The sequence below is a fragment of the Longimonas haloalkaliphila genome (genome assembly GCF_055379825.1).
The window spans coordinates 3,193,757-3,655,129 of sequence record NZ_AP043948.1 but is presented as its reverse complement, the minus strand read 5'-3'; the positions used below and the strand labels follow the sequence as shown (position 1 = coordinate 3,655,129).

The 461,373-nt window shown below is 58.1% G+C and carries 372 protein-coding genes, 6 tRNA genes, 6 pseudogenes and 3 riboswitches (1 of these 387 running past the window's edge); of the genes and pseudogenes, 239 read left to right on the top strand and 145 right to left on the bottom strand.

Going from position 1 to position 461,373, the window contains the following annotated elements; genetic code table 11:
- Nucleotides 1–2,423, top strand: the 3' portion of a protein-coding gene (locus ACZ48V_RS14360; protein WP_464540240.1) for a SusC/RagA family TonB-linked outer membrane protein. It extends 580 nt beyond the left edge of the window; 2,423 of the gene's 3,003 nt are visible here — the last part of the coding sequence; its start codon lies beyond the left edge, outside the window; its stop codon occupies nt 2,421–2,423.
- A gap of 63 nt (nt 2,424–2,486) precedes the next feature.
- Nucleotides 2,487–3,842, top strand: a complete 1,356-nt coding sequence (locus ACZ48V_RS14355; RefSeq protein WP_464540238.1) for a RagB/SusD family nutrient uptake outer membrane protein — start codon at nt 2,487–2,489, stop codon at nt 3,840–3,842.
- Nucleotides 3,843–3,994: 152 nt separating this feature from the next.
- Here the strand turns inward: ACZ48V_RS14355 and ACZ48V_RS14350 are convergent, their stop codons facing one another.
- From ACZ48V_RS14350 to ACZ48V_RS14330, 5 genes are all read right to left on the bottom strand, one after another.
- Nucleotides 3,995–4,648, bottom strand: coding sequence for a hypothetical protein (locus ACZ48V_RS14350; protein ID WP_464540236.1), 654 nt, complete (start codon nt 4,646–4,648; stop codon nt 3,995–3,997).
- 73 nt (nt 4,649–4,721) lie between these two features.
- Nucleotides 4,722–5,396, bottom strand: coding sequence for a hypothetical protein (locus tag ACZ48V_RS14345; RefSeq protein ID WP_464540234.1), 675 nt, complete (start codon nt 5,394–5,396; stop codon nt 4,722–4,724).
- Nucleotides 5,393–6,451, bottom strand: coding sequence for a VWA domain-containing protein (locus ACZ48V_RS14340; RefSeq protein WP_464540232.1), 1,059 nt, complete (start codon nt 6,449–6,451; stop codon nt 5,393–5,395). The genes ACZ48V_RS14345 and ACZ48V_RS14340 overlap by 4 nt, the downstream gene beginning before the upstream one ends.
- Before the next feature lies 1 nt (nt 6,452).
- On the bottom strand, nt 6,453–7,286 hold the full coding sequence (locus ACZ48V_RS14335; protein WP_464540230.1) for an NAD-dependent protein deacetylase: 834 nt from the start codon (nt 7,284–7,286) through the stop codon (nt 6,453–6,455).
- A 144-nt stretch (nt 7,287–7,430) separates the two neighbouring features.
- Nucleotides 7,431–7,859, bottom strand: coding sequence for a hypothetical protein (locus ACZ48V_RS14330; protein WP_464540228.1), 429 nt, complete (start codon nt 7,857–7,859; stop codon nt 7,431–7,433).
- A 225-nt stretch (nt 7,860–8,084) separates the two neighbouring features.
- On the opposite strand from ACZ48V_RS14330, the gene ACZ48V_RS14325 reads away from it, so the two are divergent.
- The 7 genes from ACZ48V_RS14325 to holA all read left to right on the top strand — a co-directional run bounded on the left by ACZ48V_RS14325 (nt 8,085) and on the right by holA (nt 14,647).
- The gene (locus tag ACZ48V_RS14325; RefSeq protein ID WP_464540226.1) at nt 8,085–8,360 is read left to right on the top strand and encodes a metal-sensitive transcriptional regulator; all 276 of its coding nucleotides are present in this window, start codon (nt 8,085–8,087) and stop codon (nt 8,358–8,360) included.
- A gap of 16 nt (nt 8,361–8,376) precedes the next feature.
- A complete protein-coding gene (locus tag ACZ48V_RS14320) occupies nt 8,377–8,598 on the top strand; it encodes a heavy-metal-associated domain-containing protein (protein ID WP_464540224.1) in 222 nt (73 codons plus the stop codon).
- A gap of 54 nt (nt 8,599–8,652) precedes the next feature.
- Entirely contained in the window at nt 8,653–11,178 is a 2,526-nt protein-coding gene (locus ACZ48V_RS14315) for a heavy metal translocating P-type ATPase (protein ID WP_464540222.1), read from the top strand.
- A 185-nt stretch (nt 11,179–11,363) separates the two neighbouring features.
- Nucleotides 11,364–11,930, top strand: coding sequence for a YqgE/AlgH family protein (locus tag ACZ48V_RS14310; protein ID WP_464540220.1), 567 nt, complete (start codon nt 11,364–11,366; stop codon nt 11,928–11,930).
- A 159-nt stretch (nt 11,931–12,089) separates the two neighbouring features.
- Nucleotides 12,090–12,809, top strand: coding sequence for a NuoI/complex I 23 kDa subunit family protein (locus tag ACZ48V_RS14305; RefSeq protein ID WP_464540218.1), 720 nt, complete (start codon nt 12,090–12,092; stop codon nt 12,807–12,809).
- Nucleotides 12,810–13,048: 239 nt separating this feature from the next.
- Nucleotides 13,049–13,576, top strand: a complete 528-nt coding sequence (locus ACZ48V_RS14300; protein ID WP_464540216.1) for a hypothetical protein — start codon at nt 13,049–13,051, stop codon at nt 13,574–13,576.
- A gap of 33 nt (nt 13,577–13,609) precedes the next feature.
- Nucleotides 13,610–14,647 carry a DNA polymerase III subunit delta gene (gene holA / locus ACZ48V_RS14295; protein WP_464540214.1) on the top strand — a complete coding sequence of 346 codons (1,038 nt, stop codon included), beginning with the start codon at nt 13,610–13,612 and terminating at the stop codon, nt 14,645–14,647.
- Between the two features lie 20 nt (nt 14,648–14,667).
- Here holA and ACZ48V_RS14290 read toward each other — a convergent pair whose 3' ends face one another.
- The 7 genes from ACZ48V_RS14290 to ACZ48V_RS14260 form a co-directional block, all read right to left on the bottom strand.
- Nucleotides 14,668–15,126 carry a DUF4385 family protein gene (locus ACZ48V_RS14290; protein WP_464540212.1) on the bottom strand — a complete coding sequence of 153 codons (459 nt, stop codon included), beginning with the start codon at nt 15,124–15,126 and terminating at the stop codon, nt 14,668–14,670.
- Complete coding sequence (locus ACZ48V_RS14285; protein ID WP_464540210.1) at nt 15,123–15,758, bottom strand: Uma2 family endonuclease; 636 nt, start codon at nt 15,756–15,758, stop codon at nt 15,123–15,125. The genes ACZ48V_RS14290 and ACZ48V_RS14285 overlap by 4 nt, the downstream gene beginning before the upstream one ends.
- Before the next feature lie 92 nt (nt 15,759–15,850).
- A complete protein-coding gene (locus tag ACZ48V_RS14280; protein ID WP_464540208.1) occupies nt 15,851–16,333 on the bottom strand; it encodes a HEPN domain-containing protein in 483 nt (160 codons plus the stop codon).
- Nucleotides 16,330–16,629, bottom strand: a complete 300-nt coding sequence (locus ACZ48V_RS14275) for a hypothetical protein (RefSeq protein ID WP_464540206.1) — start codon at nt 16,627–16,629, stop codon at nt 16,330–16,332. Before ACZ48V_RS14275 ends, ACZ48V_RS14280 begins: the two co-directional genes overlap by 4 nt.
- A 647-nt stretch (nt 16,630–17,276) precedes the next feature.
- Nucleotides 17,277–18,317 carry a 6-bladed beta-propeller gene (locus ACZ48V_RS14270; RefSeq protein WP_464540204.1) on the bottom strand — a complete coding sequence of 347 codons (1,041 nt, stop codon included), beginning with the start codon at nt 18,315–18,317 and terminating at the stop codon, nt 17,277–17,279.
- Nucleotides 18,318–19,084: 767 nt separating this feature from the next.
- A complete protein-coding gene (locus ACZ48V_RS14265) occupies nt 19,085–19,276 on the bottom strand; it encodes a hypothetical protein (protein ID WP_464540202.1) in 192 nt (63 codons plus the stop codon).
- Nucleotides 19,277–19,308: 32 nt separating this feature from the next.
- A complete protein-coding gene (locus tag ACZ48V_RS14260) occupies nt 19,309–20,409 on the bottom strand; it encodes a 6-bladed beta-propeller (RefSeq protein ID WP_464540201.1) in 1,101 nt (366 codons plus the stop codon).
- Between the two features lie 144 nt (nt 20,410–20,553).
- Between ACZ48V_RS14260 and ACZ48V_RS14255 the strand changes: the two genes are divergently transcribed.
- Nucleotides 20,554–21,087, top strand: a complete 534-nt coding sequence (locus ACZ48V_RS14255; RefSeq protein ID WP_464538271.1) for a transposase — start codon at nt 20,554–20,556, stop codon at nt 21,085–21,087.
- Nucleotides 21,047–21,556 carry a transposase gene (locus ACZ48V_RS14250; protein ID WP_464538270.1) on the top strand — a complete coding sequence of 170 codons (510 nt, stop codon included), beginning with the start codon at nt 21,047–21,049 and terminating at the stop codon, nt 21,554–21,556. The genes ACZ48V_RS14255 and ACZ48V_RS14250 overlap by 41 nt, the downstream gene beginning before the upstream one ends.
- Before the next feature lie 208 nt (nt 21,557–21,764).
- Here ACZ48V_RS14250 and ACZ48V_RS14245 read toward each other — a convergent pair whose 3' ends face one another.
- The 3 genes and pseudogenes from ACZ48V_RS14245 to ACZ48V_RS14235 all read right to left on the bottom strand — a co-directional run bounded on the left by ACZ48V_RS14245 (nt 21,765) and on the right by ACZ48V_RS14235 (nt 24,548).
- Nucleotides 21,765–22,124 carry a hypothetical protein gene (locus ACZ48V_RS14245; RefSeq protein ID WP_464540199.1) on the bottom strand — a complete coding sequence of 120 codons (360 nt, stop codon included), beginning with the start codon at nt 22,122–22,124 and terminating at the stop codon, nt 21,765–21,767.
- Nucleotides 22,125–22,143: 19 nt separating this feature from the next.
- Nucleotides 22,144–22,931: pseudogene (locus tag ACZ48V_RS14240) on the bottom strand (IS5 family transposase).
- A 243-nt stretch (nt 22,932–23,174) separates the two neighbouring features.
- On the bottom strand, nt 23,175–24,548 hold the full coding sequence (locus tag ACZ48V_RS14235; protein WP_464540197.1) for an AAA family ATPase: 1,374 nt from the start codon (nt 24,546–24,548) through the stop codon (nt 23,175–23,177).
- Between the two features lie 262 nt (nt 24,549–24,810).
- On the opposite strand from ACZ48V_RS14235, the gene ACZ48V_RS14230 reads away from it, so the two are divergent.
- Together ACZ48V_RS14230 and ACZ48V_RS14225 are read left to right on the top strand one after the other, a co-directional pair.
- Complete coding sequence (locus tag ACZ48V_RS14230) at nt 24,811–25,875, top strand: trypsin-like serine peptidase (RefSeq protein ID WP_464540195.1); 1,065 nt, start codon at nt 24,811–24,813, stop codon at nt 25,873–25,875.
- A 295-nt stretch (nt 25,876–26,170) separates the two neighbouring features.
- Nucleotides 26,171–26,842 (top strand): peptidylprolyl isomerase, encoded by a 672-nt coding sequence (locus ACZ48V_RS14225; RefSeq protein ID WP_464540193.1) that lies wholly within the window; start codon nt 26,171–26,173, stop codon nt 26,840–26,842.
- A gap of 40 nt (nt 26,843–26,882) precedes the next feature.
- Here ACZ48V_RS14225 and ACZ48V_RS14220 read toward each other — a convergent pair whose 3' ends face one another.
- The 7 genes from ACZ48V_RS14220 to ACZ48V_RS14190 all read right to left on the bottom strand — a co-directional run bounded on the left by ACZ48V_RS14220 (nt 26,883) and on the right by ACZ48V_RS14190 (nt 35,471).
- Nucleotides 26,883–27,422 (bottom strand): DUF1648 domain-containing protein, encoded by a 540-nt coding sequence (locus ACZ48V_RS14220; protein ID WP_464540191.1) that lies wholly within the window; start codon nt 27,420–27,422, stop codon nt 26,883–26,885.
- Between the two features lie 63 nt (nt 27,423–27,485).
- Nucleotides 27,486–28,454: an ATP-grasp domain-containing protein gene (locus ACZ48V_RS14215; protein WP_464540189.1), complete on the bottom strand. Its 969-nt coding sequence runs from the start codon at nt 28,452–28,454 to the stop codon at nt 27,486–27,488.
- A gap of 182 nt (nt 28,455–28,636) precedes the next feature.
- On the bottom strand, nt 28,637–30,640 hold the full coding sequence (locus ACZ48V_RS14210) for an alpha-ketoacid dehydrogenase subunit alpha/beta (protein WP_464540187.1): 2,004 nt from the start codon (nt 30,638–30,640) through the stop codon (nt 28,637–28,639).
- A gap of 54 nt (nt 30,641–30,694) precedes the next feature.
- Nucleotides 30,695–31,438, bottom strand: coding sequence for an energy transducer TonB family protein (locus ACZ48V_RS14205; RefSeq protein ID WP_464540185.1), 744 nt, complete (start codon nt 31,436–31,438; stop codon nt 30,695–30,697).
- Between the two features lie 348 nt (nt 31,439–31,786).
- A complete protein-coding gene (locus ACZ48V_RS14200) occupies nt 31,787–32,725 on the bottom strand; it encodes a universal stress protein (RefSeq protein WP_464540183.1) in 939 nt (312 codons plus the stop codon).
- 96 nt (nt 32,726–32,821) lie between these two features.
- Nucleotides 32,822–33,475 (bottom strand): response regulator, encoded by a 654-nt coding sequence (locus ACZ48V_RS14195; RefSeq protein WP_464540181.1) that lies wholly within the window; start codon nt 33,473–33,475, stop codon nt 32,822–32,824.
- Between the two features lie 85 nt (nt 33,476–33,560).
- Nucleotides 33,561–35,471, bottom strand: coding sequence for a PAS domain S-box protein (locus ACZ48V_RS14190; protein ID WP_464540179.1), 1,911 nt, complete (start codon nt 35,469–35,471; stop codon nt 33,561–33,563).
- A gap of 922 nt (nt 35,472–36,393) precedes the next feature.
- Between ACZ48V_RS14190 and ACZ48V_RS14185 the strand changes: the two genes are divergently transcribed.
- The 11 genes and pseudogenes from ACZ48V_RS14185 to ACZ48V_RS14135 all read left to right on the top strand — a co-directional run bounded on the left by ACZ48V_RS14185 (nt 36,394) and on the right by ACZ48V_RS14135 (nt 48,073).
- Nucleotides 36,394–37,314 (top strand): universal stress protein, encoded by a 921-nt coding sequence (locus ACZ48V_RS14185; RefSeq protein ID WP_464540177.1) that lies wholly within the window; start codon nt 36,394–36,396, stop codon nt 37,312–37,314.
- Nucleotides 37,315–37,620: 306 nt separating this feature from the next.
- Nucleotides 37,621–39,087: pseudogene (ccoN, locus tag ACZ48V_RS14180) on the top strand (cytochrome-c oxidase, cbb3-type subunit I); the annotation flags it as partial.
- A gap of 243 nt (nt 39,088–39,330) precedes the next feature.
- Nucleotides 39,331–40,086: a cytochrome-c oxidase, cbb3-type subunit II gene (gene ccoO, locus ACZ48V_RS14175; RefSeq protein ID WP_464540175.1), complete on the top strand. Its 756-nt coding sequence runs from the start codon at nt 39,331–39,333 to the stop codon at nt 40,084–40,086.
- Nucleotides 40,087–40,341: 255 nt separating this feature from the next.
- Complete coding sequence (locus tag ACZ48V_RS14170; RefSeq protein WP_464540173.1) at nt 40,342–40,557, top strand: cbb3-type cytochrome c oxidase subunit 3; 216 nt, start codon at nt 40,342–40,344, stop codon at nt 40,555–40,557.
- Nucleotides 40,554–41,204, top strand: a complete 651-nt coding sequence (locus ACZ48V_RS14165) for a cbb3-type cytochrome c oxidase N-terminal domain-containing protein (protein ID WP_464540171.1) — start codon at nt 40,554–40,556, stop codon at nt 41,202–41,204. Before ACZ48V_RS14170 ends, ACZ48V_RS14165 begins: the two co-directional genes overlap by 4 nt.
- Before the next feature lie 89 nt (nt 41,205–41,293).
- Nucleotides 41,294–42,763, top strand: coding sequence for a cytochrome c oxidase accessory protein CcoG (ccoG, locus tag ACZ48V_RS14160; RefSeq protein ID WP_464540169.1), 1,470 nt, complete (start codon nt 41,294–41,296; stop codon nt 42,761–42,763).
- 47 nt (nt 42,764–42,810) lie between these two features.
- A complete protein-coding gene (locus ACZ48V_RS14155) occupies nt 42,811–43,284 on the top strand; it encodes a FixH family protein (RefSeq protein ID WP_464540167.1) in 474 nt (157 codons plus the stop codon).
- Nucleotides 43,285–43,292: 8 nt separating this feature from the next.
- Nucleotides 43,293–45,941 carry a heavy metal translocating P-type ATPase gene (locus tag ACZ48V_RS14150; protein WP_464540165.1) on the top strand — a complete coding sequence of 883 codons (2,649 nt, stop codon included), beginning with the start codon at nt 43,293–43,295 and terminating at the stop codon, nt 45,939–45,941.
- Nucleotides 45,942–45,976: 35 nt separating this feature from the next.
- On the top strand, nt 45,977–46,168 hold the full coding sequence (gene ccoS, locus ACZ48V_RS14145) for a cbb3-type cytochrome oxidase assembly protein CcoS (RefSeq protein WP_464540163.1): 192 nt from the start codon (nt 45,977–45,979) through the stop codon (nt 46,166–46,168).
- Between the two features lie 113 nt (nt 46,169–46,281).
- Nucleotides 46,282–46,845 carry a hypothetical protein gene (locus ACZ48V_RS14140; RefSeq protein WP_464540161.1) on the top strand — a complete coding sequence of 188 codons (564 nt, stop codon included), beginning with the start codon at nt 46,282–46,284 and terminating at the stop codon, nt 46,843–46,845.
- Nucleotides 46,846–47,128: 283 nt separating this feature from the next.
- On the top strand, nt 47,129–48,073 hold the full coding sequence (locus ACZ48V_RS14135; protein ID WP_464540159.1) for an L-lactate dehydrogenase: 945 nt from the start codon (nt 47,129–47,131) through the stop codon (nt 48,071–48,073).
- 134 nt (nt 48,074–48,207) lie between these two features.
- Here the strand turns inward: ACZ48V_RS14135 and ACZ48V_RS14130 are convergent, their stop codons facing one another.
- Nucleotides 48,208–49,230, bottom strand: coding sequence for a rhomboid family intramembrane serine protease (locus ACZ48V_RS14130; protein ID WP_464540157.1), 1,023 nt, complete (start codon nt 49,228–49,230; stop codon nt 48,208–48,210).
- Nucleotides 49,231–49,414: 184 nt separating this feature from the next.
- Entirely contained in the window at nt 49,415–50,116 is a 702-nt protein-coding gene (locus tag ACZ48V_RS14125; protein ID WP_464540155.1) for a rhomboid family intramembrane serine protease, read from the bottom strand.
- Between the two features lie 157 nt (nt 50,117–50,273).
- Here ACZ48V_RS14125 and ACZ48V_RS14120 point away from each other — a divergent pair, with 157 nt between their 5' ends.
- The 4 genes from ACZ48V_RS14120 (at nt 50,274) to ACZ48V_RS14105 (ending at nt 56,593) form a co-directional block, all read left to right on the top strand.
- Nucleotides 50,274–51,050, top strand: coding sequence for a UDP-2,3-diacylglucosamine diphosphatase (locus ACZ48V_RS14120; RefSeq protein WP_464540153.1), 777 nt, complete (start codon nt 50,274–50,276; stop codon nt 51,048–51,050).
- 365 nt (nt 51,051–51,415) lie between these two features.
- Complete coding sequence (locus tag ACZ48V_RS14115) at nt 51,416–53,827, top strand: penicillin-binding protein 1A (RefSeq protein ID WP_464540151.1); 2,412 nt, start codon at nt 51,416–51,418, stop codon at nt 53,825–53,827.
- An 869-nt stretch (nt 53,828–54,696) separates the two neighbouring features.
- Nucleotides 54,697–55,242 carry a hypothetical protein gene (locus ACZ48V_RS14110; protein ID WP_464540149.1) on the top strand — a complete coding sequence of 182 codons (546 nt, stop codon included), beginning with the start codon at nt 54,697–54,699 and terminating at the stop codon, nt 55,240–55,242.
- A 250-nt stretch (nt 55,243–55,492) separates the two neighbouring features.
- On the top strand, nt 55,493–56,593 hold the full coding sequence (locus ACZ48V_RS14105; protein WP_464540147.1) for a glycosyltransferase family 4 protein: 1,101 nt from the start codon (nt 55,493–55,495) through the stop codon (nt 56,591–56,593).
- Between the two features lie 99 nt (nt 56,594–56,692).
- Here the strand turns inward: ACZ48V_RS14105 and ACZ48V_RS14100 are convergent, their stop codons facing one another.
- Nucleotides 56,693–58,126: a carotenoid oxygenase family protein gene (locus ACZ48V_RS14100; protein ID WP_464540145.1), complete on the bottom strand. Its 1,434-nt coding sequence runs from the start codon at nt 58,124–58,126 to the stop codon at nt 56,693–56,695.
- Nucleotides 58,127–58,365: 239 nt separating this feature from the next.
- Complete coding sequence (gene lgt / locus ACZ48V_RS14095) at nt 58,366–59,193, bottom strand: prolipoprotein diacylglyceryl transferase (protein WP_464540143.1); 828 nt, start codon at nt 59,191–59,193, stop codon at nt 58,366–58,368.
- A 473-nt stretch (nt 59,194–59,666) separates the two neighbouring features.
- On the opposite strand from lgt, the gene tig reads away from it, so the two are divergent.
- Nucleotides 59,667–61,055 (top strand): trigger factor, encoded by a 1,389-nt coding sequence (gene tig, locus ACZ48V_RS14090; RefSeq protein ID WP_464540141.1) that lies wholly within the window; start codon nt 59,667–59,669, stop codon nt 61,053–61,055.
- A 309-nt stretch (nt 61,056–61,364) separates the two neighbouring features.
- Nucleotides 61,365–62,111, top strand: coding sequence for an ATP-dependent Clp protease proteolytic subunit (locus tag ACZ48V_RS14085; protein ID WP_464540139.1), 747 nt, complete (start codon nt 61,365–61,367; stop codon nt 62,109–62,111).
- A gap of 137 nt (nt 62,112–62,248) precedes the next feature.
- Here ACZ48V_RS14085 and ACZ48V_RS14080 read toward each other — a convergent pair whose 3' ends face one another.
- From ACZ48V_RS14080 to ACZ48V_RS14050, 7 genes are all read right to left on the bottom strand, one after another.
- A complete protein-coding gene (locus tag ACZ48V_RS14080; protein ID WP_464540137.1) occupies nt 62,249–62,755 on the bottom strand; it encodes an HhH-GDP family DNA glycosylase in 507 nt (168 codons plus the stop codon).
- 76 nt (nt 62,756–62,831) lie between these two features.
- On the bottom strand, nt 62,832–63,830 hold the full coding sequence (hemB, locus tag ACZ48V_RS14075; protein WP_464540135.1) for a porphobilinogen synthase: 999 nt from the start codon (nt 63,828–63,830) through the stop codon (nt 62,832–62,834).
- Between the two features lie 193 nt (nt 63,831–64,023).
- Nucleotides 64,024–65,532 (bottom strand): cysteine--tRNA ligase, encoded by a 1,509-nt coding sequence (gene cysS, locus ACZ48V_RS14070; RefSeq protein ID WP_464540133.1) that lies wholly within the window; start codon nt 65,530–65,532, stop codon nt 64,024–64,026.
- A gap of 150 nt (nt 65,533–65,682) precedes the next feature.
- Nucleotides 65,683–66,339: a hypothetical protein gene (locus tag ACZ48V_RS14065; RefSeq protein WP_464540131.1), complete on the bottom strand. Its 657-nt coding sequence runs from the start codon at nt 66,337–66,339 to the stop codon at nt 65,683–65,685.
- Nucleotides 66,340–66,488: 149 nt separating this feature from the next.
- Nucleotides 66,489–66,878: a membrane protein insertion efficiency factor YidD gene (gene yidD, locus ACZ48V_RS14060; protein WP_464540129.1), complete on the bottom strand. Its 390-nt coding sequence runs from the start codon at nt 66,876–66,878 to the stop codon at nt 66,489–66,491.
- Between the two features lie 134 nt (nt 66,879–67,012).
- Complete coding sequence (locus tag ACZ48V_RS14055; RefSeq protein ID WP_464540127.1) at nt 67,013–68,584, bottom strand: DEAD/DEAH box helicase; 1,572 nt, start codon at nt 68,582–68,584, stop codon at nt 67,013–67,015.
- Between the two features lie 299 nt (nt 68,585–68,883).
- Nucleotides 68,884–69,903, bottom strand: coding sequence for a matrixin family metalloprotease (locus ACZ48V_RS14050; protein ID WP_464540125.1), 1,020 nt, complete (start codon nt 69,901–69,903; stop codon nt 68,884–68,886).
- A 250-nt stretch (nt 69,904–70,153) separates the two neighbouring features.
- Between ACZ48V_RS14050 and hisI the strand changes: the two genes are divergently transcribed.
- Genes hisI through ACZ48V_RS14035 form a run of 3 tightly spaced genes read left to right on the top strand, consistent with a single transcriptional unit; the run spans nt 70,154 to nt 71,928 of the window.
- Nucleotides 70,154–70,543: a phosphoribosyl-AMP cyclohydrolase gene (gene hisI / locus ACZ48V_RS14045; protein WP_464540123.1), complete on the top strand. Its 390-nt coding sequence runs from the start codon at nt 70,154–70,156 to the stop codon at nt 70,541–70,543.
- 53 nt (nt 70,544–70,596) lie between these two features.
- Nucleotides 70,597–71,091, top strand: coding sequence for a TspO/MBR family protein (locus ACZ48V_RS14040; protein ID WP_464540121.1), 495 nt, complete (start codon nt 70,597–70,599; stop codon nt 71,089–71,091).
- A 45-nt stretch (nt 71,092–71,136) separates the two neighbouring features.
- Nucleotides 71,137–71,928 carry an alpha/beta fold hydrolase gene (locus tag ACZ48V_RS14035; RefSeq protein ID WP_464540119.1) on the top strand — a complete coding sequence of 264 codons (792 nt, stop codon included), beginning with the start codon at nt 71,137–71,139 and terminating at the stop codon, nt 71,926–71,928.
- 31 nt (nt 71,929–71,959) lie between these two features.
- On the opposite strand, the gene ACZ48V_RS14030 is transcribed toward ACZ48V_RS14035, so the two are convergent.
- On the bottom strand, nt 71,960–73,450 hold the full coding sequence (locus ACZ48V_RS14030; protein WP_464540117.1) for an SDR family oxidoreductase: 1,491 nt from the start codon (nt 73,448–73,450) through the stop codon (nt 71,960–71,962).
- A 270-nt stretch (nt 73,451–73,720) separates the two neighbouring features.
- Here ACZ48V_RS14030 and ACZ48V_RS14025 point away from each other — a divergent pair, with 270 nt between their 5' ends.
- Together ACZ48V_RS14025 and ACZ48V_RS14020 are read left to right on the top strand one after the other, a co-directional pair.
- Nucleotides 73,721–73,924, top strand: a complete 204-nt coding sequence (locus ACZ48V_RS14025) for a hypothetical protein (protein ID WP_353563786.1) — start codon at nt 73,721–73,723, stop codon at nt 73,922–73,924.
- Between the two features lie 52 nt (nt 73,925–73,976).
- Nucleotides 73,977–74,399 (top strand): hypothetical protein, encoded by a 423-nt coding sequence (locus tag ACZ48V_RS14020; protein ID WP_464540115.1) that lies wholly within the window; start codon nt 73,977–73,979, stop codon nt 74,397–74,399.
- A gap of 135 nt (nt 74,400–74,534) precedes the next feature.
- Here ACZ48V_RS14020 and ACZ48V_RS14015 read toward each other — a convergent pair whose 3' ends face one another.
- Entirely contained in the window at nt 74,535–75,929 is a 1,395-nt protein-coding gene (locus tag ACZ48V_RS14015; protein ID WP_464540113.1) for an Lnb N-terminal periplasmic domain-containing protein, read from the bottom strand.
- Nucleotides 75,930–76,049: 120 nt separating this feature from the next.
- Between ACZ48V_RS14015 and nth the strand changes: the two genes are divergently transcribed.
- Both nth and gpmI read left to right on the top strand, forming a co-directional pair.
- Nucleotides 76,050–76,898 carry an endonuclease III gene (gene nth / locus ACZ48V_RS14010; protein ID WP_464540111.1) on the top strand — a complete coding sequence of 283 codons (849 nt, stop codon included), beginning with the start codon at nt 76,050–76,052 and terminating at the stop codon, nt 76,896–76,898.
- Nucleotides 76,899–77,010: 112 nt separating this feature from the next.
- The gene (gpmI, locus tag ACZ48V_RS14005; RefSeq protein WP_464540109.1) at nt 77,011–78,540 is read left to right on the top strand and encodes a 2,3-bisphosphoglycerate-independent phosphoglycerate mutase; all 1,530 of its coding nucleotides are present in this window, start codon (nt 77,011–77,013) and stop codon (nt 78,538–78,540) included.
- Between the two features lie 148 nt (nt 78,541–78,688).
- On the opposite strand, the gene sppA is transcribed toward gpmI, so the two are convergent.
- Complete coding sequence (sppA, locus tag ACZ48V_RS14000) at nt 78,689–80,488, bottom strand: signal peptide peptidase SppA (RefSeq protein WP_464540107.1); 1,800 nt, start codon at nt 80,486–80,488, stop codon at nt 78,689–78,691.
- 628 nt (nt 80,489–81,116) lie between these two features.
- Here sppA and hrcA point away from each other — a divergent pair.
- From hrcA to ACZ48V_RS13980, 4 genes are all read left to right on the top strand, one after another.
- Nucleotides 81,117–82,226, top strand: a complete 1,110-nt coding sequence (gene hrcA / locus ACZ48V_RS13995; RefSeq protein ID WP_464540105.1) for a heat-inducible transcriptional repressor HrcA — start codon at nt 81,117–81,119, stop codon at nt 82,224–82,226.
- Between the two features lie 163 nt (nt 82,227–82,389).
- Entirely contained in the window at nt 82,390–83,061 is a 672-nt protein-coding gene (locus ACZ48V_RS13990) for a nucleotide exchange factor GrpE (protein WP_464540103.1), read from the top strand.
- A 221-nt stretch (nt 83,062–83,282) separates the two neighbouring features.
- Nucleotides 83,283–84,434 carry a molecular chaperone DnaJ gene (gene dnaJ, locus ACZ48V_RS13985; RefSeq protein WP_464540101.1) on the top strand — a complete coding sequence of 384 codons (1,152 nt, stop codon included), beginning with the start codon at nt 83,283–83,285 and terminating at the stop codon, nt 84,432–84,434.
- A 45-nt stretch (nt 84,435–84,479) separates the two neighbouring features.
- Nucleotides 84,480–85,025, top strand: a complete 546-nt coding sequence (locus tag ACZ48V_RS13980; RefSeq protein ID WP_464540099.1) for a flavin reductase family protein — start codon at nt 84,480–84,482, stop codon at nt 85,023–85,025.
- Here ACZ48V_RS13980 and ACZ48V_RS13975 read toward each other — a convergent pair.
- Entirely contained in the window at nt 84,953–85,795 is an 843-nt protein-coding gene (locus ACZ48V_RS13975; RefSeq protein ID WP_464540097.1) for a TIGR02757 family protein, read from the bottom strand. The two genes, ACZ48V_RS13980 and ACZ48V_RS13975, sit on opposite strands and share 73 nt — an antisense overlap.
- A gap of 74 nt (nt 85,796–85,869) precedes the next feature.
- Nucleotides 85,870–86,838 carry a threo-3-hydroxy-L-aspartate ammonia-lyase gene (locus ACZ48V_RS13970; protein ID WP_464540095.1) on the bottom strand — a complete coding sequence of 323 codons (969 nt, stop codon included), beginning with the start codon at nt 86,836–86,838 and terminating at the stop codon, nt 85,870–85,872.
- Nucleotides 86,839–86,971: 133 nt separating this feature from the next.
- Here ACZ48V_RS13970 and ACZ48V_RS13965 point away from each other — a divergent pair, with 133 nt between their 5' ends.
- Entirely contained in the window at nt 86,972–87,772 is an 801-nt protein-coding gene (locus ACZ48V_RS13965; protein ID WP_464540093.1) for a sugar phosphate isomerase/epimerase family protein, read from the top strand.
- A 151-nt stretch (nt 87,773–87,923) separates the two neighbouring features.
- On the opposite strand, the gene ACZ48V_RS13960 is transcribed toward ACZ48V_RS13965, so the two are convergent.
- Nucleotides 87,924–89,762 (bottom strand): fasciclin domain-containing protein, encoded by a 1,839-nt coding sequence (locus ACZ48V_RS13960; RefSeq protein ID WP_464540091.1) that lies wholly within the window; start codon nt 89,760–89,762, stop codon nt 87,924–87,926.
- A gap of 678 nt (nt 89,763–90,440) precedes the next feature.
- A tRNA-Met gene (locus ACZ48V_RS13955) sits at nt 90,441–90,514 on the bottom strand.
- A 170-nt stretch (nt 90,515–90,684) separates the two neighbouring features.
- Between ACZ48V_RS13955 and holB the strand changes: the two genes are divergently transcribed.
- The 6 genes from holB (at nt 90,685) to ACZ48V_RS13925 (ending at nt 97,853) form a co-directional block, all read left to right on the top strand.
- Nucleotides 90,685–91,872 carry a DNA polymerase III subunit delta' gene (gene holB, locus ACZ48V_RS13950; RefSeq protein ID WP_464540089.1) on the top strand — a complete coding sequence of 396 codons (1,188 nt, stop codon included), beginning with the start codon at nt 90,685–90,687 and terminating at the stop codon, nt 91,870–91,872.
- A 180-nt stretch (nt 91,873–92,052) separates the two neighbouring features.
- Nucleotides 92,053–92,333, top strand: a riboswitch (cobalamin riboswitch).
- A 168-nt stretch (nt 92,334–92,501) separates the two neighbouring features.
- Entirely contained in the window at nt 92,502–94,445 is a 1,944-nt protein-coding gene (locus ACZ48V_RS13945; protein WP_464540087.1) for a TonB-dependent receptor plug domain-containing protein, read from the top strand.
- A 111-nt stretch (nt 94,446–94,556) separates the two neighbouring features.
- A complete protein-coding gene (locus ACZ48V_RS13940; protein ID WP_464540086.1) occupies nt 94,557–95,684 on the top strand; it encodes a YncE family protein in 1,128 nt (375 codons plus the stop codon).
- A gap of 86 nt (nt 95,685–95,770) precedes the next feature.
- Nucleotides 95,771–96,001 (top strand): (2Fe-2S)-binding protein, encoded by a 231-nt coding sequence (locus tag ACZ48V_RS13935; protein WP_464540084.1) that lies wholly within the window; start codon nt 95,771–95,773, stop codon nt 95,999–96,001.
- Nucleotides 96,002–96,073: 72 nt separating this feature from the next.
- A complete protein-coding gene (locus tag ACZ48V_RS13930; protein WP_464540082.1) occupies nt 96,074–96,811 on the top strand; it encodes a PIG-L deacetylase family protein in 738 nt (245 codons plus the stop codon).
- A 13-nt stretch (nt 96,812–96,824) separates the two neighbouring features.
- Nucleotides 96,825–97,853 carry a sensor histidine kinase gene (locus ACZ48V_RS13925; protein WP_464540080.1) on the top strand — a complete coding sequence of 343 codons (1,029 nt, stop codon included), beginning with the start codon at nt 96,825–96,827 and terminating at the stop codon, nt 97,851–97,853.
- Here ACZ48V_RS13925 and ACZ48V_RS13920 read toward each other — a convergent pair.
- The 4 genes from ACZ48V_RS13920 to ACZ48V_RS13905 all read right to left on the bottom strand — a co-directional run bounded on the left by ACZ48V_RS13920 (nt 97,839) and on the right by ACZ48V_RS13905 (nt 101,255).
- Complete coding sequence (locus tag ACZ48V_RS13920; protein WP_464540078.1) at nt 97,839–98,255, bottom strand: hypothetical protein; 417 nt, start codon at nt 98,253–98,255, stop codon at nt 97,839–97,841. The genes ACZ48V_RS13925 and ACZ48V_RS13920 overlap by 15 nt on opposite strands.
- 107 nt (nt 98,256–98,362) lie before the next feature.
- Nucleotides 98,363–99,589, bottom strand: coding sequence for a glycogen synthase (gene glgA, locus ACZ48V_RS13915; protein WP_464540076.1), 1,227 nt, complete (start codon nt 99,587–99,589; stop codon nt 98,363–98,365).
- A 118-nt stretch (nt 99,590–99,707) separates the two neighbouring features.
- Nucleotides 99,708–100,985 (bottom strand): glucose-1-phosphate adenylyltransferase, encoded by a 1,278-nt coding sequence (locus ACZ48V_RS13910; RefSeq protein ID WP_464540075.1) that lies wholly within the window; start codon nt 100,983–100,985, stop codon nt 99,708–99,710.
- A 39-nt stretch (nt 100,986–101,024) separates the two neighbouring features.
- Nucleotides 101,025–101,255: a DUF2905 domain-containing protein gene (locus ACZ48V_RS13905; protein ID WP_464540073.1), complete on the bottom strand. Its 231-nt coding sequence runs from the start codon at nt 101,253–101,255 to the stop codon at nt 101,025–101,027.
- Nucleotides 101,256–101,375: 120 nt separating this feature from the next.
- Here ACZ48V_RS13905 and ACZ48V_RS13900 point away from each other — a divergent pair, with 120 nt between their 5' ends.
- Nucleotides 101,376–101,852: a hypothetical protein gene (locus ACZ48V_RS13900; RefSeq protein WP_464540071.1), complete on the top strand. Its 477-nt coding sequence runs from the start codon at nt 101,376–101,378 to the stop codon at nt 101,850–101,852.
- Nucleotides 101,853–101,919: 67 nt separating this feature from the next.
- On the opposite strand, the gene ACZ48V_RS13895 is transcribed toward ACZ48V_RS13900, so the two are convergent.
- Nucleotides 101,920–102,288, bottom strand: coding sequence for an SPOR domain-containing protein (locus ACZ48V_RS13895; RefSeq protein WP_464540069.1), 369 nt, complete (start codon nt 102,286–102,288; stop codon nt 101,920–101,922).
- Between the two features lie 443 nt (nt 102,289–102,731).
- Between ACZ48V_RS13895 and ACZ48V_RS13890 the strand changes: the two genes are divergently transcribed.
- A complete protein-coding gene (locus ACZ48V_RS13890; protein ID WP_464540067.1) occupies nt 102,732–103,310 on the top strand; it encodes a DUF2911 domain-containing protein in 579 nt (192 codons plus the stop codon).
- 44 nt (nt 103,311–103,354) lie between these two features.
- Nucleotides 103,355–104,146: a DUF6503 family protein gene (locus tag ACZ48V_RS13885; RefSeq protein WP_464540065.1), complete on the top strand. Its 792-nt coding sequence runs from the start codon at nt 103,355–103,357 to the stop codon at nt 104,144–104,146.
- Nucleotides 104,147–104,425: 279 nt separating this feature from the next.
- On the opposite strand, the gene ACZ48V_RS13880 is transcribed toward ACZ48V_RS13885, so the two are convergent.
- Nucleotides 104,426–104,857, bottom strand: coding sequence for a hypothetical protein (locus tag ACZ48V_RS13880; protein WP_464540063.1), 432 nt, complete (start codon nt 104,855–104,857; stop codon nt 104,426–104,428).
- Between the two features lie 576 nt (nt 104,858–105,433).
- Here ACZ48V_RS13880 and ACZ48V_RS13875 point away from each other — a divergent pair.
- From ACZ48V_RS13875 to ACZ48V_RS13860, 4 genes are all read left to right on the top strand, one after another.
- Nucleotides 105,434–107,710 carry a hypothetical protein gene (locus ACZ48V_RS13875; protein ID WP_464540061.1) on the top strand — a complete coding sequence of 759 codons (2,277 nt, stop codon included), beginning with the start codon at nt 105,434–105,436 and terminating at the stop codon, nt 107,708–107,710.
- A gap of 54 nt (nt 107,711–107,764) precedes the next feature.
- Nucleotides 107,765–108,382: a PAS domain-containing protein gene (locus ACZ48V_RS13870; RefSeq protein ID WP_464540060.1), complete on the top strand. Its 618-nt coding sequence runs from the start codon at nt 107,765–107,767 to the stop codon at nt 108,380–108,382.
- A 133-nt stretch (nt 108,383–108,515) separates the two neighbouring features.
- Entirely contained in the window at nt 108,516–109,724 is a 1,209-nt protein-coding gene (locus ACZ48V_RS13865) for an FAD-dependent oxidoreductase (RefSeq protein ID WP_464540058.1), read from the top strand.
- A 528-nt stretch (nt 109,725–110,252) separates the two neighbouring features.
- Complete coding sequence (locus ACZ48V_RS13860) at nt 110,253–110,654, top strand: co-chaperone GroES (protein WP_464540057.1); 402 nt, start codon at nt 110,253–110,255, stop codon at nt 110,652–110,654.
- A gap of 195 nt (nt 110,655–110,849) precedes the next feature.
- Here the strand turns inward: ACZ48V_RS13860 and ACZ48V_RS13855 are convergent, their stop codons facing one another.
- From ACZ48V_RS13855 to ACZ48V_RS13820, 8 genes are all read right to left on the bottom strand, one after another.
- The gene (locus ACZ48V_RS13855) at nt 110,850–112,697 is read right to left on the bottom strand and encodes a BUD32 family EKC/KEOPS complex subunit (protein WP_464540055.1); all 1,848 of its coding nucleotides are present in this window, start codon (nt 112,695–112,697) and stop codon (nt 110,850–110,852) included.
- A gap of 44 nt (nt 112,698–112,741) precedes the next feature.
- Nucleotides 112,742–113,437: a protein phosphatase 2C domain-containing protein gene (locus tag ACZ48V_RS13850; RefSeq protein ID WP_464540053.1), complete on the bottom strand. Its 696-nt coding sequence runs from the start codon at nt 113,435–113,437 to the stop codon at nt 112,742–112,744.
- A gap of 269 nt (nt 113,438–113,706) precedes the next feature.
- On the bottom strand, nt 113,707–114,573 hold the full coding sequence (locus ACZ48V_RS13845) for a vWA domain-containing protein (RefSeq protein ID WP_464540051.1): 867 nt from the start codon (nt 114,571–114,573) through the stop codon (nt 113,707–113,709).
- A 68-nt stretch (nt 114,574–114,641) separates the two neighbouring features.
- Complete coding sequence (locus ACZ48V_RS13840) at nt 114,642–115,442, bottom strand: tetratricopeptide repeat protein (protein ID WP_464540049.1); 801 nt, start codon at nt 115,440–115,442, stop codon at nt 114,642–114,644.
- A gap of 27 nt (nt 115,443–115,469) precedes the next feature.
- A complete protein-coding gene (locus ACZ48V_RS13835; protein ID WP_464540047.1) occupies nt 115,470–115,832 on the bottom strand; it encodes a hypothetical protein in 363 nt (120 codons plus the stop codon).
- A gap of 297 nt (nt 115,833–116,129) precedes the next feature.
- On the bottom strand, nt 116,130–116,501 hold the full coding sequence (locus ACZ48V_RS13830; RefSeq protein WP_464540045.1) for a hypothetical protein: 372 nt from the start codon (nt 116,499–116,501) through the stop codon (nt 116,130–116,132).
- A gap of 251 nt (nt 116,502–116,752) precedes the next feature.
- Nucleotides 116,753–117,181 carry a hypothetical protein gene (locus tag ACZ48V_RS13825; RefSeq protein ID WP_464540044.1) on the bottom strand — a complete coding sequence of 143 codons (429 nt, stop codon included), beginning with the start codon at nt 117,179–117,181 and terminating at the stop codon, nt 116,753–116,755.
- Between the two features lie 272 nt (nt 117,182–117,453).
- Nucleotides 117,454–119,925, bottom strand: a complete 2,472-nt coding sequence (locus ACZ48V_RS13820) for a zinc-dependent metalloprotease (protein WP_464540042.1) — start codon at nt 119,923–119,925, stop codon at nt 117,454–117,456.
- A 245-nt stretch (nt 119,926–120,170) separates the two neighbouring features.
- Here ACZ48V_RS13820 and ACZ48V_RS13815 point away from each other — a divergent pair, with 245 nt between their 5' ends.
- The 3 genes from ACZ48V_RS13815 (at nt 120,171) to ACZ48V_RS13805 (ending at nt 123,194) form a co-directional block, all read left to right on the top strand.
- On the top strand, nt 120,171–121,286 hold the full coding sequence (locus tag ACZ48V_RS13815; RefSeq protein ID WP_464540040.1) for a PorV/PorQ family protein: 1,116 nt from the start codon (nt 120,171–120,173) through the stop codon (nt 121,284–121,286).
- A 209-nt stretch (nt 121,287–121,495) separates the two neighbouring features.
- The gene (gene serC / locus ACZ48V_RS13810; protein ID WP_464540038.1) at nt 121,496–122,608 is read left to right on the top strand and encodes a 3-phosphoserine/phosphohydroxythreonine transaminase; all 1,113 of its coding nucleotides are present in this window, start codon (nt 121,496–121,498) and stop codon (nt 122,606–122,608) included.
- Nucleotides 122,601–123,194 (top strand): DJ-1/PfpI family protein, encoded by a 594-nt coding sequence (locus ACZ48V_RS13805; RefSeq protein WP_464540036.1) that lies wholly within the window; start codon nt 122,601–122,603, stop codon nt 123,192–123,194. The genes serC and ACZ48V_RS13805 overlap by 8 nt, the downstream gene beginning before the upstream one ends.
- A 21-nt stretch (nt 123,195–123,215) precedes the next feature.
- Here ACZ48V_RS13805 and ACZ48V_RS13800 read toward each other — a convergent pair whose 3' ends face one another.
- The gene (locus ACZ48V_RS13800; protein ID WP_464540034.1) at nt 123,216–124,751 is read right to left on the bottom strand and encodes a hypothetical protein; all 1,536 of its coding nucleotides are present in this window, start codon (nt 124,749–124,751) and stop codon (nt 123,216–123,218) included.
- A gap of 546 nt (nt 124,752–125,297) precedes the next feature.
- Between ACZ48V_RS13800 and ACZ48V_RS13795 the strand changes: the two genes are divergently transcribed.
- The 5 genes from ACZ48V_RS13795 (at nt 125,298) to ACZ48V_RS13775 (ending at nt 134,470) form a co-directional block, all read left to right on the top strand.
- The gene (locus ACZ48V_RS13795; RefSeq protein WP_464540032.1) at nt 125,298–125,981 is read left to right on the top strand and encodes a TetR/AcrR family transcriptional regulator; all 684 of its coding nucleotides are present in this window, start codon (nt 125,298–125,300) and stop codon (nt 125,979–125,981) included.
- A 97-nt stretch (nt 125,982–126,078) separates the two neighbouring features.
- Complete coding sequence (locus ACZ48V_RS13790) at nt 126,079–127,758, top strand: TolC family protein (RefSeq protein ID WP_464540031.1); 1,680 nt, start codon at nt 126,079–126,081, stop codon at nt 127,756–127,758.
- A gap of 94 nt (nt 127,759–127,852) precedes the next feature.
- The gene (locus ACZ48V_RS13785; protein WP_464540029.1) at nt 127,853–129,004 is read left to right on the top strand and encodes an efflux RND transporter periplasmic adaptor subunit; all 1,152 of its coding nucleotides are present in this window, start codon (nt 127,853–127,855) and stop codon (nt 129,002–129,004) included.
- A gap of 66 nt (nt 129,005–129,070) precedes the next feature.
- On the top strand, nt 129,071–132,904 hold the full coding sequence (locus ACZ48V_RS13780; RefSeq protein ID WP_464540027.1) for an efflux RND transporter permease subunit: 3,834 nt from the start codon (nt 129,071–129,073) through the stop codon (nt 132,902–132,904).
- 189 nt (nt 132,905–133,093) lie between these two features.
- A complete protein-coding gene (locus ACZ48V_RS13775) occupies nt 133,094–134,470 on the top strand; it encodes a YfcC family protein (RefSeq protein ID WP_464540025.1) in 1,377 nt (458 codons plus the stop codon).
- Nucleotides 134,471–134,600: 130 nt separating this feature from the next.
- Here the strand turns inward: ACZ48V_RS13775 and ACZ48V_RS13770 are convergent, their stop codons facing one another.
- The 4 genes from ACZ48V_RS13770 to ACZ48V_RS13755 all read right to left on the bottom strand — a co-directional run bounded on the left by ACZ48V_RS13770 (nt 134,601) and on the right by ACZ48V_RS13755 (nt 141,852).
- Nucleotides 134,601–137,375: a carboxypeptidase-like regulatory domain-containing protein gene (locus tag ACZ48V_RS13770; RefSeq protein WP_464540023.1), complete on the bottom strand. Its 2,775-nt coding sequence runs from the start codon at nt 137,373–137,375 to the stop codon at nt 134,601–134,603.
- A 113-nt stretch (nt 137,376–137,488) separates the two neighbouring features.
- Nucleotides 137,489–138,595, bottom strand: a complete 1,107-nt coding sequence (locus ACZ48V_RS13765; protein ID WP_464540021.1) for a FecR family protein — start codon at nt 138,593–138,595, stop codon at nt 137,489–137,491.
- Between the two features lie 96 nt (nt 138,596–138,691).
- Nucleotides 138,692–139,381 (bottom strand): RNA polymerase sigma factor, encoded by a 690-nt coding sequence (locus ACZ48V_RS13760; protein ID WP_464540019.1) that lies wholly within the window; start codon nt 139,379–139,381, stop codon nt 138,692–138,694.
- A gap of 290 nt (nt 139,382–139,671) precedes the next feature.
- Entirely contained in the window at nt 139,672–141,852 is a 2,181-nt protein-coding gene (locus ACZ48V_RS13755; RefSeq protein WP_464540017.1) for a fasciclin domain-containing protein, read from the bottom strand.
- A gap of 423 nt (nt 141,853–142,275) precedes the next feature.
- Between ACZ48V_RS13755 and dut the strand changes: the two genes are divergently transcribed.
- Entirely contained in the window at nt 142,276–142,734 is a 459-nt protein-coding gene (gene dut, locus ACZ48V_RS13750; protein WP_464540015.1) for a dUTP diphosphatase, read from the top strand.
- A gap of 123 nt (nt 142,735–142,857) precedes the next feature.
- Here dut and ACZ48V_RS13745 read toward each other — a convergent pair whose 3' ends face one another.
- The 3 genes from ACZ48V_RS13745 to ACZ48V_RS13735 all read right to left on the bottom strand — a co-directional run bounded on the left by ACZ48V_RS13745 (nt 142,858) and on the right by ACZ48V_RS13735 (nt 147,912).
- Nucleotides 142,858–143,484, bottom strand: a complete 627-nt coding sequence (locus tag ACZ48V_RS13745) for a thymidine kinase (RefSeq protein WP_464540013.1) — start codon at nt 143,482–143,484, stop codon at nt 142,858–142,860.
- 147 nt (nt 143,485–143,631) lie between these two features.
- Entirely contained in the window at nt 143,632–147,189 is a 3,558-nt protein-coding gene (gene smc, locus ACZ48V_RS13740; RefSeq protein ID WP_464540011.1) for a chromosome segregation protein SMC, read from the bottom strand.
- A gap of 78 nt (nt 147,190–147,267) precedes the next feature.
- Nucleotides 147,268–147,912 carry a porin family protein gene (locus ACZ48V_RS13735; protein ID WP_464540009.1) on the bottom strand — a complete coding sequence of 215 codons (645 nt, stop codon included), beginning with the start codon at nt 147,910–147,912 and terminating at the stop codon, nt 147,268–147,270.
- 658 nt (nt 147,913–148,570) lie between these two features.
- Here ACZ48V_RS13735 and ACZ48V_RS13730 point away from each other — a divergent pair.
- Nucleotides 148,571–149,128 (top strand): sigma-70 family RNA polymerase sigma factor, encoded by a 558-nt coding sequence (locus ACZ48V_RS13730; RefSeq protein WP_464540007.1) that lies wholly within the window; start codon nt 148,571–148,573, stop codon nt 149,126–149,128.
- A gap of 227 nt (nt 149,129–149,355) precedes the next feature.
- Complete coding sequence (locus ACZ48V_RS13725) at nt 149,356–151,761, top strand: protein kinase domain-containing protein (RefSeq protein WP_464540005.1); 2,406 nt, start codon at nt 149,356–149,358, stop codon at nt 151,759–151,761.
- 159 nt (nt 151,762–151,920) lie between these two features.
- Here the strand turns inward: ACZ48V_RS13725 and ACZ48V_RS13720 are convergent, their stop codons facing one another.
- Complete coding sequence (locus tag ACZ48V_RS13720) at nt 151,921–153,372, bottom strand: Glu/Leu/Phe/Val family dehydrogenase (protein WP_464540003.1); 1,452 nt, start codon at nt 153,370–153,372, stop codon at nt 151,921–151,923.
- 229 nt (nt 153,373–153,601) lie between these two features.
- Between ACZ48V_RS13720 and ACZ48V_RS13715 the strand changes: the two genes are divergently transcribed.
- The 4 genes from ACZ48V_RS13715 to ACZ48V_RS13700 all read left to right on the top strand — a co-directional run bounded on the left by ACZ48V_RS13715 (nt 153,602) and on the right by ACZ48V_RS13700 (nt 158,459).
- The gene (locus tag ACZ48V_RS13715) at nt 153,602–155,542 is read left to right on the top strand and encodes a cation:proton antiporter (RefSeq protein WP_464540002.1); all 1,941 of its coding nucleotides are present in this window, start codon (nt 153,602–153,604) and stop codon (nt 155,540–155,542) included.
- A gap of 220 nt (nt 155,543–155,762) precedes the next feature.
- Nucleotides 155,763–156,662 (top strand): shikimate dehydrogenase, encoded by a 900-nt coding sequence (locus ACZ48V_RS13710; RefSeq protein WP_464540000.1) that lies wholly within the window; start codon nt 155,763–155,765, stop codon nt 156,660–156,662.
- A gap of 57 nt (nt 156,663–156,719) precedes the next feature.
- Nucleotides 156,720–157,475, top strand: a complete 756-nt coding sequence (pgeF, locus tag ACZ48V_RS13705; protein ID WP_464539999.1) for a peptidoglycan editing factor PgeF — start codon at nt 156,720–156,722, stop codon at nt 157,473–157,475.
- Between the two features lie 12 nt (nt 157,476–157,487).
- Nucleotides 157,488–158,459 carry a YheT family hydrolase gene (locus ACZ48V_RS13700; RefSeq protein WP_464539998.1) on the top strand — a complete coding sequence of 324 codons (972 nt, stop codon included), beginning with the start codon at nt 157,488–157,490 and terminating at the stop codon, nt 158,457–158,459.
- A gap of 162 nt (nt 158,460–158,621) precedes the next feature.
- Here the strand turns inward: ACZ48V_RS13700 and ACZ48V_RS13695 are convergent, their stop codons facing one another.
- Nucleotides 158,622–159,401 carry an SDR family NAD(P)-dependent oxidoreductase gene (locus ACZ48V_RS13695; RefSeq protein WP_464539996.1) on the bottom strand — a complete coding sequence of 260 codons (780 nt, stop codon included), beginning with the start codon at nt 159,399–159,401 and terminating at the stop codon, nt 158,622–158,624.
- Between the two features lie 174 nt (nt 159,402–159,575).
- On the opposite strand from ACZ48V_RS13695, the gene xseB reads away from it, so the two are divergent.
- Nucleotides 159,576–159,833 carry an exodeoxyribonuclease VII small subunit gene (gene xseB / locus ACZ48V_RS13690; RefSeq protein WP_464539994.1) on the top strand — a complete coding sequence of 86 codons (258 nt, stop codon included), beginning with the start codon at nt 159,576–159,578 and terminating at the stop codon, nt 159,831–159,833.
- 321 nt (nt 159,834–160,154) lie between these two features.
- Here xseB and ACZ48V_RS13685 read toward each other — a convergent pair whose 3' ends face one another.
- Nucleotides 160,155–160,907: a DoxX family protein gene (locus ACZ48V_RS13685; RefSeq protein WP_464539992.1), complete on the bottom strand. Its 753-nt coding sequence runs from the start codon at nt 160,905–160,907 to the stop codon at nt 160,155–160,157.
- Between the two features lie 315 nt (nt 160,908–161,222).
- Here ACZ48V_RS13685 and ACZ48V_RS13680 point away from each other — a divergent pair, with 315 nt between their 5' ends.
- Complete coding sequence (locus ACZ48V_RS13680; protein WP_464539990.1) at nt 161,223–161,741, top strand: hypothetical protein; 519 nt, start codon at nt 161,223–161,225, stop codon at nt 161,739–161,741.
- 9 nt (nt 161,742–161,750) lie between these two features.
- Nucleotides 161,751–162,701, top strand: coding sequence for a L,D-transpeptidase (locus ACZ48V_RS13675; RefSeq protein ID WP_464539988.1), 951 nt, complete (start codon nt 161,751–161,753; stop codon nt 162,699–162,701).
- Between the two features lie 311 nt (nt 162,702–163,012).
- Here the strand turns inward: ACZ48V_RS13675 and glgP are convergent, their stop codons facing one another.
- The 6 genes from glgP to ACZ48V_RS13645 form a co-directional block, all read right to left on the bottom strand.
- Nucleotides 163,013–165,079 (bottom strand): alpha-glucan family phosphorylase, encoded by a 2,067-nt coding sequence (gene glgP / locus ACZ48V_RS13670; protein WP_464539986.1) that lies wholly within the window; start codon nt 165,077–165,079, stop codon nt 163,013–163,015.
- Nucleotides 165,080–165,123: 44 nt separating this feature from the next.
- On the bottom strand, nt 165,124–165,810 hold the full coding sequence (locus ACZ48V_RS13665) for an SDR family oxidoreductase (RefSeq protein ID WP_464539984.1): 687 nt from the start codon (nt 165,808–165,810) through the stop codon (nt 165,124–165,126).
- 51 nt (nt 165,811–165,861) lie between these two features.
- Nucleotides 165,862–167,316, bottom strand: a complete 1,455-nt coding sequence (locus ACZ48V_RS13660) for a glycoside hydrolase family 13 protein (RefSeq protein WP_464539982.1) — start codon at nt 167,314–167,316, stop codon at nt 165,862–165,864.
- Nucleotides 167,317–167,399: 83 nt separating this feature from the next.
- Entirely contained in the window at nt 167,400–168,416 is a 1,017-nt protein-coding gene (locus tag ACZ48V_RS13655) for a VOC family protein (RefSeq protein ID WP_464539980.1), read from the bottom strand.
- Between the two features lie 194 nt (nt 168,417–168,610).
- Nucleotides 168,611–169,060 carry a PaaI family thioesterase gene (locus ACZ48V_RS13650; protein WP_464539978.1) on the bottom strand — a complete coding sequence of 150 codons (450 nt, stop codon included), beginning with the start codon at nt 169,058–169,060 and terminating at the stop codon, nt 168,611–168,613.
- A gap of 305 nt (nt 169,061–169,365) precedes the next feature.
- Nucleotides 169,366–169,899 carry a hypothetical protein gene (locus ACZ48V_RS13645; RefSeq protein ID WP_464539977.1) on the bottom strand — a complete coding sequence of 178 codons (534 nt, stop codon included), beginning with the start codon at nt 169,897–169,899 and terminating at the stop codon, nt 169,366–169,368.
- Nucleotides 169,900–170,219: 320 nt separating this feature from the next.
- Here ACZ48V_RS13645 and ACZ48V_RS13640 point away from each other — a divergent pair, with 320 nt between their 5' ends.
- The 3 genes from ACZ48V_RS13640 (at nt 170,220) to ACZ48V_RS13630 (ending at nt 171,932) form a co-directional block, all read left to right on the top strand.
- On the top strand, nt 170,220–170,537 hold the full coding sequence (locus ACZ48V_RS13640; RefSeq protein ID WP_464539975.1) for a hypothetical protein: 318 nt from the start codon (nt 170,220–170,222) through the stop codon (nt 170,535–170,537).
- Nucleotides 170,538–170,646: 109 nt separating this feature from the next.
- Entirely contained in the window at nt 170,647–171,453 is an 807-nt protein-coding gene (gene lipB, locus ACZ48V_RS13635) for a lipoyl(octanoyl) transferase LipB (RefSeq protein WP_464539973.1), read from the top strand.
- Between the two features lie 122 nt (nt 171,454–171,575).
- Nucleotides 171,576–171,932, top strand: coding sequence for a hypothetical protein (locus ACZ48V_RS13630; protein ID WP_464539971.1), 357 nt, complete (start codon nt 171,576–171,578; stop codon nt 171,930–171,932).
- A 150-nt stretch (nt 171,933–172,082) separates the two neighbouring features.
- Here the strand turns inward: ACZ48V_RS13630 and ACZ48V_RS13625 are convergent, their stop codons facing one another.
- Nucleotides 172,083–172,781, bottom strand: a complete 699-nt coding sequence (locus tag ACZ48V_RS13625) for a type 1 glutamine amidotransferase domain-containing protein (RefSeq protein WP_464539969.1) — start codon at nt 172,779–172,781, stop codon at nt 172,083–172,085.
- Between the two features lie 327 nt (nt 172,782–173,108).
- Between ACZ48V_RS13625 and ACZ48V_RS13620 the strand changes: the two genes are divergently transcribed.
- Together ACZ48V_RS13620 and ACZ48V_RS13615 are read left to right on the top strand one after the other, a co-directional pair.
- Nucleotides 173,109–176,135, top strand: a complete 3,027-nt coding sequence (locus tag ACZ48V_RS13620) for a SusC/RagA family TonB-linked outer membrane protein (RefSeq protein ID WP_464539967.1) — start codon at nt 173,109–173,111, stop codon at nt 176,133–176,135.
- Nucleotides 176,136–176,189: 54 nt separating this feature from the next.
- Complete coding sequence (locus ACZ48V_RS13615) at nt 176,190–177,506, top strand: RagB/SusD family nutrient uptake outer membrane protein (RefSeq protein WP_464539965.1); 1,317 nt, start codon at nt 176,190–176,192, stop codon at nt 177,504–177,506.
- 1,457 nt (nt 177,507–178,963) lie between these two features.
- Here ACZ48V_RS13615 and ACZ48V_RS13610 read toward each other — a convergent pair.
- The 5 genes from ACZ48V_RS13610 to ACZ48V_RS13590 all read right to left on the bottom strand — a co-directional run bounded on the left by ACZ48V_RS13610 (nt 178,964) and on the right by ACZ48V_RS13590 (nt 184,432).
- Nucleotides 178,964–179,920, bottom strand: a complete 957-nt coding sequence (locus tag ACZ48V_RS13610) for an NAD-dependent epimerase/dehydratase family protein (RefSeq protein WP_464539963.1) — start codon at nt 179,918–179,920, stop codon at nt 178,964–178,966.
- 216 nt (nt 179,921–180,136) lie between these two features.
- Complete coding sequence (locus tag ACZ48V_RS13605; protein ID WP_464539961.1) at nt 180,137–180,538, bottom strand: HEPN domain-containing protein; 402 nt, start codon at nt 180,536–180,538, stop codon at nt 180,137–180,139.
- Nucleotides 180,539–180,575: 37 nt separating this feature from the next.
- Nucleotides 180,576–181,652, bottom strand: coding sequence for an ABC transporter ATP-binding protein (locus tag ACZ48V_RS13600; protein WP_464539959.1), 1,077 nt, complete (start codon nt 181,650–181,652; stop codon nt 180,576–180,578).
- Between the two features lie 78 nt (nt 181,653–181,730).
- Nucleotides 181,731–183,269: an ABC transporter permease gene (locus tag ACZ48V_RS13595; RefSeq protein WP_464543141.1), complete on the bottom strand. Its 1,539-nt coding sequence runs from the start codon at nt 183,267–183,269 to the stop codon at nt 181,731–181,733.
- A gap of 119 nt (nt 183,270–183,388) precedes the next feature.
- Nucleotides 183,389–184,432: an iron ABC transporter substrate-binding protein gene (locus tag ACZ48V_RS13590; RefSeq protein WP_464539957.1), complete on the bottom strand. Its 1,044-nt coding sequence runs from the start codon at nt 184,430–184,432 to the stop codon at nt 183,389–183,391.
- 812 nt (nt 184,433–185,244) lie between these two features.
- Between ACZ48V_RS13590 and uvrB the strand changes: the two genes are divergently transcribed.
- The gene (uvrB, locus tag ACZ48V_RS13585; protein WP_464539955.1) at nt 185,245–187,383 is read left to right on the top strand and encodes an excinuclease ABC subunit UvrB; all 2,139 of its coding nucleotides are present in this window, start codon (nt 185,245–185,247) and stop codon (nt 187,381–187,383) included.
- Nucleotides 187,384–187,746: 363 nt separating this feature from the next.
- On the opposite strand, the pseudogene ACZ48V_RS13580 reads toward uvrB, so the two are convergent.
- Nucleotides 187,747–188,488 (bottom strand): annotated as a pseudogene (locus ACZ48V_RS13580) (IS1 family transposase).
- A gap of 196 nt (nt 188,489–188,684) precedes the next feature.
- On the opposite strand from ACZ48V_RS13580, the gene ACZ48V_RS13575 reads away from it, so the two are divergent.
- On the top strand, nt 188,685–189,005 hold the full coding sequence (locus tag ACZ48V_RS13575) for an endonuclease domain-containing protein (protein ID WP_464539954.1): 321 nt from the start codon (nt 188,685–188,687) through the stop codon (nt 189,003–189,005).
- Between the two features lie 1,168 nt (nt 189,006–190,173).
- On the opposite strand, the gene ACZ48V_RS13570 is transcribed toward ACZ48V_RS13575, so the two are convergent.
- A complete protein-coding gene (locus ACZ48V_RS13570) occupies nt 190,174–191,484 on the bottom strand; it encodes an RsmB/NOP family class I SAM-dependent RNA methyltransferase (protein WP_464539952.1) in 1,311 nt (436 codons plus the stop codon).
- 259 nt (nt 191,485–191,743) lie between these two features.
- On the opposite strand from ACZ48V_RS13570, the gene ACZ48V_RS13565 reads away from it, so the two are divergent.
- The 39 genes and pseudogenes from ACZ48V_RS13565 (at nt 191,744) to ACZ48V_RS13375 (ending at nt 231,748) form a co-directional block, all read left to right on the top strand.
- Nucleotides 191,744–192,394: a uracil-DNA glycosylase gene (locus tag ACZ48V_RS13565; protein WP_464539950.1), complete on the top strand. Its 651-nt coding sequence runs from the start codon at nt 191,744–191,746 to the stop codon at nt 192,392–192,394.
- 1,302 nt (nt 192,395–193,696) lie between these two features.
- The gene (locus ACZ48V_RS13560; RefSeq protein ID WP_464539949.1) at nt 193,697–195,496 is read left to right on the top strand and encodes an ABC transporter ATP-binding protein; all 1,800 of its coding nucleotides are present in this window, start codon (nt 193,697–193,699) and stop codon (nt 195,494–195,496) included.
- Nucleotides 195,497–196,135: 639 nt separating this feature from the next.
- The gene (gene rfbB, locus ACZ48V_RS13555) at nt 196,136–197,206 is read left to right on the top strand and encodes a dTDP-glucose 4,6-dehydratase (RefSeq protein WP_464539947.1); all 1,071 of its coding nucleotides are present in this window, start codon (nt 196,136–196,138) and stop codon (nt 197,204–197,206) included.
- 156 nt (nt 197,207–197,362) lie between these two features.
- Entirely contained in the window at nt 197,363–197,719 is a 357-nt protein-coding gene (locus ACZ48V_RS13550; protein ID WP_464539945.1) for an endonuclease domain-containing protein, read from the top strand.
- 220 nt (nt 197,720–197,939) lie between these two features.
- Nucleotides 197,940–198,803: a glucose-1-phosphate thymidylyltransferase RfbA gene (rfbA, locus tag ACZ48V_RS13545; protein ID WP_464539943.1), complete on the top strand. Its 864-nt coding sequence runs from the start codon at nt 197,940–197,942 to the stop codon at nt 198,801–198,803.
- Between the two features lie 35 nt (nt 198,804–198,838).
- Nucleotides 198,839–199,261: a sulfotransferase gene (locus tag ACZ48V_RS13540; protein ID WP_464539941.1), complete on the top strand. Its 423-nt coding sequence runs from the start codon at nt 198,839–198,841 to the stop codon at nt 199,259–199,261.
- 76 nt (nt 199,262–199,337) lie between these two features.
- Nucleotides 199,338–199,559 carry a sulfotransferase gene (locus ACZ48V_RS13535; protein WP_464543140.1) on the top strand — a complete coding sequence of 74 codons (222 nt, stop codon included), beginning with the start codon at nt 199,338–199,340 and terminating at the stop codon, nt 199,557–199,559.
- Nucleotides 199,556–200,662, top strand: coding sequence for a DegT/DnrJ/EryC1/StrS family aminotransferase (locus ACZ48V_RS13530; protein WP_464539939.1), 1,107 nt, complete (start codon nt 199,556–199,558; stop codon nt 200,660–200,662). The genes ACZ48V_RS13535 and ACZ48V_RS13530 overlap by 4 nt, the downstream gene beginning before the upstream one ends.
- A 34-nt stretch (nt 200,663–200,696) precedes the next feature.
- A complete protein-coding gene (locus ACZ48V_RS13525) occupies nt 200,697–201,575 on the top strand; it encodes a sulfotransferase family protein (RefSeq protein ID WP_464539937.1) in 879 nt (292 codons plus the stop codon).
- A 77-nt stretch (nt 201,576–201,652) separates the two neighbouring features.
- Nucleotides 201,653–202,711 (top strand): glycosyltransferase, encoded by a 1,059-nt coding sequence (locus ACZ48V_RS13520; protein ID WP_464539935.1) that lies wholly within the window; start codon nt 201,653–201,655, stop codon nt 202,709–202,711.
- 94 nt (nt 202,712–202,805) lie between these two features.
- Nucleotides 202,806–203,672, top strand: a complete 867-nt coding sequence (rfbA, locus tag ACZ48V_RS13515) for a glucose-1-phosphate thymidylyltransferase RfbA (protein WP_464539933.1) — start codon at nt 202,806–202,808, stop codon at nt 203,670–203,672.
- Between the two features lie 5 nt (nt 203,673–203,677).
- Nucleotides 203,678–204,082 (top strand): sugar 3,4-ketoisomerase, encoded by a 405-nt coding sequence (locus tag ACZ48V_RS13510; RefSeq protein ID WP_464539931.1) that lies wholly within the window; start codon nt 203,678–203,680, stop codon nt 204,080–204,082.
- Nucleotides 204,079–204,498: a sugar 3,4-ketoisomerase gene (locus ACZ48V_RS13505; RefSeq protein ID WP_464539929.1), complete on the top strand. Its 420-nt coding sequence runs from the start codon at nt 204,079–204,081 to the stop codon at nt 204,496–204,498. Before ACZ48V_RS13510 ends, ACZ48V_RS13505 begins: the two co-directional genes overlap by 4 nt.
- Nucleotides 204,495–205,040, top strand: coding sequence for an acyltransferase (locus tag ACZ48V_RS13500; protein ID WP_464539927.1), 546 nt, complete (start codon nt 204,495–204,497; stop codon nt 205,038–205,040). The genes ACZ48V_RS13505 and ACZ48V_RS13500 overlap by 4 nt, the downstream gene beginning before the upstream one ends.
- A 68-nt stretch (nt 205,041–205,108) precedes the next feature.
- Entirely contained in the window at nt 205,109–206,227 is a 1,119-nt protein-coding gene (locus ACZ48V_RS13495; RefSeq protein ID WP_464539925.1) for a glycosyltransferase family protein, read from the top strand.
- Nucleotides 206,228–206,344: 117 nt separating this feature from the next.
- Entirely contained in the window at nt 206,345–207,514 is a 1,170-nt protein-coding gene (locus tag ACZ48V_RS13490) for a DegT/DnrJ/EryC1/StrS family aminotransferase (RefSeq protein ID WP_464539923.1), read from the top strand.
- A gap of 536 nt (nt 207,515–208,050) precedes the next feature.
- A pseudogene (locus ACZ48V_RS13485) lies at nt 208,051–208,904 on the top strand (IS5 family transposase).
- Nucleotides 208,813–209,565 carry a sulfotransferase domain-containing protein gene (locus tag ACZ48V_RS13480; RefSeq protein ID WP_464539922.1) on the top strand — a complete coding sequence of 251 codons (753 nt, stop codon included), beginning with the start codon at nt 208,813–208,815 and terminating at the stop codon, nt 209,563–209,565. Before ACZ48V_RS13485 ends, ACZ48V_RS13480 begins: the two are co-directional and overlap by 92 nt.
- A gap of 76 nt (nt 209,566–209,641) precedes the next feature.
- A complete protein-coding gene (locus ACZ48V_RS13475; RefSeq protein WP_464539920.1) occupies nt 209,642–210,703 on the top strand; it encodes a glycosyltransferase family 2 protein in 1,062 nt (353 codons plus the stop codon).
- Between the two features lie 758 nt (nt 210,704–211,461).
- Nucleotides 211,462–211,731 (top strand): transposase, encoded by a 270-nt coding sequence (locus tag ACZ48V_RS13470; protein WP_464543139.1) that lies wholly within the window; start codon nt 211,462–211,464, stop codon nt 211,729–211,731.
- Nucleotides 211,674–212,642: pseudogene (locus ACZ48V_RS13465) on the top strand (IS3 family transposase); the annotation flags it as partial. The gene ACZ48V_RS13470 and the pseudogene ACZ48V_RS13465, both read left to right, overlap by 58 nt.
- A 111-nt stretch (nt 212,643–212,753) precedes the next feature.
- Nucleotides 212,754–213,269, top strand: a complete 516-nt coding sequence (locus ACZ48V_RS13460; RefSeq protein ID WP_464539918.1) for a sulfotransferase family protein — start codon at nt 212,754–212,756, stop codon at nt 213,267–213,269.
- A 58-nt stretch (nt 213,270–213,327) separates the two neighbouring features.
- Nucleotides 213,328–214,332, top strand: coding sequence for a sulfotransferase (locus tag ACZ48V_RS13455; RefSeq protein ID WP_464539917.1), 1,005 nt, complete (start codon nt 213,328–213,330; stop codon nt 214,330–214,332).
- Between the two features lie 50 nt (nt 214,333–214,382).
- Complete coding sequence (locus tag ACZ48V_RS13450) at nt 214,383–215,192, top strand: O-fucosyltransferase family protein (RefSeq protein ID WP_464539915.1); 810 nt, start codon at nt 214,383–214,385, stop codon at nt 215,190–215,192.
- Nucleotides 215,193–215,288: 96 nt separating this feature from the next.
- Nucleotides 215,289–216,299: a hypothetical protein gene (locus tag ACZ48V_RS13445; RefSeq protein WP_464539914.1), complete on the top strand. Its 1,011-nt coding sequence runs from the start codon at nt 215,289–215,291 to the stop codon at nt 216,297–216,299.
- 35 nt (nt 216,300–216,334) lie between these two features.
- On the top strand, nt 216,335–217,291 hold the full coding sequence (locus ACZ48V_RS13440) for a glycosyltransferase family 2 protein (protein WP_464539912.1): 957 nt from the start codon (nt 216,335–216,337) through the stop codon (nt 217,289–217,291).
- 151 nt (nt 217,292–217,442) lie between these two features.
- Nucleotides 217,443–218,261 (top strand): sulfotransferase domain-containing protein, encoded by an 819-nt coding sequence (locus ACZ48V_RS13435; RefSeq protein WP_464539910.1) that lies wholly within the window; start codon nt 217,443–217,445, stop codon nt 218,259–218,261.
- The gene (locus tag ACZ48V_RS13430; RefSeq protein ID WP_464539908.1) at nt 218,261–219,088 is read left to right on the top strand and encodes an FkbM family methyltransferase; all 828 of its coding nucleotides are present in this window, start codon (nt 218,261–218,263) and stop codon (nt 219,086–219,088) included. Before ACZ48V_RS13435 ends, ACZ48V_RS13430 begins: the two co-directional genes overlap by 1 nt.
- 4 nt (nt 219,089–219,092) lie before the next feature.
- Nucleotides 219,093–220,181, top strand: a complete 1,089-nt coding sequence (locus tag ACZ48V_RS13425) for a glycosyltransferase family protein (RefSeq protein WP_464539906.1) — start codon at nt 219,093–219,095, stop codon at nt 220,179–220,181.
- Between the two features lie 204 nt (nt 220,182–220,385).
- A complete protein-coding gene (locus ACZ48V_RS13420; RefSeq protein ID WP_464539905.1) occupies nt 220,386–221,330 on the top strand; it encodes a glycosyltransferase family 4 protein in 945 nt (314 codons plus the stop codon).
- Nucleotides 221,327–222,445: a glycosyltransferase family protein gene (locus ACZ48V_RS13415; protein ID WP_464539904.1), complete on the top strand. Its 1,119-nt coding sequence runs from the start codon at nt 221,327–221,329 to the stop codon at nt 222,443–222,445. The genes ACZ48V_RS13420 and ACZ48V_RS13415 overlap by 4 nt, the downstream gene beginning before the upstream one ends.
- Nucleotides 222,435–223,334, top strand: coding sequence for a sulfotransferase family protein (locus ACZ48V_RS13410; protein WP_464539903.1), 900 nt, complete (start codon nt 222,435–222,437; stop codon nt 223,332–223,334). Before ACZ48V_RS13415 ends, ACZ48V_RS13410 begins: the two co-directional genes overlap by 11 nt.
- Before the next feature lie 5 nt (nt 223,335–223,339).
- Nucleotides 223,340–224,332, top strand: a complete 993-nt coding sequence (locus ACZ48V_RS13405) for a glycosyltransferase family 4 protein (RefSeq protein WP_464539901.1) — start codon at nt 223,340–223,342, stop codon at nt 224,330–224,332.
- 427 nt (nt 224,333–224,759) lie between these two features.
- The gene (locus ACZ48V_RS13400) at nt 224,760–225,119 is read left to right on the top strand and encodes an endonuclease domain-containing protein (protein ID WP_464543137.1); all 360 of its coding nucleotides are present in this window, start codon (nt 224,760–224,762) and stop codon (nt 225,117–225,119) included.
- Between the two features lie 674 nt (nt 225,120–225,793).
- Complete coding sequence (locus ACZ48V_RS13395; RefSeq protein ID WP_464539900.1) at nt 225,794–227,092, top strand: hypothetical protein; 1,299 nt, start codon at nt 225,794–225,796, stop codon at nt 227,090–227,092.
- On the top strand, nt 227,093–228,292 hold the full coding sequence (locus ACZ48V_RS13390) for a glycosyltransferase family 4 protein (protein ID WP_464539898.1): 1,200 nt from the start codon (nt 227,093–227,095) through the stop codon (nt 228,290–228,292).
- Between the two features lie 1,169 nt (nt 228,293–229,461).
- Entirely contained in the window at nt 229,462–230,592 is a 1,131-nt protein-coding gene (locus ACZ48V_RS13385; protein ID WP_464539897.1) for a glycosyltransferase, read from the top strand.
- A gap of 468 nt (nt 230,593–231,060) precedes the next feature.
- Nucleotides 231,061–231,315: a hypothetical protein gene (locus ACZ48V_RS13380; protein WP_464539895.1), complete on the top strand. Its 255-nt coding sequence runs from the start codon at nt 231,061–231,063 to the stop codon at nt 231,313–231,315.
- A gap of 58 nt (nt 231,316–231,373) precedes the next feature.
- Complete coding sequence (locus ACZ48V_RS13375) at nt 231,374–231,748, top strand: hypothetical protein (RefSeq protein ID WP_464539894.1); 375 nt, start codon at nt 231,374–231,376, stop codon at nt 231,746–231,748.
- Nucleotides 231,749–232,311: 563 nt separating this feature from the next.
- Here ACZ48V_RS13375 and ACZ48V_RS13370 read toward each other — a convergent pair.
- Nucleotides 232,312–233,427, bottom strand: coding sequence for a glycosyltransferase family 4 protein (locus ACZ48V_RS13370; RefSeq protein ID WP_464539892.1), 1,116 nt, complete (start codon nt 233,425–233,427; stop codon nt 232,312–232,314).
- 234 nt (nt 233,428–233,661) lie between these two features.
- Here ACZ48V_RS13370 and ACZ48V_RS13365 point away from each other — a divergent pair, with 234 nt between their 5' ends.
- Together ACZ48V_RS13365 and ACZ48V_RS13360 are read left to right on the top strand one after the other, a co-directional pair.
- Nucleotides 233,662–234,420 (top strand): hypothetical protein, encoded by a 759-nt coding sequence (locus tag ACZ48V_RS13365; RefSeq protein WP_464539891.1) that lies wholly within the window; start codon nt 233,662–233,664, stop codon nt 234,418–234,420.
- A 5-nt stretch (nt 234,421–234,425) separates the two neighbouring features.
- Entirely contained in the window at nt 234,426–235,058 is a 633-nt protein-coding gene (locus ACZ48V_RS13360) for an acyltransferase (protein ID WP_464539889.1), read from the top strand.
- 656 nt (nt 235,059–235,714) lie between these two features.
- On the opposite strand, the gene ACZ48V_RS13355 is transcribed toward ACZ48V_RS13360, so the two are convergent.
- The 8 genes from ACZ48V_RS13355 to ACZ48V_RS13320 form a co-directional block, all read right to left on the bottom strand.
- A complete protein-coding gene (locus ACZ48V_RS13355) occupies nt 235,715–236,071 on the bottom strand; it encodes a type II toxin-antitoxin system PemK/MazF family toxin (protein ID WP_464539888.1) in 357 nt (118 codons plus the stop codon).
- Nucleotides 236,044–236,274: a hypothetical protein gene (locus ACZ48V_RS13350; RefSeq protein WP_464539886.1), complete on the bottom strand. Its 231-nt coding sequence runs from the start codon at nt 236,272–236,274 to the stop codon at nt 236,044–236,046. The genes ACZ48V_RS13355 and ACZ48V_RS13350 overlap by 28 nt, the downstream gene beginning before the upstream one ends.
- 278 nt (nt 236,275–236,552) lie before the next feature.
- Nucleotides 236,553–236,786: a hypothetical protein gene (locus ACZ48V_RS13345; protein ID WP_464539885.1), complete on the bottom strand. Its 234-nt coding sequence runs from the start codon at nt 236,784–236,786 to the stop codon at nt 236,553–236,555.
- A gap of 1,273 nt (nt 236,787–238,059) precedes the next feature.
- A complete protein-coding gene (locus tag ACZ48V_RS13340; RefSeq protein ID WP_464539883.1) occupies nt 238,060–238,371 on the bottom strand; it encodes a GIY-YIG nuclease family protein in 312 nt (103 codons plus the stop codon).
- Nucleotides 238,372–239,270: 899 nt separating this feature from the next.
- On the bottom strand, nt 239,271–240,971 hold the full coding sequence (locus tag ACZ48V_RS13335) for a hypothetical protein (RefSeq protein ID WP_464539882.1): 1,701 nt from the start codon (nt 240,969–240,971) through the stop codon (nt 239,271–239,273).
- A 557-nt stretch (nt 240,972–241,528) separates the two neighbouring features.
- On the bottom strand, nt 241,529–241,984 hold the full coding sequence (locus tag ACZ48V_RS13330) for a DUF2335 domain-containing protein (RefSeq protein WP_464539880.1): 456 nt from the start codon (nt 241,982–241,984) through the stop codon (nt 241,529–241,531).
- Between the two features lie 972 nt (nt 241,985–242,956).
- Nucleotides 242,957–244,144: a glycine C-acetyltransferase gene (gene kbl / locus ACZ48V_RS13325; protein ID WP_464539879.1), complete on the bottom strand. Its 1,188-nt coding sequence runs from the start codon at nt 244,142–244,144 to the stop codon at nt 242,957–242,959.
- A gap of 1,133 nt (nt 244,145–245,277) precedes the next feature.
- A complete protein-coding gene (locus ACZ48V_RS13320; RefSeq protein ID WP_464539877.1) occupies nt 245,278–245,940 on the bottom strand; it encodes a hypothetical protein in 663 nt (220 codons plus the stop codon).
- 331 nt (nt 245,941–246,271) lie between these two features.
- On the opposite strand from ACZ48V_RS13320, the gene ACZ48V_RS13315 reads away from it, so the two are divergent.
- From ACZ48V_RS13315 to ACZ48V_RS13290, 6 genes are all read left to right on the top strand, one after another.
- The gene (locus ACZ48V_RS13315) at nt 246,272–247,459 is read left to right on the top strand and encodes a 4-phosphoerythronate dehydrogenase (RefSeq protein ID WP_464539876.1); all 1,188 of its coding nucleotides are present in this window, start codon (nt 246,272–246,274) and stop codon (nt 247,457–247,459) included.
- Nucleotides 247,460–247,598: 139 nt separating this feature from the next.
- Nucleotides 247,599–247,853: a hypothetical protein gene (locus ACZ48V_RS13310; protein WP_464539874.1), complete on the top strand. Its 255-nt coding sequence runs from the start codon at nt 247,599–247,601 to the stop codon at nt 247,851–247,853.
- Between the two features lie 78 nt (nt 247,854–247,931).
- Nucleotides 247,932–249,296: an alpha,alpha-trehalose-phosphate synthase (UDP-forming) gene (locus tag ACZ48V_RS13305; RefSeq protein WP_464539872.1), complete on the top strand. Its 1,365-nt coding sequence runs from the start codon at nt 247,932–247,934 to the stop codon at nt 249,294–249,296.
- Between the two features lie 69 nt (nt 249,297–249,365).
- Nucleotides 249,366–250,067, top strand: coding sequence for a trehalose-phosphatase (otsB, locus tag ACZ48V_RS13300; RefSeq protein WP_464539870.1), 702 nt, complete (start codon nt 249,366–249,368; stop codon nt 250,065–250,067).
- A 279-nt stretch (nt 250,068–250,346) separates the two neighbouring features.
- Nucleotides 250,347–251,225: a sulfurtransferase gene (locus ACZ48V_RS13295; RefSeq protein WP_464539868.1), complete on the top strand. Its 879-nt coding sequence runs from the start codon at nt 250,347–250,349 to the stop codon at nt 251,223–251,225.
- Between the two features lie 76 nt (nt 251,226–251,301).
- On the top strand, nt 251,302–251,763 hold the full coding sequence (locus tag ACZ48V_RS13290; RefSeq protein ID WP_464539866.1) for a SufE family protein: 462 nt from the start codon (nt 251,302–251,304) through the stop codon (nt 251,761–251,763).
- A gap of 82 nt (nt 251,764–251,845) precedes the next feature.
- Here the strand turns inward: ACZ48V_RS13290 and ACZ48V_RS13285 are convergent, their stop codons facing one another.
- The 4 genes from ACZ48V_RS13285 to ACZ48V_RS13270 all read right to left on the bottom strand — a co-directional run bounded on the left by ACZ48V_RS13285 (nt 251,846) and on the right by ACZ48V_RS13270 (nt 256,231).
- Nucleotides 251,846–252,499, bottom strand: coding sequence for an NUDIX hydrolase (locus tag ACZ48V_RS13285; protein WP_464539864.1), 654 nt, complete (start codon nt 252,497–252,499; stop codon nt 251,846–251,848).
- A 565-nt stretch (nt 252,500–253,064) separates the two neighbouring features.
- Nucleotides 253,065–253,514: an Hsp20/alpha crystallin family protein gene (locus ACZ48V_RS13280; protein ID WP_464539862.1), complete on the bottom strand. Its 450-nt coding sequence runs from the start codon at nt 253,512–253,514 to the stop codon at nt 253,065–253,067.
- A 331-nt stretch (nt 253,515–253,845) separates the two neighbouring features.
- Nucleotides 253,846–255,144: a fumarylacetoacetase gene (gene fahA / locus ACZ48V_RS13275; RefSeq protein ID WP_464539860.1), complete on the bottom strand. Its 1,299-nt coding sequence runs from the start codon at nt 255,142–255,144 to the stop codon at nt 253,846–253,848.
- Nucleotides 255,145–255,220: 76 nt separating this feature from the next.
- Nucleotides 255,221–256,231 (bottom strand): hypothetical protein, encoded by a 1,011-nt coding sequence (locus ACZ48V_RS13270; protein WP_464539858.1) that lies wholly within the window; start codon nt 256,229–256,231, stop codon nt 255,221–255,223.
- 434 nt (nt 256,232–256,665) lie between these two features.
- On the opposite strand from ACZ48V_RS13270, the gene ACZ48V_RS13265 reads away from it, so the two are divergent.
- Entirely contained in the window at nt 256,666–257,916 is a 1,251-nt protein-coding gene (locus ACZ48V_RS13265; RefSeq protein WP_464539856.1) for a tetratricopeptide repeat protein, read from the top strand.
- A gap of 303 nt (nt 257,917–258,219) precedes the next feature.
- Nucleotides 258,220–259,386: a cystathionine gamma-synthase gene (locus ACZ48V_RS13260; RefSeq protein WP_464539854.1), complete on the top strand. Its 1,167-nt coding sequence runs from the start codon at nt 258,220–258,222 to the stop codon at nt 259,384–259,386.
- A 103-nt stretch (nt 259,387–259,489) separates the two neighbouring features.
- Here ACZ48V_RS13260 and ACZ48V_RS13255 read toward each other — a convergent pair whose 3' ends face one another.
- The 4 genes from ACZ48V_RS13255 to ACZ48V_RS13240 form a co-directional block, all read right to left on the bottom strand.
- Nucleotides 259,490–259,981 carry a DUF427 domain-containing protein gene (locus tag ACZ48V_RS13255; RefSeq protein ID WP_464539852.1) on the bottom strand — a complete coding sequence of 164 codons (492 nt, stop codon included), beginning with the start codon at nt 259,979–259,981 and terminating at the stop codon, nt 259,490–259,492.
- Nucleotides 259,974–261,506: an HAL/PAL/TAL family ammonia-lyase gene (locus ACZ48V_RS13250; protein ID WP_464539850.1), complete on the bottom strand. Its 1,533-nt coding sequence runs from the start codon at nt 261,504–261,506 to the stop codon at nt 259,974–259,976. Before ACZ48V_RS13250 ends, ACZ48V_RS13255 begins: the two co-directional genes overlap by 8 nt.
- The gene (locus tag ACZ48V_RS13245) at nt 261,503–262,987 is read right to left on the bottom strand and encodes an AMP-binding protein (protein ID WP_464539848.1); all 1,485 of its coding nucleotides are present in this window, start codon (nt 262,985–262,987) and stop codon (nt 261,503–261,505) included. The genes ACZ48V_RS13250 and ACZ48V_RS13245 overlap by 4 nt, the downstream gene beginning before the upstream one ends.
- Nucleotides 262,988–263,352: 365 nt before the next feature.
- Nucleotides 263,353–263,820 carry a PAS domain-containing protein gene (locus ACZ48V_RS13240; RefSeq protein WP_464539846.1) on the bottom strand — a complete coding sequence of 156 codons (468 nt, stop codon included), beginning with the start codon at nt 263,818–263,820 and terminating at the stop codon, nt 263,353–263,355.
- 689 nt (nt 263,821–264,509) lie between these two features.
- Between ACZ48V_RS13240 and ACZ48V_RS13235 the strand changes: the two genes are divergently transcribed.
- From ACZ48V_RS13235 to ruvX, 41 genes and pseudogenes are all read left to right on the top strand, one after another.
- A complete protein-coding gene (locus tag ACZ48V_RS13235) occupies nt 264,510–265,646 on the top strand; it encodes a site-2 protease family protein (RefSeq protein WP_464539844.1) in 1,137 nt (378 codons plus the stop codon).
- A gap of 197 nt (nt 265,647–265,843) precedes the next feature.
- Nucleotides 265,844–267,277, top strand: a complete 1,434-nt coding sequence (pyk, locus tag ACZ48V_RS13230) for a pyruvate kinase (protein WP_464539842.1) — start codon at nt 265,844–265,846, stop codon at nt 267,275–267,277.
- Between the two features lie 306 nt (nt 267,278–267,583).
- Nucleotides 267,584–270,199 (top strand): tetratricopeptide repeat protein, encoded by a 2,616-nt coding sequence (locus tag ACZ48V_RS13225; protein WP_464539840.1) that lies wholly within the window; start codon nt 267,584–267,586, stop codon nt 270,197–270,199.
- A 460-nt stretch (nt 270,200–270,659) separates the two neighbouring features.
- The gene (gene ftsH, locus ACZ48V_RS13220; protein WP_464539838.1) at nt 270,660–272,771 is read left to right on the top strand and encodes an ATP-dependent zinc metalloprotease FtsH; all 2,112 of its coding nucleotides are present in this window, start codon (nt 270,660–270,662) and stop codon (nt 272,769–272,771) included.
- Nucleotides 272,772–273,454: 683 nt separating this feature from the next.
- Nucleotides 273,455–273,829, top strand: a complete 375-nt coding sequence (gene rpsL, locus ACZ48V_RS13215) for a 30S ribosomal protein S12 (protein WP_353563736.1) — start codon at nt 273,455–273,457, stop codon at nt 273,827–273,829.
- Nucleotides 273,830–273,898: 69 nt separating this feature from the next.
- Entirely contained in the window at nt 273,899–274,369 is a 471-nt protein-coding gene (rpsG, locus tag ACZ48V_RS13210; protein ID WP_353563735.1) for a 30S ribosomal protein S7, read from the top strand.
- A gap of 101 nt (nt 274,370–274,470) precedes the next feature.
- The gene (fusA, locus tag ACZ48V_RS13205) at nt 274,471–276,576 is read left to right on the top strand and encodes an elongation factor G (RefSeq protein WP_464539836.1); all 2,106 of its coding nucleotides are present in this window, start codon (nt 274,471–274,473) and stop codon (nt 276,574–276,576) included.
- A gap of 44 nt (nt 276,577–276,620) precedes the next feature.
- On the top strand, nt 276,621–277,811 hold the full coding sequence (gene tuf, locus ACZ48V_RS13200; protein WP_464539465.1) for an elongation factor Tu: 1,191 nt from the start codon (nt 276,621–276,623) through the stop codon (nt 277,809–277,811).
- Between the two features lie 85 nt (nt 277,812–277,896).
- On the top strand, nt 277,897–278,208 hold the full coding sequence (rpsJ, locus tag ACZ48V_RS13195; RefSeq protein ID WP_098063350.1) for a 30S ribosomal protein S10: 312 nt from the start codon (nt 277,897–277,899) through the stop codon (nt 278,206–278,208).
- A 58-nt stretch (nt 278,209–278,266) separates the two neighbouring features.
- Nucleotides 278,267–278,725 (top strand): hypothetical protein, encoded by a 459-nt coding sequence (locus tag ACZ48V_RS13190; RefSeq protein WP_464539834.1) that lies wholly within the window; start codon nt 278,267–278,269, stop codon nt 278,723–278,725.
- 70 nt (nt 278,726–278,795) lie between these two features.
- Nucleotides 278,796–279,425 carry a 50S ribosomal protein L3 gene (gene rplC / locus ACZ48V_RS13185; protein ID WP_353561485.1) on the top strand — a complete coding sequence of 210 codons (630 nt, stop codon included), beginning with the start codon at nt 278,796–278,798 and terminating at the stop codon, nt 279,423–279,425.
- Nucleotides 279,426–279,501: 76 nt separating this feature from the next.
- Nucleotides 279,502–280,146, top strand: a complete 645-nt coding sequence (gene rplD, locus ACZ48V_RS13180; protein ID WP_464539832.1) for a 50S ribosomal protein L4 — start codon at nt 279,502–279,504, stop codon at nt 280,144–280,146.
- Nucleotides 280,147–280,191: 45 nt separating this feature from the next.
- Complete coding sequence (locus tag ACZ48V_RS13175) at nt 280,192–280,491, top strand: 50S ribosomal protein L23 (protein WP_464539830.1); 300 nt, start codon at nt 280,192–280,194, stop codon at nt 280,489–280,491.
- 78 nt (nt 280,492–280,569) lie between these two features.
- Nucleotides 280,570–281,409 (top strand): 50S ribosomal protein L2, encoded by an 840-nt coding sequence (rplB, locus tag ACZ48V_RS13170; protein ID WP_464539828.1) that lies wholly within the window; start codon nt 280,570–280,572, stop codon nt 281,407–281,409.
- 48 nt (nt 281,410–281,457) lie between these two features.
- The gene (gene rpsS, locus ACZ48V_RS13165) at nt 281,458–281,745 is read left to right on the top strand and encodes a 30S ribosomal protein S19 (protein WP_353564264.1); all 288 of its coding nucleotides are present in this window, start codon (nt 281,458–281,460) and stop codon (nt 281,743–281,745) included.
- Nucleotides 281,746–281,802: 57 nt separating this feature from the next.
- A complete protein-coding gene (gene rplV, locus ACZ48V_RS13160; protein WP_464539826.1) occupies nt 281,803–282,159 on the top strand; it encodes a 50S ribosomal protein L22 in 357 nt (118 codons plus the stop codon).
- Nucleotides 282,160–282,232: 73 nt separating this feature from the next.
- Nucleotides 282,233–282,949: a 30S ribosomal protein S3 gene (gene rpsC, locus ACZ48V_RS13155; RefSeq protein ID WP_464539824.1), complete on the top strand. Its 717-nt coding sequence runs from the start codon at nt 282,233–282,235 to the stop codon at nt 282,947–282,949.
- Nucleotides 282,950–283,077: 128 nt separating this feature from the next.
- The gene (rplP, locus tag ACZ48V_RS13150; protein ID WP_464539822.1) at nt 283,078–283,518 is read left to right on the top strand and encodes a 50S ribosomal protein L16; all 441 of its coding nucleotides are present in this window, start codon (nt 283,078–283,080) and stop codon (nt 283,516–283,518) included.
- 54 nt (nt 283,519–283,572) lie between these two features.
- On the top strand, nt 283,573–283,776 hold the full coding sequence (gene rpmC / locus ACZ48V_RS13145; protein ID WP_353564260.1) for a 50S ribosomal protein L29: 204 nt from the start codon (nt 283,573–283,575) through the stop codon (nt 283,774–283,776).
- A gap of 43 nt (nt 283,777–283,819) precedes the next feature.
- Complete coding sequence (gene rpsQ / locus ACZ48V_RS13140) at nt 283,820–284,137, top strand: 30S ribosomal protein S17 (protein ID WP_464539820.1); 318 nt, start codon at nt 283,820–283,822, stop codon at nt 284,135–284,137.
- A gap of 170 nt (nt 284,138–284,307) precedes the next feature.
- Entirely contained in the window at nt 284,308–284,676 is a 369-nt protein-coding gene (gene rplN / locus ACZ48V_RS13135) for a 50S ribosomal protein L14 (protein ID WP_353564258.1), read from the top strand.
- A gap of 199 nt (nt 284,677–284,875) precedes the next feature.
- Nucleotides 284,876–285,262, top strand: coding sequence for a 50S ribosomal protein L24 (gene rplX, locus ACZ48V_RS13130; RefSeq protein ID WP_464539818.1), 387 nt, complete (start codon nt 284,876–284,878; stop codon nt 285,260–285,262).
- Nucleotides 285,263–285,384: 122 nt separating this feature from the next.
- Entirely contained in the window at nt 285,385–285,960 is a 576-nt protein-coding gene (rplE, locus tag ACZ48V_RS13125) for a 50S ribosomal protein L5 (RefSeq protein ID WP_464539816.1), read from the top strand.
- A 137-nt stretch (nt 285,961–286,097) separates the two neighbouring features.
- Nucleotides 286,098–286,367, top strand: a complete 270-nt coding sequence (rpsN, locus tag ACZ48V_RS13120) for a 30S ribosomal protein S14 (protein WP_464539814.1) — start codon at nt 286,098–286,100, stop codon at nt 286,365–286,367.
- A 101-nt stretch (nt 286,368–286,468) separates the two neighbouring features.
- Nucleotides 286,469–286,870, top strand: coding sequence for a 30S ribosomal protein S8 (gene rpsH, locus ACZ48V_RS13115; protein WP_353564254.1), 402 nt, complete (start codon nt 286,469–286,471; stop codon nt 286,868–286,870).
- A 53-nt stretch (nt 286,871–286,923) separates the two neighbouring features.
- Nucleotides 286,924–287,478: a 50S ribosomal protein L6 gene (gene rplF / locus ACZ48V_RS13110; RefSeq protein WP_464539812.1), complete on the top strand. Its 555-nt coding sequence runs from the start codon at nt 286,924–286,926 to the stop codon at nt 287,476–287,478.
- Nucleotides 287,479–287,637: 159 nt separating this feature from the next.
- A complete protein-coding gene (gene rplR / locus ACZ48V_RS13105) occupies nt 287,638–287,997 on the top strand; it encodes a 50S ribosomal protein L18 (protein ID WP_464539810.1) in 360 nt (119 codons plus the stop codon).
- Between the two features lie 42 nt (nt 287,998–288,039).
- A complete protein-coding gene (gene rpsE / locus ACZ48V_RS13100) occupies nt 288,040–288,570 on the top strand; it encodes a 30S ribosomal protein S5 (protein ID WP_353564251.1) in 531 nt (176 codons plus the stop codon).
- A 45-nt stretch (nt 288,571–288,615) separates the two neighbouring features.
- The gene (gene rpmD, locus ACZ48V_RS13095; protein WP_464539808.1) at nt 288,616–288,804 is read left to right on the top strand and encodes a 50S ribosomal protein L30; all 189 of its coding nucleotides are present in this window, start codon (nt 288,616–288,618) and stop codon (nt 288,802–288,804) included.
- A 130-nt stretch (nt 288,805–288,934) separates the two neighbouring features.
- Nucleotides 288,935–289,399 carry a 50S ribosomal protein L15 gene (gene rplO, locus ACZ48V_RS13090; RefSeq protein WP_464539806.1) on the top strand — a complete coding sequence of 155 codons (465 nt, stop codon included), beginning with the start codon at nt 288,935–288,937 and terminating at the stop codon, nt 289,397–289,399.
- Between the two features lie 68 nt (nt 289,400–289,467).
- Nucleotides 289,468–290,784, top strand: a complete 1,317-nt coding sequence (secY, locus tag ACZ48V_RS13085) for a preprotein translocase subunit SecY (protein WP_464539804.1) — start codon at nt 289,468–289,470, stop codon at nt 290,782–290,784.
- Between the two features lie 43 nt (nt 290,785–290,827).
- Complete coding sequence (map, locus tag ACZ48V_RS13080) at nt 290,828–291,637, top strand: type I methionyl aminopeptidase (protein ID WP_464539802.1); 810 nt, start codon at nt 290,828–290,830, stop codon at nt 291,635–291,637.
- A 3-nt stretch (nt 291,638–291,640) separates the two neighbouring features.
- Nucleotides 291,641–291,859, top strand: a complete 219-nt coding sequence (gene infA / locus ACZ48V_RS13075; RefSeq protein ID WP_098063378.1) for a translation initiation factor IF-1 — start codon at nt 291,641–291,643, stop codon at nt 291,857–291,859.
- 159 nt (nt 291,860–292,018) lie between these two features.
- Entirely contained in the window at nt 292,019–292,399 is a 381-nt protein-coding gene (gene rpsM, locus ACZ48V_RS13070) for a 30S ribosomal protein S13 (protein ID WP_464539800.1), read from the top strand.
- A gap of 112 nt (nt 292,400–292,511) precedes the next feature.
- The gene (rpsK, locus tag ACZ48V_RS13065) at nt 292,512–292,922 is read left to right on the top strand and encodes a 30S ribosomal protein S11 (RefSeq protein ID WP_464539798.1); all 411 of its coding nucleotides are present in this window, start codon (nt 292,512–292,514) and stop codon (nt 292,920–292,922) included.
- 176 nt (nt 292,923–293,098) lie between these two features.
- On the top strand, nt 293,099–293,701 hold the full coding sequence (gene rpsD, locus ACZ48V_RS13060) for a 30S ribosomal protein S4 (RefSeq protein WP_464539797.1): 603 nt from the start codon (nt 293,099–293,101) through the stop codon (nt 293,699–293,701).
- 111 nt (nt 293,702–293,812) lie between these two features.
- Entirely contained in the window at nt 293,813–294,799 is a 987-nt protein-coding gene (locus ACZ48V_RS13055) for a DNA-directed RNA polymerase subunit alpha (RefSeq protein ID WP_353564243.1), read from the top strand.
- Nucleotides 294,800–294,875: 76 nt separating this feature from the next.
- Nucleotides 294,876–295,322, top strand: a pseudogene (gene rplQ, locus ACZ48V_RS13050) (50S ribosomal protein L17); the annotation flags it as partial.
- A 276-nt stretch (nt 295,323–295,598) separates the two neighbouring features.
- The gene (locus ACZ48V_RS13045; protein ID WP_464539795.1) at nt 295,599–297,839 is read left to right on the top strand and encodes a RelA/SpoT family protein; all 2,241 of its coding nucleotides are present in this window, start codon (nt 295,599–295,601) and stop codon (nt 297,837–297,839) included.
- 100 nt (nt 297,840–297,939) lie between these two features.
- Complete coding sequence (locus tag ACZ48V_RS13040) at nt 297,940–298,317, top strand: HU family DNA-binding protein (RefSeq protein WP_464539793.1); 378 nt, start codon at nt 297,940–297,942, stop codon at nt 298,315–298,317.
- 245 nt (nt 298,318–298,562) lie between these two features.
- Nucleotides 298,563–298,991: a Holliday junction resolvase RuvX gene (gene ruvX, locus ACZ48V_RS13035; RefSeq protein ID WP_464539791.1), complete on the top strand. Its 429-nt coding sequence runs from the start codon at nt 298,563–298,565 to the stop codon at nt 298,989–298,991.
- Between the two features lie 66 nt (nt 298,992–299,057).
- Here the strand turns inward: ruvX and ACZ48V_RS13030 are convergent, their stop codons facing one another.
- Nucleotides 299,058–300,104: a DUF72 domain-containing protein gene (locus tag ACZ48V_RS13030; RefSeq protein ID WP_464539789.1), complete on the bottom strand. Its 1,047-nt coding sequence runs from the start codon at nt 300,102–300,104 to the stop codon at nt 299,058–299,060.
- A gap of 70 nt (nt 300,105–300,174) precedes the next feature.
- Nucleotides 300,175–300,684 (bottom strand): HIT family protein, encoded by a 510-nt coding sequence (locus tag ACZ48V_RS13025; RefSeq protein WP_464539787.1) that lies wholly within the window; start codon nt 300,682–300,684, stop codon nt 300,175–300,177.
- A 111-nt stretch (nt 300,685–300,795) separates the two neighbouring features.
- On the opposite strand from ACZ48V_RS13025, the gene ACZ48V_RS13020 reads away from it, so the two are divergent.
- From ACZ48V_RS13020 to ACZ48V_RS12930, 19 genes are all read left to right on the top strand, one after another.
- Entirely contained in the window at nt 300,796–301,614 is an 819-nt protein-coding gene (locus ACZ48V_RS13020; RefSeq protein ID WP_464539786.1) for a PHP domain-containing protein, read from the top strand.
- Nucleotides 301,615–301,653: 39 nt separating this feature from the next.
- Nucleotides 301,654–302,127 carry a 6,7-dimethyl-8-ribityllumazine synthase gene (ribH, locus tag ACZ48V_RS13015; protein ID WP_353564235.1) on the top strand — a complete coding sequence of 158 codons (474 nt, stop codon included), beginning with the start codon at nt 301,654–301,656 and terminating at the stop codon, nt 302,125–302,127.
- Nucleotides 302,128–302,340: 213 nt separating this feature from the next.
- Nucleotides 302,341–302,414: transfer RNA gene (locus ACZ48V_RS13010), tRNA-His, on the top strand.
- A 15-nt stretch (nt 302,415–302,429) separates the two neighbouring features.
- Nucleotides 302,430–302,507, top strand: a tRNA-Glu gene (locus ACZ48V_RS13005).
- A 453-nt stretch (nt 302,508–302,960) separates the two neighbouring features.
- A complete protein-coding gene (locus ACZ48V_RS13000; RefSeq protein ID WP_464539784.1) occupies nt 302,961–305,378 on the top strand; it encodes a TonB family protein in 2,418 nt (805 codons plus the stop codon).
- Between the two features lie 293 nt (nt 305,379–305,671).
- Nucleotides 305,672–306,784 (top strand): vWA domain-containing protein, encoded by a 1,113-nt coding sequence (locus ACZ48V_RS12995; protein WP_353564484.1) that lies wholly within the window; start codon nt 305,672–305,674, stop codon nt 306,782–306,784.
- A gap of 92 nt (nt 306,785–306,876) precedes the next feature.
- Entirely contained in the window at nt 306,877–307,698 is an 822-nt protein-coding gene (gene rsmA, locus ACZ48V_RS12990; RefSeq protein ID WP_464539782.1) for a 16S rRNA (adenine(1518)-N(6)/adenine(1519)-N(6))-dimethyltransferase RsmA, read from the top strand.
- Between the two features lie 14 nt (nt 307,699–307,712).
- Nucleotides 307,713–309,107: a magnesium transporter gene (gene mgtE / locus ACZ48V_RS12985; protein ID WP_464539780.1), complete on the top strand. Its 1,395-nt coding sequence runs from the start codon at nt 307,713–307,715 to the stop codon at nt 309,105–309,107.
- Nucleotides 309,108–309,720: 613 nt separating this feature from the next.
- Nucleotides 309,721–312,759, top strand: coding sequence for a SusC/RagA family TonB-linked outer membrane protein (locus ACZ48V_RS12980; RefSeq protein WP_464539779.1), 3,039 nt, complete (start codon nt 309,721–309,723; stop codon nt 312,757–312,759).
- A gap of 158 nt (nt 312,760–312,917) precedes the next feature.
- Entirely contained in the window at nt 312,918–314,366 is a 1,449-nt protein-coding gene (locus tag ACZ48V_RS12975; RefSeq protein WP_464539777.1) for a RagB/SusD family nutrient uptake outer membrane protein, read from the top strand.
- Between the two features lie 113 nt (nt 314,367–314,479).
- Nucleotides 314,480–315,661, top strand: a complete 1,182-nt coding sequence (locus ACZ48V_RS12970; RefSeq protein WP_464539775.1) for a choice-of-anchor D domain-containing protein — start codon at nt 314,480–314,482, stop codon at nt 315,659–315,661.
- Nucleotides 315,662–315,938: 277 nt separating this feature from the next.
- Entirely contained in the window at nt 315,939–318,110 is a 2,172-nt protein-coding gene (locus ACZ48V_RS12965; RefSeq protein ID WP_464539774.1) for a GWxTD domain-containing protein, read from the top strand.
- Nucleotides 318,111–318,583: 473 nt separating this feature from the next.
- Nucleotides 318,584–321,595 (top strand): TonB-dependent receptor domain-containing protein, encoded by a 3,012-nt coding sequence (locus ACZ48V_RS12960; RefSeq protein WP_464539772.1) that lies wholly within the window; start codon nt 318,584–318,586, stop codon nt 321,593–321,595.
- A 95-nt stretch (nt 321,596–321,690) separates the two neighbouring features.
- Nucleotides 321,691–323,022 carry a RagB/SusD family nutrient uptake outer membrane protein gene (locus tag ACZ48V_RS12955; RefSeq protein ID WP_464539770.1) on the top strand — a complete coding sequence of 444 codons (1,332 nt, stop codon included), beginning with the start codon at nt 321,691–321,693 and terminating at the stop codon, nt 323,020–323,022.
- Between the two features lie 880 nt (nt 323,023–323,902).
- Nucleotides 323,903–326,770 (top strand): carboxypeptidase-like regulatory domain-containing protein, encoded by a 2,868-nt coding sequence (locus ACZ48V_RS12950; RefSeq protein ID WP_464539768.1) that lies wholly within the window; start codon nt 323,903–323,905, stop codon nt 326,768–326,770.
- A gap of 114 nt (nt 326,771–326,884) precedes the next feature.
- Nucleotides 326,885–328,333, top strand: coding sequence for a RagB/SusD family nutrient uptake outer membrane protein (locus ACZ48V_RS12945; RefSeq protein ID WP_464539767.1), 1,449 nt, complete (start codon nt 326,885–326,887; stop codon nt 328,331–328,333).
- A 692-nt stretch (nt 328,334–329,025) separates the two neighbouring features.
- On the top strand, nt 329,026–331,137 hold the full coding sequence (locus ACZ48V_RS12940; protein ID WP_464539765.1) for a GWxTD domain-containing protein: 2,112 nt from the start codon (nt 329,026–329,028) through the stop codon (nt 331,135–331,137).
- Nucleotides 331,138–331,322: 185 nt separating this feature from the next.
- The gene (locus ACZ48V_RS12935; protein WP_464539763.1) at nt 331,323–332,477 is read left to right on the top strand and encodes an efflux RND transporter periplasmic adaptor subunit; all 1,155 of its coding nucleotides are present in this window, start codon (nt 331,323–331,325) and stop codon (nt 332,475–332,477) included.
- Nucleotides 332,478–332,494: 17 nt separating this feature from the next.
- On the top strand, nt 332,495–335,773 hold the full coding sequence (locus tag ACZ48V_RS12930; RefSeq protein WP_464539761.1) for an efflux RND transporter permease subunit: 3,279 nt from the start codon (nt 332,495–332,497) through the stop codon (nt 335,771–335,773).
- Between the two features lie 52 nt (nt 335,774–335,825).
- On the opposite strand, the gene ACZ48V_RS12925 is transcribed toward ACZ48V_RS12930, so the two are convergent.
- Complete coding sequence (locus tag ACZ48V_RS12925) at nt 335,826–336,284, bottom strand: CCDC90 family protein (RefSeq protein WP_464539759.1); 459 nt, start codon at nt 336,282–336,284, stop codon at nt 335,826–335,828.
- Between the two features lie 205 nt (nt 336,285–336,489).
- On the opposite strand from ACZ48V_RS12925, the gene ACZ48V_RS12920 reads away from it, so the two are divergent.
- From ACZ48V_RS12920 to ACZ48V_RS12910, 3 genes are all read left to right on the top strand, one after another.
- Entirely contained in the window at nt 336,490–337,383 is an 894-nt protein-coding gene (locus tag ACZ48V_RS12920; protein ID WP_464539758.1) for a class II glutamine amidotransferase, read from the top strand.
- An 82-nt stretch (nt 337,384–337,465) separates the two neighbouring features.
- Nucleotides 337,466–338,224: a flavodoxin family protein gene (locus ACZ48V_RS12915; protein WP_464539756.1), complete on the top strand. Its 759-nt coding sequence runs from the start codon at nt 337,466–337,468 to the stop codon at nt 338,222–338,224.
- A 336-nt stretch (nt 338,225–338,560) separates the two neighbouring features.
- Complete coding sequence (locus ACZ48V_RS12910) at nt 338,561–341,065, top strand: cation:proton antiporter domain-containing protein (protein ID WP_464539754.1); 2,505 nt, start codon at nt 338,561–338,563, stop codon at nt 341,063–341,065.
- A 58-nt stretch (nt 341,066–341,123) separates the two neighbouring features.
- On the opposite strand, the gene ACZ48V_RS12905 is transcribed toward ACZ48V_RS12910, so the two are convergent.
- The 3 genes from ACZ48V_RS12905 to ACZ48V_RS12895 all read right to left on the bottom strand — a co-directional run bounded on the left by ACZ48V_RS12905 (nt 341,124) and on the right by ACZ48V_RS12895 (nt 344,773).
- Nucleotides 341,124–342,224: a homoserine dehydrogenase family protein gene (locus ACZ48V_RS12905; protein ID WP_464539752.1), complete on the bottom strand. Its 1,101-nt coding sequence runs from the start codon at nt 342,222–342,224 to the stop codon at nt 341,124–341,126.
- 31 nt (nt 342,225–342,255) lie between these two features.
- Nucleotides 342,256–343,323, bottom strand: a complete 1,068-nt coding sequence (gene metX / locus ACZ48V_RS12900) for a homoserine O-acetyltransferase MetX (protein WP_464539750.1) — start codon at nt 343,321–343,323, stop codon at nt 342,256–342,258.
- An 88-nt stretch (nt 343,324–343,411) separates the two neighbouring features.
- Nucleotides 343,412–344,773 (bottom strand): O-acetylhomoserine aminocarboxypropyltransferase/cysteine synthase family protein, encoded by a 1,362-nt coding sequence (locus tag ACZ48V_RS12895; RefSeq protein WP_464539749.1) that lies wholly within the window; start codon nt 344,771–344,773, stop codon nt 343,412–343,414.
- Nucleotides 344,774–344,954: 181 nt separating this feature from the next.
- A riboswitch (SAM riboswitch) is annotated at nt 344,955–345,068 on the bottom strand.
- 261 nt (nt 345,069–345,329) lie between these two features.
- Here ACZ48V_RS12895 and ACZ48V_RS12890 point away from each other — a divergent pair.
- Nucleotides 345,330–345,402, top strand: a tRNA-Gln gene (locus ACZ48V_RS12890).
- A gap of 209 nt (nt 345,403–345,611) precedes the next feature.
- On the opposite strand, the gene ACZ48V_RS12885 is transcribed toward ACZ48V_RS12890, so the two are convergent.
- Entirely contained in the window at nt 345,612–347,897 is a 2,286-nt protein-coding gene (locus tag ACZ48V_RS12885; protein ID WP_464539747.1) for a patatin-like phospholipase family protein, read from the bottom strand.
- Nucleotides 347,898–347,994: 97 nt separating this feature from the next.
- Nucleotides 347,995–350,529, bottom strand: a complete 2,535-nt coding sequence (locus tag ACZ48V_RS12880) for a TonB-dependent receptor domain-containing protein (RefSeq protein ID WP_464539745.1) — start codon at nt 350,527–350,529, stop codon at nt 347,995–347,997.
- Nucleotides 350,530–350,802: 273 nt separating this feature from the next.
- Here ACZ48V_RS12880 and ACZ48V_RS12875 point away from each other — a divergent pair, with 273 nt between their 5' ends.
- Nucleotides 350,803–351,306 carry a GNAT family N-acetyltransferase gene (locus tag ACZ48V_RS12875; protein ID WP_464539744.1) on the top strand — a complete coding sequence of 168 codons (504 nt, stop codon included), beginning with the start codon at nt 350,803–350,805 and terminating at the stop codon, nt 351,304–351,306.
- A gap of 56 nt (nt 351,307–351,362) precedes the next feature.
- Here the strand turns inward: ACZ48V_RS12875 and ACZ48V_RS12870 are convergent, their stop codons facing one another.
- The 3 genes from ACZ48V_RS12870 to ACZ48V_RS12860 form a co-directional block, all read right to left on the bottom strand.
- Nucleotides 351,363–352,412, bottom strand: a complete 1,050-nt coding sequence (locus tag ACZ48V_RS12870) for a peptidylprolyl isomerase (protein WP_464539742.1) — start codon at nt 352,410–352,412, stop codon at nt 351,363–351,365.
- Between the two features lie 375 nt (nt 352,413–352,787).
- On the bottom strand, nt 352,788–354,002 hold the full coding sequence (locus ACZ48V_RS12865; RefSeq protein WP_464539740.1) for an FG-GAP repeat protein: 1,215 nt from the start codon (nt 354,000–354,002) through the stop codon (nt 352,788–352,790).
- Nucleotides 354,003–354,024: 22 nt separating this feature from the next.
- Nucleotides 354,025–356,031: an ABC-F family ATP-binding cassette domain-containing protein gene (locus ACZ48V_RS12860; protein WP_464539739.1), complete on the bottom strand. Its 2,007-nt coding sequence runs from the start codon at nt 356,029–356,031 to the stop codon at nt 354,025–354,027.
- A 570-nt stretch (nt 356,032–356,601) separates the two neighbouring features.
- Here ACZ48V_RS12860 and ACZ48V_RS12855 point away from each other — a divergent pair.
- Entirely contained in the window at nt 356,602–357,489 is an 888-nt protein-coding gene (locus tag ACZ48V_RS12855; RefSeq protein WP_464539737.1) for a M50 family metallopeptidase, read from the top strand.
- Nucleotides 357,490–357,671: 182 nt separating this feature from the next.
- On the opposite strand, the gene tenA is transcribed toward ACZ48V_RS12855, so the two are convergent.
- The 8 genes from tenA to ACZ48V_RS12815 all read right to left on the bottom strand — a co-directional run bounded on the left by tenA (nt 357,672) and on the right by ACZ48V_RS12815 (nt 368,907).
- Nucleotides 357,672–358,403: a thiaminase II gene (tenA, locus tag ACZ48V_RS12850; protein WP_464539735.1), complete on the bottom strand. Its 732-nt coding sequence runs from the start codon at nt 358,401–358,403 to the stop codon at nt 357,672–357,674.
- A gap of 76 nt (nt 358,404–358,479) precedes the next feature.
- Nucleotides 358,480–358,613, bottom strand: a riboswitch (TPP riboswitch).
- A gap of 1,145 nt (nt 358,614–359,758) precedes the next feature.
- Entirely contained in the window at nt 359,759–362,227 is a 2,469-nt protein-coding gene (locus ACZ48V_RS12845; protein ID WP_464539733.1) for a S49 family peptidase, read from the bottom strand.
- Nucleotides 362,228–362,525: 298 nt separating this feature from the next.
- Nucleotides 362,526–364,115 (bottom strand): hypothetical protein, encoded by a 1,590-nt coding sequence (locus ACZ48V_RS12840; protein ID WP_464539731.1) that lies wholly within the window; start codon nt 364,113–364,115, stop codon nt 362,526–362,528.
- Between the two features lie 355 nt (nt 364,116–364,470).
- Nucleotides 364,471–365,604, bottom strand: coding sequence for an acetoin utilization protein AcuC (locus tag ACZ48V_RS12835; RefSeq protein WP_464539729.1), 1,134 nt, complete (start codon nt 365,602–365,604; stop codon nt 364,471–364,473).
- 52 nt (nt 365,605–365,656) lie between these two features.
- Nucleotides 365,657–366,307 (bottom strand): CBS and ACT domain-containing protein, encoded by a 651-nt coding sequence (locus tag ACZ48V_RS12830; protein WP_464539727.1) that lies wholly within the window; start codon nt 366,305–366,307, stop codon nt 365,657–365,659.
- A gap of 164 nt (nt 366,308–366,471) precedes the next feature.
- Entirely contained in the window at nt 366,472–367,368 is an 897-nt protein-coding gene (nadC, locus tag ACZ48V_RS12825) for a carboxylating nicotinate-nucleotide diphosphorylase (protein ID WP_464539725.1), read from the bottom strand.
- Nucleotides 367,369–367,410: 42 nt separating this feature from the next.
- On the bottom strand, nt 367,411–367,836 hold the full coding sequence (locus ACZ48V_RS12820) for an acyl-CoA thioesterase (RefSeq protein WP_464539723.1): 426 nt from the start codon (nt 367,834–367,836) through the stop codon (nt 367,411–367,413).
- Between the two features lie 48 nt (nt 367,837–367,884).
- The gene (locus ACZ48V_RS12815; protein ID WP_464539721.1) at nt 367,885–368,907 is read right to left on the bottom strand and encodes an acetyl-CoA carboxylase carboxyltransferase subunit alpha; all 1,023 of its coding nucleotides are present in this window, start codon (nt 368,905–368,907) and stop codon (nt 367,885–367,887) included.
- A 472-nt stretch (nt 368,908–369,379) separates the two neighbouring features.
- Here ACZ48V_RS12815 and ACZ48V_RS12810 point away from each other — a divergent pair, with 472 nt between their 5' ends.
- The 16 genes from ACZ48V_RS12810 to metF all read left to right on the top strand — a co-directional run bounded on the left by ACZ48V_RS12810 (nt 369,380) and on the right by metF (nt 388,999).
- Nucleotides 369,380–370,771, top strand: coding sequence for an MATE family efflux transporter (locus ACZ48V_RS12810; protein WP_464539719.1), 1,392 nt, complete (start codon nt 369,380–369,382; stop codon nt 370,769–370,771).
- Nucleotides 370,772–371,090: 319 nt separating this feature from the next.
- Nucleotides 371,091–372,317: an FHA domain-containing protein gene (locus tag ACZ48V_RS12805; RefSeq protein WP_464539717.1), complete on the top strand. Its 1,227-nt coding sequence runs from the start codon at nt 371,091–371,093 to the stop codon at nt 372,315–372,317.
- A gap of 393 nt (nt 372,318–372,710) precedes the next feature.
- The gene (locus ACZ48V_RS12800) at nt 372,711–373,358 is read left to right on the top strand and encodes a cytochrome c3 family protein (protein WP_464539715.1); all 648 of its coding nucleotides are present in this window, start codon (nt 372,711–372,713) and stop codon (nt 373,356–373,358) included.
- 143 nt (nt 373,359–373,501) lie between these two features.
- Nucleotides 373,502–376,657, top strand: a complete 3,156-nt coding sequence (locus tag ACZ48V_RS12795) for a 4Fe-4S dicluster domain-containing protein (protein WP_464539713.1) — start codon at nt 373,502–373,504, stop codon at nt 376,655–376,657.
- Nucleotides 376,658–376,810: 153 nt separating this feature from the next.
- The gene (nrfD, locus tag ACZ48V_RS12790) at nt 376,811–378,241 is read left to right on the top strand and encodes an NrfD/PsrC family molybdoenzyme membrane anchor subunit (RefSeq protein WP_464543135.1); all 1,431 of its coding nucleotides are present in this window, start codon (nt 376,811–376,813) and stop codon (nt 378,239–378,241) included.
- Nucleotides 378,242–378,295: 54 nt separating this feature from the next.
- Nucleotides 378,296–378,895 carry a DUF3341 domain-containing protein gene (locus tag ACZ48V_RS12785; protein WP_353562443.1) on the top strand — a complete coding sequence of 200 codons (600 nt, stop codon included), beginning with the start codon at nt 378,296–378,298 and terminating at the stop codon, nt 378,893–378,895.
- 55 nt (nt 378,896–378,950) lie between these two features.
- Nucleotides 378,951–379,589: a c-type cytochrome gene (locus tag ACZ48V_RS12780; RefSeq protein ID WP_464539711.1), complete on the top strand. Its 639-nt coding sequence runs from the start codon at nt 378,951–378,953 to the stop codon at nt 379,587–379,589.
- A 77-nt stretch (nt 379,590–379,666) separates the two neighbouring features.
- Nucleotides 379,667–380,929: a hypothetical protein gene (locus ACZ48V_RS12775; RefSeq protein ID WP_464539709.1), complete on the top strand. Its 1,263-nt coding sequence runs from the start codon at nt 379,667–379,669 to the stop codon at nt 380,927–380,929.
- A gap of 137 nt (nt 380,930–381,066) precedes the next feature.
- The gene (locus tag ACZ48V_RS12770; protein ID WP_464539707.1) at nt 381,067–381,822 is read left to right on the top strand and encodes a hypothetical protein; all 756 of its coding nucleotides are present in this window, start codon (nt 381,067–381,069) and stop codon (nt 381,820–381,822) included.
- A 435-nt stretch (nt 381,823–382,257) separates the two neighbouring features.
- On the top strand, nt 382,258–383,130 hold the full coding sequence (locus tag ACZ48V_RS12765) for an SCO family protein (protein WP_464539705.1): 873 nt from the start codon (nt 382,258–382,260) through the stop codon (nt 383,128–383,130).
- A gap of 66 nt (nt 383,131–383,196) precedes the next feature.
- A complete protein-coding gene (gene coxB, locus ACZ48V_RS12760) occupies nt 383,197–384,150 on the top strand; it encodes a cytochrome c oxidase subunit II (RefSeq protein WP_464539703.1) in 954 nt (317 codons plus the stop codon).
- 62 nt (nt 384,151–384,212) lie between these two features.
- Nucleotides 384,213–385,949, top strand: a complete 1,737-nt coding sequence (gene ctaD, locus ACZ48V_RS12755) for a cytochrome c oxidase subunit I (protein WP_464539701.1) — start codon at nt 384,213–384,215, stop codon at nt 385,947–385,949.
- A gap of 79 nt (nt 385,950–386,028) precedes the next feature.
- Complete coding sequence (locus ACZ48V_RS12750; RefSeq protein ID WP_464539699.1) at nt 386,029–386,724, top strand: cytochrome c oxidase subunit 3 family protein; 696 nt, start codon at nt 386,029–386,031, stop codon at nt 386,722–386,724.
- Nucleotides 386,725–386,834: 110 nt separating this feature from the next.
- The gene (locus tag ACZ48V_RS12745; protein ID WP_464539698.1) at nt 386,835–387,248 is read left to right on the top strand and encodes a cytochrome C oxidase subunit IV family protein; all 414 of its coding nucleotides are present in this window, start codon (nt 386,835–386,837) and stop codon (nt 387,246–387,248) included.
- Between the two features lie 411 nt (nt 387,249–387,659).
- Nucleotides 387,660–387,965: a hypothetical protein gene (locus ACZ48V_RS12740; protein WP_464539696.1), complete on the top strand. Its 306-nt coding sequence runs from the start codon at nt 387,660–387,662 to the stop codon at nt 387,963–387,965.
- Nucleotides 387,966–388,039: 74 nt separating this feature from the next.
- Complete coding sequence (metF, locus tag ACZ48V_RS12735) at nt 388,040–388,999, top strand: methylenetetrahydrofolate reductase [NAD(P)H] (RefSeq protein ID WP_464539694.1); 960 nt, start codon at nt 388,040–388,042, stop codon at nt 388,997–388,999.
- 175 nt (nt 389,000–389,174) lie between these two features.
- Here the strand turns inward: metF and hpf are convergent, their stop codons facing one another.
- The 7 genes from hpf to ACZ48V_RS12700 all read right to left on the bottom strand — a co-directional run bounded on the left by hpf (nt 389,175) and on the right by ACZ48V_RS12700 (nt 396,820).
- On the bottom strand, nt 389,175–389,489 hold the full coding sequence (hpf, locus tag ACZ48V_RS12730) for a ribosome hibernation-promoting factor, HPF/YfiA family (RefSeq protein ID WP_464539692.1): 315 nt from the start codon (nt 389,487–389,489) through the stop codon (nt 389,175–389,177).
- Nucleotides 389,490–389,853: 364 nt separating this feature from the next.
- Nucleotides 389,854–390,282 carry an rRNA maturation RNase YbeY gene (ybeY, locus tag ACZ48V_RS12725; protein WP_464539690.1) on the bottom strand — a complete coding sequence of 143 codons (429 nt, stop codon included), beginning with the start codon at nt 390,280–390,282 and terminating at the stop codon, nt 389,854–389,856.
- A gap of 231 nt (nt 390,283–390,513) precedes the next feature.
- Nucleotides 390,514–390,828 (bottom strand): cold-shock protein, encoded by a 315-nt coding sequence (locus ACZ48V_RS12720; RefSeq protein WP_464539688.1) that lies wholly within the window; start codon nt 390,826–390,828, stop codon nt 390,514–390,516.
- A gap of 306 nt (nt 390,829–391,134) precedes the next feature.
- Nucleotides 391,135–394,053 (bottom strand): glycosyltransferase family 117 protein, encoded by a 2,919-nt coding sequence (locus tag ACZ48V_RS12715; RefSeq protein WP_464539686.1) that lies wholly within the window; start codon nt 394,051–394,053, stop codon nt 391,135–391,137.
- Between the two features lie 418 nt (nt 394,054–394,471).
- Nucleotides 394,472–395,140: a 16S rRNA (cytidine(1402)-2'-O)-methyltransferase gene (rsmI, locus tag ACZ48V_RS12710; RefSeq protein WP_464539684.1), complete on the bottom strand. Its 669-nt coding sequence runs from the start codon at nt 395,138–395,140 to the stop codon at nt 394,472–394,474.
- A gap of 92 nt (nt 395,141–395,232) precedes the next feature.
- Entirely contained in the window at nt 395,233–395,733 is a 501-nt protein-coding gene (locus ACZ48V_RS12705; protein WP_353562755.1) for a hypothetical protein, read from the bottom strand.
- A 409-nt stretch (nt 395,734–396,142) separates the two neighbouring features.
- Nucleotides 396,143–396,820 carry a hypothetical protein gene (locus ACZ48V_RS12700; protein WP_464539682.1) on the bottom strand — a complete coding sequence of 226 codons (678 nt, stop codon included), beginning with the start codon at nt 396,818–396,820 and terminating at the stop codon, nt 396,143–396,145.
- Nucleotides 396,821–397,105: 285 nt separating this feature from the next.
- Between ACZ48V_RS12700 and ACZ48V_RS12695 the strand changes: the two genes are divergently transcribed.
- The 6 genes from ACZ48V_RS12695 to ACZ48V_RS12670 all read left to right on the top strand — a co-directional run bounded on the left by ACZ48V_RS12695 (nt 397,106) and on the right by ACZ48V_RS12670 (nt 402,915).
- Nucleotides 397,106–397,693 carry a DUF3177 family protein gene (locus tag ACZ48V_RS12695; RefSeq protein ID WP_464539680.1) on the top strand — a complete coding sequence of 196 codons (588 nt, stop codon included), beginning with the start codon at nt 397,106–397,108 and terminating at the stop codon, nt 397,691–397,693.
- A gap of 496 nt (nt 397,694–398,189) precedes the next feature.
- Nucleotides 398,190–400,658, top strand: coding sequence for a heme lyase CcmF/NrfE family subunit (locus ACZ48V_RS12690; protein WP_464539678.1), 2,469 nt, complete (start codon nt 398,190–398,192; stop codon nt 400,656–400,658).
- A 400-nt stretch (nt 400,659–401,058) separates the two neighbouring features.
- A complete protein-coding gene (locus ACZ48V_RS12685) occupies nt 401,059–401,790 on the top strand; it encodes a cytochrome c biogenesis protein (protein WP_464539676.1) in 732 nt (243 codons plus the stop codon).
- A 42-nt stretch (nt 401,791–401,832) separates the two neighbouring features.
- Complete coding sequence (locus ACZ48V_RS12680) at nt 401,833–402,081, top strand: CcmD family protein (protein WP_464539674.1); 249 nt, start codon at nt 401,833–401,835, stop codon at nt 402,079–402,081.
- A 42-nt stretch (nt 402,082–402,123) separates the two neighbouring features.
- Nucleotides 402,124–402,528 carry a cytochrome c maturation protein CcmE domain-containing protein gene (locus tag ACZ48V_RS12675; RefSeq protein WP_464539672.1) on the top strand — a complete coding sequence of 135 codons (405 nt, stop codon included), beginning with the start codon at nt 402,124–402,126 and terminating at the stop codon, nt 402,526–402,528.
- Between the two features lie 48 nt (nt 402,529–402,576).
- Nucleotides 402,577–402,915, top strand: coding sequence for a DUF1499 domain-containing protein (locus tag ACZ48V_RS12670; RefSeq protein ID WP_464539670.1), 339 nt, complete (start codon nt 402,577–402,579; stop codon nt 402,913–402,915).
- A 173-nt stretch (nt 402,916–403,088) separates the two neighbouring features.
- On the opposite strand, the gene ACZ48V_RS12665 is transcribed toward ACZ48V_RS12670, so the two are convergent.
- On the bottom strand, nt 403,089–403,508 hold the full coding sequence (locus tag ACZ48V_RS12665) for a phage integrase N-terminal SAM-like domain-containing protein (protein ID WP_464539668.1): 420 nt from the start codon (nt 403,506–403,508) through the stop codon (nt 403,089–403,091).
- A 208-nt stretch (nt 403,509–403,716) separates the two neighbouring features.
- Here ACZ48V_RS12665 and ACZ48V_RS12660 point away from each other — a divergent pair, with 208 nt between their 5' ends.
- Entirely contained in the window at nt 403,717–404,640 is a 924-nt protein-coding gene (locus ACZ48V_RS12660) for a ribonuclease Z (protein WP_464539666.1), read from the top strand.
- Nucleotides 404,641–404,860: 220 nt separating this feature from the next.
- Complete coding sequence (locus ACZ48V_RS12655; protein ID WP_464539664.1) at nt 404,861–406,876, top strand: ABC transporter ATP-binding protein; 2,016 nt, start codon at nt 404,861–404,863, stop codon at nt 406,874–406,876.
- Nucleotides 406,877–407,054: 178 nt separating this feature from the next.
- Here the strand turns inward: ACZ48V_RS12655 and ACZ48V_RS12650 are convergent, their stop codons facing one another.
- The 4 genes from ACZ48V_RS12650 to ACZ48V_RS12635 form a co-directional block, all read right to left on the bottom strand.
- On the bottom strand, nt 407,055–408,179 hold the full coding sequence (locus ACZ48V_RS12650; protein ID WP_464539662.1) for a Y-family DNA polymerase: 1,125 nt from the start codon (nt 408,177–408,179) through the stop codon (nt 407,055–407,057).
- Nucleotides 408,180–408,240: 61 nt separating this feature from the next.
- Nucleotides 408,241–408,873 carry a transcriptional repressor LexA gene (gene lexA / locus ACZ48V_RS12645; RefSeq protein WP_464539661.1) on the bottom strand — a complete coding sequence of 211 codons (633 nt, stop codon included), beginning with the start codon at nt 408,871–408,873 and terminating at the stop codon, nt 408,241–408,243.
- 274 nt (nt 408,874–409,147) lie between these two features.
- Entirely contained in the window at nt 409,148–409,582 is a 435-nt protein-coding gene (locus ACZ48V_RS12640; RefSeq protein ID WP_464539659.1) for an acyl-CoA thioesterase, read from the bottom strand.
- Between the two features lie 115 nt (nt 409,583–409,697).
- A complete protein-coding gene (locus ACZ48V_RS12635; RefSeq protein WP_464539658.1) occupies nt 409,698–410,501 on the bottom strand; it encodes a tetratricopeptide repeat protein in 804 nt (267 codons plus the stop codon).
- A 221-nt stretch (nt 410,502–410,722) separates the two neighbouring features.
- On the opposite strand from ACZ48V_RS12635, the gene ACZ48V_RS12630 reads away from it, so the two are divergent.
- The 4 genes from ACZ48V_RS12630 to ACZ48V_RS12615 all read left to right on the top strand — a co-directional run bounded on the left by ACZ48V_RS12630 (nt 410,723) and on the right by ACZ48V_RS12615 (nt 414,974).
- A complete protein-coding gene (locus ACZ48V_RS12630; protein WP_464539656.1) occupies nt 410,723–411,010 on the top strand; it encodes a DUF2470 domain-containing protein in 288 nt (95 codons plus the stop codon).
- A gap of 268 nt (nt 411,011–411,278) precedes the next feature.
- Nucleotides 411,279–411,722, top strand: coding sequence for a hypothetical protein (locus tag ACZ48V_RS12625; RefSeq protein ID WP_464539654.1), 444 nt, complete (start codon nt 411,279–411,281; stop codon nt 411,720–411,722).
- 53 nt (nt 411,723–411,775) lie between these two features.
- Nucleotides 411,776–412,180 (top strand): hypothetical protein, encoded by a 405-nt coding sequence (locus ACZ48V_RS12620; RefSeq protein ID WP_464539652.1) that lies wholly within the window; start codon nt 411,776–411,778, stop codon nt 412,178–412,180.
- A 433-nt stretch (nt 412,181–412,613) separates the two neighbouring features.
- A complete protein-coding gene (locus ACZ48V_RS12615) occupies nt 412,614–414,974 on the top strand; it encodes a S9 family peptidase (protein WP_464539650.1) in 2,361 nt (786 codons plus the stop codon).
- 159 nt (nt 414,975–415,133) lie between these two features.
- Here ACZ48V_RS12615 and ACZ48V_RS12610 read toward each other — a convergent pair whose 3' ends face one another.
- From ACZ48V_RS12610 to ACZ48V_RS12575, 8 genes are all read right to left on the bottom strand, one after another.
- Nucleotides 415,134–415,964, bottom strand: coding sequence for an undecaprenyl-diphosphate phosphatase (locus ACZ48V_RS12610; protein ID WP_464539648.1), 831 nt, complete (start codon nt 415,962–415,964; stop codon nt 415,134–415,136).
- A 360-nt stretch (nt 415,965–416,324) separates the two neighbouring features.
- Nucleotides 416,325–418,991 carry an ATP-dependent Clp protease ATP-binding subunit gene (locus tag ACZ48V_RS12605; RefSeq protein ID WP_464539646.1) on the bottom strand — a complete coding sequence of 889 codons (2,667 nt, stop codon included), beginning with the start codon at nt 418,989–418,991 and terminating at the stop codon, nt 416,325–416,327.
- A gap of 672 nt (nt 418,992–419,663) precedes the next feature.
- Nucleotides 419,664–420,008 carry a HesB/IscA family protein gene (locus tag ACZ48V_RS12600; protein WP_464539644.1) on the bottom strand — a complete coding sequence of 115 codons (345 nt, stop codon included), beginning with the start codon at nt 420,006–420,008 and terminating at the stop codon, nt 419,664–419,666.
- Between the two features lie 205 nt (nt 420,009–420,213).
- Nucleotides 420,214–421,944, bottom strand: coding sequence for a lamin tail domain-containing protein (locus tag ACZ48V_RS12595; protein WP_464539642.1), 1,731 nt, complete (start codon nt 421,942–421,944; stop codon nt 420,214–420,216).
- 210 nt (nt 421,945–422,154) lie between these two features.
- Nucleotides 422,155–423,432: an amidohydrolase gene (locus ACZ48V_RS12590; RefSeq protein ID WP_464539640.1), complete on the bottom strand. Its 1,278-nt coding sequence runs from the start codon at nt 423,430–423,432 to the stop codon at nt 422,155–422,157.
- Between the two features lie 264 nt (nt 423,433–423,696).
- Nucleotides 423,697–425,805: a hypothetical protein gene (locus ACZ48V_RS12585; RefSeq protein WP_464539639.1), complete on the bottom strand. Its 2,109-nt coding sequence runs from the start codon at nt 425,803–425,805 to the stop codon at nt 423,697–423,699.
- Between the two features lie 125 nt (nt 425,806–425,930).
- Nucleotides 425,931–426,896, bottom strand: a complete 966-nt coding sequence (locus ACZ48V_RS12580) for a calcium/sodium antiporter (RefSeq protein ID WP_464539637.1) — start codon at nt 426,894–426,896, stop codon at nt 425,931–425,933.
- 38 nt (nt 426,897–426,934) lie between these two features.
- Entirely contained in the window at nt 426,935–427,732 is a 798-nt protein-coding gene (locus ACZ48V_RS12575) for a cytidine deaminase (RefSeq protein WP_464539635.1), read from the bottom strand.
- Between the two features lie 734 nt (nt 427,733–428,466).
- Here ACZ48V_RS12575 and ACZ48V_RS12570 point away from each other — a divergent pair.
- The 4 genes from ACZ48V_RS12570 to ACZ48V_RS12555 all read left to right on the top strand — a co-directional run bounded on the left by ACZ48V_RS12570 (nt 428,467) and on the right by ACZ48V_RS12555 (nt 434,505).
- A complete protein-coding gene (locus ACZ48V_RS12570) occupies nt 428,467–430,563 on the top strand; it encodes a thioredoxin domain-containing protein (protein WP_464539633.1) in 2,097 nt (698 codons plus the stop codon).
- A gap of 244 nt (nt 430,564–430,807) precedes the next feature.
- Nucleotides 430,808–431,836, top strand: coding sequence for a dipeptidase (locus ACZ48V_RS12565; RefSeq protein ID WP_464539631.1), 1,029 nt, complete (start codon nt 430,808–430,810; stop codon nt 431,834–431,836).
- Nucleotides 431,837–431,909: 73 nt separating this feature from the next.
- A complete protein-coding gene (locus ACZ48V_RS12560) occupies nt 431,910–433,121 on the top strand; it encodes an ATP-grasp domain-containing protein (protein WP_464539629.1) in 1,212 nt (403 codons plus the stop codon).
- A 193-nt stretch (nt 433,122–433,314) separates the two neighbouring features.
- The gene (locus ACZ48V_RS12555; RefSeq protein ID WP_464539627.1) at nt 433,315–434,505 is read left to right on the top strand and encodes a thiolase family protein; all 1,191 of its coding nucleotides are present in this window, start codon (nt 433,315–433,317) and stop codon (nt 434,503–434,505) included.
- A 132-nt stretch (nt 434,506–434,637) separates the two neighbouring features.
- On the opposite strand, the gene ACZ48V_RS12550 is transcribed toward ACZ48V_RS12555, so the two are convergent.
- The gene (locus ACZ48V_RS12550; RefSeq protein WP_464539625.1) at nt 434,638–435,549 is read right to left on the bottom strand and encodes a DUF4097 family beta strand repeat-containing protein; all 912 of its coding nucleotides are present in this window, start codon (nt 435,547–435,549) and stop codon (nt 434,638–434,640) included.
- Nucleotides 435,550–435,770: 221 nt separating this feature from the next.
- Between ACZ48V_RS12550 and ACZ48V_RS12545 the strand changes: the two genes are divergently transcribed.
- Entirely contained in the window at nt 435,771–436,385 is a 615-nt protein-coding gene (locus ACZ48V_RS12545) for a DNA-3-methyladenine glycosylase (protein WP_464539623.1), read from the top strand.
- A gap of 35 nt (nt 436,386–436,420) precedes the next feature.
- Here the strand turns inward: ACZ48V_RS12545 and ACZ48V_RS12540 are convergent, their stop codons facing one another.
- From ACZ48V_RS12540 to ACZ48V_RS12515, 6 genes are all read right to left on the bottom strand, one after another.
- Nucleotides 436,421–436,849: a secondary thiamine-phosphate synthase enzyme YjbQ gene (locus ACZ48V_RS12540; protein WP_464539621.1), complete on the bottom strand. Its 429-nt coding sequence runs from the start codon at nt 436,847–436,849 to the stop codon at nt 436,421–436,423.
- Nucleotides 436,850–436,930: 81 nt separating this feature from the next.
- On the bottom strand, nt 436,931–438,172 hold the full coding sequence (locus tag ACZ48V_RS12535) for an endonuclease/exonuclease/phosphatase family protein (protein ID WP_464539619.1): 1,242 nt from the start codon (nt 438,170–438,172) through the stop codon (nt 436,931–436,933).
- A 159-nt stretch (nt 438,173–438,331) separates the two neighbouring features.
- The gene (hisS, locus tag ACZ48V_RS12530) at nt 438,332–439,636 is read right to left on the bottom strand and encodes a histidine--tRNA ligase (RefSeq protein WP_464539617.1); all 1,305 of its coding nucleotides are present in this window, start codon (nt 439,634–439,636) and stop codon (nt 438,332–438,334) included.
- Nucleotides 439,637–439,882: 246 nt separating this feature from the next.
- Entirely contained in the window at nt 439,883–440,359 is a 477-nt protein-coding gene (locus ACZ48V_RS12525; RefSeq protein WP_464539615.1) for a PTS sugar transporter subunit IIA, read from the bottom strand.
- A 139-nt stretch (nt 440,360–440,498) separates the two neighbouring features.
- Nucleotides 440,499–441,299, bottom strand: a complete 801-nt coding sequence (locus tag ACZ48V_RS12520) for an aspartate/glutamate racemase family protein (protein ID WP_464539613.1) — start codon at nt 441,297–441,299, stop codon at nt 440,499–440,501.
- Nucleotides 441,300–441,605: 306 nt separating this feature from the next.
- Nucleotides 441,606–442,247 carry a hypothetical protein gene (locus ACZ48V_RS12515; RefSeq protein ID WP_464539611.1) on the bottom strand — a complete coding sequence of 214 codons (642 nt, stop codon included), beginning with the start codon at nt 442,245–442,247 and terminating at the stop codon, nt 441,606–441,608.
- Nucleotides 442,248–442,808: 561 nt separating this feature from the next.
- On the opposite strand from ACZ48V_RS12515, the gene ACZ48V_RS12510 reads away from it, so the two are divergent.
- The 6 genes from ACZ48V_RS12510 to ACZ48V_RS12485 all read left to right on the top strand — a co-directional run bounded on the left by ACZ48V_RS12510 (nt 442,809) and on the right by ACZ48V_RS12485 (nt 449,101).
- Nucleotides 442,809–442,879: transfer RNA gene (locus ACZ48V_RS12510), tRNA-Gln, on the top strand.
- A 137-nt stretch (nt 442,880–443,016) separates the two neighbouring features.
- The gene (locus tag ACZ48V_RS12505; RefSeq protein WP_464539609.1) at nt 443,017–443,964 is read left to right on the top strand and encodes a ribose-phosphate diphosphokinase; all 948 of its coding nucleotides are present in this window, start codon (nt 443,017–443,019) and stop codon (nt 443,962–443,964) included.
- Nucleotides 443,965–444,177: 213 nt separating this feature from the next.
- On the top strand, nt 444,178–444,843 hold the full coding sequence (locus ACZ48V_RS12500; RefSeq protein ID WP_464539607.1) for a 50S ribosomal protein L25: 666 nt from the start codon (nt 444,178–444,180) through the stop codon (nt 444,841–444,843).
- A gap of 278 nt (nt 444,844–445,121) precedes the next feature.
- Nucleotides 445,122–445,700: an aminoacyl-tRNA hydrolase gene (gene pth, locus ACZ48V_RS12495; RefSeq protein WP_464539605.1), complete on the top strand. Its 579-nt coding sequence runs from the start codon at nt 445,122–445,124 to the stop codon at nt 445,698–445,700.
- Between the two features lie 324 nt (nt 445,701–446,024).
- Nucleotides 446,025–447,890: a 2-oxoglutarate dehydrogenase, E2 component, dihydrolipoamide succinyltransferase gene (gene sucB / locus ACZ48V_RS12490; RefSeq protein ID WP_464539603.1), complete on the top strand. Its 1,866-nt coding sequence runs from the start codon at nt 446,025–446,027 to the stop codon at nt 447,888–447,890.
- A 266-nt stretch (nt 447,891–448,156) separates the two neighbouring features.
- A complete protein-coding gene (locus ACZ48V_RS12485; RefSeq protein ID WP_464539601.1) occupies nt 448,157–449,101 on the top strand; it encodes a tyrosine-type recombinase/integrase in 945 nt (314 codons plus the stop codon).
- Between the two features lie 241 nt (nt 449,102–449,342).
- On the opposite strand, the gene porQ is transcribed toward ACZ48V_RS12485, so the two are convergent.
- Complete coding sequence (gene porQ, locus ACZ48V_RS12480) at nt 449,343–450,338, bottom strand: type IX secretion system protein PorQ (protein ID WP_464539599.1); 996 nt, start codon at nt 450,336–450,338, stop codon at nt 449,343–449,345.
- Between the two features lie 467 nt (nt 450,339–450,805).
- On the opposite strand from porQ, the gene secA reads away from it, so the two are divergent.
- The 3 genes from secA to ACZ48V_RS12465 all read left to right on the top strand — a co-directional run bounded on the left by secA (nt 450,806) and on the right by ACZ48V_RS12465 (nt 458,209).
- The gene (gene secA / locus ACZ48V_RS12475; protein ID WP_464539597.1) at nt 450,806–454,309 is read left to right on the top strand and encodes a preprotein translocase subunit SecA; all 3,504 of its coding nucleotides are present in this window, start codon (nt 450,806–450,808) and stop codon (nt 454,307–454,309) included.
- Between the two features lie 263 nt (nt 454,310–454,572).
- The gene (recN, locus tag ACZ48V_RS12470) at nt 454,573–456,282 is read left to right on the top strand and encodes a DNA repair protein RecN (protein ID WP_464539595.1); all 1,710 of its coding nucleotides are present in this window, start codon (nt 454,573–454,575) and stop codon (nt 456,280–456,282) included.
- A gap of 499 nt (nt 456,283–456,781) precedes the next feature.
- Nucleotides 456,782–458,209 carry a phosphoglucomutase/phosphomannomutase family protein gene (locus tag ACZ48V_RS12465; protein ID WP_464539593.1) on the top strand — a complete coding sequence of 476 codons (1,428 nt, stop codon included), beginning with the start codon at nt 456,782–456,784 and terminating at the stop codon, nt 458,207–458,209.
- A gap of 81 nt (nt 458,210–458,290) precedes the next feature.
- Here the strand turns inward: ACZ48V_RS12465 and ACZ48V_RS12460 are convergent, their stop codons facing one another.
- Complete coding sequence (locus tag ACZ48V_RS12460) at nt 458,291–458,911, bottom strand: DinB family protein (RefSeq protein ID WP_464539592.1); 621 nt, start codon at nt 458,909–458,911, stop codon at nt 458,291–458,293.
- Nucleotides 458,912–459,153: 242 nt separating this feature from the next.
- Here ACZ48V_RS12460 and ACZ48V_RS12455 point away from each other — a divergent pair, with 242 nt between their 5' ends.
- Complete coding sequence (locus tag ACZ48V_RS12455; protein ID WP_464539590.1) at nt 459,154–459,360, top strand: hypothetical protein; 207 nt, start codon at nt 459,154–459,156, stop codon at nt 459,358–459,360.
- Between the two features lie 255 nt (nt 459,361–459,615).
- Here ACZ48V_RS12455 and ACZ48V_RS12450 read toward each other — a convergent pair.
- Nucleotides 459,616–459,689, bottom strand: a tRNA-Met gene (locus ACZ48V_RS12450).
- 210 nt (nt 459,690–459,899) lie between these two features.
- Between ACZ48V_RS12450 and ACZ48V_RS12445 the strand changes: the two genes are divergently transcribed.
- Nucleotides 459,900–461,108, top strand: a complete 1,209-nt coding sequence (locus tag ACZ48V_RS12445) for a DUF1015 domain-containing protein (RefSeq protein WP_464539588.1) — start codon at nt 459,900–459,902, stop codon at nt 461,106–461,108.
- Nucleotides 461,109–461,373: the final 265 nt, after the last annotated feature.

Sequence of the window (461,373 nt, the reverse complement as noted above, 5' to 3'; positions counted from 1 at the left end):
GCGTGATTGTTAACAACTCGGCAATCCCAAGTAACGTGAATGCTGTAACACAGGCCGCAGCCGGAGGGAGCCGGAGCAACCAGGACAACCCGGTGAATCGCATCGCCGACCTGAATCCGCAAGATATCGAGTCGATCGAGATCCTGAAAGGGCCTTCAGCGGCGGCGATTTATGGCGGACGTGCAGCGAACGGGGTGGTTATCATCAACACAAGGAGCGGAGCAAGCGATGCCACACGGGTCGATTTCTCCCAGACGCTGGGCGCAACGACGATTCGCAAGAAGCTCGGCACACGTCAGTTTACGGCCGAAACGGCTGAGGTTGCGTTCGGCTCAGAGGGACGCGCGCTGTTCTTGGAGGCTCAGAATGAGGGGCGTTTCATCGATTACGAAGATGAGCTCTTTGGTAACACGGGGCTGCTGAGTACAACCAGTCTGTCGATCTCAGGCGGAAACGAGGACACGCGGTTCTTCCTTTCAGGGCTGTTCCAAAATGACGATGGCATCGTTGAGCGTACCGGATACGATAAGCGCTCGGTGCGCCTGAACCTGGATCACGACCTGTCAGATCGATTCCAACTCTCCGGAACGGTAAACTACGTAAACGCAAACACGCGACGGGGACTCACCGGCAACGATAACTCAGGAACAACATTTGGCGTTGCACTCACAGCAACACCGAACTTCATCGACATCCGTCCAGACGAAGACGGCAACTATCCTGACCATCCGTTTAACGCCTCGAATCCGCTACAGACGCGCGATCTCTTCACAAACCAGGAAGTTGTAAATCGTACGATCACAAGTGCGCAGGTTGAGTATACGGCCTTCAACACAGAGCAGCAGTCGCTGCGTATTATTGGCCAGGCAGGAGCGGACTTTTTCTCATTAGAGTCGGAGGCACTTTTTCCGGAAACCCTGCAGTTTGAGCGCACGAGCCCTGAGCCGGGCACGTCTATTCTGGGCGAAACGACTTCGATCAACACAAATGTACGCCTGCTCGGGGTGCACTCATATACGCTTTCGGATTCGGACGTGACGTTTACCACACAGGCAGGCGTAACCGGAGTGCGTATTGATCAGATGAACAGCAACTTCGTGGCGCGTGGCCTCATCCCAGGGCAGCAGAATCTGGATCAGGCTACATCGCTGAGTCCGAGTCAGGTGCGCGAGGTGCAGAACGATCGTAGCTTCTTCGCGCAAGAGGAGGTAAACATTGCCAATCAGGTCATTGCCACGGTTGGTGTACGAGGAGACCGGAGCACGCTGAACGGCGATGTAGACCGGTTCTACCTCTATCCGAAGGCATCGGCGGCTCTCAACATACATAACTTTGCATTCTGGTCGGCCGACGCTGTGAATCAGCTCAAGCTGCGTGCTGCTTTCGGGCAGACCGGTAACATCGCAGGGTTTGGAACCAAGTTTACCTCGTTTGAGGCCGTGTCTATCGGCGGAGTTGCAGGCACGCTCATCAATCCGCAGCGTGGATCGGCTGACGTAGAGCCGGAGCGCCAGACTGAGATTGAGGCAGGCATTGACCTTGGGCTCTGGGATAACCGGGCCAACCTGGCGCTTACGGTCTACCGCAAAGAGATCACGGATCAGCTGCTGCAGCGTGAGGTGCCGGCTTCCACCGGCTTCCGGTTGGAGACGTTCAACGGCGGCACGCTGCTGAACCGGGGCGTTGAAGCAACGCTTGCACTGGTGCCGGTAGAGAGAGACCGGTTCAGCTGGAACTCGCGCACGAGCTTCTGGGCAAACGACGCCGAGGTCACGTCGCTTCCTGTACCCGCGTTTCGGGCACTCGGTGGAGGCTTCGGAGCCACGCTCGGCGAAATTCGGATCGAAGAAGGCAAGAGCCCCACACAGATCGTCGGTATCGATGATCGAAATGGCGACGGAACCTCCGATGGGGTTTTCCAGCTGGGCGACGTAGCGCCCGACTTTCAGATGTCGTTTACAAACGACTTCACCTTCTACGAAAATCTAACGCTCTCCGTGCTGGCCCATTGGAAGAAAGGTGGCGATAACCTGAACCTCTCGGAGCTGCTCTTTGACCTCAGTCAGACGTCGCCCGACTTTGACGAGGATAGCAACAACAGTGGCGTTCCCGATGGCGCCGAACGGGTTGGCAACGTGGGCGTGTCGGCAGCACAGTTCGTTCAGGATGCGTCGTACTTCCGCATCCGCGAAATTGGGCTGTTCTACGACCTGCCGACCGGTCTGCTCGATCGTACATTCAACGGGTCGCTCCGCAGCGTCCGAATCGGCGCATCCGCCCGAAATTGGTTCACCATCACGCCGTATAAGAGCTACGATCCAGAGGTGAATAACTTTGGCACGCAGCCTGTCTCAAACGGGGTAGAGGTAACCCCCTTCCCGCAGTCGAAAGAGCTCTTCTTCCATCTGCGGATCGGGCTGTAAGCCTGCACTCGGTTTCTGACCAGCACATACGTCTCTGCGATCGCTAACCAAGCCTTTGTTTCTATGTACACCTCATTACCACTGCGCGCCGTCTTTGCTACCTCTGCTCTTGTCCTCCTGCTCATGTTGAGCGGATGCGACCTGATGGAGCTCAGCGACGACCCGGATCCGAACGAACCCAGTCTCGAAGACATCCTTCAAGACCCAACCCCCGCAAAGGTGGCCAACCTGGCTGTAGGTATTGAAGCGGGCATGCGCACCGACATCAATCTGTACCTGACCAATGTAAGCATGATCGGGCGTGAGGCGTATCGCTTCAGCGCCTCCGATCCGCGCTTCACAGCCGACCTGCTCGGGCGGGGCTCCTCGGTCCTCGACAACAACACGTTCTACATCACGCGTCCATGGGCCGAGCGCTACCGTGTGGTGCGAAACGCCGAGATTATGCTTGAGGCAATTGACAATGCAGGCGGTACGCTCTTCAGCGACGCACAGCGGTCTGGGTTTGAGGGCTATGCTGAAACGATTATCGCCTATCAGCTGCTGCTAAACGCAAACCTGACCTTCGAAAACGGCATCCGCATTGATGTCTCGGCCAACGATGTCGGCCCGGTCGTCGGATATGACGAAGCACTGCAGAACATCGCAAGCCGGCTCGACTCTGCGTTTGGACGTCTGCAAGCCGCGGGCGATGCGTTCGAGTTTCCGCTCTCCGAAGGATTTGAAGGCTTCGATACGCCCACCGGTTTTGCTGCTTTCAATCGTGCTATCGCTGCACGTGTGGCTGTCTACCAGGGCAACTACGCACGGGCCCTCACGCTGCTTGAAGACAGCTTTATAGATGACGAGGCCCCGCTTGCTCAGGGCATCTACCATGTATTCTCAACCGCGCCCGGCGACATTGTGAACCCCTGGTTCTTCCCCCCGCAGCAGTCCGGTAACTTGCTAGCAGCGCACCCGAGCTACGTCGAAGGCATCGCACGCGACGCCAACGACGAGATCATCGATAGCCGCTTTGATAAAGTCGTGGAGCGCGACGACGCGTTTGCCGCCGATGGCCTCTCCTCAAACTGGGGCTTTTTCGTGTACAAGACCCAGGTTGATCCGATTCCGGTTACGCGCAACGCTGAACTGCTGCTCATCCGCGCCGAAGCCAACATCTGGGAGGGGAACCTCAGCGACGCCGTTGACGATCTCAATGTGATTCGTAACGCGGCCGGACTTGCCGACTACGACGGCGAAGAAACCCAAGAGGCGCTCTTAGATGAGATGCTGGAGCAGCGCCGCTATGAGCTCTATGGCGAGGGGCACCGCTGGATCGACGTGCGCCGCTACGACCGCCTCGATGAGCTGCCCATCGACCGCGAGGATGACACGGTCTGGACGCAGTTCCCGATTCCGGCGAGCGAGAATCTGTAGCTGCATCCTGGCGCGCAGCCGCCGCGCGCTTCTGCAGACTTACCGCTTCTACAAACTAAAACGCCCCGCAGGGAAGGCGCCCTGCGGGGCGTTTCGTTGTCTTTCTTCGTTGTCTTTCGCTGTTTAGCAGCAGCGCGTGCCCAGGCAGGCGTTTATGCTTCGCCGTGGGTCGGGGCGGTGTCTTCGTAGCCCCACGGTGCGGGAGGCGGATCGACGGGTTCGGTGAGGTCGAACCGAATCTCATAGCGTGCGCCGGTCTCTTCACGCACCAGGATGTACGTGTAAGCTTCATCGGTCACCTCCACCGTCCACACGTTTGATGCGGCTGCAGGAAGCAGGTCGGCCGTGAACTGATCAGCAGGAAAGGACTGGCGGTTGGCTGTGCCTTCCTCTTCGGTGTCGCCTCCGTACTGCGTGATCTCTTCCTCTGAGCCATCTTCGTTACGGTGGTCGTGCTTCAGGCGCAGGCCATCATCGGTCGGGCTGATAATCCAGGTGCGCGAGTGGTTGTCGCTTACGTGGAAGGGGATGCGGATCTCGTCGTCAAAGCACTGACGTACGTGCATCACCAGCTCTTCGTTGTGGAATGTGTTGTCGCCTTCCGGCGCGTCGAGTGCTTCACCGGCAAACGCCTGTCCGCAGAGCGACTCAAGTCGGCTCCAGAAAAGATCTTGCGGGGCATCGTCTGTAGCTTCGGTCGTGGCAGGAGCCTCAGCTCCGGCCTCCTCCATGTCGGCGGGCTCTTCTGCCCCGCATCCAGCAAGTACTGCCGCGCCAATAAAAAGAATCCAAATGTATCGTAGCATAAGGGGTGGGGTATTAAAAAACAGTGTGTGAATATCGTAACATAGCCATGCGCCGCACACAATGCCAATAGCGCTATAGACGGTCGAGCTGAACTCCGTTTTCGGCATTCCGGTCGATCGCGGTAATGGTGTTCAGGCGGCCCATGAAGTCCTGGTAGGCGGCTACGGTGGAGTCTTGCGCGAGCCCTTCCTGCATGAGCATAAGCGCGGCGCTGTAGTCGCGCTGCGCGGCCAGCGCCTCGGCACGTCGCTTCAAGCGCTGCGCATAGTCAGAGGGATCCACGTCTGGCGTATCAGCCTGTCCAGGTGCCGGCGGCTGCTGACGCATCAGCACCTCGTAGTTGTGGCGCGCGTCGTCGTGCGACGGGTCGAGGCGCAGCGTGATGCGATAGTGGCGGAGCGCGGCCTCTCGATTGCCGGCACGCGCTGCATTGGTGGCCTGGTTATAATGGATGCGAACGCGCGCATCGGCATCGGTGGCATAGTCGCGTGCGTTCTGGAAGGTCTCATCCGCCTCCGCATGTCTGCCCTGCTGATAGAGGGCGGCCCCCAGGTTATGATAGAGCGCCGCGTTTCGGGTGCTATCGCCCGCATCCACCCGGATGAGCCCCTCGCGATAGGCCTGTTCGGCTTCGGCAAAGGCGCCGCGTTCGTACAGCGTATTGCCCCGGCGTCCGTCGGCCTCGCCACCGTGCGATAGCAGGCCGCCGAACAGGAGCGGAATAAGAAGCCAGCGCGCAATATTCATCCGTCGTGTACGGGTAGGTGCGAAGGGACCGAGGAGGAAGCATGCGCGGGCATGCGCACAGAGAGCATCGTGTCGAGCAGCAGGAGGCCGAGTGCCAGCGCCAGCGGGAGCACAAACCACTCGTAGTAGGCATCAAACCGTTCCATGCCAATGAGCGAGCGCTCCAGCGGACGCAGGTCGTCGACAAACGAATCGAGCGATCCGGATGCGGGGCCGAGTTCGTAGTAGGTGCCAGGGCCTGTGATGAGGCGCTGCAGTGCGTCGCGGTGCAACTGCGTGGTGATGGGCGCGCCGGTGTCGCTCCGCATCCAGCCGGTACGGTCGCCCCCGTCGTCGTACTGTGGAATGCGCCCACCGGCCGGGGTACCAACTCCTGCAGGGAACACAGCGATGTCGCGTGTCTGCTCAGTAGCCTGCGCCACATGCGTGTCGCGGAAGTCGCCATCAGAAAGAAGGAGGAGCGCGCGTGCACGAGGGGGTGCGTCGGGGCGGCCGGAGGAAGGGTTCTGCGGGGCATTCTCCAGGGCGTGCCGGGCGGCCTGCAGGGCCCCGTCGAGGTTTGTACCCGGCGCCGGCATATCATCGGGGTGCACGGTTCCAAGAACAGCCCGCACTGCGGCGTAGTCGGTCGTGAGCGGCACCTGCACGATACCCGTTCCGGCAAACACGACCAGCGCCACGCGGTCGCCAGCAAGCTGGTCGAGCACGCGCCGAATTTCATTGCGAGCGCGTGCCAGGCGCGAGGGCGCAACGTCTTCGGCAAGCATCGAGTGCGACAGGTCGAGGGCAACGACCAGGTCGAGACCGCGTTGCTCCACTTCGCGCTCGGCCCCTCCTACACGAGGGCGGGCCAGCGCAAGCACGATCAACCCCGTAGCAAGCACTACAGCGACAGCCTTGATGAGGCGCCGCCGTGTCATGTCCTGCTGCACAGCATGGGGTATCTGAAAGTAAGCTTGTAGCTGGCTGCGCTGTTGGCGTGCCCGGTAGAAGAGCGCTGCCACGGCAGGTAACGCCAACAGCAGCCAGAAATAGAGAGGGCTGTGCCATTCCATGCTACGTCACCAGCAGGTCAGAGAGTTGGGGGAGCAGCGTACCGGTACGGCCTTCCAGGCGAAGGCGAGCGTGCGCATCACCGCGTGTGGGTCCGAGGTTCACGATGCCGACCGGGCGCGATTCGCTGGCAGCGCGGCGCACGAAGCGAAAGCCAGAATAGACCGCGAGCGAAGACCCGACGACCAGCAGCATATCAGTATTGTCAAAGAGATGCCAGGCCGCGTCGACCCGGCTACGGGGCACCGATTCGCCGAAAAACACGACATCAGGCTTCAACACCCCACCGCAGCGCGGACAGCCGGGCACAGCAAACGAGCGGGTTTGGGCATCGGGAAGCACCGCGTCGCCATCGGGGGCAAGGGTGGCAGCGGGCGGAGGCCAGTCTGGGTTTTCCTGTAGCAGGCGCCGCTGGTGGGCGGTCCGCTTGAGGCGCAGGTTACAGCGCAGGCAGCGCACATCGGCGAGGGCGCCGTGCAGCTCTACAACAGCCCGGCTGCCGGCCTGGTGGTGGAGCCGGTCTACGTTCTGCGTGATCACGCCACTGACGTACCCGGCCGACTCCAACCGGGCCAGTGCTCTGTGTCCGGCATTGGGCTCTGCTCTGGTAAAGCGGGGCCACCCTACGCTGCTACGGGCCCAGTAGCGCTGGCGGGCGTGTCCATCCCCCACAAACTCCTGATACGAGATGGGCGCGCGCTCGCGGTGCGGTGAGTCGGGCCCCCGGTAGTCGGGAATGCCCGACTCGGTGCTGATACCTGCACCGCTGAGCACTACCGTACGGCGAGTGCGCATGAGAGCGGCGAGGGCGCGCAAGGAGGCGGGCAAGGTAGACATATGCGCAAGGGATGGGAGCATAGATGCACACTACAGTAACCCGCACGGCGAATTGAGCGTTCCTGCCCGCATCGATATGATTGTGGCGCGCGACATGATCGCTGCAATCATATCGAGTGGACGTGCCGTGCCTTACTGCGCTGCCTAATCGTCCTTGAAGAGCAGTCCGATACCCAAGGCCAAGAAGCCCAGAAAGAATCCTGCAAATCCGGCAACGAGCGATCCGAAGCCGCCGCCTACGAGCGTGCGTTTGGTGGCCATTACAAGGCCCGTAGCGTCCGCATCAATCGATAGAAAACCCAGCATGTAGAGCGTGATGGAGAGCGGCAGGGAAAGCAGAAAGGGAGCGGATAGCAGCACGAGCTGGCGCCAGGCGCCTTTCCCAGAGCGTGCTTGCAGCGCGAGCGATACGCTGATGCCCCAGAGCAACACAAACCCGGCCCCGGCTGCATAGGTTACAAACGACGTGGGCAGCCCCGCCAGTGCTGCAACGATAGCAGCAGATCCTACAATGGCAATCAGCGCTCCTCCCAGCCCTGCCGCAAGCGCCTGTGATACTACAGAACGTGCCATACCGGTTACCATCAACTGCGAGTGAATACGAGATCAGCAAATCAGCATCAATCTATCTGTCGGATCGCGCTAATGCAACCCCACACGTAGCGGTGACCGAGTGCAAGACGTAAAGATCAATCCACGATGCTTTCCACGATGCCTCGTGTCATACAAGAAACATACCCTACCGGGGTAGGGTAAACAGCACGTCATCATACGCACAAGGTACCCGACGTTATGCAGATGGACGACGAAAAACGCGAGGCTATTTTGCAGCGTCTGCGCCGCATTGAGGGGCAGATGCGCGGCCTGCAGCGCATGGTTGAGGACGACCGCTACTGCGGCGACATCCTCAACCAGATCAGCTCGGTGCAGAAATCGCTGCGCGCCACGGGCAAAGTCATCACACGCAACCATTTGGAGACATGCGTTACCGACGCACTGCGCTCGGGCGACACCGATGCTGCAGAGCGTACCTACGACGAGGTGATGGACCTTCTCTATAAACAAATTCAGTAACCACTCGCACCTACCCATGGCACAGCATACCAGTACACTCATAATCGACGGCATGAGCTGCAACCACTGCGTTCAAGCGGCTACCGATGCGCTAACGGCGCTCGACGGTGTGGCCGTAGACGACGTGCGCATCGGCGAGGCCCGCGTGCAGTACGATGACAGCGAGGTAGCCCACGACGAGCTCTTCGCCGCTATCGACGACGCCGGCTTCGAACTGGTCTCCATTGAGATGACCTGACCTGAAGCACCTGCCCGGTCGGTTTTTTTTCCTCGACTTCGCTCCGTAGCTGCTATGTCCACTAAAACCAACGTGCGTACCATTGAACTCCCCGTGCATGGCATGACCTGCGCTGCCTGCGTGCAGCGCGTAGAGGATGCCGTGCGTGATCTCGACGGCGTGCACGAGGCCAAGGTGAACCTGGCGACCAATCGTGCTACGATACATGCAGGCAGCGACATCAATACCGCATCGCTCGTCGATGCGATTGAAGGGGCCGGGTACGAGGTGCCCACCACTACGTCTACGCTCACGGTCGAAGGCATGACCTGCGCTACCTGTGTGGGACGTGTTGAAGACGCGCTGCGTGCCGTGCCGGGCGTTGTCGAGGCCGAGGTGAACCTGGCAACCAGCCGCGCCACCGTTACGCATCCCCCGGGAAGTGTAGACCGCAATGCGTTGCGCAGCGCCGTTGAAGATGCCGGCTACGACATCATCGAGACCTCCGAAGGGCAGAGCCGGGCGGATGCGGAGCGCGATGCCCGTGCTCAGGAGCGCACTGCGTTAAAGCGAGCGCTTGCCATCGCCGCAGCGGCTACAATCCCGCTGTTCATCCTGGACATGGGCACAATGTGGATTCCGCCGTTTGAGGAGTGGGTCATGGAATTGATGTCGGAGCAGACGCTCTACGTGATCTTCTTTGCGCTGGCGTCGGTTGTGCAGTTCGGGCCGGGCCTGCGCTTTTACAAGAAAGGCTGGCCGGCCCTCCGCGCAGCTGCCCCCGACATGAACACCCTGGTGATGCTCGGAACCTCAGCGGCGTATGGCTACTCGGTGGTTGCTACGTTCGTGCCAAACCTCCTTCCAGAGGGCACGGCCCACGTATACTTCGAGGCAGCGGCCGTCATCATTACGCTGATCCTGGTCGGGAAGTACCTGGAGGCTGTTGCTAAAGGTCGCACAAGCGCCGCCATGAAGCAGCTGATGGAGCTGCAGGCACGCACTGCGCGGGTGGTACGCAACGGCATCGAAGACGAGATTCCGGTTGAGGATGTGATGCCCGGCGACACCGTGATCGTGCGCCCCGGCGAGAAGATTCCGGTGGATGGCACGATTATTCAGGGCGCCTCGTACGTTGACGAATCCATGATCAGCGGCGAGCCCGTGCCCGCAGAAAAGTCGGAGGGCGACGAGGTGGTGGGCGGCACGATCAACAAAACGGGGAGCTTTCGCTTTGAGGCAACCCGTGTGGGGGCCGATACCGTGCTGTCGCAGATCATCGAGATGGTAGAGGCTGCGCAGGCGTCGAAGGTGCCGATTCAGGACCTGGCCGATCGCGTGGTGCGCTACTTCGTGCCAGCGGTGATGACCGTCGCAGCACTTACATTCGTGACGTGGCTTATCGTGGGTCCCGCCCCGGCGCTTTCGATGGCCCTGGTCGCGGCGGTCTCCGTGCTCATTATTGCATGCCCCTGCGCGATGGGGCTGGCCACGCCCACCTCCATCATGGTCGGCTCTGGCAAGGGCGCGCAGATGGGCGTACTCTTTCGTGAGGGGAAGGCCCTGCAGCAGATGCAAGAGGTGACCACCGTTGCACTCGACAAGACCGGTACGCTCACCAAGGGGATGCCCGAGCTAACGGATATCGACGTGCAGGGAGGCATCGACAAGCGCGAGGTGCTGCGCTTCATCGCCTCCCTCGAACAGGCGTCTGAGCATCCGATTGCGGAAGCCATCGTGCGCGCCGCGAAAGAAGACGGCCTGTCGCTCACCGAGCCGTCTAATTTCGAGGCCGAGCCGGGGATGGGCGTATCGGGCACGGTAGACGGGCATGCGGTGCACGTGGGCGCCGACCGCTACATGGCATCGCTCGACCTTTCGGTGGATGCGCTGGCAGGTGCTGCCTCCACATGGGCCGACGCAGGCAAAACCCCGCTCTTTGCCGCTCTCGACGGTCAGCTTGTTGCCACGCTGGCCGTTGCCGACACGATTAAGCCCTCCACGCCCGAAGCCATTGACGCGCTGCATGAGCGCGGGCTGCGCGTGGCGATGATCACCGGCGACAACCGTCACACAGCACAGGCCATTGCCGACGAGCTCGGCATCGACACGGTGCATGCTGAGGTTATGCCCGATGAAAAGGTGGATGCGATAACGCGTCTGCAGAAAGAAGGGATGGTCGCGTTTGTTGGCGACGGCATCAACGACGCGCCCGCGCTGGCCCAGGCCGACGTCGGTCTGGCGATTGGCACCGGCACCGACATTGCGATGGAGAGCGCCGACATCATTCTCGTGAGCGGCGATGTGCGAGGCGTGGCCAATGCCCATGCACTGAGCACCGCCACGCTACGCAACATCAAGCAGAATCTGTTCTGGGCATTCATCTACAATACGCTGCTCATCCCTGTAGCAGCGGGGGCGCTCTACCCCGTGTTTGGCGTTCTGCTGAATCCGATGTTCGCCGCCGCCGCGATGGGGCTGTCGAGCCTCTTTGTGCTGGGCAACGCGCTGCGGTTGCGCGGATTTACGCCGCCGCTTGACGTAGGCACAGAGGTAGACCTCCCCGACGTTGCTGAGAGGCCCGAGCTGGCTGCAGCGTGACAGGTGCAATGTAGGGAAGACAGAGGGGTACAGAGTAGACGGAAAGATACAGTGGGGCAGCACATGCTTCGTGGGGGCTTACGGTGTTGAGCCTGCTCGAATATGAGCCGTTCGGTGGAAACGTACGCACGATTATGCGTATGGCACAATCTATTCGTTCTTTTCCGACCGCGCCACTCATCTATATGTCCGACGCTTCGTCTACGCTGACCCCCGGAACGCTTCTGGTTTCAGCGCCCGTGATGCAAGACCCCAACTTCCGTCGTACCGTGGTGCTGCTCTGCGACCACACGCCGGAGGGAAGCTTTGGACTGGTCTTGAACCAGCCCACTGATTTGCATCTGGGCGATGTAATGGATAACTACTTTGTGCACGACCCGCAGCTGTTTCTTGGGGGGCCTGTGCAGCGCGAAACCTTGCATTTCGTGCATCGCTACGCCGATGCCATCCCCGAAAGCATCTCAGTACTTCCGGGGGTGCAATGGGGCGGCAGCTACGACTCGGTTGAAGCGCTCGTGCAAAACGAGAAGCCCGATACCGACGCCCTCCGTTTCTTTCTGGGCTACACCGGATGGTCGCCCGGGCAGCTCGCCCGCGAGGTAGAAGAAGACGATGGCTGGATACTCACAGAAGGGCGCGCCGAGTGGGTTTTCCAGACCAACCCGGAAATGCTCTGGTCGCGGGTGATGCGGGCGATGGGCGGCGAGTATGCGCTGCTCTCCACGTTTCCCGATGACCCGCGCATGAACTGATCACGTTTCGCGCTGGCTGGTTCGTGCTAAATCTCTGAGCAAGTCCGGCACTGTACGGCGCGTGCTGGAAACCCACGTGCCGCGCTTCTCGTCAAATCAACGTGCGGTAGTGCCGCGCTATAGCCCCCGCTGTTTCACCGATCAACCTGTTACGCTGCCATGGCTGGCCCGTCTTCGAACGAACCGCGCGATGAGCGCACCCTCAACTTCTGGGAGAATCTGTACATCCCTGAGCTCTTTAAGGGGCTCGGCTTCTCGTTGCGCAAGATTACGCATGAGGATACGTATACGATCGAGTATCCTGAAGAGCAGTGGTACCCACCGGACAGCTACCGCGGGCGCCCCGTGCTCGTAGAAGAAAATGGCCGTCCGCGCTGCGTGTCGTGTAACCTCTGCGCGCGGGCCTGCCCGCCCATGGCGATCTCGATGCAGTCGAAAGAGGTCGACAACGTGAAGGAGCGCGAGCCCGAGTGGTTCGAGATCAACATGCTCCGCTGCATCTACTGCGGCTTCTGCGAGGAGGTGTGCCCCGAAGAGGCCATCATCATGTCGAAAGAGTACGACATGACGTTCCAGAGCCGCGACGAGGCGATCTTCGACCTGACGCGCCTGCTCAAGCCCAAAGAGCAGATGGAAGACCGACTGGAGTACCTCGACCAGTACAAGGATCCGCAGTTCGGGCAGCAGTGGTCGTTTCAGGCGGATAACAACCTGCACAGCGTAAAAGACCAGCATTTCCTGGACTGGCTGGCTGATGAGGGCATGGACGGGTTGGACACGACCCATCTGCGCGAAGATGCCCGCGTGACTGACGACGACAAAGACTGGGCCCCGCGCGACCGTAAAGGCCCACCGGCGTCGGATCATGCCCCGGCGTAGTGCTCTGTCACACCTGATTCTGTCACACCTTATTGTTTAGGTCGTTTGAACACACGGAATCCCTCCCCCTAAATCCCCCTCCTCTGAGGGGGACTTCATGGGAGCGTCCTATGGTTCCTTCCTCCCTGGGGAGGAAGGGTAGAATGGAGGGGAAAACACGTATCTGAACCCAATCATTCAAGTGTGACACAGCAGTAGTCTTCTCGAACGCATGTTTTTCTGGGCCTGCCTGATTTTCCATGGCTGATACCGACCAAGCGCAATCACTCCGACAGTCGCTGCTCGACCAGCTGGCGATGCTTGTGGAGGAAGTCGAGGGGATGCGCATGTATGCCGATCGCATTCCGGTGCAGCTGCTGATTGAGCGTCCGACGCCCGACACGCTCGCGATCATTGAAGTGTATGCATTCATCGCTCATCTCGACGAGCGCGTGCGGCGCCCAGCGGCCGAGATGGTACAGTCCGGCGCGTTCCCGCGCATCCGTTCGCGGGAGGCGCTCGACGTGGCTAACGAGCACAGCTGGGCCGAGGGTGCGTTTGAAGACACGCTCGACCGCGTGAAACAGGCCCGCGAGCAGCTGGTCGAGAGCCTGCGCGCGGGCGACCTCGACACGTGGGGGCGCAACGTGGAGGTGGATAGCGATGAAATGACCGTCTTTGACTGGACGCACCGCATCCTCCAGAACGATACGGAACGCCTGCGCACGGTAGCACAGCGCTTGCACCATGCCCACCTCTCCGACCGCGAGGAAGACCTGCCGAAGTAAGCGCGCTGCTTTTCACCTGCTGCTATATATCTAATGGCGAAGAACACGGGTCCGTCGTTTAACGAGTTGGCGACGAAGTTTCGGCATCAGAACTTCGATTCGCTCTACTTCTTCTTTGGCGAGGAGGGGTTTCTGATGGATGAGCTGCAGGAGCTCCTTATTGAGCATGCCCTGCCGCCGGAGCAGCACGATTTTAACCTCGACCTGATCTATGGCTCGGAGGCCGAGGCGTCGCAGGTCGTCAACATCTGCCAGGGCTACCCGGTGATGGCGGAGCGGCGCGTGGTGATCGTGCGCGAGTTTGAGCAGCTGGAGAACAACCGCATGTTTAAAAGCTATGCCAAGCAGCCGAATCCGCAGGCGGTAGTGCTGCTCTTGTGCACCACAAAGCCGAACCTGAGCGCGCATCCGTACCGGGCGCTGAAGCGCAATGCGACATGGTCGCACTTCAAGCCGCTCTACGACAACCAGATTCCGGGGTGGATCAAGAGCCATGTGGAGGGGCGCGGGCTGCGTATTGACGGACGCGCAGTGCAGATGCTGGCCGAGTACGTGGGTACGGATCTGCAGACGGCGGTCAGCGAGATCGACAAGCTGGAGACGTTCATCGGGGAGCGCGACGAGATTACGACCGATGATGTGCTGCGCGCCAGCGGGCAGACGCGCGAGTTCAATGTGTTCGAGCTGCAGAGCGCCATCGGCGAGGGGCGCCATGCTGATGCGATGCGTATTGCCGATCGCCTCTTGCAGCAGGCCAACAACCCGCGTGGCGAGGCGATCATGATTGTGGCGATTCTGAACGCGTACGTTGACAAACTCTGGAAGCTGCAGTCGGCTGAAACGCAGCGCAAGTCGAACCGCCAGCTGGCGGGCGTGATCGGGGTGTCGCCGTACTTTGTGTCCGAGTACGTGCAGAGCGCCAAGCGCTACACCCGCCCCCGTTTGGCGCAGGCGTATCAGGCCCTGGTGGCGGCGGATTACGAGCTCAAAGGCGGCAGCCAGCGCGGCCCGATGCTAATCTTGACACTGCTGTTGCGCCAGTTGATGCCGAACCGGCAGGCGGCGCGGTAGCGCGTGCTATGCCACACGTACTATGCCATAGGGCTGGCGTCTGCGTTGTAGACGTGGTCAGTGTGGTACGTTTTCATCTCTTGGTACGTGTCGTCGTCAAGCACCGCCTGCCATGCCTCCCGAAATACAACCGCGGCGCGGCGTTTCTCGGCATCGGCCCACTGCTTCGGGTCGCGCTCAGTGCCGTCGTCATGGTACTTCTGTCCACCCGGATACTTGGCGTAGCGCATCGCCCGCGTAAAGCCCATGCGCAGGTACTTGCGTACCATGTCCATGCCGACCATATCTTGCCGGCGACGATAGACCGCATACCGCGCGCAGAGCGCCTTGACGGATGCCTGTGCTGCTGCTTCGTTCTTGAACTGCCAGTGCCCGAGCAGCGCGCTTTTGTATGGCTCCACCTTGAACACGCCCTTCTCGTTCGGCTGGATGCGGTACGCCTCGGGATGCGCCGAAAAGTCGATGTCGTACGTGCTCATGCGGGATCGGCGTCGGTCGTGCGGTTGGGGGATGCGCTGGCCGCGTCTTCAGGCGGCAGTATATCGCGAACCGCCAGCGGCTTCATATCGGGCAGGGTAGCCAGATCTACCGTTTCAGAGGCGTCGCGTAGCAGACGGAGCGTATAGTCTGTACCCTTTGGCCGCCGGTACACCTCCACCTGACGCGCCTCCAGGTTCACGATCCACACCTCGGGAATGCCCGCTTCAGCATAGAGCGGGAGCTTGGTGTCGCGGTCGTAGTCGAGCGTCGTATCCGAGACTTCGACGGTGAGAAGCGTCGTTTCGGGCGTGGCAGCACCCCCTCGTTGTTTCTTTACGACGATATCGGGCTCGGGCGCATTATGTGCGTCGATACGTAGCGGGCTTTGAACACTGACCCTCATCGAGTCTGTAGAACCAGCTGGCAGCCTTTCGATGAGTAGATGGGTGAGTTCATCGACACAGGAAATATGTGGATCTCCAACTGGACTCATAGGGATAAGCTGTCCGTCGATGAGTTCGACATGTTCGTGCTCCGGTAGCATACCTGCTTCGGCCATACGCAGCACCTCCTCGTACGTGAAGCGATACGGACGCAGCGTGGTGCGCGGTGGATCAACCGAGGTAATCATGAGGGATACGGGGGTTTCTGCTCATGAAGGAAGCGTGAGGCTAACGGGCCAGGGCGGAATCGGGTTCAGCAGGAGCGTCGGGGCGAAGGATGCTATTGTACAATCGCCTGCGAGGCTTCGATAAAAGATCGGGCTTCTCGCACCCTCCGTTCGACATAAGCTCGTGGATAAGATACCAGTTCGTAATCACAGCGTGCACGCTCGGTCTGCAGTTGTGCAGGAAGTCGTGTGTTAAGTAGGCCCACAAAAGAATCTTCGAGTCTGTCACTGCGAGGAGCGTCAGCGCCGCGTTGGTCGCGGGCTTCCTCCTCGCGATGACAAGGTGTAAACGTACTTTCGCGGACTTGCTTAAGATGATTCCGGTAGGTAGCAAATCGGCCTACGTTTCCTACAACCGAGCTATGCGTTTTGTAATCATAACCTCGGTTAAGCAGTAACGCTTTACAGGCATAAAATAAGGCGAAGTACACGTTTGAGAGAGCTGTTCCTGGACGGTCATTTGCAAGTAACAGTCGAGCATCGTCCAGACGGTGATCGGGGCTATCAAGCCACCGAGTTACGGGGATCGAACTCACAGTTGGATGCCTTTGCTCTGTGCTGTAGTTGCGAGTTGGTTATGCGGTTGCCCAATGTGGTACACAAGAAGCGGATTGAACCCCAGAGCGATATTTGCTTCCTCGATGGCAGCTGCAATGGCAGGCTGCGCAGCATTTAGGGTGTCATCATCTACAGGAGCGATGACAGCGACATGAAGATTTTCGTCGTCGCTTTCGTAGGGGTGTGCATCAAGCAGATAGGCCTCGGCGGGTAAGACCTGCTGCACGCGGTCCACGAACCGGTCAAGCGCGTCGGAACGCGTTGTTATATCCATACCGGAAGCGGGATATAATTACCATGAAAGGGTAGCAGGAAGATGTTAAGTGATTGACATGTGGTTTACATCATCGCAACCCGCTCAAACCCCCTCTGTCTTCGAGCTTCGCCGCAGGTGTGATCCTGTGGACATCTCCCCCTTGGCTAAGGGGGAGAAACCCGTAGGGAGAGGGGGTTCGAACAACACAAAACTGCGGTGCTTGATCACCCTATCATTTAGCGTTTATTCACTACCCATAAAAGAAGTGTGACGCTAACGAGTGGGGGCAGACTCGGGTTCAGGAGTGTCATCCGATTGCGCGCGGCATGTGATACATGGACTGGAGCCGCCCAGCGTGCAGGTTTTGGTGCGAGAGAATCCGGTGAGATCTAACGAGAGCGATTCGGTTACTTTCCACACCGGGCAGCAGTGTGGATTGACCGGGCACGTACATCCTGAGGTTACATCGGACATATTTGCCGACGTGTACAACGTGGGTGCTGTGCAGCGGGTCTCTGCGGACGGTGAAGGAGGATCCGTAAACGATTGGTTTAGCACCACGAAGAATACGACAGCCAGAATAGCCCCTGCTGCAACGAGTACGGCGGCTATGATTCCGATGGTTTTGAGCAGTTGCTTGACCATGGAACGGTGAGGGGACACGGTTACTGAGGTAGCATATATTCGGTGAGCACGTACTCCACATCGGCATCCGTTTCACGGATTGTGCGATAAAGAAAGCCACTGGTCGTGGGGCCAATAATGACGTGGTCGTTTTGCGACTGCTCAATGTCTATATCAATGCGCTGACACCGCGTGGCCTCGCCGTCGTGCGTCATTTGATGCACATGTAGGTAGCGATCATACGACTCCATGCGGGCGTCAGGATTGGGCCTTCCATCATTTGTGAAGAGGGGAGCATCGTATGTGATCTTGCCGTGTTGCAGCACCCCCAAAAGAGCTGATTCGGTAGCAGTTACATGATAGCTCCGGCTACTGGACATACCGAAGTCCACCACTCTATCAAACATCGAATTAAGTTCTCGAATGCTTGACGCCTCCAGCGGCTTCATTGTAAATGCCGTGTCGTTGATAGGATAGCGTACTACATCACCATCCGCTACATCAAACTTCCGTACCGAAGACTCAGCAGGGTTGAGAGCGTATATGCTACCATCATGCAAAGCGAGGCTGCCTGTCCCCTGCATCTGGGCAAGGGCCGCGCGCTCGACCGATTCCTCATCATCGTATTCGGCAATCATCTCCTCGGCTTCCGGATCCCAGATGCGCAAGTATGGTGCATCCACGCTGCTGTAATACGAATAGAACACACCGTCGTGAATGGCAAAGTCTGCTACGGACCAGGTGAGACCCGTCCACTCGTTTACGGTCTCACCTTTGTGATTATAAATGATGACTTTATTGTTTCCAGCGTCCCAGATGGCAATGTCGGAGCCGTAGCTACGTACAAGATTCGGATTCTGATACTCAAACGGTCCTTGTCCCAGCTGGCCCAGTTGACGGATAAATGAACCATCGGATTCGAAAAGAAAGACGCCTGGATTGTCGGTGCTTACGACAATCCGGTCGTTCGGAAGCCGGGTGGCGCTCTGTAACTGACCCAATAGCTGCTCTGACTGGTCTAACGTGATTTCGCGGGTGTCGAGGAAAGTATCAGTGCATTGTGCATCAGCATGTAGGGGCAAGGTCAATATGGCGAGAAAAAATACAAATGATGGAAAGCTGGACTTCATTTATGAGAAGAGTTTTGTTCAAAATAAGCCCCCGCTCTATTCGAGCGGGGGCGAAGTTTGGATAGGATACGTATTTAACGCGGTGTGCAAGTTTTCCATTATCCTTTCGGGCGGATATCCCCCTTTGTGGCTACGCGACATTTCCCCCTTCGCGAAGGGGAAATCCCGAACAGCGTGAGGGAATGGGGGATGTGAGGACCGCGCATTCTGCGACAAGGCGGCGATCAACAAAGGAGGAAGGAAACCTGCACATGCCGTTATTTAAGAGATAAGGTTAAAACCAGTCGCGTATCCTTTGTATTCCGTCTCCGATGGCGTCGGCGGCATCACAGGCAGACTGTGGAGAACACGTGCTTGAGCCATCCTCGGAGCAAGAGTATTCTACGCCACTTGGAAAACCGACCGACCATGTCCGGGTCCAAGACTCTGAACACCAACCTCCACCCAAGGTAGCGACTTGGACTCCCTGCTTATCGATGGAAAACACGTTTACAGTACACGAGGTGTTATCATCAGTGCCGGAGATAATGTCACCGTTGGAAGCAGTGGCTTGAGCAGGAAAAAACGATAACAGAAGCAGGAGTGTCATTAAACCTCCTGAAAGTTGACGATATGACATAACGATTAGTTTTGATAAGTTAGTAGACGTATTTACTACACGTTTACGATACCCCCCCGAACAAATGCAACCCGTTCACTCAAACGCAACATTTTTTGAGTCAAAGACCCTGCCTCGTATCCTCCCGCACTTCATCAGCATACCGCTCCGCCCGTTTGACCACATCCTCGTCGAAGTCGCGCTCGCGGAAGGCCTGCAGGCGGTGCGCCACCGTCTCCTCGTAGCCCTGCTCGCTGGGCGCATAGAAGTAGGTGCCCTGTATGGCATCAGGCAGGTACTGCTGTGGGATCACCGAAGCGGGGTGTGAGCTATTTTGTGAGTTCTTTATTGCGGTAGTGAGTACTCGGTGAGAACATACTCAATATCCGAATCCGTAGACCGAGATGTGTAGCGAAAGAACCCACGCTGTGAAGGGCCAACAATCTCCTCACCAAAATGATAAGACTCTTGGTTTACGTCGATGGGAATGCGTTCACAGCGTTCAATTCCGCTGTCCGAATCATACCAATGAATGTCAAACTTGAGGTCACTTTCGAGCATCTCACCGGTATCGACTGTTCCGGCGCGGCTTATAGCAAAAGAGCGATCTGTTACATAGCGCCCATTCTGGATCAGTGACAGGATATGCTCATCAAACCCATTTAGTCCAAGAAACCGGCTGCTCTGCATAGCCTGTTCAATAGCGCCTGCCATGTCAGCGTTAATGGCGGAGACCTCGGCGTATTGGGCCACGGAGCTGGTGCTGAATGACGGAGCATTCAGCGGGATCTGGTCAACAGATTGATCGCGCAGATTCATGCTGTGAACAGTAGGAGCGGCAACAGACGCGTACAAAAGCCGATTCTGCTCTTCATTAAGTGCAATTGGAGCAGCTCCTGTAAGTAAGTTGAGAGGGCGGTGCTCCTGGGGGGCTTCGCCTGTTGAAAAGATAGGCTCTTGTTGGTTTTCGTATGTATACGCAGCAACGTATCCGTCAATCAGGCTTCCGCTGTGGTACGTGTAAAGTGTATCACCTTGTAAGGCAAAGTCTGTAACTGTCCGAGCCATACGCGTCCACTCTCGCATCACCCTTCCGTTTTGGTCGTAGCTGATAAGCTTGTTGTTACCTCGATCCCAGACTGCAAAGCCACCTGTTTCAGTAGCACGTACTACAGACGGATCTTGATACTCAGAAGGACCCCGTCCCGCGTTTCCAAGCTGTCGTATGTATGTACCGTCGACCTCAAATAAGAAGATTCCTGGGTCTTCGGTCGTGACGACGAGACGACCATCATGTAGTGAAGCAACGCTTTGGACGTTAGCAAAAAGTTGAGTATCCTGATCGAGAGTCACGTTTCGAGTCTCCAGAAAAGAATCAGCGCATTCAGGTGGATGAGGGCTAGTCGCGAAAATATAAGTGAAGAGTAAAAAAAGTATGTATACCATATCATATCAAATAAAAGTTAGAGGCTCATGATAGCTCGCGGCTGAACAATTTTGGCTTAGATTTTTGCAAGGCTATAGCCAACGTGTTTTCATCGATGTGTTTTCATCGATGTGTTTCCAAGAACAAGCGCTTTGCCCGCTGCAATGATTGGCTTCCCGATTGATGAGCTTCTGAGCGAGGACGAGTGTTATCAGTATCTGAAGCGGTCGCTTCACCCGGAGGGCCTGTCCTGTCCGAACGGACATGCCCTGCCTGACGACCAGGCTCCCCACGATCGCCGTCGGGCCCCGGTGTTGGACTACCGGTGCCGAGAATGTGGGTCGGTGTTCAACATTTTCACCGGTACGGTCTGGTCAAAGACCCAGTACGACTGCGCTACCATTGTGATGCTTCTTCGAGGATTTGCAAAGGGCATTCCGACCAAATGGTTGACCGATGAGATGGATTTGGCCTACCCGTCCGTGCTGAAGCGACGTCACCGGATTCAAGAGGCGGTTCAGAACGGAGAACGCGTCGGGCTTCCTGAAAGACGTCCTCAAGGGCTTCCTGAAAATCGTCCAGAAGGGCCAGAAGAGGATTCAGAAGAGGGGGCTGAACCCTCGGATCAGGAAGTTGAAGTCGATGAGATGTATCAACATGCGGGGGAAAAAAGGAGATCCGCATCGCGATCCCAATGATCCCCCGCGACAGCGAGCGAACAAGCAGCGCGGACGAGGAACGTATGCCAATGACTGCGTACCGATTGTCGGGCTGGTCGGTCGTGAGACTGGATCGGCCCGCTTCCAAGTCTGCCCCGACACAACAACCGCAACGCTCCAGGAGGTCGTTACTGAAGAAACTGGTGAAGAGGCGCTCATTTACACCGATGAAAATCGTTCGTACCTATGGCTTGAAGATGAGGAGGAACCGCGAGAACGGATGGCGATCAACCACTCCACCGGTTGGGCGGCCGACCGGGATGGAGATGGAATTCGGGAGGTGCACGTGAATACGATCGAAGGCATCTGGACCGGCTTACGGAACCGACTGCGGCTGTTTCGAGGCGTACACAAAGACTACCTATCCGGGTATGTCGCGATGTTTGAGTTAGCCTTCAACCACGACCATGTGAGTCCTGATATCCTACAGCGGATGTGTGGACTGTAAGCTTCATCACAGACTTAACATGAGCCAAGTCGCATAAGTTCAAATAGTAATCTTATGCATTTTCATCTAGTACGTAATCATGTCAGATAAAAACGCATAAAAATCACTGTCGTAGTATTTTCTCGCTGCACTCAAAGGACTAAGCTTCCCAGCAGTAGGCGGAATTTCATGTAATCAGAACTCCGATGAGATAATTTACTTCATGTGCTTAATAAATCTCATCAAGAAGCTCATCAACTGCCTCTATCAATTCACAAAACGGTGCATGAGACGGACAATGATAGTCTGCATTCTCTCCTTCCGTTGTGCACTCTACTGTGATTTCGACCCCACAATCCATTCCGGCGCAGCCTGAGGTCGAAACGTTCCATACGGAATCACAAAGCGGATTTGCCGAGTCGTAAAAGCTGGTGTTGACGTGGTCAAACACGTTGCTTATCTGAACGAGCTCGCTTTGTGCAGCGCACAGATTATCTGACGGTTCGTCGGAAGCACTGGCTTGAGCAGGAAAAAACGATAACAGAAGCAGGAGTGTCATTAAACCTCCTGAAAGTTGACGATATGACATAACGATTAGTTTTGATAAGTTAGGCAGTGTTTGAAAACTCGAGTTTTCGAAAGCAGCGTCGGGTGAACGCCAGTTTGACCATGGCCAAGTAGCACCGAGCATACTTCTCATAGCGGGTGGCGAGCCGGCGACACTCTTTGAGCCAGCCGATCAGTCGCTCAATCACGTTTCGCTTTGCGTACATCCCCTTGTCAAATACCGGAGGTCGTCCCTTTCGGCGCCGCTTGCGCCCTCTTCCGGGGCGCCGTTCCGGGATCATCGCTTGGATCCCACGCCGCCGCAGATAGTGCCGGATGTGCTGGGCATCGTATCCCCGGTCGGCAACCAGCATGTCGGGACGTGTGCGCGGGCGGCCCGGCTGGCGACGCGGAATGCGTACCGTGTTCATCAGCGGCTTCAGATGAGGCCCGTCGTGGCGCTGGCCCGCAGAGAGACAGGCAGTTAGCGGCACCCCGCCTGAGTCACACACAAGGTGGATTTTGGTGGTCAAACCGCCTCGCGAGCGTCCAAGGGCCTCGCACGAGCCCCTTTTTTCTTGGGCGCTCCCGCAGCAGCTCGGCTGGCTCGAACGGAGGTCGAGTCAACCATCCAAGTCGCGTAGTCGATCAATCCGTGTTCGTCGAGTTCAATCTGCAGCCGGTCAAGGATCCGGTCGAACAAGCCAATCGCTTCCCACCGACGAAAGCGCGAATAAACCGTCTGCCACTTGCCGTACCGCTCGGGCAGGTCGCGCCACGCCGCCCCGGAGCAAAGAATCCACAGAATGCCATTGAACAGCCTACGATCGTCGAGGCGAGGCCGCCCCATGGTCTGCTCGGGAAACAGATCCTCGATCAGGTCCCACTGTGTGTCGGTGAGTTCGTAGCGGCGCATCGGAAAACAGAAGTTGGTGATCAGAAACTGGTACGGCAGTCGTTAAGATACCCAATCCAAGACTTTTCAAACAGAGCCTAGTAGACGTATTTACTACACGTTTACGATACCCCCCCGAACAAATGCAATCCGTTCACTCAAACGTAACATTTTGTAGGGCCAAAGGCTCTACTCTGCCTACTCCCGCACTTCATCAGCATAGCGCTCGGCGCGTTTGACCACATCCTCGTCGAAGTCGCGCTCGCGGAACGCCTCCAGGCGCTGCGCCACCGTCTGCTCGTAGCCCTGTTCGCTGGGCGCGTAGAAGTAGGTGCCCTGCATGGCATCAGGCAGGTACTGCTGCGGGGTGTAGTGCTGGCGGTAGGCGTGCGGATACTTGTAGCCCTCGCCGTGGCCGAGGCCCTCCTTATCGCGGCTCGGGTCTTTGAGATGCGTAGGCACATCGCCGGTCTGCTCGTCGCGCACAAACGAGAGCGCATCGAAGTACGCAAACGACGTGTTGCTCTTCGGCGCGGTGGCCAGGTAGAGGCAGCACTCCGCCAGTAAGAACTGCCCCTCCGGCATCCCCACATAGCCAAACGCCCGCGATGCACTTTCGGCCAACATGAGCGCCCGCGGATCCGCCAACCCCACATCTTCAGCAGCAAAAATAATCATGCGTCGCAAGATGAAGCGCGGATCTTCGCCCGCATACACCATGCGCGCCAGCCAGTAGAGCGCGGCGTCGGGGTCGGAGCCGCGCAGGCTCTTGATGAACGCGCTGATCGTGTCGAAATGCGCATCGCCCTCCTTGTCGTAGAGCACCGCGCGCTGCTGGATGCTCTCCTCAGCCACATTCAGCGTGATGCGAATCACGCCGTCATCGTCCGGTGGGGTGGTTTCCACCGCCAACTCCAACGCGTTGAGCACCGATCGGGCGTCTCCATTCGCAGTGTCCACGAGATGCGCACGGGCCTCTTGGGTCAGATGCACATCGCGGTCTCCGTAGCCGCGCTCCGCATCCGACAAGACCATGTCAGCGATGCGAGTCAATGCATCCTCACCCAGCGGATGCAGCTCAAACACCCGCGAGCGACTCACGAGCGCATTGTTGACCTCGAAGTACGGGTTCTCGGTTGTCGCTCCCACCAGGACCACCGTGCCATTTTCCACATGCGGAAGCAGCGCATCCTGCTGCGATTTGTTGAAGCGATGGACTTCATCAATAAACAAAATCGTGCGCTGCTGATGGTGCCGCAGCCGGTTCTTCGCTTTCTGGATCGCCTCGCGGATGTCCTTCACCCCCGACAGCACCGCGTTCATCGACGTAAAGTGCGCCTTGGTCGTGTTCGCGATGATGCGCGCCAGCGTGGTCTTGCCCGTGCCGGGCGGCCCGTAGAACAGTACCGATGTCACCCGGTCGGCCTCGATGGCGCGGCGCAGCAGCTTGCCTTCGCCCAGAATGTGATCTTGCCCCACAAACTCATCCAGCGTACGCGGACGCATGCGGTCGGCGAGTGGGGCATTGGCTTCGCGGGCGGCATCGGCTTGGGCGTCGAAGAGGTCGGACATCAGTGGGGGAGCGGCGAGTCAGTAATCTAAAAACGAATAGGTGCTTTGTATGCCGGATGTAGGCTGGAGTTGGATACAAGCGACGCACTGCCACTTTTTGCTCGGGAATGCGCCTGTTCGTAAGAGGGTGCTATGACCAGACGTCGAGATCGATGTCCTCTATATTGATTCGCCTGCGCTTCACCAAGTACAGCAAATACCCACCCAAGACCAGGTGATAGGCATGATTCAAACCAGATACAGGACCATCCTTACATTTGTAATGCTGCTTGTAGCAGCACTTGCGCTGACGGCGTGTGATGACCTCGTAACAGCCGACGATGAGGAGGACGAGCAGGTTCGTGAAGAAGACCCCCAGGCTGAGATTACAACGCGGGAGTTTTCAGACGATGAGGTTGCAGCTACATTAGCATATTGGACACGAGAACGCATGGCGGAAGCTATTCCGGTAAAGGATATCGGCATTGCTGGCGATCCGCCGCCGCCCGAATCTCCCGTTATCCCTAATCCAGATGCACCCGAAGTAACACGCTCCGGAGATATCCCGGCAATAGAACGGGGTCTTCTTCCGCCAGACGGGTCGAATAGTCTGACGGACCAGAGTGCTCCGAACAATGCCGTAGAAGTGACCACGCTTCCGGCGTATCCGCATCGGGCCATAGGCAAGGTGTTCTTTACTAAACCCGACGAGGGAAATTTCGTGTGCAGCGGAGGCGTCATTGCTTCGGATAACCGGAGCGTGGTCTGGACCGCCGGGCACTGCCTCGCCGAAGGAGGAGGGGAGACATGGTATGAGAACTTCATGTTCGTCCCGGCCTACTCGGATGGGAACGAACCCGCCGAACGCTGGGCCGCACGCAATCTGGCTACGTTTGTGGGGTGGTACTCCAACGAAAACTTTAACTATGACCTGGGGGCTGCGGTGATGGAGCGGCGTGACGGGCGAACCATAGTCGATGTGACAGGATCACTTGGTTGGATGTTTAACGCATCCCACGACACAGACACCTCCCAGTTTGGATATCCGGGCGAAGGCACGATATTCAATGGGCAGCGCATGTGGACGTGCGATGAGCCGTATACGGGAGCTACAAATCAGGGGAACTCAGGCCCCTCCATGCAGACAAATGACTGCGACTACACGGCTGGTGCGAGTGGAGGGCCCTGGGTGGTTAACATTGGCGAATGCCCGAACTGCTACATCAACTCGGTCAATAGCCTGTGGTGGTTCTTTACACCTCGACCAGCCGATCTGGGTAACCAATGGGCCGGACCGTATCAGGGTAGTGCCGCTCGCAATCTGTTGGAAGTGGCAGAAGGGCTGTAAGCAGGGCGCTTTTCTCGGATAAAAAGCATAAAGAACCGCTGGGGGGCGCTTCATGGCCGCCAGCGGTTTTTTGTGGCGTGATCAATCGTTGGAGCACATCGCGATCTTTCGTATCCCGCCCGGCATATCCCTTCTTGTATTCTCGCGAGGTTGCTGAAGAGGGCTTTCGCTTGATTCATGGATAGTACAGGGCGTGCATCTCACACATAAAAGCCCCCGTGTTGCATTTGCGGTATCCGCATTCGTTCTTATCGAAGCAAGCCCGCATCCCCCTTACGCGCCCTCTGCTTCGATTATGCCGACAGTCTTTCGTGAAGGCATCGCGCTCCTGCTTGTTGCCTCGTTTTTGCTTCTGGGGCCTGTCCATGTGGGCGTCGCACATGAGGATGCGTCTCCGCCGTGTCCGCCCGAGCACACGCCTGCAGCCCCCGACTCGTTTGCCGTGGCGCTGGAAACCACCACCGGTCCGGTCCTGCTCCGCCTCTACCGCGAGTGGTCGCCCTATGGCGTAGACCGCGTGCATTGCCTGGTGCAGCAGGGCCATTTCGACGGGCTGCCGGTCTTTCGCGTGGTTGAGGACTTCGTGGCACAGTTTGGGCTGACGGGCGACCCGTATACCGATTCGCTCTGGGCGGAGGCAGGCATCCCCGACGAGCCGGTGCGTGCCTCCAACGAACGGGGCACGCTGGCCTTTGCACGCAACGACCCCGACACGCGATCGTCGCAGCTATTCATCAACCTGAGCGACAATCCCCGGCTCGACACCCTCACGTATAACAACGTCGAAGGCTTCCCACCGCTCGGGCGCGTCACCAGCGGGATGGATGCGGTGGACGCCTGGCATAACGAATACGGCGGGGCACCTGATCAAGACTCCATCCGCACAGCCGGACGTGCGTATCTCGATCGCCGCTTTCCCGAACTGGATGTGATTGAGCAGGCGCGCGTCGTAGCCCCTGCGGAGTAGCAGGGCGCTGTGTGCACGAAGAAAGTGTCGCTATGCTGTGCTACTCCCCCATCTGCTCGCGGTACAGTTGCTGCGTGGTATCGTGCAGCAGCCAGACCACGACGGGGCCGATGAGTATGAGAAGCGGGAGGCTGACCCAGAGCACTACGCGGGTGTAGATTGGCAATAGGTCGGCGCCGTTCAGCGCTACGCTGTAGATACCGAGCTGCAGCACAGCAAGCATGAGTAGCAGAAGGGCTGTGATGCCATAAAGAACGTCTTTCGTAAGCTGAATAACAACAGCCTTGCGACCGGGGGTGAGCTGCTCAAAAGCATCCGGGTCAGGCATATTCATGTGCTCGGGGAAACGCGCCATAAGAGCCGCAATCCCGTACATGGTCCCTGCCAGGAACAGAGCGACTGCAGGTAGCATGAACCATCGAAGGGCCGTGGTCTCGGTATAATACGAGACCTGCCCGAGCAGCCCAAAATGGCCAGGCATGGTATCGGGCAGCGCGCCATACACCCATGCACTTCCAACCCACGTAAGAAGCAGCAGCGCCGCGTTTTTGGCATGAAAGAGTCCCGTCGAGAGGCGCATATGCAGAGCCGTAGAGCCTGAGGGTACGTGGAGTACAGGGGCAGGGGGATGCGCAGCCAGGGGCTACGCAACGGGGGCCTCGGGCTGCGTAGCTGGCTTAGACGAGGCAGACCGGGCGGACGCCAGGCAGCGCTGAACCAGGTCGGCTACGGCGGCCATGCCGCTCAGTCCATGCTTCTTCTCCACATCAGGGGAGTAGTTCGAGGTGCCGTTCACGTCGTACGTCCAGCAGTGGCCTTCGGCATCTTCAATAAACTCGATGCCCGCTACGTCGATCTGTTCGCGTTCGAGAAACGTCTTATACGCCTCGATAAGTGCCGGGGGAACGTCCTCGCGCAGTGCAAAGAGTGAGTCAGGCTCCTCGTTGGTGGTTGCGGGCTCGGTGCGGCACGCTTCAGCAGGGCAGAGCTGAAAGCCCTCGGAGGTGTCGGAGGTGATGGCATAGACCAGTTCGCCATCTACAAACTCACAGCGCGTGATAAACGGCTCGGCGGCCTGGATGTACTGCTGCAGCAGCATCACCTGGTCGGGCGGCGGGGCAATGGCGTCGTTGTGCACAGCCGCCTCCAGCTCTGCATACGACTCGAAGAGCTGCACGCCGAGTCCCTTGCCGCCGCGGTTGTGCTTGGTGATGAACGGCGTCGGCATGTCGCGTGCCGCCTCAAGCAGGGCATCGGAGCCGCCCACCACCGCGCGCGTGGCTGGCGTGCGAATCCCGGCCTGCTCCAGGGCCGCGTGCTGCTGCACCTTGCTGATCTCCAGCTCAAACGGATGGAGCCCGTTGACCACGCGGCGCCCGTGGCGCTCCAGCCAGGCCAGCATCTGACGCGTGTGCTCTACGCCTGCGGTGTGGCCGCGCGTGTGCGAAGAGGCGCTCATCCGATTGATAAACACACCCTTGGGCGGCGCACTCGTTACGTCGAAGTGACCTTCGTTGATGAACCACTCCTCATAGGGAATGCTGGCATCGTCGAGCGCTGTGCGCAGTGGGGGCATCCAGTCTTCGTTTTCGTAGATGATGTACGCCTTCATGGGAGATACAGGAATCAGGTGGACTCAGAGGAATTTATGTGGCCAGATACGGCATAGCCCGGGCAAAAGTTGACGGTTTGGAGCTCGGACGCGCAACAATGCCCTCGATATAACAGCGTAGATACGTCTCCCACCTGTAGATGCCGACTACAGATGGGGTCAAGTACGGTCTAATATACCATCTAATACGCCATCAGCCGCCCGATCGCATCGCGCAGATCGCGCTTTGCAGAGAAGGTCGTCTCTTCGAGCTCTTTCGTGGCGGGGATGGGGGTGTCGGCTCCGGCCACGCGAATCGGTGGCGCATCCAACAGTTCAAAATGATCTTCGGTGATCTCGGCGGCCAGCTCGGCGCCGAATCCGGCGGTGCGGGTGGCCTCGTGCAGCACCAGCACACGGCTGGTCTCTTCAAGGGATGCGCGAACGGTCGCCTTGTCCCACGGCACCAGTGTGCGCAGGTCGATTACGGCGATCGAGCAGTCGTGCGCCTCAGCCCAGTGCGCCGCCTCGTCGAGTGCCCAGTGCACGCCGAGTCCGTAGGTGACGATGGTAGCGTCGGTGCCGCCTCGGGCCACACGCGCCTTGCCCAGCGGAATGCGGTAGGGCGTAGAGGGCACCGGGCCCCGAACAGAGCGGTAGAGCTTTTTCTGTTCAAAGAAGAGGGTTGGGTTCGGGTCGTGCAGTGCGCTGTGCAGCAGGCCCTTCGCGTCGTGCGGGGTGGCGGGCATCACGACTTTGAGTCCGGGCACATGAGCAAACCACGCTTCGGGCGACTGCGAGTGAAACGGTCCGGCGCCAATCCCGCCGCCATGGGGCGCGCGAATCGTGACGTTGACGGGCTGCCCCCAGCGGTAGTGGGTCTTGGCGAGGTTGTTTACAATCTGGTTGAAGCCGCACGAGATGAAGTCGGCGTACTGCATCTCGATAACCGGACGCAGGCCTTCGATCGCCAGGCCCAGTCCGGCGCCAATTGCCCCGCTTTCGATAATCGGTGTGTTGCGGATGCGCTCGGGGCCGTAATGGTCCACGAAACCGTCTGTAACCTTGAAGACCCCCCCGTACTCGGCGATGTCTTGCCCCATCATGAGCAGGTCGTCATCGGCGGCGAAGGCTTCGTCGAGAGCGTCGGTGATGGCGTCGATGTAGCGGCGCTCGGCGGTGGCGGTGCCGTCTTCGAGCGATGTAGCAAGGGGCGGCGCTTCGTCGAGTGAGGGGGCCGCGTAGACGGCATCGGCCTCCTCGTTGGGCGTGCTTTCAATGGAGGGCTGGTCGAGCGCCCACTCGACGGCGTCGTCGACGGTAGCGGCCATCTCTTCGCGGACCTGCTCGATGTCGCTTTCCGACCAGCCGCCTGCTATGCGCAGATATTCTTCGAACCGGGCAACCGGGTCGCGATCGGCCCAGACATCCATCTTCTCGTCGGGGACGTATGCCGTGCCCGAGGCTTCCTCGTGGCCGCGCATCCGAAACGTGCGCATCTCCAGAAGCACCGGACCCCGCCGCAGGGCGGTTTCGCGGGCGTTGTTTACTGCTTCGATCACGCCAAAGATGTCGTTGCCATCTACGGAGCGCCCCGGCATGTTGTAGCCGGAGGCCATCGAGACGATCTCGGTTTCGGCGAGCGCCTCGTATGTGGGGGTAGAAAGGCCGTATCCGTTGTTCTCGACAAGAAAGACAACCGGCAGATTCCACACCGCAGCCAGGTTCATGGCCTCGTGGAAGTCGCCCTCGCGGGTGCCTCCATCCCCACAGAAGGCAAGGGCCACCGCATCCTCCTGCTTGTACTGCAGCGCCTGGCCAATGCCACAGGCCACCGGCAGCATGGCCGCCATGTGCGAGATCATGCCGATGATGCGCCGTTCGGGCAGGCCAAAGTGAAACGTGCGGTCGCGCCCCTTCGTGAAGGCGCCCTCGCGGCCAAACAGCTGGCAGAGAAGCCGGCGTAGGGGCACCTTGCGGGTCGTCCACACCCCCAGGTTGCGGTGCATCGGCAAGATGTAGTCCTGCTCCTGAAGGGCCCATGCGGTGCCTACGGCGATCGCCTCCTGCCCGTATCCGCTAAACCACTTGCTGATGCGCCCTTGGCGAATGAGCCGGAGCATTTTTTCCTCGATGGCACGCGGGGTGAGGAGGGCACGGTAGAGCGCATCAACGTCGACGCGGGTAGACACGGTCGGGGCAATCATATACAGGCAGAGGGGGATGGGTGAAGGGCAAAGCGGGCCGGTGCAGGCGCCCGCTTACTCAAGGCGGAAGGTGAAGGTAATGACGCCGGTCTGGTTCTCCTGCGGCGCGCCCGGCGGCAGGGCGTTGAAGCGCCAGCGCGACAGCGTTTCCATGACGGCCGCGTCGAGCTCGGGCGAGCCGCGCTGCAGCGGAATACGGCGGATGATGTTGCCCCGCGGGTCAACGGTGATCTGTACCCGTACGGTCGCGTTCACCTGTTCGTTGTACGGCGGCAGCGGAGCAAACTGCGGGTCGCGGTTCAGGCCCTCGATGTCGTAAGGCGCGGTGCGCTCCTCGGTGGTCGAGTCGCCCGGATCGGCGTCGTCGGCCCCGTCGGTCGTCGTAGCCTCTTGCGCCTCGGCCCCCTCATCGTCGACCTCCGGATCCGGGTCGGCCGTCTCGCGGCCCTCCTCGGGATCGGTTTCGGGGACCGGGTCGGCCTCTTCCTCATCGGTAGGGGGCACGGCTTCGTCGGTCGGGTCGGCATCGGGCAGGTCGACGGGGTCAGGCTCGGCCTCATCAACCGGATCGGTTTCAGGCTGCTCTTCCGGCTCTGGCGTTTCGGGGGCCGACTCGGTAGGCGTGGTCTCTTCAACTGCCTCCACGGGCTGCCCCGCCGCAAACGGACCGAACTCCACCTCCATATAGCCAATCTGAGGTGCATCAGGGCGGTTGGCACTCAGGAGCGCAAACAGCAGCAATAGCAGCAGGTGCAAGGCCGTCGTCGTTCCCAGACTAATCCAGTCGCTCCGGCTCATAACAGCAAGCGGTCGATGAAAGAGGCATCGGTGTAGGTCAGTTAGGTCAGTGCAGGTCCTCGTACTGACCCACGCAGGTTGGCATTAGAGGGATGCGCACCTGTACGCCCGCTCTATCGGGAAGATTCGTGCAGGCCGTTCCTCGTGGTATGTGTATACCGCTCAGGTACCGGGGCGCAAGAGCCCTGACCAGAGCGCGTCGCGTACCCCCATGCTCTCGCCCATTACGCTTGCTCCGTGCAGGTTAACCTGCCTACGCAGCACACCGGTACAGCACACCGGTACAGCACACCGGTACAGCACACCGGTACAGCACGCGGATGGGGCAAAGCTGATCGGGTAGCGCATCTACGCTTCCTGGAAGATCTGAGCGTTATCCACGATCGTCTTGCCGAAGTTCTTCACGACGAAGACCGGGCAGGGGGCGCGGCGCACCACCTTTTCCGTGACGCTACCGACCAGGAAGCGCTTTAGTCCAGTACGGCCGTGCGTGCCCATCAGGATCAGATCGGCGCCAATGCCATTGGCCGTGTCGATAATATCGTACGCGGCGTACCCGGCCAGCACTTGCGTATCCACCTGGCACCCGCGCTCGCGCAGCTGCTTCGCATAGTGCTGCAGCGACTCCTCGGCCCGGTCCATCACATCCGGTAGGATGGGTGTAATGGGGTCGACGCCGTAGACCGACGGGTAGGCAACGTCTTCGATAACATGAAGCAGGTGCAGGTTGGCCCCGTACAGAGTAGCAACGCCTTGCGCATGTGCAACGATATCGGCGGTATGCTCTGAGAGATCGACAGGAACCAGAATGGTGTCGATGGGCGGAGCCGAGGGCATGGCGTCTGCGTCGTCGGTGGCAGCTTTGCAGAGCACCGTGAAGACCGGGCAGGCGGCTCGGCGCATCACCTCTTCGGCCACGCTTCCGCTGAGAAGGCGATCGGCTCCGCGGCGTCCGTGTGTGCCCATCACGACAAGGTCGACATCGCTCTCGTCGGCCCGTCGTACGATCGCCTCCGCCGGCGATACGTCCTTGACCTGGTGGTAGACAACAGGGACCGGCACGGAGGTGTCGTCGTCGGGGGCGGGTGCGTATTGCAGGCTTTCCCCGTCTTCGCCTTCTTCAAGCGGTAGATACTCCATCGGGCGATCCTCTGAGGCATCGCCAACTACGGTGAGCACATGCACCGTAGCACCGGTTTGCTTGGCCAGATGAATGGCATGCTCAAAGGCCTCCTCAGCGCAGGGCGAGAAGTCGGTAGGGAAGAGTATGTTATCTACGGTAAGCATAGGAACGAGAGACGTTAGGGCGAGAGAACAGGAACGAGCCGGTGAAGCATGCTGGTCATGCATGATTGTAATGGACACGGGCGGACTCAGCGGTGGTCATCCGGCTTCACTTTCAACCCACTGTACGGCACGCTGCATCAACTCCGTGGCCGAATCCAGGTTCAGTTTCTTCTTGATCCGTGCGCGGTAGGATTCAATGGTTTTGACAGAGAGGTGCAGCCGCTCGGCTATGTCGCGCGTGCTGATGCCTTGCCCGGTAAGCTCGAACACCTCCAGTTCGCGATCGGAGAGAATTTCGAGGGGCGACTGCATGAGGCGCTCACGCCCGCCCTCGGCCATGCTGAGCAGCAAACGTTCGTTGATTTCATCACTTACGTAGATGCCGCCGTTGAGCACCTGGCGCACGGCCTGCACGATTACATCGGCTGCTTCAAGCTTCATGACATAGCCCCGCGCCCCGGCCCGGATGGCGCGCTCGGCATAGAGCACCTCATCGTGCCGCGACACCACGAGCGTACGGATATCGGGATACCGGGCCTGCATGTGCTTCAGCAGTTCCATACCGCTCATTCCGGGAAGCGAGATGTCGACAATTGCAAGGTCGGGCGCACGTGCATCGATCTGCTCCAGTGCCTCCTCGGCACTCTGCATCTGGGCCGCCACGTTGAAGTCGACCTCCCCATCGAGGGAGAGGGCCAGTCCCTTCCGCATGAGCGGGTGGTCGTCTACAATGATGATGTCGTAAGTCATAGAAGGAAGCGGTTGAATCCAAAAAAAGGTGTATGGGGGTGTACCGCAACGCGGTCTACGCTACAGAGTACGCTACAGAGCAGCGTCAGTTAGGGTGATCGGCGGTGCGGGGCAGCGTACAGGTAACTGTTGCACCTTCGCCAAGCATACTGCTCACATCAAACGTACCACCCATGATGCGGGCCCGGTACTTCATGATGCTGAGTCCCATGCCCCCGTTTTGGGCGGCCTCATCGTCAAATCCGGATCCGTCGTCCTGAATGCGAAGGCGTACTTGCCGGTCGCTGCCGGCCAGTATGAGGCGCAGGTGTTCGGCGTTGCCATGGCGTACGGCGTTTGTAACCGCCTCTTGCGCAATACGGTACAGGTGCGTGGCTGCCTGGCTGTTGTGCACAAGCGTGGTGCCCGTTTCTTCGAAGCTGCATGACACGTCAAACAGCCGTTTGGCGTTATCGGCGAGTCGGCGCAGCGCCTCAGACAGTCCGCTGGCTTCCAGGTCGACAGGGGTAAGCCCCCGCGCCAGGTCGCGGGCATACTGGTCGGCATCACGAACGAGATCCGTGATCTCGGCTGCATCGTCGGCCATGGGGTGCCCCTCCTTCTTGAGACGGTCAGCCATGTTTTTGAGAAGGAGTCCGGTACCCGTAAGCATCTGTCCGAGTCCGTCGTGCAGGTCTTGTCCGATGCGGCGCCGCTCCTGCTCGCTGATGCTAAGAATCTCTTTTTCAAGCCGTCGCCGCTCAGAAATATCGCGCACAATGCCGGTAAACGTGGTGCGGTCGTGCCGCTGGACCTCACTTACAGCCAGGTCCATCGGGAAGGTAGATCCATCTTTACGCTGCCCGGTTACTTCGCGCCCGATGCCGATAATCTGGCGCCGTCCGGTATCGTGGTAGCTCTGAATGTAGCTGTCATGCTCCTCGCTGTAAGGGTCGGGCATGAGGATGCGCACGTTTTCGCCGATGACCTCGCGCGCCTCGTACCCAAAAATCTCTTCGGCGGCTTCGTTGAACGATTCGATGTGTCCGCGTGCATCAATGGTGATGATGCCGTCGACAGTCGTTTCGAGGATGGCCTGCGCCTTGGCCTCGCTAATCTGGAGCGCCTGTTTGGTGCGCCACTGCTCAACGGCCCCGGCCAGCACGTTAGCAAGCGCCTGCAGAAAGAAGACCTCCTGATCGCTAAACGAGCGTTCGGCACGGGTGTGGGCCCCCAGCACGCCGAACGGCTCGGGCGAGCTAGCAATCGCAACGCTGATGCCGCTTCGCATCCCGTTGTCGGTAAGGAGCGGAGGAAAGGCGAACCCGTTACGCGTGTCGGGAGCGGTAACAACGACGGGGCCGTCGGCTTGCAGGGTATGCCCGGCTTGCGAGAGGGTGTTATCGTAGCTGTAGGGGATGCATGCAGTGCCAATCATATCAGCTGGCCAGCCGGATCCGGCCCGGAGCGTAAAGCTGTGGGCCTCAGGCTTGTACTGAAGCACTTTACACGCGTCTACGTCCAGCAGAGGAGGCACAACATGCGCTACGTAAGCCATGAGCACATCAAGCTCGGTCTCAGAGAGCGCGCGGCGGCTTACGTCAGAGACGACCGCCTGCGCCACGGCTGCAGTGGGGGCGTGGCTCTGCAGCGTGCGATGTGCCGGCGTAGCATGATACTGCTCAATCGCATTCAGCCGCACGTCGAGCCGGCTGCGTTCGTTGAGTGTGGTGATGCAGTCGTCAATGCCCGCCTCAAAAAGCGCGTGGATGTGCTGCTTCGACGCGCTGGGCGCTACGACCAGCAGCAGAAGATGGTCACACTGCGCACGGATGCGAGCAATCGCTTCAAGGGATACGGGCGGGCAAAGTACAGCCAGGTCTACGTTGGGCGATATGGGGTGGAGCAGGTCGGCATCGGCTGATGCGACAAGAGTTACCGCATACTGACGACGCTGCAAGGCTTCATGCAGCGCGCGGCGGGTTTCGCCAGGTGGGCCAACGAGAAGGGTGTTCATACAGCTACGTAATAGTGGAAGAGGGAGGCGGTGCGCATCCACCAGGCACGGCAGCGTGTGCTATCTTACCTGGAATAAATCTTACTGGGGTAAAAAAGACGGATGGCGCGAGTAGCCGTTTCAGGTCGGTCAGGTAGAAGCTTTGTCTGGTTCAGTAGCGATTGATTGTTTTAGAACCTGTTTTGATTTCTTAATTTGGGCTCCGAGCGGCGGCGCTGGACTGGGGCCGAAGGTCATGCCCCTGGTGCAAATTGCCCCCGATGTCGACCCGTAGCCCCGGCTGCGAATCTCCATCGTGGTCCAATTTTCGCCTCAGCGGCGCTCGCTCTCGCCTGCAAACCAAAACCCAAACAGGCTCTAAAGAAGGCACGGCAGAAAGTACAGGTCAATACTCAATACAGATGGACTAAAGACGTATGCGTTCGAGGCGGTACAGCGGAATCTGCTATACGTTCGCCATACGCATTCGCCATACGCCTACAGTATCACATCTACAGTATCGGGGGGACGCAATGTACTGTGAAGCTACTTCAAAAGAAATAAAGCAGCTGGCAGATAGGTTGTCGCACAGGCTCCGGCTTCGCGTGTACGTATACGCCCTATCGGTGTGTGGGGCTGTCCCCGACGCAGTGGTTCACAGTTTCCCCACAGAAGGGGTGCGCAACATGCTGGCAGGCGAGCGAAAGGGGGATTTGCTTATTAAATGCACACTCGCACTGTTGTATGGTGTGCCGTCGCATGGGTGTACGCGTGCAACTCGGTAGCAGTGCTGTAGAAAATCCTGTAGAAGACAGAGGGCCGGGCGTCCTGATAGGGGAACGGCTTGGTCTTTTACGGCAGGCAGTTATCAGCTACTGACAGCGTTGAACAGCGCTGAGCGAGTCTTTTACCCCTTGCCATGTTTATCTAACCGGGCACAGCCATGCTGTCTCCTCGATCTGTACTCTGCCCATTTTCGCCGGGGTCCTCAACGTCAGCTGCGTTGCCGCAGGCGCTGGCGCTTGCGGGACGCGTGCAGGCCCCACTGCACATAACCCCCTGGCCAAACGCAAGTGTTGCCACGGAGGATGCGACTGAAGAAGCAGTACGCTCTGCGGTGCAGTCGATGGTGGTAGATGCGCCGCCGCCCCCGATGCTCCATACAGAGAGCTGGAAAGCAGATTCGTTCTCTGTTGAAGCATGGCTGGCATACACCGCCGATAACGACATTGACTTAGTCGTGCTTGCGCCCCCTGAGGGGTACTCGGCAGGACCGATCATGGCCTGCCAGGCCCTGCAGCCGATGATTATGCGTACTACCGCGGCGCTGCTCACGGTGGGAAGGGGGCAGCAGCGTACGTCGTTTCAGCATGTGCTTACGCCAACCGACATGACGCCCGAGTCGATCGCTACGCTGCACCACGCTGAGGCTGTTGCGGCAATGTACGATGCACGGCTTGACGTGCTGCACGGGCTGGCACAGCGTAAGTACGTGGCGCTCACCCCCACCGATCTGCTCGCGCTCGACGATGCCGCCATGGCGCCCCGTACCGCCAAGCGGCGGTTGCGTACATGGTACCGGCGCAATGCGCATCCGGCATACGCCAACCGCCTCGGGGCGCAGATGCACGTACAAGAGGGCGATCCCACTACAGCAATTCTTCGCGCCCTTCATACGCGGAAGAGCAGCCTTCTTGTTATGGCGGCGACGCAGCGTACCCCGCGTGAGGCGGGACTGAGCCCTATCACCGAAAAAGTACTGCGCCGAACCACCTGCTCGGTGCTTGTTACGCGTCCGCAGTACCGCAATCTGGTCGCACCTTCTGTAGGGGATTCCACCCAGTCGACAGTACCTGCTTCGTGAGATCCACTTCCGTGCAGCGTCATGAATAGCCTTATGATCGGGGTGGCAGACGATTAAACGGTCTGCCAGCTGCCCGGTATTGCGGCTTCCGTTGCAGCTTCCAGGTGGAAAGACGTGCCGAATAGGATCGTTAGTTTGGTGTCAAGGGAGCCAGTTTGGTGTCAGGGGATCCCCTACACTTTTTATTACATATACATTACACGTCCCACATGTATCGTCTGTCATAGTCCGGCCTGGAGTATTGGCACCTTGCGTACGTGCGACGTTTCACCCATCTTCTGCTCACCAGCGTGTTCGTTTCGTTTTATGTCTTCTTCCACTGCTACTGAGGCCCCTCGGGTTCATAAGGACGATGTGGAGGTCTTCTCGTATGACGAGCAGATCACCCGTCTTTTCGTGCTTGCCACCATCATATGGGGCGTTATAGGTATGGTTGTTGGGCTGCTTATGGCCTTGCAGCTGCCGTTTCCCGAAGCCAACCTGGGGGAGTATCTTTCGTTCGGGCGGCTGCGTCCTCTGCACACGAATGCAGTGATCTTTGCTTTCGCCGGCAACGCGATCTTTGCAGCGGTCTACTACTCTACGCAGCGCCTCTGTAAGACGCGCATGTACAGCGATTGGATGAGCCGTTTCCATTTCTGGGGGTGGCAGGCCATCATCGTGTCGGCAGCTATTACGCTTCCGTTGGGCTACACGACAAGCAAAGAGTATGCAGAACTGGAGTGGCCCATCAGTATCGCTATTGCGGTCGTTTGGATCGTGTTCGCGATCAACTTCTTTGCGACCCTCAAGTACCGTCGCGTAAAGCACATGTACGTGGCGCTCTGGTTCTATATCGCGACCATCATCACCGTTGCGGTGCTGCATGTGGGGAACAACCTGGCTATTCCGGTCGGTGCGTTAGAGAGCTATCCGATATACGCTGGCGTTCAGGATGCGATGGTGCAGTGGTGGTACGGACATAACGCAGTGGCTTTCTTTCTGACCACTCCGTTCCTGGGCTTGATGTACTACTTCCTGCCTAAAGCAGCGGAACGTCCGGTGTTCTCATACCGGCTCTCCATTGTTCACTTCTGGAGCCTGATCTTTATCTACATCTGGGCGGGGCCACATCACCTCGTTTACACTGCAGTGCCTGAGTGGGCTGCGACGCTGGGTATGATCTTTAGCGTTATGCTCTGGATGCCCAGCTGGGGGGGCATGATCAACGGCCTCTTTACCCTGCGCGGGGCCTGGCACAAACTGCGCGATAGCGTGGTGCTCAAGATGTTTGTCGTGGGGATCACGTTCTACGGGATGGCCACCTTTGAAGGACCCGCGCTCTCTGTGAAGAGCGTCAACGCCCTCACGCACTACACCGACTGGACGATTGGCCACGTCCACTCAGCTGCGCTGGGGTGGAACGGGTTTATGATCTTCGGGATGATCTACTGGCTCCTTCCCCGCCTGTGGCGCACGCCGCTCTGGAGCGATAAGCTGGCCAACGCGCACTTCTGGGTGGGCACGCTTGGCATCCTCATATATGTCATCGCGATGTACGTATCAGGCGTTACGCAGGGACTGATGTGGCGTGCCTTTGATGAAGCCGGGCGCCTGATGTATCCCGACTTTATGGAGACGGTTGTGCAGGTTATCCCCATGTACTGGGCTCGCTTCATTGGCGGAGCGCTCTACCTGGCCGGTACTCTCATGCTCGTTGTGAACGTGGTCATGACTATTCGCAATGCACCGGATACACTGCCCGATGCGGCGCAGGTATCGGCCCGCAAGCCTGTAAGCCTCGAAGCAAGCGGCGACGGCGCTGCCGTTGCTACCGCTGGTGGCGACGGTGCGACGCCCTCACCCAGCGTAGAAGGAGCCAAAGAGAGCAGCACTACGCAAGACGATGGGGATGATGACGACGATGATGCCCGTCCGGGTACAAAGCGAGTGCAGCTGCCCTCACCTGAAGATAGCTAAGTCGCGCCATCTACGCCTCCTGTTCATTCCATTTGTTGAAGCATCCTTGTTGACCTCATGAGCCGTTTTATCAAAAAAGATGGCATGCACCGAAGCCTCGAAGGGTGGCCCCTGGTGTTTACCGTCCTAACCACCGTTGCCATCCTGGTCGGTGGGTTGGTCCAGATCGTCCCGCTTATGTTGGCGGGCGATGCCGAAACCCGGATCGATACCGTCGAGCCCTTTACGCCTCTTGAACTGGCGGGGCGCGACCTCTACATCGCTGAAGGATGCGTGGGCTGCCACTCGCAGGCAGTGCGTCCCTTCCGCCACGAACTGGAGCGCTACGGCGAGTACCAGAAAGCGGGCGAAACGGTCTATGAGCGCCCCTTCCTGTGGGGCTCAAAGCGGACCGGGCCCGACCTGGCGCGTGTCGGCGGCAAGTACCCGCATCTGTGGCATGTGCGCCACATGGAAGACCCAACATCGACCAGTCCGGGCTCGATTATGCCTCCATACCCGTGGATGCTCGAAAAGGATGCTAACCTGGACGTGCTGCCCCGCAAGCTACGTGCCCTCCGAAGTCTTGGAACGCCCTACACCGACGACGAGGTCGCAAACGCCGTACAGATTGCACAGCAGCAGGCTGAGGAGATCGCGCGTGACATTGAGCAGCAGGGCGGGCCAGCCAATCTCGAATCCAAACAAATCGTTGCCCTGGTCGCCTACCTGCAACGGCTGGGTACAGACATCGACCGGGCTCCGGAAACTGCAGAGCAAGGGCACGATGCCGGATCTGCAATGGAAGAGCCTACGGCAGAGGCGCGAGACTGACACCCCCCCCAGAACCTGTTTTGATTTCTTAATTTGGGCTCCGAGCGGCGGCGCTGGACTGGGGCCGAAGGTCATGCCCCTGGTGCAAATTGCCCCCGATGTCGACCCGTAGCCCCGGCTACGAATCTCCATCGTGGTCCAATTTTCGCCTCAGCGGCGCTCGCTCTCGCCTGCAAACCAAAACCCAAACAGGCTCTTAGATCGCTGATACAGAAGCGCTGTTTCGATTGCTTCTATCCTTTATCCGCTCCAGCAATGTTTCTGACAACCTGGTTCTTACTCACCTGGAAAGATGTCATTCGCGCTCTCGATACCGGGCCGCTGGCCGAAATCGGGCTACTGGCGTTCTTTCTGGCGTTCATTATGATTTTGCTCTATGCCTTTTGGATGCCAAAAGACTTTCGAGAGCACGCCAAGCACATCCCGCTTGAAGACGATTCCTCCCCTAATCAGAACGGATCCTCCTCATGAGCCGCACAGATGAACCGCAAGACCGGGGCACCTCTTCGGGCAACGACGAAAAGTCGGTGCTCTACGGGGGCACCTCCGATGAACTGATGCAAGGCCATAGCTACGATGGCATCCAAGAGTACGACAATCCTATGCCAGGGTGGTGGGTCTGGCTCCTCTGGGCATCGGTCGCGTTCGCCATATTATACTTTGTGGGTATTACTTACTTTGACTGGATTAATACCTACGAAGACGACCTGGCAGAGAGCCTTGAAGAGCTCGAAATGATACGTCAGGCGCACGCTGAGACGGAAGGCGAGGGCTTTGAAGTGACCGAAGTCAATATCGAAGAAAACTACGTGGGCTTCGAAGAACACATTGCTTCAGGGCGAGAGACATACCAGCGTTTCTGTGCGTCGTGCCATGGCGATCAAGGAGAGGGCCTCATTGGGCCCAACCTTACCGACCAGCACTTTATGCACGGTGGTAGCAATGTGGACATCTTCCAGGTGCTCACTGACGGCGTAGCCGGACAGGGTATGCCGGGGTGGGAGAACTCCACTACACCCGAAGAGCGAGCCCAGCTTGTTGCCTTCATTCGCTCTATTGAGGGCACCGACCCGCCGGACGCGAAAGAACCAGAGGGCGAATTCGTCGAGCGCAGCTAACTTACGACTAACTTACGACCAGAGCCGCACCACGAATCGACACACAGGCGCGCAGTCCTCGCGCGCCACGCAGTAACCTGTACATACCCATGGCTCGCAACGAACGCTCTTTCATCGACGCCGACGACGTTGGCATTCTGGATTCGCCGGAAGCTGTGCTTTCGACGATGAACAAAGAAGGCGACCGGCGCTGGCTTTATCCTACACCTTCCAAAGGGTTCTACTACTGGTGGCGCCTGGCCGTCGGGTGGGGACTCATCGCGCTCTTCGTGAGCCTTCCGTGGATCACGATCAACGGGAAGCCCGCCGTATTGCTTGACCTAATGAGCCGCGAGTTTACGCTCTTTGGCACCACCTTCTACCCAACCGATACGCTGCTCCTGCTTGGCTTTGCGCTTGGCACGCTGGTGAGCATCATTCTCATTTCGGCGATCTTTGGGCGGATATGGTGCGGGTGGGGGTGCCCGCAGACGGTCTACCTGGAGTTCGTGTATCGGCCGATCGAGCGCTGGCTCGAAGGGGCCGAACATGTGCGGGCACGCCGCGATGAGGGGCCCCTCACCTTTGACAAGGCCTGGCGCAAAACAGCCAAATGGAGCGTATACGCAGTAATCTCTGTCGCCCTCGCCCACACGTTCGTATCCTACTTCGTAGGGTGGGAACGCCTGCTTACATGGATGCAGGGCGACCCGCGCGACCACTGGGGCTACTTTGTTATGATGGCAGGCACAACCGCGCTCATCCTGTTTGACTTCGGATTCTTCCGCGAGCAGATGTGCACCATCACGTGCCCCTACGCGCGCTTCCAGTCGGTCCTGCTCGACCCGCACTCGCTCATCGTATCGTACGACGAGGAACGTGGCGAACCGCGCGGGCGCGGCAAAGAGCGATCGGAACTGGGCGACTGCATCGACTGTGGAGCCTGCGTGCGTACGTGCCCAACAGGCATCGACATCCGCGACGGCCTCCAGATGGAGTGTGTCGCCTGCACGCAGTGTATCGATGCCTGCGATGATATCATGGATAAAATGGGCTGGGAGCCCGGGCTCATCAAGTATACGTCGGAGAAAGCGCTCGACGACGAAAAAACAAATATCGTACGGCCGCGCACGCTGCTCTACAGTGGGGTGCTGCTTGCCCTTACGGTCTTCTTTGTCGGCCTGCTCTGGACGCGCCCAACGTACGACGTAAACGTGGCCCGGGCTGTGGGCGAGCCCTTTATGGTTCTCCCAGACGACCGTGTAGCTAACCGCATCCGGGTTCGAGTGCGAAACCAGAGTGCCACCGAAGCCCGTTTCACCATAGGAGCCGAAGGCATCCCTGATGTGCAGGTGAACCCAGTCGGCCCCGGAGAAACGGTGCTGCAACCTCAAGAGATGCAGCGGACCGAAGCCTGGATCATCGTTCCTCCCGATGTGCTTGAGCGCGACCGGCGTGAGGTGACGATCGTCCTCTCGTTTGACGACGGAACCGAAGAACGCATCCCGTTCCCCATGCTTAGCCCGCACGGCTCTGAAGCCGAAGACGCAGAGGCGTTTGACCACGAGGCATCTCCGTAATAAGCGCGTTCCTCGATTCCTACCGACCACAACGTACCCATACCCCCATGCGCTTCCGAATCCCCCCACATATCGCCTGGCCCTCATTGGTCATATTCATCTTTGGCATTGGCATAAGCTCTGTGACATACACGGTCTACCAGGCACAGAAAGATGGAGGCGTGGCGATGGTAGATGACTACTACGCACAGGCTTCCGACTGGGACGCGCTCGCTTCCGCACGCGGTGCCGCTGAAAACTGGTCGAGTACCATATCATGGAGCGAGGATATGCCTCCGCGCCTGTTGCTCAACCTGCAAAATGCGGACGGCGAGCCGGTCTCGGTTGACGAGGGCACAATTGCGCTCCGCCAGCCGCATCAGGCCAAACCGTTCTTCGAAACCGGACTCAGCGAAGCCGAACCCGGACGCTACATCCACACCGTTCCCCTGCTGAATAATGGGCTGTGGGATGCCACCGTCCGCGGTACTGTGAACGACAGTCCTGTCGAGTACACAGTGCGCTTCGAGCATAGCAGGTAATGCAGCCTATGAGTACCTCTGTTAACGTAGAATCTGCTTCGGCGCCTTCGGAAGCTCTGGCTCCCGATACCCCCTGTACACACTGCGGACTGCCAGTAGGAAGCACGCCCGTTCACGACGCCGATGCACCGCAGGCAAATGTATTCTGCTGCACGGGCTGCCAGGCCGTCTACCATACGCTTCACGAAGCGGGCATGCACGACACCTACTACCGCCTATCGGGCATCGGACAAGAACGCAGTCCGCAACCCGCACAGGCCCGTCCCGACGAGCTGGTCTATGCCGAGCTGGGCACTGATGACTTTCTTGCTGAGCACGCTCCGCTCCGCGACGATGGCACACGCGCCATCACGCTTTTCGTAGACGGTGTGCACTGCGCCGCCTGCGTATGGCTGGTGGAGCGCCTTACCGATGCGTTTGGGGGCGTTACGGATGCCTTGCTCGATCTGCCGCGCGCTCGCTTGCACCTGGAGTGGGACCCGGAGCGCGTTTCGCTGCCCGAGGTGGCCGACTGGCTCTCTCAGTTTGGATACCGCGTGCATCCGCTGCGTCAGGACCAGCATCAGGCCCGTACCGCTGAAGAGCGCCGCCTGCTGCTTAAGGTAGGCATCTGCTGGGCGCTTGCTGGAAACGTAATGCTGCTTGCGCTGGCGCTCTATGCCGGACTCGACGCTGTCGACTCAACGCTCAACGCCGCTGCCCACTGGGTGAGCTTCGGGCTGGCTGTACCCGCGGTGCTCTACGGAGGCAGCGAGTTCGTACGGCGTGCATGGTCCTCGGTCAAGTGGGCCTGGCATCAGGGCACGGCGCGCCATCTGCATATGGATCTGCCCATTGCACTGGGCATCTGGGTGGGCTTTCTCGATAGCGTATGGGGCACCGTCTCAGGACGTGGCGAAGTGTGGTTCGACTCGATCACGGTTCTGATCGCCGCCGTCCTAACCGCCCGATGGCTGCAGCTACGCAGCCGCCGACTCGCCGGCGACGCCAGCGACCGCCTGCTTGCTCTGCTGCCGACGATGGCCCACCAGGTGGAGTCCGACGGGACGACCATACCTGTACGGGTTGATACGCTGCAGGCCGGAGACTGCGTGCGTGTGCGTCCGGGCGACACCATTCCGGTAGATGGCGTGGTGGAAGACGGGCGTTCGTCGGTCAACAACGCGGTACTCACCGGCGAGCACCAGCCCACCCCCGTCGAACCGGGCGATGAAGTTACCGGCGGCGCGACCAACCTCAGCACACCGCTCATCGTGCGCGTAACCGCGACGGGCGAAGCCTCCTCAATCGGGCAACTCCTGGCCTGGGTGCGCGAAGAGGCCCCGAAGTCGGCCCGCGTGGCGCATCTGGCCGATCGACTCACCGGGTACTTCGTGGCAGGCGTAGCCACGCTGGCCATCCTCACGGCGACCCTCTGGCTCATGTGGGCCCCCGACGAAGCCATGCGGCACGTCGTGGCGCTGCTCGTAATCACGTGTCCCTGTGCGCTTGGCATGGCTACGCCGCTCTCGCTCGCGGTGGCAACCGGGCAGGCTGCGCAGACAGGCATCTTCGTTAAGAGCGAGATCACCCTTGAGCGCTGTCAGGAGGTCGACGCGATTGTGCTCGACAAAACGGGTACGCTTACCGAAGGGAAGCTTGCGCTGCTGGATACGCACGGCGAGGCCGAAGCTGTAGCATGGGCGGCTGCTCTCGAAACAAACAGCAGCCATCCGGTCGCCCAGGCGCTTACCGCTGCGCATCCTGTAGACCCTGAAGTTGCTTCACGTATCAACGACATCGACCATATCGCTGGACGCGGACTGAGCGGCACTGTAGACGGACATCGTGTCGTTGTAGGGCGTCCCGACTGGATCACGCAAGAAGAAGAGGCCTCATGCGAGGAGCGTTTCCGCGCTGCTGTCCGCAATGCGGCCTCGAATGGGCATACACCGGTAGCGGTGGCGGTAGATGGCGTTGTGCAGGCCGTCTGCGTATTTGGCGATCGCCTGCGCCCTGAGGTGCCCGCCCTGGTGCAGAAGTGGCAGGAGGCCGGCCATCGCGTTATGATCCTCTCAGGCGACCACCCCGCCGTGGTCCGGCACGTGGCGGATAAGCTCAAGATTCCAGAAGAAGATGCCCGCGGGCACGTCTCTCCGGCCGAGAAACGCGCAGCCATTGAGCATCTACACGATGAAGGGTACACCATGGCGATGGTCGGCGACGGTGTGAATGACGCGGGCGCACTGCAGCAGGCCGATATAGGCATCGCAGTTGACGGAGGCGCAACACCCAGCCTCGTCGCCGCCGATGTATTCTTGACCCGCCAGGGACTTGCCCCGATTGACGACCTCTGCAACGGTGCGTCAAATACGATGCGGGTGATACGGGGCACCCTTACCTTTTCGTTGATGTATAATCTTGCCGGAGGTACCGCAGCAATGGCCGGGCTCGTCGGTCCGCTCGTGGCAGCAGTCGCAATGCCGGTAAGCTCATTGGTGGTTGTGACAGCCGCAATAACGCAGCGGAGCTTTGCCGTGAGCGGCGCTGCTCCGGCCCCCCGGTCGTCCGTGCCAGGGGATGCCTCAACGCCTCCCCATAACACCGACCGATCGCCTAAAATATCGCCAGCGCTCGATCACGTACCCGGACAGCCGAGTACCAAGCAGGCGGCATAGCCCTGCGCTGCTCTCCAATCAGACGAGACGTACCCATGAATATATTGTATGTCCTTGTTCCTCTGGCGCTTTTGCTTGCTGGTGCGGGCGTGGCGGCCTTTGTATGGTCGGTACGTACCGGACAATATGACGATGTGGAAACGCCGTCCATGCGTATCCTTATGGATGATGACATGCAGGCGCCAACATCCGAGTCCGAATCGGACCGACCAGCCTCGGAAAATTAGAATGTGAGGACGCGTTACGGTGGCGCTAAACGCAGCGCTGGTGGTTTGCGTGTGCTTTTGCACGTGGCGCACTTGGCTCGTATCCCTTAAACAAATATAACGATAAAACTGCTATGCCTTCAACAACTCAAACAGAGACCCCACCAAGTCCGCCGACGCCCGATGCTGCCCCGTCGGCCCCGCGCCCGCAAAAACCGACCGAGGGGCGCACGGTAGATGGCCGCATGACCGAGTTTCACTGGAGCGATTACGCCGGTGCCAATACCTACCGGCTGCAGATCAGCCCGACCGACTCGTTTGAGTCGCTCCATGTGGATTTTACGGTGGAAGACACCACCGTAACAGAGCTTTCGGGGCTGCTTCCAATCGACGGTTCGACATGGTACTGGCGCGTGCGCGCTGAAGACATCGCAAGCGACTGGAGCGACCCCGCCGCATTCACCGCCGGGCGTTCTGACGAAGAGTCGGCGCCGGGAGAGAAAAAGCAACGCGATGCGGATAAGTCTAAAGCTGCTGAGGCATCAGCCCGAGCAGCGAGCACGACAAAAGAGACTGAAGGAGAGGCTGAAGTGCCCTTTCATACGGCGCAGACGTCGTCGAAGTGGGTGATCATTGCCGCAGCCGTGATGGTATCGAGCTTCATTGCAACAGTGATTGCGATAGCAATGGCGCTGTAAGAGATGCGGATGTATCATACCGGCCTGGAGAAGAAGCGTTGGGCTTGTTCAGCCGTTTGTACGTCCATCCCCCATCTACCGGCCAAGCAGACAAAACGGGGAGATGCAGCGCAGTGCAAAAACGCGCCCCGCTACATCTACTCCGGGAGAGATCTACCGTAGATCCTCTGCAGCCCTCTGGTGAAAACGCTTCCGTGAAAACACTGGAAGTCGCCGGACACGGACGCCGGTTGCGCCGTTGTATATTGCGGACGTTACTATACACAAGACTCCGCAGAAAAACATGATCCAACGGCGCACCATAGGCATTGTCGGTGTTGGCAATGTAGGAAAAGCAGCGGCGTATGCGCTGTTCAACCAGCGGCTTGCCAGCGAAATCATCCTGCTCGACGTAGATCACGGTCGTGCAGAAGGCGAGGCCATGGACCTGATGCACGGGCAGATGCTCGTGGGCAACGTGTCGGCACGAGCGGGCCGATATCCCGACATGGCGGACGCGCAGTTGATCGTGATCTCAGCCGGCGCCAGCCAGCAGAGTCCCGGCGAAACGCGGCTGGAGTTGCTTGAGCGTAACGTGCGCATTTTTGAGCAGGTTGTCAACGAGCTCGACGAGCATGCTCCGAATGCTATGTTGGTTGTAGCAACCAACCCGGTCGACGTGCTCACGTACGTTACGCAGGAGCTCTCCGACCGCCCGGCCGAGCGGATTATTGGAACCGGCACGCTGCTCGATACGGCCCGCTTTCGGGCGCTTCTGGGGCGCCACTACGGCGTAGACCCGCGCTCGGTGCATGCGTACATCCTTGGCGAGCATGGCGACTCAGAGGTGCCAATCTGGAGCAACGCAACGATCGGGAACCAGCTCATCAAAGACGGCCCTGTTGTCGGCAAAGCGTTTGATGAGGACACCATGCACAAGATCTTTGAGGATGCGCGCGATGCCGCTTATCAGATTATTGAGCGCAAGGGCCACACCGATACAGCGATCGGCGTCGTGATTGCACGCATTGTGCGAGCGGTCGTTGAAGATCAGCGCAGCGTGCTTCCGGTAAGCGTGCAGACCAGTGGGGCCTACGGCATCGAAGACGTGTGCCTGAGCCTGCCCGCCGTAGTCGGTCGGCACGGCATTGATGGCCGCGTAACGCCGAAGCTGACCACCAAAGAGTACGACGGGCTGCATGCCTCAGCCGACGTTCTCAAGAAGAGTCGCGAAGGACTGTCGCTGTAGTGGGGATGTAGGAACGGTGAGGCAGAAAAGCAAGGAGACCCGACAACACGAAGCCCACAACGCAAAAAGCGAGGCGTGCCCAACAAGGCACAGACCTCGCTTTTTTCTATGTTTCTATGGGTGCTTGTGAAGCGTTACGACTGACTGGCCTCGTAAAGAATGCGTTTTTCCTCTTCACTCAGCGACTCGTAGCCGTGCTCGCTGATCTTATCAAGGATGCGGTCGACCTCATCCGTATTGGACGAGGAGGCAGTCGCGGTGCTGGTGCCGCGTTGCTTTGAGCTCTTCGTGCGTCGTTGAGAGCGGCTCTTGCGCTCCGAGGAGTCGCCCGTGTTGCCAGAAGACGAGGACGAAGACCCGACGTCGGGGTCGCCTCCGAGCCACATCTCAATGCGATCCAGGAAACTCATCTTCGGCGCGCTGGATGTTGAGGCCGTTCGGCTTCCACGTCCGTGGCGCTGCGCAGTGTACGAGCCGCGGCTACTGCCGCTATCATCAAAGAAGATGCGGGCCCACGAGGTTACGTCGATGCCTTTCTGCGATGCTCGTGCGCAGAGGAAGCCGGCAAGGGCCCCGCCCCAGTGAGCGGCAACAGCTACGCCTGATGAGGACATTGCCAGAAGCGCGTCGATAGCGAGAAAGCCGAGTACAAGGTAGAGCAGCTTGACCGTGCCCAGAAAGATAAGCGCGATCTTTTTATACGGATAGAGGATTGCCACGGCCATGATGACGCCGAGCACGGCTCCACTGGCGCCGTGAATGACGCTGCCAAAGAAGCCAGGCATGATCAGGCCAAACAGAAGAGAGAGCAGTCCACCACCTAATCCGCCAATCAGGTAGAGCGCAAGCAGCTCATGGGAGCCATGCATGCGCTCAAACTCCTTCCCGATCCAGTAGAGCCAGAGCATATTGAAGGCAATATGCAGTAGCCCAAAGAACCCGGGACCCAGGTGGAGGAAGTTGTATGTAACCAACTGCCAGGGCATGAGCACAGCGCCCGGCCAGATCGTGTTCAGGGCCAGAACGTTGTATACAAAGCTGTTAACTGGGTCGACCCACCGTAGAAACTGCCACGCGACATACAGCACCACGTTAATGGCGATGAGCGTGCGCAGCGCTTTCGGTTGCCGGTTATACCACAATTGAAACTGGTTCACAGCAGCGGTGACGATTGGGTTGCCAGAACAAATAGAGCAGAAAGGATGCGTCCGCATCCACAAAATGTATACCCTGCATGTAGACGAAGGTTTTACGCGTTGCCCCTGCAAAGAGGCATAACGGCGTAACTATTCGCCTATTAAGAAGAGCAGTCGCGCGTCAGTGGCCGTTGATCCACGCAGCCTACCAACGCATCTCCCGTTTCGGTCGCGTTGGAAGCTTGCCACGCCAGTACTGGATCAGCAAGAAGCCGAAGACCATTCCGCCCAGGTGAGCAAAGTTTGCCACACCAGTTTGTGTGCCCGATACGCCTGCGTAGAGTTCAAACACCCCGAGCGCAATAACGAGCCACTTCGCTTTGATGGGAAAAAGGAAGTAAAGGTAGATCGGCTGGTTGGGAAACATCATCCCGAATGCGAGCAGCACCCCGAATACACCGCCTGAAGCACCAATGGTTGGAACGTTGCTCTCGATAAACAGCAGGTGCGTAAGGGCAGCGCCAACTACACAGACGAAATAGAACGTCAGGAAGCGCTCCGATCCCCATTTGTTTTCGATCTGCACCCCGAACATCCATAAGATGAACATATTGAACAGGATGTGCATGAAGCTACCATGCAGGAAGCTGTACGAAACCAGCTGCCAGGGCCAGAACCCAGGCGTTTCGCCGCGAAAGAAGAGCGTAACGCCCTGCTCGGGCGCGCCGGGTGGGTACAGCGCCATGTAGTTGAGCACTGTGGTAAGCGCAGCCGTATCGCTCAGCGTGGCCTCAGCAACCACCCGTGCCATGAAGAAAAGCCCGTTCAGGATCAGCAGATTCTTGATAACCGGTGGGAATACCGAGAACTGCTGAGGAGGCTGGTAGTAATCTTGTCGTCGATTCATCGAGAGGGAAAGCCAGGGCGCGATCTGCGAATACACGAAGACGCGAAGCGCGTCGTTTCGGCTGTACCATGATGCCCCGTATGAGGTTCAACGCGCCGCCGGCTCAGGCCGAAGGCGGCCCAATCATCGCTGCATTTTCCCATCGAACCGTGGTAGTGTGGTTCTCTTCTTTTCAGATATGCATCTCGGGCGGGGTCCTGCCTCGGCTGACCGGCGCGAGGAACGCGACCTGGTTGCATGCCTGCAAGCGCAATTTGAAGCCACCTCGCACCTCTACCTGCTTGGCGATGTGTTCGAAGCATTCATCGAGCACCGGGCCTACGTGCAGAAAAATCGGATGCGGCTCTACGCGGAAATGGCGCGGTGGACGTCCAGCAGCCGCCCGGTTACCTACCTACTGGGCAACCACGACCCATGGCACATCGATTTTATGGACCACGAACTGGGTGTTCGCGTGATCGACGGTGCCTGGCGTGCTCGCCACTACGGACAGCCGCTCCACCTCATTCATGGGGATACGGTCGCATCCACCCATGGCGTATTAGGACAGTGGATGCGCGCGGCCATGCGTGATCCACGCGCGGTTGCCGCATATCGAACACTGCTGCCGGCCGACTGGGGGCTGGCACTCGCCGAGTGGGCCAGTCGCGCGCTGCATGGCCCGCCCGACCCGGAGGTCGTGCAGTCGCTGCGAGCATACGCAAAACATATGCTTACGTCTGCGCCGGTCAGTGCGGTGCTCATGGGCCACAGTCACATCCCCGAACTGACGCAGTGGGAGGCGGGTACCTACCTGAATACGGGGAACTGGTACGAAAAACGGACTTTTGTACGTTTAACTCATGATAGGTGGCACCTCATGCACTGGAACGGCACTGATGCGATCCCAATTAAAACAGCTCCGGTATCTTCACCTGCTGAAACCGGTACTTGAGCACCCGGTGCAGTACTGCAACGCTCAACAGGACCCGCAGTGCATAGGTGCAAGAAATCCACAAAGACCTAAAACGACTCTGTAAGCCCCTGCAGGCATGTTATCACAAAGGGCGGCGTGCGAGCCAGTGCAAGAGCCTATTTTGATTTCTTAATTTGGGCTCTGAACGGCTCCGCTGGGTTAGGGGCAAGGTCATGCCCGTGGTGCAGACTGTCCCCGATACACGGGCGTCAGTCGGGCTGTGCCCCTGTGTTGGCCCGTAGCCCCGAGTTTTGTTTTATGTAGCTGGCATGCTCCCCTACCGAGCGTTCCCGCCTCCCACTCTTACGCATACATTCGTTCCTTAACGAACGCTGTGACACCCCATGTCAGACCAGTGGTCATATTCCGACGGTGAATTGGAAGAGTACTTCGAGAACCCCGAGCGCCGTTCTTCCGATGATAGTTCCCCTACCAATGACAACCCGGCCGAGAAGCCCAAACAAGCGTCTTCCGGAGCGGGTGGGTCAGCCTCTGAAGATGGACCGCTCTGGGTCGGGTGGGCCGGGCGCTGGATTGAAAACCCGCGGCTGGCACAGGCGGTCTCCGTGCTTGGCGTGATCGCCGGGATCGGTCTGGCAGGGATTCTTCTTCTCGTTTCGATTTTCGCATCGCTTCGCGGAGACATCCCATCTACTCAGCGCCTCGAAAATCCGTCGGTCGATCTGGCAACCATCGCGTACACGTCAGATGGTGAAGAGCTTGCCCGGTATGCCAGGCAGAACCGGTCGTGGCTTCCGTATGATAGCATCGGGACAAACGTGATCAACGCGCTGGTTGCTACCGAAGACCATCGCTTCCACCGGCACTGGGGGGTCGATCTGCAGGGCGTGGCCGCCGCGGCGTTTAGCTCGCTTACAGGCAACCTGCGTGGTGCATCTACCATTTCGCAGCAACTGGCGCGCAACCTGTACGACGAAGAAGTAGGGCGTGAGGTGAGCATCACGCGCAAAGTCCGCGAGATGATCACTGCTGTGGAGCTGGAGCAGCGCTACACCAAGACGGAGATCATCGAGATGTATCTGAATACGGTGAGCTTTGGATTTAACGCCTACGGCATTGAAGCAGCAGCACGTACGTACTACGGAAAAGCCTCAAATGAACTGGCAGTGCCCGAAGCAGCCACCCTGGTCGGACTGCTCGCGGCGACGACCTACTATAACCCGGTGCGCAACCCCGGTAACGCGTTGCAGCGACGCAACACCGTTATGGGGCAGATGGCGCGCAATGGGTATATCAGCGCATCTGACCTTGAAACCTATCGTGACGAACCTGTTGGGGCCCAGTATTACTCAGCTGAGTTATACGCCAGTTTGGCACCATACTTTGCTGAACATGTGCGCCTGGAGCTGCAGCGCCTCACGCGCGACCCAGAGCACCCGCTCAGTGCTTACGATATGTACGGAGAGGGACTGCGCGTATATACTACGATTGATAGCCGGGTGCAGCAAGAAGCGCAGAACGCCGTTGATGAACAGATGTCGCGTCTTCAAGCCGTTGTGGACTACGAGTGGAGCAACGAACGCACGCGTCTGCTAAGCCGTGAGTTTGAGCCCTACCTGGAGCTTACACCTGGAGAAGACTACGAGCCATTTTCGCGCTTCTGGTCGACCAATACAAACCTGGTTAACGAGTACATACGCGGCACAGACCACTACCGTACGCTCGTTAACGAAGGCCGCGAAGATATGGAGGCCGTTGAGCATCTTCGGGCGAACGAAACGTTCATCGACTCTCTGCGCACCTTGCGCACGCGACTGGAAACCGGGCTCGTTGCGATGGACCCGCGAACGGGACAGGTCCGCGCGTGGGTAGGAGGACGCGAGTTTCGCGATGATCGGTACGATAAGGTCGGCATAGCCAAGCGGCAGCCGGGCTCTACCTTTAAGCCGTTTACGTACGTGACCGCTATCGACAATGGGTATTCCCCTTACGACACATTCGTCGATAGCACGTTTGTGTACCAGGACGTAGGGGCCGACACGACGTGGAGCCCGACAAACTTCAGCGGGTCCAGCGGGCAGGAGCTTACGATGACGCAGGCGCTGGCACGCTCGCTTAACACGATTACAGCACGAGTAGCGCTCGAACTGGGTCCGCAAGAGATCGTGCGGTACGCACACCGTATGGGAATTCGTAGCGAACTGGATGCCGTGCCGGCTATCTCGCTCGGAACGAGTGATGTGACGCTGCTTGAACTCGTTAATGCATACAGCACCCTGGCTAATGGTGGATTGCACTATGAGCCACAGACGATCGCACGAGTCGAAGACCGGTATGGCAATGTGCTCTGGGAGTCGCGTTCTGCTCCACAGGAGGCACTCTCTGAGCGCTCGGCATACACCGTCGTGGATATGATGCGCGGTGTTATCGACTATGGGACCGGCCAGCGCATTCGCACGCAGTTTGGGCTTGGTGATTACGACCTTGCCGGTAAGACGGGCACGACGCAGCGCAGCGCAGACGGCTGGTTCATCATGATGCATCCCGACCTGGTCATGGGATCCTGGGTGGGCTTCAACGACTCGCGCATCACGTTCCGCACGTCAACCTGGGGACAGGGGGGACGCAACGCGCTTTTTGTGGTCGGCGACTTCGCACGACGTGTTGCCAACTTAGGGGAAGAAGAAGGTGAAGAGAGCAGCCTGTTCTCACGAAACGCGCAGTTCCCTTTCGAAGATTACGCGCCAATGGGTCAGGAAGAAGAGGAAGAAGATGGTGCGGGACTGGGGTGGTAACAGGAATGGACCAGGTAAGCCTTCACCAAAAAAGTTGCCACTTAGAGTCTGTTTGGGTTTTGGTTTGCTGGCGAGAGCGAAGACCGCTGAGGCGAAAATTGGATCACGATGGAGGTTTGTAGCTGGGGCTACAGACCGACACGAGGGCGCAGCCCGACTGACGCAAGTATATCGGGGGCAATTTGCACCAGAGGCATGACCTTCGGCCCCAGCCCAGTAGAGCCGCTCGGAGCCCAAATTAAGAAATCAAAACAGGCTCTTCGGATGATTCGACTGCTCAACACAGCGCACTGCTGCACGTCAACCTTGGGGTAATGCTCATATGCCCCAACCTTAAGGGGATTCCACGAATGAGTCATTGCGAATGGGTCATTGCGAGCGTAGCAACGCAATCTCATTGCTGTTACGCTGGATGCAGCTGTTCAATCAACGGCCTGGAATCAACGGCCTGAAATCGCACTCCAGGAGTACTCGCTCGCCGTGCTCAGAGTACGACCTCGGTCGCATGCGCCGTCCTCGCAAGGACAATTTCGGACTATACCATTCGTGCGATGGAGCAATGGACTGTGTGTGCAGATGAGTTTTACATACAGAGCAAGGCCGGTGGTTGATATGTCTTACTCCTAATTCTGTATCGTTTGGCCGGAAATCAAGGGATTGCCTCCTCCGTGGGTTGCACATGACCGTGCTGCGTCGTAACGTTTATTGGACGCATGTTGTACGAGCGAACGTCTCCCTTAACGCTACGTTGGGAGTACATACCGCATATGTTCGTTAAGGCTACGACAGGGAGCACAAAACATAGATGCCCTATCTGATCGCCTTATTCGTAGCACACCCTCAGTCACTTACCTACAGCTTAAGGACCCGTGGACACCAAATCGCGCACCGTAGATATTCCCCGCAAGGAGCGCACGACCAAAAGCGATGATCCCATCGCTGTATGGCCGCTTATTAAAGCTGCCCTTGACAAGATCGAGGCAGATGAGCCTACTCGTGAGGCGGCAGAAGCAGCAATCGAATACAGCGACGGCTGCGCCGTACTGGCTAACTACCTCAACAGCCAGGCGAAGCGCGTGCACAAGATGGATTATCGGTTCAAAGTACCCCTGCTGGTGCTTGGAGCTGAACTCGCCCGCGAAGATGAGGGGTCGGAGACGATCTATGACCCCGAAGAAGGGGCGCTCTACTTCGAAACGGACGATCACCAATTCTCTTTTCACGTCTACAAAGACTGGACTGTCGATTGGGAAGAAGTAGCGGACTACGTCGAGTCTGGCTATGAGTGGATCGGCGTTGACAATCAGGTCTGGGCGCTCGACTGGCTCATGGACTACCTCGAAGTGCCCACCGATCAGTATATGGTCGACGATAGCGACGACGATGACGATATGGAGCGGTACAGTCGCATCTAAGTACGATGAAGGCGTATGCAGGTATATCCCTGTGCCTACCGAGACCCTGTGCGCGCGGCCCTGTGCCCGACGTTACATGCGCGTGCTCTGAATCGCCCTGATGCCGGTGCTCTATTTGATGCCGGTGCTCCATTGACGCATAGAGCATGTGCCCAAACACGCCACCATGTGCGCGTCTTTGGGTGGCACAGTGGCGGTTAATCAGGCATATTGCGCTTCCACTCGTTATGTGTTGAAGTGCCCCCCTCATATGCTACGCGTTATTGGATGCAACACTGCCTATGGATCGGGCGGTATCGGGCAGCATGTTGCCCACATGATCGAAGAAAGCCGCGCGTCGGGCGTGCTCCATCGGTACCTGCTTCCAGAAGGAAAGCCAGACGATCCCCTGGCACAATCCGTACAGGCCCCTGCATGGGTGTCTTATGCAGCAGCGTGCCCGCCCATTCGCTGGATGCCAGGATGGCGTAGCCATCTGTACAACGAAGCGTATGACCGCGCACTCGCTCGGGCTGTGCCAGACGAGGGAACGGCTTACATGGGGTTTGTCGGCAAGTCACTTCGCTCCTTCCGCGCGGCTCGCTCGAAAGGATACGACCGTCTGGAGCTCATTGCAGCCAACAGTCATGTCGATAATGTAGCGCGGCTCCACGAGCGAGCTGCCCAGCAGACAGGCATCCGCGATACGTGGCTCAATGCGGCGCAGCAGCGAAAGACGCGTGCCGAGTATGCCGCCGCGGACCGTATCTACGTCCATTCTAAATATGTTCGGCAGTCATTTCTTGACGCGGGCATCGCTGCGGAGAAGCTCATCCGTACACATCTGAAGCCCGCCGAGCGCTTCCAACCGCCCGCGCAGCGCCCGACTGACGATGTCTTTCGCCTTGTGTATGTCGGGCGCCTGGATGCTACCAAAGGCATTCCGCTGCTTGTTGAAGCATTTGCAACGTGGAACCACCCGGCTGCTGAGCTAACGCTGGTCGGAGGATGGGGCACGCCCACAATGCGCCGCTACATGCAGAACGTGCTTGCTGGCAACGATCGCATTACCGTGGCACCAGGCGATCCGCTTCCTGCACTACAGCAGGCAGATGCGTTCATCCATCCCAGCTATGAAGATGGATTTGGCTATGCCCCCGTTGAGGCGCTGGCATGTGGGGTACCTGTCATTGCGACCGCTGATACCGGGATGGCCGAGTACCTGACCGACGGGGTGAACGGCTACGTTGTGCCAACAGGAAGCGTTTCTGCAATTGTAGAGCGGCTTGACGCGCTTGCGCGCTGCCCGCTGGCTGATACACGTACGTTGCTTCCAGAGCCTGCATCAACATCGAGATCGGCTGCTCGTTGAGATTCCTGCTCTGGTATATCAGCTGCTGCCGGGTCCGCGGCTGTTTAAGCAGTGTTTGCAATGCAACGGCAGCCGAGACGCCAGCTATCGGTGCGCCAGCTATCGGTGCATGGAACGGGTGGGGTTGTCTGCGTCCAGGAACTGCCCGTGGAAGTTAAGCGGAATGGCCTGCGGTGCTGGAGCCCGGGCGATCTCCTCGAACGACGTAGCATCGAGCACGAGTAGAAAGGAGCGCTCGGCGTTGGCATCGAGCACTACAGAAAGCACGATGCCGTCGTCCTCGGCAGTGCCGTCGGGGTCGGATACGAAAACCGGCTCGCCCGGAAAGCAGTCGTCGGCGTGCCAGCGCTGTGCCGCGCCGGTGGTTACGTCGATCTTTACAAGCTCATCGGTAAAGTGCCCCGGTGTGCGGTTGCCTGATCCGTATGCATAGCGATACGGCTGCGTGTTACACCGGGCATAATGGATGCGTGGCACCTCAATCCCCACATCGCTGAGCCGCTCATGTGTGGCGGTGTGCTCACTCAGGTTGACCCGTATCCGCTCGGGGCGCGCCATCTCCACGTCTGTCCAACCGCTGCGCAGCGCATCCAGATACATACGGTCCACAATCTGCGCATCGGGATAGGCCGCGAGGTCGATGCAGATCGTGTTGCCCTCCTCAAAAGCATTGATGTGGTGGAAGGCAAACATTGGATCGGTCGGTACGGTGGTGACGCGCCGCCCGGTGTCGCGCTCGAAGACATGAATCTTCGTGCCGCGATCGGGCTGCCACTCGAAGTTCTCGATGAACGGGCGCCCGGTAAGCAGCACGTCGAGCGGATCAACGACGAGCGGGAAAGCCACGAGGGCCAGGTAACGCTCCGTCATCGCGAAGCTATGCATGTACGAAGGGCGACGTACAGCGTGGCTGCCCAGTTCGCGGCGTGTGCTGGTGGCGGCGTCGATGCGGTAGATGCGGTACGTGCTCGTCGGTTTTGAGAAGTCGACTACGTAGCTGAAGAGCGTGCCGTCGGGCAGCCGGTGCGGGTGTGCAGTGGTAAGCGGTCCGGTGAGCGTGTCGTCGTAGCGCTGCACGCCGAGGGTGTTGAGCGTGTACGGGTCGAAACGTACGGGCAGTGGCGTTTCGGTGAGCGCAACCCAGTCGCCTGCAAGCCGGTGGATGCTTACGTTGGCGTTGTCGGTGAGCTGCGGACGAAAGACGGTCATAACGCGCTCAAAGAGCGAGCGGCAGGGGTCGGTGGCAAAGGCCGACTGTGTAATCTCGTTCTCCGTCTCCGCTTCGTTGTATGCACTGCTTCGCAGGAAGCGGCTCCGGTAGGAGACCCCGCTTTCGGTGATGGTAAATGCATGCAGCAGAGCGAGTCCGTCGAACCAGTGGTTGTAGGTATCGTCGCCAACTTCGAAGCGCCCGGGTCCGTTGCGGACGAGCGTACCGCGGAGCCAGTCTGGCAGTGTGCCCTGTAATGGAAGCGGCTGCGATTCGGGATGCTCGGGTTGTGTGGTGAGTCCGAGCGCGTAGGGGGCAGTCATGGCAGCAGGAAGGTTGGAACAGGCAGGACAGAAAACGAAGGGCAGCAGGCAGTCCGAAAACGCGTCTGGGCAACCAACAGGAGCCACACCACCCGCCTGCAAGACCGGTTCCACAACGGGGCAAGACGTACCGGGCTCGTTGAGTACGCCAGAGGAGGCGCGGCGTGCGCATCCCTTCAGAATCCCTTATACCCCAGAACCTCTGATAGGAATGCCCGCCTGAGATTCCCGAAATGGCACTAATTTGCAGCGCGCCGGGCTGGTGTATTTCGCACGGCGCGCCAGATGAGCCAGAGCCCAAGAAGCACAGCCGGGATGCTGAGCAGCTGCCCCATATCGATGGGTAGCACGTTTACAAGATCAGAAACCGGTGCCTTGAAGAACTCGAGTCCAAAGCGTGCGGTGAAGATAAGCACCAGGAAGAGCCCCGAGAGAAATCCGTGCAGGGGAGTGCCGTCTTGTTCGCGGTGGTAGACGTAGAAGCGGTACGTCAGAAAGAGCACGACGAAAATGGTGCCATAGGCGAGGGCTTCGTAGAGCTGAACCGGGTGGCGGGGGATGGTGTCGATGCGTTCGAAGACGAAGGCCCACGGCACATCGGCGGGGAGTCCGTAGAGCTCGGAGTTAAAGACGTTGCCAATACGAATGAACATGCCGGCGAGGGCGGTCGGGATGACGACCCGGTCGGTGACCCAGAGGTACGGCTGTTTCTTTCGTGAGCGCGCATAGAAATAGAGCGCGATGATGATGCCGATGCCCCCGCCGTGGCTGGCGAGTCCGCCCTGGTGCACGTAAAAGATTTCGATGGGGTTGAGGATGTAGTACCCGAAGTTGTAAAACACGATGTGGCCGAGGCGTGCGCCGATGACTGCCCCGCCGATAACGTAGAAGAAGAGCGGCTCCAGGTCGGGAAGCGGGCGGTTCTCCCAGGTAAAGAAGCGGTACATCATCAGATAGCCGATGAGGAAGCCGGTGGTGAAGAGGAGTCCGTACCAGTGCACCTGGATGGCACCAAGTTCAAACAGCACGGGATCGACATCCCATCGGATCTGGGCGAGTACGGGCATGGGCGTAAGGCGGTAGCAGAGTAAACGAGTGGGCGAGACCGGACATGTACATCAGCAGGTACATCAACGGATGCAGTGCGGCGGAGCGTTCCGGAGGCTGCAAGGATATTCGGTGGCGGCACTGAGCAGCAGCATACTGTGGCTGCTTCAGCGTTCTTGGTACGTGCGTTTTTGGTACGTGCGGTCTTGTTGTGTGTAGTTCTTGTCTGGCTATTGTCGGGCCACTGTTAGACGCGTGTAGAGATTAGTAGATGCGTGCAGATACGTGCCTGCACGGTTGCTCTGTAGGTTGTTCTTTGGGTTTTGTCTGCTGACATGACGAGCTTTTCACGGGGGTTTTGTGAGATCCCCTACGTAGGCGTCGTTACAGGCCGATCTTTTCAGCGTTCTGTGCATTTCTATCTCTTGCCATTATGCTACCGCCCAAAGAATGCGGCAGCGCATCGTCTTGATCATCCAGGCATCTGTCATTTATGGAAACGACACTGACCGAAGTATCTCCCGTCGAATACGAGATGGAGGTAACAGCCTCCGCTGACGAGTTGAAAGACCGCGTGCGCGACGCGGTACGTGAGCAGCGCTCTCAGATGGACATCAAAGGGTTTCGCAAAGGCAAGGTGCCGGCCCCGATGGTCAAAAAAATGCATGGCCCGGTGCTTAGCATGCGTGTTGCCGAGCAGGTAACGCAGGATGCCTTTGAGACGATGCTCAACGACAACGAAGAGATCGAGATGATGGGGCAGCCCCAGATCTCGGAGATCGACTACGAGATTGATAGCGACCTGCGCACGGTGCTACGCTTTGGCGTGCGTCCTGAGGTTGAGCTGAAAGACCTGTCGGATGAGGAGGTGCGCATGCTCGTGCACGAGGTTACCGACGAGGACGTCGATAAAGAGATTGACAACATCCGCGAGCAGCAGGCCGACCTGATGCCGGTTGATGAGTCGGCTCAAGACGACGACTACGTAAATGTAGACCTGCAGCGCGTCGACCCGTCGACCGACACGCCGATTATTGGCGAGACCGACGAGGACGTGGGCTTTTTCCTCGACGATGAGCGCCTGCGCGAAGAGCTGCGCGATGCCATCGTAGGAAGTGAAGCCGGCGACACCGTACGGGCCCAGGTGCCCCCGCCGCCACATAGCGAGGAAGAAGAGACGCGCACGTTCGACATCACGATCAACGACGTGAAGCGCCGCGATCTGCCCCCGTTCGACGAGGAACTGGTGCGGCGCGTGACCGACGGAGCCATGGAAGATCCTGAGGAGTTCCGTGCAGAGATGCGTCGACGTATCGAGCAGTCGTACGAGCGCCAGTCGCGCGAGATGGTGCAGGGCGAAATCGTAGATCGCATGCTCGAGCTGCATACCGTGCCAGTGCCCCCCTCGGTCATAGAGTCCTTTCTGGATTCGTTCGAGGAAGAGGTCAAGGAAGAGAACGATGGAGAGCTGCCCGACGACTTTGACCGCACGCACTTCCGCCAGCAGAACCGGGGCGATGCCGAGCAGCAGGCCCGCTGGATGATCATCCGCGATGCGATCGTCGAAGACGCCGACATCGAAGTCACCGACGACGACCTGCGCGACTTCTTCAGCGAGCAGATGCAGGGACAGGACGATATCAGCGCGGATCAGATTCGCGGCTTCTATCAGTCGATGCCTCGCATGATGCAGCAGGTAGACCAGCAGATCCTAAGCCGCAAGGTGTACGATGAGTTGATTGATCGCTTTGATGTGCGTGAGCTGAGCCTGGAAGAGTTCCGCGAAGAGATGGAAGCGGAGCACGCCGCAGCGCACGACCACGCGCACCCCGATCATGATCACGACCACGCCGACGAAGACACGCCGTCGATTATCACGTAACGACGTATCACGCAGCGATGTGTTATGCAGCGATGTGTTGCGCGATGACGGCACAGGCTGTATAGATGCCATGTATCTTATCAAGGATACCTGCAGCATCATTCCTGCCCTGTTGCATGCCTGCAGCGCTGCGTGTGCGTTTGCACACGGGGCGCTGTGGAGTATCGTAACGAAGTGGCATGAATCAGGGCGTGCGCGCAATAGAGTCCGCCAGAGCCGGCAGATAGAGGAACCATCTAAAAGCTCCATAGGTTGGCGTTTGCCCGTCCGCCTTCCCCATCACTCGCCTCCCTAACCCAACATCCCCTTATGGTTGACGACTTTATTAAGTTTAGTAAGAGCCTAACGTCACTGCCTTCCAGCATCTACTCCGGTGGCATGGGCGATCAGCCCATGTCGGGACTGGTGCCCATGGTTGTGGAGCAAACGACGCGCGGCGAGCGGGCCTATGACATTTTCAGCCGCCTGCTCAAGGAGCGTATCGTCTTCATTGGCACGCCGATTAATGACCAGGTCGCCAACCTTACGGTTGCACAGCTGCTGTACCTGGCCAGCGACGACGCCGACCGTGATATCAACCTCTACATTAACTCGCCCGGTGGTGTAATCTACAGCGGGCTGGGCGTATACGATACCATGCAGTATGTGGACGCGCCTGTGGCCACCATCTGTGTCGGACTGGCGGCGTCCATGGGGTCGGTGCTGCTTGCTGCAGGCGAAGAAGGGCGCCGTGCCTGCCTGCCGAACTCGCGCGTTATGATCCACCAGCCGCTGGGTGGTGCTGAAGGACAGGCCTCCGACATCGAAATTCAGGCCCGCGAGATCCTCTGGCTCAAGCAGCGCCTCTTTGAGATCCTGGCCAACCACACCGGACAGGACTTCGATAAGGTGCAAGACGATTCTGACCGTAACTACTGGATGAGCGCTCAGGAAGCAGCCGATTACGGTTTGGTCGACAACGTGCTGGCTAAGCGCACGCTAAGCGATATCAAAGAGCAGAGCGAGGGAGCCGATACGCCCACGCTTGAAGAGGAAGATACAGAAGACGACGAGTAGCAGCCTGCGCTATACGCTACACGTACTGTGTACGATACATGCAAACGGCACCGCTCCCACTGTGGGGCGGTGCCGTTTCTGTGTTTTGGGTTTCTGTGTTTTGGGGATGCGTGCGTAGGTGCGCTTCGAGATGCTATCTACGAAAAGTCACGCTGTCCGAAGTAGTGCAACACGTACTTGATCTTGGATGCTTTGCCCTTGCCAAAGCCCGGCAGCTTTTTGATGCGCTTCTCGATTGTGCCGATGTCGGCGCCGTCGTTCCACATGTTAGCCGCGTCGCCATCGTACTCTTCGGCAATCATCTTGGCGACCTTCTGCGTGTTCTCGGCCATCTTGTTCGTGAAGCGGTGAACAGCCGGCTTCTCGGCAAAGATTGGCTGGAACTCGTCGAAGTCCATCGCAGCGATCGTTGCCATGTCGAGATGGCCGAGGCGCTCCTTCAGGCGCAGCGGTCCGGTAAAGGCATACTCGGCGCGCACGCGCTGGTCATAGAGCAAGCCGAGCAGGGCCGCGTTGGCATCAGCGCGGATGGCGTCGTCCTCCTCGGGGTCGCCGGTTAGGGTGCCTTCGTCCTTGTAGCGCTCCATCATGCGGACGAGTCCGCCCTGGAGGTCGCCGTAGTCGATGGGGGAAATAGATGGCATAGTTGGTTGGGGGTTGGTGCAGAATGATGCGAAGGGATTCGCCGGTGGCAAATTCGTACGGTGCCCAGCCCAGCGGCTACGCATCGTCGCGGAGCCAGCGGGCGGCGTCTTTGGCGAAGTAGGTGAGGATGCTGTCGGCGCCGGCCCGGCGGATGGCGGTGAGCGCTTCAAGGGCAGTCGCCTTTGTGTTTAGCCAGCCGTTCTGTCCAGCAGCGTGGATCATCGCGTACTCGCCGCTCACGTTGTATGCAGCTACGGGCACGTCGGCGGCCTGTTTGACACGGTAGATAATGTCGAGGTATGGTAGGGCCGGTTTCACCATGACCATGTCGGCGCCCTCCTGTAAGTCGAGCCGCAGTTCACGGAGCGCCTCGTCGCTGTTGGCCGGATCCATCTGGTAGGTGGCCTTGTCGGCAGGTACATCGTCGCGTTCGACGGGGGCTGAGTCGAGCGCATCGCGAAAGGGACCGTAGTACGCCGAGGCGTACTTGGCCGTGTACGACAGGATCGCGGTGTCCGTAAAGCCAGCCCTGTCCAGCGCCGCACGGAGCGCCCCAACGCGCCCGTCCATCATGTCGGAGGGGGCAATGACGTCGGCGCCGGCTTCGGCCTGCACGCAGGCGATTGCGCACATGCGCTCGACGGTGGCGTCGTTCGCAATGGCGCCGTCTTCGACGATGCCGTCGTGGCCGTCGGAGGAGTACGGGTCGAGCGCGGTGTCGGTCATGACGAGCAGTTCCGGGACAGCCTCCTTGAGGGCACGGATCGCACGGGGGTAGAGTCCATCGGGATCGGTGGCGGCAGAGGCGGTCGCATCCTTCTGCTGATCGGGAATGGCGGGGAAGAGCGCGATTCCGGGGATGCCGAGTTGATGGAGCGTTTCCGCTTCGCGCACCAGTCGGTCGGTGGTGTAGCGGTACTGGTTCGGCATCGAAGGCACCTCTTCCTGGGCATCGGTGCCTGCCATCACGAAAAGCGGCGCGATGAGGTGATCCGTCGAAAGGCGCGTTTCGCGATTGATGCGCCGCAGGTTCGCAGTGCGTCGCAGGCGGCGCGGGCGTTCAGGGAGATCCATAGTAGAAGATGATAATTTGACATGTGACGGTAGGGACGCATCGCAATGCGTCCACAAAGGCAAAATATGACAGGGACGCATCGCAATGCACCCATACAGAGAGAATAGGGCAAGGATGAAGTAGCGACACATTGCCGATGTGTCGCCTGTGGACCACGATCCACCCGTCCGGACAGGGCACCGCACCGACAAATTACAGCACGGCCTTGCGTTGCCAGGTGGTGCCCTCGGGGCTGTCCATTACCTCGATGCCCATGGCGTCGAGTTCATCGCGGATGGCATCGGCCCGGTCGTAGTCGCCAGATTCGCGCGCAGCAGCTCGTTCGTCGAGCAGGGCTTCGACCTTCGTAGCGAGGTCGTCATTCGCATCCGTGGCGGCGGCCTCCGCATTCCCCTGATGCCAGATGATGCCCAGCAGATCGTTCGTATCCACCAGCCATTCCTGTGCGGCGCGGGCCGTAGCGGTGTTCAGGTCATCGCCGAGTCCGTTGATGAACTTAACGCCTTCGAGTGCTTTCGCCAGCGCCTTCGGAGTGTTCAGGTCGTCGCACATGGCGGCGAGGGTCGCCTCGTAGCAGGCAGTCAGTGTATCCGAAGCGTGATCGGGCCCGCTGCGCTCCGACTGCAGCGCCTTCTCTACGCGATTGGCGGCATCCTGGTAGCGGCCAATGATGCGGGCACTGTCGGCGAGCGTCTTCCTCGTGAAGTTGAAAGGCTTGCGGTACTGGCCCGCCATGAGCGTGTAGCGCAAGGCCAGCGGATCCACGCCGCGTCCGCCCTCTTCCGGTGGATCGATCAGGTCGCGCACCGTGAAGAAGTTATCGGCTGATTTCGACATCTTCTCGCCCTCCACCTGCAGAAATCGGGTGTGGATCCAGTAGCGTACGGAGGTCTCGCCGGTCAGGGATTCGTTCTGGGCGATCTCGCACTCATGATGGGGAAACGCGAGATCTTCGCCGCCGGTGTGCAGGTCGAACGCATCGCCCAGGTATTCCATCGACATCGCCGAGCACTCGATGTGCCACCCGGGAAAGCCCCAGCCCCACGGACTGTGCCACTGCATGAGGTGGTCGGGGTCTTTCTTCCAGAGCGCAAAATCGCGCGGGTCGTTCTTGTCGGGATCTTGCACCGTATCGCGCGATGTCGCCTGCAGTTGGTCGGCAGCCTGGTTGCCCGAGAGCTTGCCATAATCGGGAAACGTGTCTACAGAAAAATAGACGCCCTGGTCGGTCTCGTAGGCATGTCCGCGCTCCATGAGGCGTTCTACAGCTTTGATCTGATGCGAGACGTGCTCGGTGGCGCGCGGACGCACGTCGGGCTCCAGCAGGTTGAGCGCGTTCCAGTCGTCGAGCAGCACCGCGGTGTAGTAGCGCGCCAGGTCATAGATGTTGGCAAAGCGCTGCCCCTCGCGCTCCAGTGCCGCAGCCATCTTATCCTCGCCCTCCGGGTCGACCAGGTCGTCCTGAGTGAGATGGCCCACATCGGTGACGTTGCTCACGAAGGTGGTGTCCCACCCGAGCGCCTGCGCGGTGCGGTTGATGAGATCGGCGGTGAGGAACGACCGGAAGTTGCCGATGTGCGCGTAAGTGTATACCGTAGGGCCGCATGCGTAAAAGCGAAGGTGCTCGTCTTCCAGTGGCTCGACGGGCTCTACCTGGCGGGTCAGCGAGTTGTAGAGGCGAAACGAGGGCACATCGGCCATAAGCATGCGGACGGTTGTTGGAAAGAGACCAAGATGACCTTACTGCGCCTGTGCTACAATGTGCCGCAGCGGCGGTTTAAGAACCTATGTTGGCAGAGGTTGCTGGTACAGCATCGTTGTTGGTACAACCAGCTCCCAAGCGGGCTACTGTCATGGCTCCTGCTGCGTCCAGAGGGCTGAGGAGGACGTACGCTGGGCGACCGCGGCATCGATAGCCTGCTTAACGCGGTCTACCACATATCCAATACCCAGCGCCCAGGCGCTCAGGCCGAACAGCAAAAGCGGCACGAGCGCTCCGTAGACAACAAGATGGATCATGCGGAGAGATGGGTCGAGCAGTGCAGCGCCGCCCAGAAATGCCCAGCCCGCGATCAACGAAGCGATGCCGGCGGCCGCAAACTTTCGGCCCAGTGGCCATCGTTCAGGCGCGCCCCAGATCCAGGTACGAATGCTCGACATAAGGAGTCCAACAAGCGCAAGTATGCCCCAAGCGCGCAGAATCCAGGGAATAATGTCGTCCTCGGTTAGCTGGATACTGACCGACTCTTCATCACGCTCTGTTGCCGGCTCGGTAGCAGGATCGATGAATCGCTCGACCAACGGCTCCACGCGCTCAATCAGTGCGTCGATTGTATCGGGATTTGACCGGGCCATCTCGTAGACCCCAACGAAACCAAGCCCGGCGAGCATGATGAGCATAAAGCCCCATACGAGAATTACGGGAGTAAGCTGCGTCCACCGTATGTAGTCCAGCCCCAGCTTGATGATAAGCGCCCCAAGGTAGATAACATCTTCCCTGTTAAGCATGCCTTAATGCAGTCTGAATGAGAAGAGGGCCCCTACTGGTCGCACAGCTTCACGTACGGACACGGGGCACTGCCCACATATGAGATACGCGCGTACGGGATAAACGCGGATTGTGCCCTCATCACCTGTGTGCGGTGCTGCATCAGTTCCTATGAAGCAGGCCGAGCCCCTGGAGGGGGATCGGAGTGCTCGCCTGTCGAGGCATTCTCGTGTTCATGCCCTTGTAATTTGTGATCGGCGTTGCACCGATCTCTATCGGGAGGCGCTTCTCCAAACCAGCGGGGCGGATCGTATCCTGACCCGCCGAGCGGGTGGCATCGTCCTACGCGGTAGATCGTCAGAATCAGGCCTTTTATGGCGCCGTACTTACGAAGCGCCTGCTCGGCATACGACGAACACGTAGGATGAAAGCGGCACGTAGGCGGCGTAAAAGGCGAAATCGCGTTCCGGTACACCCATAGCAGTCCCAGCAGCAGGTGGCGGGGCAACTGCCAGAGAGCGCGTCCAATTTGGTACACGGCTGTGCGTAGCGTCTCCATAGCGATCCTGTATACGCAAGCTCGATTCGTAGAGATTCGCCGATCTACCCAACAAAAAACCGCCTGTCCTCAAAGCGAGAACAGGCGGAGCTGTAGACGTGGGTGGTCAGCGCCGGTTTTACGCGGCAGGTGGGTTACTCGACCCGTACGCGTCGGCGCCCGATCTTGTAGCTACCGCTCTTGGCACGGATCTGCTTGACATATTCGCTGGGCACATCCACCGTGGTGTGGCCTGCGTGGATGTCGATACGCCCGATGGCGCTTCCAGGCATTTTGGTGGCGCTGGCCAGCGTACCCACGACCTGCCCGGGCCGCGTGTTGTTGCGTTTGCCGGTGTTCAGGCGCAGGCGCACCATGCCGTCTTCGTGCGAGGCAACGGGCTGGTCTGCTTTCTTGGGGGATGCAGAGCGGTTCGCCTTCGCGCGCTGCTTGCGAGCCACCTGAAGGGCGGCAGCGGCTACGTCGAGCGGATCGTGCCCCTCATCCGCCAGTGCATCTACGATAGCGCGCTCGCGTGAGGTGTTGTTGGATGCAATCCACTCAGACACCTCAGAACGCAGCTTCGCATCTCGATGCGTCTGCACATCCGATTCGGTCGGTACGTCGGTACGAACAATGGTTCGCTTGATGTGGCGCTCGGTGTGCTTCAGGCGCTTGTGGCGGTTTGGCGTAACGAGCGTAAGCGCCGTGCCTGAGCGTCCGGCGCGTCCGGTGCGGCCCACGCGGTGCACATACACCTGCGGGTCGCGCGGTAGGTTGTAGTTGAACACATGCGACACATGGTCGATGTCGAGTCCGCGAGCGGCCACGTTGGTGCCGACCAGAATGGTAATGGCGCCGCTCCGAAAGCGGTCAAGCATGCGCTGCCGCTCGGGCTGGTCCATCTCGCCGTTGAGCGCTCCGGCGTTGTATCCCTTCGACTGCAGCGTATCGGCGAGCCGGAAGGTATCGTTGCGGGTGCGTGCAAATACGATAGCGCTGGTGATGTCTTCTGTCTCCAGCAGGCGCATGAGCGCTGGCGTGCGGTCGCGCTTCGACACGGGGTAGTAGCGCTGTTCAATGCTGGATACGGTGCGCTCCTTCGGCTCCAGGCGGCATGACTCGGGATTGTTCAGCTGCTGCTTGGCGAGGCGCTGAAAGTCGTTCGACATCGTCGCCGAAAAGAAAGCCGTCTGCCGCTCGTCGGGGGTGGCGCCGAGGATGGCCTTTATGTCGTCGATAAAGCCCATGCTGAGCATCTCATCGGCCTCGTCGAGCACGGCGACCTGAACGTTGCTCAGGTCGAGGGCCTTCTTCCGGATAAGGTCGAGCATGCGTCCGGGCGTGCCCACAACCACATCAACGCCCTTCTTGAGACGACGAATCTGGCGCTGGTACGGCTGTCCGCCGTAGATCGGCAGGACGCGGATGTCCAGACGATTGCCATAGGCGTAGACGGCCTCGGCAACCTGTTTGGCGAGCTCACGGGTAGGGGTTACGACGATGCCGCGGAGCGTACCGGTGCCTTCACCGAGGGTGTGAAGCATCGGAAGTGCAAAGGCCGCGGTTTTACCCATGCCGGTCTGCGCCTGCCCGACGACGTCGCGTCCGGCCAGCTGTGCTGGAATCAGGGCTTCCTGGATGGGGGTAGGGGTGGTGTAGCCGCGTTCGCTCACGGTTTCGGCGAGTGAGGCGTTCAGCCCGAGGGCTGCGAAAGGGGTAGACATAAACAAGATGCATGTACAGAACGAGAAGCAGCCGGATGGGGCAGCGACCTCTTGCGAAATAATGATCCGCCACTTCGTCCTGTTTGCATAGATCTGCAAAAGACCTGCATAAGCCGGTGAGTCCGCACAGATGGGCGGGGCGTCGGCTCCTCCAATCGAGTCGGACGACCCAGGTGCGGAAACTCCATACATGTATAGCCGGCAGCGGCGTCAGGGATGTGGAGGGAGCGTCTGCATCCCGCGAACACCACGCAGATTCGAAGGGCTTCAATGCTGTATCAATGCAGCAAGAAAGCGCTTCACCACCCGCATAGTTGCTTCAGGGCTTGCACATCGGCGGCGGCGAGGGCCGTGCGAGCGCGGTTTTCGTCGGTGTTGACGGCGTGCATGACGGCCTGCTCATCGTCTACGTGGTCCAGTCCGAGCGCATGGCCCAGTTCGTGCGCAAGCGTCAGGCGAAGGTCGTTTCGGTCGTGAAAGTGGTAGACGGTGATGGAGTGCGCAAGCCGCTCGCCGGTCTGCTGCAGGGTGCGGACGCGATAGACCCCCTGGTTGAAGCTTTGCGCCTGGGCGAATCGCGCGTTGAAGCGACCGACTTCTACGTTCAGCGCCTCGGTTGCGCGGTTAGCACGGCGAACGTGCTCGTTGTACCGGTCACGCAGCGTGTTAACGGTGTGGGCCTCCTGCTCGACACGCCGCTGCATCTTGTCTATAGCGTTCTGATATCGCTCCAATCGGGCCTGGTAGGCCCCTGTGCGTTCGACCTCTCCGGCATTCCATGCATCGACCCGTTCGTTCTGGCGGGCAATCATACGGTTGAGGCGGTCGACCGAGCGGTCGTAGGCAGCAACGCGTGCATCCAGAGCCGTTCGCAGCGACTCCAGCTGGTCTGTCCGGGCTTCCTGCATGTCGCGGGCTTCAGCGAGCGAGCGTTCGGCTTGGCGCCGCGCCTCCCACTGCCCCTGCCGCTCGTCGTAGATCATCCGGATGAGAAGTTCGCCGGTTCCAGTTTCGGTAAAGAGAGGGCGGCTCGTTGGGGCCTCCCACATAGCAATGGCTTCGCGGATCGCCGTGCGCAGCGCGTCCGACGAGATGCCAAACTGCGGATCTACATCGCCGATCTGGTAGGTAAGAGGAAGCTCGCTGCAGCTGCCGATAGCACGTACGCTTGATTGCTGCTGTGCCTCTGCTTTCGGCGCCAGAACAGCGATAGCAAGCAGCAGGATCAGTCCAACGCAGGCCTCTTGAACAAAAGCCCGGTTCGAGCACATCGGGGCGGCAAGCGCCTGAGGCCGGGTAGGACGCGGGGGGAAGACCATAACGGATAGGGGGAGCGTGAAGGGATTGTTTTCACGAAGATGTGTGTCGTGCATCAACACGGTCAAAAAGTGCAAAAACTGCGCCTGTACATGTGCCTGTACAAATGCCTATACAAAGGAGAGAACACCTGCAAATAGTCCAGCCGTAGACGCTATAACGAATCAAGTACAACGAAGCAGGCGCAACGAAGCGGTTCGGACAGCGTACAGGAGCCCCCACTTGATTTGTTGCATAGATTCTTACTCTGCTGTGGCGCACGCTCTACTCAACCACGTTCAGTTTAACGACGACGGACTCGTGGCGGCTATCGCCCAAGACCATGCGTCTGGTACGGTGCTCATGGTTGCGTACATGAATGCCGATACCCTGCAAGAGACGCTCGATACCGGACGCATGGTGTACTGGAGTCGCTCGCGCCAGAAGGTGTGGCGCAAAGGCGAAACCAGTGGCAACGTGCAGCATGTGCACGAAGTACGTATCGACTGCGACGGCGACATGCTGCTCTTTAAGGTTGAGCAGGTCGGCAATGCAGCATGCCATACTGGACACCAGTCGTGCTTCTATCGCCGTGTGGAAGACGACGGTCTTGTCAACGACGGCACGAAGGTGTTCGACCCGGAGACCGTCTACGGATCGTAAGCTGCCCGTTCGCATCCCGCTAAATAGATCTTCTGCCCGCACGCAGATACGCCATGGCTACCCAAGACCGAACATGGATGCGCGACGCTGGGCTGCTTCTGGCTGCGCTGGTGCTCTGCCAGGGCGTAGGTGCGCTGGCAGGATACGTAACGCAAGGGCCGGTACAGAACTGGTATCCGACGCTCAATAAGCCGTTTTTTACGCCCCCCGACTGGCTCTTCGCGCCGGTCTGGATCACGCTCTATGCGATGATGGCTGTGGCCTGGTATCTGGTACTGCGGCAGGGCTGGGGGGATGCGCAGGTGCAACAGGCTACGTGGGCCTTCCTCGTACAGCTGGCGCTCAACGGCACATGGTCGTTTGTCTTCTTCGGCATGCAGTCCATCGCGGGTGGACTGGTCGTGATCATCGCGCTCTTGCTTGCGATTCGATGGACGCTCAAGCGCTTTCGTCCGCTTAGCAAGCCTGCGTTCTGGTTACTGATTCCGTATGTGTTCTGGACCATGTACGCAACGCTGCTCAACGGAACGCTCTGGATGATGAACTAATCGCTTTTCCCCTGTCTATTCTCCTATCTACCTGCGCTGCCAGCCATGCCCACAGCGACGCTCAACGGAGCCAAACTACACTTCGACACCCAAGGTAACGGTGCGCCTGTGGCCTTTCTGAACGGCATCATGATGACTACGGCATCGTGGCGTGCGCAGACGGCGGTGCTTGGCAGGCGCTACCGGTGCGTGCTGCACGACATGCGGGGCCAGCTGCGTAGCGAGAAGCCCGAGCGCATCACGCTGGATGATCACGTAGAGGACTTTCGGGCGCTGTTTGACTACCTTGCCATCGACTGTTGCCACGTGGTAGGCACGTCGTACGGCGGTGAGGTGGGGCTTCTCTTTGCAGCGGCATACCCTGAGCGCGTGCAGAGCCTGGCGGTTATCAGCGCGGTGAGCGAAGTTGGTCCGCGGCTACAGAGGCAGACGGAAGCGTGGGCTGCTGTAGCGCGAAGCTGTCCGGAGCAGCTATATGCTACCACGGTGCCCGACAATTATGCGTCGGACTTTCTGGGTGCACATCCCGATGCTGTAGAGTCTGGACGTGAACGACTGGCGGGGTATCCCGACGACTTCTTTCCGGCGTTTGCCCGGCTGGTGGATGCATTTCTCGCGCTCGACATCACCGACCGCCTGCCAGACATCGCCTGTCCGACGCTGGTACTGTGCGGTTCTGAGGATACGCTTAAGCCCGTCCGCTACAGCCGGCTCCTGGCCAAGGGCCTCCCGAACGCTACGTTTCTGACGGTGCCTGATGCGGGCCATGCGGTCGTTATCGAGCGCCCGGATGCCGTGAACACAGCGCTGCTTGGCTTTCTGGCGATGCATGAATGAGCGTTCAAGCGTTCAGGGATGCGAAAATCGACTACGATGCCAGTGTAGCGGCAGGTTGAGGGTGGGCCTCAATGCGGTCGCGCAGGGCATTCAGCATGCCGGAGAACATCACGCTGTGCGGCAGAGCCATCACGTACCAGTAGAGCGTACCCCACAGGCCACGCGGCTCGAAGAAGTTGATCTGCCGTACGACCGCCCGCCCCTCGCCATCGGGCTCCACTTCGTACTGCAGCCAGGCGCGTCCGGGCATCGTCATCTCGGCACGCAGACGAAGCAGATGGGGCGCCTCCACCTCCTCGGCACGCCAGAAGTCGACCGTGTCGCCAGCGCGCAACTCGGTGGGATGGCGTCGCCCCTGCCGGTAGCCGATGCCGCCCATGAGTTGGTCCAGATATCCGCGCAGCCGCCAGAGCGCATCGCCGTAGAGCCAGCCGGTCTCGCCGCCAAGCGACTGAATCACCGCGAAGGCGTCTTTGGGGGATGCTTCCACCTGTACCTGGCGCGTTTCCTTGAACATGCCTTGCGTCGTTTCCAGCGACACGCGTACCAGCCGTCCTTTTGGATGCGAAGATACAGCGCTGTTCCACACGGTTGGAATGTCGTTTGAGGCGTAGCGCCGCAACGCCAGCCGCACGGCCGCCTCGTACGAGATGGGCTCGACATCCGGGAAGAGGCGCCGCGCGACCGTCGGGTCATCAACGGTGACCTCGTTGTCGAGCCCTTCAATAAGGGGACGGGCAATCTGGTTTGAGATCGGCGTTACAAGTCCGACCCAGTGCGATGACAGACCAGGTGTAAGAAACGGGACGTTAACAATGGGGCGGTTCAGCCCGCGCACTTTGGCGTAACGCTGAAACATGTCGCCATAGGTAAGCACATCGGATCCCCCGATCTCGATGATGCGTCCGGCGCTTTTGGGCTGGTCGAGCGCATCTACCAGATATTGCAGCACGTTGCGGATGGCAATGGGCTGCGTGGGCGTCTGCACCCATTTGGGACAGATGAGCAGGGGCACGCGTTCGGTGAGGTAGCGAATGAGTTCGAACGAGAGGCTGCCCGACCCCACGATGACGGCCGCGCGAAATTCGGTAATGGGAATCGCCCCTTTGCGTAGCACGTCGCCGGTCTCCATGCGGCTTTTTAGGTGATGCGAGAGCTGGTCGCCCTTGGGCTGAATGCCGCCGAGGTAGATCATGCGCTCGACACCGGCAGCCTCGGCGGCCTCACGGATGTTGGTGGCCGCGCGACGGTCGCGCTCGGCAAACTCGCTGCCCGCCGCCAGCGAATGGATGAGGTAGTAAGCGGCGTCGATTCCTTCGAATACATCGCCCAGCGTTTCGGGCTTGAGCGCGTCGCCCGTGACGACCTCCACGCGGTCGCTCCAGGGCTGGGCTTCCAGGCGGGCGGCATCACGTACAAAGCAGCGAACCCGGTAGCCTTCACGCAGCAGACAGGGTACAAGTCGGCCTCCTACATATCCGGTTGCCCCGGTCACCAGGACGTGCTGAATAGCGTCAGACATTGCGCTTTGGGCTATTGAAGTGGGGGAATATCTACATAGGAGTGGAATGCATGCCCCGCGGTGCGGTTTGCATAGAGCGGTCTGTTCAGTAGAGACGGATGCAACGATGCTGTTTGTGAACAGCAGCCTACCGCGCTGGACAATGATCGGCGTTGCGCATTACAAAAATGTCCCATCTCGGAAGAACCTACACCGCGAAAATTTCATCTATGTACTCAGGACAGTAGCACTCTTGTATCGCATTCTTATCAAAAAAGCGCACGGTTTATTATGGCTGAAAACGTAGATGACACCAAAACGTGGCCTGAACTCGCAATTGGTCTGTACGACAAGCTGACGGGTCGCGGCGCAGAGATCTCGTATGAATTCGATAATTTTGAGCTGGAAGTGCCCAGTAAAGTAGGTGGTGACGCTGAGTATGCCAAGTGGAAGATGAACGGCACGCTCCGCATCCGCACCCGCGACGACGCATAGCGCGTCTGGGCGCATCGTGCACCCCTCTCATTCCTAAACCTGCCTGAATGGTATGGCTACTCCGCTCGATGTGCTCGGTGATCTGACGCTCACCGTTGACGATGATCGCATAGATGTACGGGGTGATGGTCGCCGCATTGTAATCGATGTGCCGTCGACCACCGCAGCGCGCAACGTGCTGCTGAAGTCACCGTATGGTGGCGATTCGCCTCAAGAAACGGCAACGTATGTGCATGAACTGCTCAGCGAAGTCGACCTTACACTCGACATTATGCTGAACCAGCAGCGCGTAGCGCGCCTCGGGGCTGACGCACGCCCCAACGCGGTGTCGCGCTTCCTGAACATGCCTGCTGTAGAGGTGCATCCGTCGGTTCCGGCCCGCGATACCGCGTCGCGTAATCCGATAGCTACAGCGCTCTTGCTTGTCACAGGTGTTCTGTTTGTCCTGTGGCTACTGCGAGGCGATGAGGATTGAACATGCGGTGAGCAGCGGTGGGTAACAGACGAGACCACACCACGACTAAATTACGACTGAACTGCAAAGGGGGTGGCCACCACAGGCCATCCCTTTCTGTTTGTTGATCTGTGTCTTAGAACCTGTTTTGATTTCTTAATTTGGGCTGCAATCGGCTCGGCGCTCCCCGGATGATTCCTGCAACGACGTGTGCCCGTTTTCAGACGAACCGGTCGCCGCAGCGTCTGTCGTCGACGGTGAAGCACTGGATGGGGCTGGCGCTACAGAGGGAGTAGATCGAGCGATGCCGCTCCGCCACCCGGCACGGAGCCCGATAAGCATCACGAGCGGAATGAGTCCGCTGTAGAGCACCTGGGGCCAGAATGGCCACCCGGCGAGCAGAACAAGGGCGCTGCCCGCTGTAGCGATCCAGTAGTAACGCAGGTATCGTTCAGAAAGGGCTGCCCGTCTCAGCAGGGCCGCAGCAACCAGATGGGTCGGCCAGGCCCAGAGTAGGTTTAGATTCTGATTGGTCACCTCATGCAAGCTAATAAACCACAGAAAGGCCATGAGGAGTCCGGCTGTGCCTGCAACGCCAAACAAGGCCCGGTCGAACGCATCGGCCCAGTCCACGGGTGCGTGGCGCTGCTTTGCTGTAAGCACGATACCCACACCAAGCAGTCCCCACATGACGGCTGCAGGCCAGGGAAAAGCATCTTGGGGATGCGTATAACCGTCGATCCAGAGCAGGGTGTCGGTTGCAGCGACCAGCGGGCGGCGCCCGGCGTCATCGTCGAGGTAGGCATGGTCGGCCGCATCCAACAGAAAATCCGGTAGAAACATAGCCTCGTACGCCGTAACCTCCCGGTCGACCTGCGGGCCGAGAGCGAGGTAGAAGCCGAAGGTGGTCCATGGACGGTCTGCTACGTACAGGTCGAGCATTTCGCGGAACGTATAGCCTGGAGCGGGGGCCTCCGACCAGTCGATCGCCTGGGGCCAGACTGCATCGCAGGCGTCTCGGATACGCGTGGAGCAGTTGTCGAACAGGAAGTCGTAGCGGTATACCCGGTTCTCAGGCTGGACGTTGGTGCGCAGGAACGCAATGAGCGCATCCCGCTGGGCGGGTGTTACGTTGAGCGTTTGTTCGATAACAGGGCGCCCGAGTTGCTCGTAGTGCCGCACGGCTGCCGAAAACGGAGCCACGCTCAAGTAGTAATCGAGCTGACCGTACAGGAATTTGGGTACGAACCAGCGGTCGAACTGAAAAGTGCCGTAGTTATAAAGCCGGTCGACGCCGCGTTCTGGGTCGCGCACGCGCAACGCACTGTGTCCGAACGCCTCGTAGACCGCGGGGCCCGGCAAGATGGTAATGAGCGTCACCTCGGCCTCGTTCGAGGACTCTGCTACGGCGGGCACTGCTGAGGTGGGCACTGCTGGGAGATGCGGGTCAGAACTGCCATTTGCGGCGGCAGGGGGCATCCATGCGGCTGCCATGCCGGTTAGCATCGTGCAAAACAGGCCAATGCCTATGTATCGAGAAACCCAGGCCATACGTCTTTCATTGTGATACGCGTCGTATACGGCGAATGTGAACGAGGGGGCAGCCAGACGGTTCGTGCGTATGCGGCGCGCATCGCTTCTACCAAGCTTCTGACAACACGCCTTTATCCTGTGGGACGTACCGAACGTGCACGCATTACTCTTTCGCGCCTCCGCGAGGCTATCGACCGCCCCGAAACCGAACTGCAGTACACAACGCCATACGAGCTGCTCGTAGCCGTTATCCTTTCGGCGCAGTGTACCGATGAACGCGTCAACAAGACCACGCCGGCGCTGTTCGCGGCGTTCCCAACCGTGGAAGACATGGCCGAGGCCGACCCCGACGACATCTACCCCTATATCAAGTCGGTCACGTTCCCAAATAACAAGTCGGGCTACCTGGCCAAGATGGCGCGCAAGGTGTGCAACGACTTTGACGGATCCATCCCGGAAACCGTTACCAATCTGCAGAAGCTGTCGGGCGTGGGGCGCAAGACCGCGCAGGTCGTGGTAAACGTAGCGTTCGACGTGGCTGCGCTGCCAGTGGATACGCATGTCTTTCGCGTAGCCAACCGCATCGGACTTGTACGGCGCGATGCCGACACACCTGCAAAAGTTGAGCGCCAGCTCAAGCGCGTCATCCCGCGCGAAGACTGGGGAGATGCGCACCATCTGCTCATCTTGCACGGGCGCTACACGTGCACGGCACGGAGCCCGTCGTGCGACGCGTGTCCGCTCACCGACATCTGCGATCACTACACGCGCTTGCAGCGCCTGCCCGACCCGCGTCCGGGACTGAGGGCCAACAAAGGCGATTACTACTGCCGCACCTGCGACTCTTACTTCGACACGCCCGATACCCACATAGACCGCTACGACATTAAACAGACGGCCTGTCCACGTTGCACCTCTATGATGGTCTTTCGCACACGCGACGGGAAACCGACCAAACAGCCGCTCGACTTTCGCGTGAATGGATAGAAGCAACAATGGATAGAGGCAACGCCGCGGCTGGCGCGTATTACCGACCGCATGCGCCAACAGCGGCGCACCGCCGTGCTACCGAATGGTTTTTAGACATACCAACCTGCTTATGACGCCTTCCAAAAAACATCTGCTGCTTATCCTCGATGGCTATGGCATTGCTGAAGACAAAGCGGTCAGCGCAATCGACACTGCCGATACGCCCTACATCGATGCGCTTTTTGACACGTACCCGCATGCCACCCTTACGGCTTCAGGGGAAGCAGTAGGATTGCCCGACGGACAGATGGGTAACTCCGAAGTCGGGCACATGAATCTCGGTGCGGGGCGCATTGTGTACCAGGAAATTACCCGCATCAACAAAGCGATCGACGACGAGTCGTTCTTTGAGAACGAGCCCCTGGTGGATGCGGTGCGCCATGCCAGAAAGAAAAACTCGAAGCTGCATCTGATGGGCTGCTTTTCGGATGGCGGGGTGCACAGCCATCTCGACCATCTGTACGCGCTTCTTGAACTGGCCGCGCGCGAGGGGCTCGATCGGCGTCAGGTGTGCGTGCATGCCTTCACCGACGGGCGCGACACCGATCCGCATGGGGGAACCGACTACATGTGGGAGTTTAAGCAGGAGGCCGAACGGGCCGGCGTCGGTCGTGTGGTTTCGATCATCGGGCGGTACTATGCGATGGATCGCGACGAGCGGTGGGAGCGCACCGAGCGCGCATACCGCTTACTTACCGAGGGCGAGGGCGAAACGTTTACCGATCCGGTAGATGCGCTTCATGCAAGCTACGACGACGGCATCACTGACGAGTTCGTAGAGCCGCGTGTCATTGACTACGGCGACCGCACCCGCAACCATATTGCCGATAACGATGCGGTCATCTTCTACAACTTTCGTGGCGACCGGGCGCGCCAGATTACACGCGCCTTCACCGAAGACGACTTTGACGGCTTCGACCGGGGCGAAAAGCTCGACCTGAAGTACGTGATCTTCTCGCCCTATGATGAAACGTTTGACCTGCCGGTAGCCTTTCCGAAGCTTAACCTTAAAGAAACGATCGGCGAGGTCGTGGCTGCACAGAGTGGCACTCAGCTTCGCGCTGCTGAAACTGAAAAGTATCCACACGTAACGTACTTCTTTAGCGGCGGGCGTGAAGAGCCGTTTGAAGGCGAAGATCGCATCCTCGTGCCGTCTCCGAAGGTGGCAACGTACGACCTGCAGCCCGAGATGAGCGCGCCTGAGCTATCGGCGCGCGTGGCCGAGGCGCTCGCTGAAAACGAGTACACGCTCGCTGTTGTCAACTTTGCAAATCCTGATATGGTGGGCCATACAGGCGACTTCGATGCTGCCGTGAAAGCGGTAGAAGCGGTAGATGCTGGCACGCGCACGGTCGTTGATGCGGCGCTGGAGGCAGGATACAGCGTGAGCATCATTGCGGACCATGGCAATGCCGACAAGCTCAGAAACGAGGATGGTAGTCCCAATACAGCACACACAACGGCACAGGTGCCACACATCATCATCAAAGACGACGTGGCAGACGTCCATGATGGCAAGCTGGGCGACGTTGCGCCTACAATCCTGGCTATGCTCGGCATTGAACGACCGCGTTCAATGACTGGATCGGTGCTCGTGTGATGCGGCATGCATCCCTGCCAAACAAACGTCCACACAAAACAAAAAAACGCCCGCTCCAGGGCTTCTCCTGGAGCGGGCGTTTTGTATGTGGTTGTGTATGTGGGGCGAGCGGCTGCGCAGCTGACGGCGGCGCCTGGCCATGAGACCGCTACTCAAACCGGATGTCGATAGGGAGGCGGGCTTGTACTGTGCCATGGGTACCCACGAGGCGTTCGAGGGCCTGTCTCTGTTCAAGCAACTCGCGCTCAATCGGGGTAGTCGTCAGGTTTGTAATCTGGTAGCGTACGCTGGCACTGAACGACTCGTTGAGCTGCTCAATGAACGTTTTCGGGCGGGGTAGGATGCGCACGTTGTACGGCCCCTCCCCCATTTCTGCCGCTTCTGCAGCACGCTGCACGGCCAGATTAAGTCCACCAATCTCGTCAACAAGCCCGACCTCTTGAGCGTCGCGACCCGACCAGACGCGCCCGTCGGCGATTGCTTCGACCTCAGCGCGGTCCATCCCGCGGCCGTCGGCAACGCGCTGCAGGAACGTGTCGTACACGCGCTCTACGCTGCGTTCAAGACGCTCTTGCTGGTCATCCCGAAACGGCTCGACGCCGGAGTAGATATCGGCGTAAGGGCTGGTGCGCACCGCATCAAACGTAACGCCGAGCTGATTTTCGAGGAAGCCGCGTGCGTTGAAGAAGAGCCCGAATACGCCAATGGAGCCGGTGATGGTGTTGTCCTGCGCCACGATGCTATTGGCTCCTGCAGCCAGGTAGTAGCCTCCCGATGCGGCAAAGTCGCCCATCGAAACGACGACAGGCTTCTCGGCGCCTGCGCGCTGCATCGCATTCCACATGATCTCGGAGGCCGCGGCGCTTCCGCCGGGTGAGTTGACGCGAACGACGATCGCCTTAACGTTGCTGTCGGTGCGGGCCTGGTCGAGCGCTTCAACGAACGTCTGTGAGCCAATGGCCTCGCTTCCGCCTCCGAACGGGTTGTCCTGGCTCTTGCCAGGCACGATGTTGCCTTCAGCATAGACAATGGCGACTGTGCCTTCATCAGAGGGCGTAAGGCTGACATCGCTCACCGGGACGCGTGCATATCGAGACACGTTAATGGTTTGCAGGTTGTTGGCTATGTTGAGGCGCTCTTTGATAGCGGCCTCAATTTCATTCGGGTAGAGGAGTCCGTCTACCAGACCCGCTTCAAGCGCGGCCTCGGCGCTGAGGATCGGATCCTCTGCGGCCAGACGCCGAATTTCGGCAGCATCCATCCCACGTCCGTCGCCTACGGCCTGGCTGAATACGGAATTTTGTGTATCCAGAAGCTCCTGGAGCTGTAAGCGATTCTCCGGCGATAGATCTTCGCGGGTGAAAGGCTCTACCGCGGACTTAAAGTCGCCGACGCGTACGATCTTGGGCTCAATGTCGAGGCGTTCAAGCGCATTGCTGAAGAACGGCTGTGGAAGGTAGAAGCCGTTCATCTGGAAGTCGGATACCGGTGGCACGAAGAGACTGTCGGCGGCGCTGGCGAGGTAGAAGGCCTGCTCGCCCATACCGGCGTCGGTGCCCGAAGCAAATACAGGCTTGCCGCTTTCTTTGAATGTTTCAATGCTCTCGCGAAGGTCCCCGAGCCGCGCCCACCCAGACGTCGATGATTCGATACGTAGCCAGACCGCGTCGATGCGGTCGTCGGCGGCGGCTTTGCGAAGTGCGCTGTTCACGTCGTTAAGGTCGAACCGGGGCGCATCCCCAAACGCTTGAGCAAAGGGATCCTGAACCGCGCGTTCTGGAATAGCTCCCTTAACGTCGATCGTCAATACAGAGTTAGGCTGAACCGAGGGGGTTGGGTCGGACGAGAGCGCAATTGCAAAAATGAATAGCACACCGAACGCAATGAGAGCACCCAGCGCGATGAGTGTGCCCAGCGCACTGGCAAGAAGCGTGGAAAGAAACCGCATAAGAACAAAAAAAGAGCCGCGTGAGCAAAAAAGAAGACGCATCTTACTGGTTCAAGGACCAGAAGACACGGGCAAGAGCCATCAGTTTAAATAGACAATAAACCGTGCTGCGTTGTGTATACGTGCAAGCACGACGTTCCGTTACAGGGTAGACTGCGCACACAACATGAAGAAACTCCCGTGGATACAGCCAAGTACGCAACGATACAGTATGTAGGTCACAAAATGCAACAAGCGCAGCGCTTTGCCGCGCTTTTTTGTGAAACGTTATGTGCTCGTGCTCTTAACGTACAGATGAAATGCGTTCAATCAGGCGTTCTGTAGATATCCGAGCCTCGAAACAATACAAAGAAATAGGTTCCATACACCACGGTTTTCTGCGATGAGATTGCAGGTGACACGCTGCCGGTACGTTGTATACGTGTACAGAGCACACGTATACAACGTAAGCACTAACGTTAGATGCAGGCTGGAACGGCTACGTGCGACCCGCTAACACCATATACCTACGTACTTCCATGTAATGTAAGATACCCCTGCAGAATGCGATCTGTATCGCATTGTTGCGCTGCGTAACGCGGCCCTGATTTCCACTTGCATTCGCTGTTTGTATGAAGCAACGATGCCTATGAGCGCGTCTACAAGTTCTGCATCATCTAACCGTTCGAGCGCCCCGCGCTCTGATGACCGTCCGCCCTTGAGCGAGCGAGAGCGTCATATCTTGCAGTTAGTCGTGCAGCACTTTATCGACACCGCCGGTCCGGTCGGGTCGCGGTCGCTGGCGCGTCAGTTCGACATTGGGCTGAGCCCGGCCTCGATCCGCAACACGATGGCCGACCTGGAAGACATGGGCTACCTCGACCATCCGTACACATCGGCGGGGCGGATGCCCACGCAGATGGGGTATCGTACCTTTGTGGACGAACTCATGCAGGCGCCGAAGCTCTCAGACGCCGACCGGCATGCCCTTAAGGGACAGCTGGCCCAGCTGGTGAGCGACACCGATGAGATGCTACGTGAAAGCACCAAGCTGCTCAGCAAGCTGTCGAACCTGCTCGGCATGGCGCTAAGTCCAAGCCTTTCCACAGCCATGCTGGAGCGGCTCGATATCGTGCCGCTGACAGGCCCCCGCTTGCTCTTTGTGTTAAACGTGAGTGGTGGACTGGTCAAGACCATCGTGCTTGAGTTTGAGGCCGACGTTGATCGGGCTGACCTCGACCGTGTCGTGTCGATGCTGAATGAGCGCCTGGCCGGGCTCACGCTGGCCGAGATTCGCGAGACGCACGAGGAGCGCGTACGTGGGATCGAGGATACCACCGGTATCGTCGATCTGGTGCGCGAGCAGTCGACACCGCTCTTTAGTGAGCCCCAGCAGAGGCGTTTGCAGATTGGCGGTGCACAAAACCTGCTCAACCAGCCCGAATTCCAGGAAACCGACGACGTGCGCCACTTCTTTGAGCTGCTCGAAGACGAGACGCTCATGGTGAATCTCCTCGAAGACCTGGGCGACATTGCACCGGATGCCGCTGGTAATACATACATCCGAATCGGAAGCGACAACGATAATGACGAGATGGCTTCGTATTCTGTTGTCGTGTCGCCCTACCGCATGGGAGATACCGTTGGGACACTGGGGCTCATGGGACCTACCCGTATGGATTATCGCCGGGCCGTGGCGCTTGTGCGTACCATGGCTAACGTGCTCAACCAGTCAGACCCCAGTGATGCAGCGTCTTAGGCGATATACCGCTACAGCATGACCGTATTCCAGAGCCTACTCCCTGAAAGGGCTGCAGCGCAGAAATGCCTGCTCGATCGGACAACCGCACAAGACTGGCGCGGAAGACCGGCATACAAGACACGAGCGACCGAATCGTTCAACACCGACACTACCCCGCTTTATGGCTGCCCACAACGTTTCAGACACAAACTCTTCAGAGAAAAATATGCCCGACACAAACGCTGCCGAATCATCGACCAACGTATCCGAAGATCCGCTGCTGAACGACGAGCCTGATCCGGCAGCCCCCGAAACGCCTCCCTCACAGAGCAGCGAGTCCACCGAAAGCGGCGAGGCGCAGGCGCGCATCGAAGCGCTTGAGGCAAAGGTGGAGGCGCTTGAAGCCGAGCGTGATGCTGTAAATGAGAAGTTTTTACGTAAGGCTGCCGAGCTTGAAAACGTGCGAAAGCGCCTCTCCAAGCAGGCCGAGCGGCAGTTTGAAGCTGGAAAGGCCGAGGCGATCAACGCAGTACTTGGCACGATAGACGATCTTCAGCGCTCTATGAATGCTGCCGAAGAGTTCAAGGAAGAAGACAAGCTCGAAGCTGCATACCGGTCGCTCCACGACGGACTCGAATTGGTCCACACGAACTTCCTGAGCGCTATGGGCGATATTGGCGTTGAGCGTATTGAGGCCGAGGGGCAGCCTTTCGACGAGCAAGAGCACGATGCAATGATGCAGCAGCCCGCCCCTGAAGACGTAGAGCCGGGTACCGTGCTACATGAGGTACGCGCTGGCTACCGCATGGGCGACCGGATTATTCGCCATGCGCAGGTCGTGGTTGCGAAGTAGCCCTATCACGCCGACACCTATACGTACAACTACATGCACACCGCCTTCGTGTAACACCGTCCTTGCACCGACAGGAGGCCAGGTATGCAGAGAGGATAACATCCTGAACAAGTCTGCACATCCTGGCATTCTAATTGTTGTACCACCTGCCGTGTGTAGATGCATGTGCGGTCTTCTGCGCCCCTCTGTCTTGCTTGTTTGCCTGATTTTCTACTACCCTTATGCCCGAAGATTACTACGACGTACTTGGCGTTTCACGCGATGCCTCGGAACGCGAAATCAAGAAAGCGTACCGGAAGAAAGCGATGAAGTATCACCCCGATCGCAATCCGGATGACGAAGAGGCAGAGCAGAAATTTAAGCAGGCTGCAGAGGCGTACGAAATCCTCTCTGATGAGGATACCCGGCGTCGCTACGATCGATACGGGCACGCAGGCCTCGGCCAGAACGGCAGCAGCACACGCCAGCGGGGCGGGTTCCAGGATATCAACGACATCTTCAGTGCGTTTGACGAGATCTTCGGCGGGCGCACCGGACGCGGGGGGCGTTCGCGCCGCACCAGCGGCCGTCCGGGGAGCGACCTGCGCGTGAAGCTGCCCCTTACGCTCAAGGAAATTGCTGAGGGCACGCAGAAGAACATCAAGGTACGTAAGTATGTGGCGTGCGACGACTGCGATGGCACCGGAGCAGAAGGCGGCGTCGACGGCGAAAACCACGTGATGTGCAGCGAGTGCGATGGCACCGGTGAGGTGCGCCAGGTGTCGCGCTCGGTCTTCGGCCAGTTCGTGAACGTGCAAGCCTGCCCAAAGTGCAACGGCGAAGGGCGCATCATTGAAAACCCGTGCGCGACATGCGATGGACAGGGACGCTACGAGGGGGAGGAGACGGTTACGGTTACGGTGCCGGCGGGAGTCAAAGAAGGCAACTACCTCACCATTTCGGATGCCGGAAATGCAGGTATTCGCGGAGGCCTTGCCGGCGACCTGCGCATTGAGATCAAAGAGAAGCCGCACGAGCACTTCGTGCGCGACGGCCTCGACATCTACTACGACCTGTACCTCTCTTTCCCAGATGCTGCCCTGGGTACTGAAGTTGAAGTGCCAACGCTGAAAGGACGCGCCCGCATCCAGATTGATAAAGGCGTGCAGCCCGGCAAGATTCTTCGGATGCGTGAACGCGGCATTCCCGATCTGAACGGCACCGGACGGGGAGACCAGATGATTCGTGTGCACGTGTGGACCCCTCAAGATCTGACGAACGAGGAGATCGATATGCTCGAAGCGTTACGTTCGCATCCCAATTTCGACCCTAATCCAGACAACCAGGCGCCGAAGAAGTCGTTCTTCCGTAAAGTGCGCGACGTCTTTTCCTGATGCGCACGCCGCCTGTTGTTTCTGCATCCCCCACTCATCACGCATATGCCCACGCGCACTGACGGTACGTCTCTCCGTACCACGCTTCGTAACCTTCCGTCTCCAGTCGTTGTTGTGACCACGCACCGTGCCGGCGATCCGCTTGGCATCACGATCGGCTCGTTTACCAGCGTATCGCTCGACCCGCCGCTCGTGAGCTTCAACGTGGCGCGCGATGCCCAGTCGCATGATGCGCTGATGCAGTCTGAGCAGTGCGCCATCCACATTCTGGACGAAACGCAGGTGGCCTTTGCCAACCACTTTGCCCGTCCCGACCTGACCTCTGACGAGCAGTTTGGTCCGGTTGCGTACACGACAGACGAAGGCGGCGTCCCCATACTACAGGGAAAAGCAGCGGTGCTACACGCGCGCGTCGAAGCAGCTCACCCGGCTGGCGACCACTCCATCTTCGTCGTTGAGGTGGAAACGATTACCCCCCGCGAGAACGCGACAGGCATCACGTACGTGCAGCGCGGTTATCACGCCGTGGGCCACGAGCTCGGCGGCACGGCGTTGTCGTCGGTGAAGGCGTCGTCTAACGGTTCGTCTTGAGCGCCCGGTGGGAAAAACGCAAAGTCGTAGCGTGCCGGATCGTCGGGACAGAGGCGCCGGCACGCATCCGTAAGACGACACACGGCCTTCCAATCGTTCGACTTACGCTCTACAAATCCCAGTGCCCTTGCCTGCCGCCCTGCATGCACATCCAGCGGGAGCATGAGCTGCTTCGGACGAAGGCGCGTCCATAGCCCAAAGTCGACCGGGCCGGGGCGCACCATCCATCGCAGGTACATATTCAGGCGTTTGCAGGCACTCTTTGCCTCGGGCCGCGCCAGATGCTTACGTAGCCGCTGCGGCGTGCCCGCGTTGATGTTCAGCATGGTGGTGCTAAATCCCTGAATGGCCGGTCCGAGTGGATACGGGTGTTCGGGGTCGCTGGGCAGGTGATCAGCGAAGATGTTTTCAACAGAGCCGTGGCGGGCCAGTGCATCGCTCAGGTTGCGCGTGAACCACAGCGCATCCACCGGCTGAAACGTGCGATGCTTGAACCCGTCGAGTGCATCCGCATCGCGGGCTGCGTCGAAGTGGGTTACAAAAGCATGCGGGCGGTAGTCCATCCGCTCGCACAGCTCTTCAAGCTTGTTGATGATGGTTGTGCGGCGCCCCCACGCCAACAGCGCTGCGTACAGTCCGATGATCTCCTGGTCACGCGGGTCGTCGAACCCATGCGGAATACCGATAGGGTCGTCGGCGATGAATGAGGGTTCTTCGTAGTGCGCAACCAGTCCGTTAAGGTAGGCGCGCAGTTCGTCAAACGAAGGCACAGTAAAGAGGGAACGAGTGAGAGAAACCAGAGAGGCCGTGGTGAGAGCGTGAGGGGGCGTAGCCTGCAAAGTGGCTACGCAATAAGCTCTGCAGCGCGAGCGATATCTACGTTTCCGCCGCTAAGCGTGACCCCGATGCGGCGCCCATTGCCCGGCACCGCGCCGTTGAAAAGCGCGGCCAGTGCCAGCGCTCCTGTTGGCTCCGTAACCAGCTTTGTGCGCGTCCACAGAAAGCGCATCGCATCGACGATAGCGGAGTCAGGCACGGTAACCATGTCGTCGGCGTAGCGGCGCACAAGCGGAAAGGTGTACTCGCCAAGCGACGGAGTGCGCGCACCATCTGCGATTGTGTCGGGGTGCTGTACCGCGTGGAGCGTACCTGTGTGAAAGGAACGCGTGGCATCGTCGCCGGCTTCGGGCTCTACGCCAACGACGGTGCAGTCGGGCTGTAGAGCCGCAGCCGCAATGCCGCATCCCGATAGCATTCCCCCTCCGCCGCAGCACACCAGGAGCACATCCAGGTCGGGCACCTGTTGCAGCAGCTCCCACCCCACCGTGCCCTGGCCGGCAATCACATGGGGATGGTCATACGGAGGCACAAGGGTAAGCCCACGCTCCTCGGCGAGCTGCGCGCCATACTCTTCGCGCACGGTCTGTTCGGGGTCGTAGGTAATGACCTCGGCGCCGTACCCGCGCGTAGCCTCCAGCTTAACGGTAGGAGCATTCTCGGGCATCAGAATCGTCGTGTCGATGCCCAGGATTTGCCCCGACAGCGCCACCGCCTGCGCGTGGTTCCCCGACGAGTAGGCGATCACGCCGCCAGCCTGCTGCTCGGGGGAAAGCTGACTGAGTGCGTTGTAGCCCCCGCGAATCTTAAACGCACCGATGCGCTGCAGATTTTCGCACTTCAGAAATACGTCCGCATCCACCCGTGCATCGAGCGAGCGCGACGTATACACGGGCGTTTTGTGCACCACGCCGCGCAGCCGGTTAGCAGCCCGGGCTACATCGGCGACGGTGACGGCATCATCAAGAGTAGGCATAGCGCAGAAACTGAATGAGCAGAAAACGACGGGTACTATCAATGCTTCGTGTTATCCAGAGTTCGACCGAACACGCTCCCCGTGTGGCTCGTTGAGCAGGCTGTTCGTTTCGCATCCAACTGCTGTACCTGCTATGATCCCCGTCTGGCTTACCGATACCGTAACCTCCGATTTAGGACGTGCGCTGCACTACACGCAGCTGTGGGGGCTGCAGGGCATGGAGCTGCGCACCGTAGGCGGCCCCGAAGACCGGGTGCCCGACGTCAACGAGCCGCAGATTCGTCAGCAGCTGGAAGCGAGCGAGTTTCTTTTAAGCAGCGTGGTGCCGTCTATCTTTGGCGGACCGGTGCACGACCGCATGATGTGGCTCAACGACCTGGCGCGTCTGCCCGAACTGCTGCGCTTCTGCGAACGCATGCGCTGTCCACGCTTTGTGACCGACCCGTTTGCTGCTACGCCGAACGATGACGACACTGCCCTCGACACCGCTGCCGACGCGCTGCGCCGGGCCGGGGAGCAGGCGGCCGAGTACAACGTGCTGATTGGCGTTAAAAACGACCCCGCCTCGTTGTGTCCGACTGGGCGCGACCTCGCGGTGCTTCTTGCGCTGGTCGACCATCCGAACGTGCGAGCTGCGTGGGATCCGGTGGCGGCGCTGCGGGCAGGAGAAGACCCCACTGCGGGGCTCAATGCGCTGTCGGGCCGCATCACGCTGGTACGCTGCAGCGACGGCCGCACCGAACGGGGGCAGTGGCACGACACGATCGTTGGCGAAGGAGACGTCGACTGGCCAACCCAGATCGAAATGCTCTACGAAGACGGCTTTCGCGGCCCGGTAAGCATGGAGGTGTACGCTGAGCCGCGCCCCAAAGCCGGCCTGCGAAGCGCCACCGCGCTCATTCGCATGCTCGACCGGCTTCACCCAGGGGGCTGAGGGTGCAAGTGCGGTGGTACTAATTACAACAGCCGTCGGATGGCTAACTACGACGCTGTATACAAAAAAGCCAACCGGGAGCAACCCGGTTGGCTTTTTGTGTCCAACGAAAGAAACTTCGTTGGTCTATTGCTCTGCGTACAGCTTTACACTATACAGCGTCGCCGTTTTCTCCGCTCTCATCAGTAAAGCTCGGAGGTAGCAGAACGCCATCGATCAGGTGGATGAAGCTGTCGAGCGCTTCGATGTCCACGTTATCGAGATCAATGCTCGCCTGGTCGCCATTGACGTTAATGCCGTTGAGGTCACCTTCATCGTCGAACGTGCCAGTGAAGGTCACGTCCTCGCCTTGAAGGGTTTCAACGCTCAACTCAGCATCTTCGTCGGCAAGTGCATCGACCAGCACGCCTGAGTCAACTGCGTCTGTGAGAACGTGGTACTGCAGGATTGCTTCCCGCTCTGAGAACGTAAACTCATTAAAGTTAGCGGCATCGAAGGCGTCGTTGGTCGGTGCAAACACCGTCCAGTCCAGCGTTTCATCTTCGAAGGCCGCGGCCAGTTCAGCTTCTCGTAGACGCTCACTCAGTGTTTGCGTAGCCCGTGTGACGTTAAGGCGGGTAGCCAGCGTGCGATTTTCAAGAAGCACATCATCAATGATGTGAAGCACACCGTTAACGGCCGGAAGGTCGACGGTTGTAACAGAAGCGTTGTTGATGAATGCTGCTTCTTCCTCACCAATTGAGACTGCTACCTCGTCGCCCTGGAGTGTTTCTACCAAGCCTTCTTCAAGGTCGTCGGAGCCGATTTCTTGGCCGGCAATTACGTGGTACTGCAATACATCCGTGAGCACATCCGGCTGGCCCAAGAGCAAGTCTACGTCGTAGTTGCTGAATGCGTTGTCGCTGGGCGCGAAGACAGTGAAAGAGCCGTCGCGGTTCGCGAGTGCCTCATCCAGACCGGTTGCGCCAAGCGCCGTCGTGAGCGTGCCGAGGCCGCCGGTGGAGGCAATTACTTCATCCATGGCCGGGCGGAACTCCTCAGGGAGCAGCAGGCCCGTAATGAAATGTGCAATTCCATTGCTGGAGCGCAGGTTAGTGTCTCCCAGGTTGATCGTAGCTTGGCCGCCATTGATGGTAATGGACTGGAGGTCGCCCTCTTCACTGAACGAGCCTTCAAAGATAATCGACTCGCCCTGACGCGTAGGGACAGAAACAGTTTCCTCGCCTCCATTGAGTTGTGCAACAAGCTCGGCAGCCGAGATGGATTCGCCGAGAACGTGATACTGCAGGATTTCGACGACATCCGCATCGTCCAATCCTTGAGCTTCGATGAGCGGCTGCAGCCCGCCAAGAGACTCTTCGGTCGGAATAAAGACGGTCAGGTCATCGGAGGGGTCGTCAAGGGCAGCCGTTACTCCAAACCCTTCAGTGGCATTGAAAAATGCCTGCGCAGGTACAAAGAACTCAGTCCGCTCGGCAATTGTACGGTTATTGAAAAGCAGACCATTGATAATGTGGACTGTCCCGTTAGTGACGTTCTGGTCAGACCGGAAATAGCCTATTCCGTTTACACTGCCGGCGGTCGCAGCCAGCTCCGACCCCTGAAGCGAGGTAAGCGTTTGGCCTTCGCCCAGGTCTGCGGTTGTAAACGGCTCGCTGACAACGTGGTGCTGAATTACATCAACAAGTAGGTCGGGGTTGCCAAGTAGTTTCTCAGCATCCCAGTTATTGAAGGTTGGATTGCCAGGAGCAAACACTGTCAGTGGTTCGCTGCCATCCAGTGTCTCAAGAAGGCTGGGTTCAGTTTCGGTGATCGCCGTCTCAAGTGTGGAAAGATAATCAGACTCTTCAACAAGCTCAGCTGCAGTCCGCTCAACAGGATCAACACCTGTCGAGATTTCGTCGGAATCGCAAGCTGATAGAAAAAGCAGAACCGCTCCAGCGAGCACAAACGAAAATAGTTTGCTCGTTATGGCGTTTCGAATGTTCATAATACTACGAGTATTGGATAGGATAAACGAGAGTGTAGACCCGCCTCTCAGGACGGCCCGAGATTGACTTCGAGATAGAGAACGCATGTAAAACGTAAAGCTCACCAGATAGGGGGTTCCAAAGGGTGATAGATAACCTCAGCCTATTAGCTTCAGGCCGAAAACGGTCGTGCGCATTCACCCAAGCACGAACAATGGAGATAAGATAGCCCAACAAGATCCGTCAATGTACTACTGTACTACCGGTGAAGCATTTACTTTTACATAATGTAATGTAGATAAATCGAAGGCCAATAGAAAGTGAGGGTTTCATGAGTCTTCCTTTGCGCTCTGCAGAACCGGTGCGAAGACGCGCTGCAGGCAAGAAAAAGTGCCATCGGTGCGAAAATTTTACTGCGATTAAGACTCGCAACGTCAGGGCCATGCCCTAACGGTTCCCGAGGCTATCATTCATCAAGACAGCATAGCCCGACCAAGATTGCAGACCAAGAGCCTGTTCGGGGCTTAGTTTGCAGTTCAAAAAAGCCACTTGGAGCCCAAATTAAGAAATTAGAACAGGCTCTTGAGAACAAAACGGCTCTAAGTGGCAACGTGCTGAAGCCACCTTCAAAAGAGTTGAGAAATCTGTTTTTACCACACAACGTATACGTGGCATAACATACGTATATGTAATGTATGTAGCGCGGGACGGATTTGAACCGTCGACCTCCGGGTTATGAATCCGACGCTCTAACCATCTGAGCTACCGCGCCATTCTAATTTGCAGTCCTATTCTATGAACCGTAGCCGCATTAAGGTTCCACGCTGCGTCGTGAAGAAGAAATGAGTGGGGCAGAGGGATGCGCACAGGGGTTCCATTCGTGCACGCTGTCTCGTATCATGTATATCTGTTTCTTTCTTGAATAACCCTTCGCCCGTACGGATGGCCTGGTCTGAAATCATTGGACAGGAGCGCGTGGTGGATATGCTTCGTCGCACGCTCTCAAGTAAGCGTGTGCCCCATGCATACCTGTTTCACGGCCCGCGAGGCACGGGTACGGTCCCGGCTGCGCTTGAGCTAGCGCGCGCGCTGCAGTGCACCGAGCAGGACGAAGAGGCATGCGACCGCTGCGCAGCCTGCCAGAAAACGCGCCGCATGGTGCATCCCGATGTACACGTCTTCTTTCCGTATCCGAAAGGCACAAGCGACGACGATGTGGCCAGGCGCATCAAACGAGTTGGAGAGGAGCCCTACGCTCCGGTCGATTACGTGCGCCGCCCGTCGCTTGAAGACCCCGAAAAGACCTCCAACAAACAGGTCATGTATCACATCGACCGCATGAAAGAGGAGGTGGTGCGGCCTATGACGTTCCACCCGGGCGAAGGAGATTACAAGATTGCGCTGCTCACCGATGCCGAATACATGAATACCTCGGCGGCGAATGCCTTCCTGAAGGTGCTCGAAGAACCGCCCTCGCAAACGGTGTTCATCCTGACAAGCAGCCGCGTTGATCAGATGCTGCCCACTATTGTGTCGCGCTGCCAGAAAGTGCGTTTCGACCCGCTTTCTCCAAGTGCAATTGCCGGAGCGCTTCAGGAACGCGAAGCCCTTCCATCTGGCGAGGCCTCTATGCTCGCTCGCATGGCCGATGGGTCGTATAGCCACGCCCTGCAGCTTAACGAGAGTACCCACCTGCGCGAGAGCCGCACGCTGGTACTCAACTTTCTGCGCGCGGCGTACACGCGCAAAACGGATGCCCTGAACGAACGGATCGACGCAATCGATCGGCTCGGACGCGAGCGGGTGAAGGGGGTGCTGCGCCTCATGATCCGGTGGGTGCGCGACCTTATGCTCTACCAGACACTGGGTGACGAGGCGCCGCTTGTGAACGTAGATCAGGCTGAAGCCGTGGCGAACTTCTGCCAGCATCTGCCCGATGCCGATCTGGAGGCGATGGTCTCGCGCGTGGAAGAGGCGCTGCATTTGGTCGGACGCAATGTGCGCACGCGGCTTGTGCTGATGAACCTGGCGCTTCAACTGGGTGCTGCTATGAAAGGCGGCACGAGCATCCCCGTCTACCAACCGCTTCCTGAACAGGCGCTTACATCTGCACTCTATGAGGCAGGGTAGCACATGCAGGGTACCTCATGCAGATTATGCCTTGCAAAACACAGCACAAAGCCATACTGAAGCTTTCCGTCTGCCGTAGGCGTCCGCTGTTGTATCGTTCGTATTGTGTGAAGTGGTGGACACTCTGTAGGAGGCGCGTGTATGTTATAGGTGCTTATATATCGCATCTGTAACAATGCGGTAGATGGCCCCGCTACAGGTTCGCTGTTTTCGAATGGCGATGAAAAGGGAATCTCGTGCCAGCGCGAGCATATGCCAGAACGTGCTATGTGCCCGTACTGAAACCGAGAGCTGTACCCGCAACTGTGATCCGGTGCTCCGCCTCTCGCCGTCTGCGCTCACTGTTCCATAGAATGGGAAGAGCCAGCCGCACCAGCGAGGTGTAGACACGACCTGTGAAGGCGCAAGCCTCGTACGGTCCGCCGGCAAGCCAGGAGACCTGCCTGTGGCGTGCATTCGTCACCTTCCTCCGGGAATAGAGGGAGCGGCGTTGGCCCACCTGTTTGACGTCTGGCGCTGTGAACCGCCGGGGTCTTCTTGCTGGTAGCGCATACCGTACCCACAGCCAACGGGTATGTGTAGCGCCTGCAGCATCTTCTGGGGCGACGACCCTCCCACATCAATGAGGCATGGTCGTTTCGTTCCGTCGTTTCTTTCTGTGGAGTGCCTTCGCGCTGATGACAGCGTCGGGATGCGTTGCCGGTGCCGCATCGGCCTCCGACCTTCCCCTCGCGCCGCGCGATACCGTCGACTGGGCGATCAACCTGCCCGAGCTGACGGTCACTGCCACACGTATCCCTACGACGGTGCACAACGCGCCGGCTTCCATCGCGCGCATTGACTCGACAGCGCTTGTGGCATCTGGCAGCGCAACGGTGGCTGATGTGCTGGAGCGCCGCTCATCCGTTCATATTCGCCGCGCCAGTGCTTACGGACTCGCCAGCGCGTCGTCGCGGGGAAGCGGTGCTTCGCAGACGCTCGTACTGCTCGACGGGCACCGCATCGCCAATCCGCAGCTCGGGCAGACAGATCTTTCGCTTATCCCTTCTGTGCTTCTGCAGTCGGTCGAGGTGATGCAGGGGCCCGCGGCGCCGCTCTACGGCAGCGACGGGATGGGCGGGGCGGTGCACTTGCGTACCCGGGCCCCCGCTAAGCCCGCGCTTGCCCTTACGACACGGGCTGGTGCCTTCGGGCAGCATGGCGGGGATCTGCTCGTCGGCGACCGTGCAGGCGACTGGAGTTGGGTGGCAGCAGCGCGCTACGAGCGCCTGCAAGGCGACTTTCCGTACGAAGATCGGGCACGCTTCCCAGCAGAAACAGTGCGCCGCGACAACGCCGACCGCACGCAGTACAGTGCTTTCGTGTCTACGCATACCGCCGCCACCGACCGTTCGCGCGTCGCGGCCCTGGTTACGGCTACGAACCGGGGACTCCCCGGAACGAGTAGCCTGGCGGCCAACACCGAACGGCAGCGCGACCGCAGCGCTCGCATGTGGGCACATCACCGGTGGCGCCTGGCTTCAGGCACGCTCACCACCCGTGGGTTTGCTCAGTACGATGCGATCCGCTACCGAAATCCGGAACAGAATATCGACGACACCGGACACACCTACGTGGCCAGCACCGAAGCCGAGTGGGAAGGCGGCGTAGCAGAGACGTGGAGGCTCAACACAGGCCTGTCGGCGCAGTCCAGCTGGGCGCGCCATCCCAGCCTGCGAAGTCAGGCTACACAGCAGCATGCCGGACTCGCCGTCAGCGCCGTCCGCACCGGCGACCGGGTGCGATGGTATCCGGCTGTACGCGTAGACGCATACCGCGTGCCCGAAGGCACGAACCGCGTCGCCACGGCTCCGCGCCTTGGCATCAACCTTACGCCGCTACCAGCGTATGACGGATTGCGCCTCAAGGCACATGTTGGGCGTGCCTTTCGGATGCCGACGCTCAACGATCGTTACTGGCAGCCCGGCGGCGTACCCGACCTGCGCCCCGAGCGCGGCTGGAGCGCCGACGCAGGCGTTCGATGGCAGCGGGCGTCCAGCCACACATCGCTTACGATCTTTGAGCAGCGCCATACCGATCGCATCGTCTGGACGCCCACCACGCAGGGCTTCTGGGCCCCGCAGAACGTGCAGCGCGTACGGACACGAGGCGTAGAGGCTGATGCAGCCACTACGATCCGCACGCTTCCGTATGTTGACATTACAACCGGGTTCAGCGCCGCATTTACCGATGCGCGCGACCGCTCGAATCCCGAATCGTCTTCATACAACCAGCCGCTACGCTACACCCCTCGAACGACCTTTACGCCCTACGTTACGGCGTCTGTAGGAGCGCTGGCGCTCGATGTGAACGTGCGTCGCATCGGGCGTCGCTACACGACCAGCGACGGCTCACGATCGCGTGCCCCGTACCTGACAGCCGACACGCAGCTTCGGGTGGAGCAGCAGTGGAACGATCTGTCTGTGCAGCTGCGCCTTCAGATTGAGAATCTGCTCAACACCGACTACACCCTGCTCAACGACCAACCGGTTCCGCCGCGACATGGCACCGTATCGCTCCGTGTGCAGCTATAAGAGAACCCTTTTGCAGAACAGAACACTTTTCTACCAAAACGGCGCATCCATCTTACATGTTTACATGGATGCTGCATTGATTCATGCCTTCTGTAACTCCTTTACGTCCTTATGATCAATCGTACAGCTTCATTACCCCTTGCTGCGCTGCTCCTGGCAGGGCTCCTATTTATCGCTGGATGCGACCTGACACCGCTTGACAGCGACACGATCAACGTTCAGACGTCTGATGTCGTCGTTGCCAACGCCGGCGCCTTTGGCGGGCAGAACAGCAGCTTCACCTTTATCGATCCCAACGTCGAAGAAGGAGGAGCCGTTACGCGCGGCGAAGGGGAATTTGCCTCGTATATTCAGAGTCACATTCTGCTTGATGAGCGGTATCTGGCAGTCTTTGGCGAAACCGCGTCGGTCGGTCTGTTTGACCTCGAAACGCAAGACCAGCTTGGCCTCGTTGAAGGCATTCCTAACCCGCGTTACACCATCTCCGATGGCGCCGTCGCATATGTTACCAGCAAAGACTTCAGCGGCGAAGGCCAGCCGGGGGTCTACGTGGTGGATGTAGCCAACCGGGCCGTTGTCGATACCACGTTGCTTGACAGAAATCCCGAGGGACTCACCGGAACGCAGAACCAGATCTACGTGACAACAGGTGAGCAGGATGGCGAAATTGTGGTCATCAACCGGGCCAACAATGAGATTGTAAACCGCATCGATCCGGAGTGCGACACGCCGCGCCAGGTGTACCGCACCGCCGAGGAAAATTTGGCTGTGGCCTGTACTGGAGCCACCATCTTCGATGAAGACTTTAACGTCGATGAAGACTTTAACGTCGTTGAAGAGACCGACGGAGCCATCCGGATCATTGATCGGGCCAACGGCGATATTCTCGCTCGCGAAGACCTGCCCGGACAGCTGACCTCGGCAAGCGCACAGCAGCGCGTGTTTTTCACTCGCATCCTTAATGAGATGTATGTAGTGCTTAATGGCAACACAGTCGTGCGTTACGACGCGAGCACGGGCAACCGGGAAGACATCGCCATCGACGGCCCTCCCATTGGAGCCATTGCAGTGGATGCCGTAAACGAAGTGCTTTATCTGGGACGCCCCGACGAGGACAATCCGTTTGGAGCAGCCGGCGTCGTTACCGTGAACGAGTTCGGAGGCGCCGAGCTCACGTCGTACGATGCTGGCATTGCACCCGGACACATTGCTCTTCGCATCACCCAAACCGAACAATAGTGAAGCGGCTATGCGGGGCCGGCACCGCAGTTCTGGCATGCACGCGATTGGCACAGCAAGGCATCGCGAACATAGGAGATACGCCCATGACGATAGACCGATGTTACTGCTACAACGTACCGTTTGCACACCTGCGCGACGTAGCGCGCGACACAGGTGCGCAGACGGTAGAGGCGCTGCAGGATGCGGTGTGCTTCGGGCACAACTGCAAGCTCTGCCATCCTTACGTGCGGCGCATGCTGCGAACCGGAACGGTGCAGTTTAATCACATCATTGAAGAGGTCGATGAGCCTGCCTCTGACATGCCCAGCCCCTGAATCTTTTATAGCATGCGTGTCGTGTGAGCGTCCGTACCTGACGTCTTTTAGCTCAAGCGAACTTGCGGCTTTATGGCAACACTGCTCTACATTTTTCCGCATCCTGACGACGAGTGCTTCGGGCCAGCGCCCGCGCTTGCGCAGCAACGCGCCGATGGACACGATGTGCATCTGCTTACCCTGACGCGGGGCGAAGCCACCAAGCAGCGCCACCGCCTCGGGTTCAACAAAGAGAAGATGGGGGCAGTGCGATACGGCGAGATGCAGAACGTGGCGCAGGCTCTCGACCTGACGTCTCTCAAGGTGCTCGACCTGCCCGACGGCGAGCTGGCCGATCTTTCGCCGCTGGCTATTGAAGCGCCTATCGAACGGGAGATTAGCCGTCTGCGTCCCGATATTGTCATCACATACGCCGTACACGGCATAAGCGGCCACCCTGACCATCTTGTTACCCATGCTGCGGTGAAGCGCGTCGTGTGCGCAGGAGACAGAGACAGGTCGACATCGGTTCGCCGCCTGGCCTTCTTCACACTGTTGGAAGAAGACGATGACCGTCCGGCTCATCTGACCGGGTCGCCCGATTCCGCGATCGACTGTGTTATTCCGGTGAACGACGCTGCCATCCAGGTGGCGCAAGAGGCCCTGCACTGCTATGAAACGTACATGCCCGTCATCGAAGAGCACCGCCCGTTACAGAGCGTGCAAGACGGGGTCTGCTTTGAGTGTTTTCAGGAGGCTCCCACGCCTCGCCTCACCGACCTGACGGCACATCTTCCCGTACGTCTCGCTGCAGCCCCTGCACTGAACTGACCAGCGGCCTTCCATGCTTACGTCTGCGCGGTACGTTCAGTGGCTGGGGGGCAAGATCGCGGCGCTGGCTGCGCTGGCATCGGCGGGCACGGCGCTGCTGGCTGGCGTGAGTGCCGGGCAGAGCCTGCTGATTGCTGCAGGTACAGCCGTAGCGAGCTATGCCGGGGTATGGTGGAACACCCACGCCCGCTTTCAGCGGATGCACGACATGCTGCACCATCTGCGCGCGCATCAGTTTGGGGCGCTTCAGGCCCCGCCCTCGCCTCGTGGCGATGAACTCGACGCGCTCGTGTGGGAGCTCTACCGCACGGCCCAGATGAGCGATCGCGAGATCGATGACATGCGCCAGATGGAAAGCTATCGCCGCGAGTTCATCGGAAACGTGTCGCACGAACTCAAAACGCCTATCTTTTCGATCCAGGGCTTTGCCGAAACACTTGCAGATGGAGCAGTCGACGACCCTGATGTGAACCGTACGTTCCTCCGTAAGATTATCCAGAACGCTACGCGTCTCGACCGTCTCGCGCGCGACCTTTCGGCGATTGCCCGGCTTGAGCAGGGCGAGATGGAGATGCAGATAACCCGTTTTAACGTCGGTACGCTCATGCGCGAGGTCGTCGAGACGCTTGAGCCAAAAGCCCAGAAGCAAGACATTACGCTGCGGATCGACGTATCTGAAGAAGAGGCGTTGCCTCCTGTGCAGGGCGACCGCGAACGCATCCGACAGGTGCTCGTGAACCTGACCGACAACGCCATTAAATATAACGAGCCAGGGGGATACGTGGCGCTTGCGGCCCGTGCGAGCGATGCCCTCGTAGAGGTAACGGTGCGCGACAACGGCATCGGGATTCCCGAGCGCCACCTGAGCCGGCTTACAGAGCGGTTCTACCGGGTCGACAAAAGTCGCGCCCGGCACCAGGGCGGGTCGGGACTGGGGCTTTCCATTGTGAAGCATATCCTGAACGCGCACGACGCCCACCTGCAGGTCAGGAGCGAGGTGGGAGAGGGATCTACCTTCACGTTTGTGCTACCGGTTGCGTAGGCGGCGTGCCAGGCGCTCAGCTTTCTCTTCGTGCGAGGGGTCGTCGGGCGCGTCCAGGTCATCAAGCAGAGGGCCGGGCGACGTAGACGTTTCAGCTGCATCACCCGCATCAAACTTACCAGACCTGTCAGGCCTGTCAGATGATGCGCCGTACGCAGCGTCCCATACGTCGCTGGTCACGATCGTTTCCAGATGCTGAATCCGCTTATTCAAGCGCTTGCGTTCGGCTTCCCACTCTTCGCGCAGTTCGTCCAGCTTCTCTTCTGTTTCTTCGGTCGAAGTGCCGATCTTGCGCTGTTCTTTTTTAAACTGCAGCCACTCCTCGAAAGCGCTGTAGATAAACACCGTAAAAACGAGCAGGACCCACCAGTATGAGCCCAGAAAGTCAAGCAGTTCAGCCATGGCGACCGTGTAGCTATTGTAGTACAGCGTAAAGCAAGTGTAAAACAAACGTGGGAACGCACCGCAATGCGCTCCCACGTCGACACAAGAATAAGAACGGTTGCGTACTATGCGACCGTTCCATCCAACAGGTCGCGATAGAAGCCAAGCGTCTGCTCGGCGATGGCCGTCCAGCTAAACATCTCAACGACGCGGGCGCGAGACTTCTCACCCATTGAAGCGCGCCGGTCGGGGTCGGCCATGAGCGTGTTGACCGCATGGGCCAGGTCGGCTGCGAAGGCATCGGGATCTTTGGGGTCGAAGTTGTCGCCTTCCTGCGCCTCGAAGGAGACCAGCAATCCCGTTTCGTCATCTACGACAACCTCCGGAATGCCCCCAACGGCAGAGGCAACCACTGGGGTGTGGCAGGCCATTGCCTCCAGGTTGATAATGCCAAACGGCTCGTAGACTGACGGACACACAAACAGCGAGGCATGCGAGTAGAGCGTGATGACCTCGTCTTTGGGTAGCATCTCGTTGATCCAGACGATCCGGTTACCCGATGTAGACCGCGCTTCTTCCACCAGCGTTGTCATCTCTTCTGCAATCTCGTCGGTATCGGGCGCACCAGCGCAGAGCACAACCTGCACATCGTCGTCCATGTCGTGGATGGCACGCACCAGGTGCAGAATGCCCTTCTGCCGCGTGATGCGCCCGACAAACAGCACATACGGCTGGTCGGGGTCTACGTCGTGCTTGCGCAGCACGTCGTCGTTGTGGCGCGGTTTGTACTGGTCGATGTCGATGCCATTGTAGATGGTGCGGATGCGCGAACGCGGTACATCGTAGAGCTCGTGCACGTCGTCTTGCATCGCAGACGAGACGGCGACCACGCCATCGGCGTTCTCGTAGGCTGTGCGCTCGACCCAGCTTGACCCGTGGTAGGCGGTGCCCAGCTGCTCGACTTTCCACGGACGGTGCGGCTCCAGCGAATGGGTCGACAGCACCAGCTTGGCGCCGGTCAGCTGCTTGGCCAGGCAGCCTGCCAGATGCGAATACCAGGTATGCCCGTGCACAATGTCAGCGTCTTGGACAGACCCGGCCATGATCACGTTGCGTGCCATCGCATCTAAAAACTTCTCGTGTCGGGGGTCCTGATGAGGCACGTCGGGGGCGGTAACACCCTGCACCTCCAGATTGCCCCCGGTGATGTCCTGTTCGCCAAAGCTAAGCACCTGCACGTGGTGCTCTCCGTCGTCGGCTGCAGCCATTTCGCGGGTCAGGTACTCGACGTGCACCCCTGCGCCGCCATACACATTAGGGGGGTACTCGTTGGTCAGGATGACAATATTCATACAGGTGGAAGGGTCGAATCCAAAAGAAAACGGGCAGAAAACAGGCAGAAAGCGGTTGGGGATGCGAGCGGGCAGCATACGTAGCGCATTCCTCTCGCACCTCCAGCGCATGAGCAGGTTAGATAATGGTACCGTCGGGAATGACGGCGTTCTTGGGAATGACGACAATGCCGTCGCGAATCATGTAGTTCTCGCCTTCGGCCTCATCTACGTTTTCGCGGTTCTTGATAATGCAGTTCTTCCCGATCGACGCATTTTTGTCGATGATGGCTCCCTCGATGTTCGACCCTTCGCCGATGCCTGGGCGAGCGGGCCCTTCGCGGCGCCCGATTCCTGCATCAGTCTGCCAGGGATAATGATCGGCGCCCATGAGCACGGTGTTGCTTACCTTGGTATCTTCGCTGATGTACGACCGGATGCCAACAACCGATTTTGTGATCTGGCTGTTGATGACAATGCTTCCTTCAGCAATGAGTGAGTTCTGCACGTACGAGCTCTGAACTTTGGCGGGTGGCAGCATACGGGCGTTGGTGTAGAGCGGGCGGTCGGGATCGTAGAGGTCGAAGTCGGGCTGATCTTTGGTTAACATCATGTTGGCCTCGAAAAACGACTCGATGGTCCCGATGTCGCTCCAGTAGCCGCCAAACGGATAGCTGGCTACGCGGTGTGCATCGATAGCACGCGGAATAATGCCATGCCCGAAGTCATGGTCGTCGGGATAGGCATCGAGCATCTCGCGCAGCAGTCCGGCCTCGAAAATGTAGATCCCCATAGAAGCCAGGTAGACACGATCCTGCTCCTGCATCTCTGCAGAAACCGGGCTGCTCTTGCCCTCAAGTTCATCGGGAGCAGGCTTTTCGGAGAACTCGGTAATGATCTGGTCCTCGTTGGTCTTCAGAATGCCAAACGAGGGGGCTTTTTCGGCTGTTACCGGAATGGTTCCGATCGTAATGTCGGCGTTGGTTTCCTGGTGATGGGCCAGCATCTTGGCATAGTCCATCGAGTAGAGCTGGTCGCCCGAGAGGATAAGCACCTGCTTGTGCTTGTAGCCCTCCATATGGTCGAGGCTACGGCGCACCGCATCTGCCGTGCCCTGAAACCAGTCTTTCGACGCCGGCGTCTGTTCGGCTGCGAGCATCGTGACAAAACCGTTGCTGAAGCGGTCGAACCGGTAGGCGCGTGCGATATGCCGGTTCAGGCTGGCTGAGTTAAACTGTGTAAGTACGAAGATGCGCTCGATGCCTGAGTTGAGGCTGGTCGAGATGGGCACGTCAATGAGACGATAGCGCCCAGCCAGAGGAACGGCCGGCTTAGCACGTAGCTTTGTGAGCGGATAGAGCCGGGTGCCAGCTCCGCCTCCTAAAATGACGCTGATGACATCTTTCGATATGTTCATGGGCATACAGGCTGTAATCGCGGGGAATGATGAGATGGGTTACCGTAACATGCGAAGTAGAAGGTTCAGGAGCAAGGTTAAAATCACACTTGCCACGATCATCGTGCCGATCGGTACGTAAATTCGAGTCGACTCGGTGCTGAATGAAAGGTCGCCAGGCAACCCACCCCAGTTGATGAAGGAGGTGCTGGCCCAGAGCAGTCCGCCCAGTAAGAGAAGCAGCAAGCCGGCCAGCATAAGCAGTCGTGCAACAGAAGAGGCATCCATCATGAAATCAGGTAGGTATCCGGGTGTCCGACTCGCATGTATCGTTGAATTTTCGTGGCACCTTCGCGGTACCGCTTCGTGTACATGATCCGTTACTTTTCGTGGTCTGACTGTACAGCGCCCATGACACTCACATACGTTCTTGTCGTTCTTCACATTGTTACGGCGTCGGCCTGGTTCGGGCTGGGGCTTCGCCTGGCGGGGAAAGCGCGAACCGTGCTTTCGTTGCAGGGACCTGCAGCAGCGGCTCTCGCTGAAGACACCCGCAGCACGGTCAAGTGGATGAACGGGTTTATCGTGCTCACCCTTATCTTTGCCTATACAAATTTTTTCTACGGAGGTGGGTTCTCAGGCTACCCGCCGCAGTACCACGCGTCGCTGACGCTCATGCTCGTGCTGGTTGGCGTGCAGTTTCTGCTGATTCGTCCCGGCTGGAACAGCCTGGCCGATGCAGTTGCCGAGGGAGCCGATGCAGCCAGCGAGGCGGCCGATGGCGCGCGCAAAAAAGTCGCGATTGGGACAGGCGTTGGGCACCTGCTCTGGCTGGTGTTGCTTATCCTGATGTACTTTGATCAGCTGATCCGCCCGTTCTTCGTATGATGTAACCGGCGCGGCGCACTCTGTGTAATTACCTCCAGGGGGAGAACAGGCTCTAAGGCATGAGGCTCTAAGGCGTGCCGCGTGCGATAAAAGCGCTCTCAAAACGGCTGCGTAGGACATCCCGCACTGCATTGGCTTCGTCGCGGCTCGCCATCGGACCCACACGAACGCGGTAGAGTGGTGCCTGCCACACGACGCGCACGGGGGCCTCTGCGTAGCGGCGCAGCGGCTCGGGCGGCGCGTCGGTAGCCTCCCACCAGGCCACTACTTGCTGCCAGGTCTGTTCGGCATCGGCACGGCTTTCGGCGCTACCTACCTGTACGTAAAAAGGACGCGCGGGCATCTCGTCAGCACGGGGCGTCTCTTCGTCTGACGGCTCGTCCGACTCCGAAAAGGGAGCTACCGACTGGCACCCGGCGAGGCCAAGTGCTGCCATAGCGAGCAAACACGTAGCCAGACAAAACTTTCTGTATCCAGAAGTGTGTAGCAGCGATCCGACACGGGTCATAGTGAAAGTCGACAAGTTGATAAGATTGCGTATTGATGAGATGGCGTCTGATAGAACCCCTGCGATAGAACCCCTGCGATAGAACCCCTGCGATAGAACCCCTGCGATAGAACCTATAAGAGGAAATCCGGCAGATAGAACACCGGTAAGAGCCCTCCATAGATGTTCATACATGGTGTTTTTAGGCGCGGTCTGCCAGGTCCGAGGAGGGGAGCTCAGGTAAATGGCACTCCACGATCCCCAAAGGGTTGCATAACGGTTGCATCGCATTGAGGCGGAGGCGCCGCCTGGGCTTGACCGTAGCGATATATATACGCATATTAGCGTAAAACCCACCCACGTATTACTCTAATCGTCTATCCCAAAATCATATGACTATCCTGCTTCATAGCCCTCGAATCTTGAGTGCCATCCTTGTGGCTGGTGCGCTGCTGTTTACGACGAGCGTGTCTGCACATGCGCAAGAACGCAGCACCGACGAGCCGCGCGTAAGTCCCAATGCGGAAGTGCATCAGACAATTGGCACGACCGATGTGCAAGTGACATACGGACGCCCGTCTGTGCGCGGGCGCACCATCTTCGGCAACCTCGTTCCTTACGGCGAGGTATGGCGCACCGGTGCCAACGAGGCAACGACCATTACGTTTGCCAGCGATGTACACGTGGAGGGCGAGCGGGTCGAGGCAGGGACCTACGCGCTATTCACGATTCCGGCGGATGACGATGCATGGACCGTTGTCCTCAACGCTGTCGCCAATCAGTGGGGAGCCTACAACTATGATGCAGAGGAAGACGTGTTACGCACCGACGTGATGCCATATGAGGCCGACACGTTCCGTGAGCAGATGAGCTTCTCGTTCGAAGCAGTAAGCGACACGTCGGCAACGCTGCTGATGCACTGGGCCGAGACTGCCCTTCCGGTTGAGCTTTCGGTAGCTGACGAAGAATAAACCGGCTCCTATTTCCTTCGCAAAGCAAAGGGCCCATGATCGCGATGTGTAAAACAAGAGGGATACGGGCGGGCATACTCTTTCTGTCCGTTTTTATCGCGACATGGGCCGCCGGTTGCGCGGCAGAAGAGCCTGATCCTGCTACCAATGTAGAAGCGTACATAGACGCCGTAATCGATGCGCACGGCGGCGATGTGCTGGATCGTGCTATCGTGACGTTTACATTTCGCGGGGCAGAGTTCACGCTGGAGCGAGAAGACGGTCGCTTCCATTACCGCCGTGCATACGCCGATTCGCTTGACCAGCGCGTGGTTGAGGGTATTACAAACGAGGATGTCTACCGGGTAGTAGAGGCCGATACCGTTGCGATCGATGCTGATACGCGTGGATCCATCGAGACCACGGTCAACTCAGTAGCCTACTTCGCACTGTTGCCCTATCCGCTACAGGACCCGCCCGTACAGGCCACGTATGCCGGCCTCGACACTGTTGGGGAGACGCGCTATCACCGTGTAGCGGTGACCTTTGGTCAAGGAGGCGGGGCCGACTACCAGGATGAGTTCCTCTACTGGTTCGATGCGAACACACATGCGATGGACTACATGGCCTACGCGTTCGGAGTTGGAGGCCCGGAAGAAGATCAGGGGACGCGCTTCAGAGAAGCATATAACGTACGCCGGATGGAAGGTGTGCGCTTTGCCGACTATCGTAACTACGTCTCCGAGTCGATCGAACCGGGAACGCTAAGCAGGTACCCGGCCCACTGGCGAGACGACGCGGTAGAGCTCGTGTCAACTGTCGAACTTGAGAACGTTGCGGTACAGCCGCTACCGTAGGCTACCGTAGCGGAAACGTAAGCACAGATGCCTAAGATGCCTATAGCGGAGTCAGATCCGCCTGCAACGTTTTGTCCGGCAGTACTTACTCTCAGAGCCTGTTTGGGTTTTGGTTTGTAGGCGAGAGCGAGCGCCGCTGAGGCGAAAATTGGACCCCGATGGCGGTTCGTAGCCGGGGCTACGGGCCGACATTGGGGGCAATTTGCACCAGGGGCATGACCTTCGGCCCCAGTCCAGCGCCGCCGCTCGGAGCCCAAATTAAGAAATCAAAACAGGTTCTCAGTCAAACGGCTCGGCCAGCATCTGCGTAAGGGTATCGATGCGGCTCTGAGACAGCAGCGGCTCGATGGCCTGAATGATCAGGCTGACGCACGTAGCGCGGTACATGAGCGGCCCATCGGGCATGCCGTTCCGAGCCGTTTGGCTCTGGATCTGCGTATTAAGAAGCGTCCAATGACACTTCATTTCAAGATACTGCACAGCAAGAGCCTGACGAATCTCATCGACAGAGTCCAGGTCGTCGAGCGTCTGGATGATCCGATTGCGCAGGCCCGACACGTAAGCACGGACAGCTCGCTTCTGCGCCAGCGTTCCGCTATCCCACTGGTCTAGTACCTGGCCCCACTGGGTATCGAGGGGGGATTCGAGGGCGTCGTGGACCCGCTCGTGTTGCTCTTCGGTGCTTATTTCAGTGGTTGGTGTAGCGTCCATATCGGGCTGATGAGCGAGCGCGCTTGTGGAGGAGGAAATACGTGTCTGTTCGAGGATGGACAGTGAGGCAATGCGACAATGCACGGACTGTGCGAGCGTTAGCTAATTTGTATTGCCTAGACTGCACATTTTTCTCAAATGAACGAGACACGCAAATGCTGCAAGGTACGAAGCCATATACCGAATTCATTACAGTCGCCTGGCAAACCGTGAAAAAAGAAGGTCTCATGTTGAGAACAAGTCCGCTGCATCTGTGAGCCGGGTTTCTTTGTGTTAACAGCGTGGTAGATAGGGTGCGTGGGAGGCATAATCTGCCTTCAGCATTTACTTGCGAGAAAGATGCGCTTACGAGAAAAGTGTCCCGTAGAAATACAATATAGAAACACAATAGAAACCTTTTAGCGAGACTTTTTCTGTTGTGGAACCTTGCTGTGCAGCCACTTCGTTACGTGTTCTGCATGCATCACAAATAATGTGCACTCGCCCTTGCGTGCGGTGCAACATAGCCCGCAGCATGGCATGCGCTCAAAACATGCGTTGCTAACGGGTCCGCTCTACTCACGATGCTTATTTGATATGGCTGAGCCATCCTCTTCTCGCTACTCTCCAGATGAACTCGTCGAGCCCTGGAATAAAATGTGCTCGCTTCTCGGAGCACAGACTCCCGACGAAGCCGTGTCTCGGGTTGAGACGTTGAAAGAGCAGCTCGACGCACTGGATGAACGCGACGACGTATCGGACGACCTCGTCACCCTGAGCGAATTTGAGCAGGTACTCACGCGTCTGCACAAAAAGATATCGAGTCTCCGCCAGCGCAATGACAAATTGGAGACACGCCTTGAGGAAGTGACCCGGTCAGGGGAGGATACGTCGGGTAACGCGCTGCTGGAAGCGCTGGATGCAGCAACCTACGAGACCGCTCTCGATCGTATCCAGACGCTGAAGCAACAGGCAAATGCGTTCTACGAAGATCGTCAGGCAGTTCTGGAGGCAGGGTACAACGATGCCACCGAAGTGGTCGCCGACGTGAAAACGCTGAAGCGCGAAAACGAGCGCCTCAACGAAGCACGGACCGAGAAACGCACGCGCCCCGACACCGAGGTCCTGCAAGCAGCGTCTTCGATCCGCGCTGTGCTCGGCATCTCAACGATTAGCGAAGCCGAAACCTTTGTAGAAAAGCTTGATCAGTTGAGCACGTCAGTGCGTCGCGCACTGGACCGCCTGGGCATGGACGTGCCCAAAACGCTTAGCATTGACCGGGCTGCAGATGTCTCCTCATTCCTGGAGGTGCTCACCGAGCAGATCAATCGTCTCGCTGAGGCTCCGCTACCCGATGAAGGTACGCTTGAAGCCCGCGAGACGCTCGACCAGATCGAGTCGATCCTCGGTATCGCGTCAGCCAACGATGCTCGTGAGATGGAGGAGATGGTGCGGCAGCTTACCGAAGATATGGAGATGCTGGCGCAGGAGCATGAAACGCTTGAAGAGCACGGCCTGAGTGCTGAGCAGGCCGTCTCCATGATTCAGAGCATGGATGAGCAGCTCGACGACCTCTACATACAGCACGATGTCAACGAGAAAAACGGCGACCTGCCTCCGGGACTGCAAGAGATGCTGGGCGTTGATTCGGTCGAAAAAGCCCAGGAGATTCTTGGACTTGCCGAGAGCATGGATACCAAGATCGAAAAGCTTTACGATGAGCAAGAGAAGCTTAGCGAGCTCGGTATCGATAGCATCGACGAGGCGGTGCGCATGATTCAGAACATGAATGAACAGCTTGCCGAGCTATATCGCAACGTTGAAGCACGTGCATCAGCGGCATCTCTCCCAGTCGAAAACCAGGATACCTTCCAACAGCTCGAGGCGCTCTACGCGCGACAAGAGAAACTGCAAGATGAACTGGGTATCTCTGATCCGGATGCCATCATTCAGATGGTAGAAGACATGAACGTGCAGCTTGAAACGCTCTACGAAGACCGTGACGAAACGAAGGGTGCCCCATTCGATGACGGCGATGAAGAGGGCACACGAAGCCCAGAACGACTGGATCGCCTTGTCGAGAGCATGGTCGATCAGCTTGAAGTGCTTTACCAAGAGAAGGAAACGCTCACCGACGAAGGATTCGAGTCGGCAGAAGAGGCAACAGAGCAGATCAATGAACTGCGCGATCAGGTTGAAACGCTCCGTTCGAAATACGAGAGCGAGATAGGCGGTTCACAGGCCTGGAAAACCTTGCAGGAGAAGCTGGACGTAGAAACACCGGAAGAAGTGTTGGACCGGCTCGATCAGTACGATGCCGAGCAATCACGCGCAGCGGCGGCATCAAACGGTGAAGAGACCGGCGCTGCTAAAGCGACAGCTGCCCCCGCATCCAGCGACGATGATACATCTGGCCAACCCACAGCCCCAGCAGCCAGTCCGACAGTGGAGCAACAGCCACATCCTGTATGGCATGCTGCGCCGTCCGTAGCTGACGCCGCCACCCGGCGTCAGTTGCCATCGCTCACCGCCGAGGAGCGCGATGATCTCGACTTTGCTGCTATCGCCGTTGATCACGATGGGCACGTTACGTCGCTCAACGATAAGGCGTACGCTCTGCCCCTGTTCGACCGCATGCGCTCACGGGAAGAAGCCCTCGATACCCACTTCTTCCTCGATCTGGCGCCAAGCACGGCTGCCGACTCGTTCTACGGACGTTTCTACGAAGGGCAGCGCCAACAACGGCTCGATGCGCGCTTCCTGCATCTCTTTGATGCAACGAGCTGGCGCGGACCGTTTGTCGCGCTGGTACATCTGTACTACGACTCTGAGACCGATACCTCATGGATTCTTCTGCGTACGTCTGACCAGTGACGGTCAGCCGCCCGGCGTACGGCTCCTTGTTTGCTGCACATGCTCCCTACTGCTATGAGTGATTCTGCAACTTCCGACCTATTCTCGTATCTTAAAGAAAAATCAGGTCGCATCTCCAAGGTGCGTTCCGAAGACGAGAAAACGATCTCGAAACAGGGCTCAACCAGCACGACGGAGGAAGCCGCGGAAGATGCCTCCAGAGGCGATGCCGATTCCAGTGCAGGAGATGAGGCAGATGGCACTGCGAATGCCTCCGATGCTGCAGATGGCACTGCGAATGCCTCCGATGCTGCAGAGGCTACCGATCTTGCCTTTGACGATCCGCTTGTCGGCGAAAAGCTGCGCGATGCTTCTGAAGAAGAACGCAATGCTGCTTCATTCGGTATCATTGAGCTTGACGATGAAGGAACTGTGCAATTTTTCAACCGATATGAGTCGGAGCTTAGCGGCGTAAATCCCGAGAAAGCACTCGGACAAAACTACTTCAACGAGTTGGCCCCGTGTAGCAACAACCGCATCTTTTATGGGCGCTTCCGGGAAGGCATCGCTTCTGGCGAGATGGATGAGCATTTCACTTACACGTTCACCTACAAAATGCGCCCGACGCTGGTAGATGTGCATCTGTATCGCGACGATGCAGGCCGTAACTGGATTATGGTGCGCAAGCGGTAATCTGCGTTAGGTGCGGGGCTGTGCATCCAGCCGGCATATTCATGCGATGCAATGAGCCGGTGTTGTTCGCGCAAACCACGTCCTTTTGTAGAGAGCTACTTCATAGAAGGCTACCTCCGAATCTGTCAAATCTATGCATATTGTTGTGCTCGGAGGGGGCATCGCAGGAATTACAACAGCAACACTGCTCCAGGCACGGGGACATTGCACCACGCTGCTGACGTCCTCTACCCCGCATCAGCAATACGGGGCCGATTACCTGCGCTTTGCGAGCCTCTACCCGGCAGCCTCCGTGATTCCGCACACGGTGCACGTCACAAACGAAGCACGCCATACACGCTGGAGCCAGCAGCTCTTCGACGTGTTCTGCGGACGTCCTGGCTGGGGCGTGCGTATCCAGCGCCATGCCGAACTCTTTGAAACGCCTCCATCTCGTCCTGATTATCTGGATACGCTACGCCGGCTGGCGCTCCTCCCTGAGGATGGACGCGGCTATCCAGGACTGCCACAGCGTGATGAAGCGTCTGGACTCTATGGGTGGTCGTTCGATATGACCTTCGTCGACGCGCCAACGTACATGCGTAAGCTGTATGCGCTGTATAGCGAACTGGGTGGATGCGTGCGGCGCCGGCACCTCACGCGCGAACGTCGCTCTGAGTGGCCCGGCGACCTGTGGGTAAACTGCCTCGGATACGCCGCGCCACATCTGTTTGAAGACAAGGCGCCGGCTGCATATCGCCACGGCCACCTCCTGCACGTGCGTCCACCTGCATCGGCTACGACGTGGCGCGAGGCGTCCCCCATTGCTTCATACAACTACGAGCCTGCTTACCACGTCTATCCAGCGCCAGGAAGCACACCCGGAGGAATATACTTCTATCCTCGTCAGTCAGCGTGGGTCGTAGGGGGAACAAAACATCCGGCTAATGAACACGGAGCGTACACAACGCCACTGCGCGAGCCCACGGTGCGTGTGCATGGCGTCGTTATACCCGAGGCCATGTGGGACCTGAACGCTGCACTTATCAGCTCTATGACGGGCGTAGACATTCGCTCTTTGCCTGTGCGTGTCGTGAGCGGGCTCCGGTACGTACGCGATCCAGAAGGCGATGGCATACGGTTATCTTGGGAGCATACCGGAGGGCGCCCCGTGGTTCATAATTACGGATATGGCGGAGCAGGCGTTACGTTATCATGGAGTGCAGCCTTGCATGTAGTCGGTATGATTGAGGCGAGAAGTAAATCTCCTGCATTACGATGCGTATATCATCCAATAGCTGAAACGCTTTGTAACGTATCTCAAAAGCTGTTAGAAGAAGCCCCCGATTCTGAGCAGTTTTAGTCATAATATTAGAAAATATAGTTAAATAAAGGTATATTGCCGGCACAGAGTTATCGAACTTATTGCAAAGTGGAGCATGTTTTGCTATAGTTAAATGTCGAACATACACACGCAAGGTTTGGAGTATTGCATTCTCCTATTCCGACCGTTGTTGTCAGTACATGTGAAAGACCACTTCGTCTACGGCGTTCTCCATGAAGCGCTTCGTTCGAAGCCACCACCCCCACTGGTCTCTGCCCCGCAATACAATAGCTATGGAAAACTCAGTCGACCGCGCCATTCGCTGGCTTACCCTCGCTGCCGGACTCGTTAGCGCGTTTATATACATTCTCTTCTTCTGGTTGTAGGCGTAATGCACAGCCAGGACGTTATACGTACCGCGACGGCACCTCCAAGCGTCTTTGAGGCGGGCCTTTCAGGTAGTTGCCTACCCGTGCAGATTGCAGCAATCACACAGTTGCACACGAACCCACCGTCGGAGACGGTCGTAAAGCACACGCATGTGTTTTCTTACGATACCCTCCGTCTATGAGCACGCTTCTTGTTGTTGGCGACCGCGTCTTGATCAAGCCCCGTGATGGCGAACAGAAAACCGATTCGGGCCTGTTGCTCCCGGCGACCGTGTCTGCTAAAGAAAATGTCAAAGGAGGACGCATCGTTAAGACCGGGCCGGGGTATCTGACGCCCAACCCGGAATACTCAGAGAGCGAAACCTGGAAGCAGACCGAACAGCCCGTTCGTTACCTCCCGCTTCAAGCCGAAGTCGGCGACTATGCCTTCTTCTTGCGTGAGAAGTCCACTGAGATTCGCTTTGAGGGCACAGACTACCTGATTGTACCGCATGCAGCTATCCTTGCACTGGTGCGCGATACACCCGACGAAGGCCGCTCAGACCTCACCGTCGATGAGCTGCTCGACACCGATGAGTAGACAAGCGGTCTACACGCCCATAGTTTGAGCGGTAGTAGATAGAGGCTACGTGATGAAGTAGCCTACGTGACAACCACTTATCATTTCATTGAACCGCTATCGTTTGAGCTTGCATGCCGGTGTGCAGCGCAATGCAGCGCAATGTAGCACAGAGCTCTTCCAGCAACAGCGAAACGCTGCCTTATAACGGCTGTCTTACGAGGGTTGCCTCCACCACACCCCGTCCTGGACTGGTGCCGGCGATGTTTTTTTGGAAGGGGAGACCTCGCTCGCTTTAGAAGGAGACGTCGGCCGGGGGGGACCCTGCTCTACAGCGGGGAGGTCAGTCAGGTACAACAGGTGCGTGGCGTATCGCCCAACAGAAAGCGCCGGCTGCTCCTCGGCTCGCTGCTGCACGCGCCGCCGCTCGGCCTCGTAAGCCCGAATCTTTTCGCGAACGCGTGCCGCCTCTGTCTCGATGCGTTCCACACGCTGCACGATGTACCGCTGCAGGCGCCGCTCCTCGGCTGGCGACAGCGAGTCTGGGATGGCATCAGCATAGGACTGCTTCAGGCTATTCCGCCACATCTGAATCCGGGCCTTCGTGGCGTCACTGATGCGGTGTATCGGCGCGACAGCCTCCGCACTCGCCTCGTAGGCCGTGCGAATGTTGTGGGCTTTAAGCTGCACTACATCGCGGTGGCGCACGCCGTCAACGACCCCCACTTCGCCGATAAAGTGGTATTTAAGCTTGTCGTAGAGCGCCTCGTCTCGCACCTCCTCCAACCGATCAGCACGGCGCTTTTCAACGGATGTCTTGACCTCCTTTTTCTGCTTGGCCAGGGTATCCAGCTCGCGCTCCATCGTTTCGATAAGCGCTGTGTACCGATCAATCTCGTGCTGAAGCCGCCGCTGGCGACGCACAATCGGATGATCGCGGTACCGGTACGCAGCTCCTCCCCCGAGCGCCGCAAGTCCGAGTCCTCCTATGACTACCCCGGCAACCGGGGCAAGGAGTCCGCCGAATACCACAGCCAGGCCGGTCGCAGCCACAAGCGTAGGCAGGAACCAGCGAGCCCACGCAGAGCGTGGAGCCGTGCGCGGGGCGGTCCGTTCGGCACGTCGTGTCTGCGCTGCTGCTGCACTCACAGAAGAAGTAGAGACTCCGGCTCCCGACACCACGTCCCCCAGTGAAGGAAGCTGGTCGGGCGTCGCGTAGCATGCAGTTTTTAGGGTGGATGCGAGCGGATCCAGAGCATCGGTAGCGTGGAGCGCATCGAAGAGAGGTGAGTCGTCGGGATCGTAGAAGTCGCTATCGCGAAAGAGCAGGTTCTCACCCGTATCAAACCGTTCCCAGAGCGCAGGGCGCGCAATGGTCGCATGCAGCGCGGTGTAGACCACCAGCCCGGCAAAGCGGTCGAGGCCGGGCCCGAAGTCTCGCTTGGTACGGTCGGGATGCTGGTAGTTGCGATGCCCCACCTCCGGGCTCTCACGCTCGTCGAGTGCGGGCACGTACATCGTGTCGTAGTCGACAAGCCGCAGCGTAGGAGTGCCTGCATTGTCTTGCACAAGCACATTGCCATGCTGCAGGTCGCCATGAGCGATCTGGATGTCTTCCAGTTCACTAATTAGATCGACCCACGCATCCACCAGTGCCTTGAGGGCCTCGGTATCGTCGCGATGCTTCCGTATCCAGGTGTTAAGAGCGGTGCCTTCGACCCACTCCATCTTGAGAAGTGGAAAGGTATCGCCTTCAACCCGGATACCCGGCTGCTGGTAGTCAAACGCGACAAGAGCAGGGAGCGGGTGGTCGGCAAGGTAAGACGCAACGGCCCGGTAGCGCGACCGCTGGTCAGACACGTCTGTCAGAAAGCACTTGGCGGCCCAGGTGCGTCCCGTCTCGGTCGTCATTGGAAAGACGACAGCGAAGGCCCCGCTGATGGGCTGGGGAAGACCAAGCACGTTGGTGCGGGGCGTCGCGTTTTGAAGCGTGTCGTCGAGGAACGCCGTTTCAGGAAATTGGATGGCCTCTTGGTAGGCACTTGGCGTAGGGTAGCCAGCCATAAGCAATTCAATCGGGCGCGGTGAAACGGACAGGTGAGCAGGAGCTACCGATGCGGCGTAAGCAGAAGGATTGTCGTATCGTCGTTGCGTAACCGCCCGGCTTCGCGGGCGCTGGAAACAGCGTCTGCAAATGAATCAGCATTCCACAAAAGGGCCTCAGCGGGACCTACGCGAAGCAGCCAGGCCGCGGCGGCATCGGTTGCAAGCAAGAAACGGTCGCCCGGCCTCCAGGTGCCGTGCTCAGTATGCACATCGGGCACGCTGTTTGGGGTGGTAGAAATAAGGGCAGGGCGGTGGTCGAACGCGTCAAGGTCGGTCTCGGGCCATGCAAGGTGGAGCGCATCGCCGCGCAGCTGAAACAGCACACAGTCGCCGACACAGGCCGCCTTCCATTCGCCACTGGCACGGCACTGCACATGCAGATATGTGGCGTAGGCCCCTTCTTCAGCTTTGGCGGCGACATACCAGGGACGCATCTCAAGACGCGGAGCGATCCGGTCGCGCCACGCGGCACGCCATGACTGCAGGGCACGTTCAGAGGGAGCAACGACGCCCTCGGATACAGCACGCTGGACCAGCTCGCGGGCCCAGGCCCGTGAGAACGCGGCTTCGGTGGCACCGTCGGCGACGGCTGCATGTACGGGCCATTCTGCGCTCGCGGCTGCACCTGCATCCTCGTTCTCATGCTCGGCATGTCCGGACTTAGGAACGCTCCAGACTTCTACATCGGCGGCAGGCATAGCGCGAGCGAGGGGCTTCGAGAAGGCAGCAGAAGAGAGGGGGCGCGGGGTCGTTATGGTACGTGTAAGCCGGCCACAGGCTTAGAGCCTGTTTGGGTTTTGGTTTGCAGGCGAGAGCGAGCGCCGCTGAGGCGAAAATTGGACCCCGATGGCGGTTCGTAGCCGGGGCTACGGGCCGACATCGTGGGCAATTTGCACCAGGGGCATGCCCTTCGGCCCCAGTCCAGCGCCGCCGCTCGGAGCCCAAATTAAGAAATCAAAACAGGTTCTTAGCGCAGGTTGCTTGGGCGCGTGCCAATTTCGAGGAAACGGACGAGCGCTACAGGGTCAGCGTTGAAAATAAATCCACGGGTGTCGAGGTTGACCGTGTAGCCTTCTTGTTCGGCTGCGGCGCGCATCGAGAAGGGGAGCGTGCTCGACATCTGGTAGAGCGTCTCGGCATACTCGTCAGTGCGCGGCAACTCGCCTGGTGAGGAAGGGAGTTCTACGGCAGGTGCTTCTGAGGAGGAGAGGTGCACGTTGAAGAGCAGCACCTCACCGTCGTCGGTCGCAAAGCTGCGGAGCTGCTGGGCATAGCGAAGCGGCTCGCCATCGGTGGCTTCGCCGTCGGTCACGTTCAGCACGACAGGCGGAAAGCTATGTGGGTGCTGGTCGATCCAGGTGCGTACCGACTGTGCGGCCAGGTCGAGCGCCTGGCACATGGGCGTGCCGTTCTTGGCATGCGGGTCGAACCAGACAGGCACCTTCACGCGCCGCTCCTCGGTGCGACCGTCGCCCGTATCAACCGTGCGCAAGCGCTCCTCCATGCGCTTGGGTCGTTCGGCAAGGTGACTGATAGGAATCAGTCCTGTGCTATTCTCTACAGACTCGGCAGGCTGAATGAGCGGCTGCACCCGCTGCCCATAGCCGATAACGCCAATGTGGAAGTAGTCACGTACGCCGTCTTCTTTCGCGCATCGCAGCACTAAGTTCTGCAGAAGACGGTTCACTGTATCTGAGAGCACGCGCGACTTGCTTGGTGCGGCGTCGCCTTTCTGTTCGGCACCGCCAAAACGGTCTTGCATCGAGGCAGACTGATCCAGCAGAAAAATGAAGGCGGTGGGCTGCTCACGGCTAATTTCCGCAGAGTATGCCATGTAAAAGACAGGATACTGTGATGCAGTGCAAACGAGAAGGCAAAGTAGAGTAGCGAGAAGCCGTTAACCTACAGGTCGTTGAGCAAGGCGCGCGCGTCCTCTTTCAGGTCGGGGTCGTCGTAATACACGTTGGGCATATCGAGCAGGATTTCGATCTGCTCGCGTGCCTTTTCGGGCTGGTCCATAACGGCATAGGTGCGTGCCAGTTCGTAGCGGTGCAAGATGCGATCCTCGATGTCCAACGCGGCCTTGAAATCTTCCACGGCCCGCTCGTACGATGCATCGGGAAGACCGCCGTAGACCGTGCGCACGATAGCACGCGACATGAATCCGAGGCTGGCTACCTCGCGGTTCCATTGCCCCCGGGCGTTCAGAGCGCCATCAAGCGATTCGTCAAGTTCGATAGCCCGATCGGCGTGGTACTTTACAGCGCGTGAGCGTTCGATCTGCTCACGCGTGCCAGCCTCAAGAGCGAGTCGTCCTTCGGCCATAGAGCGCACGAAATGAGCAAGGCCGTTGGTTGAGTCAGCCTCCAATGCCCGATTGGCCGTTTCCAGTCCCTGTTCGTACAGGGATGTTGAACCACGTTGTTCGCCCAGGTTTACCTCGGTCGCCGACAGGCGCCAGAGCACCTCTACATGATCCGGATAGTCGCCCAAGAGGGTATTCAGGCGCCCGAAGGCATCCATGAATTGCCCCTGCTTGCGCAACTCGTCGACCATGGCCAGCTCCCCTGCCAGCGTCTCGTCTTCGACATGATCTACGTTCTGGGCAACGGCTGGACCTGCAAGCAGGAGAGCCAGCATAACAGCTGGCATGGTGCTCAGCAGAGTGCCATATACAGAAAGGCGTGCAGCATGAACGGGCATAAGAAAAAAACCGGGTCGGTTGGTAGACTACAAGGGATGTAGTCCGACCCTGTTGAGCGTGGTGCGTTCCATGCCACCCGCTGAAGACGGAGAGGCACAGTTCTTACAGAAGCGACGTAGCGTATAATTCCATATCCCAACGCCTTCACGCAGGTAAAGCGCAACGATACGGTCATCGTTGAGCGTGAGCTCCAAGTTGACGTCTTCCTTGCCTCCCCACCAGCGAATGTGGGCAATTTTGGGAAGAGGGATGCGGCGCAGCACGCGTCCTGACCAGGTCCATCCCGAAAGCTCAATGTGGGTCCGATAGAGACGAGCGCGAGTTAGCCACAACGAACTGCCGAAGATAGAGCACGGGCTCTGAAGTAGGGGGGATGCAGCATCTGGCATAAAAGCGGAGGTGTTAGATGCCAAGCGGGTGGGAAAATCGAAAGATCATGCTTCAGTACTTAACTGTTGGCAACTTTTATTCCAGAAGCCATCTTGAAAAGCGTACTAACAGCTGTGTTACACAGTTGCCTGCCATAGCTTTCTACCAGATGATCTGCGGGTGGGTGGTGGGAGTAGATCCTGTTTCCACGCTGATAGAAAATGCATCCGCGTGTGGAAAAACGCAAGCGTAAGATGTAAAAAGGAAGCAGAAGCGGCGTTGTTACCTGTGCGAATCGGGCACAAGAGTATTTACTGTCACGGACGCAGGCGCCGCGCCCACTGTGCAGCAAGGGTCTCTGGGTCGGGTTCTTCTGTGGATTTTTCTGTGGGGTCCGGAAAGTCGAGGGGAGGAGCGTCGCCTTGCTGCATGCGATCCCAGGCTTCGTGGGTTACGATGGTCTCCAGGTGCTCGATACGAGTCGACAGCTTCGCTTGCGTTTTCTGGAGGGTATCTACGGCGCGCTGGAGGTTGTCCGTGCGTTCTTCAAGGTCGCTCTCAAGAGAGGCTACACGAGCGCGCAACGCTGAGGCAGCGGTCGCATCAGCGCGCGTCTCTACCCAGACGCGAAGAAGGTCGCGGGCAATGTATATGACAAGACCAAGCGCGATAAGGGTGTAGAGATTCATAGGTCCTCAAGATCAGGTAGGCATCTACATATACATACAGCTTGCACAAGCCAACACGTGCTTGCTGCATTGCCGGCGGGCAGCAAGTGCACGCGACGCTGCATAACTAAGCAGGCCTACAAAAGAATCTTCGAGTCTGTCACTGCAAGGAGCGCCGCGTCGGTTGCGAGCTCCCTCCTCGCGATGACAGGGTGTAAACGTATTTTCGCCGACTCACTTAGCTACATAGCTCGCGACATGCTTTCAGGTTCTTAGTCCTTCTGCTCGTAGAAGCGGATCCCGAGGACCGCCCCGAGACCTGCTACTGCAGCACCCCCGAAGATGTCGAACAAGATGTTGAAGGTGTAATAGTTGATGCCCCAGTTTTGCTCAAACGCGTGCAGGACCTCGCCGTCGGGGGGCTGCATTAAGCCGGGCGCAGGGTCGAATAGTGCCCCAATCGCAACAAGCACGAGCAGCACGAACTGCCGGGTTACGCCCATAACAAGGCCGGCTACGATGCCCATGCGAGCGCCCTCAATCATCGGAATAGCCTTTCCGGAGGCGGGCTCCCAGAGGCGAATGAGCAGAATGCCAACGGCAACAGCTCCCGCCATCCGCAAGAAAAGTGCATCCACAAGGATAAGTAGAAGTCCGATGCTGGCGCCAGCCACGAAGGCAGCTTTACGTTCGCTTGTCATGCAGGGAAAGAGGGCTAACTGATCAGGAAAGTGTCACAGAGTAACAAACAAGACACCGTATCCAAATGCGAATAGATTACCTGTGAGATCGTAACCGATCCGCGATTCCTACAGGTGTAAGCCAATGCATTGAACGAAACGGGTGCAGACCAAAAAGTGGTGGAGGCAACCCATCAGGGTGCCCCCACCACTACATCTGCAGGTAATCAATTGCAGGTAATCAATCCTGCGGGATTACCTGCGGAATTAATTGCAAGTCGCAAGCACTGTGTCTACAGCGTCCCGTCGATGCGCTCCAGCACGTCTTCGAGATGGATGCGCGTCATGCGATCCGAAACGCCGCTGTTGAGCGCATCGGCGACCTCGTCACGGAGCAGCCCAAGCTGGTCACGCACAAGCGGCCGCATGTCCGACTGACTGATGTGCAGGTCAGCATTCAGCGGTGGATCGTCGTTGCTCCCCACACGCAGGTTGCCGGAGCGCGGGGGCGACCAGTGGTCCGACTCAGCCTCGTGCAGCAGGTAGTGGGCTTGCTCCAAGTAAGCTCGTTGCAGGTTACGGCGATACGTATCGATCGATTCGCCCTGCTGCACCTCGCGCCAGATGGCCATGCGGGCATCGTCGAGCATGTCGGCAGGACGATAGGTATCGTCGCCCAGAAATGCCTCATGTTCGATCATGCGTGCCAGGCGCGCGTGGTTCAGGAGACGCTGCACAGCCAGTTCCTGATACGCACGAATGCGTTCTACGGCACCGGCGTGCTCAATGCGGCGCAGCAGATCCATGTCGAGGGCCCACTCGGGCGTGCTCAAGATGTGCTCATCAATGAACGCCATGGCCTTCTGCTGATACTCGGTCTCGATGGGCGTATAAACCGGCCCGCCTTCACCGTAGCGCTTGTGGTGTGTCCACGATCCGCCAATAGCCGATGCTGCGTGTTCGGCATAGCGATTCCACTGTGTCAGATTCTGCAGGTAGTGGGTCTCCAGTTCATAGTAGTCATCCCCCTGGGCGAGCACCCAGTCCATAAGGCTCTGGGTCGCAGTGCGCAGGTTACGCATCCCATAGTTGGCAGCCTCTACTGGATCCTCGGAGATGCCTTCGGTCATGCGATAGGGGTCCCACTCCACATCCATCCCGAACTGGGCGTAGGCCGAGCGATACCAGGGCTCGTCGGAGCGCTCCACGATCCATTCGTTGAGCGTGTCGAACTCTTCTTCGGGCGTGGTGGCTTCGGGAATGGGCCGGTATCCCCACATAATGGCAAACTCATCCCATAGGCCAATCTCGCGTTCCGGCGGCACGTTATCGCCCGGCTGGGCTACGTAGTTGTAGCGCGTGCGCCCAACCGACGAGGCTGAGTGGCCCATGCGTTCTACAAACTCGGGTGTACGTAGCGAGTCAACCGGGAAGACGAAATTGGCTCGCTGGTTGTGGGGCAAGCCCATAGCGTGCGCCATCTCGTGCGAGATCACATAGCGCAGAGCCTCGCCCATGTCCGCTTCGGAGAGTTCATTCGTCTGAAAGTCGGGGTTCGCTGTAGCCACCTGGCTGACGAGCCACCACCGCAGCCGCTCATCCAATCCGGCATACATGTTCATGTGGCCGCGGATCACCTCGCCCGAGCGCGGGTCGACTACGTCGCCGCCGGCGTTGGCGGAGCGCACCGGCGTGGCCACATAGCGGATCACGTTGTAGCGCGCATCCAGCAGGCTAAACTCGGGATCTTCCTCTTCGGTGGGAGCCACTCTCACATCCAGTGCGTTTTTGAATCCGGCCTTTTCAAAGGCACCCTCCCATTCCATGATGCCCTCTTTGAAATAGGGAATCCATTCTTCGGGCGTGGCGGGGTCGATGTACCAGACGATCGGATCCTTCGGCTCTACGAGTTCGCCACGCTCAAACGCCTCCATATCAGTCGGCTCCAGGCGATAGCGGCGCAAGTACTGATGGGGCCGCACGCCCTGAAAGTCGCGCGAGTAGTCGGTCTGCGTGACGGTGATATACGTGACGCGCTCATCGGCGAGACGCGGCATCATGGGCTCCTCGGGCAGCAGGATCATCGAGTGGTTGATCTCAAACGAGATCGTACCGCCACGCGTGTTGGACGGGGGATTGGTAGCATCGTACGACCGCACGGCCCGAATCTCGATGTTTTCGGGGAAGCTACGCGTAAACTCGAGCCAGCTACGGTCGCGGTCGTACCCGCGAACCCCTAAGTCTGAGCGCCGCTGCTGCGGAAACGAAAATGAGGGATGGTCGCCCATGTACAGGTCGGTTACGTCGATAACCGAGGCCCCGTCTTGTGTAAACTCAACGGGAAAGCTGGCAATGACCGGCGCAAAATTGGAGTTCTGAACGGCCAGATGGATGTTGTCGTCCTCATCGGCCGTGTTGCTGTACGACTGCGTGCGCAGATAGACGTGATCGCCGCGCTGCTCCCATTGTACCACCATGTTGGAGGTCATCCGGTCGCCGCCCCCGCGCGCAGCAAGCCCTTCCTGCGCCTTGGCATAGCGGCTCATCACCGCCATATCGCGCCCAAGCATCTCGTCGGGAATGGCAAAGAGGATGCGATCGTCAAGCTGGTAAACGGTAAAAAGCCCTTCGTCTGAGGAGGCCGCATCCAGGTCGGCGGGCGAGAGGTCTTGCGCCTGCAGCGGCACCGAGGGGGTGAGCAGCAACGCCAGGAGAATGAGGCCACCCAGCACCGGGGCCGTTGCGTGTCGTATCCAGTAAGCCATGATGATGAAGCAGTGAGGAAAGAGAAAGACAAACGGGTTATCTTAACTACGCCTTCGCATCCCCCAAACGCAATTCGTTGATGCGGCGGAGGCTGAGATTCATGGCATAGGGGGACGCCCATAGCACCACATGCCTGTAATGTTGGCTCTGTGCACGAGGTGGATCTTCGCTATGTGTGTAACAAAGCGGTTCGGTTTGCATTGGATTCACGATCGTATTTCAACTTGTTAAGCCGGTAGATACTGTGGGTCGAATCGGGGTATGGCTCTGTGCGCTGCTGTTCGCATGGGGAAGCATCGGAGGGGGCGCAGTGGATGCGCAGCGGATCGCCAAGTACGGCGCCGACTTTCTGGCCGGCGGGGTGGATGCGCGGGCACTTGGCATGGGCGGGGCCTACGTGGCACACGCCGATGAAGTCAGCGCAGGCTACTGGAATCCGGCCGGGCTGAGCCATCTTACGCATCCGGAGATCTCGTACATGCATGTGGAGCGCTTTGCGGGGGCTGTGTCGTTTGACTATGGAGCCGGAGCGTTTCCGATTAGCGAGCGCTCGTCGCTCGGGCTGTCGCTCTTCCGAAGCGGCGTCAACGATATTGTGAACACGCTTAACGCCTGGGATCCGGTGCTAAATCAGCCGCGCCCAAACTACGAGAGCCTCATCACCACCTTTTCGGCGGCGGACTGGGCGCTGTTCGTAAGCTACAGCCGGGCGCTCGATGAGGCGTGGTCGGTGGGAGTCAACTTCAAAGGCATCCGCCGCACCATTGGTGACTTTGCGGATGCGTGGGGCTACAGCATCGACGCAGGGGCGCAGTGGCGCTCCGATCGCTACCGCCTCGGCGTAACGGTGCAAGACCTGTCCACGATGCTGCAGAGCTGGAGCATCAACGAGGCTGCATTTGCGCTTGATGCGCACGACGACGAGAATCTGACGTTCAGTGAAGTGTTCGGGCAGGATCTGCCCACGGGCGGCACGGCGCTGGTGCTTCCGGTGGTGCGTCTCGGCTCCGGTGCGGTATGGCCGGTCGGACGGCATGCCGTTACGCTCGGGTTCGATACCGACATCGCGTTCGACGGGCAGCAGGCGTTTGTGCCAAACATCGGCGACGTGTCGTTTCATCCGCGTCTGGGCGGGGCCTTCTCATATGCCGGCGTCGCGGAGCTGCGCGCAGGCATCAGCCGGGTGCAGGTGGGCGAGGACATCGGGCTCGATATTACGCCATCGGTCGGCGCGGGGCTGACCCTCAACCAGGTGGCTATCGACTTTAGCTTTGGCGACTTTGCCGGGCTCACGGCGCAGGACCTGGGCTACTCCTACCGCATCTCGGCCCGCGTCCGGTTCGAACCACCGGGAGAGTAGGGACGAGTAGAAGAATCGAGGGATGGGAGGATGGATGAGTAACAGCTCCTGGGTTTGTTGTATGCAGCTCTATTTCCTGAAGCGCCGGAGACGTGTGCACTTGACACGTCTTTGACACATCGAGCACGGGGGGTGGCACAATTAACAACCGGGGGCGGTACAGCAAAGCAGTGTGTTATTTCCACTCATCTGCTTGACCTCCAAACACTATGGCTGCCTCCCCGAACCCTCTGTCCCCTGAAGTAGGAACCGATCGGCTGTATAACTTCTCGGCTGGACCCGGCACCCTGCCCACGTCTGTGCTGCAGGAAGTACGCGAGGAGCTGCCGGTATATCGCAACGTGGGCGCATCCATCATGGAGATTAGCCATCGCTCTGCTGCCTACGACGCGGTCGAGGAAGGCGCACGCCAGCACCTGCGTCGCCTGTTGGGGCTGGGCGATGACTGGCACATTCTCTTTCTGCAGGGCGGGGCGTCGATGCAATTCCATCAGGTGCCACTGAACTTCCTGCCCGAAGACGGCGTGGCCGACTACGTGCTAACCGGACGCTGGTCGGTGAAGGCGCTGCGTGAAGCGAAACGCATCGGGGAGGCGCGCACGGTCGCATCCAGCGAAGACGACGGGTTTACGACGATCCCCGACCGCGATACGTGGGACCTCTCGCCCAAGGCGGCCTATCTGCATATCACGTCGAACAATACCGTACACGGCACGCAGTTTTCAGGGGATCCGCAGGCGGAGGTGCCTATTGTGACCGATGCTTCCAGCGAGATCCTGAGCCGCCCGATGGATCTGGAGCCGTATGGGCTTATCTATGCCGGCGCGCAGAAGAACATGGGGCCGGCGGGAGTTACGCTGGTGCTGGTGCACGACGCGTTCCTACAGCAGCGGAAAGACCACCTGCCTACGATGCTCGACTACGGTACGCACGCCGAGCGCCGCTTCAACACGCCTCCGGTCTTTCCGATCTATGTCGTCGAGAAAGTGTTGCGGTGGCTCCTCGACCAGGGAGGCGTTGAGGCGATGCAGACGCTGAACCAGCAGAAGGCGTCGATGCTTTATGAGCGTGTTGATCGCACGGACTTCTACGAAGGCATTGTGGCTCCCGAAGCACGCTCAACGATGAATGCGGTCTTTACCCTGCATGATGAAGAGCTGGAGCCGCTGTTCCTGCAAAACGCAGCCAAAGCCGGACTGGTCAACCTGAAGGGGCACCGGTCGGTTGGAGGGCTACGAGCGTCGATGTACAACGCCCTTCCGGTCGAAGCCGTAGAGGCGCTCGTAGACTTTATGGACGATTTTGAGCGTACGCATGGATGAGGCCGAGCCTTCCGTTGAGCGAATACACCTTCTTGGATTTCCAGCGGTTGAGGAGCTCGACCTGGTTGGGCCATATGAGTGTCTGAACGTGTGGCATCAGGAAGCAGACGGGGTGCCGTGCCAGGTGGTGGCCGTGGAGCCGAGTTCGTTTCTTGGAGCGCACGGGCTACGCATCAGTCCGCACATGGCCCTTGCGGATGCGCCCGTCCCCGATCTGTTCATCGTGCCTGGCGGCGACGGCAGCCGTGCAGCGGCACAAAGCGAAGTCGTGCTGGAGCGGGTTCGAGCCTGCCTGGACGCCGGAGGCCTCGTGGCGTCGGTCTGCACGGGCGTGCGCATCTTGCACGCAGCCGGGGTGCTAACCGGACGCACCGTATCTACGCATCGGCTCGCGCACGACGAGGTGCGCAGCTGGAAAAACGTACAGCTCTCCCACAAACGCGTAACCCGCGACGGTCCGGTATGGACCGCCGCGGGCGTGGCGTCGGGGCTCGATCTGGCGCTGGCGCTCATTGAAGCGCTCGGTGGGCAGGATGCGCGTGCTGCCGTGGCACGCTACGTCGAGTATCCCCCGCAGTCGCTGTAGTCCCAGCGTAGTGAATCAGTGTCAGATGCCGCCGAACAAGCGCACATTGGTCTTGAGCTCGATACCGCCCAGGAGGCTCCAGTCGGTTAGTCCCGGACGTGTTTCGAAGGTGGTCTGGTGATACTGTCCCAGAAGCACGGGGCCTATTTCGAGCGAAGACACGCCGAGCTCGAAGTGGTAGCGCAGGGCCAGTCGCGTCATGCCGCTGGTGTTAGCACTTCCCGAGTCGGTAATGAATCCCCAGCTGCGGTCGCCGCGCACCCACAGGTCGGCCACAAGCGGCGCTGAGCCGAGGTCGAACGGACGCACCCAATTGGCCAGGGCACCGATGCCCAGCTGGCGAGTGTCGTCGGTACGCGTTTCGAAGATAGCGGGCTGATCCCGAAAGTACGTGGGGCCGGCGAGAATCCGATACGAGCCGTGTGCGCCTTCCACATCGAGGCCCATGAGCATCCGCAAGCGCTGGTCGCTCTTGCTCATGTTCTGCTGCTGGAACGGGGAGTCCTCAAGCACAGCATCAGCCATGATAAGAAACCCGTTCCGGTTTCCGATGCGCGTGGCGGCTTGCAGTCCGTACGGCACGTCGTGGTGATTCTGGTCGTTGAGGCCCAGGGTTGGCTGTGTGGCAGCCAGAAGACCAATCTGCAGCCAGAGGTCATCGCTGGTATGCCAGCGCATCTGTGTTTGGATGTCGCCGCGAATACGCTGTGCCCGGTAATCCTGATTTTGGTTGCGTGGGAGCGTGGCCCGGTTTGGCCCGGCGGTAAACCCGACGCGGGTGATCCACTCCATGCGTGCCGAGCGCGGACGGTCGCGATAGACGAACTGCTGGCGGGTTATGGGCGGGAGCGATCGGTCGAGCGAGACCGGTTGGAACATGGTCATCGAACGGGGAGCGAGGCGCGCAATGGGGGCCTCCTTGCGGATCGTGAGGTAGAACCGGACGCGCTCTCCACCCGGGGCTGTGCTCTGCAGCACACCCTGCACGGTTCGCGTGAGCGGAAGCTCCATGCGAGGGCGGTCGTCTTCGCCGTATGCGAGTTCGGTGCTTGCAAAGATGTCACCGGGCATCTCGCTGGCGTTCACCTGAGCCAGCACGCGCGTATCTGAGGCATGGTACCAGTCGTACACATCGATTACGGTCTGCTCTCCCGGAATTTCTTCAATCGAGGTGGTGCCGGTGGGGTAAGCCACGTCATAGAAATCGTCGTCGGGGGGACGCACGATGAACCGGGCCGACCGCTCACCGCGCAGTACAGACTCGGGAATGATCACTTCTACAATCTCGCTGTCGCGCGTGAGTGTGGCATGTTGCAGGTTTGCATCGAACCCACCCCGTGAATCTCGAAACGTAATTGAACCAGGCTCGCGTGGACCCCGGGGGATACGAATGATGCCGAGGCTGTCGGGCTCAGAAAGACCCTCCTGATACCACAGGCTGGGGGGCTGCACGACATCGGTTCCGCGCTGGATGTGGACGCGCACATCTTGCACAGAGGGCGCAACCGTACGAGGCGTCTGTGCCTGTGCTGTGTCCGGCGCAAGCGTTAACGCCATGCCGAGTACACCGAATAGCAGCACCAATGGGAGATAGCGTGCGTGCGGTCGTAGGCGAGCGAAGGAAAGGGGCTGGCGTTGTAAGCCAGAACGAATGTACGAAGGAAAGAGCGTGTTCATAGCAAAAGTACCTTGGGGGGAATAGAAGGCGAGGCGCATTAAGGAGCGCGTGCAACAGGCACGGCACCATTCACCGCGATCTACCTTCATGATACGTATTGTATGACCGCACGCTGTACGACCTTGACGCATCCCGTACCGACTAATGCACACAGCTACGCACAACGTTGGGAGAACGCCCCGTTCGCCGCAGGCGACAGTCTATGCGCCAAAAGAGACATGATACAGTGTCATTTGGAGCTTTGGGCTGGGGCAGGGGCGCTACGTCACCACGCTTCCTACTACGCAACGCGCCCGAGAGTGCAACTATCTAACCATTTCATGCTTGATTGGCGGTTCGTTCATCAAACCTGCTCAACTATTGTGTTAAGAAGTGACTTACCATTCACAAGATGACTTTCAAGTCACATACCGAACAAGACGTCAATGGCATCCGATACTGATTCTTCACTGTCGCGCCGCGAGCGTGAGCGCCAGATGCGCCGCGAGGCCATGCTGCGGGCAGCCGAGGTGGTTTTTGCACAGAAGGGATACACCCACGCTACGCTCGACGAGATTGCAGAGCGTGCTGAATTTGGGAAGGGCACCCTCTACAACTACTTCGAGGGCGGCAAAGAAGAAATTCTGTTTGCTGTGCTCGACACGGTCTACGACGAGATCCACGACCTGGTCACGTCGAGCTTTGCCGGAGCCTGCCATGAGCGTTCGCTGCGTACGTGTTATCACGACATGGCCACACGTGCCATCACGTTCTACCAGGAGCGTGAGGATCTCTTCGTGATCCTCATCAAAGAAGCCTATCGGATGTGCTTTAGCCACGACGATGAGAAGGTCGCGTACTTTCAACGACAGCGAGCACGCATTGTGGATGCACTGCTCCCGGCGCTTGAGCAGGCAGTAGACCAGGGGGCAATCCGTGATCTGCCATTGTACTCGGTAGCGCATATGCTCATCGAAAATGTAGATAGCCTCATCGTGCATCGGGCGGTGACCAACCATCATGCACCGTCTTCTGCGTGCGAACACGACACGATCTTGCAGGAGCCTGAGCAAGCCGCCGATTTTCTAACGGCGATGCTGTTCGACGGCATTGCCATCCGTGACGCATGATCTGCGATACCACCGCTGCGCCTCAGAACAGGTTCTTAGTATGGTAGCGCGGCGTCTTCTGCACAACGGTTCTCTTACTGCATTCTCTCAACGTTTCATGACCTCCTCTTCGAATCTACCTGGAACTGCTGTTGCATGCATCGCTGCGCTGATATGGGGAGCTGCTGTCGTGCCTGTATGGGGGCAGTCTGCGAGTGCCCAGCAAGACGCCTTACAGGATGTCGCTCAGGACCCCTCCGTGGAAGTGGCACCAGCGCCCGACCGCGACGACGAGGTGCCCGCCATGCTCTCGCTGGATGAAGCCGTGCAGATTGCACTGGTCAACAACTATACCCTTCGCAGTACACGTCTCGACGCTGACGAGGCAGAGCTTCAGGTGCGCGAGGCCTGGGGGGAGGTTTTTCCGAGCGTGACGCTGAACAGCAATTACACGCGCAATGTGCGATCCCCCAATCCGTTTGCGGGAAGCGAAGCGGGGGGGCTGTTTCAGTCGCTCGGGTTCCTGGACTGGCTCTCGTTCAACGAGCGCGCTCGCACCGATGGCGACCCGACAACCGAGCCGCTCTCGTTTCCCGAGTTCGAGGAACTGCAGCGTCAGGGACTGCGCGATGCCGGGATTACGCCCGACGACAGCGGCAACCCGTTTGCCGTTCCCAATCAGTTTGAAGCGGGGGTCACCATCTCACAAGTGCTCTTTAGCTCCTCTGCGTTCTCGGCGATCCGGGGCGCTTCGCGGCTGCGCGAGATCAATGAGCGCGGCACCGACCGGCAAGAGCAGCTGCTGATCGATGAGGTGCGCGAAGCTTACTACCAGGCAGTGCTGGCTGCGGAGAGCGCCCGTGTTACGCGGCAGAGCGTAGAGCGCGCTGAGCAGACGCTGCGCGATGCCGAGCGATCCGTTGAACAGGGCACGGCCCCCAAGTTCGACCGCTTGAGCGCCGAGGTGCAGGTCTCGAACCTGCGTGCCGAGCTCACCAATGCCGAGAACCAGGCCGAGCTGGCAGTGAACGCGCTGAAGAACACAATGGGCATCCCCATCGATACGCGTATTGTTCTTACGGATGATCTCGACGCGCCGCCTGAGCCAGAGATCATCGGTACGCTCACCATCGCGCAGGCGGTAGAGGAGGCCACGCGGCATCGCCCAGATCTGGAGCAGGCCCGCATCGCCGTAGAGCTGCGCGAGATCGACCGCAACATCACGCGTGGGGGGCTGCTCCCTACCGTGAGTGCATTTGCGAGCGCAAACTACATCGGGGCGGTGCCCGACAACCGTACAACAACCATCTCAGATCCTGCCGATCCGTTTGCCTTCGAGCAGGAAACGCGGGGCTTTTTCGACGACGCGTACTGGGACCCGGCGGTGAACGTCGGCATCCGCTTTAGCTGGAATATCTTTGACGGCAATCAGACGCGCCGTCAGGTGCAGCAGCGCTCCATTGCGGTGGAGCAGGCTCGTATAGAGCGGGAGCAGGCTCGTGAAGGTGTCAAGCTGGAGGTAGAGCAGGCGCTCCGCACCCTGCGCGCTGCGCAAGACCGCCTCCAGAGCCAGACGGAGAACGTAGACCGGGCCGATCTCAATTACGAGTTTGCGCAGCAGCGTCTTCGTGAAGGAGTGGCCCGGCCCATCGAAGAACGAGAGGCGTCGCAGCAGCTTGACCAGGCGCGCCTCAACCGGCTGCAGGCGGCCTTTGATTACGTGCGTGCGCTCAGCGCGCTTGAAACGGCGATCGGGCGTCCTATACGTGCAACGCCTGATGCGACATTCCAATTTTAACTGCTAAAGGGCCGATTCTGGCTCTGCGTTCGCTACGCCTGCCCCCTGCTTACAGCACTGTGACTCTACCATGCCACTACTTTATCTGCTAACCATGCCAAGAAGACTACCGCTTTTCGCGCTGCTTGCCGCGCTCGTTCTATGGACCGGCTGCACCGGCGACGATCTGATCGAGCCCGAAGATCAGGGCGTGCCGGTCGATGTGCTCGAAACCGAGCTGCAGACGTTTCGCGATCGCCTTGATCTTACAGGGACGCTTGACACCGACGACGATGCCACCCTCTCGGCCCAGGCGGCAGGCACACTGCAGTCGCGCCAGGCACTGGGCACGACGGTGGGAGCCGGTGCGGTTGTGGCGCGCATCGACCCGACCCAGGCGCGTACAGCGGTTCGACAGGCCGAAGCGCAGCTGCGCACCGCCCGCTCCGCATATGAACTTGCACAGGACAACTTTAATCGCCAAGAGCCGCTCTACCGCGACTCGGTGATCAGCGCGATTGAGTTCGAGAACGTACGCTCGCAGCTCGACCAGGCCGAAGCGCAGGTTGACCAGGCGGAGGCCGCGGTCGAACAGGCGCAAGATCAGCTCAACAACACGACGGTACGCGCGCCCTTTGCCGGCACTGTCGAACAGCACTTTGCCAAAACCGGTGAACAGCTCTCGCCCGGCATGCCTGTGCTTCGTATGGTAAGCACCGAACGGATGTACCTACAGGTTGGCGTTCCAGAGCGCTACATCAACGACATCGATCCCGATGCATCGGTTGACGTGCGTTTTCGGGCTCTTGGCGATGCTGTGCTGCAGGGTAGCATCCGTTTTGTAGGGCGCACTGTCGACGCACGCAGCCGCACGTTCAACGTAGAGGTGGAGCTTACAAATGGCGATCGGCAGCTGCATCCGGACATGGTAGGCCGTGTGCTCATGCCGCGCCAGCAGCTCGATGATGTGGTTGTGGTGCCGCGCCGGGCCATTGAGCGCGACGAAGACGGGTACCGTATGTATGTGGTGGTGGATGCGGACAGCGACGAACCCCGTATCGAAAGCCGCCTTATCCGCATGGGGCCCACCTCGCAAGGGCGCACGGCAGTTCTTGACGGCCTTTCCGCTGGCGAGTTGGTCGTCGTTACGGGCCAGAGCAACGTAGCGGAGGGCGACCGCCCCCGTATCATGCAGCGGCATGCCTCGCTCGACGACGCCATGCTCGACCCTGCGTCCACGCGCCGACCGGTGGCCGACACCCGGTAAGATACCCCCCCAACACGCTCAACGGAGCTTTCCGGCGTTCTTTCTGCGCTTTAATACACTGCTTTCATGCATATCAGCGATCTTTCCGTCTCCTTCCGCACCGCTGTCATGGTGCTCGTCGTGATTATCGTAGCGGGTGGGCTTACCAGCTACCTCACGATCCCGAAAGAGGCCAATCCCGACATCGAAATTCCGATCATCACCGTACAGACCATCTACCCGGGTGCGAGTCCGGCCGATGTTGAGCCGCTTGTTACCCAGACCATTGAGCGCGAGATACAGGGGCTGGAGGGCATCGACGAGATCCGGTCAGTGTCGGCTGAGGGCTTCTCAATCGTCTTTGTTGAATTCCTGCCGGGCACGTCAACAACCGATGCGTACCAGCGGGTGCGCGACGAGGTCGACCGCGCTCGCAACGACCTGCCCAGCGATGCCGAAGACCCAATCGTAGACGAGATCGACCTGTCGGACTTCCCGATTATGACGATCAACCTGGGCGCTGACTATCCGATTGCGCGACTGCAGCGAGTTGCCGAAAACCTGCAGGATGAGCTGGAGGCTGTGCCCGGCGTGCTTGAGGTAGATCTGATCGGTGATATCGAGCGCGAGGTGCGCGTCAACGTAGACCTGAACGCGCTTCATGGCTACAACCTCACGTACAACGACATCGTGTCGGCCATTCAGCGCGAGAACGTAAACGTGCCGGGCGGGTCGATCGATGTAGACCGTCTGAACTACCTCGTGCGCATAGATGGCGAGATCGACGAGCCGCGCGAGATCGAGGACTTCGTGATCACTGCCCCCGACGAAACGCCGGTCTACATCCGCGACGTAGCCGATGTGGACTTTAGTTTTAAAGACCGCGAATCATTTGCACGGCTGCGACAGGTTCAGATCGAACAGCCTGACGAATCGTATCGCGTTAACGAAGCCTGGGAAGACAGCGACCAGGTGATCAGCCTTGAGGTGAAGCAGCAGGCCGGCGAAAACATTCTTGAAACGGTCGACGGCGTGGTCGATGCGCTCGAAGGGTTCGCGTTTCCCAGCGGCACCACCTGGGTGATTACAGGCGATGAGAGCGAGAACGTACGCGACCTGATCTCTGATCTGGAGAACAACATCATTAGCGGACTGATCTTCGTCGTTCTGGTATTGCTGTTCTTTCTGGGTGTGCGCAACGCTACCCTGGTCGCCATTGCGGTACCGCTCTCCATGTTCGTCTCGTTTATGGTGCTTCAGGTTATGGGCGTTACCCTGAACTTCATTGTGCTCTTTACGCTGATCGTGGCTCTCGGCATCCTGGTCGACAATGCGATTGTGATCGTAGAGAATATCTACCGGCTCATGGATGAGGAAGAGATGGGGCCGATTGAGGCGGCCCGGCAGGGCGCAGCCGAGTTTGCAGGTTCTATTACCGTTGCTACGCTCACTACCTCGCTCACCTTTGCGCCGCTGCTGTTCTGGCCCGGCATCATCGGCGAGTTCATGGGCTTTCTGCCGCTTACACTTATTATCTCGCTACTGGCCTCGCTCTTCGTAGCGGTGTTCATCAGCCCAGCCACGATGGCTATCTTCGGGCGTGCCGATACCACGCCGAAGGGGCCGGGCCTGTCTCGTACCGGGTGGTACCTGGTGCTGGGGGGCGTCGCCCTGGGCGCTCTTACGCTGGCGCTGGCCAGCTGGCAGACGCTGCTGGTGCTCGCCATTGCAATACCGATAGCGTATGGCATCTTCATATATGCCTTCCAGCCCATCTCGGAGCGCTTCATGGAGCAGTTGCTTCCCCGCCTGCTCGACGAGCACCGTACGCTGCTAACATGGACCATGCAGCGCAACTACAACGCGCCGCGTGCTCACCTCAAAAATATGCTGGCCCTGGGTAGCCTCTCGGCTGGAGCGCTGCTTGCCATAGTCGGCGGCATCGTTGCCGGACTCACTGCCGGCGCTGACCTCTCTGTGCCGATTACAGAAGAAGCCCGTCTTTCTGTTGCGGGGCTGATCTTGTTCGTCCCGGCAACGGTGCTCATGCTGGTGGGCGTGCTCGGCGTGGTTGTGCACTCCGTGTTCGGGGTGATGCGGGGCGGGATGCTCTCTGTGCGGGCCGGACTCGGGCTCGCCGCCCTGTTTGCGCTGCTAATGGGACTTACCACGCTGGTGCAGCGTCCGGTGCCGCCTGCAGCGTTTGTTGCCGTACTCGGGCTGCCACTGGTCATTGCTGCACTCGGAGCGCTCGGTGCTGTGCTTCCGGCACCCCGGCTGCTGTCCGATAACCGCGCTGTTATGCTCAATGGATTTATGGGTACCGCATTTGCGATCTTCGCTGTATTCGCACTCGCGAACCCCGGCGGCGAGTTCTTCCCTGAGACCGATCCGAACCAGGTGCGTGTGGTGATGGAGGCGCCACTGGGTACCAACGTATACGCCAGCGAGGCCACTACGCGGCAGGCCGAAGAAACGCTCGTTCAGCTGCTCAACGAAGACGAGCGGGTCTTCGCCAATACCGAAACGATGCTGACCAATGTGGGCGTATCCGGCGGTGGCGAGTTTGGCGGCGGGCAGCCGCGGTCCGAGCTCTCACGTATCACGTTTAACCTGCGCGACTACGCCAACCGTGCCGAGTCGAGCCGGCAGACCCTGGCCCGGGTGCGCCAGGCCATCGCCGGTACGTTGCCCGACATTATCCTCGATATCCAGCGCGACGACATTGGACCGCCAACGGGGCCGCCAGTGAACATCGAGATCTCGGGGCCCGACTTCGACACAATCGCCGAGCTTTCGAACGAGGTGCAGCGCCTGCTCGCCCAGGGCGTAAGCGAAGGCACGCTCAGCGGACTCGTAGATATTCAGGACAATCTGGAACTGGCACGTCCGGAGCGGAGCATCGTGGTCGATCGCCAAGAGGCGGCGCGCTACGGACTCAGCACCGGGCAGATCGGTGAGACGGTGCGTACCGCTATCAACGGGATTGAGTCGAGCATCTATCGCGAAGACGAAGACGACTACGACATTACGGTCCGGCTTGCCCCTGAAGACCGCGCCAGTCTCGAAAGCCTGGAGAACCTGCGCATCATGTCGCCAACCACAGGCGATATGATTCCGCTGGCCAACGTGGCCGACTTTGCCGATGGCGAAGGGCTTGGCTCTATCACGCGGCTGAACCTGAACCGCGTGGCGGTGATCGAAGGACAGAATGCGCCAGGCTACTCCGGACAAGAGGTGCTGGCGCGCGTACAGGATTACCTGGCCGATTTCCGTGCTGAGGAGCTTCCGGAGGGCTACACCATGCAGTACACCGGCGAGCAGGAAGACCAGGACGAGGCCTTCGGGTTCTTGGTGCTGGCGTTGGCGGCCGGCACCATGCTCATCTTCCTCGTAACCGTTGCCAAGTTTAACTCTCTCTCGGCACCTATCATCGTGCTCCTCGCCATTGGGCTCAGTCAGGTGGGTGTGGTCTTTACGCTGGTGCTTAGCCAGACGCCGTTTAGCCTGATGGTCTTCATCGGGATTATCAGCCTGTTTGGTATTCTGGTGAACAACAACATCGTGCTGCTCGATTACATCCAGCAGCTACGCAACCAGGGGCTCAGCGACCAGGACTCCATTATCAAGGGCGGCGTAGACCGGCTGCGGCCGGTGCTGCTTACCGCGATGACGACGATTCTGGCGCTCATCCCGCTCACGTTCGGACTGAACGTTGACTTCGTGGGACTGCTGTCTGAGCTGGATCCGGCCTTCCAGCTGGGTTCAGAGAACACGCAGTTCTGGGGGCCCATGGGCACATCCATTATCGGCGGGCTGATTTTTGCGCTCTTCCTTACGCTGGTCATTGTGCCAACGATCTACTCCACGTTCGAGTCGCTCGGGCGCTGGATGGGGAGCCAGGTGCAGTCGACCTCGTAGCCGTTCGGTCCGTAGCTCTTTGGTCCGTAGCCGTTCGGGGCGTGGGATGCGGGGCGACCCGGCATTACGCGGGTGACTTCCGAGCGAAAGGCGAAGGGGGCGCGTACAGGTAGTTTCTCTTCTGGATGCGAACCGTTATCTTGGCGGCGATCGCATGTTCTCGAAGCCCTCTGACCCCCCGTATCCCTTATGAACTTTAAGATGCCGCACACACTGGCGCTCCTGTTCTTCCTGATGGTGGGCGCGCTGGCCCTTACCTGGGTCATTCCGCAGGGCGCGTTTGATACGGAACTGGTGGACGGGCGCGAGGTGGTGGTGCCAGGGACGTTTGAGGTGGCCGAGGAGGCGGAGACGCTGACGCCGGTCGACCTGTTTACAGCGATCCCGCAGGCGTTTGCCGATTCGCAGAACATCATTTTCTTTCTGTTTATCATCGGCGGCGTGCTGGCGGTCATTCGCAAGACCGGGACGATCGACGCGCTGCTGGGGCGACTGCTGGATGCGCTGGGGGGAAGCCCGGGTACGCTCATCTTCGTCACGATCTTTGTGTTCGCGCTTACGTCGAGCATCATGGGGGCGTCGGCGGAGTACATTCCGTTTGTGCTGATTCTGGCGGCGCTCTGCCGCACGATGAAGATGGATACGATGACGGCGGTGGGGATTATCGTAGCCGGATATGGCATCGGGTACGGCGCGGCGGCGTTTAACCAGTACACGGTGGTGGTGGCGCAGGGCGTAGCCGACTTGGATACATATTCGGGCTGGCAAGTGCGCATGGCGTTGCTTCTGCCGTTCGTGCTGGTGGGCACGCACCATGTCTACCGGTATGCCCGCGAGGTGCAACTCGACCCTTCGCGTAGCCTCGTGGCCGACCTGGATATGCCCGTTGAAGATGAGGTGCGTTCCGATAGCTACCCGTCGCTGCAGTGGACGCACATCGCTATTATGCTGTCGTTCCTGGGGGCGCTGGGTACGGCTGTGTTGGGCATCGCAAAGCTGGGCTGGTACCTGACGGAGCTGGGAGCCGCGTTTCTGATTCTGGGGGTGGTTGCGGCAGCGATCGGCCGCATTGGGCCGAGTGTAATGGCGAAAGAGTTTGTGGTGGGTGCGAAGGAGCTCACCGAAACTGCTTTACTGGTTGGGGTAGCGCGTGGCATCGCGCTTATTATGGAGGAAGGGGAGATCTTGCATACGATCGTGCATGGGCTTTCGGTACCGCTGGAGGTGGTGGGCCCTGAAGTGGCCGGCGTGGGCATGATGCTCATGCAGACCGTCTTGAACCTGTTTGTGCCGTCGGGAAGCGGACAAGCGTTTGTGACGATGCCGCTGCTGGCGCCGCTGAGCGATATTTTGGGGATGTCGCGCCAGATCGCCGTGCAGGCGTTTCTCTATGGCGATGGCTTTGCAAACATGATTGTGCCAACGAATGCGGTGCTGATGGGCATTCTGGGGATGGCGGGCATTCCATACGACCGGTGGTTTCGGTTCTGCATGCCGCTCGTGCTGAAGCTGATAGCTCTGGCGGCGGTGTGTATGGTGGGGATGGTGATGCTGGGCTTTTCTTAAGGCGAAAAGCGTTCGGTGAGCAGGGCTGTCCGGCTGCAGAGATGTGCAGCATCGGCTGCGTGCACTGAGAAGAGCAGGGCGCCTTCCGATGGCGCAATTGACAGAGCATCAGACGCTTTCGGGATAGTTCTCAGTACCGGAGCCCGACCAGGAAGAAGACGTTGCGTCCGGGCAGGGTACGTACGATCGGGGTGTCAACCGAGCCGCCGGGGCGGAGGCTCCAGTCGAAGGCATTGGCTCGGTCGAGCACGTTTACGACGTTGAGCTGCGCTTCTACGGTGAGGCCCGCGATGCGGCGCTCGGCCTGCAGGCCCAGGTCGACGCGCGAAAACGGCGCGAGCTGCTGGCGGCCGGGGCGGGTCAGGTCGGCCCCAATACGCGACTGCGCGGCATAGGTGTGGGTGGTGTAGTCGTAATAGGCACGGCGCAGCGCCCACGAGCGCCCCCAGATGCCCTGCCAGCTGCCGAGAGCATGTAGCCCATCAACGATCTGCACGCTCAGGTCACCTCCAATACGGACCGGCTGCTCCCAGGGCGCCGGTACGAAGCGATCTTCGAAGCGCCCGGCGTAGCGTCGCTGGCTGCGTTCCAGCTCGGCGCGTATGGTTGCATCCACACGGCGGCCCGAGCGCTGCACGCGCAGTGCCGTGCCGTACGCCCGCCCGGCCCCCGACGCCATGAAATCGGACTGCTGACGCGCTGTGGCGGTCTGGGCAGCCCGCACGTCCTGCAAGGGAATGGGATTAACGAGCGTAGCGAAGTCCAGGTGCAGCGTGTTAGGCTGCCACTTGTAGTAGGTTTCCCACTGTATCGACCAGTTCGAAGCCGGTTGGATGCGCAGGTCAGCGGCTGCATGGTAGGCACGAGGCGGAGTGAGCGATCCGTCGATCGGGAGCCAGAAGCGCATGCTGGGGACGGCCGCCATAGGCCCGTCATTGCTGATCTGCGCTTGCGTAACGTACTGCCGGTAGATTCCGCCTGCGAGGCGCGCTGCTATGCCGCCAACGGGACTGGTGCTACGGTCGTAGCGCAGCGCCAGGCGCGGTTCGGCGTATACCATCTGCTGGTCGGAAAGGTATGTAAGCCGGGTGCCAGCGGTAAGCGTCGTGCCCAGTCCAAGCGAGGCCTCGCCTTCGAGATGGCCAGTCAACTTCCAGGTGCGCACGTCGTGACTGATGCCTCCCACAAAGCGGTTGCGCAGGTGCACATGGCCGCGCCAGTAGGCAGAAGCCACAGCGGCACTCAGGCGATAGCGTGGGGAAAGGCTGACTTCGGCGAGAGCTCGGGCGCGCCATTCAGCGATCTCGTTCTCTTCGAGCGCGTGGTCGGATGTACCCGATAGTGGGGGGGCGACCTGTTCGAGTTGACCATCGGGGGGGCTCTCGGAGGGGGGGCTGCGCATCCCGAAGAACGAGTCGGAGCGGTGGCGGCTGCCATACACCTGCACCTGCCCGGAAAGGCGATCGGTGGCGAGCCAGTCGTGGCGGGCCTGCACCATCGTGTTGGTCCAGCCGGTGCGTCCTTGCGCGTCGAAGCGGCGCACACGGTCGCCCTCGGTTAGCAGGCTGCTGGCATCGGTGCGCATCCGGTTGCTGCCGTGGTACGCCGACACGTACAACTGATGAAAAGACGATAACTCCTGCTGTACAGCAGCATGCACATCCGAGAACTGGAGATCGGGAGCCGAGACATGATCTACGAGCTGGCCCATTGCGTCGCCATTGTTGACCCACCAGGTTGCGAGCATCGGGTCAGGGCGCGTCCAGGTCGATAGGCGGTGGCGTAGCGCCGGCGAACGATAGGCATTCCACACGCCGACGCGAGCAGTAGCCATGGCACGTCCGGTGCCGCTGCCCGTCTGATTCCACTGCGTCTCGGTCCGCATGTTTGCGCTTACAGGATCGACCGTGGCCGTGGCGTGGCGGGTCTGTGTGCGCGACAGGTCGTGCTCCGTTGCGATAACGCCTGCGGTGTAGCTGCCGTACCGTGCTGGAAAGCCGGCCTTGTGCACATCGATACGGCGCAAGGCTTGTGGACTGAAAGCAGAGAGCACACCGCCCACTGTGGTAGGCTCGCGGATCGGTACATCATCGAGTAGCATGGCGTGTTCGTTCTGGGCTCCGCCTTGCACGTGGAGGTCGGCCCGCGGCTGACTGAGCGTAACCCCGATTTGCCGGCTGGCACTGTGCATAATGTCGGGCGTGCCGGGAGCCGAAAGCGGACTGAGGTCTTCGCGGGGCATGGCGTTGGTGCCGAGGGCAAACGAAGGCAGACGCTGCTGCAGCCCATCGACCACAACGGGCTGGGAGCGTACAGGCTGCGGGGCCAGCGAGATGCGCACGCTCTTGCGTCCGGCCGGGGGCACCCACACGCTGTCGACAACGGCTTCGTATCCGACATGCGTAACAACGAGCTGGTGCGAGCCGGCGATGACGTCCGGAAAGCTGAATCGCCCCGAAGGGGTAGTAGCCATGCCAGTGGAGGCATCGGCCAGGAGCACATTGGCGTAAGGGAGCGGCGTCCCTGTTTCGCTGTCAACGACAGTGCCGATGAGGCGTCCGGTGGCTTCGGGCGCCTGAAAAGCATTCACGATCAGGTACGTGCCGTCGGAGGTAACCACATAGTCGACGCCGGTGTCACTGAGGAGGCAGTGGAGCAGTTCGCTGGTGGATGCGTTGCGGGCGCGGCAGTACACGCGCCGGTCGCGAACCAGCTCGTTTGAGTAGGCAATATCCTCGTTGGTCATATCCACGAAGCGCTGCAGGGCTTCGTCGAGAGGCACGTCACGTAGCGCCATGGTATAGCGCGGCTCTCCGTCATTGGGGGCTACCTGCTGGGCGAGAACAGGCCCGCTGCTCAGACTGGCAAGCAGCATGATTCCGATCAGTAGACGCAATGAGAGCACAGAAGAGCGGTGTATGAAGGTAGAAGAAGGTGCGGATCAGTCTCCTCGCAGAACGAGCAGTGGCAACAACAGCGGATCTGCAAGACACAGCCACAAATCATACCGGGAATGCGTCACTCAGATTCAGGGCGTGCTGAATCCGGGGCAACGAGTTCGTATCCCTGGCTGAGTGCACGGTATTGCAGACCTTGCACGGCTACGATATCACGCAAGATAGACTCCGGATCGCTTACCTGCCTGTAATGCAGCGTCATGGCATCGGTATCAGACTCAGGAACGCGAAGGTGGATCGGGAGGCCAAACTGAGCTTCTATGGCTCGCAAGATAACGGGCAGCGAGGCATTACGCACTGCAAATCCGCCATCGCGCCAGACTGCTGCTGTTTCGGTGGGTGTGTCTGTGGGGGTAGAGGGACCCGTGTTGGTACCTACAACGCGGCTATACTGTCCGGCCCGATTTAGCACGACGGGGTCGTAGCCCGGAGCTTCGCTGCGGAGCTGTACACGCCCTGAGGTAAGCGTGACCTCGGTGGTTGGGTGGTCCTGGGTCGTGTAGGCTTGTGCGTTGAACGTAGTGCCGAGAACGCCGATACGAGCGTTCGCCGTCTCGATCTGGAAGGGGCGGTCGGCCGGGGCCACAGTGAAAAAGGCCTCCCCACGCAGCGTGACGGTTCGCGTTTCAGCATCGATAAACGGAAGCGTGGAAAACCCACGGGCGTAGGTCAGGCGCGTGGCGCCGTTGAGGTCGACGGTGGATCCATCGGGAAGCGACACGGTGGTTTGCTCGCCAGCCATCGTCTCGATAGCCACCGGGCGGCTCCACCAGAAGACGGCCCCTATCAGAAGACAGGCAGCCAGAAGCGCACCGGCAACCCAGTTCCGGCGAGTCAACCGTTCAGATTGTTTAGAGCGGTTGGGGCGGCGCACTGGAGCGCGACTGGAAGCGCGACGGCCTGAGTGGTCGGGCGATGCAGCAGCGCTGCGGATGTTACCGGGAGCGTCATCAGAGAGGTTGCTGCTCGCATCTGCGTCGACCTGTTGGGCCACCTGTCGCCAGGCCTCCTCAGCCGAAAATGCATCGTCCGTAACGGCATCGGCACGGCCCAGCAGGCGCCAGACCGCAGCGTATTCCGCCCGGTCCTGGGGCGTATCGCTGTCCTGGCTGACTTCGTCGGGCAGCCGGCCGTCCGCATTGTTGGGGGACGAATCATCCGTATCCATAGCCAAAAGAACCTGGCAGGTGAAAAAAAGCGAGGCGTGCCGTTGAGTGCTCCATCAGGAAAGCTCCATCAGGAAAGCTCCATCAGGAAAGCTCCATCAGGAAAGCAAGTCGGGGCGGTGTTCGCGAAGGCGGGTGCGCAGGTGTTCAAGCGCGCGCACAATGTGGTTGTTTACGGTGTTGGGCGAGATCTCCATGATGTCAGCGATGGCTTCATGCGTCATGCCGTCGATACGGCGAAGCGTAAGTGCTTCGCGCTGGCGAGTTGGCAGCTCATCGATCCACCGGTCAAGGAGCGTGCGCAGAAGGTCGGCATCAAGTTCCGCATCGGGCGCAGGCGGGGCGCCTCCAAGTGCACCGGAAGGCACAGCTGTTTCGTGGGTCCGGCGCGTGCGCTCGTCGCGCTGCAGGTTGTAGACGCGGTTGCGCGCCATCTGGAAAACGTATGCAGTGAGCGAGTCAACGTCATCCAGTTCGGTGCGGATAGACCACAGCTTGGTGAAAGTCTCCTGCGTAATGTCGCGGGCTTTCTCATCCGATGCAACCATGCCTCGCACAAATCGGAAGATGCGGGGCGACAGCCGGTGGAAGATGGCTTCAAACGCATCGCGGTTAGAGGCGGAGAGCCGTTCGCATAATGCATCGATCGCTACGGTGTCGGCATCTGTACCAGCGGCATCGCTGCTGGGCCCGTTTGGGTCGTCGGAAGCATCGATGGGGGGGGGGAGTCCGACATCGCGGAGGCAGGCATAGGCAAGAAACGCTACGACGTCTTGGAGGGACGGCATTGGTACGACAGTGATGTCGATCGGTGCCCGGCTGCAAGAGCAGCTTATTTAACGGCGATGCCTATTTCAGAAGGCGATACACAGGGTAGCAAGAGACACGATGCTCTTGCAGTCAGGCACAGGCGGTGCGACAATACAATCCTACGCAACAATACAATTCCAAACACAGCGCGCCGAGCGCCTCCAGCGGAGTACGCCCGGCGCGCATATCTGGCAGCGAATCTACATGGCTATCGCTCTGATAGCATGCTTGATGCGAAAGTGCACTCGAAGTGCACTCGAAGTGCGGGTTACTCAACGCTCAGCGTTCCGCGCATGCTTCCCGCATGGGCTACGCAGTAGTACTCACCAAGCTCGTTAGCAAGCTCCTGCGTGAGCGTAAACGAAAAGCCGCCTTCGCCGTCGGGCACGAGGTTAACGTCGCTGTCGTCGGCAAACGTACCTTCGCCGGCATGTGTGAGCAGATTGGTTCCATTGCCGTCGTCAATAGCAAAGGGATGCGGTCCGCCGTTCACAATGTCGAAGGTATAGCGCGTGCCTACGCCAAGCGTAATTGGCGCGTTGTTTTCATTCAGTTCAACAACGTCTGCGGCGTCAGCGCCGTCTACGGCTGTGGCGAAGTAGGCGCTGGCTCCGTCGTTATCCAGCGTGATTGTGACGGCACTGTCTTCCTCCGCGAAGCTCGGCGGCAGCAGGAGTCCGTCGATCACGTGCAGGATGCCATTCGACGCAAAGTAGTCGAGGTTCGCTACGTCGAGCGTCGCCTGTGGGCCGTTTTCGCCGTCGTTGAACACGACCTGTTCGCCATCAAGCGCGATAGTGAGGGGTTCACCCTGGGCAGTTTCCAGCTCAACCTCGCCGCCCTCTTCGTCAAGCAAGGCGAGCAGGCTGGCGGAGTCGACTGCATCGGCAGCAAACACATGGTACTGCAATACCTCCTGAATCTCTTCTTCTGAGAATCCGCTCAGGTCGGCGGCTTCGAACGTGGCGTTGTTCGGGCCGAAGACGGTCCAGTTTTCAGCATCAACAAACGCTTCGACAAGACCGAAGTCAACAACCGCATTGTAGAGTTCCAGCGTTTCATCGACAAACCAGGCGGTGTTGGCCAGATTTTGGTTGCCAAGCAGCGCGCGGTCGAGCACGTGGATGACGCCGTTTTCGGCTTCGATGTCGGTTTGAATGACCTCGGAGCCTTCGATAAAGACGCCATCGTCGTTAACCACAACGGTGAGCTCTTCGCCGGCCAGCGTTGTTACGGTGTTCTCGCCTTCGTTGAGATCTGATGCTCTGATTTCGGCATCGGGAATCACGTGGTAGCCGAGCACATCACCGATTTCGGGCTGGTTGAGCAGCACATCGGTGTTGATCGGCGCGAAGCCGTCGTTGTTGGGCGCGAAGACGGTAAATGTGGCTTCTTCATTGGCCAATGGGTCAACGAGACCGGCCTCTTCCAGCGCGGCAAGCAGCGTCGAGAAGTCGTCGTTCCGCGACACAACATTAGCGATCGTATTAGCCGGACGCAGATCTTCAGGAAGCAGGATGCCGTCGATCACGTGCAGGATGCCATTCGACGCAAAGTAGTCGAGATTGTTAGCGTCGAGGGTTGCCTGTCCGTCGTTAAACACGACCTGTTCGCCATCAAGCGTAACGTTGATGGCTTCGCCAGTCAGCGTTTCGAGTTCCAGTTCGCCTTCACTTTCCAGCAGGCCGAGCAGGGAAGCAGCGTCGGTTGTTTGGCCGGCAAGTACGTGGTACTGCAGGATCTCTTGGATCTCTTCGCCAGAGAATCCGCTGAGGTCGGCTGCATCAAAGGCCGCGTTGTTCGGGCCAAATACGGTCCATTCCACGTCGCCCGCAAAGGCTTCACCGAGTTCGGCATCAACAACCGCGTTGTACAGGCTGCCCGTTTCGTTTACAAACCAGGCCACGTTAGCCAGATTCTGGTTGCCAAGCAGCGCGCGGTCGAGCACGTGAATGACGCCGTTGCCGGCTTCGATGTCGGTCTGAATGACTTCGGAGCCTTCGATGAAGACACCGCCATCGGTGACTTCAACCGTGAGCTCGTCGCCAGAGAACGTGGTTACGGTGTTTTCGCCTTCGTTGAGATCACCAGCGAAAAGAGCCTCGCCCTCAATCACATGATAGCCAAGCACTGAAGCGAGTGCCTCGTCCTGTCCGAGCAGCACGTCGGTGTTGATGGGCGTGAAGGCGGCTTCGTTGGGCGCGAAGACCGTGAACGTAGCCTCTTCATCGGTGAACGTATCAGCCAGTCCGGCAGTATCCAGCGCAGCGAAGAGGGTTGCAAAGTCGTCGCTATCGCCAACGATCTCTCCGATCGTCTGCTCAGGGTCGGGTTCAGGGGGCTCCGGGGTAACCGGGTCATCGCTATCGCACGCAGTGAGCCCAAGTGTGAGTGCAAAAATGAGAGCCAGCGACAGGAGTCGCGAGCCGCGAATTAGTCTGTGAAGCATGACAAACGGGTACTATGGGAAAAGATGAATCGTGCATGGTGCACGTATCCGATATGATGCTTCCGAATACGCACCCGATAGACACCGCGGCATCCCCCTAATAACCAGTGCCGAATGAAACGAAAACGTTATGGGCACGAAACGAACCTGTTACCTCGCCAGTCAGGCAGCAGAACGGGGCCACGAGTTTACGTGGCAGAGCAGCAAGAAAAGAAGATTTAAGCGGAGGTTGATCGCGCTTCTACGGGACGATCCGTATCTATTACGTGAGACCTGAAGAGACCTGACTGCCTGAATCAAACCGACTACTGTGTGTGCAGCATAGATCGTGTGATGCGTAACGCAGTGCGTGTAGACGATCCGGTAGCAGCTCCCCCTCAGGCGACGCGCTCGCTTTCCCCAAAATGACATACAGACCTGCCGATGCAGACCCGCACCGTTCATCTTGTTCAGATGCCTCACGCAGAAGGCCTACCGCTCCCCGAACATGCCACCGAGCAGAGCGCTGGAGCTGACCTGCGTGCCGCCATTCCCGACGCCAGCCCCATTACGCTTGCTTCGGGAGAGCGAACGCTCGTACCCACCGGTCTCCAGATCGCATTGCCCCCGGATTGCGAGGGGCAGGTGCGTCCACGAAGCGGGCTGGCGGTGCGGCATGGCGTTACGGTGATCAACGCGCCTGGCACCATCGATGCAGATTATCGGGGCGAGGTGAAAGTTGCGCTTGTGAATATAGGGCAGGAGCCATTTACGATAGAGCGGGGGATGCGCATCGCCCAGCTCGTGGTGGCGCGTTACGAGCGTATTGACTGGACGCCTGTTGAAACGCTCGATGCAACCGAACGAGGCAAAGGCGGATTCGGATCAACAGGAACCACATGACCGACAAAAGCTCCACCGTGTTACGGCAAGCACATGTGAGGAGTAAGCACATGTATGGGGGCGCACATGACGCCTGTGTGGGGCATCAGATGAGAAACAGAAACGCGTGCGCTGTGCAGCATTCTACTCTGCGTCTTCGGGAGGCGACGACGTGATGGGTTGCGGGGCGGCTCCGCTCGGGATCTCTGTTGGCTGGAAGCAGTCGCGGCAGCGGGGCTCGTACGCCTCAGTGGCGCCGAGCAGCACGCGGTCGTCGCCTGCCACGATGCGCTGAGAGTGATTCGCAGGCGCGCCGCACTGTACACAGATTGCGTGCAGCTTCGTAACGTGCTCCGCGATAGCCATGAGCTGCGGGATAGGCTCGAAGGGGTTCCCCTTGTAGTCTTGATCGAGCCCGGCCACGATTACGCGCACGCCGTCGGACGCCAGGGTCTGGCATACGTGCATCAGTTCGGGTCCGAAGAACTGCGCCTCGTCGATGCCCACGACGTCGGCCGCACGAGCGAGTAGCACGATCTGGTCGGCTGCGTTGACGGCGGTCGTTGGCATGGTGGTATCGTCGTGCGAGACCACCTCGTCGTCGCTGTACCGCGTGTCGAGGGCCGGTTTGAACGCCATGACCTGTTGCCGGGCAATGCGTGCGCGGCGCAGGCGGCGGATGAGTTCCTCGGTCTTTCCGCTGAACATTGATCCGCACACGACTTCGACCCATCCGGCATCGCGGCTTCGGTTTACGATATGAGGTTCCATGCTGCAGGGGCGGGGGACTGTAGTGAAAAGATACGATAAGCGAGGCTGCGCGGCAGGCCATCCGAGAGGTAGCCCTAATAGGCAATCCTAATAGGCAATCCTAATCAATCCAGGCAAGCAACCCGTCAGGTCAGGGGGATGCGGAGGCTACCCGGCGATCTCGACGGCCTCATCAAACTCGACGCCAACCAGCTCCGACACGCCGTTTTCTTGCATTGTAACGCCGTACATGCGATCGGCAAGAGCCATCGTGCGCTGGTTGTGTGTCACAAGAATAAACTGCGTGTCGTGCTCAAAGCGACGGATCAGGCTCATAAAACGCTCTACGTTTGTGTCGTCAAGGGGCGCGTCGACCTCATCCAGGATGCAAAACGGACTGGGCTTTACGAGATAGATCGCGAAGAGCAACGCAATGGCAGTGAGCGTTTTCTCTCCGCTTGAGAGCTGTTTGAGCGAACTGGGCTCCTTCCCGGGTGGTTTTGCGCGAATCTCAATCGGCGCGTCGAGCGGATCGTCCGCGTCCTCCAGCATCAGATCGGCCTGTGCGGCTTCGCCAAATAGATCCGAAAACAGCTTCCGGAAGCTGCCGCGTATGGACTCGTAGGTGTCTTCGAAACGCGCTGAGGCTTTGGTGTTGATCTCTGTAATGGTTTCGAGCAGCGTCTCCTCGGCTTCCTCCAGGTCTTCTTGCTGATCCACAAGAAAGTCGAGGCGCTCTTTTGTTTCGGCATACTCGTCGACTGCAAGCGGATTCACGTCGCCAAGCCGGTTACGTGACCCGCGAAGCGATCGTACTGTTGAGCGGGCGTCGTCGACATCGAAGTCTCCGGGAAGGTCGACTGCTTCTTCGTCAAGGTCGTGGTCGAAATCTTCCTCGATGTTTGCATGCAGTTCTTCGAGACGGGTATCGATCTGAGCGCGCCGTACGGCGGCTTTGTTCTCCTTTTCGACCGCAGATTCGCGTTCCTGGCGCAAGGAGCGCAGCGTTTGTTCGATCTCGTTGACCTGGGTACGTGTTGCCTCGACGGCTTCATCGGCCTTGTCGACGGCCTGCTGGTAGTCGGCCCGGGCTTCACGGGCGGCTTCAATCTTCTCATCAAGCTCGGTCTGCCGGTCGAGTGCGGTTTCGATTGTGCTGCCCAGCTGCTCGATGCGTGCTTCCCGATCGCTCATGCGCGCATCGATCTCTGTGCGCTGCTCCTGCAGGCGCTCCTGGTCGCGTTCGAGCGTTTCTACGCGGTTGCGCGCCTCCACGGCCTCCAGCTGAGCGCTGTTGTGTGCTTCCACGGCATCGCGCTCGGCCTGAGCAGCTTTTCCCAGCTTGGTTTCAGCAATTTGGCGTTCCTCGCGGAGCGTCTCTAACATCTCTTTTGCGTCTTGCACCTTAGCACGCAGCGTTTCGATGTTGCTACGCAGCGCGTCGAGCTCCTTGGCGCGCTCCGCAATGCGATTAGCCAACTCGTCGCGTCGCTCTTCGGCGGCTTCCCGCTCATAGGTAGCCTGCTCGTAGCGGGCCTCGGCCCGGTCGAAGGTGCGCTGGGCCTCGGTGACGGCCTGGCGGGCATCTTCAAGCTCGGTCTCGGCGCGCTGCAGATCCGACTGCGCCCCGTTGTATTCAGCCTTGAGGGTCTCGCACTCGGAATGAGCGTCTTCCCACTCAGCTCGGGCAGCGGCCAGCTGCTCACGGCGTCCGACCCGCGAGGCAACGGGCGACGTGTTCTCCTGGCGGCTGCCGCCCCGAAGACGCCCTTGCGCGTCGCACCATTCGCCCGTGGGAGCATAAACCGTTGTATCTTGCGAGGCGTCTTCTGCTGCTGAACGGGCGGCATCAAGATCGTCGGCTACAAAATGCCGATGCAGCAGCACGTCGGCCAGCGGCTTGTAGCGCGGTTCGGTGGTGCGCACCTGCGTGCGAAGCGAAACCGTCCCGTCAGGAGTCGCGTGCGGTTCGGGCGGAGTCGGAAGGCGATCGAGCACGATGAACGTGGCCTGTCCGGCTTCATCAGCTCGCAGCGTTTCGATGGCCGTCTCGGCGGCTTCGGTTGAGGCGACCACCACGCATGATGCCCAGTCGCCCAGTGCAGCGTCGAGCGCAACGCGGAGCTTGTCGTCGCACCCCAGAACATCAGCGACCGTGATGAGGTCGTCGAACGGCCCTTCAGAGGCCAGGTGCTGAATTGCATCCGAAAACTCGTCGTAGCTCGACACGAGTCCCTCAAGCAGCTCAACCTCGGTGGCGGCGGCATCGCGGCGGCGCTGGGCATCCTGGTAGGCCGCCTCGACGGATGCCAGGGTCTCTTTGCGCTCGTCAAAAGTCTGCCGGGCTTGCTCAAGGTCTTCTTCGGTAGCGGCCAGATCGGCCTCCGCGCTGTTCATTGCGGAGCGGGCCGACTGGGCGTGTTCGGCCCGCTCTGATGCGTTGGCAGCGAGCTCTGCCTGCTGTTCCTTGGCATGCTCCTGCGCCTCCCGAAGCAGGTCGAGCCGGTTGGTCTGTTGGTCGAGCGTGCGCTGGCGTTTCGACTGTTCGGTTTCGTGTTTATTGAGTCGGGCGCGCACCGACGCGAGGTCTTCGCGCAGCGTTTCGGCTTCTGCTTCTGCCTGGGCACGCCGCTCGGCAGCGTCTTCGAGGGCGGCCTCGGCGGATGTACGAGCCGGTCGGGCGTCGCTAAGCTGCGCATCTACCTGTTGGAGGCGTTCGTTAATCTCAGAGAGCCGGTCGGCATCGCGTTCTTGAGCGGTCTCCGCCTCGCGCCGGTCGTCGCGTGCCCGGGTGAGGCGTTCGCGCTGCAATCGCTGGTCCGACTCCAGTTCGCTGATCTGGGTGCGGTGGTCTTGCAGCGCCTGGCGCCGATCGGAGCGCGCGGCCTCACGCTCGTCTAAGGTGGTGCGGAGCGTGGCGTGCTTCTCTTCGGCTGTGTCGTGTTTCTCGTCGAGCGTATCGGCGCGCATCTGGGCCGCCTCTTGCTCCGCGACGATCTCGGTGCGCTGCGCCTGGAGGCGGTCGTACTCCGCCTGTGCCAGTTGAAGCTCTACCGTGTGCAGCTCCTCAGAGAGCTCCTTATGGCGTGCGGCCTTTTCAGCTTGCTTCTTGAGACGCTTCACCTGCGCGCCGATCTCCCCGGTGAGGTCGCGAATGCGCTCCAGGTCGTCCTGGGTGTTGTCGAGCTTACGCAGCGCCTGGCGGCGACGCATCTTGTAGCGGGTGATGCCCGCGGCCTCCTCAAACATCCGGCGGCGATCTTCGGTGCTGCCCGACACAATCTCATCGATCATCTTCAACTCGATCACCGAGTAGGCATCAGCCCCCATTCCGGTATCCATGAAGAGATCCGTAATGTCTTTCAGGCGGCACGTCGTGTCGTTCATCAGATACTCAGACGTGCCATCGCGGAAGAGGCGCCGCCCGATGGTCACCTCAGAGTATTCGGTCGGTAGCACGTTCCGGTTGTTTTCGATCGTGAGCTGCACCTCAGCCATGCCCAGCGGCTTGCGCGAGTCAGTGCCGTTGAAGATCACGTTCTGCATCTTTTCAGACCGCAGCACGGTGGGGCGCTGTTCGCCAATGGCCCAACGCACCGCATCTACGATGTTTGACTTCCCGCATCCATTTGGCCCAACAATAGCGGTAATGCCGGGGGCAAAGTCGACCTCTGTTGGGTCAGCGAAGCTCTTGAATCCATGAAGTGAAAGCGTGCGGAGATACATACGAAGGCAGAAGCAGTCATACAAAAGGGCGAGTCCAACGCTGCGGCTCGCCCTGGTGGATAAGGATTGAAGGTGCGGTTATATGCCAATGTAGACGCCCAGCGTGAAGGTGCGAAGCGAGGCGCTGCTGGGGAAGACGTTGCCAGATTCCTCGAACGGTTGTTCATCGACCGCACGGGCAATGTCGTTAAACCCGTGCATGTACCGTACCACCACGCCGATGGGACTGGGCCCGTCCTCAAAAGAGGCGCCGAAGCCCACGAGCCCGCTCACGTCGGTGCGCTCGTAGAACGAGGTGTTGGTGTTGACCTGCGTTTCGAGCGTTCCTCCGATGCTCTGTGTCTCAAACATTTTGAGGCCAAATGAACCGCCTGCGGTAGCAAAGAGATTCAGACGCCAGACTGCGGGCAGCTGGAGGCGTAGTTGCAGCGGCACTTCCAGATATGAAGCATTGTAGTTAACCTGTCCGGTGCCTTCCGAGACCGTAGTTCCACGCTCTGAAAAAAGAAGTTCGGGCTGCACCGCGATAGAGCCAGGCAGATCAACACGCATCACCCCTCCAAACATAACCGTGGTGCGGATGCCCGTCGACAGGTCGTCGGAGGTCGTAACCGTTGAGAAATTGGCGCCGAGCGTTCCGCCAAACGAAACCGACTGGGCAGACGCCAGGGGACTACACCAGAGGGCGGCTACGATAAAAAGAAGCCCTACGCGCTGTGTCATTTTGAAGAGGGATGGTTTGAAGTATAGCATCGCTTACACGTAGCATCGGGAAAAGGTGATCCGTCTCCAGACGACGGCCGGTGCGCAAAACGCAGCAATGATGCAGCAATGATAATGTAGATCCGGCAACGATAATGTATCGTGCCGTGTGCTATGGCGCCATATGCCCCGCAACATATGCCCCGCAACATATGCAGGTAGCTGTTGGACGGTGCCTGGTGGATGGTAGCGTCCGTTTGCGTTACGACCCTTGCGTTGCATGCGTCTAAATAAATGTAATATAGCAGATGTAGAAGGGTAGACAATCTGCAAGAAGTCAAGCAAAAGATAATCAAAGGGGGGGTATTCACTGTGATGTAATTGCGTTTATGATGCGATGGCGTATATCTTGTACATGTGTTACACATACGTTATTCGCAGTGTACCCGTTACGCCTGACGCTTACGGAGGCGATGTGCCGAAAGCTCACGCATGGAGGCAAAAGATAAACCCGTATACAAACCGCCTGGGCACACAGGGTTTACAGGGGGAGGGGATACGAGTATACAGGTGTACGGCAACGTACGGCCATGTTGTTGGATGGCATCGTTAGCGTTGTACCGGGCAGAGACAGACAAACGGCTTCCCGTCGTTCTTCGAATACCAAGTGTTTTCTGTTATGGATGAAAACGTTACGCAGCTTCTCGTTGATTACCAGCATGGCGACGGGGGTGCAAAAGATCGTCTGTGGGCAGCCGTATATGATGAACTGCGTCAGTTGGCACATCATCGCATGCGGCGGGAGCGCAAAGGACACACGCTCGGCACTACAGCCCTCGTGCACGAGTGCTACCTGAAGCTCATTGACCAGACACAGGTTGAGTGGGAGAGCCGTCTGCATTTCTATGCGATGGCCTCGCGCATCATGCGCAACATTCTGGTGGATTACGCGCGCCGCCGCACAGCGCAGAAACGTGGTGGCGGCGCACCGCACGTGCAGCTTGACAAGATACAGCTATCAGACAGCGAGGAAACGGCGCAGCTGTTTATTGCGCTCGACGATGCCCTTGCCCAGTTGGCTAAGATGGATGAGCGGCTCGCCAAAGTTGTTGAGTATCGATTTTTCGGCGGTATGACCGAAAAAGAGATCGCCGAACTGCTCGACCTGTCGCCCCGTACCGTGCGCCGCGACTGGCGCAAAGCCAAAGGATGGCTCGCCCGTGCAATGGACGAGTGACACCAGCCCTTCATGCTCCGCTAAGAATGCATGAACGAATGTGTGGGCGAATGAACAAGTAATGAACAAGCAAAATGTCTATGGTTTCATCTGTCCAGTCCTTCATTCCCCAATCTGGTGAACAGATATATTGGCTGCGACAGTGCTTCTTCGGATACGTCAGACCATGACCGCTCTGATACGGCATACGTAAACAGACCAGCCCGTTTCAATCCCCCGAACCTCGTATGTCTCTTGCTGAAACACACTGGCCGGTTCTTAGCGAGGTGTTAGACAAAGCACTGGACGCGCCGCGGAGACAGCGACAGGCCATCATCAGGGCGTCGTTTCCGGATGATCCCGAACTGTGCGCAGAAGCGCTGGCACTACTTCAGGCTGCAACCGAAGCGCCAAGCCTGCTCGACCACGATGCCTGGCAGTGTGCAGGCACATGGGTTGAGGAAGGAGGCGAAGACGCTGTTATCCCCGATAGTGGGCTTGCTGAAGGAACGCAGGTGGGGGCGTACACCATCGACGCACCGATCGGGGTGGGAGGAAGCAGCTACGTGTATGAGGCCCATCGCAGCGACGGACTGTTCGAGCAGGTTGTCGCTATAAAGGTGCTGCGTGGCGGGCAGCGGGCTAACTTCGGGCAGCGGTTCCTACGCGAGCGGAGCATTCTTGCCGCGCTCACCCATCCTTACATCGCACGGGTTTTCGATGGCGGTACTACACCCGACGGAGATCCATTCTTTGTAATGGAGCGTGTTGAGGGAACGCCGATTACGGAGTATTGCAATACCCATCAGCTTACGATCAAAGAGCGGCTGGAGCTGCTTTGTGATGTAATTGAAGCCGTACAGTATGCTCATCAGCACCTCATTGTGCATCGTGACCTGAAACCCTCTAACATACTGGTGACGGAGACAGGGCAGGTTCGCCTTCTCGACTTTGGGATCGCTAAAGTGCTTGAAGAATCGGGGCTTGCGGCTACGCTCGATCCATACGAAACGCAGGTCGGCACGTATCCGATGACGCCCGGGTACGCGGCGCCCGAGCAGATTGAGGAAGGGCCCATCAGCACCCGTACCGACGTGTATGCACTCGGACGCATATGCTATGAGCTTGTGTCGGGCTGCTCGCCGATTGAGGCGGATACTACAGCGCCATATGCGCTCATGCAGGCGGTATGTGAGGGCAACTTACGTACCATGTACCAGCGCTTCCATGGACTGTCTAAAGAGGAGCAGGCTGCAATTGCAGGAGAGCGCAGCACGAGCGTAGTGGCGCTAAGGCACGTGCTGCAAAGCGACCTGTGCGCCGTTCTTGGGCAGGCGCTGGCTCGTGACCCTGAACAGCGTTACGGCGCGGCGGCCGAACTCAGGCGCGACCTGGAGCATTACCTCAGCGATCGTCCCGTGCAAGCGCGTACATCTACGCCGCTTTACCGGGCCCGCACGTACATGCGGCGCAATCGTTGGGCAATCACCGGGGCGATGGCCGCTCTGCTCGTAGTCATCGGGTATGCCTTCACCGTCACGCTGTACTCGCAGCAGATGAAAGCCGAGCGCGACAAGTCGGAAGCCGTAACCACCTTTCTGACAGATCTTTTTGCCGCATCCGACCCGGTGCGTAACGCAACCGGCAGCCCCGACCTGACGGTCCGTGAGGTGCTCGACCGAGGGGCGATGCGCCTCGACGAAAACATGCGCGAGGCGCCCCAGGTGCGGGCTGATCTGCAGGGCACGCTCGCCCAAGTCTACAATAGCCTTGGGCTGTACAGCCAGGCCGAGCCGCTGCTTCGTGAAGCGCTCGCGACACAGGCTGAAGGTGGCGATGCCATTGCGCAGGCTCATACGAAGCGGGAGTTGGGCTACATGTTCTTTCGCACGGGCAACTATGAAGAGGCCGAGCGCTACCTCACCGATGCGCTTGCCAGTTTCGAGCGCGTGCACGGGGCAACGCACCCGGGAGCAGCACCTTACCTGAACACGCTGGCCCTTGTCTACAACTCCATGGGAAACGGCGTGCAATCGGAGACCCTCCTGCGCCGTGCGATTCAGCTTCAGGGTGAAGACAAACAGAGCAACAATGTCTACCTGCACAACCTCGCCATTGCACTACAGCAGCAGGGACGCTTCGAAGAGGCGTTTCCGCTGCACGAGGCAGCCATAAACATGCGCAGGGCACAATACGCAGCCGACCACCCCAATCTGGCTTCGGCGCTTGCGCGGTATGCGTACTCGCTTCACTTGAACGGAAATATGGAACAGGCCGCTACAGTGCATCAAGAGGCGCTCGATATGCGGCGCAATGTACTCCCCGATGTGCACCCGCATATCGCTTCTTCGCTGATCCGATACGGATGGCTTGAAGCGGAGCGGGGGAACGGCCAGCAGGCGGAGGCAATGGTGCGCGAGGGCATCGAGATGCTCACCCAGTTCGTGCCCGACTCACACTGGGAGGTGCAGGCAGGTTGGGGCATCGTAGGCGTTGCGCTCATCCAGCAAGGCCAGATTGCCGAGGGACGCACGTATCTGGTTCCGGTCTATCGCCAGTTCGAGGCCGCGTTTGGACCGGATGACTGGCGTACGCAGCGCGTCCGCGGGGTCTTGCTGCAGACAGGCGGCGTGCCCGATAGCGCGGCAGGGTAAGAAGTGATTCGGCACCCATGCGGATACGCACGTGGCCTGGTGGCGTAGCCGTATAATTAAATCAGGGGGATGCGAACGGTACGCATCCCCCTGATTCTGACAGGGTCTATGGCGGACACCTGTATGGCGCCTGTACGGAGCCGAAGCCTGGAATTTTGATCAGGGAAAGATGCCCATGTCAGAGTAGGACTTCGCGATCTTGTTTATCGCGCTGATAAAGGCCGCGGTACGCATGTCGACGTTGTGCTGCTCGCGTTCATTGCGGATCTCCTCATACGCGAACGTCATGGTATCTTCGAGGCCCGAGTTTACGAGGTCCTCCTCGCTGGCGCCAAAGCCGACGCGCTTGACCAGGTCTTCCATGAGCTGCTCATCGAAGCTCTGGTCGGTGAGCTCGTCGACGGCTCGCAGGATGCGCTCGGCATTGCGCTCCTCAAAGCGGCGGCTCATGCGGCCGTGGCGCACGTGCGACAGGTTGCGCAGCCACTCGAAGTACGACACGGTAACACCCCCGGCGTTCAGGTACACGTCAGGGATGATCAGCACGTTGCGCTCTTGCAAGATGGCATCGGCCTCGGCGGTAACCGGTCCGTTGGCGGCTTCGGCGATGATGCTGGCCTGGATGCGCGTTGCGTTTTCGGTGGTGATAACGCCTTCGAGGGCAGCGGGTACGAGAATGTCGCACTCGAGCTCCAGCGCGTCAAACGAGTTATCGATGTTTGTAGCACCCGGGAAGTCAAGGATCGACCCGGTCTCCTCGCGGTGTGCCACCACGTCGTAGATGTCGAGTCCGCTCGGGTCGTAGATGGCCCCCTCAATTTCGGCAATACCGACAATCTTGGCGCCTCCTTCGTCTTGCAGGATGCGGGCTGCATGGTAGCCGACGTTACCGATTCCCTGCACAACAACCGACTTGCCGGCGGTGCCTACGTCGAGGCCCAGTGCGTCCATGTCTTGCTTAAAGGCACAGGCTTCGCGGATGCCGTAGTATACGCCGCGTCCGGTTGCCTCGGTGCGACCGCGCACGCCCCCTTGCCCAACAGGCTTGCCCGTTACGCACCCGAGTGCGTTCAGGTCGTCGTCGGTCATCTGGTTGTAGGTATCCATGATCCAGGCCATCTCGCGTGGCCCGGTGCCGTAGTCAGGAGCCGGTACATCTACCCCGGCTCCGATAAAGTTTTTCCGAATCAGCTCAAACGTGTAGCGGCGCGTGATCCGCTCCAGCTCGTGCACAGAGTAGTCGCGGGCATCGATGCGCACCCCGCCCTTGGCGCCGCCAAACGGTACATCCACGATGGCGCACTTATAGCTCATGAGCGAAGCCAGCGCCATGACTTCATCCACGTTTACGTTCATGGCGTACCGGATGCCGCCTTTGGTCGGTTTCTTGTGGTGGCTGTGCTCAGCCCGGTATGCACGGATCACTTCGATGCTCCCGTCGTCGCGCTTGATAGGGAACTCGAAACGCACGATATTATCGCAGGCGCGTATCTGGTTCAGCACGCCTTCCGGATGATCGGTATGTACAGCAGCGGTATCGAACATACGGTTTACCTGAGCGGAAAACCCCTGTTCAGCCCCTGGGGTTGTATCGGTGGAAGCGGATTGCATAGATCAGAAGCAGAAAAGTGGTGCAGAAAAATACGAAAGCGCCGGTTGTAACTTGTTTTCCATGTAAACGGCTACGTACTACAACGGCAAGCCACCCCCCCGTAAATTGTAAGCGCTTCCAAAAATATTGTACATTCGTTTGCACGATGTTCGCGAAAAGAACGCATAGCGCGTAGCAACAGCGCGTGCTAAGCCGCCATCGATCTTTTTTAGCAGCCCCATAGATCCAGTGACTGATCCCGTACTCGCTCCTCTTCTTCTGATTGGCGCCTGTGCAGCGGTAGGGCTGTGGGTAGCCTGGCGCCTGCGTGTGCCCACGCTGCTCATTGTGATTCCCATCGGGGGCATTGTCGGACCGTTACTCGGGCTCATGCCTACGGCAACGCTGGCCTTCGAGGGGATGCGCACGCTCGTCATTGCTGTTGCAAGCATATGGCTCTTCGACGCCGGTCGGCAGATTCGTGCTGCAATGCGCAACGAAACGTCGCTGCCAGTGCCGATCGCCCCACGCCCGGAGGCCGCAGAGCAGTCGGAGGCAGAGAAGCGAGTAGAGCAGCAAGCCATAGAGCACAGCCTGCAATATGACACCCTGACGAGGCGTATGCGGTACGGGGTGCCTCTTCTACACGCCCTGTTGATCGCAGCGGCCGGATACGCTGTAATGCAGTGGTCCGTGTCGCTCGCGCTGTTGGCCGGTGGGGTGCTGGCCGTCCCCAGCAGCTATGCGCTTGGCGCCTTGCTCCGGCACACGCCACTTCCGGCATCCATGACAATCCCGCTACGCGTTGAGGCAGGGGCTGGCGGGGCAATCCTCTTGGGGCTTCTGCTGGTCGGTATAACAGTAACGCAGGTGGCCCACAGTCCCATTGCCGCGCCAGCTACCACGCAGGCAGAGCACCTGGCCCTCGGGATCGGACTCGACGTGTTTACTTCGCTGGGAATAGCCGGTGTGGCTGTGGCGCTCCTGCTTGGCGTTCTTCGCTGGGTGCAGCGCCCCAGACCCGTGCGGATCGTTGCCGTAGCGCTTCTGGTCTGGGCCGGCGTGTTTGGGGCCGACTACCTGCAGCATGGTCCTGGACTGCTCGTGCCGCTGCTGACAGGGGGATTCCTGGCATATCAGCCGTGGGTGCAGCCGACGCATGCACTTCGGATTCCGCCAGCGCTCTACCACGTTACCGCTGCTGTCGTAGGAATCATCATCGGAACGAACCTGGGTGCGAACGTCTGGGGTCTCTTTTCTATGCCTATGTTGTCGTTTGCTGCGGCAGCGCTGGTGGCACGTCCGGTGGCGCTGGGGCTGTTGTGGTGGGGCAGCAGACGCACGTGGCGTAGCCTGATCATGCTGGGGAGTTGGCACGCACGCGACGTGTTTCCCCTGGTCATTGCAGCTGCGGTGCTCCCCTTTGTACAGCACTGGTACCCGTCTGCAGAAGGAATGTGGCTTCCTGCCCTGATTTTTGTATCGGTAGCGGCGGGCACATATGCCGCCCTGTTTGGACCTGCGCTTACCCGGTGGCTGGTAAACCGCGCTTCGCATCCCCCTACGCTGCTCTTTGTTGGCGCTGGCTACCCGGTGCGGCGCCTGGCTTCGTTCCTGCAGCAGCGCGGCTTGCCTGTACAACTGGTCGACGACCGGGAGGACGCGGTAGCGGCAGCCCGGGCAATGGATCTTCCTGCTGCACGCCACGACCTGGAGGCACCCGAGGCCTACGATACATTGCCCCTGCATCGCGTAGACCGCGCCGTTATTATGCTGCCCGATACCGACCGGCTACACGATGCTGTTGCGCACGCATCCGGCAGTCTGCCCTGGGCCGACCGCGTGGTTATGCCGGTTCATGAGGAGAAGCCGTCGTTTCGGGCCGCGCCGGCTGCCCGCACGGCGCCAGTCTCGTATCAGTGGATGCGCACCGCACTTGAAAGCGGAGCCCAGTTCTACGCGTTTCGTCCGGCTGATATACTGCCTGGAGACGTGGAGCATGCTTCATACGAGGGGCCGGCACTCATGCAGGCATGCGAAACAGCCGATGCCACCCCGCTCTTCGTAATCCATGAAAACGGGGTGCTAACGGGCCCGCTAACGCAGCTTCCAGCTACGATGCGAGCAGCCGATCGCATTGTTCTGCTGATGCAGCCGCCCATGCAAGAAGATCATCAGAGGGGCGTCTGAAAAACGGGGGGGCGTGGTGCCACTCCAAAAGCCAGAATGGCTTGTATGCGTTACGATTCCGTATCGACATCGTGATGGGAAACAGGAGAGCAACGCGACTCATCCTATTGTGCGGTGTGCAAAAATAGGGCACACGACGCCTGCCGGCACAATGCTTTGGTCGGCACTACTGTGTATGTACCTCTTCGTCTACTTCAGTATATTGCACTGCACTTGCTTCATGTCAAACTCTTCTTCGCGCATTGATGCGGCTACACGGATTGTGCTCCTTATCGGCGACCCGGTGGAGCATTCGCTGTCGCCGCGCATCCACAACACAGCATTTGCGATACAGGACATCAACGCAATGTATGCGGCTACTCCCGTATCGTCGGAGGCGCTGTCCGATGCGGTCAATGGGATGCGAGCGCTTCAGATTCTGGGTGCCAACGTTACCATCCCCCATAAGGAAGCAATCGTGCCGCTGCTCGACTCGGTAAGTCCGCGTGCACGAGCAGTGGGGGCAGTAAATACGGTTGTAGCACAGGACGATGGAGAGCAGCTTACGCTCCATGGCGATAATACCGACGTGGCTGGCTTTCTGGCGCCGCTTTCCGGTCGTGCGGGGCTACACGGGGCGGATATGACTATTCTGGGGGCCGGTGGGGCAGCGCGTGCCGCGGCATATGCGTTGATCACCACCTATGCGCCGACCACGCTCACCGTGGCCGCCCGCCGCCCGGCGCAGGCCGAGGCGCTGCTCGACGTTATGCAGGCCTACGCCGATCCTGCAACAACGCTCGTGGCAGAGCCCCTGGAAGAGGCGGATGAGACGGTGCGCTGGAGCCGACTCGTTGTGAATGCGACGCCTGTGGGCATGGCTCCCCACGCAGATGACACCCCCTGGCCCCAAGCGGAGTGCTTCTCGCCGGACCATCTGGTTTACGATCTGGTTTATGCGCCACGCCCCACCCGCCTCTTGCGAGAGGCCGCTCGCGAAGGAGCAGACACGCAAGACGGTCTGGAGATGCTAATCGGGCAGGCAGCAGCTTCGTATGCGCTGTGGACCGACCGCTCGATGCCCACCGACCAGGTCCGCGACGAACTGCTCTCGATGCTCCCCACGGGTCCTGACGCGTAACCTCTGTGCTGCACGTGCACGAAATCCCACCTGGTTGCCCTTACGCCGCGCATTGCTATGTTGCTTCGATCTCCCGTTATTCGCCCCCGGCTGGCCCAGGCGCCGGGCCTGGTCGCTGGTTTCTCAACGCGATACGGCGGCGTAAGCAGCCCGCCATACGACTCGCTCAACGTAGGATCAGGCGTTGACGACGCTCCCGAGGCCGTTGCGGAGAACAAACGGCGCGTGTGCGACGCCCTCGGCATCGCCCCCGACCAGCTGGCCCGGGCGGGGCAGGTCCATGGCGCCACGGTGCGCAAGGTGGATGCGCCCGGGTATTACCCCGACTGCGACGCCCTCGTAACCACCACTCCCAATCTCTTTCTCTCTGTGGTAACAGCTGACTGCGCCGCGGTGCTTTGTGCCGATCTTGAGGCGGGCGTCGTGGCGGCCTGCCACTCGGGGTGGCGCGGCACGGTAGCAGGCATCCTGTCCAATACGCTTGAAGCGATGAAACGGCAGGGGGCCGCCTCCAAACGCATCCAAGCATATATCAGTCCATGCATCGGAGTGGATGCTTTTGAGGTGGGCCCGGACGTTGCCGCCCAGTTTGATGAGGCAGTTGTCGACACGACGTATGGCGAGCGTCCACATGTCGACCTGAAGCGTGCGCTGCACCGACAGCTACGTGCATCCGGCGTGCCCAAGGCACAGATTCAGGTGGATGCGCACTGCACCGCCTCCTCGAAAGGACTGTTCTCGCATCGTGCAAACGGGCCGGCGACCGGGCGCATGATGGGCGTCATCGGATATCGTTTCGAATCTCATGAATAAGGGCCTCGACGCATGCCTATCCTCACTTCCACCTACCGCGCCCCGATCGGACTTTCCGGCGGCCACGTGCAGACGGTGTTCTCGTCGGTCGCACGGTCGATTGCGTCGCCCTATGACCGTACCGAGCGTATCGACACCCCCGATGGCGATTTCCTGGAAGCGGCGTGGGCGCCGTCGGTGCCTACGCCAGCGCGTGGGGCTGCGGTGCTCACACATGGTCTCGAAGGCGACATCCACCGCCCCTACATGCGCGGGATGGCCCGTACGCTACGCCACGATGGGTGGGACGTGCTGGCGTGGAATCTGCGGGGGTGTGGTACGCAGCCCAATCGCACGCTGCCGACCTATCACAGCGGCAAGACCGAAGACCTTGCGTGTGTGGTGGAGCACGTGCAGTCGAGAGGGTACGACACCATCATGCTGGTGGGGTTCAGCCTCGGCGGCAACCTTACGCTCAAGTACCTGGGCGAGCGTGGGGTCATGACGCCCGCGTGTGTACGCCGGGCTGTCGCGATATCTACGCCCGTCGACCTTGAGCCCGCCGCCCGGCAGATTGACCGGTGGACGAACGCGCACTACACGTTCTATTTCCTGCGTAAGCTGCGTAAGACCATTCGGCGCAAGGCAGCGATGCATCCGGGTGCCGTATCTACGGCTCCGCTGCGCGAGATCCGTTCGCTTGTGGCATTCGATGATACCTACACGGCCCCCCTTAACGGATTCGCAAACGCCTCCACCTACTACCGCGAGGCGAGCAGCAAGCCGCTGCTAACGCAGATCGAGCGCCCGGTGCTGCTTGTAAGCGCCGCCAACGATCCGTTTCTGCCAGCGTCGAGCTACCCCTTCGCAGAGGCGCAAGACCACCCGCATCTCCATCTCGAAGTGCCCGACAGCGGGGGGCACGTGGGATTCGTGACGTTCTCGGAATCGGGTGTATACTGGTCGGAGATGCGGGCCGCGGCGTTCTTGCGGGGCGTGGCGTAGTGCTCTTAGAACCTGTTTTGATTTCTTGCTTTGGGCTCCGAGCCGCTCTGCTGGACTGGGGCCGAAGGGCCTGCTCGTGGTGCAATTGTCCCCGATATACTATGCGTCAGTCGGGCTGCGCCCTCGTGTCGGCCCGTAGCCCCGGCTTAGATGACCCAGACATCAGATAAGCGAGTGCGACTGTCCACCGTCTATGTTGATGCAGGCGCCGGTGACGAGGCTCGCGCGCTCGGAGACCAGAAACGCCACCGCATCTGCAACCTCCTCAGCACGCCCAAAGCGTCCAATCGGTAGATTTTCCTCTACAAACGCCTGCATCGCTTCTGGATTCTCCTTGACACGGCGATCCCAGCTGCCGCCGGGAAAGCGAATAGAGCCGGGCGCTACCGTGTTCACGCGAATGCCTTCGGGAGCCAACTCCTGGGCCATGACCTTGCCCATGCTGATGAGGGCCGACTTCGTTGTATTGTAGAGCGTAAGTCCGGCCCCGCCGAGCTCGCGTCCGTAGATGGAGCTGATATAGCAGATCGATCCGCCGCCCGCGTTCCGGATGTGTGGAATAGCCGCACGGCTGGCGCGGACATGTGACTTCAGGTTCAGGTCGATGATGGCGTCCCAGTCGTCATCGGAGAGCTCCATGAAGTCGCCCCGCAGGTTACCGCCCACGTTGCCTACATAGATATCAACGCCCCCGAGCGCTTTGGCAGCCTTTTCGACAAAAGCACCCGGCGCATCGGACTGTGTAAGATCGGTGGCCTCGGTGTATACCGAGACCCCGTACGCATCACGGATGTGCGTAGCCGTCTCATTCAGGTCATCTTCGGAGCGAGCACAGATGCCCACGGCACAGCCTTCTCGCGCGAGGGCCTCCGCGATATACTTTCCGATGCCCCGGCTGGCTCCGGTTATGAGCGCGACCTTGTCGTTCAGGTGCAGGTCCATAGCGTTGAAGTTGGGTTGGGTGAAGGAAGAACGTCGTGCGTCACACGGCTTCCCAACGGAGGCGCGGCTTCAAAGGATGCATCCTGTGCGCGGCTGCATCGTAAGGCACATGTGTGCGTACCTCCGTGTGAGCAAGACTTGAGCACGCGACGTACCATGACTTCTCATGCACTTATGGATTCGTCCGTTCACGCTATGGCTGATGCCTCCTCCAACGCCTCCCCAACCGATACATCTGCATCGGACCGCGACGCCTCGTTCGAGCACGACCTGGCTCGGCTCGAAGAGTTGGTTGACCAGCTCGAAAATGATCCACCGCCTCTTGACGATGCGCTTGACGCATACGAAGAGGGCGTGACGCTGGCTCAGCGCTGTCTGGGTCGCCTCGATGAGGCTGAACAGCGCATGCAGGAGCTGGATTTGGATCGATAGCAGGCTCTGCAGCATGCACGCTGAATAGCAGCCACGCGAACAGTGCCTGTTCTGACGGCGCCTATCCTGGAAGGGTCGTGGTCTGTATTCTGGTCTGTATTGTGTTTTGTATTGTGAGCTATATGATTATGGCCTGTATGCACCAGAGTGCAGGGGAGGTCGGCGAGAGCAGTCGCCTGAGCGATGTGTTGCTATCACCAAAAAGGGAGGCCGCTTGTTAGGCAGCCTCCCTGTATAATGGGCACGAGCGTTACGCATCCTCCTGCCTCCTGCGGCGCGTAAGCAACGCTGCAGCCCGGTGCCGCACGAAGATGTTATAGCTCAGCCTGTGTGCCAGCGATACTGACGAAGCATTTTTGCGTCTTTGGTGCGTTTCATGATGGTACCGCATTCCTGGCAGTAGAACACGACTTCGCGCACCGGAGCCGAGATGCCGAGCATAAAGTAGAAACCAGCCCAGATGGAGTATCGTGGCTCAGCGACCACGCGCGGATGGGTAATGTCGTTGCCGCATGAGCACTCCTGGGGCGTGGACGTTGCCATGGCGGCCGGAGCGGTGTCGACTTCGGCGGCGGCGCGCTCCTTGATGCGCTCCTTGATGCGGTCAGGGCTCAGGATATCGGGACGCGAGGCCGCCTCTTCATGGTCGGCCACGAAAACGTAGTAGTCGGCCGAGAGGCGTCCGGCGCCGAAGGCAAAGACGACGGCAAGCAGAAACAGCACGAGGGCCGAGAACTCAAGCGACTGCCCGGCTGTGAGGAGTCCTTCCTGGATGTGGACCAGCGAGACCGCTCCGATCAGGACCGGGATCTGAATCAGTGCGGCAAAGCGGGTTAGCAGGCCGACAGCGAGCAGCGCCCCGCCAAGCAGGTGGGCAAACGTGACGTAGTGCACCAGTGCAGCAGACGCGAGCGAAAACTCCGATAGATCAACCAGTGCAGCGATCCCGTCGGCATGCGAGATAAAAAGGAGTCCACGCACGAACAGTCCGATGCCCAGGTAGACACGGATTACGTCGATCACGATGTCGGGGTTGTCTCGAATCCAGGCGACCCATTGCTGTATGCGATTCATGGCAGGTTTTCAGTCTTGAGCAGGCATTCACGATTTCTCTGTGAGCCGTTTAAGTAAACTCCATAATAGGTGTTGCTTAAACCCACTATCAAAAGGGAACAGATTACGGCTTCTGGACATCTTCGCGCTATCTGCACGCTGTTCTTTGGATGGCGGTCTATCGTCTTCGGCAGGCGGTACTGGTACAGGCGGTGCCGGCATGGGCCCGCATGCAGCGTCGCATGCGACACAGGGCCCTGGTCTGCAACCCCGGCCAGAAATAGGCTTACAAAAGGCATGCACAGCACTCGTGTAGATCCGTAGATCATAGATTGTATGCCGTATTCTGCTCTGTTTCCAGCCCTTCCTGACTCCGCACGCCTGTGGGTGCACGTTGCAGGCCATGACGTTACGCCGCAAGCCCAGAAAGCAGTGGTCGATGTGCTGCAGTCCTTTTTCGAAACATGGGATTCGCATGGTCGTCCGGTAACAGGTCAGGCGGCGTGGCGCGATGATCAATTTCTGTTTGTGGCTGCTCACATCGACGCTCCGGGGCAGTCGATATCAGGCTGTGCGACCGATGCGCTTGTGCAAACGGTTGACCAGGCGGCCCACATGCAAGAGATCAGCTGGGCTTCGGCTCTTACGGTGGTGTACCGCCCCCCCGAAGGCGGCGTATCGGTTGTACCCCGGACTGCGTTTGCCGATCTCGCCAGTCAGGAAGCCGTCGACGCTACCACCCCGGTGTTCGACCCGAGCATCACCGAACTCCGTGCCCTGCGCAGCGGAGCCTTCGAGCAGCCTGCCGGCTCCACCTGGCACGCTCGCGCATTCTCTCTCGCCTACCCGGCTTAAAGAAAAGCTATGTACCGTCGTATTCTACCGCTCTTTCTCGTCTTGCTTTTGTTGCCGATGGCGGCAGACGCACAGCGTTACATCGACCAGTTTGCTGTTGCGGATCTGCTGAACATCCAGAACGAAAATCTGGACGCGCTGCCTGAGGTTTACTACGAATACTATGTGTTCGACGAACCGCGTAAGAACACAGTCATTGCCCGCGCTGCGATGTACCGTGAGCTGGGCGAGGGCGACATGGAGTTGGGGCGCAAGCGCTCGCAGCTTGTGGAGCTCATCAACCGGACCTCGTTGGGACAGCTTGCGCTGGGCGACACGGTGATTGTGCCGACGGAGTTTGAGGTGGACTTCCGTGCGTATTCGCCGTTTCCGCGCTACTACCCGGGAGCCCGCAACGAAGACAAGCTCTTCATCATCCACAAAGAGGTGCAGGCGTTTGCTGCATATGAGTACGGCGTGCTGCAGCGGTGGGGCATTATAAATACAGGCGACCCCGAGGAGTACCCAACGCCCAACGGACGCTTCAACTTCAACTGGAAAGAAGAGTACCGCGTCTCCAGTCTGAGTCCACCTGGTGAGGACTGGGAGATGTACTGGGTGTTTAACTTTCACGACGCCCGGGGCATTCACATCCACCAGTACCCAATGCCAACCGGGGGACCCACCAGCCGCGGCTGTGTGCGTATGATCGACACCGATGCCGAGTGGGTCTACAACTGGGCCGATGCCTGGACGACGTCGGCCGGGGGCACTAACGTGCAGTCGCGTCAGGGTCGTCTCTTGGAGCCGGGCTCTATGGTGCTCGTGCTGGGCGATGACCCTGAGGGCGATCCTGACCTGTTTGATTACGGGCGCCGCTATCCGGTGTTGAACCGCGTCACGCTTCCGCAGGACCCGTACGACGTAGAGCCAGGCACCAACCAGCAGCGCATCACCGATCGGTGGCAGAGCAGCCGGTAGGGAGGAGTCGGGCCGGTTTTTAGAACCTGTTTTGATTTCTTAATTTGGGCTCCGAGCGGCGGCGCTGGACTGGGGCCGAAGGTCATGCCCCTGGTGCAAATTGCCCCCGATGTCGGCCCGTAGCCCCGGCTACGAACCTCCATCGTGGTCCAATTTTTGCCGCAGCGGCGCTCGCTCTCGCCTACAAACCAAAACCCAAACAGGCTCGCAGAACAACACCCTTCAATGCAGAGCGGGAGCGCCCCGATCAGGGGACGCTCCCGCTTGCATGTTGTGTTTGGGCTTTCGAAAAGCCCGTGGTATAGATCTGGTTAGACCTGTTCCACCGGCTGGCGGTACATCGTGTTGACGTAGTCGATAACCATGCGTTTGGCCGAGAACGGTGCGGGAAGGCCGGTTATCGCTTTGCGCATACGGCTGACCCACGCCGTTGGGATGCCGTCGGCGTTGCGGTTGTAGAAGTCGGGGACGACCGACGTTTCGAGCTGCGTGTAGAGCGACTCGGCGTCGCGGGCGTCTTCCTTCTTCTGCCCCTCGGGGCCTCGGGGAGAAAACACGCCCGTGGCTTCTGGACCGATAGCCCATCCGTTTTCGCCGTTGTAACCTTCCGGCCACCAGCCATCGAGCACCGACAGGTTGAGCCCGCCATGCGCGGCGATCTTCTGCCCGCTGGTACCGCTGGCCTCCATGGGACGACGCGGGTTATTGAGCCAGACGTCGGATCCGGAGACGAGCATGCGTCCGATCTCCATGTTGTAGTTTTCGAGCATGAGCACGCGGCCCTTGAAGCCCGTTTCCTGGCTGATCTGGTAGATCCGCTTGATGAATGCCTGCCCGCCTGCGTCGTCGGGGTGGGCTTTCCCGGCAAACAGGATCTGAATCGGGCGGTCGCTATCGGCAAACAGCTTGCGGGCCCGCTCAATATCGGTAAAGATGAGCGGAGCGCGTTTGTAGGTGGCAAACCGTCGCGCGAAACCGATGGTAAGTGCATCGGGGTCGAGATCGGGCTTCATAGTTAGCGACTGCCGCTCTACGTGATCGGCGGCGTAGTTCAAGAGCCGCTCGCGAAGCTTACAGCGATAGGCCCAGAGGGTAGCGTCGTCGAGCTCGCCGAGGGGCGCCCAGAAGTCTTGCTCCTGGCGTTCGTGCGCCCAGTTGCCTGATACGTTTGCCGCGATGAAGTCGCGCGCCGGGGCGGCGGTCCAGGTAGGCAGATGTACGCCATTGGTGATCGATCCGATGGGGACCTCCTCGACGTCGCGGTCGGGGTACATATCTTGCCACTGCTGCTGCGCCACGCGTCCATTGATCTTAGACACGCCGTTTGCTGCGCGTGAGAGGTTCAGTCCGAGCACGGTCATGACGAACTCTTCGGTTTTGTCGTCGGGGTCGACCCGGCCATAGGGAGCAAGCTCATCCACGTCGAGCGGGTGCTCGCTAGCGTAGCCGGTCATCTCCGTATTGAAGAGCTCGGGAGCGAAGCGGTCGTGTCCGGCAGGAACGGGCGTGTGCGTGGTGAAGACCACCGAATCGCGCACGGCTGCTTCGGCCTCGGTGTGACTGGCGCCGGTTTCCATGTGCTCGCGCATCAGCTCAAACATGAGGAAGGCGCAGTGGCCCTCGTTGGCATGGTACACATCGGGCTGATTGCCGAGGGCGCGGAGCAGGCGCAGCCCACCTACGCCAAGTACGAGCTCCTGGCGAATGCGCTCGCGGTCGCCGCCCTGATAGAGGCGCCGTGTAAGGCCACGCAGCGGTTGGGGATTGCCTTCGTGGTCGGTGTCGAGCAGGTAGAGCGACACGTGTCCCAGCTTCGCCTCCCAGGCTTGCACCTGAACGCTCGTATCCCCGATGGGGACCGATACGCGCAGGGGTTCTACGTCAGGATTGGTGACAAGCGAAAGGGGTTGCTTTTCGGGGTCGAGTGGCGGATAGTTCGCCTGCTGGTTGCCTTTTTCGTCGAATGACTGGTGGAAGTACCCCTCGCGAAGGAGCAGTCCTACAGCGGTGAAGGGCAGGCCGAGGTCGGCAGCGGCTTTGGTATGGTCGCCTGCCAGCACGCCAAGCCCACCGGAGTAGAGCGGCATGCTCTCGTGCAGGCCGTACTCCATGCAGAAGTACGCCGTTTCGGGGGCGTCGTCGATCTCCGCTGGGGCCTTCATATAGGCGTTGAAGGCCTCGTAGACAGCGTCGACCTCACGGGTCAGTTCGGGGTCGGAAAGGCGCTCAGAATCGGCAGCACGGAGCGCGGCAAGCGGGCTATTGCCAGCGGCAGCGAAGGCGTCCGGGTGCACCGTTTTAAACAGCTTGCGGGCCCGGGGCGTCCACGTCCACCATAAGTTGTTGGCAATGGCTTCGAGTTTTTCCGTTGTGGTCATAAAGCAGAAATAATGGGAAACAGAATGGCGTAAAAGAGCCGATACTACGTAGCGGCGTACACCTTAAGAGCCCGAATGTGCCCACGAGGGGAGCGTGTGGCCGCATGCAGCATGGTTTCAGCGAGTTCTTTCGGCGCAATCCACGTTGACGGGTCGCTGTCGGGCATGGATTTGCGGTTGGCCGGGGTATCGACGACTCCCATCGGGTAGAGCGTCGACACGCGCACGCCGGCCTCGCTGTATTCGGCGCGTAGCGACTTGAGGTAGGCAGCGACAGCAGCTTTGGATGCGGCATAAAGCCCCATACCGGCGCCGCCATTCTCGGCAGCAGGCGCCGACACCCCCAGCAGAAAGCTATGGTTGCGGGTCTGCAGGTGCGGAAGGGCAGCCCGCGCCGTGTTGAAGAGCGTACGCATGTTGATGTCCATCATCTGCGCGTAGTCGTCGTCGGTGGCCTCGGTGGCGTCCTGCATGGCGAATCCGCCAGCAATAGCGAGGACAGCATCGGGCGGGGCCAGCGACTCCGATAGCTCTGCAAAGGCCTGCCGGGCGTCGTCGATGTCGGTCAGATCTGCACGGCCGAGGTGGGCATCGGGATAGGTGTCGCGCATCGACGCGAGGGCATCTGCGTCGTAGTCGAGCAAGCCGAGCTGCCAGCCGGCATCGGCAAAGACGCGGGCTGCAGCCGATCCAATGGCACCAGCGGCGCCGGTAATCGCAACAGTAGGCATGAGAGGAACAGGGGGGTTGTGAAGAAGACGGTGGAAGGCAGTTGGTGGCTGCTATGCAGATGAACGCGGCCCGATCCAGACGGCTGCGCTGTGTTCGGGGAGCTGCACGGTGGGGTCGGAGCTACGCAGTGGCGCCGAGCGGTCGGCGGGCCATACGGGCGCGTACGTTGAGGCACTCAGGTCCAGCGCAGGAAGCGTTACGGCCGACAGCGTGCCAGCGGTGTTAAAGGCAATGATGGCTTCATCGGAGTCGGTGCGTCGGCGAAATACGGCTTGTCGCTCGGTAGCCTGGATTGCCGATACGGAGCCCGTGCGTAGCACCGGATAGCGGTTACGCAGCGCGGTAGCCTGCTGGTAGAACGAAAGAAGGCTGTCATTCCAGCGCGCCTCGTCGTTCCACGGGAAGGCCTCGCGGCAGTACGGGTCGCCTGCGCTGCTCATGCCAATCTCGTCGCCGTAGTAGATACAAGGAGCCCCGGGCATGGTCATCTGAAAAAGCACGGCGAGCTTCATCGCAGCCACGTTATTGCCCAGGGTATGCAGCATACGAGGGGTGTCGTGGCTGTCGAGAACGTTGAGCTGAGCCTGCTGAATGGACTCAGGATAGCGCGTAAATACGCTCATCACTTCGCGTACGAACTCCGTGCCCGTGCGTGGCACAAAGTCGAAGTGTTCGTGATCAAACCCGCGCAGGGTGTTGGGCGCCACGAATCCAAACAGCGAATCGGTAAGCGGATAGTTCATAACCCCGTCGAACTGGTCGCCCTGCAACCAGCGGTCAGCGGGGGTCCATATCTCTCCACAGATGTACGCATCGGGGTCTGTGGATTTCACCCTGTCGCGAAACGTGCGCCAGAAGTCGTCATCGTTGATCTCATTTGGCACGTCGAGGCGCCAGCCGTCAACGCCCTGTTCGATCCAGTGCGTGGCCACATCAAGGATAAACGCACGCACGGGCGGGTGATCGGTGTTGAGCTTCGGAAGCGCCCGGAGCCCGGCCCATCCATCGTAATTGGCCGGTGCGCTGTCGTTGTACGGGCGCAGGGGCATGTCGTGCAGGTGAAACCAGTCGGTATAGGGCGAGTCGGGGCCGTTTTCGAGGACGTGATGGAACGGCCAGAACCCGCGGCTGGCGTGGTTGAACACGCCGTCGAGCACGATCCGGATATCGCGCTTATGCGCTGCATCGAGGAGCGTATGGAAGGCTTCATCTCCTCCAAGAAGGGGATCGACCGTGTAGTAGTCGTAGGTGTGGTAGCGATGATTGGCCGCCGAGGCAAAAATCGGATTCAGGTAGAGCGCCGTTATGCCCAGCTCCTGCAGATAGTCAAGGTGCTGCGCGATGCCATAGAGGTCGCCCCCCTGAAAGCCCTGTGCCTCAGGCGGATGGCCCCAGGGTTTCAGGGTGACGGTGCCGTGCGCATCCACCTGACCACTTCGTGCAAAGCGATCAGGAAAGATCTGATAGAAAACGGCGTTCTTGACCCAGTCGGGCGTTGTAGGCATGCGTTGCTTAGAGAGCGTGGAGGGAGAGCGCTGAAGCGCGGGTAGCACGCGCACAGGGTGTAATGAAGCGTAGACTGCCGAGGTTAAGCCGTAGGAGGATTCATATCAGCGTTTGGAGTGGGGGGGTTGCTGAGCACGGTGCGGTCGAGCGCCGGCAGCGTATCGGCCAGCCGAGAGGAATCGACCTGATCGGGGAGCCGCAGCGTTGCGCCGAGCGTCTCGTAAGGCTCGTCAACGGTAAATCCGGGTCCATCGGTCGCAATCTCAAACAGGATGCCCGCCGTGCGGGTTGGACTACGAAAGTAGATTGACTTGAAATAGACGCGGTCGCGTACTGGGCTGACCTCCAGGCCTTCGCTCAATAGATGCTCGCGCCAGGCGCGCTGGGCATCTGCATCAGCGACGCGAAAGGCGACGTGGTGTACGACGCCGGGCCCGTTGTATCCGTTGTTCGGGGGAATGCGGGACGAAAGGTCAACATAGCACCCAGGAGGCGTGCGGGGCGACTGGAGCGAGCGCTGTGTCGGGGCTTGCAGGCGACGCATCCCTCTGTGCTCGGCTACGATAGACCATCCAAACACGTCAGTGAAAAACGCAGTGGTGGCGTCTATGTCCGGCGTCGGAAGCGTAATGCTGTGCAGGCCCCGAAGCACGTTATGCGATTCGAAGGGCTGTGCCGGTATCCACGGCGTGGCCGTTCCGTCGTTCGACGGGACGATGCCGAGTGAGAGCAGGTCGTGCGCCTGGAAGCGGATAACCGGATCGCCAAATCGATGGGTGCACACAGGTGTGTAGCCGAGTTCGCTAAGGCGACGGCGCCAGAACGAGAGCGCTTCGGGACGCGTGGCAAACAGGATCGGAGATGCTGTGCCCCGTCCGGTCTGTCCCGGCAACGAACGGGGCCACGCAAAGACAGTCAGGAGCGACCCTGGACTTCCCTTCGCATCGCCGAAGTATAGGTGGTGCGTGGTCGGGTCATCCAGGTTTACGGTTGCCTTAACCATACGCAGCCCAAGGATACCGGCATAGAAATCGATACTGGACTGTGCCATACCAGTAACAGCGGTAATATGATGAAGACCGGCAAGAGGGGCAGGCATAGGCAGAGACAGGGTTAGCAGAAGGGAGAGATCAAATCTACAGAGACGTATGGATGAAATAAAGGCACGGTACAGGGGGCGCTATGTTTTGCATAGTGATATTGTGCATAATGATGCGCGCTATGGATGCGCGCGGCCAGCATCTTGTTGCAGGGCTCTATTGCAGGGCTCTATTGCAGCGTCCCTGTTCAAGTTTATTGAGGGTCTACCGAAGGAGCCTCCGAGGCTGAATCGTCGGCTGGAGATTGCTTGATAGGCACGACAGCAAGCGTGCAACGACTTACGCAGACAAGGCGGTCCGATGCGTCACGGATTTTTACGTCCCACACCTGCGTAGTGCGCCCCACATGCAGCGATTCTGCCACAGCATACACATCGCCACTGGATACAGCACGCACGTGGTTGGCATTGATCTCAACGCCGACAGCGGTGTAGTCGTTAGGTGCAGCCAGGTAGCCGCCCACGCTGGCTACGCTCTCTGCCAGCACCACGCTTACGCCGCCGTGCAACTGCCCAAACGGCTGGTGATGATCGGGCGTGACGGGCATGGTTGCCTCGACCCGATCGGCCGCTGTGTGGGTAAAGGTGATGCCGAGGAGCGCGGCGGCACCTCCTACAGAAGAAGGAAGCGGCTTGTCAGGCATGGAGCTAAGAGCGCAAAGAGGAAAGCGATGGCAGAACGCACTTGTAGAATAGCCGTGCTGCCGGTGACGTGCAAGCCTGGCCAAGAGACGGGAAGGAATGCGCCCCGTAAAATCCGATGGTAGCGTCAAAAGGAGAAAGGGATGCCTTCAGAAAGAAGACATCCCTCGTTTCATGGTGTAGGCTGCATGGCACGAACTCATCCGGATACGCGTGAGACACAGCCACAACGCGGCCTCCAAACGCTCACCACGGACGCGTTTCCGCCAGCACGTAGAACCTGTTCTTCTCGACACGATGGGGTACCCTACCGCCCATCGCCATTACTCGCTGTCGGATTCGGAACGTTTCCCGCCGTCTGCACAATCAGGCGCATGTCTTCCCGGTCGGGCAGGCGGAACGTTTCTTCACCGATCAAAACCTGTACGTCGTCGGCATTGGCGATGCGAGCAAAGACGGATTCTGAGTAGTGCGTCTCTACAATTTCCATGATCTCGTCGCCGAGATCGCGTGTGCGGGTTTCTACGGTAAGGGGCCGGATGCCCTGGTTGTCGATGTTGAGGCGGACCTCGCTGGCCGATGCCATGCTGGTTGTACTGCCCGTGAAGCCGTAAAACACGAGACTCCACCGGTCGCGGTCAGTTGTCGGATTGGAGGTGTAGCGAGCCATGTAGGCCCCATAATCACCTGCGTAGGTATCGATCCACAGGTCGTTCATCTCTTCAAAGGCAACACGGTACTCGCCGGTAATATCGCTGACCTCTTCCGAGATCTGTGCTGAAGAAGTAGGCGCCCAGAAGAGAGCGAGAGCTATGACGAGAGGGAGTATCCGACAAGTCATATCGCAGAAGGGGTTGGTGTAACGGTAGCGTACAGCCTCTTTTTAAGCTGATGAAAGCGCTTTTTATTAGTCTCCTTAGTTGTTAAGCATTGATAAAGACAATGATCCGATAGCGCAAAAACAGATAAGCCAGTGGCGCATGGGCAGGAAAAAGAGACCGATAAACCGTTACCGTCCCGACACAAATAACAGAGGGAGTGAACAGCGCACTCCAGAGCATCATTGTGGAAGCACTTGGATGTTAGATGAAAAGCCACTCGGTGTCCCTTTCTGCCGTTACTGCTTTTGACTTCTACTTTTGACTAACAGTATGTCTTGTTATGACGATAGATGAGCAAGCCCGTACAGCCATTGAGGGTATCGGCCTGGACCGCACCGAACTATTAATTGGTGCAAAAGCAATCGCCCAGGAGATCATCGAAGAAAGCAAGTCCACTGATCGTCCGCTGCAGGGCATGGTCTACGACGTGTGGGGCCTTTACAACGACGGGACGCCCAAATGCAGCTTCGCGACCAATAATGACGGCGACCTGGTGTTTACCGCACAGTTCCACACCGACGAAAACGACGTTCACGAAGTGAAACGACGGGCCATATCCCCCGATACGCTCAAACAGCTGTGCAATCCCCGCGGATAAGCCCAACACGTATGGCATGTGAAGTGCGGCGCCGCTGAACTGTAGGCGGCGGTTATCGTTTGCATGGGAGCATAATGTGAACCTGTTTTTCTCACGATCCGGTAGCGTCTTGTCTGACAGATCTGTTATCGTTTGTACGTTAGGCCGCGTGCCCTATGAGGCTACGTGGACGCTACAACAGCATATTCAGGATGCGCTTATTGCTGCCAAGCGAGCTACACCGCCGCGCATCCCCCCGAACGTATTGCTTCTCCTTGAGCATCCGCACACGTACACATTGGGCAAAAGTGGGGATGCGGACCATCTGCTTCTGTCGGACGAAGCGCTCGCTGCGCACGGGGCCACGTTTCATCATATTGACCGCGGCGGCGATATCACCTACCACGGTCCGGGCCAGCTCGTGGGCTATCCGCTCTTTGATCTCGACCGCTTTGCGACAGATCTGGGGTGGTACCTGCGCACGCTCGAAGAGGTGATTATCCGTACGTGTGCCGATTACGGGGTGAAAGGAACACGGGTCGAAGGCCGTACCGGGGCCTGGGTCGGTCCGGATGCACAGGGCCCCGAGCGCAAGATCTGTGCAATGGGACTGCGGTGCAGCCGCTGGGTTACGATGCATGGCTTCGCGTTCAACGTAGACCCCGAGCTGGACTACTTCGGCCACATCGTTCCGTGTGGGATACGCGACCGTGGCGTCACCTCGCTGGTCCAGGAGCAGCCCCGCGACGTTGGGGTCGACGCTGTAGCGCCCATGCTGCTCGAACACATGGCGACCTGTTTCGAAGCCGACCTGCTGCCGTTGCAGCCTGCCGAATCATACGCCTACCTGCGCGACTGGCTGCCGGCCGAAGCGGGAGCAACGCTGGATGCGCTGGAGCAAGCAGAAAACGTCGCCTCTGAACAGACCTCTGGATGAGCTGCTCATCGCGTCAGCGCACGGTGTTTCACAGCAAGCCCGTTTGGAATCCGACGTGCGGGTTTCTATGTTAGCGGCACGACAACCTGATTCCGATTTCGCACTCGCAACGGTACCCTGACATGGCTGACTTCGACAACGAAAACTTTACGCTCCGCCTGCTCACCGAGACGCTGTTCTACGATACAGAGTATGGCATCGTGGGGGTGCTGAGTCTGGTCGACCCGGAAAAGCGGCGTGAGCAGTACCTGGCTTCGTATTCACCAGAAGACGACGCTTTCCTGATTGAGGAGGCGACGGACTGGGAAGACGACATAGAAAGCGATGAGGAGGAAGAGGTGGCGTACGCGCTGGCTATAGATAGCGTAGACCATGGCACTTACGACCTCCCCGAGGAGGCCGCAATTGAACTGCTTACCCTGGCTGCTCAGAAGGGACTGCTGCCGAGTTTTACGCCGTACTACGAAGATATGTCGTGAGCGCGGAAGAAGAGACACGTAACAAAGAGAGTACTTCCAATATAGGAAAGCCCGCTCAGGCCGAGAAGACCTGGGCGGGCTTTCTGCATATACATGTCCGTGGACACGGCCAGCGTGTGCCAGGTGGTATGTCAATGCGTTGTGCGGGTGCTACGCGCTGGCAGGAGCGCCCTTCAGCACGCGTATCAGTCCTTCGCCGACGCCCGTAGCCGAGGCCGGGTTCTGGCCGGTAACGAGGCGGTCGTCAATGACCACGTTGGGTTCGAAGTCGTCGGCCGTCTCGACCGTGGCGCCGCGCTCTTCAAGCGTGGTCTGAAGCAAGAACGGAACGACGTCGTCAAGCTCCATCGCGCGCTCTTCGCTGTCGGTGAAGCACGCGATGCGCTTCCCGTCAACGAGGTGTGAGCCGTCGGAGAGGGTTACATTCACAAGGCCAGACGGTCCGTGACAGACAGCTCCTACGGCGCCGCCATCTTCATAGATCTCGGCAGTCAGTTCCGCAAGATTCGTGTCATTCGGGAAGTCCCACACCGTGCCGTGCCCCCCTGCAAAGTAGATGGCGTCGTAGTCGTCAGCACGGGCGTTCTCGGCCGCTTTTGTCTGCTGAAGAGCGTCTGTTACCGCCTCATCATCGAGGAAAGCTGCGTTAGCCGGGTCGTCAAGATCATGGCTCGACGGGTCCATGGGCACATCGCCGCCCTGCGGACTGATGAAGTCGATCTCGAATCCAGCATCCACAAGCACGTGGTAAGGGTGGGCGACCTCAGAGAGAAAGTATCCGGTCTTGTTGCCGGTATCTCCCAGTTCGCTGTGACTCGTTAAGATAAACGCAATGCGATTGGTAGCCATAACAGGTTGTGTGTTTGGATAGATTGCAATTCGTAATATGTCAAGGTAGTTAACGAAAGGAATAGAGCAACGTTGGGCAGCATGCGACTTTGTTGCATGCGTGCATCTGATGTCAACCGTTTCCTGAGATCGTGAGATCGACGGTCGCCCGCGATACACAATACATGCGCGAATTCTGTTCACGAGTCGAACGACGAGCGTTACCTGCAGGGTTGCTTCTCTCTCCGCATTCGTCTATAGTATATCGATGTTGTCGCACCGCTAAACACCAAATAAAGACGTGTGTGCGTATCCTCCTTGTTTCCCACCGCGAACCGGTTTTTGCTTATGCCCCTCCGTTATCTGCCTTTCTACGTGGCGTTGTCCGTGATCATCATGGTCATTGGCGCCGCGCCTGTAGCTGCGCAAGAAGCACCGTACACGATTACCGGTACGGTTATCGACGGGGCGTTAGACGAGCCCCTGCCGGGAGCAAGCGTACAGGTTGTGGGGACCTCACTCGGAGCAGCGACAGACGCCGAGGGGGGGTACCGGGTTAGTGGACGCCTGGAGCCAGGCACGTATACGCTGCGCTACACCTTCGTGGGATACCGGGCCGCCGAGCGCGAGGTTACGCTCTCCGACGTTGAGACTGTGGAGGTCGACCCCGTGCGTCTGCAGACAGATCTAATTCGCGGCGAAGAGATCGTCGTAACTGGTACGGGTGTGCCGACCGAGCGGCGCCAGTTGGGCAACGCGATCTCTACAGTCGATGCGGGGGAGCTCGAACAGAGCGGCGCCTCCTCGATCGACCGAGCGCTGCAGGGGAAGATTGCCGGTGCGCAGATACAGCAGAACTCGGGCAACCCTGCAGGGGGCATCTCGGTCCGGCTGCGGGGCACGAGCACCGTGCTCGGAAGCGCAGACCCGCTCTACATCGTCGACGGTGTGATCATCAGCAACGACGCGCCCGAACTTATCGACCTCGGAGGCGGCGCGCAGAACCGGCTGGTCGACATCAACCCGAACGACATCGAGCGTATCGAGGTCGTGAAGGGGGCGGCTGCCGCCGCGCTCTACGGGTCGCGCGCCAACAGTGGGGTGGTGCAGATCTTCACCAAGCGCGGACAGGAAGGAGCGCCGCGGGTATCGTTCACCACACGCATTCAGACGGAGGCCATCCGCAATACGCTCGATGTAAACACCGCACAGAATGAGCAGGGCCAGTTTCTCGACAACAGCGGCAATCCGCTTCCCGATGGCGAGCAGCGCTGGGACTGGCAGGACTTCATTTTTGACCGGGCCTACGGCACCGAGCAGTCGCTTTCTATTTCGGGAGGCGCCGCCGACACCCGGTACAGCGTATCAGGGGCTCACTTTGCCAATCAGGGCATCGTGGAGGGCAATAGCTTTCGCCGGCTGAACGCACGCCTTCGCATCGACCAGACGCTTACCCCCTGGGCGTCGATCTCTGGGAGTGCCAGCTACACGCGCAGCACCACACAGGATGTGCCCAATGGCGGACTCAATGCAAACTACGGGGCGCTTACCGGATTTATCTTTGGCCCGAACACGTTTGATCCGCGTCCCAATGAGCTGGGGCAATACCCGAATCAAGGCATCCTGGCCAATCCTGTAGAGGTGGCCGAGCGTTTTGATTTTGAGCAGGCGACCGACCGGTTTATCGGAAGCACCACGCTTAACCTTACGCCTACCGATAACCTTAGCATCGACTACGTGCTCGGGCTCGATACGCACGATCAGCGCGCTACCGCATTCATTCCGCGGGGTACCTCAGCCCCCGGCTTCGCTGGCGGATTTGCGCGTCGAAGCACGCGCAACCAGCTGCAGGTGAACAACGACCTCAACATCCGCTACACCACCACCCTGACGCCCACGCTCGAATCCACCACCCTGATTGGTGGCACGCTGCAGTACGAGGAGGCAACCACGTTTAGCGCCCAGGCGCAAGACCTGAGTCCGGTGTCGGAGGTTGTGCAGAGCGGCACCTCCTCGCGCGAGATCGGCGAGATTCGGAGCGAGCGTGCCATCTACGGCGTGTTCGCGCAAGAAACGCTGGGCTGGAACGACCGCCTCTTTGTGACCGGCGCGGGCCGCTTCGACGCGTCCTCGTCGTTTGGCGAGGGCGAGCGCTGGCAGTTCTACCCGAAAGCGAGTCTCTCGTATATCCTCTCGGAGCACACGTTCTGGACCGACGCCGGCCTTGCCGAGGCCATACCCAGCTTCAAGCTGCGCGGCTCGATCGGCTTCTCGGGCGGACTCACCTCGATTGGGGCGTTCGATCGCTTCACCAACTTCCCGCCGCAGTCGTACATCGGGCAGCCCGGCGTACAGCCCTCGTCGCAACTGGGCGCGCTGGGCGCGCGTCCGGAGCGGCAACGTGAGATCGAGATCGGCGCTGACTTCAGTCTGCTGCAAGATCGCATTGCCGTCGAAGCTACGTACTACACGCAGCGCACTGAAGACCTGCTGCTCAACCGATCGCTCGCCCCCACGTCGGGCTTCTTGAGTCGCCTGCAGAACGTAGGCACGCTCACCAACCAGGGCATCGAGCTGCTTATCCGCGGCCTGCCCATCAGTCAAGAGAATCTGCAGTGGACCTCCACCCTCACCTTTAGCCGTAACCGTAACAAGGTGAATGGCCTCGAAGAAGATGTGCTGATCTTCCCCGAGTCGTTTGGACTGGTGGGGGCGATCAACGGAGAGCCGCTCGGGATCTACTACGGGTCGGCATTTGCACGCGACGACGCCGGCAACGTGCTCGACCGAAACGGCAATATCCTCGAAGAAGACGGCAACGGACGCTGGGGGATGCGCGACGGCACGCCCATGCAGACGGGCGATGGCGTACCCGCACGCGCCGACGAAAGCCAGATCATCGGCGATCCGAATCCGGACTTTATCGCTTCCTGGACCAATGAAGTCCGTTTCCGTAATCTGGACCTGCGCATGCAGTGGGACGCTGTCGTCGGGCAGGATGTGTTCAACTTCACACGCCGCCTGGCTGCGCTGAGTGCCTTCGGAACGCTCGACGACTATCAGCGCGAGCTGGAGGGCGACCTGCCTGTCGGATACACGGGCAGCGCCTTCGGCATCTTCGAGCACTGGGTCGAAGACGGCTCTTTCCTGAAGCTGCGTGAGGTAAGCGCTGCCTACACACTGCGCCTGGCGAGTGCACCGGTCGAACGCGTGCGCATCAGCCTTACCGGACGCAATCTGCTCTCGATCGACGGGTACAGCGGCTACGATCCTGAGGTCAATGTGGCCGGGCAGCGTACCAACGTGCGTAACTTTGACTTTGTCGAGGTGCCCATCCCGCGCACGTTCTCGCTTGGCGTAACCGCTACGTTTTAACCCCACCGCCCCGAATCCCTCTGGCCGCTACCACGCACTCTGTTTATGTTACCTATGTTTGCTTTCTCCTCTCTGCGCGCCCCCCTTACTGCGTTCTGCCTCCTTCTTCTGGTTACGGGATGCGACCTGAATATCGTTAATCCCAACGAGCCCTCTGAGGAGCAGGTCCTAACCACGACCGAGGGCATCGAGGCTCTGGCCGTGGGGATGCAAGAGTACTATGCAACCCAGACGCTGGCACCGGTTCTGCTTACCACCGGCACCACGAGTCGCGAGGTGGCGGTTAACAACACCTTCGCGAACCTTGTCAACTTGGAGGCGGGCGGCGCCGACCTGCCAACAAACAATGCCAACATCCTGCAGCTCTGGTCGCGCAACTACCGCGTGGTGCAGATGGCCGAAGACATTACGGAGGCCACGCCCGATCTGCCCTTCGATGCCGGGACGGAAAGCGGACTGCTCAGCCTGGCCGATCTTTTTAAGGCGATGGCGCTGGGCAACATCGCGCAGGGCTTTGAGCAGGGGCCGCTAACAACCGACCGCGAGAATAACACGACGTTTGAGCCGGGTGAGGCACTGTTTGAAGACGCCATCACACGCCTTGAAGACGCACTCGCGCGCCTCAACGCAACCCCGCCGTCCGATGCCTTTCTTGCTAACATCGTAGCACCCGGTATCGACCTGCGCAACACGCTGCAGGCCTATCGGGCACGCTATCTGCTGTTTGCGGGTCGTTTTGGGGATGCGATCGCTGCTGCCGAAGCCGTTAACCCCGATGCTACTTCCACATTTCCGTTCGACGACCAGAGCCCGAATCCCGTATGGGATAACGTCTTCCTAACACCGAACTATGCACCGCGCGAGGACTTCGGTTCTGTTGAAACAGAGCCGACAGATGCCCGTCGTGACTTTTTCCTGACCGGTGATACAGGGGGCAGCGCGGTGAATGACCTCCCTGTGCGCACGCTTGCCGGGTTCTTCGGGAGTGCATCCGCCTCGATTCCGCTTTACATGCCGGGCGAGATGGATCTGATTCGAGCGGAGGCGCTCGTGCAGACGGGTAATCTCGCGGATGCCGTCGCAGCGCTGAATGCAGTGCGCACGCAAGCCCCCGAAAACGACCCCCTCGGCGTAGGGGCCGATCTCGATCCATACGGTGGTCCGCTTACAGCAGAAGCGCTGCTGGAGGCGATTCATCAAGAGCGTCGGGCGGAGCTTTTCTTGCAGGGCGTGGCGCTTGAGGATATGCGTCGCCTGGGGCCCTCCGACCCAGACCCCACCGACCCGTTTGCCCGCAGCCGCAACTTCTACCCATATCCCAACCAGGAGCGCCAGAACAACCCCAATACCCCCACCGATCCTGCGATTTAGACACGGTCTGAGATGCAATCTCAGGTGTAATCTCAAGTGCAATTGGCAACGGCCTGCGCTACGCTCGTCGCTTGCGCTCCCACTTCACGATTACAACCCCGGAAGAACCGCTCACCTCGTCATTGCGAGGAGCGCAGCGGAGATCTCGGGATCTTCACCCCCCCTTCCGGCTCCGCCGGTAGAAGAGGAGTTTGGGGAGTAGAGTTCTGCAAAAGGGGTCGTAGAAAGAGCCCATCAAGTCCCCCACGGAGGAGGGGGATTTAGGGGGATGGACCGTGACGTGCCAATCTCATGCGGTTCTGTTCGGGACGGGCTGCCATGATAGAACGCGCGAGATCGCCGTTTAACGGTAAGCACATACTCGTACTGAGAAATGCCGTCTGTACGGGCATGGAGAGCCCCCGGCTCGGAGGCCGGGGTGACTTTGGTTTTGGAAGGTCGGTGCTGTAATGGCATCAACGCACTGTTCAGAACACATCCACAACAAGTCATCCCAGGCGCAGCGAAGACCCGGGATCTTCACCCGCCGAGGACCACCCCGCCCTGCGGGCACCCCTCCTTTCCGGCTGTGCCGGTAGGAAGGGAGTTTGTGGGAGTGGAGTTCTGCAAAAGGGGTCGTAGAAAGAGCCCATCAAGTCCCCCTTCGGCGAAAGGGGAGATGAACGGAAGGGTATCGCCTCCAATCGCTCCCCTGGAGAGGGGAGCTGTCGCGCGAGCGACTGAGGGGTGGACCGGGTGGGCCGCCGTGCTCTCTCATCGCATGGTATGCTGGGGATATGAGTGATCCCGAAAGTTTTCGGAACAGGTTTGGAGTTACCCGGCTATGGCTGCCTTAGCCCGGGGGCAGGAGCGGAGCAGATATCCCGGGCGGTGTTCGAGTCCCGCTAAACAGAATATCCCTTGGACGAGGGGGAGAAACCCGACACGAGCCTGTAGGGCGACTGATGGAGCAAAGCGGAATAAGGGAGAGGGGGTTCGAACAAGACAAACCTACATTCCACGATATCCTTATCACTTAGCGTCTACCCACTACCCTTAAAAGATATCCTCACCTTGTCATTGCGAGGACGCAGGACGAAGCAATCTCATACAGTTCTGTTCGGGGCGGGCTGCCATGATGAGACGTAGAGATCGCCACGTCAGTCGCTGGCGCTCTTTCCTCGCGATGACAAACTTGGGAGACTCTGACACCGTGGCGACCTTGCAGGGCGTGCTGCCCTTCCCGACCGCTGGGGACGCGGGCAGTCTTCGTATTCGAAAATGGCGGCTCTACGGATACGGAAGACCCCGGCTCGGGGGCCGGGGTGACTTGGTGGTCGAGGGGCAGTATTGTGAAGGGATAAGCGTGCTCTCCAGAATAGCCCCACAAGAGCAAGTCATCCCGGGCGCAGCAGAGCGGAGACCCGGGATCTTTATCCAACTCAGGACCAACCCCGCCCTGCGGGCATCCCTTCGTTCTACGCGTGCTCCGGCTGGGCGTCTGAGGTGGTGAGATGGGCAAGCATGTCCTTCGTCATGGCTGACATGTCGTAGGCAGGCGCCCAGCCCCAGTCGGTGCGGGCCGCCGAGTCGTCGATCGTGGCCGGCCAGTTGTCAGCAATCGCCTGGCGACCATCCGGCGCATATGTTACCGCGAACCCGCTTGCCCCGTGCGCCTCCAGATGATCCGCCAGCTCCCCTGCGCTGAAGCTGAACGCCGTCAGGTTGTAGCTCTCGCGCACGGTCAGCGCCTCCGCATCCGCTGCCATCAGGTCGAGCGTGGCGCGGATCGCATCGGGCATGTACATCATCGGCAGGCGCGTATCCGGACGCAGGTAGCAGGCGTAGGGCTCACCGGTAGCGGCAGCGCGGTACATGTCAACGGCATAATCAGTCGTGCCACCGCCCGGCTCGGTCTGGTAGCTGATCAGCCCCGGATAGCGCAGGCTTCGCACATCCACCCCAAACCGCTGATGGTAGTAGCGGCACAGCAGCTCGCCGCTGCGCTTCGTGATGCCGTACATGGTCGTTGGGTTCAGCACGGCCTCCTGCGGCGTTTCGTGGCGCGGCGTCGATGGCCCGAACACCGCGATTGAACTGGGCCAGAACAGCTTCAAGGCGTGCTCGCGCGACAGGTCGAGCATATGCTTGAGTCCGTTCATGTTCACGTCCCACGCTCGATCAGGGTGCTCCTCGCCCGTAGCCGACAGCAGACTGGCCAGGTGGTAAACCGTCGTAATCCCATGTGCCTCAATCACCGACGCAAGCGCATCACGGTCGCGCACGTCGGCCGTCACGTGCGGCCCCTTCACACCACCGCCCGGCGCACGCAGGTCAAGTCCGACCACTGCATCCGCCCCCCGGTCTGCACGCAGCCGTGCTATCAGCTCACTCCCAATCTGTCCGTTCGCACCCGTAACAAGGATTGTCCCCATAACACACCGTGAACCCGTAGTTCGTTGTATTGCTTCAACTGATATACGCAGGCTCCTTCCGCAAGGTCGAATACCCGCACACGCGATACTCCAAAACGGCAGCCCTCCCTACACGTTCGGAACCGCTTCCACTATTCGCGCAATGTTCCATGGTTAGGGGCACAAGGATACAGGCATAGAGGGATGCGTACGGGTGGCGATGGCACGCGGCCTGGGCTATGTCATCCGGCCCAGCGTCTCAATAAGATGGTGTGCATCTGCTACGCGGGCCCGGGCCTCGTCCCGGTCATTGGGGATGCCCGCTCCGAAGGCCTGATCGCTGTAGAGCGCCACCACCCCGTGTTGCGCCAGCGCGTCGAGCGAGCGGGCGTGGTCGTACGGCATCGCCTCGGGCCAGGTGAGCTGGCTGGCCAGGTACGTCACATCGTGACTCACAGGCGGCGCCTCATTGTGCTGCGCGCGGTAGGCCGCCTTGAGCGCCTTCTCGACGGCGAGATGCGCCATCACGGCGGCATGGCGTACGAATCCCCTTTGCAACAGATGCTCGGCGGCCCGCAGATCCTGCTGGCTCTGCCGCCACCACGTATCGCCCGATGCCTGTAGATGGATGGTCGCCATGATCGTAGCGGTTGGGTAGCAGCGGTTGTTCAGCAGCTTAATCGAGAGGCGCAGCAGCTGGACTGCTTTCAAGCACCACGCCGGGCTCCAGCGGACGGATGCAGACGCGGTCGCCCGGCTGGAAAGAGAAGCGGTTGGAGGTGTGTACCAGGTACTCGCTGTCGTTGCAGGCCACGCGGTAGGTGATGTCGTGCCCTTTAAACGCACGCTCAATTACCTCACCGGACGTGCGCGGGTCGGGGTCGGCCACGTCGTTGGGTGCAGCCAGAGTGAGGTGCTCGGGACGCAGCGACACCAGCACGCGCCCCGACGCCTCCCGGTTCAGCGGCAGGCGTCCGATCGGCGTGTCGGCATGCGCACCGTCGGCATCGGACATCAGCAGGTTGGTGCGTCCTAAGAACTGTGCCACGAAGAGAGTGCGCGGCTGGTAGTAGACCTCCTCGGGCGTGCCCACTTGCTCAATGCGCCCCTGCCGCATCACCGCAACGCGGTCGGCAAACGAAAGCGCCTCCTCCTGATCGTGTGTTACAAGCACAGCGCTGAGCCCGTTGTCTTTTAGCAGCGTACGTACTTCCTGGCGCGTACCCTGGCGCAGCAGCGCATCCAGATTGGAAAACGGTTCGTCGAGCAGGATGAGCTCCGGCTTCGGCGCCAGCGTACGGGCCAGCGCCACGCGCTGCTGCTGCCCGCCCGACAGGTGGTGCGGACTCCGGTCGGCGTAGGACTGCAGGCCCACCATCTGAAGCGCTTTGCGAGCGCGTCCTTCTTTGTCTTCGAGGTCGTGATAGCGCAGCCCGAACAGCACATTGTCGAGCACGCTCAGATGCGGAAAGAGCGCATAGTCCTGAAAGACGAGTCCGATGCCTCGCTGCTCGGCGGGGACGTGTGTGTCGTCGCTGGCGAGCGTGCGGTTGCGCATCTGCACGCGGCCCGAGGAGCAGCGTTCGAATCCCGCAATGCACCGTAGCATGGTCGTCTTGCCGCACCCGCTGGGTCCGAGGATCGCCAGGATCTCGCCGTCGTGCACCGTAAACGAGACCCGGTCGACCGCAGGCGGGGCCTCGGTCTCGTAGTGCTTGGTGATGCGGTCAACGGTGAGGATCGGGTCGGTCATAGTAGGCACAGCCGGTAGACATCCGGCATGTAAACATCATCCTGTGAACATGCGGATTGCATTTTGTTTACAGGAGACTTACGGAGCAGATGCAGCATGCGTTTTACGACTCGTTGATTTTTCGCGAACCAGCAGGAGTCCAACAAAGGCCGCGGAGAACGCCATAATAGCGAGGGCATAGGGCGCAGCCGAGGCGAACATAGCCTCGTTGGCATAGCTCCACACGTTGAGCGCCACGGTTTCGAATCCCATAGGCGAGAGTAGAAACGTGATCGGCAGCTCTTTCATTGCGGAGAGGAAGACAAACGCAATGCTCACGGTAATACCCGGACGCAGCAGCGGGAGCGTAACGCTGGCGAACGCCTGCAGAGGCGTGCGTCCGAGCGAGCGGGCCGCTTCTTCGATGTTTGGGGGCGCCTGGTACATGGAGCTGCGGATGGGCCCGATGGCTTCGGCCATGAAGTGCAACGCATACGCCACGATGAGGAGTCCGAGCGTCTGGTACGCAAACGGCAGCACCTGCAGCGTAAACACGATGAGCGCCAGCGCAAACGCCAGCGGTGGTGTGGCGTAGCCAAGATACGCCACGCGTTCGAGTCCGGAGGTAAGCTGCGAAGGCATGCGCACGCTGAGGTAGGCCACGGGAATCGCGAGCGTAGCCGCAAGGAGCGCAGCAGGCGCCGAGGCCGAGAACGAATCCCAGAGCGCCGAAGCGAGTCCGCCCCAGGGCACCCCAACGTCGACCGACGCGCCCATCCAGTAGATGATGGTAGCTACCGGTACCACAACCGAGACAAGTCCAACCGCTCCCACAAACCCGTAGGCGGGCGTTGTCCAACGGCCGAGGCGAAGCGGCGTAGCCTGGCGCCCGGTGCCGGTGCCAATGCGGTGGTAGAGGAGTCCCTTAAGCAGGCGCGCCTCCAGAAAGAGCACGGCGATGGTCAGCGCCAGCAGCATGAGCGCAAGCCAGGCAGCGTAGATGCGATCGTAGGAGGCGGCGTACTGCAGATAGAGCGCATAGCTGAACGTTTCGAAGCGCATCAACGAAACGACCCCGAAGTCGCCAATTACGTGCAGCCCCACCAGGAGTCCGCCCGCGAGGAATGCTGGACGTAGCTGCGGCAGCACCACGCGCAGAAAGACCTGCCAGCGCGGATAGCCAAGCGCCTGCGCCGACTCCTCGATGGCCGGGTCGAGTCCGAGCAGCGCGGTGCGCAGGTTCAGGAAGAGATACGGGAACGTGCCCAGGCTAAGCGCCACCCAAGCGCCTGTGTACCCGCTGAGGCGGTCCAAAGGGAGTCCGATTGTTTCCGCGATCACGCCCTGGCTGCCGGTAGCGCCCAGGAGGGCGTAGGCCATCACGTATCCGGGAATAGCCAGGGGCAGCACGCCGAGCCAGGTGAGCGCCCGCTTGCCGGGGAGATCGGTGCGCGTGGTGAGCCAGGCCAGCGGGAATGCGAGCAGCACGGTGCCGGCGAGCACCCCGCCCGTGAGCGCGAGCGTATTCCAGAGCAGCTCCAGGTTACGCATCCGCACAACGAGCGCATAAAGCTCGCTCGCATCCGCCTGAAATGCGCGGATGAGCAGGTAGCCCAGAGGGATGAGCACGCCGACCATCACAAACGCGACCGGTAGGAGCAGATACCACCGGTCGCGTAGCTGATCGCGCCACAACGTACGCCAGTACTCAGGAATCACAGGAGTGCAGAGAGCCTATCGAGAAGAGGCGATGGGGACTACAGGAGTCCTTCGTCACGAAGCAGGTCGAGCGCACGGTCGATGTCGCGCAGCTCTTCGAGGTCGAAGTCGGGACTCGCCTGTAGCGCCTCGCGAACGGGGAGCATGTAGGCAGGTACCTCGACGCCTTCGATGACCGGGTATTCGTTTAGGGTTTCAGCGGTGAAGGTCTGCGCCTCGGTGTCGAGCAGGAAACGCAGGAAATCTTCGGCGTCATCGGGTCGGCTGCTGGTCTGCAGCACACCCGCACCGGTAACGAGCGCGAGGTTGCCTACATCGCCATCGGCAAAGCGGTAGATGTCGACGGGAGCGTCGGGGTCGGCATCGGCTTCATCGACACGGTGATCGCCGTAGCGCACGCGCAGCACGTAGTAGTGGTTGGTGAGTCCGGCGTCGATCTCGCCGGCTTCGAGTGCCTGAATGATGGGCGTGTTGGAGGCGTAGTTGCCGGGATCCAGGTTGGCACGCATATCTGAAAGCCACTGTCGGGCGGTCTCCTCATCTTCTACCGTACGCAGCGCCGTGATGAAATCCTGAAAGCTGGAGTAGGTGGGCGTCCACCCGATGCGTCCGGCCAGCGGTTCGTACTGGGGCAGGTCGAGGATGGAGTCGGGCAGGTCGGCAGGATCTACGCGCTCGGTGTTGTAGGCGAGCACCCGAAAGCGCGCGGTGAGCGGCACCCACTGAGCGCTGCCAGGAGCGAAGAAGTCCGGTCGGTCGATCAGGTCGTCGGAGAGGGGGCGCAGGCGGTCTTCACGAACGGCATTGCCGAGGGCGCCAGCGGTGTTCGCCCAGAACACGTCGGCTGGACTCCGGTCGCCTTCTTCGGCGAGCGCGGCCAGCATCTGGGCGTCGGATCCGTAGCGCACGCTGATGGGCACGTCGTGCTCGGCCCGATACTGCTCGACGAGCGGCTCGACGAGCGCTTTGCTGCGCCCGGTATAGATAACAAGCTCGTCGTCGCTGCTTTCGCATCCGGTGAGTGCAACGCTACCGATGAGCAGCGCCCCGATGAGGCTCCAGAGGGTCCCGGAATAGTTCATAGGTGAGGAGAGTATGTTCAAATGCGTGATTTAGATTCATTCTAAAGAAGCACCCATTCATAAGACAGAGACCTGCCGGGAGATCCTCTTGATTTGCACGAATTTCCATATGGTCTCATGCTGACAAGTGGGGCAGGGGGAAGCATAGGCTCCGTAGGAGACTGTTCCACTTCTGCCGGCAGGAGCCGGCATCCGCTCAAGGTGACATGACTGTAGAGCACGTCTTGTAGAGCGCGTCATGCTGCAGGGTGTGTCATGGTGAGCGGACGGCGAAGCCGGGAGTCGAACCATCCCCGGCTTGGTGGACAGGCTCCTGCGCGTGCAAGGTCGTGGCGAGGCTGCGTGTTTCACAAGAGCAGCCCGTCTCGAACAGTGGCGCATGAGATTGCGTCGTCCTGCGTCCTTGCAATGACAAGGTGTGGGTATCTTTCGGGGTTGTCATCGCGAGGAAGGAGCACCAGCGCGACGAATCCCCACAAACTCCCCTCCTACCGGTGGAGCCGGAAAGGAGGGGGCCGCAGGGCGGGGTGGTCCTTTTCCGGAGAGAGATCTTGGGGCCGTGCTCCGCACGGGATGACTTGTGCTGTGAGGCATACCATCGTGTCCACACTCGTAGACGCCGAGGCATCGCCGGTGTCTCCGGACGGCAAGAGACCGTCAGATGCAGGTGTGCCCATACGGTCTACGCACACCACAAATCACATCACAAATGTAGCAAACCCGTCGGGCACCGGCAGGGTGTGAATCTCTGCGTCGGTCTATTCAGTTTGTACAAGCTGTAGCTGCTTGCACTCTATTGCTGTATCTGCCGTATGCCCACCCCCGAAGACACCACGTCGCTTCCGTCGCTGCCCGATCTGCCGCCGGATGCGCCCTCCGCGCCGCTGCAAGATGTCGAGAACCAGTTCGACCTCGTCTCCGAGTTCACCCCGATGGGCGACCAGCCCCAAGCGATTGACGAACTCAACGACGGCCTGAAGCGGGGCGATCGTCATCAGACGCTGCTTGGCGGGACGGGTACGGGCAAGACTTTCACCATTGCAAACGTCATCGAGGAGGCGAACCGGCCTACGCTGGTGATGAGCCACAACAAGACGCTCGCGGCGCAGCTCTATGGCGAACTCAAGCAGTTCTTTCCGAACAACGCGGTCGAGTACTTTATCTCGTACTACGACTACTACCAGCCCGAATCGTACATCGTGCCCAGCGACACGTACATCGAAAAAGATGTCGCCATCAACGACCGCATTGAGCGGCTGCGGCTGCGGGCGACGAGCGAGCTGATCTCAGGCCGCAGCGATGTGATCGTGGTGGCGAGCGTGTCGTGCATCTACGGACTCGGCTCGCCCGATGAGTTCCGCAAGGAGATCATCCAGCTGGCACCGGGCATGGAGGTGGAGCGCGATGTGCTGCTCCGCCGCTTCGTGGATCTCTTCTACAGCCGCAACGACATCGAATTTCAGCCGGGCACCTTCCGCGTGCGCGGCGATGTGGTGGACATCTTCCCGGCATACTTCGAGGACCGGGCCTTCCGCATCGAGTTCTGGGGGGATGAGATCGATCGCATCAGTCTGATTGACCCAACCGACGGGACCGAGGTCAATGCGCTCGACGAGCACTTGACTCTCTATCCCGCGCAGATCTTTGTGACGCCGGAAGATCGTCTGGCATCCGCCATTGATAGCATTAAAGAGGAGCTGCGCTGGCGGCTGGCGGTGCTGCGTGAGGAGGGCAAGATGGTGGAGGCGCAGCGCCTGGAGCAGCGCACCATGTTCGACTTGGAGATGATGCAGGAGGTGGGCTACTGCTCGGGCATCGAGAACTACAGCCGCCACCTCACCAACCGCGAACCGGGCGAGCGTCCATACTGCCTCCTTGACTATTTCCCCGATGACTTCCTGATGGTGATGGACGAGAGCCACGTCACGATTCCGCAGGTGCGTGCCATGTACAACGGCGACCGCGCCCGCAAGCTGAAGCTGGTGGAGCACGGCTTCCGGCTGCCCTCGGCGCTGGATAACCGTCCGCTTACGTTTGAGGAGTTCGAGGAGATGCAGAATCAGGTGATCTACATGAGCGCCACGCCGAGCGACTACGAGCTGGAGCAGAGCGGCGGGGCGTTTGTCGATCAGGTGGTGCGTCCCACCGGCATCCCCGATCCCGAGATTGATATTCGTCCGACCGACACGCAGATCGACGACCTGCTCGAAGAGATCCGCAAGCGTAGCGAGAAGAACGAGCGCGTGCTGGTAACGACTCTCACGAAGCGCATGACCGAGGACCTCGCTGACTACCTCGACAGCAACGGCGTGCGCGTGCGCTGGATGCACTCTGACCTCGACGCGCTGGAACGAGTCGACATCATCCGCGGGCTGCGCCTGGGCGAGTACGATGTGCTCGTGGGCGTGAACCTGTTGCGCGAGGGACTCGACCTGCCGGAGGTGAGCCTCGTGGCTATTCTGGATGCGGACAAAGAGGGTTTCCTACGGAGCGAAACGTCGCTGATCCAGACCGCCGGGCGCGCTGCACGGAATGTGGACGGCCAGGTGATTCTGTATGCGGACGAGATCACCGGCTCCATGCAGCGGATGATCGACGAGACCGAGCGCCGCCGCGAGATCCAACTCGCCTACAACGAAGAGCACGACATCACGCCCGAGCCGATCAAGAAGTCGATCGACGAGATCCACCGCGGCACGGCCATCGCCGACGAGAAGAAGCGCGACGACCGCGAGCCCTCCAATCGCAAGCACTACGGACGTCCCGAGCAGCTCACGAGTACCGTTTCCGACCCGGTGGTGAAGTACCTGACCGACGACCAGAAGAAAGATCTCATCGAGCAGATGAAGACGGAGATGGAGGAGGCCGCCGAGGATCTCGACTTCGAACGCGCCGCCGAACTGCGTGACAGCATCCAGGAGCTAAAAGCACAGCTGGAGGCGTCGGATTGAGGCAACGGACCCGCGCGCTTCTTTCGTAGCATTACGGTGCTAAAGACACCCCTCCTACCGGCAAGATCCGGCATCCGCTCAAGGTGACATGTTGTAGAGCGTGTCTTGTGGAGCATGTCATGATACAGGGCGTGTCATGGTGAGCGGACGGCGAAGCCGGGAGTCGAACCATCCCCTGCTTGGTAGGCAGGGCCCAGCGGGGTCAGGGGGGGCTTGTACGTTTCGTCATGGCAGCCCGCCTCGAACAGGATCGCATGAGATTGGCACGTCATGGTCCATCCCCCTAAATCCCCCTCCTCCGAGGGGGACTTGATGGGCTCCTTCTACGGCCCGTTTCGTAGAATTATAGGTAGCGGTAAGATGTTAAGTGACGCTTCGGTTGTACCGTGCGATAAACAGCCGGGTCGTCAAGTGCAGCATGCGTTCAGACTCGGAGGCCGCTCGGACTCGGAGGCTGCTCGTGTCTGACGCACATAGCGAGCCAACCGCTGCCGAAGCAGGCCAAAGAACCGTTCGACATGCGAACACTCGCCGCTGGCTTTGCCTACTTGCTCATGCTTGGGATCGTCCTTGAACACCGGCTGATACGCGGTCCAGAAATCGCTGAAGCTCTGTGCCGCACGATAAGACGCAGGGATTCGGCTCCAGAGCCGAGCACAGGTCCGAGCGCTCCGGTCTCCAATCACAAACGCTACGACTTGCCGGGTGCGCCGACATAGAGCAACCCATAGCCATCGCTTATTGGAACGCTTTTGGACGTAGGTCCAACATTCATCAAGTTCAAGCAGGTCATCGGCTTGGCCGGGCTCTACTTCGTCGGCGACTGCGTCGAGGAGGCGTCCCTTTTTTTGAGCCACCGCGAAAGCGTCGGACGGCTGACCCCAAAGATCCGCTCTACAGCGCGCATTGAGCCGCGCTCGTGGTAGGCCTGAAGAATGCGTTTTTTCTCTTCCTCGGAGTAGCCTCGGGGCGTCGGATCGATCACGCCGTAGGCCCCGCAGTCCTTGCAATGATACTGCTGATTGCCGCAGACATTCTTGCCGTTTTTGACGATGTTGGCGCTTTCACACTTCCGGCACTGGTAGGTTATGGTCTCTTCAATCATCGGTCGAAAATCAATCGGTCGAAGAGCGACTTGAACGAAAGTCACAACACGCATCCGAACTGTATCGCTCGTATCATTTAATGTTTGCCCGCTACCGAATTATAGTACCAAAACGCCCCTTCTACCGGCGCAGCCGGAAAGGAGGGGGGCCGAAGGGCGGGGAGCCAGGACATCGGAAAGTAGAATGGGTGCACAGATGAAGCTACACAGCCGACAATCACTGAAGCAACGCCGCAAAGAGCTCCGCAACAACGCAACGCCTGCGGAGGCTCAGTTGTGGAGTGCGCTAAAAAAGAGACAGCTTGCCGGACGCAAGTTCAGACGCCAGCATAGCATTGGTCCATACATTGTAGATTTCTACTGTCCAGGTGAGCGTCTTGTGATCGAATTGGATGGCGCCACGCACGATGGTCCACTCCGCAGCGAATACGATGCGGAGCGACAAGCGTATTTGGAAACGAAAGGTATTCGCGTTATTCGTTTTGAGAACAAGCAGGTGTTTAAGAACCTGTTTTGATTCCTTAATTTGGGCTCCCAGCGGCGGCGCTGGACTGGGGCCGAAGGGCATGCCCCTGGTGCAAATTGCCCCCGATGTCGGCCCATAGCCCCGGCTACGAACCGCCATCGGGGTCCAATTTTCGCCTCAGCGGCGCTCGCTCTCGCCTGCAAACCAAAACCCAAACAGGCTCTAAGGATGAAGAGGGTGTGTTGGCGTATATCAGAAAGCAGTTTCATGACTGATGGGAATCAAACCCCCTCTGTCTACCGAGCTTCGCCGCAGGCGTGATCCTGTGGACATCTCCCCCTTCGCGAAGGGGGAGAGTTTTGAAGTGCACGGTTATTTGAAACTTATGAGGGCTGAGCTTCAACGCGACAAACCCCAAAACTCCCCTCCTACCGGCGCGAGCCGGAGAGGAGGGGTGCCTGCAGGGCGGGGTGGTCCTTTCTCGGATAAAGATCCCGGGTCTTCGCTCCGCCCCGCTCGGGATGACTTATGTTGTGGGGCTGTTTTGAAAAGCACATTCGCGTCTCTATGACACTGACCTCCCAAAATCAAGTCCCCCCAGTCTTGACCCAGGATCTCCCGATACTCGTAGAGGCACCATTCCCAACACGAGCACATGCTTGCCGTGAAGCGGGAATCTTGGCAGCCCCGCTCCGAACAGCAACGCATGAGATTGCCACGCCGCTATCGCTCCTCGCCATGAAAAGGTGCATTGATTATTCGAGGCCTACGAGAGATGAAGGCCAACGCGACGAACCCGAAAACTCCCCTCCTACCGGCGCGAGCCGGAGAGGAGGGGTGCCCGCAGGGCGGGGTGGTCCTGGGCGGGTGAAGATCCCGGGTCTGCGCTACGCTCCGCCCGGGATGACTTGCTGTTGTGGGGCTGTTTTGAAAAGCACGTTTGCCTCTTTATAACACGAACCTCCCGAAACCAAGTCACCCCGGCCCCCGAGCCGGGGTCTCCCGATGCCCGTAGAGACACCATTTTTCAATGCGGGCACATGCCTGCTGTGGAGCGAGAATCTTGGCCAGGCCGCCCGGCATACCCGTGTCCCAGGAGTACTCGGTCGCGGTGCTCCCAGCGCTGCGCTCCTGATCCCGGGCTAAGAAGACCCCGAACGCAGGACACCCATAGCCGGGAATCGCTCGCATCCCCGGCTATCTGTCAGAACGCATCCCGCTACCCCTCCTTCCGCAGCCGTGCCCCGAACGCTCCGTCGGTGCCGTGCGCGACCGGATCTGCGTGCAGAAACCCATCCTGCTGCACCGCGGGCGGGATGCGCACCGGCGGCACAAGCGTCAGCTCCGGGTGACGCCCCAGCGCCGCTTCTACGCGCGCCTCGTTCTCCTCCGGAAGCAGCGAGCACGTGCTGTAGACCAGTACGCCCCCCGGCGGCAAGAGCCCCACCGCCGCATCCAATAGCGTATCCTGCAGCGCCGTCAGCGTCTCCACATCCTGCGGCGAGCGGCGCCAGCGCAGATCCGCCCGGCGGCCCAGCACGCCAGTCCCCGTGCACGGCACATCCAGCAGCACATGCGTCGGCGCCTCCGGCAGATCCTCCGGCGTAAGCGTGCGCGCATCCGCCACGTGCGTCGTCACCAGATCCGTGTTGTCGTGCTGTTTCAGCGACGCCTCCAGTTTCTCGATCCGATGTGCGCTCTGGTCGTTCGCCCATAGCACCCCGCGCCCCTGCATCCGGCGCGCCGCGTAGAGCGTCTTCGTGCCCGGCGCGGCACAAAGATCCAGCACCACGTTGCCCGGCGACGGATCCAGCAGGTTCACCACCAGCGCTGCGCCCTCCCCCTGCACCACCACGCGCCCCGCATCCAGCCAGCCCGCCTGCACCAGCGGCTGCAGTGTCTCCAGGCGCACCATATCCGGCACGTACGGCGACGGTACCCAGTCGACGCCCAGCGCATCCAGCTCCGACGGCGCCACGTCCAGCAGGTGCACCGCGAACTGCGGACGCGCATTCAGCCGCTGCACCAGCGCCCGCGTGGCCGCCACGCCCCGTGCCTCCGCCCAGCGCTTCACCAGCCACGTCGGCATCGACGACCGAATCGCCAGGTCGCGCAGCCGGTCGCCTGTATCCGGCTGCGGCAGGGCGTCGCGCTGCCGGTCGGCTGTGCGCAGCACCCCGTTCACCAGCCCCGCCACGCGCTCGCCCACCACGTCCTTCGCCAGCTCCACATACTGATGCACCGCCGCCCGCGCCGGCGTCGCCTGAAAGAGCAGCTCGTAGAGCCCCATCTTCAGGATGCGCGTCACCGGCGGCTCCAGCTCGTTCGGGTTGCCGTGGTAGAGCTGCGTAACCAGAAACCAGAGCCAGCGCTGCTGACGCGTGACCCCCGCCACCACGTCGCGCGCCTGACGCCGCTCGCGGGGCGTGCCCGGCAGGTCCACCTCGTCCACATACGCATCCGTCTGGTCAATACGCGCCAGCGCCCGATAGGCCAGCGCCCGCGCCGAAGAAACGGTCGAATCAGTCATCGCTACAGGAAATTGTTCACAGAACATCATGCCAACGAACCGCCCCCTCGTGCGTTGCACCCGCCGCACATAAGACGGATCCGCCGGGGCGAGCGCATAGAACAGGGGGATGCGAACCGCTCCGCCCGCAGCAGCAGATGGGCCGCATCCACCCAGACCCACCTGCCGCCGTACGAACCATCGCCCGCGCGACAGGTCCCCACGCATCCCCCATAGCCTGACACGCGAGTAGTCCCCTTCATCTACCACCCTACCCCCGATGACCGACACCCTCTGGCCGCTGATGCGCACGCATCTCTTCGACACGCCCTCGACGCACGAAGCCTTCAACCCGTACCGCGACCGCCACCCCGAGCTCGACCGCCCCGACGCCCCGGCGATCCGCCGCGCCAACCTGCGGGCCTACTTCGACGCGCTGCAGCAGCCCCGCCTCTTCATGATGGCCGAGGCGCCCGGACCCTGGGGCTGCCGCTTCACCGGTGTGCCCATCACCAGCGAAGACCAGATGCTCGACCCCGACTTCCCACTCTCGGGCGACCGCACCAGCACCGCCGACGCGCCGCATACCGAGTACAGCGGATCCATCTTCTGGCGCGTGATGACGCCGGCCTTCCCGCACTTCTTCATCTGGAACAGTGTGCCCCTGCATCCGCACGACGAGGGCGAGCCGCTCACCATTCGCACCCCGCGCCGCACCGAGGTGCGCGCCTGGCAAGACCTCACGCAAGAATTGCTCGACGCCCTTCAGCCCGACCGCATCGTCGCCATCGGACGCAAGGCCGAGCGCGCCTTCACCGAGCTAAACGCCGACCCCACCTACGTCCGCCACCCCTCGCATGGCGGCGCCAAAAAGTTTGCCACCGGCATGAACACCATCCTGACAGAGATGGGCCTGGCTACTGCCGAGTGATGGCAGACGACCGCTCCGAGAAAGCAGCGCCCTGCATGGCTCAACCCCCTCTATCTGCCGAGCTTCGCCGAAGGCATGATCCTGTGGACATCGTCCCCCTTTGCTAAGAGGGAGAGTTTTGAAGTGCATGATTATTCGAGGCTTACGAGAGATGAGCGCCAACGCGACGAACCCTCAAAACTCCCCTCCTACCGGCGCAGCCGGAAAGGAGGGGTGCCCGAAGGGCGGGGTGGTCCTGTTCGGATAAAGATCCCGGGTCTCCGCTGCGCTGCGCCCGGGATGACTTACGTTGTGGAACTGTTCTGGAAAGCACGTTCATCTCTTCACAGCTCTGACCTCCCACCACCAAGTCGCCCCGGGCTCGACCCGGGGTCTTCCGTATCCGTAGAGCCGCCACGCTACAGAACGAAGACTGCCCGTATCCCCGGCGATTGGCAAAGGTAGCACGCCCTGTAAGTGTAAGGTCGCCACGGTGTGAGAGTCTCCCAAGTTTGTCATCGCGAGGAAGAAGCGCCAGCGACTGACGCGGCGATCTCGTGCGTCGCACTATGGCAGCCCGCCCCGAGCAGAACCGCATGAGATTGCACCCCAGGAGCACTTCCTCCCTACGGTCAGGGCGCCACGTCGCTATTGCTCCTCGCAATGACAAGGTGAATGATTATTACAAGCGTACGAGAGCTGAACACCAACGCGACGAACCCCCGGAAACTCCCCTCCTACCGGCGTCAGCCGGAAAGGAGGGGTGCCCGAAGGGCGGGGTGGTCCTTTCCCGGATAAAGATTCCGAGTCTCCGCTGTACTGCGCCCGGGATATCCGCACCCCAGGAGTACTCGGTCGCGGTGCTCCCAGCGCTTCGCTCCTGATCCCGGGCTATGGGAAGGGCAACGCCTTTTGCAAGGCTGTCATGGTGTGAGAATCTCCCGAGATTGCCGCGCTCCCTCCGGTCGCTCGCAATGACATGATGTGAGAATTTCCTAGGGTACGACTCTGTGCCCCCGGCCACCGCAAACCTCACCGCCCCAACAACAAACCCTACACCACATCCACCCTCACATACAGCTATACCGCCACACCTACTCTGCCCCTCCACACACAATTCAACGAAACCGCAACGCATGTACCTGCTATACGATACGGCATTGTTTGTGCGGTATACCATATGCACACAGCACACCGCACCCCGAACCTGCTTCCATTCCCAGCGTTGGGGGCACCCGAAAGCAAAGACAGACAGCGGATGGCGCCCCCGTTCGCTGCCCCCCGATTCATTCCCTTCTTGGATACGAGCCCCGGCTCTGCTGCATGAGCACGTTTCGCGACTTATTTCGGTACCTGAAGGTCTACCGCCGGTATATCGGGCGGCGGATGTATCTCCTTTTCTTCCTGACCATCGCCACGGCCTTCGCGCAGGGATTCGGGATCACCCTGCTCCTTCCCCTGCTCCGCGCGTCTGACAAGGGCGGCGGACAGGCGGAAGACATGGGCACGGCCGAGCAACTGCTCTACGATATGCTGGGCTGGATGGGCATTGCCGATTCGATGGTAGGCATTCTGGTGTTTATCGCGCTGGTGTTTATCGCCAAGGGAGGACTCTCCTTTGCTCAAGGGGCATACAAAGGCTACTTGCAGTCCCGGCTGCTACGGGAGCTGAAAACGAAGCTCTTTGATGCGTACAGCCGAATGAACTACCGGTACTATATCAAGAAAAACGCCGGCCATTTCATCAACGTGATAAATGGACAGGTAAGCGGGTTTTTCGCTTCGTTTAATAGCCTGATTGGCTTCCTCACCCAAGTGGTCACCGCAGCCAGCTATTTCGGGTTTGCGTTCTTTATCGCGTGGAACTTTGCGCTGATGGCCATCGGAGTGGGGCTGGTCATACTCTTTCTTTTCAAGTATCTCAACGTCTATGTCCGGCGTCTCTCGCGTATGTCCTCGCGGGAGATGAGTGAGATGAACAAGCTGCTCGTGCAGTCACTCCAGTCGCTGAAGTACATCATCTCCACGAATCAGACCCCGCATCTGCGGTCGGGGGTCGTCAATAGCGTCAACCGGCTCACCAGCTATATCTTCAAGCAGCGCGTGGCCGGGGCGTTTACGGGGGCGCTCAAGGAGCCGGTATCAGTGCTTTTAATTATCGGACTGATCATCATTCAGGTAGCGGTCTTTGAGGATCCCATTGCGCCGATCTTTGTCGCGCTCCTGCTCTTCCACCGCGGCATGCAGGCAATGATGTCTATCCAGAGCGGCTGGCAGAGCACGATGGATAAGATCGGGGCGCTGGAGATGGTGGATGATGAGTTTAATGCAGTGCGGAAGAATGAGGAGCCGGATGGAAACCGGGTTATTAAGGGCCTCGATCGGTCGATTGAACTCAGTAATGTGTCATTTGCATACGGCGACGATGAGCAGGCACTCAAGGACATTAGCCTGACCATTCCCGCCAATACCACGGTGGCACTGGTCGGAGAATCGGGGGCCGGGAAGTCTACCCTGGTGGATATCCTCACGCTCCTCCTCAAACCGCAAGAGGGTACCGTTCATATTGATGGAATTCCCGGATCCGAGATCGATCTCTCCTCATGGCGCTCTCAGATCGGCTATGTATCGCAAGAGACGGTGGTCTTTGACGATACGATTGCCAGCAACATCTCGCTCTGGAAGGGTGATTACAGTGGCGATCCAGAGCATCGCGAGAAGGTGCAGCACGCAGCCAAGGAGGCATACGCACATAATTTCATAAAAGACCTGCCGAATGGATACGAGACAATGGTGGGCGACCGCGGCGTGCGGCTCTCGGGCGGACAGCGCCAGCGGCTCTTTGTGGCCCGTGAGCTCTTTAAGCGACCGAACCTGCTCATCCTTGACGAGGCGACGAGTGCGCTGGATACAGAGTCGGAACGCTACATCCAGAGCAGTATTGACGCCCTTAAAGGCGAAATGACGGTTGTAATCATTGCCCACCGCCTCTCCACCATTAAAAACGTCGACCATGTGTACGTGCTCGACGAAGGCCGCCTGCTTGAGGAGGGCCCGTACGAAGAACTCCGCCAGCACGACGGCTCGCGCTTCAGGGAGATGGTGGAGATGCAGCGGTTGTAGTGCGGTGTTGAAGGCGTTTCACACAGAGGTTGCCGAGGACGTAAGCGATTCCCCGGCTACGACCTTTCGTACTGAGTCCCTTCTCCCCTGGGGAGAAGGACAGGATGAGGGGAATATTCCTTCCGCCTGAAGCCTATACGCAGGTCTGGCCCCCCTCACTCCTTTTCCCCAAAGCTGGCAACTCATGCTATCCCAGATGCATGTGTCTGTCACCTAACAGCGGAGGTGCCCCCCGGCGTGGGGTCCCTTTTGTCTTGATACAAAAGGGACTGAAAAAATCAAGGCGGTGAAGAGACCGGCTGATGCTCCTCCGGGCGCTGCTAAAATCATCGAACTCGCTCCGCTCAAACACCGATGATTTTGGCTGCAGCGCCGCTCTGGAGCATCCGAGACGCCGTTCTCTTCAAGGCCGAGATGTCTCTCAGTTGAATGGTTCAGCGGTAAAAGACACGTTTTCTGCGAACAATCAGAACCTGCGTTAAGGTACCGGGACCCTCACCCCGTAGCCCACTTTTACAGAAAAGCATCGCGTGTCAAAACTCCCCTCCTACCGGCGCCAGCCGGAAAGGAGGGGTGCCCGGAGGGCGGGGTGGTCTCTAACACAATTAGCACCTACATTCTCTTAATCCAACACGCTTCATGAATCTCCCCTTCCAAACCATCTTCGTCACCGGCGGCTGTGGATTCATTGGGTCGGCCCTCGTGCGGCACCTCCTTCGCACGACCGAGGCGCAGGTCGTGAACGTAGATGCACTCACCTATGCCGGACATCCCTCCACAGTCGCGCCGGTCGCGGATTCGGAGCGCTACACGTTCATCCAGGCCGACATTGCCGATCGGGATGCCATGCGTCAAGCGTTCGACACATACCAGCCCGATGCGGTGATGCATCTGGCGGCAGAGTCGCATGTGGACCGCTCCATTGACGGCTCGGATGCGTTTTTGCAGACGAACATTGTGGGCACGCACACGCTGCTGGAAGTGACTCGTGCGTATCTGCAGGAGGCGGATGTGGATACAGCGGAGCGCTTTCGGTTTCTGCATGTCTCGACCGACGAGGTGTACGGCGAGTTGGGCGATACGGGGTACTTCACCGAAGAGACGCCCTACGACCCGCGATCGCCCTACTCGGCCACGAAAGCGGCATCGGATCACCTCGTGCGCGCCTGGCACCACACCTACGGCGTGCCCGCGCTCATGACCAACTGCTCGAATAACTACGGACCCTACCAGTATCCGGAGAAGCTGATGCCGGTGGTGATTCTGAAGGCCCTACAGCAGGAGCCCATTCCGGTCTACGGCACCGGCGAGAACGTGCGTGACTGGCTGTTTGTGGAGGATCATGCGCGCGCGCTGTGCCGGGTGCTGTCAGACGGCTCCGTCGGCGAAACCTACAACATTGGCGGACACAACGAGAAGCAGAACATCGACGTTGTTCACACAATCTGTGACCTCTTAGACGTCATGCAGCCGGTATCGGACTTGTCTTCGTACCGCGATCTCATTACCTTCGTAACCGATCGTCCCGGCCACGACCACCGCTATGCGATCGATGCCTCGAAAATTGAGCGCGAACTGGGCTGGACGCCTGACGAGGACTTCGCAAGCGGTCTCCAGAAGACCGTGCAGTGGTACCTGTCCAACATCGACTGGTGCGAGACGGTGACGGCGGATACGTATGATCTGGGGCGGTTGGGGACAGCGGGTTGATATATTTCAAACCTACCCCTTCGGGCTTCGCTGAAGACCTGATCCTCTGGATATCTCCCCCTTGGAAAAGGGGGAGAAACCCGAAGGGAGAGGGGGTTTGATCTAATGAGCGGTGATTAAAGCATCCATACCAAAAAAACACGATTGGGGGTGCGCATGAAGTTACACAACCGAAAATCACTGAAGCAACGCCGCAAAGAGCTCCGCAACAATGCCACACCCGCTGAAGTCCAGTTGTGGAGTGCGCTAAAAAAGAGACAGCTCGCCGGACGCAAGTTCAGACGCCAGCATAGCATTGGGCCATACATCGTGGATTTCTACTGTCCAGGTGAGCGTCTTGCCGTTGAGTTAGATGGTGCCTCGCACGACGACCCGCTTCGTAGCGAATATGACGCAGAGCGACAGACATATTTAGAGGCAAAAGACATTCGTGTCATTCGTTTTGAGAACAAGCAGGTGTTTGAGGATGAAGAGGGTGTGTTGGCGTATATCAGAAAGCAGTTTCATGACTGATGGGAATCAAACCCCCTCTGTCTACCGACATCTCCCCCTTGGTTAAGGGGGAGAGTTTTGCGGTGTAGATTGCTCCTAAATCATTGAAAACCCAACACCAACGCGACGAACCTCCAAACTCCCCTCCTACCGGCGTAGCCGGAAAGGAGGGGTGCCCGAAGGGCGGGGTGGTCTCTAACACAATTAGCACCTACATTCTTTGAATCCACCAACACACTTCATGAAAGGCATTATCCTCGCCGGTGGCAGCGGCACACGACTTTACCCGGTAACCCACGCGGTCTCGAAGCAATTGCTTCCGGTGCACGACAAACCGATGATCTATTACCCGCTTTCCGTGCTGATGCTGGCGGGGATTCGGGATATTCTGATTATTACCACGCCGCACGACCAGGAGGCGTTTCAGCGCTTGCTGGGCGATGGGTCGCACATCGGAGTGAACCTGCAGTACGAAGTACAGCCGGAGCCGAAGGGGCTTGCGCAGGCCTTTACGATCGGAGCCGACTTTATTGGTAAAGACGACGTCGCGCTTATTCTGGGCGATAATATCTTCTACGGACAGGGATTTGGCCCCATTCTGCAAGAGACGGTTGCCGACTTAGATGGGGCAACGGTTTTCGGCTATCGCGTGCGCGACCCCGAGCGTTTCGGAGTCGTTGAGGTGAATTCGAATGGGCGGGCGCTGTCGATTGAGGAGAAGCCCGAGAACCCTAAAAGCAACATTGCGGTAACCGGGCTGTACTTTTATGATAACCGCGTCGTGGACATTGCGCAGAGGGTTGAGCCCTCGGATCGTGGCGAGCTGGAGATCACGTCGGTAAATAAGCGATATCTACAGGACGACACGTTGCACGTGCGTACATTAGGACGCGGCTATGCCTGGCTCGATACCGGTACCCATGAGGCGATGAGTGAAGCCTCGCGCTTCGTGGAGATTATCGAGCGGCGCCAGGGCTTGAAGATTGCCTGTATCGAAGAGGTGGCTTGGCGGCAGGGGTGGATTGATGATGCTAAGCTTGAAGAGCTTGCTTATCAACTCCAGAAGAGTGGATATGGAGCGTACCTCGAACAGCTTTTGCAATAACCGGCAGGCTTGCTTGATAAGCAAAGATATAAAATATGATTACCCGTATCCGGCAGTCTGCTGGAAAACAGTTGAACCGATGGGCCGAAGCGTTCGGATACCATCGGAATGGAGGATTCCATTTTGAACCAATCAGCGAAGAGAAGGTCTTTTGCATCGGACGCAACAAGACGGGCACTACTTCCCTTAAAATCGCACTAAAAGAATTCGGATACATTGTAGGAAGTCAACGAAAAGCGGAGCGTTTGCTTGAGGCATACAAACAGCGCAACTTCAAACCATTTATAGAGCTCTGCAAGACAGCAGAAGCGTTTCAAGATGTTCCTTTCAGCTGGCCATATACATATGTTGTAATGGATCAGGCTTTTCCGGAGAGTAAGTTCATCTTGACAGTTCGCGATTCTGCGGAAGAGCATTATCAGTCATGGGTACGATCAATCACAACGGTTGGGCCTTGACCGCCTCCCCACGCCACAGGAGCTTAAGGAAGACCCATATGTATACGAGGGATGGTCGTACGAGCAGAAGAAAGCAATGCAACCGAAGTCTGATAGTGACCTGTACAGCCGTGAGGACTTTATTCACTTGTACAATACGCACAACGAGCAGGTGAAAACGTACTTTGCGCATCGGCCGGACGACCTGCTGGTACTGAATATCGGTGATTCTGGCGCGTATCATGATCTCTGTACATTCTTAGGCAAAGAGCCTGTGCGTGATACGATGCCTTGGAAAAATAAAACTCAACCCTCATGATTCCCGTTACCAAACCTTATCTACCGCCCCGGGAGCAGTACCAGAAGCTTATCGACCAGGTCTGGGCGCGCAACTGGCTCACCAACAACGGACCGCTGGTTCAGAAGCTGGAAGATCGCCTCAAGACCTATCTTGATCTGCCACATCTCCTCTTTGTTGGTAACGGCACGGTTGCTCTCCAGATTGCCATCAAGGCGCTGGAGCTACAAGGAGAGGTGATCACGACGCCGTTCTCGTATGTGGCCACGACCAGCAGTGTCGTGTGGGAAGGCTGCACACCGGTCTTTGTGGATATCGACCCCAAAACGCTGAACATTGATCCACGCAAGATCAAGGCGCACGTTACGGAGGATACCTCGGCCATCCTCGCCACGCATTGCTTTGGGAATCCCTGCGATATCGATGCAATCCGAGATATTGCAGATCGGCATGACCTGAAGGTCATCTACGACGCGGCGCACTGTTTTGGGACGACCTACAAGGGAAAGAGCGTGTTTGCGTATGGGGACATCAGCGCAACCAGCTTTCATGCAACGAAGCTCTATCACACGGTAGAAGGAGGAGCGGTAACAACGCAAGATCCTGAGCTTGCTGAGCGGATGGCATACATGCGCAACTTTGGCCATGACGGACCGGCCAAGTTCAACGGTGTGGGCATCAACGGTAAGAACTCCGAGATGCACGCGGCAATGGGACTCTGTGTACTTGATGCTATCGATGAGATCCTGGCCCGTCGGAAAGCACAATGTGCTTATTACGACGAGCAACTGGCCCCGCTCAATCTGGAGCGTCCAGAGCCTATTGAAGGAGCCTCGGTGAACCACGCTTATTACCCTGTGCTCTTTAACAGCTATGAAGCGATGAACACGACTATGCAGGCGCTACAAGCGAACGACATCAGCCCGCGGCGATACTTTTACCCGTCGCTTTCCTCGCTAGACTACGTGCCTGAGGCCAACACCCCGGTTTCGGATGATGTGGCGGAGCGGGTGCTTTGCCTGCCGCTGTATCATACGTTGCATAGAAACGAACAGAAGACCATTTCCGAGATTATTCGAGATGCGCTTCAGGGCCTCGCAACCGGTGTAGCCATTCAGCCTTAAAGCCGAACCTCTCCCCACCTATGAGTTCTTTATCATGATCCGGTCGTTTATTTTAGGTAATCCCCGTTCGGGCACATCGCTCCTGCGTATCATGCTGAACAGTCATCCACAGATTGCAGCTCCGCCGGAGTGTGGGTTTCTGCAATGGTGGCATGAAGAGTATGGAGACTGGTCAGCGAGTGACGGTCATGATAATAGCCAGATCAGGGCATTTGCACGTGATGTGCTTCAAAGCAAAAAAATGGAGACCTGGGATCTGTCCGAAGAGGCGCTCATTGACGCGCTGAAAGACGAACGACCTACTTCTTACGGACAGGCCTGTGCTGTGGTCTACCGCGTTTGGCACCAGCAGACGGTTTCGGATACGGACTCAGTGCACGACTCGCCTCAGGCAATTGTAGATAAAAATAACTACTACATTAATCACCTAAAGCAAATCGATGCGGTGTGGCCGGAAGCCCGGTATATCTTCTTGACGCGAGACGGACGCGACGTAGCAGCCTCATACAAAGATCTTCAGGATATAGACACGGATTCGCCCTATGCCCCTGACTTGCCAACTGCTATTCCTGAGATAGCAGAAGAGTGGGTAGCAAACAATGAACGCGTGATGGCTTTCCTGGCACAAAAGTCAGAAGAACAGTGGGTCCATCTCCGGTACGAGGACCTTGTTCGTAACCCCGAGGAACGGTTGCGCGCTTTGTTGAGCCTGATGGAAGTGCCGTACAAGAAACGTGTCACGGCATACTACAAACACAATGATGAGCCCAATGCAACGCTGGACTGGAAGGAGCGCACGCTTCAGCCACCAGATCCTTCGCGGATTGGACGCTATCAAGACACGCTAACTCCGCGGGAGGTGCAGCAGTTTGAGCGGAGGGCCGCCTCACTGCTTCAACGTTTTGGATACTAAGATAAATCCACTTAAATATCGGATAGCAGTCAGAAGCGGTTTTTAAAGACAAGCTTATACAAGGAAAACCTACATAAATGGACGAGTTGACGTTTGAAGACTTTAAGGCGGAGTACCAGCGTGTGCCTGTGGAAGAATACCCCAACCGGGTCTGTGAGACTATGCCGGATCCGGTCGTATCGGTGCATGTCGGTACGTATCAGCATGCGAACTTCATTCGCGATTGCATCGAGGGGGTCCTCATGCAAGAGACAGACTTTCCTTTCGAGATTGTGATTGGCGAAGATGAGTCCGATGACGGTACAAGAGAGATCTGCAAGGAATACGCAGACCGTCATCCTGAAAAGATCCGCCTTTTGCTCCACCGTCGTGAAAACAACATTGCAATCCATGGGCGCCCAACGCCGAAGTTTCAGCAGACCTACTCACGCTTTCTGTGTAGGGGTAAGTACATTGCGATCTGTCAAGGTGACGACTACTGGACGGACCCGCTAAAACTGCAGAAGCAGGTAGACTTTTTGGAAGCGAATCCAGAATATGTGCTCTCACACCACGATGCATCGATTATTGATGCTGATGGAAAGCAGTTATCAGCGTCCAAGCTTCCTGATGACAACAAACGAGACTTTTCACGTGAAGAACTAATGGAAGGTGCATGGGTTTTGACCCTAACTCTCGTCTATCGTAATAACGTGGTTAACAGATACCCAAAGAACTTTTACGATGTGTTGAACAGCGATACTTTCCTGATAAGTTTACTTGGTCAGCATGGAAAGGGATACTTTCAAAGGAATATCGCGCCTGCTATGTATCGCGTTCATTCCAAAAGTATATGGAGTTCGCGTACCTCTCTGCGAAAAGCTAAAACACATGTAAATACATTCAGCTGTCTCAAAGATTATTATAAAGACATAGACGAGAGTATATCAATACGGTACAAAAAGTGGGTTATTGACCTTAAAAAAGATATATACAACATGTATGTGGAAAAAATTAATTACAAAGGTGCTTTTTGGACATGGTTATTCATCGTAAGCTACTATGTGAAGAATAAAGAGTATCGCCAAGCTATAAGCTTTTTCAAGCAATGCCATATTCTTTTAGGACATATGCTAAAAAGATTTCCCAAACTGTAGTTGATCCACTGCTTGAAATAAGAGATATCAACCCTAACGGTTATCGCACTCTTACTTATTTATACATTGACCTCCTCCACACACCATCCTCTTCATGAAAGGCATCATCCTCGCCGGTGGAAGCGGCACGCGTCTATACCCCGTGACTCACGCGGTGTCGAAGCAGCTTTTGCCGGTACACGACAAGCCGATGATCTACTACCCGCTTTCGGTGCTAATGCTGTCCGGGATTCGGGACATTCTGATCATCACCACGCCGTACGACCAAGAAGCATTTCAGCGCTTGCTGGGCGACGGATCGCACATCGGGGTGAATCTGCAGTACGCCGTCCAACCGGAGCCGAAGGGACTTGCGCAAGCGTTCACGATCGGAGCCGACTTTATTGGCGACGACGATGTAGCGCTTATTCTGGGCGATAATATTTTCTACGGACAGGGGTTTGGCCCCATTCTGAAAGACACGGTTGCCGACTTAGATGGTGCAACGGTTTTCGGCTACCGCGTGCGTGATCCCGAGCGCTTTGGTGTGGTCGAGGTGAATTCGGATGGACAGGCGCTGTCGATTGAGGAGAAGCCGGACAACCCCAAGAGCAACATTGCAGTAACTGGACTGTATTTCTACGATAACCGCGTCGTGGACAACGCGCAGACCGTTGAGCCCTCTGATCGTGGCGAACTGGAAATTACGTCCTTGAATAGGCGATACCTGAATGACGATGCACTGCACGTGCGTACGTTGGGGCGCGGTTACGCCTGGCTCGATACTGGTACGCATGAAGCGATGAGCGAGGCCTCTCGATTTGTGGAGATTATTGAGCGGCGCCAAGGGTTGAAGATTGCTTGCATCGAAGAGGTGGCCTGGCGGCACGGATGGATTGGGGATGCCGAACTCAAAGAGCTCGCAGGCCGACTGAAGAAGAGCGGTTATGGGATTTACTTAGACAAACTGCTGAAGTCGTAGTAGAGATGAAACCACGTATCATTGAACTTCCCAAAATCAAAGATCCTCGAGGTAACCTCACGTTTCTTCAGCATCCTGATCATCTGCCCTTTCCGATAGAGCGTGTGTTCTGGACGTATGATGTTCCTGGCGGAGAGACGCGAGGTGGACATGCTTATTACACACAGAAAGAATTTGTCATCGCACTCAGCGGGAGCTTTGATGTCGTTGTGAGAAACGCAGATGGGTCCACCAATTCATTTCAAATGAACCGCTCATACTATGGCCTGTATCTTCCTGAATTGACTTGGCGCCACATGGAGAACTTTTCTACAAATGCTTTCTCAGTGCATGTTTCAGATTCCACATACAAGGAAGATGATTACATACGCGATTGGGACGTGTACAAGAAGCAATTAGCATTAGCATGAGAGAAACGACTGTATTTGATTGTCCGTCGGTCCAGTTGCCCAAGGTCCATGATAAGACGGGTAATATCGTCGCGATTAACAACGGAGAAGAAGTTCCTTTTGCAGTACAGCGTGTTTACTATCTGTACGATGTACCCGGAGGGGAGTCTCGTGGTGGCCATGCGCACAAGGAATTAAGGCAGCTTATCGTGGCTGGGAGTGGATCGTTTGATGTAGTCATAGACGACGGAAGAAATCGAAAATCGGTAACGCTAAATCGGCCTAATTACGGCTTGCTTATTGTGCCTGGGATATGGCGTGAGTTAGTGAACTTCTCTTCTGGGGCCGTCTGCCTTGTGCTTGCTTCCCATAAATACGACGAGAATGACTATATTCGTAATTACGACACATTCCAAGCTTACGCATCATCTCTATGATTCACGAAACGGCAGATGTGCAATCTGCAGATATTGGGGAAGGCACAACCATCTGGCAGTTCTGCGTAGTTTTGCCTGGCGCACAGATTGGAGCCTGTTGCAATATCAATTGCCACGTTTTTATTGAAAACGACGTCGTGATAGGTGACAATGTGACCGTGAAGAGTGGAGTGCAGATATGGGATGGGGTAACTTTGGAGCATAACGTCTTTGTTGGTCCGAATGTGACCTTCACAAATGATGCAAACCCTCGTTCGGGCAACTACCCTGAGAAATTCGAAGAAGTGAAGGTCGAACGGGGTGCCAGTATTGGAGCGAATGCAACTATCCTCGGAGGAGTTACAATTGGACGATACGCCATGGTGGGTGCTGGAAGTGTGGTAACAAAGAACATCCCTCCCTTCACGCTCTGGTATGGGAATCCAGCGGTTCACAGAGGATATGTAACCAGGCAAGGCAAAGTCCTATCGTTGGATCTGGAGGACAACGAAGGTAATCGGTTTAATATAAAGGGGGTAGAGCCTCGTCCTGCCGAGGTATGATTACCTTTTATCGCTCTACCAACCAGGCGTTTACAGTCTCTAACTCTTTACATTAAGGCCATTTGTTGATGAAGGTTTATCAGTGCATACACAAGTATGGTCCACATATCCCCGCATTTGAGGAACGAAACAACATACCATCACGGGATCTCAGTTTTGCGGAACTGCGTGATTTGATCATTGCGGATGGATATGCATCCACATACGTACTCAAGCCCGCGTTAGAAGGTAGGCACGACGAAGTGTTTTTTACGCTATGGGACTACAAACGCTTACAGTATAAGTGGGCTGAAGAGAACGGGTTAGAGACAAAAGACTTGCGCGCAATCAAGAAAGCTCAAATAGAAGCGTTTTCTCCAGACGTATTTTACAACCACTCTCCACGGTATGACGATAACTTCGTTGAGTGTTTAGGTGATGACCTCATCAAGGTTTGTTGGGACGCAGTCATTAAAGAATATCCATGGCACCACAACGAATATGACGCACGCGTCACGCTCTTTGAGCCGTACGTGAAGTACTGGAGAAGCAAAAATATGCAGGCGAGCTTACTAACGCCAGCCTACGTTCCTTCTTGGAAGAAGTATGAGCAACCGCAGCGAGACAGGGATATTGATGTTCTGTTCTATGGCCAGTACACAAATACCTTTTTCTCCGAGCGCAACGAGATCATTGAACAGTTACTGGAGTGGCAGAAAGGTGCAGATTACAATGTGCACGTTCACCTGCAGGGGGTTCCTGGCAAAAAGCCCCTTTTCAATGTGAGGGGCTTACGACGACTTACAAGGTGGGTTGATCAAGTTCCCAATGCCGTAAGAGAGTATGCAAGGGGTCCAATCTACGGTGAAAACCTATACCGGACTATAGGCAAGTCGAAAGTTGTAGTAAATGCTTTTACAGACTACAATGGGCTGTTTAAGGATAATATGAGAACGTATGAAGGAATCGGAATGGGAGCACTGCTGGTTGGGCAAGATGGAATATATCCTAACTTTATCGACACCCAAGAAGACGTGCTGACGTACAAAAACAAGGAAGAGATGACAAAGAAAATAGGATATGCGCTTTCTCATCCAGAGAAGCAAGGAGAAATGGCACATAGAGCACATTCCAAAATGAAAGACCAATGCTCAAAAGAAGAGCAATGGAATCAGTTCTGCAGTGTGGTAGAGTCAGTTAAAAGATAACGCTTTAAATTCCATTATGCTGGCGCTATCCACTTTACGGGACTTTACGAGAATGAACTGTCGGGTTGAACCATCACATGGCATAATGCAGCGATCAATACATAACACTCCACTGAAATGATCGACTTTCTCAACCTGGAGGCGATTAACGCCACATACAGAACTGAACTTCACAAGGCCGCCCGCCGCGTGATCGAATCGGGGTGGTATCTGCTTGGCAGCGAGGTGGGCGCATTTGAGGATGAGTTCGCGCAGTTCGTAGGCGCGTCTCAGGTCATTGGTGTTGGAAACGGACTGGATGCCCTGCGGGTCATTCTTCGCGCCTACAAAGAGCTTGGCCTGATGGAAGAGGGTGACGAGGTAATCGTACCGGCCAATACGTATATTGCATCGATTCTGGCGATTACAGACAATGATCTAACGCCTGTTCTTGTGGAGCCGGATCCGGCATCCTACAACATCGATCCGTCTCGTATCGAGGCCAAGATCACGGATCGAACGCGTGCGGTGATGATCGTCCATCTGTACGGGCAGAACGCCTACACAGACCAGATCGGCGAACTGTGCGAGACCCACGACCTCAAGCTGATCGAGGACGCTGCGCAGTCGCACGGGGCGTACTTTCAGGAAGCCCGCACAGGAGTACTGGGAGATGCCGCCGGGTTCAGTTTCTATCCGGGGAAGAACCTGGGGGCACTGGGGGATGCGGGGGCAATTACCACAGATGATGACGAGCTGGCCGAGACATGCCGCACACTGGCCAACTATGGGTCGGAGGTGAAGTACGAAAACAAGTATCAGGGCTACAACACGCGTCTTGATGAGATGCAGGCTGCCTTCCTCCGTGTACGATTGCAGCATCTCCCCGAGGAGAACCAGCGCCGTCGCGAGATTGCGCAACAGTACCTGAGCGGGATTGAGCATCCTGATGTGACCCTCCCGACGGTATATGACTTCAGTACATTCGCCGATGGCCCCGTTACTGCTGACCCATCTACCACACCGGTAACTGATCTGGATTCCCACGTATGGCACCTCTTTGTGTCGCGTCATCCAGAACGGGATGAGCTTCGGGCGTATCTTGATGAGCAAGGCGTTCAGACCCTTATTCATTACCCGATTCCTCCACATCATCAGGAGGCTTATGCAGACTGGAAGGAGAAGGACCTTCCAATCACCGAGCAGATTCATGAAGAGGTGTTCAGCTTACCTATGGGACCGCATCTCACGGATGCTGAAGTGAGTGAGGTCATCGAGGCCGTCAATAGCTATCCTGCTGCAGAGTAAACCGCTTGTACGTATGTCGTCAGAAGTAGAAATGCTGGACTTCTGAGAATTAGCTCAATTCTGAGTTGGTCGGTGCATATACAGAACTCGCTGTTATCAAAAATCAGCCACACGGGGTGGTGGGAGATAATCGAATCGCTTTCGGGTTCTGTATGTAAACTCAGAAAGATAATCTAAAATTCAACTTGCACTTGAGATACTTTATTAAATTTTTCCTCCGAAATAGTTCAAGCATCAGTTAGCTACAATTATTGACCGCAGAAATAAGCAGATGAATACAAGTCGACTCCCTAATTTTATATGCATTGGAGCTATGAAGAGCGGAACTGTAAGTCTTCATAGATACCTTGATGCACATCCAGACATTTGCATGTCTTCACCGAAGGAGACCAATTTCTTTGGTACACGTAATACAAAAAGTTTAGATTGGTATCAGGGGTGTTTCGGAAATGAAGCTAGGCTCTGTTTGAAAAGTCTTGGATTGGGTATCTTAACGACTGCCGTACCAGTTTCTGATCACCAACTTCTGTTTTCCGATGCGCCGCTACGAACTCACCGACACACAGTGGGACCTGATCGAGGATCTGTTTCCCGAGCAGACCATGGGGCGGCCTCGCCTCGACGATCGTAGGCTGTTCAATGGCATTCTGTGGATTCTTTGCTCCGGGGCGGCGTGGCGCGACCTGCCCGAGCGGTACGGCAAGTGGCAGACGGTTTATTCGCGCTTTCGTCGGTGGGAAGCGATTGGCTTGTTCGACCGGATCCTTGACCGGCTGCAGATTGAACTCGACGAACACGGATTGATCGACTACGCGACTTGGATGGTTGACTCGACCTCCGTTCGAGCCAGCCGAGCTGCTGCGGGAGCGCCCAAGAAAAAAGGGGCTCGTGCGAGGCCCTTGGACGCTCGCGAGGCGGTTTGACCACCAAAATCCACCTTGTGTGTGACTCAGGCGGGGTGCCGCTAACTGCCTGTCTCTCTGCGGGCCAGCGCCACGACGGGCCTCATCTGAAGCCGCTGATGAACACGGTACGCATTCCGCGTCGCCAGCCGGGCCGCCCGCGCACACGTCCCGACATGCTGGTTGCCGACCGGGGATACGATGCCCAGCACATCCGGCACTATCTGCGGCGGCGTGGGATCCAAGCGATGATCCCGGAACGGCGCCCCGGAAGAGGGCGCAAGCGGCGCCGAAAGGGACGACCTCCGGTATTTGACAAGGGGATGTACGCAAAGCGAAACGTGATTGAGCGACTGATCGGCTGGCTCAAAGAGTGTCGCCGGCTCGCCACCCGCTATGAGAAGTATGCTCGGTGCTACTTGGCCATGGTCAAACTGGCGTTCACCCGACGCTGCTTTCGAAAACTCGAGTTTTCAAACACTGCCTAGAATCTACGGAGAAACAAGTCCTCAATATAGCCAATATCCGGGGATTGACGGCGTACCAAGGCGGATGTATGAACTGCTTCCAGACATAAAGTTGATCTACTTGGTGCGGGATCCTATTGATCGAGCCGTATCACACTATTTGCACAATTGGGTAAACCGAAATGAGGTGGCTAATGCTTCAATTGACAAAACTTTGAACCCACCTGAAAACAGTTGGCAGGTCAACACGAGCCGATACCATTTTCAACTCTTACAGTATTTCGACTACTATCCGATCGATAGAATCCTCGTTGTGGAGTCTGAACGGCTCCGGAGTGAGCGTTCCAAAGTGATGTCAGAAATATTTGAATTTATCGGTGTCAGTCCAGACCTAGAAAGCAACGCACTTGATCAGGAGTACCACAAGACGTCAGATAAGGCTCGTTTAACAGGTGTTGGTGATTTTCTAATCAAATCATCATTCGGACAAACTGTAAAAGATGTTGGAAAGAGCATAATGCCCCAATCAGCTATCGAATACATTAAGCAGCGTGTTTGGGAAGATGCTAAGAAGCCACAACCAAGAAGAGAAACCCTCAATAAGGTTAAGAGCTATCTGCAAGAGGACGTAGAAAAGCTCAGAGCCTTAACGGGCAAATCTTTTGACTCTTGGTCACTGTGACCCCGTGTGGAGGAAGTAGGCAGAGTATTGAAGCAGCAGATAGTTATCCTTTTGATAAGTAATCCTACCTCCCTGTATGCCTGAAGAAGTAGAAATGATGGACTTTGAGACATTCAAAGAGCGCTATGAGAAGGTGCCCGTTGAGGAGTATCCAAACAACGTACGCGAGGCAGTCCCTGACCCCGTAGTTTCGGTTCACCTCCTGACCTACAACCATGCCGATTACATACGGGAAGCGATTGAGAGCGTCCTCATGCAGGACGTAGACTTCCCCATGGAGATCGTCTTAGGCGACGACGACTCCTCCGACGGTACGCGTGAGATCTGCATTGAATACGCCGAGCAGCACCCCGACCTGATTCGCCTGCAACTCCACCACCGCGAAAACAACATTCACCTGCACGGCGGGCCTACGCATCTCTTCCAATACTGGTATAATACACTCAGTGCGCGAGGTGACTATATTGCGATTCTATCAGGCGATGATTACTGGAGAGATTTCCTAAAGCTGCAGAAGCAGTACACATTCTTGAAAGCAAATCCTAAGTATGCACTCAGTTTTCATGACTTCTGTGAGATCAATAGTAATAGCAGAGTTACTGCCGATTCAAAATTACCTAAAAAAAACAAGAACAACTTTTCAAAAGAAGATCTAATGGGATGGAGATACATTTTGCCGTCAACTTACTTTCTGCTAAATGTATTTGAGGAGATTCCCGATATAGCGGTAGCATGCCTACATGAAGATGTTCTAACTGTTGCTTTGTTAGGTGAATCTGGTGCAGGCGCATATCAAGATGAAGTGAAGCCTACAGCTTATCGCGTCCATGATAGAAGTATATGGAAATTGCGTTCCAGTCTGGAAAAAAATAGAACACTGGGCCAAACCAATAAAGAACTAAGCACCTATTTTAGAAACAGGAATTTAGATGTATCAAAAAAATACAACATAAAGTATATAAGAAAATTATCGAATATAATGATGATTCATTTAGATAATGGACATTGCAAGAAATATTTCCATATTATGGTCATGGTGTTGGATAGGTATATGAGATTTGGTCAGTTTAGTAAAATGTTAGTTTTTTTGTTGAAGGCTTTGATTCGCCCGATTTACAAGGTAGTTATGAAGATATAAAAATAGACAATCTATATAATTAGGTTTTCTATGATCGTTTGTTTGTAGCATGCCTGCTGTCGGATTTGACACAGGGGGAATTCCTAACATGGTACGTCTAGGCGAGACAGGCTGGCTGAGGTGGAAAGCACACGGGAGTTCCGAAGCGTAATCATAGAAGGACTATCAAATGACACTGATTGCAACCGTATGAGTACACAGTGCCGCGAAGTGGTAGAAACTAAATACACCCTGAAGATCCAAGCCCAGCGCTACCGCGAGTTATATGAACAGATGATAGAAGACGCATAGTAACAGGCAAAAGGATGGTTAGGTAGAAGTTCAATGGCAAACAATTGCCACATAGGCGACATCATCGCGTTCCGCCCCCCCTCTGTCTCCATGGCAATCGCATGTTAAGCAAACCACTGCGGAAAGACCGGATAGCCGTATTTCCGAACCGGCTTTGTGGAGTTTCCAGGCGGGTGTTTCGGTCAGTTCAGTGCCTCAAAATTAATAAGATGCAATCACCTTGTCACTTAACATCTATCCACTACCGATGATTACTCGCATTGCCTTCTGAAATACCGGTGTGAGCCCCGTCCCATTGGTCAAAAACACATTGTATAAAAACGTTTGGCTCATGTTAGCTCGCAGCTGAACAATTTTGGCTTAGTGGACCTAACCCGGTTTGGTGGACATTCCTTCACTTTACTCACGAACCGGAATGACCCATGCCACGAACCCGCCGCCCTTACCCTTAAGACGTTCGAGACCGGATTGTCGAACTGGCTCGCAACGGGCGCACGCCCTCGGAGCTGGCCGACGAGTGCGAGCCCACTGAACAGACCATTCGAAACTGGATGAAGCAGGCCGACCGCGACGATGGCAAAACCGCCGATCGGCTTTCCACGGATGAACGTGAGGAGCTCGGCGCCTTGCGCAAGAAGCTCCGTCAGATGAAGCAAGAGCGGGATATTTTAGCAAAAGCGACGGCTTGGTTCGCTCGGGAGACCGGAGATGTGTCGCCAAAATCTTCCGATTCATAAGAGCGCACCGAGCCGAATTCCCAATCAGCGTTATGTGCAGAGTTCTGAATGTCTCCACCAGTGGCTACTACGCATGGCGCACTCGCCCGCCCTCAAAGCGAGACCGAAAAGATGCAATGTTGACCGAAAAAACCCATGACATTCATGACCGGTCACGCGGGACCTACGGCGCGCCTCGCGTCCACGCCGCTTTGCAATCAAAAGGTATCCGCGTGGGCAAAAAGCGCGTAGCTCGCTTGATGAAAGCAGCGGGCCTCATGGGCGTAAGCCGCCGCAGAGAGCCTGCTACGACGATCCGGCACACATCGGCGCGCCCAGCTCCAGACCTCGTGGAGTGCGACTTTACCGCCGAGAAGCCCGACCAGCTTTGTGTGGCGGATATCACGTACGTGCCAACCGATGCGGGCTTTCTCTATCTCGCCGGCGTCCTCGACGTGTTTAGTCGCCGTGTGACGCAGAGATTTCTGCGTAGGCTGATCGATGACCAATCAATTGCGAACGGAGTTGGTGATGCGGGCGTTAGACATGGCGGCTCAGCAACGCAGGCCAGAAAAAACGGTCCATTACTCCGAGCAGGGCTCGCAGTATTTTGGAGCGCTTCACAGCGCTGTCGAGACGCCGGTGTACGCCCCTCCATGGGCTCGGTCGGAGACTGCTACGACAATGCCATGTGCGAGTCGTTCTTTGCTACGCTCGAATGTGAGCTTATCGAACGGACCTCCTATCCAACCCGAAAAGAAGCGCGCCTTAGCGTCTTCGACTTCATCGAAGGCTGGTACAATTCCCGCCGGTTACACTCGGCCCTCGGCTATCAGTCGCCGATCCGCTACGAAACAGCGTACCATTCGCAGAACGATCACAACCCCAAAAACACGCCCCTCGACAAAACTCAATCCCTCGTCGCGGCGTGAAAGCCGCGCGGTGTTCACTAAAGCGGGTCAACTCCACCTTCTGTTGATATCCCAGAACTCAAAGAGTCACCACCACTGTATATCGATTTCTTATACCGTCATCTCCACCGTTTGGAGTTCTGCTCGGGAGAAGAAGGACGATGGTGCGAGAAAACGCCCATGAATGTCCATTTTGTTGACCAATTGATCAACTTCTTCGGTGAAGGGTTTCGTTTTATCAACCTCGTAAGAGATGGGCGGGATGTAGTCACGTCTCGGCATCCTGAGCATCCGTCAAGCTATTGGGTCCCGCCTTCACGGTGGATCCGGGACGTGGAGGCAGGTCGTCGTCATGAAGGGAGGCAGCAGGTCTTGACCATTCGTTATGAGGATTTGGTGGATGACTATCTGGATACTTTGGAGAAGATCTGCCGCTTTATTGACGAACCCTGCTCACGTGCCTTTGAGGCCTACCCAGATACAGCCACAGTGCAAAGCAGTGGGGCCTGGTTCAAGGAGGCATCCAGCGTTACCAAGCGATCAGAGCAGCGGTGGAAGAAACCTGAACACAAAGACGTTATTCATAAATTTATGAGTGACGAAAGGGTGGTAGGCCTTCTAAAGCATTACGGTTATCTGCAATCATAAAATACCATGCTGAATTAGCATGGAAAATCATATCTCTTAGTCAGAATTCAATACCAGAGTGATTGGGAAGACAAAAAAGGGACTCATACGAATCATTAATCGGATCCGTCCTGCTGACCCTGAAAAGGCAATCGTTGTGGCGGGATCTCCTCGATCAGGAACGACTTGGTTATCAGAACTGCTTCAAGCACTTCCGGGATATAAATTCCTTAATGAGCCACTGCTACTTCCCAATAGTCCCATGGCTCGTGATCTTGGACTGGAATGGCGAACGCACATTCAGCCCAACGAAGAACATGCCGACATACAACTGTTTTTCGAACAAGTGCTGTCAGGGCAAATATCACATGGACCGCTTTGGCACTACAAATCATCCACATCAATAGGCCGACTGATTGAGCATGCTTCAAGCCGAGAGATCGTCATCAAATTTTGCCGAGCGGGTCGCCTTCTCCACTGGCTACATCAGACGTTTCAACCACGAGGAATTGTGTTGTTAATACGTCACCCGTGTGCGGTCATAGCTTCTATGATGACACATGGCGGCTGGAGTGATGGGAAATTTGAGATTGACTTTAAAGGATCAAGCGCATTCGGAGGTAGACTTCCAGAAAGTATCAAAAATAGATTCTCGGGGGTTTTTGAGAAAGTCGAGACTAAGTTGGATGTTATGGCTACGACTTGGGCGTTAGACTATTTTATTCCTCTTATTGAGCATGCAAATTGTGCAGGTGAGAAAAAGTATCCATGGGTCCTTGTCCCCTACGAACGACTGGTTCTCGACGGCGCCAGTGAAATGAAGCGAGTATTTGATTACCTTGATGCCGAAGTTCCTGAATCCCTTGAAGAAAAGCTTGATTCAGCGTCGGCGTATGCATCGAATGATCTATCAGTCACAGATGAGTATAGGCAACTTTCGAAGTGGAAGACACAGCTTTCCCCCGATCAAGTTAATCGCATTTTAGAGATTGTATCTGCCTTTCATCTCGACTTTTATACAAGAGAGGTTGAGCCCGACTACGATCAGTTATCAGCTATGCAAACCAAATGGCAAGTGGAGTAGAAAAAAGTGGCACGATTGTCGTACGGCCGCGAGGCGGTCTCTGTAACCGAATGCAAGTCATCGCAGCGACTCATACGATAGCTGCCCAACTTAGCAAGCGTGCAGAAATTGTATGGGTCGTCGATTGGGAGATGGGTGCTCGTTATGACGAATTATTTGAGCCCATTGAAGACATGCCTTTAACTACATACCGGTGGATGGGAGCAGAACGGGAAGGCTCAATACTCGAGCGAGCCCGTGCATCGTACTACTCTGTTGCTCAGCGACGACCAATTCGGTGGCTAAATCGGCAACTGCGGCGTCTTGAGTTTGATCTCATTATCGGAAATGAAGATACAAAAGGTCGGCTCACTGAAAGTAAAATAGCAGCCATACAGCGCTCAAAAAAGGCTCTCATGGTCACAAACCATGAGTTCATTAAGCCCGACATCGCCTATGCATCCCTTTTTACGCTACAACCTAAGTTGAAAGAGTTGGTAGACGTCGCCGTGAAAGATATCACCGACCACACAATAGGCGTTCACATCCGTCGTGGAGACCATGGCCGTGCCATCAAACAAAGCCCTGAAAATGCGTTCCGGCGGGTAATGGAAGAGGAGATCAAGAAAAATCCAAACGTGACTTTTTTCTTGGCAACTGACTCTGCAGAGACGAAAAAATCGTTTCAGAAAGAGTTCAGTGACCGTATCCTTTCAAACGATGTACCCTTGACACGAAAAAGTGCAAGCGGTCTCCAAGGGGCGATCATTGACCTTTATGGTCTTGCGCGTACTAAAAAAATATTGGGATCTCAGGTGTCTACCTTCTCAAGCATGGCAGCGAAGATAGGCGAGATACCGCTTGTGCGTGTCTCGTCATAAAGACCACGGTCTAACTTTGTTAATCAAGGTCGCTGAGCCACACTATTATCGACTCCTGCAATTGCAAGCCATTCGGACATAAGGTTATTGGAAAGTATGGAATACGAACTATCATTCCCGTCTAACTGCAGAGGCTTGCGTCAGCATATCGTAAGAATGGCTGTGAACACTATAGCTCCTACATCGCTTGATGAAACCATTATCATTGCAAGTACGGGGCGTTCAGGATCAACGTGGATAGGGGAAATGATGCGTGAGCTGAAAGGATACCGCTACCTTAATGAGCCGTTTATGCATACACCTCTCAGAAAGCGAACTCATGTTGGATTCGCTGAAAAAGCACCTCAAGAAGTATGCGAATGGGTCGGCCAATCATTACGAGGCGAAATCTATGATTTTTGGAGATGGAGATTTGAGCATGAAAACCCAATAGAGCGAGCCTGGGAGTTTGTCGCGAATCGAAGAGTTGCGGTTAAGTTTACGCGCGCTCTGCGTATGATGTGGTGGATTAGCAACGCATTTAGAGTGCGCGGGACTGTGCTGCTCATTCGTCATCCCTGTGCTGTTGTGAGTTCCATGCTTCGACACGGTGGATGGGACGAGAATCATATGCGAAATAGAGGTGCTTCAGTCGCTGACCGGGTGTTGGGCCGTAATCTGCCAGAGGACGTAGTCAAACGTTTTGGTCCAGCAATAAACAGGGTGGACTCACGATATGAAATGCTTGCTCACTTGTGGGGGTTGGACTATCACATGGCTTTTTTTCATAAGCAACCAAGCTTATATCCATGGATATTGGTTCCTTACGAGCGAATTGTGACACGTGAAGAAGATGAGTTGTATCGGATAGCAAATGCATTAGGCGTACAAGTTACAGACGGGATGCGTGAGCGTCTGAACGTTGCTTCTTCATCAGCTTCGATAGATGTTGATACGAGTTCTAAATACCAGCAGCTAACAAAATGGAAGTCGCATCTTTCGGATGAAGAAACCTCCCGTATTCTAAAAATAGCACATTCGTACGGATTTGACATGTACAAAGAGGATCCCAACCCTGAATATGAGATGCTCAGAGAACTGCAACATCCAGACCACGCCTGGAACTGACAGTAATAGTTTTTTGACAGTAGCTAACAGATAACATGCCAGACGTTTCCGTCATCATCCCCACGTACAATCGACTTGACTTCCTCAAAACAGCTATAGCCAGCTGCTTTGACGGAAACGACGGCATTGATATTGAGGTCGTAGTTGTGGATGATGGAAGCACGGATGGCACTTGCGAGTGGCTCCGAGAACAAGGAGACACACGAGTTCAGCCTATTTTTCAAGAGCACAAAGGGGCGCAGCATGCGCGTAATAATGGGTTAGATCAAGCTGATGGAGCCACAATTAAATTTCTGGATAGCGACGACTATTTGTACCCCAGTGTCCTGGAGAAACAGTATAATGCTTTAACAGAGACAGAAGCCGACGTCTGTTACGGGCCTATCGACATCACAGATGGGGAAAGCGTCGTGCAGGATCGTCGAATCCATCCTCCAGTTGATGATCTCATGGGAGCTGTTGCTCGTGGCAGAATCACGACGTACCCTCATGTCTTTCTCTACAAGAGGAGTACAGCAGTGTCTGGGCGATGGCGAACTGAGGTCCCCTTTCATCAAGATACAGCGTATGTGTTAGATCTTGGTGTCCACGCGCCCACGTGTGTGCGCTGTGAGGTGTGCGTGGGGATACACCGTGCGCACGATGGAAAGCGAATAACCACAACTGCAAAAGCGGTGTCGTCCACAAAAAACATACGCTACAAGTTCGCCCTTCTGAAAGAAGCTTTCGACCGACGGTCGGAAACAGGAAACATGCGTCCAGGGGTTAAGCAAGACGTCCTTAGCGGCATGTGGACGGAAGCTCACAAGATTGCCATTTCTTCTTTCGATGACTTTAGAGAAATGTGGTCAATCCTACAAAGTATCGATCCAACCTTTAGACCCTACCGAAGTAGCCTCTTGTTGAAAATGCTTGATACATATATCGGCGTAGAACAGGTAGAGAGTATTATCAATCCACTTAGGTTAGTTAAACAAAAAGTGCGTACGTAAGGCATGAAATCTAATATTCAAAGGCAATTTCTCTCATCACGTGTTCTCTCATGCAACATAGAAGACACTATTATTTTGGCAGGGGCACCGCGCTCGGGGACCACCTGGCTTCTTGAAGTCTTGTCTCATGCAGAGGGGTATAGAGTGATGAATGAGGCCATTGAGCCGTCGCGCTATCCCGCTGTTCAGGAAGCGGGTCTTGGATGGAGAACGTATCTTCCTCCAGAAGAGGAACCGGAACAGACGAAGCGTTTTTTTGAACGTGTGCTTTCGGGTAGGCACCCAGAACCCGAACGTTGGAAATTCCAACACACACTTGCTTGGGAGGGCCATTGAGTTTGCCTTAAACAGAAAGCTCCTAATCAAATTTGTTCGTGCAAACAGACTTCTTCCCTGGATTGCTAATAACTTCGACACGAAAGGAATTATCTTACTTGTGCGTCATCCCTGTGCAGTTGTAGCCTCTATGCTCAAAATGAACTGGTTCAGCGAAGCAGTTCTTGAGAAGCGCTTTGGGAAAGATAGAGCAAATCAAGCTGCACAAGGGGAACTCCCTGAAGAAATCTTAGAAAGGTTCAGATCTGCCCTTCATCTTAATTCCCGATGCGAGGTGCTTGCTGCACTCTGGGCCCTCGATCATGTAATACTACTTGATGACCAAGCGTATGGTAATACTCTCTCGTTTCTAACGGTGTACTATGAGAATCTCGTTAGGTATCCCAAACAAGAAATTAAAAGAATCACAACCTACCTTGATATCCCAGAAAACGAAGAAATGTACGATCAGATTGGTGTTCCTTCATCTTCTGTCTGGAAAGATGGCGAGGTACTTGAAGACCGGAATCAACTTTCGAAATGGAAGAACAAACTCACTGCAAAACAGCAAGATGATATACTGTCTACCGTGAATGACTTCGATTTGGGGTTTTTATACGGCAATGATATCTTTCCAAAATCTGAGGTAGGATAATGAACGCTAATAATTTTCTCGGAGAACTACAAAAGACATGCTCAAAGAGCAAGGCTTTAACCAAGGTTGCGCTCAAAGTACGAAACCAATGTGATGCGGTCATTGCCAATTACATTGGGAAAACAAACGAGGGGACAGAAAGTGGGGAGCATTGGTTTCTGAAGAAGTATGTCGGTTCAGGACCAGCAACGCTATTTGATGTAGGAGCAAACCGGGGAGACTGGACGAGGGCAGCAAAACGTATTAATGAAGAAGTAACTATATTCAGTTATGAACCAGATCCGCGTGTTGCTCCACAGTACAGAGCCTCAGTTCCCGCGGAGGAAAAAATTACCTTTCACGAATTAGCTCTTGGAAAAGATACGGGAGAGCTTTCCTTTTTCTTGAGTGAGGACTCTACGGAGCTTTCTACAGCCGATCCGATACCAGGCGGAAGATATGAATCGTTAAGCGTCAATGTCTCTACGCTTGATAATGAAGTTGAACGATACGACATCGATTGTATTGACCTCTTAAAAATCGATGTGGAGGGCCATGAATCTGCTGTGCTACAGGGTGCTACTGATGTGCTCTCCAGTGGAAGAGTCGGTTGTATACAGTTCGAGTACGGAAGAAACTGGATGACAGCGGGAGCTACGCTTACCAATGTATGCATGACATTGCAAGCTCATGATTTCCACGTTTTCTTGCTTAGGCCTAATTGCCTAATGAAAATCAACCTGAGTTCGATAGGGGAGTACTTTTCGTACTCGAACTTTATTGCTGTTCATGAACATGAAATGAGTGAAATAGGGCCTCTCGTTGCTCAAAACAGCTTGTTCGGCTAACTCTATGGATAATCAGCCAACGATTCTATTTCTATGTACTCAAGAGTACTTAAGCCGTGAGCGTAAGGGCTTAGTCGAAGCGTTAGAACATTACGCAGAGGTGGATTGCCTAAGTAGGTTTCAGCCATCAATCTCAAAACTCAAAGCAACTGAAAGCCTTGATGTTGATCTAATACTCTACCCTGATATACACCGCTCTTATCTGCCAGAAGGGCTCATCAGTTTGGATTGTCCAACGGCGTGTTTGCATATAGATACGTACTCAGCCTCTGCTAACCGAGCTCGGATGTCACTCTTGTTTGACTGGACGCTAGTTTGTCATCCCGGATATCCAGATCGTTTTGAGAAAAGAGGACATCCAGAAGTAGCGTTATTTCCGCATGCTGTCCGTAAGAACTTCTATGATACACCACTTCCAGACAAAACAATTGACGTTGCAATGGTAGGACGGATGGACGGAAAAGATTACTCGTACCGACGTGCTTGCATGAGACACGTACAAGAACTGGGAGTGACGACAAACGATGTTGAGAAATACTATAACTATGCGCAGATGGCCGATCTGTACAGGAAGGCAAAGATCGGTTTGAATATTAGCCGGGATAGCCATCTGGAGGACGCCAACTTACGCTGCTTCGAGGTAATGGCTGGCGGTGCCCTCCTTTTTACCCCGACTCCAACAGAACTGACAGAACTGAATCTTGAGGAAGACAAGCACTTTGTCACCTTTACCTCAAAGGATGACCTATCAGAAAAAGTCACATACTATGTCAAAAACAATAGAGAACGCAGGGAAATAGCCGAGAACGGAAGAGAAGAAGCACTCCGCCGATTCACATACGACACATGGGCGGAGCGAATCGTGGACCGAATCCAGAAAGGCATCCCGCTTCAAGCCCCTGCGCGCAGCATGGATACAGGTGATGTTGAAAGCATATACGTAGACTACTTCAGCAAGCGAGGCAAAGTAGACAAAACATTGTACCATCTTCGAAAGCAGCGCATCGCAGGTACTTCAGCATTTCGGTTCGTCAAATCAGTCGGACAGGCAGCGAAAGCTACTGCTCGAAAGTGGCAACAGGTATTCTCATAAGTTAATCCATTCTCTCGCAATACAACCCCCATGAATATACTCGTGGTTACGAACACACCGCACGACCCAAATCAGGGAAGTGGCTATGTAATTACAGGATATACAGAGGGGCTACGGAAACGTGGACATACGATCGACGCTTATGGACCAGAGCAGTGGTTATGGAACGACGTAAAACGAGCGCGTCGGTATTTGTATCCGCTCATGATTGCCGTTCATGGCATGCAGTGGGTGAGGTGCCGCAACTACGATCTTGTTGAACTGTGGGGCGCGGAGTGTTGGTTGCTGGCACTACTCCTTCGGAAAGTGTACCCTGAAATCCCAATTGTCCATCACTCAAATGGAATCGAGCAGCACCGAGTCGAAGTGCAACGAAAGTCTCCCACATCTGATATTCAGAACGTGAGATGGTTTCAGTGGGATCTTTCGCATTTGCATGATTGGGGCCTAAAAGCCACTGATGCGATTGTCACAGTGAGTTCCTATGACCTTCCCTTTCTACAGGAACGCAGCTACGTTGGACAAGAAAACTGCCACGCAATTCCCAATCCGCTTCCTGATCTGTTCTTGGATCGAGATGTGCAATTCACGCGCGATCGTCGTATCGGGTACTGTGGCTCGTGGATGGCTCGAAAGGGAACAGCCATGATGAAGAAGGACATTGCTTCGTTCTTACGAAGTTACCCGGACTGGACGTTCAGCGTTGTCGGCGTGGGAAACGAAGATATTGCCGTGCAATTCCCGACAGATGTACGAGACCAGATGGAGGTCATCCCATTCTTGGAACGCAAGAAGCTGACGGCATGGTACGAGGGCTTGGCCATATTCGTGCTACCGTCAATCTATGAGAGTTTCGGGCTTGTGATGGCTGAGGCAATGGCCTGCGGAGCCGCATTAGTTGCAACAAACGTAGGATTTGCGCATGGGCTCAACCATGAAAAAGAAGCGATCATCTTACCTGAAAAGACATCGCCGCATCTGCGCGATGCACTGAGCCGTCTGGCCTCCGATGAAGCCTTGCGCTGCCGCCTCGCCCGAAACGGATATGAAAGCGTGCAATCGCTTCGGTGGGATGATGCGGTAGACCAACTGGAGTCCATATACAAAAACATCGTTGCTAAAAAGAAAACGGCTACGTCTTCGCTTTGAAAACCCGCCTCATCCACATCACCCCCGAACTCCCTCCGACCGTAGGCGGGATCGCTGACTACACCGGAATCCTATCGCAGCGGCTGGTGGAAGTCTCGGATGGGGCCGTAGAGCCGGTGCTGGTCCGGGCAGGAAAAGCGTCTGGCACACCGCCCGAGGTGGACTTTCGGTGCGTGGACCATGGGGGCTCGTACTCGGCTGAGGCCTTAAGCGCAACCATACAGCAGCTTACCAACGAAGCCAGTGGGCCTGCCGTAGTTCTGCTTGAATACTCCGGCTACGGCTACGCCCCACGGGGTGCCCCGCTCTGGCTGCTGCATGCATTACAGCAAGCCTGTGGTGAGAACGGTGTACCGTTGATTACGATGTTTCATGAACTGTACGCCACCGGTCCGCCCTGGACCAGCGCGTTCTGGCTGTCACCCGTACAGCGATATGTAGCTGCCCAACTGGCGCAGTTGAGCGATGCCGTTGTCACAAATCGAGCGAAGTCTGCGACCTGGCTTCGTAATTATATGTCTTCAGAAACGCTCGTTCGCATACAGCCGGTGTTCTCGAACGTGGGAGAGCCCGAGCACATGCCCTCCTGGGAGGACCGTCAACCGTATGCGGTGGTGTTTGGAGGGCAAGGGATGAAAACGCGTTTTTACAATGCCCTACAGCCTTCGCACCTGCATGAGATTCGCAACCTGGGAATCCGACAGATCGTTGATGTAGGTTCACCGGGGGCCGCACCAGCAGCAATCTACGGGACACCCATTGAAGAGCGTGGCATTCAGCCCGCCGAATCGATCAGCGAATTGCTGTCTGAGGCATGGGCTGGGCTACTGTACTATCCTGTCGATTACCTGACCAAATCGGGGATTTGGAGCGGATACGTGGCGCACGGCGTACCCACACTTGTTTTTTCAGACCAGCGTTCAACCGCGGTATTAGAAAATGGTGAGCATCTCATTCGGATAAAGTGTGGTTCGACTTCTGTGTCCGAAATACTACTTCGGCATGTAGGACAGAGGGCCTGGAGGTGGTACCAAACTCACGCCTGCTCGTGGAAAGCTGCGAACACAATCTATGAGCTTATTCATACAGTCACTTTTCGTAATCATGGCAGCTAAAGTTAACGTGCTCCCAGAAAAAATTAGACCTGGTCTTACTTGGAGGCGTTTGAAAAGTGGACTCAAGAAACCTTTGACTGTAACTCGCAACCTCGCTTTCTGGTGGCGGGACTCAATCTCAGAAGAGCGGCATATCTTTGTGGTTGGCCCTCCTCGAAGCGGCACTACACTTATTAAAAACGTCTTGCGAGCACATTCTGCCGTTTGTAGCATTGATGATGAGACTTTTTTCTTTTTCCGACGAAACTATATTGCTTTCCGCCATCCAGAAGTCGAGGATGAAAAGATGCAATCGCTTATTAAAAGAGCCCGTACTTCTGTAGAACTCTTCGACAGCTTCGCGGAGTATATCAAACAGAAGCGAGGAAGCTCTATCTTTTTAGAAAAGACACCAGAACATGCACTCCACATTGCGTATCTGCTCGAACATTTTCCTAAGTCAAAAATCGTGTTTGTTGTACGAGACCCCCGTGATGGATTCCGTTCTGCAAAGCAAAATCCAGCATACTGGAACAGTTTACCGAAGGGAGATCCTCTTCGTGCTTATGCAGAGACGTGGAGACAGAGCATAAGGAGAGGACAAGAACACAAGGATTCTGACCGTCTTCATTTTACAAACTACGAGAGATTCTGCACGAATCCAGAAAAAGAGCTCCGGTCTTGTAACAGCTTCTTAGGAATAGAGAGCGAGAAAGACAGGCAGTTAGATCCAAAGACATACAGCAAAACCAAAGTTAAAAACCAAAAAGGACATACGCGACTTTCAGAGCCAATCTCAACAAAGACGATAGGAAAGTGGCGAGATGAGTTGTCTGAGAAAGAAGTCGCGCGGGTTGAGGGCATTGCCCTTAATGAAATGATCGCCTTCGGTTATGAACCAGCCTGCTAATGACTATGCACATCCTCCTCGAAAGCCGTCCCTTCTACCCCTCCGTCGGCGGTATGGAAACTGTCGCGCACCAACTGGCTGAAGCATGGCAAAGCCAGATGCATACTGTGAAGGTAATTACACAGACACCGTTGGACAATGCTGAGCCGCTGGTCACGCTTGATGTAGTGCGGCAGCCCTCGCTGGCTACATGGTGGCAACTTCTGCAGGAAGCTGACATTTTCGTGCAGAGCGGCATCTCTCTCAAGTCGCTCCCACTTGGACTGCTTTCAGGGACGCCTGTTGCCTTTATCCACCACAACATGCTGCCGATCGGTAGCGACACGGTAGGCATACGCAATCAACTGAAGCGCTGGGCTGCGCACCTGGGTCCGAACATTGCCGTAAGCAGTGCCGTGGCGCAGGACCTGCCGTCTGGTTGTACCACCGTTATCCACAACCCCTTCGAGCCGTACTTCAGATCTACTGAAGCCCCCGGCGACCCGCATCACCTGCTGTTTGTGGGGCGTCTGGTCTCTGTCAAAGGGGCCGATGTGGCGCTATACGCGCTCTCTCAACTGGATGCATCATACACGTTGACAATCTGCGGTGACGGGCCTGAGCGGAGCGAACTGGAGCAACTGGCGATGACACTTGGCATTGGCGATCGAGTGACGTTTGAGGGATGGGTTGATCATGACGAATTGCGCTTACACGCCCGGCGTGCCAGTATCCAGCTCGTACCGTCTCGTTACGAGCCCTTCGGGATTGTTGCCCTCGAAGCCATCGCCGCCGGGTGTGCAGTCGTAGCCTCCGACACCGGCGGCCTTTCCGAAGCCGTTGGTCCCTGTGGCATTCTGGTTCCGCCCGATAATCCTGCGGCGCTGGCCGAAAGTATCGAGCGCGCCGCATCCACCCGCAAGGACCTGTTAGCGTCTCGCGATGAGCACCTGGCCCGTTTTGATATTGATGTGATTGCTGAGCAGTATCTGGAGGTCTTTCGGCGGGTGATGGGGTAGGTGGAGTTGATGTTTTCAGGTGGTGGGATTCGGGCTTGCACTGGAGGATAACTTGCAACCGGTAGTTGTATGCCCCTCATCCTGTCCTTCTCCCCTCGGGAGAAGGGACTTGGTGGTGTGGGTTTTTCGGCTTCTTGCGCTCTCTTGCGGGGAGTTGCTGGGCAGGCAAAAAGAGCAAAACATTTCAACTGAAGTCTCCCTCTCCCGTGGGGAGAGGGAACAAGGGTGAGGGGGTTCAGACTTTCGTCAAAGCATGGCTTACGACCGGCAGGAATATGCCCCTAATCTTGTCCTTTTCACCGAGGGAGAAGAGTCTTGATAGTGAGGGGTTTGAGACCTTCGAACAAGACAGCGACCTCTTGTAGGATCATGCTGCACGTTTGCCATGAAAGTGCTGTTGAGGTGGCACAGACTACAGACCGAAACGATGGCCATGAATGGGAAAAATAAAAAAGCACGCAAACGACGGCGGAACTTGCGCAAACAGCAAACCGGAGCCGAGAAGAAGCTGTGGGCCGCACTGCGAAATCGGCAGGTGGACGGGCGCAAGTTTCGGCGGCAACACTCTATTGGGCCGTTCATCGTTGACTTCTACTGCCACCAGGAGCGGCTCATTATTGAAGTTGATGGAGCGGTTCACGATGATCCCTATCGTGCGACGTATGATTCCGAGCGGCAACAGATGTTGGAGGCCGGGGGCTACCGTGTGCTGCGGTTTACGAATGCAATGGTGCGAGATCACTATGATGAAGTGGTTGCGCGTATTGGGGAGGCGTTTGTTGGGTAGTCGATGCCCATTGTGATGAAGATTCCAGCCTGCAAGAACGCAGAGGCTCTGCTTGAAAGACGTATTCCCCTCATCCTGTCCTTCTCCCCTAAGGAGAAGGGACTTGGTGGTGTGGGTTTTCGGCTTCTTGCGCTCTCTTGCGGGGAGTTGCTGGATAAGAAACGGAAAACAAAACCTTACAAACAAAGTCCTCCTCTCCCTGGGGGAGAGGAGACAGAGGTGAGGGGGTTCAGACTTTCGTCAAAGCATGGCTTACGGCAGGAATATGCCCCTCATCCTGTCCTTCTCCCCAGGGGAGAAGGGACTTTATGGTGTGGGTTTTTTTGGGCTTCTTGTGCTCTCTTTCGGGGATTTGCTGGGCAGGGAAAAAGAGCAAAACCTTTCAACCAAAGTTCTCCTCTCCCCCGGGGAGAGGAGTTAGAGGTGAGGGGATTCCAGGCTGCAAGAGGGCAACACTTTTGAGATGTGCCCCTCATCCTGTCTTCTGATCACGGCCCTAAAGTTTCACGAGCGGATCAACCCGACGCTCAAGGAATACACGCGACAGCACAGGGCACAACATGCTCTGTGTGCTACCAGTTCAGCAAATAATACTTATGCCTCAAGCACGTACATATCGGCCCGATACGGCACTGCATCGAAAAAGAACCGCACCAACTCCTGGGTGGGTGTGGATGCTCGGTTTGTTTGCGGTGCTTATTGTTTTGCAGGGAGCCCTGCGAAAGTGGTTTTTTCCAGGGCTGTCGACCCCGCTATATCTGGCTAAAGATGTTGCATTGGTGGGTGCCCTGATTCTGTTTGGGATGCAGCAAAGATTTCGCCTACCCCGTTCGATCCGTAATACACTCCTTCCGGCGCTCTGGGGGGGATTTGCATTTGTGGTACTCTTGCAGATCTTCAACCCTAACTTTCCCTCGCTGGCTGGTAGCGCAATGGGAGCACGCGCGTACATCATGTACACACCGCTGCTTATTCTCATGCCAATGCTGCTGGAACGCATAAAGCGTCCCGAGCACTGGATGCTCGGGATTGGGCTTGGCGTAATCGTACCCGTACTGATACTGGGCATCTATCAGTATAACCAGCCCATCGATGCCTGGATCAACCAGTATGTCTCCGATGAGCAACAACTGGCTTCCGTTGCAGGACGTCCCCGCATTGCAGGCACGTTCAGCTATATTGGAGGAATGGCCACGTTCCTTTCGTTTAGTCTCATGCTAAGCGGAGCAATGCTTCTGGCCGGTCTGCGGTACAGTCACCGGCTCTATACCTATCTGGGAGCCGGATTATTGGCGCTCTCGCTGATTGTTGCTCCAATGAACGGATCCCGTGGCGTTGTTTTAGGGGTGCTGGTTCCGCTCCCCCTTGTTTTCTATGCCATATTCAAAGGAAACCGGGGACTCTCTGTTGTGGCAATACTTTCAGTTCTCGCTCTGGTGGGAACGCTCGTGATTTCAGAAAGTCCATGGGCAAGCCAGGGGTGGGATGCGCTTCAAGAGCGTATGGCCACGGCCAGCGACCGGGATACGAGAGTCCAGACTATTCTAATGGATCCTATTCAGAAGTTGGAAATTGGCGGTATTCTGGGATACGGAGCCGGAGCGACTCACCAGGCAGCAGGTGCTCTGGCACCAGGCGGACGCGTTAACGTGGGGGTTCATTACGAAGGGGAACTGGGACGTGTAATTATTGAGCTTGGATTCGTCGCTGCATTCTTTTTCGTTCTGTTGAAAGCCTATCTGGCCTGGATCGCCTGGCAGGCGATGATCCGCGCTGCAACTCCGTGGGAAACGCTTCTGGGTATCCTCGTATTCAGTTGGTTGTTTTTGAGTGTAGGATCAGGCATGATTGTGTTTCATCACATCAGCGGTTCGATCTATTGGCTTTGTGCCGGAATCGCTGTATGGCTGTGGAGCCGACAAGAGGTGCGTCTGAAAGTACGTCGTTCTATGCAACAGGCGTCCACCTCGTAGATGGCTTCGCGCATCCTGATTACCCATCCCAACCGGCAGCACTCACACCAGTTGGCGCTGGCGCTCCATGATCGGCAGCGCCTGGCCGGGTACTGGACGGGCGTGCCTGCCCGCCCACTCACCACGCAGGCGCTCCTGCGTCCGCTGGCACGTCGACTCGAAAAACACGCGCTTTTGCCGCTTCCTGAGCACCGGGTGCGACACAACATTGTGTCGCCTGTGCTGCGCCGCGTCGTGCAGACGTTGCTCCCGCATGCCTGGGCGGTGCGGGGTGTGCATCAGAGCATGGCCTGGTTCGACCGCTGGTGCGCGTCCCGCCTTGACACAGTAGAAGCCGACGCCGTTATCTGCTACGAAAACGCGGCGCTGCACACGTTTCGGGCTGCGCACGAACGGGGCATGACCACCATTCTGGATGCGGCGAGCTTTCACCATGCGTGGCAAGACCGCCACTTCAACTACCCGGAGTCCGATGCCGCTCATGCGCGCATCACAGCCCACAAAGGCAAGGAAATCGCTGAAGCCGATCATGTGCTCACGGTCTCGGAGCTGGCGCGGCAGAGTTACATTGAAGGCGGGGTGTCCCCCGAGCAGGTGACGGCAATTCCGGTGGGGTGTGATTTGTCACGGTTCGCGCAGGCAGAGGAGTCACAAGGTATAGCTCCCGAAACGCCCTTCACGTTTATCTTTGCCGGACATGCCGGGCGACGCAAGGGGATCGACACGCTCATTGATGCATCGGCCCAGCTTGACCGGCAGGGCGTTTCGCATCGTGTGTGGGTGGCGGGCGGTGAAGACCCGGGGATCCCGTGGGAGGATGCGCCATCGCTCTCACGACTCGGACGGCTGTCGCAAGAGCACCTGGCCGAGCGGTTTCGTCACGCGGATGCGCTGGTCCTCCCTTCGCGCCACGACTCGTTCGGGATGGTCGTGGTTGAGGCACTGGCCACGGGGTGTCCTGTGCTTTTGAGTGAGCAAACGGGAGCGAAACAGGCGATAACCCCTGGCGAATCGGGCTGGGTACTACCCGCCGAAGACACGGCAGCCTGGGTTGAGCAGATGGCCTGGTGTGTGGCACACCCTGAGCAGGTGCACAACATGGCTTCTGAAGCGCACGCCGCCGCACAGCACTACACATGGGACCGCTACCGCAGCCGGGTGGCGTCGTTTTTGGAGGGGTATCTGGAGGATGGTGGGTGAGGAGACAGAGGTGTGGGAATTCGAGTTTTCGGGAGGATGGAGCCTATATGAGAGATGTACACCCCTCATCCTGTCCTTCTCTCCCGACAGCTGTCGGGAGAAGGGACTTTATAGTGTGAGGTTTTCGGCTTCTGGTGCTCTCTTGCGAGGAGTTACTGGACGAGGAAAAGAAGAACAGAATCTCCCAAGCTGAGTCTCCCTCTCCCCGGGGGAGAGGGAACAAGGGTGAGGGGATTCGGCCTGCAAGAAGAGCAGGAGCTGCGAACGAGTAGGAGCGTGCCTCTCATCCTGACTGCCACAGACCCGTTCTTCCACAGTTGTAGGGGGAGGAAACAGAGGTATGGGAATTCGGAATTGCAAGAGCGCAGAGGCTTGCTACGGAAGATGTACACCTCTCATCCTGTCCTTCTCTCCTCGTACGTGTTTAGCGACGTGCCGTCCAGGGGACGTGCAGTGCCATTCGCCCCACAGATTGCCGGGGACGCAAGCGGTCCCCGGCTATGGGTTTCCTTAGCCCGGGATCAGGAGCGAAGCGGATATCCCGGGCGATCATTGAGGCCCGCTAAACAGATACCTCCCCGGGGGAGAGGGAATAAGGGTGAGGGGATTCAGACTTGCAAGGAGGCAGGAGCTACGAGTGGTAGAAATATACCCCTCATCCTGTCCTTCTCCCCTGGGGAGAAGGGACTTGGTGGTGTTGGGTTTTCGGCTTCTCGCACTCTCTTGCGAGGAGTTACTGGATGAGGAAAAGAAGAGCAGAACCTTTCAACTGAAGTCTCCCTCTCCCGGGCTAGTCTATGCACACAACCTGGAATAGCTGTGGGCGTCGAATATAGGCTGGTGTTCATTTTTGCCTTGATGCAAAAACGAACCAAAAAGATCAAGGCTGGAAGAACTGGGCCTGACTGCGCCCTCCAGTCCGCTACAATTGATCAAACTCACTCGCAGGCTCGTTCAAACAGGATCAATTGTCGGGCGCGTCCCTCTGGGCTTCGTCCGGGCGGCCCACTTCTTCGAGGCCGGAAGGGCTTCATACCGCGGGGAGAGGGAACAAGGGTGAGGGGAATCAGGCGATCAAGAAAAGCACGACCCATAACGCCAAAGACGCACACCAACGACATCGCATTCCACCTATCATACCTCCAATTCCCGTGACTATTCTCCACGTCATGCCAAACGTATCGCGTGCGTTTGGCGGACCCACCGAATCGCTTATCGGATATGCCCGCGCAGCAGCCACACAGGACCTCACGGTTGAGGTAGCCGCGCCAGCGGTGGCGGCCAAGGATCGAGATTGGCTGCAGGAGGCCCTGCCCGATACAACACGGGTGCACGCGTTTGCCTCCGTCGGGCGTCATGCCTGGGTGGTTGCGCCGGGACTGTGGGCATGGCTGGTCCGCCATGCATGCCGCTATGATGTGATTCATGTGCATGGGCTATTTAACCCGGTGAGCAGCCTGTCCGCGCGCATCGCGGTCGCCTCCACCACTCCAACGGTGATGCGTCCGTTTGGCACGCTTTCGCGCTACACGTTCTCGCGGCGGTCTACGCTCAAGCAGCTCTACTTTCGGCTACTGGATCGTCCGGCGCTGCAACGGGCCGATGCCATACACTTTACGACCGAGGCCGAACGCGAGGAGGCGAGCCGGTTCGATCTGGCGCTGGAGGGGCGCTCCCACATCGTACCCCCGCCGTGGCGCGGTGATGTAGTCCGCTCGGGCGCGGATACAACCACGCATCCCACGGTGCTATTCATGTCGCGGCTGCACCCGAAGAAGAACGTGAAGGGACTGCTGGAGGCGTGGGCGCAGGTCGTTGCTTCGCATCCTGATGCAGAACTCATTGTGGCCGGATCTGGGGCCGAAGCATATGTCCAGTCGCTCCACGAGACGGTAGCGGCATTGGATCTGCACGACAACGTGTCCTTCGCGGGATTTGTGACGGGGACCGAGAAGCAGCGTCTGTTGGCCTCCAGCTGGGCATTTGCGCTGCCTTCGCACCAGGAAAACTTCGGCGTGGCGGTGCTGGAGGCGGTGGCAGCGGGCCTCCCTGTGGTGATTTCTGATGCGGTGCAGTTGCGTGCGTTTGTGGAGGCCCATGACCTTGGTCTCATCACCGACCGGACGCCCGACACCATTGCGGAAGCGCTGCAAGAGGTGCTGGCGCGTCCGGATTGGCGGGCCATCTGTGCCACCCGCGGCCCTGAGGCGGTGGCGGAGACGTTTAGCCTGGAGGTGGTGGGGCAGCGGTTGGTAGAGATGTACCGGGCGGTGCAGGGGCGAGTAGAGCTACGGGAGTGAGTGATATACCCCTCATCCTGTCCTTCTCCCCTGGGGAGAAGGGACTTGGTGGTGTTGGGTTTTTGCTTCTCCTGCTTTTGTGTGGTGTATCGTTGGTGAGGGAGGCGCGTCATTCAAGAAGTGTATGGTACAGACCACTCCACCCCGCCCTTCGCCTTCAAAAAACCTGTCATGGTGAGCGAAGGCCGACGGAGGAGGGCCATGTGGCCGCCGAATGGCATTCGGTGGAACCATCTCCTCGGCGTTCAGCAGGCGCTGCCCGATCGAGCGGCCCTGCTCATTTGGGAGGGGGTTTAAGCGAGTCGCAATGATGTAGACCACTTAGCATCTTACCGCTACCAAAGATTCTTTTGTGGGTCCACTTAGCTCAGCGGGAACCGGAAGAGGGGGGCTTGTTTTTGGTACACACGGTAGCCGCTCATGCTAACGCCAGTACATATATCGCCTGTACCAACCTTTGCACGCCCCATGGATATTGAAGCGCTCAGTGACGAAGAATTTGCCCGGCGGGGAAATGCGCTGTTTGCGAGAAACGTCCGGCCCCATGTAAACATGGAGAACGATGCACACTTGTTTGTGGCGATAGATATTGAGACGGGAGCGTATGCGGTTGATTCGGACGCGATGGAGGCTACACGCCAGCTTGTGGAGCAATGTCCCAATGCCCGCGGACGTATCTGGTATCGCCGTGTCGGCTCCGAAAGCACGTACCGGATAGGTTAGTATTGGCGTCTGACATCACATCAAATATCAAAACCAAGGAGTCACCTCTTACAAAGACATGGCTATAGTCGGGCGGGTTAACCGTCACAAAGAAATCATAGTGCATTTCAGCATTGTGTCAGATGAAGCAGAGCACAGCGTGGAAGCTCTTCTGGACACAGGATTTAATGGTTTCGTTGCTTTGCCCGATGACGTTGTGTCGGAGCATAATCTTTTGTTGCTCGGGCGAGAAAAGGTGATACTGGCAGATGGGTCATCTCGCATCGTACGGAAATATGAAGCAAGGATCCGATTTGCTGGAAAGACGAGACGCGTAGAAGTCATTGGGGCTGGCGAGTCGCTGGTCGGTATGAGTATGCTCTGGATGCACGAAGTCCATATCTCGTGTGTGCTTGACGGTGATGTTAATCTCGTCCGGCTCCAGTTGGAGTAGCCCCTTGTTCTTCGCGCTCACGCTAAAAACACATGAGTAGAGGTTGAAATGGCGAATGGGGAGAAGCCATCTCCCGGCATGCTGGTGTGAGAAAGGAAGGAAAGACCGCCCAAGCAGAGTCTCCCTCTCTTCCGACAGCTGTCGGAAAGAGGGAACAAGGGTGAGGGGGTTCATTCATGCGGGCAGGCGGAGCCTACATGAATGATGTACGCCCCTCATCCTGCTTGCCCTGGACACCGATCCAGGGTCCTTCTCTCCCGACAGATGTCGGGAAGAAGGGACCCTTTGGTGATACGTCTTCACTTCCTGTGCTTTCTTACAGGCAACAGTGGGCCAGGAGGAAAAGGGAAAATCTTCAAATCGAGTCCTCCTCTCCCGCGGGGAGAGGAGACAGAGGTGAGGGGAATTGGACCTTCAAGAAGAGCAAGAGCCACAGGTGGAAAGAATCCCCCCTCATCCTGCGTGTCTTGGGTTCTTGCATTCCCGGCGCGATCTCGAATCCACCCCTCAGTCGCTGCGCGCCAGCTCCCCTCTCCAGGGGAGCGGATTTAGGGCGTCTTCCCTCACGCAACCGATGTCTCCTGTGCCTCCGCAAACAGCGTATCCCAAAGTGTGTGCACGCGGCGCTGGTAGGCGGAGGGGCCGAAGTGGGCACGCACAGCCTCCTGATCGACAGACGGTGGATCCTGAAGTATCTTCTGAATAGCGTCGTGCAGCGCATCGTGATCGGTCGGGTCCACAAGTGCGCCAAAGCGTCCGTGCTGGAGTGCTTCTGCTGTGCCGTCGGCAGTGCTTCCGATGACGGGAATGCCGCACGCCAGCGCTTCGAGCACCACAAGCCCGAATCCTTCCCCCTGACTGGGCATGACGTACGCATCCGCCAGACGAAAGTGGTCGGCTTTTTCGGATTCGGAGACGTATCCGGCAAACACCACATGGTCGCGGATGCCAAGCTGTTTGGCTTTGGATAGGAGGCGGTTGCGGTCGGGTCCCTTGCCGGCAATCAGGTAAGTGAGCGAAGGATGTGCATCCAGGAGGGCGGGCAGCACGTCAAGCACCTGGTCAAACCCCTTCGCCCGCTCGCGCCCAACTAACCGGCCCATGGTCATAATCACAGGGCCGTCGAGCCCATATCGGGTGATAAGGTTCGGGCATTTGGGACCCGGTGAGAGTCCAGAGAAGTCAATCGTATTGGGCACCACATGCCCGCGCTCAGAGGCTACGCCACTCCACGTAGTAAACCGCTCTTTCGTAACCTCGGCCACGCTGATGAAGTGATCAATGAGAGGCACCATCCAGTTCACGAGTCGCCGATGACTGGGTGTCCAGGCGTCTACGCCGTGAATGTGGAGCACGACCGGCGCTCCGGTTACTGCTTTTGCGGCGAGGGCGGGGGGCACGAGATGCAGATGCCCGCACCAGATCGCATCGAAGGCACGGTCGCGCATCAGTAAGCGCGTCAGGGCCCGGAGGTAGGCCCCGGTTCCGCCCAAACCATCGGTACAGCGGGTCAATGTCCGGGGAAGGGGGTGGGTGATAGGCTCCGGCTGGAGCAGCGGGAGGGCCACAATTTCATGTACTGAAGGATACGCAGACAGGGCATGCAAGAAGTGCCGGTTTGCGGTAGCGATGCCGCCGTATCCGCCAAACGCATCGGTATAGAGAGCAAGGACGCGCATAGATGAGAGGTAAGTGCACAGATATACGGATCCGTGCTACGAAGTTGAGAAGATGTGTGTTCGATGCGGGGGGTGCTGCGCATCAACGACGATACGTGCGGGCACAAAACGCCGACTGCTCAGCAGAACGGATGCACGGGATGAATATTCCTGCCGCGAATCCCTATGGGCTACAATCAGTTACGAGGCAGGGAGTCATTTGTCACGTATTGTTATCACACATCGTTGCATCGCATGAATCAGTCTCTGGCCCGCTGGCTGCGCGTGTGGCGCTTTCGGCTCAAGACATTTTTAGGGACGCGTCCAGCGCTGTACTTTGCCGTGTATCGTTTCCGGTCGGGGCACGATCGGCTCTTGGTGGATGCGGAGACGGATCTCTGTATAGAGGGGTTTCCGCGCTCGGCCAACAGTTTCACTGTAAGCGCAATCACGGCTGCGCAACCTGAGCCGATCAATACGGCGGACCATACGCATGTGGCAGCGAATGCAATGCGGGCCTGCGAGTTGGGCGTGCCGACGCTGGTGCTCATTCGTGATCCCAAAGACGCGGTTATCTCGCTCACAGCGCTGGGATACCAGACGCGGGGCACCTCGTCTGAGGCTGCTGTCGGGGCACCGCCAATCCCCTTTGCGCTACAGGTTGAGGCGTGGATCGCGTTCTATGAAGCGTTAGAGGCATATCGGGGGCAGTACGTGATGGCTCCGTTTGAGGCGGTGATTCAGGATGTGGGCCCTGTTGTGCGTCGCATCAACGCCCGGTTTGGAACGGATTTCGTGCCGTTTGAGCACACCGATGAGAACGTCGCGGCGTTGCACGAGCAACGCGGCTATCACGCCGGGCCGAGCGAGCAGCGTGCGGCCATTAAGAACGCCGTGCGTGCATCTTTTGATGAGGCCCTCGACACGCAGTCCGTGCTCCGTGCGCGGCTCTTAGTGGCAGAACGTCTCCACCAGCGCTGGCTTGATCGATCTTCATTGCATCTCTCTTCCTGACGCGTATGAACGCTCCTTCGCCTGCACAGAAAGTCCGTGATATGCCCTGGCTCTTGGGGCTGGAGATGCGACGGCGTCTCCTCTACCCGCTGGTGCGGATGCAGTTTGCATGGCAGGGTATCACATGGAAGCCCGGCTGGCGCATCTTCGGACGTCCCATCATTCAGAAACATCGAGGTAGCCGGATTGAAGCGGGTCCGGGACTGGTGTTGCGCTCGTGGGCCCGGTCGAATCCACTGGCGCCTGTCCACCCTGTCGTGCTCGCCACGCGGAGCGCCGATGCTGAGATCGTGATGGGCGAGGAATGTGGCTTTACGGGTGCGACGATTGTGGCCGCCTCTCGCATCACGATGGGTGATCGCGTGCAGGTGGGTGGGAACGCGCAGGTAGTGGATACCGACTTTCACCCGCTCACGCCGGAAGGGCGGGCTGCCGACTTCAACGCCGGGTCCACGCGACCCATTGTCATCGAGGATGATGTCTTCATTGGCATGAACGCGCTGGTCTTGAAGGGGGTGACGCTTGGTGCGGGATGTGTTGTGGGGGGCGGAAGCGTTGTCTCACGCGATGTGCCCCCTCGCACCATCGTAGCCGGGAACCCGGCAAAGGTCGTCCGTGAGCTGCGGGAGGGGGAGTGAGCGAGGTTGGAGGTTGAGAAGGGGGCAGTGGCTTTGCACAGGGGAGGTATTCCCCTCATCCTGTCCTTCTCCCTTGGGGAGAAGGGACTTGATCGTGTTGGGTTTGTGGCTTCCCGCAGTTTCTTGCGAGGAGTTACTGGACGGGAAAAGAAGAAAAAAGCCCACCAGTAGAGTTTCCCTCTCCCCGCGGGGAAGGGAACAAGGGTGAGGGGGGAGAGCCTGCGGAAGAACAAGCGCTTGGGGGTAGAGAATGGGGTGAGCGATTTACAGCATTATCTCGAACTAGGAAACCCATAGTCGGAGACTGCTTTCGTGTCCGGCGGTCTGTGGGCATCCACCCCTCAGTCGCTAGCGCGAGAGCTCCTCTCTCCAGGGGAGCGGTTGGGGGACTGCTCCTTTACCTCACACTTCAACGTCATCCTGACCCACGACGACCGTCGGGGGAAGGATCTCATCGCCGTCCTTTCATGTGTGGCATCGGCCTTTGGGTGTGAAATCTGGATCCTGGATCAAGTTCAGCCAGCCCTGGACGCCGATTGGGAAGGCGGTGCAGTGAAAGGAAACGAAAAGGTTTCAGTAGAGGAACAACGTAGGCGCTACGGTCCGAATTTGGCTTCAGCCCTTCGTCGGCTATCAGCGCCTTGTTATGGACTGGCTTATTCGCTTTCTGATTGCATCTCACCCGCACGCAACAACCTGACAACTTCCGATACGATCTTACTACGCACCTCCTCGCTCAACAGGCCGGCTTGACCCTCAAACAAATCAGTGTTCGCCGTGAATAGCTTTCCCGGTCGCGCGTAGCTCACCCTCTGCAGACTTCCCTCTCGAAAATTCTCTTCCGTCAATTCGACGGCATTTGGATCCGCATACGGGTTGCTGGTGACCTGGCAGAGCACGTAATCGCCCCGGCTCACGCTTGCCAGCACGACGGCCGGGCGGAGCTTCGAGCGAGACAGGTCCGAAAACGGGAACGAGATGAGAACTACTGCTCCGGCTGAAGGTGCTTCCATGCCTCGTCCTCTTCTTTTTGATTCCAGTCCTCGGCGAGTGTGTCTTCGCTGAGCAGAGCCGTTTCACTCACGTCGCGCGTGTCGGCTCCGGGCTCATCCTCCAACACGGTGATAAGCACGCGCTGTGAGGCATGAAGTGTAAGCGGCTCCAGAAGGCGAATGTGTCCGTGCTCATCAACCACCGCTTCGACTGTTTTCGGCATTGCTTTCTTAAGCGCTGTTCGATTGAATACTCAATGGTCTAACCTATTTAGAGTCGACTCGGTTCGCTGTACATAACTGGTGGATGACTGCACTGGGAGGGTCCCGTAGCCAGGTGCCTTGTGTCGACCACTGTTGGCACCGTTTGCATCTCCGTCGGTCTGTGCGCATCCCCCCTCAGCCGCTGAAGCGACAGCCCCCCTCTCCAGGGGAGTGACTGATACCACGCCTTGCCGTTTGTTTTCCCCTTTCCCAATTGCTGTTGGAAGAGAAAAGTGATCTACCCCAGTAAATAATTCGGTAGCGAAAGAATCGTGGGTATAGCCGCAGCAGCCCCGTAGATGCGATTTGTGAGTGTGCGCTTGATTCGCTCCTCTGACGCGGTGAGATCAGAAGTGGTAACGCTCCGGTCTTCTGATTGCGCAATGAGCTCCACAATGCCTTCCGCCTGCTTATCATCCACCCCAAACTCTTCCACGAGACGGCGTTTTGACTTTAGCGTGTCGATCGGCATGGCTTGGCACAAGCATGTTTGGAATTCATGATGGGTAGATAACGCTGAAATGAACACGCAGTTCGGTACGGGTCGTTCTGGCAGGTACACGAGATGTCATTGCGAGGAACGCTAACAACGACGCGTTGTGGCTGCAGTGAACGAGTACTTCTGGGTGCAATCTGGTGCCGTTACGATCAAACGGCGGCATGAGATCGCCGGATCAGTCGCAGGCTCCCTCCTCGCGATGACAAGACGTATATATTTTTTATGGTCGTATCTTTCCTCAGCCGTTGGCGCGACCGCTCCCCTCTCCAGGGTACGTGTTTAGTGTATACTCAAGAGATTCTTTTGGCTTGTAGCACAAGGTGCCATGTCCAACTTCGATGGGCACGTTCATTTTTGCCTTGATGCAAAAACGAACCAAAAAGATCAAGGCTGGAAGAACTGGGCCTGACTGCGCCCTTTGGTCCGCTAAAATTGATCAAACTCACTCGCAGGCTCGCTTAAACAGGATCAATTTTCGGGCGCGTCCCTCCGGTCTTCGTCCGGGCGGCCCACTTCTTCGAGGCCGAACGGGCTTCATACACGGGTCCATACCGCGGAGAGGGCCACGGGGAGGCGTGAAGCCTGTAACCTAAACCACTCCAACCGTCTGGTTGACCTTGCTTTAGCGACTTCCCAGCCCAGAGAGCGAGAGTTGCTGATGGCAATTAGGACCAAAGATCGCACCATAGCCCGGGATCAGGGGCGAAGCGTATATCCAGGGCGATCGTTGAAGTCCGCTAAACAGATACCTCCAGGGAAGCGAATGGGGGCTCCTTCCTGTCACTACAACGTCATCCTGACGCCGAGGCGGAAGGATCTCGGCGCTGTTCTCGCACGTTGGCATCGCCTTCAGGTACGGGCACGCCTTGCCTGTCCCAGACTTGATCCGGGATCTGGATGACTAAATTGCGAGTTTGTTCGTGGAGAAAGTCTTACTTTCCCACCGTGGATCTCTGAATATCAAGTCGCCCTGGCCCCGCCTGCCCGGACTCCGCCTGTACTGAACTTGATTCAGTAATACGGGGACTCGGGGCTTTCCCATAGCCGTATGAGCAGCCGCCTCCAACGCGATTAATCGCCTGTCGTTGAGCGATAATCTCAGGAAAACCGCTGTTTGAATACAGAGTGGGCCTACCACAACTTCAGAGGTCAAGATCCCGGCTCTGCGGCGCGGGGCGCCTTGTCCGGGATGACTTGATTGTGGGCTTGTTAGTGAGGGAAATCTTCCTTTCTTACCGTACGCCTATCACGACCATGGTACAGGATCTGCGCAGATGTCGTCGTACAGGTCACGCCAGGTTGGATTCAGCGAAGTGACCAACTCCAGTTTCCACGCTCGATGCCATCGTTTGACCTGCTTCTCACGGGTGATTGCCTCTTGGATATCAGCGTGGGCCTCCACGTACACAAGGCGGCGTAGTCGGTATTTCTGCACAAAGCGCGCCCCGTCCCCCTGACGGTGTTGGGTGACCCGTCGGACCAGATTGCTGGTCACGCCGACGTAGAGTGTGCCTTCTTTCCGATTGGTCATGATGTAAACGTATCCACGGCGTGCCATGTACCTGGGAGCATCTTTGTTTCTTGTCGCTGTTGTACTTGGAATGCGGGGTCCACTGTAAGTCACACTGGGATTATCACAACTTCAAAGCATCAGATCCTGGCTTTGCGCGCCTTGCCTGTCCCGGACTTGATCCGGGATCTGGATGACTTGGTTCAGGGTTTATTCTATGATCCGAAAATATAGCCTGCTTATACGACAAACCCATCATCATAAGTCGCCCCGGGCTTGACCCGGGGTCTCCCCATATCCGTAGGTGCAGCAAGCTTCAACTCGGGTACACGCTCATCGTTGAGCGATAATCTCAGGAAAACCGCTGTTTTAATACAGAGCGGGCCTACCACAACTTCAGAGGGCAAGATCCCGGCTCTGCGGCGCTGGGGCGCCTTGTCCGGGATGACTTGTATTGTGGGTTTGTTAGTGAATGTATGTTTGTTTGTAGAGGAAGTCCTACTTTCCTAACGTGAGTCTTTCAATAGCAAGTTACTTCGGATCTCCGCGCGGTTTGGGATGACTAATGCGTGGGTTTTTCCTCTGGAGTGCAAACTATTTCTCTTACATCGCCACTCTTCCAGCGTAAGTCGCCCCGGGCTTGACCCGGGGTCTCCCCATATCCGTAGGTGCAACAAGCTTCAACCCGGGTACACGCTCATCGTTGAGCGATAATCTCAGGAAAACCGCTGTTTTAATACAGAGCGGGCCTACCACAACTTCAGAGGGCAAGATCCCGGCTCTGCGGCGCTGGGGCGCCTTGTCCGGGATGACTTGTATTGTGGGTTTGTTAGTGAATGTATGTTTGTTTGTAGAGGAAGTCCTACTTTCCTAACGTGAGTCTTTCAATAGCAAGTTACTTCGGATCTCCGCGCGGTTTGGGATAACGAATGTAGGTGCTCAATTCCCTAAAACCGCCGCGGCTGGAACGGCATGCCCCATCGGATACCCAGCGCAGGTGCAACGAACAAATCAATGCCCTGCTCTGCGTCGTCGATGCGAAGCAAACGAAGCTGCGCATCCAAAAAGAGTGTAGGCAACAACTCGTAGCCTACGTGCACATCCAACCCGTCTTCCACCTGACGAATGCCCTCCAGCATACGCACCCGGTCGCTGAAGCGCGTATCGGTAGAGCGGCGGAGATCCGCGCCTACGTTTTGGTCGTCGGTGCCGCGTCCGCGCCAAGTGCGGTGGTACCAGAGCCCGGCCCGCCACCGGTGCTGCGGACGGTAGTCCAGTCGAGCCGACACGTCGTAGCTATTGGGACCGGCGCTGTGTCCGATACCATCGCCCCAGTGAGAAAAGCGGTCGAAGGTAAAGCGTCCGGCATAGAAGAAGGGGCGGATGCGGCTGCCTTCCACGCGCATCGACCAGGCGGAGGCGCGGCCCGGTGCCAGGTGAATGCCAACGAGTCCGGCCCACTGGTTCTTCCAGTGATCGGTGCCCAGATGCTGAAGCGACCAGTCGTTCAGCGCCAGCTGGGTGTATGCAGAGAGTCCATCAGTGGGACGCCATTGTGCATCGAATCCGGTAATCACATTATGCGGGCCGCTTGCTGCTGCCTCCACCGTGCGCACCAGCATAATCGGATTCAGGTAGGTTGCCTGAACGGCTTTCGGCGGAGCATTGGGGGATGAGCGCCGGTCGAAGACAGTAGCCTCGAAGAGGCCGAGCGTGAGGCGCTCGCTTACGTTGTACGCCAGCCGGTGGAAGGCGGCATAGCGGCGGGGCTGGACCGCATCCCCCACACCACGCTGACTTGGAATACGAGTAGCATCAATGAAGCGCGCAAACATGGTTGTGTATGCGAAGGCTCCGTACGTCGCCTGAATCTGCAGTTGCTCGTAGGGCGATGCATAATTAGAGAGGATCAGACTGTTCATTCCGTGGCCCCAGTGCCGGTCGGTGCGTCCAAACTGGATATCAACCGGATCGGCGTCGAATCCGACAATGCCTGTTGCATCAAAATAGTCATAGATCGTTGCCTGTGGACTTTGGAGCACGAACCCGATGCGAGGGGCTGAGCCCTTACGTCCGCCATTGTTGATCTCGAATGCATTCCGCAGGTCTTGTTGTTGGTTTTCGGTGACACGGGTGTCGAAGTAAACGCGTCCGAGGTGCCCCGCCGCACGTACGCCGCGGGTGTTACGCCAAGCGAGGTCGGCGGCGCGCGGGTCGCTGCCGGTGTGGCTGATGGGGCCGACGTATCCGTAGTAGATGGGGTCGAAGGTGACGCGGTAGCCATCGCCGTCGGCGTGAACGAGATTCTGTCCGTTTGGGTAGAGCGCGCTCCACCGCCGGTTTAGCCACTGCGCGCCGGGCGCGGGTTCTTCATGGCGGAGCCGGTCGATCGTGCGTTGTTTAGCAGCAGAGACCGGGCCCTGCGCCGCCAGCGAATCCAGCAGCGCCTGGGCATGCTCGGCGCGGAGCGGGCGGTGAAAGGAGGCGGCCCCGGGTAGCGCGCCGCGCGTCTGGTACCGGTCGATGAGAAGATGCAGGTCGCTATTGATGAACGGCAGTCCGCTCTGCTGGGCCGTGGCCACAGACGCGTTCATCCAGAAGAGGCATCCAACGAGAGCGACGAGTCCGCAGCGGAGGAGGGCAGGCATGGGCGGGGTGAGTACGGCTGGATACGAGACGGCTGGTGGTGTACGCAAGGTACGGCTCGCATCCGTTAAAATACAGGGCACGGGGATTGGGTGCGATCCGGCGGGGTAGGCGGAGAGCGATGCACCTGGGATGGTCGCCAGCCGGCAGTATGTGCTCGTGTTGACGGCTGTTGCCTTTCTGGGTATGGGGAGACCCCGGGTCAAGCCCGGGGTGACTTGATTTTGAAGGGAGCCGCTAAGAACCTGTTTTGATTTCTTACTTTGGGCTGCGAGCGGTTTCGCTGGGCTGCAAATTGTCCCCAATCTCGGCCCGTAACCCCGGCTACGAACCTCGATTGTGGTCCAATTTTCGCCTCACCGGCCCTCGCTCTCGCCTGCAAACCAAAACCCAAACAGGTTCTAAAATAGAATGCAAGGTCCGATGCAGAGCAAAACCCACAATACAAGTCATCCCGGGCGCAGCGGAGCGGAGACCCGGGATCTTTATCCGACCAGGACCACCCCGCCCTTCGGGGCCCCTCCTTTCTGGCGACCAGGTCCAGAACCTCTTTAGCAACCTACTCTACCACTTTGGAGCCCTTGCTTTCCCGAGACAGATTGGGATCAGAGAACGAGCGTTGAAACAAAAAGGCTGCGATAATGGGCCCAAGCCCAAGAATCAAGGAAACTAACCCTCCGAGATTAGCCCCGATAGATAGCAAGTATGTACCTGATATGAGCGCAGTGATACCGAGAGCAAACCCGAACCACTGTCCCCGCGAAAGAAGCTGGACCAACTGATTGTCGTAATCGTGGCGATGTGTCTGCTCGCGCTGTGCCATCGAGAGAATACGTTCCGCAGCATCTGGGACGACATCGTTGTAGCCTTCCAAAACAGAGGGTGGAGGAAGCGGTCCAGAAAATTGTTGTGCTTGAAGGAGACGAACTCTGGACGCTTCGGTGTTTTTTGCTGAGGCATCGCTGGTTTCTACAGAGCTAAGTAAGTCGGCAAAAACGCATTTACACCTTGTCATCGCGAGGAGGGAGCTTGCGACCGACGCGGCGATCTCATGCGTCGGTTAGAGCGGTTTATCCTGCGTATAAGGCACAAGATTGCCACGTCGCTGGCGCTCCTCGCAATGACATAATCAAAGGTTCTTTTGTGGGACTATTCAGATGCTTCTGGAGAGGGGCTTTCTTCTGGAATCTCAGACTGCGATGCATCATGTTCTTCTGAAGAGGGCATGCATCAAATAGGTTGTGAACAGGTGTCTTTTTCAGATGCATTCTTCGTTTCGACTGTGATCACGTGAGAGGCACTACGGGAAAGGTCGTCTCCTACACGGCTCCAGTCTTCATGCAGCGCTTCGGCATCGGACGATCGACGCTTCCTCGAAAGCAGATCGACATGGCCTGAAACATCAAGGATGCTTCCCATACCCCACAGAAAAGAGCGGAGTCGCTCTCTTGAGACTTTTGGAAGTAAGTCCATAGCTACATGAATACATTGCATAATACTGTTGGTATACAACTTATAGCTCTTCTCGCGGCTGAGGATTCACGAGTCTACAGAACTATGATGGAGCACATGAGATCGCCTTGCAGGAGTACTCGCTCGCTACGCTCACACCACCACGTCAGTCGCTTTACGCCCCTTCCTCGTGATGAGAATCCTGAGAAACACTCACACGTTGCGACACCTTAATCGCAGCGGAGCCCGGGGGATCTTTGCACGACCAAGGACCACCCCGCCCTTCGGGCATCCCTCCTTTCCGGCTGCGCCGGTAGGAGGGGACTCTTTGGCACTGCAGTTCTGCAAAAGGGGCGCAGAAGGAGCCGATCAAGTCCCCCTCAGAGGAAGGGGATTTAGGGGGAGGGATCGTGACGTATCAATCTCATGCGTTGCTGTTCGAGACGGGCTGCCATGGTGCAACGCATGAGACTGCCGCGTCGGACATGCACGCCAGCCACGCGCTGGCGTTTTCCGTAGGGGGACACTCGAATTATCATCGCGACCCGAGCACGCCCAGCTCGGTCGCGACCTCCGTAAATGCCTCAATGGCGCGATCGAGGTGGTTGCGGTCGTGGGCGGCGGACATCTGCACGCGGATGCGCGCTTCGCCCTTGGGCACCACTGGGTAGCTGAAGCTGATCACGTAGATGCCGCGCTCCAGCAGCGCGTCGGCCATTTCGGCGCTGGGCTTGGCCTCGTACAGCATGATTGGTACGATCGGGTGGTCGCCCGGCTTGATGTCGAACCCGCGCTCGGTCATCTCCTGGCGGAAGTAGCGCGTGTTCTCCCACAGCTGCTCGCGGCGCTTGGCACTGTCGGTGAGCATATCGAGCACCGTCAGGCTTGCATTGGCGATCATCGGCGCCACCGCATTCGAGAAGAGGTACGGACGCGATTTCTGGCGCAGCAGGTCTACAATCGGCTGCTGGGCGGTGGTGAATCCGCCCGTGGCGCCGCCCAGGGCTTTGCCCAGCGTCGACGTGATGATGTCTACATCGTGGAGCGCGCCCTTGGCCTCCGAGGCCCCGCGTCCGCCTTCGCCCATAAACCCGGTGGCATGGCACTCATCTACCATAACAAGCGCATCGTACGCATCCGCCAGCGCGCATATTTCGTCGAGCTTCGCCACGTCGCCATCCATCGAAAAGACGCCGTCGGTGGCAATCAGGCGGATGCCTGCATCCTGTGTCTCCTGAAGCTGTGTCTCCAGATCATCCATGTCGCTGTGCTGGTAGACGTAGCGGTCGGCCTTGCACAGACGGATGCCGTCGATGATGGAGGCGTGGTTCAGCCGGTCGCTGATGATGGCGTCGCCTGGACCCAGAAGCGTTTCGAAGAGGCCCGTATTCGCATCGAAGCAAGAATTGTAGAGGATGGTGTCGTCCTTCTCGTGAAAGCTGGACAGGGCATCCTCCAGCTCCTTATGCACCGTCTGTGTGCCGCAGATAAATCGGACGCTCGCTACACCAAAGCCATACTCATCTACACCGTTTTTGGCGGACTGCATGATGGCGGGGTGGTTGGCCAGTCCGAGGTAGTTGTTGGCGCAGAAGTTAATCACATCGCCCGAGGCCACAGAAATGTCGGCATCTTGCTGCGAGGTGATGACACGCTCCTCTTTGTAGAGGCCGTCGTCTTTGATCTGTTGCAGTTCGGATTCGAAGGCGGAGAGGTCAGACATAGAGCTTGGGTTTACTTCAATGGGCAAGGGGGTATAAGGTAGGCGTGCAGGGGGGCGTTCGCAAATGAAAGGTGTGCTATTGCAGGGGAGCTAAAATGGGGCAACTTCAGTGTCCAGGTCCACTGCAGAGCAAGCCCCCACAACGCAAGTCATCCCGGACGAAGCGGAGCCCCGGATCGTTGCTCGGCTAAGGACCACCCCGCCCTTCGGGCACCCCTCCTTTCCGGCTGCGCCGGTAGGAGGGGAGCCTGACACTGTAATTCTGTGAAAGAGTCGTGGGGCCCCATCAAGTCCCCTCAGAGGGGGATTTAGGAGGAGGGGTTGCGACGTGCTAATCTCATGCGACGCTTTTCAGGACGGGCACGCTGTTAGCAGATACCTGCTCCAGATTTTCGCTTGACGGCAAGTACATACTCGTACCGGAAACGATCGTCTGTACGGATATGAGGAGACCCCGGCTCGGAGGCCGGGGTGACTTCGCTTTGGGAAGTCAGTGGTGTAAAGAGATGAACGTGCTTTCCAGAACAGCTCTACAGCATAAGTCATTCCGGGCGAAGCGGAGCCCCGGATCGTTGCTCAACTAAGGACCACCCCGCCCTTCGGGCACCCCTCCTTTCCGGCTGCGCCGGTAGGAGGGGACTCTGTAGCGTGCGAATCATGCATGGTGTCGCAGAAGACTGCCAAGTCCACCCGCCTTCCATCACAAGTCATCCTGACGCTGCATGTGAAAGGACCTGAGCGCCGTCCCTGCACGCCTACAGGCATCGAGTGGAGTGGGCTGCTCTGGTGGAACGCACGAGATCGCCGCGTCCGTTGCCGGCGCTCCCTCCTTGCGACGCCCCCCCCAGGAATACTCTCACCATGTCATTCCGAGGAGCGTAGCGACGTGGCGCCCCGACCGTAGGGAGGAAGTGCTCCTGGGGTGCAATCTCATGCGTCGCTGTTTGGGGCGGACTACCATGATGGAACGCGCGATATCGCTGCGTCCATCGCTTATGCTCTCTCCGCGCGATGAGAACCTCGGAAGATTTTCACGCCACGATACATGGCAACCTGGCCCCTCCGCCTCCTCCGATGCTCGCGCATCGGTAGGAGACGGAGGGCGTCTCAATCAACGGAACGCGTTTCTGCGATTACGACAGGTTAGCGTAGAACCGGAAGCGCCACTCATCCAACGTGATATTCCACTGCGGATCGATCTTGCGGCGCTGGTCGGCCCAGTGCGGGAAGCGGTGGTCGGGCATCGACACCTGACTGAAGAAGTGCCGTGTCGAGATGTGAAACGGACGGTAGGCGTCGTCGGCGTGGCGCACGTAGTAGGCTACATGCAGCGCCTGCTGCCAGCTGTCCAGCTGCGTGTCCGGCTGCAGGTTCATATAGAACGCGCGCCGAGGCATGTTGTAGTTAAAGGCACTGAACTGGCGCTGGTCGAGTACAACTCCTTCGTAGGTCGACTGGCCCCGGTACTCCGTTTCAACGCGGTTGCGAACGACCCACGCCACCAGCTCCTGCTCGTGCGGCTTCTTCGTTTCCGAAAAAACAGCCCGGGCGAGCCACAGCGTGGCGTCATCGATCTCGGGCAGGTGCTCAATAGAAGGACGTACGTCGTCGCTGCCGTTCCGGTATGCAGTGGAAAGGAGCTCGTGCGGGTCTTCAGATGCAAAAGAAGTGGCGGATGCATCTGACTCCGCAGAAAAAGAAGGAAGGGCGGACAGGCTCGGGCCTCCGGTAGACACCATCAGGGCTAACGAGGCACAGGCGATACCTGTGGAAGCTATTTTCGTATATGTGCTCATGCGTATGAGAACGCTATTCGTAGGATTCGAAGCCATGTCTCAAAAACAAGACATGCATGCCATGGAATTTATCCATACATGCTTACGTATTTGCAGGGCAGAACATAAGGCAGGGCGGTCAACAGTCCCTGTAGTACGAGGTTTCCCTTTTCTGTTTTAGGTAAATGCATGCATTACAATGTACTATCCTCATTCACCCTAAATTTGATCTTATGGATTGCGCCGCGTTCGCCGTAGATTGATCATGCGTTAACCCCGCCTTGACAGTGGTAACGCATAGATTTGCTGCGTATATAGTGTGTACTTTTTACTCGAAGCGCTTTCGATTTCCATGCCCACGCCCTCAACAATGACCATCGTAGTCGACGAAAACATCCCGCTCGCCCGCGAGGCGTTTGGTACGATCGGCACCGTTCTGCCGGTGGCCGGACGCGCCATAACCACCGATCATATCCGCTCGGCCGACGCGCTTCTCGTGCGCAGTGTCACACCCGTAAACGAAGCGCTCCTGCAGCAGCACTCGCTCGATTTTGTCGGCTCGGCCACCATCGGCACCGATCACATCGACCAGGACCTCCTGCAGCGGCGCGGCATTCCGTTTGCCCATGCGCCCGGCTCCAATGCGGACAGCGTGGCGGACTACGTGATCGCGGCGCTCTTGCGCCATGCGGCCGCGCAGGGCGTATCGTTGCCTGACCGTACCGTCGGCGTTATCGGACATGGCAATACGGGGGCGCGGGTGGCGCGCCGCTGCGCAGCGCTCGGCTGTCACGTGCTACGCAACGATCCCCCGCTGGCCGAGGCGCATCCGGGCGGCGACCACCCGTTCGTGTCGCTGACGGAGCTGCTGCGCGCGGCCGATATCGTGTCGCTGCACGTGCCGCTTACGAAAACGGGTGCGCATCCGACCGTCCGCCTGGTTGACGCCGGTGTGCTTGCCGCTATGCAGCCAGGCACCTGGCTCGTGAACACCGCACGCGGCGACGTCATCGATCCACACGCGGTGGCGCAGGCGCTGGACAGCAACCACCTGGGCGCCGCGCTCTTCGACGTGTGGCCCAACGAGCCGACGCCCGATCCCGAACTGGTTGCCCGCACAGCCCTTGCCACCCCCCACATCGCCGGATATGCCTACGACGGCAAGGTGCGCGGCACGCACATGCTCTACGAGGCGCTCTGCAGAACATGCGGCAAGCCGGCTACGTGGACGCCCGAATCGGCCCTCGCCGAACATGCCCCCGAGAGCTGGCACTGCACCCCGCCCGATCCGAACACGTTTCGCACTCAGTACCTCCACATGCTGGCCCGGCAGACCTATGCGATCGCCGATGACGATCGCCGCATGCGGGCCCTCCCTGCGCATCCCCCCGAAACCCGCGGCAAACAGTTTGCTGCGCTGCGCCGCGACTACCCCGTACGCCGCGAAATGCAGCGCTACCATGTCCGCCACACCGCCGTTCCCAACGCCCTGCACGGCGCAGTTACGGGCGGACTCACCATGCAACTTGCAGCTACGTAGCCGACCCGCTACGCAGAAGCCAGGCGGGGTGCCTTCACGAAAGCGTTCCACTTCATAAGAACGCCTGCGCCCTGCTCGTGGTATTGCCTTTCGATAATGCTTCAGTCGCTTTCTGAATCTTTCAAAGCCATTCCGTATTATGGATGCACACGATCACTACACCCGCTGGCGCTGGCAGGCGCCGCTCGGATTGCTCGCCGTGGGCACCGGCGCCAGCCTGTTCGGGCATGCGACCCTGAAAAAAGCCGACCCGAAGTCCTCCACACTGTCGTGGATCGTGGCCGGAACCGGCAGCCTGGTTGTACTTAACGCCGGACTCTGTTTATTTGCGGATGCGACCAAGCATCGCACGCACTACGAGCGGATGCGCGACGAGGAGGCTGTGCGTTCGTAGTACAAGGGGCGCACAGGCGTATCGCCTGCGTTCCCTCGCCCGTTCATCGCTGTACCCGTACCTAACGCCTCGAAGCCTGTGAGCCTTACCGTTGTTGCCAACCGCGTCCCCATCCGCCAATCAGACGACGGAGAGTGGGTCCCCTCTGTGGGCGGGCTCTCCACTGCGCTGCTCCCGGTGCTGCGTCAGCGCGGCGGCGCCTGGATCGGGATGGGCGAAGATCCGGATCTGCCCGAACGCCAGCTCTTCCCCGCGGACGACCCCGACTTCACCGTACGCCGCGTGCCGCTCAGCAAGGACGAACTCGACGGCTACTACTACGGCATGGCCAACCGCGTGCTCTGGCCCGTGTCGCACTACATGATTCAGCACTTCGAGCCGAATCCGGACTTCATGGAGATCTACCGGGCGGTGAACAAGCGCTTTGCTGACGCGGTCGTGGAGGAGGTCGCCGAAGATGACCAGCAGATCTGGCTGCAAGACTACCACCTGATGCTGGCGCCGCAGCACATCCGCAAGGCGCGTCCCAATGCCACGCTCGGCCACTTCTGGCACATCCCGTGGCCAGCCATGGAGGTCTTTCGCATCCTGCCGTGGGCCCGCGAGCTGCTGCGCGGCATGCTGCACTGCGACCTGGTGGGCGTGCACGTTGAGGAGTACGTCGATAACTTCCTGGAGAGCGCCCGCGTACTGCTTGGCGCCGAAATCGAGGGGCAGACCATCCACTACGAAGGACGCACCACCCGCGTCGAGGCGCATCCCATCGGCATCGAGGTCGAGCGCTTTAAGCAGATGGCCGCATCTGATGAGGTAACGGAAAAAGCGGCTCGCCTGCGCGAGCGGCTGGGCACCGAGCACATCGTGATTGGCATTGACCGGCTCGACTACACCAAAGGCGTGCTCTCGCGTCTGGAAGCGTTTGAGCGCTTCCTCGAAGACAATCCCGAATACCACGGCTCGGTCAGCTTCTACCAGATCGCCACCCCCAGCCGCACACAGGTCGACTCCTACCAGCAGCTGAAGCGCGAGGTGGATGAGGTGGTGGGACGCATCAACGGACAGTTTGCCCGCGATAACTGGGTGCCGGTTAACTACCGCTATCGCACCTACACGCAGTTTGAGCTGTGCGCCTTCTACCGCGCGGCCGATGCTGCGCTTATCACGCCGCTCCGCGACGGCATGAATGTCGTAACGCAGGAGTTCATCACCGCTACAGAAAACGGGGCGCTTATTCTGAGCGAACTGACCGGCGCGGCTTACCTGCTTCCCGAAGCCATTCAGGTGAATCCTTACGACCGCGACGGACTCGCTGCCTCCATCCGCATGGCGCTCGAAATGGATGAGGAGGAGCGCACTACACGGCTGAAGGGCCTGAAATCGACCGTTGAAAAGCTCGATGTGCAGCGCTGGGCTCGCGGCTTCCTGGATTCGCTGCAGCAGTAAGGAACCGTCCCCACTGTCGAACTGCTGCTTCCCGCCTCGCTTACCTTCTGACTTGTCCTGGCTTCTCCTATGAGTACTCCTCCACGCGTTGATTCGCCGCTTTTCTTTCTGGATTACGATGGCACGCTGGCTCCGATTGTAGACGACCCGGATGCTGCCTACCCGCATCCCGACGTGCCGGCGGTGGTGCAGGCGCTGCGTGAGCGCTATCCGCTGTGGATCATCACCGGGCGCGACCTGCGCAGTCTGGGCCGCCTCTTTCCGGCCAATGTGCCCGCTATTGGGCTGCATGGCGCGCAGTACGGCACCACCGATACCGCCGAACCGCCGTCGTTCAACGATGAAACGGTAGAGGCGCTCTCGCAGATGCAGGCGAACGTGCCCTCGGTAGAGGGGCTGCATCTCGAAGCAAAGCCGCCCACGTTTGCCGTGCACTACCGCAAAGCGCGCGACGCCGACGATGCGCGCCGCCGCCTGCGGGCGTGGGTCGACACGGCGCCTGACTTCCTGGAGGCGATCTGGGGCAAGAAGGTCGTGGAGCTGCGCCACCAGGACCACACCAAGGGGCGGGCGGTGCGCGAGGTGGCCGATGAGCATCCTGGTCGCACGCCGGTCTACCTCGGCGACGACGTGACCGACGAAGACGCGTTTAGCGCGCTCGCGGACTACGACGCCTGCACCGTAAAGGTCGGCCCCGGTGATACAGCCGCCGACTACCGCCTCGATGATGTGGAGGCCGTCGTCGATTATCTGAAGCGGTATATCGACTGATAGCACCTGACGCCTATGCAGCCCAAACGGGTAGCCAGAAAACGGACAGTCAAAAGCGCGCATCGTCGATCCAGCTCACTGCCAAACTCGCGCGCAACCGGACACCCGTGAACGACCACCTGTAAACAAGACGCAACAGAGTCCCGTGCGGACAGGCATTGTGTGAACACCGCTCCAGGCTGAGGGTGTTAATCATTGGGTGTAACGTCACACTGCATCAGCAGACAGGCGGATGCATCCCCAATAGCCCACGCAACGCTCAACATGCCCACTGCACCGATGAGTACCTATGCCCACCCCGACGTACTGGTCGACACCGACTGGGTCGCCGATCACATTGACGATACCGACTCGGTTCGTATTGTAGAGGCCAACGAAGACGTATTGCTCTACGAAACCGGACACATTCCCAACGCGGTGAAGCTCGACTGGCACACCGAACTGCAAGACCCCGTACAGCGCGACTTCATCGATGAGGAGGCATTTGCCCGACTCTGTGAGAAGAAAGGTATCGGGCCTGACACCACTGTTGTATTCTATGGTGACAAGAACAATTGGTGGGCCTGCTACGCCTTCTGGGTATTCCGGCTGTACGGACACGAACCGCTGCACATCATGGATGGCGGACGTGCCAAGTGGGAAGCCGAAGACCGATCGATGACGACGGATGCGCCTGACCTGCCTGTTGTCTCCTACCCGGCGCCAGAGGGGCCCGATCTCTCGATTCGTGCCTTCCGCGACGAGGTGCTTGCCCACCAAGAAACGGGCGGTCCGATGGTAGATGTACGCTCGCCCGAGGAGTTTCGCGGTGAGGTGACGCACCTGCCCGGACTCCCCGAAGAGAGCTCCATGCGCGGCGGACACATTCCTGGTGCGCGGAATGTGCCGTGGTCGACGGCGGTCGACGACGATGGCACGTTCAAGCCACGCGAGGAACTGGAGACCATCTACCAGCAGCGTGAAGGACTGAACCCCGATGACGATACCATCGCGTACTGTCGCATTGGCGAGCGATCGAGCCACACGTGGTTTGTGCTGAAGTACCTGCTCGGTTTCGACCAAGTGAAAAACTACGACGGCTCGTGGACGGAGTGGGGGAACCTTGTTGGTATGCCCATCGAGAAAGGCGATGCCGAGCCGGCTGAAGCCTTGAAGTAGGCACCCAGGCCTGTCGCATCTCATCCCCATACGGCCTCATACGGTATACTCGTACGGTACAAACTCGCAACGGACTATGAGCTCTTTCCAGGACATCGCCGCCGGATTTCAGATGGTAGACCGCGACACGCGGCTCGACCTGCTTCTGGAGTATGCAGGCAAGCTGCCGCCGCTGCCTGAAGCTTATCAGGAGCTTCGCGATGCCGGGATGAACATGGTGCACGAGTGCCAGTCGCCCGTCTTCCTGCGTCCGGAGGTGCGCGACGGCACCGTGCGGGTCATTGCACACGTGCCGCGCAACGCCCCCACGGCGCGGGCATTCGTGTCGATTCTGCACGAGGCGTTTGATGGTGCCACCCCCGAAGCGGTCGCCAATGCAACCGATTACCCGTTGCGCGACCTGGGCCTGTCGGAACTGCTGGGGGCCCAGCGGACTCAGGGGCTCTCAGCGATCTACCAGCGCATGAAGCACGCCGTCGCCGAACGCACGCACAGTCCGATCAAGGCCGACAGCGAAGACCCGGCGTCCGCATCCTGAACATGGATGCTCTTATCATTTGGAGGACAAGCGGGCAGAGAGGCGCCCCGGGGGCTGCCGGCGTGTGTCTGCTGGAACGTAGTTACTGCACGCGCAGCATGGCATCTGTGCTACGCACCACATCGAGCAGCTCCGCGAGCATCATTGCCGTAGCGCCCCACACCGTGTGCCCCTCCACGTCATAAAACGGCACATCGATCTGAGTGCCATGGAGCGTCCACGTTTCTACAGTACGCGTGCCCGGGTGAAGCAGATGCGGGATACGTGTGGGGAGCAGCGCTTCGACCTCGTTCTCCTGCGGCGTTGTCTGTGGCGTGTAGGGTAGCATGCCCACAAAAGGGTGTGCACAAAATCCGGATGGGGGAATGTAGAGCGGCGTCAACGCACCGAGAATCGACACCTCCTCGGGCGGCAGTCCCACCTCTTCCTGCGCTTCACGAAGCGCGGTCTCGCATTCCGTTTCGCCCGGCTCGCAGCGTCCACCCGGAAACGAAATTTGGCCGGGATGATGAGCGAGGTTGCTTCGCCGGATGGTAAGCAGCACCGTGGGAATGCCCTGGTCATCAGGGTAGAGCAGCGCAAGCACGCCGGCGTCGGTGCAGTCGACCTCATCGGTCGGGATGCCCCGCTGACCGACATCATAACGGGGGGCCATGGTGCGCTGTGCTCCGAAGCCGGGAAGCGGCTTGCTCAGGCGCTCGCGCAGCGCATCCACGAAATGGTCAAACGTAGGCATGGAGATGTCGGGCAGCGCGTAAGAGGGCGGATTGATGCATACTCGTATGGGAGGGGGAAGACAGGGTTCTGCTCGGAGCAGGAACGGCTGCCCCTACAGGCATGGGGATACCCTGGCCCCCTGGATTGGCGTCCAGGGCCGGCAGGGGCTGGGGGGACCTGGTACCGAAAGATCGATGCTGTAGAGGAGGAAGTGTTCTGTCCGTAACAGATTCACAACAACAAGTTATCCCGAGCGCAGCGGAGCGAAGACCCGAGATCTTTATCCGACTCAGGACCACCCGGCCCTACGGGCACCCGTCCTTTCCGGCTGCGCCGGTAGGAGGGGAGTTTCGGAAGTTGTGCCCAGCGTGTAGGGGAACGCACGAGGTCGCCGCGCTAGCAACTTCTATTCACCAAGACAGGCTTGAAGAGAGCATCCCCCTCACTGCCAAACGCATCACCGATCCCACAACAAAAAAACGCCCCGGCCGCCGTGAGGCCGCCGGGGCGTGGTGGGAGGCACTCAAGACGGATTCGAGGCAATCCGTCTACCTCCCAGGTTTACAACGTGTGCCAGGACCCATTTATTGGATCGAAATCTGGCGTGGCTTGCTTTCTTCCGCCTTTGGCACCGTAATCTTCAGGACGCCGTCTTCGTACACCGCTTCAATGCTGCTTTCCTGAATCGACTGCGGGAGCGTGAAGGAGCGGTGGAAGTGGCCAAAGGCGCGCTCTACGCGTACAAACTCATCATCTTCATTGCGCGCTTCGTGGCGCCGCTCACCACTTACCGTGAGCTGCCGCTCTTGCATGTTAATCTTCAGATCGTCCTTCGACATGCCCGGCAGATCGAGGTGGATCTCGTAGTTGTCGGCAGTCTCGACCATGTCGGTCCGAGGGGCCCACATGCGTGTGGTGCTTTCGCTACGGTCGCCATTGCCCTCGGATGTAGGGAAGAGGCGGTTGAACACCTGGTCAATTTCGTTCTGCAGGGTGCGCAGGCTGCGGTTCGGGGTGCGGGTAATGTTCGTCATAGTAATCACCTTGTGGGTTCTTTTTGTGTAGACTGTAATGGAAGGAGTGCAGAGTACATCACCTTCAACTCTGCACTCATCTATACATGCAACCCCTGTACCAGAAGGGCTCAGGCAGGAAAAACAGTCGAGGAGGCTGACAACGAGACAGCCTGCCTGTCAGTTGTGACAGGCAGGCCGGGTGTTGGTCTGACAACGTGAAAGACGGACTGTCAGAGTTATAGCATGCAGCAGGATACGGGATGTCAGGGTGACACGGCATGGCGGGGCGCGCGCAAAGACACGCGATGCGGGTGGCAGCGTGCGCATCCCTCAAACACCCGTGCATCCCCTACGCATCTAGCGGCTGCGCAGGCTGTACGGTACCCGCCACCGTGCCGAGTCCGATGCGGAAGCCATCGCCTTGCGCCCATCCGCGCATGACGACGCGGTCGCCGTCTTGCAGGAAGGAGCGCTCGGAGCCGTCGGGTAGCTGAATGGGCTTGGTGCCGCGCCAGGCCAGCTCCAGCATGCTGCCGTAGCTGTTTTCGGTGGGGCCGCTGATCGTGCCCGAGGCCATCAGGTCGCCGGGGCGCACGTTGCAGCCGTTTACGGTATGGTGCGCCAGCTGCTGACGCATCGACCAGTACATGTAGTTGAAGTTGGTCTGGCAGATCGTGTGCGGGGCGTCGAGCTCGGGCGTTTGCAACTGCACTTCGAGCTTGATGTCGAAGTTCGCGTGGTCGTTAGGTTGCAGATAATCGAGCGGCACAGGATCCTGATCGGGGCCGTCGGTACGGAAGGGTTCGAGCGCGTCGAGCGGAGTGATCCAGGGGGAGACGGTGGTGGCAAAGCTCTTGCCGAGGAACGGCCCGAGGGGTACGTACTCCCATTTCTGGATGTCGCGGGCGCTCCAGTCGTTGACGAGCGAGAGGCCGAAGATATGCGACTCGGCATCGGCTGCGCGGATGGGCGTGCCAAGTGCGTTGCCGGTGCCGACATAGAAGCCCATTTCGAGCTCAAAGTCGAGCAGCTGACTGGCCCCGTAGGTTGGGGGCGCATCGTCGTCGGGCTTGCGCTGGCCGCACGGGCGATGCACCGGCGTTTCGCTTACGATCACCGAGCTGGCGCGTCCGTGATAGCCCACCGGCAGGTGCAGCCAGTTGGGCTTGAGCGCATTTTCCGGCCCGCGAAACATGGTGCCGATATTGGTGGCGTGCTCGCGCGAGGAGTAGAAGTCGGTGTAGTCGCCGATCTCGGCGGGCAGGAGCATCGACACATCTTCTTGCGGATGCAGCACGCGGGTGCGCAGCGACGCGTTGTCGCGCAGGGTGGAGGTGTCTTTGTGAAGCAGGTGGTGCAGGGTGCTGCGTGTGGCACGCCAGGCGGGCTGTCCAAGCGCCATGAACGCGTTCAGCGCATCGGCGCGGAAGGGATGCACATCCGGGGCGAGGGCTTCGTGGTCGAAGAGGCCCTCGTTGGCCAGCGCAGCAAGGTCAACGACCTGATCACCGATGGCCACGCCCACGCGGGGGTCGGCATCGGGACGGGGGCGGAAGACGCCGTAGGGCAGGTGTTGAATCGGAAAAGGGTGATCGGCCGGCACGTCGATGAACGAGGCGTCGGCAGCGGGGATGAGGTAGGCAGACATAAAGGCGTTGCTTGGGAGGGTAGGCGTACGAGACAAGATTGTGGGGGGGCGCAGTCCGAAGCGGGCTTACGGGCGGCTACATGAGCCCAAGCGCCCGCAGGTCGTCGACGGGCTCCTCAAAGCTGCAGCTGCCAAACGAGTGCGCGAGGGTAGAGCGGGCGTATGAGATGTCTTCGACCGACGCAGAAAGCGGTCCCCACTGCATCCCTTCCTGCGTGAAGGTAAACGTCTCCTCGTTTTCTTCGCGGAGGATGGCCGCGATGCCGTCGGCATCCAGGTCATGCTGCAGCGCAAAGACGGCGGCTCCGAACACATTGAAGAAGCCGTGGCGCATCACCTCGAGATTGTCGTCGTAATGGCGGGCCGGGTGGTGCAGTCCAGCGGTTGCTTTGAACCGTACGCTGGCGTCGCGGCACGCGGCGATGGCAGTGGCCACGTGCTCGACCGAGGGAAAGAGCCCAGCCTCCATGCCGCCACAGCGGATCTTGAGACCGATTACGCTGCGTTCGGGGACCGGCTGATCGGCGTTGGCATCGGCGAAGGCGCTCAGTAGTTTGGGCAAGCGGGCAGTGGTCTGATCGGTAAGCGGCACCTCGAAAAAGATGTCGAGGTGGGGCAGTCCGTGACGGGCCAGGTGCGTGTCGACCGCTGCAAGAAAGTCGCGTACGGCAGTTAGGTCGGGGGCATCGAGCAGAGAGGCCGGGAGCCGCACTTCCATGACATCGGGGCGCACGCGGCTGCGATGATCTTCGACACACTGGTCGATGTGGTCGAGGTCGGCTGTAAACGCTTCCAGAAATGCTTCAGGCGTGGCGCCACCGGTGCCCAGCACCGAAAATCCGACTGGTGGATTGTGCGCGATTGCTTGCCGAAAGGGGCGCAGCTCTTCAAGGCGGCGTGTGGGAATAACGAAGCGGTTCAGCATCCAGCGCTCCGGCTCGCCCCGGTAGCTCAGGAAGCGCTCCATTGCGTCGGTAAGCCGCAGGTCGGCCGGCGGAAACATACCGGCGTAGTCCACGATGCGCTGCATGAACGCCCGCAGTCCGGGCGCAATAATAGTGTCGTCGGGATGCGGGTGCGATTCCATAAGCGGGGGTTCTACGGTAGGCGGAGAGCATATCGAAAAGGGAGCAGTAGCGCTACACACAGGCAAGAACTCGCGTAGTGGCCGAGCAGGACCGCTACGCAGGACTTCTGCACACGTCTGTACAGAGAACAGACTTCCTGAGGCAGGTAGCCCGCAAGCAGGTAACCCGCAAGCCAGGCCACGGTCAGCGTATAAACGCTTCCGTTACAAGTAAACCGTTCACATCAGGATAAAAGCAAGCCCGCCGTAAAAACAAGGATGCGAAAGGGCAATACTTCACGAATGAATCCCGTTTACATGCTTGCAACTGCTTCTATCGACTCGTTAAATTACATTTATATTCCTACATTGCTGCAAGTCGTTCAAAACGACACAGGTGGCAGCAACGTTGGGGCACCCCTTTGATGATATCCTTGGCTTGAACCAAACCCACTATGAAGACGCAACGTCGGTATTCCATGTACTCATTTCTCTGCGTCGTAATGATGGCGGGGGTTCTGCTTGCCGGTTGTGCGGTTGGCGATCCCAACATCAACGAGGCAGAGAGTGCGCTTGAAGACGGCAACTACGATGCAGCGCTTGAGAGCGTAGAGCGTGCGCTTGAAGAGAACCCCGAGAACGCGGAGGCTTTCCTGACACGAGCCCGAATCTTTGAGGCCCAGGCTGAAGAAGCAGCGATGCCAGAAGAGCGCGTTCAGTTGTACGAACAGGTTGCTGAAGCCCGCCAGCAGGCTGCGGAGTTGAGCCCCGATGCTCGTTCCCAGGTTGAGTCGCAGCGTCAGTTCTCGTACATCGATCTGATGCAGCGCGGTGCCGAAAGCTTCAACGACGCACAGGAAGCTCAGGACCCCGAGCTGTTTCGGGAGACGGCTTCGTTCTTCACCAGCGCCCGTCTTATCGCTCCCGACTCCAGCGATGCGTACACCAACGAAGCGTTTGCCCTGCTGAATGCGGGGGACCGTGAAGAGGTCGTTCCGGTGCTTGAGCGAGCCATCGAAACGAACCAGGATACAGCCGACGTGGACTTGTACTCCATTCTGAGTAGTCTCTACCTGCAGTTTGGTCAGGAAGAAGAAGCCCTGGACCTTCTTGATGAGGCCGTGCAGTTCTACCCGCAGAACCAGGAGGTGCAGGAGCTGCGTCTTAATGCCTTTACAGCCGCAGGCGAAATGGATCGCGCGCTCGATGCCTATCGCGAGCAAGTAGAGCAGAATCCGGACAACGCGATCTTCCGGTACAACTACGGATCGTTGCTGCTGAACGACGAGCAGTATGAGGAGGCGGCTGAGCAGCTCGAACGCGCTGCCGAACTCAATCCTGACGACGGAAGTATTTTCTTCAACCTCGGTGCAGCCTATGTGAACCAGGCAGCCGACCGTGACGATCAGATCAGTGCGGTCGAAACGGAGGTGCAGGAAGAAGGCCGGGAGCTGACCGATGAAGAAGATGCCCGCCTGGAAGAACTGGCCGGTGAGCGTCGCGAGCTTATCGAACAGGCCATTGGTCCTTTTGAGCAGGCGTTCGACATGATGGACGAGGGCGATGAGAACTTTGGTGTTGTATGCCGCGAGCTCTACCGCGCTTACGTGCTGGTAGACCGTACCGACGATGCCGTCGCCATTGAGTCGTGCTTTGACGAGCTCGAAGGCGAACAGCCTGACATGGGCGAGCCCCAGGGTCAGTAACAGCTAAAAAACAGCGTGATAAACAGCGCGAACAAACAACGGACAGAAACCGGCCCTTCGTGCGTGCACAGATCCTGACAGATCCTGCACGCCCCGGCCTGCGCTGTGCTCGCTTCTCTCAGATAGCCCCGGGTCTCGATGCGAGGTCGGGGCTATCTGTGTTTAGAGCCTGTTTGGGCGATGCTAAAACCAAGATGCATTCTGCGGTGGGCTGCCTATGCAACGCGCCAGGCACCGCACTCCCGTCTGCAACGAGCAGCCTCATGCTCATTCGTTCTCTGTACACCAACCTTGAGTTTTTCTATGGATGCCGATCCCTCTACCCGTCAGTTTGGTACCAACGCGATCCACGCCGGCCAGCAGCCCGACCCCTCGACTGGGGCGGTCATGACACCCATCTACCAGTCGTCGACCTATGTGCAGAGCGCACCCGGCGAACACCAGGGCTACGAGTACTCGCGCGTTTCGAACCCGACGCGCACCGCGCTTGAAGGAAATCTGGCTGCGCTCGAAGGGGCCACCCACGGCATCGCCTTTGCCTCGGGCGTAGCCGGTATCGACGCCATCATGAAAGGCCTGCGTCCGGGTGATCATGTTATCTCGACCAACGACCTGTACGGCGGCAGCTTTCGCCTCTTCACGAAAGTGTTTGAGCCGTTTGGCATCGAGTTTTCGTTTGTGGACATGAGCGACCTCGCGAACGTTGAGGACGCCATCACCGACGATACCGCTATGATCTGGGTCGAAACGCCGACGAATCCCCTCATGCGGCTCGTCGACATCGAAGCGGTATGCGACATTGCGGATGCGCACGATATCGATGTAACGGTCGATAACACGTTTGCAACGCCGTATCTGCAGCAGCCGCTCGATCTGGGCGCCGACATGGTGCTCCATTCGGCAACGAAGTACCTGGGCGGGCACTCCGACATCATTCTGGGGGCGGTGTGTACCAGCAGCGAGGAGTGGGCAGAGAAGCTGCGCTTTCAGGTGAAAAGCGCGGGCGCCTCTCCCGGCCCGATGGACTGCTTTCTGGCGCTGCGTGGCACCAAAACGCTGCATGTGCGCATGGATCGCCACTGCGACAACGCTCGCGCCCTGGCGCTCTTCCTCGACGGGCACCCCAAAGTAGACACGGTGCTCTACCCGGGGTTGCAGTCGCATACCGGCCATGACATTGCTGCGAAGCAGATGAGCGACTTTGGCGGTATGATCGCGTTTACGCTCACCGACGACAGCATGGATGCGGCGAAGACGGTGCTGTCAAACACCGATGTGTTCTTGCTTGCCGAGAGCCTGGGGGGCGTAGAGAGCCTGATCGAGCATCCGGCGTCGATGACCCACGCGTCCATCCCGGCTGAGGAGCGCGCTAAGATCGGACTGACCGACTCGCTGATTCGACTGTCGGTCGGCATCGAAGATATCAACGACCTGCGGGCCGACCTGGAGCAGGCGATCGAACGGGTCTGATAATGCGTGAGTATGGTCGGAGGTGCAATAGAAGTGGAGACGTCCCGTTGGGGCGTCTCCACGAGTTTTGTGGGTACGTTGAGGCTCCTGTACGAGGTGACGGTCACCAGCCGATGGTGCCTGGCCCGCCTTTGAAGGGGCCGACTACATCGCTCGTGATCCAGCCGCCATAGAACGAGCCCTGCTGCGCATCCACCTGCTCGTCGCCGACATAGCAGGCGTCCATCTTGTGGGCATAGAAAGCCACGTATCCGGCAATCGCCTTAAACCGACGGGTAGGAGATGGGTACGCCCACGCTGTCTGAGCCGCGTGGCGGTCGCCTACAGCAACGTCGTAGTACCGTGCGCGCCCTTTGAACTCGCAGTGCGAGGTGCGCCCGGCGTCCTGCAGCACGCCGTCGGCGATGGCTTCAGGAGGCACGTAGTACACCGGCGGGTGGCTGGTCTCCAGCACGCGGTAGGCACCGGTCGTGTCCACAATCGTAGCTTCGTTGAAGACAATCCGGATGCGCCGATCAGTCGACTCAAGCGCGGGCGGGCGGGGGTAGTCCCAGACCGACTCCTGGCCGGGTCCGGGTTCGGTGCGTTCAGGCATGGGAGCTGGGCGGAGCGAGGAGTGTGTCGGCGAAAGCATTCAGCTCATCGTGGAGCGGCCGGTCGGCCGTCAGGGGCGGCATGTCGGGCCAGTGGTTGGGCGCAGGAGGAGCGGGGCCGGTAGCACGGTCGTCGCGCTGCAAGTGGCGCAGCTGCAGCGCCGCCAGCGCATGAATCGATAGAATACGTGCCACGTGTGGGGTCTGCTCATAAGCAGTTCGGGCCGCAAGGGCCCCCATCGACACGATATCCTGGTTGCCGCCATTGGTCGGGATGGAGCTGGTTGCCGTCATCTGTGCGCGCTGGCGCAGCTCGGCAACGAGCGCTGTAGCAGTGAGCTGAGCGCCTGCAAAACCATGTGTTGCGCCGGGGGTCCAGGCCAGCAGCGGCGGGGCCCCCCCGTTGTGGGCGGGCGTAAGCAGCAGGTCGAGCTGCCGCTCCATCAGCACGCCGATCTGCGTAAGGGCGGCATTGAGCGCATCCGCAGCGAACGCAATCTGCTGTCCCTGAAAGTTCCCCCCGTGTATGGCGCGGGGCGGTTCATGAAAGAGCAAGGGGTTGTCGGATACGCCGTTGAGTTCGGTTTTGGTGATGCGGGTGGCATACCCGATCTGGTCGCGGCAGGCCCCGAGCACCTGCGGGGCGCATCGAAGCGAGTAGATCTCCTGAAGCGGGCGATTGTCGCCCGGTGCAGAGTCTCCGTTTTCTGCCGCCTCTCGGATGACCGTTGCGCTTTCTACTTGCGCGCGGTGCCCCCGAGCCTCGTGCAGAGCCGGGTCGAGAGGTTCGAGCGAGGCACCCAGCAGACGGAATATCCACCCGGTATGCGTTTCGGCGTGCACGAGCAGGCGCTGTGCTCGCGCGCAGGCCAGCGCCAGGTAAGCCGTCATGAACGAAGTGCCATTCACAATGCCGAGTGCATCGCGGGCATCCAGCGCAACCGGCTCGATGCCTGCCGCTTCAAGCGCCGCCTCTGCCGGAACGCGCTGACCCTCTGGATCGAGACAGGTGCCGGCCCCGGTAAGAACACGAGCCACGAATGCAAGCGGCGTAAGGTCGCCGCTCGCTCCGACCGATCCAATGCTGGGAATAGCCGGTGTAATGGATGCGTTAATCAAGTCGCGCAGTGCATGCAGCACCGGCCGTCGGATGCCCGAATGGCCCTGCGACAGCGCGTGCAGGCGCAGCAACAACATCGCTCGCGTGACAGATCGCGGCATGAGCGGACCCGTACCGGTGGTGAGGTGAGCCACGAGGCTCTGGGCACGCTCCTGGGAGGTCGGAGCTGAATCGTGCTGCACAAGGGGGCCAAACCCCGTTGTAACGCCATACAACGGAGCCTCCTGCGCACGCAGTGTTTCCAGTGTTGCGCGGGCCTGTTGACAGGCTGTTTCTGCAGCCGACGTGAGCACAACAGCCGATGAGGACGACGTAGAAAACTGCTCAACAACAGCCGGGGGAAGCGTGACGTTGGGGCCCAGTGCAAGGGGGTCTTCCTGAGAAGCAGAGGAGGACGAATTGCTCATTGCGAGATGGAGGCGGCGTGAGATGTGAGACGCTTGTGGAGTTGCTCGCGCAGCAGGTCGCGGTTGGAGGCGCCTTTCGGGGTCGTGGGCCAGTCGTCAGGAGAGAGCACGAGCGTGTGGTTAAGTCGCGCATGGAGCGAGCCGAGGTGTGCCCCGATTTTACTGGTGCTTGGAGGCGAAGTGGAGTCGTCCCAGCAGAGGGCAACAGCGATGGAGGTGCCGTCGGGCGAGAAGAGAAAGGCGTCGTGGGCAGCGTCGAAGGCTTCCTTAAGCGTTGCTTCGAACTGGCTGGCAGGTACCATACGTCCGTTTGCCAGCTTGAACGAGTCATCTTTGCGTCCGCGAAAGTAGAGGCCATCGCGTTTTCGCTTGGCGCGATCGCCGGTGGCAACCCATCGGTCGGGGTCTAACCGGACGAGCCCCTCGGTCGTCCACGTTCCGAAGCAGGCATTTTGCCCCTGAAAGAGGAGTTCGCCGTCGTCGGCAATGCGGACCGAACAGCCAAGAGGCTGCCCGAGGTAGTTAGCTGCCCATATGCCAGAGTCGCCAAGTGCAATGCCGGGGCTGGCCTCGGTCTGTCCGTAGCCGACCCGCAGCGAAGAGCCGTCGAGGGCGTCGGCGAGTGGAGCGCTGATGGGGGCGCCGCCAACGATGCCCCCCTGGAGCTGGCTCACAAAGCCGGGCCCTTCGTCATGGGCAAGGAGGCGCTGCATAGTCAGAGGAACGGCGGAGAGATGCGTAGCGCCCCACGCATCGCGTAGCGCAAGAATGGACTCGGCGTCACGTCCGCCCTCGGGATCGCGAATGACCTCGGCTCCAGAAAGCAGGGCCGGCATCAGGTCGAGCACCAGTCCAAAGGCATGGTGCCATGGCAGCACCGAAACCACGCGGGCGTGCTTCAAGCAGAAGTACGGCAGGTGGGTGGCGAGTACCGAGAGCACGTTAGCATCTGACAGCGCGTACCAGGTTCCTTCGGTAGTCGTACCGGACGTGCGTAGCAGGAACCGGGCATCGGGCGTGCGATCATGCCGCGCTGTGCGCAGTGCATGAGGCGGCCGGAGGGGCCCTGCGCATCCGTCTGGCATCCAGTTATGGGGCGAGTCGGACGACGGGTGGATGAGCGCGCGTGCATCGAGCGTGTCGACGAGCGCTTCAGCGCCTTCAGGGGGGGCGAGCGCAACAGTGAGCCGCTGCCAGATAGCTGCAACGAGTACCTGGAGGAAAGCAGCAGATGGCGGCATGGCGATGACGATGCGGTCGCCGGCCTGTAGCTCCGCTGCCCGAAACGCCTGCAGCCAGAGCCGCGAGCCCGTCCAGATAGACGCTGCCGGGGTAATGGCATCGTTATCAATGACCGCTGGTACAGCACAGTCGCGCAGCCGGTTATACAGCAGGTCGTGCCAGGGGTTGGCATCGCTGGTCGTGGCACGCTCAAGGGCTGCGCGACAGGCTTGCTCAGCACGCGGGGCGCGGACAGCCATGGTTCCGCTGCGTTGGGAGTTGCCAGAAGAGCAGTTACAACGCGTCATTGCGTACGGGGCAAGCACATGAATGGAAGCTTAGTATGCGTATAACTAATAGACCTGCATACCGAGGTAGCGTTCGGAACGGAGGATCAGGTCGCCCCGATGTTACAGTAGTTTCGCACCGGACAGGCATGAGGGGTAGGCGGGAGCTATGTACCTATGGCCACATGCGTGCTTGCTTTTGCACCTACTGTTTGCGCTTGATGTTAGGCCCGCTCGTGTAGATGCCGAAGCCTGTTGTGCCTCTGCACTTGTTGCTTGGCTCAGGCCTGCAGACGCCACAGCCGAGATGTGCGCTCTGGGTGGAAGTGCAATCGTCATTAAAACTTCTTAACCATGATCCAGTTATCGCCCCGGCTGTCACGATAGAGGTGAATGGTAACCAGTGTGGGGCGCATGCGATACGTGTAGGTGTATGTAAACGTCTCGTCGAGCATGTCTTTACGAATCCCCTTCTTGAAGCGGCCCCGGAAGAGCCGGTTGTTTGTGCAGGGAGCGATCTCCGTAAAGAAGTTCTTCCCGACCGCGTCCTCTGGATCTACGCCGCTCAGCTCTGACTCGTAGGCATTGAAGAAAAGGATCTGCCCCTCGTCGGTAATTTTGATAATGCCAAAGTCAGCCCGGTTCAGGTCATCACCGCTGCTGCGTCCGAGCTTTGCGTCAAGGTCATCGCCCTCAAACGTTAGGTCAACGCGCTCGCCGGCTTCTGCATCGGACGAATCTGCGGACCCGTTGAGTGAGGTCGCTTGTTTTTTCGCTTCAGGAGAGTTCTGTTCGTCGGAGGCCATAGGTGTGCCGACTGGTGCAAAAAAGTGTGATACGGGCGCTTCTGGGTGTTGCCGGTGCGTGAGCGCGCGGATGGGATTGACAGGGTAAAATTAGATACCGTACTGCATAATATCAAGACTTCTCAACCTGAAGTCAATGCTGTGCGTTCCGTAAACGGCCTCTTGTTTCGCCAAGTACACCGCAAGTATTACACCGCTTTCCCTGTCTGAAGCGTCCAAAACGAGAAACGCATCAATTTGACGACGCGTTGAATGAGTGGTCTTAAAAGTTCATAAGGGGCTGACGGGTTTGCTCGGGTTTGCCCTGTGACCTTGCCCATACGGTATAGTTTGACCGTATACACAACTTGTTACATAGCTTGTTACGCAGCGCGTGAGCGATCTTCGTATTCGGCTAAGGCGTACTACACTGGTTCAGACGCTGCCTGGCATGCTGATTAGGCATGCTGTTTGGCATTCTGGCACACAGTCTCGGACCGGTGCTACGCAGCCATCCACCAGGATGTACGTGACGAGATAGCCGCAAAAACACAACCGAAAGTACAATCCGAAAATATAACCTGTTAGAACAAAACTGAATTACTTGACGACCCTCACGGACGACCTTGCTGCATGAGCTGTTACAGCCTGGTGTATGGGTCCTCCTACAGGCAACATACTTCCTCAATTGCCACAAACACTCTACTAATATGAATCGATCACTTCGTGTTGGGTCGGTGGCGGGCATCGGCATTTTTCTGCACTGGACGTTCTTGCTTTTGGTGGCGGGGCTTGTAGCGTTCCTGTATTACCAGGGTGAAAGCCTGCAAACAACGCTCTATATTCTTGGACTGGTCGGAGGACTTTTTGGATGTGTGGTGCTGCATGAACTCGGGCATGCGCTCACGGCTAAATACTTCTCGATACCTACGCAGAGCATCACGCTCTATCCGATTGGAGGGATGGCGCGTTTAGAAGAGCTGCCTGAGGATCCCATGAAGGAGTTCTGGATTGCTGTTGCGGGGCCGCTCGTAAACGTAGCAATCGCTGTTGTGCTGGTGGCAATCCTGATTCCACTGGGTGCCCCGCTCGGCATTAACGCCGCCTACACCGTCAACGCGCATCTGCTTACTACCCTGCTCTGGCTGAACGTAGGGCTTGCGGTGTTTAACATGTTGCCTGCCTTTCCAATGGACGGAGGGCGCGTGCTGCGTGCTCTTCTGGCTATGCGTCAGGATTATGCACGTGCCACCCGCACCGCGGCACGCGTCGGACAGTTTATGGCGGTCCTCTTCGGATTCATAGGGATCATCAGCTTTAACTTCATTCTGCTGTTTATCGCGCTCTTCGTGTATGTCGGCGCTCAACAAGAGTCGCAGCATGCAGAGTTCCGGGCGGTTGCCCGCGACACCCCGGTGCGCAAAGCCATGATGACACGCTTCGGAGTGCTGCCGCCCGACGCGACCCTGGGCGACGCGGTCGACGAGCTTCTCGCGGGGACTGACCATGACTTCCCTATCGTAGACGAGGGCCGCGTGGTCGGTATGCTAAGTCGCCAGCAGCTCATCGAGGCGCTGCGCAAGCACGGCCGCGCCCACCCGGTGCGCGACATTGCCGATGCGAAGTGCACATCGCTACCCGTCGACGCTATGCTCGACGAGGCGTTTCGCCAGATGCAACAGAGCGATTGCTCGACCGTGCCAGTGGTGGACAACGGCGAACTGGTCGGACTGCTCACCCTTGAGAATGTAGGGGAGCTTATTATGGTTACATCTGCCTTGCAAGTGCGCGATACCGAAAAAATTGACCGCGACCCTGCCTCTCCGACCCCCACCTCACGTACCTGACAGGCTCGTGGTGCGTTAGAGCAGTGTGTTAGAGATTTGGCGTCCCCCCACCGGTACATACCAGCAACAACATGCAAGTAACAGGTAGTGGGAGCGCTTTCATTCGCAGATAGATAACGCAGGTAGGTGTTCTTTGCCGCGCTGTATCAGTACGTTGGTAATCTACAGGTTTTCCCTCATCAATCTTTTCCCTGCATATGCATCGTCGCACAAAGATCGTCGTCACCCTCGGGCCTGCCAGTAACGACCCTGAGACCATCGAACGGCTCATCGCTGCAGGCATGGATGTGGCTCGCATGAACTTCTCACACGGTAGCCACGAGGAGCATGCCGGGCGTATCCAGATGGTGCGCGAGGCCGCACAGGCACAAGGGCGTGTCGTGCCTATTCTGCAGGATCTGCAAGGCCCGAAGATCCGCGTGGGACAAGTGCAAGATGGCTGCATATTTATCAACGAGGGCGAGACCATCACGCTCACGAGCGACCCGATTGACATCGGCACGCCCGAACGTGTACAGATTGACTACGCGACGCTTGCTGAAGATGCCGACGTTGGCGGGCGCATTTTACTCGATGACGGACTGCTCGAGCTCGAGATTACCGAGATCAGGGATGGGGGCGATGTCGTAACTCGCGTGGTCGAAGGCGGTCCGCTACGCTCACGAAAAGGAGTTAACCTGCCTAATATCCGTACGTCTACGCCGTCGCTCACCGAAAAAGATATTAAGGATCTTGAGTTTGGACTGGAGGTCGGCGTGGATCTCATCGCTCTTTCTTTTGTGCGCACGCGCGGCGACGTAGCCGAGCTGCAGCGCCGCATCCGCGAGGCGGGAAAGAGCACACCGGTCATCTCAAAGATTGAGAAGCCCGAAGCGGTGCGTAATATCGACGCTATTCTCGAAGAGACCGACGGCATTATGGTTGCCCGTGGCGACCTGGGCATTGAGATGCCCATGGAGCAAGTGCCGGGCACCCAGAAGGGACTGATCAGCAAGAGCCTCTCGGTGGCTAAGCCCGTCATTACAGCCACGCAGATGCTCGAAAGCATGATCGAGAATCCGCGCCCCACGCGCGCTGAGGCAAGCGACGTAGCGAACGCCGTGCTTGACGGGAGCGATGCCGTCATGCTCTCAGGCGAAACTGCGGTCGGGAACGACCCGGTGCGCGTTGTGCGTGCTATGGACAAGATCATTCGCCAGGCCGAAGCGCATTGGCGTACGGGCCGCCGGGCGCTCGTGCAGGCTCCCGACCAGCTGGAACGCACCGATAGCGTTACCGAGTCGGTGAGCTTTACCGCCTGCCGGCTGGCCGAACAGGTAGGAGCAAAGGCTATCGCTTGCCTCACAAACTCGGGGGCGACAGCACGCTCCATATCCCGCCACCGCCCCAGCATGCCTATCTATGCCTTCACGGACAACGAGCGCGTCGTAGGCCGACTGGGCGTTCTATGGGGAACAGAAAGCTTTCACGTTCCCTTCCAAAAAGATACGGACCGTGGCATCGCACAGGTGCACCGTGTGCTTAAGGAACAGGGCCTTGTTGAGCCGGGTGAGCTCATCGTGATGACAGCAGGCATGCCGCTCCCTGCTCGGGGCCGTACAAACATGGTGCACGTAAGCCGCATGGATTAGGCAGCGTCTGAAAACTCTTCGCGGGCTGCGCGCCGTTGGATCGCACGCCTCAGCATCGCTGGTTTCCATTGCTGTAGCCACGCTATAGCTGCTTCAACTGCCTTGCTGAGAGTGCCTCCCGGCCGACGCTCGCCTGCACGCTTACTTCTCAGCTAAGCAGCTGGCCGCAGGGTGCAGGGCGTTTGGCCTTGGAGCCTGTTTGGGTTTTGGGGGGCAGTCCAGCGGAGCCGTACGGAGCCCAAATGAAGCAATCAAAGCAGGCTCTTAATCGGTACTTCCTCCTCGTAACATCGTTGAACGCGTCGCATGGCTTCCCTGCGCTGGCTCATTACAGGCGGCTTCGTACTGCTGATTGGCATGCTCATGGCAGGCTGCAGCACCGATTCAGTTGTGGGAAGCCGCGTCGATAACTTTCGGGCGTACTACAACACCTTCTATAACGCCGAGCAAGACTTCGAAACCGGACTTGAGTCCGTGCAGGAGCGCACGCGGGCGCTTGAGCCCGATCGTTTCGTCGCTGTCTTTCCTGAGCCCGATGCGCGTGTAAACCGCCAGGCGTTTGAACAAGCCATCGAGCGAGCAGCTGATATCCTGCGTGATCACCCACGGTCGAAGTGGGTTGACGATGCTCTCATGCTGATCGGGCAGTCGTACTTCTATCTTGGCGAGTGGGGCGCTGCTGCCGAAAAGTTCAATGAGATCATTGCGCTAAGCGATGATCGTGCTGCAGAAGCCCAGTTCTGGCTGGCTCGAACGCGGGTCAGTCAGGGGGATGCGGAGCGCGCTGCTGAGCAAGTGCGCACGAGTATCGAACAGGGAAGTCTGCAAGAGCCGTGGGCGAGCAAGCTCTGGCTCGTGCAGGCCGAGCTGGACACCCGGCAGGGAGCCTGGCGCGAAGCGCTGCAGGCGCTTGACCGGGCCCTGGAGGGAGACGTGCCGCGTACCGAGGCGGCCCGTGCCCAATTGATGCGTGCACAGATCTTTGAGGTGCGGTCGGACTACCGGGCGGCCACACGAGCCTACCGCGCAGCGGCCGAGTCGCGCGAGTTTGAGGTCCAGTTGGCTGGACGCATGGGGGCGCTTCGCGCCGAAGCACACACGAGCAGCGACCTCAGTCTCGTGCGCCGAACCGACCTTCTGGCGCGTGACGATCGCAACGCAGAGCAGCGCGACCAACTTCGACTCTTGGAGGCCTATGTACAGGAGCTGCAACAGCGCCCCAACGCTGCACTTAACGCCTACCAGGCCCTGCTTCATGGCGAAGAGCCTGTCGCCCGTGAACTACAGGGCCGCGCTTATTACCGCGTGGGCATGATGTATCGCAATACATGGAGCGACTACGAGACCGCGGCAGCCTACTTCGACTCGTCGGCAACCGCCCTGGGCCAACAAGAAGTCGAGACCTACCAGGCGCGCCCCGCCACGGCGCTGCCTAACGTGCGGGCGCTTGCCGAGCGCTACCAGCGGGTTGCTGCTCCCAGCGCACGCATCGCACGCTACGACTCGCTGCTGGCCCTCGGTGAACTGCCGCCACAGGAGTTTCAGGAACGGATCGATCAGATCGCAGAAGCGCGCCGTGCTGAACAGGCTGAACAGGTCACTGGGAGCCAGTCCGAGCAACAAGATACGCGGTTCGGAGTCGACGGAGCAGAGCCGTCTAATCGTGTAGGGGCTGACGCGTCTGAGCTCACGATCGATGCAGCCAGTGAGGAGGCTGGATTTCTGTTCCATCGCGACCCGCAGCGGATGCAAGAAGGACAGCGCTCGTTCCGGCGTCAGTGGGGGGATCGCGACCGTGAACCGTTCTGGCGCATCCGAGATATATCGCCTGACGTCAGTTCTGTCGAGCAGCCCGCCATTGTAGACCGCGAGGCAGGAGCAGCCGAGATGGTCCAGCGGGAGGCCGGCACGGAGGAACCTGCAGAAGGTCAGGTGTCATCTGCATCCGATACAGCAGCAGACCGCGAAGCCTTCCAACGCGCCCAACAGGCAGGACTCAACGTAGATGAGGTGCCACGCACCGAAGAAGCACAGGAAGAGATGCGATCCGAGCGCGTGTGGGCATGGTACGAGCTTGGCAACGCGCTCTTCCTGAACGTCTCACAGCCCGACTCGGCGCTATTCTGGTATGAGCGCGTGCTCAACGAGGCGCCCACCCACCCGGTTAATGAGCGCGCCCAATATGCCCGAGCAGAGGCGCTTGATGCAGCGGGACGCCCCGAAGAAGCGCGCAACCAATATCGGGCGCTTGCAGAACAAGAGAGCACGTCAATATTCGCCTTGCAGTCACGCATGCGGCTTGGCGAGGCGCCGGTGGCAGAGCGCTCCGACAGCGTGCGCCAGGCCCACCAAGATTACGAAGAAGCCCGAACGCTTGGCGAGAACCAAGAGTGGGACAGCGCCCTGCACCGTCTTGCAGACCTGGCGCGTGCCTATCCGCAGGATAGCGATATAACCCCTCGTGTTCTCTGGTCGGTCGGGCAGTTCTACCTGGAGCTCCACAGGCGAGACAGCACTGCGGCAGAAGCACAGCTCGAACAGCTTGTGGAAGCGCTCGGCATCCCCGACGCCGAAACAGAAGCGGCAGATCGCGAAGAGCGTAGCATGCAGCAAGCAGGTCCGCCCCAGCAGATCGTTCCCTCTGATGAGAGCGAATCCGACGACGGTGGGCAGCCGCATCGCGCGCTGCAAGCGCTCATGCAGCATCTGGCCACCACCTTTCCGGAGACCTCCCAGGCGCGCCGTGCTGAACGGTTGGTGCGCGCCCTGCAGTCAGAGGAAGAAGTACCACCGGCACGCAGCACCGAACGAGCGCCCCAGCCGACCGGTGAAGACGCTCCAGAAGAGGACGATCGTCTGACTCAGGGACTCCCTACGCCCAGCACCACCCCCGATTCGAGCGACGGCTCCGACGAAAATTGACGATAGCGACCTGGCTGGTTACCCCTGTAGACGCGCTACAGGTTACACGTGGTGACTGAGCGAACTTCTTTTCAGAGGGGGGCTCCTGCATCCACCTTGACATGCGGACTGAGAACCTGTTTTGATTTCTTAATTTGGGCTACGAGCGGCTCTGCGGGGGGGCAAACCAAAACCCAAACAGGTTCTGAAATCTCCAATTCGAAATGCGAATTGACCTGGTCAGTACGTTAACTCAGATAGCGCGTCAGAACGTTTGACTGGAATGCGGTGTTGAATCATACTGAAACGTATCCGTTAGGCCTCTCTGTATGCTATCGGCGGTATGCCAGATTGTGTGTGCCAGATTGGCCGTTTTGCGCCAGGACGTGCTTTACGGAACCCCCCTGAAGAGGGCGGGGTTGAGGCACGCCGCTATCGCTGGCACGGTGGTTCTCTTGCATCGTTACTCGTTCGCATCCGCATGGAAAACCAGAAAAACGCTTCGCCATCTCCCAAAAAATCTTCTGAAAACAAGCGCTCCGGTTCGGGGCGCGGTCGTTCATCCATCCTGTACTGGATATATGGGGCGGTTTTTCTGGCATTGGGCATTCACCTGCTGCTGTACTGGAGCGGGGAAGACCCTGTCAAGATAAGTTACAGTACATTTCTGGACTACGTGGAGTCGGGATATGTAGAGCGCGTCGAGGTGGTAAACGACCGGTCGATTGAGGGGCGATACACTGAAGAAGCCGTCAAAGAGCGCGCGGTGTCGTTGCAGGTCGACAACGAAGAACAGGTCGACGTTGGTGACGAAGAGGCCGAGGTGCGGCGCTTCGTGACAACCAAGCCTGCCGACCACGATCTCACCGATTTCTTGCGTGCCCACAACGCGGAGGCCCGTGCTGCTGATGCGTCGGAAGTGGAATTTGCCTCGCGCACCGAAGAAAGCTGGTTCGGGAGCATCTTCTTCTGGTTAGTTCTCCTTGGGCTCCTGGTTGTCTTCTGGATCTATCTGTTCCGTCGCATGAACCCGGGATCCCAGATGATGAACATCGGAAAGAACAAGGCCAAGCTCTTCGATGCGTCGGAAAATCATTCTGTTGTGTTCGACGACGTAGCTGGGCTTGAAGAGGCCAAAGAAGAGGTTGCCGAGATTGTCCACTTCTTGAGAGATCCAGAGCGCTTCACGCGCCTCGGGGGTACCCTTCCGAAAGGAGTGTTGCTCGTTGGCCCGCCCGGCACCGGTAAAACGCTTATGGCACGAGCCGTGGCAGGAGAAGCAGGAGTCCCCTTCTTCTCGATATCAGGGTCCGACTTCGTGGAAATGTTTGTCGGCGTGGGGGCTTCCCGGGTGCGCGACCTGTTCAAGACCGCAAAAGAAAAAGCCCCCTGCATCATCTTCATCGACGAGATGGATGCAGTAGGACGGACGCGTGGCGCAAGTAATAACCCTGGCGGAAACGACGAACGAGAGAATACGCTCAACCAACTCCTTGTCGAGATGGACGGCTTCGACTCTGACGAAGGCGTTATCATCATTGGAGCCACCAACCGGCCCGATGTACTCGACTCTGCGCTGCTTCGTCCCGGACGATTCGACCGTCAGATTATGGTTGATAAGCCGGACCGGCGCGCTCGTGTCGAGATCTTCGACGTGCATGTAAAGTCGCTACTGCTTGGCGGAGATGTGGATGTAGAAGTGCTGGCGCGGCAGACCCCGGGATTTGCAGGGGCCGAGATTGCAAACGTCTGTAACGAGGCGGCGCTCCTTGCAGCCCGTAAGGACAAAGAATGTGTCGAGATGGTCGACTTCGAGCAGGCGATCGACCGTGTCGTAGCGGGTCTTGAGAAGAAGAATAAGATCATCGCACCGGAAGAGCGTCGGATCATCGCCTTTCATGAGGCAGGGCATGCGATCACCGGGTGGTTTCTGGAGCACACCGACCCTGTCGTGAAAGTCTCCATCGTCCCGCGTGGTCTCTCTGCACTGGGCTATGCACAGCACCTCCCCGAAGAGCGGTATCTATACTCGCGAAACGCGCTTATCGACCGTATGACCATGGCGATCGGCGGACGTGTCGCTGAGGAGATCGTATTTGGAGACGTAACAACGGGGGCTCAGAACGATCTGGAGCGCATCACGAAGATGGCTTACGCTATGGTCGTAGACTATGGCATGAGTGCGAAGGTCGGCCAGGTAAGCTTTAATCTCTCCAGAGAAGACGACCGGCCGGTCTTTAATCGTCCTTACTCAGACTCAACTGCTCAGGTTATTGATGAAGAGGTGCGCAACCTTATCAGCGAGGCCCATCGGCGGGCTCATGCGCTGCTCACACAAAAGCGAGGCCTGCTGGATGAAATGGCTCATGCGCTGCTTGATCAGGAAGTGCTCGGACCGGAAGACCTGGTCAAACTACTGGGGGAGCGCCCACATGGTGCCTATCCTACTGCAGAAAACAGTGGCGACACCGCTCCTACACAGCAACATCCAAGCCCCGAAGCATATCCTGACGCACCATCGGTCAGGGCACCCGGTCCTTCTGAGGACGGGGCCACGCCAGATGCCTCAACCGACACAGGAAAAAAAGATTAGCCATGCTGCTCATGCTGTATGCGGGATATAAGACGGAGGCTGTGCCGCTCTTCGGAGTCCAAGTCCTAAGCAGACATATTAACCTCTCTTCCACCATGCTACTGCGAGCGGTTACAGCAGCCGCGTGTTTTCTTCTGGTGTGAGCGTGTCCGATCGCACTGGGAAAGGCGGGATGTGCCTGAGAAATGTCTTGACCAGGAGAACGACTACCCCAAATCTATTCGGTCCCAAGAAGTTGAAACGGTTCTCGAATGCGCTCCGAATGTGTAAAACAAGAAAGAGAGCAATGGAGACGCAGTGAACCCTACTGCCTATGGAGCAAATGCACACGGACCACACAAAATAAAGAAACCCGTTTGTGTATTGGCAGTTACGCCACGATGTAGAAACGCAGCGAGCAAAATGCTTGCATGCCAAAGGCCCAGCTGTGCCTACAAAGGCGAGCCCCCTCGCCTTTTTTTGTGGATAGACTGGAATAAATGATCGATACACCGATATGTACCGGTTCTCATTCTTTGGGTGCAGTGAGAGGCGTTTGGCCCCGTTTCGGGTGTTTTAACGATCTCTTTGCTATTGAGCCTGAACAATGCTCGCCTTGCCCCTTAAGTTCATAGCCTGTAGAAACAGGTTCGCCGCTCCTTATGCGGCATGCGCTGATGTAATCGATTAACTGCGACGGTACCGTGCCTACAATACAGCAACTGATCCGTAAAGGACGTTCGTCTAAGCCGAAGAAAAAGACGGCACCTGCCCTTGAGAACTCTCCGCAGCGCCGCGGCGTCTGCACCCGGGTGTACACCACAACGCCGAAAAAGCCGAACTCGGCGCTTCGGAAGGTGGCTCGTGTGCGGCTGACCAACGGCAACGAGGTGACTGCATACATCCCCGGAGAGGGGCACAATTTGCAAGAGCACTCTATTGTGCTCGTGCGTGGTGGCCGTGTGAAAGACTTGCCGGGTGTAAAGTACCACATCGTTCGTGGTGCGCTGGATGCGGCTGGTGTCGAAGACCGGCGTCAGGGGCGTTCGAAGTACGGCACAAAGAAGCCTCGTAGTTAACTGTAGCAGAGTGGCTGGTATCCTACTGGGGTAGTGAGTCGCTCATTTGTTAAACAATGCATAGGTGTTATGGCTCGCGATAAGGCCGCAAAAAAACGCACGACCCTCCCGGATCCCATATACCGTGACGACCTGGTCTCGCGGTTTGTGAACTCGATCATGCGCGACGGCAAGAAGAGTCTTGCGCAGCGCATCGTGTACGATACATTCGACGTGATCGAAGAGCGCACCGGTGAGGAAGGTATTGAGGTGTTCAAGAAAGCGGTGAACAGCGTAGCTCCGCTTGTTGAGGTGCGCAGCCGCCGCGTAGGAGGTGCCACCTACCAGGTGCCCATTGAGGTGCGCCCCGAGCGCCGCGTCACGCTGGCATTTCGCTGGATTATTCAATATGCTCGTGCACGCAAAGAGAAAAGCATGGTCAACCGCCTTGCCAGTGAGCTGATTAACGCAGCTCGTGGCGAAGGGGGAGCCGTCAAGAAGAAAGACGACACGCATCGGATGGCCGAGTCGAATAAGGCGTTTGCCCACTTCCGGTTCTAATTCATGGAGGTGTGCCCCTGCTGCCAGGCATCGATCTGGTCTGCAGGAGGCACGAATCATGGCCTCGGTCGGCCTCCTGAGCACGCAACAAAAAATTTGTTATGGCTACGAAAAGCAACGAGAGCTTCCCGCTCGACAAGACACGTAATATAGGTATTGCCGCGCACATTGATGCTGGCAAAACGACCCTTACGGAACGTATCCTGTTCTACACAGGGCGCATTCACCGCATGGGCGAAACCCATGAGGGCGCCTCTCAGATGGACTGGATGGACCAAGAGAAGGAGCGCGGAATCACGATTACCAGTGCAGCTACAACCTGCTACTGGGATGGTCACCGCATCAACATCATCGATACGCCCGGTCACGTTGACTTCACAGTAGAGGTCGAGCGTTCCCTGCGCGTACTTGATGGTGCGATTGCCCTCTTCTGTGCTGTTGGTGGCGTAGAGCCGCAGTCGGAGACGGTGTGGCGCCAGATGGACAAGTACAGCGTGCCCCGCATTGCGTTCGTTAACAAGATGGACCGCACGGGCGCTGACTTCGAGAACGTTGTCGGCATGATGGAAGACCGCCTTAGCGCGAACCCGATTCCGGTGCAATATCCAATCGGAGCCGGCGAAACCTTTAAGGGCGTCATTGACCTGATTGAAAATCAGGCTGTCATCTACGACGAAAGCTCGCAGGGTGCCAACTGGGATATCATCGACATTCCAGACGATCTGAAAGGGGATGCCAAAAAATGGCGCATCCGCATGCTGGAGGCCGTTGCTGAATACGACGACGAGCTCCTAATGAAGTATCTCGATGGCGAAGAGATTCAGCCAGAAGAGATCCATAAAGTGATTCGTAAAGCGACTCTGGCGCGCGATATCACGCCGGTGTTCTGTGGAACAGCTCTCAAAAACAAGGGCGTACAGCGTCTCTTGGATGCTGTGCCGCGGTATCTGCCGAGCCCTGATGATGTGCCGCCCGTTGAGGGATTTCACCCGCGCGACAAAGAAGAGAAGCTGATGCGTGCTCCTAAGGAAGATGAGCCGTTCAGTGCTGTCGCATTCAAAATCGCTACGGATCCTTACGTTGGTAAGATTACGTTCATCCGCGTGTATAGCGGAACGTTGGAGACCGGAACCAAGGTGTACAACGCAACCGCCGATGAAACAGAGCGCGTTGGCCGCTTGATGTTCATGCACTCCAACGACCGCGAGGACGTTGACATAGTGCGTGCGGGTGACATCGCTGCGGCGGTGGGCCCGAAAAACTTGAAGACAGGCGACACCATTTGCGATCCCGACCACCCCGTGGTTCTGGAGTCGATGGACTTCCCTGAGCCGGTCATTCGCATTGCGATTGAGCCGAAAACGAAGGCTGACCGTGACAAGCTTACCAGCGGTCTTGTGAAGCTCGCCGAAGAAGACCCAACGTTCAATGTGTCGACCGACGAAGAAACCGGTCAGACACTGATTGCAGGGATGGGCGAGCTGCACCTCGAAATCATTGTAGACCGCCTGAAGCGAGAGTTTAAGGTGGAGGCAAACGTTGGCCGCCCTCAGGTAGCCTACCGCGAAGCAATTACAAAGACAGTCGACGAGCACTACGTTCTCAAGAAGCAGACAGGTGGTCGCGGCCAGTTCGCCGAAGTCTACATGGAAGTCGGTCCGAACGAAGAAGGGGCCGGGTTCGAGTTTGTGGATGAGATTGTTGGCGGATCCATTCCGCGTGAGTTTATCCCCTCTGTTGAGAAGGGAATTAAGAGCTCAATGGATCAGGGGCCTATTGCAGGCTATCCGATCGAAGGCGTGAAAGTGCGTCTCTACGACGGAGAGTACCACGACGTGGACTCCGACCAGAACTCATTCGAGATTGCTGGCCGTCTTGGCTTCCGTGATGCGGCACGACGTGCCAATCCTGTTCTCATGGAGCCGATTATGAAGGTCGAGGTCATCACTCCGGACGAGTACATGGGGGATGTGATCGGCGACCTGAATAGTCGCCGCGGACGAATCGGCAAGATGGGCCAGCGCAACGATGCACAGGTTATCAATGCGCTTGTGCCGCTCTCCGAAATGTTTGGGTACTCGACTGATCTGCGTTCAATCACGCAGGGACGTGCCATCTACACGATGCAGTTCGAGACCTACGAAGCGGTGCCCAATGCGATCGCGAAAGAACTTACCGATGAAGACGCTGTCGACGCGGCAGCGTAACACCCACATACGTCACACTGTAAAACGAGACACACAAGCTTATTATGGCGAAGGAGGTATTTGAGCGGAAGAAGCCGCACGTAAACATCGGAACGATTGGGCACGTGGACCACGGCAAGACGACGCTGACGGCAGCGATCACGAAGGTGCTCGCGGAGCAGGTTGGCGGCGCAGCCGAGCGGACGTTCGACTCGATCGACAACGCGCCGGAAGAGCGCGAGCGTGGCATTACGATTGCCACGAGTCACGTTGAGTACGAGACCGAAGATCGGCACTACGCCCACGTGGACTGCCCCGGCCACGCCGACTACGTCAAGAACATGGTGACGGGCGCGGCGCAGATGGACGGCGCGATTCTCGTGGTAGCGGCCACCGACGGCCCGATGCCGCAGACGCGTGAGCACATCCTCCTGGCGCGCCAGGTCGGCGTGCCGTACCTGGTGGTGTTCATGAACAAGGTTGACCTCGTCGACGACGAGGAGCTTCTGGAGCTGGTGGACATGGAGGTGCGCGACCTGCTCTCCAGCTACGAGTTTCCGGGCGACGAGATTCCGGTGATTCGCGGCTCGGCGCTGAAGGCGCTGGAAAGCGACGCCGACGCGGAGGCGAAGATCATGGAACTGATGGAAGCGGTCGATAGCTACATTCCGACGCCGGAGCGCGACGTTGACAAGCCGTTCTTGATGCCGGTAGAAGACATCTTCTCGATCACCGGGCGCGGCACGGTCGTGACCGGCCGGATTGAGCGCGGCCGCATCGAGACGGGCGACGACGTGGACATCGTGGGGATTGAAGAGGAGAAGCTGACCTCGACGATCACCGGGATTGAGATGTTCAACAAGACCTTGGACGAAGGCGAAGCCGGCGACAACGCGGGCTTGCTGCTGCGCGGCATCAAGAAAGAAGAGGTTTCGCGCGGGATGGTTGTTGCGGAGCCGGGTTCGGTGACGCCGCACAAGGAGTTTGAGTGTGAGGTATACGTGCTGTCGAAAGACGAGGGCGGGCGCCACACGCCGTTCTTCCCGGGGTATCGCCCACAGTTTTACTTCCGCACGACGGACGTGACGGGGGACATCAACCTGGAGGAAGGGGTTGAGATGGTGATGCCGGGCGACAACGCGACGTTCACGGTGAAGCTGATCCAGCCGGTGGCTCTGGAAGAGGGGCTGCGGTTTGCGATCCGCGAAGGCGGCCACACGGTCGGCGCCGGTGTCGTTACCGAAATCCTCGACTAAGAAGAGAACCTGTACCCTATACAGCCGCAAGGCCATTTTGGGCCTTGCGGTGTTCATCTGCATCTGCTGAAACAAACTGACTGTAATGGCCACCCAGCAAAAGATACGTATTAAGCTGAAGTCATACGATCACATGCTGATCGACAAGAGCGCCGAGAAGATTATTCGGACGGTCAAGTCGACAGGTGCTGTGGTCAGCGGCCCGATTCCGTTGCCAACCAAGAAAAAGGTTTACACGGTACTGCGGGGCCCGCACGTAGACAAAAAGAGCCGTGAACAGTTTGAGCGGCGTCATCACAAACGCCTCATCGACATCCTCTCGTCGAACAGCGAGACGGTAGATGCCCTCATGAAGCTTGAGCTTCCCAGTGGGGTAGATGTTGAAATCAAAGTGTGATGCGAATAGCTCAGGTCGCCTCAGGCAGGCGGGTAGCGTCCTTGCAATTACCCTGCTTGTGTGTACATCCCTCCTAACGACTGGATGTACCAACGTCTCAAAAGAAGAACAACTTGAGGCGCTTGAAGGAAAGTGGAAAATCTCTGAGATGCTAACAACCCCACGTGGCGACTTTACAGAGACGCTACGCTCCCGGTACGACGAAGGGCCTACTTTGACCTTCCAGACCTCCGGCTCCCCACAGTTTGTGTTGCGTGGAGTACCATCGGATGCGACTCAAGCATCCCTCAACGCGCAAGGAAGCGTTGAGATTATAGCAGCGAACGAACTTGTGCTTGCTATCGAAAGCGAACGCGAAACGGTGTGGGCGTTTGACTTTGAAACGGGAACGCGGCTAACGCTTCGAGCACGACCCGGTCCCTTTGGGCCAGCGCCTGTGCTCGCTGCACTGCTTCCTGCCTTTAGTTGGACTGAAAACGACGGGGCAACGCTCCTGCTTGAGCGCTTGCCTGATTAGGGCTGCCAACGCTGCAGCGCCTCCAAGTTAAAACATTTTTTGATCGGCATAATTGACTCGACGGACTGTCATGAGTAGTGGACTGATTGGCAAAAAGATAGGAATGACCAGCATCTTTGACGATGCAGGCAACAACATTGCCTGCACGGTCATCGAGGCCGGCCCCAACATTGTGACCCAGGTAAAGACTGCCGATGGGCCCGATGGGTACGACGCCGTACAGCTTGCTTTTGACAGTAAGCCAGAGAAAAACACGACGAAGGCGCTGCAGGGGCATTTTGCAAGCGCCGGCTCTGAACCCAAGCGCAAACTGGTCGAATTCGCTCCTGCAGACGAGGAGCTCGACCGCGGCGACGCCTTGCATCCGGATGACGTATTCGAGGAAGGCGAGGTAATCGACGTAGTCGGAATCTCGAAAGGAAAGGGATTTCAGGGCGTTGTGAAGCGCCATGGATTTTCGGGTGTAGGAATGCGTACGCACGGCCAGTCCGACCAGCAGCGTCATCCTGGATCGATTGGTGCTTCCGCCGACCCTTCACGCGTCTTTAAAGGGATGCGGATGGGCGGCCGCATGGGCAATGACCGTACCATGATCAAGAACCTGGAAGTTGTGCGGATCCTTCCCGACCACAACGCGATCCTCGTGAAAGGGTCTGTACCAGGTGCGAAAAACAGCTACGTCGAGCTTCACAAAAAATAACGGCTTGCCGGTAAACAGCGGTACACACTGGTCGTACCGCATCGAGTGATTGCATCTTCTGCACAAGAACCGAACCATGGATCTCGAAATTATACAAGAAGACGGCGTAGCCTCAGGCGAAACGGTAGCGCTTGATCCTACCGTTTTTGACATCGAACCCAATGACCATGTCATATGGCTTGATGTGAAACGGATTCAAGCGAACAAGCGCCAAGGCACGCACAAGACCAAAGAACGTAGCGACGTGCGCGGAAGTGGACGTAAGCTGTATCGCCAGAAAGGCACGGGTAATGCGCGTGCTGGTGATGCCAAGTCGCCCATCCGCCAAACGGGTGGACGGTCCCATGGCCCGCGCCCGCGCTCGTATCACCAAAAGGTGAATAAAAAGACGTCGCGTCTGGCTCGGCGCTCGGCCCTCTCATACAAGGCACAGAACGAGAGCCTGTATGTGGTCGAAGACTTTAGCATGGACCGGCCAAGCACGAAAGACCTGCGCGAGCTGCTCTCGCTGCATGACCTGACTGACACAAAGGTGCTCGTCGTGACCGCCGATCTCGAGAAGGAGATCTACCTCTCGGCCCGCAACCTCAACAAGGTAAGCGTGCGCGAAGTGCAGAGCCTCTCGACAATCGACGTATTAGATGCCGACGCTGTGCTCCTGCAACATGGAGCTCTTGACTACCTGACCGACCTGCTATCTGTGGATCCGGCAACTGCGTAACCTGCCGGTGCCGCTGCGCCCTATCATGCTGAAACCAGTTGACCTATGAGCAACCGCATTCTAATTGAACCGCACCTTACAGAGAAGGCGACCGAGCAGATGTACGAAGGAAAGTACTCCTTCGTCGTCAACCTCGGAGCAAGCAAACCGCAGATTCGAGCTGCTATTGAGCGGCGCTATCCCGGTGTGCGTATCAAGAAAATCCGCACGCAGATTGTGCCTGGAAAACGCCGCCGCCAGTTTCGCCAGGGGTCAATGATTGAAGGGCGAACATCCGGATTCAAGAAAGCCATTGTGGAAGTTGATCCGGAAGGCGAGCAGATCGACTTCTTTGAAGATGTGTAATTGATGCGCCTCGCATCCACTACAAACTGAATGGATCACGCAGGCGCACGAGCCCTGCACAAGTATAGCAACTGCCTTATGTCGATTAAAAAGTCAAAACCAAATATAAACAGCCAGCGCCAGCGCTCGGTGTCCGGCTTCGACGAGATTACTGAGACGAAGCCAGAAAAGAGCCTGTTGGAGCCGCTCAAGAAGTCGGGTGGCCGCAACAATCAGGGACGCATGACTATGCGTTACCGGGGGGGCGGCCATAAGCGCCGCTACCGCAAGATTGACTTTAAGCGCCAGAAAGACAACATCCCGGCTCGTGTGGCAACTGTTGAGTACGATCCAAACAGGTCGGCTCGCATTGCTCTTCTCGTGTATGCCGACGGGGAAAAGCGCTACATTATTGCTCCTGATGGGATTGAGGTGGGAACGACCGTAATAAGCGGTCCGGCAGCTCCGCCTGACCTTGGCAATTGCCTCCCGCTCTCCAACATGCCGCTTGGTACTGTTGTGCATGCCATCGAAATGAAGCCTGGTAAAGGCGCACAGATGGCGCGCGCTGCGGGTACTGAAGCGCGCCTTACCGCTCGCGAAGGCGACTTCGCGACGCTGCAGCTGCCTTCAGGTGAGACGCGGGTTGTGCCGGCAGAATGCCGCGCCACGGTAGGAACGACCAGCAACGTTGACCACATGAACATCATGCTCGGCAAAGCCGGGCGGAAGCGCTGGCTCGGACGTCGTCCACGTACACGGGGTGTCGCAATGAACCCGGTTGACCACCCGATGGGTGGTGGTGAGGGGCGTGCCTCAGGAGGCCACCCGCGCTCTCGAAAGGGGGTGCCTGCCAAGGGCTACAAGACCCGCAAGCGCAACAAGACATCCAACAAATACATCATTCGGCGGCGGACCGAGCGCAAGAAGCGCCGATAGAAACTGCCGCTACCGCACGCTACCGACTGATTACACCAGCCAATTATTATGCCTCGCTCACTACGCAAGGGCCCTTACGTCTACTACAAGCTACAACGCAAGGTAGACGCGCTCAACGAGTCCCAGAAAAAGAAGGTCATCAAAACGTGGAGCCGCGACTCCATTATCACGCCAGACTTTGTGGGGCATACTTTTGCAGTACACAACGGTCGGCAGTTCATCCCAGTATATGTGTCAGAAAACATGGTTGGCCATAAACTGGGAGAGTTTGCGCCTACCCGGACCTTTAAGGGACACGCAAAATCGAAGGTTGACAAGCGAACACGCCGCGCCTAACAGAGGCAGCGTGCATGTACCAACGAGAGGCCCTGCGCCCACAAACTGAAAAGCATTATGGAAGCACGAGCTGTACAAAAATACATTCGGAACTCGCCGATGAAAGTGCGGCGCGTCATCAACTTGGTGCGTGACCGCTCGGTGCCAGAAGCGATCAACATCCTCAGCTTTATGCCTCAGAAACCAACAGAGATTGTCGAAAAGACAATCCGGTCTGCGGTGTTTAACCTGATGGATAAGCATGACGAGCGCTTCGATGAGAGCGAGTTAGTCATCAAAGAAATTCGCGCCGACGAAGGGCCTACTTTCAAGCGGTTCAAAGCAGCCGCTCGCGGGCGGGCGAAGCCAATTCGCAAGCGTACCACCCACCTGACGGTTGTTGTGGAAGTGCGTGAGCGCGAGCCCGTTGCGTAGCTGCGCTGAACGCATTGCGTTCACTCGTCAGCTGTCGATCGCTACATTTGTATAGGAAAACGAGGTATCACCCTTGGGTCAAAAAACACATCCAATCGGATTTCGGCTCGGTATCATTCGTGGTTGGGATTCCAACTGGTATTCCGAGCAGAACCTGCAAGAAAACATAGAGGAAGACCACAGAATTCGCGAGTACCTGGACGCGCGTCTGCGTCGTGCCGGGCTAAGCCGCGCTGTGATCGAACGCACTCCGAAGCGCGTGATCCTGACGCTGCATACGAGCCGCCCTGGCGTCGTGATTGGCCGCGGGGGAAGCGAGGTCGAGAAACTGCGTGAAGAGCTAAAGCGGTTGACTGGAAAGGACATCCAGATCAATATTAGCGAGATTAAGAGCCCAGAGCTCGACGCAACGCTCGTGGCGAAGAATATCGCTCAGCAGCTTGAAGGACGTATCTCGTACCGACGCGCGATGAAGCAGGCCATGACCTCGGCCATGCGGATGGGCGCGGAAGGAATACGTATCCGCGTTGCAGGACGCCTTGGAGGTGCAGAGATGGGACGTATCGAAGAGTACCTTGAAGGCCGCGTTCCCCTCCATACGATCCGTGCCGATATCGACTTTGCGAAAGCGACGGCACTCACCATCTATGGCACTATCGGTGTAAAAGTGTGGATTCACCGTGGTGAAATCCTCGGCAAGCCCGATCTCAGCCCGAATGTGCAGGCCCAGCAGCGCAAGCAGAAGCAGAGCGGACGCTCACGTGGTCGCCGTCGTCGAAATCGCAATTGATCGATCACCACTGCAACTACCGAAGACGCAGTGGCGCAGCCGCACGAGCCCATTGTGCTGCCGAAAGTCTCTTGAAATGAATCAGGTGCTGTCGAGTATAGCTCGGACAGCAGCAACCCCGAACTACTATGCTTCAACCTAAGCGAACAAAACACCGAAAAGTACAACGCCGGCAAGGCCTTAAAAAGGGCAATGCACAGCGTGGAACGCGTATCAACTTTGGCGACTTCGGGCTGAAAGCGCTCGAGATAGGCCAGATATCCAGTCGGCAGATTGAGGCTGCTCGTGTAGCAATCAATCGCCACATGAAGCGCGCCGGTAAGGTATGGATTCGGATCTTCCCCGATAAGCCCGTAACAAAGAAGCCTGCTGAAACGCGGATGGGTAAGGGGAAAGGTGCTCCTGAATTCTACGTAGCTCCTGTAAACCCTGGCCAGGTGCTCTTTGAAGTAGGTGGTGGCGTGTCTCGCGAGGTTGCAAAAGAGGCTCTCCGTCTTGGCAAGCACAAGCTTCCTATAAAAACGAAGTTTGTCGTTCGCCCGACGTACCGTGGCCCCGATGAAGCGTAGCCGATATATAGGCCTCGCATCGCCTCCCCCTGTATTCAAAACATCTGTGTTGTCATGAAAGCCAAAGACATTCGTGACCTTAGTATTGCCGAAATAGAGGCGCGCATTGTGGAGGAAGAAGACCAGCTTGAGCGTCTTCGCTTTCGCCACTCCGTACACGGGCGTCTCGAGAATCCAATGATTCTGCGCACGAAGCGCCGTTTCGTAGCCCGCCTTAAAACCATACTGACTGAAAAGAAAGCAGAGGCCACCGCGTAGATGAACCGGCCTGTGCTCTTTTCCAAGACCCTGACTCCCCGATATGACTGATACGCCTGACATCGAAGCGCTCGACGCTGAAGCAACAGATTCTGATGCCTCTTCAGAAGCGCGCAACGCTCGCAAAGAACGCGTTGGCATCGTTGTGAGCACGAAGATGGATAAGACCATCGCCGTAAACGTGCGTCGCCAGAAGAAGCATCCCATGTACGGAAAGTACCTGGAGCGCTCAACCAAGATGCTTGCCCATGACGAAGACGAAGTGGCCGAAGAAGGCGACATCGTGCGCATCATGGAAACGCGTCCACTGAGCAAGCGCAAGCGCTGGCGCCTCACGAAAATTATCGAGCGTGCCGAGTAAGTCCCGCGGAGCCTCCATGTTGCGAGGCCTGCGAAACCACGCTAGGCCTGCGAAAACGGCTTCAGCATGAGTGCTGGAGCCTCTCGCGCAGACCATGCAGTGCGTTCTCTGTAAAGCGAGGCGACACTGCACCATGTACCTCTTCTTCATATTTGACTGTGTGACAAGCGATGATTCAGCAGGAATCACGACTTAAAGTAGCCGACAATAGCGGTGCAAAGGAAGTGCAATGCATCCGAGTCCTTGGAAGTAGCGGACGCCGCTACGCGAGCCTTGGAGATCGCATCATTGTATCTGTTAAATCAGCCATCCCTGGCGGAACGGTAGGGAAAGGAGAGGTCAGCCCGGCCGTTGTGGTACGGACACGCAAAGAGGTGGGGCGAAGCGACGGGTCCTACATTCGCTTTGACGAAAATGCGGCTGTGCTTATCAACGAGCAGGGCGAGCCGGTCGGTACCCGTGTATTCGGCCCGGTAGCCCGAGAACTGCGCGAAAAGCAGTTCATGCGCATCGTGTCGCTGGCTCCTGAAGTGCTGTAAGCAGCCCTCTGCCCCTGCTTGCGTGCCTGCACAAGTGCTTACACAGGCGGCATCCTGGCCGTCTACGTGCTCCGAGTGCAGTTTCGCCAATAGGCACGGAAAGGTGTGCACCGGACACGTAGAGTGCGATGAGAAGCGCCTGGGTGTTGTTAAGGCACTTGCACCATCGGTACTATAATATACAACTTGAGATACTATTATGCCTCGTACATCGAACAAGCAGCGGAAGCTGCACATCAAGAAAGGCGACATGGTCATGTTGAACAAGACCATAACGTCTGCCTCCTCGGCTGGAGAAGATCGTGAAAAGGGATACGTGGGCAAAGTGCTTCGCGTATTCCCAGAGCGTGAGCGCGCGATCGTTGAGGGTGTAAACATGCGCATCTACCACGAGAAGCCCAGCCAGCAGAACCAGTCAGGCGGACGTGTAGAGCGTGAAGCACCTGTTCATGTTTCAAACTTGAACCCCGTTGATGAAAACGGCGATCCGACCCGTGTGGGCCGCAAGCGAATCGAAGACCCAGAAACCGGCAAAGGCCACTGGGTACGGTACGCGAAAACGACGGGCCAGGAACTTGACGACTAAGCAACCCACGTGAAACGAAGATGCAGTAGGAACCCACCTGCCTTCGAGCTCATTCTCAACATCTGCAATAGGCTCGCGCCTGGGTGTATTGTGCAGCGAATTAATTGACATAAAGCGACGTCATGCCAGACTCTCCACGACTTAAAGAGAAGTACCAAAACGAAGTTTTGCCCGCGCTCGTAGAGCGATTTGGGTATGACAACGTGATGCGCGCTCCGCGCCTGAAAAAGATCTGTATCAACAAAGGAGTAGGAGAGGCTGAAGAAACGCCGAAACTGCTTGACGATGCGGTCGAACAACTTCGCTCCATCACTGGTCAGCACCCAGAGGTCACCCGCGCGAAAAAGAGTATCTCGAACTTCGGGATTCGCGAAGGCGTGCCGGTGGGAGTTCGTGTTACATTGCGCACAGCGCGAATGTACGAATTTCTCGATCGCCTGGTAACGCTTGCGCTACCCAACGTGCGTGACTTTCAGGGCATACCTGATCGCAGCTTCGACGGACACGGAAACTACTCGCTTGGCATTAAAGACCAGACGATCTTTCCTGAGATCAATGTAGACAACGTAGACCGCGTAAGCGGGATGGACGTAACGTTCGTGACGACTGCCGAGACCGATGAGGAGGCTTACGCGCTCCTGAAAGAGCTTGGCATGCCTTTCGTGCGCCGTGAAGAAGATGAAGCTGTTGCCGCATAGGGGCGGATGACTGCTGGCAGATAGCTTTACTAAATAGCTTTCTGTTGCTTGCCTGTGCCCATACGAGCCCTTGCTCGTTTGCAGCCCCACAACGCACTTGCCGACGAGTTTGCTGAATACACACGAGCCCAACAACTATGGCTAAGAAAAGCTGGATCGCGCGCGAAGAGAAGCGCCGCGAAACCTACGAAAAGTACAAAGAAAAGCGACGCAAGCTAAAGGAGGAAGGCCGCTGGGTTGAGCTACAGAAGCTCCCTCGCGATGCCAGCCCTGTGCGTCAGAACAATCGCTGCCCTATTTCGGGGCGCACACGCGGCTACATGCGTGAGTTTGGCGTTTCCCGGATTGTATTTCGTGAACTTGCCCTGTCGGGTAAGATCCCTGGAATACGGAAGTCCAGCTGGTAGCGCCACCCCATACTGCACCGGTCATGCATCTGTGCATGCCCTACTGCGGCGCGTTTCCTTGCGCGTATGCTTTATGACCAATAGAGACGGACTGACATACAATGAGCGGAATTTCTGATCCTGTAGCCGACTATATGGCGCGCATTCGTAATGCGCAGCAGGCCAACCACGAGTACGTGGAGATCCCTGCCTCGAACCTTAAGCGAGCCATCACCCAGATCTTGATGGAGAAGGGGTACATTAAAAACTACCTCAACATTGATGATGGCAAACAAGGCCGGCTCCGCATTTACTTGAAGTACGATCGTTCGGGAACGCCTGCGATTCAGATGCTGAAGCGCGTATCGAAGCCCGGACTTCGCGAGTACGCTAAGTCGACCGAACTGCCACGTGTGAAAAACGGGCTTGGCATTGCCATTCTGTCAACCTCACGCGGGGTGATGAGCGACAAGGAAGCACGTCGCTTTGGCGTAGGCGGTGAAGTGATCGGCCACGTATTTTAGATCTGCGCTTTTGAAGCGTCTGTACCTGCTCAATTTGAAATGAAGGTGTATCCATGGCTCGTATAGGTAGTAAGCCCATTACATTTGGCAACGACGTGTCGGTGTCAGTCAGTGACACAAACGTCGTGACGGTCAAAGGCCCGAAAGGAGAACTGACCCAGCAGATTGACCCTGAAATGTCGATCGCTGTAGAAGACGATAACATCGTTGTAAACCGTCCGACAGATCAGAAGCGCCACCGGTCCATGCACGGCATGTCCCGGTCGCTGATTGAGAATATGGTGACGGGGGTGACACAGGGCTACAAGAAAGAGCTCACGATCAAAGGAGTCGGTTATCGTGCAAGCCTGAGCGGCGACACGCTCGAACTGGCCCTTGGGTTCTCCCATCCGATATTTTTCCTGCCGCCCGAAGAGGTGGATCTGGAAGTAGAGTCAGGTCGGGGGAAAGACGACACCATCAAAATTGAAGGCATCGACAAACAGCTTGTCGGTCAGGTTGCTGCCAAGATTCGCGACCTGCGTCCGCCAGAGCCTTACAAAGGCAAAGGCGTTCGTTACACTGATGAGCATGTGCCGCTGAAGGCCGGAAAAACCGCTGCACGATAGTACCCCGATAGGTCATCGGCGAACAGGTCGCAGAGACGCCGTCGACTCCGTTGGATGCTGGCGCACTACGGCGCACGACAGACAGCTCCAAACGGACCTCTGATAGCAGCCTGCTGCACTCACATGCCACCGCATTGAACAAAATAGTACAGTACAAGCATGGCTAAAGGCAAAGAAAAAACGCGAACGCGCCGCAAGCGCATTCATAAAAACATTCGACAGACCATCCAGGGGAGCTCGATTCGCCCGCGGCTGTCGGTGTACCGCTCCAACAAGTACATCTACGCGCAGCTGATTGACGACTGGGCAGGTCATACGCTTGCCTCTGCTTCGACCCGAGACGACGACATTGACGCTGAAAATCCTGTCGATGCAAGTCATGAAGTCGGCCGCATGCTTGCTGAGCGTGCAAAAGATGCTGGTATCGAGCGCGCCGTATTTGACCGGAGCGGATACAAGTATCATGGTCGTGTAAAAGCACTTGCCGAAGGAGCACGCGAAGGCGGCCTGCATCTGTAAATCTACTCCCGCACACGAATACCTGTAGAACAGTAGCCAATTATGGCCAAAGGAAAGAAAAGACGGAAGCGCTCCAACGGAAACAGCCGACAAGAGAACTGGGTCGATCGCCTGGTTGCGATCAACCGGGTCTCGAAAGTGGTGAAAGGGGGACGCCGGTTCTCCTTCAACGCGATTGTAGTGGTTGGCAACGAGAATGGGCTCGTTGGAGCCGGTCTCGGAAAGGCAAACCAGGTAGCCAGCGCGATCTCGAAAGGGAACGAGGATGCCAAGAAAAACTTGGTCCGCGTCCCGATCCGAGATGGCACAATTCCACACAAAGTAATTGGGCGCCAGGACTCTGGTAAAGTGCTTCTGAAGCCTGCAGCACCGGGCACCGGTGTGATTGCGGGCGGAGGCGTGCGTGCTGTGCTTGAATGCGCAGGACTCAGCAATGTGCTCTCCAAGTCGATTGGGACGAGCAACCCGCACAACCAGGTGAAAGCCACAATCAATGCCCTCGAATCGCTTGAAGACGCAATTGAGGTTGCCCGTCGCCGTGGCGTCCCGCTTGAGAAAGTATTCAACGGGTAATCCCTCGATATCTCCACCCTGGCCTGCACAGCTGCACACAAACTTATGTCTACGCTTAAAATCACACAGGTGCGAAGCTTGAACAGCCGCCCTGAAAGGCAGCGTCGAACGATGAAAGCGCTGGGACTGCGTCGCCCTCATGACACAGTCGAACACCAAGACACTCCGCAGATCCGTGGTATGCTTGCAAAAGTGAACCACTTGGTCTCCATTGAAGAGTCTGAGGAAGTGTAGAGCTGCCTCCACAGAGATGACCTTCAACGCATTTGGCGGTTACCCAGCGAGGCTTCCCTCACTGCTTTCTGTTCGTCCGTTATTCCATCATGTGCTAATGCTTCCGCATTGGCGTTGAGTATATACTGATATGGATCTTAGTAACCTATCCCCTGCTGAAGGGGCCACACAAAAGAAAAAACGACTGGGCCGTGGTGTCGGTTCTGGACGAGGCGGCCACAGCTCGACCCGAGGCACAAAAGGACAGTCGAGCCGGTCGGGTAGCAAGAACCGCCCGCTTTGGTTTGAGGGCGGCCAGATGCCCTTGCATCGTCGCGTGCCAAAGTTCGGGTTCAACAACCCGTTCCCGACCGAGTACAGCATCATCAACATCGAGCGTATCGCTCGCCTGCTTGGTGAAGGTGTGCTCAGTGCAGACACACCTATCACTCCTGACGTCCTTGAAGACGCCGGTGCAGTGCGTAGTGCTGAACGCGTCAAGATCCTCGGAGAAGGGGAGATTGATGTATCGATCGATGTGCAAGCGCATGCGTTCAGCAGTGCCGCTAAGCGTAAGATCGAGGATGCCGGTGGCACCACTGCCCTCGTCGCGTAAACAACGTCCACACCCATCGGTGGTCGTGTTGTTTGCAGATACACGCTCACCAGAGAACGCCCCTTCGTATGGCTGGTCTTGCCGAAAGCTTTCGTAACATCTGGAAAGTCGAAGAGCTTCGACAGCGTATTATGTATACGCTCGGGCTCTTCGTCGTTTATCGCATTGGTGCCTATGTCACCCTTCCAGGGGTGGATGCACAAGTTCTCTCCGATGTAACTGCACAAGGCGGCGATGCCGGTTTGTTCGGTTTCCTCGATATGTTTGTAGGAGGAGCTTTCCTACAAGCGGGAATTTTTGCCCTGGGTATCATGCCGTACATCACGGCCGCTATTATCATTCAGCTGATGGGGGCGGTCGTACCGTACTTCCAGAAGCTGAAGCGGGAAGGCGAAGAGGGGCGCCGAAAAATCACTCAGATTACCCGGTACCTGACGGTTGGTATTACATCGCTGCAGTCCATCGGGTACGCGATCAATCTGCAGTACGGTGCTACAGGAAGTGCCATCGTTATTGGCCCAACCCTGTTTATGGTAACGACCGTGATCGTGCTTACCTCAGGAACGGTGTTCGTCATGTGGCTTGGCGAGCGCATTTCCGAAGACGGTATTGGAAATGGTATCTCGCTCCTCATTACAATCGGAATTATCGCGTTCCTGCCGAACGCGGTCATCAACGAGTTCAACCTCACGAATAACTTCTTTATCTTCCTGCTGGAGATTGGCATGTGGACGCTCATCACGGGCGGAATTGTGTTGGTCTCTCAAGGAATACGCCGGATACCGGTGCAATATGCGAAGCGTGTGGTTGGGCGAAAAGTATACGGAGGTACAACACAGTACTTACCGATCCGCGTGAACGCTGCAGGCGTGATGCCGATTATCTTTGCTCAGTCGATCATGTTCATCCCGTCGACGGTAGCAGCCTTCTTCCCTGAGAGCCCGCTGATGCAAAACATGGGCGCCTGGTTCTCTGATATATCAGGGTTTGGGTATTCGTTCGTCTTCTTCTTCATGACGTTCTTCTTTACCTACTTCTATACGGCCATCACAGTAAACCCGAAAGAGATGGCTGATACTATGAAGCGCCAAGGTGGCTTCATTCCGGGAATTCGCCCTGGTAAGCAGACAAGCGAGTTTATCGACAACATTCTGACGCGTGTCACGCTACCCGGATCGATCTTCCTTGGCTTTGTAGCTATCCTGCCTGCCTTCGCGATGCAGGCCGGTGTCTCGCAAGGCTTCGCAATGTTCTTCGGAGGAACGAGCCTGCTCATTATCGTGCAGGTAACCTTGGATACCCTTCAGCAGATAGAAAGCCACCTGCTCATGCGTCACTACGACGGCTTCATGAAGAGTGGCAAGATGCGCGGACGACGCGGATGACATGAATTGGACCACGTACCTTCCCGGTTTTATACAACGCCACATGGTTCACTTGAAGAGCGAACGTGAGATCGATCACCTGCGTGCAAGCGCTGACCTTGTGGGGCGCACCCTCGGTGAGATCGGAAAACACGTGGAACCCGGAATCACGCCATTGGAGCTTGACGCGATCGCGGAAGACTTCATTCGCGACCACGGAGCCGAGCCAGCGTTCAAAGGCCACAAGGCCGGCAGCAACGTTTTTCCTGCTACGCTCTGTGTCTCTCTTAACGACGCGGTTGTTCACGGTATTCCGGACAGTGAGCCGCTTCAAGAAGGCGACTTGCTCTCGATTGATTGCGGAGTTGTTCTCGACGGATTTATCGGCGACAGCGCCTACACATTTGCTGTTGGCGAAATATCGCAAGAAAAGCGAGCGCTCTGCAATGTGACGTACAAGGGGCTTCTTGCAGGCATCGAAAGCGCCCAACCTGGCAACCGAACGGGAGACATTGGACATGCTGTTGAGTCGGAATGTAGCGGGTATGGCATCGTAAAAGCCCTCTGTGGGCACGGCGTTGGACGAAGTCTCTGGGAAGAGCCCCAGGTGCCGAACTATGGCACCCCTGGTACGGGGCGTCGACTAAAACCTGGGCTCGTTATCTGCATTGAACCCATGATAAACGTTGGCGTCGGCGAAGTGACCACAGACGCCGACGGCTGGACGGTACGCACAGCGGATGGCAGTGCCTCAGCCCACTATGAGCATATGATTGCTATCCGAGAAGATGGATACGAGGTGCTCAGCACCTTCGATTACATTGAGGACGTATACAGCCCCCCATACACACTGACTGTTTCAGAATCAGCATAACCCATGGCCAAAGAAGAAGCCATCGAACAAGACGGAGAAGTCCTTGAGGCCCTCCCTAATGCGCAGTTTCGCGTAGAGCTGGAAAACGGGCACGAGATCCTCGGCCTGCTCTCTGGCAAGATGCGTATGAACTACATTAAGATCCTGCCAGGAGACCGCGTTAAAGTGGAGCTCTCGCCTTACGATCTCTCTAAAGGCCGCATTGTCTACCGCTACAAGTAGCGCGATAGGCGCAATAGAATCTGCTTGGAAGCTCACTTGCATTGTGTGTGGCGGCTTCGCGTAACCTACTTTCCCTGCTCTGCACTACAAGATGCCGAGCAGCCCTGCCCTTGCTATGCCCTGCTCTCAACCTCTGACCTGATTAAGTACTGAAATCTTATGCCACGAATTGCCGGAGTCGATATTCCCGAAAACAAGCGCAGCGAAATCGCGCTCACCGATATCTTTGGTGTGGGGCGCTCACGCGCGAAAGAGATTCTCGAACGTGCCGACGTTGAGAAAGACAAACTGCCGCGTAAATGGTCTGACGCTGAGACGCGTGAGGTGCGCCGTCTCATCGAAGAAGAGTACGTCGTAGAAGGGCAACTGCGCACCGAGGTGCAGATGAACATCAAGCGTCTGATGGAAATCGGATGCTACCGAGGCCAGCGCCATCGCAAAGGGCTTCCTGTGCGTGGGCAGCGTACCCAGACCAATGCACGTACCCGCAAAGGGAAGCGTAAGACCGTTGCTGGTAAGAAAACGGCTCCACGCAAGTAACCTGGCAAGCATGGCGGTATGAGATAGTATGCCAGCAAGCGTGCTGGTACGTCTCAGGCTCATACACTACAGGCCAACTGCTCCTTCTCTTAACACTGGATAACCCTCTGATATGGCAAAGAAAAAAGGCAAACGCGGAAAAGGAAAACGAAACGTTCGCAAGAAAAACGTTGTCGTTGAATCGAACGGACGGGCCTACATCAAGTCGACGTTCAACAACGTTATTATAACTCTCACTGACCAGTATGGCAACACGATCTCGTGGGCCAGCGCTGGCAAGATGGGATTCAAAGGTAGCCGCAAAAATACCCCCTACGCTGCACAACGTGCTGGCCAGGCTGCAGCACAAGAGGCCTACGACCTCGGACTGCGACGTGTAGATGTGTATGTGAAGGGGCCTGGTTCGGGGCGTGAGGGGGCTGTGCGTGCGCTCTCTGACGTTGGGCTTGAAGTTGCCACGATCCGCGACGTTACGCCACTCCCGCACAACGGATGCCGCCCTCCAAAGCGTCGCCGCGTGTGATCAAGACCGTCCATCGCATCTGCCAGGCCACTTGGCTCAGCATATGCATGGATCGTTGGCGACCGAGACGCCTCCGCGTTACCATCGCCCTGTCTTTGCGTAGTGGGATGCCGCATGTCCCACTTTGCTGAACATCTGTATTTTACTGTACACCAAGATATACAAAAAAGCGTCACATGGCTCGATACCGAGGCCCCAAACAAAAAGTAGCCCGCCGATTCAAAGAACCAATCTTTGGGCCCAGTAAAGCACTGGAGCGTAAGCCGTATCCCCCAGGACAGCATGGTCGTGGGCGCCGTCGCCGAGAGAGTGAGTACGCGGTTCAGCTCAAAGAGAAGCAGAAAGCAAAGTACACATACGGGATGCTTGAACGCCAGTTCAAGAACCTCTTCAACCGCGCAACGCGGAAGCGAGGCGTTACCGGAGATGTGCTGCTGCAGATGCTCGAAATGCGGCTCGACAATATTGTCTTCCGCATGGGATTCGGACGCACACGCCGCCAGGCGCGTCAATTTGTGAACCACGGCCATATGCTGGTCAACGACCGTCCGGTTGACATTCCCTCTTATGAGGTAAGCGTAGATGATGTCATTGAGGTCCGGCCTCGCAGCAAGACCATCGAACCAATCCAAGAAAACACCGAGCGCCAGCGCCGTGTTTTTCCCTGGCTTGAAGTAGACCACGGAAATGCGAAAGGTCGCGTCATCCGCACGCCTGAAGTGGATGAGATCCCCGAAAATATAGAAGCCCAACTGATTGTGGAGCTCTACTCCAAGTAACAGTTTCATCTTTTCAGTCTGGATGAGGTACACATAGGCCGTAGCGGCCGCTCACCTGTGTGCCTGTACCACGCTCCGCACCGCCTTTGTATAAAACACCGACTTGAGCGTATGAATAACTTTGGGATCCAAATGCCGGAAGCGGTCCACGTAGAAGACGCTTCCGACACGACCGGACAGTTCGTTATCGAGCCGCTTGAACGAGGCTTCGGCATTACTATTGGCAATGCCCTGCGCCGCGTTCTATTGTCCTCCATGCGTGGGCAGGCCATTACCGCAATAAAGATCGACGGAGTCCAGCACGAGTTCTCGACGATCCCGGGGGTGACTGAAGACGTTTCGGACATTATCCTCAACCTCAAAGGCGTACGCCTGAAGTCAGAGGAAATGCACGAAGCGCACATTCACTTGACGCTCGAAGGACCTGGCAACTGGACTGGCGCTGATCTGCAAGATGCAACCAGCGAGTTTGAGATCTTGAACCCGGATCATCATATCGCTACGCTTGCTGAAGATGCAACGGTCAACGTCGACCTTCGCATCGGATACGGGCGCGGATACGTCCCTTCCGATGAGAATAAGCGCGAAGATGACCCCATTGGGGTCATCGCGATAGACTCGATCTTCACGCCGATCAAGAACGTGAAGTACTCGGTCAAGCCGATGCGTATCGGAGAGAAGATCGATTACGAGGAGCTCACTCTTGAAGTAGATACCGACGGCTCAATCACGCCCGAAGAAGGGCTGACACGCGCCGCCGCTATCTTGCGTGATCACATTCAGTTCTTCATTCAGCTCGACGAGGAGCCTGAGCCGGTTGTTGAAGAGCAGGAAGTCGACGAAGAAGTCAAGCGCATTCGCGAACTGCTGGCACAGCCCGTCGACGAATTGGATCTATCGGTTCGTTCGCACAACTGCCTGAAGGCGGCAAGCATCAAGAACATTGGTGACCTGGTGCGTCGTGAAGAGAGCGAGATGCTCAAGTTCCGTAACTTCGGACGCAAGTCGCTGCAAGAGTTGGTTGAAGTGCTCGACGACCGTGGGCTACACTTCGGAATGAATGTCGAAGAGTATCTGGAAGAACAGTCAGGCAGCTAACGCTACTGAACGAGATTGCCCGTGTACCGCACAGGCCCTCGCGTAATACACGATTACTTTTGGTTTATAGATTGTCATGAGACACCGCACAAAACGCCACAAGCTAGGGCGCACCAGCGCGCACCGCAAACGGACCCTGCAGGCGCTCTCAAACGCGCTGATTGAGCACAAACGGATCCGCACCACCATTGCCAAAGCAAAGGCGATGCGCCCGTTTGTTGAGCCGCTCATCACGCGAGCAAAAACAGACAACGAGCACAACCGCCGCCAGGTCTTCCGCTACCTGCAAGACAAGAAAGCTGTAACCACGCTCTTTGACGAAATCGCAGAGCAAGTAGGCGATCGCCCCGGCGGGTACGTGCGTATCATCAAGCTGGGCCAGCGCAACAACGGTGGCACCGAGATGGCGCTCGTTGAGCTTGTCGACTACAACGATGTTCCCCCGTCAACAGCAGGCGGAAGCAGCAGCGGGTCGCGCACGCGCCGCGGTAGCGGTAAGGGAAGCCGTGACGATGATGAAGAGTAGTACTCCGTGTCGTGTAGGTAGCAGGTAAAAGTTTATTATACAGGCGAGACACACCTCGTCTGGATCCCTGCTTAGCCGACCACAACGACGTCAAAAAAACAAAAGCGAGATGGAAGCAAAACCGCTTCTGTCTCGCTTTTCTCGTTGGAACCGGTTGCTCGGCGGAAGCGCGAGTGTGTCTTCTCCTAACAGAGCGCTTCGTATGAATCCCGCGAACACAAGCATCGTATAGAATAGCAACGCATCTATACTCACGGGGTTATACAGCATTTTATGATTCAAGCCTCCTCCGTTCTGAAAGAGGCCAACATCTCTATTGAGCCGAAATTTGAGGCTCGTCTGGAGCGCCTACTTGCGCACTGCCGTACGCATCTGCCCAACGTAGACGAAGACATGGTCCGGCGTGCGTTCCGTCTTAGCTACTGGGCGCATCGGCACCACTGGCGGGCTTCGGGGGAGCGCTACATTGCGCATCCAATGGAGGTTGCAGACATTGTGGCGCGCGATATAGGTCTTGACGATGTAAGCGTAGCGGCTGCGCTCTTGCATGACGTTGTTGAGGATACCGACCTTTCGATTGGCCTCATCCGTGAAGAGTTTGGCGATACGCTCGCAACGATCATCGACGGACTTACCAAGATTAGCGGGGTATTTGCGAGTCGAGAGCTTGGCCAGGCAGAGAACGTGCGTAAGCTCATGCTTTCGATGGCGACCGACCTGCGCGTCATCCTGGTTAAATTCGCTGACCGGCTGCACAACATGCGCACGATCGAGGCGCTTCCTAAAGAGAAGCAACTCAAGAAGGCAAGCGAAACGAAAGAGCTCTTCGCCCCGCTTGCGCATCGCTTTGGACTCTTCGCGGTCAAAAGCGAGCTCGAAGACCTGTCGCTGAAGGTACTCGACCCCGATTCATATCACCACATCCTGAACAGCCTGGCCGACCGAAAAGAGGAGCGGGAGGCGTACATCGCATACTTCACCGAGCCGCTGAAACAGCGCCTTGAGGCAGAGGGCTTTACGTTTGATATTTATGGGCGGGTCAAGAATATCTACTCCATTCATCGGAAGATGAAGCGGCAGAATAAACCGCTTGAAGAGATCTACGATATTTTTGCGATTCGCGTTGTGCTTGATGAAAGCGGAAAGAAAGGGCGGGAGGACTGCTGGCGAATCTACTCCATTGTCACCGATCTTTACAAGCCGCTCCCAGAGCGCTTTCGAGATTTTATATCGGTTCCCAAGTCGAACGGCTACCAGAGCTTGCACACTACGGTGCTTGGCCCAAAAGGGCGGCGCGTAGAGGTACAGGTACGCACGAAAGAGATGCACGAAGTGGCCGAGCGCGGTGTGGCTGCGCACTGGAAATACAAAGAGGGGGGCGACCGTTCGGATGAGGAGATGGACCAGTTCCTCGACTGGGTTCGCGACCTGCTCGACAGTCCCAAGCCTGAACAGGCAACAGAGTTTGTCGAGGAGTTTCAGCTGAATCTGTACGACGAAGAGATTTACGTCTTCACCCCAATGGGCGACCTCATGACGCTTCCACAGGGGGCAACGCCCGTCGATTTTGCTTTCAAGGTGCACACCGAAGTGGGCATGCAGTGCATCGGTGCAAAGGTCAACGGCAAGATGGTGCCCCTTTCGCGCGAGCTGGCAAGCGGCGATCAGGTAGAGGTAATTACCTCAAAAAAGCAATCACCCAATCCGGACTGGATCAACTTTGTCGTTACGCACAAAGCGCGCAGCCGCATTCGCCACTGGACCAATGAGAAGCGCCGCAAAACCTCGAAGCTCGGCCGCGAGATCTGGGAGAAAGAGGCGCGTCGCGCTAACGTAGAGATTAGCGACCAAGACCTTCAAGAGGTAGCGCACGAGCTTAAGTTTCCGGATCTTCAGCAGCTGTTCTACGAGATCGGAAGCGGGCTCTACGAGCCTCAGAAGCTTATCGACCGGATCAAACTGGGAGCCAAGAACGACGAAGCTGCTGCCAAAGAGGCTGACGAAGAGGAGCTCCGAAAGAAGTACGAGCGGTTTTTGGATGCGGCTCAGACGTCGGGCAAGCAGGCCCTACTTATCAACGGTGAGCTGCAGACCGATCTGGCTGTGAACTATGCAGCCTGCTGCAATCCGATTCCGGGGGACGAGGTCTTCGGCTACGTGAGTCGCTCTGGGTCGATCAACATCCATCGCTCCAACTGTCCAAATGCGCCCGATCTGCTTGCAAATCACCCCGACCGTATCCTCGAGGTAGACTGGAGCCATCAGAACGATGTGCAGTTTGGCGCAGCCCTGCGTCTTGTCGGGGAAGACCGAGTCGGAATGGTTAATGACCTGACAACCGTGATTTCCAAGAACTTAAAGACGAATATTCGGTCTATAACTATTGACTCGGAGGATGGTATCTTTTCAGGGACGATCGTACTTCATGTGAGCGACTTGGAGCACTTAAAGCGCCTCATGGAACGCCTGAAGCGGATTGACGGCATTCACGGGGTCTATCGTTTTGAAGAATAACCTACCTTAATAGTTATGCGCCTGCCTTGCGTAGCAGGCATTCTACCTGCAGTATGTTAGCCCAACTCATCGATTCAGTCTCACAAGCTACGTTGGTACCATGGCAGAACGTACTGAAACCATCACAAAAAAAGATATTGCGCGTCGTGTTGCGCAGGAGATGGATACCCCCGTCTATAAGAGCGAGCCGTGGGTCAACGCGGTGCTTGACGCGATGGGCGACTTCCTTGCCGAGGCTGATCCAGAGGTGCGCATTGAGCTGCGCGACTTTGGCGTGTTCGAGGTGAAGAAAACGAAAGCAAAGCCCAAGGCACGCAATCCCAAAACCAACGAGACTGTGTTCGTGCACAGCCGGCGAAAGACCCACTTTCGTCCAGGCAAACGTATCCGTGAGGTGCTCCAGACCCCCTTGCATGAACTGGGCTACGAAATTCCAGAAGGCAGTGCCGATAAGCACCTCGACGAGGAGGATGAGTAGGACAACGGCCTGCAGGAGCATGCAGATCGGCGATAGCAGGCTGGTACCAACCCGATATCAATCATGTAGCGTCTACAGATACGCCAAACCATAGGCGCTACCAGAGCGCCTGTCCTTGCTTCGTCATGTTCATTGTGGGCACCGTGTTAATCATGTGCATTGCGAAGCCTCTCGTCGACGTTGCCATATCACGTATCAGCCATATCACGTATCAACTACGTCCGGTTAGCCCTACACCACCGTGCTTGAACACCGTGCTTGAAACCCCACCACGTCTTGTTGGCATCGACTACGGCACCAAACGAGTAGGAATTGCGCTCTCAGATCCGCTCCACATGGTGGCACGTCCACATCGCACCGTACCCCCTTCGGTGCTCATAGATGAGCTGCAAGCTATCCACAGCAAGCACGGGATTGCACGCATTGTCGTTGGCTGGCCCTTGGAGCCAGATGGTACCGCCGGAGCAATGACCGAGGCTGTACAGGATTGCATCGATGCGATTCGGGAGGTGCTGCCCTCGGTGCTCGTCGATAAACGCGACGAACGCAATACATCAGAGCTGGCCCAGCAGGCACTCAGCGATGCGGGGGTACGGCAGCCCGGCCGGTACGACAAGGGCCGGGTGGATGCAGCAGCCGCGGCGCTTATCCTGCAGGACTTCCTTGATGAGTAGGAAGGACTAACAGAAAGGACGAGCAGGAAGCATGGTGCCCCAAAGTCGCCGCTGTAGCTACGCGCCTCATGATCGTTTTTCTCGCTCATCCAAAATACGATGCGCAACGGTGCGCGCCAGGTCAGGCGCGTTTCCCCAGGCCCGGTTATTGGCGATGAGATAGAGGGTGGTATCTTGCTGCTCAGCCTGAAAAGCCAGCGCGGTGGCGTCAAGCACCATATCGCGGGCCTGTCTGGTTTCAGAGAGGGCTGGCACGGGCTTGTCGAACGGATAGGCGTGTTTGAACGCTTCGGCATAGGGCATGTCGCGCGGCGTGAGCAGGCGACTTACAACCGTGCTGTCGCCCTGCGTAAAGCGTCCCCCACAGCGGTTCCACTGTTCACGAATCATAGGGAGCCAGTTCCAGTGGCTGAAGACGTGTCCGAGACCGCGGGTGTTAAGCCAGTCAAAATAGACAGGCTGCAAGAGATGGCCAGAGCGTATTTCGAGGTGTGTGGGGACCTCGGTAGGCACCGCGCTGAAAAACGAATCAAGCTCCTCCGCAAATGCATGAGGCGGCGGGCTGTCGCGCTTGCGCTGATACTCCTGCTGAAAAATAATACCCGCCAGGCGATTATCGAGGAGCGTACGGGCAGGATCCAGAAACGTATCTACATACGCCTCCGCATCGAGATAGTCAGCGTTCGTCGTGTATCGGGGTCCGTTGCTGGTGTTGGAACGAAGCGTGCGTGCGCTGAAGCGCTGAGGGGCTTTGAGCAAGAACCGCGCACTCCCGGGGGCCGCGTCGGCATAACGCTTCAGCGTGTGAAACGTACGCGTGGGGTCCCCTGCGTCGTGCAAGGGGTGGTAGAACGTAAAGTCGATCTCCAGCACCGAGAAATGATCGAAGTAGTGCGGCGCGTAAGAGATCGGGACCTTGTCGATGGTATAAGACTCCCCGCCAAGGGTGCGCGACTGCGAGGTCGTTTCTGAAGCAGCCTCCTCAGGATACACCTGGCCGATCCAGCCTGCGTACCGATCGCTGGCGGTCCCAAATCGGACGCGAGGGTGCACGTGGTGAAAGACGTACGCATCGGTCTGGTCGCGAAGTACATCGAGGGAGGCGTCAGACATAGTCAGACGTATCGGTTAAATGAAGCAGACGGTGAGGAAATTAAGAGGCTGTACCGGCTATCGGCACAAATCAGGCATCCGGGTCCGCCTCGATGACGGCGTGGATCTTTGCGTAGGTATCGCTAAGCGACTCAGGAATCACTTTCGTCTGGCCGGTCGCGGGCATGAAGTTCGTATCTCCACTCCAGCGAGGCACTACATGCATATGTAGATGCTCCGGAATGCCGGCCCCGGCGGCACGTCCTACATTAATCCCCATGTTAAATCCTTCGGGGTGAAGCGCCTCGCGGAGCCACTTCACGCACCGATTGGCCGCCTGCGCGAGCGCGCTTCGCTCAGCATCTGTCAGGGCATCGTATTCAGCAACAACCCGGTAGGGCAAGATGAGCAGGTGGCCGTTGTTGTATGGATGCAGGTTCATAATGACGAATACCTGTTCGCCACGCCATAGAATCAGATTCTCGCGGTCGTTATCCTGGCGTGCCAGATGCGAGAAGATAGACTCGCCCGCATCCAGATCTGGACGATCATTTGCATTCTCAACATACGCCGCACGCCAGGGGCTCCAAAGCCGGTCCATACAAAGAAGAAACTCAGTGAGAAAAAACCACAGGGGTAAACTTCGTCAGTAGGGTACGGTTCAGGGGGATGCGAACGTCCCCGCTTTCTCCACCCTGCGCTCCGCATCCGTATGATTTATGCCGACCTGCATGCCCACACCACCGCTTCAGACGGACGGCTTGCCCCCGACGAGCTGGTGGCAGCTGCCTGTGATGCAGGGATAGAGGTACTGGCCGTGACAGATCATGACACCGTTGCCGGGATAGAGGCCGCCCAGAAAGCGGCAGCGTCGACGTCGCTTACCGTTGTGGCAGGAGTAGAGTGCACGGTGCATTTTAAAGGGCACGGACTGCACCTGCTCGGATATGGCATTGACCCGAACGACGCGGCACTGCGTAGTCACTTTGATGCTTACAAAACAGCCCGCCGCACCCGGGGCCAAGAAATCGTGCAGTGCCTCCGCGAGAAGTGCGGTCTATCTATCTCCTGGGAGGACGTAACCGAGCAAGTTCCCGAAGAGATTGTTGCGCGTCCGCACATTGCGGCGGCCCTGAAGCAGGCAGGGGTGGTGGATACGGTTAACGAGGCGTTTGAGCGGTACCTGGGCGACGGAGAGCCGGGCTATGTACCCCTGCCTACTGTTGATGCAGTTGCCGTGATGCATCAGATACAGGCTGCTGGAGGCGTGGCATCGATCGCGCATCCGGGGCACTGGCTGCCAGGCACCGTGCTCCGCGGCATGATCAAGGCGGGTCTTGACGCACTTGAGTGCGTACACCCATCCCACGATGCCTCGCTCGAAGCCTACTACCGGAATCGCGCCCGGTCGCACGGGTTGCACGTAACGGGCGGATCCGACTTTCACGGCCCGCTGACCGAGAGTCGGTATCCGGGACGCACCGGACTTTCGCGACGTGGCTGGGAACGAATCGCATCAGCCTGCACGTAACAGCTTCTGCATTCTTATCGACCATCAGCTGCATACAATATGCCCAACCGCATCGAAGGACGCCACATCGTTGAGGACGCTAACTTTGGAATCATCGTAAGCCGTTTCAACGAGCTCATTACAGAGCAGCTTCTTGAGGGCGCGCTCGGTGCCTTACGTCGGCACGGAGCCGATGTCAGCGAAACGACTGTGGCCTACTGCCCGGGAGCGCTTGAAATACCGGTACTTGCCAAAAAAATGGCAACCTCAGGGCAATACGACGCCATTATTACGCTTGGGGCTGTTATCCGTGGAGCCACACCTCACTTTGACTATGTGTGCTCGGGAGTAACCAGTGGAAACATGACCGTTTCCGTAGACACCGGAGTCCCTGTAATCTTCGGCGTGATCACGACGGATACAATTGAGCAGGCTATTGAACGGGCCGGTACGAAAGCTGGAAATAAGGGCGAAGAGGCTGCACTCGCAGCGATCGAGATGGTTGATGTTAACGCACAGCTCGATGCTTCATGACAGCTTCCCATGAGTGATTTGTGAACTCGGAACACCGATAGGGGGGCAGCGTCAATGTGTATGCCTTGACGGAGAGTCTGCTGTGCCAGATTAAGACTCGGAAAGCTTCAAGCTACAAGATAGCTTTAAAAGCAATGCACAGCGGCTTCACGGTAAGCGCCTTGCAAAAAAGCAGAGTGCCTTGTATCGTGTTTATTCCGTGAGCGCAACATGGTGATCGTAGCTCAGTTGGTTAGAGCGCCAGGTTGTGGTCCTGGAGGCCGAGGGTTCAAATCCCTCCGGTCACCCTTACATACTGAAATGCCGCGTTCGTCTAGTCTGGTCTAGGACGCCGCCCTTTCACGGCGGTAACACGGGTTCGAATCCCGTACGCGGTACCAGAAAGCGCCTTGACCTGCACGTCAAGGCGCTTTTTTCGTTGGTAACAGGCACATCTTTCAGCATGCATACCCCTACGTGACCACCCGTCGCTGAGTCCGTCCTCTAACCAAGGCATGTTTTAGACGAACGGTGCCCCGATATATCTGTATCCGCCTCGCCGGATATCCCCGGTCGGGCCACCGGCATGTTTCTTTATCGCCTGAAATTGCGCTGCTGCTGTGCATACTGCACATCACACATGTCGCACACCACGTACAGGGTAGTATTACAAAAAAGAGACTCACCTTCTTGCATTACGTTACGATGACATGTACTATGTTATATAGCAATCAAATATAGAGTCTGATGTTGCTTCTGCAAAGCACGCGCATCGTTGCGGAAAATCTGCTTCTGTAGTGCTCTGGCAGACTCGCACACTTTCGCCACCCCCCTCACGCATTCGAGCGCACGCTATGGAGCTGGCTCCGCTCACGGTTCTCAATAAGACCTATTCTATCAAGCGTACGCTTGGTGATCCGGGTCCTTTCGATATTAAGTATCTCGGCCAAGACGTAAACTCGAAAGAGCAGTTCGTTATCCGCGAGTACTTCCCTGTTAACTCGGCTAAACGCGAGTCGGGAAAGACATCCATTGAAGTCACGGGAGGCGAAGATGCTGAGTCGCTCTTTGATTCCGGACTGGGGTACTTCCGCAAGGAGTCTGAGGTGCTGGCCGGGCTCAGTCATGAGGCCCTGCCAGGCAACATTGATGTATTCGAGGCGAACGGTACGGTGTACCGGGCGCGTCCGCATCAGCAGAGCATGTCGCTTTCGAAGGGGCTTGAAAACAAAGGGCGTCTTCCTGAGAAGGCGGCTCTGATGATCATGGTGCCAATTCTTGAGGCGCTCCATGTAGCGCACGAGGCCGGCCTCTACCACGGTGGCGTATCCCCGGAAACGATCCGCCTGCTTGGGGAAGGGAACGTGCTGCTCACAGGCTTTCGAGGAGCCCAGATCCAGATCGCGCGCACCTCTGACCAGCTCGACCTGGTGCGCCAGCCGGGTTACAGCGCTATTGAGCAGTATACGCCACGGGCTAACCAGGGGCCCTGGACCGATGTGTATGCTGCTGCGGCTACGATCTGCAACATGGTTACCGGCCAGCCGATCCCAGAGGCCAGCGAGCGGCTCGAAGGGGAAGACCCCCTCGAAGCCCTCTTGCAAGATGCCGAGGTGTCGCTTTCTCCGGGCGTGCGCGAGGTGTTGATCGAGGCACTCGTCGTTGATCCGTCTAAGCGTCTTCAGTCTGTTGATGCGTTGCGCAAGGCGTTGGTCGAATCGTCGGAGCGTTACGACAGCACCGAAGCATCCTACGCGATCATCCCGGTGGAGGCTGACGCCGAGATCGAAGAAGAGATCGAAGAAGACGATGAAGAGATCGAAGTGCTCACCACGGCAAGTGGGGGGCAACCCGCACGGGCGCAGAAGACAAAAGAAGAATCGTCGAGCATGTCGACGGCCCTGCTTATCGGTATTCCACTGCTTCTGATTGGTCTCGGCGGAGGAATCTGGTTCGCTTCTGGTGGTGACGATGCAGGGCCAACAGGGACCTACGCCGACTACCGGGCCAATGCCGATTCGCTCTTTGCCGAGGCCGAGTACGACCAGGCCGAAAACCTCTACAACCAGGCGCTGCAGGTCCGTCCAGAGGACGAGTACGTGCTGGACCAGCTCCGCAGCATCAGTGAGCTGCAGGAAGAGGGCGAACTGGCCCGTTATCGCCAGCACATGGAACGGGGCGAAGAGCTCTTTGAACGTGCGAATAGCTTCCTTGAAAGCGAGAACTTCGAGGAAGCAAACCGGATCTATGGCCAGGCAATGGCCGCGTTCTACAACGCGCTCGACCAGCAGCCCGGCGATGAGGACGCCGAGATGATGATCGCAGAGGTAGGTGAACAGCAGCGCAATCTGATTCAGGCGCGTAGTGGCGGTGGAGACGAGGGCGGCAGTTCCTTTGGTCCGGATGAGCTCTACGACTTCTACATCACACAGGCTGAGGAGCAGTTTAGCGCAGGCAACCTTGGGGCGGCACAGCGCAACTACGAAAACGCATTGGAATACCGCGCCGGCGATCCATTTGCACAAGACCGCCTGTCTACCGTGCAGAGTCAACTGGCCGAGCGAGAGTCAGAAAGCGAGTTCCAGCGCCACCTCGACCGCGCCGAGCGCTTCATGCAGACCGGACGGTATGCCGATGCCCAGGAGGCTTTTGAGCAAGCCGTTCAGATTAACCCTGACCATGCCGAGCTGCAAGACATGATGAGCCAGAACGAGCAGCTTCTGGCTGAACAGCAACAGCAACTTGAGCAGTTTGATCAGATTCGTGCACAGGCCGATGAGGCGCTGCAAGAGGGCAACTACGAGGAGGCGGTGCAGCTCTACCGGCAGGCCTACGAGATCAATCCCGACGACGATGAGATCGTTGCGCGGCTGCAGCAGGCCCAGCGCGAGTACGAGGAAGTTCAGATGGCTGAGGCGCGCCGCCAGCGTGAAGCACAGCGTAGCGAACAGGATGAAGAAACAGGCGAACGCATCTATACGGTGGTCGACGAAGAGCCATCGCCGGTTGGAGGGCTCGCGGCACTCACACGCAACGCCTCGTACCCTGAGCGTGCCCAGCGCCGTGGGGTTGAAGGCCGAGTGTATATTCAGGCGATTGTCAATCCTGATGGATCGGTACGCGAAGCCGATCTTATTCGAGGCATCGGCTATGGATGCGATCGCGAAGCGCTGCGCGTAGTGCGCAATGCTGAATTCGAACCCGCACGCGTGAGCGGACGTGCCGTTGCGGCACGTACGACCGTCTGGGTTCAGTTCAGCTTGAGTAACTAACCGTATGCAGTAAAGCCTGCTTGCGCGGAAGTATAGGAACCCACATATGTTGAGCAGCCCTCTTCGGGAGTTCGCGAAGGGGGCTGTTCGCATTTACAAGCCCCGTGTTGCTCCACACGTCTCGCATCCCAAAAGATATGTCTGCGCATTGCATACTGCGCATTGCATACTGCACACGGCTTGAACGTAACAGAGCACCCTTGCCCCCGAACACCTGTTCTGCAATGCGCGTTGCAAGAAGCAGCACACATAGACATACATAGACGGATCTACGACCTGCTCCACCACGCACAATGGCCTATTCTTTCCAGTACACGGCGTGGGACGACGCCCGGCATGGAGACCAACGTCCGCTTTTTGACCAGCTCAACGAGCTCTTTCAGGAGCTCTTGCAGCACACCGCCGGTGATGCGGGCGAGGCGCTGCAGTGGCTTACACAGCTTGATGAGCAGTATGGCCTGACCGAGGGGTATGACGAGGGCATTGGCGACTTTGTCGAAGAGCTCAAACGGCGCGGCTACCTGCGCGATGATGAAGACGGCCAGGTTGTCCAGATCACGGCGCGCACCGAGCGTGCGCTGCGCGAGCGGGCGCTGGAGCGTGTCTTTAAAGACCTGCGCAAGGACGGGCGGGGGAACCACCGTACGCCCCATCCGGGCCAGGGCGAAGAACGGCTGCCGGAAACGCGCCGATGGTCGTTTGGCGATGACGTGAATCGCCTTGACGTGACAGGTACGCTGGCTAACTCGTTTCGGCGCAGTGGCATCGGGGCGGACTGGCACCTCAGCGAGGACGATTTTCGCGTGCACGAGACCGACCACCAGTCGACCATGGCAACCGTGCTCATGATCGACCTGTCGCACTCGATGATCCTGTATGGAGAAGATCGCATTACGCCCGCACGGAAGACCGCTCTCGCGCTTGCCGAGCTCATCAAAACGCGCTATCCAGACGACACATTAGATATTGTGGCGTTTGGCAACGAAGCCTGGGAGGTCGACCTGAAAGACCTTCCGTATCTGGAGGTGGGGCCCTACTACACGAACACGCGGGCCGGGCTGCAGCGAGCGCGTGATATCTTGCATCGCCGCAAGAATCGCAACAAGCAGATCTTCATGATTACCGATGGCAAGCCCAGCTGTCATATCGAAAACGGGCGGATGTACCGAAACGCGTTTGGACTCGATCGCCGTATCGTGAACAAGGTGCTCGACGAAGGCATGATGTGCCGCCGCGAGGGCATCACCATCACCACCTTTATGGTGGCGCGCGATCCGCAACTGCAAAACTTCGTGCGCGACCTCACCGAAGCCAACCACGGACGCGCCTACTACGCGTCGCTCGACGACCTGGGCAGCTTCCTATTTGAGGATTACGTTCGCAATCGCCGTACCCACCTGCGGTAGCGCTTTACTATTCGGGGGGATGCGAGTCGCCGGTGTCTTGGTTGCATGCGGTTCGCTTCCCCCATGCTTTTGTCTCTACAACCCCCTGTTCTATGGCAGAGCACGCTCCTTTCCGTCCGAAGCAAAGCCTCGGGCAGAACTTCATGCACGACCCCAACATGATCCGCAAGATTGTAGATGCGTTACAGGCGCCCCCTGACGCGCATGTTGTGGAGATTGGGCCGGGCACGGGGGCGCTAACGGAACTGCTGCACGCGCGCTACGACACGTTCACCGCGCTTGAGGTTGACGACCGGGCCGTTGCATACCTGAACCAGAAGCTTCCGGCCGTTGACGTGCGTCAGGAGGACGCGCTGAACGCAAACTGGCCTGCCCTGGCCGAAGAGAAAGGAGGGCCGGTCTACGTCATTAGCAACACCCCGTACTACCTCACCAGCCAGCTGCTTTTTGCGCTTGTGGATGCGCGGTCGCATGTGGCAGAAGCCGTGCTTACGATGCAGAAAGAAGTGGCGGAGCGTCTGGTTGCAGACCCCCGCACAAAAGCGTACGGAATCCTGAGCGTGATCATGCAGCTGTATGCCGCGCCCGAGCACCTCTTCAACATATCACGGCACGTGTTCAGTCCGCAACCGAACGTAACAAGCGCGGCGGTCCGGTGCGTTTACGGTACCGCATCGGCTCCTGGGGTCGACCCGAAGTGGCTGCGTACGCTGGTACGAGCGGCCTTTAACCAGCGTCGTAAGATGCTCCGAAACAGTTTAAGCCCGTGGTCGAAAGATATTGGCGTATCCCTTCCGAACGACTGGGGCCGCCGTCGTGCTGAGGCGCTTGCCCCCGAAGACTTCGTAGAGCTGGCCCGTTCGCTTGATGCCGACAGCCATGCCAGTGCATCGTCCCCGAAACTTCATGAATGAGTAGACCGCATCCTATGAATCGTCCTGCTACTACGGAGGCTTCCTCTCAGAGACGGCTGGGAATGCTTGAGATCGATGCTGACTTCGTTGAGGATGTAGCCGTGCTGGTCGAGGCGGACCAGCATGGCATGGTGCTGAACTTGACATCTGACCTGCACCCGGCTGATCTGGCTCAGCTTCTGGGGCGGCTTTCGGAGGAGCAGGCGTACAAGGTGTTTGCCTGGCTTCCCGACGCGCAGGCGAGCGACGTGCTCGTTGAGCTGACAGATGGGCAGCGCGCTGCCGTACTTCAAGACCTGCAGGCCGAGCGCCTTCGCGTGCTCATCGACGCACTCGACACCGATGACGCTGCGGACGTGCTCAACGACATGTCCGATGCCCAGGCCCTCGACGTTCTCCCCGATCTTGAGGATACGCACGACGTTGCTGCGCTCCTCGAATACGACGAGGAGAGCGCCGGCGGCATCATGGCCCGCGAGTTTGTGTCCGTCCCACCGACCTGGACGCTTGAGCATGTGATTGAGGCCGTGCGTGCGCACGCTACAGACATCGACGACATCTACTCGGTTTTCGTGCTTGGAGACAACGATCGGCTGGAGGGGGTGGTCTCACTCAAAGACCTGATGCTTGCCCCTGCTGAAGACCCGGTGCGCACGGTGATGCACGAGGACTTTATCTCGGTGCCAACTGACATAGACCGCGAGGAAGTTGCCCGCATCATGGAGCGGTACGACCTGGTCTCGATGCCGGTTGTTGATTCAACGGGTGGGATGGTTGGGCGGATCACGATTGACGACGTCGTTGATGTGATTCGTGAGGAAGCTGAAGAAGACATCCAGATCATGAGCGGGGGGTCGGGCATCGAGCAGCCCGATGACACCGTGTGGCGGGTAAGTCGAGGGCGGCTGCCCTGGCTGCTGGTTGGGCTGTTTGGGGCCGGGCTCTCCGGCTCCGTGATCGGTGGGTTTGAGGTGGCGCTGGAGCAAGCGGTCGTGCTTGCCATGTTCATCCCGATCGTAACGGCGATGGGAGGCAACGCCGCCGTACAGAGTGCGGCGATCGCCGTGCAGGGGCTTTCGTCGGGCGACTTGTGGATGGGAGACATAGGCGCGCGCATCCTGAAAGAGATGGTCGTGGCTCTGATAAACGGCGTCGTGCTTGCTGCGTTGCTCTGCATCGCCGTCTTCGTCTTCCAGCTTGGCGACGTGCCCCTCTTGGCCCTGACGCTTGGAGCTACCATGCTCACCGTGATTGTACTGGCTACGACCAACGGAGCGCTGGTTCCTTTCGCATTGAAGTGGCTGGGCATCGACCCGGCCAGTGCGATGGGGCCGTTTGTGACTACCCTGAACGACATCATTGGACTTACAGTCTACTTCATCTATGCGACCACGCTCTACCTCGGGTAGTCGTATCGGGCAAGCACTCTGTAGAACAGAGATGTTCGCAGGGCATGGTCAAACCTGAGTGAGCGACCTGCCTGTGCCGGTAAGTCTGTGCAAATTCCCCATATAGCTGACGATACCTGACCCCGATCTGCTCAACAAGCACATCGGGGTTTTCAGTTGCATAGGTGCTATTTGTCTGTGTTTGGGAGAAGAGTTCAAATGGGTTTACTGACGTTTGATTCAGATCTTCTTTGAAGATCTTTGAGTTAATTTTGTGTTAATCGGGTCTCTTTGCGCCTACAGTTCCTCAGTAACATACGGTTCAGTACACGCGCCCTTGATAATGGCGAAGGTTCTGGGTATTAATGTTAATGTGAATGCATAGCGTATTGGTAACTTCAGAATTAACTAAGCTTAGATTGATCACTTTACAAAACTTGTAAATCGTCAATCTTCTAACGCATCTACATGAAAGCACAAAGCATATGCGTTTTCATCAGCTGTCTTTAGCTTGCTTTGGAAAAAGCTGGCAGATGTTTTGAAAGGAGTTGGCAATGTGTTGCGGATTCTTTTGAGTGAGGCACGTTAGTTGCTGTCGCTCATCACTTTTTCGTTCGATAAAGAAATCAACATCATGAATAGATTAGCTACAAAGCTCTTATGCGGGCTGACGGTGCTGCTATTGGCGCCGGGGCTCGTGTTCGCACAGGAAGAGGGTACAGTAGTAGGTACCGTATCAGAAGCAGATACTGGGGAGCTTCTGCCAGGAGCCACGGTGCAGATTGAGGCACTTGGAATTGGAGCCGCTACAGGATCTGACGGTACCTACACGGTAAGAGCACCTGAAGGCACATACACGTTAGCGGTCTCTTTTGTGGGATTTGAGCGTGTTGAGCGTGAGGTAGAAATTATCGCTGGAGAGACGATTACAGCAGATTTCGAGCTCGATGTGTCTGAGTCACAGCTCGGTGAGATTGTGGTTCAGGGATATGGAGTGACGCGCCGCCGTGTGGAATCAGGGTCAGTTGGACGTGTTAGTTCAGAAGACATTGAAACGGTAACATCACGGAGTGCAGATGCAGCGGTTCAAGGACGTATTGCTGGTGCCCGCGTTACGTCGGCCAGTGGGCAGCCTGGCGCCGGTCTTCAGTTTCAGATACGTGGCTCAGGATCCATCACCGCTGGAGAAGATCCGCTGATCATCGTTGACGGAGTCCAGTTCTCCAATACCAGCCAGTTGGGGTTTGCGAACGGAAACCCTCTCAATGCGATTAATCCGGGGGACATTGAGTCAATCGAGGTTCTCAAGGATGCATCCGCGAAGTCTATTTATGGAGCCCAGGCTGCTAACGGGGTGGTTTTAATTACTACCAAGCGTGGACAGCCCGGCCCAACTGAGATCTCATTCAGCACTCAGATAGGAACGGTTGATCAAATCGAAGACTTTGATGTTCTCAGTGGTCCGCAGTGGGCAGAGAACCGGATTGAGTCGTTTGTCAACTTCCAAGTTGATCGCTTTGGTGACACGGAGGCTGTGCGTGAAAGTGCTCGTAATGCAGCGGCAGGGGCTTTTGGTGACCCCGACGATCCCGACTTGCTCAATACCAACTGGCAAGATGCTGTTTTCCAGACGGGCCTCACGCAGAGCTACAACATGTCGCTGCGTGGTGGCGATGAGCGAACCTCCTTCTTTATTTCGGGGCGTTTTACGCGGGATGAAGGTCAAATCATAGAGTCATACTTCCGCCAGGGTGGATTGCGAGCTAATCTGGATCATCAGGCCACAAGCCGTATCTCGTTGGAGTCGAGTATCAACCTGACGACAACAGACATTAGCGGTACAATTTCAGATGGGCCATTTATCAATAGTCCATTCTGGTCGGCTCAGTTTATCCAACCAACGCTTTCTATCTACAATGAGCCGGGAAATCCGGATAGCGGATTTGCCTTTTTTGGAGGTACATTTGATCGGAATCCAGTAGCTCAGGAAACGTTCAATACGCGCGAATCAAACGCGAACCAAATTGTTGCCAGTGCAGCTGCGAATGTTGAGTGGGGCGAGGGTCTTTTCTCTCGTACATATGTAGGACTTCAGCACGAAGATACAGGTGAAGAGAGCTATCTCGATCCGCGACTTCCTGAGAATCAAGGTGTTGGCGGAAGCCTTACTGTATTTGCTGATCGTCGCACGAGCTTCAACATCAGTCAAAGTTTGACCTTTGACCGCGTCTTTGATCAAACGCATGCTTTTACCGGGTTGTTAGGCGCCGAGTATAAGCAGGAAGCTTTTGAATTAAACGGTGCCAACGGCAGAGGATTTCCAAACTTTCTTTTCCGGACCCTTCAGAGCGCAGCCGAACCGAACAGCGTGAACTCCGCCCGTTCTCGCTACCGCGTCCAGAGCGGATTTGCAAACGGTGAGTACACATACGACGACACGTACCAGCTTCGTGGTACGCTCCGTTACGATGGATCTTCTCGCTTCGGTGCGGAAAACCGTTGGGGACTGTTTGGCACTGTGTCTGGCTTCTGGCGCATCTCGAATGAGTCTTTCATGGATGACATCGGGTTTGTCGATAACCTGCAGCTTCGTGCCGGATATGGAGTCACTGGAAACAGTGAAATTGGTAACTTCGCCGCGCGCCAGCTCTTTATCGGAAGTGGTGAGTACGGGGCGCGTCCCGGGATTCGTCCGTCCAGCCTTGGCAACACGTTGCTGACATGGGAAGAGAACAAAGAGACAAATATAGGTCTCAGTTTCTCAATCTTGAATCGCCGCATCAGTGGAGAATTCGATGTGTATCGTAGCGACCGCCAAGAACTCCTCCTTGGTCGGAGCCTGCCGGCCGATAGCGGTTTCGGGAGCATTACCGAAAACGTAGGCGAAGTCCGTAACGAGGGAATTGAATTGGAGCTGTCGACGTTGAATCTGGATGTTGGTGGCTTCCAGTGGAGCACCGACTTCAACATCGCCTTTGAGCGTTCAGAGGTTCTCTCACTGACGGATGATCAAGACGAGATCACATCAGGTGGGCTCGTATTCGAAGTTGGTGAACCTGTCGGGCAGTACCGTCAGCCGCTGTACGCCGGCGTCAATCCGGCTAATGGTCGTCCCATGTACTATGATGAAGACGGTAACCTCACGTACATCCCCAGCGCTTCTGATGAGCAGCTGGTGGGTAACTTGCAGCCCGACTTCTTTGGAGGGCTCACGAATCGCTTCTCGTACGGCGGATTAGCGCTAAGCGTATTTATCCAGTATGATTATGGACGAACGACGCTCAACAACAATGCATTCTTTTCAGACGTGTCGAGCTTTGACTTTAACAGCTCGACCCGTGTGCTTGACCGCTGGCAAGAACCGGGCGATGTTACGGCAGTGCCGAAATTGTACCGTGGTGCTTACCTCGATGGAGCAAGTGAAGGCATCTTCTCAACGCGCTTCATGGAAGACGCTTCGTACATTCGCTTGAAAGAAGTTCGTCTTTCGTATCAGATTCCTACAGAGCTTCTGAATGCCGCTCAGTTGAGTCGTGCATCAGTCTTCCTGCAAGGAGAGAATCTGGCAACGATCACGGACTTTACGGGACCTGACCCAGAAGTCATCGGAACTGCGCTTGGCCAGTTTCCACAGTCGCGTCGCATTACGGCTGGGCTGCAAGTGACCTTTTAGCAGATAGGAGCTGAGAAGGCGTAGACCGATGTGCCATGACTGGGGGCAAGAGACAAGCTGAGCAACTACTTGCTTGTTCTACTCTTGCCTCCATCAGGCACACCATTTCTTCTTCAGCTTCCTTCCTGTTTCTCAACATATAACTAATACCCACTATTATGATGAAGCGTATATCGCTACTAACAATGTCTGTGGCGCTTTTGCTGACCGTTGCGGCTTGCGACCTGATATCAATCGATGAGGTTGAGCCCGAGCAAAGTGTTTCCCCAGAACAGGCGCTTGAATCCGTCGAAGGATTTGAGTCTCTCCTTATTTCCACATATGATCGTCTGCAACAGGTAACCCGTTACGGTCAGCAGTTTATGCTGTATCCTGATGCTCTTGCTGACGGGATCAACGCTACACAGCAGAATTCAAACAGATATCCTAACCCTGTATCGAATACACAGGGCGCGCACCTGAATACCTGGGGAAACCCGTACGCAGCGATCAACGAGACAAATCTGATTCTTGCTCAGATTGACGACATTGAGATCACGGCTGTAAATCCAGAAGCCGTCCGCAATCGAATTGAGGGAGAAGCTCGGTTCTTGCGAGCCCTAAACTACTTTGATCTGGCACGCACAAAAGGATACGAACCAGGCCGTGAAGTGGGCGGGTTCAATCTTGCTGCTCCGCTGCGTCTGACGCCGACGCGAAGCTCAGAAGACGCCGTGGTGCTGCCACGTGCCACTAACCAAGAGGTATACAACCAGGTGGTTGCTGATCTTGACGAATCTATCGCTTTGCTTAGCAGCGCGGAAGAAGGTGGGCAGGTAAACAATAAAAACTTTGCAACACCTGCGGCTGCTCATGCACTTCGTGCGCGTGTCGCTCTCTATCTGGAAGACTGGGGCACTGCAGCAAGTGAAGCACAGAATGCGCTTGATGCCTCAGGGCTTTCGCTCGTACCAGCCGATGGTTTTGTAGGCGCATGGACAGGCACTACACACCCCGAGTCGATTTTGGAGATGCCAATGACCGCAGGGACGGATGGCGATGCAACAAGCGCAAACGGCGCTCTTGATGCACTGACCATTGGTGATGAAGGACAACAGTTCAGCTTTGAGGTCATTCCAACACAGGATGTTCGGAGCCTACATGAGCCTTCTGACGTGCGTCTGGAGCTCTTTGTCGATGGGTTTAAAGATGGTGAAGGGCCAGTGGTATACCTCAATAAGTTCCCTGGAGCTATCGCACAAAATGTAGATCCTATTCCGCTTATCCGAGTGGCCGAGATGCACCTGATACGTGCTGAAGCGCTGTATGAGGAGGGAGATGAAGCCGGCGCTCGGTCTGAACTTAACGCTTTGCGCAGTGCGCGAAATGCTTCTGATATTACAGCCTCGGGTTCCGATCTGCTTGACGCTATAATGGATGAGCGTCGCATTGAGCTTCTATTTGAGGGACATCGCTTCTTCGATTTGAAGCGCCGAGGCATGGACATTCCTAAGCCTCAAGAGCAGCGTGCGCTCAATGATCTGCCAGCAGACAACTTTCGTATTCTGGCCCCGATACCAAACTCGCAGTTTATTGAATTTGGGTTGGAGCAGAATCCTGGCTACTAATATCAAAAAGCGATGGGAGAGTGTGCTTGGCCAGTAAGCTGCTGGCCCAAGCACACGCCTTCCAAGCGCTGAGTTCCTTTTCCGTTATCAAAGACCTATTACATAGATAATCCATGAACGTTAAACGATACATACATCTTATTGGGGCTGCTCTCATTGCAAGCAGCGTCGTGCTCACTGGATGCTTTGATGAGATAGGCGGTGCATTCGATGATACTCCGCAGTTAGAATTTGAGCAGGTAAGCGGTAGTTATTCTGTTCAGTTGCTTGATGGTGCTGGCACTCTCGGTCTACAGGTAAACCTCATTGGTCCTCAGCAAGACCAAGACATTCAAGCAAGTGTGGTTGTAAACGAAGAAGAGACTTCCGCTCAGGAAGGTGTTCATTACAGCTTTCCTAATGGAACAGACTTCACAATTCCAGCTGGAGAAAGCTTTGGGCAGGTTGCAGTTCAGGTGCTGAATGCAGAACTTCCGCCGGGAAGTGCAAGAGCGCTCACCATTGAGCTACAGGATGTAGCAAGTGGGGAAATCATTGCAGCCGAAAATCTCAAAACGTTCTCAATCGTATCGGTTGCGCGCTCCGCTGATGTTCAGGTATCTCCCAACATCGCAATAGGAAACGTTGCTTCATCCGAAACTGAAACGTCCTTTGCAGTTATTGAGAATACGGGAACGCGTGCTACTGAGGTACAAGATGTAACCTTAGAAGGAGCAGAGTTCACCTTTGATGGTTTCTTTGTACCATCTTCGGGCGAGGAAGGGCTCGAAGCAGGAGACGAACTTGCCCCCCCCTTCAGCCTTGCTCCAGGCGAGGCAGCACTGGTTCAGGTGACATATAACCCTTCGGCAGTGGGAATATACGACGGAACCGTTAGCTTCGACGTAACAAATGAATCGCCCGAACCCACGACGAAATCAATCGCCCTCTCTGCTCGGTCCATTGGAGAAATTAGCTTTTCAGAAGCTACTCTTGACTTCGAGGCGGTCGTAGGAGAGACCGAGGAGGTCGTCATAAATGTCGTAAACAGTGGAACCGAGCCTGTGGATCTGTCGGCGCCATCCTTTTTTGAAGGGGCGACGCCAGGATCTGAAGTCTTCGACCTTGAGTCCCCAACCTTTCCGCTCACTGTCGCCCCAACGGGTGAGGAAGAAGAAGGAGAAGAGATTGTGATCTCATTTTCTCCAACAGCTTCTGGAACTGCGACAGGGACGTTCGAACTTGACGTGGACGATGGGTTTAATCCAGTCAGTACAGTGACGTTTGAGCTTTCAGGCGTTGCGACTGAGGAGTAAAGAGTTAAAAGGCTTTCTTCTCTTTTAGGAGTTATGCTGTAAGGCGAATACGGAAAGGGCACTGCGCCGGAAACGGCGTGGTGCCCTTTTTTCTGAGGGGATAATCCGTAGCCACATATCCTCCTTTCCTGCTACTATACCAAAACTATTGTTCTGAACAAAAAGGACCCACGTCCAAACCAGAGCCTGCAGCCTCGTGTGTGCATAAAGAAAAGGTGAACACTTTGTTGGGGCGCTTGTATCATCCGTGAGAAAAAGCACAAAGCACTTGATATCTATGTGGGTCCGTATCCTCTACTCTCTATTTGTTTTGGTGGGGCTGTATGTCATAGGTGTATTTGATGCGCAGGCCAGCGATCCAAGATGTACTGCAGAGAACCTCATATCTGAAACAGATCCAGATATGGAAAGGCGCCTACAAGAAGCAAAGAAACTTGTCGAAGAGGGCAGCCCCGAACAGGTTATTGTGATGCTCACCTCCCGAGAAGATAAAAGAGGACAATCTGCTTCTCCGTACATATCTGCTCGACATGGGAGCAAGGCTTTCTGGTTAATCACCGCCAAGCAACAGGTAGGGAAGCCTTCAGAGGCAGATCGTGTAATGCGGAATTATGTCCTGCACTCAGGTCCATGCGTCGACGTGCGTGTTGCTGATCAGCTTCTGTGGTCTGATAGAGAGGGTATGCTATCACCTCAACAACAAGTCGCTGCCTATCATACCATTACAAACCGTGTAAGAGACGATCTCTTTGAATGGGAACGTGGTGTAGTTGAAAAATATATGGCACAGGTTATTCCCCTTCTTTCAGAGAGCGAAAGGTCTCGTGTCATATTAAATTCCGAAGATCGGGCAAAAGACTGGCAATTTAGCAAGAACGCATCAGAGTACCTTCTCGGGTGGTGGGAGAAAAAAGACCTGTTGCTTTCGACAGAATATAACGAACGCACGGCTGAACACATTGGACGTGTTCGGAAAGCAACGACAAACTACCAATCTCGAAATGATCCACGTGGGTTTGATGACCGTGGTGCGGTGTACGTGCAGTATGGTGCTCCCCAGCGTAAGAGTGAAATTCGATTTGACGATACCCAGTTTATTCAGGAGATTATTCAGCTTGGAAGTCGAGTTTCTCACGGGTCATTCCCCCGAAATGAGATCTGGTCGTATCCCCATCTTGGAACCTATGGTCGATTTTTGTTCATCCAACGTGGCGATGGATACGAGCAAGCAGAAGTAACAGACTTAATCCCAAGCGAATTGCAACGTGGGTTCAACCACTCGCGTGTAGGCCAGCGAAAATCAATGATTGCTCTGCGGGCCCTTCGTCACATCTATCGCCGTATTGCAATGCACTACGGTGACTTTGGGAATCTTTACAGCGATATCGATTCCTTCCTGTCCTACCAAGAGGCGGTACAGGCGCTGCCCGGCGCTGCCGGAGTTGACGACTCTGGGCAGACAGTTCTCCAATCCTTGACGGACGGCCCTAATGATATTGCCCGTACTCCAGGGGGAGGGGTTCAATGGCCTTCAAACGTGCTGCGCAAGACAATACGCAACAGTATAGTAGAAGACAGAAACACGCGCCGAGAGCGCACAAAAACATTGCCCACGCAATACAGCAGTGTTCTTTCGGCTAATGAAAAGCTTCCAGTAATCGCACGGACAGCACGCTTTTTAAATAACGAAGGAGGTACTCGCGTAGATATATACTGGCAAGTCGGAGTCGAAGCAGATAGTAGAAAGCGGCACTTGATTGAATTCACCTCACGCACTTATAGCGAAACATTTACGCTGGCTGATACGGAAAGAGAGGCATTTGAGATAGAGCACAGTAGCGACACGGAATGGTTGACAGGTCCTCACACGTCCGCCCTAAATGCTCCAGATTCTGTCTACCACATAGCAATGCAGTGGAGTCAGCTAAGCCTGGAGCCAAATAGATATCATGCATCTGCAGACCAGGCTCGTATCAAAACCGTGCGTATAGACTCGCTGCGTTCCTTACACACTGATGGGCGGTTTGAGATGAGCGACCTGAAGCCCCTGAAGAGCGATTTGTCTGGAGATATAGACTTCGCAAATCAGAGTCCACTCATATCAACGACATTGCAAAGCGGGTATCCCCTTCCTATCTATTTCGAACTGTACAACCTCTCCCTTAACCAGCAAGACCGTACTACCTACACGGTACAGTACGAAGTGGAATATGTAGAAGAGCGTAGCGGAGTTCGGGGCTTTTTCTTCGGGGATCACAGCCAGAGAACATCTACTGAGCTGACCTATGAAGGGGAAGATACCCGCACTAACGAGTACGTTATCATACCAATCAATGAATTCGACCGAGGAAACGATGCAGAGATAGAAATCACAGTGCGTGTTACTGATGATGTTGCTGGCCACACTGTAGAGCGTCCACTCCTTATTACACTGCGCCCTGGCTCTTAGAGCCTGTTTGGGTTTTGGTTTGCAGTCCAGCGCCGCCGCTCGGAGCCCAAATTAAGAAATCAAAACAGGTTCTTAGCCTAAATCAGGATGTCTCTTTGACAATTAGAGGGTTCACGACGCACGCGCTGCGAATTAGATCTTGTCCGAAATCCGTAATGATCGTGGTCGAGAACAGGTCTTTAATCCTCATTTCGTCTTCAGTAGATGCAATCTACATTCAAACAGTTGACGTTTGGGTCGTGTCTTGGTAAAAATATATCAGTCATAAGCAGTCCATATAGCTTTTTTCTGCAATACGGACTGTGTTGTAGCCGCGCTTAGTGTCAAACAAGGAGCATATATGTACGCTCAGTTGTCGCGCCGACTCCCTTCCAGCATCAATGCCTGTCTACGACAGATATGTAGATAGGCGGTCGCCGGCTTCCCTCGGTCAGCTTTCGCGCGCTTCTCTCCGGCTAGCCAACTGTTAACAGATGGCTATTGCCTCAGTGCGCTTTAGTGCCAAAGAGCAGTACCCCATCGAGGTGAACACACGGGCACCTATGTCTGACACAGCGTCGTTCGTCGCCCATTCCTATGGAATACAATCCCGACCCATGCACAAGTTTTTATCTCAGTTTATAACCGGAGTCTTGGTGCTTTTTATGGCACCCGGACTCGTAGTAGCCCAGAGCGGCACGGTGGCTGGAACAGTCACTGATGCTGAGACGGGCGAGCCCTTGCCGGGCGCAAACGTTGTAATTGCCGGCACTGAAATCGGAACCCCAACCGATGTTGACGGAACGTTTCGATTACAGAATGTACCCGCAGGCGACCAGATCGTCCGTGCTACCTTTGTCGGATACTTCCAGAATGAGCAAGATGTCACCGTAGAAGAAGGAACCGTCACGGAGATCGATTTCCAGATGGATCCCGACCTGGCCGACCTTGGCGAGGTCGTTGTAACCGGTCTGGGTATACAGCGTGATCGAGGACAGGCGCAGGTATCGGTGGGTCGCATCGACGCCGATGACCTCTCTGACCGGGCCAGCTTCCAGGACGTTTCGCAGCTCATCGGAGGCAATGTGGCCGGTGTAAACGTGCAGTCTGCTTCTGGAAATATCGGTGGAGGCATCCGATTCAACGTACGCGGAGGTGGCGGACTGGGTGGCGATGGCCAGCCTGCTATCTACATTGATGGCGTGCGCATCGACAACTCAGAAGTCGCCGGATTTGGCGGCGGTGGGCAGGGGATCTCGACCCTTGCCGACTTGAACCCCAATGACATTGAGTCGATCGATGTGGTGCGCGGACCTGCTGGAGCGGCCATCTATGGCACCGAAGGAGCCAACGGCGTTGTGCTCATCACGACCAAAAGCGGCTCGTTCTCTGCTGAACCCACGTTTGATCTGCAGTACAGGGGAACGTTTGGCTTTAACGAGCAGGGGGATCAGACCTTTGATCCTGATGTTTTCGACGACGGTGAGATCAACCGTGGCGACCTGGCCAATGACCTGTTTCGCCGTGGTGGAATCCAGCAGCATCAGGTGAGCATCTCAGGCGGAACCGAGTCGGTGCGCTACTACGCTTCCGTTGATAATCGCCAAGAAGACGGCGCGCTGCCAAATAACTCGGGCGACCGTACCAATCTGCGCGCCAACTTTGAGGCTTTCCCTGTCGACGAACTCAGTGTACGGGCCAGCGCAGGATATACGGCTAACGTGCTGAATCGTCCTGAGAATGACAACAGCATTCAGGGATCCGTTGGCGAGACGCTTCTTGGCCCGACGCCCTACTTCCTCACCGACAGCCTGGCTATCTTCAACATTGAAGATGTGCAGCGTGTGAACCGCTTTGTTGGGTCGGTGCGAGCTGAGTACACACCCATTGAAAACCTCACATTCACAGGGTCGGCCGGATACGATGCCTCTACACGACGCCAGGACCGCACGCGTCCTGTTGGGTTCAGCTATCCGGGCATTGGTACCACCGGCGAACGCAACTTCTTCAATCGCAACAATGAGCAGCTAAATGCTGATCTGCAGGCGCAGTACAGCTACGAGCCGATTTCAGGGGTTGCAGCTACCAGCCTCATCGGAGGACAGTTTACGCAGCAGACCCTGCGCACCTCGTTTGGAACCGCTCAGGAGTTTGCGACCGATGTGATCACAAATATCGGCGCCGGAGATGACTTCACAACGCTGGATGAGAACTTCCTCAATGAGCGAACGGGAGGCATCTTCGCGCAACAGGAGCTCGTCTTCGGAGATACGTACTTCCTTACGGGGCAGCTGCGTCGCGACGTGGCTACCGCCCTTGGTGAAGGCGTAACAAACGTGTGGTATCCAAGTGCAAGCGCTGCAGTGCGTCTGGATCGGTTTGACGCTATCCCAGAAGTCTTCACGCTCCTGCGTCCACGTGTGGCATACGGAGCCACCGGGAACCTGCCAGGCATTGTAGATGGGGAGGCACTGCGTTATAACGCAAGAGCCTCTGGGTTTGGAGCCGGAGCGACAATCGGTTCTGTTGGAAACCCGCAGCTCGTTCCCGAGCGCGTCCAGGAAGTTGAGGCAGGCATTGATGCTGACCTCTTAGACCAGTACTCCATTGAGGCGACGTACTACTACAGCTTCGCTAACAACTCGATTATCGACCAGCCGCTGGCGCCGTCTACCGGATTCGGAGCAGGAACGCTTCCGAGTAACGTAGGAGGCATCGAAACGCAAGGCATAGAACTGGGCGTTGGGCTTACCCCACTCCTTCGGGAAAACGCACGCCTGGATCTGAACCTGACCTATGCCTACCAGACAAGTGAAGTTACCGACACGGGCGAAGTCGAAAATATCTTCGACGGGTTCGACGTAAATGTCATCCGCGAAGGCCTTCCCCGCAGCGCGTTCTTCATTGAGGAAGTAATCGGGGCGCAGTTTGATGACCAGGGCGTATACATTGGCCCAGAAGCAACTGCGGAGCGTCAGGTGCTCGGTCAGCCTATTCCTGAACACACAGGAGGCCTGCGGTTCAACCTTACGCTCTTCCAGAACCTCTCGGTCTCGGGACTCGCTGAGGTTGCGCTTGGACATCAAGTGTACAACAACACGCTGCGCTTTGCTGCCTTCGATGGCACAAATGCAGAGCGTAACCGCCTGGTTGGAGACCTTGGGGAATTGACTCCGGGTACCGATGAATACCGGACGACAGCTGAAGCGCTTGCGCGTACGAACCCCAACTTCCAGGGCAACTTCATTGAAGACGCTGATTATCTCAAAATGCGCGAGCTGAGCGTCAACTATGACTTCAGTAGCCTCATTCAGGAGGCGAATGTCGCCGGGGTCAGCACGCTGCGTCTGGGCGTGTCTGCTCGTAATCTGTTCACCGTTACCGGATACAGTGGAGCCGACCCCGAAGTAAACTTCGCCGGATCGCGCTCGCTGAGCCGTGGACAGGACTTCCTCACACTCCCCACGCCACGGCAGTTCACGGTAAACGTGACAGTCGGGTTTTAAACGAGGTCTGCGACTGCTGCTACAGGCCGCCTGAAAAGGCGGCCCGGCAGCTTCCTCCATTAGCCATGTGTTACCCATAGTCTTACAGTAGATCCATGAGAACACTCTTATATACTACCGCTGTAGCCTTGCTGTTAGCATTTACAGCATGCGATACGCTGGTAGAAGACGTCGACGACCCCATTAACACGGCATCGGATGAGGCCCTGAACAGTGCTGATCAGGTCGATTTCTTGATCAGCGGCGTAGAAGGACGCTTTGCGTCTACCCACGACCGTACCGGACTCCTCACCAGTATCCTGTCAGACCAGTTCATATTTGGCGGATCCGGAGCTACGTTTCCGACCTATCGCCAGCTCGACGAAGCAGACATCAACCTGGATAACAACTCGGTTGATGGAAGCCTCGTGCAGCTTGGTGAATATCGCTTCCTTGCTGACGAACTGCTCCGCCGAGCCGAAGCGATCGATGGCCTGTCTCCTGCTGAAGGGGGGTGGCCAGAAGGAGAGGCCGATCCGGCCCGCGCACGCATGCTCTTCAATGCCCACTTTCATGGCGCCCTCGCGCGGTATTTCTGGGCTGCGTTCTATGGACGCGATGCACAGGAGGGGGGAGGCGTAATTAGCGAACTCGATTCGCCGGAAGATACACAACGAGGTGAGTTCGTGCCATCAGACGAGCTATACCAGCGAGCTACCAACCGCCTCGAAGAAGAGGCCCTGCCGCGCGCAGCCAGCTTTCTGGGAGAAGGCACAGGCTATGATAGCCGGGTCATACATACCATCTTAGCGCGCATCGCGCTCTTCCAGGGAGACCTTGATGCAGCACGTTCATACGCGGAGAGTGGACTGGCTGAAGGCGATGCGCCCTTCCAGGCGCAGTATCTCGACCGGACAGGTGGCGGCGCTAACTTCTGGTTTGACGCCGGAGGACCCGGCCGCGTGCAGACGCTTGCTGCCCCACGATTCTTTAGCGAAGAGGACTACCTCAACGAAGACCTTGAGGCAGCAGAGGCAAACCGCATCCCCGTGGTGCCAAACTTTGATGGAAGTGGAAACCTGCTGGGGCATCGTCAGGGGCTCTACAATGAGCGTGGTGCCTCAATCGATTTCGCTACATGGCAGGAAAATGAGCTAATCCTGGCCGAGATCGAGCTGCGTCAGGGTAACGGTGACCCACTGGCACGTATCAACGCTGTACGCGCCAGCCATGGGCTTGACGATCTCGCAGAGGCTACACTTGATGTGCTGTTTACGGAGCGCGACAAAGAGCTCTTTACGCTCGGCTATCGCCTGGTTGACCAGCGTCGCATCACCGAGCAGGGGATCGATGTAGATGAAGACCTGCACGGCTGGCACCGCGATGCGGACGCATGGTGGTACCTCCCCATCACGCTCGCAGAACGCAACGACAATCCTAACTTTTAGGCGTCGGTGAGCAATCCATACCGTGCTGTATGAACGAAGGCCTCCTGATAGATCAGGGGGCCTTCTGTGTTTGTATCAATCACAATTGGCCATCATTGACGGGTAGCAGTCCAGAGCAAGCTCCAGGAAGATATCCTTGTAGGGGGGATAAACAGGCGCTAAGAGCCTGTTTGGGTTTTGGTTTGCAGGCGAGAGCGAGCGCCGCTGAGGCGAAAATTGGACCCCGATGGCGGTTCGTAGCCGGGGCTACGGGCCGACATCGGGGGCAATTTGCACCAGGGGCATGCCCTTCGGCCCCAGCCCAGCGCCGCCGCTCGGAGCCCAAATTAAGAAATCAAAACAGGTTCTAAGCCCTCCGAAAAGCATTTGGGCGGTGAAAACCAGGACTGGCAGTACAGTAGACGTGGAAAGAAGACTCCATGAACGCCGTGTTATCTAAGCATTGCCTTTGCATCTGTGTACACTAATGCGTTCTTTAAGAGTCCGGACAAGTGAAACACGTAGTAAATTGCATATGCAAACTGTTTCATCTGCCGGAGCGTCATGTGCGTTGCGATTTGCGAGATGCTGCACGTACGACGTACCACCTGTCCCCCAATGCTGCGTATTCATTACGTGCGTTGCTTGAACACTTGTAACCATAAAACTCTACAGGCGCTCTTATGCCAGATTGATCTGGCTATGTGAGGGGACGCAAAAGGGTGTTCAAAAGCTTCGAGACTATGCAGTGTGAGGTCGATACCAGATCTGAGGCAGTGCATATCTTAAGTGCATATCCAAGCGTCCGTAGAGTCTTGCGTCTCGCGTGTCAAGCAACAGGTGCTTACTGCACCCCGCGCTTTACCCATCGTTTTTTCGGTCAGACAGAGGACATTACATCATGAGTAAATTAGCTACAAGGCTCTTGTGCGGGCTTGCGGTGCTGCTTTTAGCACCCGGGCTTGTCTTTGCACAAGACGGAACGATCACCGGTACGGTGATAGATGGCGAAACCGGGGAGCCGCTCCCGGGCGCGACTGTACAGATCCCCGAAACAGGTGATGGTGCCGCAACTGACGCTGATGGCGGATACACGCTCAGCGTTGCTGCAGGTACGTACACGTTGTCGGCTACGTTCGTAGGGTACAGCCCCGTAGAGCGAGATGTCGAAGTTGTGGCTGGAGAAACTGTCACTGTAGACATCACGCTCGAAGTTGCTCCTGAGCAGCTCGGTGAAGTTGTCGTACAGGGGCTTGGCCTCGGCCAAGACCGTGGACGCTCTCGCGTATCTATTGGGCGCGTTGACGCGTCCGACATTGCCGAGCGTGCCAGCTTCGACAATGTGTCGCAACTCATCTCCGGAAACGTTGCCGGCGTGAGCGCGCAGGCTTCTTCCGGTAACATCGGTGGCGGCATTCGCTTCAACGTACGCGGCGGCGGTGGCCTCGGTGGCGACGGACAGCCGGCCATCTACATTGATGGCACGCGCGTCGACAACAATGAGATCGTTGGCTTTGGCGCTGGTGGGCAGGGCGTTTCGCCGCTTGCCGACCTGAACCCGGCCGATATCGAGAACATCGATATCATCCGTGGGCCAGCCGGTGCAGCCATCTACGGTACAGATGGATCCAACGGTGTTGTGCTGATCACAACGAAAGGAGGATCGTTCTCCGCCGATCCGACACTCAACGTTGAGTATCGCGGAACCGCAGGCTGGAGTGAGCAAGAAAACGAGTACTCCTCCCGCAACCATGTCACGGCCGACGATGCCAACGCGCTCTTCGGAACCGGGTCGCTCCAGGAGCACCAGGTTGCCGTGTCGGGTGGTGCTGATTTCGCCCGCTTCTATGCGTCGGTCAACCACCGCATGGAAGAAGGCACGATCGCCAACAACGAAGGTGAGCGTACCAACCTGCGCGCCAACTTTGAAGCCTTCCCAACCGATGACTTCTCGCTTCGCGCAAGCGCTGGATACACAATCAACGAACTGCAGCGCCCTGACAACGACAACAACGTGCAGGGATGGCTCGGCAACACGCTGCTGCTTCCGGTCCCCTACCTCTTTACGGACAGCCTCGCGATTGCCAACCTCCAAGACGTTCAGAAAATCAATCGCTTCAACGGCTCGCTCCGTGCAAGCTGGGAGCCGATTGAGAATCTGAATCTGCAGGCGACAGGTGGATTCGATACCTCGACGCGCCGCCAAGACCGTACGCGTCCGCCCGGATTTGCTTACGCAGGCATTGGCACAGATGGTGAACGCAACATATTCACCCGTCAGAATGATAACTTTAACTTCGACGCCCAGGCGAGCTACGCCTATGGTATCACAGACGGACTGCAGGCTACGACACTCCTTGGTGGCCAGTATACGGACGTCACGCGTCGTACTTCATTCAGCACTACCCGTGGATTCGGTAACCAGTTGATTACCGACATCGGGTCTGGCGATGAGCTCTTTAACATTGGTGAAGGGCTGACGAACACGCGTACCAGTGGTATCTTCCTGCAGCAAGAGCTCGTGTTTAACGACACATATACCGTCACCGGTATGCTGCGCCGTGACGTAGCTACGGCACTTGGCGAAGATGTATCCGATGTCTACTACCCAAGTGTTACCGGTTCGGTAACGCTGTCGAACTTTGACTGGACGCCGGACTTCTTCACGTTCCTCTCGGCACGTGCAGCCTACGGAGAAACCGGTCAGCTGCCGGGTGTGCTTGACGCGCAGTCGCTTCGTTTCTCAGCCACTGTTGCTGACTTTGGTGCAGGTGCATCAATCTCATCGGTTGGTAACCCTGAGATCGTTCCTGAGCGGATTCAGGAGCTTGAGCTCGGCATCGACGCCGATATTTCGGATCGCTACTCCTTCGAAGGTACCTACTGGTACAACTGGGCCGGCGACTCCATTATCGATGCCCCGCTTGCATCCTCAACCGGATTTGGCTTTCAGTCACTTCCCGCTAACGTCGGAAGCATCGAGAGCCAGGGAGTAGAGGTTACGCTTGGTGCCACGCCGCTCCTGTCGGAAACGGCTCGCGTCGACCTGACCTTTACCTACGGATACCAGTGGTCGGAAGTGCAGGATCTGGGTCCAGATCGGGATGAGATCTTTGGTGGGTTCAACCGCAACGTGCTCCGCCCCGGATCGCCCCGTCAGGCTTTCTTCCTCGTACCGGTTACCGGTGCACTGTTTGACGCCAATGGCGAATTTGCCGGTCCCGAGACGGGATCCCGCGAAGTCGTTGGGCAGCCGATTCCTGAGCACACAGGCGGATTCCGCGTCAACGCAACGCTCTTCAGCAACCTGAGCGTGAGCGCCTTTGCTGAGTACGCCCTGGGTCACCAGGTACTCAACAACACCGCTGGGTTTGGTGCCGGTACCGGAGGATACCCTATCCGCAACGAGCTGCAGGCCCAGCTTGGCGAACTAACGCCGGGCACCGCCGAATACATCGACGTTGCGAACCGGTTGGCCCAGACAAACTCCAACTTCGACTCCAACTTCGTCGAAGATGCAGATTGGCTCAAGCTGCGCGAAGTATCGGTCCGGTACAACTTCAGCGATCTGATTCAGCGTAGTGGATCTGCGCCGATTCAGAACCTGACCGTTGGACTGGCGGCACGGAATCTGTTCACAATCACCGAATACTCCGGTCCCGACCCTGAAGTGAACTTCACTGGGGGCCGTGGTCTGATTCGCGGACAGGATTTCCTGACGCTTCCGAACTCGCGTCAATTCCAGGTTAATGTTACGCTTGGATTCTAAACGCTTCACTCGTGAAGCCCTGTTGAGATGGGCGTTGTCCGGTGCCGCACCCGATGTGCGGCACCGGCACCCATCCCACACCCAAGCACTCTTACGTACCCAACCTATTTGGATATGAAACGCATACGACTACTTACCCTTTTCATAGCGCTGTTTGCGTTCGTAAGCTTAACCGCTTGCGACTCGATCGTGGATGATACCATCGATCCGATTTCCAGCGCTGGCGACGAAGCCCTGAATGATCCAGATGAGGTAGACTTCCTTATCAATGGTATTCGGGCACGTAGCAACAACGTGCAAGACAATCTGAGCGTACAGACCAGCCTGATTTCCGACCAGTTCATTTTTGGCGGAGCAAACGGTGGAGGGGCAACCTTTCCAACGTTCCGCGACCTGATGCGCGGGCTGCCTGCAGACACCAACCCGCTGAATAATAACTCGGTGGATGGTACGCAGAACCACCTCGGACAGTACCGCTTCCTCGCAGATAACCTGTTATCTCGGGCAGAGAACCTTGGCGCCGAGGCCTTCGGAGGAACAGATGACCCACGCTGGCAGGCTGCGCAGTTCGCTGGTAACTTCCACGGAGGCATTGCCCGCTACTACTGGGCAGCCTACTTCGGTGAGACCCAGCGTAGCGGCGGCGGTGTGATCTCTGAGATTGATAGTCCAGCCGATGAAGAACGCTCAGAGTTCATTCCTTCAGCACAGATGTACGATCTGGCTGTAGAGAAGCTCGATAATGCGCTTCCTTTTGCTTCAGAATACGAAGCAAAGGTCATTAACTCGGTGAAAGCCCGTATTGCTCTCTTCCAAGACGATGTGAGCGCTGCAGAATCTTTTGCTGAGAATGGTCTGGAACCCGGTGACGCGCCGTTCCAGAATCAGTACGTTGACCGTTCCGGAAACCAGTCCAACACATGGGACACACAGGGAGGTATTGGACGTGCACAAACCGTTCCCGCACCACGCTTCTTCTATAACGATGAGTACCTCGGTGGAGATTTCGATGCGGCTGAATCTGCACGTATCCCGTTGATCGACCCCGACGCTGTTGGAATTCCAGCCGACTTCGGTGAGGTAACCGAAGCTGGGCTTCTAAATCGCGAAGCAGTACACCCGATTCGCTTCGACCTGGGGCTGGCCGTCGGTGATACGCCGCTGCTCCCCCTACAAGGGCGCTACCCCGATGCAGGTGCGGACATCAATTTCATCACCTGGCAGGAAAACCACCTGATGCTGGCCGAAGCTGCTGAACGCAGCGGAGATAGCGCGGGCGCTCTTGGACTGGTGAACGAAGTCCGTGACTCATACGGAGTTGATACAATCGATTCCGCTGACTACGATGGGCTCAATACCATCTTCGTGGAACGTGACAAGGTCACCTTCACGACGGGCATCCGCCTGGTTGATCAGCGCCGTGCCACGGAGTTTGGCCTCGACGCAGAAGGGCTGGACCTCGACCTGCACGGCTGGCACCTCGACGAAACCGTCTGGTGGTACCTGCCGATCACGCTGGCTGAGCGCCTTAACAACCCGAACCTCCCGAATGAGCTTCCCTGATGCGCGTAGCACATAGATAGCTACCGCACGAACTCCCGTTCGTGAGTGCATAACTGCACGGAGCAAGCCCTCTGCCCTGAAAAGCAGAGGGCTTGCTCTATTTATGTATGCTCATTATGTATACTCATTATGTACACTCACTGGGTATCCTCGTGTGGGTGGACTTCCTTGTGCACTGAAAAAAGAAAACAGACTCGTCCACTTTGCAAAGAAACGGATAACAGAACGGTTGTGTTATATTCAAACAAAAGGTAGAGCGGTTCAATGGTAAGTAATTGTCGTGTAGCTGACACAATCGGATCCGGCTCAACCCCCTCTGTCTATCGAGCTTTGCCGCAGGCGTGATCCTGTGGACATCCCCCCTTGGACAAGGGAGAGAAACCCGACACGAGCCCGCAAGGCGACTGATGGAGCGAAGCGGAATAAGGGAGAAGGGGTTCGAACAAGACAAACCTGCAGTGTCTGATAGCTTTATCACTTAGCGTCTACCCACTACCAAACAAGAGCTGCTTAAGCAAATGCCCCCCAAATGCCTCAATAACGCTGGAGGGGTGGACGAGCACACGCGGGTGATTTATCTGAAGCAGGCCGCGCGATACGTTATGGATATGATGCAACACACAGACAACTTGGATATCCTTTTTCAGAAGTATGTGCACATGGCGGCACATGTCCTATGTGTCTTGGCTCTGGTGAGTGCTGTAGGACTATCCATCGTTCCATATCAGAGCTCGGGGCAGACCACGGATGCGCTGTCTGGGCTCCGTATAGACGGCACTATAGCAGCAACGGGTATCGACGCCGTACACGATGGGCGCTACGAGCAAGGGGCCCGGCTGCTGGCATCGGTCTTTGAAGAAGACCGACGCTTTACTACAGATCAAGGTGCCGTGGGGTACTGGCTGGGGCATGCACTCTACGAGATGGGAGCCGATCGGGGAGCACTGCGCGTGTGGCACCAGACGATCACTGCGCTGAGTACCGAAGATCCAGAGTGGATTGCCCCGGCGGATGCGCTCATCCGCACCACGTTTGCAACCCGTACCCACACCTACTACGAAGTCGCAACGCAGACATACCTTACCCTGCTTGAACAGGCAGAAAAGAGCGAACAGCTGGAAGGGGGCGTAAGAGAAAAGATACTTCAGCATGTGCTGGAAGCAGCATTCATCCTGCCTGCTCAGATCAAACAGCGCATCGGAATCGACCCCGCCACAGCCCCGAAAGAGACCACCGATCTGACATTGGACACAGAGGCAGGGCAGATCCTGACCGCCTGGTGGCGCACGCAAGACGCCCGTGTGGCAAGTCCTTCCAACGAGCGGCTGATGGAGCATTTAACCCGGGTAGCCCACGCACGCGACGCGTACATGACCGATGGGTATGTTGATGCGCGCGGACGGGTCTACATCCGGCTGGGTCCCCCGCCGATCACGCTCGACGTTACCTTTGCTGACAACCCAGATATTCAGCGCGAGATCATCCGGTTCTCAAATACGATCTCCTCGTTCGATTTCTCGCCGGGGCTCTACTGGGAGTACGACAACATCGGCACGGAAGCCCACTTCCTGTTCGTTGAGGCACGGGAGGATGTGTACGAGCCGGCCACCGTGCTCGATATGATACCCCGCCAGATACGAAGCAACTTTACAGGACAGAACAGGCGGGCTCGTCAGAACACCTATTCGTTTCTGCGGAGCATGGAGGTCGCGCTCCGGCAGCTCTCCGTCTACAACCCGCGTTACATGGAGCGCTATGCCGAAGTTGAAAATTATATCGCATATCTCCAGACAGGTGGAGGTATCAACTTTGAGACGCCTGCCGAGCAGGCAGTACGCGTAAACCAGCAAAGCACAAGAGAAGACCACCGGCTCCAGCGCGTGCGCCGAGAATCGGTCGGAGCCAGTCGCTCACGTATCGAAGAGGAACAGGTGCCGATAGAGGTTGAAAAGCGCTGGGCACGCTTCCTGGATGAGGACGGCCACACACGCACCGAAATGTACTGGAGCGCGCCAGCCGATGACCTTGACCCGGTCGACGTAATCGATACCTCGGTATTAGACGTTGACGCGTCTATGCTGCCTGCACATTCGCGGATCGTAACCAGCATGCGCGTTGAGGATCGTGACCATCGTGCCGGGCTACGAGTGCAGCGAAGCGTTGAGGTGACCTCGGCGAGTGAGACCATCGATGGCTGGATCATCCCGCAGACCATCGCCACACAGTCGACCACCGATCCGTTTCATGTGGGTATGCAGTGGGACCAACGCCTGGGCGCTACATCTGAAGAGGCGGGCGACTTCCTGCTACGACAGGCAACGGCCCGCGTAGATACGCTGCGTAGCTTGCATGCGGGTGCAGATAGGCTAGAGATGAGTGACATCAAGCCCGTGTGGGCAAATGCTGATTCGCTTGTGGCCGGCACCGCATATAGCGACCTGACACCCTACGCACGTCGGCAGGTCAGCACGACAACACCGATAGGACTCTATTTCGAGATCTACCATCTGCAGGCTGATGCCGACGGACAAGCACGCTATACCGTTGATCTTGAAGTAGACCGTGCACAGCCGCGTAGAGGGGTGGCCCGGTGGCTGCGAAGCGACGAATCGCTCCAAACAACCACGACCACGACAAACGAAACCGACCGTACGCGGGTCGATGAGCTGTTTCTGATTGACATTAGCGCATGGGAAAACATCGCGGCGCGCGAAGAAGTCACCATCACCGTGCGTGTAACCGACGAAGTGCGGGGCGACACGCGCGAGCGTTCCCTCAGGCTCGATCTGGAAGAGGCTCAGTAGTTAGCGTCGGAGTATCCGGTGCTTTGCAGGAGGCTACGCATTCACCTGTACCGGTGAGCAGGGACTCACAACATGGCGACGGTTTTCTGGAAACGAGAGCGCTGATGCAGGCATTGTGCACGGTACCTACGATACCTGTGTTGCAAATAGTGCAAAAGACCTTTTCCTAAACCGAATACTGCGTGATGATACGTCTCTTGCATCCGCGCACGTGGCTGCTGCTTGTTGGGATAAGTCTTCTCCTTCTGGGAAGCGTGCTCGGTTGCTCCGATGCCGGGTCCTCGGAGTCAGGTGAGGAGCACGCGGACACTCAAGAAGAGCCGTCGCTGGCTGTGGCAGCGGTAGACGTGCGCCCGTGCACGCTCACGCAGCGCATCTCAGCGTCGAACCCGGTTGAGGCCATTCGCACCGTCCGCCCGGCCTCGCCCACCACGGGCACAGTCCGCCGGGTGCACGTCACCGAAGGCGACCGGGTGCGGGCGGGCGACCTGCTCGCCGAATTAGATGTGCGTGAGCAGCAGGCCGAACTGCAGCGGGCCCAGGCGCGCCTGAGCCGCGAACAGGCGGCCTACGAGCGCGTCCGCCAGCTGCGCGATCGCGATTTTAGCAGCCAGCAGGAATACGAGTCGCAGAAAGCAGAACGCGACGTTGCGGCCAGCGAGGTTGATCTCTGGGAAACCCGGGTCGAGATGGGGCAGATTCGTGCCACTACCGACGCGGTCGTAACGGCGCGCCACACCGAACCGGGCGAGGCAGTTTCTTCGAACGACGCGCTCTTTGCACTGGCTGATGTTTCAACGCTGGTTGTGCGCGTCGGCGTTTCGGAGCGCCATATTCCGCGCATGGAGGCCGGGCAGCCGGTGGAATTGCGGCTCGACGCCTATCCCGACGATGTCTTTGGGGGAACGGTGCGCCGCATCTTCCCGCATGCCGACAATGACCGCCGCGTACGCGTAGAGATCGCGCTCGATGACGACGCCCGCGAGCGGGCCCGTCCGGGCTTCCTGGCGCGTCTTCAGCTAACGGTAGACGAGCGCGCCGGTGTGCATGCCGTACCCTCCGAGGCCCTGCTCGGCTCCGGAAGCGACCCGGCTGTGTTTGTGATTGCCAACGACACGCTGGAGCGCCGCTCCGTGACCCGAGGCGTCGACCGGGGCGGCTGGACGGAGATCCGAGAGGGGCTCCGCGATGGAGAGCGGGTTGTGGCGTCTAACCCGGCTACCCTGCAGCCCGGCACGCGCGTCCGTATCAGCACCCTGATCGCGCATCCCTCTGACCCCGACGACGTGCCCGGTGCTGTAGACCGCGATGCAACCGCCTCGACTGCTGCCGACGAATAACGCAATCGATTGCTGCTATGGATTCTGATGCTTCGAGCAACGGCACACCGAGCAACGAGACACCGCCTGAGGCCAACGGGCATGTCGACGCGGGAAAGCGCGGCGGGGTCTCTTCGTGGGCCATCCGGCGGCCCATCGGTACCATCTCGCTCGCGGCGGTCGTGGTCGTGCTAGGGTTCTTCTCCTTGGACCGCCTGCCTATCAACCTGCTGCCCGATATCGTCTATCCGCAGATTCGGGTGACGGTTAACTATCCGGGTACCGCGCCCGAGGTTATGGAGCAGCAGATTACGCGGGTGCTGGAGCGCAATCTGGCAGCTACCGAGAACCTGTCGGATCTCACCAGCCGGGCCTCGGAGGGCCGCACGAACGTCAACCTGTTCTTTGAGCTCGGTACCGACCTCGACGTGGCCCTGCAAGACGCCTCGCGCAACCTGGAGCGTGCCCGCACACAGATGCCGCCCGATATCAATCCGCCGCGTATCTACAAGCAAGACCCGACCGATGAGCCGGTCTACGAGGCCGGGTTTAGCTCCGACACGCGTACGCCCCTGCAGGTGCGCGACTGGCTGGACAACGAGCTGGCCCCGCAGATCCTGAGCGTGTCGGGCGTGGGCGCTGCCGAGGTGGCGGGCGGACTCGTGCGCGAGATGCAGGTGCTTCTCGATCAGGAGCGCATGGCCTACTACGGCTTCACCGTGTCGCATGTGACCGATGCCATCGCCGCCGAAAACACCGAGCTCGCGGCCGGGCAGGTGACCTCGAAGACCTTCGACGTCATGGCGAAGACCGACGGTCGCTTTGAGTCAGCCGAAGACATTGCTGCGATCCTGCTCACTATTCCGGGGACATCCGACCGTATCCCCCTGAGCGAGATTGCCGAGGTCGAAGACACCCACCAGGAGCAGCGCCTCTTCGTTCGCCTCAACGGCACGCCCGCCACACGGCTCTCCGTTATGAAACTGCCGGATGCGAACACGGCGGCAGTGGTCGAGGAGGTACGCAGCGAACTGGAGCGCCTCGAACAGAGCGGGTTCATCCCCGACGACACCCAGTTTGAGGCGACGACCGATCAGGCATTCTTTGTGCGCAGCTCGCTGAACGCCGTGAGCTCGGCTGCCCTGCTCGGGGGGGTGCTCGCGATGCTCGTTGTGCTGCTCTTCCTGGGCAGCCTGCGAAAGAGCTTCGTGATCGGCCTCTCCATTCCCATCGCCATCCTCGCTACCTTTGTCATGATGGGCGTTGGAGGGCTTACGCTCAACGTGATGAGCCTGGGTGGGCTGGCCCTCGGCGTGGGACTCCTGCTCGACAACTCCATCGTCATGCTCGAAAACATCTCGCGGCACCGCGAGGAGCTCAAGAAGGGGGATACGGACGCTGCGCACGAGGGGGCACGCGAGGTTGCATCGGCGGTTGTTGCTTCTACCATGACTAACCTGGCAGCTGTGGTGCCGTTTCTGCTCATCACCGGACTCACCGCGCTGATCTTTGAGGAGCTCGTCCTCACGATCTCGTTTGCCATTGTCGCTTCGCTGGGAGCAGCGCTTACGCTGGTGCCGATGGGCGCGGCGCTGCTGGCCTCGGTGCGGTTCGAGAGCGGACTTGACAAGTCGGCCTTCTACCAGGGATTTAACCGGTGGATACGGCACCTGACCGGCCAGTACAAATCGTTATTGCGTGGGGTGCTACGGTATCGCTGGTTGGCGGTGGGCGCCGGTGTAGCGCTGCTGGCTGGAACGTACGTGTTGACCGGGGAGCTGGGCAACGAGTTCCTTCCGCCAGTGGATGATGGAAGCGTAGGCGCGTACGTGCGCCTGCCGCCGGGTACGACGCCCGAGGTGCTGAACGAGGCCTCGCGCGAGGTCGAGTCGGTGCTCGAAGAGATGCCTCATGTTGAAAACATGTTTGCACTTATCGGCGGGCACCTCTCGGGGGGAGTCATCTCTGAGCGCCCCGGCACGGCGCGATGGACCATCCAGCTGACGCCCGCTTCTGAGCGCGACATGCCAGCGACCGAGTGGGTGCGGCAGGCCGAAGAGCGCCTGAGCCGGCTCAACCTGCCGGGGGGACGCGCCTCAGCCTCGCCGCCAAGCCTGCCGGGGATTCGCACCTCCATGGCTGGCGCCGACGTATCGGTTGCTGTCGTAGGCGACGACCCAGCACAGCTCGACGAAATCGGACGCGACATCATGGATCGCGCTGCCAACATTGAGGGCCTCACCAACTTTGAGCTGGCACGCGACGATCGGAGTCCGCTACTCTCTGCACAGGTTGATCGTGAGCGAGCTGCTTCGCTTGGCCTGAACGTGTCGGAAGTCGGAGAGGCACTGCGCACGGCGGTAGACGGCACGGTACCCACACGCTTCAGTACCGGGTCGGCCGAGTATGACATCCGCGTTAAGCTGCCGCGCAGCCACAGCACCACGCCCGACGAGCTCGGCAATCTGCTCATCTTTCGGGAAGACGCCTCGCCAGTGCCGCTCAGCGAAGTTGCCTCGTTCACCCTGGGCGAAGGGCCGGCCCACATCACCCGTGAAAATCAGGCGCGCGTGTCGCGCGTCAACGGCGATGTAAACCGCGGGGTAACCGATGTGCGCACCGTAAATGAGGAGCTGCGAGAGAACCTATCCGACCTGGAGCTGCCCGAAGGGTATAGCCTGATCTTTGGTGGGGAAGAGGAAGCCATCGAGGAAACGAACCGCACGCTCATGCTGGTTACGCTGCTGGCGCTCTTTCTCGTGTTTGTCGTGATGGCCGTGCAGTACGAGCGGGTCGCGAATCCGCTTGTGATCCTCACGGCGGTGCCCCTCGCGCTGATTGGTGTAGGAGGCATGCTCTACCTTACGAGCACCCCGTTTAGTGCCCCAGTCCTGCTCGGAGTCATCTTGCTGGTTGGTATTGTCGTGAACAACGCGATCCTGCTCGTCGAGTATATCGAGATCGGACGCAGCGAGCAGTCGCTGGATATGGTAGAAGCCGTGGTCGAAGCAGGCGGTGTTCGCTTCCGCCCGATCCTGATGACGACGCTCACAACGGTCTGCGGGATGCTGCCCCTGGCGATCGGAATCGGGGCCGGCGCCGAGCTGATGCAGCCCCTGGCGCTCGCCGTGGTGGGCGGGCTGCTGGTCGCAATGGCGCTCACGCTCTTTATCGTTCCGTGCCTCTACTGCATCATCATCGGATGGGCCGAGCGGATACAGACCTGGCTGGTTGGAACCCCGGCACCGGCAGCCGGCGACGGGCGCTCTACCGGACCGGTACCTACGCCCGCTGCTCCCGAAGAAGAAAAGACATGAGGCAGATGCGTTGAAGCAGGCGATGCGGGACTTGTGCCTAGCTGCACGGCGCTTACAGCACATACTCAAACAACGTAAGCAGCACAGCGATGAATCCGGCAACGGCGAACATCCACTGCAAGGTCTGGCGGCGCATCCTCTCCATCTCAAGACGCAGTTCCCCGATCTTTGTATCGAGATGCCCTTCGGATGCCTGGATCTTCGCTTCGAGCCGTTCTTCGGATGCCTGGATCTTCGCTTCCAGCTCTTCCCGCAGCGTGTCAATTTGATTGGCCAGGCGATGCTCAGCGGAGACAATACGGTCGGTATTTGCTTCTATCTTGGCAAGAAGCCGCTCCTCAACCGCTTCCATCTGGAGCGAGAGCTCACGCCGTGCGGCCTCGATGTCACTGGCCGTGGCACCACGCTCCTCGGATTGAGCGATGAGCTCCACGATGCCTTCCGCTTGCCGCTCATCCAGGCCGTACTCTTCAACCAGACGGCGTTTCGATTTAAGGGTGTCGATCGGCATAGTGCAGAGGGGGGATGTTGAGCATCACATCATTACAAACGCTCGTTTCCGCACAGAGGTTCACCTCAGCCCTTGCGTCCGGTTTGCGTGCCGAAAGCCCTTCTGAAGGGAGCCTGCGATTCCTAATAAGGGCGACCTGTAACGATAGATAGCGCCCTTACACGCATGATTCCGCATGCTTGCCTCTCATCGTTCCTGCTGTATTATGTGCCGACTGTACGGGCTGCACGCTTCGCATCCGACCGCCGCTACGTGCGAGCTCCTGGATGCGCAGAACGCGCTCATCGACCAGAACCAACAAGATGCGCGCGGACTCGCTAATCCACATGGATGGGGGATGGCCCAGGTGCACAACGGTACGGCTGCGTGCTGCCGGCAGGTTGGGCCTGCATCGGAAAGCGCAGATTATCGGAGCGAGGCGCTTTCCCTACGGGGCACAACGCTGATGGCCCATGTGCGTCGGGCTACGGTCGGAACGCCTGCCCCAGAAAATACGCATCCGTTCCGGCATGGCGATACGCTGCTGATCCACAACGGACATATCCCTGCGTTTGACCGGGTGCGTCCGCGGCTGAGAGAGCGGCTGAGCGCAGATCGCCGTGCTGCCATTCAGGGCGGTACCGACAGCGAACATGTGCTGGCGTTGCTTCTACATTTGCGCAACGAAGCGCCCGAGGCTTCGTCCATTGAGGTCACGCGCCGGGCTGTGCTGCACGTGCAGCGGTGGTGTCGTGAAGTCGAGGCTTCTGTATGCGCAGGCGTGTCGGAGCGGTCGTTTGCCGACCTGGAGTCGCTGCCCGACGATGTACTGCATGGCACGCTCGCACTCAACCTTCTCTGGAACGACGGCTCCGTCTTGGCCGGATCTCGCCTCAACCGCACGCTCTGGCGTGTGGGGCGCGACGCACCGCACTGGTGTCCCATATGCAACACCACACACACCAGCGCGGCCCCGCACGGGTATCGTGCCACTGTGCTCGCGTCCGAGCGTATCACCGACGAAGACTGGCGAGCTGTGCCTAACGGGGTGGTCTTTCAGTCCGTCATGCACGGGGATGCAACCGGTCGATTTCGCTACGAACCTCTGCGTCTGGCATGAAACGCCTCTGGGTAGTACCCTCCTGCGTTGCCCAGCACCGCCTCGAATCCCCTTTACATACACACAGCACACCTACCACGCTATGACACTTAACAAAACCCAGCAGGCTCTCTGCAACGATAGTCCATTCGACTACAGCGCACTGCAGGCACTCTTTCTAAACTGCACGCTCAAACCTTCTCCAGCGTCCTCGCACACGCGGCGCCTGATCGATGTGTCGGCGGCGATCATGCGCGAAAACGACGTGGCGGTGGATATCGTGCGTCCGGTTAACCTTGACCTGGCGCCGGGGGTCTACAAAGACATGAAGGAGCACGGTGCGGCGGTCGATGACTGGCCTGCGCTCTACGCAAAGGTGCAAGCGGCAGACATTCTGGTGCTGGGGTCGCCAATCTGGCTGGGCGAAAAGTCATCGGTCTGCCAGCAGGTGATTGAGCGGCTCTATGCCACCTCGGCTGAGCTCAACAGCCGGGGCCAGTATGCCTACTACGACCGTGTGGGTGGATGTCTCATCACAGGCAACGAGGATGGCATCAAGCACTGTTCGATGGGCATTCTGTACGCGCTTCAGCATCTGGGATACGTGATTCCACCACAGGCCGATGCCGGGTGGATCGGTGAAGCCGGGCCCGGACTCAGCTACGGGGATGCGCGTGACGACGGCACGCGCGCTGGCGAGGACAACGACTTCACGCAGCGAAACACCACGTTCATGACGTGGAATCTGATGCACATGGCCCACATGATCAAGGAAGCCGGTGGCATTCCGGCTCACGGCAATCAGCGCTCGGAGTGGGAAGCCGGGTGCCGATTCGACCCCCCCAACCCCGAACACCGGTAGCTGCATACGTGTGCGTTTCGTGCGAGTGCAGAATACCTCTTTTCTACATTCCGCTTCTCTGAGGGAGATTTCATGAGCGCGGCCTATGGGATCTTACGCCCTGAGAAGCGAAGGTAGGATGGACGGGGAAACGCTCGCTCCCCCTGACCCTTCATGGGGTACATCACTGGTTGTGCGCTGTAGACCGCCCGCCAGAGCAAGCGCATGTATAACAGAGATGATGTTCAGATCTTCACCAAAGCGTCGTGTCGAGCGTTCTGTCATAGTCGAAGACAGTCCCTATTATAACACGCGTCATAAAACGTGCGTCTTGGCCACACCTACAGTCTGCCGACTATGTTTAGCCTGCCAATCACCGATCCGGTTCTTGTTTTTGCTACGGTGATGCTCATCGTGCTCCTGGCTCCGATTCTGTTTCGGCGGCTGGGGTTGCCCGGTATTGTGGGGCTCATCGTCGCAGGGGCAGTCGTCGGGCCCAACGCGATCGGTCTGCTGGAGCGGGGAGACACGTTCGAACTGCTGGGTACGGTTGGCCTGCTCTACCTGATGTTCACGGCGGGGCTGTCGATGGACCTGAACCAGTTTGCGCAGCAGAAGTCGCGTAGCTTCGTGTTCGGGCTTATCTCATTTCTGATGCCACAGCTGCTGGCGCTGGGCATTGGTATGGGATTGCTCGGATGGGACATTATGACGGCCCTGCTGGTGGGAGCAGTTGTGGGCTCGCATACGCTTCTGGCGTATCCCATCGCGGAGCGGCTGGGTATTACGAAGAACCCGGCCGTGACCATGACAATGGGAGGGACCATGGTGACCGATCTTGTGTCGCTTCTCATACTTGCTATTGTCTCGGCTCTGGTTTCGGGCGAGAGTGGCGTGCTGTTCTGGATCCAGTTTGCAACGCTGGTGGTGGCATACGGACTCGTGATCTTCTTCGTGCTTCCACGCATAGGACGATGGTTCTTCCAGGGCTCTGATCGCCAGGCCGACATGGAGTTCATCTTTCTGCTGGCAATCGTATTCGTTGCGGCCTACGCTGCCGAACTGGTCTACCTCGCGCCCATTATTGGGGCGTTCATGACGGGTATTGCTCTCAACCGTCTGGTGCCTGAGCGCAGCGCGCTCATGCTGCGTATCAAGTTTGTGGGGGATGCGCTGTTTATCCCCTTCTTCCTGATCTCGGTCGGCATGCTGGTGGATGCGGCGGTGCTCGTGCAGGGATTCGACGTGTGGATTATGGCCATTGTGCTCACTTTTATGGTGTGGGCAGGTAAGTTTATCGCTGCACAGGGCGTGCAATGGATCTACGGCTACTCGAGCACGGAGCGCTGGGTGATCTTCGGACTGTCAACACCGCAGGCCGCTGCAACGCTGGCCGTTACGCTTATCGGGTTTGAGATCGGGCTCTTTGATGAGGCACTGGTCAATGCAGTCATTCTGCTCATCGTTGCGACCAGTGTGCTCGGGCCATCCCTCGTCGAGAAGTACGGGCGCGAGCTCGCTCTACAGGCAGAACGTGAAGCCTATTCCCCGTCGGAGGTGCTACAGCGCATCATGGTCCCGCTGTCGAATCCGGAGTCGGCCGATGATCTGATGGACGTGGCCGTTCTGCTGCGCTCGGGGACCTCCGATGAGCCCATCTATCCGACCACTGTGGTGCGAGATGGGCCCAATGTAGAGGAGGGGGTAGCCCGGGGCGAGTCGATTCTGAGCAAGGCCGTCATCCAGGCAGCCGCTGCTGAAGTGCCGGTTGTACCGAGTACACGAGTCGACTATAACGTGGTCGACGGCATGGTGCGGGCCATCAAAGAGGAGCGAATCTCCACGGTCGTTATCGGATGGCAGGGCACAAGCTCGGCACGTGAGTACATCTTTGGAAGCATTCTCGACCAGCTGCTGGAGCGCACCCGTCAGATGGTTATTGTGAGCCGCTTCAAGCAGCCGATGAACACCCATACGCGCATGGTGCTGGCCGTGCCGCCCTACGCCGACCGCGAATCTGGCTTTGGGGATGCCATGCGCGCCCTCAAGGTGCTCTGTAATCAGGCCGGACTCGAACTGGTGGTGGTCGCTGCCGAAGCGTCAATGCGCCCGCTCGCAAAACGTATCGATGCGACCAAACCCTCACTTCCCTGGTCATCGGTCGCAATCGACCGCTGGGCGCAACTGGTCGCGAAACTGGATGAGACTGTAGAACCGGAAGACCTGCTGGTGCTTATGAATGAACGCGAGGGGTCGATTGCCTGGCGGCCTGGACTCGACCGGCTGCCGGGGCTCATCGCGCAGCGATTCGAAGAGCATACGTTTCTGACAGCCTACATGTCTGAAGAAGCCTTCCGGCCCGGACAGTCCGGGCGTCTCGAACGGGTTGATCCGGCTGTGCTTGCAGAGGCCGTGCGCCCCGAGTGCGTTGTTATGGGCGTACAGCAAGAAACGACGTCCGACGTGCTGCGTCACATCATGCGCTGCGCGCTGGGCGATCGGCCCGACACTATTGAGGCGGTTATTCCCAAGCTGATCGACGCGGATGGCTACGCGCCCGAGCTGCGCCCCGGCGTGGTGCTGTATGCGGCGCACACGCGCCACGTCGAGACGACCTCGCTGCTGGTGGGCATCAGCGCAGACGGCGTATCGCCGAAGCAGACCAGCCAGCCGGCCCACATTGTGCTGGTGCTGCTCGTGCCACGCTCGGTGCCGACCGATGCGTACCTGCAGCGCCTGGCTGCAGCAGCAGAGCTCATTCAGACCGAGGAGATCGTTGAGGCGCTACGCACCGCTGAAACGTCTAAAGGTGCCCGCAAGCTGCTGCTGGAGCATACTCGGACCGTGCCAGTGGAGGGCTAACACGTGTCTTGCAATGCGTGCTGCAGGTTCTTAACACACAGCGAGTTTACCTGTGAGCCTATCGTGCGTGCTGCACGGCGAGCACATCGGCAAGCACGCCGCCAGCAGTCACATTGGGGCCCGCGCCAGGTCCTTGTACGGTGAGGGGCGATTCGTTGTAGCGGGCCGTGGTTATGCTGAACAGGTTATCCTGGCCCTTCAGACGCCCAAAGTCGGTATCCGAAGGCACTGCCTCTACCCCGACGCGGATGCCCGAACCGGGAGCCCATTCGCCAATGTACTGCAGCACTGCGTCACGAGCGGCCGCCTCTTCGACCCGATCCTGCCACTGGGCGTTCACCGTGCCGAGGCGTCTGCGAAAAGCGAGATGCGGAAGATCGCGAAGGCTGTCGGGCACGAGCGACTCCACCTCCACGGCATCACGCTCAATCGATGCCCCCGCCGCACGCGCCAGAATCAGAAACTTGCGGGCCACGTCTTCGCCGGAAAGGTCGTCGCGCACATCCGGTTCGGCGTAGCCCTTTCGAATCGCCGTCTCTACCGCCTCGCTGAAAGAATCGCCCCTGCGCATCCGGCTGAACACAAACGTGAGGGTGCCCGACACCACACCGCGAATGGTCTGGATACGATCGCCGGTGGCGTGCAGATCGCGTACCGTGCGCACCACGGGCAGTCCGGCACCGACGGTGGTCTCATAGCGATACTGCACGTTCTGCTGCGCGGCGGTTGTATGCAGCCGGTCGAATACGTGCTGGGAGCGGGTGTTAGCGAGCTTGCTTGGTGTGACGACGTGGATGCCCGCCTCCAGCAACGTAGCGTAGTGGTCGGCCACATCCGGGTGGCCGGTGGCGTCTACAAAGGCAAGCGGACGCGGGGCATGCTTGATGAGGCGCTCCAGCACGGCGGGCCAGTGCAGCGTGCTGCCGTGTTCAAGATGATGGGCTACGGCGCTCGGTGTAGGATGCGGGGGCGTCCAGGCGGCGTGGGTAGAGGTGCAGGCGCCGATCAGGCGTGGACGCTCCGCATCCTCCTGTAACTCGCTGAGCTGGTAGAGCAACGCGGTGCCTACCGATCCTACGCCCGCCAGGTAAAGGGAGAGCGGGGCGGTGGTGCGTTTGGCGGTCTGTTTTGGATGCAGGGCGGTGCGTGATATTGGCATAGAGAGACGTAAATAACGATGCGAGCAAAAATTAGTGAGCCGCAGCAGGGGAGGCATGTGCGTTCCGCCACTGGGTAATCATTGCGTTCAGATCCTCCAGTTCAATGAGGAACGCGTCGTGTCCATGGGGAGACGATAGCACCTGTAGGTCGGCGTTTGGCAGATGCGTGGCCAGCTCCTCCTGTTCGGTAAGTGGATACAGCACATCCGAGTCGATGCCGATGACCAGAGCGGGCTGCTTGATGCGGGTCAGCACATCGGGGTAGGAGCCGCGCCCGCGCGACACGTCGTGCGCATCCATCTGCTGAGTGAGGTGCACGTAGCAGCTGGGATCAAAGCGTTTCACAAGCTTCTCGCCCTGGTAGCGCAGATAGCTCTCCACAGCAAAGGGCGGGGTGGATGCCCCATTTTTGGACTGACGTGTGCGCCCAAATCGCTCCTGAAACGAGGCATGCGAGCGATACGACACCATCGCCATGGCGCGTGCTGCCGCGAGTCCGTTACGCGGTGGATCGTTCAGGGCATATGCGCCGTCGTTCCACTTCGGGTCCGCATAGATAGCCTGGCGCTGGGCCTCGCTCCACCCGATCTGCCAGGGCGTGTGGCGACCGCCCACGGCGATGGGCACGATGCGTTCTACCAGCGGATCGCCTGCGTCAGTGCGCTCGAAGGTCCACTCCAGCACATGCATGCCGCCCATCGACCCGCCGATGGCGCAGCGCACGCGACGTACGCCCAGGTGGTTGAGCAGGTGACGGTGCAAGGCAACAGTGTCGCGCGGAGTGAAAGCGGGAACGTCGGCACCGTACGGGTCGTCGGTTTCAGGGGGAGACGTAACAGGAGACACCGAGCCGTAGGGGGAGCCGGGCACGTTCGCACAGAGGATAAAGTCGCGCTCCGGGTCGAGGGCCCGTCCGGTGCCCAACAGGGCCCCCCACCAGTCGTCGACATTTGTATCTCCCGTGAGCGCGTGGCAGACGATCACGGCATTGGTACCCGAGGCATTGAGGTCCCCCCAGGTCCGGTAGGCGATGGGCACATCATGGAGTGTGGTGCCCGCTTCGGTGGTAAAGGCCGGGTGGATGTACGTAGAAGGCATGGCACTGGCTGGATTAGAACCACCCACGGCAGCGGAGCGCCCCTCGAAGAGACCACTCCGCTGCGTGCGTGAGGTAAAGAGGGCGCGATTACGCGGCAACCGGCAGCTTCGCCAGGGCCTGCGCAAAGTCGGCGGTGATGTCGTCGATATGCTCGATGCCGACGGACACGCGCACCAGGTCGGGCTCCACACCAGAGGCTTTTTGTTCTTCTTCGGTGAGCTGCTGGTGCGTGGTAGAGGCCGGGTGGATGACGAGCGTTTTAGCGTCGCCCACGTTGGCGAGGTGGCTGGCCAGTTCTACGTTTTCGACGAACGTCTTTCCGGCTTCGGCGCCGCCTTTCACGCCAAAGCTAAGCACGGCTCCGTATCCATTCTGCAGATAGCGATTGGCCCGCTCGTGATACGGATGGTCTTCGAGTCCCGGATAGCTGACCCAGTCGACGGCGTCGTGGTCCTGGAGCCAGTGGGCCAGCGCGAGGGCATTGTCGGCGCTGCGCTGCACGCGAAGCGAGAGCGTTTCGAGGCCCTGAAGCAAGAGAAACGACCCAAACGGATTCTGGGCTGGACCGAAGTCGCGCAGGCCCTCCACGCGAGCACGAATGGCGAATGCTACGTTGGCGCCGAGCACGCCGTCGGGACCAAACGTCTCCCAGAACTTGAGTCCGTGGTAGTTGGGATTTGGTTCGGTGAACTCGGGGAACCGTCCGTTATTCCACGGAAACGTGCCTGCATCTACAATAACCCCGCCGATGGTGGTGCCATGCCCACCGATCCACTTCGTAGCGCTCTCGGTGACGATGTCAGCGCCATGGTCGATGGGGCGGCAGAGGTAGCCCGCCGCTCCGAACGTGTTATCGACGACGAGCGGGACGCCGTGGTCGTGCGCAATGTCGGCGATGCGCTCGAAGTCGGGAATATTGAAGCGGGGGTTGCCGATCGCTTCGAGGTATACTGCCTTCGTGTTCTCGTCGATCAGCGACGCGATGGAGTCGGGGTCATCGCCATCGGCAAAGCGGCCCTCGATACCCAGCCGCGGCAGCGCATTTTTGAGCTGGTTGTACGTACCGCCGTACAGGTAACTAGTGGCTACGATGTTGTCGCCTGCCTTGGCCAGCGCGTTAAACGTGAGGAACTGTGCTGACTGTCCGCTCGCGGTAGCCACAGCAGCAACGCCGCCTTCGAGAGCAGCCACGCGCTTTTCGAACACGTCGTTCGTGGGGTTCATGATGCGCGTGTAGATGTTGCCGAACTCCTTCAGCGCAAAGAGGTCGGCGCCGTGCTCGGCATCATCGAAGGTGTACGACGTGCTGGCGTAGATAGGAACAGCGCGGGCGTTGGTCGCCGGGTCGGGCTCCTGCCCGGCGTGCAGCTGTAGCGTTTCGAAGCGCGGTGTGCGCTTGGAAGAGGGTTCGGGCGAGGACGCGGCGGTTGAATGTCCGTTTGTGCTCATGGCTCTGGGGGTTGGAATCGAGAAAATCGAGAGCCATCCAGAAGACCAGAGCGAGCGGGGCGGAGCGCGGAGTCCGGATTCGAGATCTGCCAGTGCGGCGGGAAATGAAAGATCCCCAACCGCAAGGAGCAGATGGGGAATCGTGCACGACGCTACAGCAAGCTGTAGGGAAACGCACTTCCACTCATCTTCCCTCGCGTAATGCGAGGTAGGAGGTAGCACCTTTCCACAGCCAAGGCTGTGGCGGTTGCCAGGGTTTCGCAGGGCCTACTCCCTCCACCCTTCTGGATGAATGTGCTAACAACAATATGTCATAGTGCTAACAAGTGTAAAAAGCACATGTAAGGAAAGTCAAGTGCTGCAATGTGAAGAAAAAGATACGAAGACAAAAAGGAAGGCACTCATGACTGCTTATGGACCTGAGCGGATGGGCGTACAGGGTTTTTGAGGGTAGAGCGCTGTACAAAACAGTGAAGCATCGGTCAACAGCCCCGATCCGGTGGCATGTCGCGGAACCGTGGGGCGAAGAAGGCTTACTGTATTCTTGCAAAAACACTGCCCCGTGGCTCAATTGGCAGAGCATCTGGTTCTGGTCCAGAGGGTTGATGGTTCGAGTCCATCCGGGGCAGCATTCTTTTCTCACCTCTCTATTGACACTGCTACGCGGCCGAGCCGTAGCACTCAATCTGTGGCCTTCGACCCATAGCTCATCTTTGCCTGTGAGGTCTCTTTCAGGTTTCCCTGTCTGCTTGATTCCTGCGCATACGCCAAGAAATCTGTGCGTCGCAGGCCTCGGTCCTGTCGGGGGTTGATCTTTGGGGAGGCAGATGGATGCAGTTCAGAATGAGGGGCCGAGTGATATGCGAACTACATACGGACCGGCAGGCGCCGATGTCATGATGGCCATGCGCATGGGACCGATGAAGGTGTTGGTTCCAAGGATGAGTCCACCTCCGTGATCAAACGCAGCAGGGTCTGCGACGAACGTCCATGTATCGGGCGTGCGGGCAGCGTTCCACTGAGCTTTTACGTACGCATCATCCCAGACCTGGACCTGGAAGGCGGCCCCGATTTGTTGCAGATGAGGGCCGCTCTTCTGTTGCACCTGATAGCCAAGCAGTGGAAACTGGCGCTCTGCCCATACCCCGTGCGAAAAAGCGCCGCCCGTGCGATACATGTAGTGCAGAGGTGGAGTGCCGCGTAGCGTATGCCCGAGGGTCGCATGGCTGTGAAAGCTGAGCGTGGATGTAAGAGCCAGGGCACTTGTCGCATCAGCTGTTGCCTGTGTCAGTGTTTGATTGCCGAGAATGGAAGCGTCGGCAGCCTCAAGGGAGGCGGCAATGCGGAAGCCTCGTTGGGGAAAGATCGCATCGTTGAGCGTGTCGAGGTACATGGTAGCACGCGCCTGCACCAAGTGATCGCGTGTGGCAGCCTCGGAAGCGCCGACCTCGGACACCTGGTCATACCATTCGGGCTGAACGCTGAACGCAAGGCCAATGGTGTTTGCCAGCACCGCGCTTGCGCGGAGCTCAGTTTGAAGACGTTTGGTACGCACCGTGCTGACTCGGTCAGATCCCTCGAACAGATCGATCGGTGCACGTTCGGCCACGATGCCCACTTGCAGGAGCCGCGCCTGGATGTTGAACCTCGGGACGATAAGCGCAGGGAGGGCATATCGTCCGCTAAGGCGTTGGGCAGTGCCCAGGCGAAGGGTGCCTTGCCATCCGGTGCCGCCCCCAAGGCGGGTTGGGAGCGTGACGTTAGCGCCAATGGAAGCCCCGTATGCACTGTCGTAGCGCAGTCCTATATTTAGATTCCCTTCATTGCGTCCAACAGTAGAAAAGACCAGGTCGACATAGCCGTCGGGGCGTGGACGCAAGCGGTAGAGCACCCGTTCGAACAGGTCGGTGCCAAATACGCGCGTTGTGGCGTGCTCAATTTCGGAAACCGTGTAGGTACCTGGTACGCGCAGCCCAAGGATGTCACGTACGCGCTGTTCAAGGAATGGGTCGATGTCCTCAAAGGCGATAGAAGCAACCCGAACCGTGTCTGCACTTGCTTCAAGGTCGCTCTGTGGTGGCTGCGCACCGCCTGCTATTTCAAGCAGAGAATCGACCGCTGCACGCTGGTTCTCAACGGATCGGCGTCCGCGTGTTACAAGTGAATCGACGGCTCCGAAGCTAAACAGATCGTATTCGTCGATATCGGGTTCGAAAACAAGATCACACCGATCCCGCTGTGCATGTGTCGACTCGACCATGCGAAAGCCCACAACCTGACGCATCACATCGGTAAGCGTGCGAAGGTTTTCAGCAGATTGCAAGTCATCGCCAACATCAGAGCAGAGCACCAGATCGGCGCCAAGACGGCGGGTGTCTTCGGCGGGCAGGTTACGGGTAACGCCGCCATCGACGAGCATCTGCCCGTTTCGTTCTACAGGGGTAAAGACAGACGGAATGGCGATACTCGCGCGAATGGCCTGCGGGAGGTAGCCGGTCGTTAGTGGTACCGCATCGCCCGTTTCAAGATCAGTGGCAACAGCGACAAACGCGCGGGGCAGCTGCGTGAAGTCATCTACCGGATGCGATGGTACGAGCAGGCGGGTGAGGAGCGCTGTGATGCGCTGGCCCCGCACGAGTCCTGTGGGGAGGCGTACGCCATCGCCTGAGAAGGGCAGCTGCACAAGCAGCCGTTCGTCGTAGTATCGCTGTTCAAGAAGCCGCTGGCGCCGTGGTGGCGTGTCGCTGAACACCTCAAGCCAGTCCCGCTCACGTGCGATCTCCTCTAACTGACGCGAAGAATATCCGGTTGCGTACAGTCCGCCGATCACAGCGCCCATGCTCGTCCCTGCTACCACGTCTGCCGAAACGCCGGCTGTTTCAAGAGCCTTCAGCACGCCGATGTGTGCGAATCCTTTTGCACCGCCTCCGCTCAGCGCAATGCCAATAGTCACTTCTTCATGTTCGGGATGCGGAAACAGCAGGGGAGCGGGCTGGCTGTGGACCTGAGGAGAAAAAATGACCATCAGTAGGCCAGCAAGCAAGGCGGAGAGCCGGACCGTATGCTGACATGCGATGCGGGGCGCATCCACCATAATAAAGCAGGGCGTAAAAAACGTGAGCAAGAACATCAGCAGCAATGCAAAAGCGGCTTCCCTGCATCATACAGAGAAGCCGCCTGATTGTACAGCCGTTGGAGGCATCATAATGCCGCCCTGCGCTCTAAAATGTAGTTTTCACACCGACCAGGAAGGTGCGGGGCATGCCGGGGCGCACACCAGCCGGACGCCGGGCAACGGCGTACTCGTTGTCGGTGAGGTTGCGCAGGCTCCCGAACAGACGGGTGTTCGCGGAGATGGCATACTCGGCAGAGAAGTCCATCACGAAGAAGCTGTCGATTTGCTCATTCGGAGCGGGGGTGCCACTGCCTGCTACGGTGCGGACCTCGTCTACAAAGCGTCCGGTAAGGCGCATGCTGAGTCCGCGAAGTCCGTCAACGCCTATGTTAGCGGCGAGCTGATTTTCGGGGAGATAGGGGAGCTTGAATCCCTCCTCAACTTCGCCCCAGGCTCCGAAGTCGCTATCGAAGGTCGTCTGGAATTCCGCGTTGTTGTACGTATACGTCAGTTCCAGCGGAATAGAGAACGAAGCGTTCAGAGGCAGTCCGAGGTTGTACCCGCCAGTGAACTCAACGCCGAAGACGCGGGCGTCGCCCCCGTTAAAGGTGTCGCCGGAAGGATCGCCCCCGATGGCTGCAAGATCGCGTCCGAGCAGGTTCGAGTAGTCGTTATAAAAGCCAACGATTTCAGCACGGAGCCCCTGCGCTTCGTAGCGCGTCCCCAGCTCGTAGTTGACGCTGTTCTCAGATTGTGCGCCAGGGTTGGATCCGGGCACGGCAAATCCGCGGTGCACACCAGCGAACAGGCTCCAGGCCGGGTTTACGTCATAGTCGATGCCGATACCCGGAATCCAGACCGTACCGGCATTCTGGCGCGTGCCGGTAGGCGGAGTTGTGCGGGCACGCCCTTCTTCTGTATCGGTAGCCCACTCTGTGCGGTTCAGTTCGAAATCTTCGACACGGAGTCCGGGTGTAACCGTGAGGGGGCCACGTTCCAGCGTATACTGTACGTATCCAGCGAGGGCGGTTGCATCCTGAACGCGATTACTTTCCTCGCCGGGAATGCCCTCGCGCTGCAGCTCCATGACGCCGCGCGCACCCATGCGGTAGTCATCCTCCCACTGGAAGCGGTCGATCTCATCCTGGTGGTAGCGGCCGCCCACTTCAACGTCATGCGCAAAGCTGCCGGTTTCGAACTGCAGTCCAATGGCCGTCTGAATCCCCTGGGAGTAGTACTCGCGGTTGTTGTTCTTAACGAGCAAGCTGCCGCCGGTCTGATCCCCCCGCGTAATGGCGAGTTCATCGGCATAGGTGTCGGGATTGGCAAGAATGCTGCCGATGCCAACGCCGTTCACCGAATCCAACTTATACCAGTTGCGCTGAAAATCGATACGGTACAGCGTTGTCGTAATATCAAGGTTGGCTGTTGGCTGAATGACGTGTTGGGCCTGCAGGCGGTTATGCTCCGTATCCATGACGTCATTCTGTGACCCGGCATACCGGGAAAACGGAGCACGCTCGAAGTCGTCCTGCGTCAGCCCGAGGTAGGTCTCGTTCGAGGTCTCGGTGGTGCGCGATGCCGTGAGGGTAAGAGACTGCGGGAGGCGTGCGTCGGGGCTTGTGTTGACGCGTGCCTTGGCGAGGTAGTCCTGCTTGTCAAAGCCGGTGCTGTAGTCCAGTCCGGCGTTGGCATTGGCAAACCCGTCGATGGATTTGAATCCGTCGGCCCGTGATTGGAAGGTTTCGACCAGATAGCCGAAGTTTTCGAATGAGTCGCCTACATGCGCATGGAACTGGCGCTCCTGGTCGCTACCGGCCAGGGCATTGATGCGGCCTCCAAACTCATCAGGGATGGGAGTCGACAGAAAGTTGAGGGCGCCTCCGGTTGTAAAGGGACCTGTCTTGATCTGACTCGATCCTTTACGGATCTCTACTGCGTAGGCGCGACCCATCGTGGGAAAATAGTAGGCGGCTGGGGCGGAGTAGGGAGCCGGAGCGGCCAGCACACCGTCTTCCATCACGGTGATCTTGCTGGTGCGCTCGGCACCGGTGCCACGCATCCCAATGTTAGGCCGCAGTCCGTAGCCTTCCTCATCAACGGTATAGACTCCGGGTACGCTGTCGAGCAGGCGGTGGATGTCGGTGTATTCGTGTATGCCAAGCTCTTGTGGACCGATATATTGGGCCGATCCGGGAATGCCGTCGAGGTTGCGAAGGACGCCGGTGAGCGAGGCGCGGCGCACGAGCACCTCAGAGAGCGTAACAGCCGAAGGCGCAAGCGTAATGGAGAGCGTTTCTGTGGCGCCACTGGCTACTGTTACAGTTTCTGTAGCGCGTTCGAATCCCACCGAGGAAACTTCGATCTGATACGTGCCAGGCGTCAGCGAGAGAGTGAATGTGCCCTCCGCATCGGTGGCGGTTCCTGCCGATGTGCCTTCGTTGGATGTGGGCTTGGCAATGACGTTAGCCCCGGGAAGCGGTGTGCTGTCTGTCTCTTGCACGGTTCCGCTCAGGGTTGCTGTGTTGCCGTTCTGTCCATACGCGGGAAACGCCCCGGTGCCAATCCCAGCCCATCCGATCACCAGTGCTATGGCGACAACGAGACGTTTCCACGCGTAACTCTGTCTGCTCGTATTCATAAGTTAGATACTTATCAAAAAAACGTAGTGGTAAAAGAGCGGGCAGTCCGTCTTACGTTTACGTTGATTGGAACGGAAGACCCGTTGTTTTCGACGATTCGATTTCAACATAAGCCTTAATTTAGACTGAGTCTACATAAGGATAAGTAAAAGATATGAAGGATGTGGTAAGAACGTGCGTAGTACGTTACTGCGGAAACGGGTGTGCATTGAACATCCTGAACGCTGTACCACAGCTCGCAAAGCTTCTGACGCACCAACACGCCTTGATCTATGACTATTGCTCCTGTAACGAGCGCCGACGATTTTGAGCAAGCGCGCGCTATCCGAACCGAGGTGTTTATTGAAGAACAAGCGTGTCCGCCCGAAGAAGAGTGGGATGGCCACGACGATACGGCGCGGCACGTACTTGCACGGCTGGAGGATAGCACACCCGTTGGCACCGCGCGCTGGCGCACGGTGCCGCATGATGAGGGGTTAGCCGCAAAGCTTGAGCGCTTTGCTGTACGGGCCCCGTATCGGAGCGAGGGCATTGGTACGCTCCTTGTGCAGTACGTTATGGAGGATGCGCGGCAAGCCGGATTTGAAACGCAGAAATTGCATGCGCAGGCTCACCTTGAAACGTACTATGCCCGCTTCGGCTTTGTCTCGACAGGCGAGCGCTTCACCGAAGCGGGCATACCCCATGTAGCGATGGTCCGGACCAGCACGTCTTCTTCCGCTAAACGCTCAGGCTCCTCGTTGGCGGTAGGCGGAACTGGCGAAGCGTCGTCGTAAGACGCATTACGCCATATGGAACGGACTAAACAATGCTGGAACGGTCCATTCAGGGCCTACTCCTGGTCGTTGGGATCGGACAGCGGGATAACTTCCGGGTTCACGCGAAGTTGGGCCTGGCCCTTGAGTTCGTCAAGCGCAGTGTCGAAGGCTTCCTGTTCCTGGTCTTGCATAAGCGCCTGGCGGGCCTGGTCGGTATCCATGGGCTCGCCGTAGTCAACCAGCTGAATGACGTGGAAGCCGAACTGGGTGCGTACGGGTTCCTGCACGAGCTCTCCATCCTCTTCGAGAGCAAACACAGCATCAGCGAAAGGCTCAACCATGCGGTCGCGGGTGAAGTATCCAAGGTCCCCCCCACGCTCGCCGGTGGGACCATCGCTGTACTCGCCGGCCAGCTCTTCAAAGTCGGCGCCGTCGTTGAGCTGATCAATGAGGTCTTGGGCACGCTGGCGCGCATCCGCAACCTCCTCTTCGGGAGCACCCTCGTCGACACGAATCAGAATGTGGCGAGCACGCAGGTTGCGCTGTTCAACAGCGTATGCCTCAACCTCTTCGTCAGAGGGCTCGGCGGAGGCTTCGGCGGCCAGCTCATCGCGAAGCTGCCGTACCTGCGCCTGCTCGGCGATCATGCTTCGCAGCGAGTCGATGGTGATACCGGCCGTGTCGAGTGCATCTTGAAACTCCTCTTCACTCGGAAACTGGCTGCGCTGTTGCTCCATCTGCTGGTCAACGAGACCGGGATCGGCTTCAACGCCGCGTGCCTGGGCCTCGCCCCGTAGCACATGGTCACCCACGTACTGGTCGAGCATCATGCGATGCAGCTCATTCATCTGATCGCCGCTTTGCTGAGGCGGCATCGACTGCATGGCAAACTGCATCTGCTGCTGAAACTCGTCGGTCCGCAGCGTATCGGTGCCGTAGTCAGACGAGACGATCGCTGCAACTTCGGGGTCGCTGATGTCCGATTCAATGGGGTAGGCGTCGCCGTTTTCGCCGTTTGCGCCGTTGGATGCGCCGTTTTCACCGCATCCGACGAGTACGAGCAAAAGCGCCAGGAACCCGCCTAATATGCCAGACGAGCGCCGTAGAGAACGTAGAGTAGTCATAAGTCAATCTGTTACCAAAAGTATACTAACCGGGCATTGCGATGCCAAGCTACAGAACGGTTGCATGCACGCTATGCACACGCCGGTGTTTCTGCGTAGGCGGGCTGCCACCTGGCTGCGGGGGCTTGCTCTCATCCAAATCTGAAAGCGCTCTTCTATAAAATGCAGGTTAATGCGAAACTCGAGACGTGAGCGTAGGTCTTTTTTGTAGAGAAGCAAAAAAACAGTTTGCACATGATAGCAAGTCCCTTCGAGGCGCTGGCCCACTCCCGCCCTCCCCCCTATGGGTCAGCGCCTCTTCTATATGCTGTCGGTATTTCTATACATCTATACAGGTGATAGCAACAGGCTACAGCGGCACAAGTCACTCTCAAATCACTGTAACGTGATGCTGTAGACGAGGCCTTCGCCCTGAGGCGGGACCCAGCCAATCAGCGCTATGCCGTTGTCGAGGGCCAGGGCGGCACCGAAGTCGATCCGCCCCACATCGATAAAGCGGCGCTGGTGCCAGGTCCCTTCATCGTCGCGTTGAAACGTGTACACAACGCGATCGATGTTCACGTCCTGCCGGAGCTGTTCGTCGTATCCGGTTACCAGCGCCCAGTCTTCTTCTATAGCTACTGCCGACCCGAAGGCACCGTCGGCAAACGGGCGGTCGGGGCGCAGCACAGCGGTCTTACGCCAGGCTCCGGTAGGGGCGCGGTTGTAGAGGGTGGCGCGCCCCGAGTTATCGGATTCGGCACGGCTTTCTCCGACAATAAGCTGATCGCCGTGCAGGTCAAGAGGAAGAAAGAAGTCGTCGCGCTCAGCCAGAATTGCGGTGGAGGTCCATTCTGGAGAGGCAGTGCTGGGGCGCTCAAACAGGTGGACAGCACCGGGCTGGCGCGCGAAGTACGTTGAGGCGGCTACGGCTACCCGCGTTCCGTCTACAGCCAGCGATCCGCCAAGCACGCCGCGCCCGAGGTCGCGGTCGGAGGTGAGTCGCGCCTCGCGCTGCCATTGATCGGTCTCCGCATCATACCGAAATACATATACGGATCCGTCAAAGCGGCCCTGGAAGTCGCCGGTGGTAGAGACAAACGCGCGGTCTCCGCTCAGCGCGAGATCTGCTCCAAAGGGGCCTTCCTGGAGATTGACATCGCCTGTGAGCATAGCGGTCTGCGTCCAGGTGGAATCGCTGCGGCGCTCGAAGACAAAAGCGGCATTCGACTGTGGATCGGCAAAGAACTCGCTGCTTGCGCCGATGAGTACCCGGTCGTCTTGAAGGGATACGGCGCTGCCAAAGAACGCATTCTCGCGGCAGGGGGTAGGGGTAAGGCGTGCAATGGGAGTCCACTGCCCCCACTCCGGATCGCGCTCGTACAGATAGGCAGCGCCCGATTGTATGCCGCACACCTGCTCACTTGGGGCCCCGATCACAGCATAGTTGCCATCTATATCGACGGATTCGCCAAACCCCAGCGCTTCGACCGAGTCGGGTGGAGCCAGCGTGGTGATCTGCGCTCCGGCCGGTAACGCGCCCAGCCCAAGCAGTCCGACGAAAAGCAGGAGGGATCGAAGGCGAGGGAAGCAGGAAGCAAACAGACGCATAGGCATGGGCATGGAAGCAGGTCTATGTGGCATCGATGGCCATAACGTGCTCGCTGAGCGCCTCCCAGTCGGGATAGAGTTCGGCAAGCTGGGCATCAAGCTGCTGGTAGCGCTCGGTGAGTTTGTGCATCTCACCGTCTTCAAGGGCATCGGGTTGCGCCATCTGCGCCTCGAGCTCCTCTTTTTGTGCTTCCAGCTCCATGATTTCCGTTTCCGTTGCTTCCATCTTCTGGCGCACCTGGTACGAGTTGAGGTCCGCAAACGCGTCGTCGGGGCGCTGTGGCTCGTGCTCAGAAGTAGGTGTCGTGTCGGCGCCTGACGTTTCGGAGGAGGCGTTCTGCGGAGCCGTGCCGTTCGAAGACGGTGTCGACGCGGAAGGTTCGGGGTTGAGTGCGGCTGCGGAGCCGTGCTCAATCTGCCACTGCATCTCGGAGTAGCTGCCGTGAAACACGCGCACGTCGCCGTTTCCTACGCGCCACACGTGCGAGCAGACCTCATCGAGAAAGTAGCGGTCGTGGCTCACGATAATGCAGGTGCCGCTGTACTGCTGGATCGCGTCGATGAGCACATCTTTCGACTGGATGTCGAGGTGGTTCGTAGGCTCGTCAAGAATCAGTACGTTTGCGGGCGAGAGCAGCGTGCAGGCCAGCGCCACCCGGCTTTTCTCGCCCCCTGAAAGCACGCGAATCTCCTTGAATACGTCGTCGCCCGTGAACAAGAACGCGCCGAGCAGGGTGCGGAGCGTGGTGTCGGGGGTGCTTGGGGATACGCCACGCACGGTCTCTATGATAGTCGCATCCATCGGAAGCGCGTCGGCCTGGTGCTGGGCAAAGTGCGCGAGCTGTACGTTGTGTCCCTCGCTGCGCTCGCCCTCAAAGGCCTCCGTACCCCGCAAGATGCGCGCGAGCGTGGACTTTCCCGCCCCGTTGGGGCCGACCAGTGCAATCGTGTCGCCGCGCTCTACCGCAAGCGGACCCGCATCGTCAAAGACACGCACGGGGCCGTTTTCGCCGGCATACGTTTTCGAGAACGAGGAGAGCTCCAGGGCCACGCGCCCGGACCGTGGCGGGTCGGGGAAGCGAAACGAGATTCGGTCTTCGGTGTCGGGGGGAGGCGGGATGCGCTCCATCTTCTCCAGCTTCTTGATTCGGCTCTGTACCTGCGCGGCCTTCGAGGCGTTGTAGCGAAAGCGCGAGATAAACTCCTCGATTTCGTTGATGCGCTTCTGCTGGTTTTCGTACTCAGAGCGCCACTGTGCCCGTCGCTCCTCCCGTTCCTCCAGGTAATACGAGTAAGAGCCGTCGTACAGGCTGAGCCGCCCGCGCGTCAGTTCGGCGATCTGCGTGACCATCCGGTCAAGCACGTAGCGGTCGTGGCTCACCAGCACCACCGTGCCGCTGTACGACTCCAGGTACGTTTCAAGCCATGCGATGCTGTCGATGTCGAGATGGTTAGTCGGCTCGTCAAGCAGCAGGACGTCGGGGCGTTGCAGAAGCAGCTTCGCCAGCGCTACGCGCATGCGCCATCCCCCGGAAAACGAACGGAGGGGGCGCTCCATGTCGTCGGGAGCAAAGCCCAGTCCGGCCAGCGTGGCCTCAGTCTGCGAGCGGATGCGGTGGGCATCGCGGGTGTTGAGCTGCTCCTGCACCCGGCTGAGGCGGTCGAGCAGCTTCGCGTAGCGGTCGCTCTCGTAGTCGGTGGCCTGCTCCAGCTGCCTGGTGATCTTCTCCTCGCGCGCCTCAAGGGCAAGCACTTCGTCGAAAGCCTGCAGGGCCGCGTCTCGCACGGTCGCGTCGCCGGGCTGCTCGTTCAGGCTCTGCTCTAGGTACCCGATCGTGGTTGCACCGCGGTCTACACGCCCCGACTCCACCTCCTGCTCGCCCGTAATCACGCGCAAGAGCGTGGATTTGCCTGCCCCGTTCGGGCCGACCAGTCCAATGCGCTGCCCCTCATCGGGGATGGCCCACGATAGGTCGGTGAAGATCGGGGTGCCGCCGAAGATAACGGAGACGTTCTGCAGGTGAATCATGAGCGCGGGGGCAGTTGGGTACGCGGTGTTGTCTGCCGGGCAGGGCAGCGGGTAACATCAGAAAAGCCCCACCGCGTTGCCACACGGGCAGCACAGGTGGGGCACAAGGGATGCAAGCAGCACACGCGGACGATCAGGGGAGAAGAACCTCTTCTTTGACAATGTGGGTAGCCGCCCAGAGCCTTTCGACGTCCACTGTTATCTATGCATCTGTAAAGCACCTGATGCACAGCCGCCGTGGCGCGATGAGGGTGCGTCTCCGCACGCCGGGCGGTGAGGCCTGCCGGCCAGTCCTGGAGGTAAGCTCCCTGAGGTATAGGTTGCAGATTCTTCTTTATCCAAATATCGCAGCGCGTGTGGCTGCTTGCGGATAAACCTGTACCTATGGGGCGGGCGTACGTTTCGAACGGCGAGACAAGGTTCTGTGTATGTGTCGATGCTGCAGCGGGAGATCACGGCTCGCAGACACCGTATAACACATCCTGTTCGGCTACGGGTTAGCATGCAAGCACTGCCCGTACGCGTCCCCCTACCGCCTGCTTTACCCCTTTTCGATCGCTCCGGTACGCTATGGCTTCGCAACGAACCGCTCGCCTCTTTCTACTTGCAGCTACGTTCATCGTGGCTGTGTGCATGGTGGTGCCGTACGGCACGTGGGCGATCTATCCGTTTCAGCTTGTGGGCACGCTTGTGCACGAGGCCGGACATGCGCTGGCCGCCGTTGGTACCGGGGGAACGGTGGATCGCTTTGTGGTACGCCTGGATACCAGCGGGTATGTGGGCTACAGAGGCGGATTTCCCTTGATCGCAACGTCTGCCGGATATCTGGCGTCGGTCGGTGTGGGGGCGGCGCTGCTCATGGCGGGCGCGGTACAGAAGCGGTCTCGGGCAACGCTTCTCGTTATGGCTGCAGGGCTGCTTATCGTGACCGTCGTGTTTAGCGGATACGGGGCGTCGCTCTTGGCGTTTGGGGCGTTCGTCGTCGGCCTCGTGCTGATCGACCGGGCCCATGCGTGGTCGCGAACACGCACGGGCGCTCCGACGGGCGACCCGAAGAGCGAATCGAAGCGCACGGCGGTACGCTCTCCGCTCACGTGGCTGCTGTACAGCGGCGGATTGCTGCTGATGGGCGGGGCGCTCGTCTACATGTTCGCTACCCGCGGGCTGGTTTCGTGGATGGTGGGCGGACTGGCGGCGCTGGTGCTGCTATTGGTTGCGACCTACGCCTCCCCACGATGGCAGCAGGGCGCGGTCATCTTTCTGGGGGTGCAGCTCGCGCTTGATGGACTCAACAGCATCCAGACGCTCTGGACCCTGACCCGATCGGGGCATCCGCACAACGATGCGGTAACCATGGCGGAGCTGACCGGGCTGCCGGCGGAGTTCTGGGCGCTTACGTGGGGACTGCTGGGCGTGGTGGTTGTCGGTATCGCGTTCGTGCGGTACTGGCGCCGGTGAATCGCTCCCGTAACGGAACCGGTTGCCGTATTGCGGTATCACTCCTTTGCTACAGGGTTCGCTACACGGGCTCGGGCTTAGGATAGGCAGTTGCATGGGGGGACGGCTTTCGCGTCGACCCACTCACATATCCATCCCTGCATACACCAGCGAAGCATGCAGCGCTGGCATCATGCCGACCCCTATACCGGCCACTCCTGCTGGGTCCAGGCCTGGTCCCAGAACATCCACTCGTAGCGGATGCTGGTCTGGAATGCAGTCGTGGCCCGCTCGCGGGCAGCCTCATCGGCTGCATCGGCAAAGCGCTGCAGGCGATTCAGCAGATTCGCCATGTACTCGTTGAACTCCGGGTCGCGGTACATGGCCAGCCAGTCGGCATAGGGGTGGTCGTTGGGAATAGCGCCCATCGCTGCTTCCATGCGCTGCCCCAGTTCGATGTAAAGCCACGGGCGGGGCGTGAGCGCGGCCACGGCCTCTACAAGTGTACCGCGCTGGGCGGTGCTGATCATATGATCCTGATACGCACGGTTGCTGGGCGTCAGCGTAAGCGCGGCGATGTCGTCGGCGTCGTAGCCGAGCTGCTCCCCGTATCCGGCATGCAGTTCGCCTTCTACAACCAGCGCGAGCCGGGCCGCGTCGATGAACCAGAGCTTGTCGTCGGGATCGGGGCAGCGGGTCGAGATGAGTGCTGCTGCATCCGAAAAGGCCTCCAGGTAGCGGGCGTCTTGCATCTGGTAGAAGCGAAAGCGCTCCGCCTCCAGCGTGCCCTCAGCCAGTGCATGCACGAACGGATGGTCGAACGAGGCGCCCCAGCTATCGCGGGAGGCATCTACACAGGCCGCGGCAAACGGCGGCACCGGGTAGGCGCGGTCTACGGATACGTCGGAGAACGAGAGATCGGTGGTAACAGACATAAGGCGTGCTTGCAGTTGGATGCGTAGGGATACCAGCAAGCGAAGCCAGGAAATGCTGCACTACGGTGTGTAGCACAGACGGTGTAAGAAGCTTCCTTCCGCCGGTACGAACCGGATCAAGTTCAAGGGATCATCTCAGCCCGACCGTCTGTGCAGCGTGGTTTGACGACCACCGTCCGCTCACACAGCCGGGCACTCCCAGCTTTGCTCACTTTAAAGCATACGCATTGCGTGGCAGGTTTGCAACCATCACCTTCCATGAAGGTGCTACTGGCCTATCAACCCTGAATGGCCGGGTATAGACGAGCATTTCCCCTCCATCCTACCCTTCCTCCTCAGGGAGGCTAGTCTATGCACACAACTTCGAATAGCTTTGGGCGTCAAACATAGGCTGGTGTCCATTTTTGCCTTGATGCAGACGAGCGAAGCGACTCACGACCGTAGGGAGCTAAAAACGAACCAGACGAGCCGCAGGCGACTCACGAAGTAAAAAAATCAAGGCTGGACAAACTGGGCCTGACTGCGCCCTCCGGTCCGCTACAATTGATCAAACTCACTCGCGCCCCAAGAGCACTCGGTCACTGCGTTTCCAGCGCAGGCTCGCTCAAACAGGATCAATTTTCGGGCGCGCCCCTCCAGGCTTTGTCCGGGCGGCCCACTTCTTCGAGGCCGGAAGGGCTGCATGCCGCGGGGAGGCGTGAATCCTGTAAATTAAATATCCCCAAACCGATGATCTGAATGCGGATTCAATGGCACGGACGATCCAGTCGATATAGCAAAGGGAGAAATGGTTGAACAAGTGGTGAAGCAAACAAACTTCTTGCTAACAAATTATCAGAGAGAAAGTTAGGTGCAAGGACTAGACCAGGGAGGAAGGAACCATAAGACGCTCTCATGAAGTCTCCCTCAGAGGAGCTACGGCTTATACACAACGCATGAGAGCCATACAATGGTTGATTTGTGTACCGAAGAACCCTCCAAATGGACTGCCCTGCGGAGTTCGCGGGCATGAGATTGCACCCCAGGAGCACTTCCTCCCTACGGTCGTCACGCCGCGCTCCGCTCGCAATGACAAGAGAGCAGGGACATCTCACTTCTTGTCATCGCGAGGAAGGAGCCTGCGACCGACGCGGCGATCTCATGCGTCAGTTGAAGCGGTTTACCCTGCTTATAAGGCACACGATTGCCGCTAAGGCACAAGATTGCCGCGTCGCTGGCGCTCATCGCAATGACATACTCAAAGATTCTTTTGTGGGCCTACTTAGCTCAGAGGGGGGGGGGATTTAGGGGGAGGGATTCCACACCCACAAAACACCAAAAAATTGTCCTTGACACAGCACTACAACCTCACAGCACTACAACCTCGGGGTGGGCATCATGCTCGGCGGCATGAGCACAAGGGGATGCGGCTGATGCTCGATCATAAGGCGCAGGTACTCGATCATCGGATCGTCGCGGTCGAGTGTGGGTGGGTCGGGGCGCAGCCAGCTGTCGATAGGAGCGGGAATGAACCGCCCGAAACCGAAGAATCCGCTGATGGCGTTCACCTCCTGGACGGCGGTTCGTGCAGGGTTGAGACCGGCTGCGCGGTGGGCGGCCCCGATCGCCGTGTCGAGTCCGCCGAGGGCGTCTACGAGATCGCGATCTTGCGCGGCGGGGCCGGTCCACACGCGGCCTTCGGCGGCATCGCGCACCTGATCTTCGGACAGGCCGCGGCCCTCAGCCACGCGCGCAACGAAGTCATCGTAGAGCGCCATGATCTGGGCTTCGGCCCGCTCGCGCTCATTGTCGGTCAGCGGACGCGTAGGAATCTGCACCCCCAGCAGAGGCAGCTGGTAGCCGGTAAAGAGGTCGGCACGGTCGCCGCGCTGTACCACGTCGTAGTCGAAGCCGGCGCGCTCGCTGAAGCCGTCGTCGTAGAACCATCCGGCCACAACGCCGATAGAGCCGGTGAGCGTGGTCGGGCTGGCGTACACCTCGTCGCCATACATCGACACCCAGTAGCCGCCCGAGGCCGCGACCTGTCCCTGACTGATAATAACAGGCTTCTCCTTGGATGCATCGCGGAGCGCTTCGGCGACGAGGTCGGCTGCGAGCGGATCGCCGCCGGGCGAGTCGACCCGAAACACGATAGCGCGTACGTCGCTGCGTTCGGCGGCGTCGCGGATAGTTTGGCGGAGGGCACGGGCGCGCATCCCGCTGTCGAGCGATGTGCCACCGATGCCGTAGACAATGGCAACCACCGGCGGCGCACCCCACTCGCGTGTGGCAGTCTGAATTTCGTTGAGGTCGCTCGACGAGAGGGCTGAGGTCGCTGTCCCGGCGTGCTCGCTCAGCAGTTCGCTACCATCCTCCCAGCGGCCCGTTGCATCTATCAGACCGGCCCCTTCAGCCTCGCGAGCCCACAGAATGGTCTGCGTATCGACCAGCGCGTCGAAGGCGTCGGCGGTAAGTCCGCGCGCGTCGATCACATCGCCTCGCACGGTTTCGTAGAACGCGTCGACATAGTCCTGGCGCTGCTCGCGCTCGGCCTCCGAGAAGTCGGTGCGGGCGAACGATTCAAGGGCAGACTTATGCGAGAAGAGCCGCCAGTCGTCGACCTGCAGCCCGATCCGGTCGAGCGTTTCGGCAAAGAATGTCTGGCTGGCGGCGTAGCCTGGCAGGGTGAGGCGCCCGGTGGCATCCATGATCACGTGGTCGGCCACGCTGGCAATGTGATAGGTGTTCATGCCGGCATTGTCGATGTATACGAGCACCGTTTTGCCGTGCGCCTGCAGGATTTTGAGGGATTCGCGCAGCTCCCAGGCGAGCGCAGGTTGGATCTGCAGGCCCGACAGGTTCAGCGCGACCTGGCGTACGCGGTCGGACGCGGCGGCCTGGTCGATACCACGCAGGATCTCGTAGAAGCGCGGGGGCGCGTCGCCCGAAAACGAGGCGAGCCGGCTCTGCTGGTAGCGAACCGGCCCTGTGAGTTCAAGGGCGACGTGGGAGCGGCCGCGGTCAACGGCGTCGCTGATTGCGCTGGGTACGTGCGAGCCGAGCCGGATGCCATACGTGCTGGAGGCGTAGTCCTGCTCGGTATCGAAGCGTGCCTGACTGCTCGCACCCAGACGGCCCAGGCTCAGGCGGAGTCCGGCTGTAAAGGTTTCATTTTCAAAGTAACGGCCGACCACCTCCAACCCAGAGATAATTTCAGCGGATGCGCCTACGCTCCACGGGGCGTCTTGAATGGCATTGCCTTCGCGGAGGGCGGCATCGGCGAAGACGGTGAGGCGGGGCGAACCCAGCGGACGCACGCCTACTTCGGCGACGAACTCGCGATCGCTCGTTTCGAGCCCGATGTTGTAGACACCGCCGATAGAGAGGTAACGGCTCGGGCGCGACACAAAGCCTGTTGTGAGGCGGTTCACGCGTCCGAGAGCCCGGCTGTCGCCGGTAAAGCCTTGGTAGCCTACGCCCACAGCAAACCGCCGATCGCCGCCTGCAAGTCCAACATGGTAGCCGGTGGACTGCAGTCCAGCTGCACGGATTCGCGTAACAGAGCTGCTGAATCCGCCGAGCGAGGTGAACGCGCCCCAGTTCTGGACCGAGCCATGGTCGCGTCCGTCGGTCGACCAGCGCAGCTGCAGGCTGTTCGCTTGCATGGCGGGCAGCGCCGGGTTGGCAAAGCCGAGCAGGCCTTCATCGAATGCGGCGGGCGGGGCCGACAGGAAGTCGTACTGCGCGTAGTACGACGCCATCGGCTGCGCCTGGGCGGAGGGCGATGCTACAGAGAAAGACAGAACTGCAATCAGGGCAAGCCCGATAGAGCGAAGGAAACGCATGGCAGCAGAGGGCGATGAGGCTAAAAGAGACGTATCGCACCGTCAGGATACGAAACGCCCTGCTTGCATGTCAATGGCATATCAATGATTTGCTGCCCCAGCGCGTAACAAGTCCGGAAACGGATGGGGGACTCTGCGCCTGCGCGATAGCAGGTGCCGGGACGCCTGCAGGCTGTGGAGGCGGCATTGGGATGCGCGTAGCAGCACATGCGCCCCGCATCCTCCCTGAATACGCTTCTGGGCAGATGCGGGGGCGGCGCCAGTCCAGGAGGCTGCCACAGCAGGATACAACGACGAGCTACTGCGCTTCTACTTCAATGCCGATGTTCTGAACGTCGTCTACGCCGATGCGGTCGACTTCCTCGCCGTCTTCGGTAATGATGATGTAGTAGGCGGGCGTGTCGTCTCCGGCATCGTCGGCGGCCACTACTTCTACATCGCTGATGTCGTCGGCGTCTTCGCCCGAGAGGAAGTCGACGACGGCTGCGGTTTCGCGGATTTCCACGACGGTGCCGGAGTGCGCGTTGACAAAGGCATTGCGGGTCACGTCGGTGTTGTCGGTGGGAACGACTTTAGCGTGCCACCAGAGGTCGCCATCCACGACCGTCGGGATAGGCTCGACGACGCTAAACTGGCCCGAGGAGCGGGCGGTGTCCCAGTCGGTGCGGGTATCTTCGGCGCGGACGATGCCCATGGCGCGTTCGGGGCCGAGCAGGGTTTCGGTGCCGGTTTCGAAGAATCGCATTTCGCCGGTGTGGCTATCGAAGAACCAGACTTCGTCGAGGCCGCGCGTGTCGAGGCCGGCGGGCTCCATGGCATAGACGTAGCTCATGCGTTCGCCCTGCAGGTCGATGACGAAGGGCTGGCTGTTGCCTGCGCCAGCGGGCAGGGCGGCGGGTTCGACCACGCCTTCGTAGGTGCCAATGGCGGGCATCACGTTGAGAATGCCGCCCCGGTACTGCAGCGATTCGGCGTAGCGGCTGGCGTTGTACAGCGGGAAGAGCCGCTGGCCGTCGAGGACATCGGAGGCGCGGGCTTCATCGGGGGTGAAGTGCTCGATGGTGCCATCCTGGTGGACAAGCGCAACGCCTTCCCAGGTAGGGGTAGTGTGGGGGATCGGCAGAAGGTGCCACTCGTGGCCGGTTTTCGGGAAGGCCATGTAGGCTTCGCCGTCGTGCGTAAACTCGATGGGATCGTCGTGATACTGCACCCAGAAGTCCGATTTCTTGAGCTGCCAGTCGGCGGAGCGATGCAGTATCATGTTCTGTCCGTACGTGAACAGTTGCTCGTCGAACGCCTGCATCTCGCGGTCTTCCATGGCCGTCATATCGCTGAGCAGCACGCCCCGCTGGTTGCCCTGAAGCCGGTTCCGGAATTGGTCGGGCTGAATGGGATAGCTCCACGTGAGGCGCCCGTCTTCCATGCGAGCAATGTCAGAGACGCCCAGCTGGTGCTGCCGGTACGAGACGCTGCCGCGGGTCTGAATGTCGGCGACGGCCTGCGGCACGATGCGGGGATTTTCTTCATTGGCCCGTGGGAATTCAGCTTCGGCGGTGGCCTGCTCCATAGCGTCGGTTGCCAGGTGCCGGTCCTCAAACGCCCCGCCCAGGGTGCCGAGCGTGATGGCCAGTAGCACGCCCACGGCAACGGCCACCCCGAAAAGAGAGCCCTTGACATCGCGAGAAGAGACGTCTGCTTTCTTAACGTTGAAAGGGGGAAGCAGGTAGAGCACGAGCCCGGCCAGGAGCGGGAGCCCCAGCACGTAGAGGGCACTCGGACTGTAGGCGATGCCGTAGATGACCGGGTGGAAGAGGGGGCGGAGTCCCCAGATCACCGCGCCCAGCAGGGCTATGATGAGAAGCCGGGTACCAACGCGAGCAAGATTCATGTCCGTTGCGGATGTGTTGCTCATCTCTGCACGGTCGCACATTTGCCATAGGAGGGCAGACGATGCAGCGGCACACTCCGCCGCCGAATACACTGAATTGGTGGAATGGGGCTATGTTTGTTAAGAAAATGTGGAGGCAAATTGAGAATCTGTTTGGATTTCTTAATTTGGGCTCCGAGCGGCGGCGCTGGACTGGGGCCGAAGGTCATGCCCCTGGTGCAATTGCCCCCGATGTCGCCCCGTAGCCCCGGCTACGAATCTCCATCGTGGTCCAATTTTCGCCTCAGCGGCGCTCGCTCTCGCCTGCAAACCAAAACCCAAACAGGCTCAAAGAACCCCGAACAAGCTCTGGCTCTCAGTACCACATCGGGGCAATGCGCTCCAGAGCGCGTTTGCTGACCTGGCGATTCTGGGTTTCTACGGCGTCGCGGCGCTCGACCTGAAAGGATCGCTCGGTGTCGTGCAGGGTGGGTGTAAGTGCGCCTTCGGCTTTGTGAGACCACCGGTCGAGCCACGAAGAGGGCAGGTCGGTGGGCAGCGGAGCGTCAAGCAGGCGATGCGCAAGGAGCGCCCAGATACGCACGGTGGCATCGGGCTGATAGCCGCCACCAAGCGTGAAGAGCGCTCGCCCTTCGGTGTGCGATTCAGAGAGGGCAATCAGGCGCTGAAAGACGGTATCGTACGCATGGGTTGTAAGCAACAGGTCGGCCAGGGGATCGCTGAAGTGCGCATCTGCGCCACACTGCACCACCAGTACGTCTGGTGCATAGCGCTCGATGGCAAACGGTACCACCCGCTCGAACGTCTCCAGGTAGCTTTCGTCCTCGGTAAACGGCTCAAGGGGGATGTTCAGCGCACTGCCCTCCCCGGCGCCTCGCCCCATTTCGTGGATATGCCCCGTGCCCGGAAAGAGGTAGCGCCCCGACTCGTGCAGGCTCAGCGTAAGGACGCCGGGATCGGTGGCATGCACGGCCTGCACGCCATCGCCGTGGTGCACATCGATGTCGATGTAGGCCACGCGCATCTCTTCGCGGCGCAGCGCCTGAATGGCGATCGACAGGTCGTTGTAGACGCAGAAGCCCGAGGCTTTGCGCGGGTGGGCATGGTGCAGCCCGCCGCCCAGTTGAAGTACGCGACCGGTAGAGCCATTAGCAATCAGGCGGGCGCCGTGCAGCGCCCCACCACAGAGCGCCCGAGCTGCGGCATCCATGCCGTCGAAGGTGGGCACGTCGGCAGTGTTGAGCCCGAAGTCGCGCACGGTGGCGGGCAGGTCGCCTGTAGAGCAGCGTTCGACCGCTTCGACAAACGCTTCGTCGTGCACGGTGCAGACCTCTTCGCGTGTAGCCGGGGGCGGCGCGGTGAACGATACATTAACCGGAAGCGCCTCCAGCAGGCTACACAGCATCTGCTGCCGGTTGGGGCTGAACGGGTGCTCGGGGCCGAAGAAATAGTCGAGGTAGGTGTCGTCGAAGAGCAGGGGCGTAGGCATGCGCAGGGCGGGCTGGATGCAGGAATATGAGGACCGGGAAGGCGCTACAGCATCATGTACCCGTGGGCTTGTCAAGCGGCCAGCGAACGGCAAACCCCTCTTCGCGAAGCGCCGCCGCTAACGGGCGAACATTCATGGTGTCGACCCGCAAGATGACGTTCAGGTACGATGCCGGTGTGTCATCCTCCGACGGTTCGTAGTAGCTAAGCACCGAGTGGATGTCGAGTCCCTCTTCAGCCACACGTGCAGTGAGCGCGGCCAGCTTTCCGGGCTTGTCGGGCAGGGCCACCGCGAGGCGACTGCCCGGCTTTTCAAGGCCGGTCAGGCGGAGCACGGCGTCGAGCAGGTCGGTGCCGGTAATGATCCCTACGAGCGCATCGCCCTCCATAACTGGCAGGGCCCCGATGCGCTCGGTGCGAAGCGTATGGGCCGCCTCCTCGACCGGGTCGCGAGGCCCGGCGGTGATTGGGGGCTTAGACATTACGGTGTACACAGCGTCGTTGCGAGCAACCGGCTTGTCGGTGAGGGCGCTGGTGGCGTACCGGATGTCGCGATCGGTGAGTATGCCAACCAGTGCATCTTTTGCATCCATAACCGGCAGGTGCCGAATGCTGTGCTCATGCATCTGGTCGAAAGCGGCGCTAATGGAGTCCGTGGCCTGAATGGTGACCACCGGGCGGTGCATGATGTCTTGAATGAGCATAGCAGAGACGGGGAAGGTACAGGAGCAAAACGTTAGCAGGTGTACATGCTCCCATTATACCAAACGACAGGGATAGGACGCAATAGAGAAGTGAACTACAGACATGAACTGTGCCGGGACATTCAGAATGTGCCACGGGGGCTGTAGAAGAATAGGAGGGCCTCTTACGCCAACGTAAGCTCCATCGACAGATCCAGCGCGGTAACCGAGTGCGTAAGCGCGCCCGAGGAGATGGCGTCGACGCCGGTGGCGGCGATGGGAGCAACGGTGTTGAGCGTGACGTTGCCGGAGGCTTCGGTGCGGCACTGTCCGTCTACGCGGTTCACAGCAGTCTGGAGCATCGACACATCTACGGAGCCGTCGTCGTGAAGAGACGCCATGTTATCGAGCAGCAGGATGTTGGCACCGCCATGGGCGAGTGCGGCGTCGAGCTCGTCGAGGGTGCGTACCTCCAACTCAATGCGAAGGTTCAGGCTGTGGGTATCGCGGTAGCTGCGAGCCGCGTCGAGTGCAGCAGCGACGCCGCCGGCTGCGGCGATGTGGTTGTCTTTGATCAGAAACAGGTCGTGCAGCCCGATCCGGTGGTTTGTGCCGCCGCCCAGACGCACCGCCCACTTATCGAGAGCGCGTAGTCCAGGAGCGGTCTTGCGGGTGTCGAGGATGTCGGGCGCGTGCGGGCGAGCGGCTTCGACCATGCGGTGGGTGGCGGTGGCAATGCCGCTCATGCGCTGCATCACGTTGAGCGCAAGGCGCTCGGCGGTAAGAAGCGCAGCGGCAGGGCCGCGTAGCGTACCCACAACGGTGCCGGGGGCAACGCGGTCGCCATCGGAGACGCACCAGTGGGGCGACACGTCGGAGCTGCTCTGCCGGAAGATGCGTGCAGCCACGTAGAGTCCGGCCACCGTGCCGGGGGCTTTGGCCTGCAGGGTGGCTCGGGCGGTAGCGCCTGCCGGTACGGTAGCAGCAGTGGTTACGTCGCCCGAGCCCACGTCTTCGCGCAGGGCACGGGTAATGAGGTCGTTGAGGTCGGCGTCGGAGAGGTACGGGGGGAGCGTCGACATCCGAACAGAGGCAGGTGAGGAGAGAAGCAGGCAAAGAGAGAGTTACGTGGGCAAGACCGATGCGAATGCGCGGTGTACGCGATCAGGCAGCCGAATGGGACGGCGCGTGTCCGCATCCATAAAACAGAGCGTGGTATGCCCGGATGCAACGCGGCAGTCGTCGTCGAGGCGTTTAACGACGTAGTCAATGGGGATGCGCACGGTGGGCATCTGGCCGAAATGCGCCTCAATGGCGAGCAGGTCGTCGTAGTAGGCCGGTGCATGGTACTGCACCGACACGTTAATGACGGGCATGATGATGCCGTCGTCTTCGAGCGTGCGGTAGGCGAGGCCGAGTTCGCGCATGGCTTCGGTGCGCGCCATCTCGAAGTAGTCAACGTAGTGCGTGTGGTAGACCACGCTCATGGGGTCGCACTCGCGGTATCGAACGCGGTGGGTGTGGGTGTAGACGTGCGCGACGTCGTCCATAGCAGCAGGGGCGCAGCAGCGAGCGAAATCAGGCGGGGGGCGCGGCAATTACGCAGCGTCGGCCGGCGTGGGCGATGCCTGCGGGGCGCGCTGGTCGTAGGCGCCGATGCGGTCGAGCCGGGCCAGGCGCTGGTCGAGCAGGGCATCGGTCGGGATGTTTTCGAGGGTGTTAAGGGCGGCGCCGATGGCGTTACCGACCGCGTTGAAGGCGGCTTCGGTGTTGCGATGCGCACCGCCAACGGGCTCGGGCACGATCTCGTCGATTACGTTCACATCGATTAAGTCGGTAGCTGTGAGCTTGAGCGCACGGGCGGCGTCTTCCTTGTAGTCCCACGAGCGCCACAGAATCTGCGAGCAGCTCTCGGGTGCGATAACTGAGTACCATGCGTTTTCGAGCATGAGCACGCGGTCGCCCACGCCCAGCCCGAGGGCACCGCCCGAAGCCCCCTCTCCAATGATTACAACGATGATGGGAACGGGCAGGCGGGCCATCTCGAAGAGGTTGCGCGCAATGGCTTCGGCCTGGCCCCGCTTCTCGGCTTCGAGTCCCGGATATGCGCCCGGCGTGTCGAGCAGCGTAACGACCGGCTTGTTGAACTTAGCTGCCAGCTTCATGAGGCGCTCTGCCTTGCGATACCCTTCGGGGTTGGGCATCCCAAAGCGGCGGAACTTACGCTCTTTGGTGTCGCGCCCCTTCTGGTGGCCAATGACCATCACCGTACGGTCGCGATGCCCATACCGCGCGCCCTGAAACTGCGCAAATCCGCCTACGATGGCGCGGTCGTCTCCAAAGCGCCGGTCGCCATGCAGCTCTAGGAAGTCCTCGGTAAGCGCTTTGATGTGGTCAAGCGTATACGGACGATTCGGATGCCGGGCAATCTGCACCCGTTGCCAGCGCGTCAGGTTGCGGTAGATCGAAACCCGAAGCTGCTCGACGCGCTCCTCCAGGGCTTCGATTTCGGCAGTGAGGTCTTCAGCGTGGTCTCTGTTGAGCGTCCGCATCTCATCGAGCTTCTGCTCCAGCTCGTGCAGCGGTTTCTCAAAATCAAGGAGGTACGTGTCGTCGGCCATGGTCCGGCGGGTTTATCAGCAACAACGAATGCAGGGGTTTAACATGCAGGTTGCGTATGTAAAAGGCAATGCACAGGAGGGGTTCGCGTAACAGATTGGCTACGTTCGCATATGATTTGGCTATATTTTGGCGGATGCGCGGGCTTATGCTTGCACGAAGCTGGCTTCTCATGCATCTACCGCCCCTGCTTGCTCGTAGGAGCGATGCTCGTTTTGCGAAGGGGCTCTACAGAAAACGGGGGCCTTTCGCGCGTGTAGCCCATTCGCTTCATGCTCAGTCTATGGGCGTGCAGGGGCCATGGGTGTGCAGGGGTGTTCACGCGTGTGCACACGGGTTAAGAACTCACACGCTTTCGCATCCGACTCGTAGCCCACATTGAGAAAGCAAACAGGTTCTTAAAGGGCCCGCATTAGAAGGGGCTGCTATCGTTGCTCGTTTTCCTCGTCTGTTTCTTCTGGTTTTTCTGATTGCATGCCCACGTTCTCACTGCTCCAGGACGTTCGTCCTACCCTCAAGCTTGCCGCGCCGGTCGTTGCAGCGCAGATGGCGCTGGCGTCGCTCGGGTTCGTCGACACCGTAATGGTAGGCCGTCTTGGATCCGAAGCCCTGGCGGCGGTGGCCCTGGGCAACTCCGTGTTCTTCTTCCTCTTTATCGTGACCTCCGGTGTGCTGCAGGCGGTCAACCCGATGGTGGCACAGGCCCACGGAGCAGGCGACCGGGCGCCCATCGTGCGCAGCGTGCGGCAGGCCCTCTGGCTGGGTACGGTGCTGGGCGTGCTGGCGATGGGCGTGCTGTGGTTTATTGAGCCGGTGCTGCTGTGGGCCGGGCAGGAACCCGCAACCGTGACGGCGGCCGTCGCTTACTTGCGGGCTATGCTGTGGGGACTCATACCGGCGCTGTGGTTTGTCGGGATGCGCGGGTTCGTAGAGGCGCTGGGGCATCCGCTGCCGGTAACGGTAATTGCCGCTGTCGGGGTTGGCGTGAACGTCGTGGCTAACGGATTCCTGATGTATGGCTGGGGCCCCGTGCCGGCCCTTGGCATTGTGGGTACCGGCTGGGCCAGCGTGCTCGTGTTCTGGGCGATCTTTGCCATGCTTGCGCTCTTCGTTTACCGCGTGCCTCCGTTTGCCGACTACGCGATCTTTGCTGCCCTGCGTACGCCCGACCCCACCTACTTTGTGGAGCTGCTGCGCATTGGGGGGCCTATCGGCATTGCGCGGGGCGTAGAGGCCGGCTTGTTCACGATCACGGCGCTCATGGCCGGACTGCTCGGCGCCGAGGTGCTTGCGGCGCACCAGATCGCCCTGCAGTGTGCTTCGCTTGCGTTTATGGTGCCACTCGGCATTGGGATTGCCGGGTCGGTGCGCGTAGGGCAGGCGGCCGGACGTGACGATGCGGCCGGGGCCCGGCGGGCCGGCTTCACGGCTATGGGCTGCGCCACCGCTACCATGATGGGATCGGCGTTGCTGTTTTGGCTCTTCCCCGATGCAATCGTCTCCTTCTTCATCGATCCAGCCGCCCCCGAAAACCAGGCCGTTGCCCCACTGGCTGCGTCGCTGCTGCTTATTGCAGCAGTCTTTCAGGTGTTCGATGGTGTGCAAGTAGCCGCGGGAAGCGCCTTGCATGGACTCAAAGACACCCGCATCCCCATGGTAATCGCTTTTCTCACGTACTGGGGCATCGGACTAACCAGCGGATACCTGTTTGGTGTTGTAGGGGATGCGGGGGCCCATGGGCTCTGGTGGGGACTCGTGCTTGGATTGGTTGCCGCTTCGATATGGCTTACGCTGCGCTTCCACCAGAATGTAGAACACGCCGTTGAAACGCGCGACATCACCGCCTCTTCAACGCCGCATGCATGAGCCGACTGTCCCATCTCTGGCGTTGCAAGGACTTCCAAGACTGTACTGCGTGGCGTAGACGTCTGTGCGGGCCATCTCAGGGCATCTTGAAAGGGTGTTTACTTATTGACACCGCTTCCATACCTTAACTTCTGCAGGTTTGGAGCCTGTTTGGGTTTTGGTTTGCAGGCGAAAGCGAGCGCCTTGGCCGGAGAGAGAACGTACTCCGGAAAAGCCAAAGTAGAAAGACAAGCTCCAAGAAATAATCGTGGCGCCATTGCTTTAGTGGCGTACGTATCGCGTCTTTTGTATCTTGGTTTTGCGGCTTTCCAGCTACCCTATGCCATATCAGCTTACCATACATCCCGCCGATGCCTCGCCTGCCTCGGCTTCCACGTCATTACTTTTTGATCAACAGACGGTTACGATAGGGCGGGCGAAAAGTAACGACGTGGTGGTGCTCGACCCGAAAGTGAGTAAGGAGCACGCAACCATTGAACTGGCCGCAACCGGCCACCACGTGGTGCGCGACCGCAAGAGCAAAAACGCCACGTTCATCGATGAGAAGCGCGTTGCGCCCCCGACCCCGACGCTACTGGTCCCCAACGCCGAAATCCAGGTAGGCGATACGGTCATCACATATACGCCTCTGGTGCCAGCTACCGCTGAACGTACCAGTGAGGCGTCTCGTGCTGAAGACGATGCAGAAAGCAGGTCGTGGCATAAGCAAGCCGATGCGCTGGCTGATCGTCTCATTGCATTGATTCGTGAGGTTGATGCTGGAGCGGGGGCGAACGGCGAAAGCATCGAACGTGCAAACCTGGAGGGGGTGGTAGATCATCTGCGCGCACGTCCAGCAGCATGGACGGCGCTTCAGCAAATCGTGGCTTCGAGTCCATCTCTCGCCGATCGCCGTGAGGAGAGAGAGGGACAGCCCCGAGACGATCGGCTGCAGGAGGGCATGTCGGGCGGAGATGGTTCTGAGCAGGAATCTGAGCAAGACGCATCTGAGCAAGACGCATGGGGGGCGTTGCCATCGATTATGAACGATGTGCTTTCGCTTCCGTCTGTGCTATGGGAGCATCTCGATACGCCGCCCCCTGTGCGGGACAACATTTTCCTGCGCGCATCCACGCCCGATGGGGTGCGCAGCGCGCTGGAAGAGCGCAGAGAGCACGGGGGCGATGAGCTATTCATGCAGCTATGCCGTGCGCTGCAGTACGTGGTTGTACACCATTACGCGCTGCTGCACGGGTATCAGGACAGCATCGAAGAAGGGGGGCAGGCGCTGCTGCGACGCATCAGCCCGCGCGAATCCGTTCCGAATCCAGGCAAAACAGGGGTCTTCATGCGTGTATTCGGGGGCAAAGACAGCGATGTGGGATGGGAGCGGCTGGAGCGACAGTGGCGCAAGCTCTACCATAGCGACTGGGGGCATGTAGAGCAAAAGCTGTTTCGACCTGCTTTCCTGAGCACGTATCAGGCGCATATGCAGGCCCCCCGGGATGCACCGAAATCACCGCTGTACCGCGATAAAAAGGCTGACGAACAAGAGAATGCGTCCTAACCAGCAGGTGCGCTGCCACGGATGCGCTATGCAGAAGAGAGGCAAGACGAGAAACAAAGTATGCTTGTAACGCATTTGTTTGAAGAGTCACTTTAGCATCCGCTTGCAGTTCTCGGTGAAGCCTTTCCGAAATCAGGTTAAGTTTGGTGGAAAGTCTTGCAGAGCGGTGGCGTTCGGAGAGGCTACGATGTATGTTACGTATCCGTTTGACGCGAACGCTGCGTATCCTTTGAGCAACTTTACCTGAAAGGCATATCGCGTTACAGTCAAACCTCATACGTTAAAGGAGTCGGGCCTATCACATTGTGCGATTGCATTTGCATTGTACGATTGCATTGTAGATGTGCACGATCTCCTACGGCGCTCCGGTAGTCCCTTGCATATACCGTAGTTATGGCACAGATATTTCCAAAACAAGCAAACACACTCCCGCTGTTGTCTCTCGGGGCATCGGTTTTTGGGTTTGTCGTCGTGGTATTCCTCGTGTGGTATTACTTCTCACCTGAGTTCACGGATGTGGGGTATCGCCCTGAGCAGCCCGTAGAGTTCAGCCATGAGTTTCATGCTGGTCAGCTCGAAATGGACTGCCGGTATTGTCACAACTGGGTCGAGGAAGCCTCGCACTCTAACGTGCCAGCCACGCAAACCTGCATGAACTGCCACAATCAGATCAAGACAGACTCGCCGCAGCTTCAGACGGTGCGTGATAGCTGGGAGAACGACGTCCCGATTCAGTGGGTGAAGGTGCACCATCTTCCAGACTATGCACACTTTAGCCATGCTTCGCACGTGAAAGCAGGGGTGGGCTGTGAGACGTGCCATGGTCGTATTGACCAGATGGAAGTAGTTGCGCAGACAGAGCCGCTCTCTATGGGCTGGTGTCTGGAGTGCCACCGGCAGCCTGAGCTCTACCTGCGTCCTACCGAGGAGGTGACGACCATGGGCTACGTGCAGCCAGCTGACTTTGTGGACCGCAACCTTGAGAAGGTGCGCCGCGAAGGGATTCAGCCGCCTACAAACTGCTCGGCCTGTCACTACTAAACCGGCTGGCACCCTCGAACTGGCAAGCTGTAGGCCGCTGTGCCCATAACGGATCCGCCGGTAGCGGAGCTGTCCGATAACTAAGGCGCCTCTTACGCGCTTTGCCACTTTTCTTTACGAACGGTTTTACCCCATCGATTTCCATGATCGAGCTTGACGTCTTAAACGATCATTCGGCGAAGTCTCGCGATGAAGAGTCGGGTCCCCATTTTTGGCGGAGTCCGGTACAGATGGATGCGCCCACGGGCTCCAACTCGGGCGATGAGTTTCGCGATGGCATGAGTTCGCCCCCCGACGGCGCCTCGCGCCGGCAGTTTCTCCAGCTCATGGGGGCTGCTATGGCTATGGGCGGATTGACCGCGTGCCGCCGCCCGGTCGAGAAGATCCTTCCCTATGCACGAAAGCCTGAGGAGGTGATTCCAGGCGTTCCGAACGAATACGCCAGCGCGATGCCCTTCCGCGGGATCGTGCGGCCGCTTCTCGTAAAGAGTAGCGACGGACGCCCTACAAAGGTCGACGGCAACCCAGACCACCCGTACAGTCAGGGGGCAACGAGTCCGTACGAAATTGCGTCGGTGCTCAACCTGTACGACCCCGACCGTTCGCGCCGCGTCCTTGAGGATGGAGGCAATGCCTCATGGGGCGACTTCATGAGCTTCTGTCGCTCGCTCGGCGACCGGGCCGATACGCAGTCTGTTGCCGTTATGGCGCCGCCTACGTCGTCGCCAACGATGCAGGCGATGCGAGAGCGCATAGAGAGTCGCTTCCCCAACTTGCAATGGGTAACATACGCCGCTGAAGGCGACGATACCGTTGCACAGGGCATGCAGTTGGCGTTTGGCCAGCCGTTGCGTCCTGAGTATGACTTCGGGGCCGCTGATGTCATCCTCAGCCTGGATGCTGACTTTCTTGATGGCACTGCGCCCAACTTCCTCCACAACAGCCAGTCGTTTGCGGAGCACCGTCGCGTAGAAGACCCGAGCGACGACATGAGCCGCCTGTATGCGGTTGAGAGTGCGTATAGCATCACCGGCGGCATGGCCGACAATCGCCTGCGGATGCAGGCGCGCCGGATCCCTCATTTTGTGACGGCGCTGGCTGCCGAGCTTGGCGTGAATGTCACCCCCACAGGCAGCCTTACAGCGAACGAGCAGCGCTACGTTCAAGAAATTGCGCGCGACCTGCAGGAAGCAGGTCCGCAGAGCGTTGTGGTGGCTGGCGAGACGCAGTCGCCTGAGATCCACGCGCTCGCTATGGCCATTAACGAACAGCTTGGTGGCCTTGGCGAAACCGTTTCGTTCTTCGACACGGAGGACGAGGCCCCCACGGCGCAGAGCGACGCGCTCGACGCGCTGGTGGCAGACATGAATAACCGCGATATCGATACGCTCATTATGCTGGGCGTGAACCCGATGTACAACGCCCCGGCTTCGCTTGGCTTTGCGGAAGCAGCCGAGCGTGTGGGTACCGTTGTGCATGCCGGGCTGCATGTCGACGAAACGGCGCGGGCTGCCGACTGGCACGTGCCACAGGCCCACTACCTCGAAGCCTGGAGCGATGGGCGCAGCTACGACGGCACGCTTTCCATCATCCAGCCGCTGATCGACCCGCTCTACGAAGATGCGCACTCCCTCCTTGAGGTTGCGAATGCTCTCGCAACCGGTACCGACGCCGCTGGGTACGACCTGGTGCGCGACGTGTGGCGTGAGCGCGTAGAAAACGACTTTGAGCGCACGTGGCGCCGGGCGCTGCACGACGGATACTTGGAAGGCAGCCAGTATGCTTCGGTGGTGCCAGCAGACGTGTCGCTTCCCGAGTCTGTTGATACCTACAGCGAAGACGGTTACGAGGTCGTTTTCCGCCTTGACCCGACCTTGCTGGACGGGCGCTTCTCGAACAATGCGTGGATGCAGGAACTGCCCGACCCGACAACAAAAATTGTGTGGGACAACGTGGCTCTCATGAGCCCAGCGACTGCCGAAGACCTCGACGTAGAGGTCACGTACGACGCCGGCGTGTTTCGCGCCGATCGTATTGAGATCGAAGCCAACGGCGCATCGGTTACGCTTCCTGCCTGGATTCAGCCCGGTTTTCCCGATGGCTCCATAGGAGTTACACTGGGATATGGTCGTTCGCTCTCCACGCGCCGCTCGAAGCGCCGCACTCCGTTCTGGAATACCGACGAGTACTCCGACATCTACGGCGACGGCCCGCTGGCAGGGGGCGTAAACGAAGATGGCACGCCATACACACCGGTTGGAACCAACGTATCACCGATTCGAAGCAACAACGGCCGGGTCGCGTCGGGGGCCACAATCACGAAGGTGGACTCCGGCTACAAGATCGTGTCGACCCAGGAGCATGGCTCCATGGAAGGGCGCCCGATTGCGCGCTGGTCGACGCTTGAAGAGCACCGCAACGACCCTGAGCGCATCCGCGAGATGGGCGAGCCGGTGCCGGGCTACCGCGAAGACTCTTACGAAGAATATCCCGAGCTGTGGGAAGACGACCACCCGTCTGAGCAGCCCGAGATGAAGGATAACTGGTACTATGATAACCAGTGGGGCATGGTCGTTGACCTCAACACCTGCACCGGCTGTAATGCCTGCGTCATTGCTTGTACAAGCGAAAACAACGTGCAGGTGGTTGGCAAAGAAGAAGTGGGCAACGGCCGCCACATGTACTGGATGCGTATGGATCGCTACTATGTGAGCGAGGATGCAAACGACGAGAGTCCAGAGATGGTCATGCAGCCGGTAACCTGCCAGCACTGCGAGAATGCGCCGTGCGAGTCGGTCTGTCCGGTAGCAGCAACGGTACACTCGCCCGACGGCACAAACCAGATGGTTTACAACCGTTGCATCGGCACGCGTTACTGCTCAAACAACTGCCCGTACAAGGTGCGTCGCTTCAACTACTACAACTGGGTAGGTACGCTGCCTACGCAGGTGCAGATGGCGCAGAACCCGCGTGTAACGGTTCGTTCGCGTGGCGTGATGGAGAAGTGCACCTTCTGCATCCACCGCGTGCGATCCACGCAGCGCCAGGCGCGCAACGAAGATCGTCCGATGCAGACCGACGAGGTCCAGACGGCATGCCAGCAAGCCTGCCCAACCAACGCAATTACCTTTGGCGATCTGAACGATCCCGAAAGCGAGCTCGTGCAGAAGCGCGATAACAGCCGACGCTACGAAATGCTCGACTACCTGAATGTAAAACCGCGTCTCTCCTATCTGGGGCGCGTCCGGAATCCAAACCCGCGACTGGCAGATGCAGAAGCACCTGCTGAGACGGCGTAACCTCCGGCCTCCACGCTCACCCTGTTGAATCAAGCGTAGAAATCCGTGGAAAAGCGTACCGAACATAGTGAGGGGCCTGCCGAAGGCAGCGAGAATTTTCACGAGCGGCCCCGGCTCGTAAAGGGCGGTCTCTCCTTTAGCGATGTGACCGAGCTGGTTTCGTACCATGCCGAGCGGAAAACGCCGACGGCCTGGTACGCTGCCTTTGCCGTGGCTTCAACTGGAGCTATGATGCTGATCGCCATGCTGGCCTATCAGGTCTATAACGGCGTCGGCGTCTGGGGCAACAACCAGCCTATTGCCTGGGGATGGCCCATTGTGAACTTCGTTTTCTGGGTCGGTATCGGGCACGCCGGAACGCTTATTTCGGCGATCCTCTTTCTCTTCCGACAGCAGTGGCGCACCTCAATTAACCGCGCTGCGGAGGCGATGACGATCTTCGCGGTGATGTGTGCGCTCATCTTCCCGACCTTTCACGTAGGTCGCGTATGGGCCATCTACTGGACGCTGCCCATCCCAAACCAGATGGAGATGTGGCCGCAGTTCAAGAGTCCGCTGCTGTGGGACGTGTTCGCTGTTTCGAGCTACTTCCTCGTATCGCTGGTCTTCTGGTACGTCGGTATGGTGCCAGACCTGGCCACCTTCCGCGACCGCGCTAAAGGGTTCTTCCGCAAGCGCATCCTCGGCTTCCTGTCGCTTGGATGGACGGGCGCGAACCGCCACTGGCGCAACTATGAGAAAGCATACTTGCTGCTTGCCGGTCTCGCCACGCCGCTCGTGCTGTCGGTGCACTCCGTTGTCTCCTTTGACTTCGCTGTCTCGATTCTACCAGGGTGGCACACCACGATCTTCCCGCCCTACTTTGTGGCGGGGGCTATCTTCTCTGGGTTTGCAATGGTAGTGACCTTGCTCGTCATTGCTCGGAAGATCTACAGTCTGGAAAACCTGATTACGCTCGATCACCTCGAAAAGATGAACATTATCATCTTGGTGACGGGTACGATTGTGGGGTTTGCTTACATCACGGAGTTCTTCATTGCCTGGTACTCGCAGCTTGAGTACGAGCAGTACGCGTTCTTGAATCGTGCCTTTGGGCCCTATGCCTGGGCATACTGGATCATGATGACGTGTAACCTGGTCTCGCCACAGCTCTTCTGGTTTAAGAAGCTACGCCGGTCGATCCCAGTTATGTTTGGCCTCTCCATCCTCGTGAACATCGGGATGTGGTTTGAGCGCTTCGTAATCACGATTACCTCGCTTCACCGCGATTTCCTGCCGAGCTCGTGGGGCTACTACACACCCACAATGATCGACGTCCTCACCTTTGTGGGAACCTTCGGTCTGTTCTTTACGCTCTTCCTGCTGTTCCTCCGCTTCATCCCGATTGTGGCTATGGCCGAGGTCAAGACGGCAATGCCTGAGTCAGACCCGCACTACTACGACGCAGAAGGCGACGGACATGCCCCTGCTGCACAGGACAACACGCCGTACATCAAGCCCTCGCAAGGCTACCGTAACTACCGTGGCGGTAAGCAAGATGGAGGCGACATGCCCGATGACGATACAACAAACGGCGCAGCCTAAGGCAGACTTGCTGGACGTGCTCTGCTCTACTGACGAACCGAACACCATCTTACCATGACACTGATCCAGGAAATCAAGGCCTCGATGGGCATCTACGATGGTGCCGAAGAGGGCCCATACGGAATGCTCGCCGAATTTCCAAACCCCGGCGTGCTTCTGCATGCTGCTGAGGCGACGCGCGAGGCTGGGTATCGGCAGTTCGATACGCACAGCCCGTTCCCTATCCACGGCATGGACGACGCCATGGGACTCGGGAACTCCAAAGTGGGCTACTTCACGTTTGTGGGCGGACTCACCGGATGCGCAGGCGGCTACCTTATGATGTGGTGGATGAGCGCGGTTGACTACCCGCTCAACATCAGTGGAAAGCCTTTCTTTTCGCTGGAGCCCTCTGTGCCAATCATGTTTGAGCTGACTATTGTAGTGGCCGCTGTAGCTACCGTAGGAGCCATGCTGGCACTGAACGGCCTGCCGCGTCCGTACAACCCCTTGTTCTATTCAGAGCGCTTCAGCAAGGTGACCGACGACCGATTCTTCCTGCACATTGCAGCAAGCGATGAGCAGTTTGATGAAGAGGAGACCGCTGCCCTGCTGCGTGACCTTGGAGCTGAATACATTGAAATCATATATGATGACGAGGCTGTCGAGGCGTGAGACAACGCTGGCGCCCTCGCCCTCCTTCATGGCTGACCCTAACCTGCACAGTCGTATGCGTACCCTCCTTCTTTCCTTAGCTGCCCTTGCGCTGATCCTTACGGGATGCCGGGGTATGGAATCGGATAAGCCACCGATTCACCCGAACCTGGACATGGACTACCAGGAGCGCTTTAATGCGCAAGAGGCAAACCCTTTCTTTGCTGATAATGCTGCAATGCGGAAGCCTGTGCCCGGAACGGTAGCGCGCGGGTTCCTGCGCGAAAATTCTGTCCTATACACTGGCCGCGATGAGGAAGGCACATTCGTTGAAACGACTCCGGTAAATGTGACGCGGGCGCTTCTCGAGCGGGGTAAAGAGCGCTACGAGATCTACTGTTCGGTATGTCATGGCATTGCGGGTGATGGTCAAGGTATCATCATGACGGGTGATTACGGGTATACGCCCGCCCCCACTTTTCATAGTGACCGTCTTCGCGATGAAGAGCCCGATGGTCACCTCTACGACGTCGTGACGAATGGCGTGCGTAGCATGCCTGGCTATGCGCAGCAGATCGCTGTCAAAGATCGCTGGGCAATCGTTTCGTACATGCGCGCCCTGCAGCGCAGTCAAGAAGCACGTGAAGGCGACCTGAGTGAGAGCGCTTTACAGCAGATTGCTGACGGGCAGAGCGCTAATATCTCTATCGACTAAATCACGCGTACTGCGCCTCGCATCACGCCATACTCCATAGATCGCGGCCCCTCCGTCGAACTCCAGACCGCTACGTTATGTCAGACCCTGAATCGCGCTCATCCTCTTTGCTCACGTGGCTCATTGATCCGCTGCGTTCCACCTCCGAATCGGCTCCCCCGGAGTTCCAGTTCACCGGAGATCGCCGCGTTTGGCTGGTCCCGGCTGCAATCGGGTTGGTGCTGCTCGCGATCAGTGCTCTTGGGTGGCTGGTCAATCCCGAGCAGTTCTACGTTTCGTATCTGACCGGTTGGACGTTCTGCTTTACGATTAGCATCGGTGCGCTTTTCTTCCTCTACTTTAACCATCTCACGAAGGCAGGGTGGAACGTTGTCGTAAACCGAATCAACGAGTCGCTACTGTGGGCCTTCCCAATGCTGGCGATCTTGTTCATCCCTATCCTCTTTGGGATGGAGGAGATCTACAACTGGGCACAGCCCGAGCGCTTTATCGAAGGGCATCCAAACTACGACGAAATCATTGCAGGTAAGGAGGCCTACCTGAACATGACGTTCTGGTCGATCCGGATGGTCTCCTACTTCTTGCTCCTGTCGCTACTCTCGTACAAGCTGTACGCAACTTCTGTCAAGCAAGACGTGACCGGCGACGCCAGCCTGGTCAAAGAGCTCCGCTTTACAAGCGCATGGGGACTGCCGCTAACAGCTGTAATCACCGCCTTTGCAAGCTACGACATCCTGATGTCGATGGATGCGCACTGGTACTCTACCATATTTGGCGTTTATATCTTTGCAGGGGGGATGCTGGCGTTCCTCGCGCTCACGATCATTACGGCGACGAGCTTGCAGCGTAGCGGTATGCTCAACGATACGATCACGCCAGAGCACTACCATGACCTTGGAAAATATCTCTTCGGGTTCACCGTCTTCTGGGCGTATATTGCATACAGCCAGTACCTGCTAATCTGGTATGCGGGCATTCCGGAAGTGACGATATTCTATCGCATCCGGCTCGAATACGGATGGGAGTGGCATAGTGCGATGCTTCTGCTTATGCACTTCGTCATCCCCTTCCTGATTTTGCTTCCGCGTATCACAAAGCGCATTCCTGTATTCCTTGGCATCATGGCCGTATGGCTCTTCGGGATGCATTGGTTTGACCTGCACTGGTTGAGCGTGCCTTACATAAACGATGCAGGAGGCTTCCACTGGCTCGATTTTACGACCTGGTTGGGGCTCCTCGGGCTCTTCCTGGCTGCTGCCCTCTACCGGCTTAGCCGCCATGCGCTCGTTCCGTACAAACACCCGTATTTGCGCGAGTCGATGCACTTTGAAAATGTGTAGCCTGTAAAGAGCGCGCAGGTAGGCGCTCTGCTCAAAACCAAACACTTTGTTTTTATCTTCGTGTTTGCTTTCGACCCTGTAGTAAACAATGACGTATCAGATAATCCTGATATGCTGAAAAGCCCCCCTATAACACAATGAGTACTCAACCTTCATCTGGCGCTCCTGTGCTTATTGCTCCCCGCGAAGCAGCAGTCGTAGACGGAAAGAACGTTCGTTTCGAATGGGATGCAGAAGGGGAAGCCGATGGATACATTCTCCAGGTGGCTGAGTCTGCACGATTTGACGCTATCGTTCTGGAGGAGGAAACCGGTACCCACACGGCTGTTCGAGTCGCAGACTTTTTCCCTACCAATGAAGAGACGTTCTTCTGGCGTATCCTCACTATCAAGGGCGAAGCGATAACAACCGGAGATCGTGTAGAGAGCTTCGTAGCCGCTGACGCGGAAACTGCCCGTGCATATGGGGGCCTCCCCGAAAAAGAAGAAGGCATGGGTCCGGCAGTAGAGCTGGTGCGCTCCACAAAAGAAGAGATTCCCGAACGCGTTGTGTCACCCGAAGCGCAGTTTGAGCGTGAGCGCGAAGTGGGCGTGGCAGAAGAAGGTGTTGCTGCAGGACAGATTGCAGGCATCGCTGTAGCGATCATTGTTGTGATTACTATTGCCGTGTTTGTTCTCTTTGCCTGGACAAGCGTAGAGCAGCAGCAAGCTCGGCAGACGGCAGTGGCAACACAGTCGTCTGTGGCTGAGCAGACAAACACGGAGGGGCGACGCCAGATTTCCGGATACGAGGTAGTTGACGAAGAAGAAGGACGGTATCGCATCCCGATTGATCGGGCCATCGACATTATTGTCGAAGAACATACCCAAGAGCAAAACGGCGAAGACGGGTAGTAAACCTGGTAGCTGTGTGCATCTATCCGGAATTCAATGGCCGGATCGCTTGCTCTGGCCAACTCGGTGCTACGTGCTGAGTAAAAAGACCCTCTCACTTCGTTACAGAGGCGCTCCGACCTCTAAGAACCTGTCTCGATTTTGGTTTGACGGCGGGAGCGAGCGCCGGTATAGCGAAACGAGAACCAAAATAGAGGTTTGTAGCCGGGGGTATGGGTCGAAATCGGGGGCTTGTTGCAGCCCATCGGAGCTGCTCGGAGCCCAAATTAAGAAATCAAAACAGGCTCTGAAGCCCTCTACCAAAGCCTTATTGCCTCTTGTTTGATCTGGTAGTGAAGTGAGTGCGTGCACTGCAACCATGTGGTAAAGTGTACGTTACGTAGGTATGTCAACACCGCTACAGGTAGTGGCCTCATCTTCCCGTGTGTAAAGCCTATGCACAACTTCATCCACCGATGCGTCTTCTACAGCTTCCTGCTCATCTTTACGATGGGTGTTGCAGTTGAGTCGGCAGATGCACAGCGGACCGGACAGCATCGCGAAGAATACGAGGGAGTCGGTATTGATCGTAAGCACGGCGAAGTCGTGCCTGGCGATCTGACGTTCCACGACCACACCGGTAAAGAAGTTACGCTCTCAGAGTACTTTGACGACGAGCGCCCGGTACTGCTTAACCTGGTATATCATGAGTGTCCTATGCTATGTGGGCTCATGATGAATGGAGTTACAGAGACGCTCCGTTCCTTAGACTGGACACCCGGCGAGGAGTATACGGTGCTTACCGTAAGCTTCAATCCGGAAGAGACGCCTGAAATTGCACGAGAGCAGCGCGATCGGTATCTGCAACAGTTAGATCGGCCCCGTGCAGATGCGGGATGGCACTTTTTGACAGGCGATGCGGAAAACATAGACGCGCTGACCGATGCTGTTGGCTTCAACGTGCGCTGGATTGAGTCCAAACAAGAGTTTGCTCATCCTACCACGTACGTGTTCTTGAGCGGCGATGGAAGCGTGTCGCAGTACATACACGGCATGCAGCTTCCCGAGCGTGATACGCGACAGGCACTGGTCGAAGCCTCTGCCGGGAAAGTCGGATCGCCGATGGATCTGGTAATGCTATACTGCTTTCAGTTTGACCCAGAAGCAAACACCTATACAGCCGATGCCTTCAACTTGATGAAGATTGCTTCTGGACTTACCGTTGTTGTGCTTGGAGGCATGCTTTATGTCTTCTGGCGTCGCGAAAACGAGCAGGTTAACGAACAGCTTAACGACTCGTTTTCGATTCCGAAACCGCAGAGTGGATAACGCTGACTGTACACCCCTTGCTCTCGGGTCTCCCCCTTTTACTTCTGTAATCCGTTTCTTTCTATCATGAATGATTCAGGCTCCTTCTGGCTTCCTGAGGCCGCTTCTACCGTAGCTGCCGAAATCGACGGTCTGTTTTACTTCGTCTACTGGGCAAGTGCAATCATCTTTGTCGGCGTAGTTGCGGCGATGGTGTACTTTGCGTATAAGTATCGGCGCCGCGATCCAAACGATCGGCCTGAGCTGGTTGAGGAAAGCCGTCTTCTTGAAATATCATGGATTGTGATCCCCACTATCCTTGTCCTTCTTGTATTCACATGGGGGTTCCAGGCCTATATCACACTGGGCACGGCTCCTCCCAATGCCTATGAAATCCAGGGCGAGGCATACTCGTACGGGTGGAGCTTTGTCTATCCGAATGGCGCTGAAACAACAGATGAACTGAACGTACCGGCCGACCGGCCTGTAAAAATTAATCTCAGTAGCCGAGACGGCGACGTACTCCATAGCTTCTTTGTCCCGCAGTTCCGGGTGAAGCAAGATGTGCTTCCTAATCGCTATTCGGCAGTATGGTTTGAAGCAAACCAGACAGGCACGTTCGAATTGTTCTGTACTGAATACTGCGGAACCGGACACTCAGCGATGATCGCTGACGTAAACGTCATGCAACAAGACGAATTCGACGAATGGGTCGATGGTGCTGTGCTCGACGAAGATGCCATGTCGCTTCCTGAGTTGGGGCAACTTCAGTTCCAGCGGAACGGATGCCAGGGCTGCCACAGCATCGACGGATCCGATGGCGTAGGCCCAACAATGCAGGGGCTTTACGGGCGTGACCGCAACTTGCAAGACGGTCGTACGGTCGAAGCAGATGAGAACTATCTGCGCCAGATGATCGTCGAACCCACCTCGCAAGTCGTCGAAGGATACCGTGCCGGTATCATGCCATCGTTTGCGCACCTTGATGAGCGTCAGGTAACATCGCTTGTGGAGTACATCAAGTCGCTCGAAGACGAGTAGTCGAACCTAAGCCATAGCGCCCCTATCCCAACACCCCTCACACCCACGAACGCGAACTGATTATGGAAGCGGCAGCACGCGCAGCATCCGACAAGCATTCGGAGCCTAAAACATACCTCAACCACGAAACCAGTGTGTGGGAGTGGTTGACGACGAAAGACCACAAGAAGATCGGGATCATGTACCTGGTCTCGCTAGCCGTGGTCTTCCTGGTAGCAGGACTTCTGGCTATGGCTGTACGGCTTGAGCTGATGTCGCCCGACTTCAGCATTATGTCGGCCGACCAGTACAACCAGACCTTCACGCTGCACGGCATCATGATGGTTTTTCTGTTCATCGTGCCGTCGATTCCAGCCATTCTGGGTAACTTTGTGCTGCCGCTTCAGATTGGGGCGAAAGATGTTGCGTTTCCCAGGCTTAACCTGGCCAGTTGGTACGTGTACATGGCTGGCGGCATCCTGACAGTTGCTGCGCTGCTCATTGGGCAGCTGGATACAGGGTGGACGTTCTACACGCCTTATTCGTCGCAGCAGGGGAGCGCCGTCATCTTCATGACTGCGGCTATTTTCATCTCTGGGTTCGCATCAATCTTCACCGGGCTGAACTTTATCGTCACCATCCATAAGATGCGTGCGCCGGGGATGACCTGGAACCGGTTGCCGCTATTCATCTGGGGCCTTTATGCAACAAGTATTGTGCAGGTGCTGGCCACGCCAGTCATCGGCATCACGATGATTCTGCTGATTTTGGAGCAGACGCTGCAGATTGGAATCTTCGATCCTGCACTTGGGGGCGACCCGATTTTGTTCCAGCACTTCTTCTGGTTCTACTCACACCCGGCGGTGTACATCATGATTCTGCCGGCCTTTGGCATCATCAGTGAGCTGATCGCAACGTTCAGCCGCCAGCGTATCTTTGGCTACCGAGCCATCGCGCTGTCGTCTGTTGCGATTGCAATGCTCGGATTTCTCGTGTGGGGGCACCACATGTTCGTGTCTGGTCAGTCGGCGATCTCGTCGATCGTCTTCTCGCTGATTACCTACCTGATTGGTATTCCATCCGGCATTAAGATCTTCAACTGGGTGGCTACCATGTATAAGGGGTCTGTTTGGCTGCAGACACCGATGCTATATGCACTGAGCTTCCTGTTCCTGTTCACCATTGGTGGACTCACCGGCATTATGGTCGGTGTGCTTGCAGTAGACGTGCACCTGCACGACACGTACTTCGTGGTGGGACACTTCCACTACGTTATGATGGGGGGCTCGGTAATGGCGCTTCTGGGAGGCATGCACTACTGGTGGCCAAAGATAACAGGACGCATGTATAGCGAGATGCTTGGTAAGATCGCGGCCGGGCTGATCTTTATCGGCTTCAACGTCACGTTCTTCACGCAGCTCGTTCTCGGAAGCCAGGGCATGCCGCGTCGCTACTACGAGTACGTGGATCGCTTTGCAGGATTGCATCAGCTGTCTACGATCGGCTCCTTCATTCTCGCAGCCGGACTCTTCCTCGTGCTTGGCTATGCTCTGCACTCGCTGTTTTACGGCAAGCGGGCTCCACAGAACCCATGGGCAGCGGCTACGCTTGAGTGGACCAACGTTGCGGCGGTACCGGACCCACACAACTTCACGAGCACGCCGCTGGTAACGCGCGGGCCATATGACTTCCACAAGGCCGATGAGATATTCGGTGGAGGCGATGGTCAGGCAAGTGGGGATGGAGCAGGCATTGACGAAGATCTTCTTTATCCTCCCGAAGCAGCGCCTGCAGCACCCGGCGACGAGCCGAAGCAGTAGCGCAATGTACTGATCACGGGGGCGTCGTGTAGCGCCTCTGTGTTCTCATGTTGATTTCCCGACTTACGCAGCTTATCCGATGTCTACCGAAACAGCACCGGCTACAGACCACGTCGATACGGCGCACGACGACCATCCGCCGCACCTTCAGCACCACTTCGTATCCTCCGAGCAGCAGTTTGACTCAGCCAAGCTGGGGATGTGGCTCTTCCTGGTTACTGAGATACTGCTGTTCTCTGCGCTGTTTGTCGCTTATGCCGTCTACCGAAACTGGAACCCGGTCGCTTTTGTGGAGGCGAGCGCCACGCTCGACTGGCAGCTTGGCTTCGTGAACACGCTGGTTCTGCTGACTTCGTCGTTCACGGTTGCCCTCTCCATCCACTACATCCAGAAGAATGATGTACAGAAGTCGGTAATAAGTCTGCTTTCCACCCTGGCTCTCGCCGGTGTTTTCCTGGTGATTAAGTACTTCGAGTACATGGCAAAATTCGAGGTGGGCATTTTCCCGGGCGAAGCATTTAATCCGACAGGAAGTTACGAGTATCTTGCTGCCATTCAGTACGTGCCACAGTTCTTCAGCATCTATTTCGTAATGACCGGCATACACGGTGTGCACGTTTTAATCGGGATGGGGCTGATTGCATGGATGGCTTCGCGTGCCTACCGTGGTCACTTTAGTGATGAGTACTACACGCCCATAGAGCTTACTGGCCTGTACTGGCATATCGTAGATATCGTCTGGATTTTCCTGTTCCCTCTGCTTTACCTGGTGTAAACCTATGCAAGCAGATCAGAAAGGCACTTCGAGCGCGCAGTGCACGCACGCGCAGGCGCTCGCATGGCCGATACAACGTTGCCTAACTTAATGCACTTTGCTTCCCCGTTATGGCCCACGACTCTGGTAACCACGGACATCACATCATCCCCATTCCAACACTCACCAAGACCTTTGCGGGGTTGATTGCACTTACGCTTATTACAGTAGGATTGGCCCAGTTTAACCTGGGCATATTCGAAGTGCCCGCCGCGCTCGGCCTCGCGAGCAGCAAAACAGCACTCGTCGTTATGATCTTCATGGCTTTGAAATACGACAACCCGGTCAATACGTTGACCTTCACAGTAGGGGTGCTGTTCGTCGCGGTTTTTGTCACGTTCACGCTCCTTGATACCGTATTCCGTGGTGATCTTGATAACGTCGACCCGATGACAATACAAGAACGTGAACAGCTCCTACAGGAGCTGGAACAAGAAGCCAACCCGAATGCCGAAGAACTCCCCGAGTCGAGCGACAACGCTTAACAAGCTATCTGCAGGCTTTGCTTGACTTTATTGGCTCAAACGCAACGATCTGCATAGCATCCCCTGTTTCAGCATAATATAGGAGCGGGCGTCGAATCTTCATAATGCGACGCCCGTTTTCTTTGTAGGTATCATCGATCTGCAAAATGATAGATCGGGAGCAGCATATACAGGCTTACAGGATCATGTGCGACAAGCGTACTTCTGAAGTGGTAGTGGGCGACGCGTCCTTGCTGGTAAAGACTATACATACGGCTTTGCTATGTACTACATTGCAAGCCAAGCATCAAGGAAACAATCGATCGAATGGGCTTGTCGCTCCACAGTAGCGTGCAGCGCCCTGCATCCAAAAAGCCGTGATGCGGCTCCTTAACACCCTCGTGCAACTGGTTTTCAACTGACCGTTCTCTCATGCATGTGCTCTTTATCGCTCTGGTTGGGCCGATTCTCTTCTTTCTCCTGACATGGGTACTGGCTACAGCCTACCGATTGTATTTCCCTGAGAAGCCACTGTCTTTTGAGAGCGATTCCATTGTGCTATGGGATGAGCGCACCCGTGAAGAAAAGAGCGTCCCTGTTGGAGCACAAGACATACGAGAACGGCAGCGCCGCAGTCAGTACCTGCGCAAGACCTCGCCAGACTACCGGTATGCCTGGGGAGATTCGGATGGTTTTCCTGAGGCCTGGCGGGAAAACATACGTATGCGTCGTAACTGACGACAACCCATCGCACGACGGCTGACCTGTACGTCTGCAACTCACAATTTTTGTTTTGCCAAGAACCTGTTTGAATGAAGGTTACCGAACACCTTGACCGCGCCTCTAATCCACTTATCTCTTACGAAATCATTCCGCCGCGTCGTGGCGGATCGGCCGATCAGATGCTCCAGGTTGTAGAGCAGCTCCAGCCGTACGAACCACCGTTTATTGACGTGACGAGTCACTCGGCTGAGGTTTCCTATAAGCCAATGCCTGATGGCACCTGGAAACGGTGCGTAAAGCGCAAGCGGCCCGGTACGCTTGGGCTTTGTGCAGCGATCGAGGCACGCTACAATATCGATACGGTACCCCACATCCTGTGTAAAGGGTTTACCCGCGAGGAAACCGAGGATGCTCTGATCGAGCTTAACTACCTGGGCATTGATAACGTGCTTGCCATACGTGGGGATGATAAGGGCGTACAGAAAGATCTGCCGCCCGATCGCTCGCGGAATGAGTACGCCATCGACCTCGTTGAACAGATCCAGGATATGAACGAGGGGGAGTATCTGGAAGATCTGATGGATGCACAGCCGACTAACTTCTGCATAGGGGTCGGAGGCTATCCAGAGAAGCATTTCCAGGCCCCCAACTTAGCATGGGATATCATGCACCTGAAGCAAAAAGTGGAAGCAGGTGCCGATTACGTTGTTACGCAGATGTTCTTCGACAACGACTACTTTTTTCGTTTTGTGGAAGAGTGCCGCGATGTCGGCATTGATGTTCCTATTATTCCGGGCATAAAGATCATTACACGGAAGCGGCATCTTCGCTCGCTCCCAACCCACTTCCACACAGACATCCCGGAAGAGCTAGCTGCTGAAATTGAAGCGGCAGAAACCGACACGGAGGTAAAGCACCTGGGCATTGAATGGGCTATACAGCAGTCGGAAGAGCTTCTCTCCAGTGGAATCCCCTGCTTGCACTTTTATATCATGTCAAGCGCAGAGGTTGTCAAAGAGGTAGTTGAACCGCTGCGTGAGATGGCCTGACCAAAAGAAGTTCAACGCCCTCGACAGATGCGAGACGGATAGTTGATGCATTCAATACATACGGCATCTGTAAAACCAAGAAAGCCCGGAGATCCGGGCTTTCTTGGTTAGGTGGCAGTACAGAAGCGTGCCCTGAACTGGCTAAAATTGCGGGCAGGGGAGTGGCACAATAAAGTCAGCGGTGTGCATCCTGATCCTTGCGGCGAAGCTGGGCCTTGTATTTTTTCAGTTGACGACGCAACTGATCTGCGCAGTCCTTCGCTGCATCCTCATGATTGCCAGCCTCGCCAGTCGCAGTCAGGCGCTTCTGGTAAACATCTAGTCGGGCCTCGACAGTTTTCTCTTCAGCTGGGCTGTTGTTCTTCCCAAGCACGACCTCCGCATTGATGATGCCGTCATAGTAGCGTTCAAGCTTGCGAATCCGATCTTCGACACGGGCTTGCACCTGTGAGCTTACAGTCACATGGCGCGTGGTAAGTTGGAGGTTCATAAGGCACAACAAAGCTTATGAGAGCAAACAGATAAGTGAAAGCAAATGCAGCAGTCAAAGTATATAGCCAGACAGCAGGGTAACAATGATGCAGAGACATCTGCTGCCCACTGCTATTCTACTGCACTATTCCACTGCGCATTTGAGTCATGAACAGGCGGCGTTAAGGGTATGGTACGTCGCCGTTACCGGACACGCGCAGGGGATAGAAGTGTTGCAGCCTAAGAACAACCTTGCCAGGCATAGCCTGCAAGAACTAGAGGCACTCTATCCGAGAACCGAGCGGCTATGGCAAGATAAAGATACAAGGGGTAAGAGCCGGGTAAAAAGCATGGGTCGGTGGACGCATGCCCCAGAGGTGCAATCAGGGGCCGCCGTCAAACCATGCCAGATATCGATCTTCAAGGCGGCGCATCTCTGTCTGCCCCTCCTCTGTCTTATCAGAGTAACCAACAAGGTGAAGCAAGCCATGCACCGCATAGCGAGCCACTTCACGGGCTGCTGTCGTATCAAACTCAGTATGTCGCTCCTGTGCTGTCTCCACATCTACGTAGATCTCTCCTTCAGTAGGACCTTCGGGCTCGCTTAAATTAAAGGCGAGCACATCCGTATTATAGTCGTGCTCCAGGTATTCTACGTTGAGACGCCGAACGAGATCGTGGCCACCGAGGATAACAGTCACGTGGCCTATCTCTGCCTCCTCTTCTGCGCCCACATGCGTAAGCAGCGCAACCAGATCGTGATCTGCAACAGGAAGTTCGGGCAGTACAGGGGTCGTCTCAATCGTAATCATATGACGCAGATTAAGTAGCAAGTAGTAAATACACGATAGCCGACCCCGATTGCCATTCTTTTGCCATTCTTTGTTGAGCGGCGGCAGCAGTATACCAGAATGTTTGCCCATTGCTTTTTCTAATCAGGGCATTGGAATACCGTGGCAGCATCTACAACCAGCACACAGTATGCGAGAAGGTTCAGATGCTGCCCAATGTTCAAGCACCTGCCCGTAAATCTATGTGCAAGTCTACAGATGGGACTCAACCGAAGTGGTCGATTCCGGCGATATAGAAAAGTTATCGGAGGGGGATGCTGTGCCATCCATGCCATCTATATCCGCTTCATCATTCTCAGACTCATCCACCTGAACACTGACAGCGTGGACCCCTTTGGGGCCGTCGTTCAATTCAAACTGCACAGACTGTCCGGTATGTAGCGTTTTGAAATCGTCGTCAGAATCGATCTGCGAGTAATGGACGAACACATCCTCGCCTCCGTTTGGATGATTAATAAACCCGTATCCCTTTTTGGCATCGAACCATTTTACTGTACTCTGCTCCATAATATTTTACAGCCAAGCCTTCATGTGAAAACGTGCGCGACACTACCGTAGGAGGATTCGCATTCTCCACCTGTGATAGTATAAATCTGTTGTAGTTCAGCAGCAGCATATCTCATGGCCATTTCTACTCCGCGGAGTGCTGCTGTGTGGGAGCACTTCGACACATGAGCCTCACGTTATCGAATATATAGTGCAGAGATGTACCCTGTCAAGTGATTCGTGAAATGAATCGCTCATTGGGCGGTACGAACTGCCCATTTCCACGCATGTGGAGCATGGAGGACTTATCCAGTCGGTGTAACGTGCTTAGGGATTAGGAACAGGTTGACCCTCAGGCATGCTTGGCAGCGTTGGGTCAGGTACCATGTCTTCTGTTGCATCAGGGGCAGGGGCGTCAGTAAGACCGTAGTCACGCAAGATGTCCTGTGGGATGTCGTAAGGTAGATCCTGCCGCAGACCGTCGAAAGTCTGGTCAAACGCCTGCACGCGATCGGGCCGATCGGCCTCGATGTAGCTCATTCGTACAGACCCAGCAAAGCGTAGCGCGAACAGGAAGTCCTGTGTGTCGGTGGCGGTGCGCAGCTCGTCGAAGACAAGCGGCTCAAGCCCAATCATGATCTCGGCAACGCGATCGGTGGCGCCCAGCGCTTCGTAGGCCTGTGCCATGAGCACGTAGCTCTGCAAGTTGCCCGCAACTGTTTCGAAGGGGACCTGCTCACTGAAACGGTCGAGGAAGGCGCGCACCTCATCGTGTTCGCCGCTGTTGGCCCACTGTTCAGCAGCGTGTGTAAAGAAGAGCCGGTAGCCATCGGCCATGCGCCGGGCATTCTCGTCGTGATAGACGGACGGATCCGCGAGGCCACGGAAGCGGAAGTTCTGCATCCGGTCGATTGTGATGTCGGGCACCACGCGCCCAAACCGTACGTCATGTTGCACGGGGACCACCCGGTAGGCCTGTCCCTCAAGCTGCAGGTAGTCGTCCAGATTCAGGCGTCCGCCCTGGGCGACGGTCACAGCAAAGTATACAGGTCGCTCCCAGCCTTGCTGGGCGTTTGTGCGTATAATATCGAAGACCGCGAGGTCTGCGATCTGGAGCATGTTGCTCTGCTGGTCGAACGGACGTCCCTCTAGGCGCCAGTTCATGGGGGAGGCGATGCGTGTCGAATCAGACGGGTGGACCGTTCCGGTAGTCAGTGCCGCCTCCGGATCGACATCGATCGATACGTCTTGAGCCTGCCAGGCACGTGGACGTAGCTGTTCGACCTGGCTGTCTGAGAAAGAGAAGGGGAGGGGGGCTGAATCGCGTGCGTGCTGGTTTTTAAGCTGCGAGATGTACCAGGACGTGTTAAGCAGGGATAGGTTAACGACACGTACATCACGGCGCACCCCCTCAACTTCCTGTAGATACCAGAGTGGGAAGGTGTCGTTATCGCCGTTGGTGAAGAGAATAGCATTCTCGTCTACGCTATGTAGCATGTTATAGGCGTAGTCGTACGCCAGGTAACGCCCCGAGCGGTCGTGGTTCTCGTAGTTTTGAGAGAGCATCCAACCAGGCACAGCGAGGAGTAACACCCCACCGGCCACGGCCATGGTGATCAGGCGTTTTGCGCGCGGTAAGGCATCCCGAATAGAGTCTTTGAGCAGGTGGATAAGTCCGGTAGCCCCAAGACCGACCCATAGGCTAAACGCGAAGAAACTACCGGCATAGGAGTAGTCACGCTCGCGGGGTTGCAGCGGCGTTTGGTTCAGGTATAGGATGATCCCTATACTTGTGATGAAGAAGAGGACACCGAGGGCAGTGGCACGCCTCCAGTCATGGGTGGCATGGTAGAAGATGCCAAACAGTCCGAGCAAGAGCGGTAAGGCAAAGTATACGCTGCGCCCCGCGTGCTCACTGGGGGTAGCGTGTTCAGGGGGAGCAGCGGCAATTTCGGGATCGAGCAACGATATCCCTGTTGCGGCGGGTGCATCCTGGGTATCGGCAGCACGGCCGGCAAAGTTCCAGAGGAAGTACCGCGTGTACATGTGCCCAACCTGGTACCGGAGAAAGAAGTCGAGGTCGGAGTTGTAGCGGTCATAGACCTGCCCATGACGCGGATCGGGTGACCAGCGACGCGGGAAGAGCTTCTCGTTGTCCTGTTCTACGCGCCCCAGTCGGTCGTTGTACGAGGGCCCTGAGAAGAGCGGACGGTTGCCGTACTGTTCGCGCGACATGTACGAGATGAATGCCTCTAGCGACGACGGGTTGTTCTGATCGATCGGTGGATCGATATCGCTCCGGATTGGGATGAGAGCGTACGAGGAATAGCCAATCAGAGCGAGCGTTACGTACAAAAAGAGCAGGTTGGCCACGCGCATCTGCTTTGCGTGTGTGGTATACAGCCCATACGTGATGGCAGCCACAATCGCAGCAAGTGAAAAGAAGGGAGCGTTTGTCGCAGCAAGGAGCCCTGGAAGTCCCTGAATGATTCCTGGATACAGGAGCAGGAAGATACCCGACGAGATACCGCCGGCAAGCGCGAGATACTGCAGGCGGGTTGCGAAAGCCCATTCAGGGTTGTCGTAGCGCTGGAAAAACACGATGAGCGCGACAAAGAAGAGCGAGAGCAGGCTCAGGAGGTGAACGCCGATAGCAAGTCCGTAGAGATACGCGATCACAAGGAGCCAGCGCTCCGACGGCGAGCCCAGCAGGTGCTTTACGCCGCGAGCCAGGTCGCGATCTTCAGCGCGGGCGTACTCGCTCCATTTCATGGCCAGCCATACGCAGAGCGCTGTAAAGAACGTTGAGAGGGCATACGTCTCAGCTTCTGCTGCGTTGAACCAGAACGAGTCAGAAACGGCGAGCGTCAGAGCGCCTACGAGTCCTCCGACGTAAGCGCGGATGCGCACGTCACTGCTCCAACTGTTGAACGGCCCCTGCCACTCGCGAACGAGATGTTGGATGATAAGGTACGTGAGCAGCACCGCGAACGCGCTCGATACCACCGAGATGAGGTTGATGGAAAGCGCTACATATGCGGCTGGCACGAACATCGACACGAGCCGACCCACCAGCATGTAAAAGGGAGTGCCTGGAGGGTGAGGAATCTGGAGTGTGTTCGACACGGCAATACGCTCGCCCGGATCCCAGAATGATACCGTAGGAGCTACGGTGAGCGCGTACAGAACAAGAGCAAACGTAAACAGAGCGGCCGGGATAATCCGGTCGAGACGCGACCAGTTCATGTAGGAGGCTGTAACTACGGAATTAGCGATAACAGGCAGTGCAGTTGTGCGCGATAGGCGCGTGTGTCAAGGGCGCAACATTGCCGGGCAGTGTGGCAAAAGGAGGTAGACTGCACGGCAGAACGTGTAGCTTAGTGCATATGCAAAGCGTAGAAGTCAATGCAGCGGAAGAGTCGCGGATCCAAACCGGTGGTAGCAAAGCGGTCGAAGAGGCAGAAGTTCAGTAAGGCTTTCGCTGTGATGCCTCATCAGAGGGGGCCACGTTGGCAGACCAGGCATATCAGACACGGTATCAGACACAGTACGTGCAGAGATTGGGAAGTGAATGGAAGAGGAGGGCGTTTTTTCGTTTACCCCTTCACTCTTTAATCCCTCTATTCCTCAACAGCGGATGCGGCGTGGATATTAGGAGCGGGTATTATTCGTATCCTGCTACAACGATTACGCATTCACCGCGGACTTTCGATTGGCTTGCGTAGTACTTGCGCAGTTCCTCCAGAGAGCCGCGGCGCATCTCCTCGTGGACTTTAGTGAGTTCGCGAGCAACCGCTGCATCCCGGCTGGATGCAAACGCGTGCCCTAAGTCGCTCAAGGTGCGCACAAGGCGGTAGGGCGATTCATAGAATACAAGCGTGCGCGGCTCACTGCTGAGGGTTTCAAGACGCGAAGAGCGCCCTTTTTTACGTGGTAGAAATCCCTCAAATACAAATCGGTCTGACGGAAGCCCGCTGGCCGTGAGGGCAGGCACAAAAGCTGTGGCACCGGGGAGGGCCGACACGGGAACGCCGGCCTCGTGGCAAGCGCGTGCCAGGTAAAACCCTGGATCAGAGATACCGGGGCTTCCTGCATCGGTGATGAGCGCAACGTCATGGCCCACGCGCATGCGCTGTACCAGATGCGGAGTCTTGTCATGCTCGTTGTGCGCGTGGAAGCTTGTGGTGGGGGTGTCAATGCCGTAGTGATTGAGCAATACCCCCGATGTGCGTGTATCCTCGCAGGCAATCAAGTCAGCTTGTTTGAGCTGGTCAACGGCCCGGTAGGTCATATCGGCGAGGTTGCCGATGGGGGTAGGAACAAGGTACAGCATATAGCAGGCGAAATATGGCAGGCAAAGCGTAGTACAGAAGACGAACGTCTCGGATGGGCGCGGCTCAGAGCATGATCCACGCATGGACCGGTTTACCACGACGGCTCGTCGCGGGGATCGCTCGGAGTGTCGGACTCCGGGTGTGGGGTGTCATCGTTGTCGCCTTTAACCAATGAGGCTGCTATTGCTCCTCCGATGCCGCCAAAGACAGCCCAGAGAATGGCGCCCATGATAAGCCCTACGATCATGGCACCGAGTCCTGGTTCTTGCATGGCCTGTTCCTGGCCCTGCATCATCTGCTCAAACTCTTCGCCAAAGAACCCCTGTATGATGGATTCCCCGTCGAGACTGAGCGGACGCAGGATCCAGTCGAAGAGTCCGCCTAAGAGCGAGCCTACGATGCCGGCGCCGGCACCAAGCGTGGCGCCTTCGACCGGGTCGATGGCGGTGCGGGTGGTTGTAACGTAGTGCCACGAGGCAACGCCCCCACCCAGCACGACGCCGAGACAACATAGCACGTTGATGAGCGAGAGGTACGATGTGCTCAGGATGCCGACGACCACGCCACCAATAAAGATCGATTGGATACGCATAGAAAAGGGCGGTTTAATGGAAAAAGAGGCGGATGATGGCGAACAAGACAAGCCTGCAGTGGCTGATAGCTTTGTCACTTAGCGTCTACCCACTACCCAATCAGGGATTATGCCAGGTCCGGTTGTCCCGTTGCTGCACTGTGTGTCTGCACTGTGTGTCTGCACTGTGTGTCTGCACTGTGTGTCTGCACTGTGTGTCTGCACTGTGTGTCTGCACTGTGTGTCTGCACTGTGTGTCTGCACTGTGTGTCTGCGCGCCACCGGATCTGGCTATGAAAGGGCTGTGGACCGGTGGAGAGGGATGAGCGGCTGGGCGTTCTGGTCGCCCAGCTTCCCGTTATCCACGCCTTCACCCTTCCAGACGCCTATACATTAACACATTAACGAGGCACGCGGGGGTAGGGTTACGTTATGCATCAGGCGTTTCTGATGGGGGGGTATCTTCGTGGCCCCAGGGAGCCGGAGGCGGATCGATGGGTTCTGAGAGGTCGAAGTCGACACGCCAGCTCCAGTCTTCGCCTCGTACGGTGCCGTAGCTATACCGCGTACCCGGCTCAATGTCCAGCCGCCACCCACGCCAGATGCCGGTCTCCTCGGTACGTTCTTCTGAGAGAAACTCCTGTCGAGTTGCCGTGCCCGCATCTTCTGTAAACCCGCCATACATCGTGTTCTCGTCAGGTGCGCCGTCGGGGGTACGGTGGTCGTGGCGAATCTCGAGGCTATGCTCATGCCGTGTTAGGATCCACGTGCGGGAGCGGTCCCACCCCTCGTCGGTTTCGATGTGAAAGGGAATCTCGATGCGGTCGTCCTCGCACACGCGCCAGTGAGCAATGAGCATCTCATCGCCATCGAGCATCTCGTCGCCTTCGGGTTCGCGCTCAAGTGCACCGGGATAGGCATTGCCACACTGGGCGCGCATCCGCTCCCAGTATGCATCCTGTGCAGACTCTGCTTGAGCATTGGTTTCTACATCTGCAGGAGCATCTGTAGCGGCATCGTATTCAGGAGAGGGCGCATCCGCCTCGCATCCCAAAAGCAGAAAAAGAGCTACAAGGCTTATCGTGAAGGCGTAGCGTAACGGGGGCATGTAAAAGTCGGGGATAGGAGAAAAAATAAGCACGTACAGGGTGCGTTGCTTCACAGAATGCATGCGCTCAACATACAACGCATCACGACAGAAATGCAGAGGCAGGCATAGTATTGAATTAAAGATTCAATGCAGGGGCCAGTAGACGGGCTCCAGGCGGGCTACGGGCCACAGGGAAGGTCGTTTTCGTTGCGCATGAGACAACGCGTTATGGGGCAGGTGGAAACAGTGATATATGCGTTGTATCCTAATAAACATTGATGCTCTCCAATTGTGCACTGTTTGATGGATTCACTTGACTGGCACCGCGTGGCCTACGCAGAGTTTGCGTTTGCCACGGTTACGCTCATTATTGTGCCGCTGGCACTGCTTCTTGCTTCGGTGAAACGCCCCGATGTGCGCAAGCGCATGTTGGCATACTGGCGGGCTGCAGCGCTTCTGGGCATTACGGTCTACCTTTGGATTGCTGAGATGACGATTGGGTTTGTGACGAGCGTGGCTGCGCGGGCAATCATTCCACTGGTGCTGTGGCGAGGCGATATTGGAGCTTTGTGGACGAACCCGCTTCCTGAACCTACCTCGTGGCAGGCGCGCGTCTACCGGGTATGGTGGTACTTCGTTGTGGTCTACTCGATTGCCGGGCTGCTGTCGATGCTTCCGCTGCTGTCGTGTGCGGTTACGGGGGATGCGAGCGCAGCATGCCAGGCATGGTACGGGCCGCCTCAGGCGTACAGCGCTCTTTTACATGACGCTGCAGATCCCTGGCTGCTTGGTCGGTGGGCGCTGGCTGCCCTTAGCCTGTACGCGCTGTATCTGATGGCGACTATGTACCGCCTACGCCAACGCACGCCATCTGAGATGCCCTCATCATAAGCAGGTAGAAATAGGGGTAGTGGGTAGACGCTAAGTGATAAGGCTATCAGACACTACAGGTTTGTCTTGTTCGAACCCCCTCTCCCTTTGGGCTTCTCCCCCTTGTCCAAGGGGGAGATGTCGGTAGACAGAGGGGGTTGAGCCGGATCCGATAGTGTCAGCTACACGACAATCACTTATCATTGAACCGCTACCAAAATAGGCAAGTAGAAGCAGGCAAATCGCTACACGGTGCTGCTCGGCGCCGCGATGCCGCATGTCGTGACTTGTACCGCGACCTGTACCGGAGGAAGCGTATTCAGACACTGCGTGCATCCGAGAATTACGCGCTATCATTGCGTGCTATCCCCGTGCTATACCCTGTAGAAAGCGTGCGCGCAAATTAGGATGAATACGAACGCGCACCTGCCTTTGGAGCGAGCTTTTAGGAACCGTACGCCAGATCCTAATTTTCAGATAACGTACGTACCCTCATTCCCCTCTTGGTCGTCTTTCTATGCTTGGTACAGTAGGCGAACTCTTCATTATCACCGCCTTCGTGGCCTGTGCGCTGTCGGGTATCACGTTTTTCTGGGCAGCGCAGGCGAGTATTGGTGCCGAAAAACGGTTATGGACGCTGGCCGGGCGCTGGTCCTGGGGCGCGATGACGGCCGGCGTGCTCGTTGCTTCGGGTATCCTGTGGTATCTGCTGCTAACGCATCAGTACCAGTACGCGTACGTGTACCAGCAGACGTCAAACGAACTTCCGCTGCGGTATTTGATTTCGGCGTTCTGGGCCGGACAGGAAGGGTCGTTCCTGTTCTGGGGAATCATGATGTGCGTAACCGGGGGGCTGCTCATCAGCTACGTGAAGCGCCGTTATGAAGCGCCCGTCATGGCTGTTGTTGCGCTCTGCCAGTTTGCATTGCTCTCGATGGTCGTAGGGCTTCAGTTCGGGAGCATGCCGATCGGCGCGTCTCCGTTTATGACGCTCGCCGAGAAATTTCCGACTGCGCCGATCTTTCAGGATAACCCGCATTTCATCCCTGCTGACGGACAGGGCTTGAACGACTTGCTACAGAACCCGTGGATGACGATTCATCCTCCAGTGCTATTCATGGGGTTTGCTTCTATGGTTGTGCCTTTCGCCTTTGCGATATCGGCGCTCTGGAAGCGTAAATATACACAGTGGGTACGCCCTGCGCTTCCTTGGACGATCTTTGCCATTCTGATGCTTGGCGTGGGCATCGCCATGGGCGGCTACTGGGCGTACGTTACGCTCTCGTTTGGCGGCTACTGGGCGTGGGATCCGGTCGAAAACTCATCGCTCGTACCATGGCTTCTGGGCGTGGCCGCTCTTCACACCATGCTGGTTCAGAAAAAAAGCGGGTCAAGCCATAAGGCCGCGCTCATCCTGAGCATTCTGGCGTACATCTTTGTGGTGTACTCCACGTTTCTGACTCGTAGCGGCATCCTTGGGGATGTGTCAGTACACTCCTTTGTGGATCTCGGGCTCTACAACCAGTTGCTTATCTGGATCGTGGGGATGGGGTTGCTGGGCTTGGGTATGTTTGCCTGGCGCTATAACGAGCTCCCTGAGCCGGAGAAGGAGCCGCGTATCATCTCGCGTGAGTTCATGATCTTCTCGGGCGCCATGATCCTTACAGCAATCAGTGCTGTGGTCATTCTGGGCACGAGTACGCCTATTCTCGGGCATATTTTCCACGAATCCCCCTCAACTGTGCCGATTGAGTTCTACAACCGGTGGACCCTTCCGCTTGCGCTGGGGCTGGTGTTCTTGGCCGGTGTTGGACAGCTCATGTGGTGGAGCAAGATGGGCGTGCAACAGCTCAACCGTGTCGTAATCAAGCCGCTCGCTGCAGCTGCTGCAGCGACGATTGCGATTCTGGTGCTTACGCCCTTCGCGGAGCAGACGGTGATTCTGCCCGCCGACGTGCCTGCCCAAGAGTTCGCGCAAGCCAGCTTCACGGAAGGCTTCGGGGTCTTCTGGGATACGTACGGCTATGCCCTCATGCTGCTGATGCTCATATTTGGTTCGTTCTTTTCGCTTTTCGGAAATGGAGCTGTGCTCTGGCGCATCGGGCGCGGAAACCCGCGTATGGCCGGTGGGGCGGTTACGCACATCGGGTTCGCCATCATGATGCTGGGAATCGTTGCGTCGAGCGCATTCGACCGCCCTCTTCCACTACTTGACCAGATTCGCACAACCGCCGATATCGAGAATAACGCGCGCGAGAACTTTGTGCTGGCTCGTGGTGAAACCCGTGTCGTAAGTGGGTACCAGGTTACGTATCGCGACCGTCAGGTGAACGACTATGGGCGTGATGAATACATGCTCGATGTTACCGACCGGCAGGGCCGTAGCTACACGCTGACTCCCGAGGCGTATCAGGCCGACGATGGCCAGTGGTTCATGCATCCCGGCGTGAAGAAATTCTTTGAGCAAGACCTGTTTGTCGCTGTAACGCCACGTGCTGCTACAGGAATTGACGATGATCCCGATGTAACCGGCGGCGAGTTTCAACTGGCTCGGGGCGATTCGACGGTCATCGGCAATGATGAATATGCAATCGCGTTCAAGGGATTCGACATGGAGGTGCCCGAACACGACCTCTCTGCTGATACCCGATTGGCAGTAGCGGCTGTTATTGAGATGACAGACCTTGAAACGAATGAGATGCGTCGCCTCGATCCCGTTTACATGGTGACGAACGACAATCAGGAGCGGTACGTGGAAGCTCATATTGAAGACTGGGGAATCCGGCTCGCCTTCACCGATATGGATGTGGACACAGGGCGCGCTAACTTTGCTATTGATGGCGTCGATGTGATGCCCGACGACTGGGTTGTGGTTCAGGCCAGCGTGAAACCCCTCATTAGTCTGGTGTGGATCGGCTTTATCATGCTCTCAGTCGGGTTCGTGATCGCCCTGGTACGCCGCGTGCAAGACGTGCGAAGCCGGTGATGCGAAGCCGGTGATGCGAAGCCGGTGATGCGAAGCCGGTGATGCGAAGCCGGTGATGCGAAGCCGGTGATGCGAAGCCGGTGATGCGAAGCTGGTGATAGGCATGTGGCTTGCTCACTCTCGGCAGCTGGGATGCGTATGCTCTCTCCCTGTAATAAATGCCTGCATACCGGCTCACGACTGGACTGTCGCTACAGACAAGGCAGACGCAGTTAATACCAGAGGGTATAAAGGCACGACGAGACGTGGGGTCATAAGGCTGTAGGATACGTAGGATGCAAAGCGCCTTGGGGTACGAGATGTAATTCTGCTTTGCCTTGAATTCACCGACGTCCCGGGAATACGCCGGTAGTCTCATTGTACCATGTAACGTAATCGTACACTACACGCGCTGCTTCTTATGGCTGCTTCACCACCTCCAGTACTTGGCCGCCCCCGGTTATACCGGGTCATTCAGGGGGGGGTATTTGTCACGATGTCGGTGGTGATCGTGCTCGGTTTCCTCCGTGAGATACCGCAACTCGCCATCATCGAAGAATCGGCACGTAGCCTTTATTTCCACGTGCCCATGTGGTTTACTCTGATGGGGGCAACGCTTGTGTCAGCTTACCATTCAGCACAGTATTTGCGCACAGGAAGCATCGTGCGCGACATCCGTGCGCGTGAGGCGGCACGCCTGGCTATTGCGTTCGGGATTCTCGGGCTCATAACCGGTATGGTGTGGGCACGCTTCACCTGGTACGAAGGCACCGGCAAGTGGTGGAACTGGGATCCGAAGCAGAGCATGGCACTTGTGCTTATGCTTATCTATGGCGCTTATTTTGCGCTGCGGTCGAGCGTAGAGTCCGATGCCATGCGAGGGCGTATCGCGGCGGTATACAATCTGTTTGCTTTCGTGACAATGCCGTTTTTGCTCTACATCCTGCCGAACCAGATGGCAAGCTTGCACCCCGGTGCCGATGGCAGCCCCGCGCTCTCACAGACGGATCTGGCTCCATCTATGCGGTGGATCTTCTATCCGTCGGTGCTTGCTTTCTTTGGGCTGTTCTGGATGATGTACACACAGCGCGTGCGACTGGCTGTCGTCGAATGGCGTGAGCGCGCTTCGGCACTGCTTACTCCCTCCCGCTAAGCATCTTGCGGCTGCCATTTCCTGCTGATAGACCTCCCCCGTATGACAATCCACCCTGTTGAGTCTGCTGCTGACGTGATAACCCGCGACACGATGTGGACCGAAACGCCTATGCCAACAGCAGAGCCCGATGCGCTCGAAAAAGTCATGACGGCCGATGGTAAGATCTATGTTGTCGTGGCGGTACTGCTCATTGTGTGGATCGGTATTATGGTCTATCTCTACCGGACCGACCAAAAAATTGATAGGCTGGAACGCCGCGTAGACGACTCGATTTCAGAGGATACGTGATGGACGTATCTGCCCTTTTACTCCAACAGTTTCTAATTTTCCATGCGTCCTAAAAAGATTATCGGCTTCATGCTTATGATTGGCTTCGGAGCCCTGCTGTTCTTCAACTTTGGAAGTCAGGTTGGCGGCTACATGGGCTTTGCTGAAGCCGAAGCCAGTGGTTCGAAAGCTCATGTTGTGGGCGACTGGGTTAAAGAACAGCCAACCAATTACGATACGGAGCGCAACGTCTTTACTTTCCACATGCGTGATGAGGCAGGCGTTGTTCGTGAGGTGCAGTACAACGATCCTAAGCCGGCTAACTTCGAAGAGGCCGAGCAACTCGTTATTGAAGGCTACGCCGGCGACGACGTGTTTATCGCCGACTATATTCTGGTGAAGTGCCCGTCGAAGTACAACGACGAGCGCGGCCTGCAAGAACAGGCTGACGCTTCTGCAATGCCGTGAATGCGCTTGGCTGTCGCACCTCCTCCATCCATAGACCAAATCAGCGCTGTGCCTACTCCTGTTCCACCTTGTCCTGATACACCAAACTGTGAGCGCGTACAGCGCACATTCGAAGCCGCTCCTAAACGGGTTTACCAGGCAGCCCTTGCAGCCCTTGCTGATCTGAATCCTACTTCCTGCGAAACCGATCCCGATAACCATTCGGCCCAGGCGGTATACCGCGTAGCCTTTGTTTTTAACGACGATGTCCACATCGCCGTACGCCCGTCAGATAACGGAGGAAGCACGCTGTATATCCGTAGTGCAAGTCGGGTCGGTTACAGTGATCTCGGTGTTAATGAGCGCCGCGTGCGCCGCTTCTTCAGAGCACTGGCTCATCACTTCTAAGAACCTGTACAGCCTGTATCGAAATACCTGGCACTACCACCGAAGCGTAGTTCAAAGTGAAGCCTTGGCAAGGTAAAGGTGAACTGCGAACATGAAGGTATCTCACCGATCCGGTCGTGATCAGAACCGGGTAGGGCAACAACACTTCAGCCTCAGCACGTTCTGCCATGCTCCTATGCAGGGAGCGTCCAGAGCGACCGGGTGGCCGACGCCTTATGGCGTTCAGGCGTAGGTGTCTCGCGCAGGTGATACGTGAGATCACCCGGCAACGGGCGATGTAGCACACGGTCGTGAAAGAAACGCAGCGCAGACTCGGCTTCTTCACATGTGGCCGTTGTGGCTACAAACGAGAGAAAGGCAGCGACATGGTTGGCGTCCAGCCGATAAAGCGGCTTGGAGTCGTAAAAGCGCAGATAGCGATCAATCCAGTACATCGTAGCCGGCTCTTCATGGAGCGGAGCATCGCTCATCCGGTATAGGGCGCGTGCCTGGCGCATCAGTGCATCGTGATGCTGGATCGTGGATGTTACGGTGCGGAGCGCCTGGGCAGCGCGTGAACTGCCTTCAGGGAGGCGGTAGGAGTCAGGACTCATGGGAACGTTGCTCACGTGACAGGGACAAAAGAAGTAGTAGGCAGCGTAGATATGCAGAGAACTACCATGTGTAGCATAGCATATGTTTCGCACTTCCGTGTGCGTGTTGTTGCCCCAGACAGGTGAGAAAACATCGCCTCTTGAGGTGCGCCACTGGAGCATGTGCCTGTCCGCTTTCAATCGTATCCTTACCGTATCCGGTGCTGCAATGCCTACGTTTACCCCTCTGGGAACCGCTTCAGCCGTGCCTGCACACGGACGCCATCTCTCGGCAGCTCTTCTTACACATCGCGGACGCCATGTGCTGTTTGATTGTGGAGAGGGAACGCAGTACCGGCTCCGTGCTGCCGATATATCGATTTCGCGCATCGATGTGATTGCGATTACGCATCTGCATGGCGACCACTCTTACGGGCTGCCTGGACTGCTCTCATCGATGGCGATGCATCAGCGTACGCATCCACTTGTATGCATTGGACCGCCCGAACTTGCCACCTGGCTCAGGGCAACACCCGGAGCGTCTCCAGATGATCTTCCCTTTGCATGTATGCTGCGCACAACATCTCCGCCCCCGGCATCTACCACGGTATGGAAAAGCCCTGATGCATGGATCGAGGCTCGCGCACTTGAGCATCGCGTGCCGGTGATGGGCTATCGATGGACGACCCGCACACGTGTTGGGCAGTTGGATGCGGAACGAGCACGCACCCTCGGAGTCACGCACCCGCCCGACTTTGGACGGTTGAAAGCAGGTCGTACCGTAACACTCGACGACGGCACACGCATCCGACCCGATCAGGTGCTTGGGCCCCCACGTCCGGGTGTATCTTGTGCCTACGTAACCGACACGCGCCCGTGTGCAGGGAGTCGTGCACTGGCATCGAGCGCCGACCTGGTCTACCACGACGCGACGTTTGCAGATGATCATGCGGCACGCGCGCAGGAAACAGGGCATAGCACAGCTTCGCAAGCAGCGCAGATTGCACGCGAGGCCGGTGCAGAGCACCTGCTCCTCGGGCACCTGAGTGCCCGGTACGAGAACTGGACGCCCCTCGAAGCCGAGGCGCGGCGCATCCACCCAAATACCGATGGTGCTGTAGAGATGCAGTCGTACCACGTCGGTGCGCTGTAAGATCAGTTACACAAGGAAGCGAAAGGCTTCAACACATCTTGTGAAATACGGTGCAAGGGCAGACGTACACGCTCGCAATCCGTAACGGCAGTGTGATTGCCAAAGCATTTCGTGCTTACACACGCAACCCGCTGTCACCGAAAAGAGTTGATAGGATGATATGTGCAGTGCATGCTGTTGTGTGTTGCACCACGTAGATTCGTAAAAGACACCCTGGCTCGTGGCCTCAAGCTCGCAAACTTCAAACGGTTCGGATCAACCGCATCGTAATCAGCGCGACGGCTCATCTGGTGATGCGGCTAACCTGTCGGACGCCGATGATGCGTACAAGGGAAAAGAAGAGCCCTCCGACAAAGAGCGTTTCAACCAGATGGATAGTCGTCTGGTAACGCGTATCGGAAAATACCTGAAGCCGTACGCCGGGTGGGTCGTGCTCGCGCTGCTGATCACTCTGGTTGCGGCCATGCTTGGCCCATTGCGCCCGCTGCTTATCCAGATCGCCATTGACCAGTACATTGTCGACGGCGGAGGAAGCGCTGATGGAATTCAAGGATGGATTATTGGACAGGCCGAGTCGCTCGGTGCATGGGGAGTAACAGGGCTGCAGGCCATTGTCCTGTTTCTGCTTGTGGCACTTCTTACAGAAGGTGTGTTTGCCTTCATTAAGAACTACATGACGCAGTGGATCGGGCAGCGTGCTATCTACGACCTGCGTACAACCGTCTTCGACTTCGTTCTGCGCCAGCCGCTCAAATTTTTCGACCGTACGCCCGTAGGGCGCCTCATTACGCGTACTACCAGCGACGTTGAGGCGCTTAGCGACGTGCTATCCTCGGGGGTGGTCGTGATTCTGGGTGATCTCTTTCGGCTGGTGTTCATTACCTACTTCATGTTCGCGATCAACCCCACCCTGGCGATTGTAACGCTTACGGTGATGCCGCTCATGGTGTGGGTTACGTTCTGGTTTCGGAACCACGTGCGCACGCACTACCGCGAAACCCGAAAGCAGATCTCGCGACTCAACTCCTTTATTCAGGAGCACGTTACGGGGATGAGCATCGTGCAGCTCTTCAACCGCGAGCAGGAAGAGATGCGACGCTTCAAGCAGATTAACGATGACCATCGCAACGCACAGATCCAGACGATCTTTTACTTTGCTATCTTCTGGCCTGCGGTGCAGATTATCGCTGATGTGGCCGTAGCCGCGGTGCTTTGGTTTGGGGGACTGCAGGCTATGGTGAGTCCGGCCCTCACTCTGGGGGTGCTTATTGCGTTCATCCAGTACGCGCGGCAGTTCTTTGAGCCGATTCGGGAGCTCTCGAACCAGTATAACACGCTACAGCGCGCTATGGCTGGAGCCGAGCGTATCTTTGGATTGCTCGACGACGACAAAGCCCTGGAAGAGCACGACGCCCCTGTCGAGCTCGATGCAATCAAGGGGCGCATCACGTTCGAGAACATGTGGTTCACCTACGACGACGTGGATCGCGTGGATGCGCCTGCATCCGTCGAGTCGGTCGAATGGGTGTTGCGCGACATCTCCTTCACCGTTGAGCCGGGCGATACGGCTGCGATTGTGGGCGCTACCGGCGCCGGGAAGTCTACCGTGATGAATGTGCTGCTGCGCTTCTACGACATTCAGCATGGACGTATTCTTCTTGATGGCGTCGACATTCGCGAGCTGCGACTGCGCGACCTGCGTCGCCACATTGGCATGGTGCTGCAGGATGTGTTCTTGTTCTCGGGTACGGTCGAACAGAACCTGACCCTTGGCAACGACAACATATCGCGCGAGGCGATCGAAGAGGCCGTGCACATGGTACAGGCCGATCGCTTCATTGAACAGCTGCCAGACGGCTATCAGCAAGATGTGAAGGAGCGGGGCGCTTCGCTCTCGCACGGACAGCGACAGCTGCTGGCGTTCGTGCGGGCGCTGCTCTATCGTCCTGAGGTGATGGTTCTTGACGAAGCGACGTCAAGCGTGGATACCGAAACAGAAACGCTTATTCAGAATGCGCTGGAGGCCATTACGGAAGATCGTACTACCATTGCCATCGCGCACCGCCTGTCTACCATTCGTGATGCCGATCAGATTCTGGTGATGCACAAGGGCGAACTACGCGAGCAGGGTACCCACGACGAGCTGCTCAAGGTCGACGGACTCTACCGCCGCCTCTACGAAATGCAGTACCGTGAGCAGGAGCCTGCAGGAGTCCAGGAGTCCGTCCAGGCTTGATTGCAAAGCTCTCTGCGGAGGGAGACCCTGCATGGTACGAACTGTCGAGGAGGCCTTTCAGGTAGTGCTGTTCAGGGTAGTGCTGTTCAGGGTAGTGCTGTTCAGGGTAGTGCTGTTCAGGGTAGTGCTGTTCAGGGTAGTGCTATTTCAGAGGGATGCCGCAAGACATTCAGAGGCATCACACCCGTTTCTGCAGAGTCGAAGCAGGTGTTTCCACGGCAGGGTGGGCAACCGCGGCTGTTTCATCCAGACCCCGTGATTCTGAAGACGCGGCCAGCGGCGGAGCGGTCCGAAAGAACACGTCGGGGTAGACCTCCGGGACTGACAGCACACCCAGTATCACGCGCAGCGTTTTTACTTCCAGGCCAGGCTGCGTGAGAGCACGTAACAACTGGTGCGCTACGGGCGAGAGCGCGCTCCGCGTCCGGGTCGGATGCTGTAGGAGACGGCTGTCGCGCAGAACCGCCCCTGATCGAGCATCAACCATCTGCACCGTGATGCGCTGACAGGTCTGTGCACCGAGTTCGCTGACGGCCTGACTGAGCAGGCGAGCAAGAACAGGTTGGATCGTCTCCCAGTAGGCAGCAGGCCGATCCCAGCGCATAGCACGCATCACGGTTGAGGGGGCTGTGTAGAACGGCACCGGAGACCGATCGACCCGTGACGGGTGGAGCAACGCGTGCAGGCGTCGGCCATGACGTCCAAAAGCGTCTACAAGCCAGCGCCGTGATATCGTCTGCAGGTGGCCCAGTGAATCGTATCCCTGTTCAGTTAGCGCCTCCAGCATATCAAGCGGATAGCCGAGCTCAAGTAGCCGTTCCGTGCGAAACCGGTAGAGGAGCGAGGCGGTGTCGTCATGTCCGAGACGCATCAGCGTGCCCGGTTCAGCACATAGTGCACCGAGGCGGGCTGCGGGCCGGTCGGGGGCGAGTGCTGCCTGTACGCGCAGCGTTTCCAGGTGGTGGCACAGCTGCTCCGTATCCACCGGATCAAAATACAGCGTACCCGGCTGTACCGAGGCGATACGCGGCGTGTGTGCGTTAAGGCCCTGCATCACGTCAACCCAGACGGCCGACTCGGTTCGCGGATCGCGCGCTAAGAAGCGGACATCGGACGCACGTTCTTGAGCATGCGAGAGCGACATGCCCGCCACGACGCCAGCACGCTGTGCTGCGGGCGTTGCCGCCACAACCTGTTCCGACTCGGTAGCTGCGACCCCGGCATCGGATGTGCGTCCGTGCTGGGCATGCAGGTAGTTCAGCGACCATGCGGGATACTCGGGTACGTAAAGGCAGCCGATCATGAGAAAAAGAGGCTATGAGTAAAAAAAGAAATAGGCTCGCAGGGCGAAGACCAGTCAGTTCTTAAACGCGACGAATGTCGAGTACGGCAACGACCACCCCTTGAATGCGAACGCGCTCGGCGGGGTACTGGGTAGGCGTGTATGCGCTGTTTTGTGGAATCAGATGCACGGTGCTTTTCTCGAACCGAACCGTTTTCAGCGTGCCGCCGTCGCCGTCAATCCAGACCGCGCAGATGTCGCCATTGGTTGCTTCCTGGGTCGATCGTACTACGACAAGGGCGCCCTCGGCGAGCCCTGCATCCACCATCGAGTCGCCGTCAACCCGCAAAAAGTAGTCGCCCGGTTTGAGCGAGATCGGCACCAGGTCTTCCAGCCCCTCGACCAGATCCACGTGTTCGCCGGCCACATCCGAGAGCGGGCCTGCAGGAATGCGGCCGAGCATCATCCACCCCTCGTCGACGAATCGGCGGGCCCGATCAGTCAGCGAGAGCCGAAGTGGGCCTCGCGATCCGGAGCGCTCGCGCACGATGAAGCCTTTCTTCTCGATCCACCGAAGCTGCTCGTAGGCCGTTGTGGGAGAACTCCACCCGAAATAGTCGGCAATCTCCGTTCCGGTGGGGGCACGGCTGTACATCCCCATGTAGTCGGCAATGAACGTCACAATCTGTTCCTGCCGTGTTGTAAGACTGCTCATGCAGCTAAAAACCGTAAGAGTAAGAGGGCCGATACGAGATGGTGCAGTAGAGACGGCACGATAGAGACTACGTAGTCCGTTGTGGTGCGCAGTTCACAACCACCGTAATCAGTTACGGTGGTATGATATGAACCAGAAACGAAGTATGCAAATGCCAATCGCCATCAAGAGCACAGGAGCACGAGATACAGCCCTAACACGCAGTCCCAAATAAGAAAAGGCCCACTCGTGCAGGAGTGGACCTTTGCATTGCTCTAAACCAGTATGATCAGAGTTATCCGGGGAGTACGTCGCGTACCGGTGCAGGCAGCTCAACGGGGCGGCCGGTTTCAAACGAGATCCATACGATTGAAGCCGATCCACGTGCAACGACGGTATCCGGTGCGGACGCTGTCGTTACGCGGTAGTACGTCTGGATGCTGGAGCGTCCGGGCACGTCAGACAGCAGCTCAATCCGCACCGTTGCAGGATGCGTAACCGGACGCTTGTACGCGCATGCCGTGTGCGCCACAACCGGGCCGGCCGCGCCCCCCATCCACCCTGTATCTGGAATGCGATTCAGCCACTCGACCCGCGTCTGCTCAAAGTACTGGATGAACCGGATGTTATTCACGTGCTGAAAAGCATCCATGTCGCCCCACCGTACCGGAATGGTGGCCGTGTACATGGATGTAGCATCGTCGGGAATGTCAACGCGGGGCTTGGGCATAGAACGGGGGTAAACGATAAGAAAGTAGGGGTACAGAGGGATGCGCCACGGGTGCGCCTTTCCGAAGGAGCGTCGCGTGGAGCAGAGTCCCTGACCAGCGGAGTTGGTAGGCTGCCTAATAAAGCGAGGTATCGAACGTACGGCGGTGTGTCTTCGTTACCGGATGGTCGGGCCCGAGCAGAGTAAAGAGTGCCACACACGCTCTGCGGGCGCCGTCATCGTCGAGAGAGCGGTCTTCGCGCACGACATCGATAAAGTGCGACAGCGCATCGTCGAACTCCTCCTTGCGCAGTGCAGCAAGCGCCTCGCGATACGTGTCGGCCGTGTCGGTATCGGGCAGGTCCGGATCACGCGTAAGCAGGCGTCCGAGCGTCTGCACCGTTTCGCGCTGCTGACGAAGCGCCGGATCCGCCACATCGAGCGTGTCGATAAGCGTGAGTGCCCGATCGGGGGCGTCGAACACCAGCGCGTTGGCTAACAGCAGCAGCGTTTCTGGAGAGGCCTCGTCGCTTTCTGCAAGAGGAGCCAGCAGCTCGGCAGCCTCCTCGCGGCGTCCGTCGCGTAGCGCAGCCTGCGCTTTGCTGAGCGTCTCCTTCTCCTCGCTGGGCAGATGCTCATCCAGCCACTGCTCGATAGCATGCCGGGGCAGCGCACCTGTAAACTCAGCCTCCACGGTACCATCCACAAACAGCTTCACTGCTGGGATGCCGCGCACGCCATACTGACGGGCCAGGTCGTTATGGTCGTCCACGTTCACTTTTACAAGCGTCCAGTCGTCGCGCTCGGCATCGAGCTGCTCCAGCGTGGGGCCAAGCTGCCGGCAGGGCCCGCACCATGGTGCCCAGAAGTCTACCAGTACAGGCGTGGTACGGCTCGCTTCAATGACGTCGGTCGAGAAGTCGGATGCAGTCGTTTCCATAGCAGCAACAGATAGATGAACGAAATGGAATACACTGCATTAGACGAGAGACATGCAGAATTGCTTCTTTGTTTGGCGATTTCTCATAGTTGACTTCTCATAGTTGACTTCTCATAGTTGACTTCTCATAGTTGACTTCTCATAGTTGACTTCTCATAGTTGACTTCTCATAGTTGGCTTCTCATAGTCGCAGGCTCGTTTCAGGTAACCCCGCTACATCCATGTCCTTTGAAGAAGCCGAAGCTCGTATCGTTACGCACATGAACGAAGACCACGCCGATGCCCTGCGGTTGTACGTGCGTGCCTTCACCGAGCACGCCGGCAAAGGGCGCGCCGGTGAGGAGATCCGGATGCTCGGGCTGGATGCGCAGGGTATGACGCTGCACGTGCCGGAAGCAGAAGGGCGTGTTCGTATCCCTTTTGACCCTCCGCTCAGCGACCCCAGCGAGGCTCGCGACCGGCTGGTAGCGCTCGTGCAGGAAGCCCGCGCCGCGTTGGATGCGTCGTAGCACGATGCATGATGTATCACGCATCCATCACGATGTCAAGATCTAACTTAAGGTCTCATTCTGCACAGCAGAAAACGTATATCAGAAACCGTTGGGTGCGTACGAGCTAAGTGCGCAGACAGGCGTGCTGTACGTGGTAAGCACTGCACATCTCAGGCGCAACCCTGGACTTGCCCGTACGTTACGTATTGTGAAAGGGGGGGCAAAGTAACGCGTATATATTGCAGTGCCCTCGCCGTTGTACTTTACAGTTTTCTTCTGTGCGCTTATGTGGTCCTGGATTCACACGTTAACCGGTGGCTGGCTCATAGGAGCCACGTCATACGATATCTCACCCAAGTCGGCGCGCGAACGCGTGCAACGTGGCGCATCCTACCTTGACTCGGTTAACCCACACTGGTATCGCTCGGTCGATCCGGTTACGCTTGAGTTGTCGGATGGCTCGCACTGCGTGTTGGGACAGATGCACGGCGACTATCGGCTTGGGCTTGGTCGATCGCACCTGTTGAACATGGGGTCGAGTCCGCGCGCAAGTCTGTCGCCCGTGGCATACGGCTTTCAGGCAACCGATACAGGCGACGACGACATCACCGCGCATGACTACGACCTGCTCACTGCCGCCTGGGCAGAAGCAGTGCGCATGCGCCATGCCACCGACGAAGGGTCGCCGTTCGACGACCATGCGAAGGCCGGTCTATCAACAGGAGTATAATGGCACGAAGGTGTACTTTCTCTTTACATATTTCTTGCACACGTCGTGGTCTTATGTCTGCTGAACGTCGCGCCCGATACATAGCGCTTCAGCTTCTGAGCGTCGTTTTGGGAGCTATTCTTATGACCAGTTGCTCATTTCTGGATGATAACGATCGTGCCTTGAAGTCAGAGGGGGTTACCGCTACGGTTATCAACGATGAGGTACTCACGATCGTGAACAAACGCGACGCACGCATCTGGATCTTCCCGGTAAACAGGGATGCTACGGTTGCCATTAACTGGATACCTTGGGTTGGCCCGGGTGGCATTGCGCCGGGCCAACGGCAGACGGTGCCCTTTGATGAGATCGCTGGAGGGGCCCCTGCTGCCAGCATCGAGGTCTTCTGGTGGGAGGCGGTCTTCGAGAGCGGTGAGCAAGTCCCTGGTTCCATCCAGTCCTTTACCGTTGCCCTCTAAGAGCCTGTTTGGGGGTTGGTTTGCAGGCGAGAGCGAGCGCCGCTGAGGCGAAAATTGGACCACGATGGCGATTCGTAGCCGGGGCTACGGGCCGACATCGGGGGCAATTTGCACCAGGGGCATGACCTTCGGCCCCAGTCCAGCGCCGCCGCTCGGAGCCCAAATTAAGAAATCAAAACAGGTTCTTAGAAGATATTGCTGCGGGGTCGGACATTGACCCAGCTCACCGACCTTGTTCAACCTACGTCCACTGCATCGTTGCGTGCCCCAAGCAATTCAGAGACCATCATCCATCTGCAAAGCGCACTGGACGTACCGAGTGCTCATGAGCCCGTCAAGTGCTTGCAAAACGAACTACGCAGCGGTGGGATTTGGATAGCCTGTTTTGTATGCTGTAAACAACTTGCATCCCACACACGAAGCCGTTTGCTGTATGACCTCCGTTACCCGTATGCGCCTGGGCTCCCTGCTGGGGCTCGTTCTCCTTTTGATCAGCCTGGGATGGGCTACACCTCCCGCACAGGCTCAGTCTGAAAACGACCTGACGTCGGCCTACGAGCGGGCCGAGTCGTTGCTGAGCTGGAACCTACAAGACAAGGTATACCGCGCCTCCGTATCCCCGCAATGGTTTGGAGACGACCAGTTCTGGTACCGCCTCCACGTTGCTGAGGGCCACGAGTTCATCCGTGTCGACCCGCATGCCCCAGCACAGACCGCCGCGTTCGATCATGAGCAGCTGGCGAGTGCAATCGAGGGCGTGCTGCAGGAAACCGACGAAGAGGCCTCTGTGGAGCCGTACGACCTGCCGTTTCGCTCGTTTGAGTATGTCGATGATGAGTCGGCTATTGTGTTTACGCACAACGAACAGCGCTGGCAGTGCGATATCAGCGCCTACACGTGCGAAATCATGGGCGACGATCCGGCAGCCGACCTGCCACGCCATATCGAATCGCCCAACGGCGAGCGTGCAGCATACATCAAAGACCACAACCTGTGGATGCGTGACCTGAACACAGGCGAGGATGTACAGCTCACCACCAATGGCGAAGAGCACTACGGCTACGCAACCGACTCGCAGGGCTGGCGGCGCTCTGACATGCCCATCTTGAAGTGGTCGCCCGACGGGACACGCATCGCAACGTACCGCCTCGACGAACGCGACACTCCGCTCATGCACCTGCTGCGCACGCAGGAAGGGCGTCCGGAACTCGACGCCTGGCCGTACGCCATTCCGGGCGACCCAGATGACGAAGTGCCGTTGCTCGAACGCGTCGTCATTGACGTGGAAGAGGCCGATGTGACACTCCTCGACATGGAGCCTAATCACCAGCGCACCTCCAGCTGCTGCGGGCTTTCACGCGGTCAGGAACTGGCCGATGTGGAGTGGAGCGCCGACGGACAGAGACTCGCTGTGGTGTCGACATCGCGCGACTACAACACCGTGACGCTGCAGGTGGCAGATGCAGAAACGGGATCCGTCGAAAGCATCTATGGCGAGACCGATGCGCCCTTTTTCGAGTCGAACCTGCAGTCGCGTGGCGTCCCCAATTGGCGGGTGTTGCACGACCAGAATGCCTTTATCTGGTTCACACGCGCCGACGGATGGGGTCACCTCTACCTGCACGACCTGAACACAGGCGAGCGCATCAACGAGATCACGCAGGGCAACTGGAACGTGATGGATGTGCTGCATGTGGACGCTGAGGCGGAGACGGTGACGTTTTCTGCTGTCGGACGCGAAGACGGCCGGGATGTCTACTTCACGCATCTCTACCGCGTGAATCTTGATGGTACCGACCTGGAGCTGCTCGCTCCAGAAGATGCCGACCACACGATTCATGTATCGCCGAGTGGTCAGTACGTTGTCGACACTTACTCAACGTACAATACCGCTCCGCAGTCTGTCCTGCGCAATGCCGCCGGTCAGGTTGTGCTGGCACTTGAAGAAGCTGAAACGACCGCCCTCACCGAAGAAACGCTCTGGCAGCCTCCGGAGCACTTTACCGCCCTGGCGCGCGACGGCGAGACCGAGCTGCACGGCTACCTCTACAAGCCTTCCAATTTTGACCCAGAGCAGTCGTACCCCATCGTAAACTCCATCTACCCGGGTCCGCAAACCGGGAGCATGGGCACGCGCAGCTTCTCAACGAGCCGCCGCGGACAGGCTCATGCACTGGCTGAACTCGGCTTCATTGTGGTTCAGGTGGATGCGCTGGGTACACCGCTTCGATCAAAGGATTTCCATACCGCCTGGTATGGCGATATGGCCGACAACGGTCTTCCAGATCAGCGGGCCGTGATGGAGCAGCTTGCTGAGCGTCACGACTGGATTGATCTGAGCCGCGTGGGCATGTACGGGCACTCTGGTGGCGGATTTGCTACGGCAGCTGCGCTCTTCGATCATCCCGATTTCTTTCATGTTGGCGTGTCAGGGGCAGGCAACCACGACAATCGGGGCTACACCTACTACTGGGGCGAGAAGTATCAGGGGCTCCTCCACGAGGCCGAAAACGGCGACACCTTCACGAACCAGGCCAACCAGCTGCGTGTTGAGAACCTGCATGGGCACCTGCTGCTGTCTTATGGCACGCTCGACGACAACGTGCATCCCAATATGACCTTGCAGGTTATTGACGCTCTCATCGAGCACAATAAAGATTTTGATCTGATCGTGATGCCGAATCGCAATCATGGCTACGCGAATGAGCCTTACGTGCTGCGCCGCACGTGGGACTACTTCGTGGAGCACCTGCTTGGCGAAACGCCGCCTGCTGAATACACCATCGAACGGTAGTTCTGAGCTGTTTATACATCACTCTAACACCGATACAATCCGCCCGGTGCCTCCTTGTGGTGCATCGGGCGGATTGCTGTTTTCTTGCTGTTTCCCAAAAAGTGCCCGTAGCGATTGAAAGCAGCTAATCTACGGGTTCTTTGAGGGCGAAAGCCACTCCTACGGAAAGACAAAAGCGGTAACCAGGCCGCCGACAATAGCAAGTGCCCCGAGACCAAAACACACCACCCAGAACGGAATCTGCTGCACCAGGTGCATAAGTCCATAGATGGCTACATAGCCAACCACGGCGGCGGTACCGATAGCAACGAGAGCCGCCGACAGGCTGAGTCCTGGCAGTCCCCCTGCACTCATCACCGTCATAGCGCCTGCGGCAAGGCTGGCAGGAATAGATAGCAGAAACGAAAGCCGCAGTGCCGACTCGCCTTCAAAACGGCGAAAGAGCATCACGCTAACCGTCGTTCCAGAGCGTGACACTCCGGGCAGAATGGTAAAGCCTTGAAAGAAGCCAACGATTACAGCGTCAAGAAAAGTCGGCGTTTCGCGCAGGCCCAACTCAATAGCTTCTGCCTTAAGCTGTACGATGCCCGTCACGACAAGCAGAAGCCCGATCAGCGCAATGAACAGTCCGCCCCCAAGTTCTGAGACAATCGACACAGCAAACAGGTACAGCGGGATGCCAACGACGCCTGTCATGGCCGATGCAAGTACGATAAAAGACGTCACAGACTGCTCTTGTGAGAATGCGTTTGCGGGACGCCAGGCTGGCAGGGCGTCTACGGCTTCGCGAATGGTGTCACGGTAGTAGAGCGCTGCAGCTGCAGTGGTGCCGATCTGGACGAAGAGCGCCAGCTGCAGCGCCTGCTCTGGGTCGCCTCCGACCAACTGGAGGGCGATTGCCACATTGCCCTGGCTGGATACCGGAAGCCACTCCACCAGGCCCTGTACGACGCCAGCAACCAGGGCAATTAGCCATTCTCCTGTAAGCACGAAACGGTGTATCTGTTATGAATAGAGTTGGTTGGACATCGTCTAACTAAAGCAGCAGGGAGTGACAACACCACCTGCAACCGCCGAATTTAGGGCTAATTTAGCTATACGATAGAGTAGCAAGGACGGCGACCGGTGTGCTGTTGGATCAGCGCTGAACTCCGTGATACGACCGAAGGAACCGAGCGCTACGTTGCATCTCACCGTTCTTGAGCAGTCGCTCTCAAAACAGCTTCTCTCAACCACCCCCTTAAACGACCAATGGCCCTGCGTAGTCGCAGAGCCATTGACCAATCTGAAACATGTAGAGCGCAGGCTTTGAATCTTTGTCGCTAGACGCTCACTGCTTTGGTTCGCGGTTTATTCTTCGGTAGCACGTTGGGCGCCACCTGGAGCCGGTTTGTCAGATGATGGGGGCGTGCTGGGACCCGACGAAGGGCTCGGGCCCGAGCTTACCGATCCATTGCCTCCATCGCTAAGGCCAGAAATATCGTCGAAGGTCTCTTGGTCGCCCGTTCCAGCGGGAGCCTCGCCTTCTTCAACGTCGAAGGTGAGTTCGTCTTCCTCCTCTTTGTGCTTGAGCGTAACCGTGTCACCCGGGGTGATGCGGTCATGCAGGATGTCTTCCGCCATCGGGTCTTCCACATACTTCTGGATGGCCCGGCGCAGCGGACGCGCACCATACTTCGGGTCGAAGCCCTTATCTGTCAAGAATGACTTGGCGCTCTGATCGATCTTGATGGTGAGCCCAAGCTCTTGAGCGCGATCAAAGAGGTCATCAGACATGATGTCGATGATTTCAAAGATGTCGTCACGCTCCAGCGCGTGGAAGACAATCACATCGTCGATACGGTTCAGGAACTCAGGGTTAAAGACGTTCTTGAGCGCATCCTCTACGGTGCTCTTCATCGTCTGGTAGTTCATCGTCTCGCCAGAAGACTGCGAGAAGCCGATGCCTTTCCCAAGACTCTTGATGTCGTTGGCCCCGATGTTCGAGGTCATGATGATAATGGTATTGCGGAAGTCAACCCGCCGGCCGAGTCCATCGGTCAGCACACCGTCATCCAGCACCTGAAGCAGGATATTGAAGACATCGGGGTGCGCTTTCTCGATCTCATCGAGGAGGATGACCGAGTACGGCTTGCGTCGTACCTTCTCGGTAAGCTGACCGCCTTCTTCGTAACCTACATATCCGGGAGGGGCCCCCACGAGTCGGCTTACGGCAAACTTCTCCATGTACTCGCTCATGTCAATGCGGATGAGCGAGTCCTGAGAGTCAAACAGATATTCGGTAAGCACCTTGGCCAGCTCGGTCTTTCCTACGCCTGTTGGGCCGAGGAAGATAAACGAACCGATGGGCTTCTCTGGATCCTTGAGTCCAGCTCGCGTGCGGCGGATGGCTTTCGAGAGCTTCTTAATGGCTTCGTCCTGCCCAACCACACGGTCTTTGAGCGCGTCTTCCATCTCCAGAAGCTTGCGCTGCTCCGGCTCAGAGATCTTGTCAACCGGAATACCTGTCATCATCGCCACAACCTCAGCGATGTTTTGGGTGGTCACGTCGTGGATCTGCGTCTCCGAATCTTTCTCCCACTGACGCTTTGCCTCTTCGAGCTTCTCCTGTAGCTTTTTCTCGCTGTCGCGCAGACGGGCAGCTTCTTCGAAACGCTGGCTTTTGACGACCTGGTTCTTCTCTTCGCGAACTGATTCAATCTCTTCTTCCAGATCGAGAATTTCTTGCGGCACCTCGATGTTTGAGAGGTGCACCCGTGCGCCGGCTTCATCAACTACATCGATCGCCTTGTCGGGCAAGAAGCGCTCCGTGATGTAACGGTCGCTCAGCTGCACGGCGAGTTTGACCGCCTCATCGGAATAGCGAACGTTGTGATGCTCCTCGTAATATTTTTTGATGTTCTTGAGGATGTTGATCGTCTCTTCTGGAGTCGAAGGGTCAACCAAGATCTTCTGGAAGCGACGATCAAGTGCACCGTCCTTCTCAATGTTTTGCCGGTACTCATCAAGCGTTGTGGCGCCGATGCATTGCAGGTCGCCACGGGCTAGGGCCGGCTTGATCATATTCGACGCATCGAGGCTTCCCGAAGCCCCCCCTGCGCCTACGATCGTGTGGATCTCATCGATGAAGAGGACAACCTCAGGGTTCTTCTCGAGCTCTTTCATGACAGCTTTCATGCGCTCCTCGAACTGGCCGCGGTACTTGGTACCGGCGACAAGCGAGGCCAGGTCAAGCGTCACGATGCGCTTCTCGTAGAGCACGCGGCTTACCTTGCGCTCGACGATGCGCATCGCCAACCCTTCGGCAATGGCTGTCTTTCCAACGCCGGGCTCACCGATGAGCACCGGGTTGTTCTTTTTGCGGCGGCTGAGAACCTGAGCAACCCGTTCAATCTCTTTCTGGCGCCCGATAATCGGGTCCAGGCTGCCCTCTTCGGCCAGCTCAGTGAGATCACGGCCAAAATTGTCCAGTACTGGTGTTTTGCTCTTTTCCATTTTGCCTCCTTCTTTTCCGTATCCAGAAGATAGTCCACCTCCTCCTGAGCCACCACCGCTTCCCGTGGTAGATGAAGAGGCCTTCCCGCTAATGATCGAGTCGAGTTCGTTGCGCACGGCGTCGTAAGTCACTGAAAAACCCTGTTGGAGAATCTGAGCGGCGATGTTCTCATTGTCACGAAGCAAACTGAGAAGCAGATGTTCGGTCCCAATTACATCGCTTTTGTAAAGCTTGGCCTCCAGGTAGGTAATCTTCAACACTTTCTCGGCCTGCTTGGTAAGCGGTATGTTGCCTACCGAGAGCGCGCCCCCCTGACTGCGTACTGTCTCTTCGACAGACTTTTTCAGCTTCAGCAGGTCGCATCCCAGGTTGCGTAAGATCTTGATCGCAATCCCTTCGCCCTCGCGGATAATACCCAGCAGAAGGTGTTCAGTACCGATATAGTCGTGTCCGAGCCGGATAGCCTCCTCGCGGCTGTAGGAGATCACGTCGCGAACCCGGTTTGAGAAGTTGCCTTCCATACAAGTTATAAGAACCGTGAGGATGTGCCCTGTCTACGGGCACGAAAGCATGCGAAAAGGGAGCAGCGAGGCAGGCCTGCGTGAAGAGCAGTACGTGCAAAGTGTCATTAACAGGGGCTGTGCCCAGGGGCACCGCCATGTAGTGCTGTCTGCATTTGCAATAGTCATGTGCAGCAGCATGGTGTTATGGGTAGGGCGGGACACGTACGGCTGTCCTGTGCCTGAACTACACTCCCCTGTAAATCTAAAAGGCTTTCGCTTTACAGACCTGCGTACAGAAGCTTTGAGGTGTGCAAGCCACTAAGGTGGTGCGATAGACACCACACGATAGGGCGCACACCAACCCAGCGTAGTCGGTGTGCGGTACCATACCTTTCATATACTGTTCCTCTGACTGCGAGAGGCAGGGGGGAATTGTCAACTTAAAGATACTTCCTCCCAAAAATATCTCTTCCAATGATATCTCTTCCAACGATACCTACTCTACGTCTCAAGGGAGTCTGCGTAGATCGGACACCGGTTCGCTTAGGCCTGGAAACCTATCGCTGTAGCACATTGCCGTAGCACAGTGTAGCACAGTTGCAGCAATGCCACCGAACAGTAAGCTGTAACGCAAGCTACAACGTAGTCTGTTCGACGCCGGGTGGACGTCAGGTAGATGTCTGGTGGGGTCTACGAAGCGAAGCTTGATCCACATCCGCAGGTTTCAGTTGCATTGGGGTTGTCGAATGTAAACCCGCGTGCGTCGAGCCCATCGTGATAGTCGATGGTCGTGCCCATAAGGTAGAGGCCATGGCGCTTATCCATGAAGACCGGGATACCGTCAACGTCGAACTCTTGATCTTTGTCGCGCTTCTTATCGAAGCCGAGCACATAGCTCATTCCTGAGCAGCCCCCGCCCTTTACGCCAACGCGCAGCCCATATCCCTCAGGAATTTTCTTTGTGCGCATGATTTTGCGGATTTCGCTGGCTGCCGTATCGCTCATCGCAATAGGAGCCTGAGTCTGAGTAGCCATGGTTACACGTATGAGTTTGATACAACGGGTGATGTGTATATGGGACACACTCAAACGGTACCGCAAAAAGCACAGTTCCATGGCGGCATGCGTTATCTTTTCTCGATGCGCCTGCTGCGCACTGAATAGGTGCACGCATAGCTGCCGTAGTTGAAGCGCGTAGAGAGAAGTCGTATTACGCCGTACCACGCCGTATCACGTTGTATCACAAAGGACGGGCAAGAACGACCGTGGTACGGTGGCGGGCGGTATCTCCGGTCGCCCATGCTTGTGCCTCAAGCAGAACGATGTAAATGCCCATCCGAACGATATGGCCGTCGTCGCTCCGCCCGTCCCAGAGCACTTCGCCTTCGGTTCCGGCAAGCACGCGCTCATCTACCGTGCGTACCAGCCGCCCGTGTGCGTCGAAAATGCGTAGCTGCACCCAGTCGGGCTGGAAAGACAGAGCATACTGGATGCGGGTTGCGTGGTCGCGTTCAGGGGCGAAAGGCGACGGCGAAGCCTGCAGCGGCGTATCGATTGGCGTAGCAGGGGGAGGACCCACGCTGTTCGTGCGTCCGGGCGTGCCTCCCTCAGGGTGCGCACTGCTTGTCCAGTTGGTCGGGTCGTTTGCAGGTGCCGTAAGGCTGATGCGCTCCAGAGCTACGCCCCGGCTGTCTTGCAGGCCTGGCGCATGCCAGTCGGGACTGTAATCAACGGTAGCGACGAACCGTCCGTCGGCGCGGTGCAGGCGGAGCCGGTCGTCTTGCACGCGCAGTCCGAGCCGCGATCGAGGCACGGCTACGAGGGTCACAGAAGGAGCAGCGCTCTCGCTCCACTGTGCGGGAAACGATTGCTCCAGCGCAGTGGGCCCATCATCGTCGGCGTGGCGCTCGGCGTAGATGACAGCGTACGCTCCGGGTTCCACGTGCTGGCGGCCGATATCAAGCTGTAAGGTGTCGGCCTCGCCCCACTCGCGTGGACGATTCGTTTTGAACAGCCCCTGGAGCGAGATCCAGCGCCCGGTGGTGTTGACCAGCTCCACGTACTCGGGCTGGTTGGGCCGTCCGTCGAAGTCGTCTTGGAGCGGACGGTACATGATCTCGTTGATCGCAAGATCGCCACGGTGGGGGACATACGAGAGCGGAATCGTGTGGGTGGTGCTGTTCCCGCTCCAGTCGCTGACCCCGGCAACCGTGAGTTCGCGTGCATGCTGGGCAGCGTTGTAGAAAAGCCGCACGGTTTGCGCATCCAACTGCACGGCAGATGACGGATATTCGTCGTTGAACGTGGCTGTACTTAGAGAGGCCGGGTTGAGTGGCTGATCAAAGGTTACGTCGATGCGCGTGCGCTCCGCATCCACCTGAGCAAATACAGGACGCGGCGGTACGGTGTCGGGCGCGAATACGCTGTTGGCGGCGCCGGGCGTTCCGCCATCAGGATGGGTGCTGCTTGCCCAGTTGAATGCGGCCTGACCGGGCGCGGCCGGGTCGATGCGCTCCAGCGAAACGTCGTTTGTGCCGCCCCATGAGGGAGCGTACGCAACTTCGTCGACCACTGTGGTGCCGTGGCGGATGATTACGGCATCGCCCCCGTTACGCAGAGCCCGGAATCCGCCCGGAGCCACGTACGGAACGTCTGGAAAGCGCGCTTCAAACAAAGCAGGGTCGCGTACGATAACGAGGTAGCCGCCGCCTTCCAGCCAGAACGGCTCGGTCGCGATCGGCACGAATTCGCGGTGGCCATTCGCATAAGAGAGCGTGCTGATGTCGACGGCTTCATCGGAGCGGTTGTAGAGCTCTATGTATTCGTTTTGATGCGGCTGCGGCGCATACATGACCTCATTGATGATCACATCCGGCGGGGACGCGGCTGCGCACAGGGAGAACAGTCCGACGAGTGTACCCAGCGTGCCTGTGGCGATGGAAAACAGCGCGTAGAAAGATCGGATAGGCATAAGCGCAGCATAGCAGGTGAGTCTCTCCGTACCTGTATTGAAGACACCACCCGGAGTATGCTTCTAACACTCTGGCTAATGCTTCATTGAAACTACATGTTTTGGGGTGTACCACATGCACTGCAAAAAGCAAAAAGACGAGCGACGCTGTGGGGCGCCGCCCGTCTGTGATGGGCTCTCATAGCCGGGATGTGTCTTGCCAGATGCCACCTATGCTGGTGTCATGCCGGGCGGCTGGGTTGGCACGCGGTCTTTAGAGAGGTTGCGTTCGAGATGCCGGACCAGCACGGTGCGCATGAGGCGTACGGTGGGCAGCAGCGCGGTTTCGTCGATGTCGAAGCACTGGTGATGCAGCGGGTACTTTGTGGCTGGGCCCGAAGCGGTGCCGACGCGCACGAAAGCGCCCGGAACGTGCTTCAGGTAGTTTGCAAAGTCCTCACCGCCCATGCTGTTCTGAGCAATGCGGTGCACGGCCTGCGGGCCAAACTCATCACTGATGGTGTCGGCGGTGTGTTCAATGAGCATCGGGTCGTTCATGACAGGGGGCGACCCGTCTTCGAAGTCGAGTTCGATGGATGCGCCGGTCTGTGTACTCCAGAGCTGCGTGAGGTCCTCCATCTTGTCACGCAGGCGAGCGCGGTCGTTGGGCTGCGTGGTGCGCAGCGTGCCCCCAAAAGAGGCCCGTTCGGGAATTACGTTGTGTGCCTGGCTGCCGTCGAGTTTGCATACGGTGAGCACAGCCGGATTGCGAGCGTCGGTGATGCGTCCTGAAAGCTGGTAGAACGTGTTCATGAGCTGGTGCGCAACCCACACGGTGTCGATCCCTTCTTGCGGACGCGCAGAGTGGCCGCTTCCGTCTTGCCGCACATGCACATCAAACCGATCGGACGACGCGGTGGCGGCGCCGGCGATGAGTCCGTAGCGGCCCACTGAGAGGCTGGGGTCTACATGCACAGCGTAGACGGCGCCGACCCCGTCGAGCACGCCGGCATCGATCATGAGCGGGGCGCCGCTGGGAAGGCCCTCCTCGTTGGGCTGGAAGAAGACGCGCACGCGCCCGGGCAGTTCATCCTTTCGACGTTGCAGAGCCAGCGCAATGCCGATCCCCATGGCGGTATGCGCATCATGGCCGCACAGATGAGCTACTCCCTGACGCTGCGATCGATACGGTACGTCATGCTTCTGGTCTTGCGTGGGCAGCGCGTCAATGTCGGCGCGGTAGGCCACGAGGGGCTGCGTGGGATCGTTCGGCCCGATATCGACAAACAACCCCGTACCTGCAATGGGGCCCCGCACCGTCATGCCATACGCCTGCAGCGTTTTGCTGATGAAGCGGCTGGTGGCGTGCTCGTTCATGCCCACCTCTGGATTCTTGTGCAGATGCCGGCGAATGCCGATAAGCAGCGACGCCAGACTGGTGTCTTGCTCCAGCACGTCACGCAGTACATCAGGCAAGTGGGCGGGATCTGACGGTATCCAGGAAGACATAGATGCAGGCGGTTATGATGAGTCAACACGAACAGATAATACAAATACGCCTGTTTACACCGATCCATACGATCATAGATTCAGGCCAGTCAGGCAGATCGGGAGGCGTTACCGTTGCGTGCCACCGATGTAGTTTATATGTGTTCGTGCAGTGCGTGTCGATCGGTCTGCAGCGCCCCCAAAATGCCGCTCCGTAATCGGGCAAAGACATGCGCGCTCCGCCACACGCTCTACGCGTGGCATGCGCGTCCTGCCAGGCCTCAGCTATGCGAGTCCCTGCCGTTTGCGGAAGAACCACTCACTGCCGAGCAGCGCAACGATCAGGAGCAGCAGCGGCCAGGCGTGGGCAAGGGCGTAGGCGCTACGTTCGGTTGTTGCTGTCTCTACGAATTGGGGATGCGTACGGAGCTGCTCGGGCAGCTGCTCAGCGTCTTCCAAGAAAAGCACGGTGCCGCCACTGCGCGTGGCGATCTGCTCCATCAGTTCGACATTGGCGCGTGTATCCTGACGCTCGATGTTGGGGGCGTCGATCTCAAATCCGCCAGCGTCGGTGCCGAGGTCGGTGCCGTTGCGCACGGCGGTGGCTGTGTAGGTATACGACCCGGCGGGTAGCGTGCCCGCATCCAGTTGGTACTGCCCGCCGCCCACATGCTGCATCGTAAAGGGCAGCTCTTCTTCATCGTCGGTGATGGTGAGCGAGACTGCGGCATCGGATACCGGCTCGCCGCGTCCGTCAAGCACGCGGCCTGAGAAGGTGACCGCCTCGGTGCCTGCGAATACAGGGGCATCGGGGCGGATGCGTACGGGGGTGTCGACATCGGTGCTTGCCCAGCGCGCCAGGTTGGTGACGAGCGTAGGCCAGAGCGCTGCCGCTTCGGAGCGAGACGCGGGCAGGGTCGTCCAGCGCCAGGTGCGGTAGCTGCTCACCAGCGCGCTGCGCTGCCGATCGCGCTGTAGGGTGGCGAGAAGCGGGGCACCTCCTTCGGTCTCCAGCAGGACGCGCGCACCGGGGCGGATGTCCGCAGCGCCACCCGCGCCCAGCACAGGAGGCAGCCCGGCCCAGGCTTCGGATGGGTCCAGGTCGCCCCATGCCGGATGCGTGCGTGCATCAGACGTGGGGGTGGGGCGTACTTCACGGGCGGGGGCCGGGCTCCACTGTACGGGGAGGCGCGTGCCGGTCAGGTTGGCAAGCCGGTTCGTATCCACCTGCGGCCCCCAGAAGACAAGTAAGGGCTGCGTATCTACCCAGGAGCGTACGGCCTCGACAGCACGGGTTGGCGTATCGGCGGTGGGAAAGCCCACGAGCAAGACCACGTCGGGCGCCTCGTCGGCGGTGGCGAGCGGGGTCAGAAGATCGCCTTGCGGCGCGGCAATGGTTGCGGAGACCTCCCATTCGGGGTTTCGGTCGAGGGCGCGCCGCAGCGCTCCGACATCAGGAAAGGCCGACCCGGCTACGATCCATGCTGTGCGGGCGCGGTCTTCGATCTGTACCGTAGTTGATTGCGTGTTGGTGGCGTCGGTCGCCTGGTCGGGCAGGTTGCTCACGGTAACGGTGAGCGTGTGAGGGCCGGGTTCATCGGGGGTGTACGAAAGCGGAACGGGCTGGTCGGCAGTGCCCTCGGGCAGTGTGATCTGCCGCTCGTCGAGCACGGTGTCGTTGCGGCGGAGGGTAACAGTTACCGATTCGCCGCGGGCATCGATGCTGCGGATGCGTGCTTCGACGGGATGCGGGGTGTCAACGTAGCCAACCTCGTTGGTGCGCAGGCGCCGCACCTGCACGTCGCGCTGCGGGAGCGTATCGCCCACCACAACCGGGTAGATTGGCACCCCGGCCGCTTCGGCTGCTTGCAGAGGCAGGGGGCCGCTGTTATGCTGGCCGTCAGAGATCAGCGCAATGGCGTTGAGCGGGGTATCGGTGTGGGGGGCATACTGCAGTGGCACCTCGCGAAGGGCTGCGGTGATGTTGGTGCGCGTGCCGTCGTAGGCCGGTGTGGCGTTGGGACGCATATCGGCGTCGAAGGGATACGCACGCGGAGCTGCGTCGAGGGTGCTGGTCCAGGTAGCAAGCAGCGCATCCATCTGGTCGGATACAGGCGCTCCGGTTGTGTCGATGCCGGTGTGCTGCATGCTAAGCGAGTTGTCGAGCGCAACGGCGAGCTGCGGTGGACGCGTGGTGGTCTGCTCGCTTGCCCAGAACGGCTCCAGCAGAAGAGCAGCGATGAGGAAGAGGGAAGCGGCACGCAGCGCGCCGAGTCCCCACTGCCACCCCCGCGATAGCGTAGGGCGCGTGTTGGCATAGCTCCATGCAGCAAGTCCTACGGCTCCGAGCGCAATAAGCAGGAGCCACCATCCGGATGCACTAAGCGTGAGCATGCGTTAAACAGAACAGTCAGCAAAAACGAAACCGGGTAGGTGCCCGGGAGCCTCCAGCGGGTACAAGCGGCGTGTGGAATGCGTTTGAGGGCAGTCCCAGAGGCATGTCGATACCAGACCTCGAGTCAGGCATACGGGATATACGGAATGAGCAGATACGCCATGTATCCCCCAAACGCCAGCAGCAGCACGGCACCCTGCCAGCGCCCCAGCCGCAGCGTAGGGCGAGCCAGCACGTAGAGCAGCGCGCCCACTACAAGCATAACGGGCATGTGCAGGCGTATGGATTCGGCATCGACCCCGAGGGGCTGTACGCTCGACACGGCCCCTACTACAAAGAGCACATTCAGGATGTTGCTCCCCAAGATGTTTCCGATAGAGAGCCCCTCTTCTCGATTCACAGCCCCGACGACGGAGGCGGCCAGCTCGGGCAGGCTCGTGCCGATGGCAACAATGGTGAGGCCGATAACGACTTCTGGGATCGCATAGAGGCGGGCAATCGAGACGGCGTTATCGACCATGAGGTGCGCGCCGAGTGCGAGTCCAATCATGCCGCCTATGATGCGTATGCCCTCGCGTGGCAGCGAGGGGGAAGACGATGCAGAGGAAAGAGCCGGGTCGTCGATAATCTCGGCACGGCCTCGGGCCTGGCTGGTATAGAATAGGTAGGCCAAAAACGAGACAAGTCCGGCCACGAGCACAATGCCGTTCCACCGCTGCAGCGTGCCGTCGAGGGCAAACGCCACGAAGAGCAGCATCGTGGCCATCATGATGAGGTACTCCTTGTGCAGCGTAGCCCGGGCAATGCGTATCGGAGCAAGAAGCGCTACGATGCCCAGAATGAGAGCGATGTTTGCGATGTTAGAGCCTACGATGTTGCCAACCGCGATGCTATCTTCGCGGGCAATGACGGCAAAGAGGTTAACGAGAAACTCAGGCAGGGAGGTACCAAGTGCCACAATGGTGAGTCCGACAATAAGCGGACGAATGCCAAAGTAGAGCGCCAGCCGCGAGGATCCGTTTACCATCCACTCGGCGCCAAAGTAGAGAACGATTAGCCCTATTGTGAACAGGCTCAGGTGCAGGAGCATGAAGCGTAGCAGCAGACGGGTCGATGAAGCGAATGGGGCTACTCTGCAACCAGGTCAGAGCTGTTGAAGAATGCAGGCAGCAGGTCGGCTGGAGACGAGCGCTCGGGCACGTCTGTGTGACGGTCCATGTAGATCGTGGCATCGGCAGCCCGCTCAGCCAGCACCTGGCGGCAGGCGCCGCAGGGAGAGCCTCCGGGTGCTTTCGGACACGACAGGTAGAGCGTGGTGATGTCGGTGTACCCGTATGCATATGCTGTGCTGAGCGCATTTCGCTCGGCACAGAGAATGCGGTGCCAGTCAGGATGCTCTACGTTAACACCGGGAAGGGCGGTATCGCCATCGTGCACGAGCACAGCGCCAACGGGGAAGTGCGACTCCGGGATGTGCGCATGCTGTGCGACCCGGTGGGCAGCCTCCACTCCGTCTGCTACCGACGCCGGACAGGGAACGGTAGGGTCGACAGCTGGGCCCAGCGACGCAGGCGGCGCACCGCGCCAGTAGCTCGCAAGCGTGTCCTCTTCGATGACAGACAGCTCTGCACCATTGAAGCCGTCGAGTGCCTGTAGGTACGTGCGATCGCCAGCAGCAAGCGGACGCGAGGCGACGACGCCTGCCACGGCACCGGAGCAGGCCAGGCTGTATGCTGTTGTAACAGCGTTGCCGAGTGCTGAGATGCTCAGTGAATACGAAGCACTCTCGATGCGCACCCCCGGAATCCACCGCCCATCATCAAGCACGACCAGCACGCTGCGGGGCTGTTTCGAGAAGGGCACATACGCCCGATTCAGCAGCCTGTGGAGGTGTTCGCGCGCCGACGACAGAAGCGGACGAGTCACGGTGTGGAAACGCAATGGGTAGGGCAGGTGAAAAGGATTGCATCTATCGTTGCTTATCCGTAAGGTTCCTACTATCTGATTCGTTGATACGAATTGAAAGCAGCAACGTCACCACATGCGCGAGCATAGATTGGGAGGAAATGCTGAGAAGCGATACTGAGAAGCAACGCGCAGCGGTTATCGCCAATCGACCATCTGCAAACCGTTCATCGGGCGCAGCCCCCGTTCATCCAAAACCATTTGGGGGGTGTGCGTGACAGGTGCTATATTGCTCGTGTGTGACCTCAGAAGCCGAACATTCCCAGCATCGCGCTCTCTGCCACAATCCATTTCGCCCGTACCGTTATGACTCAACCATTGATCGAACACCTGCTCCAGTGGGTCCAAGACCTGATCCTGTTTATCATGGACATCGTGCTGCCTCTCGCACATATCATCATGTAGCCGCTCGTTATGTAGCCGCTTATCATAGCCGTATCGTATCACAGATACGTGTTTGTGAACGCAACCATGGGTGAAAAGGCAGAGGGAGGCCGAAGAACGCTCCAATTTTATGCCGACGCATGTGGAGCAGGCATTGCCGCGTAGGGGTAGCAGTGCCCTGCACTGTGAAGGTGAGAGGCAGAAGGGGGCATGCGGGCACACGTGGCGGAAGCCGCGGTACGTCAATACAGAGTCAATACAGACGGGATACACCCGTCCTGTTCGCATGCTCATGACCTGTCCGCACCGCCATGGCCAACCACCTTGCACAATCCGAGAGCCCGTACCTGCTCCAGCACAAGAACAACCCCGTCGACTGGTACCCGTGGGGCGATGAGGCCTTTCAGAAGGCGAAGGCCGAAGACAAGCCCGTCTTTCTGTCGATCGGCTACGCCACCTGCCACTGGTGCCACGTGATGGCCCACGAGTCGTTTGAGGACGACGCCGTTGCCGCGCGCATGAACGAACTGTTTGTGCCGATCAAGGTCGATCGCGAGGAGCGCCCCGACATCGACCAGCTCTACATGAGCGTCTGCCAGATGATGCGTGGCAACGGCGGGTGGCCCCTCAACGTGCTGCTTACGCCCGACAAACGCCCGTTCTATGCAGCCACCTATCTGCCTAAGCAGGGCCGCATGGGCCGCATGGGAATGATGGACCTGATGGATCGCATCGAGGCGCTGTGGACTCAGGAACGCCCGAAGCTGGAGCAGGAGGCTGAGAAGATCGTGGACCTGCTGGAGCAAGAAGGCGATACCGACACGGTCGACGACACGCCCGGGCCCAGCCTCCTCGAAAGCAGCGTGCAGCAGTTCTCGCGCCAGTTTGACCGCACGCACGGCGGGTTCGGGGGCGCACCAAAGTTTCCAATGCCGCATACACCGCTCTTCCTCACGACCTACGGCGCGGCTACCGGCACCGACTATGCCGTAGAGATGGCAACCACCACGCTGCGCCATATCGTGCGCGGCGGCATCAACGACCACGTCGGCGGCGGCATCCATCGCTACGCCACCGACGCCATCTGGCGGCTGCCGCACTTCGAAAAGATGCTCTACGATCAGGGGCTGCTTCTTATGGCTTTGTCGGATGCGCACCGCATCGCCCCGGATGCCGGCTGGGATGTCCATATCGACGACATCGTGACCTACCTTACGCGCGATCTCTTAGACGAAACGGGCGCCTTCTACTCGGCAGAAGACGCGGACAGCGAAGATCTTGAGACGGGCGAGTCGCGCGAAGGGGCGTTCTATACGTGGACGATAGACGCAATCCGGGAGCATCTTGATGCGGATACGGCTTCGCGTTTCGCAACGGTCTACAGCATGCAGGAGCAAGGCAACTTCAAGGAAGAAGCGACGGGCGAGCGCACCGGCGAAAACGTGCTCGACCGCGCCGACGACTGGCCTGCACTGGCTGATAAGCTCGACACGACGCCTGAGGCGCTCCGCACCGAGATGGAGGCCGCCTGCCAGACGCTGTTCGACGTGCGCGAGGAGCGCCCGCGCCCGTTCCTCGACGACAAGATCCTAACGGACTGGAACGGTCTGCTGCTGGCCGGGCTTTCCCGGGCCGGGCGGTTTGTAGATGCGGCCTACCTGGCACCGGCCAAGCGCGTGGCTGCATTCCTGTGCGATACGATGCGCACCGACGACGGGCGGCTGCTCCATCGTTACCGCAACGGCACCGCTGGCATCAACGCGACGCTCACCGACTATGCTTACCTGGCATGGGGGCTGCTCGATCTGTATGACGCCACGCTCAACACACGCTGGCTTGGCGAAGCACGCCGCCTGGCTCATACGCTCTGCCGCGACTTTGCCGATGCAGAGCGCGGCGGCTTCTACATGGCGCCTGAAACGGCCGAGGACGTGATCGTTCGTCAGCAGGCGATCTCGGGGGGCGCGCGGCCCTCAGGCACCGGCGTCGCTGTCTACGTGCTGCACCGTCTCTACCGGATGCTGGGCACGACCGCGTTTGCCGAAACCGCCGAGCAGGCCCTGCAGCGTGCCGGACGCCGGATGCGCTCGCAGCCTACCCAGCACGTAACGCTGCTCTGGGCCCTGCACCACTGGCACCATACCGGGCGCGAAATCGTGCTTGCCGGCGATCCCTCCGACGATGCATACCGCAGGCTACTGGAGACGGTGCGTGCGCATCAGACGCCCGAAGACGTGGTCGTGCATCGCCCGCCCGCCGATGACCACGAGCTATTCGACTGGGCTTCCTACCTGACGCATCAGCCGCCGAAAGACGGCACGGCGACTGCTTACGTGTGCGAAGGCTTCACCTGCGATGCCCCGACCACCGGTCCCGAGACGCTGGCTGAACAGCTGAGTAGTGTATGAAAAGCAACCGTGCAGCCCGCAGAGCGTTTTCAGACGCTGCCTAAAACGGCAGCGCAGCGGCCCTCGGGCCGAGGAGGACTACACCGGCCACGCTTGTGCTGAACTTGATTCAGTACGCTCGACGATGAGACCAGGCGGCAAGGAACCCTTGTGTGGTTGTGAAACGTTGCACGCGCCGTTCGTTTAGGGGGTGACTGTTCGGTCTGATCCTGCCTCTGTTTTTCTCCTGGCTCTTCCCTGCCCTATGTACATAGACGGCCATCTCGACCTTGCCTTTAATGCCGTCGTTCACAAGCGCGACCTTACCCGCGGCGTAAAAGCCGTTCGTGCAGATGAGGCGCGCACGCACCAGGAGCTGCTGGTAACGCTGCCTGAGCTACGCCGGGCTCAGGTGGGTATTGTGTTTGGTACGCTCTTCGCCATTCCCCGTACGGCCTTGCAGTACGAGGGCGACGCGCCCCCGAAGTGGAAAGCAAAGCTCAGCTACGCCACCCCCGACGAGGCTCATGCGCTTGCCGTAGACCAGCTGGAGTGCTACGAACAGTGGGAAGAGGAGGGGCACATCCGTATTCTGCGCAGTCAGAGCGACCTGCAGGGCCATCTCGCGGCCTGGGAGGGCGGCGATCGCACCACCGGGCTTGTGATGCTCATGGAGGGAGCCGATCCGATCCGTACGCCGGACGAACTCACGTGGTGGGTCGACCGCGGACTCCGGATGGTCGGGCCGGCTTGGCGCAGTACCCGCTACGCTGGCGGCACCGGGGCGCCCGGACCGCTAACTCCGGCGGGCAAGGATCTCGTTCGGGCGATGATTGCGCACGACATCCCGCTCGACGTGAGCCACCTCTCCAACGAGAGCTTCTGGGACGCGATGGACCTCGACCCGCAGTACGTACTGGCAAGCCACAGCAACGCCCGCGCGATCAATCCCGGCGATCGGCAGATGAGCGACGATATGATTCGCGCAGTTGGAGCATCGGGCGGAGTGGTCGGTATCGTGCTTGGAGATGTTTTCCTGCATCCCGATCATGCAACTCAGCCGGTCGCCCTGCGCGACGTGCGCCGCCACGCCGAACATATCGCTGGCCTGATCGGGTGGGATCAGGTGGCAGTGGGGAGCGACTTCGATGGCGGATTTGGCGTGCAGGAGACTCCTGAAGCGTTGTCGCGCGGCGCCGATTTCTCGAAGCTCGGTAAGGTGGCGCCTGCAGCAGCGCGAAGCGGCTTCCTCGGCGGCAACTGGCTGCGCTTTCTGCGACGGGTGCTCCCGTAGCGCACGGCGTCTCGCATCCCACAAACCGGATACCGGTATCTCTACACATATCCTATAACACCCCTACTTAATTATGAGTGCACAGCAGCCTGTTACCCTTCTCTGTCTTGCCAGCTATGAAAAAGGCGCGGCCTTCCTGCGCGAAGCCAAAGCGCAGGGGGCCCGTGTCCTTTTTGTTACGACCGAGAAGCTCCGAGAGGCCGACTGGCCCTGGGAGGCAATCGACGAGGTCTACTACGTGCCCGATTTCTCGAATGAAGACGACCTCATTCATAGCATCAGCTACGTGGCGCGCTCCGAAAAAATAGATCGGATTGTGCCCCTCGATGAGTTTGACCTGTACAACGCTGCGCTGCTGCGCGAGCATCTGCGCCTGCCGGGGATGGGACAGACCGCGGTGCGCTACTTCCGCGATAAGCTCGCCATGCGCATGAAGGCGCGAGAGGCAGGGGTGCGCGTGCCCGACTTTGTGCCTGTGATTAACTACGACGGCATTCGGGATTTTATGGACCGATGCCCACGCCCGTGGATTCTTAAGCCGCGCAGCGAAGCGTCGGCGATTGGCATCAAGAAAATCCATGACCCTGAGGTGCTCTGGCGCACCCTCGATGAGCTGGGCGACCGGCAGTCGCATTTTCTGCTGGAGCAGTTCGTTCCGGGGGATGTCTACCATGTCGATTCGCTCGTGAGCAACGGAGCGGTCGTCTTTGCTGAAGCGCATCGCTACGCCAACGCGCCGTTCGACGTGATGCACGGCGGTGGCATCTTCGCCAGTCGCACCCTCGACCGCACCGGCGACGAAGCCGACACCTGTCGCATGCTCAATGAGCAGCTCATCCGCGACTTTGGGATGCGCCACGGTGCGGTGCATACCGAGTTCATTCGCGGACGCGATGACGGCGCGTTCTACTTTCTCGAAACCGCTGCACGTGTTGGCGGCGCTCATATTGCGGAAATGGTCGAAGCGTCTACCGGCATCAACCTGTGGGCGCAGTGGGCCCGCATCGAGGTGCAGCGCGCTCGCAACAACGCGTATGCGCTTCCCGAGCGGGTGCACGACTACGCTGGCATTCTCATCTCGCTGGCCCGGCAGGAGCGTCCCGACCTTTCGGGTTACGAGGACGAGGCGATCGCGTGGCGAATGGAGAAGAAGCACCACGCCGGACTCATTGTGCGTGCCGGCACGCCCGACCGTGTCGATGCTCTGCTGCATGAGTATATGACCCGCTTCTACGAAGACTTCCACACGGCGATGCCCGCGCCCGAAACCTCTGACGATGTATAGCAGGGGGCTGCAGGAGGCTCGGGGCGTGCGCCAGGTGGCAGAGGGCGCGTGCTTTGGGGGACCGCCGTAATTTTAGATGGAGGACTTGCCTCTCTGGAAGCGTTTCCGGATGCTGTACAAGTACATGCGGTGCGTGCTGCTTTGGCCGCGCATCCGCCCGTCTGCTCCTCCTACGCAAACCAGCACTCCACGTATGCGCGACGTTTATATCGTAGCTGCCCATCGTACACCTATCGGACGCTTCGGCGGATCTCTCAAAAAACACTCGCCGGTCGACCTGGCCGCCCATGCCATGAAAGGCACCCTCGAGTCCGCCGATGTCGACGGCGGAGCGCTTGACATTTACGTGTTCGGCAACGTACTTCGGGGCGGACACGGCCAGCTCGTGCCGCGCCAAGCAGCGATTCAGGCCGGCATCCCTAAGACTATCGACGGCTATGCGGTCGATATGGTCTGCGCCTCAAGCATGATGAGCATGATCAACGGCGCGACCATGATTAAGGCGGGTGAGGCAAATCTGGTGCTCGCCGGCGGCACCGAGGCGATGTCAGACACCGGCTTCTACCTTTCGTCGAAGGCGCGCTGGGGCTACAAGTATCTGCCCGGAGACATGGAGCAGGTAACCGACCTCATGTACCGCGACGGACTCAGTGATCCGTTTTCCGGCGATGCCATGGGCGACCAGACCGAGCGCCTTGCTGCCGAGCACGGCATCACGCGGGCCGAGCTCGACCAGGTTGCGGCCGCGTCGCACCAGCGAGCGGCACAGGCCCACGACGAAGGCGCGTTCGACAGCGAGCTGCTGCCTATCGAGTACCGCACCCGCAAAGGCACCGATACGCTCGACCGCGACGAAGGCGTGCGTCCCGACACCACGACCGAGTCGCTTGGCAACCTGCGCCCGGCATTCACCGAAGAGGGCGTGCTCACCGCCGGCAACAGCAGCCAGATTAGCGACGGCGCTGCCGCTCTTCTGCTCGCCAGCAAAGACGCGGTGGAGGCCCACGGGCTCACCCCGCTGGCCAAAATCACCGAGAGCAGCTGGGCCGCGGGCGAGTCGTGGCGCTTCCCCGAAGCCCCCATCCCGGCGGTCGAGAAGGTTCTCGCCAAGAGCGAGACCGAGATCGGCGACTACGACCTCTTCGAGAACAACGAGGCGTTTGCAATCAACAACCTGCTCTTTCAGCGGATGCTCAACGTACCGACCGACCGCCTGAACGTGCATGGCGGTGCCATCGCACTGGGGCACCCCATCGGGGCATCCGGCTCGCGCATCGTGGTCACCCTGCTTCATGCGCTTATCCAGCGCGACGCAGAGCGTGGACTCGCGTCTATCTGCCATGGCACGGGCGGCGGCGTAGCCGTTGCGATCGAGCGCGCCTAACCGGCGCATCCTGCCAGACCGGTCTTATTACAAAGGCCCTACTGTATGCTGTAAATGAGCGGAGGCCCCGTGCTCGGCATGAGCGCGGCGCCTCCGCTTTCTTTATGGATCCGCTTCTCGTGCTGCAACGGGCTACGCTGTTTCAAGAGCGAGGCGTCCGCCCATCGCCGATACCTCAACAGAGGGGCCGCCCCCCATGAACGCGCCCGAGGCACGCCGGGCCGTCTTCGTGGCAAGCGGAAGCGACGCCGGCGTCTCAAGCACCTGCGCTTCAACATCGAGCTGGCACGGGTGTGCCAGGCGCATCGTGAGGTCAGCACCCGGGGCGTGCACGCGAGCAGAGGCTGGGGGCAGATGGATGCGACCCGTTCCGCCATGCACATTCGCCTGTAGCGAACCTGCAAGCGACACCGCCCGGATCGAGCCGCCGTGTGCGGTAAGCTGAAGCGCTCCCTTCATCGCGCGCAAGTCGGTCGATGCCGCAGCCGTCCACAGCCGCGTCTCATCGGCCGCGATGTCTTTGAGCTGCACGCTCCGTCCGGCGCCGCGCACCGACAGCACAGAGCCCTCGACGTCTGATATGTTGACGGTTCCGTTGAACGCCTTCACGTCGAGTCGCCCCTGCACATCCCGTATGTCAATAGCACCGCCCGCACATTCTGCGGTGATCTGGCCCCGCACGCCTTCCATATCGATTGATCCGCCCGGTGCCCGCAGGTCGGCATGCGTGCCGGGGGGCATTCGAATGTGCAGGGTAACGGGCCAGGCGCCGCTTTCCTGGGTGCGCCACCACGATGCATGCTTCTGCTGGCGGCGCATGTCCGTCTGGATGCGAACGGTTTCTTCGGCGGCACGGGTGGTCAGGTTCAGACGGTTGAGCAGCGTTTCGAGCTCCTCGGGCGGGGCATCGCTCCGAATCTCGACGGCCAGCTCGTTGGCATCGTGACTCCGCACGACGATGCGGACGTTGGGCACGTGCACGAAGAGAGGACGAGGGGTAGCAGCCGCAAACGTGTACGAGTGCGCAACGTCGAGGGTAGACATAAGGAAACGGTCAAATCACAAAACATGAGTACAGAGGGCAGTATGAACCCGGTACAAGGCCAATATACACGCCAAAATAATTATTCTAAAACCGCTTTCAGAGATAAGTCAGACATAAGGCTGTAAAGAACCTCGTACACGAACACAATCGTGCAGCATAATCGTACAGGGTGATGCGTGAACGTACTGACCGCACTAAACTGTAGAAACCGTTCTCCTGCATGACTCCCTTTCCTGACTCGTTCTATGCCCGATCTGCCCTTCACGTTGCACCCGAACTGCTTGGCCACCTGTTGGTCTACGCTCCAGAAGACGGTCCGCGCCGCGTAGGGCGCATTGTTGAGACGGAGGCCTATACGGAAGACGACCCGGCGTTTCATGGGTGGAACGCACGCGACCCCGAGACCGGCGAGCTGCAGCGCACCAGCCGCACCGCGGATCTGTTCGGTCCGCCCGGGCGCTCGTACGTCTACCTGATCTACGGCATGTACTGGCTTCTGAATGTCGTTACCGAGCCTGACGGCATCGGCGGGGGCGTGCTGATTCGTGCGGTTGAGCCGGTAGAGGGCATTGACGCGATGCGCCCGCATCGCCCGGCGGCCCGGCGCGACGTAGATCTCACCAATGGGCCGGGCAAGCTCACACAGGCGTTTGGCATCGACGACGAGGCGTACCACAACGTGCCGCTCACTGCACCGCCGCTCTACTTCGCTCATGCCGCCGACGACCCTGCCCCCGAGATTGTCGAGAGCCCGCGCATCGGCATCTCAAAAGGAACGGAGCGTCCCTGGCGCTTTTCGGTAGAGGGGAACCCGTACGTGTCGGTGAAGCCGTAAAGGAGCAGCTGCAAAGAAACAGGCAAGCCGGTTTGTTACGCATCCGGGCCCATAAGCGTGAGCATGAGCGTGCGGCGGCCGCCGTGGTCGCGGTGCTCACAGAGGTAGAGTCCCTGCCAGGTGCCCAGCGCCAGCGTGCCATTGGATACAGGCAGCCACATCCCGGGCCCAATCAGCACCGCTTTGATGTGGGCGGGCATGTCGTCGGATCCCTCTAAGGTATGCTCGTAGTAGGGCTGGTTCTCGGGAACCATCTCGTTCAGGTGCCGCTCCAGATCGCCCCGCACGTCCGGGCTTGCGGCTTCGTTGAGAGCGATCGAGGCCGAGGTATGCTGGATAAACACGTGCAGCATCCCTTGCGACATCTGCGCCAGTTCGGGGAGCGCGTCGGTTACCGCATCGGTGATGAGATGCACCCCGCGTGGGTGCGGGTCAAGTGTGAGGGGACGTTGGGTCCAGTGCATGGCGGGCGCGGGAAGAGACCGAAAGAAAGCGGGCAATGAAAGCAGGCAATGAGAGAAACGGCGAGGTGCGTTGCAGCGTCGCTACTCCGCATCTGGCGGATACAGATCGACCCAGACCGGGAAGTGGTCGCTGGCCCATCCGGCGGTGTCGCGGTTGAGCGGACGCCAGACGCCGGACTCCTCCACATCCAGAGAGCGAGACGGAAGCACGTAGTCCACGCGTCGTCCCCATTCCGCAGTGTGGTCGGGGTCCAGATCTGGAAAAGCCTGAACGCCCTCCTGTGCAGCCACCGGCTGCGTATCGTTTACGCGCATGTGATTTAAGATCTGCTCGATGGCACCATCCAAGCTACTCCCCCCGTCTGGATCCGCATTCTGATCGCCCATAATTACGAAGGGCGCCCCTGAAGGCAGTCCGCCTGTCTGTGTGGAGTCGTCATAGATGTAGGGGGCCCCGTCGATATAGTCAGCCCAGAAGCGAATTTCGTCGTAGTTGCGCAGTTTGTTTCGGTTTTCGGGGCCGTCGAAGGCAGGCGGAGTTGGGTGGCTGGCCAGCACGTGTAGCACAGATCCGTTGGGCAGTGTAACCGGCACATCCCAGTGGCTCTTCGAACTCAGGCGAAACTCTGCCCATGCGTCGTCTTCGTACCAGGGCAGGCCGGTTTCGGGATCGGTAGGACGGCGCGCGCCGGGCATGTCGCTCCATGTAAAGAGGCGAAAGGTGCGCACCTGGTCGTGCTGGATAGAGAGACCGTCGCGCACGAACAGGGCCATGGCGTACTGTCCGGGAAAGGTGCCAAATCCCCATGCGTCTTCGCCGTAGGCCCGGCCTTCATCGTTCTGAGGGGGCGGCTCCGTATCGGACGGCGCTTGGGGGATGTCGGGCACCGTTGTGACCACGTCGCCATCGCGGTTCAGATCGTATCCGCTTGCCTCGCCGGTGTTGGTCGGCGCCATGAACGCCTGAAACGAGATGCCCTCCAGCGACTCCGCTTGCGGAGGGGCCAGATAGTTTTCAGCAAAACGGCGTGCGTTCTGTCCCTCTGGTTCGCCATCCCGATAGCCGGGAGCGCCCGGCTCATCGTACGTCATTTCCTGGATGAGGAGAATATCCGGCTGCAGGCGCTGGATGATCGCTGCCGCACGCTGCATGCGAGCATGGTCGGTGCGGCGCAGGTCGTCGGTACGGATGTCTTCGATGTTGTACGTCATGACACGGATCGGCTCTGGCGATTCAGAGGACGACCCTCCGCATCCAACAAGCCCAAACAGCCCAATGAGCACGAGGCTCACACTGATGAGATGAACAGGCAGTCGGTTCATAGTGAAAAACAAAGCGTGTAAAAAGATGGTGGGGGGCGCGACGGGCGCTGGGGGCCGGTACGAGCCGGAAGCGGTTACAGTTGCGTCTTGCAGGGACTGGGCGGTCTACAGGTCGCCCAGGCGCGGACACAGGCGTGCAGTGCTTTAAGCGTCGACAGCTTAGGCGTCGACAGCAGGAGGCGTAGCGAGATAGGCAGCCAGCTCGTCAAACGAGACGGCCTCCTGCTCGCCGGTTGCCATCGTTTTAACCTGTGCGGCGCCATCGGCCAGTTCGTTTCCGCCAATGATTACGCTATACGGCGCGTCCTGGCGGTTCGCTTCGCGCATCTGGGCTTTGAGCGAACGGCCCTTCAGGTCGTGGGCGGCGTGGATGCCACGCTTACGCAGCGCGTGCACGGTCTTAAAGACCCAGGCTTCGGCGTCGGCCCCAAGTGCAGCAAAAAACACACGGGGGCGTTCCGCATCGGGGTAGTCGTAGTCGTGGGCATCGAGTGCAAGGAAGAGCCGCTCCATGCCTGCGGCAAACCCACAGGCAGGCAGCGGGCCGTCGTGGCCGAGCTCGGCTGCGAGACCGTCGTAGCGTCCGCCGCCGGCCAGTGCGCTCTGCGCGCCGAGCGCGTCGTGCTCAAGCTCGAAAGCCGTGTGCGAGTAGTAGTCGAGTCCACGCACGAGCATGGGCGCCTCCTCAAAGTCGATATCCAGATCACTCAGGTGCTGCTTTACAGCGTCGTAGTGCGACAGGGCCTCCGTATCCACAAATTCGCGAAGTGTGGGCGCCTCCTGCAGCAGGGCCTGCTCGTGCTCAACTTTTGTGTCGAGGATACGCAGGGGGTTGCTCTGCAGGCGGCGCTGACTCGTCTCTGACAGCTCGCTCTTGTAAGGCGTGAGGTACTCGACGAGCGCCTCGCGAAAAGCCGCCCGGTGTTCAGGGTCGCCAAGGGTGTTCAGGCGGAGGCGCATGCCCTGTAGCCCGAACGCCTCGTAAGCAGCCATCATGACGGCGATGGTCTCGGCATCGGCACGCGGCTCGTCGGCCCCGATGATCTCGGCCCCGAACTGGTGAAACTGCCGGTAGCGTCCCTTCTGCGGCTGTTCGGCGCGAAAGCAGGGACCGATGTAGAAAAGCTTTTGGACACCTCCACGTTGCTCCAGGTGGTGCTCAAGGAAGGCACGAGTAACAGGAGCGGTGATTTCAGGACGCAGCACGTAGTTGGTACCGCTGCGCTCAAAGGCAAACATCTCCTTGCTCACAATGTCGGTGTGCTCGCCGACCCCTCGTGCTACGAGCTCGGTAGGTTCGAGCATGGGCGTGCGAATCTCCTCCAAGTTGTGGCGCTGCATGACCGCACGCAGCGTATCTTCTACATGACACCACTCATGCGCAGCCGCGATGCGTGTGCCGCCGATGGTGTAGGCATCAGGGAGAATGTCGAAGGTGCCTTTGATGTGCTGAAACGTGCTCACGTGCAAATAGGGGTTGATGGAGAAACAGGTAGGGCGAGAAATAAGCGTTGAGGAGGCAGGGACGCATGCATCCTTCAAAAAAGAGCGTACCGTGAAGAAGTCCGTCTTTGGGGCCGTCACCGGGCCAGTTATCGGGTGGGACAGACGGCCAGAGAGGAGGCCAGGCGAGACTACCAGGGGCGGCGGGCTACCGGAGATACACAGCCATAGAGCAGAGCCGCCGGAGCCGGAGCAGCTGCGAAACAGTTAGCGGCGCAGTGCCGCTTCCGCGTCCTGCAACGTGTTCATAACGGCTTCTGGGGTTGACGCTGCAGTGAGTGCCTTTCGAATGGATCCGCGATTGACGAGGCGCGAAATGCGTCCTAACACTTTTATGTGCAGGGAGGCATCGTTTTCCGGGCCTACGAGCAGCAGTATAAGTTCGACCGGTTGGTCGTCGATGGCGTCGAAGGGCACCGGGGGAGTGGCAGTTGCAAATGCAGCGACCGTTTCAGACACGGCGCTTGTCTTAGCATGGGGAAGTCCTAACCCTTTGCCAACCCCCGTAGACATCGTGTTTTCGCGGTTAAAAATGGCGTTGCGCACCTCAGAAAGCTCATCGATTGACGGGTGTCCGTCGAGTAAGTCAATCAGTGCATTGATAGCCTCTTTCTTCGTAGGAGCGTTCATCCCGATCTGTATTCGATCGGCATGGAGCAGTTGATTGATATCGGGAATAGACACAGGGAAGAAGCAAGCGCATCGGTGAGAGGAACACGAGGATAATACAGCAAACTCGTATGCGTCTCGCTGTGCGCGGTTCAAACAGAGCGTACCGACGTATGTGCTCGCCGGAGCGACAGGCGGCCTGTAATCCTGCAGGTTATGTGGTCTGGAAGGCGGCGAGGCGCGACGCTACGGGCTTCAGGTGATCGGGGTGTACAGACTTGATCAGCGCACGGGCCAGGATTTCGGCCGGGTCAATGAGCGGAACCATATCCATGTCGGCGGCAAGTGGAGCCAGGGGGAGTTCGGTACAGCCCAGCACAACGGCATCGGCGCCCTTGTCGATAAGGTGGGCAATGGCGTCGAGCAGGTTCTGCTTGGCCTGAGGCGTAGCCGGGTGGCTCTGTGCTTTGAGTCCAAAAGTGGTATCGAAAATCGTAGTGTTGACGCGCTCTCGCATGGGCGGGTCAGGCGTCACAACGTTGAAGCCGGCGGCTTCAAGGGGGGCGCGGTGAAGCTGAAGATCGTACACGGCCTGGGTGGAAAGCGTGCCTACAGTGTCGATATGCGGCATGGTCGCTTGCATGAACTGCACGGTCTCCTCAATCATATGCAGGAGGCGCACGTCATGTCCGGTGCTGCGCACCTCGTCGACGAGCGTGTCGAAGATGGCTGGCGCGTGGGCCGTGTTGCAGGGCATCCCTGCAACTACGGCGCCGGCGGCATCCAGCGCACGAAGTATGTCGGCCAGGGCGTAGGCCGGGTTGGTATCTGTCTCATCGAAGAGAAACGTGCTCCGGTCAACAATGCGCTCCGGATAAGAGAGCAATGCAACCGGCAGGTGGCCATGGTCAGATGATGCGTTGGTTTGCTCGATGATCTTATCCACCAGATCGACGCCAGCATGAGGACCCATGCCGCCAATAACGCCGATAACTTTCTTGGGGGACACGGACATGTTGGATGCAGACATACAGCACGAAACCAGTACGGAAAAAAACGAACGCGATGTCTTACGACCCCTCATCCTGAATGTGCCGCAGGGCTCTTTTAATGCTGTAAAGGTACAGAGCAGGGCAGTGTGCAGACTCTAAGCGGCGGCTGCACGGGGCATACGTTAAATTGTACGGGCATACATAAAAAAGCGCGACAACAGATATTCTGCTGTCGCGCTCGTTTCGGGTATAGCGTAGCCTCGGCATGTCTGTACATGTCCGACAGTACATGCGCGGTACCATGCCATCCAGTGTTATGAGGATCGGTGTTACGAGGACGCGCTCAGGCGTTCCAGTTCGCCAATGTTAACGCCGCGCAGCGCTTCATCAATGCGTTCGGGCGACGTGCTGCGTCCAGACACTTTAACGATAAACCGCTGCTGAACCAGCACAGTTTTCTCGCCCTGTCCGCGATTGGTATCGAACTTCTCATGCATGCGATGTCCGTTGTGCGTGCCCGTGCGTTCGAATCCGCTGGTTGATTCGCGGTCGATCTCCATCATCATCATGCCGAGCCCCAGCATGTTCAGTCCAGGAGCACCTCCAACGTCGGTAATCTCAATAGAGATACGCTCACGGTTGCTGCCCTGGAAGTCGGCTTTGGCATTGACGAGTGTGAAGTTGCCCATTTGATTGCGCTCGCCGCCGCGGTCTGTCTCTTCAAGGCCTGCCACCTGGGCAGGAATCAGGTCGCGAAGTACGCGAAAGTCGACCGGCTCAACGGGTTCGCGGTCGCCGTTTGTCTGCATCTCCTGCATGGAGCGCGTCAGTTCTTCGGCGCCGGCCTGCATTTCCTGGGCAGACTGCGCAAGCTGTGAGAAAGAATTCCGGGTTTCCTCATCGCAACCAACAAGTACGGTGAAGAGGGCGGCAGTAAGAATCCAAATGGAAGCTATGCGGAATGTATACATGACGAAAGTATCGGGTACGGTAGGGGGAACAAAATGCCGGGCGGTTGGCCCTGCTATGCGGGGCAAATGCCCGTATCTGGCAAACTACTTCTTGCTACTTCTTGAGCGCGCCGCTTCATGTTTGCTTTCTGGGTATGCCCAAACCTATTCAGAAGAAACACCATGGCACTGGTACTATGTGAGGCGTAAGAATAAAGCACAAGAGGACAGGACACGGGACGCAGATGCAAAAAAGCGACGGCTCAATTCTGTGTTTGAGCAAATATGCCGGCCCCCAAACGTATTTTTGCCGACTTACTTAAAGCGGATGCGTATGCCAAAAAAGGTAGATGGATGTGGAAATAGACGGGATGTGGAGAGCGTGTAGGAGAGACTTGTGGCGGTTATGTTGCAGGCGCGTACACCTTGAATCCGCATTGATATTGTAAATCCTTTTCGAAAGCCCTGTGAGAAGTGTTCAGATCCGAACCATGCGATGGATTTTGGGTTGCTAATGTGCGGAGCGCGTAGTACCGTATCGCATGTAAGTGCGACACAACACGTGCTTGAACGCAGTTCTATTGCCCGGTCGTCTAATGGCAGGACAGCGGCCTTTGGAGCCGTTAGTGGGGGTTCGAATCCTCCCCGGGCAACTCTCCCTCTGCTACGCTTCTATTCTTGACATCCTGTGCGCCAAGCGGTGTACAGGATGTTTGCATGTCAGGTGTACTGCCCGAAGCGCTGGTGCAGCTACATCTACTCACCTGCTTTTATGGCCGATTCCATGCCCATGACCACTGCACCCCAAGAAAACCCCGTTGCCATATACGGCGGCCGCTCTAACCCGGCTCTCGCGCGTAGCATTGCTGAAAGCTATGGCACCTCGCTCGGCGAACTTACGATTCAGGAGTTTGCCGATGGCGAGATCTACGTTCGCTACGAGTCCTCTATACGAGGAGCTGATCTTTTTATTATCCAGAGCACCTGCCCGAGCGCAGAAAACTGGATTGAACTCCTCATGCTTATCGATGCGGCACAGCGCGCCTCGGCCGCTCGCGTAACGGCGGTCATCCCGTACTTCGGATACGCACGTCAGGATCGGAAAGACCAGCCACGTGTCTCGATTGCGTCAAAGCTGATGGCGAACCTGCTTACGACAGCAGGCATCGACCGCATTCTCACGATGGAGCTGCACGCGCCCCAGATCCAGGGCTTTTTCGACGTACCCGTAGACCACCTGTACGGGTCGGGCGTTCTGATCGACTATCTCGAAGGACTCAACATGGAGAACTTCGTGCTTGTGGCGCCTGACGTTGGCGCGTTGAAGATGGTTCGGGCCTACGCCAAGAAGCTCGGAGCAAGCATCGCATTGATCGACAAGCGGCGTCCGCGTCCGAACGAGGCGCGCGTCATGAACATCATTGGCGATGTCGAAGGCAAGAACGTGATTCTCATTGACGACATTGTGGACACCGCTGGTACGCTTACCCGTGCAGCGGAAGCGCTACGCGACGCCGGCGCACTCGACATCATGGCCGCCTGTACCCACGGGCTGCTCTCCGGTCCTGCCTACGACCGCATCGAAGATTCGCCGATCGAGCGGCTCATTATTACCGATACCATCCCGCTGGAGCGCTCGTCGGACTCGGTTGAGGTGGTGAGTGTAGCGCCGCTTTTTGCGAAAGCAATTCGTCATATCTACACCGACCGGTCGGTGTCGACCCTGTTTAAGGATTGATGCATGGTTTTTTCGGCTGGTACGGGGGCTTTGGAGTCACACTCCGCTGCTTTTAACAGCCCTTTGTTGGAAACAGCGGAACCGGTAGCCCCCACCGCTGCTTTCCATTCCTCTGCACACACCGCATGCACGTTTGCCCAAGGGCGTTCGTGATGATGCGGTGCGCGCCCCGCCTGATTGTACGACATTATACGGTATACGGTACTTCAACCCATGGATGCCCCAACCCTCAACGCTGCGCCTCGCGAAACTGGAAAGAAAGCTACGCGAGCTGTGCGCGACAGCAATAACGTGCCTTGCATTCTGTATGGACGCGACACCGACCCGGTGCCGTTTCAAGTCAGTGTGCACGAGCTGAATCGCCTGATCTATTCACGCCAAACCAGTGTCGTCGACGTGTCGATGGACGATGACAGCTGGTCGTGTGTCCTCAAAGATTACACGCTACACCCCATCTCGGACGTCCCTGAGCACGCGGACTTTCAAGTGCTTCGCGAAGGGCGGCGTGTTACGCTCACCGTTCCGGTGCGTTACGAGGGTATCCCGGAAGGCCAGAAAGAGGGAGGAGACACGCAGATCCTGGTTCGCGAAATCACGATCTCGTGCCTGCCCAAAAACATTCCTTCAGAGATCAAGGTCGACATCTCAGGGCTTGATATTGGGGAAGCCATTCACCTGTACGATCTTGACCAGGAAGCTTACCGGTACAAGATGGCCCAGGGACAGACGCTCGTCACTGTTGTGGCTCCGCACCTCGAAGCAGTCGCAACAACGGAAGAGGAAGAAGAACTCGAAGACGAAGAGCTTCCAGAAGGCGAAGAAGTCGAAGGTGCTGCCGAAGAGGAAGGCGAAGAAGCCGAAGAGGCACCCGCAGCATAACGACCCCTACATTTCATTACACACCGTACCGCCCGCACTGCGTGACGCAGTGGGGGCGGTGCGCGTTTAGGAAGTGTCTGAAAGCGGATCGCTCATGCTTGCAGACCAAACACCAAGCAGGCCCTTCAAGAAAAAGGCCCTTCAAAGCGGTTGCATGCGCGACTGCTTCCTGACAAACCCCGTGCGCCTGCGTCAATTGCGTCTGCGTCAACACCTTGCGCATGGCCTTGCTCTCTGCTGGTAACCTACCTCGCTCCCAATCTACTCCGCCCTGTGCCATGGCAGACACCCCTGATTTTCTGATTGTTGGACTCGGTAACCCTGGTCCGGAATACACCGACACGCGTCACAATATAGGAATGCAGGTCGTAGACCTGCTGGCAAAGCGTTTTGATGCCTCGCTGCAGAACGTGACCGAAGCATCGGCCCGTACAGGACAGGGACGTCACAAGGGCGTAGAGATAGCTCTTGCTCAGCCGCTTACGTACATGAACCGCAGCGGGCGTGCTGTGAAGGCGCTGCTCGACCGGTTCGCGCTTGCTCCGAAAGCCCTTCTGGTGATCGTAGACGACCTGCATCTGGACACCGGGCAGCTTCGCCTACGTCCGGGGGGGAGCAGTGGTGGACACAACGGGGTGTCGGACATTGCAAACCAGATTGGCACGACCGACTTTCCGCGTTTGCGTATCGGGATTGGAAAAGACTACGCACGGGGCGAACAGGCCGACTACGTGCTCAGTCCGTTCTCCGCGCAGCAACAGCCTTTGATCGAAGAGGCACGCATTCGGGCGGGCAATGCTGCGCTCTGTGCAGCCACGAAAGGACTCGATGCTGCGATGAACCGTTATAACGGGTAGCTACGCTGCGCATCCCCCAGAACCGTAAAAAATATACGGGCAGCGCAGGATGCAGGCAGGATCGGGGCAGAAGGCAGGCCGCAATCAGCGGAATGGGGCAGCCACAGGCCAGTATGATGCGGCGCCAATCCTATATTTTGTTGAATCATTGCAAGAAAGCAGCGTGCCCGTTGTTTGTGGGCACTGTGTCCGCTACATTAGAAACAACCCAAACAAGGGTGCGCATGGCAGCATAGCGCGCGGCCCCCGCATGGCAGCGCTTCCATTGTGCCAAAGCACGCCCCTCCTGATCGACTCCCAGATGCTGAATAGCTGCACTCCGATATGGCGAAGGTAGACGTCTCGATGCCCAAGATGGGCGAGAGTATTACAGAAGGTACGGTCATTGTCTGGCATAAACAGCCCGGCGATGAGGTAGAGCAAGACGAAACGCTGCTCGAGATTGGCACCGACAAGGTCGACACCGAGGTGCCCTCTCCGGCAGCCGGTGTGCTCGACGAGATCCTGGTCGAGGAAGGCGATACCGTTGAGGTGGGTACGATCATTGCCCGTCTTGAAACGGAGGCCAAGGCCGCAGGCGATGCCGCTCCATCCGGCGAAGCCCCCGATGAAGCCGGTGCTTCTGAGGAGGCAGCCGCCCCCGACGAGCCCGCTGCTGAAACGAGTGCGGCGCCCGAGGCGTCTGCTGCAGCACCTGCTGCAGATGCTGGAGACGACGAACCGAGCGGTGCTCCTGCAGGAGACACCGAAGACGTGAAGGTCGTCATGCCCAAGATGGGAGAGAGCATCACTGAGGGGACGATCATTGCCTGGTTCAAAGATGTGGGCGATCCGATTGACCTCGACGAAACGCTGCTCGAGATTGGCACCGACAAGGTCGACACCGAAGTGCCCTCTCCGGCAGCTGGTGTGCTGAAAGAGCGGCTCGTCGAGGAAGGAGATACCGTTGAGGTGGGCACCGTCATCGCCGTAGTTGGCGCCGAGGCCAGTGCTTCCGACGGAAGCCCGACCAGTACATCCGCCCCGGATACGGAAAGCGTACCTGATGGAGGCGACACAGCGCCCTCTGCACGCCGTACCGAACCCGAACCGGTAACCGACCACGGACGCCCGCCTGAGCCTGTCGAAGATGACGGACGTCCCATTCAGCGACGCGGTGAAGACGGACAGTTCTTTTCGCCGCTGGTGCGCTCCATCGCTGAAACGGAGGGACTTAGCATGAGCGAACTGGAGTCGATCGATGGCTCGGGCCGCGAGGGACGCGTAACGAAAGACGATGTGCTCGGCTACCTTGAGTCGCGTGAGCTTGAAGGCGCCCGCGAAGAGGCCACATCGGGCGACAGCGCGCCCGTCAAAGAGGCGACTCCCGCTCAGCCCACGCCGACCCGCAAAGCCTCTGCATCGTCTGCTCCAGAACGCGGCGTCTACAAAGTCGAGGCTGGCCCCAGTGAAGAGGAGCTCAAGCAGCAGTATGGCGATCGCATCGAAGTGGTCGAGATGGACCGGATGCGCAAGATCACGGCCGAGCATATGGTGCGCTCCAAAGCCACCTCGGCCCATGTTACCTCCTTTGCGGAGGCCGATGTAACGGGCCTCGTCAGGTTTCGCAATCGCCACAAAGAGGCGTTCCAGGAGCGGGAGGGGGCGAAGCTCACGTTCACGCCGTTCTTTGTACGGGCGGCTGTTGAAGCGCTGCGCGACCATCCGACGCTTAACGCCTCGGTAGAGGGTGACAAGATTGTACAGAAGAAAGACTATCACATTGGCATTGCCGTTGCCATTGGGAAGAAAGGACTGCTCGCGCCGGTTATTCGGAATGCAGGCGACCTGAATGTGTCTGGGCTGGCTCGCAAGATGGCCGATACGGCACAGCGCGCCCGCTCGAAGCAGCTGCAGCCCGATGAACTGCAAGGGGGTACCTTCACAGTGACGAACATCGGCTCGCTTGGCTCGCTGATGGGTACGCCAGTCATCAACCAGCCGCAGGTCGGGATTCTGGCTACCGGCGCCATTAAGAAGCGCCCGGTTGTTGTAGAAGACCCCGAAATGGGCGATGTGATTGCTGTGCGTCATATGATGTACCTGTCGCTCTCTTACGACCACCGCATTGTCGACGGCTCGCTCGGTTCCAGCTTCCTGCATCGCTGCGTGGAAGTGCTCGAATCGTATGCTGCCGACGATGAGCTGTAAAGCAGTAGCTAACATTCTGTAACAGCTCTATAGCCGTTTTATAGTAGCCGAACACCCGCTCTCAGAAAAGAGCGGGTGTTCTTTTTTTGCGGGAACGGGCTTTTCGGAGCGGTGCCGCGCGCAGTGCATCTTATGGTGGATCTCACAGTGCATTCCACAGTGCATTTCACAGTGCATCCAATAATGCATCCATCACGACGGTAGCGCGTTAGCTTTGTGATGTACATCCTTGCTGCGTTTACTGCTTCGTCTGGACTGCTGCACTTATGCCGCCTGATGCTTCCGACGCCCCGCTCGAGCTATCGCTTCGCGAGCTGCGCCACCATCTCGACATCTTCTTTAACGAGTACCTGAGCGATAAAAGCGACGAGACGGTTGGCACGTATCGCCGCTCGCTAAACACCTTTCAGAAGTGGTACATCCGCCAGAAGGGGCGATTTCAGTTTACCGAAGACGACATCCGGGCCTACAAACAGTACCTGGCTGACGAGCGCGAGCTCAGCCAGGTGTCGGTCTCTACGTATCTCACAGCCCTGCGGCGTCTCTGCCAGTACCTGGTCGACACCGGCCGGCTCGAAATAAATCCGGCCAAGGCGGTGAAAGGCAACCGCCGCCCCGACTCGCACACGCGCAAAGTGCTCACAGAATCCGATATTGAGGCGCTCCTTGACGTACTGGGCAGCACAACGCCCATTGACAAGCGCGACACGGCGATTGTTTACTGCATGCTCTATGCGGGCATGAGCGAGATCGAACTGGTACGGGCCGATGTCGGCGATGTTGAGCATACGCTTATGGGACCGGTGCTTCGGGTGCAGGGGAAGGGCCGCACGGTTAAAGACGAGCAGGTGCCGCTCGACCCGCCCGTTTTGGAGCGCATCGAAGCATACATGCGAGCCCGCGAGCGTCCGCACCCCGATGCTCCGCTCTTTATCTCGCACGGACGCCGATCGGCAGGCAAGCGCCTTAAGACACGATCGATCCGCGGGCGTATCAACCAGCACCTGAAAGCAGCAGAGATCAAGCGTCCGGGCATTACCCCCCATAGCCTCACGCATACTGCCGCACTCATCTGGCTAAATCGCGGGATGCCCCTGGAGCAGGTGAAAGAGCGCATGCGCCATGGCACCCTCGACACAACCATGATCTATTACAAGAAGCAAGGGCTTCTCAAGCGCGATCCGGAGGAGCTACGCGAAATGGGCCTGTAAGAGCTGCACAAGAGGCAGCACATTATACCGGTTGTGTAGGATTGTATAGAGGTAGACGACCGACCGAGCACAACGTCTGTGCATCCCCAAAGGCCGAAAGCTGACTGATGGAGGCCGACTGACGAAGTGAGTTCGGTTTCTTGCAGAGCAGCGATCCCGCGGCACGATCAGGTTTAGTAGTAGGGGGATGCGCACGTTCTGCCGCGCTGAATGATTATCACGGGTCTTTGAAAGACATCTCTCAAGACGGACCCAGCTGCAGGCTAATCTGGTGAAGTCCGCCAAACGAAGACCACGACGTATACGCGTAATCGGCTCGAAGGGGGCCAGCGGCGATTCCAAATCCGCCGCCGAAGCCCGCCCAGTCGAGGCGGTCGTTCAGCACGAGTTCGCGGCTGCGGCGGTGGTTATAGCCTGTGCGTAGCGTGAGCACATCGCCGAGATAGACCTCTACTCCGAAAGTGAGGTGAGCCAACGCCTGCCCGGCTGTTCCCTCGTCGGGAAGCACGGTGCCTGCGTTATGCAAGTCATAGCCTGTAAGCGACAGCTGCACGGGCACATGAGAGAGCTTCTTAGCTACGCCGATGCGCCAGTCGAAAGGGAGCGAAGTACGCTCGGTGCCAAAGCTGCTGAACGCGCGCCCTACATGGTGCACAGATGTGGCGACAGACCACCGACTTTCCGGCCAATGGGCGTAGAGACCAGCATCAATCGCTGCGGCGGTGGCCCGGGCAGACTCGATTGCCGAGTAGAGAAGATGCACGTTGACCCCGTACCGCAGGCGATCGGTCGCGCGTGCAGCCAGTCCGGCTGTCAGGGCTACGTCGCGCGCCTGAAAGTCGCCAGTGGGTACGCCCGCCGCGTCACGCCCGTCAAACGTACCCCAGTCCACATAACGCACCCCGGCACTGACGGTCGCCACCGACTCGACATGGTAGCTGTACGCGAGGGTACCTACCTGGCTGTCGGCAATGAAATCCGTGTACGAAGCCAGCAGGTGTCCGCCCGAAGCGGTGCTGGCCAGGGCCGGGTTGTAGTAGAAGGCTGTCGCGTCATCATCAGAAACGGCAGTCAGGCTACTGCCCAGCGCGGCCCCTCGCGCAGAGGGATCGAGACGCAGAAACCCGAACTCAGAAAGCGATCCTCCAAGCTGGGCATAGGCTGCGCCCACGCCGCTTCCGGCACATGCAAGCAGCCCGCAGAGCAGTATCCATACGACACGGAGAGAAATAGACATACAGCCTCAAAACAGAAATTACGGCAATAGCGGTGCGGGCGGAAAACACAGGGTGCCTATAGACAGAAAGCGCGAACCTTGTGTGGTATTTTGGTCGCTGCAACGTGTCTATAACTTGCAGGATGGCGCCCTGTTGCCCGTACCTGCTCCATAGCCTATCGCATTCTATCGCATGCACTGCCTTTGGTAGAGGGAACGCAGGGAACACGACGCCTTGATACAGGGCACATAAAAGAGCATATGTAAAACAAAGAATAGCGGGGCCTGCCTGTGGGGAACGGACGGGTGTTGGTTGCGTGCCATCACGGCACAGCAGATGGAAGCCCGGAGCTAGCACCAGGAATCAAAACGAGCTTCTGAGAGCGAAACGCTCGCTGTTCTGTGTGTGGCGCCTTCGAGTGCTGTAATGGCCTCTGCGGCGTCTCCTGAACTATTCGCTGACGTACCTACGTTCTTCCTTCCCCTCTATGTTTGAGTGGCTAACCAACCTGTTTGGCGATCCAAACAAGCGCAAGCTAAAGAAAATCTGGCCGATCGTTGACGAGATCAACGAAATCTATGATGGCCTTCAAGACCTCACCGAAGAGGAGCTGCGTGGCAAAACGGATGCCTTCAAGAAACAGCTACGCGACGCCGTTGCTGACATTGAGGCCCGCCAAGAAGAAATCCATGAGCGCCTGCGCAAGGCGCCGAGTGCAGCCACTGCTGAGCTCATGCGTGAGGCAGACGTTGTCGGAGATGGCCAGCCTGCATCATCTGAGTTTGACAGAGAGCCGCTCTCCCTTGATGAGCGCGAAGACCTCTACGATGAGCTCGATGAGCTCGAAGAGGAGTGGCTTGCTATCACAGAAGAAGAGATGGATGCGCTTTTGCCTGAGGCGTTTGCAGTCATGAAAGAGACCTGCCGCCGCATGCTGGGTGAAACCTGGCAGGCTGGTGGTACCAAGGTTGAATGGGACATGGTGCCGTACGATGTGCAGCTTCTGGGGGGCGTGGTGCTGCACCGTGGCAACATCGCGGAGATGAAGACCGGTGAAGGAAAAACGCTGGTTGCGATCTTGCCCCTTTACCTGAACGCACTTGCAGAGCGCGGCTGTCACCTGGTTACGGTAAACCCGTACCTGGCAGAGCGCGACGCGGAGTGGATGAAGCCGCTCTTCGAGTACCATGGCCTCACGGTAGACGTAATCGACCGGTACAAGCCCCACTCGCCCGAACGCCGCGCCGCGTATCAGTCCGACATCACGTACGGCACGAACAACGAGTTTGGGTTTGACTACCTGCGCGACAACTCGTTTGTGGTGCGTCCCGACCAGTTGCAGCAGCGCCGGCATCACTTTGCCATCATTGACGAGATCGACTCGGTCTTGATTGATGAGGCACGTACCCCGCTTATCATCAGTGGTCCGGTGCCCGACCAGGAAAATGACCAGTATCAGGAATGGCGTGATCCTGTCGAAAAGGTAGTAAGTGCGCAGAAGCGACTGGTGAAGCAGCTCACACGCGAGGCGCGCGATCTGCTACAGAAACGAGACCAGGCCCAAGAGGCAGGTGACAAGAAAGAGGCCCGTGAGCTCGAAGAAGACGCCGGACTGGCGCTGCTTCGCGCCTCACGCGGGTATCCCCGCCTCGATGATCTGCAGTCGCTACTGCAAGAGCAAGGCGTGGAGCGACTCCGCCAAAAGACGGAGTACTTCTACCTGCAGGAGAACGCAAAGAATATGCCCTTTGTGGATCAGGAGCTCTACTTTGCGCTTGACGAGAAGCAGCGGAGCGTAGAGCTTACGGCCAAAGGGCGGCAGTACATCGCGAAAATCATGGGGGAAACAGAAGACCTCTTTGTTCTCCCCGTAATCGGCGAAGAAATCGCCGAGCTTGAAGAGGTCCATGACGAGCGCGTGCGCAAGTTGGAGGAAGAGATGCGTAGCCGCACCGACCTCTCGAGCGAGAAGCGTGACAAACAGCTCGTGAGCAAGAAGCAGGACATGCAGACCGAGCTGCAGGAGAAAAAACGTGAGCTCTACAACACGTACTCCGAACGTGCTGAGGTGCTACACGCCATTGAGCAGCTCCTGAAGGCGTTTACGCTGTACGAGCGCGACATGGAGTATATCGTGCAAGATGACAAGGTGCAGATCGTGGACGAGCACACCGGTCGTGTGCTTGATGGACGCCGCTACTCGCAGGGATTGCACCAGGCGATCGAGGCAAAAGAAGAGGTTGAGGTGCAGTCAGCCACGCAGACATACGCGTCGGTTACGCTGCAGAACTACTTCCGCATGTACGACAAGCTTTCGGGCATGACGGGTACGGCTGAGACCGAAGCCGAAGAGTTTGGCGAGATCTACGACCTGGAGGTTATCGTTGTACCGACCAACGAGCCCATTCGCCGCGACGACAAAGACGACCTGGTCTTTCGGACCCGACGCGAGAAGTACAACGCCGTCATCGACAAAGTCAAAGAATACAATGAAAAAGGCCAGCCTGTGTTGGTCGGTACTGCTTCGGTTGAGGTGTCGGAGCAGATCAGCCGCATGATGAAGCGCGAAGGGCTGCGTCATAACGTGCTGAACGCCAAGCAGGATCGGGCCAAGCAAGAGTCGCAGATCGTTGCCGAGGCCGGGCAGAGAGGCGCAATCACCATTGCGACCAACATGGCAGGTCGTGGTACCGACATCAAGATATCAGACGAGGTACGCGAGCTCGGCGGACTCGCCATTGTGGGCTCCGAGCGCCACGAAAGCCGCCGTATCGACTTGCAGCTGCGTGGCCGTTCCGGGCGCCAGGGCGATCCGGGAGAGAGCCAGTTCTACGTCTCGCTCGAAGACGACCTGATGCGCATGTTTGGCTCCGACCGCGTGGCCAAAGTCATGGACCGCATGAACCTTGAGGAAGGTGCCGTGATCACGCACCCGTGGATCAACAAGAGCATCAAGCGGGCACAGAGCAAGGTCGAGCAGAACAACTACGCCATTCGTAAGCGTCAGCTGGAGTATGACGATGTGCTGAACGCACAGCGTGAGGTCATCTACAAACGCCGTCGCCAGGCGCTCACAGGCGAGCGCTTTCACGGGCAGATGCTCTCGATGCTCTATGAGCTTAGCGAGGCGATTGTGGAGCAGTACTACGGCGAAGGAAATATCGCCGGGCTGCGCGAAGAGCTGCTCCGCGTGCTTGCCTTCGACTTTGAGATTGACCGCGAAACCTTCGTGATGCTGGGCGAAGATGGCGTTGCAATGCGCGTCTTCGAAGAAGCGAGCGAACACTATCAGCAGAAGCGACAGGCGCTGGCTACCCCCTTCTACAACCGTTTGAAAGCACTCAAAGAAGAGCGCGGCGAAGATACGCCCAACCAAGTGTATGTCGACTTCACCGACGGACAGCGCCTGCTGCGCGCTGTTGCTGATGTTGAAGATGCGCTTGACACAGACGGCGAAGAGATCAACGATGCGCTTGAACGTACCGCCATGCTCTCCACGATCGACAGCAAATGGACGGAGCACCTGCGCGAGCTTGACGAGCTCAAGGAAGGCATCGGGCTGCGCTCCTATGGGCGTAAAGATCCCGTTGTGGAGTACAAGATGGAGGCCTTTGATCTCTTTGCTGATATGATGGAAGAGATCGGGAAAGATGTTGTATCGCTGGCCTTCCGCTCCGGACCCATTGTCGACGATGGCACCCCACAGAGCGGTGCGAGCGAGCCGAAGAGTCGTCTCGACCGCCGCCGCGCAAAAACGCAGCACGACTCGGCTGAACCCTCGTATGGCGTTAAAGCCGGACAGGGGCAGGGGAGCGACAGCGCCGCCGACCGCGATCCTTCTGTTGATAAGCAGGCTCCCGTCACCGTTGCTGATGAGCCCGGACGCAACGACGTGGTCAAAATCCGCAACAACAGCACGGGCGAGACTGCAGAGATGAAGTACAAATACGCCAAGAAGAAGATCAAGAAGGGCTGGTCGATGATCTCATAGAGCGAATGCGCGGACGCGGAGCAACGCGCTGGTCAACGTGACGGATTTATTCTTGTGTTGTAGGGTACTTGTGTTGTAAACTGTACGTACACGTACATTCTGCCGAGTGGTAGGCTGGCACACGCCTGTTGAGGTGTGTCGTTCTTGCGAAGCTCCGCAGGTCTGCAACCGGCCCGCTGTGCAAAGACCGGGCGTAGTCTGGTCTGTACAAGGCGTAGGCTGCAGCACGTGCCAGTACGGTTCTTGACCAATGTTCTGATTTTATGCTCCGGTCCTTATACGTCAAGGATTACGCCCTCATCGAAGAGCTGGAGGTTACCTTCGATAGCGGGTTAAACATTATTACAGGAGAAACAGGCGCCGGGAAGTCCATTCTAATGGGGGCGCTCAGCATGATTCTTGGCGACCGAGCCTCGACAGACCGCCTTCGTGGCGGATCCAAAAAGGCAATAATCGAAGGTGTCTTCGACGAGGCGGACACGGCCCCCATTCGTACGCTGCTCAGCGATAAAGAAATCGATATTGAGCCGCTGCCTCGCATCATACTGCGACGCCAGCTCACGGACTATGGCAGCCGTGCATTCATCAATGACACACCGGCAACGCTCGACGTGATGCGAGCCGTATCTGCCGAGCTTATCGACTTGCACGGACAGCACGAGCATCAGTCGCTGCTGAACGTCGATACCCATCTCGAAATGGTTGACGGTTTTGGTGGGCTGAGCGGGCTGATCGATCAGTACCGTGAACGTTACCAGAAGGTGTCGAATCTCGTCCGGGAACGTACAGAACTCGCAGAGCGCAAACGCGAGCTGAGTCAGCAGCGCGAGCTGTACGAATTCCAGATTGAAGAGATCGATGCGGTGGACCCACAGCCTGGAGAAGAGGAGGAGCTCAAGGCAGAACGGCGCGTCCTGGAGAATGCCGAACACCTGTATGCGTCTACCTCGCGCCTCTACGATATGCTCTATACCGATGAGCACGCGGTGCATGATAAGATTGTCGTGGCGCGTAACGAACTGCAAGACCTGGCGCGCATAGACAGTGCCTTCGACGAGCAGCTCGACGAGATCAAGTCGGCTCAGATCATTATCAGCGAGTTAGCCAGCTTTCTGCAGGACTACAACGCCCACGTTGAGTTTGACCCCGATCGCTTGCAGAACATTCGCGAGCGCATCGGCGAACTGGAGCGGCTGAAGCGCAAGTACGGGGGCACGCTCGAAGCGGTCCTTAAGCACCGCAAGGAGATCGGTGAAAAGTACGCCCTGGCGAACGATTTCTCGGGTGCTCTGGAGCGACTCGATGAGAAGATTGAGGAGGCCCAGGCACGTCTCTCAGACGCTGCAAAACGGCTCTCTGTGAAACGCCGCGAGGTAGCCGCACGGGTGGAACGCGCGGTAGAACGTGAGCTCAGCACACTCGGAATGCCAGACAGTCAATTCGAAGTCCGATTCACCCGCACGCCAGATGCAGAGGGCTGGGTACGGCTTGACGAGACCCGGTACCGGGCCTTCAGGCATGGAATTGATCAGGTAGAGTTCTATATTTCAACCAATGTGGGCGTAGATCCCAAACCCCTGGTGCAGGTGGCCTCTGGGGGCGAAATCAGCCGTATTATGCTGGCGCTAAAAACGATTCTCGCAAAGAGTGAACGCCTCCCTATTCTGGTGTTTGATGAGATCGACACCGGTATTTCTGGAAGCATGGCCCGTCGCGTAGGCAAGAGCATGTACAACCTGGCACGCTACCATCAGATCATTACTATTACGCACCTCCCACAGATCGCCGCATTGGGGGATGTCCACTTTCGTGTCGAGAAAGAGGTGGTGGACGAGCGAACGCGCAGCACGATCGTCCGTCTGAGCGACGAAGAGCAGGCTGAACAGGTTGCCTCGCTGATCAGCGGAACCGATGTAACCGATGCAGCGCTAACAAACGCACGCGAGCTCATGCAGGCGCGCCCAGATGGATAGCGGTGGCCGCATAGGTAAGCTCGGGAAAGATCCGCGGTCAGGCAGATCACAAGAGACCACGAGGCAATGTCCCATATCTGTGTTGTCAGAGCACATGCTTACCCTGTTGTATTCTTGTTTTTAAATAGGGTAGTGGATAGACGCTAAATGATAAAGCAATTGACAGCAGCTCTCTCTTCTTCGAACCCCCTCTCCCTACGGGTTTCTCCCCCTTGGCCAAGGGGGAGATGTCGGCAGACAGAGGGGGTTTGAGCAGATTGCGATGATGTAAACCACAGGCAATCATTTAACATTGAACCGCTACCTTAAATAGTATACACGATAGCAGGTATAGCGTTTGAGCGCGGGCTGTCATATGTTGAAGGGCAGTACTGTTGAGAGACGAGACTACAAAGGAGCGACAAGTGTACTATCGCGATGCAGGCGTCGTCATAGCCAGAACCGCACAGCCTAACCCTTCTTTTCTTACCCCTACCCTTGCTAATCAACCGCGCAGACTATGGCAAACAGACCAATTACCTTTGGTACCGACGGATGGCGTGCAATCATTGCAGATGCGTACACCTTTGAGAATCTTGACCGCGTAGCCTGTGCCGCAGCTCGGTGGGTGCTGGATGCGTACGGCTCCGACGCCGCCGTTATGATTGGTCATGACACCCGGTTTATGGGGGATGCATTTGCGGGGCGCGTCGCCCGGCGCCTGGCGCAGGCCGGGGTGCAGGTGCATCTCGCGAATAGCTTCGTTGCTACACCTGCTATCAGTTGGGGAACGCTCGCTGTTGGAGCGGATGCTGGCATAGCGATCACAGCCAGCCATAATCCGCCAACGTATAACGGGTTTAAACTCAAAGCCGACTTCGGGGGGCCGGCGCCGCCTGATATGGTCAAAGATGTTGAGGCACGCATCCCCTCAATCGAAGTGCCGGATACGCTCCCTGCACTCGACACGTATCGCGATAGCGGGAAGATCGTGCGCATCAACCTGCGCGACCAGTATCTGGATGCACTCCGTGAGGTGCTCGACATCGACGCGATCAAGCAGTCAGGACTGCGCATCGGGCATGATCCGATGTATGGAGCGGGGCAGGGGCTTATTACTGGACTGCTTGGCGATGATCAGGTGACGACCGTACGCCACGAAGTAAACCCCGGATTCCACGGCGTGGCTCCAGAGCCGATCGAACGGAACCTGGACCCTCTCGCTGACCTCGTGAAGACACACAACCTGGATGTAGGACTTGCCAACGATGGCGACGCCGACCGCATCGGCATGTACGACGAACAGGGAGCGTATGTCAGCTCACACCTCATTCTCTCGCTCCTGGTTAAGTATCTGCATCAGGAACGGGGACTCCGCGGGACGGTCGTCAAGACGTTTTCGACGACGCATATGTTAGATAAGATGGCGGACGCGTACGGTCTCGAGATTGAAACTACCCCAATTGGATTCAAACATATCGCACCCAAGATGGCTGAGGGGCATGTGCTGGTAGGGGGGGAAGAGTCAGGGGGAATTGCGGCAAAAGGACACATCCCCGAGCGCGATGGAGCCTACATTGGGCTGTTGATGGTGGAAATGATGGTTAAGCGTGGTAAGACGCTTTCAGCCCTTGTGCAGGAACTGTACGATGAGTTTGGCTCCCATTACACCTATCGCGACGACCTGCACATCACCGATGCGCAGAAGCAGGCGGCACTGAAGCGACTCTCGGACGATGGGGGGCTTGACACCATAAGCGGCCATCCGGTGACGGAGCTTCAGACGCTTGATGGGTTCAAACACATGGTGAGCAAAGGCTGGCTGCTTATCCGGCCTTCGGGCACGGAGCCCGTGCTGCGCGTCTATTCAGAGGCTGACACGTACGAGGCAGCGCGCGGACTCGTGAAAGACGCGAGTCGCCAGCTCGGTTTGGAGGACGCTGCTTAGCTTAATGATAGCCTTACCGGGGCGGCACCAGGGCGGGCCTATCTATATTGCTCGCCAGAGGGCCGCTCGGATGGGGGCGCCTCAGGCGGGCGCAGGTACGCTGGCAGCCCCTGCATTGGTTGCATTGGTGGTGGGGCGCCGGGTAGCGTCTTGCGTGCGTGCCGCATTCAATACGTGTTGAATGATGCTCTGGTGGTGACTTGAATGAATCCGAGCAAAGCGCAGCCACTCCGATGCTTTCAGTGACCCAAATGCCGGGTGAGGGATTCGGGCGCTCCCGTCCGAAAGGTGGGGCACATAGGTTTTCAATGCCTCAAACTGTGCTCGACTGTCTTCATACATCTCGCGCAGTCCACTGCGCTGTAGATCGGAAGGAGGTGATACGGAGTCTGGGGCCTCGGCTTCTATGTCGCCAAACGAGCCTTCGTGCAGCACCCGGGCGCCGATCGCATTCGGTTCTCCCTCATGTACAGTAGGCCCTCGGTCGAGCGCCGCCATCCGTGCGGCCTTGAGCGACTTGCTGTTCGATAACAGAATATGATACAGATGATCTGCAGCCGACCACTGTGAGATCGTTTCATGAACGCTGAAAAGAACGTCATGGGGCGCATCGAGCAGCGCCTCTACAGCGTCGTAAAAACCGCGCAGCATGCTGTACTCGTCCGACATAATAATGGCCGGATCACTTGAATAGGGAACCATAGGTCTACAATAAAACAACAAACATTCGATGCACGTCGACTTCGGTCGGTGCATGTTATCTTCACCGAAATCCTGTACTATAATCGAAGATCGTGTGCAGGGATCCGGGTTTAATCTAAAAAAAGCTGCTACTCATCCACAATATATGCCGGTTCGCTTCTTTGCAGGCTACGTTATAGGTTGTTTAAGAGTATACAACAGAAACAATCCCACTATCTTGAGACATCCAACAAACTTCTCTTATGGCTGAACAAGGATCAGGAGGAAATGTCATTGCTGCGCTGGCCAGTGTGCTCATTGCTGGACTAGGCCAGTTGGTTCAGGGTCGCCTGATTGCTGCGGCAGTGCATTTTGTGCTTGCTGCTACCGTCTGGGCGCTTTCCTTTGGCACATTCGGGTGGATTGTCCACATCTATTCAGCGTACAATGCCGCAACATGGTCAAAATAGGGATCCGGAGCATCTGTACTTCCTGGACGCACTTATCATGGCTGTTATGAAGTCCCGCACATCGCGGGCACTCATTTTTTAGGAACCCTGCTTTTAGGAGCCCTGCACATCATCGAATACATCAGTAATGATCCATACCCCGTCAGGGAGCAGACATGGGTTTGATAATCAAAGAGTCGGATAAGAGAAAAAAGAAAGGTGTTGCATCTAAACGCAAAAACGGCCGGCTCGCTTAGCGAACCGACCGTTGTATAGTAGCGGGGGCAGGATTCGAACCTGCGACCTTCGGGTTATGAGCCCGATGAGCTACCAAACTGCTCTACCCCGCGATCATTAAGTAGGCTGCGCTTCGTTTCCTTTGCTGCAGCGTAGTAATAGACACAACACAAACGGCTTTGTTCTCTCGGTAGTCACGATTCATATCTCTTTTGCAGAAATCTGTAGCACACGCGAAAAAACGATTACGCAAGTGCATTTTCCGCGTGCATTGACTACTCTGCATCCGTCTATACTTTCCCTGTTTCCTACGCTGTTTCCGCATGGCCGATCTGCACCCGTTCCGCGCTGTACGTCCTAATCCTAATGCAATCACTGAGGTTTGTTCTGCGCCGTACGATGTGGTGAGCACCCAGGAGGCGCGCCAACTTGCTCTGGGGCGCTCCCGATCGTTCTTCCGCGTCATACGTCCCGAGGTAGAACTGCCCGACACCGACGATCCGCACGCCCCAGAAGTCTATCAGCGCGGGGCCGCTAACATGAAAGGGTTTATCGAGGCGGACTATACAGTACGCGAGGAGTCTCCTGCGCTGTATGTGTATCGTGTCGATACAGGTACGCGCATGCAGACCGGTATTTTTGGATGTGTGTCGGTGCAAGACTACGACGAGGGAGTTATCGTAAAGCATGAGGAGACCCGCCCGGATAAGGTGCACGACCGTGCGCGTCATATCGAACTGCAGCAAGCCCATGCCGAGCCGGTCATGCTTACCTACGAAGGACGGGGATCGGTGGATGAGTTGGTGAACAAGACCGTTGAACAAGCACCCCTGTACGATTTTCACGATGGCGACACGCAGCATACACTCTGGCGTGTAGAGACCCCCGATAAGTGGAAACAGGCCTTTGCAGATGTCAAGCGGCTTTATATCGCAGATGGACATCATCGCTGCAAAGCTGCGAGTCGCGTTGCGCAATCATATGCAGAAAGCAGCGCCGATCGTCCGGAGGCGCATGTCTTTCCCGCTGTGCTGTTTCCGATGCGCGACATGCACGTCATGGCCTATAATCGTATCCTATCAGGACTGAGTCTTGCCCCGGGTACATTTCTGGATCGCCTTGCAGATCGATATACGCTGGATCGAAACGTTTCGTACGACACGCCGCGCCAGAAGGGGCACGTCTGCATTTATGCGCTGGGCGAGTGGCATGACCTCACGCTCCCTGAAGCAGCAGGACCGCGCACCGTTGATACCCTCGATGTAACCCGGCTTACCGAAGGGGTGCTGGCCCCCATTCTGAACGTAACCAATCCGCGCAGTGACGACCGGTTGGGATACGTCGGCGGCATTGCAGGGACGCAAGCGCTCAAGAAAAAAGTTGATGGAGGCGAAGCGGAGGTCGCCATCTCGATGTACCCAACCGCGATTGAGGAACTGGCAGCCGTGTCAGACGAAGGTGACCTGATGCCCCCCAAGTCTACCTGGTTCGAGCCGAAGCTCATCAGCGGCATGCTCGTGCATACGTTTTAAGCATCATCTGATTAACGCGGTGTGCAAGTTTTCCATTATCCTTTTGGGCGCATATCCCCCTTTGTGGCTACGCGACATTTCCCCCTTCGCGAAGGGGGAAATCCCGAACAGCGTGAGGGAATGGGGGATGTGAGGACCGCGCATCCTCTGACAAGGCGGCGATCAACAAAGGAAGAAGGAAACCTGCACATGCCGTTAAGTAAGTATCATTTGACCCGCTGTCGGGAGCGAGGCACGCTCGGAGAGCATCCCAGCGGTCCTTTTT

Excerpts from the sequence above, each read along its gene's own strand:
- ACZ48V_RS13835 (WP_464540047.1), bottom strand. The coding sequence starts at position 115,832 with ATGCCAGATGCTGCATCCCCCCTACTTCAGAGCCCGTGCTCTATCTTC.
- ACZ48V_RS13845 (WP_464540051.1), bottom strand. The coding sequence starts at position 114,573 with ATGGCATACTCTGCGGAAATTAGCCGTGAGCAGCCCACCGCCTTCATT.
- tuf (WP_464539465.1), top strand. The coding sequence starts at position 276,621 with ATGGCGAAGGAGGTATTTGAGCGGAAGAAGCCGCACGTAAACATCGGA.
- uvrB (WP_464539955.1), top strand. The coding sequence starts at position 185,245 with ATGCCCACCCCCGAAGACACCACGTCGCTTCCGTCGCTGCCCGATCTG.
- ACZ48V_RS14040 (WP_464540121.1), top strand. The coding sequence starts at position 70,597 with ATGGCTACCCAAGACCGAACATGGATGCGCGACGCTGGGCTGCTTCTG.
- ACZ48V_RS12995 (WP_353564484.1), top strand. The coding sequence starts at position 305,672 with ATGGCCTATTCTTTCCAGTACACGGCGTGGGACGACGCCCGGCATGGA.
- sucB (WP_464539603.1), top strand. The coding sequence starts at position 446,025 with ATGGCGAAGGTAGACGTCTCGATGCCCAAGATGGGCGAGAGTATTACA.
- pth (WP_464539605.1), top strand. The coding sequence starts at position 445,122 with ATGGCAGACACCCCTGATTTTCTGATTGTTGGACTCGGTAACCCTGGT.
- ACZ48V_RS13285 (WP_464539864.1), bottom strand. The coding sequence starts at position 252,499 with ATGCCTACGTTTGACCATTTCGTGGATGCGCTGCGCGAGCGCCTGAGC.
- ACZ48V_RS13535 (WP_464543140.1), top strand. The coding sequence starts at position 199,338 with ATGCAACCGAAGTCTGATAGTGACCTGTACAGCCGTGAGGACTTTATT.
- ACZ48V_RS13800 (WP_464540034.1), bottom strand. The coding sequence starts at position 124,751 with ATGGCGTTAACGCTTGCGCCGGACACAGCACAGGCACAGACGCCTCGT.
- ACZ48V_RS13350 (WP_464539886.1), bottom strand. The coding sequence starts at position 236,274 with ATGCCGAAAACAGTCGAAGCGGTGGTTGATGAGCACGGACACATTCGC.
- ACZ48V_RS14255 (WP_464538271.1), top strand. The coding sequence starts at position 20,554 with ATGATTGGCTTCCCGATTGATGAGCTTCTGAGCGAGGACGAGTGTTAT.
- xseB (WP_464539994.1), top strand. The coding sequence starts at position 159,576 with ATGGATTCGTCCGTTCACGCTATGGCTGATGCCTCCTCCAACGCCTCC.
- ACZ48V_RS13645 (WP_464539977.1), bottom strand. The coding sequence starts at position 169,899 with ATGACTTGTCGGATACTCCCTCTCGTCATAGCTCTCGCTCTCTTCTGG.
- ACZ48V_RS14105 (WP_464540147.1), top strand. The coding sequence starts at position 55,493 with ATGCTACGCGTTATTGGATGCAACACTGCCTATGGATCGGGCGGTATC.
- ACZ48V_RS12465 (WP_464539593.1), top strand. The coding sequence starts at position 456,782 with ATGGCAAACAGACCAATTACCTTTGGTACCGACGGATGGCGTGCAATC.
- ACZ48V_RS13525 (WP_464539937.1), top strand. The coding sequence starts at position 200,697 with ATGATCCGGTCGTTTATTTTAGGTAATCCCCGTTCGGGCACATCGCTC.
- ACZ48V_RS14235 (WP_464540197.1), bottom strand. The coding sequence starts at position 24,548 with ATGTCCGACCTCTTCGACGCCCAAGCCGATGCCGCCCGCGAAGCCAAT.
- hpf (WP_464539692.1), bottom strand. The coding sequence starts at position 389,489 with ATGAACCTCCAACTTACCACGCGCCATGTGACTGTAAGCTCACAGGTG.
- ACZ48V_RS13405 (WP_464539901.1), top strand. The coding sequence starts at position 223,340 with ATGCACATCCTCCTCGAAAGCCGTCCCTTCTACCCCTCCGTCGGCGGT.
- ACZ48V_RS14340 (WP_464540232.1), bottom strand. The coding sequence starts at position 6,451 with ATGGAATGGCACAGCCCTCTCTATTTCTGGCTGCTGTTGGCGTTACCT.
- ACZ48V_RS12880 (WP_464539745.1), bottom strand. The coding sequence starts at position 350,529 with ATGAATACGAGCAGACAGAGTTACGCGTGGAAACGTCTCGTTGTCGCC.
- ACZ48V_RS13960 (WP_464540091.1), bottom strand. The coding sequence starts at position 89,762 with ATGAACATTCGAAACGCCATAACGAGCAAACTATTTTCGTTTGTGCTC.
- ccoO (WP_464540175.1), top strand. The coding sequence starts at position 39,331 with ATGAGCCGTTTTATCAAAAAAGATGGCATGCACCGAAGCCTCGAAGGG.
- ACZ48V_RS13820 (WP_464540042.1), bottom strand. The coding sequence starts at position 119,925 with ATGGCTTACTGGATACGACACGCAACGGCCCCGGTGCTGGGTGGCCTC.
- ACZ48V_RS13970 (WP_464540095.1), bottom strand. The coding sequence starts at position 86,838 with ATGCCTACTCTTGATGATGCCGTCACCGTCGCCGATGTAGCCCGGGCT.
- ACZ48V_RS12675 (WP_464539672.1), top strand. The coding sequence starts at position 402,124 with ATGCGTCCTAAAAAGATTATCGGCTTCATGCTTATGATTGGCTTCGGA.
- ACZ48V_RS12945 (WP_464539767.1), top strand. The coding sequence starts at position 326,885 with ATGAAACGCATACGACTACTTACCCTTTTCATAGCGCTGTTTGCGTTC.
- ybeY (WP_464539690.1), bottom strand. The coding sequence starts at position 390,282 with ATGATTACGATTGAGACGACCCCTGTACTGCCCGAACTTCCTGTTGCA.
- ACZ48V_RS13510 (WP_464539931.1), top strand. The coding sequence starts at position 203,678 with ATGAAACCACGTATCATTGAACTTCCCAAAATCAAAGATCCTCGAGGT.
- ACZ48V_RS13850 (WP_464540053.1), bottom strand. The coding sequence starts at position 113,437 with ATGCCTGCCGCCGATGTAGAAGTCTGGAGCGTTCCTAAGTCCGGACAT.
- ACZ48V_RS12835 (WP_464539729.1), bottom strand. The coding sequence starts at position 365,604 with ATGCCTACGCCCCTGCTCTTCGACGACACCTACCTCGACTATTTCTTC.
- ACZ48V_RS13020 (WP_464539786.1), top strand. The coding sequence starts at position 300,796 with ATGATTTATGCCGACCTGCATGCCCACACCACCGCTTCAGACGGACGG.
- ACZ48V_RS12560 (WP_464539629.1), top strand. The coding sequence starts at position 431,910 with ATGAGTGCACAGCAGCCTGTTACCCTTCTCTGTCTTGCCAGCTATGAA.
- lgt (WP_464540143.1), bottom strand. The coding sequence starts at position 59,193 with ATGCCCGTACTCGCCCAGATCCGATGGGATGTCGATCCCGTGCTGTTT.
- ACZ48V_RS12965 (WP_464539774.1), top strand. The coding sequence starts at position 315,939 with ATGTGGGTCCGTATCCTCTACTCTCTATTTGTTTTGGTGGGGCTGTAT.
- ACZ48V_RS13265 (WP_464539856.1), top strand. The coding sequence starts at position 256,666 with ATGAAGACGCAACGTCGGTATTCCATGTACTCATTTCTCTGCGTCGTA.
- infA (WP_098063378.1), top strand. The coding sequence starts at position 291,641 with ATGGCCAAAGAAGAAGCCATCGAACAAGACGGAGAAGTCCTTGAGGCC.
- ACZ48V_RS13710 (WP_464540000.1), top strand. The coding sequence starts at position 155,763 with ATGTCAAACTCTTCTTCGCGCATTGATGCGGCTACACGGATTGTGCTC.
- ACZ48V_RS13490 (WP_464539923.1), top strand. The coding sequence starts at position 206,345 with ATGATCGACTTTCTCAACCTGGAGGCGATTAACGCCACATACAGAACT.
- map (WP_464539802.1), top strand. The coding sequence starts at position 290,828 with ATGGTTCACTTGAAGAGCGAACGTGAGATCGATCACCTGCGTGCAAGC.
- ACZ48V_RS13805 (WP_464540036.1), top strand. The coding sequence starts at position 122,601 with ATGGATGAGGCCGAGCCTTCCGTTGAGCGAATACACCTTCTTGGATTT.
- ACZ48V_RS12660 (WP_464539666.1), top strand. The coding sequence starts at position 403,717 with ATGCCTACGTTTACCCCTCTGGGAACCGCTTCAGCCGTGCCTGCACAC.
- ACZ48V_RS14355 (WP_464540238.1), top strand. The coding sequence starts at position 2,487 with ATGTACACCTCATTACCACTGCGCGCCGTCTTTGCTACCTCTGCTCTT.
- ctaD (WP_464539701.1), top strand. The coding sequence starts at position 384,213 with ATGGAAGCGGCAGCACGCGCAGCATCCGACAAGCATTCGGAGCCTAAA.
- ACZ48V_RS12845 (WP_464539733.1), bottom strand. The coding sequence starts at position 362,227 with ATGCGTTTCCTTCGCTCTATCGGGCTTGCCCTGATTGCAGTTCTGTCT.
- rpsD (WP_464539797.1), top strand. The coding sequence starts at position 293,099 with ATGGCTCGATACCGAGGCCCCAAACAAAAAGTAGCCCGCCGATTCAAA.
- ACZ48V_RS13615 (WP_464539965.1), top strand. The coding sequence starts at position 176,190 with ATGTTTGCTTTCTCCTCTCTGCGCGCCCCCCTTACTGCGTTCTGCCTC.
- ACZ48V_RS12605 (WP_464539646.1), bottom strand. The coding sequence starts at position 418,991 with ATGGAAGGCAACTTCTCAAACCGGGTTCGCGACGTGATCTCCTACAGC.
- ACZ48V_RS12580 (WP_464539637.1), bottom strand. The coding sequence starts at position 426,896 with ATGCTCCTGCACCTGAGCCTGTTCACAATAGGGCTAATCGTTCTCTAC.
- ACZ48V_RS12935 (WP_464539763.1), top strand. The coding sequence starts at position 331,323 with ATGATACGTCTCTTGCATCCGCGCACGTGGCTGCTGCTTGTTGGGATA.
- ACZ48V_RS13450 (WP_464539915.1), top strand. The coding sequence starts at position 214,383 with ATGCAAGTCATCGCAGCGACTCATACGATAGCTGCCCAACTTAGCAAG.
- ACZ48V_RS13825 (WP_464540044.1), bottom strand. The coding sequence starts at position 117,181 with ATGACAAGCGAACGTAAAGCTGCCTTCGTGGCTGGCGCCAGCATCGGA.
- ACZ48V_RS14155 (WP_464540167.1), top strand. The coding sequence starts at position 42,811 with ATGCGCTTCCGAATCCCCCCACATATCGCCTGGCCCTCATTGGTCATA.
- ACZ48V_RS13665 (WP_464539984.1), bottom strand. The coding sequence starts at position 165,810 with ATGCCTACTGTTGCGATTACCGGCGCCGCTGGTGCCATTGGATCGGCT.
- fusA (WP_464539836.1), top strand. The coding sequence starts at position 274,471 with ATGGCTACGAAAAGCAACGAGAGCTTCCCGCTCGACAAGACACGTAAT.
- ACZ48V_RS13920 (WP_464540078.1), bottom strand. The coding sequence starts at position 98,255 with ATGGCTGAACTGCTTGACTTTCTGGGCTCATACTGGTGGGTCCTGCTC.
- gpmI (WP_464540109.1), top strand. The coding sequence starts at position 77,011 with ATGACGCCTTCCAAAAAACATCTGCTGCTTATCCTCGATGGCTATGGC.
- ACZ48V_RS13240 (WP_464539846.1), bottom strand. The coding sequence starts at position 263,820 with ATGGCCTCCGACGAACAGAACTCTCCTGAAGCGAAAAAACAAGCGACC.
- ACZ48V_RS12740 (WP_464539696.1), top strand. The coding sequence starts at position 387,660 with ATGCATGTGCTCTTTATCGCTCTGGTTGGGCCGATTCTCTTCTTTCTC.
- ACZ48V_RS12775 (WP_464539709.1), top strand. The coding sequence starts at position 379,667 with ATGTCAGACCCTGAATCGCGCTCATCCTCTTTGCTCACGTGGCTCATT.
- recN (WP_464539595.1), top strand. The coding sequence starts at position 454,573 with ATGCTCCGGTCCTTATACGTCAAGGATTACGCCCTCATCGAAGAGCTG.
- ACZ48V_RS13045 (WP_464539795.1), top strand. The coding sequence starts at position 295,599 with ATGATTCAAGCCTCCTCCGTTCTGAAAGAGGCCAACATCTCTATTGAG.
- ACZ48V_RS13270 (WP_464539858.1), bottom strand. The coding sequence starts at position 256,231 with ATGGAATCGCACCCGCATCCCGACGACACTATTATTGCGCCCGGACTG.
- ACZ48V_RS12685 (WP_464539676.1), top strand. The coding sequence starts at position 401,059 with ATGGCTGCTTCACCACCTCCAGTACTTGGCCGCCCCCGGTTATACCGG.
- ACZ48V_RS13880 (WP_464540063.1), bottom strand. The coding sequence starts at position 104,857 with ATGGACGCTACACCAACCACTGAAATAAGCACCGAAGAGCAACACGAG.
- ACZ48V_RS13000 (WP_464539784.1), top strand. The coding sequence starts at position 302,961 with ATGGAGCTGGCTCCGCTCACGGTTCTCAATAAGACCTATTCTATCAAG.
- tig (WP_464540141.1), top strand. The coding sequence starts at position 59,667 with ATGGAAACGACACTGACCGAAGTATCTCCCGTCGAATACGAGATGGAG.
- ACZ48V_RS12485 (WP_464539601.1), top strand. The coding sequence starts at position 448,157 with ATGCCGCCTGATGCTTCCGACGCCCCGCTCGAGCTATCGCTTCGCGAG.
- ACZ48V_RS13625 (WP_464539969.1), bottom strand. The coding sequence starts at position 172,781 with ATGGCTACCAATCGCATTGCGTTTATCTTAACGAGTCACAGCGAACTG.
- ACZ48V_RS13620 (WP_464539967.1), top strand. The coding sequence starts at position 173,109 with ATGCCCCTCCGTTATCTGCCTTTCTACGTGGCGTTGTCCGTGATCATC.
- rplP (WP_464539822.1), top strand. The coding sequence starts at position 283,078 with ATGCTTCAACCTAAGCGAACAAAACACCGAAAAGTACAACGCCGGCAA.
- ACZ48V_RS13790 (WP_464540031.1), top strand. The coding sequence starts at position 126,079 with ATGACCTCCTCTTCGAATCTACCTGGAACTGCTGTTGCATGCATCGCT.
- ACZ48V_RS14215 (WP_464540189.1), bottom strand. The coding sequence starts at position 28,454 with ATGAAGGCGTACATCATCTACGAAAACGAAGACTGGATGCCCCCACTG.
- ACZ48V_RS12970 (WP_464539775.1), top strand. The coding sequence starts at position 314,480 with ATGAACGTTAAACGATACATACATCTTATTGGGGCTGCTCTCATTGCA.
- ACZ48V_RS12875 (WP_464539744.1), top strand. The coding sequence starts at position 350,803 with ATGACTATTGCTCCTGTAACGAGCGCCGACGATTTTGAGCAAGCGCGC.
- ACZ48V_RS13830 (WP_464540045.1), bottom strand. The coding sequence starts at position 116,501 with ATGAATCTCTACACCCTTATCGCGCTTGGTCTTGTCATATACATTGCC.
- ACZ48V_RS13570 (WP_464539952.1), bottom strand. The coding sequence starts at position 191,484 with ATGACTGATTCGACCGTTTCTTCGGCGCGGGCGCTGGCCTATCGGGCG.
- ACZ48V_RS14225 (WP_464540193.1), top strand. The coding sequence starts at position 26,171 with ATGCCGACAGTCTTTCGTGAAGGCATCGCGCTCCTGCTTGTTGCCTCG.
- rpsG (WP_353563735.1), top strand. The coding sequence starts at position 273,899 with ATGGCTCGCGATAAGGCCGCAAAAAAACGCACGACCCTCCCGGATCCC.
- ACZ48V_RS14150 (WP_464540165.1), top strand. The coding sequence starts at position 43,293 with ATGAGTACCTCTGTTAACGTAGAATCTGCTTCGGCGCCTTCGGAAGCT.
- ACZ48V_RS14310 (WP_464540220.1), top strand. The coding sequence starts at position 11,364 with ATGTCCGACGCTTCGTCTACGCTGACCCCCGGAACGCTTCTGGTTTCA.
- ACZ48V_RS12815 (WP_464539721.1), bottom strand. The coding sequence starts at position 368,907 with ATGGCCGACGACACGTACCTCCTTGATTTTGAGAAACCGCTGCACGAG.
- ACZ48V_RS13225 (WP_464539840.1), top strand. The coding sequence starts at position 267,584 with ATGGCTTCCCTGCGCTGGCTCATTACAGGCGGCTTCGTACTGCTGATT.
- ACZ48V_RS13410 (WP_464539903.1), top strand. The coding sequence starts at position 222,435 with ATGGCAGCTAAAGTTAACGTGCTCCCAGAAAAAATTAGACCTGGTCTT.
- ACZ48V_RS13520 (WP_464539935.1), top strand. The coding sequence starts at position 201,653 with ATGGACGAGTTGACGTTTGAAGACTTTAAGGCGGAGTACCAGCGTGTG.
- ACZ48V_RS12905 (WP_464539752.1), bottom strand. The coding sequence starts at position 342,224 with ATGCCAATATCACGCACCGCCCTGCATCCAAAACAGACCGCCAAACGC.
- ACZ48V_RS13335 (WP_464539882.1), bottom strand. The coding sequence starts at position 240,971 with ATGCCTGCCCTCCTCCGCTGCGGACTCGTCGCTCTCGTTGGATGCCTC.
- ACZ48V_RS12770 (WP_464539707.1), top strand. The coding sequence starts at position 381,067 with ATGAGTACTCAACCTTCATCTGGCGCTCCTGTGCTTATTGCTCCCCGC.
- ACZ48V_RS12920 (WP_464539758.1), top strand. The coding sequence starts at position 336,490 with ATGTGCCGACTGTACGGGCTGCACGCTTCGCATCCGACCGCCGCTACG.
- hemB (WP_464540135.1), bottom strand. The coding sequence starts at position 63,830 with ATGGATCTCCCTGAACGCCCGCGCCGCCTGCGACGCACTGCGAACCTG.
- ACZ48V_RS14170 (WP_464540173.1), top strand. The coding sequence starts at position 40,342 with ATGTTTCTGACAACCTGGTTCTTACTCACCTGGAAAGATGTCATTCGC.
- rpsN (WP_464539814.1), top strand. The coding sequence starts at position 286,098 with ATGGCTAAGAAAAGCTGGATCGCGCGCGAAGAGAAGCGCCGCGAAACC.
- ACZ48V_RS14220 (WP_464540191.1), bottom strand. The coding sequence starts at position 27,422 with ATGCGCCTCTCGACGGGACTCTTTCATGCCAAAAACGCGGCGCTGCTG.
- ACZ48V_RS14200 (WP_464540183.1), bottom strand. The coding sequence starts at position 32,725 with ATGCTTACCGTAGATAACATACTCTTCCCTACCGACTTCTCGCCCTGC.
- ACZ48V_RS13505 (WP_464539929.1), top strand. The coding sequence starts at position 204,079 with ATGAGAGAAACGACTGTATTTGATTGTCCGTCGGTCCAGTTGCCCAAG.
- ACZ48V_RS13235 (WP_464539844.1), top strand. The coding sequence starts at position 264,510 with ATGAATCGATCACTTCGTGTTGGGTCGGTGGCGGGCATCGGCATTTTT.
- ACZ48V_RS13760 (WP_464540019.1), bottom strand. The coding sequence starts at position 139,381 with ATGCCGTCCCTCCAAGACGTCGTAGCGTTTCTTGCCTATGCCTGCCTC.
- ACZ48V_RS13780 (WP_464540027.1), top strand. The coding sequence starts at position 129,071 with ATGCATATCAGCGATCTTTCCGTCTCCTTCCGCACCGCTGTCATGGTG.
- rplO (WP_464539806.1), top strand. The coding sequence starts at position 288,935 with ATGGATCTTAGTAACCTATCCCCTGCTGAAGGGGCCACACAAAAGAAA.
- rpsE (WP_353564251.1), top strand. The coding sequence starts at position 288,040 with ATGGCCAAAGGAAAGAAAAGACGGAAGCGCTCCAACGGAAACAGCCGA.
- ccoG (WP_464540169.1), top strand. The coding sequence starts at position 41,294 with ATGGCTCGCAACGAACGCTCTTTCATCGACGCCGACGACGTTGGCATT.
- metX (WP_464539750.1), bottom strand. The coding sequence starts at position 343,323 with ATGCCTTCTACGTACATCCACCCGGCCTTTACCACCGAAGCGGGCACC.
- ACZ48V_RS12805 (WP_464539717.1), top strand. The coding sequence starts at position 371,091 with ATGCCATATCAGCTTACCATACATCCCGCCGATGCCTCGCCTGCCTCG.
- ACZ48V_RS13875 (WP_464540061.1), top strand. The coding sequence starts at position 105,434 with ATGGCTGAGCCATCCTCTTCTCGCTACTCTCCAGATGAACTCGTCGAG.
- serC (WP_464540038.1), top strand. The coding sequence starts at position 121,496 with ATGGCTGCCTCCCCGAACCCTCTGTCCCCTGAAGTAGGAACCGATCGG.
- ACZ48V_RS12955 (WP_464539770.1), top strand. The coding sequence starts at position 321,691 with ATGAGAACACTCTTATATACTACCGCTGTAGCCTTGCTGTTAGCATTT.
- ACZ48V_RS13055 (WP_353564243.1), top strand. The coding sequence starts at position 293,813 with ATGAATAACTTTGGGATCCAAATGCCGGAAGCGGTCCACGTAGAAGAC.
- ACZ48V_RS13860 (WP_464540057.1), top strand. The coding sequence starts at position 110,253 with ATGAGCACGCTTCTTGTTGTTGGCGACCGCGTCTTGATCAAGCCCCGT.
- rpsJ (WP_098063350.1), top strand. The coding sequence starts at position 277,897 with ATGGCCACCCAGCAAAAGATACGTATTAAGCTGAAGTCATACGATCAC.
- ACZ48V_RS12445 (WP_464539588.1), top strand. The coding sequence starts at position 459,900 with ATGGCCGATCTGCACCCGTTCCGCGCTGTACGTCCTAATCCTAATGCA.
- dnaJ (WP_464540101.1), top strand. The coding sequence starts at position 83,283 with ATGCCCGAAGATTACTACGACGTACTTGGCGTTTCACGCGATGCCTCG.
- ACZ48V_RS14275 (WP_464540206.1), bottom strand. The coding sequence starts at position 16,629 with ATGGATATAACAACGCGTTCCGACGCGCTTGACCGGTTCGTGGACCGC.
- rplD (WP_464539832.1), top strand. The coding sequence starts at position 279,502 with ATGGATCTCGAAATTATACAAGAAGACGGCGTAGCCTCAGGCGAAACG.
- ACZ48V_RS14055 (WP_464540127.1), bottom strand. The coding sequence starts at position 68,584 with ATGTCTACCCCTTTCGCAGCCCTCGGGCTGAACGCCTCACTCGCCGAA.
- ACZ48V_RS12895 (WP_464539749.1), bottom strand. The coding sequence starts at position 344,773 with ATGAGCACAAACGGACATTCAACCGCCGCGTCCTCGCCCGAACCCTCT.
- rfbA (WP_464539943.1), top strand. The coding sequence starts at position 197,940 with ATGAAAGGCATTATCCTCGCCGGTGGCAGCGGCACACGACTTTACCCG.
- ACZ48V_RS13965 (WP_464540093.1), top strand. The coding sequence starts at position 86,972 with ATGATCCCCGTCTGGCTTACCGATACCGTAACCTCCGATTTAGGACGT.
- cysS (WP_464540133.1), bottom strand. The coding sequence starts at position 65,532 with ATGGCCGATGTGCCCTCGTTTCGCCTCTACAACTCGCTGACCCGCCAG.
- ACZ48V_RS13175 (WP_464539830.1), top strand. The coding sequence starts at position 280,192 with ATGAGCAACCGCATTCTAATTGAACCGCACCTTACAGAGAAGGCGACC.
- ACZ48V_RS14285 (WP_464540210.1), bottom strand. The coding sequence starts at position 15,758 with ATGATTACCTCGGTTGATCCACCGCGCACCACGCTGCGTCCGTATCGC.
- ACZ48V_RS14025 (WP_353563786.1), top strand. The coding sequence starts at position 73,721 with ATGGCTGAAAACGTAGATGACACCAAAACGTGGCCTGAACTCGCAATT.
- ACZ48V_RS13935 (WP_464540084.1), top strand. The coding sequence starts at position 95,771 with ATGACGATAGACCGATGTTACTGCTACAACGTACCGTTTGCACACCTG.
- rplF (WP_464539812.1), top strand. The coding sequence starts at position 286,924 with ATGGCTCGTATAGGTAGTAAGCCCATTACATTTGGCAACGACGTGTCG.
- ACZ48V_RS13695 (WP_464539996.1), bottom strand. The coding sequence starts at position 159,401 with ATGGACCTGCACCTGAACGACAAGGTCGCGCTCATAACCGGAGCCAGC.
- ACZ48V_RS13590 (WP_464539957.1), bottom strand. The coding sequence starts at position 184,432 with ATGAACTATTCCGGGACCCTCTGGAGCCTCATCGGGGCGCTGCTCATC.
- ACZ48V_RS12540 (WP_464539621.1), bottom strand. The coding sequence starts at position 436,849 with ATGCACTGGACCCAACGTCCCCTCACACTTGACCCGCACCCACGCGGG.
- ACZ48V_RS13785 (WP_464540029.1), top strand. The coding sequence starts at position 127,853 with ATGCCAAGAAGACTACCGCTTTTCGCGCTGCTTGCCGCGCTCGTTCTA.
- rplV (WP_464539826.1), top strand. The coding sequence starts at position 281,803 with ATGGAAGCACGAGCTGTACAAAAATACATTCGGAACTCGCCGATGAAA.
- ACZ48V_RS14320 (WP_464540224.1), top strand. The coding sequence starts at position 8,377 with ATGGCACAGCATACCAGTACACTCATAATCGACGGCATGAGCTGCAAC.
- ACZ48V_RS13365 (WP_464539891.1), top strand. The coding sequence starts at position 233,662 with ATGAATCAGTCTCTGGCCCGCTGGCTGCGCGTGTGGCGCTTTCGGCTC.
- ACZ48V_RS12980 (WP_464539779.1), top strand. The coding sequence starts at position 309,721 with ATGAATAGATTAGCTACAAAGCTCTTATGCGGGCTGACGGTGCTGCTA.
- ACZ48V_RS12590 (WP_464539640.1), bottom strand. The coding sequence starts at position 423,432 with ATGTCTTCCTGGATACCGTCAGATCCCGCCCACTTGCCTGATGTACTG.
- ACZ48V_RS14065 (WP_464540131.1), bottom strand. The coding sequence starts at position 66,339 with ATGCTTAACAGGGAAGATGTTATCTACCTTGGGGCGCTTATCATCAAG.
- smc (WP_464540011.1), bottom strand. The coding sequence starts at position 147,189 with ATGTATCTCCGCACGCTTTCACTTCATGGATTCAAGAGCTTCGCTGAC.
- ACZ48V_RS13605 (WP_464539961.1), bottom strand. The coding sequence starts at position 180,538 with ATGGCGACCATCCATCTACAGGCATCGGGCGATACGTGGTGGCGGCAG.
- fahA (WP_464539860.1), bottom strand. The coding sequence starts at position 255,144 with ATGTCTGCCTACCTCATCCCCGCTGCCGACGCCTCGTTCATCGACGTG.
- ACZ48V_RS13730 (WP_464540007.1), top strand. The coding sequence starts at position 148,571 with ATGGATGAAAACGTTACGCAGCTTCTCGTTGATTACCAGCATGGCGAC.
- ACZ48V_RS14290 (WP_464540212.1), bottom strand. The coding sequence starts at position 15,126 with ATGAGCACGTACGACATCGACTTTTCGGCGCATCCCGAGGCGTACCGC.
- rpmD (WP_464539808.1), top strand. The coding sequence starts at position 288,616 with ATGTCTACGCTTAAAATCACACAGGTGCGAAGCTTGAACAGCCGCCCT.
- ACZ48V_RS13395 (WP_464539900.1), top strand. The coding sequence starts at position 225,794 with ATGCTCGGTTTGTTTGCGGTGCTTATTGTTTTGCAGGGAGCCCTGCGA.
- ACZ48V_RS13680 (WP_464539990.1), top strand. The coding sequence starts at position 161,223 with ATGCCGTATTCTGCTCTGTTTCCAGCCCTTCCTGACTCCGCACGCCTG.
- ACZ48V_RS14250 (WP_464538270.1), top strand. The coding sequence starts at position 21,047 with ATGCGGGGGAAAAAAGGAGATCCGCATCGCGATCCCAATGATCCCCCG.
- ACZ48V_RS13370 (WP_464539892.1), bottom strand. The coding sequence starts at position 233,427 with ATGCGCGTCCTTGCTCTCTATACCGATGCGTTTGGCGGATACGGCGGC.
- ACZ48V_RS13575 (WP_464539954.1), top strand. The coding sequence starts at position 188,685 with ATGAAGCTACACAGCCGACAATCACTGAAGCAACGCCGCAAAGAGCTC.
- ACZ48V_RS13945 (WP_464540087.1), top strand. The coding sequence starts at position 92,502 with ATGGTCGTTTCGTTCCGTCGTTTCTTTCTGTGGAGTGCCTTCGCGCTG.
- coxB (WP_464539703.1), top strand. The coding sequence starts at position 383,197 with ATGAATGATTCAGGCTCCTTCTGGCTTCCTGAGGCCGCTTCTACCGTA.
- ACZ48V_RS12830 (WP_464539727.1), bottom strand. The coding sequence starts at position 366,307 with ATGCTCATTCAAGACATCATGCACCGCCCGGTGGTCACCATTCAGGCC.
- ACZ48V_RS12925 (WP_464539759.1), bottom strand. The coding sequence starts at position 336,284 with ATGCCGATCGACACCCTTAAATCGAAACGCCGTCTGGTTGAAGAGTAC.
- glgP (WP_464539986.1), bottom strand. The coding sequence starts at position 165,079 with ATGACCACAACGGAAAAACTCGAAGCCATTGCCAACAACTTATGGTGG.
- ACZ48V_RS14125 (WP_464540155.1), bottom strand. The coding sequence starts at position 50,116 with ATGAATCGACGACAAGATTACTACCAGCCTCCTCAGCAGTTCTCGGTA.
- ACZ48V_RS14030 (WP_464540117.1), bottom strand. The coding sequence starts at position 73,450 with ATGTCTGACGCTATTCAGCACGTCCTGGTGACCGGGGCAACCGGATAT.
- ACZ48V_RS13440 (WP_464539912.1), top strand. The coding sequence starts at position 216,335 with ATGCCAGACGTTTCCGTCATCATCCCCACGTACAATCGACTTGACTTC.
- ACZ48V_RS13795 (WP_464540032.1), top strand. The coding sequence starts at position 125,298 with ATGGCATCCGATACTGATTCTTCACTGTCGCGCCGCGAGCGTGAGCGC.
- ACZ48V_RS13530 (WP_464539939.1), top strand. The coding sequence starts at position 199,556 with ATGATTCCCGTTACCAAACCTTATCTACCGCCCCGGGAGCAGTACCAG.
- ACZ48V_RS14350 (WP_464540236.1), bottom strand. The coding sequence starts at position 4,648 with ATGCTACGATACATTTGGATTCTTTTTATTGGCGCGGCAGTACTTGCT.
- ACZ48V_RS12535 (WP_464539619.1), bottom strand. The coding sequence starts at position 438,172 with ATGAACCGACTGCCTGTTCATCTCATCAGTGTGAGCCTCGTGCTCATT.
- ACZ48V_RS13345 (WP_464539885.1), bottom strand. The coding sequence starts at position 236,786 with ATGCCGATCGACACGCTAAAGTCAAAACGCCGTCTCGTGGAAGAGTTT.
- ACZ48V_RS12635 (WP_464539658.1), bottom strand. The coding sequence starts at position 410,501 with ATGGAAACGACTGCATCCGACTTCTCGACCGACGTCATTGAAGCGAGC.
- rplB (WP_464539828.1), top strand. The coding sequence starts at position 280,570 with ATGTCGATTAAAAAGTCAAAACCAAATATAAACAGCCAGCGCCAGCGC.
- ACZ48V_RS12680 (WP_464539674.1), top strand. The coding sequence starts at position 401,833 with ATGACAATCCACCCTGTTGAGTCTGCTGCTGACGTGATAACCCGCGAC.
- ACZ48V_RS13315 (WP_464539876.1), top strand. The coding sequence starts at position 246,272 with ATGCCCACGCCCTCAACAATGACCATCGTAGTCGACGAAAACATCCCG.
- secY (WP_464539804.1), top strand. The coding sequence starts at position 289,468 with ATGGCTGGTCTTGCCGAAAGCTTTCGTAACATCTGGAAAGTCGAAGAG.
- ACZ48V_RS12785 (WP_353562443.1), top strand. The coding sequence starts at position 378,296 with ATGACACTGATCCAGGAAATCAAGGCCTCGATGGGCATCTACGATGGT.
- ACZ48V_RS12780 (WP_464539711.1), top strand. The coding sequence starts at position 378,951 with ATGCGTACCCTCCTTCTTTCCTTAGCTGCCCTTGCGCTGATCCTTACG.
- ACZ48V_RS14230 (WP_464540195.1), top strand. The coding sequence starts at position 24,811 with ATGCTGCTTGTAGCAGCACTTGCGCTGACGGCGTGTGATGACCTCGTA.
- rpsK (WP_464539798.1), top strand. The coding sequence starts at position 292,512 with ATGGCAAAGAAAAAAGGCAAACGCGGAAAAGGAAAACGAAACGTTCGC.
- ACZ48V_RS12715 (WP_464539686.1), bottom strand. The coding sequence starts at position 394,053 with ATGAACTGGTCGCGTCTCGACCGGATTATCCCGGCCGCTCTGTTTACG.
- rplN (WP_353564258.1), top strand. The coding sequence starts at position 284,308 with ATGATTCAGCAGGAATCACGACTTAAAGTAGCCGACAATAGCGGTGCA.
- ACZ48V_RS13420 (WP_464539905.1), top strand. The coding sequence starts at position 220,386 with ATGATTGCCGTTCATGGCATGCAGTGGGTGAGGTGCCGCAACTACGAT.
- ACZ48V_RS13725 (WP_464540005.1), top strand. The coding sequence starts at position 149,356 with ATGTCTCTTGCTGAAACACACTGGCCGGTTCTTAGCGAGGTGTTAGAC.
- ACZ48V_RS14015 (WP_464540113.1), bottom strand. The coding sequence starts at position 75,929 with ATGGCCTGGGTTTCTCGATACATAGGCATTGGCCTGTTTTGCACGATG.
- ribH (WP_353564235.1), top strand. The coding sequence starts at position 301,654 with ATGCCCAACCGCATCGAAGGACGCCACATCGTTGAGGACGCTAACTTT.
- ACZ48V_RS13735 (WP_464540009.1), bottom strand. The coding sequence starts at position 147,912 with ATGACACAGCGCGTAGGGCTTCTTTTTATCGTAGCCGCCCTCTGGTGT.
- ACZ48V_RS12595 (WP_464539642.1), bottom strand. The coding sequence starts at position 421,944 with ATGCCTATCCGATCTTTCTACGCGCTGTTTTCCATCGCCACAGGCACG.
- ACZ48V_RS13320 (WP_464539877.1), bottom strand. The coding sequence starts at position 245,940 with ATGAGCACATATACGAAAATAGCTTCCACAGGTATCGCCTGTGCCTCG.
- ACZ48V_RS14035 (WP_464540119.1), top strand. The coding sequence starts at position 71,137 with ATGCCCACAGCGACGCTCAACGGAGCCAAACTACACTTCGACACCCAA.
- ACZ48V_RS14085 (WP_464540139.1), top strand. The coding sequence starts at position 61,365 with ATGGTTGACGACTTTATTAAGTTTAGTAAGAGCCTAACGTCACTGCCT.
- ACZ48V_RS12620 (WP_464539652.1), top strand. The coding sequence starts at position 411,776 with ATGTCTGCTGAACGTCGCGCCCGATACATAGCGCTTCAGCTTCTGAGC.
- ACZ48V_RS12840 (WP_464539731.1), bottom strand. The coding sequence starts at position 364,115 with ATGAATCTTGCTCGCGTTGGTACCCGGCTTCTCATCATAGCCCTGCTG.
- secA (WP_464539597.1), top strand. The coding sequence starts at position 450,806 with ATGTTTGAGTGGCTAACCAACCTGTTTGGCGATCCAAACAAGCGCAAG.
- ACZ48V_RS12615 (WP_464539650.1), top strand. The coding sequence starts at position 412,614 with ATGACCTCCGTTACCCGTATGCGCCTGGGCTCCCTGCTGGGGCTCGTT.
- ACZ48V_RS12950 (WP_464539768.1), top strand. The coding sequence starts at position 323,903 with ATGAGTAAATTAGCTACAAGGCTCTTGTGCGGGCTTGCGGTGCTGCTT.
- yidD (WP_464540129.1), bottom strand. The coding sequence starts at position 66,878 with ATGGAGACGCTACGCACAGCCGTGTACCAAATTGGACGCGCTCTCTGG.
- ACZ48V_RS14195 (WP_464540181.1), bottom strand. The coding sequence starts at position 33,475 with ATGACTTACGACATCATCATTGTAGACGACCACCCGCTCATGCGGAAG.
- metF (WP_464539694.1), top strand. The coding sequence starts at position 388,040 with ATGAAGGTTACCGAACACCTTGACCGCGCCTCTAATCCACTTATCTCT.
- ACZ48V_RS13560 (WP_464539949.1), top strand. The coding sequence starts at position 193,697 with ATGAGCACGTTTCGCGACTTATTTCGGTACCTGAAGGTCTACCGCCGG.
- ACZ48V_RS13650 (WP_464539978.1), bottom strand. The coding sequence starts at position 169,060 with ATGCCTGACAAGCCGCTTCCTTCTTCTGTAGGAGGTGCCGCCGCGCTC.
- ACZ48V_RS13885 (WP_464540065.1), top strand. The coding sequence starts at position 103,355 with ATGTGTAAAACAAGAGGGATACGGGCGGGCATACTCTTTCTGTCCGTT.
- ACZ48V_RS13610 (WP_464539963.1), bottom strand. The coding sequence starts at position 179,920 with ATGGGGACAATCCTTGTTACGGGTGCGAACGGACAGATTGGGAGTGAG.
- ACZ48V_RS13890 (WP_464540067.1), top strand. The coding sequence starts at position 102,732 with ATGACTATCCTGCTTCATAGCCCTCGAATCTTGAGTGCCATCCTTGTG.
- ACZ48V_RS12860 (WP_464539739.1), bottom strand. The coding sequence starts at position 356,031 with ATGATTCACCTGCAGAACGTCTCCGTTATCTTCGGCGGCACCCCGATC.
- ACZ48V_RS12625 (WP_464539654.1), top strand. The coding sequence starts at position 411,279 with ATGTGGTCCTGGATTCACACGTTAACCGGTGGCTGGCTCATAGGAGCC.
- ACZ48V_RS13475 (WP_464539920.1), top strand. The coding sequence starts at position 209,642 with ATGCCTGAAGAAGTAGAAATGATGGACTTTGAGACATTCAAAGAGCGC.
- ACZ48V_RS14190 (WP_464540179.1), bottom strand. The coding sequence starts at position 35,471 with ATGAACACCCTTCTCGTTGGCCCACCTGGCGAAACCCGCCGCGCGCTG.
- ACZ48V_RS13430 (WP_464539908.1), top strand. The coding sequence starts at position 218,261 with ATGAACGCTAATAATTTTCTCGGAGAACTACAAAAGACATGCTCAAAG.
- ftsH (WP_464539838.1), top strand. The coding sequence starts at position 270,660 with ATGGAAAACCAGAAAAACGCTTCGCCATCTCCCAAAAAATCTTCTGAA.
- ACZ48V_RS13030 (WP_464539789.1), bottom strand. The coding sequence starts at position 300,104 with ATGTCTGACGCCTCCCTCGATGTACTTCGCGACCAGACCGATGCGTAC.
- ACZ48V_RS13930 (WP_464540082.1), top strand. The coding sequence starts at position 96,074 with ATGGCAACACTGCTCTACATTTTTCCGCATCCTGACGACGAGTGCTTC.
- ACZ48V_RS13700 (WP_464539998.1), top strand. The coding sequence starts at position 157,488 with ATGCCTATCCTCACTTCCACCTACCGCGCCCCGATCGGACTTTCCGGC.
- ACZ48V_RS13435 (WP_464539910.1), top strand. The coding sequence starts at position 217,443 with ATGAGGCCATTGAGCCGTCGCGCTATCCCGCTGTTCAGGAAGCGGGTC.
- holA (WP_464540214.1), top strand. The coding sequence starts at position 13,610 with ATGGCGAAGAACACGGGTCCGTCGTTTAACGAGTTGGCGACGAAGTTT.
- ACZ48V_RS12930 (WP_464539761.1), top strand. The coding sequence starts at position 332,495 with ATGGATTCTGATGCTTCGAGCAACGGCACACCGAGCAACGAGACACCG.
- ACZ48V_RS13445 (WP_464539914.1), top strand. The coding sequence starts at position 215,289 with ATGGAATACGAACTATCATTCCCGTCTAACTGCAGAGGCTTGCGTCAG.
- ACZ48V_RS14115 (WP_464540151.1), top strand. The coding sequence starts at position 51,416 with ATGTCAGACCAGTGGTCATATTCCGACGGTGAATTGGAAGAGTACTTC.
- ACZ48V_RS13340 (WP_464539883.1), bottom strand. The coding sequence starts at position 238,371 with ATGGCACGCCGTGGATACGTTTACATCATGACCAATCGGAAAGAAGGC.
- ACZ48V_RS13840 (WP_464540049.1), bottom strand. The coding sequence starts at position 115,442 with ATGCCCGTTCATGCTGCACGCCTTTCTGTATATGGCACTCTGCTGAGC.
- ACZ48V_RS13040 (WP_464539793.1), top strand. The coding sequence starts at position 297,940 with ATGGCAGAACGTACTGAAACCATCACAAAAAAAGATATTGCGCGTCGT.
- ACZ48V_RS13720 (WP_464540003.1), bottom strand. The coding sequence starts at position 153,372 with ATGCAATCCGCTTCCACCGATACAACCCCAGGGGCTGAACAGGGGTTT.
- ACZ48V_RS13640 (WP_464539975.1), top strand. The coding sequence starts at position 170,220 with ATGACGATAGATGAGCAAGCCCGTACAGCCATTGAGGGTATCGGCCTG.
- ACZ48V_RS14185 (WP_464540177.1), top strand. The coding sequence starts at position 36,394 with ATGCTGTCTCCTCGATCTGTACTCTGCCCATTTTCGCCGGGGTCCTCA.
- ACZ48V_RS12505 (WP_464539609.1), top strand. The coding sequence starts at position 443,017 with ATGACCACTGCACCCCAAGAAAACCCCGTTGCCATATACGGCGGCCGC.
- ACZ48V_RS12960 (WP_464539772.1), top strand. The coding sequence starts at position 318,584 with ATGGCTATTGCCTCAGTGCGCTTTAGTGCCAAAGAGCAGTACCCCATC.
- ACZ48V_RS12650 (WP_464539662.1), bottom strand. The coding sequence starts at position 408,179 with ATGATCGGCTGCCTTTACGTACCCGAGTATCCCGCATGGTCGCTGAAC.
- tenA (WP_464539735.1), bottom strand. The coding sequence starts at position 358,403 with ATGTCTGTTACCACCGATCTCTCGTTCTCCGACGTATCCGTAGACCGC.
- rpmC (WP_353564260.1), top strand. The coding sequence starts at position 283,573 with ATGAAAGCCAAAGACATTCGTGACCTTAGTATTGCCGAAATAGAGGCG.
- ACZ48V_RS14315 (WP_464540222.1), top strand. The coding sequence starts at position 8,653 with ATGTCCACTAAAACCAACGTGCGTACCATTGAACTCCCCGTGCATGGC.
- ACZ48V_RS12765 (WP_464539705.1), top strand. The coding sequence starts at position 382,258 with ATGCACAACTTCATCCACCGATGCGTCTTCTACAGCTTCCTGCTCATC.
- ACZ48V_RS12705 (WP_353562755.1), bottom strand. The coding sequence starts at position 395,733 with ATGCGTATCCAATCGATCTTTATTGGTGGCGTGGTCGTCGGCATCCTG.
- ACZ48V_RS12690 (WP_464539678.1), top strand. The coding sequence starts at position 398,190 with ATGCTTGGTACAGTAGGCGAACTCTTCATTATCACCGCCTTCGTGGCC.
- ACZ48V_RS12500 (WP_464539607.1), top strand. The coding sequence starts at position 444,178 with ATGGATGCCCCAACCCTCAACGCTGCGCCTCGCGAAACTGGAAAGAAA.
- ACZ48V_RS13655 (WP_464539980.1), bottom strand. The coding sequence starts at position 168,416 with ATGCCTGCCCCTCTTGCCGGTCTTCATCATATTACCGCTGTTACTGGT.
- ACZ48V_RS14260 (WP_464540201.1), bottom strand. The coding sequence starts at position 20,409 with ATGGTATACATACTTTTTTTACTCTTCACTTATATTTTCGCGACTAGC.
- ACZ48V_RS12750 (WP_464539699.1), top strand. The coding sequence starts at position 386,029 with ATGTCTACCGAAACAGCACCGGCTACAGACCACGTCGATACGGCGCAC.
- rfbA (WP_464539933.1), top strand. The coding sequence starts at position 202,806 with ATGAAAGGCATCATCCTCGCCGGTGGAAGCGGCACGCGTCTATACCCC.
- ACZ48V_RS13290 (WP_464539866.1), top strand. The coding sequence starts at position 251,302 with ATGAGCTCTTTCCAGGACATCGCCGCCGGATTTCAGATGGTAGACCGC.
- ACZ48V_RS12555 (WP_464539627.1), top strand. The coding sequence starts at position 433,315 with ATGCGCGACGTTTATATCGTAGCTGCCCATCGTACACCTATCGGACGC.
- holB (WP_464540089.1), top strand. The coding sequence starts at position 90,685 with ATGGCCTGGTCTGAAATCATTGGACAGGAGCGCGTGGTGGATATGCTT.
- hrcA (WP_464540105.1), top strand. The coding sequence starts at position 81,117 with ATGAGCGCGTCTACAAGTTCTGCATCATCTAACCGTTCGAGCGCCCCG.
- ACZ48V_RS12640 (WP_464539659.1), bottom strand. The coding sequence starts at position 409,582 with ATGCCCAAGCCCCGCGTTGACATTCCCGACGATGCTACATCCATGTAC.
- lexA (WP_464539661.1), bottom strand. The coding sequence starts at position 408,873 with ATGAGCAGTCTTACAACACGGCAGGAACAGATTGTGACGTTCATTGCC.
- ACZ48V_RS13685 (WP_464539992.1), bottom strand. The coding sequence starts at position 160,907 with ATGAATCGCATACAGCAATGGGTCGCCTGGATTCGAGACAACCCCGAC.
- ACZ48V_RS12795 (WP_464539713.1), top strand. The coding sequence starts at position 373,502 with ATGATCGAGCTTGACGTCTTAAACGATCATTCGGCGAAGTCTCGCGAT.
- ACZ48V_RS14165 (WP_464540171.1), top strand. The coding sequence starts at position 40,554 with ATGAGCCGCACAGATGAACCGCAAGACCGGGGCACCTCTTCGGGCAAC.
- ACZ48V_RS12915 (WP_464539756.1), top strand. The coding sequence starts at position 337,466 with ATGACACTTAACAAAACCCAGCAGGCTCTCTGCAACGATAGTCCATTC.
- kbl (WP_464539879.1), bottom strand. The coding sequence starts at position 244,144 with ATGTCTGACCTCTCCGCCTTCGAATCCGAACTGCAACAGATCAAAGAC.
- ACZ48V_RS12820 (WP_464539723.1), bottom strand. The coding sequence starts at position 367,836 with ATGGACGACGTCGCGCACGTCTACACCCACACCCACCGCGTTCGATAC.
- rplR (WP_464539810.1), top strand. The coding sequence starts at position 287,638 with ATGGCTAAAGGCAAAGAAAAAACGCGAACGCGCCGCAAGCGCATTCAT.
- ACZ48V_RS13870 (WP_464540060.1), top strand. The coding sequence starts at position 107,765 with ATGAGTGATTCTGCAACTTCCGACCTATTCTCGTATCTTAAAGAAAAA.
- ACZ48V_RS13980 (WP_464540099.1), top strand. The coding sequence starts at position 84,480 with ATGCCCACGCGCACTGACGGTACGTCTCTCCGTACCACGCTTCGTAAC.
- ACZ48V_RS12565 (WP_464539631.1), top strand. The coding sequence starts at position 430,808 with ATGTACATAGACGGCCATCTCGACCTTGCCTTTAATGCCGTCGTTCAC.
- ACZ48V_RS12455 (WP_464539590.1), top strand. The coding sequence starts at position 459,154 with ATGGCTGAACAAGGATCAGGAGGAAATGTCATTGCTGCGCTGGCCAGT.
- ACZ48V_RS14210 (WP_464540187.1), bottom strand. The coding sequence starts at position 30,640 with ATGATTGCCCCGACCGTGTCTACCCGCGTCGACGTTGATGCGCTCTAC.
- rpsQ (WP_464539820.1), top strand. The coding sequence starts at position 283,820 with ATGACTGATACGCCTGACATCGAAGCGCTCGACGCTGAAGCAACAGAT.
- rsmI (WP_464539684.1), bottom strand. The coding sequence starts at position 395,140 with ATGCTGTACCTTGTTCCTACCCCCATCGGCAACCTCGCCGATATGACC.
- ACZ48V_RS14330 (WP_464540228.1), bottom strand. The coding sequence starts at position 7,859 with ATGGCACGTTCTGTAGTATCACAGGCGCTTGCGGCAGGGCTGGGAGGA.
- ACZ48V_RS12745 (WP_464539698.1), top strand. The coding sequence starts at position 386,835 with ATGGCCCACGACTCTGGTAACCACGGACATCACATCATCCCCATTCCA.
- glgA (WP_464540076.1), bottom strand. The coding sequence starts at position 99,589 with ATGAATATTGTCATCCTGACCAACGAGTACCCCCCTAATGTGTATGGC.
- ACZ48V_RS12520 (WP_464539613.1), bottom strand. The coding sequence starts at position 441,299 with ATGTCCGTGTCCCCCAAGAAAGTTATCGGCGTTATTGGCGGCATGGGT.
- ACZ48V_RS14300 (WP_464540216.1), top strand. The coding sequence starts at position 13,049 with ATGGCTGATACCGACCAAGCGCAATCACTCCGACAGTCGCTGCTCGAC.
- ACZ48V_RS13990 (WP_464540103.1), top strand. The coding sequence starts at position 82,390 with ATGGCTGCCCACAACGTTTCAGACACAAACTCTTCAGAGAAAAATATG.
- ACZ48V_RS13280 (WP_464539862.1), bottom strand. The coding sequence starts at position 253,514 with ATGACGAACATTACCCGCACCCCGAACCGCAGCCTGCGCACCCTGCAG.
- rplC (WP_353561485.1), top strand. The coding sequence starts at position 278,796 with ATGAGTAGTGGACTGATTGGCAAAAAGATAGGAATGACCAGCATCTTT.
- ACZ48V_RS12700 (WP_464539682.1), bottom strand. The coding sequence starts at position 396,820 with ATGCCCCCGTTACGCTACGCCTTCACGATAAGCCTTGTAGCTCTTTTT.
- ACZ48V_RS12695 (WP_464539680.1), top strand. The coding sequence starts at position 397,106 with ATGGATTCACTTGACTGGCACCGCGTGGCCTACGCAGAGTTTGCGTTT.
- ACZ48V_RS12910 (WP_464539754.1), top strand. The coding sequence starts at position 338,561 with ATGTTTAGCCTGCCAATCACCGATCCGGTTCTTGTTTTTGCTACGGTG.
- ACZ48V_RS13380 (WP_464539895.1), top strand. The coding sequence starts at position 231,061 with ATGGATATTGAAGCGCTCAGTGACGAAGAATTTGCCCGGCGGGGAAAT.
- ACZ48V_RS13855 (WP_464540055.1), bottom strand. The coding sequence starts at position 112,697 with ATGGCTGGCTACCCTACGCCAAGTGCCTACCAAGAGGCCATCCAATTT.
- ACZ48V_RS12515 (WP_464539611.1), bottom strand. The coding sequence starts at position 442,247 with ATGTATACATTCCGCATAGCTTCCATTTGGATTCTTACTGCCGCCCTC.
- ACZ48V_RS14305 (WP_464540218.1), top strand. The coding sequence starts at position 12,090 with ATGGCTGGCCCGTCTTCGAACGAACCGCGCGATGAGCGCACCCTCAAC.
- ACZ48V_RS13495 (WP_464539925.1), top strand. The coding sequence starts at position 205,109 with ATGAAGGTTTATCAGTGCATACACAAGTATGGTCCACATATCCCCGCA.
- ACZ48V_RS12550 (WP_464539625.1), bottom strand. The coding sequence starts at position 435,549 with ATGTCTACCCTCGACGTTGCGCACTCGTACACGTTTGCGGCTGCTACC.
- ACZ48V_RS13255 (WP_464539852.1), bottom strand. The coding sequence starts at position 259,981 with ATGCCTGAACGCACCGAACCCGGACCCGGCCAGGAGTCGGTCTGGGAC.
- ACZ48V_RS12865 (WP_464539740.1), bottom strand. The coding sequence starts at position 354,002 with ATGCGTCTGTTTGCTTCCTGCTTCCCTCGCCTTCGATCCCTCCTGCTT.
- rplE (WP_464539816.1), top strand. The coding sequence starts at position 285,385 with ATGCCAGACTCTCCACGACTTAAAGAGAAGTACCAAAACGAAGTTTTG.
- ACZ48V_RS12810 (WP_464539719.1), top strand. The coding sequence starts at position 369,380 with ATGCCCACGTTCTCACTGCTCCAGGACGTTCGTCCTACCCTCAAGCTT.
- ACZ48V_RS13905 (WP_464540073.1), bottom strand. The coding sequence starts at position 101,255 with ATGATGGATGCCTCTTCTGTTGCACGACTGCTTATGCTGGCCGGCTTG.
- ACZ48V_RS12570 (WP_464539633.1), top strand. The coding sequence starts at position 428,467 with ATGGCCAACCACCTTGCACAATCCGAGAGCCCGTACCTGCTCCAGCAC.
- ACZ48V_RS13600 (WP_464539959.1), bottom strand. The coding sequence starts at position 181,652 with ATGACCGACCCGATCCTCACCGTTGACCGCATCACCAAGCACTACGAG.
- rpsS (WP_353564264.1), top strand. The coding sequence starts at position 281,458 with ATGCCTCGCTCACTACGCAAGGGCCCTTACGTCTACTACAAGCTACAA.
- pyk (WP_464539842.1), top strand. The coding sequence starts at position 265,844 with ATGCATCGTCGCACAAAGATCGTCGTCACCCTCGGGCCTGCCAGTAAC.
- ACZ48V_RS13565 (WP_464539950.1), top strand. The coding sequence starts at position 191,744 with ATGACCGACACCCTCTGGCCGCTGATGCGCACGCATCTCTTCGACACG.
- ACZ48V_RS13400 (WP_464543137.1), top strand. The coding sequence starts at position 224,760 with ATGGCCATGAATGGGAAAAATAAAAAAGCACGCAAACGACGGCGGAAC.
- rsmA (WP_464539782.1), top strand. The coding sequence starts at position 306,877 with ATGGCAGAGCACGCTCCTTTCCGTCCGAAGCAAAGCCTCGGGCAGAAC.
- ACZ48V_RS14050 (WP_464540125.1), bottom strand. The coding sequence starts at position 69,903 with ATGGTCTTCCCCCCGCGTCCTACCCGGCCTCAGGCGCTTGCCGCCCCG.
- ACZ48V_RS14100 (WP_464540145.1), bottom strand. The coding sequence starts at position 58,126 with ATGACTGCCCCCTACGCGCTCGGACTCACCACACAACCCGAGCATCCC.
- ACZ48V_RS13925 (WP_464540080.1), top strand. The coding sequence starts at position 96,825 with ATGCTTACGTCTGCGCGGTACGTTCAGTGGCTGGGGGGCAAGATCGCG.
- ACZ48V_RS12665 (WP_464539668.1), bottom strand. The coding sequence starts at position 403,508 with ATGAGTCCTGACTCCTACCGCCTCCCTGAAGGCAGTTCACGCGCTGCC.
- rpsH (WP_353564254.1), top strand. The coding sequence starts at position 286,469 with ATGAGCGGAATTTCTGATCCTGTAGCCGACTATATGGCGCGCATTCGT.
- rpsM (WP_464539800.1), top strand. The coding sequence starts at position 292,019 with ATGCCACGAATTGCCGGAGTCGATATTCCCGAAAACAAGCGCAGCGAA.
- ACZ48V_RS13480 (WP_464539922.1), top strand. The coding sequence starts at position 208,813 with ATGAGAAGTATGCTCGGTGCTACTTGGCCATGGTCAAACTGGCGTTCA.
- ACZ48V_RS13745 (WP_464540013.1), bottom strand. The coding sequence starts at position 143,484 with ATGGAACCTCATATCGTAAACCGAAGCCGCGATGCCGGATGGGTCGAA.
- ACZ48V_RS14325 (WP_464540226.1), top strand. The coding sequence starts at position 8,085 with ATGGACGACGAAAAACGCGAGGCTATTTTGCAGCGTCTGCGCCGCATT.
- rplX (WP_464539818.1), top strand. The coding sequence starts at position 284,876 with ATGCCTCGTACATCGAACAAGCAGCGGAAGCTGCACATCAAGAAAGGC.
- ACZ48V_RS13765 (WP_464540021.1), bottom strand. The coding sequence starts at position 138,595 with ATGGATACGGATGATTCGTCCCCCAACAATGCGGACGGCCGGCTGCCC.
- ACZ48V_RS12855 (WP_464539737.1), top strand. The coding sequence starts at position 356,602 with ATGGCTTCGCAACGAACCGCTCGCCTCTTTCTACTTGCAGCTACGTTC.
- pgeF (WP_464539999.1), top strand. The coding sequence starts at position 156,720 with ATGTTGCTTCGATCTCCCGTTATTCGCCCCCGGCTGGCCCAGGCGCCG.
- ACZ48V_RS13675 (WP_464539988.1), top strand. The coding sequence starts at position 161,751 with ATGTACCGTCGTATTCTACCGCTCTTTCTCGTCTTGCTTTTGTTGCCG.
- ACZ48V_RS13755 (WP_464540017.1), bottom strand. The coding sequence starts at position 141,852 with ATGCTTCACAGACTAATTCGCGGCTCGCGACTCCTGTCGCTGGCTCTC.
- ccoS (WP_464540163.1), top strand. The coding sequence starts at position 45,977 with ATGAATATATTGTATGTCCTTGTTCCTCTGGCGCTTTTGCTTGCTGGT.
- ACZ48V_RS14335 (WP_464540230.1), bottom strand. The coding sequence starts at position 7,286 with ATGTCTACCTTGCCCGCCTCCTTGCGCGCCCTCGCCGCTCTCATGCGC.
- ACZ48V_RS12720 (WP_464539688.1), bottom strand. The coding sequence starts at position 390,828 with ATGGAGCAGAGTACAGTAAAATGGTTCGATGCCAAAAAGGGATACGGG.
- ACZ48V_RS14020 (WP_464540115.1), top strand. The coding sequence starts at position 73,977 with ATGGCTACTCCGCTCGATGTGCTCGGTGATCTGACGCTCACCGTTGAC.
- ACZ48V_RS12630 (WP_464539656.1), top strand. The coding sequence starts at position 410,723 with ATGTCCTTTGAAGAAGCCGAAGCTCGTATCGTTACGCACATGAACGAA.
- ACZ48V_RS13425 (WP_464539906.1), top strand. The coding sequence starts at position 219,093 with ATGGATAATCAGCCAACGATTCTATTTCTATGTACTCAAGAGTACTTA.
- ACZ48V_RS13540 (WP_464539941.1), top strand. The coding sequence starts at position 198,839 with ATGATTACCCGTATCCGGCAGTCTGCTGGAAAACAGTTGAACCGATGG.
- ACZ48V_RS14140 (WP_464540161.1), top strand. The coding sequence starts at position 46,282 with ATGCCTTCAACAACTCAAACAGAGACCCCACCAAGTCCGCCGACGCCC.
- ACZ48V_RS13310 (WP_464539874.1), top strand. The coding sequence starts at position 247,599 with ATGGATGCACACGATCACTACACCCGCTGGCGCTGGCAGGCGCCGCTC.
- otsB (WP_464539870.1), top strand. The coding sequence starts at position 249,366 with ATGAGTACTCCTCCACGCGTTGATTCGCCGCTTTTCTTTCTGGATTAC.
- ACZ48V_RS12800 (WP_464539715.1), top strand. The coding sequence starts at position 372,711 with ATGGCACAGATATTTCCAAAACAAGCAAACACACTCCCGCTGTTGTCT.
- ACZ48V_RS12545 (WP_464539623.1), top strand. The coding sequence starts at position 435,771 with ATGACTCCCTTTCCTGACTCGTTCTATGCCCGATCTGCCCTTCACGTT.
- ACZ48V_RS13940 (WP_464540086.1), top strand. The coding sequence starts at position 94,557 with ATGATCAATCGTACAGCTTCATTACCCCTTGCTGCGCTGCTCCTGGCA.
- rfbB (WP_464539947.1), top strand. The coding sequence starts at position 196,136 with ATGAATCTCCCCTTCCAAACCATCTTCGTCACCGGCGGCTGTGGATTC.
- ACZ48V_RS13260 (WP_464539854.1), top strand. The coding sequence starts at position 258,220 with ATGGATGCCGATCCCTCTACCCGTCAGTTTGGTACCAACGCGATCCAC.
- nadC (WP_464539725.1), bottom strand. The coding sequence starts at position 367,368 with ATGTCGACGCTCCCCCCGTACCTCTCCGACGCCGACCTCAACGACCTC.
- ACZ48V_RS13360 (WP_464539889.1), top strand. The coding sequence starts at position 234,426 with ATGAACGCTCCTTCGCCTGCACAGAAAGTCCGTGATATGCCCTGGCTC.
- ACZ48V_RS13250 (WP_464539850.1), bottom strand. The coding sequence starts at position 261,506 with ATGAGCAATTCGTCCTCCTCTGCTTCTCAGGAAGACCCCCTTGCACTG.
- sppA (WP_464540107.1), bottom strand. The coding sequence starts at position 80,488 with ATGCGGTTTCTTTCCACGCTTCTTGCCAGTGCGCTGGGCACACTCATC.
- ACZ48V_RS14345 (WP_464540234.1), bottom strand. The coding sequence starts at position 5,396 with ATGAATATTGCGCGCTGGCTTCTTATTCCGCTCCTGTTCGGCGGCCTG.
- ACZ48V_RS13660 (WP_464539982.1), bottom strand. The coding sequence starts at position 167,316 with ATGCCTACAACGCCCGACTGGGTCAAGAACGCCGTTTTCTATCAGATC.
- ACZ48V_RS13595 (WP_464543141.1), bottom strand. The coding sequence starts at position 183,269 with ATGGTCGGCGTGCTCATCCCTCTGGGCTACCTGCTCATCCGCGCATTT.
- ACZ48V_RS14205 (WP_464540185.1), bottom strand. The coding sequence starts at position 31,438 with ATGAGCCGGAGCGACTGGATTAGTCTGGGAACGACGACGGCCTTGCAC.
- ACZ48V_RS13375 (WP_464539894.1), top strand. The coding sequence starts at position 231,374 with ATGGCTATAGTCGGGCGGGTTAACCGTCACAAAGAAATCATAGTGCAT.
- mgtE (WP_464539780.1), top strand. The coding sequence starts at position 307,713 with ATGAATCGTCCTGCTACTACGGAGGCTTCCTCTCAGAGACGGCTGGGA.
- ACZ48V_RS14245 (WP_464540199.1), bottom strand. The coding sequence starts at position 22,124 with ATGTCATATCGTCAACTTTCAGGAGGTTTAATGACACTCCTGCTTCTG.
- ACZ48V_RS13025 (WP_464539787.1), bottom strand. The coding sequence starts at position 300,684 with ATGGACCGGCTTTGGAGCCCCTGGCGTGCGGCGTATGTTGAGAATGCA.
- ACZ48V_RS13330 (WP_464539880.1), bottom strand. The coding sequence starts at position 241,984 with ATGACAAGGTGTAAATGCGTTTTTGCCGACTTACTTAGCTCTGTAGAA.
- ACZ48V_RS12585 (WP_464539639.1), bottom strand. The coding sequence starts at position 425,805 with ATGCTCACGCTTAGTGCATCCGGATGGTGGCTCCTGCTTATTGCGCTC.
- ACZ48V_RS14080 (WP_464540137.1), bottom strand. The coding sequence starts at position 62,755 with ATGCCATCTATTTCCCCCATCGACTACGGCGACCTCCAGGGCGGACTC.
- ACZ48V_RS13385 (WP_464539897.1), top strand. The coding sequence starts at position 229,462 with ATGCCAAACGTATCGCGTGCGTTTGGCGGACCCACCGAATCGCTTATC.
- ACZ48V_RS13630 (WP_464539971.1), top strand. The coding sequence starts at position 171,576 with ATGGCTGACTTCGACAACGAAAACTTTACGCTCCGCCTGCTCACCGAG.
- ACZ48V_RS13775 (WP_464540025.1), top strand. The coding sequence starts at position 133,094 with ATGAACTTTAAGATGCCGCACACACTGGCGCTCCTGTTCTTCCTGATG.
- ACZ48V_RS13390 (WP_464539898.1), top strand. The coding sequence starts at position 227,093 with ATGGCTTCGCGCATCCTGATTACCCATCCCAACCGGCAGCACTCACAC.
- ACZ48V_RS12975 (WP_464539777.1), top strand. The coding sequence starts at position 312,918 with ATGATGAAGCGTATATCGCTACTAACAATGTCTGTGGCGCTTTTGCTG.
- ACZ48V_RS14135 (WP_464540159.1), top strand. The coding sequence starts at position 47,129 with ATGATCCAACGGCGCACCATAGGCATTGTCGGTGTTGGCAATGTAGGA.
- ACZ48V_RS12460 (WP_464539592.1), bottom strand. The coding sequence starts at position 458,911 with ATGGTTCCCTATTCAAGTGATCCGGCCATTATTATGTCGGACGAGTAC.
- ACZ48V_RS13550 (WP_464539945.1), top strand. The coding sequence starts at position 197,363 with ATGAAGTTACACAACCGAAAATCACTGAAGCAACGCCGCAAAGAGCTC.
- ACZ48V_RS13245 (WP_464539848.1), bottom strand. The coding sequence starts at position 262,987 with ATGGCTGTCCGCGCCCCGCGTGCTGAGCAAGCCTGTCGCGCAGCCCTT.
- ACZ48V_RS13895 (WP_464540069.1), bottom strand. The coding sequence starts at position 102,288 with ATGGCAGCACTTGGCCTCGCCGGGTGCCAGTCGGTAGCTCCCTTTTCG.
- porQ (WP_464539599.1), bottom strand. The coding sequence starts at position 450,338 with ATGTCTATTTCTCTCCGTGTCGTATGGATACTGCTCTGCGGGCTGCTT.
- ACZ48V_RS12870 (WP_464539742.1), bottom strand. The coding sequence starts at position 352,412 with ATGACTACTCTACGTTCTCTACGGCGCTCGTCTGGCATATTAGGCGGG.
- ACZ48V_RS13500 (WP_464539927.1), top strand. The coding sequence starts at position 204,495 with ATGATTCACGAAACGGCAGATGTGCAATCTGCAGATATTGGGGAAGGC.
- ACZ48V_RS13865 (WP_464540058.1), top strand. The coding sequence starts at position 108,516 with ATGCATATTGTTGTGCTCGGAGGGGGCATCGCAGGAATTACAACAGCA.
- ACZ48V_RS13295 (WP_464539868.1), top strand. The coding sequence starts at position 250,347 with ATGAGTACCTATGCCCACCCCGACGTACTGGTCGACACCGACTGGGTC.
- ACZ48V_RS13910 (WP_464540075.1), bottom strand. The coding sequence starts at position 100,985 with ATGAACATATCGAAAGATGTCATCAGCGTCATTTTAGGAGGCGGAGCT.
- ACZ48V_RS12600 (WP_464539644.1), bottom strand. The coding sequence starts at position 420,008 with ATGGCTACTCAGACTCAGGCTCCTATTGCGATGAGCGATACGGCAGCC.
- dut (WP_464540015.1), top strand. The coding sequence starts at position 142,276 with ATGCAGACCCGCACCGTTCATCTTGTTCAGATGCCTCACGCAGAAGGC.
- ACZ48V_RS13355 (WP_464539888.1), bottom strand. The coding sequence starts at position 236,071 with ATGGAAGCACCTTCAGCCGGAGCAGTAGTTCTCATCTCGTTCCCGTTT.
- ACZ48V_RS13900 (WP_464540071.1), top strand. The coding sequence starts at position 101,376 with ATGACACTCACATACGTTCTTGTCGTTCTTCACATTGTTACGGCGTCG.